Origin of the sequence: Dactylosporangium sp. NBC_01737, assembly GCF_035963215.1 — a bacterium.
Taxonomy (GTDB): domain Bacteria; phylum Actinomycetota; class Actinomycetes; order Mycobacteriales; family Micromonosporaceae; genus Dactylosporangium.
Window position 1 is genome coordinate 7,022,364 of the sequence record NZ_CP109153.1, and the last position, 441,772, is coordinate 7,464,135.

Sequence of the window (441,772 nt, forward strand, 5' to 3'; positions counted from 1 at the left end):
CGACCTCGCCGACTTCCTGCGCCGCCGCCGGCTCGCGATCCGCCCGGCCGACGTCGGCCTGGCCGAGGGGCCCCGGCGCCGCACCGCCGGGCTGCGCCGCGAGGAGGTCGCGCTGCTCGCCGGGATGTCCACCGACTATGTGGTGCGCCTGGAGCAGGCCCGCAGCGCGCAGCCGTCGGTGCAGATGCTGTCGGCCCTGGCGCGGGCGCTGCGGCTGACCGGCGACGAGCGCGACCACCTGTTCCACCTGGCGGGCCAGCAGCCGCCGCGCACCGCCGGTGGGGTCACGCACGCGCGGCCGGGGCTGCTGCGGATGCTGGACCTGCTCGGTGACACGCCGGCCCTGGTGGGCTCGGACCTGGGGGAGACCCTGGCGCAGAACCGGATGGGGATGCTGCTGATGGGCGACCAGACCGGGTTGAAGGGCGACCTGCGCTTCCACGTGTGGCGGTGGTTCATGGACGCGGACTGGCGCGCGAAGTTCCCGGCGGAGGACACCGAGCACCACAGCCGCGTCGTGGTGGCGGACCTGCGGGCGACCGCGGCCCGCCGGCACGGTGACGCCGACGTCGACGGTCTGGTGCGGCGGCTGCTGGCCGCGAGCCCCGAGTTCGCGGCGCGGTGGGGCGAGCACGAGGTCAAGGTCCGCCGCTCGGACCGCAAGCGGTTCGTCAACGCGCAGGTCGGGGCCATCGACGTCGACTGCGAGACCCTGGTGACCCCGGACCTGCGGCAGATGCTGCTGGTCCTGACGCCGCAGCCGGGCACCGACGCGGCGGAGAAGCTCGCGCTGCTGTCGGTCGTCGGCCTGCAACAGTTCAGTTCATGAATACCCGCTGGTATCGACTTTCTTCGTGACTTTGATTGACATCCGATAGTTAACTTTCCTATCGTTTCAGCCACCTGTCATCGCGCCGGTGGCACCGCTTCTCGTTTGGTCTCGGGCATCCCACCCTGCCCGTCCGCCGCCGGCCGACCATCCGAAGGAGCACCCCTTGTCCTCCTCGTCATCGTCACCGGAGTCCGGGGCCGCCCGCCCCGGACGCCATCGCGCCCGGCGCTCAGCCTTCGCCGCCGGGGCGGTCGCCCTCGCCACCGCCGCCGTCGGCGGGGTCTTCGCCCTGGCCAGCCAGCCCGCCGCGGACGCCGCGGTCCTGCCCAACGGCTTCCGCAGCGTCGGCTACATGCCGTCGTGGGCCGGCAGCGCCAACAGCATCCAGTACAGCAAGCTGACCCACATCAACTACGCCTTCGTGCTGCCCAACAGCAACGGCAGCCTGCAGGGCCTCGACAACCCGTCGAAGCTGCAGTCGATCGTGTCCCTCGGCCACGCCGCCGGTGTCAAGGTCTCCATCGCCGTCGGCGGATGGAACGACGGCAACGACTCAGGCTTCGAGGGCCTCGCCGGCAACGCGACCGCCCGGACCGCGTTCGTCAACAACCTCGTGAACCTGGTCAACCAGTACGGCCTCGACGGCGTCGACATCGACTGGGAGTACCCGGACCCGGGCACGTCCGGCAACAACTACACCGCGCTCATGTCGCAGCTGAGCACCGCCATGCACAGCCGCGGCAAGCTGCTCACCGCCGCCGTCGTCTCCGAGGGCGGCACCGCCAACGGCGTCCAGCCGGCCGTGTTCGGCTACGTCGACTGGCTCAACATCATGGCCTACGACGGTGGCAGCCCGCACGCCAACTATGACTGGTCCATCGCGGCGGTCAACTTCTGGAAGGGCCGCGGCCTGCCCGCCTCCAAGGCGGTCCTCGGCGTGCCGTTCTACTCGCGGCCCGGCTACTACACCTACGCGGACCTGGTGGCCCGCGACCCGGCCAACGCCAACCGCGACTGCACCACGATCAACGGCGTCCAGGAGTGCTACAACGGCCTGCCGACGATCCGTCGCAAGACCACCTGGGCCATGGCCAACGCCGGCGGCATCATGAACTGGGAGCTGTCCCAGGACGCCACCGGTGCCAACTCGCTGGTCAGCGCGATCTACACGACCGCGACCGGTGGCACCACGCCGACGACCGGCCCGGCCGGCCGCACCGGCCGCATCACCGGCCTGGCCGGCAAGTGCGTCGACGTGGCCGCCGCCTCGTCGGCCAACGGGACCGCGGTCCAGCTGTACACCTGCAACGGGACAACCGCCCAGACCTGGACGGTCGCGTCGGACAGCACGCTGCGCGCCCTGGGCAAGTGCATGGACGTCACCAGCGCCGGCACCGCCAACGGCTCGAAGATCCAGCTGTGGGACTGCAACGGCTCGGGCGCACAGGTCTGGCAGGCCCAGTCCAACGGCACCCTGCGCAACCCCGCCTCGAACAAGTGCCTCGACGTGACCGGCAACGTCTCCACCGACGGCACCCGGCTGCAGATCTGGGACTGCTTCGCCGGCGCCAACCAGCGCTGGGTCCTGCCCTAACGATGTGTACGGGTGGCCGGCCCGTCCGGCCACCCGTGCCCCTCAGCCCAGGTGCACCGGCAGCGTCGTGGTGCCGTGGATGAGGACGCCGGGGCGCCAGATCAGCTCGGACGGCGGGACCGCGAGGCGCATCCTCGGGAACGCGGCGAGCAGGTCACGGAACGCGATCTGCGCCTCCAGACGGGCCAGCGGAGCACCCAGGCAGTAGTGGATGCCGTGCCCGAACGCCAGGTGCTGGTTGTCGGGGCGCTCCAGGTCGACCGAGGCCGGGTCCGGGAAGCGCGCCGGGTCGCGGTCGGCACTGAGCAGCGAGATGGCGACGTAGCCGCCCGCCGGGATGGTAATGCCACCGTACGTGACGGGCTCCATCGCCACCCGGAACGTCGCGGTCTCCACGGGGGACTCCAGGCGCAGGAACTCCTCGACCGCGGCCGGGATCAGCGACGGGTCCTCCAGCAGCCGCCGGTGCTCGTCGGGGCGGGTCAGCAGGGTCCACATGCCGTTGCCGATGAGGTTGACCGTGGTCTCGTGCCCGGCCAGGAGCAGCAGGAACACCATCGACGTGAGCTCGTCCTCGTCGAGGCGGTCGCCCTCGTCGGTGGTCGCGATCAACCCGCTGAGCAGGTCGTCGGCGGGGTCGGCGCGCTTGGCGGCGATGAGTGCCCGCAGGTAGGCGAGGAACTGCGCGGCGGCGGCCGGGACGCCGGAGCGGTCGACGGAGCCCGCGACCAGGATGCCGGTCCAGCGCCGGAACTCGGCCTGGTCCTCCTGCGGGATGCCGAGCAGCTCGCAGATGACCTGGATCGGCAGCTGCACCGCGTAGTCGTCGATGACGTCGGCGCGCTGCGCGGTCCGCATGGCGGTGATCAGGGCCGCGCTGAGCTGCTCCACCCGCCCCCGCAGCTGCTCCACCCGCCGCGCCGTGAACGCCTTCGCCACCAGCCGCCGCAGCCTGGTGTGATCCGGCGGGTCGTTGGCGAGCAGGTGCCTGGTCAGCGGCGCGAGCGTCGCCGCGTTCTGGGTGGCGCCGCCCTGCTTGGACAGCCGCGGGTCACCCAGCGCCGTCCTGGCGTCGGCATACCTGGTGACCAGCCACATCTCCACGCCCGTCGGCAGCTGCAGCCGGTGCACCGGTGCCTGCTCGCGCATCGCGGCGTAGACCGGGTGCGGGTCGTCCCAGAAGTCCTGCGTGAACATCTGCGTGCTGGGCGCGGTAGTCACCTATTCACGGTAGCCAATCATCACGCGTTTCGGTGCCCCCGTCACCGTCCGTGATGCGCCGTCGTCCCCGGTCGATCTCCCCCGCGCGGGGGACTGCCCGCCGCCGCACCTGGTCGATAATCCTGCGGTATGAAGCACCGCCACCTGCACACCGCCGCGGCCGCGGCGGCCGGTGCCTGCGGGCTGCTCGAGGTGGTGCTCCGCCCACCGGCCGACCCGGTTCTTGCGCTGTGCGCCACGCTGCCGCTCGCCGTGGCCCGCCGCCGCCCTGTGGCTTCCGCGGCGACCGTCACCGCCGCGGTCCTGCTGATGCTCCTGAGCGGGTCCCGGCCGCCGGTCGCCGCGCTGCTCACTTTGCCCGCGGCCCTGTTCTTCGTCGGCCTGCTGGCGCCGGTCCGCACCGCGCTGCTGTTCGCGACCGCGCTGGTCGCGTATGCGATCGGCCCGGCCGCCACCGGCGGCGTCACGGCCCTCGGGCCGGTCACGCTCGGCACCCCGCTGCCCGCCGCCCGCCAGCTCGGCCTCCTGCTGCTGGCCACCGGTGCCGCCGCCCTCACCGCCGGCGCCCGCCGCCGCTCCCGCGCCGAGACCGCCGCCCGCACCGCCGCCGCCGGCGCCCACGCCGGCACCCTGCACGCCTACGCCGAGCGCCGCGAGCGCGCCCGCATCGCCCGCGAGCTGCACGACATCGTCGCCCATCACATCACCTCCATCTCCGTGCAGGCCGAGACCGCCCGCCTCACCGTCCCCGGCATGCCCCCGGACGGCGCCGCCCGCCTCCGCACGATCGGCGACACGGCCCGCCAGTCACTGACCGAGATGCGCCGCCTCCTGGGCGTCCTGCGCGAGGACACTCCCGCTCCCGCTCTTGCACCTGCCCCCGCCCCGCCGCAGCCGGGCCTCGACCGGCTCATCGCCCTCGTCGACGACGCGTCCCGCGCCACCAGCGGCTCGGCCGTCCGCCTGCTCGTCCGCGGCCCGGTGCGCCGGCTCGCGCCGGGGGTGGAGCTGACGGCGTACCGCGTCGTGCAGGAGGCCCTCACCAACGCCCGCCGCCACGCCCCGGGCGCCCCGGTCGAGGTCGACCTGCGCTACACCCCTGACACCCTGCACGTCACGATTCGCGACACCGGCCCGTCCCGCCCACCGGTCCTGTCCACGCGGCCCGATCCGCCCGGCCTCGCAGGCTCCCTCGGTCTCTTCGGCTCCTTCGGCCCGGCCGGCGAGCCGTTGCGCCCGCGGACCTGGCTGCGACGTTCCCCGCGCCGACCCACTCCCGCCGCCGTCCCCACCACCACGACGCCCGCCACGTCACGGCCCGTGCCGCCGCCCGGCCACGGCCTGCTGGGCATGCGCGAGCGCGTCGCCATGGCCGGCGGCACCCTGCGCACCGCCCCCCGCCCCATGGGTGGCTTCCTCGTCGACGCCACGCTCCCCATCCCCCAACCCCCACCCACCGCCACCGTCGTCGATGCCGCCGCCGGCGTGCCCGCCGCAGCGGCGGGGGTGGGCCGGTGACTGCGGCGGCGGTGCGGATCGTCGTGGTGGACGATCAGGAGGTGGTGCGGGCGGGGTTTGCCGCGTTGCTTGCCACGCAGGGGGATTTTCGGGTCGTGGGGAGTGCTGCGGACGGGGCGGCGGCGGTCGCGGTGTGTCGTGAGCAGCGGCCGGACCTGGTGCTCATGGATGTGCGGATGCCGGTCATGGACGGCATCGAGGCGACCCGGCGGATTCTTGCCGCGGCGGGGGAGGGGGCGCCGCGGATCGTGATGCTGACGACGTTCGACCTGGATGAGCTTGTCTACGCGGCGCTGGATGCGGGGGCCAGTGGGTTTCTGTTGAAGGACATGACCGCCGAGCGGTTGTTCGATGCGGTCCGGGTGGTTGCGGGTGGCGAGGCGTTGCTGGCGCCTGCGGTGACGCGGCGGCTCATCGACGAGTTCGTCCGCCGGCGCGCTCCGGGGGGCGGCGCGCCCAGCCGGCTTGCCACGCTCACGCCGCGGGAGACGGAGATTCTGGCGCTGGTTGCGGAAGGGCTGTCGAACACGGAGATCGCCGGGCGGCTGTTCGTCGGGACGGAGACCATCAAGACCCACGTCAGCCGGGTGCTGACCAAGCTTGCCGTCCGGGACCGGGTGCAGGCCGTCATCGCCGCCTACGATGCCGGCCTCGTCCGGCCCCGGTCCGCCCTCGACGAACACCGCTGACCCTCGCCGGGTCAGTGCTTGCCCAGCCAGTCGACGAAGTGGATCGTGCCGAGGCGGGCGCCGGGCGCGGGGGTCAGGGACGTGTCGTCGAGTTCGGTGCCGAAGTAGCGGGCGTGCGGGTCCGTCGTGACGTCCTGGATCGGCTCGGTGCCCTCGTGGGCGGCCAGGAAGCGGCGGATGTGCTCGTCCATGCGGACGGGCTCGGGGCCGGCGAGCTCGACCATGCCGTTGAGCGGGGGTGCCTGGGCGACATCGGCGAGGGTCGCGGCGACGTCGTCGGCGGCGACCGGCTGGAACAGGGCGGGCGACAGCCGCAGCGTGTCGCCGTCGGTGGCGGCCTGGGCGATGGCGTGGGAGAACTCGTAGAACTGGGTGGCCCGCACGATCGTGAACGGCACCCCGCCGGTGGTGACGGCGGCCTCCTGGGCCACCTTGGCCCGCAGGTAGCCGCTGTCGGGCAGGCGGTCGGCGCCGACCACGGACAGGGCGACGACGTGTGCCACGCCGGCGGCGCGGGCGGCGGCGAGCAGGTTGCCGGCCGAGGTCTGGAAGAACTCCAGCACGGCGGCGTCCTCGAACGACGGCGAGTTCGCCACGTCGACGACGACCTGCGCACCCGAGAGCACGTCGGCGAGGCCCTCGCCCGTGATCGTGTTGACACCGGTCGCCGGGGACGCCGGGACGGCCTCGTGGCCGGCGGTGCGCAGCAGGTGGACGAGCTTGCCGCCGATGAGGCCGCTTCCGCCGATGACGACGAACTTCATGACCGCTCCTCTGAGAGAATCAACTCGGACAATTTTTGTCCGGGACACGCCATGACCATACCCGGACACCTCATGTCCGAGTCAAGTAGGATGGGTGGGTGAAGATGTCGGGCGGGGTGGAGTGGGCGTTGCACTGCTGCGTGGTGCTCACCGCGGCGCCGGCGCCCGTGCCCGCCGCGCGCCTGGCCGAGCTGCACGACGTGTCCGGCAGTTATCTGGCCAAGCAGCTGCAGAGCCTGTCCCGTGCGGGCCTGGTGCACTCGGTGCAGGGTCACGCCGGGGGATACGCGCTGACCCGCCGCCCACAGGACATCACCGTCCTGGACGTGGTGGTGGCGGTCGACGGGGAGCAGCCGGCGTTCGTGTGCACGGAGATCCGCCAGCGGGGGCCCCTCGCCACGCCGGCGGAGGCCTGCACGGCGCCGTGCGCGATCAGCCGGGCGATGGCCGCCGCCGACGAGGCGTGGCGCGAAGCCCTGCGCGGGGTCACGATCGCCGATCTCGCCCGGGGCGTCACCGGCGACTACGGTCCAGGCGCGTTCGACGGCATCCGGGCCTGGCTCACCCCCGCCTGAGCGAGCCCGGCGCCGGGAACGCGCGCCGGAAGCGCGCACCGGAGCGCAGGGAACGCGCGCCGATGACAACGTTGACACACAAGCATCGATGCCTTTAGCTGTACGCAGTTCGCCGGTCCGGTCCGCCAGCCAGCCCGAGCAAGGAGCCTGCGTGCGCTCGTACACCCGCATCGTGACGGTCATGGTGGCCGCCGCGACCATGACCGCCGTCCTCCCCGCCGTGGCGCGGGCCGCGACACCCGTGCGGATCCTGCCGCTGGGCGCGTCGATCACGTGGGGCACCAGCTCCACGGACGGCAACGGCTACCGTGAGGCGCTGCGCAGGCACCTCGTCGACGACGCCGGCGTCGCGGTCGACCTGGTCGGCTCGCAGCGCTCCGGCACGGCGGCGGACAACGACAACGAAGGCCACCCCGGCTACCGCATTGACGGGATCGCGGCCGGCGCCGACGCCTGGGTGGCCGCCGCGCGCCCCGACGTGGTGCTGCTCAACGTCGGCACCAACGACATGCTGCAGAACTACGACCTGCCCGGCGCGCCGGCGCGGATCGGCGCACTCGTCGACCAGATCCTGCGCGCCGCCCCGGCCGCGACCGTGGTCGTGTCGACGCTCGTGCCCAGCCCGGACGCGACCGTGGAGAGCCGGGTCCGCGCGTTCAACGCGCAGCTGCCCGCCGTCGTGCAGGCCAGGGCGGCGGCCGGCAAGAAGGTCCGCCTCGCCGACTTCCACGCCAACCTGACCCTCGCCGACATCGGGACGGACCGCATCCACCCGACGGACGGCGGCTACGCCAAGCTCGCCGACGTCTGGTATTCGGCGCTGCAGCCGATGCTCGGCGCGGGCCGGGCGTGGCCGCTGTTCCGCACGGACTTCGGCGCGGCCGCCCCGCCGCTCACGTGGGTCGACACGGTGCAGTCCGCGCGCAACGTCACCGGGTACTGCTGCGGCCTCGCCTCGATGGAGACCGGCCGCCGGGCCGAGGTCGCCCACGGCGGGACGTACGCCCTCATGTACTCCGGCAATGACACCAGCGCGAGCGGCTCCTACTCGTACAACAGGGTGTTCGACGTCCATCTCGCGCTGACCGCCGGCACGACGCTGACCTACTGGATCTATCCCCAGTCCGCCAACGGTACGTACGTCGCCATCGACCTCGCCCTCACCGACGGCCGTTCGCTGCGGGACTCGGGGGCCGCCGACCAGTTCGGGGTCAGGGCCCACCCGCAGTTCCAGGGCGAGGGGCACCGGCTGGTGGTCAACCAGTGGAACCTGGTCCAGGTCAGCCTCGGCGCCCTGGCCGGCGGCACGGTCGACCAGCTGCGCGTCGGCTACGACCAGCCCGGCGGCACCGGCACGTTCCGCGGATACATCGACGACATCCAGATCGTGAACGCCGCGCTCTAACGGAGGTCGGCGGTGACCTTCGGCAGGGCCGCCCGGGTGACCTCGACGAGCCGGTCCCGGAGCTGCTGTTGCTGCGCGGCGGTCCAGCCGGCCCGGTCCCGGCGGTCGACGGTGAGCACCATCTGCCAGGTCAGGTTGCCGTCCCGGACGCCGATGCGCACCGACAGCTGCGCCGTGGAGCCCTTCCCGGTGAAGAGGACCGCCTCCTCGCCGAGGTCCGCCGGCTGGACCGGGTTGTCGTTGAGCGCCGCGTCGTTGCCGATCATCACCTTGTAGTCGGCGGCGGCCGCGGCCTTCGTCGGGGTGACCCTGATGCCGACGCCGAACACGGCCCGCTCCTCGCCGTGCAGGCGCACGATGTTGCACGAGGCCTCGCCGCCGGACGCGGTCAGGTTGCGGGCCGGTCGCGGTGGTTCGGCCTCCCGCTCGTACAGGGTGGCGAACGGCTTCAGGTCGATGGCGGCGCAGAGATCGGCGGGAACCTTCGCGAGGTCGTAGGGGACCGCCTCGAGGGTCGGCTGGCTGCCCTCGTCGGACTGCTCACCACCGTCGTCGGGGAGCTGGGACAGCAGGATGCCGCCGCCGGCGAGCACGACGAGGATCGCAGCGGCGGCGAGCAGCCGGTTCCGTGTCCTGCGCCGGGACCGCGACGGCGACGGTGGTGGCGGCGGTGCGGCGGACGGATCCGGCGAGGCGGTCGAGGACCGAGCTGTGGCAGCGGCTAAGGCTGTGGCTGTGGCGGCGGCGCCTGTCTGGAACGGGTCGGCCGCCAGGAACGGATGCGGGTCGGCCGCCACCCGCCGGCCAAGGTCGATCTGCGACGCCGACGTCAGCTGGTCGGCTCCGGAAGCCGGCGCGGCGGCCAGCGCGCCCTCGGCGACCACCAGCTCCGGCTGCTCGGCGACGACCGGCGCGATCCCCAGCGACTCGTGCAGCATCGTCGCGACGAGCGGGATCCGGCTGGACCCGCCGACGAGGAACAGCCCGGCGATCTCGGCCCGCAGGACGCCGGCGTCGGCCAGAAGCGCCCGGGTCATCGCGATGCTCGGCCGCAGCACCGGCCGCATCAGCCCTTCCAGCTGCTCCCGGCCGAGCGGCACCTCCTTGCCCAGCGCGGGGACCATGACGACGGTGCCGCTGGCCCGCGACAGCATCTCCTTCGCGGTGCGCACGTCGTCCCACAGCTGCCGGCGGGTGGTGGCGTCGGTCCACAGCGTGCCGTACGTCGCCTGCAGGAACCCGACGATCACCGCGTCGACGTCCAGGCCGCCGAGGTCGTTGAGCCCGGCGGAGGCGACCGGTTCGAAGCCGCCGGCGTGGCGGCGCAGCAGCGTCACGTCGCAGGTGCCGGCGCCCAGGTCGTACACCACGACGCAGGCGCCGGCGGGCACGTCCTGCGTGGCGGCGAGGTACGTGGCGGCGGCGACGGGCTCCGGTACCAGGGCGACGTCGGCGAACCCGGCCAGCCGCGCGGCCTCCACGAGCAGGGCACGCCGCCCGCTGCCCCAGTCCGCGGGGTGGGTCAGGGTGACGGTGTCGACGGGCCCGGCGACCCGGGCCGCCTCGGTGGCGACGCGGCGCAGGACGGCGGCGATCAGCTCCCGGACGTCGACCTCTGCGTCACCGAGCAGGACGCTGGACTCGTCGACGCGGCGCTTCGGGTTGGGCTCGAGCCGCTCGGGGGCGCTGCGGGCCAGGTGCGCGGCGTCGCGGCCGGTGTGCAGGCGCCCGTCGGGGCCGAGCAGGACCGCGGAGGACAGCAGCGGCGAGCCGTCGAACAGCAGCTGCTGGACCCGGCCCTCCGGGCGCCGCAGCACCGCGATCGTCGTGGACGTGCCGAAGTCGATGCCCAGCCGGAACCGCGCACGCGTCATGGCGCGCGACAGTAGCGCATCCCGGGCCGGGGGACGATGGAGGGACGCCGCGCCACCTACGATCCTGGGATGCTCGGATCCCCCCTCCACAGCAGGCCGCCGTTACCGGACAAGGACGGGGCCCTCGACGACCACGAGCTGCGCGCCGCGCGGGCCCTGGCCACCACCGGCTACTGGCTGCCCGCGCAGACCGTCATCGCGGCCGCCGGCACCGGCTGGGAGCGGCGGGGGCACCGCATCACGGTCCTGGGCGAGGCCGCCGCGGACGGCGGTGGAGGCTGGCTCGACGAGTGGCTGGCGGCGGCGCCGGACGATCCGACCGCGATCACCCTCAACGCCGCCACCCTGTCCTTGCGGGCCTCCAAGGCCCGCGGCAGCGCCTCGGCCGCCGGCACCACCCGGGAGCAGTTCCTGCGCTTCGACGAGCTGTCGGCGGCGGCGCAGGTGCAGGCGCAGCGGGCGGTCGCGGTGGACCGCGCCGACCCGGCGCCCTGCACGATCCTGTGCCGCACCATGTACTCCCGCGGCGACGGGGACGGGTTCCACGCGGCGCTCGCCGAGGGCCGGCGCCGCGACCCGTTCGACTTCGACCTCAACGCCAGGGCCGTCGACTTCCACTGCGCGAAGTGGTTCGGCTCCCACGACACGATGTTCGCCATCGCCCGCGGCACGGCCGACGCCGCCCCGCCCGGCGTCGGCGTCACCATGCTGCCGCTGCTCGCCCACCTCGAGTACGCGATGCGCGAGTTCTCGTGGGGCAGGGTGACCGACCGGACCGTCAAGGACTCCCGCGCGTACTTCCAGCGGCCCGACGTCCAGCAGGAGGTCGACGCGTGCGTGGCGAAGTGGCACGCGGCCGGCCCGCCGGCGCACCCGAAGGCCGTGCTCTGCGACAACTGGCTGGCCATCGTCTACGCCCTCGGCAGCCGCCGCCGCGAGTGCAGGGCCGTCTTCCGCCGGATCGGCCCCTACGCCGCCACCCACCTCTGGACCTGTTTCTTCGGCTCGCAGGCCGGCGGGTTCCTCGCCAACTGGCGCTGGGCGAACAGCATCGGCTGACCCGGCATACTGCTGGGATGGATCATGTAGCGCAGCGGCAGGCGATGCTCGACGCGGTCGGGGAGCAGGTCGGTCCGGTGCGGGCCGTCCGGCTCGTGCGGGACCTCGACGCGGACGGTGTCCCGGTCCGCCTGTACCAGGACGGCGCCGACGCCGTGACGCCGGTGCTGCTCTACGCGCACGGCGGCGGCTGGGTCCTCGGCGACCTCAGCACGCACGACGGGCTGTGCCGCCTGCTCGCCGCGGAGACCGGCTGGGCCGTCCTCGCCGTCGACTACCGCCGGGCACCGGAGTCACCGTTCCCGGCCGCGTTCGAGGACATCGAGACCGTCGCCGGCTGGCTGCAGGTGCACGGCCGGCAGCACGCCCTGGACCCGACAGCCGTGGCGGTCGCCGGCGACTCCGCCGGTGGGCTGCTCGCCGCGGTCACCGCCCGCCGCGGCCGCGACGCCGGGCGGGATTTCGTCGCGCAGGTGCTGATCTGCCCCGTGACCAGCCCCGCGATGGACTACCCCGACCTCGGCAACGACGGGCTGCAGCCGCAGGAGATGGTGGAGTTCTGGGACGCCTTCGCCCCGCCCGGCGTCGACCGGCACCACGCCGACCTCGACCCGTTCCTGGCGGACGCGGCCGGCCTGCCGCCGGCGGTGATCGTCACCGCGGAGCTGGACATCCTGCGCGACGAGGCGGAGCGCTACGCGGCGCGGCTCGCCGCGGCCGGCGTGCCCGTCATCGCGACCCGGTACCAGGGGACGTTCCACAACTTCCCGAGGAAGCTCGCCCTGACCCGGGACGCGGCGGTCGCCGTCGCCCAGATCGCCGCCGCGCTGCGCGCCCTCACCGGTCAGTACGTGCCGTAACGGCACCAGGAGCGCGCGGCCCTGGTGTTGAGCAGGATCAGGAACAGCACCGGCACGGCGACGCTCACGATCGTGGCGGCGGTGAACAGCGACGTGCTGTACACCTGCCATGCCACCGACGCGAGGCTCAGGACGTTGAGCAGGGTCAGCAGCACCCGGGCCCAGTTGCGGCCGCGCTGGACCTTGCGGCCCAGGACGATCGCGATGAGGCCGACGGTGGCGAAGACGCCGACGACGACCGCGATCAGCGGCGTGGCGGCCGACATGCGGGTCCCGAACTGGGTGTCCCACTGCGCCGCCATGTCCGACGCGGCGAGACCGAAGAGCGCGGCGATCCCCAGCATGAAGAGGCCGCCGAGGTACTGGAAGATCGCGACGACGTGGAGCGAGACGGGGGCGGTGGTGCGCATCGCGTACACCGGCTGCGGAGGGTATGCGTAAGCCATGCCGTCATCGTGCGCCGGTGCCGCCGGCCGCGACTCGCACGTTCATGCCAACCGGTGCCCGAACTCACGGGCCCGTCTTCACGATGGGCAGGACGTGGCCGTCGGCGGCGCGGACCGCGGTCCTGGCGCCCAGCGGCGCCGACATGGTGAGGTCGACCCAGGCCGTGCGCCCGTCGGAGCCGAGCCCGGCACACCCGCCGTTGCCCCGTGGTGTGCGGCTGACGACGTCGAAGACCCGGACCTCGGTCGACGTCTCCGCGGCGGTGACGACGAACTGCCCGGAGCACCAGCCGTCGGCGTGCCACTCGATGCCGACCATGATGACGAGCGGGTCGCCGCCCTCGCCGAGGAACCGGATCGCGACCGGCTGGTGCCGGGTCTGCGGCGGCCCGACCCGGCGCCCGAAGTGCACCGCCGCCGCGGCGAGGACCGCGAACGCGAGCACGATGACGACCCAGCGGCGCACGTCATCGATGCTACGTCCGCGGCCCGCCCCGGTTTGGACGCGCCCGCCGCGCAGATCCTGACCGCGATGCTGACCGCCGACGTCGACTCGTTCGCGGCGATGACCGGGCCGGTCGAGCGGTACGCCCGGCAGCTGCCCGGCGCCTGGGAGCACGTGCTCGCGCTGCTGCCGTCTCTGACCACCGACGACGCCCGCGACCTGGCGCTGCACGCCCTGGCGGCGCTGGCGGACGGCCGCCCACCCGCCGACCGGGCCGCCTACGCGGCGGCCTTGCGCATGGCGGAGGAGCAGGGCAGCGACACCGCCTTCCACCTGCTGCGCCGGTGACCCGTCGCTACGCGGTCCCACCGTCGCTGATCCACTGCAGTGACCGGCGACGCGACCCGGTGGTGGGGTGATCGGGCCCGAGGGCGGCCTCGGTGATGGCCAGGGCCTGCCCGAACAGCGCGATCGCCTCGCTGGTGCGCCCGAGAGCGTGCAGCGTGTGGCCGAGGTTGCTCAGGCGGACGCCGACGCTCGGGTGCCCGGGTCCGAGGGCGGCCTCGGTGATGGCGAGGGCGCGTTGCCGTAGCAGCAGGGCCTCATCGACGCGGCCGAGCTTGCTGAGCGTCGCGGCGAGGTTGTCCAGACAGACGCCGAGGTCGGGGTGCCCGGGCCGGAGCCCGGTCTCGGTGATGACCAGGGCGCGTTGCTGCAGGGGCAGGGCCTCTTCGGGCCGGCCGAGGTCGTTGAGCGTGCCCGCCAGGTTGTCGAGCCGGATGCCGATGTCAGGGTGCTCGGGCCCGAGGGCGGCCTCGGTGACGGCGAGAGCGCGCCGCTGCAGGGGCAGGGCCTCTTCGGGCCGGCCGAGCATGTTGAGCGTGTAGGCCAGGTTGCCGAGCCGGACGCCGACGTCGGCGTGGCCGGCTCCGAGGGCGGCTTCGGTGATGGTCAGGGCGCGCCGGTGCAGGGGCAGGGCCTCTTCGGGGCGGCCGAGCGCGTTGAGGGTACCGGCGAGGTTGCCCAGGAGGGTCCCGACCGATTCGTGGTCGGGACCGGGGGCGGCCTCGGCGATGGTGAGGGCGCGTTGCCGCAGCGGCAGCGCCTCGTCCGGCCGGCCGAGGTCGCCGAGGGTGCTGGCCAGGTTGTTGACACAGGTGCCGACGTCGGGGTGGTCGGGTCCGAGGGCGGCCTCGGTGATCGCCAGAGCGCGCTGCTCGTACTGCAATGCCGTGTCGTGCCGGCCCTGCACCCAGAGGTAGAACCCGGCGCCCCCGAGCAGCTCGGCCAGCGCCATCGTTGCCGACCCGTCGGGAATGGCCGCCGCGACACGCTCGATGTGGGGGATCTGGTGCCGCCATCGCGGCCAGGTGGTGACCACGGTCTGTATGTCACCGTCCGGCTTGGCGGCCCAGAGCAGCGCCAGGGCGGCCTCGGCGCCGGCGCCGTCAGGGTCGTGCTGGCGCACGACGGCTTGGACGAGGCGGTGCATGCCTGCCGTGGTGTCCGTCAGCGTGATCATGTTGTACGAGGCCAGGACGCCCAGCGCCTCATTGACGGTGACCGGGTCGAGGTCGCCGGCGGTGAGCACGTCGCGGGGTATGTCGTCCGGGGCGAAGTACGCCATCGTGTTCAGCAGCGTCCGGGCCCGCGGGTGACGGGCGTCGACCGCATCCAGTGTGACGAGCCAGATCCGGGCGATCGTCCGCTCCGGGTCGCCGTCGGCGTCGGCGGTGCCGAGGATGTGCGCGGAGTGCGACGCCAGCAGCCGCCGGTATGCGGCGATCGGGATCTGCTGCTGCGCGACGTACGCCGACGCCTGCTCCAACGCGAGCGGCAGGTGGCCCAGGTCGGTGGCGAGGGCCCCGGCCTCGTCCTCGCGGCCGGTCAGGTCGCTCACCAGGCCGGCCGCCGACGCCGGGTCCAGGACGCCGAGGGCCAGCGGGTGGGCGGTGCCGCGCCAGCCGACGTTGCGGCGGGTCGTGATCACCACGTGGCCCGCGTGCCCGATGCGGCCGAGCAGCGCGGCGACGTCGTCGCGGCGTTCGACGTCGTCGAGGACGAGCAGCCAGCCGGGGTGGGACTGCAGCCAGAGCGTGGCCCAGCGGGCGGCGTCGGTGGTGGTCGTGTCGAGCAGGACCGACGTGGTGTGCAGGCACCGGGCCAGTTCGGCCAGCCCCGCCTCGAGGCGCTCCGGGCCGTCGGCGGTGATCCACCAGATCAGCGGGTACGCGGCGCGGTGGCCGCTCGCGTACTGCAGCGCGAGCTCCGATTTGCCGATCCCGCCGAGGCCGTGGATCGCCTGCGTGACGTCTCCCGTGCCGGTTGCGGACAGCGACGAGGCCAGCGCCCGCAGGACGTCGGCGCGGCCCAGGAACGGCGCCGTGGGAGGGCGGGGCAGCAGGACCAGCCCGGCCGGCATCGGCACCTCGGCAGGGGTGCGCAACGCGGCCGGCGGCAGGTGCTGCACGTCGCCGGTGAAGATCGAGCCGTAGTTGGTACCGACGGCGGCGGCGCGCTGCCCTGAAGCCGTCGATCGGGTGCCGGTCACCGCAGGAACGTGGCGCCGTCGCCGGTGCTGATGATGCCGTCGTTGGTGTGGGTGGCGACGGACCGCTCGCCGGACGCCTCGATGTGGATCGTCTGGGCGGCGAGCATGCCGGCGATCTCCGCGGCGAGGGCCGGGTCGTCGGTGAGGGCCTTGCGGATCTGCAGCCGCAGCGCGGCGGTGGCGTCCTCGTCGGCCGGGTCGGCGGCCAGGTCCTCGACGGCGGACGTCAGCGCCGGCCGGTCCCGGGTCAGCAACTGGCCGAGGAACCGCTGGCCGAGGGCGACGGTGGCGTCCGAGGCGCGGTCGCGGAGCTTCTCCAGGGTCTGCGTCCCGTACGCCACGACGGTGGCCGCCACGAACGGCACCACGGCGGCGGCGGTCTGCGCGATGTCGACGTCCATGCCCTCATGAGTACCAGCCCGGTCAAGCGCGGCCGAACAGGTGCCCGGTCGGCCCGTAGTCGATCTTCCAGTCGGTGTACACGCCGCAGGCGCCGTCGGCGAGGCAGCGCATCCCGACCGAGACCCACCGCACCTCGCCGTCGCCGCGCAGGGCGTAGCCGACGGCGATCTCGAACGTCTCGCCGCCGCACGGGCAGCCGGCCTCGTCGCCGTCCTGCTCGTCCTCCTGATCGGCGCTGTCGAGCATGACGAACTCGTCCTCGCACGCCTCACACCGGCGCGCCGCGTACCCGGCCTCGTCGTCGACCCACAGCCGGAACTGCGTGCCACCACAGGCCGCACAGACCGAGCGTTCGACCCGCTCGACCTCGTAGCCGCCGGCTCTGTACTTGCGCAGGTACGCGTCGATCTCCACATCCGGGAGCCTAGGCGAGCAACGCGCGGAAGCAGGCGCGCACCTCGGCGACGAACAGGTCCGGTTGTTCGAAGGCGGCGAAGTGGCCGCCGCGGTCCGGTTCGCTCCAGTACCGCAGGTCGGTGAACCGGCGGGCCGCCCACCGCCGCGACGGGCGGGGGATCTCCTTCGGGAAGACCGTGCCGCCCGTGGGGACGGTCACGACGTCCGTGGTCCCGGCGGTGAAGCGCCGTTGCACGTCCTTGAAGCTCTCCCAGTACATCCGCGCCGAGGACGCCCCGGTCGCCGGCAGCCAGTACAGCATCAGGTTGTCCAGCAGGTCGTCGCGGGTGAACGTGCGGTGCTCCCAGTCGGTCCAGGCCCGGAACTTCTCCACGATCCACGCGCACAGCGCGGCGGGGGAGTCGACCAGGCCGTAGCCGATGGTCTGCGGGCGGGTGGACTGCTCCAGGCTGTACCCGTCCTCGACCGCGCCGGCCCGTTCCAGGTCCGCGAGGCTGCGGCGTTCCGCGTCCGTCAGGTCGTCGAAGCCGGCCGGGTCGGGCGCGGCGAGCGGCGGTACCAGATGCAGACCGATGACCCGGTCGGGATGCTGCTGTGCGATGGCGGTGCTGACGCTGGTGCCCCAGTCGTGGCCCTGCGCGGCGAACCGCTCGTAGCCCAGGCCCGCCATCAGCTCCACCCAGGCCCGCGCGGTCCGTTCGACGCCCCAGCCGGGCTCCGCGGGTCGGTCGCTGAAGCCGTACCCGGGCAGCGACGGGCACACCACATGGAACGCGGGTCCCTCCGCCGGATCGCTCAACGGTCCCGCGACCTTCAGGAACTCCACCACCGACCCGGGCCAGCCGTGCGTCATGACCAGTGGCAGCGCGTCGGGGTCGGCGCAGCGCACGTGCAGGTAGTGGATCCGCAGTCCGTCGATCTTCATCCGGTACTGGGGCAGCGCGTTGAGCCTCGTCTCGGTGGCGCGCCAGTCGTACCCGTCGGCCCAGTACCCGCACAGGTCCCGCACCCAGTCCAAGGGCACGCCCTGCGACCAGTCCGGCACCGTCGCCGCCTCCGGCCAGCGGGTCGCCCGCAACCGCCGCCGCAGGTCGTCGAGCACCTCGTCGGCGATCTCGACCCGGAACGGCACGCTCTGGCCCATGCAGGCCATCCTCTCCCGGCAGGAAACCGGTCGCATCCCGGGCGGACGGCGGCAGGATGGGCGGGCGCGATGACGCCCTAGGCGACGGCCGCCGGGAGGGCCGCACGCACGTGGGTCTGCAGCTGGTCGGCGGGCATCGGGCGGCCGAAGTGGTAGCCCTGGGCGTAGCGGTAGCCGAGCCGCCGCAGCACCTCGGCCTGGGCCTCGGTCTCGACGCCCTCGGCGACGGCGCGCAGGCGCAGGCCGTCGCTGATGCCGATGAGGGCCTCGGCGATCACCGAGCGCTCGCCCTGGTCGGTGATGTTGTCGATGAAGGACTTGTCGACCTTCAGCAGGTCGACGGGGCAGGTGCGCAGCAGGCCCAGCGACGAGTGGCCGGTGCCGAAGTCGTCGAGGGCGACGTTGACGCCGAGGCGCTTGAGCTGGTGCAGCTCCTCCAGGCCCGAGCCGCCGTCGAACACGGCCGTCTCGGTGACCTCGACGGTGAGGTGCCGCGGCTCCAGGCCGGCGCTGTCCAGGGTCGCCTGGACCTGCGCGGCGAAGCCGGCCTCGCGCAGCTGCCGCGGTGACACGTTCACCGACACGTACTCCAGCGTGCCGAGCTCGTCGCGCCACCGGGCCGCCTGGCGGCAGGCCTCGGTCAGGACCCACTGGCCGACGGGGACGATGAGGCCGGTGCGTTCCGCGGCCGGGATGAACAGGTCCGGGCGGACCATGCCCCGCTGCGGGTGCTGCCACCGCACGAGCGCCTCCACGGCGACGGTCCGCCCGTCGGACAGCCGCACGATCGGCTGGTAGTGCAGCCGCAGCTGGCCGGTGTCCAGCGCGATGCGCAGGTCGGCCGCGGTGCGGGCCTGTTCGGCGCTGTGCTGGTCCATCGACGGCCCGTACGTGACGCGCCGGCCCTTGCCCTGGGCCTTCGCCTCGTACATGGCGACGTCGGCGCGGCGCAGCAGCTCATCGGCGGTGACCAGCTCGTGGCCGGCGTCCGCGGGGGACGGGTCGCCCGACATCGCCAGGCCGATGCTGGCCTCGACGACCAGGGCGTGCCCGGCGGCGTCCAGCGGCCGGCGCAGCTCCGCGGTGACCCCCGCGAGGACCTGCAGCGCCCGCTGCTCGCCGTCGGCGCGGAAGACCAGCGCGTACTCGTCGCCGCCGAGCCGGGCGACCAGGCCGCCGGCGGGCCGCAGCTGCGACAGCCGGGCCGCGACCGCGCTGAGCAGGGCGTCGCCGACGGCGTGGCCGAGGTCGTCGTTGATGCCCTTGAAGTCGTCGACGTCGATGAGCGCCACGGCTACCGCGTCGCCGCCCTCGTCCAGGACCTCGCCGGTGTACTGCATCAGTAGCCGCCGGTTCGCCAGTCCCGTGAGCGCGTCATGGGTCGCCTGCCACGCGAGGGTCTGCTGGTACTCCACGACCTCCCGCAACCGGCCGTCGAGGGTGTCGAGCAGGACGGCGTTGTCGCGCAGCGCGGCGGCCTGCCTGGCGGCGACGAGCAGGATCAGCACCACCGTGCCGAGGGCGACGCCGAGCACGTCGTCGCCGTCGTCCGCCGCGTCGGCCAGCAGCAGCACGCCGGTGGCGAAGACGGCGAGGTACGGCACGAACGGCCGCCGGTTGCGCCGCACCACCGCGGCCGGCTCGACCCCGGCGGCGCGCCGTTGCCGGTCCGCGGCGAGGCAGAGGATGAAGCAGGTGAGGGGCAGGACGACCGGCGTACCGTTGAGATAGGGCCGATCGGTCAGCAGCGGTGTGAGCGCCCCGCCGGTCGCGCCGCCGCCGCCGGACAGCGCCAGCAGGTAGAGGGCCCGCCGGTCCAGGGGGCCGGTGCCGGTGAAGGCGACCTTGATGAAGGCGAACACGCACACCGAGCCGGTCGCCACGATCGCCAGGACGGCCCAGGTGCCGGCGGTGTTCCCGCCGGACCAGCGCTCCCAGTGCCGGAAGACGAAGTGCCAGGCGAAGGTGATCACGGTCACCAGCACGGTGGCGGTGTCGAGCCCGAACCGCAGCCACTCGCCACGGCTGCGCTGGGCGCCGGGGATCCGCAGCAGTCCCCAGAGCATGAAGACCAGACCCATGAGGTACACCGCCGCCGTGACACCACTCACGTGCTGCGGAGCGGCCCGTCCCAGGATCATGTCGACGCCGTTGCTGGCGCCGCCGAGCCCGATGAAGACCATGCCGAGCCCGATGTGCCGCCAGAAGCGCCGCGCGCCCGGCGCGAGCCCCGCCGTGACGCTGGTCGTCCAGCACGCCCGCACCGCCAGCCCCACCGCCAACGGCACCGCGACCCAGCTCACCAGCTGTGGCGTCGGGCGGGTCAGCCCCACGGCGAACCACGCCTCCGCGAGGACCAGCACCACGACGGCCGCGAGCAACAGACCCGTCGGACGCCAGCCAGCCACCCTGCTCACACAGGTCGGCATCGGCACGCCGGCCCCGGTCATGAATCAAATCTCAGCCGGCACTCAGCGGATCCACAGATCCGTGACGCACAGTTGAAGCAACGTCCCACCCGGTCACTGGAGGCACCACATGGGTCTTGTTCTCGGCATCGTGAGTCTGGTGCTGCTGCTGATGCAGGTGCTGCTGATCGCCCGCGCCGTCCTCGACTGGAGCGTCGTCCTCGCCGGCCCGACGGCGCACGGCTCGGTCAGGTCCCGGCTGATCACGGGCGTCCACGCGGTCACGGAGCCGATCCTCGCGCCGGTCCGCCGCGCACTGCCCCCGCTGCGCCTCGGCGGCATGGCCATCGACCTCGCGTTCATCGTGGTCTTCCTCGCGATCGTGGTCCTGCGCGCCGTCATCGGCTGAGCCACCCCGCGTGTCCCGGCGTGGCCTGGCCCGCGCCGGGCACGTGTTTCGGCGGTGCCCTCCGGGGCATGGGACCGTGCATGCGGAGGCTGCTGGCAAGGCTCGAAGGTGCCTGCTCGCTCGACCGGGCCGCCGACCGGGTGCGGTCGCTGGCCGCCGGCACCGTCGGCAGGGGCCGGCTCGGCGACCTCCTGCACGGCATGCCGATCGGGCATCCGCTGCACCCCGCAGTCGTGCAGTTCCCCGTCGGCGCCTGGATGAGCGCCGCGGTGCTGGACCTGCTGCCCGGCACCCGGCACGCCGCCACGGCGCTGCTCGCGGCCGGGACCGCCGGTGCGCTGCCCGCCGCGATGACCGGTGCCGCCGACTACGCGACGCTGTCGCGCGAGCAGCGGCGGGTCGCACTGGTGCACGCCGCCGCGAACACCGTGGCCCTCGGCCTGTTCGCCGCCTCCGTCGCAGCCCGGCTGCGCGGCCGCCACGACCGTGGCCGGGCGCTGTCCTTCGCCGGCCTGGGGGTCGCCGGGGCCAGTGCCTACCTCGGCGGGCACCTGGCGTTCGGGCAGGGCGCCGGCGTCAACCACAGCGCCACGGCGCTGCAGCTGCTCCCGCACGGCTGGCACCGCCTCGGCGCCACCGACGCCATCCCGGACGGGCAGGTCAGCACCCGCATGCTGGGGGAGACCCCGATCGTGGTGTACCGGCAGCGCGACCGGTTCACCGTCTTCGCCGGCCGGTGCGCCCATGAGGGCGGCCCGCTGAGCGCCGGCACGACCGTCGACGTCGGCGGCGAGCGGTGCCTGCGCTGCCCGTGGCACGGCAGCGCGTTCCGGCTCACCGACGGCACGGCGGTGCGCGGCCGCCCGGCTCCGACCAGGCCCTGCTGCGCACCCGCGTCCGCGACGGCCAGCTCGAAGCGGCCCGGCCATGACGCCGCGACCCCGGCCGGCTCGAAGCGGCCCGGCCATGAGGACGGCGGCGCGGCCGGCCTGAAGCGGCCCGGCCATGACGCCGCGACCCCGGCCGGCTCGAAGCGGCCCGGCCGGCGGGACGCCACGGGCGGCAGCGGCCCGGCCATGACGACGACGCGGCCGGGATCGGTGGGCTGAGCATGCGCATCGTCGTCATCGGTGCCACCGGCAACGCCGGCACCGCGCTGCTGCGCCGGCTCGGCGCCCACGACGTCACCGGCGTCGCCCGCCGGTTGCCGGAGCCGAGCGGCCCGTACGCCGGCGTCGACTGGCGCGCGTGCGACATCGGCGCGCCGGACGCCACGGGCGCGCTGACCGGCCTCTTCCGCGGCGCGGACGCGGTGGTGCACCTCGGCTGGCAGATCCAGCCGAGCCACGACCGGCGGGTGCTGCGGCGGACCAACGTCGACGGCAGCCGCGCCGTCATCGCCGCCGCGGTCGAGGCCGGCGTGCCGAGCCTGGTCGCGGCCTCGTCGGTCGGTGCCTACGCACCCGGCCCGAAGAACGACCTCGTCGGCGAGGACTGGCCGGCGACCGGGGTGGCCGCCTCGTCGTACAGCCGCGACAAGGTCACCCTCGAAGGCATGCTCGACGCCGTGCAGGACCGCATCCGCGTGGTGCGGCTGCGCCCGGGCCTCATCTTCCAGCGCGACGCCGGCACCGAGATCGCCCGCTACTTCCTCGGGCCGTTCGCCCCGACCGGGCTGCTGCGGTTCGGCCGGGTTCCCGTGGTCCCGGCGAACCCGCGCCTGCGCCTGCAGGCGGTCCACGCCGACGACGTCGCCGACGCCTACGTCAGGGCGATCGAGTCCGACGCCCGGGGCGCGTTCAACATCGCCGCCGAGCCGGTCCTCACCCCGAAGGTGGCCGCCACCCTGCTGCACGGGCGCCGCGTCCCGGTGCCGGACGCGCTCCTGCGCGGCGGCGCGGCACTCACCTGGCGGCTGCGCCTGCAGCCCGTCGACGCCGGCTGGGTCCGGCTCGCGTTGAGCGCCCCGCTGATGTCGACCGCCCGGGCCCGCGCCGAGCTCGGCTGGCGCCCCACGGTCGACGCCGTCGCCGCGCTGCGCGAGCTGATCGACGGCATCGCGCACCGCGCCCACGCCGGCGGCCCGCCGCGGCGGGCGCCTGCAGCCGGGCCGCCCCGGCGGCCTGCTCCGCGGCCGCCTCCCCGGCACCGGTAACCCCTACTGACCCGATCGGGACGTCCACGTCGCCGGCCGTGGTGCCTTGCCGTGCGCGGACCTCGACCTGCCGCGGGTGGTCGTGGCGGGAAATCGATGGCTGAGGCAAATGTCAAGTATTGACAGAACTCGGTGGAACGACGAACCTTCACGGCAGGAAGCCTCGCAACCTTCCGCCAGATTCGATTGAGCACGCGCCTCGGCATCGGCGGCCGAGGGCGGTGAACACCGCACGCCCGCCCACCCCCCGAGAAGCCCAAAGCCATCCCCCACAGCGACCGGCCACGCAACGGCGCACCGCCACGGGTGCTGCCGGCGGTGGCGTTCGCCCAGGGGCACCTGATCGGAGCGTCTGTTGAGAAGACTGCGGTTCAGCACACTGCTGGTGGCGGTCGCGGCGGCGGTCGCCGGACTGCCCGCGGTGCCGGCCGGTCCGGCCGCGGCGGCCGTGCCGGCGGACCTGACCACGCTGGTCAACCCGATGATCGGCACCCAGAAGGAGGGCAACACCTTCCCGGGTGCGGCGCTGCCGTTCGGCATGGTGCAGGTCAGCCCGGACACCGGCCACGGCACCGGGTACAACTACGACCACACCAAGGTGTGGGGCTTCTCCAACACCCACCTGTCCGGCGTCGGCTGCCCCGTGATGGGCGAGGTGCCGCTGATGCCGACGATCGGGGCGGTCAACTCCGCCGACCCCAACACCTACGGGCAGACGCTCAACCACGCACAGGAGCAGGCGACCGCCGGCTACTACCGGCTCGCCACGCCCAACGGGGTCACCACCGAGCTGACGGCGACGTTGCGCAGCGGTTGGCAGCGGTACACGTTCCCGTCGAGCACCCAGGCGAACGTGCTGTTCAACACGGCGCAGGCGCGGGGCAGCGGCACCGGTGCGCAGTCCTCGTCGATCTCGATCGTCAACAGTGACACCGTCGAGGGATCCGTGACCACGGCCGGGTTCTGCGCGTCGGCGCCGGCGCACACGGTGTACTTCTCGGCGAAGTTCAGCCGGCCGTTCGCGTCGTTCGGGACCTGGTCCGGCACCACGTTCACCGGCGGCAGCCGGACGTCGTCCGGCAGCGGCGCCAAGGGCGGCTGGGTCCGCTTCGACACCTCGTCGGACCGGGTCGTCACCGCCAAGGTCGGCCTGTCCTACACCGGGATCGCCGGCGCGCAGGCCAACCTGACCGCGGAGACCAGCGCCGCCGGGTTCAACTTCGACACGATCCGCACCGCGGCCCGCGACACCTGGAACGCCAAGCTGCACAAGGCCGAGGTCGACGGCGGCACCACCGACCGGCAGGTCGCGTTCTACACGTCGCTGTACCACTCGCTGCTGCACCCGAACCTGTCCGGCGACGTGAACGGCTCCTACCGCGGCTTCGACAACGTGGTGCGCACCGCGTCCGGGTACACGCCGTACCAGACGTTCTCGCTGTGGGACACGTACCGCGCGCAGAACCAGCTCGTCGCGCTGCTGGAGCCGCAGGTGGCCCGCGACTACGGGTTGTCGCTGCTCGCCGTCGACCGTGAGCTGGGCTGGCTGCCGAAGTGGTCCCTCGCGAACACCGAGACCAACACGATGACCGGCGACCCGGTCACCCCGTTCCTCGTCGACCTGTGGGCGCGGGGGCTGCTCAACGGCTACGAGTCGCAGGTGTACGCGGCACTGAAGAAGAACGCGACGGCGGTACCGACGGCGATCAACGGACGCAACGGCAACCCCTACTACGCGTCGCTGGGCTACATCCCGACCGGCGTGACGTGCGGGCCGGTGCTGCCGATGGACCACGACTGCAAGTTCCCGAGCTCGGCGACCCTGGAGTACGCGGCCGCGGACTCGTCCCTGGCGATCATGGCGCGGGGGCTGGGCAACACCGCCGACGCGACCATGTTCGAGGCGCGCGGCCAGAACTACCGCAACCTGTTCGACCCGTCGATCGGCTTCTTCCGCCCCCGCAACGCCAACGGCGTCTGGGGCACGCCGTACTCGCCGACGGACGGCTCGCACACCTTCCACGAGGCCGGCGCGTACCAGTACCAGTGGCTCGTCCCGCAGGACCCGGACGGCCTGGTGTCGCTGCTCGGCGGCAAGACCGCGGCGAACAACCGCCTCGACAGCTTCTTCGCCTACAACAACCTGCTGACCGACCCGTCCGGGACCGCGCACAACACGTGGGTCAACGGGGCCTACGACTACTACAGCTTCACCACGTACAACCCGAACAACGAACCGGACCTGCTCGCGCCGTACACCTACCTGTGGACCGGGCAGCCGTACAAGACCTCGACGGTGCTGCGGGCGGCCTACACGCTGTTCACCAACGGCCCCAACGGCGTCACCGGCAACGACGACCTCGGCACGATGTCGGCGTGGTACGTGTTCTCCTCGCTGGGCCTGTACCCGCTGATGAACGGCGCCAACTTCTACGGCGTCAGCACGCCGCAGTTCCCGACGGCGAAGGTCACCATCGGCACGTACGGCAGCCAGCAGGGCGGCGTCCTCAACATCACCGCGCCGTCGGTCAGCGACAGCAACCGGTACATCTCGACCGCGACCCTCGGCGGCACCGGCTTCAGCCGCACCTGGCTGTCGCAGGCCGACCTGGCGCACGGCGGCAACCTCGCCTACACGGTGACGAGCACGCCCGGCACGTGGGGCACCGGCGCCGGCGACACCCCGCCGTCGTCGAACCACACCACGCCACCCGCCCCGCAGACGAACCTGGCGCAGGGCAAGGCCGCGACCGGCTCCACCGCGTGCGCCGCCGCGGAAGGTGCGGACAAGGCCGTCAACGGCAGCGTCACCGGCGGCAACACCGACAAGTTCTGCTCCACCGTCGCCGGCGCGTTCCTGCAGGTCGACCTCGGCTCGGCGCAGACGGTCAACAAGGTCGTCGTCAAGCACGCCGGCGCCGGCGCGGAACCGGCCACCTTGAACACCAAGGCGTTCACCGTGCAGCTGTCCACCGACGGCAGCACCTGGTCGACCCCGGTCACCGTCACCAACAACGCCGACCCGGTCACCATCCACCAGTTCGCCGCGACCACGGCACGCTACGTGCGCGTCAACGTCACCACCCCGACGCAGACGACCGACGGCGCGACGCGCATCTATGAGCTGGAGGCGTACGGTTCGGGCACGGTACCGGTGAACCTGGCGCTCGACCGGCCCGCCACCGGCAGCACCGCCTGCGCCGCCGCCGAAGGCCCCGAGAAGGCGGTCAACGGCAGCGTCTCCGGCGGCAACACCGACAAGTTCTGCTCCGGCGTCGCCGGCGCGTGGCTGCAGGTCGACCTCGGCTCCAGCCGGGCGATCAGCCGCTTCGAGGTCGCGCACGCCCAGGCCGGCGGCGAGCCCGCCGACTACAACACCAAGGCGTTCACCATCCAGGTCTCCAATGACGGCAGCACCTGGAGCACGCCGGTGACCGTCACCAACAACACCGCCGCGAACACCACCCACACCGTGAGCGGTGTCTCCGGCCGCTACGTGCGGCTCAACATCACCACCCCGACGCAGACGACCGACACCGCAACGCGTATCTACGAGCTGCGGGCGTTCGGCTAGGGAGCCCCTGGGGCGGGGGAAACGCCCCGGCATGGGTCCTGGGGACCGTGCCGGGGCGCCCTGCTGTCGGGGGCGCCCTGCTGTCGGGGGCGCCTGCTGGCGGGGACGGCCGCCCGCCGGCGGTCAGTCGGCGCGTCGTGGGAAAGGCCGGTGCGTCGCGGGTCAGCCGGTCAGTGGGTGGCGGCGGACGCGGGTGACGCCGAGCGCGGTGAGCGCTGCGGCGACGAGGCCGAAGCCGAGCAGGGCGAGCGTGCCGGTCCGCTGCTGCCCGCCGGTCCGGTCGGTGGCCGCGGCGGCCGCTGGCGCGCCGGCGGCGCCGTCCGGCAGGCCCATCCAGCCGCCGAGGGCGCCGGTTGCCGAATCCCCGGACGTCGTCCCGGACGCCGATCCGGACGTGCTGCCGCCGCCGCGGACCTTGTCGTTGGTGCGCGCGGTGCCGCGGGACCGGTCGGCGGCGCGGGCCTTGACGACTGCGCGACCGGCGTCCGGGGCCACCCGCATCGAGCCGGGCACGATCGTGCCCGAGGCGCCGGCCGCGCCCGGCGTGACCAGAAGCCCGTCCGCGCGCGACCGTCGCCGGTGCGCCGGCGGTGCTCGGGTCGGAGTCGCCGGCGCCGGGCACCCCGATGGCGCGCACCGTGAACGTGTACGTCGCGCCCAGCGCCGGCGACGGCACGTCGCAGCTCGTGGCGGCGTTCGTGCGGGTCCGGCAGGTCTTCGTGGCGTCCTCGGCGGCGGTGGCCACGAAGTGGTCGACGATCCCGGTCGCGCTGACGTCGACGGTCCACGACACGGTCAGCACCGGCGTGGCCGAGTCGGTGACGGTGACCGTGACGGCGGTCGGCGCGGCGGGCCTCGCGGCGGCGACCGGCGCCCCGGCTGCGGTCCCACCTGCGGCCCCGGCCGTGGCGGGTGGGACGGCGGCGGTGGTCGCCGTGCCGGTGGTGCCGGTGGCGGGGGCCTTGTGAGGGGCCTTCCGCGCGGCCTTGGTCTTCGCCGTGCTCTTGTGCGCGAACCTGTTGCGCTGCGCGACCGCGGCGTTCGCCCTGGCCTTCGCTCTGGCCTTCGCCTTGGCTTTGGCCTTCACCTTCGCGGCGGTCGCGGACCTCGGCTTCGGCTGCGCGGCGACCCTGCCGGTCTTGCGGTCGTTGGCCTTCCGGTCGCCGTCGTTGGCCTGGACGCCGTGCGTGCGCACCGGTGCGCCGCCGTCGGGGCTCGGCAGGTTGCGCTGCCCCAGACCCGCGAACGCTGTGCCGCCGGTCGCGCCGATCACCGCGATCCCCATGGCCGCCAGCGCGAGGCCGGCCCGGACGGCTCGTCCGGCACCGAGCGGGCCACGGCGGGCGGGACGCATGACGGATCTGGTCAACACGGTCGGTCCCCTCATTCCGGACAAAGCTTACGGTAGGTAATGTACCGGCTACTCGGAGTGTCGGGGCGACATTCGCCATCGTTGCTGGTACCGACGATGCCGCCGAGGACCGCACGGCGGGGTTACGCTGCGGCGGTGACCGTGCCCCCCGATGAACGGCGGCCGGCCGGCCCGTGGACCCCGCCGCCTGCATCCCCGCCCTGGACGCCGCCCGGGCAGCCGGCGCAGGGCACGAACGCGCTGCCCTGGGTCGTCGGCGGGACGATCCTGGTCGTGCTGCTGTTCCTGATCGGCGCCGCCGTGCTCGTGGTCCGGCTCGGGGGCAGCGAGGACCCGCCGGTCACCGCCGCACCCGCCGCCTCGGCCGCGGGGTCCGCCGCCACGGCCGCCCCGGCGCAGACGGTGCCGCCGGCGCTGCCGGAGCGGCCCGAGGCGGCCACGGCGTCCGCGCCCGTCGAGCGGGCGGAGCTGGCGACCCGGCCGGTCACCGAGGAGGGCACACTGCGCTCGGGGACCCACGGTGCCGCCACCGACGTCACGTTCGTCAACACCCGCCAGGACGCCGTCACCGTGTACTGGCTCGACTTCGACGGCAAGCGGGTCCGCTACCAGCAGATGCCGCACGACACGCAGTACACGCAGCCGACCTACGCCACCCACGCCTGGCTGGTCTGCGCCGCCGATGGGACCCCCGTCGTCCTCGTCGTCGCGACCGCGCAGCCGGGTCTCGTCACGATCCGCTGAGCGTCGATGCAACCCGCGTCGCGTCCCGTGGGTCAGTACAGCATGAAGCGGATCGGGCTCGTCCTGCTCGTCATGATCGTGCTCGCCGGCTGCGGTGGCGACCCCGAGCCGTCGGAGGCGCCGGCGGCGTCGGACAAGGCGCAGGCCGCGGCGCCGAGTCCGGTCGACCGGCGCTGCGCCGACCCGGACCTCAACGACAAGCAGGTCGCGTTCCAGGGCACCGGCGGCTTCCTGACCGGGCTGCTGTTCGGCACCGGCCGCACCGTGCTCGTCCTGGCGCCGCAGGCCAGCGCCGACGCCTGCTCCTGGCTGTCCTGGGCCCGCCAGGAGGCCGCCGCCGGCTACCGCGTCCTCGCCCTCGACTTCGGCGGCGAGGGCCGCTCGCAACGCGGCCCGGACGGCAAGCCGTCCGGCGACGTGCTGTCGGCCGTGGCGTACGCCCGGACCCTCGGCGCCGAACGCGTCGTGCTCGTCGGCGCGTCCCGTGGTGGCACCGCGGTCCTCGTCGCGGCCGCCGCCCAGCCGCCCGTGACCGCCGTGGTGAGCCTGTCCGCCCCGGACGCCTACGCGGGCGAGAACGCCGCCGCCGCGGCACCCCGGATCGCGGTCCCGGTCCTGTACGTGGCCGCGACCGGCGAGACCTCGTTCGCCGCGGCCGCGCAGACGATGTACGACGCCACCACCGACCAGCGCCGCCGGATCGCGCTCGTCCCCGGCAGCCTGCACGGCACGTCCCTGCTGACGATCGCCGCCGACGGCGCCCCCGAGGCGGCAAAGGCCGTCACTGACTTCCTGACCACGGTCGCGCCGAGCTGACCCTGGACAAAGTGCCCCCACCCCCGGGACACGTCGACCCATGCCGCCCGGGACAGGTGCACGCCACGCTCGGCGGCATGACCACCACGACACCAAAGCCCCGCCGCGGCTGGGCACTCACCGGCGCCGCAGGCGGGTTCGCCGGAGCCGTCGGCATCTTCCTCGGCGCCAACCTGACCGCCGACGCCGGCGACGCCATCAACGACAACGCCCGGCTCGTCACCGCGATCGCGGCCCACCGCGACCTCGTCTGGCTGTACCAGGTCAGCTGCGTGCTCGCCGCGGCCTGCCTGGTCGTGTTCGCGGCCGGGCTGCACCGGCACCTCGCCGTGCAGGAACCCGCCGGCAGCCTCGTGCCCGCCGTCGCGGCCGCCGGGGCCGGGCTCGTCGCCGTCGCGACGCTCGTCGGCGGCGGCATCTGCACCGAGCTGTACTGGGCGCTCGGCGAACCCGAGCGCTGGGACCCCGACACGATCGCCGCGATGGTCGAGGTCTACAACACCGTCGGCTGGCTGTGGGCGGGCGCCGGGATCAGCGCCGCCGCGGTGGCCGTCGGCGGGTTCCGGCACGGCTCGGCCAGCCGCTGGCTCGCCGCCGTGAGCGCGCTGCTCGCACTGCTGGTCGCCGCGACCCAGGCGTTCCCCGCCCAGTACGGCGCGCTGTTCCCCGGCGCCCTGTGGGTCCTCGTCGCCGGGCTGGGGCTCGGGCTGCGCGGGACAATGTCCCGGGACGCCGGGACGGTGTGATCGTTAGGGTCTGAGGCGATGCACCGTGCAGCCTGGGCCACCCTCGCCATCGCGGGCGTGGCGTGCTGGCTGGCCATCGGCAACGGCGCCCCGCCCGCCGGCGTCAGCCACCTGCTGTCCGTCGCCGCCTGCGCGGTGGCGGGCGGTCTGGTGCTGCGGCAGCGGCCGGCCAACCCCCTCGGCCGGCTGCTGCTGCTCGGCGCCGCGTGCTTCGTGCTGCTCGAGGCGTTCGGCCAGTACGCCATCCGCGGGCTGCCGGGCGCGACCGCGGCGGCCTGGCCGCAGACCTGGCTGTGGGTGCCGGCGAACCTCGGCCTGGCCGCCCTGCCCGCGTTCTTCCCCGACGGTCGGCCGGGCAGGTGGATGACCCGGGCGCTGTGGGGCGTCACCGCGCTCGGGGTCGCCGCCGCGGTCACCGGGGCGCTGCGGCCCGGCCGCAACGACCAGGTCGGCCCCGACGGGCTGCCGAATCCGATCGGCGTCGCGGCACTGCAACACGCCGCCCCCGCCGCCGAGGCCGCGTTCACCGTCTGCGCCGGGCTGCTGTTCGTGGCCGGCGCGGCCGGGGTCGTCGCCGAGGCGGTCACCGCGACCGGGGCGAGACGGGCCCAGGCGCGGTGGCTGGCGTACTCGATCGGGCTCGTCGCGCTCGTCGTCCTCGGCCGGCTCGCGGCCGGGCTCACCGACGGGCACCCGGACCGGATCTGGCCCTACGCGAACCCGTGGTGGGACTTCGCCGGCAGCGTCTCCCTCGCGTTCATCCCCGCCGGGATCGGCGTGGCCGTGCTGCGGCACCGGCTGTTCGACATCGACCTGCTCATCAGCCGCACCGCGGTGTTCGTCGTGCTGACGGGCGGCGTCAGCGTCGCGTACCTCGTCATCGTCGGCTACCTGGGCGCCTCGTCCGTGGTGGCCGCGGTCGCCGCCGCCCTCGTCTTCGGCACCGCGCGCCAACAGGTCCAGCGCCGGGTGAATCTGCTCGTGTACGGCGAGCGCGACGACCCGTACACCGTGCTCGCCAGGCTCGGCGAGCGGCTCGCGCAGGTGCAGGACCCCCTCGCCGTGCTGGCGACGAGCACCGCTACGGTCCGCGAGGCGCTGCAACTTTCCTACGTGCGCATCGACGCCGAGGGCGGCCGCTCCTACGAGATCGGCAGCCGCCCCGCCGACCCGGTGCGGCTGCCGCTCGTCGCGGGCGGCGTCACCGTCGGCGCGCTGCTCATCGGCCCGCGCCCCGGCGAGGCCGCGCTCGGCCCGCGCGACCTGCGGCTGCTCACCGACGTCGCCCGGCACATCGGCCCGGCCGTGCAGGCGGGGCGCTTCGCCGCGGACCTGCAGCGCTCCCGGGAGCAGCTCGTCCAGGCCCGCGAGGAGGAACGCCGCCGGCTGCGCCGCGACCTGCACGACGGCCTCGGCCCTACCCTCGCCGGGCTCACCATGCGCGCCGAGGCCGCCCTGGCGCTCGGCGCCGCACGGGAGGCGCAGGACCTGCTCGAAGAGATCGTCCGGGACGCGGAGACCGCCGTCGCCGACGTGCGCCGCCTCGTCGAAGGGCTGCGCCCGCCGGCCCTGGACACCCTCGGGCTGCGCTGCGCCCTCACCGCGCACCTCGCCGGCTGGCCGCCCGGCGGGCCGCGGGTCGGCGTCGACGCACCGGACGACCTGCCGGCGCTGCCCGCCGCGGTGGAGGTCGCCGCGTACCGCATCGCCGTCGAGGCCCTCGCCAATGCCCGCCGCCACGCCGGCGCCACCGCGGTCCGCCTGGGGTTGCGGCTGGACGATGGCTGGCTGCACCTGTCGGTCACCGACGACGGGCGGTCCACCGGGGCCGCGGCAGGCACGGGGGTCGGCATGCACTCGATGCGCGAACGCGCCGCCGAACTCGGTGGCACCCTCGACGTGGCGTCGACGGGAACCGGTACCACCGTCAGCGCGAGACTGCCGATGGGGGAGGGCGCATGAGCGAGCTCCGCGAGCGAATCATGTCGCAGGTTTGGCTCATGCTGACGCCTGGAGCGCAGCGGAAGGTGGCGGCATGAGCGAGCTCCGCGAGCGAATCATGTCGCAGGTTTGGCTCATGCTGACGCCTGGAGCGCAGCGGAAGGTGGCGGCATGAGCGTACGGGTGCTGATCGTGGACGACCACGCACACTTCCGGGCCGGGCTGCGGGCGCTGCTCGCGACCGCCGACGAGGTCGAGGTCTGCGGCGAGGCCGCCAGCGGCGAGGAGGCCCTCACCGCCCTCGCCCGCCACCAGCCCGACGTCGTCCTGCTCGACCTCGCCATGCCCGGCATGGGCGGGATCGCCGCGACCCAGCGCATCCTGGAGACCAACCCGCACGTGCGGGTCCTGGTGCTGAGCATGGCCGACGACGACGACTCGGTCTTCGCCGCGCTGCGCGCCGGCGCCCGCGGGTACGTGCTCAAGGGTGCCCGGCGCGTCGAGATCATCCGCGCGATCAAGGCCGTCGCCGACGGCGAGGCGATCTTCGGCCCGGCGATCGCGACCCGGCTGATGGGCTACTTCGCCAACGTCGACCGGGAGCCGCCCGCCGCCACGATCCCCGGCCTGACCCAGCGCGAGCACGAGATCCTCGCGCTCGTCGCGCAGCACATGACGAACCCGCAGATCGCCACCCGGCTCGGGCTGAGCCAGAAGACGGTCCGCAACCACGTCTCCAACATCTTCGCGAAGCTGCAGGTCGCCGACCGGGCGCAGGCCATCGACCTGGCCCGCGAGGCCGGTCTCGGCTGATCAATACCCAAGGTCCGCGACCCTCACGGTTCCCTCGAACAGCGCCACACCCCGTACACCATGTCCTGAGGGATCTATTCTTCAGCGGTGGACTGGCTCGATTTCGTCGGCTGGGCCGGCTCGGCGGTGCTCGTCTGGTCGCTGTCCCAGGCCCGTCTCCTGCGCCTGCGGGTGCTCAACCTGATCGGGTCCGTCGTCCTCGTCGGGTACAACGCCGCGCTGAGCGTCTGGCCGATGGTCGGCCTCAACGCGGCGATGACCGGCGTCAACGCCTGGCACCTGTACAAGATCTGGACGACCCGCCACGACGAGTCGATCTACACCGTCGTGCAGGTCGGCACCGACGACACGTTCCTCGCCCACGTCCTGCGCGTGCACTGGTCGGACCTGGCGAAGTTCAACCCGTCGTTCCGCTTCGACGACGCACCCGGCCGCACCGCGTTCCTCACCATGCGCGGCGACGAGGTCGTCGGCGTGCTCTTCCTGCGCCCCGCGGGCGAGGGCGTCGCCCAGATCGAGCTCGACTACGTCACGAAACGCTTCCGCGACCTCAGCCCCGGCGAGTTCGTGTTCCGCAGCAGCGGCCTGCTCACCAGCCACGGCTTCCACCGCGTCCTGACCCCGCCGGGCATGCTCGCCCCGTACTACGGCCGCCTGGGCTTCCAGCGACACGGCGACCACTACGAGCTGGAGCTGCCCGACCCCCCACGCCCGGCCGAAATCGACTAGCCTCCCCTGGCTGATCGCTGATCGCTGTCGGGGGAGGGCGTCGGGATGATCGCTGCGCGGGCAAGGGTGGCCGTGGCGCTGCTCGCCGGGTTCTACGTGATGACCGTGGTGCTGCTGATCGCGGTGCCGGTGGCCGGGTTCGTCGCGACGGTGGCGCTGTCGTCGCGGATCTATCTCTGGACCGCGGTGGTGGTCGACCTGATCATCCTCAGCGCGGCGGTCCAGGTGTTCGTGGCGCGGCCGCCGTCGCCGACCGGGGTGCGGCTCACCGTGGCGCGGGCGCCCGAGCTGTGGCACGTCGTGCGCGGCCTGGCGGCGCTGACCGGCACCCGCGAGCCCGACGAGATCCGGCTCGTCGCCACGCCCCGCGTCAGGGTCGTCGAGGAGGCAGGGCTGCTCGGCCTGCGCGGCGGCTGGGTGACGCTGGAGATCGGGGCGCCGCTGCTGCCGGCGTTGACCGTCACCGAGCTCACGGCGACGATCGGCCATGAGCTGAGCCGGTTGACCCGCCGGCACGAGGGCGCGGTCGCCGTCGCCCACCGCGGGCAGGTCATCGTCGGCGCGACCGCCGCCGCCGTGCGCAACGCGCTCGTGCAGTCGGTGTTCCTCTGGTACGCCAAGCTGTACGGGGCCGTGGCCGGACCGATCGACCAGTTGCTGGACCGCGAGGCCGACCAGACCCTCACCGCGGTCGCCGGGCGGGAAGGCGCCGCGGAGACCCTGCGCCGCACCGCGCAGCTCGAGGCGGCGTGGCGGGACTACCACGACGAGTACGTGACCCCGCTGCGCGAGCGCGGCTACGTCGCGGCCGACATGTTCGACGGCTTCGCGCGGTTCACCGCCGAGCGCGGCGCGCCGCCCGTGCCGGCGCAGACCCGGGACCGCATCGCGGCGATCGCCGCCGGCCCGCCCGCGACGGTGGCGCCCGACACCAGGCCCGCCCAGGAGCTCATCAGCGAGGAGCGCGCCGAGGTGCTCCGCCAGCTGGAGGCCGGCGCCTTCCAGGACACGGGGTTCCGGGTCATGCCGTGGGAGCAGCTGTCGGCCCAGGCCGCGACGAACGCCGCCCAGCTGGACGCGAACCGCCTCCTGGAGCCCGCCGGCGGCGACGTCCACGAGGTGCTGCGCCGGCTGTCGGACGGCCGGGTGCCATGGGACACGGACACCGTGGCGGCGCTGCGCGGGCTGGTCGTGGTGACCATGCTCGACGCCGGCGCCGCCACCTGGCGTCATTCGTGGACCGGCCCGGCCCAGCTCGTCGACCGCGAGGGAGACCCGGTCGACCTCGCCGCCACCGACCTCGCGGCCGCGCTGGCCCGGGCGGCCGTGCGGAGCTGACTCAGGCGTCCTTCGGGGCGGGCATGCCGGCGACCTCGGCGGCGAGGCGGGCGTGGCCGTCGAAGAGGGCGTCGCGGCCCGCCTCCTCGATCCAGTCGAAGTGGCCGTAGGCCTCCAGGGCGGCGAAGCCGTGCAGCGTCGACCAGGTGTGCAGCATCGCCTGGAACGTCTCGGCCGGGATGGCGACGGGCATGTGTTCGTTCTTCTGGGCGGCGCAGGCGGCGATGGCCGGGTGGACGTCGCGCAGGCGGGGTGGTGCGAGCACGCCGAGCTCGAGGGCCTCGAGGAACAGCTGCGACAGCTGTGACATCGCGCGCTGGGCGGCCTCGGTGGTGGGGCCGTCGACGGGGGCGCTGTAGCCGGCGACCGGCAGGCCGAGGATGAGCGCGAACTGCTGCGGCTCCTGGCGGGCCCACTGGCGGTAGGAGCGGGCGACGGCCAGGAAGCGGCCGCCGATGTCGTCGTCCGGGACGGCGTCGCGGGCCTCCGCGACGCAGCGGCCGAGGTCGTCGTATGCGCCGGCGATGAGCGCGCTGAGCAGCTCGTCGCGGTCGGCGAAGTAGCGGTACAGCGCCGGGGGTGTCATCTCCATCGCCCGGGCGATGTCGGCGAAGCGGAAGTCGACGGTGCCCGTCTCCCGCATGTGGGTGAGGGCGGTGAGCTTGATCTCCTCGATGGTGGCCGCCCGCGCCTTCTCCCGTCGTGGTGCCGACCGCGCTGACGTGCTCATGAAGTCCTCCTGATGACCGTTGCGTTAAGCATCGTTACAGACGTGAAGACGCTTGACAAGTGACGTGGCGTCGTGTTTGTTAATAGTCGTAACGCTACTGATGCCCATTCACTGCTGCGACCAAACCTAGGCAGGGCCACCATGACAGAGTCCGTGACGCTATCGAAAGAGTCCGATCCGAAGCCTGTCCCTGGACCACTCGGTCGGCTAGCCCGGGTGGCGTACCGGCGCCGCGGCCGGACCATCGTGGCGTGGGTCGTCGCGCTCATCGCGGCGGTCACACTGTCCATCTCCTTCGGCGGTGACTTCGCCGCCGACTACTCCGCGCCCGGCTCGGACTCCAAGGCCGCGCAGCAGCTGCTGGAGCAGCGGTTCGCGAGCCAGTCCGGCGCGACGGTGAGCGTCGTGGTCCGCGCCGACGGCGGTGTGGCCGGGGCCAAGACCGACGTGCAGGCGCTGCTGGCCAAGCTCGCCACCGCGCCCCACGTCACCGGGGTCGCCGACCCGTTCCAGGAGCCGGGCGGGATCTCCGCCGACGGCCGGACCGCGGTCGCCGACCTGCGCCTCGACGTGGTCAACCCCGACGACATGCCGGTCGCGGACAGCCAGCGGCTGATCGACATCGCCGGCGAGTTCGGCCGGGACGGGCTGACCGTCGCGCTCGGCGGGCAGAGCATCCAGCGCGCCGAGCAGGGCGAGATCGGCTCCGAGGGCATCGGCCTGGCCGCCGCCATCATCATCCTGCTGCTGATGTTCGGCTCCGTGATCGCCGCCGGTCTGCCGGTCCTCGTCGCCGTCGCCGGGCTCGCCGTCAGCAGCACGCTGACCGGCCTGCTCATCCGCTTCGTCGACGCGCCCGACTGGTCCACGTCGCTGGCCACCATGATGGGCATCGGCATCGGCATCGACTACGTGCTGCTGATGGTCACCCGGTTCCGCGAGTGGCGGGCCGCCGGCCTGGACCCGGAGGCCGCGACCGTCGCGACGCTGGACACCGCGGGCCGCTCCGTCATGGTCGCCGGCAGCACCGTCGTGGTCAGCATGCTCGGCCTGTTCGCGATGGGCCTGTCCTTCATGCGCGGCGCCGCCCTCGTCACCATCCTCGGCGTGGTCGTCGTCCTGGCCGCCAGCGTCACCCTGTTCCCGGCGCTGCTGGGCTACCTCGGCAAGCACGTCGACCGGCTGCGCCTCCCGCTCGGCCGCCGCGCCGCGATCACCGTCGCCGCCGGCGGGCACGTCGAGCCCGGCCGCGGCTGGCTGCGCTGGAGCGGCCTGGTCCAGCGGCACCGCTTCGTCTCCGCCCTGCTGGGCGTGGCGATCCTGCTCGGGCTCGCCGCACCGTTCCTCGGCGTCCGCTTCGGCTTCCCCGACGCCGGCAACAACCGCGAGGCGACCACCACCCGCCAGGCGTACGACCTCGTCGCCGAGGGCTTCGGCCCGGGTGCCAACGGCCCGCTCGTGCTCGCCGTCGAGCTGCCCCGCGCCGGTGACCGCACCGCGCTGGACAAGCTCGCCGCCGCGCTGCCCGGCGTCGACGGCGTTGCCGCCGCCATGCCGGCACTGCTCAACCAGGACGGGACCGCCGCGGTCGTCACCGTCCTGCCGCGCACCGGCCCGCAGGACGCCCGCACCGAGGACCTCGTCGAGCGCCTGCGCGACATGCTGCCGCAGACCATCGCCGGCACCGGCGCGAGCGTCCACATCGGCGGCGTCACCGCCACGGCCATCGACAGCACCGCCAACATCGCCCGGCGGATCCCGCTGCTCATCGGCGGCGTGGTGCTGCTGTCCATGCTGCTGCTCCTGGTGTCCTTCCGCAGTGTCGCCGTCGCGGTCAAGGCGGCCGTGATGAACCTGCTGTCCGTCGCCGCGTCGTACGGCGTGGTCGCGCTGGTCCTGCAGGGCGGCTGGGCGGGCCGGCTCGTCGGCATCGACACCGAGACGCCGCTGCCGGCCTTCGTGCCGGTGCTGATGTTCGCGGTCCTGTTCGGCCTGTCCATGGACTACGAGGTGTTCCTGGTCAGCCGGATGCGGGAGGTCTGGACCCGCACCGCCGACAACGGCCGCGCCGTCACCGACGGCCTGGCCGGCACCGCCCGCGTCATCACCGCCGCGGCCGCCATCATGATCGCGGTGTTCGCCGCCTTCATCCCGAGCCCCGACCTGGTCCTCAAGGTCATCGGCGTCGGCATGGCCGCCGCGATCCTGCTCGACGCGACCGTGGTGCGCCTGCTGCTGGTGCCGGCCGTCATGCACATCCTCGGCCGGGTCAACTGGTGGATGCCCGCGTGGCTGGTCCGGGTCCTGCCCGAGCTGCACGTCGAGGGCAAGGCCCACGAGCACCTGCCCGCGGAGCACAAGGAACTGGTCACCGCGAGCTGACCGTCGCCCGGCCCCCGGCCCCGCAGCCCCGCCGCCCACGCGGCGGGACCGCGGGGCCGATGCGTATCCCGAAGTGCGGCTCGCGTCGCCGCGTTCGTCCTCACGATGATCGCGCCGCGGCGCAGCGTCGGCGACACGCCCCGGTGACGGCCGGACGCGTCAACCCTTGGCCGAGCCGAGGGACGGACCCGCGATGAACCGCTTCTGCAGCGCCACGTAGACGATCAGGGCCGCGACCGCGGTCAGGAATGCCGGCGCCCCGAACGGGGTGGCCACCCCGGCGAGGCCCTGCAGTGCGGAACGGCGGGACAGCCCGCAGGTCAGTCATGGTCGCCTCCTGGCGGGGACGGGCGAGGTGGGAACCGGCGAGGGTGGCGTGCCAAATCAACAACTTCCAACGTCGTGACGCCAGGCCCTCCGCGCCCTTGACACGGCGTCCGCTGCGGGCGTGCAATGGTCGACATCGATCGACCAGGTTTCAACACAATTCAACGCTGTCGATTGTGGCAACGTTGACATCCGTTCGCGCGGTGCCGCCACGCCGCGCGCCCTTCCGCCGAAGGATGCCCCCCATGCGAACCCGAAGGTTGCTGCTGCGCTGCGCGCTGGCCATCGCCCTGCCGGCCGCGTTCGTCGGCACCGTCACCGCACCCGCCTCGGCCGCGACCACCTGGACGGTCACCGGCCCCGCCGCCGGCTCGCCGACCGCGGCGCAGGTCACCCTCGACAACGGCGCGCTGAGCTTCGGCGTGACCAGCCAGGGCCGCACCGTGCTGTCGCCGTCGCCCATCGGCATCGTGACCGGCGCCGCCGACCTCAGCCGGAACCTCACGTTCACCACCCGCCGGGACGCGACGGTCACCGAGGCGTACACGGTGACCACCGGCAAGCAGCGCGGCCGTTCGACCGCCTACACCGAGACGACGCTGTCCTTCACCGGCACCGGCGGCGCCCGCCTCGACGTGGTGGTCCGGGCCTCCGCCGCCGGGGCCGCCTACCGCTACGTGCTGCCCGGCAGCGGGACGGTGACGGTGCAGCGGGAGGTGTCCTCCTGGACCGTGCCCGCCGCCTCCAACGCCTGGGTGGTGCCGGCGCACAGCGAGGACCAGGGCAGGTGGCTGCAGAGCACGGCGGGCGCGGCGCCCGCCGCCGACTACCGGGTCCCGGCGCTGTTCGAGGTGGACGGCACCTTCGCCCTGGTCGCCGAGACGGCCCTCGACGGCCGCTACGCCGCGGCGTCCCTGCGGCACCAGGCGGGCTCGGGCACCTACACCACCGTGCTGGCCGGCACGTCGGTCACCGCGACCCTGCCGCTGTCCACGCCGTGGCGCACGGCCGCGGTCGGCGACCTGAAGACCGTGACCGGGTCGACGATCGTCGACGACCTCGCGCCTGCCGCACGGATCGCGAACCCGTCGTGGGTGAGGCCGGGGACCGTCGCGTGGTCGTGGCTGACCGAGCACGCGAGCCCGTCGGACGCCGCCCGGCAGCGGCAGTACATCGACTTCGCCCAGCGCAACGGCTGGGGCTACGTACTCATCGACGAGGGCTGGCAGTCCAGCTGGGCGCCGGACGTGATCGCGTACGCCAGGGCCAGGGGAGTGCAGGTCATCCTGTGGTTCAACTCCGCGAGCCTGTGGAGCGCGGCGCAGCGTGAGCAGTGGCTGCCGCTGGTCAGGAGCTGGGGCGTGGCCGGCCTGAAGGTCGACTTCGCCTACGAGTACACCCAGCCGACCCTGCAGTGGTACGACGCGATCCTCGCGCGCACCGCCGAGCTCAACCTGATGATCAACTTCCATGGCAGTGCCACCCCGCGCGGCATGCAGCGCACCTGGCCGCACGTGATGACCGCGGAGGCCGTCTTCGGCGCCGAGCAGTTCCAGAACCGGGCCGCGCTCAACACGATCCTGCCGTTCACCCGCAACGCGATCTCCAGCATGGACTTCACGCCGGTGGTGTTCAGCATGACCAACCGGGACACCACCGACGGCCACGAGCTGGCCACCGCGCTGGTCTTCGAGTCCGGCTGGCAGCACGACGCGGACAACCCCGCGGCCTACGAGGCCCGGCCCGAGGCGCTGCGCATCCTCAACCAGCTGCCGTCGGTCTGGGACGAGACGCGGCTGCTCGGCGGGCGCCCCGGTCAGGAGGCGTACGTCGCCCGCCGCAACGGTGGCAGGTGGTACCTGGGCGGCATCTCCGCCGTGGCGGCGAAGACCTACACCGCCCCGCTGAGCTTCCTGGGCTCGGGGCAGTGGCTGCTGGAGACCGTCCGGGACGGCGGCGGCGGCCTGCTGCGCGAGACCCGGGTCGTCGCCGGCACCGACACGCTGTCGGTGCCGCTCGCCCAGCGGGGCGGCTTCGTGGCCGTCGCGTGCCCGTACACCTCGGGCATGACCACGTGCGGCACCGGCACCGCCGGCGGCATCCTCAAGGGGCACGAGTCCGGCCTCTGCGTCGACGTGCCCAACGCGGGCACCGCCAACGGGACCGCCGTCAACCTGTGGGACTGCAACGGCGGCGGCAACCAGAGCTGGACGCTCACCCCGTCGAGACAGCTGCAGGTGTACGGCAACAAGTGCCTCGACGTGGCCGGCGGCGGCACCGCGGACGGGACGGTCGTGCAGATCTACGACTGCAACACCAGCGGCGCCCAGCAGTGGACGGTCAACGGCGACGGCGGCCTCGTCAACGCCGGCTCCGGCAAGTGCCTCGACGCGAGCGGCCACGGCACCGTCAACGGCACGAAGCTGGCGATCCGGACCTGCACCGGCGGCGCCAACCAGCGGTGGGCCCGCGGCAGCGCCGGCGGCCTGCTCAAGGGCCGCCAGTCCGGCAGGTGCGTGGACGTGCCCAACAGCAACCAGACCAACGGCACCCGCCCGGTGCTGTGGGACTGCAACGGCGGCGGCAACCAGTTCTGGACGTCGAGCACGACGAACCAGCTGACGGTCTTCGCCGCCAAGTGCCTGGAGGCGGCCGGCACCGCCGACGGCACCGCGGTGCAGATCGTCGACTGCAACGGCTCCGCCGGGCAGCAGTGGCGGGTCCGCGCCGACGGCGCTGTGGTCGGGGTGGCCTCCGGCAAGTGCCTGGACGCCTACGACAACGGCACCGCCAACGGCACCCAGCTGATCATCTGGCCGTGCAACGGCGCCACCAACCAGCAGTGGGCCAGGGCGTGACGTTCAGGTCCGGTTCACCCACGGTTCACAGGAAGTTCGGGTAGCTATTCCCAGCAAGTTCTGAGGTTCGTCCGGGGATCCTGTCACCGTGCGCTTCCGCTTCGGCCGCAGAGCCGGCCCGGCACCCGTCGAGCCGGCCTCCGCCGTGCCCGCCGCCGGCCCGGCAGACCCCGGCGGCAGTGCCGACCGGGCCGGGCACGCGCTGCGGGCGCCCAGCCGGCTGCACGCGTTCAACCGCTACGAGGTCAAGTACCTCGTGGACACTGCCCTCGTGCCCGCGCTGCGCGAGGAGTTCGCCCGCCGCATGGACGCCGACAGCCACGGCGGCGACGGCGGGTACGGCGTCTGGAGCGTCTACTACGACACCCCCGGGCTGCGGTTCTACTGGGAGAAGATCGAAGGCCTGCGGTTCCGCCGCAAGCTGCGGGTCCGCCACTACGGCGACCGGTTCGGCATCGACGACGACACCACCGTCTACGTGGAGATCAAGCAGCGGGTCAACCGGGTCACCCAGAAGCGCCGGGTGCCGCTGCCGTACCTGCTGGCCCGCCGCCTCTGCGACGGCCGGGAGATGGTCGAGCACGACGGTGCGCAGCGCGCCTTCCTGGAGGAGGTCCTGGGCCTGGTCTCCGGCCTCGACCTGCGGCCCGTGACCGTGACCGGGTATCAGCGGGAGGCGTTCGTCGGCCGGGACGCCGACGTCGGCCTGCGGGTCACCCTCGACCACCGGGTCCGTGGCCGGGACCGCGACTTCCACCTCGGCGCCGACGCGGAGAACCGCCTGGCCGTGCCCGCGTCCCGGTCGATCCTGGAGGTCAAGGCGAACGACCGGGTGCCGTACTGGATGACGGACCTCGCCGCCCGCAACAACCTGTCCGTGGCCCGCGTGTCCAAGTACTGCCAGAGCGTCGAGGCGTTCGGCCGCGCCCCGCGCTCGATCTTCCACATCCCCGACCATCCCCCGACGACCGTGAGTGAGTGACGATGCCGTTCGACGTCCAGGACCTCTCCGGCACGTTCAGCGTCGGTGACATCGCCGTCGCGCTGTCGCTGTCCTTCGTGCTCAGTGCGACCATCGGCTGGGTCTACCGGTTCACCCACCGCAACGTGTCCTACAGCCAGTCCTACGTGCAGACCCTGGTCATCCTCGGCATGCTCATCGCCCTGATCATGCTGGTCGTCGGGTCCAACATCGCCCGCGCGTTCGCCCTGGTCGGGGCGCTGTCGGTGGTCCGGTTCCGCAACGCCATCAAGGAGACCCGCGACGTCGGGTTCATCTTCCTGGTGATGGGCGTCGGCATGGCCGCCGGCACCCGGTTCTACACCCTGGCCGTCGTCGCCACCGTCGCGATCTGCCTCATCATCACCGTGATGTACCGCTTCAACTGGTTCGCGCTGAACGTGCAGCGGCAGGTGGTGAAGGTCCAGGTCCCACCCGACGGTGACCACGTCGAGGGCATCCGTGCCGTGCTGATCCGGCTCACCAGCGAGTTCGAGCTGGTCAGCATGGAGTCGGTACGCGGCGGCGCGCTCACCGAGCTGATGTACACGGTCCGCCTCGCCAAGGGCAAAGAGCCCGCCGACCTCATCGCCGAGCTGAGCGGGCGCACGGCCGGGCAGCGCGTCACCGTCCTCACCGGCTACGACCAGACCGACCTCTGATGCGCCGGCGGCTGGTCCGGCGGATCCCGGTGCGGGTGCGGCAGTACTGGAAGCTGCTCGCCGTCTGCGCCGCGTTCCTGGCCGTGCTGACGCTGGTCTTCGGCACCGACCGGGTCCGGCCGTTCGTGACCAGCCCGGGCACCGGTACCGGCGACGCCGTCACGGTGAACATCACCGGCGGGCGCGACCTGTTCGACGCGACCGTCGCCCACACGATCCGGCTGACCTTCCGCGACGCGGACTATCAGCGGATGCTCGACGCCTACTTCAAGGAGGGCGAGAAGGACTACCTGGAGGCGGACCTCACCGTCGACGGGGTCACGGTGCCGAGCGTCGGCATCCGCCTGAAGGGCAACTCGACCCTCGCCGGGCTGACCAGAAACGGTCAGGCCCGCCAGGATGGCTTCCGCCCCGGCGGTGGCCTCGGCGGCCCGGTCCAGGGCATGCCGGTCCCCGCTCCGGGGCAAGGCGCTGCAGGGCAAGGCGCTGCGGGACAGGGCGCTCCCGGTGCCTTTCCAGGTGGCGGGCGGGTCGGCGGGTTCGGGGGGTTCGGGCGCACGGCGCTGAAGGCGGAGCAGCCGGAGACCCTGCCGTGGCTGATCAGTTTCGACACCTTCGTCGATGGCCGCCGCTTCCAGGGCCACAAGGAGATCGCGGTCCGGGTCGCCGGCATGGGCGGCGGCTCCGCGGTGCTCAACGAGGCCCTCGCGCTGGACCTGCTGCGGTCCTCGGGCGAGGTGACTTCTCGGTACGCGTACAGCAGCTTCACCGTCAACGGCCGCCCCACCACCGCGCGGCTGCTCGTCGAACACCCCGACAGGCACTTCGCCGAGCAGTTCGACCGGCCCGGGGTGCTCTACAAGGCGCTCAGCACCAGCCAGTTCACCGACCAGGGCGACGACCCCGTGGACTACCAGGACGACTTCAAGCAGGTCACCGGCAAGGGCACCTGGGACCTGCAGCCGGTCATCGAGCTGATCCGGTGGGTCGACACCGCCGGCGACGCCGAGTTCGACCGGCGGCTCGCCGAGCACGTCGACGTCGCCTCGTTCGCCCGCTACGTGGCGCTGCAGAACCTGCTGCTCAACTTCGACGACATGGCCGGGCCGGGCCGCAACTATTACCTGTGGCTGGACGCCGGCACGGGCCGCTTCAGCGTCGTCGCCTGGGACCACAACCTCACCTTCAGCGGCAGCGCCGACCAGGGCCCCTACGACGGCGGCCGGATGGGCGGCCGCATGGGCGGGCACCGGCTCAAGGAACGCGCACTGGCCAGCCCCGCGTTCAAGGTGGTGTACGAGCAGGCCTACCGCGACCTGTACCGGCGCGTGTACGCGGGCGCCCGCGCACTGTCCACACTGGACGCGATCACGAAGGTCCTCGGCACGGTCGTCGGCAACGACCCGGCGGCGACCAGCACCGACGCGGAACGGCTGCGGACCCTGCTCGTCGACCGCACCGCCAGCCTCGCCACCGATCCGGTCATCACGGGCTGAGGGCCGGTACCTAGATCCTTGTGAGTACCGGCACGCATCCCCCGCGGGCGCGTGCACGGCAGAGTGTGCGCATGCATTCTTCGCGCGGTGGCAGCATGGTCCGATGGTGGGCGACGGTCGTGGTGGGTGCCGCGGCCGCGCTGTTGTTCGCGTGGCTCGGCCGGGTGGCGGGCGTGTCGCTTTCGACCCTGGTGACGATCGGCGCCGGCCTCGCCGCGCTGATGTGGACGATCGTGCTGGTCACCTGGCCGTGGAACCTGTACTTCGAGGCGCGCCAGGTCGCCGCCGAGAACGTGGCCTCCCGCGAGCGCGGCATCACGGTGCCCGCGGCGAGGGACGAGGAGGCGCGGCGGATCGCGCGGTGGATGCTGCGCTTCGCGATCGGCGGGCACCTCGGCACCGCCGCCGTGACCGCCGTGTTCGCCGCGGTGTCCGGTGAGCTGACCGGGTACTACCTGGCCGGCTTCTACCTGCTGTCCACGCTGGTCCGGCCCGCCGCCGCCTGGTTCGGGCACCTGCGGGACCGGCTCACCTCGCTGCGCCGGGAGAGCACCCACCCCCGCGACGACGTCGTGACCCTGAAGGCGACCGTGCAATCGCTGACCGACGCGGTCGAGAAGGTCCAGCGGGAGCTCGACGAGGCCCGCACGGCCGCCGCCGACGACGTGGAGCGGCTGCGCCGGCAGGTGACGGCCGACCTGACCCGCCTGGAGGACGCGCAGGCGGTCGACCGGGCCGCCGCCCGCGACCGCGACGAGGCGTTGAAGGGCCGCATCGAGCAGATGGCGCGCCGGATCGAGGGCACCCTCGACGGCATCAGCGACCATCAGGAGCTGCTGACCGGGATCCGGGCCCTGGTCCGGATGATCAGGACGGATCCGGCGTAGCCGCGGCCGTCTGGCGCTGCCACTCGCGCAGGACGGCCGGGAAGTCGGGGTGGCCGCCGTCGGCCAGGTGCAGCAGCTTGTGCCGGGCCAGGGCCATCCCGAGCCGGACACCGTCGTACAGGTGGGAGCCGCCGTCGGCGAGCGCGGCCAGGACACCGGCGGCGTAGACGTCACCCGCGCCGGTCGCGTCCAGCACCAGGTCCGTGGTGAGGAACTGCTGCGGGTGGAACCGGGCGCGCAGCAGTGGACCGGACCGGGTGAACGTGGTGACCCCCGACGGGCGCTTGACGTGCACGAACCGGCCGGGCCGGCCGACGCGCAGGATGCGGTCCGCGGCCCACGTGTCGTCGCCGGTCGTGCCGAGCGCCTGCAGCTCCCGCTCGTTGAGCAGCACGTGGTCGGCCATGGTCGCCAGCGCCGCGACCGGGACGGAGCGGCTGGCCGCCCACACGTGCCCCGGGTCGAACGACAGCACCGTCTCCGGGCTGCGGTCGCGCACCGCGGCGAGGACGTCGGCGAGGACCGCCGGGGTGCGCGCGTCCAGGAACGACGTCACGTGCACGATCCTCGCCGCCGACAGGTACTCCACGACCTGCTCGAAGTGCGACTCCAGGTGCCCGGCCATCCGGTCGTTCGCGCCCGGATGGACCAGCAGCGTCCGCTCGCCGTCCTCGACCAGCGACAGGCAGACGCCGCTGAGCTCGTCGGGTTCGACGCGCAGGTACTCGGTGTCGACGCCGAGGCGGTGCAGCCGCTCCGCGATCGGGGCGCCCGGCACCGGCAGCCGCCCGGCCACCCCGACGTAGCCGAGCCGCAGCCCGGCGCCGGTGTGCGCGAGGGCGGCCACCGTGTTGTACGCGGAGCCGCCGACGACGACCCGTACCGCCGCGGCGTGGACGGTCCGCATCGCCGCGTCGACCGTCGCCGCGCCGACCCGGCACTCGGCGCCCCAGTCGACGGAGCCGCGCAGCAGGGTCCGCGCGGCGGCCGTGACCGGGGCGATCGAGTCGAGGTTGAGCGCCCCGACCCCGACGACGTCGAACCTGAATCCCACGCCGGTCAGCCGCCGGCTGCGATCGGCGTGCGGACCCGGGTGGGTGCCTTGGCGTCGAAGGCCGCCTCGACGGCGACCCGCTCCATCTCCACCGCGAGGGCCCAGATGTCGGCCGGGGAGAACCGGTGCGTGTCGGCGCAGATCGACACGTCCACGGCGTCCGGCGCGGCGTCGACGCTGATGTTGAGCGCGGCGTCCAGCACGTCCACCTTCCGGTTCCACCAGCTCGTCGAGCGCGGCAGCGCGTCGGCCAGCCGCTGCGGCGTCGCCGCCTGCCCTTCCGGCGCGCTGTCACGGGTCCGCCGGTCGTTCACGATGATCGAGTAATCGACGTGGCCGCGGTCGGCCCGCACCCGCTCCAGCATCGCGGTCAGCGCGACCGGGTCGAAATGCCCGTGCATGTACGCGTTCGTCGCCGCCGTCCAGGCCCGCCCGACCACCTCGTCGAAGGTCGCGTCCACCACGTCGACCGCGCACAGGCTCAGCTGGGCCAGCTGACTGACCGAGTCGGCGCAGCCCGGCCGGAACCGGTTGCTCACCACCAGCTGCGCCACGCTCGGGCTGCGGCCGGTCAGCCTGGCCAGGCCGACCGCGTAGGCGGCGAGGACGACGTAGCCGACCCCGGCGCCGGTACGGTGCGCGATCAGCTCCATGGCCAGGTGCATCGCCGGCGACCGGTGCGTGATCTCCCAGTACCGCGGCTCCCGCGGGTCACCGGACCCGCCGGAGCGCTCCGCGGGGATCGTGCGCAGCAGCTGCTCCCAGTACCGCACCGACTTGTCGCTCTGCCGCCGCCCTGACGGGGTCTGCTGCTTCGCCGCCATCTCGAGCGGGGTCAGGCCCGGCACCGGTGCGGCCGTCGTGCCCGTCGCGGGGTCCATCTCGGCCATGTCGCGCACGATCGCGTCGATGCCGAACCCGTCGACGGCAACGTGGCAGTACAGCACGACCACGTGCGTCACCTCGCCGCCGTGCCGCACGACGCCCATCCGCACCGGCCACTCGGTCTCGTAGGCGAACGGTGCCTCGTACCGCAGGCGCAGCTCCTCGGCGGCGGCCGCGGGGTCCTCGTCGGTGTCGAGGACCTCGAGCGGCAGCTCGCCGGCCTCGGACACGACCTGCCGGGTGGTGCCGTCGGCGTCGAAGCGGAGCCTGGTCCGCAGCGCCTGATGACGGCTCACCAGGTATCGCAGCAACGTCTCCATGTCCCGCACCGACGTGCCGGCCGGCATCGGCACGGTCCCGCCGATGTTCATGCTGAGCCCGGTGCGGCGCATCGTCTGCCAGATCCCGAGCTGCGCCCACGTCAGGTCGGCGACCCCGGAGCCCGCTCCGCGGAACGGCACGAGGATGCGACTTGTGCTACTGCCCATCGCTATTCCCTTCTCATGACCGCCCAGGGAAATTGTGGGCGCCCATCCGGGGATGTCAATGGGCCGCTCGCGCGTTGCGGCCGGTGTCCGGCAGGGCTACGGTGCTGACCGCCCTGCCGGTGGCACCGCTCGGGCCGGGGTGCTCAGGGGGCGATGGAGGCGCGGCGGGCGGCGCGGGAACGGCGGACGCCCACGACGCCGATGACGATCAGGAGCGCGCCGAAGACGCCGATGCCGGCCACGATCATCGTCAGGTCGCGCAGCGTGAGGTCGGACGTGAAGGACGAGGCGCCCCGGGCTCCGGCCGGCGCCGCGAAGGCCGCCGAGGGCAGCGCCGCCAACATCACGAGTGCCGCCGCCGGCACGACAACCCACCGCATTCGTCGCAACATGGCGGCAAGTCTGCCAGCCGCCGGCTCGTCGCGTCACCCGGCGGCGCGGAGACCCTCACCTCATCGAGGCGCACGCGTCACCCGCTGCCGCCACGCCCGTCACCCAGCGCCGCGAAGACCATCGGCGGGGGCGGCGGTGCCGTCGGGCGTGTCAGCCGGCGGGGGACTCGAGAGGTCGGCGGCGGTCGGCAGGGCGGTGCGGGCGCCGACGGCGCGGGTGGCGAGGGCACCCGCGACGCAGGCGAGCCGGACCGCCTCGTCCAGGGGCGGCCCGTGTCCAGTGCCCAGGCGAGGGTGGCGCAGAACGCGTCGCCCGCGCCGGTCGTGTCGACCGCGTGGACCGGGTGGGCCGGGACGCCGACGGTGCCGGTGGTGCGGTGGACGCGGCAGCCCTCGGCGCCGAGCGTCACCACGACCGCGCCGACGCCGGCGGCGAGCAGGTCGGCCGGGGAGCCGAGCAGGGACAGCTCGTGCTCGTTGGGCACGAGGACGTCGACGGCGACGAGCAGGTCCGGGGGCAGGGGCAGCGCGGGCGCGGGGTTGAGCACGACCGTCCAGCCCGCGGCGCGGGCGAGGCGGGCGGCGGCGGTGACCGTCGCGAGGGGCACCTCGAGGCTGGCCAGGACGACGCCGGGCGGGCCCGGCGGCAACGAGACGTCGGCGGGGGACAGCCGTGCGTTCGCGCCCGGCACGACGGTGATCGCGTTCTCGCCGTCGGCGGCGACGAGAACGACGGCGAGCCCGGTTGGGGCGGTGTCGCGGACCAGGGCGGAGGCGTCCACGCCGGGCAGGGACGCAGGGTCGAAGCCGGGGCCGACGCGGGCGGCGAGGGTGCAGGCGCCGCCGAGGCGGGCGACGGCCGTGGCCTGGTTGCCGCCCTTGCCGCCGTGACCGGTCGAGGACCGCGTCGCGATGACGGTCTCGCCGGGGGCGGCGATGCGCGCGGTCTCGATCACCAGGTCGGTGTTCACAGCACCGACGACGAGGACGGTCACGCCCCCGATCATGCACCCTCGCGAGCGCCGGCCGGCCCGCGGCCATCCGGGCCGGCCGTCTCGCTTCCGGTGAGCTTGTGCGATCGCATGCTTCGCTTCCGGTACCACCAGTTTCGGCGGCCCGTGCCGGCAAAGGGGCGTGAACCGCCGTGACACCACCCGATCGATGGGCCCTCGCCCACCCGGGAGGGCGAGTCGGCGGAGCCGGAAGCCGCCGCCGGCGCCCGCGAGGCAGGCGGAAGGCGGAGGTTCCGATGATGGACTTCCCCCATCGATGGTGCAGGATGGTCCCGATGGGTGAGCTGCTGCTGGGGGGTCGCTACCGCCTCGAGGAGCTGCTCGGCTCGGGTGGCATGTCGGTGGTGTGGCAGGCCCGCGACGAGGTGCTGCACCGGGCCGTCGCGGTCAAGGTGCTGCACCTGCGCGACGGCGACGCCAGAGAGCGGATCCGGAGCGAGGCGCGCGCCGCGGCCGCCCTGTCGCATCCCAACCTGGCCCAGGTGCACGACTTCGGCGACGACGGCTTCCCGTTCCTGGTGATGGAGCTGGTCGTCGGCCGGACCCTGCAGCAGCGCATCGACGAGGAGGAGCTGCCACCACCGGAGGTCTTCCGGATCTGCGCCGCCGTCGCCGCCGGGCTCGCCGCGGCGCACGCGGCCGGCCTGGTCCACCAGGACGTCAAACCGGCGAACATCATGGTCACCGGGACCGGCGCGAAGCTCGTCGACTTCGGCCTCGCCGCGCCCGCCGGGCCGCAGCCGCTCGAGGACATCCTCGGCACACCCGCGTACCTGGCCCCGGAGCGCCTGTCCGGCCACGTCGTGCCGGCCTCGGACGTCTACGCCCTCGGCGTGCTGCTGTACCGCCTCCTCGCCGGGACGCTGCCGTGGGCGGCCGACACGACGACCCAGCTGATCCGCGACCACGTCTTCACGCCGCCGCTGCCGCTGCCCGCCCTGCCGGGGGTGCCCGACGCCGTTGCCCGGCTGTGCATGGCGTGCCTGGACAAGGAGCCCGAGGCCCGGCCCTCCGCCGAGGCCGCCGCCGGGGTACTGGCAGCCGCCGCCGTGCCCGAGCCCGTCCGGGAGCCCGCGCCGCCGTCCCGCACCCGCTGGTACGTCCTTGCCGGCATCGTGCTGCTCGTCGCCGCGACGTTCCCGTGGCTGCTCGCCGGCCTCGACCGCGCCGACCGCCAGCGCGGCGCCGGGGTGGCGGCGACCGCGGGGCCGGCGTCCGGCGCCGCGCCCTGGTCGTCCGCGCCGCCCGGGGCCGCACCGGGCGGCACGCAGCCCGGTGCGGCCCCGTCCCTCAGGGGGCGCCGGTGGTCACCGGCGGCTCGGCGGCGCCCGGCGCGCAGTCCTGGGGCGGGGGACCGACCACCGACGCGGCACCCACGACGCCCCCGGCGGCCACCGCCGGCCCGTCGACGGCGCCGGCCGGTCCGGTCACGTTCACCAGCGAGGCCGGCACCGTCCAGGCGGCGTGCGCGGGTGGCGGGCAGGTCCGGGTGGTCGCGTCGGCGGCGGACAAGCCGTACAAGACGGAATCCCGGCAGACCGGTCCGGCCGCGACCGCCTACGTGGAGTTCCGCCACGGCAACGACCTCGTCCGCATGTCGGTCACCTGCCCGGCCGGCACACCGGTCGTGAATGTGACACGCGGCACGCGATGATTCGCACTCCGTGTATTTCTACCTATGAATAGTCGTGGATCAATGGTCGTCTGGGGGTATGACCAACCATTCCACGCACGCGGTGGTCCTCGGCGCGAGCATCGCCGGGCTGCTGGCCGCCCGCGCGTTGAGCGACACCTTCGACACCGTGACCGTCCTTGACCGTGACGATCTCACCGGCACCGGCGTCCGCAAGGGCGTCCCGCAGGGTCGGCACGCGCACATGCTGTTCGCCAAGGGGCGCGAGGTCCTCGAGGACCTGTTCCCGGGTCTCACCGACGAACTCGTCGCCGCCGGTGCCCTCACCGTCGACATCCACAACGGGTTCGCCTGGCACAACGGCCCCGTCCCGATGGCCCGTGCCGCGTCCGACCTGATCGTGCTGGCCGTCAGCCGGCCCGCGCTGGAGGACTACCTGCGCTCCCGGGTCGGCAAGCTGCCCAACGTGGAGCTCCGCGGCGGGCTCGAGGCGACCGGGCTGCTGCACGACGCCGGCACCGTCACCGGCGCGAAGGTCGTCCCGGCCGGTGGCGGGGCCGGGGAGCTGCCGGCGGACCTGGTCGTCGACGCGACCGGGCGGAGCAACCGGGGCACGACCTGGCTCAAGGAGCTCGGGTACGCACCGCCGGAGGAGGACAGCGTGATGGCCGGCGTGGTCTACGCCACCCGCGAGTACGAGCGCGCCCCGCTGCCCGGCGGCAGCCTCGGTGTGCTGACCGGGGTGACGCCGCGGTACCCGTTCGGCGCGGCGCTGCTGCCGATGGAGGGCGACCGCTGGATCCTGACCCTCGCCGGGCTCGGCGACGACCTGCCGCCGACCGACGAGGAGGGCTTCGCGGCGTACGCGACCCGCCTGCCGATCGCCGACCTCGCCGACGTCGTGCACCGCTCGCGGCCGCTCACCGCGCCGCGGCCGTTCCGGGTCCCGGCGAGCGTGCGGCGCCGGTACGAGCGGCTCACCCGGCTCCCGGAGGGCTACCTCGCGTTCGGCGACGCCATCTGCGCGTTCAACCCGATCTATGGGCAGGGCATGACCGTCGCCGCGCTGGAGGCCCTGGAGCTGCGCTCGGCGCTGGACGGCGGGCTGGCCGGCCTGCCGCGGCGCTTCTACGCGAAGGCGTCGACCGTCATCGACACGCCATGGGACATGGCCGTCGGCGGCGATCTCGCGTTCCCGTCGGTGCCGGGAAAGCGGACCGCGAAGGTGCGGTTCTTCAACTGGTACATCGCGAAGCTGCTCCGGGCCGCGGAGACGTCGCCGGAGGTCGCGCTCGCCTTCCACCGCACCGTGAACCTGACCGCCCCGCCGCAGGGCCTGTTCGCCGCGGCGGTGCTGCGCCGGGTGTTCTTCCCGCCCCGCGCCGCCTGAAAAGTGGCCCGCCGCGGCGATCCGGATCGCCGCGGCGGGACCCGTCTCAGATGGTGATGCCCAGCCCCCGGCGGCCGGTCGCGTTGAGCTGCTCGACGGTGAACCGGCCGTCCCACGCCCGCTCGTAGTGCTCCTCCGGGAAGTCGGCCGGGCTGGATCCGGTGAGGAACGCCGCGCGCACGGAGCCGCTGTACGCCTCGTTGCGCGGGCACCACGGCGCCGCCGGGATGTACATGACGTTGCCCCAGCCCTGCTGGTCGACGACCGGCGCCACCGAGTGGATCATGTCGCAGTGCCACCAGACGGAGTCGCCGGCGCGCACGTCGGGGATGCCGCTCAGCGCCCGCAGCAGCAGGCCGTGCGTGCGCTCGTCGCCGGCCGGGAACGCCTGGTTGACCGTGACCCCGCACATGTCGTCGTCGGCGACGTCTGCCAGCAGCGGGCGCAGCATCAGGTACGCCATCGCCCCCGGGATCGGCACGGTGTGCAGGACGCCCTGGTCGTGATCCATGTCCGACAGGGCCGTCCAGCCCTGGAAGGTGCGGAACGCGGAGCACATCGTGGAGCCCGGGTACTGCGGGCCGGCGGTGCGGTAGGCGGCGTCCCACGGGTCGTACTGCTCCACGCTGCCGTCGAACAGGTGCCGGAACGCCTGCTGGTAGGCCTTCGTCATCCACAGGTCGAGCGTGCCGGGGTCCAGGTGCGCGCCCAGCCCGCCGGACGTCGCGCCCGGCGGCCGGCGCCGGATCCGGTCCGGGTACATCGCGTCGCGCTGCGGGTCGAACCATTGCACGCCGTCGGACTCGTGCTTCCACAGCCCGTTGAGGAACGTCTGCACGGCCGCCATCCGGTCGCTCTGGCGGGCCTCGACCTGCGGCTGCGACCAGTAGATCGGGTAGATCTCGGGCTTGGAGCCGACGCTGCCGAAGAAGTCGTCCGCCGGGCCTCGGTACTGCTCGAAGAAGGCGTTGCGCTCCACGTACGAGACGATCTCGCGATCCCAGCCGAGCGCCTGCTCCCGGTCGAAGTGGCCGCGCACCACGAGACACCCGCGGCGGTGCAGCAGCGCGAGGGTCTCGGCCGGCACCGTGCCGGCGGCGATGTCGGCGTAGTCGATGACCGGCCAGACGGTCCCGCCGCGCTCGCGGGCCGCCTCGATGGCGCTGACCTCGGCCTCGATGCCCCGCTCGACGACGGCGAAGACCTCCTCGACGGTGCGGCCCGACGCCGCGATGCGGGCCCTGATCGCCGCCTTGACCTCGCGGATCGCGGCGCCCAGGTCGGCTGGCGTGGTCTCCCAGTGCGGCAGTGCGGTCTGGACCGGCATGGCGTCGCGCTCCTTCTAGTCAGGACTCCTTACTAGAAGACCGTACGGCGGGTCGCGGATTTAGGCAAGAGTCCTGACTAGGGTTGGCACGTGACGCCGGTCAAACCCTCGCTCGAGCTGCTGCGCTCCCTGTCCGACGAGCACGTCCTGCGCGCCCTCATGCGCGCCGGCCGCCTGACCAGGGCGGAGCTCGCCGTCCAGGCGGGCATCTCGAAGCCCACCGTGTCGGAGAGCATGCGCCGGCTCACGGCGGCCGGGCTCGTCGTCGACACCGGCGAGCGCACCACCGGCCGCGGCCGGATCGGCACGTATTACGGCCTTGCCCCGTCCGCGGGCACCGCCCTCGCCGTCAGCATCGCCCCCGCGGGCGTGACCGCCGAGCGCCTCGACGCGCACGGCACCGTCCTGACCCGGGCCGTCCGCCCGCTGACCAGCCCGGCCCGCCCCGACCACGTCGCCGCCGCGCTGATCGCCGTCGCCGCCGACGTCGTGGCCGGCGCCGATGCCGACGTCGCGGCCGGGGACGGTGCGGCCGCCGGTCCCGTGCGGGTCGCCGCCGTCAGCGCCGCCGACCCCGTCGACCGCGCGACCGGCCGCCTCGTGCACCTGCCCGACTCCCCGTTCCTCGTCGGCGAGCTGGACCCGGTCGAGCTCCTGGCCCCGCACGTCACCGGTGCCGTCACCGTCGACAACGACGTCAACTGGGCCGCCCGCGCCGAACGCGACCAGGGCGCCGCCGGCGACGACTTCACCTACGTGTACCTCGGCGAGGGCCTCGGCTGTGCGGTCGTCAGCGACGGCGAGGTCCTGCGCGGCCACACCGGCCTGGCGGGGGAGATCTCCCACCTGATCACCGCCGGCCCCGGCGGCCGCGCGATGCCCTTCACCGACGTGTTCGCGCGGCTCGGCGTCCGCCGCCCGGGCTCGACCGCCATCGACGTGCCGGCCCTGCTCGCCGCCGACCTGGACACCGTCGCCCGGGCGGTCGCCGGCGTCCTGGCCGCGGTGGTCGCCCTCGCCGACCCGGCGCTCGTCGTGCTCGGCGGACCGTGGGGCAGCGACCCGGCCGTGCTCGCCGCCGTGTCTGCCGCCTTCGGCGCGCTGCCCCGCCACGTGCCGGTCCGCGCCCCGGCGTGCACCGGCGAGCCGTCCCTGACCGGCGCCCGCACGCACGCCCTTGCCACCCTGCGCGCCGCCATCATCGCCACCCGCGCCGACGTCCCCACCTGACCGGGCCCGCGCGGGAGGGCCAGCCGCCGGGCCCGGGCAGCGTCGCCGTCCCTGCGCGCTGATCGATCCCTGCGAGGCTCAGCCGAAGGCGCGGACGGTGCGGTCGCCGACGAGCAGGAGGCGACCGGAGGCGAGCATGAGTTCGGCGGAGGCGTCCTCGTACGCGGCGAGGCGCAGCCGGCGCACCACGTGGCCGTCGGTGGCGCGCAGGACGACGATCTCGGTGAACTCCGAGGACGGGGTGAAGTTGCCGTGCCGCACCGCCGCGTAGACGAGGCCGCCGCCGCTGACGAGGGGCGCGTGCAGGGCGTTGTACTCGTAGCCCGGCAGTGCCAGGGGAGCGGACCACGCCGTGGCGCCGGTGGCCGGGTGGTAGCGGCGGACGGTACCGGTGAGACCGTAGCCGAACACGGCGCCGCCGCCGGCGGAGAGCCCGTCGACCCACTCGTCGGCCACGGGGGTGTCGCGGCACCAGCGGGCGGCGCCGGTGGCCGGGTCGAGCGAGCACAGGGCCTGCGGGCCGGCGCCGGAGACCAGCAGCGAGCCGCGGTGACCGACCAGGGAGAAGCCGGGCCGGATGCGGGTCCACTGGCGCACGCCGGTGCGGAGGTCGAACGCGAACAGCAGGTTCGCGCCGCCGCTGCCGTCGCCGGTGCCGCGGACCGGGCCGTAGGCGCCCTGCACGACGACGTCACCGGCCACGGCCGGGGCGCCGCCCGCGTCGCCGTCGACCGCGCCGGACCAGGCGAGGGTGCCGTTGCGCGTGCGGTACGCCCGCAGGTGGTAGCCGGTGCACAGCTCGCGGCACTTCGGCCCGCTGGTGACCAGGACGTGGCCGCCGGCGACGGTGAAGGGCAGGATCGCGTCGTCGTCGGGGAGGGCCACCTCCCAGCGGCGCGTGCCCGCGCGGTCGTAGGACGCGAGCCGGCTGCGGGTACCGTCGGCGTCTAGGCTCCGCACGTACAGGGCGCCGTCCACGTCGGCCAGCTGCTGCGGCCGGCGACCCGCGAGCTTGCCCACGACGGTGACCGCGCCGGTGCGCACGTCCATGCGGCGCAGGGCGCCCTTGCCGTACGCGACGGTGAGCGCGCCGCCCGCGACGGCCGCGCCGCCGACCGTGTCGTCGCCGCCGGCCTGCCGCTGCCACAGCTGCCGCCGCACGTCCAGGCCGCCGGTGCCGGGCTGGTGGTTGTCGTTGGCGGCGCCGCCGCCGTGCTGCGGCCAGTTGCCCGGGGTGGCCGCCCCGGCGGGCGCCGCCGGCGTGGCGAGCAGCGCACCGGTGACGCACGCGGCGGCGACCGCCGCCATCCTGCTGATCATGGGATCAGCGAAACAGGGTGAGGTTGCAGGGTGGTGAGAACCGCCGCACCTCACCCGCCCGTGTGGCCGCTGACCTGGATGCGTGCGATAGTCGGGTGGTGGCGGCGCCGATCTGAGGGCCGTCCCGGACGAGTCACGTCGTACCCGGCCCGACAAGACGGCGTGGTGTGCGGGAGTGCGCCATGTTCGTCCAGGTCCTCGGTTCGCTGTGTGTGCTGGTGCCCTTCGTGCTGGTGCAGCTGGGCAGGCTGTCCTCCACGTCACGGGTGTACGGGTGGCTCAACCTCGTCGGCTCCTCCGTCCTCGCAGCCGAGGCCGCGATCGGGCGCGACTGGGGGTTCCTGCTGCTGGAGGCCGTGTGGGCGATCGTATCGCTGCGCTCCCTGCTCAAGGCCCGCACCGTTCGGGTGACGCCCGTGTCCCCCGCGACCCGCAAGCATTACCGTCGATGAATGAGTGCAGCGACGCTGGACCTCTACGGTGCGGCGTTCCGCACGGACCCGTACGGTGAGCTCGCCCGGCTGCGGGAGCTGGGCTGGCACGCGCAGACGGCGATCGGCACCGCCGTGCTGCGCCACACCGAGGTGCAGCAGCTGCTGCAGCTGCGCACCCCGCGCGCGGACGGCCCGGCCGACTGGCTCCCCCCGACGGAGGCCGTGTACGGCCCGACCCGCCTGCCGATGGCGTACGACACCGGCTGACGAAGCCCCGTCAGTCGCGGCGGGCCTCAACCCGCCAGGTGCCGTCCTCGAGGCGCTCCCAGCCGTCGACCTCGCCGCCCAGTTCGGCGAACAGCATCACCCGATCGAAGATCCAGTCGGCGAAGTCGTCCTGCTGCTCCTCGTCGAGGCCCGCCCGGATCACCGCGCCGAACGTGATCAGCCCCGTGCCCTCCAGCGGGGACGCGCCCAGGATGCCGATCACGGACAGGTCGTCGGGCGCCACATCGACGCGCTCCTCGACCTCGAGGAACCCGCCGTCGGGCATCTCCACCAGAAACGCCATCCACATCCCGTCGTGAAAGCCGGTGCCGCCACGGTACCCAGCCGACCCACAGCTTGCTCGCAGGATCGCCGCAGGCGCCGTCGGCACGGTGGGTCTCACGCAATCAATACCTCTGGGGGGACACCGATGGCCAGCGACACGCACAACCACGACGACCTGTACCACCGTGGCCTGAACTTCGACGTCGGCACGCTGCTGCGGCGCCGCCGGATGCTCGGCATGTTCGCCGGCGCCGGGCTGGCGCTCACCGTGGCGGGCTGCGGGACCGCCGAGGAGGCCGTCACCGGGTCCGCCGCCACCACCGCGGCCGCAACCGGCGCCGCCGGGCAGGAGATCCCGGAGGAAACCGCCGGGCCGTACCCGGGCGACGGCTCCAACGGCCCGAACGTGCTCAACCAGACCGGCATCGTGCGGCAGGACATCCGCTCCAGCTTCGGCACCGCGTCCGGCTTGGCGAAGGGCGTCCCGCTCACCATCGATCTCACCATCCGGAACCTCGCCGGCGGCGCCTACGCCGGCGCGGCGGTCTACCTGTGGCACTGCGACATCGACGGCAGGTACTCCCTGTACAGCCAGGGCGTCACGAACCAGAACTACCTGCGCGGCGTGCAGGAGGCCGATGCGTCCGGGAAGGTGACCTTCACCAGCATCTTCCCCGCCGCGTACTCGGGCCGGTGGCCGCACATCCACTTCGAGGTGTACCCGGCCCTGGCCAAGGCGACCTCGCCGGCGAACAAGATCTCCACCTCGCAGCTGGCGCTGCCGGAGAAGGTGTGCTCGACGGTGTACGCGACGAGCGGCTACGAGCAGAGCGTGCGCAATCTCGCCGGTACGTCACTGTCGAATGACAACGTGTTCAGCGACGGCTGGGCGCAGCAGCTGGCGACCGTCACCGGGGACGTTTCGGCTGGTTACGTCGCCAGTCTGGTGGTGCCGGTGGGTTGAACAGGGCCGGTACAGTGCCCGGATGGAATCCGCGGCCCTGCCCGCCCCGCTGACCAGCCTGGTCGGACGGGACGCGGAGGTGCGCGCCGCGGGCCGCCTGCTCGCCGCCTCCGGGCATCCGCTGCTCTCATTGGTCGGGACGGCCGGCAGCGGCAAGACCCGGCTCGCGGTCGCGGTCGCCGCCGCGGCCACCCCACCGGTCTGGTTCGTCGACCTCACCACGATGCGCACGGGCGGCCACACCGACGCCGACGACCCGGCGGGCGACGCGGCCGGGTTCGTGCTCGACGCGTTCGGCGCGGCCCGGCGACCCGACCTCGACGCGGTCGACACGATCGCCGCCATCCTGGGCGACGAGCCCGCGATCCTCCTGCTCGACAACTGCGAGCACGTCACCGGCCCCGTCGCCGCGCTCGCCGGCCGCCTCCTCGCCGCCTCGCCCGCGCTGCGGCTGCTCGTCACCAGCCGGCAGCCGCTCGGCCTGCCCGACGAGACGGTGGTGACGGTCGCCCCGCTCGACGACGACACGGCGCTGCGACTGTTCGAGACCCGCATGTTCGAACGGACCGGCCGGCCGCTGCCGTCCGCGCACCGCGCCGGCGCCGCCGCGATCTGCCGGGCGCTGGACGGGTTGCCGCTCGCCGTCGAGCTCGCCGCCGCCCGCGCCGCGCTGCTGTCGGTGCCGGAGGTCCACCGCCTGCTCACCGACCGCTTCCGGGTCCTCGCCGACGCGAAGGCCACCGGCCCCGAGCACCACCGCACGCTGCGGGCGGCCCTGGACTGGTCGTTCGAGCTGCTGTCGCCGGACAAGCAGGCGCTGCTGCGCCAGCTCGCCGTCTTCCAGGGCGGCTGGAGCGCGGCGGCGGCCGCCGTCCTGCCCGCGCACCGCCCCGGGCTGCTGGACGCCCTCGCCGAGCGCTGCCTCATCGACCGGCAACCCGTCGCGGGCGACCAGCGGGGCAGGATGCTGCAGACCGTCGCCGCCTACGCCTCCGCCCGCCTCGCCGAGGTCCCCGCCGAGGCCCGCGCCGCCCGCGACGCACACGCCGCGTTCTTCCTCGACCTCGCCGAGCAGGCCGCCGCCGGGATCCGCGGCCCCGGCCAGCGCGACCTGCTGCGGATCCTGACCCTCGAGCAGGACAACCTGCGCGCCGCCATGGTGTGGCTGTCCGGCCGCCCCGGCAGCGGCGCCGCCGAGGACCTGCGCCTGGCGACCGCACTGGCACCGTTCCAGCATTTCACCGGGGTGTACCGCCAGGGCCGCGACTGGCTGTCCGACGCCCTTGGCCGCCGCCCCGGCGCGCCGGTGCCGGTGCGCGCCGCCGCCTGCTCCGCCGCCGCGACCCTGGCGCTGCTGGACTGCGACTACCCGGCCGCCGCCGCCCTCGCCGGCGCCGCGCTCGCGCTCGACGTCGACGACGTGCGGGTGCGGGGACGGCTGCTCACGCTCCTCGGCAGCGTCGAACGGGAGCGCGCCGACTATCCCCGCTCGCGGGGGTACCTCGACGAGGCGCTCACCCTGTACCGCGGCGACGGCGACGCCTGGGGCGAGGGCCGTGCCGCGCAACTGGCGGGCGCGACCGCCTGGCTGTCCGGCGACTTCGCCTCGGCCGCGGCGCTGCTGGACGCGAGCCTCGCCGCGTTCCAGGACCTCGCCGACGACGAGTCGATCGCCTCGACCCTGACCCACCTCGGCGCGGTCGCCCACTTCGGCGGCGACCAGCCCCGCGCCCGCCGCCACCTGGTCGAGGCGCTGGACCGGTTCACCGAACTGTCGTTCCCGGAGGGCATCGGCTGGGCGCAGGACCTCCTCGGCCGGGTCGACCTCGCCGACGACGCCGTCCCCTCCGCCGCCGAACGCCTGCGCGCCAGCCTGTCCATCCACCGCCGGGTCGGCGACCGGTGGCGCTCCGCGAGCGTCCTGGAGGCCTTCGCCGAGGCCCGCCGCCGCCTCGACGACCCGGCCCACGCCGCGGCCCTGCTCGGCGCCGCCGACGTGATCCGGCGCGAGATCGGCGCCCCGACACCGGCCTGCGAGCTGCCCACCCGCCGGCAGACGGAGCGGGCGCTGCGCTCGACGCTCGCGGCGCTGGCGTACGACCATGCGTACCGCTTCGGCACCCGCACCCCGCTCGACGACCTGCTCGACCTGTCCGGCTCCGCCGACCACCTCACCCTGGCCCGCCCCACCGCGTGACCTCGCGCCGCCGGCGTGCTCTGCGTGAGCTGCGGGTTCTGCGTGAGCTGCGGGTTCTGCGCTACCGGCGGCGGGCACGGCCGGCATCGGGCCACACTCGGAGAGTGACGACGATCGGCCCCGACCCGGCGGCGCTGCACCACACCCAGCCGCTCCGCCCGGCGCCCCCGTCCCACCCCACCGCCGCCCCGGGACCGCCGCCACCGGGCGCCTCTGCCTCTGCGCGGAGCGCCGACGGTCCGCGGGCAGGTGCGTTCCTGACGATGCCCGCGCTACGGCTCCTGCTCGCGGAGACACTGAGCCGCCCAGGCACCCTCGCCACGGTCATCGACGAACTCGTCACCCACCTGCAACAACTCCCCACACCGCAAAACACCCCGCCGCGAAGCACCCCGCCGCCAGCCATCCCGACCCCACCCGCACCCGCCGCAACCCCACCCGCGCCCGGCGGGACGCCGCCGACGCCCGGCGGGACGCCATCTGTGCCTGGCGCGCCGCCACCCGTGCCGGGCGCAATGCCACCTGTGCCTGGCGCGACCGCACCCGTGCCGGGGGCGACGCCACCGGCGCCTGGCGCCGGGCCGATTCCGCCACCTCCGAACGCCGCACCAGCGCCGCCCGTCGTGTCAGGAGCCGTCTCGCCATCGCCAGCGCCTCCCGCCGTCATGCCGGCACCCGCGCCTCCCACAGTCACGCAACCACCTGCGCCTCCCACCGTCACGCCGACACCTGCGCCTCCCATCGCGACGCCACCACCTGCGCCCGGACCCGGCGCGCCGCCCGGACCTGCTGTGCCGCCGGCCGGGACCGGCGTGCCGCCCACGCCGCCCACTCCTGTTGCACCCGCCGGTCCGCCGTCGGTGGCCGCCACGCCGCCCGGGCCGCCAGGGGGCGCGACGGCCGTGACCACGCGGCCATCGGGGTCTGACGGGGTGGGGGCTGTGCGCGGGGGCGAGGCAGTTCCGTTGCTGGCTCCGCGCGGCGCGGGTTTCCCGGCGGGCGAAGCCCTGGCCCCCGCGGCGACCCGGTTGATGCCGGCGGTGCCGGCGCACGACGCGAGCGTGGCGGCCGCCGCGGGTGGCGAACGGGGCGGGGCGGGCATCCGGTCGGTGACCTGCGGGCGTTGCTGCCGGGTGAGCCGGCGGCGCAGCGGGAGGTGCTGCGGGAGGCGGTCGGGTGGCTGGTCGCGCACGTCGACCAGCCGCAGGTCCTGGCGGCGCGGTGTGCGGAGCTCGGGCCGGTGGTGGCGCAGCTCGGGGTGGCGCCGCAGCGTCTCGACAACCTGGCGGTGCTGTTCGTGGACATGCTGCGGGCGAACCCGCCCGGCGTGGTCGTCCGGCGGGACCAGCAGGAGGCGTGGGCGACGACCGGTCGCCTCGTGTCGCGGTGGCTGGCGGACGGGGCCGCGGCCGCCGCCCACGAGCCCGCGTCGTGGAGCGCGCCGGTGATCGGTCACGAGCGGCGGCGGGCGGACGCGGCAGTGGTGTCGGTGCGGACGTACCTGCCGTACCCGTGCGAGCCCGGGCAGCTGGCGGTGGTCGAGCCGGCGCGGCTGCCGGGGCGGTGGCGGCGCTGCTGGGTCGGCAACGTGCCCGCCACGGACAACGTCGTGGAGCTGCACATCGTGCCGCACCGGGGCGACCAAGCCGGCGCGGACCTCGTCGAGCGGACCGCGGTCGGGGACGTGCTGCGGCTGCGGCCCGCGGAAGGCGTACCGGCGGCGGACCCCGGCGGGACCAGGCCGCTGCTGGTGCTGGCGGTGCGGGACGCCGTGGCGCCGGTACGGGCGCTGCTGGGCGTGATGCGGGCGGCCGGGGACCGCCGGGCCGTGACGGTGTTCTGGCCGGCCGCGGTGGAGCGGGACCTGTACCGCCTCGCTGACCTCGCCCCCGAGGGCACCGTCGTGGTCCGGGACCGCTTCACGGCGGGGCACGAGGACTGGACCGCCCACGACGCGTTCGTCGCCGGCGACGCGGCGTCGAACGCCGGCGCGGTCGCCCGGCTGCTGGCGGCGGGTGTCGGCGCGGCCCGCATCCGAACGGCCACGGACGGGCCGGCCGGGGCCTGAGCACACGGATCGGTCAGGCCCGGAAGGGGTCACCCGTTCGGGTGACGCGAGCGGCCGGAAGACCCCGGCGGTGAGCGTGTCGTAGCGCACCAATGGACCGAAAATGCGAGTTTTGTCAGATTGCGGTCAGCGCTAGGGCAATCCTTTAGCTTCGGCTCATCTGCCCTACTTCGTGGAGGTGAGATGGGAATCCGGAAGGGTGTCGCCGTCGCCGTGGTGGCGTGCGCCGTCGCGGCCGGGGCCGCGGTCCAGGCCGTGCCCGCGTTCGCGGCCGACTACGGTGTGGTCCGCGGCGTGGTCGCCTTGACCAACAACGCACGTGCCCGGGCGGGCTGCGGCCCGGTCACGACGAGCCCGCGGCTGAGTTACGCCGCGTGGCTGCACTCCAGGGACATGGCGGGCCGGGGCTACTTCTCCCACGGGTCGCCGGGCGGAAGCTCACCGGGGTCGCGGGTGAACTCGGTCGGTTACCGGTGGTCGTCCTACGGCGAGAACATCGCCTGGGGCCAGCGCAGCGCCCGCGAGGTCATGGGCGACTGGATGTCCAGCCCGGGGCACCGGGCCAACATCCTGAACTGCCGGTTCCGCAACGTCGGGGTCGCGGTGGCGTACAACGGCCGCGGCGTGCCGTACTGGACCCAGGACTTCGCCAGCCCGCGCTGAACGCGCCGGGGCGCAGGACGGGCGTTCCCGCGGGCACCGACGACCACCCGCGGGAACGCCGGCGAGCTGGATCAGAAAGCGCAGGCGGTCCGCGGCGTAGGTGCCGTAGCGGAACGGGCCGCGCACCAGCCGGGGCGGCTGCCGGTGGTGGCCGTCGGCGGCGAGCGTGTCGGTGAGGCCGGTGCCCGCCAGGGTGCCGATGAGCGGGCAGGCGGCGAGGCGTGCGACGCGTCGATGCCGGCCTCGCCCGCGTCGTATTTCGCGATCATTTCCGGCAGGCGCGTCGGGCGGGGCAGCGAGCCGCCGTTCTCGGCAGGAATAGGCATGATGCGCTTTCCTCCAAACGCCGGGGAATCGTCGTCCGGAAACGACCATAAAACCATAACAGTCGATCTAGTTCGGGCCCTACGGCAGAACCGGCACCGGCCGCAAGATCTGCACGGCGGAAGGCGGGCCGGGGAGATCTTGCGGCATTCAGCCAGTTCACAGCCAGGGTTCACCACGTGTTGCCCAGGTGGGCTGGACAGAACGGGCGCCGGACCGCCTAATGGAATGCACCCCGCCGGACCCGCAACCCGGCGGCCGCCGCAGCACCCCGCCCCACCCGCACACCCCGCCGCACGACACCGTGAGCCGCCGCACTTTCGAGCATTCCCGCACCGCGTCCACCCGCCGGGCACAGCCGCGGCCGTTCGCGGCTCCGACAACGGCACCCGCAGCCTCAAGCGTCACAACGTCACCTGCATCACCACCCCTGGGTAGCTCGCACCCTTCTTCCGGGAGGCCCGCCGTGAACGACACGACTTCCGCCATCCTCACCGAGGCAACCGCCGCCGCATATGTGGCCGCCGCCGGGTTCCGGGTCGGTCCCGTCGGTCGCGTCGGTGTCGAGCTGGAGTACTGCGTGCGGGACCTGAGCAAGCCGATGCACCGACCCGGACCGGACCGCCTGCTCGGGCTGCTGGCCCACCTCGGCAACCCCCTGCCCGGCGGCAGCGGCGTCACGATCGAGCCCGGCGGCCAGTTGGAGCTGTCCTCCGCGGTCGGCGCGTCGATGACCGACTGTGTCGCCGCGCTCACCCGTGACCTCGCCCTGGTCCGGGCCGTCCTCGCCAACCACGGCATGGTCCTGGACGGCACCGGCCTCGACAACGTGCGGGCCCCGCTGCTGGTCACCGAACACCCGCGGTACGTGGCGCTCGCCGAGTACCACGAACGGTCCGGGTCCAAGGGGCTCGAGGTGATGTGCAACTCCGCCTCGATCCAGGTGTGTCTCGACGCCGGCAGCGACGACGAGGAGGACTGGGGCGGCTACAAGCGCCGCTGGTGGCTCGCCGACGCGATCGGCCCGGTGGTCATGGCCGCGTTCGCCAACTCGCCGCACCGCTCCAAGTCCGGGCGGCGCTGGGTGTCGCACCGGCAGGGCCTGCGCTTCGGCACCGACGCCAGCCGCACCCGGGCGCCGCGCCGCGACGACGACCCCCGCGCCGCCTGGTCCCGGTACGCGCTGGCCGCCAAGGTCGCCATGGTCGCCGGCCCCGGCCGCTGGCACGTACCGGCCGGGCTGACGATGCGCGCCTGGCTGCGTGGCCACGGGCCCCGCCCGGTCACCCTGGAGGACCTCGAACGGCACCTCGGCACCCTCGTGCCGCCCGTGCGCCCCCGCGGCTACCTGGAGCTGCGGATGATCGACCAGCAGCCCGGCGACGGCTGGGTCGTCCCGGTCGCGGTCGTCACCGCCCTGCTCGACGACCCGCAGGGCGCCGAGGCCGGCGCAGCGGCGACCGAGCCGCTGCGCTCCCCGCTGCGCCGGCACCGCGACTGGGTCGGCGCCGCCCGCGAAGGCCTCGCCGACCCGGCGATGGCCGCCGCGGCGCTGCAGTGCTTCACCGCCGCGGGTGAAGTCCTGCGACGGCAGGGTGCCCCGCTCACGGTCCGCGACGCCGTCGCGGAGTTCACCGACCGGTATGTCGCCCGCGGCTCCTGCCCGGCCGAGGACCGCCGCGAGCAGCGCCGGAAGGTCCGCGTCGGCGCCGGCGGATGAGCCGCGGGCGTGGCGAGGACGGTGTGGTATCAAGGGCGTGACGACCCTCGCGCACGACCACAGCTAGGAGCCAAGCCAGTGCGGGACATCGCCGTGTTCAGTGGCAGCGCACACCCCGAGCTGGCGGAGGAGATCTGCACCCAGCTGGAGGTGCCGCTGCTGCCCGTGCGGGTCGACCGCTTCGCCAACGACTGCCTCGAGGTGCAGCTGCAGGCCAACTGCCGCGAGCGGGACGTGTTCCTCATCCAGCCCCTCGTGCCGCCCGTGCAGGAGCACCTCGTCGAGCTGCTGCTCATGCTCGACGCGGCCCGCGGCGCCTCGGCGGCCCGCACGACCGTGGTCATGTCGCACTACGCCTACGCCCGCTCCGACAAGAAGGACGAGCCGCGCATCTCCATCGGCGGGCGCCTCGTCGCCGACCTGCTCAGCGCCGCCGGCGCGTCCCGGGTGCTGACACTCACCCTGCACTCACCGCAGGTCCACGGGTTCTTCAGCGTGCCCGTCGACCACCTGCACGCGCTGCGGGAGCTCGCCACGCACTTCCGCGGCCTGGAGCTTTCCAACAGCGTGGTCGTGTCGCCCGACCTCGGCAACGCGAAGGCGGCCTCCGCGTTCGCCCGGATGCTGGGGGTACCGGTGGCCGCCGGTGCCAAGCAGCGCTTCAGCGACGACCGCGTGGTGATCAGCGCCGTCATCGGTGACATCGAGGGCAAGGACGTCATCGTCCTGGACGACGAGATCGCCCGCGGCAGCACCGTCATCGAGCTCATCGACCGGCTCCGCGAGCGCAACGTGGCGAGCATCAGGGTGGCGTGCACGCACGGGCTGTTCACCGACGGCGCCCTGGACCGCCTCGCCGCCCAGCCGGACGTGCTCGAGATCGTCTGCACCAACAGCGTGCCGATCCCGAAGGCGAAATGGGTCCCCAAGCTGCGCCTGCTGTCGATCGCCCCGGCGATGGCCGAGGCGATGCGCCGCATCCACAACGGCGAGTCGGTCAGCTCGCTGTTCCACTGACGTTGGACGCCACGCGGGCCGGGACCCCGGTCGTCGGGGTCCTCGGGCCGATGCGGGCCGGGATCGGCGGGCGGCCCGTGGACCTCGGCGGGCCCCGGCAGCGCGCGGTCCTGGCCCGGCTCGTCGCCGCCGGCGGGCACGTCGTGCCGACCGACAGGTTCATCGACGACCTCTGGCACGGTGTACCGCCACCGAAGGCCCTCGCCGCGCTGCAGGTGTACGTGTCCAACCTGCGCCGCGTCCTGGAACCCGGCCGGGCACCGCGCACCCCGGCGACCGTGCTGGTGACGGCGGCACCCGGCTACGCGCTGCACCTGCCGGTCGGCGACGTCGACGCGTGGCGGTTCGAGGTGCTGCTGCGCGACGGCAGCGCGGTCGCGGAGCGGGACCCGGCGCGGGCCGACGGGCTGCTGCGGGAGGCGCTGGCCGTGTGGGCGGGCCCGGCGTACGCGGAGTTCGCCGACGAGCCATGGGCGGTGCCGGAGGCCGGGCGGCTCGAGGAGCTGCGGCTGGCGTGCGTGGAGGCGGGCGGGCGGGTCGCGGTGCGCCTCGGCCGGGCCGCGCTCGTCGTGCCGGCCCTGGAGCGGCACGTCCAGGCGCATCCCTGCGCGAGGAGGCGGTGCACCTGCTGGGTTCGGCGCTGTACGCCGCCGGCAGGCAGGGTGACGCCCTGGCGGTGCTGCGGGGCGCGCGGGACCGGCTGGCGGCGGAGCTCGGCGTGGACCCGGGGCCGGGGCTGCGGGCGCTGGAGGCAGACGTCCTCGCGCAGGCGCCGCACCTGGACGCGGGCCGGCCGCGACAGGGCCCGCCGCCCGAGCCGGTCCTGGGCGGCGCGCGTTCCGCGCATGGGCCGGTCCTGGGCGGCGCGCCTTCCACGCAGGGGCCGGTCCTGGGCGGCGGGCCGTCCTCGCATGGGCGGGTCCTCGGCGGCGGGGTGGGCGGAGCTGCCTCGACGGCCGACGCACCGGACGGGCCATGGCGGAAGGTGACGCCTGGCACCGGCGCGTCCGGCCCGGTATCCGGCATCGACCCGTCGGAGGGGCCGCGCGGTAACCCCGGAGCTGACGCAGACACGAAGGACTTCGGGCGCGAACAGGAACTCGCGACCCTCGGCCGGGTCGCCGAGGAGGTCGTGCGGGACGGGTTGCGGGTCGTGTGGGTCGGCGGGGAGGCGGGCGCGGGGAAGACGACGCTGCTGCGGATGTTCGCGGCCCGGCTCGGCTGGCGGGTCGCGTGGGGAAGATGCCCCGAGGTGGACGGCGCGCCGCCGGCGTGGGCGTGGAGCGAGGTGCTGCGGGCGCTGCCGGACAGCGGATCCGTCACGGACGCGCGGCTCGCCCCGCTGCTGGCCGCGGGTTCCGGTTCCTCCGACGACTCCGCGGCGGGCCCGAGGCCGGCGCGCGGGCCGGCGCGCGGGCCGGGGGTGGGCAGTTCGCGCTCGCGCAGGGGGTCGGGGAGCGCATCGCGGGGTTCGGGCCGCTGCTCGTCGTGCTCGACGACGTGCACCGCGCCGACGGGGAGACGCTGCAGGTGCTGCGGCACGTGGCGGTCGCGTTCGAGGACCGGCCGCTACTGCTGGTCGCCACCCACCGGCCCGGCGAGTCCCGGGCGCACCTGGACCCGGTCCGGGCCGCCCTCGCCGGGCACCGTGCCGTCGACGTCGAGCTCGGCGGGCTCGACCCGGAGGCTGCCGGGGCGCTGCTGCGCGGGTTCGGGGTGCCGGAGGACGCGGTGGACGTGGTGGTCGAGCGGACCGGGGGCAACCCGCTGTTCCTCACCGAGACGGCCCGGCTCGTCTCCGCCGAGGGTGCCGACAGCGCGGTGCGGGCCATCCCGTCCGGGATCGGGCACGTGCTGCGGCGGCGGCTGACCCGGCTGCCCGCGCCGGCCCAGACGGTGCTGCGCCACGCCGCCGTCCTCGGCCGGGACGTCGACATCGACCTGCTCGTCGCGGCCGACGGCTCCACCGAGGACGCGGTGCTCGACGCGCTGGAGGCCGGCGTGGTCTCGGGGCTGCTCGAGGAGCCCGCGGCGGGCCGGGTCAGGTTCACCCACGCGCTGCTGCGTGACGTGCTGTACGACGACATGCCCCTGCTGCGCCGGCGCCGGCTGCACGCCCGGGTCCTCGCCGCGCTGGAGTCCCTGGGATCCGCCGGCGGTTCCGTGGACGTCGCCGCGCTCGGGCACCACGCCCTCGCCGCGGCCACTCCGGCGACGGCGCCCGCGGCCGCCGGGTATGCCGCCGCCGCGGCCAGGCAGGCGGCCGCCCTGTACGCGCACCGCGAGGCCGCGGCCCTGTTCCGCGGCGCCCTGGACGCCGGCCCGCTGCCGCCGGCGCTGCGCCATGACCTGCTGTGCGGGCTGACGTCCGCCCTCGCCAACGCCGGTGACGTGCTCGCCGCGCGGGCCGCCCGGGCCGACGCCCTGGACGCCGCCGTGCTCGCCGGGGTGCCCGCGGGTGCGGCGCTCACCGCGTACGACGCGCCGGTCGCCTGGACGATCCGCGCCGACCGGGCCGTGGACACCGCGCTCGTCGCGTCGCTCGAAGCGGCACTGAACGCGGCACCGGACGCGGCACCCGGGGCGAGCGACCCGGCGACCCGGTGCCGGCTGCTGGTGGCGCTGGTCTACGAGCTGGAGGGCGATGACCTGCAGCGCTGCGACGCGGCCAGCGCCGAGGCCCTCACGCTCGCCGGCGACGACCCGCTGCTGCGCTGCCACGCCTTGAACGCCCGCTACTTCGCCGTGCTCAACCCGGCCCGCCGGCACGAGCTGCCGGCCGTCGGCGAGCGGCTGCTGGAGGTGGCGACGGCGGCGGGGCTGGTGCAGTTCCAGGCGCAGGCGCACCACGTGCTGTTCCAGGCCGCCCTCGAACGCAACGACCTCGCCGCCGCCCAGGAGCACGTCGACCGGGCCGTCCGGCACGCCACCGAAGGCCAGCTGGGCGTTGCGCTGTCGGTGATGGCGCTGTTCGCCGCGGTGCGGGCCGTGCTCGCCGGTGACCTCGCCACCGCCGAACGGCTCTACTCGGACCTGACCGCCCGCATCGCCCGCACCGGCCAGCCGAACGCCGCCCTCGTCGGCATCGCCGGGGTGTTCTTCGTGCACCTCGCCGCCGGCACCACCCACACGCTGCTGCCGATGCTGCGGCCGGTGTACGAGCGGCTCCCCGACGCCCTCAACGACTACATGGTCCGGGCACTGCTGGACGGCGGCCGGGCCGAGGAGGCCGGTGCGCTCTGGTCGCCGGACGCCGTCGCGGTCCGCGAGGACTACTACTGGCTGGCGTGGACCGGCCTGCGCGGGCTGAACGCCGCCGCCCTGCGCAGCGAGCCGCACGCCCGCGAGTGCTACGCGGCGCTGCTGCCGTGGGCGGGCCAGTTCGTCGGGCTGGCCAGCGGCTCGCTGGCCGGCCCGCCGGTCGACCTGGTCCTCGCCGACCTCGCCGACGTCCTCGGCGACACCGCGGCGGCGGCCTCGCACCGGGCGGCCGGCCACGCGCTGGCCGCCGCCACCGGCGCGGTGCCCTGGCTCAGCCCTGCGGGAAGATAACCGCCTCCCGCCGGGCGAACCCGCGGCGGGTCACCGCGAGCAGCACCCGCAGCACCGGCCCGGCCATCCGCTTGAGCTCGGCCAGCTCCGCGGGCGTGGCGTACCGCTCGATGCGGGGCAGCTCGAAGCCCATCTTCCCGCCCTTGCGCACGGCGGCCTCCACCCTGGCCCAGTCGGCGTCGGACACGTACCGCTGGATCACGGGGAACACGGTGCGCTCCTCGTCCTCGATGTGCTCGTCGAGCAGGTCCCGCAGCGTGCCGAGCACGTCCGCCAGCCGGTGCGCGGCGGCCCGGTCGTGGGGCGCCCCGGCGAGGGTCCTGGCGTCCCGGCGGATCGCGTCGAGCAGCGGGTCGAGCTGCCGGTGGTCGTCGGTGAGCTCCCGCAGGTCGACCTCCGCCCCGGCGCTGGCCGAAAGGACCGGCCACAGGACGTCGTCCTCGGCCTGGTGATGGTGGTGGATCCCGTCGCACAGCGTCTCCAGGTACGCGGCGACGGCCTCGGCCCGCGCCGGCGTGCTCGGCGTGACCCCTCCGGCGATGTCCCGCAGCAAAGCCGCGAACCGGTGCGCGTCGCCACGCATCGACCGGTGGTTGACGGTGATCCCGACAAGGTTCGGCACGGTGTTCTCCTCAGGTCAGATGTTCGGCCCTGAGCAGACCCCCTCCCACTTGGCCGCCACTTAAAGCCAGCTTGCCGCCACCGTCAGGCAGGTCGCGGACACGGTGCGCAGTGGGACGGATACGGAGGTTGTGCAAGTTTCGGCCGTGCGTCGGCGGTGAGGTTTCCGGCACATGAACCCGGGTCACCTTCCGGGGCTGTCCGGGTTACGCTCACGTTGATGACGATCGAGGTCCAGGGCGCCGGGCGCCGCTTGCAGGTCGGCACCGCCACCGAGGTCGGCCGGCGGTATCCGGCCAATTTCGACGTGCTGCACACCGCGGAGCTGCAGCGCCGCCCCGGGCTGTGCGCGGTCGTCGCCGACGGCATGGGTGCCAGCGAGGGCAGCCGGACCGCCGGGCGGACCGCCGTGGACATCTTCACCACCGCCGTGCAGGAGCATCGGGGGCCGTTCGCGCCGCCGGCGCTGTTCGCCGCGGTCGCCGACGCGCAGCGGCAGGTCCGCGCCGCGGGCAAGACCCTGCGGGAGCTGACCGGCTGCACGCTGACCGCGCTCGTCGCCGACGCCACCGGGGCGTGGGTCACGCAGATCGGCGACTCCAGGGTGTACCGGCTGCGCGGCGGGCTGCTCGAGCTGCTCACGATCGACCACACCGAGGCGTGGCTCGGCGCCGTGCACGGCTGGTATCCGGCGGACTCCCCGCAGGCGGAGGCGGCGCGATACCAGTTGCACCGCTTCATCGGCCATCCCGGCCTGCCGGAGCCCGACGTGCTGAGCGTCACGATGTTCCCAGGCGACGTCTACTGCCTGTGCACGGACGGGATCGCCGAGCAGGTGCCGTATCAGCTCATGGAGCGCACGCTGGGCTCGGGCGCGCCGCCGGACGCGATGGCCTCGGCGCTGGTCGCGGCGTCGCTGGAGGCCGGCGGCCGCGACAACGCCACGGCCGTCGTGGTGAAGGTGTACTGAGCCGCGTCAGATGACCAGCTCGGGCGCGGGGCGCTCGGCGGTCACCGTGAGCGCCTCGACGTGCCGGTGCGGCGCCGGGCCGTCCGCGCCGGGCGTGGCGTCGGCCTCGTCGGCGACGACCTCCAGGGCCGCCCAGAGCACCGCGAGGGCGTCGCCGGAGCCGCTGACGTGCAGGGACGGGCCGCCGCGCAGCTGCACGGCGAGGGCGTCGCCGCCGCGCTGCTGGACCAGCGCGCCGTTGCGGATGCGCTGCTCGAACAGGTCACCGGCGGCGCGCAGCCGCCCGGCCAGGTCGCGCAGGGCGGCCGGCGGGCCGGCCAGGTCGAACACGTCACCCGCGACCCGCAGGCGGCACGGCAGCTGATCGTCCACGCCGACCAACCTAACGCACGGCGCGGTCAGTGCTTGAAGCCGCCGACGATCGCGCGGAGCGCCTCCGACATGCTGGTCAGCTCGGCGGCCGCGGTGCGGGTCGCCTGCGCGCCGTGCATCGTGTTGTCGGCGGCGTGCACGACCTCGCCGATGCCGCCGTTGATGCGGTCCGCGCCGCTCGCGGCGACGTTCAGGTCGGTGGCCATGCTGGTCGTGACGGCGCTCTGCTCCTCGACCGCCGAGGCGATCGTCGTCTGGTATTCGTTGATCCGGCCGATCACCCGGGCGATCTCCGAGATCGACTCGACGGCGCCGGCGGTGTCGGTCTGGATCGCGCGGACCCGCTGCCCGATCTCCTCGGTGGCCTTCGCGGTCTCCTGCGCCAGGTCCTTGACCTCGCCGGCGACGACCGCGAAGCCCTTGCCGGCCTCGCCCGCGCGGGCGGCCTCGATGGTGGCGTTGAGGGCGAGGAGGTTGGTCTGCTCCGCGATCGACGTGATCACCTTGATGACGTCGCCGATCTCCGCCGACGACGAGCCGAGCCGGACCATGATCTGCTCCGCGGCGGCGGACGCGTCGACGGCCTGGCCGGCCACGGACGCCGCCTCCGAGGTGCTGATCGCGATCTCGCGGATCGAGGCGTTCATCTCCTCCGCGCCGGAGGCGACGGCCTGGACGCTGCTGGAGACCTCGTGCGACGAGCCGCTGATCTTCGACACCTCGCCGGCGGTGCGCTCGGCGCCGTCGGCGAGGCCGCGGCTGGCGTTCTGCAGCTCGTCGGCGCGGCCGGCGAGGCTGGTGCTGCTGCTGGCCAGGGTCCGCACGGCGGTGCGCATCCGGGTCGTGGCCCGGCCCAGTGCCACGGCCATCTGCCCGAGCTCGTTGTCCGCCGCGAAGTGCGTCTCCCGCGTCAGGTCGCCCTCACCGACGGCGGCCAGCACGTCGCGGACCTGCAGCAGCGGCTTGAGGATCGCCTGGGCCAGCAGCAGCGCGACGGCGATCGCGAGGACCAGCCCGCCGGCGAGGACGACGGCGACCATCACCCTGGCCTGGTCGCGGGCGTCGTTGGCGTCGGCGAGCCGGGCCTCCGCGGTGGCGCGGGACACCTCGGCGAGGGTACCGAGGTGCTTGACCGCCTCCTCCGCCTTCGGCGATCCCTTCCGGGTGAGCAGCGCCTGCCCCTCGGCGGCCTTGCCGGCCGCGATCAGTTGCTGGCCCTCCGCCAGCACCGCGGTGTACTCGGCCCAGGTGGCGGTGAACTGGTCGATCGCGGCGCGCTGGGCCGGGTCGATGTCACGGGAGGCGAACTGCTTGGCCGCCGCGTCGATCCGCGTCGCGGCCTGGTCCCGCGACTGGTTGAACTGCGTGCGGACCGCAGGGTCGACGATCGTGTTCGCGCCGATGCCGTAGAAGCGGTACTGCCACACCGCCACCCGCAGGTCCGCGGCGTCGGCGGCGGGCAGCAGCGCACGGGTGTACATCTCCTTCGCGCTGTCCGCGACGTCGGAGATCTTGACCAGACCGATCCCGCCGACCGAAGCGGCCACGAGACCGGCGACGGCGACCGCGATCATGATGTTGTGGCGCACCTTGAGCGACGCGAACGAAACCACCGGACAACCCCCTGTTAGCTCTTCGTCAGCTCCTATCGGTCAGGCGAAGAGGGAGTTGAGCGGCATCAGGCGACAAAGCGGTCCCGGCCGGACAGGACGGCGAAGACCGCCATGACCGCCGTCAGCGCACTCAGGACCGCCATGGGCAGCGTCCATGACCCGCTGCCGTCCCGCAGCGCGCCGAAGAGGACGGGTCCGGCGGCGGCGACGGTGTACCCGACGGTCTGCGCCATGGCCGACAGCGCGGCGGCCTGCGCGTGGTCGGTCGTGCGGAGGCTGAACAGCGACAGGCACACCACCAGGACGCCGCCCGCGCCGAAGCCGGCCACCACGATCGACGCGAGGGCCCAGCCCGCGGTCCACGGCAGCCACTGCAGCCCGGCGGTGCCCAGGCCGATACAGGCGACCAGGGTGAGCCCGATGAGCCGCTGGTCGCGCATCCGGTGCAGGGCGACCGGGGTGACCAGGTTCGCGGCGACGGCGGCGGTGAGGTACGCGAACAGGTGCCATCCGGCGGCCTGCGCGGGGATGCCGTGGTCGCGTTCGAGGGACGGCAGCCAGGTGATGAGCACGTAGAACGCCATGGACTGCAGGCCCATGAGCACCGTCACCTGCCAGGCGAGCGCGGTCCGCCAGGGCGGGCGGCCGGTGCGCCGCACCGTGGCGCCTTCCGGCGGCGCCGGGCGTGGGCGCAGCACGCGGGGCGACCAGGCCACGGCCGCCGCCACCACCAGCGCGACCCAGCACGCGAGCGCCGCCCGCCAGCCGCCGGCGATCGCGGCCAGGGGCACCGCCGTGCCGGACGCGACCGCCGCGACCACGCTCTGGGTCGCCGAGTAGCCGCCGGACAGCTGCGCGACCCGCGCCGGGTGGTCGCGTTTGACGATGCTCGGCAGGAGCACGTTGAACCCGGCGATGGCCGCGCCGACGGCGGCCGTGCCGAGCCACAGCGCCACGGGTACCGGCGCCGAGCGCACCGCGATCCGGGTGGCGAGGACGACGACGGCCAGGCCGAGGGCGCGCTCGAGGCCGATCCGGCGGGCGACCAGCGGCGCGACGGGGGAGAAGCCGGCGAACGCCAGCAGCGGCAGCGTCGTCAGCAGCCCGGCGGCCGCCCCCGACAGGTGCTCCGAGGCGCGGATCTCGGCGACGAGCGGGCCGACCGAGGTCAGCGGCGCCCGGCCGATCGCGCCCAGCAGCAGTATGCCGCCGACGCGCCGGTTCACAGTGGCCCGCTCACAGGGAGCCGGCGACCAGCCGCAGCGCCTCGGCCAGGTCGTGGCCCGTCGGCGCGTTGGCCGGGTCGATCATCCACTGGACGAGCACGCCGGAGATCAGCGCCTGGTAGAGCGAGCCGACCTGGAACGCCTTCTGCGGCTCGGCGGCGGCGTCGATGCCGTGGAACACCGACGCCCACAGGTCGCGGGCGCCCTGGAGACCCTCGGCGATCATGGCCCGGACCGCCGGTGCGTGCTCGGCCTGCACGAACGCGTCGAACGACGCCATGAACGCGGGCCGGTGGGTGGAGATCGAGGCGATGACGCCGGACCAGTACGCCTCGAAGCGCTCCCGCTGGCTCAGCCCGTCGGCGTCGGTGGACAGCAGCGCGTTGGCCAGCTGCATGCCCCAGTCCTCGAGGGCCTTTTCGAGGGCCGCGTTCAGCAGCGCCTCGGTGGAGCCGTAGTGGTAGCCGATCGAGCCGAGGTTGGTGCCGGACGCGGCGACGATGTCGCGGGCGGTGGTCCGCCCGTACCCCTTCTCGTAGATGCAGCGCACCGCGCCGTCGAGGAGGTCCTCGCGATGTCCCATGGTCCAGATCCTAGGGTCTATACAAACGTATAAGACGAACGTATATTTCCGTGTCATGGACATCCTCATCTCCGGTGCGAGCGTCGCCGGCCCGTCCCTCGCCCTCTGGCTGCACCGCGCCGGCCACCGCGTCACCGTCGTGGAGCGCGCGCCCACGCTGCGCGGCGGCGGGTATGCCGTGGACTTCCGCGGGCGGGTCCACCTGGAGGTCCTGCGGCGGATGGGCCTGCTGGAGACCATGCGGGCCAGGGCCACGCACATGGGCGACATCGCGATCGTCGACCGCGACGACACCGTCAAGGCCACGCTGCCGTCGGCGATCTTCAGCGGCGACCTGGAGCTCCTGCGGGGCGACCTCGGCGAGGTGCTCCACGACGCGACCCGCGAGCACGTCGACTACGTCTTCGGCGACTCGATCGCCACCATCGCCCAGGACGCGGACGGCGTCGACGTCACGTTCGAGCGCGGCGCGCCGGCGCGGTTCGACCTGGTCGTCGGCGCGGACGGGGTCAACTCGAAGGTGCGCGACCTGGTGTTCGGCCAGGTGCCGCAGCGCAACCTCGGCGTGTTCGGCTGCATCTTCACGATGGCCAACGAGTTCGGCCTGGACCGCGCCGGCCTGATGTACAACGAGCCGCGCCGGACCGTCACCATCGCGGGTATAGATCCGGAAAAGGCGGTCATCTCCCTGTTCTTCACGGCCGACGGGCTGGAGCACGACCGGCGCGACGTGGAGCAGCAGCGGCGCATCGTCGCCGACGCGTTCGCCGAGGCCGGCTGGCGGGTGCCGCGCCTGCTCGAAGCGATGCGCACCGCCCCGGACTTCTGGTTCGACTCCACCACGCAGGTCCGGATGGAGCGCTGGTCACGCGGGCGCGTCGTGCTCGTCGGCGACGCCGGCTACGCGGGTGGCCCGGGCGGCAACGGCACCGGCCTCGCGGTCGTCGGCGCGCACATCCTGGCCGGTGAGCTGGGAAGGCTGCCGTTCCAGCGGGCGTTCGAGGCGTACGAGCAGCGCATGCGCCCCTATGTCGACACCTGCCAGAAGCAGGCCTCCGGGGGGTCGGACTTCCTGGTCCCCTCCACCGAGAAGAAGATCGCCCAGCGGGACCGGTTCTTCCGCATGATCCGGTACCTGCCGCCGGTGAAGCACCTGTTCAAGCACCTCGCGACACGGACCGCCACCGCCATCGACCTGCCCGACTACGGTGGCCTGGGTCACACGCGGGACCTTTCCGGGAACAGAGGGAACGTTTTGTAACTTAAGCCTGACACGCTCAACCACAGTGATGGCAGGTGTCTGACATGGCTACTCTTCCGGTTCTTCCACTGACCGACGACGTCCTGCTCCCCGGCATGGTCATCCCGGTCACGCTCGACGCCACCACGCAGGCGGCCGTCGACGCGGCCCGCTCGACCGGTGACAAGCGCGTCCTGGCCGTCCCGCGCGTCGACGGCGAATACGGCTCGTTCGGCGTCGTCGCCGTCCTGGAGAAGGTCGGCCGGCTGCCCAGCGGCGAGCCCGCGGCGGTCGTGCGCGGCCTGTCCCGCGCCCGTATCGGCGCCGGCGTCCCCGGCCCCGGCGCGGCGCTGTGGGTCGAGGCCACCCTGCTCGACGAGCCCGCACCCGCCGGCCGGGCCAAGGAGCTCGCCCGGGAGTACAAGGCCCTGGTCATCGGCGTGCTCCAGGAGCGCGGCGCGTGGCAGGTCATCGACACCGTCGAGCGGATGACGGACCTGTCCGAGCTCGCCGACTCCGCCGGCTACGCGCCGTGGCTCACCCTGGAGCAGAAGATCCAGCTCCTCGGCGCCGCCGACGTCACCGCCCGGCTCGAACTGCTCGTCGAATGGGCCCGCGCCCACGCCGCCGAGCAGCAGGTCAACGAGAAGATCAACCACGACGTGCGCGAGGGCCTGGAGAAGACCCAGCGCGAGTTCCTGCTGCGCCAGCAGCTCGCCGCGATCCGCAAGGAGCTCGGCGAGGACGAGCCGTCCGGCTCCGCCGACTACCGCACCCGCGTCGAATCGGCGGATCTGCCGGACGTCGTGCGGGAGGCCGCCGTGCGCGAGGTGGACCGTCTGGAGCGGGCCAGCGACCAGTCGCCGGAGGCCGGCTGGATCCGCACCTGGCTCGACACGGTCCTCGAAATGCCGTGGAACGTGCGCACCACCGACAACACCGACCTGGCCGAGGCCCGCGCCATCCTCGACGCCGACCACGCCGGCCTCGCCGACGTGAAGGACCGCATCCTGGAATACCTCGCCGTGCGCAACCGGCGCGCGGCGCTGGGCAAGGAGGTCGTCGGCGGCCGCGGCTCCGGCGCCGTGCTCGCCCTCGCCGGCCCTCCCGGGGTCGGCAAGACCAGCCTCGGCGAGTCCGTCGCCCGGGCCCTGGGCCGCAAGTTCGTGCGGGTGTCCCTCGGCGGCGTCCGCGACGAGGCCGAGATCCGCGGCCACCGCCGCACCTACGTCGGGGCGCTGCCCGGCCGGATCGTGCGCGCCCTGCGCGAGGCCGGCTCGATGAACCCGGTCGTGCTCCTCGACGAGGTCGACAAGCTCGCCGTCGGCTACGCCGGCGACCCGGCCGCGGCCCTGCTCGAGGTCCTCGACCCCGCGCAGAACCACACGTTCCGCGACCACTACCTCGAGGTCGACCTCGACCTGTCCGACGTGCTGTTCCTGGCCACCGCCAACGTGGTGGACACCGTCCCCGGCCCGCTGCTGGACCGCATGGAGCTGGTGACCCTGGACGGCTACACCGAGCAGGAGAAGGTCGCGATCGCCCGGGACCACCTGTGGCCGCGCCAGCTCGACCGCGCCGGCCTCGGCGCCGACGAGGTCACGATCAGCGACGTTGCGCTGGGGGCGATCGCCGGCGAGCACACCCGCGAGGCGGGTGTCCGGCAGCTGGAGCGGGCCCTGGCGAAGGTTCTGCGCAAGATCGCGGTCGCCTTCGACGGCACCCCGGTCCACGTCGACGACGTGGTCAGGTACCTGGGGCGGCCCCGGTTCACCCCGGAGTCGGCCGAGCGCACCGCCGTCCCCGGCGTCGCGACCGGTCTTGCCGTCACCGGCGCCGGTGGCGACGTGCTCTTCATCGAGGCGACCTCGATGGAGGGCGAGCCCGGCCTGACCCTCACCGGCCAGCTCGGCGACGTCATGAAGGAGTCGGCGCACATCGCGCTGTCCTACCTGCGCTCCAACGGCCGGCGCCTCGGCATCGACCCCAACGAGCTCGCCGCCCGACGCATCCACCTGCACGTCCCGGCCGGTGCGGTCCCGAAGGACGGCCCCAGCGCCGGCATCACGATGGTCACCGCCCTGGCGTCCCTGGCCACCGGCCGGCCCGTCAGGCCCGAGTTCGGCATGACCGGTGAGGTCACCCTCGCCGGCCGGGTCCTGCCGATCGGCGGGGTCAAGCAGAAGCTCCTGGCCGCGCACCGGGCCGGCCTCACCGAGGTCATCATCCCGAAGCGCAACGAGCCCGACCTCGACGACCTGCCGGAGGAGGTGCGGTCGCAGCTGACCGTGCACGCCCTCGCCGACGTCGCCGACGTGCTCGCCCTGGCGCTGCGCCCGGCGGACGTCTCGACCCTGGTCCCGACCGCCTGACCGGTCCCGTCACAGCGACCCGCCGCCCGGCTTGCCCCGGGCGGCGGGTCTCGCCGTGTCCGTGCCTACCCGGGGTAGTCGGGCGGCGGGTTCGTGGTGCGGATCGTCTCCAGCATCCGCCGCTGGACCCGGCGGTCGTAGCCGCGGGCGTCCGTGGTGATCATCGACCACGGGTCGGCACAGTCGCCCTCGTGCGAGGCGTCCGGGCACAGTGCGTCGACGATCCGGTTCGTGAGCGCGTCGAGCTGCGCCGGGTTGACCAGGACATTGATGCTGATCCGGTACAGCCGGTGACCGGGTGGCACCGCCTGCACCTCCGGGCGCGTCCTGGGCACCTGCTTCTTGCGGGCCATGGTCGCTCCTTCACCGGTCGAGGGAACGGCCGACGGTAGCACCGGGGCGGGCCTCGGCGGGGAGCGGCGCGACGTAGGCTCGTCTGCGTGCCGAGCCGCAACAGGACCCCAGCTGCCACCGAAGCCACCACCGCCGCAGACGTCACCAAGCCGGCGAAGAAGACGGCCGCCGCCGTTGCGAAGCAGGCCCCGGTCGTGAAGAAGGCCGCTCCCGCCAAGAAGGCCGCTGTGGCTGCGAAGGCCGCCGTCGCCACGAAGGCGGCCGCGAAGAAGGCTCCGGTCGGGAAGAAGGCCGGTGTCACCAAGAAGGCCGCCGTGGCGAAGAAGGCGGCGGCGAACGGTGCCGTCATCGCCGGTGCGGTGCCGGCCGGGCCGGACCTGGAGCAGACCCGCCGGGCCAGGCGCATCCTGCGGCTGCTCACCGCCCGCTACCCGGACCCGGTGCTCGAGCTGGACTTCGAGTCGCCGCTGCAGCTGCTGGTCGCCGCCGTCCTCGCCGCGCAGACCCTCGACGAGCGGGTCAACCTGGTCACCCCGGTCCTCTTCAAGCGCTACCCGACCGCCGCGGACCTCGCCGCCGCCGACCCGCAGGAGTTGGAGCAGATCCTCGTCCCCGTCGGGTACTACCGGGCCAAGACCCGCAACGTCATGAAGCTCGCCGAGGTGCTCGTCGAGCGGCACGGCGGCGAGGTGCCGAAGACGTTCGAGGAGCTCGTCGAGCTGCCGTGGGTCGGGCGCAAGACGGCCAACATGGTGCTGGGCAACGCGTTCGCCGTGCCCGCGATCTCCGTCGACACCCACGTCGGCCGGGTCGCGCACCGGCTCTCCTGGGGCCCGGAGAAGGACGGCGAGGCCACCGAGACCGGCGTCCGCGCGCTGTTCGAGTCGAAGGACTGGGTGCCGGTCAACCTGCTGCTGATCCTGCACGGCCGGCGCACCTGCCACTCCCGCAGGCCCGCCTGCGGCGCCTGCCCCCTGGCGGAGGAGTGCCCGTCGGCCGGTCTGGACGGCAAGGGCGAGCTCGACCCGGAGAAGGCCCGCGCCCTGCTGAAGTAGGCACCGCTCGGCGATGGCAGACTGCTTCGGTGCAATTCGCCGAGTTCGACGTGCTGCTGGAGCAGGCGTTGCGGCGGTATGCGGCCCAGGAGCGCGACGGCGACGTCGCCGTGTTCGACCACTGGCGGGCCACCGAGGGGGATCTGACGCGGGTCGAGCGGCGGCTGGGCGTACACCTGCCGCAGCAGTACCGACGGTTCCTGCTGCGCTACGGCGCCGGGCGGTTCCTCTTCGTCGAGCTGCTGCCCGCCGACGAGGGCCGCCGCTGGGTCGAGACGCTGCTGGGCGCCAACGAGCCGGGCGCCGGGTTCGTGGCCGTCGCCCCGGTCGGGACCGGCGACTACTGGGGTTTCGTGGTCCGCGACGGCGTGTGCGAGGACGCGGTCAGCTTCCGGTACCACGAGGACGGCGCCGTCGAACCGGCCGCCGAGGACTTCCTGGAGTTCGCCGCCGTGGAGGGCCTGCGCGTCGGCCGGTGAAGGCATGATGTTCGGTGTGCGCTTCTCTCTGCCCGGCACCGCGTCATGACCGCCCCGTTCGGCATCGGCGCCGAGGTGTACCCGGGACTGGCGAAGGTCGCCGAGGAGGCAGGTGAGCTGCTCCAGGTGCTCGGGAAGCTGGTCGCCACGTCCGGTGCGGCGACCCACTACGACGGCTCGGACCTGCGGGCCCGCCTGGTCGAGGAGTGCGGCGACCTGCTCGCCGCCCTGGGCTACCTCACCGCCGCCAATGGCATCGCCGACGAGGTCGCCGAGCGGGCGGCCGCCAAGCGGGAGCTGTTCCAGGCCTGGCACGACGCGGCGCGGGCCAGCCGACGGTGATCGTCGGGCCCCCCGGCCTCCACGAGCACCACCGGCCGCCCCGCGCCCCGCTCGGACCTCCTTCGTACGCCGAAACCGTGTCGACGTGGATGGTGGCGGCGTAGGACGATGCCGGGCATCGGCACTTCGACCTACGAAGACCATCGAGGAGCGTGAGGGGTTGCGTTGCCCGGCGAGAACGGCGCAGCATTGACACATGCCGACAGCTCACGTGCAGCGCGTCGCCTGGGACGGTGCCCGGATGATCGTGCGGGCGTGCGCCGACCGCGACTGGGCGGTCTGGTTCGCCAACTGGATCAACGAGCACGCGGGGCCGCCGTTCGGGCAGCTGGTGATGCAGTGCCGGACGCGGCTCGTCGCGGCGTACGGCTACGAGGCCGCCGCGCTGGAGACCGGGATGTGGCGGGTGCGGCTCGACGACCTCATGGCGCAGCGGCCCGACCTGGTCGAGCCGCTCGCCGAGATCGTGCGCGACGCCACCCAGCGCCTGCGCACCGTCGCCTGACCGACCTATCTCAGGGCGGGCTGCCGGGTCTCGCGCTGCGCGGACTCCACCACCTCGCCGCGGGTGTCGCCGAGCCACACGACCGGGTTCACCGGCGTGCCGACCCGGCTGAGCAGCCCCGTCTCGTCGGTCCACGCGACCAGCGGGACCGGCTGCACGTGCTCGGTCTGCCAGCCGATGACGCGGCCGGCCTGGATCTCGTCGTCGGCGGCCGTGGCCAGCCACAACACCTGCGTCTGCGGAATGATCGTCATGCCCTCAGTGATGCCCCGGCAACGGAAGGTGCAATCCCGTCATGGCCGATTTCGAGGCGCTGCTGGCCGAAGGCGCTGCCGCGCCGGTCGAAGGCTGGGACTTCTCCTGGTTCGAGGGCCGCGCCACCGAGAAGCGGCCGCCGTGGGGGTACGCCGGGCTGCTCGCGGCCCGCTACCGCACCGTGAGCTCCGCCCTGGACGTGCAGACCGGCGGTGGTGAGGTCGTCGCGTGGGCGCTGCGCCGCGCCGGGACGGTCCCTGGCGTCCTCGCCGCGACCGAGTCGTGGGCGCCGAACGTCGCGCTCGCCAGGCGGGCCCTCGCACCGTACGGCGCGACGGTCGCCCAGGTCGCCGACGAGGACCCGCTGCCGTTCGACGGCGGCACGTTCGACCTCGTCAGCAGCCGCCACCCGGTCGTCGCGCCCTGGCCGGAGATCGCCAGGGTGCTGCGCCCCGGCGGCGGCTACCTCGCCCAGCACGTCGGGGTCGGCACCGCGCACGAGGTCACCGAGGCGATGCTCGGCCCGACCCCGGTCAACCAGGGCCGGCTTCCCGCGACGGCGGCCCTCGACGCGGAGGCCGCCGGGCTGCGGGTACGCGACCTGCGGGAGGTGACGTTGCGGATGGAGTTCCACGACGTCGCGGCCGTCGTGGTGTACCTGCGCAAGGTGATCTGGATCGTGCCAGGGTTCACGGTCGCCGCCTACCGGGAGCCGCTGCTGGCCCTGCACGAGCGGATCCAGGCGGAGGGGCCGTTCGTCGCGTACACCACGCGGTACCTGATCGAGTGCTCCAAACCACATCGCAACGCCAGTGGGTGAACGGTCGTTGGGGGGCCGGGGATAGTTTGTGTGGAGAAGCACACCCGCCGCTGCCGCAGGAGAAGTCTGATGAGCGAGTCCGTGAACGTAACCGTGACCGGTGCCGCCGGCCAGATCGGCTACGCGCTGCTGTTCCGCATCGCGTCCGGTCAGCTGCTCGGCGCCGACACCCGCGTGAAGCTGCGCCTGCTGGAGATCCCGCAGGCCGCCCGCGCCGCCGAGGGCACCGCGCTGGAGCTGCAGGACGGCGCGTTCCCGCTGCTCGCCGGTGTCGACGTGTTCGACGACCCGAAGCAGGCGTTCTCCGGCGCCAACGTCGCGCTGCTCGTCGGTGCCCGCCCCCGCACCAAGGGCATGGAGCGCGGTGACCTGCTCGAGGCCAACGGCGGCATCTTCAAGCCGCAGGGCGAGGCGATCAACGCCGGTGCCGCCGAGGACATCCGCATCCTGGTCGTGGGCAACCCCGCCAACACCAACGCCCTCATCGCCCAGCGCAACGCCCCCGACGTGCCCGCCGACCGGTTCACCGCGATGACCCGCCTGGACCACAACCGGGCCGTGGCGCAGCTGTCGCAGAAGCTCGGCGTGCCGGTCTCGGAGATCAGCAAGGTCACCATCTGGGGCAACCACTCCGCGACGCAGTTCCCCGACATCCTGCACGCCGAGGTCTCCGGCCGCAACGCCGCCGAGGCCGTCGGCGACCAGCAGTGGTATGCCGACGAGTTCATCCCGCGGGTCGCCAAGCGCGGCGCGGAGATCATCGACGTGCGTGGCGCGTCCTCGGCCGCCTCGGCCGCGTCCGCCGCCATCGACCACGTCTTCGACTGGGTCAACGGCACCCCCGAGGGTGACTGGACGTCGGTGGCGCTGCCGTCCGACGGCTCCTACGGCGTGCCGGAGGGCCTGATCTCCTCGTTCCCGGTCGTGTCCCGCGGCGGCAGGTGGGAGATCGTGCAGGGGCTGGACATCGACGCGTTCTCCCGGGCCCGCATCGACGCATCCGTCGCCGAGCTCGCCGAGGAGCGCACGGCCGTGGAGCGCCTGGGCCTGATCTGAGTCATCGGTGACGCCGGCCCGCCCATCCCGCACGGTGGGCGGGCCGGCGCGTCTCAGTGCGGAGTGCGGCCGAGCTCGTGCCAGCTCGCCTCCGACAGCTCCACCTGGTAGTGCTCGGCCGCCTTCGCCAGGTTCGCGAAGGCGAGGTCGCGGTCCGTGTCGTTGACGCCGCGGACCTGGTCGAAGCGGGCGACCGCGTTGCGGACGTGTTTGGCGTCCGTCAGCGGCAGCTTGCGATGCTCCGGGAACGCGTAGACGCTGTCGGGCAGGCGCTCGCGGGTCTCCTCGGACAGGGTGCCGTGTGCCTCGTAGGGCCTCCAAGTCGTCTTCATACCGGTTTTCTTCCCTGGCGGCGCGGTCGTGACACCCCGATCGGCGGCATCGTTCGCGGCGGGTGGCACGGGGCGGTACCGTCTGGTCCGACGGACGACCGGTCGAAGGAGATCACGAGTGAAGGTGGATGCCGACGCGCGGCAGCGGCTGAGTGCGTTCCTTGGGGCGCATGAGGATTCGATCGTGCGGCAGTGGACGGAGATGGCCGCCCGCACGTTGCGTGGCCGGCTCACCAACGTCGAGCTCACCCGGCAGGTGCGCGACGTGTTCGGCGCCCTGCAGGGCCTGCTGACCGCTGACGGCGACGGGCAGATCGCGGGCGCCGAGGCCGGCGAGTCGCGGGCGGCCCTCGCCGAGCTGTCGCGGGCGTGGGCACGGCAGGGTTTCACCCCGAGCGAGACCGCGAGCCTCGTGTTCACCGTCAAGGAGGTCGTGCTCGGTCTCACCGAGGCCGGCCAGGGTGAGCTGGCGACCACCGACTTCCTGCTCCTGTCGCTGGTCGTCGACGACATGGGGCTGTTCACGTTCGAGACCTACACCAAGACCCGCGAGTCGGTGATCGCCGACCAGACCGAGCAGCTGCTGGAGCTGTCGACGCCGGTCGTGAAGCTGTGGGACGGCGTCGTGGCGGTGCCGCTGGTCGGCACGCTGGACTCCGCCCGCGCCCAGGTGGTCATGGAGAAGCTGCTGCAGACCCTGGTCGACACCGGCTCCGCGTTCGCGATCGTCGACATCACCGGCGTGCCGGCGGTCGACACGCAGGTCGCGCAGCACATCCTGAAGACGGTCGTTGCGGCCCGGCTGATGGGCGCGGAGTGCATCATCTCCGGCATCCGGCCGCAGATCGCGCAGACCGTCGTCGCGCTCGGCATCGAGTTCGGCGACATCGTGACGAAGTCCAACCTGTCCGATGCGTTGCTGCACGCGCTGCGCGCCAGCGGCGTCGAGGTGGTCCGCCGGTCGGGCCGCGACAGGGCGCTGTGATGGATCGGGTCCCCGTCCTGAAGATCGGCGAGATCCTGCTGGTCTCGATCCAGATCGACCTCGACGACCAAACCGCACTGCAACTGCAGGAGGATCTGGGCGACCGGATCGTGGAGACCGGCGCGCACGGCGTCGTGATCGACATCTCGGCCCTGGAGATCGTCGACTCGTTCATCGGCAGGATGCTGTCCACGATCGCGTCGGTGTCCCGGGTCCTGGACGCCGAGACCGTTGTCGTCGGCATGCGGCCCGCGGTCGCGATCACGCTGGTCGAGCTGGGGCTGTCGCTCACCGGGGTGCGCACCGCGCTCAATGTCGACAAGGCATTGGAGATCCTCGCCGAGGCCAAGCAGGTGCGCGGCGTCGGTCTGCTGAGGCTCCGCGGCTCCGACGACGTGCCCGTATGACGCAGCCGCCGGAGCCCCAGCGACTGCCGATCACCGACGACAAGGACGTCGTCAGGGTGCGCCAGGCGGTGCGGGTGATCGCGCTGGCCGCGAAGCTGCCGCTGGTCGACCAGACGAAGCTGGTCACCGCGGCGAGTGAGCTGGCCCGCAACACCCTGATCCACGGCGGTGGCGGGCACGCCCTCGTCGGTCAGGTGCACAACGGGCGCCGGGGCGGGGTCCGCGCCGAGTTCGTCGACACCGGACCCGGCATCGCCGACCTGAACCTGGCGTTCACCGACGGCTACACCACCGGCAGCGGCCTGGGACTCGGCCTCAGCGGCTCGCGCCGCCTCGTCGACGAGTTCGAGATCGTCACCGCCGCCGGGGAAGGCACCCGGATCACGGTGACCAAGTGGGCACGGTGACACCACAGGCCCCGGTGCCGTTGGTCGAGGAGCTCGGCTGGATCCCCGTCGACGAGGCGGGCGCCGCGGGTGTGGCCCGCCGCGTCGCCGTCGACTGCGCCCGCCGGCTCGGCTTCAGCGACGAGCGCGCCGGTGAGGTCGCGATCGTCGCCGCCGAGCTGGCGAGCAACCTGCACCGCCACGCCGACGTCGGGTCGCTGTCGGTGCGCTGCCTGCGCGCCGGTGCGGCCGGCGGGGTCGAGCTCGTCGCCGTCGACAGCGGCCCCGGCATGGCCGACCTCGTGTTCAGCGGCGCCGACGGCACGTCGACCGCCGGCACGCTCGGCATCGGCCTCGGCGCGGTCCGCCGCCTGTCGAGCCACTCCGGGGGCTACTCGCTGCCCGGGCGTGGCACCGTGCTGACCGCGCAGCTGTGGGCCGGCCGCGACCGCGTCGGCTCGCCGGTCGTCGCGGGCCTGAGCAGGCCGATCGCGGGCGAGACGGCGTGCGGCGACCGCTGGGCGGCGCGGGGTGCGACGGTGCGCTGCTGCTGCTCCTCGCCGACGGCCTCGGCCACGGCGGCCTGGCAGCGGCGGCCGCGAACGCCGTCGTCGACGCGTTCCTCGCCAGCGGCCTGGACGCGCCGGCCGCGATCGTCGAGCACCTGCACCGGGTCGTGTCGCACACCCGTGGCGCGGCCGTGTCCGTGGTGCGGGTCGAGGGCGGCGCGGTGCGCTTCGCCGGCCTGGGCAACGTGGCCGGCGTGATCGCGTCGCCGGACGGCGAGCGGCGCAGCATGGTCAGCATGCCCGGCATCGTCGGACACCAGTCCCGCGGCGTGCGCGAGTTCGCCTACGAGCTGCCGCCCGGCGCCGTCGTGGTGCTGCACTCCGACGGCGTGTCGGACCGCTGGAACCTGCGCGACTACCCCGGCCTCAGCCGGCAGGACCCGCTGCTCATCGCGGGCACCCTGTTGCGCGACGCCGGCGTGCGCCGCGACGATGCCTGCGTGGCGGTGGTGCGGCCGTGACCGGGCGCCGGGAGGCCGCCGGGGGTGACGCCGTGACCGGCGACTGGACGCCGCTGCCGGAGCCGCTGCTGTGGATGACGCTGCACGGCGACCAGGACGTCTTCGTGCTGCGCCAGCGTGGCCGTGAGGTCGCCGCGGCGGTCGGCATGGAGCACCAGGACCAGGTCAGGGTCGCCACCGCGCTCAGCGAGATCGGCCGGCACGCCATCGGCGCCACGGTGACCTTCACCGCCGAGGTTTCCGCGAGGCCCCGTCTGGTCATCGTGGTAGAGGCGGACGGCATCGGGATCAGTCCGCCCGAGGGCACGGCGGCGGCGGGCCGGTTGATGGACGAGGTGCACGTGGAACGGGACCGGATCAGCCTGACGCGCAGGCTGCCCGCCCAGGTCGGACCGGAGCGGCTGGCCGAGGCGCGACGCACGCTGGCGCAGAGCCTGCCGACGACCGCGCTGGACGAGCTCAGCGTCCAGAACCGGCAGTTGGTCACCGCCCTGGAGGAGGTCCAGGCGCACCGCGACGAGCTGCTCACCCTCAACGCGGAGCTGGAGGAGACCAACCGCGGGGTGATGGCGCTGTACACCCAGCTGTCCGAGGAACTGGAGCAGACCAACCAGGGTGTCGTCGCGCTGTACGCGGAGCTGGACGAACGCTCCGCCCAGCTGCGCGAGGCCAACGAGGCGAAGAGCCGCTTCCTGGCCAACGTCTCGCACGAGCTGCGGGCGCCGGTCACCGCGATCATCGGGCTGACCCGGCTGCTGCTGGACGCGCGTTCGGAGCCGCTCACCCCCGACCAGACCCACCAGCTGGGGCTGGTCCAGGACTCCGCCGCGGACCTGCTCGCCCGGGTCAACGACCTGCTGGACCTCGCCAAGGCCGAGTCCAACAGGATCGAGGCGGACTGGGCGCCGGTCGACCTCGCCGCCGTCTTCGGCCAGCTGCGCGGCACGCTGCGCCCCCTCGCCAGGCCCGGCGTCCAGCTGGAGATCGCCGAGCCGGACCCGGTCGACCTGGTCACCGACGAGCTGCTGCTCACCCAGATCCTGCGCAACCTGCTCACCAACGCACTGAAGTTCACCGACGCCGGCACCGTCGGCATGGGCGCGCTCGTGCTGGACGGACGGCTGCACATCGCGGTCGCCGACACCGGCATCGGCATCCCGTTCGCCGAGCAGCGGCGCGTCTTCGAGGAGTTCCACCAGGTGCGCGGCGCCCACCAGGCGGGCGGGACCGGGCTCGGGCTGCCCTACGCGCGGCGGCTCGCGACGCTGCTCGGCGGAGGGCTGAGCATGGTGAGCGAGCCGGGGGAGGGCAGCACCTTCACCCTCGACCTGCCGCTGCGCCCGTCGGCGCCGGACACCGACCTGCCGCACGTGCCCGCGGTCCTCGTCGTCGACGACGAGGCCGCCGCCCGGCAGGTGCTGCGCGAGCATCTCGCCGGCATCGCCGAGCACGTCCATGAGGCCGCCGACGCCCGGTCCGCGCTCGCCATCGCGACCCGCGAGCGGCCGTCGGTGATCTTCCTGGACCTGCGGATGCCGGGCGGCGACGGCGCCGAGCTGATCGCCGCGATGGCGGGGGTGCCCGAGCTCGCCCGCATCCCCGTCGTGGTGGTGACCGGCGCCGACGCCGGGCACGTCCCGGGCGCCGCCGCGGTCCTGGCGAAGTCGGTCCTCACCAGGCGGGCCGTCGCAGACGTCGTCGCCCTGGTGACGGGGTGATCCCCGACGCCGCCGCCGACATTCTCGTCGTTGACGACAGCCCCTCGAAGCGGTACGTCATCACCAGCTGGCTGCGCCGCGACGGGCACCGGGTGGTCGAGGCCGCCACCGGCCTGGAGGCGCTGCGACTGCTGCACGGCGGCCCGGACGGCGCCGCGCTGCACGCCGAGCTGGTCGTGCTCGACGTGCGGCTGCCCGACATCGACGGGTTCGAGGTCGCCGAACGCATCAAGGAGGACCCGCGCACGTCCGCCGTCCCGGTGATCCACATCTCCGCGACCGCGGTCCACGTCGTCGATCGCACCCAGGGCCTCAACCGCGGCGCCGACGCGTACCTCGCCGAGCCGATCGACCCGGACGAGCTGCTCGCCACGGTCCGGGCGAAGCTGCGGGAGTACCGGGCCCGCCGCCGCGCCGAGCGCCTCGCCGGGCGGCTCACCCGCCTCGTGGACACGACCACCGCGTTCAACGCCACCACCAGCCTGCCGGACCTCCTGGTCGCCGCGGCGACCGGCGCGAGCCGGGTCTTCGACGGGCCGGCCGCCGTCGCCGCCGGCTCCGAGGAGACCGGCCCGATCGCGGTGCAGGTCGACGCCGTGGACGGCGTGCCGCAGGTGCGGGCGGCGATGCGGGAGCCGTACGAGCACGACCCGCTCGACGGGCAGGCCGGCACCGTGCTGTTCCGGCAGGAGACCGGCCCGTGGTGGCCCGGCGCCGTGTGGCGGGTCGTCGCCCGCGCCAAAACCGGCCGGGAGCCGCTGCACGTCGCGGTGCCCGCCGAGGGGTTCAGCGACGACGACGCGGACCTGCTGCGCCAGTTCGGCCAGGCGGTCGCGCTCGCGGTGGAGGCGCTGCGCAGCTACGACGAGGAGCGCCGCACCGCGCTCACCCTGCAGCAGAGCATGCTGCCGCGGCGCCTGCCGACAGTGCCGGGGGTGCAGCTCGCGGTGCGGTACCAGCCGGCCAGCGAGCACGCCTCCGTCGGCGGCGACTTCTACGAGCTGCTGCTGCTGGACGGTCAGCTGGTCGCGGCGATCGGCGACGTCGCCGGGCACTCGCTGCGCGCCGCCACGATCATGGCCGAGGTCCGCCACGCGCTGCGGGCCTACCTGATCGAGGACGCCGCGCCCGGGCCGAGCATGGAGCGGCTCAACCGGATGATGCTGCGGCTGCTGCCGGAGGAGATCGCCACGATGTGCCTGCTGAGCATGGACCCGGCCAGCGGGCGGATCCGGCTCACCAACGCCGGGCACCCGCCGCCGCTGCGGATCCGCGACGGGCAGGTCACGCAGGTCGAGGGGCGGGTCGCGCTGCTGGGCGTGCCGACCCCGCACGACGAGGAGATCCCGCTGACCCTGGCGCCGGGGGAGACCCTGGTCCTGGTCACCGACGGGCTGATCGAGTCGCGCGGGCACACTTTCAACGAGGGGCTGGCCGCGCTGTGCGCCGCGGTCGCCGACGTCGACGAGGACCTGGAACGCTTCTGCGACCGGCTGCTCACCGACCTCGGCGCGGGCTCCCGCGACGACGACGTGGCCCTGCTGGTGATCCGCAGGGTGGATTTCCCCTGAACCGGTTGCACCGTGTCGCGTGACCGAACACGCTGCGGTAAGACGAATGGGGGACATCATCATGGCGGTCTGTGAGACCTGCGGCAACGATTACCACATGGCATTCGAGATCAGGACGGTCGGCGGCGGCGTGCACGTCTTCGACTCCTTCGAGTGCGCGATCCACCGGCTCGCGCCGCTCTGCGAGCACTGCGGCACGAAGATCGTCGGCCATGGCGCGGAGGTGTCCGGCAGCTTCTACTGCTGCGCGCACTGCGCCCGCACCGCCGATCAGGCACTGGGACTGGAGATCCGCGACGCGGTCGGGGCGTACCCCGGGTGAACCTCGCCGGTGCCCTGCATGATTGGGTCCTATTGCAGCAGGGCATTGGATGAGGCACACGTCGCGGAGGAGCAACTGTGGTGGTCCTGGGGATCGACATCGGCGGTTCGGGCATCAAAGGGGCGCCGGTCGACCTGGCAACCGGTGAGTTCACCGCCGATCGGCACCGCATCGAGACCCCGCAACCCGCGGACATCGCCGCCGTCGTCGACACGGTCGCGGCGGTCGTCGGGCAGTTCCCGCCGGCCAGCAGCGTCGGCATCACGTTCCCGGCGGTGGTCCAGCACGGCGTGACGAAGACCGCCGCCAACGTCGACGCGTCCTGGGTGGACGCGCCGGCGGAGCAGCTCTTCAGCGACGCGCTGGGCCGGCCGGTGACGGTGCTCAACGACGCGGACGCGGCCGGGGTCGCCGAGATCGAGTACGGCGCAGGCAAGGGCGTCGACGGGCTGGTCGTGATGGTCACGCTGGGCACCGGCATCGGCAGTGCCCTGTTCATCGACGGACGGCTGGTGCCCAACACCGAGTTCGGCCACCTGCAGCTGACCGGGCACCACCTGCACGGCGGCGACGCCGAGGACTTCGCCTCGGACCGCATCCGGGAGACCGAGGAGCTCGGCTGGCCCGAGTGGGCCGAGCGGGTGCAGGTGTACCTGCGGCACCTGCACGCACTGCTGTGGCCCGACCTGATCATCATCGGCGGCGGCGTGAGCAAGAAGACCGACAAGTGGCTGCAGCACGTCTCCGTGCCCACGAAGGTCGTCCCGGCGACCCTGCAGAACAACGCCGGCATCGTCGGCGCCGCGCTGCTGGCCTCACGGCGGGCGCACTGAGCGCCGCATCGTGACCGCCGGCGTGCGGTCATAGGGCACGATAGGTCGCATGGGGGACATGCCCGCGCCGCTGCGAGCCGAGGACCCGGCCACGGTCGGGTCCTACCGGCTGCTCGGCGTGCTCGGCGTCGGCGGCATGGGCACCGTCTATCTCGCCGCCGGCCCCGACGACCGCCGGGTCGCGCTCAAGGTCATCAATCCGGTCTGGCACGGCGACCCGCATTTCCGGCAGCGCTTCGCGGCCGAGGCCGCCGCCGCGTCGCGGGTCGCCGGCTTCTGCACCGCGCGGGTGCTCGACGTGGCGCTGGACGGCCCGGTGCCGCACCTGGTGACGGAGTACGTCTCCGGGCCGTCCCTGCACGACTACACGACCGTCAACGGCCCCCTCGCGGGGCAGGTGGAGGCGGTCGCCGTCGGGGTCGCCGCGGCGCTCACCGCGATCCACGCCGTCGGGCTCGTGCACGCCGACCTCAGCCCCCGCAACGTGCTGCTGTCGCCGTTCGGCCCGAAGGTCATCGACTTCGGCGTGGCCCGCCTGCTGGGGCACTCGGGCCCCGTCGGGCAGCTGTTCGGCACCCCTGGGTGGCTGGCACCCGAGCAGGAGCGGGGCGCCCCGCCGAGCCAGGCCTCCGACGTGTACGCGTGGGGCATCCTCGTCGCCTGGGCCGGCACCGGCGTCAAGCCGGCCGGGTCGGTGCCGCCGGGGCTGGACCCAGGGCTCGCCGAGGTCGTCGCGCGGGCGCTGCGGGACGACCCGGCCGCCCGGCCGACGGCCCGCCAGGTCCTCCTCGCGCTCGTCGGCGACGACGACCCCGCCGCGGTGCACGTGACCTCACCCCGCGCCGGTCCGCGGCGCTCCGGCGGTCCTGGCGGGCCCGGGCACGCCACCGCGGCGGTGCGCGGGGCGGCCGCACGCGGGCCGCGGCCCGGCCCGCTTCGCGCCGGGTGCCGCGTCCGTCATGCCGGTCTCGCCGACGGCCGTGCACGGCGCGCAGGTGGCCGGGATGCCCGTTTCGCCGGTGCCGGTGAGCCCGACGATGCTCGATCCGGCCGGCGGCGTCCCCGGTGGCTTCGGGACGTCCCAGTATGCGGGCGCCCGCGGCCCGCGGATGCCGCTGCCGCCGGTGCCCCCGCCGCCGCGCCGGCTGCCGGCCAGGTTCGGCCGCGCGGTGAGCGCGGTCGTGGCGGTGCTCATCGTGCTGGGCTGCCTCTGGGGCGTGTTCCGGCTCGCCGACTCGGCCGGCTCCGGGGACCCGCAGGCCGGTCCCAGCACCGCGGCGCCGGCCAGCAGGGCGCCGTCGAAGAAGCCGAGCCCGGTGGCGACCGACGGCGGGATCCGCTTCACCGTCAAGGACTTCAGCTGCGGCGTGGCGCAGATCGGCAAGCTGCCCCTGGTGAAGCAGGCGAAGGGCGAGTTCTGCCTGGTGCAGATCCAGGTGGAGAACCTGGGCAGCGGCGGCACCTACATCTGGCAGGGCTCGCAGCGGCTGCGCGACACCGACGGCAACGACCACAAACCGGACGACTGGTCGTGGCTCTACAACGAGGCCACCCGTCCGCTGTACGGCGAGATCAAGGCGGGCAGACCGGTCACCGGCACGCTCGTCTTCGATGTGCCGAAGGGGCTCAGCTTCGACGTGCTGGTCGTCAAGCAGCACGCGCTGAGCGACGGCACGGTCATCCGCCTGCCCGGTCGGTAGAGCGCTTTCGCGGACAGCCTCCAGCGGCGTCGCGACCGCCGGCGCATCGACGTGCTGCCGAGCAAACACCACGGCGCGAGCCCTTGGCAAGGTTTTCCCGGACGTTAACTTTCGTTACCACCGTGTTATTGACACCACAGTCCGCAATCGGATTTAGTGTGCCGGAACCGGTTGCGGAACCGGTTCCAGAAAACGCTCTCTTGCCAGAAAGCGCTCTCACAGAGAGGATCGCGACGTGCCGATCACCATCGCCGATGTCGCGTCCCGTGCCGGGGTCAGCAAGACCACCGTCTCGCGGGTGCTCAACGGCAAAGGAGAGGTCGACGAGTCGACCGCGGCACGGGTGCGGAGGGTCATCGACGAGCTGGGCTACACGCCCAGCGCGCGGGCGGTCAACCTCGCCCGTGGGCACACCCGGGTCATCGGGATGCTGGTGCCGTCGCTGATCTGGCCGTGGATGGGCGAGATCGTGCAGGGAGCGGTTGATGTCGTCGAGGCGGAGGGCTACGGGTTGCTGCTGTTCACGTGCAACCGTGGCGCCGAGTCGATGCGGCAGTTCTCCGCGCAGGTCTCCGGCAAGGCCTTCGACGGCCTGCTGGCGATCGAGCCGGAGGGCACCCTGGACTACCTCGCCGACCTGTACGCCGGCGGCCTGCCGGTGGTGCTCATCGACGACCGCGGCGACAAGCCGCTCATGCCGTCGGTCGGGACCACCAACCGGGCCGGCGGGGCACTGGCGGCGCGGCACCTCGTCGAGATCGGCCGGCGGCACCCCTTGGTGATCACCGGCCCGGAGAAGTTCGGCTGCACACAGGACCGGCTCCGAGGCTTCGCGGACGTCTTCGATGCCGCCGGCACCCCGGTCGATCCCCGTTATGTGATGGAGGGCGACTTCACGTACGACTGCGGCGCCCAGGCGATCCAGCGCGCGCTGGGTCTGGGCCTCGAGTTCGACGCCGTCTTCGCCCACAACGACCTGTCCGCCGCCGGTGCCCTCCAGGCGCTGCGTCACGCGGGCCGCACGGTGCCCGGAGATGTCGCCCTCGTGGGCTTCGACGACATCCTCCACGCCGCGCACACCGAGCCCCCACTCACGACCATCCGCCAGCCGATGCGGCAGATGGGCGAGATGGCGGCCCGGCGGCTCATCGCACACTTCGACGGCACGCCGTTGACGAGTGAGCCCAACATCCTGTCCACCACGCTCGTCGTGCGGTCCTCGACCGCGCCGGCGCAGCCCGAGCGCACCACCGGTCACCACCTGTAGCACCAGCGCCACCGACACCGCACCAAAGGGCGGGACCTGCCGCAAGAAGGCCCCGTCGTCATACCCCGAATGCCCGCCCCACCTGTCGATCCAGGTACGTAAGGAGACACCCCCGTGCATACCAGACGCTCCGTTGTGCTCGGCCTCGCTGGGTTGCTCGCCACCGGCGCCCTCGCCGCGTGCGGCGAATCGCCGAACGAGAAGGCCAAGTCGGAGGGCCCGACGATCCTCAACGTCGGCATGCCGAACGGCCCGCAGACCGAGAACCAGAACCCGTTCCTCAGCACCTCGGCCTCGTCGAAGTCCGGCTACAAGTGGGCGCTGTACGAGCCGCTGATGATGTGGAACCCGGTCAAGCCGGCCGACCCGATGAAGCCGTGGCTCGCCACCAAGGCCGAGTGGTCCAAGGACTACACGTCGGTCAAGGTCAGCATCCGTGACAACGCGGAGTGGACCGACGGCCAGAAGGTCACCGCCGACGACGTCGCGTTCACCTACAAGCTGGTCCGCGACAACGACGCGCTCAACACCGGTGGTCTGACGATCAGCGACGCGACGGTCAGCGGCTCGGACGTGACGATCACGTTCAAGAACCCGCAGTTCGTCAGCCAGCACAAGGCCATCGCCCAGGTGCCGATCGTTCCCAAGCACATCTGGGAGAAGGTGTCGGACCCGAAGACCGAGCTCGCGAAGGACCCGATCGGTTCGGGCCCCTACAAGCTCAAGTCGTTCACCCCGCAGACCGCCACGCTGACGGTCAAGGACAAGGGCTACTGGCAGACGCTGCCGGCGGTCAAGGAGCTGCGGTACACCTCCTACACCGACAACAACGCGCAGACCACCGCGCTTGCCAACGGTGAGTCGGAGTGGAGCTTCGTCTTCATCCCCAACGTGAAGACGGTCTTCATCGACAAGGACGCCGCGCACCACAAGATCTGGGCGCCGCCGGTCCTGGGCATCCACGGCCTGTACATCAACACCACCAAGGCGCCGTTCGACGACAAGAACCTGCGCGTGGCCATGAGCATGGTCATCGACCGTGACGACATCTTCAACACGGCCGAGGCCGGCTACTTCCACCCGCTGGTCAAGAGCGTGACCGGTCTGCCCAGCCCCGCCGGCGACGCGTTCCTCGCGCCGGAGTTCAGGGGCAAGGACTACAAGATCGACATCGAGGGCGCCAAGGCGCTGCTGACCGGTGCCGGCTACAAGTACGAGGGCACCACCCTGAAGGACAAGACCGGCAAGGCTGTCACGCTCACGCTGACCGACCCCGCCGGCTGGTCGGACTACCAGACCTCGCTCGAGATCGTGAAGTCCAACCTCGCGAAGATCGGCATCGAGGCCACGGTCGAGAAGGCCAACCAGGACGCGTGGTTCAAGAACGTCGAGGCCGGTCAGTTCGACGCGGGCTTCCGGTGGACCAACGGCGGCAACACGCCGTACGACATCTACCAGACGATCATGGACGGCGACCTGCTCAAGCCGATCGGCACCCCCAGCCCCGCCGGTAACTTCGGGCGCTTCAACAACCCCGAGGCCACCAAGGCGCTGCGTGACTACCAGTCGGCGACCGACGACGCGGTCCGCGTCACGGCGATGAACACCCTGCAGAAGATCTTCGTGGAGCAGATGCCGATGATCCCCGTCGGCGCCGACAATGTCGGTGGGGCCTACTCCACGAAGCAGTGGACCGGCTGGCCGGACGACGCCAACCCCTACGGCGCCGCCCAGCCCACCCAGGCCAACGCGCTCGACGTGATCCTGCACCTCAAGCCGGCCTCCTGACCGGTCGCAAGTGACACCGCTCCCCGGGTGGCCCGCGAGGGTCACCCGGGGAGCGGCACCCCGTGACCCACACCCCAAGACAGGAACATCGGCATGACGTTGAGCGAAAGCACGACGGCGCCGGTCGGCGAGGTGGTGCTGGAGGCCGTCGGCCTGACCAAGCATTTCCCCGTCCGCAGGCGGCTGAGTGATCTTTTCTCCGGCACCAAGGCAGCCGTCCACGCGGTGGACGACGTCAACCTCACTCTGCGACGGGGCAGAGTCACGGCACTGGTCGGCGAGTCCGGCTCCGGCAAGTCCACGGTCGCCCGCCTGCTCGCGCAGCTCTACCCGCGCACCGGCGGCGACATCCTGCTGCACGGCACGTCGACCAAGGTGCATGGCGGACGCCGGTTCCGCACCTACGTCAAGCGGGTGCAGCTCATCTTCCAGGACCCGTTCGGTTCGCTCAACCCGGTCCACACGGTGCGCTACCACCTGACCCGCTCGCTGCGCATCCACGGCAACGCGGGCAAGACCCCTGCCGACCTCGAGGCGGCCCTGGCCAACCTGCTCAACCGGGTCAGCCTCACCCCGCCCGAGCGCTACGTGGACAAGTTCCCGCACGAGCTGTCCGGCGGCCAGCGCCAGCGCGTCGCCATCGCCCGGGCGCTGGGCGCCGACCCGGAGGCCCTGCTCGCCGACGAGCCGGTCTCCATGCTCGACGTGTCGATCCGTCTGGGCATCCTGAACCTGCTGCGGGATCTCAAGGAGCGGCTCAACCTCGCCATCCTGTACATCACGCACGACATCGCCTCGGCGCGCTACTTCGCCGACGAGACCATGGTCATGTACGCCGGCCGCATGGTCGAGGGCGGCGACAGCGAGACCGTCACGCAGAACCCCGCGCACCCCTACACGCGGCTGCTGATCGAGTCCGCACCCGACCCGGACCGCATCGAGGGCATCGCCGACCCGACCCGCCTGGACCGCGGCAACGGCGAGCCGCCGAGCCTGATCCGGCCGCCGGCCGGCTGCCGGTTCAACCCGCGCTGTCCGCACGTCATGCCCCGCTGCAAGGTCGACCTGCCGCCCCGGCTGGAGATCGGCGACCGCGACGGGCACTGGGCGGCCTGCTGGCTGTACGACGCGGAGACCGTCACCAAAGAAGGCATCGGCTCCGCCGCCGAGGGCGTTTCCGCCATTCCCACCCCGCCGGCCCTGACGCTGACGGAGGAGGCACGATGAAGTTCCTGCTGCAACGCTTCGCCTTCTACACCTTCACGCTGTGGGCGGCGATCACCCTCAACTTCTTCATCCCGCGGGTCATGCCCGGCGACCCGGTCAGCTCGCTGATCTCCAAGAACCAGGGCCGGCTGTCCAGCGACGCGATCCACTCCCTCACGGTGCTGTTCGGTCTGGACAAGGACCAGAGCCTGTGGGACCAGTACATCAACTACTGGAAGCAGCTGCTGCACGGCGACCTCGGCCTGTCCTTCACGTTCTTCCCGACCTCGGTGTCGGAGGTGATCAGCCAGAGCCTGCCGTGGACGGTCGGCCTGGTGGGCATCACCACGATCCTCAGCTTCCTCATCGGCACCGCGCTCGGCGTCGGCGCCGGATGGAAGCGCGGCTCCTGGATCGACAGCCTGCTGCCGGCCACCACGTTCCTGTCCTCGGTGCCCTACTTCTGGCTCGGCCTCGTCGCGATCGCGGTGCTGGCCGGACCGGGCAGCTGGTTCCCGTCCTCCGGCGGCTTCACCCCCGGCCTGGTGCCGGCCTGGGACCAGTACTTCATCGGCAGCGCGATCAACCACAGCCTCCTGCCGGCGGCGACGATCCTCATCTCCTCGATGAGCGGCTGGGTGCTCGGCATGCGCAACATGATGGTCACCGTCGCCTCGGAGGACTACGTCACCGTCGCGCACGCCAAGGGCCTGTCCGACAAGCGGGTCGCCTTCAGCTACGCGGCCCGCAACGCGCTGCTGCCCAACGTGTCCGGGTTCGCACTGTCGCTGGGCTTCATCGTCGGCGGCACCCTGCTGGTGGAGATCGTGTTCTCCTACCCGGGCGTGGGCTACCAGCTCTTCCAGGGCGTCCAGGCGTACGACTACCCGCTGATGCAGGGCATCTTCCTGGTCATCACGATCTCGGTGCTGGTGGCCAACCTGCTGGCCGACGTGGCCTACCTGCTGCTCGACCCGCGCACCCGAAAGAGTGGTTGAGATGACCGTCACCCCCTCCAGCATCGAGCAGGTGATCCCCGGCCAGGGCTCGATGGCGCAGCCGAGCGTAAAGCCGGCGTCAAAGGCGAAGCGCAAGCGGTTTCGGTTCGTCGCCAACGGCAAGGCCGCGACCGGCCTCATCGTCCTGGGCATCTACGTGCTGATCGCCATCATCGGCCCGTGGATCTCCCCGTACGACCCGGACCTGATCACCGCGGACAAGCTGCAGTCGCCGTCGGGCTCCCACTGGTTCGGCACGGACCACCTCGGCAAGGACATCTTCAGCCAGATCCTCGTCGGTGCCCGCGGCGTCGTGCTGGTCGGCTTCATCGCCGGCATCGTCGCCACGATCCTGTCCGTGCTCATCGGCGTCACCTCCGGCTACCTGGGCGGCGCCGCCGACGAGAGCCTGTCGGCGGTGTCCAACGTCTTCCTGGTCATCCCGGCGCTGCCGCTGATCATCATCGTCACCTCGACGATCACCAACGCCGGCGACCTCGTCGTCGCGCTGGTCATCGGGTGTACGTCGTGGGCGTACGGCGCCCGGGTCCTGAGAGCCCAGACACTCTCGCTGCGACGGCGCGACTACGTCGAGGCGGCCAGGGCGACCGGCGAGCAGACCTGGCGGATCGTGCTGTTCGAGATCCTGCCGAACCTGACCGCGATCATCGCGTCCAGCTTCGTCGGCACCGTCATCTTCGCCGTGCTGTCCGAGATCACGCTCGCCTTCATCGGCATCTCGTCGGTCTCCACCTGGAACTGGGGCACGATCCTGTTCTGGGCGCAGGGCCAGCAGGCCCTCGCGCAGGGCGCCTGGTGGTGGTTCGTGCCGGCCGGTCTGGCCATCGCGTTCCTCGGCACCGCGCTGAGCCTGATCAACTTCGGCATCGACGAGTTCGTCAGCCCCCGGCTGCGCACCGCCGGCGCCGGCTCGCGGCGGGCCCCCAACGGCGACAAGGTCCCCATGCGGGTCGGGTTCACCCCCGTCATCCGCGGCCGCGTCGAGACCACCCCCGAGATCGAGATCAAGCACCCGTCCGGGAGCAACGGCCGCGCCGGCAGCGCCGGCGACGCCGACTACGTCGCGACCGAGGGTCACAGCACCGGCACCGATGGAGCGAAGCGATGACCCAAGTCCTGACCCGGCCGCTGCTGGAGATCAAGAACCTCGACGTCGACTACGGTCTCGGCGAGGAGTCGGTCCAGGCCGTCCGCGACGTGAGCCTCACCATCCACCGCGGCGAGGTCGTCGGCCTCGCCGGGGAGAGCGGCAGCGGCAAGTCGACCCTCGCCTACGGCGTCACCCGGCTGCTCCCGCCGCCCGGCGTCGTGTCCAACGGCTCGGTCGTCTACCACCCGCCGACCGGCGAGCCGTACGACGTGCTCAACCTCTCCCACAACGAGCTGCGCAAGTACCGGTGGGCGGAGACCTCGATCGTGTTCCAGGGCGCGATGAACTCGCTCAACCCGGTGCACAAGGTCTCCGTCCAGCTCATGGACGCCATCAGGGCGCACGAGCCCACCTCCACGAAGGCCAGCCGGCTGGCACGGGCCAAGGAGCTGCTGCGCCTCGTCGGCATCGCCGAGGACCGGCTCGAGGCGTACCCGCACCAGCTGTCCGGCGGCATGCGCCAGCGCGTCATGATCGGCATGGCGCTCGCGCTGGAGCCGCAGCTGGTCATCATGGACGAGCCGACGACAGCCCTGGACGTGGTCATGCAGCGGCAGATCCTCGGCCAGCTCGTCGAGCTGCGCGAGCGGCTGGGCTTCTCGGTCCTGTTCATCACGCACGACCTGTCCCTGCTGGTCGAGTTCTCCGACCGGATCGCGATCATGTACGGCGGGCGGATCGTGGAGGAGGCCCCCTCCTCGGCGATCTACCGCGACCCGAAGCACCCCTACAGCGAGGGTCTGCTGCGGTCGTTCCCGGCGCTGCGCGGCGCCCGCCGGGAGCTGACCGGCATCCCCGGCTCGCCGCCCGACCTGCGCGGCATGCCGACCGGCTGCTCGTTCCACCCGCGCTGCCCGAAGGCGTTCGAGCCGTGCGCGACCGACCTGCCGATCCTGGGCAAGCCCGACGATCACGTCGGTGAGCCCCGCACCGTTGCCTGCTGGCTGCATCCGGTCACCGCCGGTTGAGCCAGCCCATGGCACAACGTCCCAGTAACTGAAAACAGGAGAACCATGGACACGACCGCGACACCCCTCGATGTGCAGAATCCGATCGCCACACTCCCGCCTTCCTTCCGTTGGGGAGTGGCGACCTCGGCCTACCAGATCGAGGGCGCGGTCGACGAGGACGGGCGGACCCGGTCCATCTGGGACACGTTCTGCGAGGTGCCCGACGCGATCGACAAGGGCGACACCGGCGAGATCGCGTGCGACCACTACCACCGCATGCCGCAGGACGTCGCGCTGATCCGTGACCTCGGTGTCGACCTGTACCGCTTCTCCGTGGCGTGGCCGCGGGTCCAACCCCGCGGCCGCGGCCCGGTGAACCCGGCCGGACTCGGCTTCTACGACCGGCTCACCGACGAGCTGCTGGCCAACGGCGTCGAGCCGTGGATCACCCTGTACCACTGGGACCTGCCGCAGGAGCTGGAGGACGCCGGCGGCTGGCCGGCCCGCGACACCGCCTACCGCTTCGCGGACTACAGCATGCTCGTCTTCGACGCCCTCAAGGACCGCGTCAAGACCTGGACGACGCTCAACGAGCCGTGGTGCTCGGCGATGCTCGGCTACGCCTACGGCGTGCACGCCCCGGGCCGGCGCGACTTCGCCGCCAGCATGCACGCGGTGCACCACCTCCTGCTCGGTCACGGCCTCGCGACCCAGCGCATGAAGGAGGCCGCCGGCGAGCAGCACGAGTTCGGCATCACGCTCAACATGGGCGTCAGCACCCCCGAGACCGACAGCGCCGCCGACCGCGACGCGGCCCGCCGCAGCGACGCGCTCAGCACCCGCATCTACCTGGACCCGCTGGTGCACGGCCGGTACCCGGCGGACCTGGTGGCCGACCTCGCCGCGCAGGGCATCGAGCTGCCCGTCCAGGACGGCGACCTCGAGGTCATCAAGACCCCCATCGACGTCCTCGGCGTCAACTACTACTTCAGCGAGACCGTCTCCGGCGTCGACGAGGACGGCAACACCCACGACGCCACCGGCCTGCCCGTCAGCCGCCCCATCCCGACCGGCCGCCCGATCACCGCGATGGGCTGGGAGATCGTCCCCGAGGGCTTCACCCAGCTGCTCGTGCGCCTCTGGGAGGACTACCGGCTGCCGATCTTCGTCACCGAGAACGGCTCCGCTTTCCACGACGAGCCCGACGAGACCGGCTTCGTGCGCGACGACGACCGGGTCGCCTACTTCGACTCCCACATCGGCGCGGTCGCCCTGGCCCGCCAGCAGGGCGCCGACATCCGCGGCTACTTCGCGTGGTCGCTCATGGACAACTTCGAGTGGGCCTACGGCTACGACAAGCGCTTCGGCATCGTCTACGTCGACTACGACACGCAGGAGCGCACCCCGAAGCAGTCCGCCCTCTGGTACCGCGACACCATCCGCACGCTGCGCAGTTCCTAGCTCCGGGGCCGGCGCCTGCGGTTTCGTGGGGGGTCCCACCCCACACCCCCCATGCGACGCTCCGCATCGCACTCAAGCCTTTCTCAGTCCGGCAGCAGGGGAGTTGTGGGCCCCTGCTGCCGGCCCAGCAGCGACGCCCGGGTGAGCGCCGCCGAGCCGAACCGGTCCCGGACCTGATCCATCGCCGCATCCAGCTCGCCACCGGTGTGCGCCCGCAGCGGCAGCTCGAGTTGCACGGCGCCGTCGCCGTCGAGGTTGGCCACGGCGATGCCGATGAGCGTCAGCCCTCGCGTCGCGATGAGATCCCCTGATTGCCGGTGCAGCCGGTGTACCGCGTCGAGAATCGTCGTGGTGTGCCACGTCTCCTTCGCCAGGGTGTGCGAGCGGGTGACCTTCGTGAAGTCGGCGAACCGCAGCCGCAGCACCACCGTGCGGCCGCCCCGATCGGCGGAGCGCAACCGGCGGCAGACCCGGTCGACCAGCTCCGCCAGGACCGCCTCGACGAACGCCGGCGGGTGCGGCCCGCGCCCCAGGGCCCGCTGCGCACCCATCGACCGGCGCCGCCGCCCGACCTGCACCGGCCGCGGATCCCGGTTGTGCGCCAGCGCGTGCAGGTGCCGCCCGGAGCCCTCGCCGAGCATCGAGACCAGAGTCGCCTCGCCGAGCCGGGCGACCTGACCGACGGTCGTCACCCGGTGCGCGTGCAGCTTGCCCGCGGTGACCACGCCGACGCCCCAGAGCCGCTCGACCGGCAGCGCGTGCAGGAACGTCAGCTCGTCGGCGGGCTCCACAACCAGCAGCCCGTCGGGTTTGGCGACCCCGCTGGCCACCTTCGCCAGGAACTTCGTCCTCGCCACACCGACCGTGATCGGCAGCCCGACCGTGCGCAGCACCTCGGCCCGCAGCCGCTCGGCGATCCGCCGCGGCGTCCCGGCGATCCGCCACAGCCCCCGCACGTCCAGGAACGCCTCGTCGATCGAGATCCCCTCCACGACCGGCGTCGTGTCCCGGAACACCTCGAACACCTTCCTGCTGGCCTCCGAGTACGCCCGCATCCGCGGCGGCACCACGATCGCGTCCGGGCACAGCTGCCGCGCCTGCCGCCCGCCCATCGCGGTGCGCACCCCGCGCCGCTTCGCCTCGTAGCTGCACGCGAGCACGACCCCGCCACCGACGATCACCGGCCTGCCCCGCAGGCGCGGATCGTCGCGCTGCTCCACCGACGCGTAGAACGCGTCGAGGTCAGCGTGCAGGATCGAGGCCACCTCCGACACGAACACATGTTCGCATGGGCCGCCCTTGCCTGGGCAAGCGTCGCCGCCGTCCGGTCAGCGCGGTGGCCGCCACGACGAACAGCTCCGTTCGCCGCAGGGTGCGCACAGCACGGCTCAGGCGGTCGGCGCCGCCTCGGTCAGGGGGAGCAGGACCAGGAAGCGGGTGTCGCCGGGGGCGGAGGTGACCCGGATGTCGCCGTGGTGCTTCTTCACCACGATGCGGTACGAGATGTCCAGGCCGAGGCCCGTGCCCTCGCCGACCGGCTTGGTGGTGAAGAACGGCTCGAAGATGCGGGGGCGGACCTCCGGCGGGATGCCGGAGCCGGTGTCGGCGAACTCGACCGCCAGGCAGTCGCCGTCGCGGGACGTGGTGATCGTCAGCGTGCCCGAGCCGTGCATGGCGGCGACCGCGTTGTCGATGAGGTTGGTCCACACCTGGTTGAGCTCGGCGGCGTACGCGGGGATCGGCGGCAGGTCGCGGTCGTAGTTGGTGACGACCCGGACGCCCTGCTTGGAGATCTTGGCGTTGAGCATGATGAGGGTGGCGTCGAGCAGATCGTGGACGTTGACGACCTGGAACGGGCCGCGGTCCAGCTGTGAGTACTGCTTCGCGGCGTTGACCAGGCCGGAGATGCGGGTCACGGCGTCGTCGATCTCGCCCATGAGCAGCTCGGTCTCGATCGTGTACACCAGCCAGCGCACCGCGGGCTCCAGGTCGAGCTTGCCGACGCAGAGCTTGACGTCGTCGAGCCACGCCACGTCCACGCCGCCGGCGACCAGGGTCGGGGCGAGGTCCCAGGCGCCGTTGACGCCGCGCTCGTCGAGCCAGTCGCCGATGGCGTCCTCGGCGTCGCTGGCCTCCAGCGCGGACCGCTTCGGCGCGTTCGCCGCCAGCTTGACCGCGCGCTCCTGCAGCTCCACCAGGCCGTGCAGCTGCTGGCCGTCGAGGCGGCCGTCAGCGATCATCGCGAGCTTGTGGCGCATGCCGGCGACGCGGTCGCGCAGCACGGCCGTCGCCCGCACCGCCGCCGCGGCCGGGTTGTTGAGCTCGTGCGTCAGGCCCGCCGACAGCGCACCCAGCGCCAGGAGACGCTCGCGCTCGGCGGCGGCGTTGTTGTTGTTGCGCATGCCGAAGAACAGGCCTTCGAGCAGGTGCATCGCCATCGGGAACCACTCGCGCATCGCGGCGCCCAGTTCGACGCCGGGCAGCTCGTACACCTCGGTGTCGGTGATCGCGTGCATGGTGTTGTTGTAGAGCTGCGGCACGCGGTCGCCGAGATACGCCTGGGTGGCGCCGCCGTAGACGCCGACCTGGTCGGTGCGGTTGAGCTCGATGTCGTCGCCGCGGACGTTACGGCTGAGACTCACCATGCCGTTGAGCAGCACGACGAAACAGGTGGCGGCCTCGCCTTCGCGGTACACCACGTCGCCGCCGCCATACCGCACCGCGACACCGCGCTCGGCGAGCCAGGCCAGCTGGTCATCGTCGAGGGCCTCGAACAGGAACAACTTGCGCAGCTCAGCGACTTCGAGCTTCCGGCTCACCCCGTCACCTCCGCTGCGCTCCGGCGCCGGCCTGAGCTCCCACTGCGCTCATGATGAGCGGCCCCTCCGCTTCGCTCCGGACCGCTCATTGACCCTCCACCAGGTACCGGTGCACCAGCGACACCGCCATGGCGCCCTCGCCGACGGCGGAGGCCACCCTCTTCACCGAGTCTGCGCGCACATCACCCGCGGCGAACACTCCGGGGACGCTGGACTCCAGGTGATAGGGGTCACGGCCGAGCGCGGCGTGGCCGTCGCTGGCCTCCACGTCCAGGCCGGTCAGCACGAAACCGCGGGTGTCGCGCTGCACCACCCCGTCGAGCCAGTCGGTGCGCGGCTCCGCGCCGATGAAGATGAACAGCCACGAGCTGTCCACGGTCCGCTCGGCGCCGCCGTCCACGGAGCGCAGCGTCAGCCGCTCCAGGTGCTGATCGCCGTCCGCGCCGATGATCTCGGTGCACGGGTGGACCTCGATGCTCGGCACCGCGGCGATCTGCTCGATGAGGTACCGCGACATCGACGCGTCCAGGTTGGGCGCCCGGATGACCAGGTGCACCCGCCGCGCGTAGCGGCTGAAGAACATCGCCGCCTGCCCCGCCGAGTTCGCCCCGCCGACGATGTAGACGTCCTGATCCGAGCAGCTCGGCGCCTCCGTGGACGCGGATCCGTAGTACACCCCGCGACCGTGGAACTGCTCCAGGCCCGGGGCTCCGAGGCGCCGGTAGGAGACCCCGGTCGCCAGGATCACGCTGTGCGCCGCGATCGTCGTGCCGTCCTCGAAGTGCAGCACGCGGGCCGAACCCTGCACGGCGAGCCGGGTGACCCGGCACGCGGTGAGCAGCTCCGCGCCGAACTTGACCGCCTGGCGCCGGGCCCGGTCGGTCAGCTGCGCGCCGGAGACGCCGTCGGGGAAGCCGAGATAGTTCTCGATCCGGCTGCTCTGCCCCGCCTGGCCGCCGGTCGCCCGCTCCTCGAGCAGCACCGTGCGCAGGCCCTCGGAGGCGCCGTACACCGCCGCGCCGAGCCCCGCGGGTCCGCCGCCGACGACGACGAGGTCGTAGAAGTCCGACGCCGGGGTGGTCGTCAGGCCGACCTGCACCGCCAGCTCGGACTCGCTCGGCGCGACCATCGTCTTGCCCTCGGGGGTCACGACCAGCGGCACGTCCGCGTCGGTGAGCCCGGCGGCGGTCAGCAGGCGCTGGCCCTCGGCGTCCTCCGTGGTGAACCAGCGGTAGGAGACCATGTTGCGGGCGAGGAAGTCACGCACCTTGAACGACGGCGCCGACCACCGGTGCCCCACGATCTTCACGTCGGCGATGGGCCGGTCGGGCGCGGCCTTCCACGCATCGAGCATGGAGTCCATCACCGGGTACAGCTTCTCCTCCGGCGGATGCCACGGCTTGAGCAGGTAGTGGTCCAGGTCGACGACGTTGATCGCCTGGATCGCGGCGTCGGTGTCGGCGTACGCGGTCAGCAGCACGCGCCGGGCACGGGGGAACAGGTCCATCGCGTGCTCGAGGAACTCCAGGCCGGTCATGTTGGGCATGCGGTAGTCGGCGAGCAGCACCGCGATCTGCTCGCCGCGCAGCTTCAGCTCCTTGAGCGCGTCCAGGGCCTCCTGGCCCGAGTCGGCGCGGATGATGCGGTATTCCTCGGCATACTGCTTGCGGAGGTCACGGGCGACCGCCCGGGACACCGCGGGATCGTCGTCCACGGTCAAGATCGCTGGCTTGGCCATGGCCCCAATCCAACCACGCGATTCCGCGTTCAACGAATACTGCCCGGTGCGGGTGAGTCTGCTTACGGCCGTTCAACGGATACGGTGTGCTCCGTGAGCAACCCGTGTGAGCACCTCGACCTCATCAACGACGTCCAGCCCAGCGCGGACGGCTGCGAGGACTGCCTCGCCGTCGGCGGCCGCTGGGTGCACCTGCGGCTCTGCCTGACCTGCGGTCACGTCGGCTGCTGCGACTCCTCGCCGGCCAAGCACGCCACCGCGCACTACCACAGCGGCGGCCACCCGCTGGTCCAGTCGTTCGAGCCGGGCGAGGAGTGGGTGTGGTGCTACGCCGACGACGCGCTGCTCAAGGTCGCCGGCCTGCCGGAGCGCTCCCACCCGTGACGCTCGCCTTTACATAGACGATCGGCTCCTTCCGGTAGTTTCTTCGCGGCCTAAAGTAAGCCCTATGATGGTGACGTTCGAGGGCGGCGGGGCCGGTTCCGGCCCGCTGTCATGGGGGCAGCTGGACATCTGGGTCAAGATGAGCGCCCTCGGTCAGTCACTGGCGATGGGCGGCGTCCGGCCGCTGCCGGACGGCGCCGGCGTCGAGGACGTCGCCGACGAGCTGCGGTATCTCATGAGCCGCTACGAGAGCATGCGCACCCGCCTCGTGCCGTCCGTTGACGGCCCACCCCTGCAGGTCGTGCACGGCCATGGCGAGATCGACCTCGAGATCGTCGACGTGGCCATCGGCGATCTTGATGCCGGTGCGGGGGAGTGCGGCCCGGCGGAGGTCGCGGCGCAGGTCGAGGCCCGGTATCTGGCGGTCCCCTTCGATCACGTCGACGAGTGGCCGGTCCGCATGGCCGCCGTCAGGGCCGGCGGCGTGTGCCGGTACGCGGTCCTCGTCATGTCGCACCTGGTGCTCGACGGCGCCGGCGCGGTGCTGATGATGGCCGAGACCGACGCCCGCACCGCCGCCCCGGTCCAGGGCCACCCCGCCCTCGAACAGGCCCGCCGCCAGGCCCTGCCCGCCGGCGTACGCCAGAACGCGGCCGCGCTGCGACACTGGGACACCCACCTGCGCGCCATCCCCGACCCGCGCGTCCCCCCGTCCCGCGACGTGCGCAGCCCGCGACACTGGACCGGCGTCCTGCACTCCACAACGCTGCCCGCGGCGCTGCGCGTCGCGGCCCTGCGTGCCGGGTCCGAGGTCGCGGCCCTGCGTGCCGGGTCCGAGCCGGCGCCGGCCCTGCTCGCCGCGTTCGCCGTCGCCTTCGCCCAGGTCACCGGCGTCACGGTCGTGCCGTTGCGCCTCGTGTCCAGCAACCGCTTCCGGGCCGGGTTCGCCGACGTCGTCTGCCCCGTCTCACAGGCCGGCCTGTGCGTCGTCGACACCGCCGGCGACTTCACCGCGGTCGTGCGGCGCACTCAGGGCGCCGCACTCGCCGCGTACAAGCACGCCTACTACAACCGCCTCGACCTCGACGCGGTGATCGCCGCCGTGGTCGCCGACCGTGGCCCGCAGTTCGACCTGGACGTCAGCATCAACGACCGCCGCCTCGGCGGCGCGCTGCAGGACGTGCCGCGCCCGGAGCGGACCGAGTTCGCCTGGGTCGGCTCCCAGGACGAGCCCTCGTCGGCGCTGTTCCTCAACGTCGACGGCTCCGACGAGGCGATGGCGATCACCATGTACATCGACAGCCACTTCCTCGCCCCGGCCGACGGCGAGGCCCTCCTGTGGGCGATGGAGGCAATCGCCGTCACCGCGGCCGCCGCCGCTGATGACGCTGCCGCCACCGTCACCGCTGCCGATGGTGCCACCGCCACCGCCACCGCTGCCGATGGTGCCACCGCCACCGTCATCGCCACTGCTGCCAGTGACGCGCCCGTGGCCGGTGACGCTGCGGCCGGTGACGCTGCCGCACCTGGCCACGCTGCCGTCGCCGATGACGCCGCTGCGGCCGGTGACGTCGCCGTGGCCGGTGACCTGGCTGCGGACGCACGCATCACTGCAACCTCAGGCGTCCCCGCAACCGCAGATGTCCCCGCAACCGCAGGTGTCGCCGGGGCGGGCGCGGGTGTTGCGGCCGGGGATGTGGGCGAGGCGGCGGCGGATGTCGAGGAACGGGTCGTGGCTCCGACTGGCTCGTGACGGCATCTCTGGTCCGGAGGTCGTGCCGTCGGACCGCTGTACAGCACCTTACATCATGCCCGGAAATTGATCATTGATGTAGTAGCTGTACGACTACTCTGTGAGAAGAGGCGTCATGGGTTTTGAGCTTCATCGTACCTGGATCGTGGCACAGACCGAGTTGCTCGTGGCCGGGCTGAGCGGCGGCGTGGATCTGCGGGCGCCCGTTCCTTCCTGTCCCGGCTGGACGCTCGGAGCGCTGCTGCGGCACATCGGTGGCGGGCATCGCTGGGCGGCGGAGATCGTCCGGAGCAGGGCGACCGCGTTCCTGCCCGACGGCATCGTCCGCGACGTTGCCGGCGACGACACCGCAGCGGTGCCGGCGGCGTGGCTCCTCGAGGGCGCGCACGAGCTGGCTGGCGCTCTCGGTGACGCAGGTCCCGACGCACCCGTGTGGACTCCGTTCGACGCGGGCGGCATGCCGTTCTGGGCGCGCCGGTTCGCGCACGAGACGCTCATGCACCGCGCCGACGCGACCCTCGCGGCCGGTACGCCGTTCGAGCCGGCCACGGACGTCGCCGTGGATGCCCTGGATGAGTGGATGGAGCTGGACGCGCACCCGATCCACTTCGACCTCGACCCCGCGAAGAAGGCCATCCTCGGCCCGGGCCGGACCATCGCACTGCGGCCGGCCGACCTGCCGACGGGCCCGGACAAGGGGACAGGCCCGGACAAGGGGACGGGCCCGGACAAGGGGACAGGCCCGGACAAGGGGGCAGGCCCGGACAAGGGGACAGGCCCGGACAAGGGCTGGTTCGTCGACCTGACCGGCGACGTCAACACCTGGCGCCGCGGGGCAGGGCCGGCCGCGGTCACCGTCCACGCCCCGCTTCGGGACCTGTTGCTCATGGTGTACCGCCGCCGCACCCCCGACGACCTGTCCGTGACCGGCGACGAGGGGCTGCTCCACCACTGGCTGGGTCACGTGGCGTTCGGCTGACCCAGCCGGTCCGCGAGAAGCGCAGCGAAGGCGGTTCAGGCCGGCTCCTCCACCTCAAGACTGCCGTTGACCTGCAGCTTGCGGCGGGCCCGCTCGTAGAAGGTGGTGTAGCCCAGGCGCACCACCTTCGCCGCGGCGGGTGCCGCGGAGACGGTCAGCATGTCGCCGGGCTTCAGCTCCGCGCCCAGGACGCCGTCGATCTCCATGACCAGGCGGCCGCTGGACGGCAGGAGCTCCAGGTCGAGGTCCTCGTCGGGGGACAGGAGCAGTGCGCGGTTGAACGCCGAGTGCGCCGCCGCCGGGACGACCAGGATGCCCTCGATGTTCGGTGAGACGATCGGGCCGCCGGCGGAGAAGCTGTACGCCGTCGAGCCCGTCGGCGTGGCCACGATGAGGGCGTCGGCGGAGTAGCGCACGAACGGGTATCCCTGCATGGAGATGCCGATCGCGGCGAGGCCCTGGCCGGGCACCCGGACCAGGGCGATGTCGTTGAACGCGGTCACGTCGGTGCCGTCGGGCAGCCGGGTGCGGATCGCCATGCGCGGTTCCACGGTGTACCGGTGTGCGTCGATCGCGCTCAACGCCGCCGGGAGCTCCTCGACGGCCACCTCGGCGAGGAACCCGAGGCGGCCGAGGTTGACGCCGAGCACGGGGGTCGGCTTGCCCGCCAGCAGGCGCATGCTGCGCAGCATGGTGCCGTCGCCGCCGAGGCTCACCACGAGCGAGGCGCGGCTCACCAGCTCGTCGGCGTTGACCGCGACGGCGGTGCAGTCGATGCGGTCGACCTCCTCGGGCATGCCGAGGACCGTCACGTCGCGGGTTCTCGCCCAGTCGATGATGGCGTCGATCGCCGGTTTCGAGTCGCGACGGGGATGCAGGACCAGTCCGACCGTGTGCACCATGCCCATGGCGCAACTGTACGACCGTCACAGGTGGGCCGGTTCGCGGTGCCGGGACGGGGGTGCGGGGACCGCCTGCGGGCGCAGTGATCCCACCACGAGGGCGATGGCGACCAGCAGGACCGCCGGTAGCGGGCCGGCCCACGGCACCCGCTCCAGCAGCAGCCCCGCGCCGACCGCGCCGACCGGGATGCAGGCCAGCGGCAGCAGGTGGCTGGTGGTCCAGCCCGCCTCCACGGGGTCGCGGACGGCGGCGTGCTGCAGGCCCGTCGCGATGGCGGCGAGGGCGAGCAGCGGCAGCTGGGTGATGCCGCGCGGGTCGTGCTGCGCCACCATCCACCCGCCGCACAGCGTGCACAGCGCGAGCAGGGCGCCGACCAGGCAGCGGCTCGGGGCGACCCGCCGGGCGAGCAGCGTGGTGCCGCCGTACACCGCGACGGACAGCGCGGCCCGCAGCGCCGTCTCCGGCAGCCGCTGCACCGCCGAGACACCCAGGACGACCAGGTTGCCGGCCACGACGCTGCCGAACACGCCACCGAGGAACAGCAGGCAGATGCCGTCGACGTACCCGGCCGCGAGGGCCAGCAACCACTGTGTTCGTCGCATCCGCGACCCGTTCCCAGATCCGCGCGACCCACCCTCACCCGCACCGGGTGAGCATGTTTGCCGTGTGACAAACATGAAACAGGTGGTGCTGAGGGTACGGTCGCTGAGGACGGCGACATCGGAGAGGGGGCGACGACACGGTGTCGATCGCGTTGCGGCTCGCACTGCATCTCCCGCGGGACGCGGCGACGGTGCCGATGGCGAGGCGACTGCTGGACCAGGCGCTGCGGACGCTCGGCGTGGAGCCCGGCTGCCGCGACGACATCGGCCTGATCCTCACCGAGGCCTGCGCCAACGTCATCGAGCACGCCCGCGACATCGACGACTACGAGATCAGCATCGACGTCAGCGACGTGCGTTGCGTGATCCACGTCGTCAACGACGGCTCGGTGATCGACCCCGGCCGCCTGGTCCTGGCGACCGAGATGAGCGACCGTGAGCTCGCCGAGCTGGACTTCTCGGTGCTCGACGAGCACGGCCGGGGACTGCACATCATCCGGGCGCTCGCGGATGAGCTGTACCTCATCCCGGCCCAGGCCGGCGGTCTGGTCCTGCAGGCCGTGACCACGCTGCGTTGGACCACCGACGCCGAGGTCTGGCAACGCCGCTGACCCGGGACGGCGCAACGCCGCCGCGCCTCTGGATGCGCAAAGCAGCCCTGACGGCGCCGGCATGTGCAAAAGCGCCGGCGTGTGCAATGCAGCCCCGGCGGCGCCGGCGTGTGCAAAAGCGGCCTGACGGCGCCGGCGTGTCAGGTGGTGGGCAGTGGCGTGGCGGCGGCCAGGGTGACCGCCCGCCGGCTCAGCAGCGTGATCACCGCGGCGACCACCGCACCCCCGAGCGCGACGGCGACCGCCGCCCGCGCCGACGCCCCGTCGACCGCCGCGCCAGCCACGGCGCTGCCCAGCGCCGTCCCCGCCGCCGTCGCCGTGCCCGTCCACATCCGCGCCTCGGTGCCCGTCCCGGCGGGTGCGGCCCGGTCGGTGAGCTCGTACGCGATCGCGTTCAACGGCGCCAGCGGCGTCCCCGCCAGCACGAACAGCGCCGCCAGCCACCACAGCCCGGCCGGCAGCAGCAGCGGCGCGAGCGCCGCGCACATCCCCGCCGACAGCAGCCCGAACGCCGCGGGTGACAGGTGCGGCGTGAGGCTGCCCAGGAGGCTGCCGGCCGCGAACCCGCCGAGGAGCACCCCGGCGAACCCGGCCCTCCCGCCGGCGGTGGCGTACGCGGCCGCCGCGACCTGCAACGCCCCGATCGCGACCCCGAGCGCCGTGCGCGACCCGACCAGCGACACGATGGTCGGTGAGCGCAGCGGCCCGAGCACGCCGCGGGCCGCCCTGGCCGGGGGACGCCACGCCCTGGCCGGTGGCAGCAGCGCGAACGCGGTGGTGGCCACGACCGCGAGCCCGGCCGTGACGACCAGCCCGAGCGCGGGCCGACCGACCGCGACGACGGCGCCGGCGACCACCGGCCCGGCGATGAACCCGACCTCGAGCAGGGCGCTTTCCAGCCGGTACGACGCGCGCAGCTGCGGCCCCTCGCCCAGCAGCGTGATCCAGATGCCGCGCATGCAGGCCGCGACCGGCGGCCGGGCCGCGCCCGCGACGGCCGCGAGCGCGACGAGTACCCCGAGCGGCGCCGACGGCCGCAGCGCCACGCCGAGCAGCGCCCCGCCGTGCACGGCGGCCGTGGCGAGCAGCACCGGTGTCTGGCCGATGCGGTCGACGAGGCGTCCGATCAGGGGCGCGCCGGCACCGGTACCGACGGCGAAAACGCCTGCCACGACCCCTGCCGCGCCGAACGACCCGCGCTCGTGCTGCACCAGCAGCACCATGGCGACGGCGACCGCCCCCGCGGACAGCCGGGTCAGCAGGTTCGTGACGGCGAGGGCCTTCGCGAACGGCCGCCCCAGCACCGACGCCCAGAGTCTCAGCACCCGGCAGTTGTACGTGAACCCGCCCGCCGCCCGCACCGCATTTCCGCCGGGGGAGCACGGGCGCCACGGCGGTCCGGCAGACCCAGGCCCGCTACCGAGCCCGCTACGGAGCCCGCTGTTGAGGTCGCTCCTGCGGCGTGGTCCGTGCCGTGACGGCGAGGTTCCACGGCACCACCCGGCCGTCGCCGGGCCCGGCCAGCCATGGTCGCAGGCCGGTGTCCAGCTCGACCAGCGACGTCAGGCGCAGCGTCGGCTGGGCGAGGAACGCGCCGAGGAACGTCTCGAGGGTCAGGCTGCGCGACCCGACCCGGCTGCGCACCGGGAAGCGGCCGCTCGGGTCGTGATGCAGGCGTTCGTCGCCGTATCCGGGCGCCAGCCGCAGCTCGCGGTCGCCGGTCTCGCCCTGCCGGTCGAGGAACGGGCCGACGTACGCCGGGTGCAGCCCGAGGTACACCAGCCGCCCGCCCGGGCGCAGGACCCGCGCGGCCTCGCCGACGACGCGGGGGAAGTCGTCGACGTCGGTGTGGATGAACGTCATCACCACGGCGGGCACCGAGGCGTCCGCCAGTGGCAACCGTCCCGCGTCGGCGCGGACCACCCGCGGGTTGCGGGTCGCGGCGACCCGCAACTGGTCCGCGGACAGGTCGACGCCGACGACCGTGTGGCCGAGGCCCTCGACGGCCGCGAAGTGCAGCCCGGTGCCGCAGCCGATGTCGAGGCAGACCGGGTCGCCGCGGTCCGCCGGCCCGAGCAGCCGGGCCAGCACCCCCGCCGATCCGTCCTCGTCGCTGTAGCGGCGGAACGTCGCGTCGTACCAGTCGGCGTGACCGTCGTACCGGGCGTCTGGGCTGGCGTCTGGGCTCACGGCACCTGTTGGATGCGGATGAGGTTGCCGGCGGGGTCGCGGATGGCGCAGTCGCGCACGCCGTAGGGCTGGTCGGTGGGCTCCTGGACGATCTCGGCGGCCCCGGCCTGCAGCTTCCCGAAGAGGGCGTCGAGGTCGGCGGTGGCCAGGTTGACGCCGGCGTAGGTGCCCTTGGCCATCATTTCGGTGATGGTGCGGCACTCGTCGTCGGTCCGGCCGCCGCCGGGGATCGCGACGGGCTCCAGGACCAGTGACGTGCCGGCCTGGCCGGCGGGGCCGACGGTGATCCAGCGCAGGCCGTCGTAGCCGACGTCGTTGCGGACCTCGAAGCCCAGGACGTCGCGGTAGAAGGCGAGGGACGCGTCGGGGTCGGTGTGCGGCAGGAATGCGGAGTGGATGGAGATGTCCATGCCGGTCACGCTACGGACGGCTGGGCGGCGGGGGCTTCTCGATTCCTGACCGGTCTGGTCACCTGTTTGGCGACGCACGGCGGCATCCCGGCCGTCGCGCCGGCCGCGCGGGCCCGGTAGGTGCTGGGCGGCACGCCGACCAGCTCGGCGAAGCGGGTGCTGAAGGTGCCCAGCGACGAGCAGCCGACGGCGAAGCACACCTCGGTGACGGTGAGGTCGCCGCGGCGCAGCAGCGCCATCGCGCGTTCGATGCGCCGGGTCATCAGGTACGCGTACGGTGACTCGCCGTACGCGGCCCGGAACGCGCGACTGAGGTGCCCGGCGGACATGTGCACGCCCCGGGCGAGCTCCTCGACGTCGAGCGGCTGCGCGTGGTCCCGGTCGATCCGGTCCCGGACCCGGCGCAGCAGGGCCAGGTCACGCAGGTGCTGCGCGGTGGCGGGCCGGCTGGTCATGCCACCGATCGTGCCACACCCGCCGGGGACGGCGGCGGCGCGCGGCCCGGGCGGCGTTCCCGGCGACGTCGGCGAAGTTCGCGCAGCTGCACGAGGCGGAGACGACGGAACAGCCGCCGGGGCCGCTGGCGAAGCTCGGCGACCAGGTGCGCTACTACACGTCGACCGGCGACGGCCCGCGCCACGTGAACGTGATCGCGATCGGCAAGGGCGCGGCGGTGGTCGTGCTCGCGGTGGTGACCGACCTCCAGTTCACCGTCGAGGACCTGAGCAGGCTCGCCGGTGCCGCGCTCAAGCAGGTCGCCCGCATCCACTGAGCCGGGTTCGTCGCCGGGAAGGGCGGCTAGGACAGCCGGACCGTGACGGTCTTCGGGCGCTGGTACTCCGTCAGCGCCAGGACGCTCAGGTCGGTGCCGTGGCCGGAGCCGCGGCGGCCGCCGTGGGGCAGCTCCGCGGTCTGCTCCAGGTGGCAGTTGACCCAGACCTCGCCGCAGTCCAGTTGCCCCGCGACGCGCAGCGACGGGCCGACGGCGGTGCCCCACACGCTCGCGGCGAGGGCCTGCGGCACCGAGTTCGCGAGGGCGACCACGCCGTCGAGGTCGTCGGCGGCCTGCACGGTGAGCGCCGGGCCGAACATCTCCCGGGTCACCGCCGGGTCGTCCGCCGGCAGGTCCGCGAGGATCAGCCCGGGCCGCCAGAACCCGCCGGTCTCGCCGTCGGCGACGGCCACGTCGCCGGTGCGCCGGACGCCGGCGCGGGACTCCGCGACGATCGCGTCGAAGCGGGCGACCTGGTCGGGGTTGTTCAACGGGCCGAAGTCGGGGCCCGCCCGGCGGGCCCGCATCGCGGCGGCCAGCCGTTCCACGGTCTCCTCCAGGTGGGCGCGCACGGTGATGACGCGGGCCGGCGCGGCGCAGCTCTGCCCGGCGTTGTACGTGCACGCACCGACCAGCTGCTCGTAGGTGTCGTCGGGGGCGTCGGGCAGGACGACCGCGGCGCAGTTGCCGCCGAGCTCCAGGCTCACCCGGCGCAGCCCGGCGCGGGCCACGACGTCCAGGCCGCCGGCCTGGCTGCCGGTGAACGCGACCGCGTCGACGTCGGCGGCGACGAGCAGCCGGCCGGTGTCGCGGTCGCCGGGCAGCGCCACGAGGACGCCGGGGCCGAGCGTCTCCGCGGCGTGCCCGGCGAGCAGCACGGCGGTGTCCGGGGTCGTCTGCGCCGGTTTGAGCACGACGGTGTTGCCGGCGGCGAGCGCGGGGCCGAGCCGCCACGCCGCCATCAGCAGCGGATAGTTCCACGGCACGATCGCGGCGACGACCCCGATCGGCTCCCACCGCACCCAGCTCTCCCGGCCCGGCAGCCGGTGCCCCGCCGCCGGGGTCAGGTCGGCGCGGACCGCGCCGGCGTAGAAGCGCAGCACGTCCGCGGACTGCAGGACCTCCGCGCGGGCGTCCACATCGGACTTTCCGGTGCCGGCGACCTCGCGCTGGACGTACACCTCGACCTGCCGCTCGATGAGCGCGACGAGTGCGAGCAGCCGGTGGGAGCGCTCCTTGGCGGTCAGCGCGGCCCAGGCGCGCGACGCGGTGCGGGCCGACGTCACCGCCGCCGCGACCTCGGCGGGGCCGCCGGGCCGCAGCTGGGTGCGGACGTGGCCGGTGCGCGGGTCGGTCAGGTCAAGGTAGGTGCTCATGCCGTCGCCTTCGCTTCGCTGCGGCGCCGGCCTGAGCCAACACTGCGCCGATGGTGAGCAGTCCTCCACTCCGCTGCGGACCGCTCACGCCACATCGTAGGCACGCAGCCACAGCTCGAGCGTCAGCACCAGCCACACCTTGCCGCCCTGCCGCGGCAGCAGCGTGCCCTCGCCGCGCAGCCACGCCCGGATCGTCACCGGGTCGAACAGGCCGCTGGTGCGGCTGCCGAGCAGCACGTCGTCGGCGAGCTCGCGCAGCGGGCCGCTGAGCCACTGCTGGACCGGCACCCGCATGCCGCTCTTGGGACGGTCCACGATGGTGGCCGGGAGCAGGTCCCGCACGGCCTCCTTGAGGATCCATTTCTCGTCGGTACCGGCGAGCTTCAGCCGTGGCGGGACGGTGAACGCGTGGTCGATGACCTGCCGGTCGAACAGCGGGGCGCGGCCCTGCAGCCCACGGGCCGCGGTGAGCCGCTCCACCTTCGTCAGGATGTGGTGCGCGCCCTTGGTGCGCAGGTTGCAGTGCAGCAGCCGGTTCAGGTGGGAGCGCATCGTGCCAGGCGACAGGTACGGCGCCACGAACCGTTCCGGGCCGGGTTCGTCCTGCAGGGCCCGCAGGGTGTCGGCGGTCAGCAGCGCGGGCAGGTCGCCGCCGCACTTGCGGTAGGAGCGCAGGTACGCCAGGGACCGCGCGTGCGGGGACGGGTCGTCTCGGTGCAACTCGTACAGCAGCATCGGCAGGTTCTTCGGCCCGCCGAAGACCGGGTCACCGCCCTCGCCGTTGAGCACGACCCGCATCCCGTCGCCGGAGACCGCCTCGGCGAGCATGAGGTTCGGCACCGTCAGCGGGTCACCGACGGGGCTGTCCAGCAGCGCGACGGTGTCCGCGAGCCGGGCCGCGACGGCCTCGCCGGACACGCTGAGCACCCGGTGCCGGGTGTTGCAGTGGGTCGCGACGAGCCCCGAGTACGCCAGTTCGTTCGGCAGCTCATGACCGAAGCTGATGGAGTACGTGCGGACCTCCTGGTCGTGCAGCTTCGCCGCGAGCGCGGTGACCAGGCTGCTGTCGACGCCGCCGGACAGCAGCACCGCGACCGGTTCCGCGGCGGGCAGCCGCAGACTCGTCGCCCGCTCCAGCAGCGCCCGCAGCGTCGCGGCGTGCCCGGCGGCCGTGGTGGTGTCGTCGATCGCCTCCGTCGCCTCCCAGTACACCTCCTCGCGGACGGTGCCGTCGGCGCGCAGCCGCACGATCCTGCCCGGCAGGACCTCGTGCACGCCGCGCAGCAGCGTCTCGTCGCCGGGCAGGTACGCGAACGTGAGGAACGACCGGACCGCGGCGAGGTTCAGCCCGGTGTCCAGCGACGGCCAGCGGCGCAGCGCCCGCAGCGACGTCGACACCGCCCAGTGGCCGCCGGCGCGGGCGTGGAACATGGTGCGGGCACCGACGTGGTCGCGCACCAGGACCAGGTCGCCGCCGTCGGCGATGGCCAGGACGAACATCCCGTCGGCGGCTCGGATCCCGGCGGCGCCGAGCCGCGCGTACACCCGCAGCAGCAGTGCACCGTCGGGCGTGCCGGGTGGTGCGGGCTCGCCGGCCGAGGCCAGGGCCGCGAACAGCTCCGGGCGGTTGTGCAGCACGACCTCACCGACGGCGTGCAGGGCACCGGCGGTGAACGGGCCCCCGGCGAAGCCCGGCTCGGCGTCGACGAACCCGAGCGCGACCGCGCCGGCCTCGACGACCGGCCGTGCGCCGAGGCCGGTCAGCGCCGGCCGGCCGCCCGACGTCGCAGCGATGCGTGGCACGAGGAACCTCCTGGTCGATCTGGTCGCGGGTCAGCCGTCGGCCGTCAGCCGAAGTCGTCGTCGGAGCCGCCGCTGTCGTTGTCGTCGGACCAGCTGCCGCCGTCGTCCCCGCCGTCGCCGCCGTCGCCGTCGCTGCCGTCGCTGCCGGAGTTCTGCTGCTGTTGCTGGGCCTGCCGGCGCAGCTCCTCCTCCTCGAACTCCGACATCATCAGCGGCGGCGCGACGATCGCGCCGAGCAGCGCCCCGGCGCCGACGGCGGCGAGGATGGCGCCGGTGCGGCCGCCGAAGGACGTGCGGTTGACCGTCAGCGTCCCGTCGCCCCACGCCGTGCGGCCGTAGCCCTGGTCGCGGCCGTAGACGACCTGGCCCGTGGTGTAGCGCCGTTTGATGATGCGGTCGCCGAGGACCTCGTCGATGCCGCTGCGGCCGGTGTTGTCCTGCCACTGGACGTAGTGGTCACCGGCGCGGCGGCGCCACTCCTCGCGGCCGTCGGCGAAGCGGCGGTGGACGCTGCGGTCGCTGAGCAGCTCGTCGGTGTATGGGATTTCCCGGTACTGGCTCACAGCACTCCTGTCATGCGGCCGGCCAAGTCATGAAGCCCGCGGCCTGGAGCTGGCGGAGGCGAGCGGTTCTGCGGCGGGTCCGGGTCTGGCCACGGACCAGGCGGTGCACGGTGCGCAGCAGCCGGGCCGGGTTGACGGCGGCGACCTCGACGGTCCGCCCGGCCCGCAGCCGGCGCACCTCCCACGGCTCCAGCCCGGCGGGGGCGTCCAGCTCGGCGCGCGGCACGCGGGACCGGCGCTCAGGTGCAGCGCGGCGGCGTGCACCGGTCGCAGCCCCAGCGGGTGGACCCGCAGGTCACCCGCCCACCGCCGCACGTCGTCGACGGCCGCGTACCCGGACGGGCCGGCGTCGTGCAGCACGTACACGACGGCGTCGCCGGTGTGCCGCAGCGCCGCGGTCAGCCGCGGGTCCAGCGGCAGGTCCGGCAGCGCGAACACCGGGCACGCCGACTCCATGTGCAGCTCGTTGGCCAGCAGCATCCCGGCGATCGCGGGATCCTGGCAGACCAGCAGCCGCGGCAGGCCGTAGTCGTAGAGGTCCGGGACGTCGTCGTGGTGGGGTGCGGCGTCGCGGGCAGCCGGGTCCTGCAGCAGGCCCGGGACCGGGCCGTGCCGGTCCAGGGCCGCGAGGAACCGTTCGTGGCTGACCGGCGCGGGCAGCGTGAAGCGGACCCGGCGCGGCAGCCGGTGCAGCGGCAGCAGCCCCCGGCACAGCTCGTAGTACAGCTGCCGGCGGGTGAACCGGATCCGTCCGGGCGCGCCCGCGCGCACGACGGCCGCGGCGAGCGCCCGGTCGACGACGCTCACGCCGCGGGCCAGGTCATGAAGCCGACCGCCTTGGCGGCGCGCTCGGCGGGATCAGGTGCGGCGGCGCGGCGCAGGTGGTCGGAGACCTTCTTGACCCTGGCGAGCAACTGCGCCGGGCGCAGCGCGGCGACCGGCGACGACCAGCCGTTGCCGAGCCACTCCAGCTCCTTCGGGGTCAGGTCGGTGTTGGCCTTCAGCCAGGCGATCCGCTCCGGTTGCCGGTCCTTGGTGCGCAGCTTGAACGGGTCCTTCGCGGCCAGCACCGTGCGGGGCCGCAGCCCGAGGTCGATGACCCGCCGGCCGCGCAGCTCGTGCCGGGCGGTCGCCAGGAACAGCTCACCGTCGAGGCTGGCGTCGTGGATCACCGCGACCGGGACCGCCGGCGGCAGGTCGGCGACCTTCGCCGCGAGCGCCGCGTTGAACCAGCGCCCGACGTCGTTGACCCGCAGGCAGGCGAGCACGGACGGGTCCGGGCTGAGGATCGCGAACGCCGGCTGGGGCGGCGGCGGCCCGGGCCGCACATGGGGCTCGTCGATGATCCCGCCCGGCGGGTTGCCGTACACGCGGCTCCACCCGCCGATGATCTCCTTGCGGAACTGGTCGAGGGGCATCTTCACCACGACCGCGCGTTTCGTGACGCCGGCCATCCGCAGCACGACGATGCTCACGCAGATGAGCAGCAGCACCCCGCCGACGGCGGCGAGCGCCGGGACGTCGCCGCCGAGGCCGACGCCGATCAGGACCACGCCGCCGATGATCGGCACCACGATGCCGCACCCGGCGGTGCCGTCGTTGGAGGCCTTGTTGCTCTTGCGGGCGGCCGCGTACCACAGCTGGGTCGTGGTGTACCAGTGGTTGTCCTCGCCGAGCTTCGCGGTGAGCCGCCGGACCTTCACGTCGTGCAGGGCGAGCGGATTCTCCTTCGGCTCGAACACGAACGGTTTCTTGCAGGTGCCGCACCGCGAACCCGGGCGGTCCTTGCGCTTGAGGTTGGCGGTGCAGTGCGGGCAGATCATGCCGGTCCCTCCAGACGCACGGCGAGACGCCGGGCGGCCTGCGCCGCACGCTCCCGCCAGCTCATCACACCCGGTGACGGCGCCGAGCCGACGGCGCGCAGCGCCTTGGCGAGGGCCGGATAGTCCAGTGCATTGCCGGCTGTTTCCGGCTCCCCGCTCCGGGGTGGCGCGACCGAGCCGCCCAGGGCGCGCCGCTCCGCCTCCTCGGCGGTGATCGCGTAGTCCTCGTGGTCGATGCCGAAGCCGGTGTTCGCGGCGAGGATCAGCAACCGGCCGGAGCCCCGGTTGATGAACGAGTGCGGCAGCAGCGCCGGGATGCGCAGCATGACGCCGGGCGTGAGCCGCACCGTCACCGCCTCCTGGCGCTCGTCGTCGTAGAGCCCGCACGCCGCGTAGCCCAGGCTCAGCACGAAATGCTCCCCGCCGTGCGCGTGCGGGGTGAAGGCGCTGTGCCCCTGCATCAGGCCCAGCTTGTAGGTGGCGTTGCTGGGCCGCTCCGGCGAGGTCAGCGCGTCACCGATCAGGTACCGGGCGTGCTGCCCGTCGTCGATGAACGGCAGCAGCGTGGCCGGGTCGAGCAGGTCCCCGCGGCCGGCCCGGGACGTCAGCAGCGCCGTGCCGTCGGCCGTCAGCGAGTACAGCTCGACGCCGGCCGGCAGGGGTCCGGGTGCCTCGTTGCCGTTCACATTGGGCACTGTACGAAACCTGAACACCCCCGCATACCCGTGTGTCCGCCTGTCGTCCCCCGCCCGGACCGCGGATGAACGCGAGATGTCACGATCGTCCGGGACTGGTGCGGGCCGTCCCCTTCACTGTGCGGGACAACGGGTGCGGCGGGACGGCGTTGCGGCCGTCCTCCCCGGTGTTGTCCGTACCGTGGAGAATCGCAGCAGCGCCGGACGGCTCCCGCCGGCCGGGACGAAAGGTGGCGGCATGTTCGACCTCACAGGCCGGCGGGCGCTGGTCACCGGCGCCGGGCACGGGATCGGCGCGGCCATCGCGGTGGCGCTCGCGGAGTGCGGCGCCGACGTCGTGGTGCACCACGGGCGGTCCGGGGAGCGGGCCGCCGGGGTGGTCGCCCGCATCGCGGCGCTGGGGCGGCGGGCGACGGCCGTCCAGGCGGACGTGACCGACACCGGCCAGGTCGATGGGCTCGTCGCCGCCGCGGCAGGGCACCTCGGCGGGCTCGACATCGTGGTCTGCAACGCCGGGCACCTGGTCGGGCGGGTCTCGGTCGGCGAGATGAGCGACGAGCACTTCGCGAAGGTCACCGACGTCAACCTGACCGCGACGTTCCGCACCGTCCGCGCCGCGCTGCCGGCGCTGCGTGCGTCGGGGTCCGGGCGGATCATCACCATGGCCTCGCTCGCCGCGCACAACGGCGGCGGGCCCGGCGCGGTCGCGTACGCCGCGGCCAAGGCCGGGATCATCGGCCTCACCAAGGGGCTGGCGAAGGAACTGGCGCCCGACGGCATCACCGTCAACGCGCTCGCGCCGGGGTTCATCGACGGCACTGACTTCCACGCGACGTTCAGCACGGCCGCCAGGCGGGAGGCGACCGCGGCGGCGCTGCCGGTGGGCCGTGGCGGCACCGCCGCGGAGGTGGCCGCTGCGGCGGTGTACCTGGCCTCCGCGGAGGCGGCGTTCGTCACCGGCACCACCCTGGACATCGACGGCGGCGCGTCCCCGCGTTGAGGACCGCCGCGTCGGACCGGGAGGACGGCAGTGCTCAGCTATGACGACGTCGCGGAACTGCTGCGGCTGCAGGCGAAGGCGTACGAGCTGCTGCTCTGGCTGAGCCACGAGTCGGCGGACGACCCGGACCTGCTGTCCGCCGACGCGGCGGCGGGCCTGGCCCGGGCGGGCTCGGCCGCCGCCTGGGTCGAGCGCCACCGGCACCGGCTGCCGCAGGACCTGGCGGCGCTGGACCCGCACGGCCCGTTCGCCAACCTGCTGGCGTCGTTCTTCGCCACGTCGTTCCGGGTCGAACGGGTCGAGTTCGGCAACCGCGTCGTGTGGTCCCGGATCGTGCTCGGCGCGTCCGCCGGGCCGCCGGAGCGCACCGGGCTCGCGCACAGCCAGGCCCTCGCGGTCAAGCACCTGGCCGCGTCGCAGGGGCTGCCGATGACCGAGGCGCAGGCCGGGGACCTCGTCCGGACCCGCCGGGACCTCCGCGACGCGTTCCTGCTGTGGACCTACGTCTGGGAGCTGGACCGGCGGGCCCGCAACAAGGGCAAGGGCCCGGTGGTGCACCGGATCTGGCGGAGCCTGCCCACGCAGACGAAGCGGGCACTCACCGCCGACCTGGTCTGGTCCGCACGGCAACAGGTGCTCGACGCCGCCGGCGCCTGATCAGTGCGCTGCTGATCAGTGCGCCATCGCCTTGGGCGCGTCCGGGTCGACGTCGAGCGGGCCGGTGCGGAACAGCACGGCCGACACGGCGGCGCACAGCAGGAAGAACCCGGCGGAGCACCAGAAGACCGTGTGGTAGCTCTCGACGGCTGCCTGCGCGGCCAGCTGCGGCGTCGCGGCCTTGCCCGCCATGAAGCCGGTGGCCGCGCTCGCGGCGAACGAGCTGAGCAGCGCGGTGCCGATCGAGCCGCCGATCTGCTGCGTCGTGTTGATCATCGCGGACGCGACGCCGGCGTCGGTGTGCGCCACGCCGGTGGTGGCGGCGTTCTGCGTCGGCGCGAAGATCAGGCCCATGCCGAGGCCGATGACGAGCAGGCCGGGCAGGACGCCGGTGACGTAGCTGGAGTCCAGGTCGAGCCGGGTCATGAAGGCCAGGCCGCCGGCGCGGCTGGTTGCGCGCCGGGCCGCGGGGCGGCCGGGATGCGTCGGCCGGTGGTCGTGGTCATCGGGGATCCCCGTGCGTCGGCAGGCAGGTGTGCCTTCCGCATCGGGACCGCGCCGCCGGAGCTGAGCCACGGACGCTGTGCTGTCTCCCAGGTCACACCCGGGCGGCGGCAGTGGCGGCGGCGGCGAGGCCGGCGCGGTAGCCGAAGATGACCGCCGGGGCGATCGTCGAGCCGGGGCCCGGGTACGTGCGGCCCATGACCGAGGCGGTGGTGTTGCCGGCGGCGTACAGGCCGGGGATGGGCGCGCCGCCGGCGCCGAGCACGCGGGCGTCGGCGTCGGTGAGCAGGCCGCCCTTCGTGCCGAGGTCGCCGGGCACCAGCTGGACCGCGGTGAACGGGCCCTTCTCGATCGGGCCGAGGTTCGGGTTCGGCTTCACGCCAGGGTCGCCGTAGTAGTTGTCGTACGCGGTGCGGCCCCGGCCGAAGTCCGCGTCGACGCCGGTGCGGGCGAAGTCGTTGAACCGCTCGACCGTGGCGCGCAGGCGGGCGGGCTGCATGCCCAGGCCGGTGGCGAGCTCCTCGATCGTGGCGGCGGAGCGCACGATGCCCTTGGCCCGCAGCTGCTTGGTGCCCTGCAGGAACGCGTTGAACAGGTAGCGGCGGCGGTGCCGCACGTCCAGGATCAGCCAGCTGGGGATCGCCGCCACGGTCCGGTCCCGCTCCAGCATGGCGTGACCGAAGTCGATGTAGCTGGCCGACTCGTTGGTGTACCGGTCGCCGGCGGAGTCCACGACGATGCTGAACGGCATCGACCGCTCCGACAGCACGAATTGGCTGTGCCCGTCGGGCAGCGGCACCGACGCGCCCCACCAGGCGTCATCCATGAGGGCCAGCTGCGCCCCGGCGGCCTCGGCGATGGCGATCGGCCGGCCGAGGTCGCCGTCGGCGGCGGAGCTGTAGCCGGGGATGCCGTGGTACTTCTGGCGCCACTCGGGGTTCTGTGCGAAGCCACCGGCGCCGAGCACGACCCCGCCGAGGGCCCGGATGTGTTGCGGGGCGCCGTCCGCGCCGGTGACGGTGGCGCCGAGCACGGCGCCGGTGTCGTCGAGGACCAGGTCGGTCAGCGGGGTGTCGAGCAGCACCTCCACACCCTGCTTGATCAGGATGCTCATCAGGCTCGCGGTGAGGCCGCCGCCGATGCCGAAGAGGCGCTTGCCGAGGACCAGGCCGCCGAGGGTACGGAACACGAAGCGGGCGCCGCGCACGAAGCCCGACGGGGTCGACCACGCCCGCGACAGCAGCCACACGTCGTCGGTCTTCAGCGGCGCCGGGATGCTGTCGCGCCCGCGGAACGTCGCGAACCAGGGGCCGAGCCTGCGGGTGTTGAACGGCTCGGCCTCGATGCTGCGGCCGGTCATGCCGCCGGGCCGGTCCGGGTAGTAGTCCGGGTACTCCTTCGCCGCGGCCCACCGCACGCCGAGGCGCTGCAGGAAGGTGAACACCTCTGGGACGCTCTCGACGAAGGCGCGGCGCCGCTCGGGGGAGCTGGCCGGGCCGGCGTCGCCGATCGCGGCCTGCATGTAGGTGAGGGCCTTGTCGACCGAGTCGACCTGCCCGAAGCCGGCCATCATCGGGTTGGTCGGCATCCACAGCCCGCCGCCGCTGAGCGCCGTGGTGCCGCCCCACTTGCCGGTGCTCTCCACGACCAGGACGCGGCGGCCCGCGTCGGCGGCGGCGATGGCCGCGGTCATGCCGGCCGCCCCGGTGCCGACGACCAGGACGTCAACCTCTCGGTCCCACTGCACGGCCATGCCGCCTCCCATTCAACCGGACGACCCCGTCCGGTTGGTAAGCTACACCGGTGATGCGGACACGTCGAGAGAACCGGGGGCGCAACGCCGCCGCCGCCAACCGGGTCGCGCTCATCGGCGCCGCTCGCGAGCAGTTCGCCAGCGAGGGCTTCGACGCGTCACTCAGCGCGATCGCCCGGCAGGCGGGCGTCGGCCAGGGCAGCCTCTACCGCCACTTCCCGGACCGGGTCAGCCTGGCCCTGGCCGTCTTCGACGACAACGTCACCGCCCTGGAGGCGCTGGCGGCCACCCCCGCCAGCACGCTCGACGACCTGCTCACCCTGATCACGGAGCAGACCGCGGCGTCGGTCGCGTTCATCGACATGCTGCACGCCTCCGATGAGGACCCGCGCCTGCACGAGGTGGTCGGCCGGGTGCGGGCCCTGCTGGAGGGCAAGCTGCTGGCCGCGCAGCGCGGCGGCGCGATCCGCGCCACGGTCACCCCCGACGACCTGCTGCTCGCCGTGCGCATGGTCGCCGGGCTCCTGGCCAAGTCGACGCCGGCGGAGCGCCGCGACCTCGCCGACCGGGCCTGGGCGATGCTGCGCCCGGCGATCACCGGGTAGCCGCCGGATGGCCGCCGCGGGCGAATGAGCTGTACGGGCCCTTACGGTCCGGCTGCGGACAGGGCAGACTGCACCGGTCCGGACCTGACGCCGGCGACGTCGAGCCGCCGTGTGGGTGGGTTGGGATGGAAACCACGATGAGGCGCACCGCGTCGCAGGTCGGTCTGCGCGAAGACCAGTGGACCACCGCGAAGCTGGAGGTCCGCCACGCGATCCTCGGCGCCGCGTACGACCGGCGTATGACCTCCTACGGTGAGGTCGCCGCCCAGATCCGCGTGATCCGGGTCGACGCGGACTCGCCGCTGATGGGCGAGCTGCTGGGCGGGGTGTTCGAGGACGAGTACGACGCCGGCGGCCCCGCGCTGACCGCGATCGTCACCTCCCAGTACAGCGACCGGGAGCCCGCGTCGAGCTTCTACCAGGAGGCCCGCACGCTCGGGTACCGCTTCACCGAGCCGCACGCGTTCTGGACCGAGCAGGTCCAGCGGGTGTTCAGCGAGCACGGCCGGGCCGACCGGCACCGCTGAACGCGGGTCGCTCACCCTCATCGGGGGAGACCGGGGGAGCCGGTCGGGGACACAGTGGAAGCGATCGACGCGGCCGCGCCCGCGCGGGAGCGTGCCGTTCCTCGAAGCGCCCTGCGTTCAGGAGGTCACCGAGATGAGGAACACCAGCAACAGCGGACCCGCCACCGCCCGCGACCAGACCAGGATGCCGTTCACGACCGGCGTGCGGCCGGGCGTCCCGGACCGCCGCGCCGAGGGCCGGGACCGCCCCTCGGAGGTGGACCGCCCCTCGGAATGGGATCGTGACGACCCCACCAGGAACGAGCCGGGCCGCGGCGGCGCCCTGCAGGAGCGGGCGGTCGTCACCGTCGCCACCTACCCCGACTACGCCTCGGCGCAGCACGCCGTCGACCACCTGTCGGACCGGAGGTTCCCGGTCGACCGGGTCACCATCGTCGGCACCGACGTCCGCCTGGTGGAGCGGGTGCTCGGCCGCATGACCACCGCGAAGGCGGCCCTCGCCGGCGTCGGCACCGGCGCGTGGTTCGGGCTGCTGCTCGGGTTCCTGTTCGGGATCTTCGCCGTCGCGGCGTGGTGGAAGGTCATCGTGTTCGCCGTCGTCGCCGGGGCCGTGTGGGGCGCGGTGTTCGGCGCGATCGCGCACGCGAGCACCCGCGGGCGGCGCGACTTCACGTCCGTCAGCGCCATCGAGGCCGCCAAGTACGCGCTGCTGGTCGACGCCTCGCACGCCGACGAGGCCCGGCAGCTGCTCGCGGAGCTCGCGGTGCCGGCGACCCGCTGAGTCGCAGCGTCCCGCGGGATCAGCGGCGGCGCGCGTGGCACAGCACGATCCCCGCATAGCCGTGCGTCGTCTCCTGCGGGACCCGCGTGACCTCGATCGCCGGCGTCGCGAACCCCGGCCGCAGCACCGCGCGCAGGTCGTGCTCGTCGACGTCGGCGCTCGGGAACGACCTGCCGCCGACGGTGTATCCACGGCACCGGCGCAGCGCCGAGGTCACGAACAACCCGCCCGGCTCGACCAGCCCGGTGATGTGCCGCATGAACAGCGCCCACGTCGCCCGGTCCGCGGTGGCCGAGTCGGCGCAGTAGGCGCTGACCACGGTCGGGTAGCACCGCCGCACCGGCCGCGGGTGCCGGGCGTCGACCTCGACCAGGTCGGTGATCTTCTTGCGGGTGAGGTCCTCCCGGGCCGTCACCTCCTCGTCGGTCGGGTCGGGATTGCCCTCGCAGCGCAGCGTGTGCCGCACGAACGGCCGCCAGTCGTGCGCGTCGGGGTCGCGGTCCAGCCACCGCCGGATCTGCGCCAGGTTCCCCGGCAGGTAGTCGCCGAGGTGGATCTCGGAGGCGATCTCGGCGGCCGCGAACACGTGGTGCAGCGTCGGCCCGACCCCGAAGAACAGCACCGGCCGGTCCCGCTCGGCGCCGCGCAGCGCGTCGACGAAGAACGCGATGGTGGCCACCTCGTCCGGCTCGACCGTGCGGTAGTAGCCGTCCAGGTAGGCGGCCGGGTCCCAGTCGGCGTCGAACGAGGCGTACCGCCGGCGCCGGTGCCGCAGGAACACCGTGGTGAGCCGGGCGAGGCCGTACTCGTAGCCGGCGGCGCCGATGTTCGCCCCGGCCAGGAACAGCAGCGCCCCGGTCGCGGTGACCGAGTCGGTGAGCACCGCCGCGCCGAACGCGCCCGCGTAGTACGGGACCTCCTTGGCGACCTCGGTGGCCGCGTACCCGGCGGCCGCCGCCACCCGCGCGGCGCGGGGGCTCGCGGTGCGCCGCCGGGTCAGGTCGTGCGCCGCCTTCGACAGCACGTTGGTGCTGGTGCCGGTCGCGGTGAGCAGCGACTGGTTGGCGCGCAGGTTGGCCCGCAGGCCCCACGCCCACACCGCGTAGCTGGCGGCGAGCACGGCCAGGGCCCACCGGTGGCCGAGGTCGCCGAGCAGGCCGGAGGCGACCAGTGCCACCCCGGCCGCCGTCGCCGTCGCGTCCAGGGCGTACGCGGACACCGCCGTCGCGGCGAGGCTGACGGCCCAGGCCCGCAGCCCACGGCCACGCCGGCCGCCGGTCACCGCGGGACCCGCTCGGCCTCGACCAGGACCCGGCGCAGCACCTTGCCCGTCGGCGAGCGGGGGATCGCCGAGGTGAACGTGACCGCCGCGAGGCGCTTGAACGGCGCGACCCGCTCCGCGACGTACCCCAGCAGCTCCTCGGCGCTCGCCGGGGATCGCAGCACCACGTGCGCGACCGGCACCTCACCCGCGTCCCCGTCCGGCCGGGGCACCACGGCGGCGTCGGCGACCGCCGGGTGCGTGCACAGCAGCAGCTCCAGCTCGGCGGGCGGGACCTGGTGGCCGTGGGGCTTGATGAGCTCCTTGAGCCGGTCGACCACGTACAGGTGGCCGTCCTCGTCGAAGTGGCACAGGTCGCCGGTGTGCAGCCAGCCGTCCGCGTCCAGCGTCGCGGCGGTCTCCTGCGCGCGGCCGTGGTAGCCGCGCATCAGCTGCGGGCCACGGACCCACAGCTCGCCGGTGCGGCCGGCGCCGAGGTCCGCGCCGCTGCCCGGGTCGACGACGCGGGCCTCGGTGTTGGGCAGCAGCCGCCCGACGGACCCGCGCCGCGGCGCGTGCGGGTCGCCGACGGCGATGAGGGCGCCGGACTCCGTCATGCCCAGCCCCTGGCTGACGGCGCAGCCGAGCCGCTCGGCGCAGCGCTGCTCCGTCGCCGCGTCCAGCGGTGCCGCGCCGACGCCGAGGTTGCGCAGCGACGACAGGTCGAACCGGTCCACGAGGGGGTGCCCGGCCAGGGCCCGCACCACCGGCGGCACCACGATGCTCAGCGTCACCCGCTGGTCCTGGATCGTGCGCAGGAACGCGTCGAGGTCGAAACGGGGCAGCGTCACGACGGTGGCCCCGGACGCGAGACCGGCCGCCAGCAGCAGGTTGAGCCCGATGACGTGGCAGAACGGCGCCACCGCCAGGATGACGTCGTCCTCGGCGTAGGGCAGCGCGGCCAGGGCCTGCCGGACGTTGGTGACCAGGGCGGCGTGGGTGAGCTCGACGCCCTTGGGCAGGCCGGTGGTGCCGCTGGAGTACGGCATCGCGGCGATGTCGCGGTCCGGGTCGGTGACGACCCGGGCCGGCGGGAGGTCGTGCCCGACGAGGCCGTCGAACGTGCCCCCGAACACCAGGACCTCCTCGACGCCCGCCATGGCGGCGGCGTCGGTGGCCCGCTCCAGCAGCGGCGCCGCCGTGACCAGCAGCCGCGCCCCGGCGTCGGCGAGCTGACCGGCCAGCTCCCCGGCGGTCAGGGACGGGTCGGCGCCGGTGACGGTCCCGCCGGCGGCCATCGCGCCGTACACGGCCAGGGCGTAGTCGGGCAGGTTCGGGCTGTGCACGGCGAGCACGTCACCCCGGCCGAAGCCGCGGGCGGCCAGGCCGGCGGCGACCCGCTCGACCCCGTGCGCGAGCGCCCGGTAGGTGATGGTGCGGCCCGTGGCGGCGTCCAGCAGCGCCACCTTGTCGCCGAGACGCGCCGCGTGCCGCAGGGCGAGGTGGTGTACGGCGCAGCCGCCGACCTCCACGTCCTGGTGCTGCCCGCGTACCGGATGGATCGTTGTCATGACGGCTCCTTCTGCCCGGATCTCTTGGGTCGGCTTTCCTTGAGGTGCGTCCGGACGGTAGGCGGGCGAGCGTGTGCGGACCGTTTCCCGACCGTTAGCGGGCCGCCGGAAGCGATAAGGTGGCCGGTGACGACGGCGGTGGCGATGACGGATCAGCGGCTCACGGTCCACGTGCTCGGCCGCGCCGACCTCGCCCTGGGCGGGCACCCGCTGGTGGACCTCGCCTCGGCCAAGGCGGCGGCGCTGCTGATCTACCTTGCGGTGACCGGCACCGGGCACACCCGCTCGGCCCTTGCCGGGCTGCTGTGGAGCGACCTGCCCGAGGCGACCGCCCGGGCCAACCTGCGCCTGGTGCTGACCAAGCTGCGCCGGGCGGTGCCCGGGCAGCTCGACGTGACCCGGCGGACCGTCGCGCTCGCCGCCCCGGCCTGGGTCGACGCGGTCGAGGTCGCCCGCGCCGTCACCGCCCCCGCGCTGGACGGCGCCGCGGTCCGGCTCTGCCGCGGCGAGTTCCTGCACGGCTTCGACGTGCCGGGCGCCGCACTGTTCGACGACTGGGTGTCCGCCCGGCGGGCCGCGGCCCGCGCCGACGTGCTCGCGCTGCTGGAGCGCGCCGCGCAGCAGGCCCGCGACCGCGCCGACCCGGCCGCCGGGGTCGAGGTCGCCCGCCGCATGCTGGAGGTGGAGCGGCTGCACGAGGAGGCGCACCGGACCCCATGTGGTTCCTCGCCGCCGGCGGGCAGCGCGGCGCCGCCCTCGCCCAGTACGAGACCTGCCGGTACCTGCTCGGCGAGGAGCTGGGGACCGCGCCGTCGGCCGCGACGACCGCGCTGCGCGACGAGATCGCCGGCGCCGTCGCGGACCTGCCGCTGCCGGCCCTGGCCGCGCCCGTGCCCGCGCCGCCGCGGCCGCTCACCGCGCTGGTCGGCCGGTCGGCGGAGCTGGCCCGGCTGCGGGAGCTGCTCGACGACCCGGCGTGCCGCCGTGACCCTCGTCGGTCCCGGCGGCATCGGCAAGACCCGCCTCGCGCTCGAGGTCGCCGGCGCCCGCAAGGACCGGCGCCGCCACGGCGCGGTGTTCGTGTCGTTCGCCGGCACCGGCCCCGGGCGCCCCGACGACGACGCCGACCTGGTCGTCGCCGATCTCGCCCGCACGTTCGGGATCCCGCTGAGCGTGCCCCGCGACCCGCTCGACCTGCTCGCCGAGCACCTGGGCGGCCGGGAGCTGCTGCTCGTCCTGGACAACCTGGAGCACCTGCCCGGCGCCGCCGGCCCGCTGGCCGAGCTGCTGCGGCGGGCGCCGGGCGTCCAGCTGCTGGTGACCTCCCGCCGCCCGCTGGGTCTGGGCGTCGAGTGGCTGGTCGAAGTGCCCGGCCTGCCCTGCCCGCCGTCCGGCACCGGCGCGGCGGGCATCGCAGGTTTCGCGGCGGTGCAACTGTTCCAGGAGCGGGCGCGGCTGCTGCGTCCCGGCGTCGAGGCCGACGTCGAGGGCGCCGGACGGATCTGCCGCCTGGTCGGCGGGCTGCCCCTGGCGATCGAGCTGGCCGCACGGTGGGTGCGCTCCGCCGCCCCCACCGCGATCGCCGACCGGCTCGCCCGCGGCCTGGAGCTGCTGGAGACCACCGCACCCGACGTGGAGCCCAGGCACCGTAGCATCCGATCCGTGATCGACGCCTCGGTGCGGCTGCTCACCGACGAGGAGCGCCGCGCGCTGCGCCGGCTGTCGGTGCACCACGGCTTCGACCTGGCCGCCGCCGCGGCCGTCGCGGACGCCGGGCTGCCGCTGGTCGCCGGGCTCGTCGACCAGTCGCTGGTCACCACCGGGCCGGACGGGCGGTACGCCATGCATGAGCTGCTGCGGCAGTACGCCGGCGAACGGCTCGCCGAGGACCCCGCGGAGGAGGCGGAGACCCGGCGGCGGCACGCCACGCACTACGACGCGCTGCTGACCGGCGACCCGGGCGTGCAGGTGCCGGACGCCGCGAACCTCCGCGCCGCCACCGACTGGTTCATCGGCACCGCCGACCCGGACGCGCTCGACGCCCACCTGCAGCGGATCTGGACCGTGTACCGGGGTGCCGGCTGGTTCCGCGAGGCCCAGGCCGTCCTCGCCGCCGCGCTGCGCCGCTCGGGCGTGCCCGGCCTGTACCGCGGACGCTGGCACCGGCTCCTCGGCGAGGCGTATCAACAGGTCGGCGAGGCCGGCGCCGCCCGCCACCACCTGGAGCTGGCCCTCACCGAGCTCGGCAGCCCCGCACCCACGTCCGGCGCCGGGCGGCTCGGCATGCTCGCCACGCAGCTCATCCGCCGTTTGCCGCGGCCGGGCACCCGTGTCGTGCGCAACCCGCAGCGCCGCGACGTGTACCACGAACGCGCCGCCACGTTCTTCGTGATCAACGAGGTGTACTGGGTGCTCGACGAGCACCGGCAGATGCTGACCGCGGCCCTGCACGCCCTCAACGACGTCGAACGCGCCGGCGACCCGGACCTGATCGCCCGGGCACACGCCGGCCTGGGCATGGTGGCCGGCGGCGTCGGGCTGCACCGGGTCGCCCGCCGCCACCTCGCCGTCGCCGTCGCCGCGGTCGAACGCACCAGCGACCCGCTCACCGCCTGCTGGGTCGGCATCGTCGGCGGCCTGCACTGGACCGGGGTCGCCGACTGGCCCGCGGTCGACGCCGCGACCGCGCGGGTCCTGGCTCCCCGGCGGGCCGTGCCGCTGCACCGGTGGGCCGACGAGGTCCTGCTGATCGCGGCCACCGCCCAGTACCTCACCGGCCGGCACGACGAGGCGGTCGCGTCGGCCGCCGAGGGCATGGCCGCCGGGCGGGACCGCCGCGACCCGGTCGTGCACCTGTGGGGGCTGCTGCTGCTCGTGGAGACGACCCTGCGCACCGACCCGGCCGACCCGGCGCTCGAAGGGTGGATCCGGGAGGCGTCCCGGCTGCTGCCGGCCGCGTCGCGGATCGACGCGGCACGCTTCCACACGGCCGCCGCCCGGCTGCATCTCGCCGCCGGCCGACGGGCCGAGGCGTGGCAGGCGATCCGCACCGCCGACCGGCTCATCGGCGCGCGTCCTGCCCTGGCCCAGTACGGCCTCGAGGCGCACGCCGGGATCGCCGAGGTGTGCCAGACCCTGCTCGAACCCGCCCCTGGCCCGGGGGACCGCGCCGGCCCGCCGGGCGCGGAGGCCGCCGAGGCCGGCGGCGCGCCTGCGCCCGAGGCCGCCGACGTGCGGGCGGGCCCGGCCGCTGAGGTGCTCGGGGTCGATCCGGCTGCCGTGCGGGCGGTCGAGGCGGCGGCCGTGCGGCGGTTGTGGCGCTTCGCCCGCGCCTATCCGATGGCCCGGCCCCGCGCGCGGATCGTCCTCGGGCGGCACCACGTGCTGCGCGGCCGCATCCGCGCCGCGCTGCGGGCCTGGGCCAGCGCCGCGCGGGACGCCGAGCGGCTGCGGATGCCGCCCGAGGCGGCCCGCGCCGACGAGCTGCGGCGGGCCGCGACGCGGTGAGCGGTCGTGCCGCCCGCCTATGGTGGACGGATGCCGGACATCGTGCAGGACCCGGAAGTGTTGCGGCTGCTCGACGAGCTGACCCGGATGCCGGGGCGCGCCGACCCGTACCCGCGCTACGCCCGCCTGCGGGAGATCTCGCCGGTCGTGCGCGCCGAGGACGGTGCCCTGGTCGTGACCGGCTACGGCGACTGCGCGACCGTCGTGCGCGACCCGCGCATGCAACACCTGCCCGCCGACATGCTGGCGTTCATCGGCTTCCCCGACTGGCGGGAGCATCCGGCGCTGCGGCAGCTGTTCACCAGCATGCTCACCCTCAATCCGCCGGACCACACCCGGCTGCGGCGGCTGGTCAGCTCGGCGTTCACGCCGCGGCGGGTCGAGGCGCTGCGGCCCGCGATCGAGCGGATGGTCGAGGACCTCCTCGACGGCATGGGCGGTGACGACGTCGACTTCGTCGAGGCGTTCGCGTTCCCGTTGCCGGTCAACGTCATCGGCGAGCTGCTCGGCGTGCCCGCGGACCAGCGCGGCGGGTTCCAGAGCCTGGTCCGCGACTGGACCCAGGTCCTCGAGGTGATCACCCCGGACGTGCTGGCGCGTGCCGACCCTGCCGCCGCCGCCATCCGCGACCACCTCGCCGAGCTCGTCGAGCAGCGCCGCCATCACCCGGGCGACGACCTGCTCACCGCGCTGGTCCAGGCGCAGGCGGCCGACGACCGGCTCACCGACGAGGAGATCCTCAGCAACGCGGCGCTGCTGTTCGCCGCGGGCTTCGAGACGACCACCAACCTGCTCACCAACGGCGTCGTCGCGCTGCTGGGCCACCCGTCGCAGTACGAGGCGCTCGGGCAGCGGCCGGAGCTCGCCCGGCCGGCCGTCGAGGAGCTGCTGCGCTTCGACAGCCCCGTGCAGCTCAGCAGCCGCGTGGTGACCGCGCCGGTCGAGCTCGGCGGGGTCACCGTCGGGGAGGGGGAGCGGGTCGTGGCGTACCTCGGCGCGGGCAACCACGACCCGGCGCGCTTCGCCGAACCGGACCTGCTGCGGCTGGACCGGACCGACAACGCGCCGCTGTCCTTCGGCGGTGGCATCCATTACTGCCTGGGCGCGCCGCTGGCACGCCTGGAGGCGCAGATTGCGCTGCCCGCCCTCGCGCGGCGCTTTCCCTCCCTCACCCTCACCGGGACGGCGCAGCGACGGGACAGCCTGAGCTTGAAGGGGTACACCAGCCTGCGGGTCGGCACGGGGCCCTGACGTCACATGGCGTCGACGGCGGCGGTGAGCGCGGCCGCGTCGAAGCTGCCCATCGGCAGGGTCGCGCCGAGCCGGTAGCGCACCTCGCCCCGGGCGTCGACGAGCAGGGTGCCGCTGTGCTGCAGCAGCATGGTCCTGGTCAGGCCGACCGCCTGATGCGCCTCGGCCCCGGTGGACGAGACCACGCGGACCGCGCCGGCGACGCGGCGGATCCGGGCCGCCTCGGCGGCGCCGCCGGGCACGACGACGACCGGGGTGACGTCCCGGTCGGTGAGCCGCAGCGCGGCGAGGGCCCGCACGTGCCGCACGCAGATCATGCAGTTCGCCGCGCGCATGAAGTACAGCGCGACACCTCGCGTGCCGCCGCGCAGCTCGCCGACGGCGACCTCGGCGCCGGTGGCGTCGGTGAACACGACCCGATCGGTCTCGACCTTCATGGCTTCCTCCCGTGGGTAACTGAGTTACTAATATTAGATACGTAACTGAGTTACGCAGTCAAGCCCGGTAAGGTCGTCGCATGGGTGGTGTTTTCACATGAGTGGTGTTGTCGCATGAGTGGTGTTGTCGCATGAGTGGTGACGTCGCATGAGTGGTCCGGAGCAGCACGATCTGGGGATGCTGCTGGCGGCGTGCTGTCAACGCCTGGTGCGCAACGTGATCGGTGAGCTCGCCACGGTCGGCTACGGGCACCTGACCCCGTCGCAGTCGCTGACCGTGCTGTTCATCGGCGACGGCCTCGACACCGTCACCCAGCTCGCCGACCGGCTCGGCATGACCACCCAGGCGATCAGCAAGATCTGCGCGACCCTGCACACCGAGGGGCTCCTCGGCCGCCAGGCCAACGCGGGTGACGGGCGCGTGCGGCGCCTGGAGCTCACCGCCGAGGGCCGCCGCGCCGTCGAGGCGATGCGCGCCGCCGGGGCCGCCGCGGAGCAGGCCTGGGTCGACCTCGTCGGCGCCGAGACCCTCGGCGTCGTCCGCGGCGCCCTGGCCGCGTTCGCCCTCGCGCCCCAGGGCACGTCGGCGAGCCCGGTGCACATCCGCTTCGCCTGACCGCGTCCCGGCTTCGCCCCCGCATTGTTCGGCCGGGGTCGAACAATGCGGGGCCTAGCCTCGGGCGCATGAGCGACGACATCCCCGCCACCGACGGCCGTGACCCCGCCCATGTCATCGAGGAGGCCGTCGCCCACGCGCTGCGGCTGGCGCAGACCTGGCCCGCGTGGGACGGCAGGCCGATCCCCGCCGACGACCGCGTGTACACGCCGCACAAGGCGATCCGCCGCCTCGGCGACCACCTCGTCGACCACCTCGCCGAGCTGGAGGCGCGCCTCGCCGGGCAGACGCCGCCACCCGATCACTGGCACGCCTCCGCCGTCACCACGCCGGCCGACCTCGCCCCGTTCACCGGGGCCGATCTCGACGAGGCCCGCAGCCGCCTGACCCGGCTCGCGCGGATCTGGTCCCTGCGCCTCGGCAGCCTCGACGACGAACGGCTCGACCGCGCCGAGGGCGACGCGTGGACCCTGCGGCAGGTGGCGTTCCACCTCGGCAGCACGTTCTACGCCGACGCCGTCGGTGCCCTTGCCCCCGACCTCACCGGGGACCTTGCCCCCGACCTCACCGGCGTCCTCGCCCCCGACCTCACCGGCGTCCTCGCCCCCGACCTCACCGGCGATCTCGCCACCGGCTCGGGGCGGTGAGGACACCACCCCAGGGCGTAGGCGGCCTCCGCCCGCGGGATGACCGGACGCCCGGATGTGGGCGATAGCCTCTCGCCATGAGCGGCGTCGGCGGGGGTGAGCGGATCAGGTGGACCAGGCAGGTCCGGCTGCCGGCCGCGCTCACCGCCGCCCAGCTCGCCGTGTGGCCCCTCGGCCCCGTCGCCTACGGCGCGCCCGTCGACTCCGCCCGGGCCTGGCAGCTCACGGCGGTCGCCGTCGTCGTCGGCGTCGCGCTGAGCCTTCGCGCGGTGGCGCCGGTCGCGGTGTGGACGGTGATCCTGATCGCTGTGAGCTGCGCCGATCCGCTCGGGTTGCAGGACGAGGCGCTGGTCGTGCCGTTCACCGATCTCATCGCGTTGTACTCCGTCGCCGTGCGCCGCACGCTGCGCGTGAGCGTCCTGTGCGCGGCCGCGGGGACCGTGCTGTCGACGCTGGTGACCGACGTGCTCACGGAGTCCGACATCGTCGCCGGGTCGGTCGCGGTCACCGCGGCGGCCGACGCCGCGCTGTATGCCGCCGCGTATGCCGCCGTGGTCGTCTTCGGTCGCGCCCGCCGCCGCCGGACCGCGCGGCACGAGGCGGTCCGGGTCCACGTCGCCGGTGCCGCCGAGCCCGAGCGCGCCGCCGCGGCAGGCGAGCGCGAACGGCTCAGCCAGGAGCTGCACGACGTGTCCGCGCACCACCTGACGGCGGTCGTCGTCCAGCTCGCCGCCGCGCAGCGGCTCCGCGACCCGGTGATGACCGCACAGGCCCTCGACGTGGCACGGACCTCAGGCCAGGCGGCGGCGCGCTCCCTGCACCGGCTCGCCGCCCTCGCCGGCCGCGACGAGCCGCCGTCGCCGGCTGGGCTCCCGGACCTGGTCGCCGGGTTCGACCGGCTCGGCCTGCGCGTCGAGCTGCGCCACGACCCGGACGGCGACCGGCTGCACCCCGACGTCGCCGAGGCCGTCCACCTGATCGTGCAGGAGTCGCTGACGAACGTCCTGCGGTATGCCCCCGGCGCCGCCGTCACGGTCGCCGTGACCCGCTCCGGCGACACGGTGACCGTCGCCGTCGACGACACCGGCAAGGGCCCTGGCGGCGAGACGGACGGCGACGCGAGCGGGGACGGTGCGGGCGGGTTCGACCTCGGGTCCGGTGCCGGGATTCCCGGCATGCGGGCCCGCGCGGGCCGCCTCCGTGGCACGCTGCGCGCCGGACCCCGCCCGGCCGGCGGCTGGTCCGTGCGTGCGGTGCTGCCCGTCTCGCCGGATCCCGTCCGGTCCACGCCGGCAATGCCTGTGTCGGGAGTGCCCGTGCCGGGAGTGCCCGCGCCGGGAGTGCCCGCGCCGGGAGTGCCCGCGTCGGCGGCGCGCGCACCGTCAGCGCGCGCACCGATGGCGCGCGCGGCGTCTTGGTGGCGCAGCCCGGAGGCGTCGGTGCTCGACGCGCTGCTGATCGTGCTCGTTGCCGGGCTGCCGCTGTTCCTTGCCGCCGCCGTCCGGGCGGAGGAGGGCGGCGAGCCGCTCTTCACCGGGCCCTCCGACGCGGCGCTGACGGCCCTGTTCCTGATTGTCTACTGTGGACCGTTGTGGTGGCGGCGCCGGGCGCCGGTGGCGGTGCTCGCCGCGCTGGTGGCCGTCGGGGTCGCCGGGGCGGTGCTCGGCCGGGGCGGGGCGACCCCGACCTGCCTGGGGATCGTGGTGCCGCTGGCGCTCGCCGGGATCGTGGTGCCCGTGTATGCCGTCGGCCGGTATGACACCCGCCACCCTGGGCTCACGTGGCTCGCCGCGGTCGGCGCGGGCGCCGGGGCCGCCGTCGCGCTCACCGCCCGGTTCCTGCAGCCCGCCGACCTCGCCGGCGACGGCACACCGGCGCAGCTGTGGCCGGCCGGGGCGGTGTTCGTCACCGCCATGTCCGCCGGCGCGCTGAGCCTCCTCGCGCTGCCGTGGTGGCTGGCCGGGTTCCTGGTCGCGCGGCACCACGCCCGCGCCGACCGGCGGGACCGGGTCGCCCTGCGCGACGTCGCCGAGCGGCCGTGCGCGCCGCCCGCGAGGAACGGGCCCGCATCGCCGAGGGGCTTCGCGGGCAGGTGCTGTCGCACACGTCGGCGCTGCTCGCCGCCGCAGGCGGCCCGCACGACGGGGCTCCCGGCGGTACACCCGGCGAAAACCGGATCACGGCCACCCTCGGTCACGCGCGGGCGGCGCTCACCGCGATGCGGGAGCTGCTCACCGTGCTGAGGGTCAGCGCCGCCACCGCACCCCGCGCCGCGCAGCCGACGCTCGCCGGGCTCGCCGAGTTGTGCGGCGCCGGCGTGGATCTCCAGGTGCACGGCGACGGGCAGGTGCCGCTGGAGGTTGAGCTGTGCGCGTTCCGCGTCGTCGAGGCGGTGCTGCCGATCGGAGCGGCGCTCGGCGGCCCGGCGCTGGTCCGGATCGAGCACGGACCCGACATGCTGCGGCTGTGCGTGCAGCGCCTCGCCTCGCCCGTCCCGCGGCCGGTGCTGGCGGCCCTGCGCGAACGCGTCGACGCGGTGGGAGGATCGCTGGCGACGCGGGCCGGCGGCGCCGGGCACGAGCACGGCTGGCAGCTGGACGCGTCCCTGCCGATGACGGAGGTCGTCCCATCGTGATCACGGTGATGGTCGTCGACGACCAGCCGATGGTCCGCGCCGGCATCGCGGCCGTCGTGGACGCCGAGGCGGACCTGTCCGTGGTCGCGGTCGCGGCCGACGGTGCCGAGGCGATCGCCGCCGCCGAGCGGCTGCGGCCCGACGTGGTGCTCATGGACATCCGCATGCCCGGCGTGGACGGGCTGACCGCCACCGAGCGGCTCACCGCCGGCCCGGATCCGTTGCGGGTGCTGGTGCTCACGACGTTCGGCCTCGAAGAGTACGTGTACGCGGCGCTGCGCGCCGGTGCCTCCGGGTTCCTGCTCAAGGACGCCGACCCGCAGCGGCTCGTCGACGCGGTGCGGGTCGTGGCGGCCGGTGACTCGCTCATCGACCCGTCGCTGACCCGGCAGCTCATCGACGCGTTTGTCCGCGCGCCGGCGGTCGACCCGGCGGTCGCGGCCGGCCTGGCCAGGCTCACCGCCCGGGAGGTGGAGATCCTGCGGGGCGTCGCCCGGGGGCTGTCCAACGCGGAGATCGGCGCCGAGCTCGGCGTCCGGCCGGCGACGGTCAAGGCCCACATGAACGCGATCCTCGCCAAGCTGGAGCTGCGCGACCGGGTCCAGGCGACGATTTTCGCCTACGACGCCGGCCTGGCCCGCCCCGGCCTACAACCTGGGGCGGACCCCGGAATCCGACTCCGGCCGGACGAGCACGGGCCCGACCGGCCATAGCGTCGGATGTATGCGAACGAGATGGCAGCACGTCCGCGCCGCCGCCGCGACGACGGCCCTGATCGGCGCCGCGACGGCGGTGACCCTGCTGGTGCTGGCGGCGGTGCTGTGGTGGCAGCACGACGACCGGCCGTGGCCGCTGCTGGTGTGGGCGGCCGTGAAGGGTGCGCTGTGGAGCAAGACCGTGTTCAAGGTCGCCGTGGCCGCCGGACTCGGCCTCGTCATCGGCGTGCGGGCGCTGGCCCGCCGGGTCCGGCGCACCCCCGTGGGCTCACACGGCCAGGTCGACGGGCGCCGAGGCCCGCCGGCGGCGGCGTTCGGCGAGGCGGTGCCCCAGCGCCACGAGGCCCAGCCCGACGCCGTAGATCACCAGGTTGACCAGTGCGTAGGGCCAGTCGACGGAGTCCGGGTCCTTCGCGAACCCTGACGTGTCGCCGCCGACCCAGGCCTTGGTCAGCGTCATGGTCTGGAAGGTGAAGACGAACGAGTGCAGGCCGACGTAGACGAGGTAGGCGACGATCCGTTGCCGGATGAAGTAGCCGAGCGGGAGCGGTGCCAGCACCATCACGATGAGTTCCATGCCCCGCATCGTGGACCGGCCCGCGGCCCGCCACATCCGGGCGGCCCGCTGCGTGCTGGCACGGATGCGCCGATCACCGCTGGTCCGCCAAGATGATGGACGTGAGCGCACCCGGGCGGCTGAGACCGGCCGCCGTGCTGCCGGCGGCCGTGTTCGCGGTCGCTGTCGCGCTGCAGCTGGCGGTCGCGGTGACCCCAGGACTGCCGGAGCCCGCGGCGACGCTGCTGCTGACCGCGCTGCTCCCGGCGGTGCCGGTGACGATCGGGCTCCTGGTGAGCCTGCGGGCGCCGGCCGTGCCCGTCGGCCCGGCGGTGACGTGGGTCGGCACCGCCCCGGCCGTGGTGTTCGCGCTGGAGCGGTGGGCCGGCACCGTGCAGAGCCGCCACCCGTGGCCCGGCGCGCACGTCGTGCATCTGGTCCAGCTCGGCGCCTGGGTGTGGCTGGTCGTCGGCTTCGCCGCCCTGTGCCTGGTGTTCCCCGACGGGCTGCTGCCGGGCCGGCGGTGGCGGGTCATCGCCTGGTGGGTGGCGCTCAGCGCCGTCGGCCTGTATGTCCTCGCGGGCTTCGGCCGCCACGGCGACCTGGCGGCGCTGCCGGCCTGGCTGCAGCTGGTGCTGGAGGTCGCCGGGTTCGGCGCGTTCCTCGGCGCACTGCTGTCCACGGTCGCGTCGCTGGTGGTGCGCTGGCGCCACGGCGACGAACTGGTCCGCCGCCAACTGCGCTGGCTGCTGCTGGGCGCCGGGTCCGTGCCGGTGCTCCTCGCCGCCGGCTGGGTCGCGGAGGCGGCAGGGGCGTCGGTCGGCGTGGCGTACACCGCCTTCATCGTCGTGATGCTCGTCGCGGTGCCGGCCTCGGTCGCCGTCGCGGTGCTGCGCCACGAGCTGTTCGACGTCGACCGTCTCCTCGGCGCATCGCTCGCGTGGCTGCTGACGTCGCTGATCTCAGCGGCCGTGTTCGCCGCCGTGACAACAGCGGCCGGCGACGTCCTCGGCCGCGGCAGCCGCCTCGGCGTCGCCGGCGCGGCCCTCGTCACGGCACTGCTCCTGCTGCCGTTGCAGCGCCGGCTCAACACGGTCGTGGGGCGGGTCGTGGACCGCGAGCGGCACGTGCTGACCGCCCGCCTGCTGCGCTTCGTCCGCCAGGTCCGCGACGGCGAGGCCGAGCCGGAGCAGGCCGAGGAGGTGCTGCGCGCCGCGCTCGGCGACCCGGGCCTGCGCCTGCTGCTCCGCCTACCGGGCACCGACGGCCTCGTCGACCTCACCGGCACCCCGGCGAACCTGGCGAACCTGGCGAACCCAGCAGACCTGGCGAGCCCGGCGGATCTGGCGAGCCCGGCGAGCCCGGTGAACCTGGCGAGCCCGGTGAACCTGGCGAGCCCGGTGAACCTGGCGAACCTGGCGAACCCAGTGGATCTGGCGAGCCCGGCGGATCTGGCGAGCCCGGCGGATCTGGCGAGCCCGGCGAGGATGGCGGACCTGGCGAAGCCGGCGTGGGCGGCGGGCATGACAGGGCCTGCGGAGTCGGCCGGGCTGGCGGTGGCGGCCGGGGCAACAGTGCCAGCGGTGGCAGGGGCAGCAGAGCCAGCGGGTTCGGAGGCGGCAGGGCCGGCAGCGGCGGGAGCAGCAGGGCTTTCAGGGGCGGCGGGGGCTGCGGAGTCACCAGAGGTGGCCGGAGTGGCAAGGCCTTCACAGGCGGATGCAGCGCGGTCGGTGGGGGTGGTGGGGTCGTCAGGGGCGGTGACGGGGGCTGCGGAGCCAGCGGGGGTGGTGGGAGCGGCAGGGCCTTCAAAGACGGCGGGGGCCGCGCAGCCAGCGGGGGTGGCATGGTCGGCGGAGCCAGCGGGCGGGGCGGGGTCGTCAACGGCGACGGGGTCAGTGGGGTCAGCACGGTCGGCTGAGCTAGCGGGCGGGGCGAGGTCGTCAGCGGTGGTGGGGTCCGCGGACCGAGCAGGGGTGCCAGGGTCGTCGGGGGCAGCGTGGTCGGTGGAGCCTGTGGGGGAGGCGGGGTCGTCGACAGCGGCGGTGGCCGTGGAGCTGGCGGGGTCGCCGGGGTCACCGGGGGCAGCGTGGTCGGGGGAGCCAGCGGGCGGGGCGGGGTCGTCAGCGGTGGTGGGGTCTGCGGAACTGGCAGGGGTGGCGGGGTCGTCAACGGTGGAGGTGGTCGCAGAGCTGGCGGGAGCAGCGTGGTCGGGGGAGCCAGCGGGCGGGGCGGGGTCGTCAGCGGTGGTGGGGTCTGCGGAGCTGGCAGGGGTGGCGGGGTCGGCAGAGTCCGTGGGGGAGGCGGAGTCGTCAACGGTGGAGGTGGCCGCAGAGCTGGCGGGGGCAGCGTGGTCGGGGGAGCCGGCTGGCGGGGCGGGGTCGTCAGCAGTGGTGGGGTCTGCGGAGCTGGCAGGGGCCGCGGGGTCGGAAGGGGCTGCGGGGGCGGCAGGACCGGCGGGGGCGGTGGGTGGGCGGGCGGTGATTCCGTTGACTGCGGGTGGTGCCGATGCGGGTGTGATCGTGCTGGGGATCGTGTCGCCGCGGCGGTTGCGGCGTGGGCGGGAGGCGGCCCGGCACATCCGGCTCGCCATTGAGGTGAGTCGGCTGCGGCTTGAGTTGCGCATGGCGTTGCGGGACGTGCGGGACAGCCGGGCGCGGCTGGTCGAGGCGGCGGCCGGGGAGCGGCGGCGGCTTGAGCGGGACCTGCACGACGGGGCGCAGCAGCAGCTGGTTGCCGTCGGTATGCGGTTGCGGTCGTTGCAGCGGCGGCTGCCGGCGTACGGGGCCGAGCAGGGTGAGCTGGACCTGGCCGTGGAGGCGCTGGAGGCGACCGTCGGGGAGCTGCGGCGGCTGGCCAACGGGGTGCGGCCAGGGCGGCTCGACGACGGCATGTCGGCGGCGCTGCGGGCGCTGGTCGCGGACGCCCCGTTGCCGGTGCGGTTGAGCGTGCAGGACGTCGAGCTGCCGGAGGTGGTGGCGACGACGGTGTACTTCGTGGTGGCCGAGGCGTACGCCAACGCGCTCAAGCACTCCGGTGCCGGCACGGTCCGCATCGACGTGGGACCGGACGGTGCCGGGGCGGTCCGGGTCCGGGTCGTCGACGACGGGGTGGGCGGCGCCGCCGACCTGGTCTCGGTCAGGGACCGGGTGGCGTCCGTCGGCGGGGGAGTGACGGTGCACAGCCCGCCCGGCGGCGGGACCCAGATGGAGGTGACGGTGCCGTGCGCATCGTCGTAGCCGATGACTCGGTGCTGTTCCGGGAGGGGCTGGTCCGGTTCCTGGCCGAGGACGGCCACGAGGTGGTCGCCGCCGTCGGGGACGTGGCCGGGTTGGAGGACGCCGTCGCCGGCCACGAACCGGACCTGGCCGTCATCGACGTGCGGATGCCGCCGGGGATGCGCGACGACGGTGCCCAGGCCGCCCGGCGGCTGCGGGCCGAACGGCCGGCGCTGCCGATGCTGCTGCTGTCCCAGCACATCGAGATCCGCCACGCCGTGCGGCTGGTGTCGGCCGGTGGGTTCGGGTACCTGCTGAAGGACAGGGTGCTGCGGGTCGACGACTTCCTCGACGCGGTGCGCCGGGTCGCGGCCGGTGGCTCCGCCCTCGACCCGGAGGTCGTCGCCGCGCTGCTGCGGCCGGAGGCGCACGCGGGTGCCCTCGGCAGGCTCACCGGCCGGGAGCGCGACGTCCTGGCGCTGGTCGCGGAGGGGCGCTCGAACGCGGCCGTCGCGGCACGGCTGGGGCTCGCCGAGCGGACCGTGGAGACGCACATGCGCAGCATCTTCCAGCGGTTGCGCATCGACGACGGCGGCGACGGGCACCGCCGGGTCCTGGCGGTGCTGGCCTACCTGGCGGCCGGCTGAGGCCCCGCCGCGTCGGGCATGGTCAGGCGCACGGTGGTGCTGGCCAGGAACGAGTCCTTGAGCCGGTCGGGCTCGTGCAGCCGGTCGGGCTCGCGCAGCCGGTCGGGCTCGCGCAGCCGGTCGGCGGTGTGCCCGGCGGTGCGGGCGTAGCGGTGCACCTCGAGGTGCGCGGCCGCGTGCCGGGCCAGTGACCGCAGGGCCCGGCGTTGCTGCAGCAGCATCGGCGTGCCCGCGTCGAAACCCTCGCGGTCGACCTCGGGGTGATCGTCGCATCGCGGGCCGTCGGGGCCGGTGGAACGCCGCAACCCCTAGGCTAGTTTCCTAGGACGCCGTACCGGACGTGGCCGGGCTCACCCCCGAAACGGCGCCGAGCGGTACGGTCCAAACGGACGAACCGGACGTGGCCGGGCTCACCCCCGAAACGGCGCCGAGCGGTACGGTCCAAACGGACGAACCTGGCAGAATCGGCGCCGCGAAACCAGGCTCGGAGGAAGGCGACAGATGGCGACGGAGGACCTTGCGGGTCTGCTCGACTCGGTGCAGCGGCTGCTCGGCAAGACCCAGGGCGAGACTCAGGGTGAGACTCAGGGCGAGACCCGACCGGCGGGCGAGGACCCGCCCGGCGGGCGGCCGGCGCTGCAGGGGACCGGTACCTCACCGAACGGATTGATCACCGCGGTCGCCGCGCTCGGCGGCAGGATCGAGTCGGTCGCCGTGGACCCCAGAGGCCTGCGACTGGACAGCCGGACGCTCGGCGAGGAGGTCGCCGCCGCCGTCAACGCGGCGCTGGACGACCTGCGGGCGCAGGCGAAGCTGGCCCCGGAGGCCGTCGACCTGGCGGCGCTGCACACCGAGCTGACCCAGGTGCGTGACGAGTCCGCCCGGCAGTTCACCTCGTTCCTGGCGTCGATCTCGGCCGCCCAGGAACGCGTCACCGCGGACCGGCGGTAGCCCGTGGATCTGCGTATCTCCGTCGAGAGCCTGCGCACCGCCGGCACCGGCCTGCAGGCGGCCGGCGGCCGTTTCGCGACCGCGCTGGAGCAGTTCCGGGTCGAGCTGGCCGGCCATGGCGAGCCGTGGGGCACCGACGACATCGGCTCGCTCATCGGCGCCGCGCACGCCGAGGTGTCCGACTTCGCCTTCGAGTGCTACGCCGACGCCCGTGACGAGGTCATCGCCAGCGGGGAGGACCTGGTCGGCATGGCCGAGCGGTATGAGCTGCTGGAGCAGGACAACCTGGCGTTGATGACCGCCATGGACCCGAAGTCGGGGGTCTGAGCGTGGGGCTGCAGTTGCCGGGGGAGCTGCGCACGGTGCTGTCGTTCATCGGGTACGAGTGGCCCGAGGCCGATGAGCAGAAGCTGTTCGAGATGGGCCAGGTGTGGACCCGGTTCGCCGGGACCATCCAGCACAGCATCGCCGAGGCCGACCCGGTCGCGGAGAAGGTCTGGACGGACAACGTCGGCGCCGACATCACCGCGTTCCGGGCGTCGTGGCAGCACGAGGACGGCCCGTCGGAGGCGTTGCACGACGGCGCGACCGCGGCCCAGCTCGCCGGGCTGGGGCTGATGGTGTGCGGGCTGATCGTGCTGGCGTTGAAGGTCGCGGTCATCATCCAGCTGGTGATCCTCGCGATCGAGATCGCCCAGGCGATCGCCACGTCGGAGCTGACCTTCGGCGCGTCACTGCTGGAGATCCCGGTGTTTCAGCAGCTCACCCGGACCGTCGTCAGCAATCTGCTGATGGAGGCGCTGTTCATGCTCGCCGATGGCTAGCGGCCGGGGGAAGGCCAGCGGCAAGCTGATCCGGGCGGCGCTGCGGTCCCTGCGCAAGACGAAGAAGCGCCGCCGCGGGAATCCGGACGCGGTGCCGACGCGCCGGGCGGCGCCGCCGCGGCAGGCGTCGCACGCGGCGCGCCGCGAGGCGGATCGGGCGCAGGCGGGCGGCCGCACCAACGGCACCGCCGAGGCGGTCACGACCGCGGACGGCCGGCACACGGTGTCGACGCAGAGCGGCGCCGGGTATCCGCTGCACCGCCGGGTCGAGGGGACGATCAACACGATGCCGCCCGGTCAGCGGGCCGACTGGCACGGTGAGTGCGCGTTGCCGCAGGCGCTGTCGCGGATGCTGGACCGGGGCATCGACCCGACCGGTGGTGCGGTGGGCTCGGCGCGGATCCGTGCGCCGGGCCACCGGATGCACGGCACGCAGATCCCGCCGTGCCCGAGCTGTGCGCCGCTGATGAGAGAGTTCAACCTGAGGGAGGCGATGTGAGCGGGGACTGGTCGCGGTTGGTGTACACGGCGATGCAGAACGCCGGCTGGCACGACGGGCGGCGGGTGAGCACGGCGGCGTGGGTCGACGCGTTGCGGCCCAGCGGGTTCGTGCCGCATGCGGCGGCGGAGGCGTTCCTGCTGGAGTTCGGCGGGTTGTCGGTGGACTCCCGCGGCGAGGGCCGGGACGTGGCGAAGATGTCGTTCGACCTGGACCCGACCCTGGCCGAGGGGCAGAAGGGCTGGTTCGAGAGCCTGGAGGGCGGCACCGCGGGCGGGTTCTACCCGATCGGTGAGGAGCGCGACGGCAACGCGAGTCTCGTCATCGACGCGGACGGGATCGTGTATCTGCTGTTCAACCAGCGGCGGGTGCCGCTCGGCCCGGGACGTCAGGCCCTGGCCCGGCTGATCGAGGGTGTCCGGGACTGAGCCGGGCGGTGAAGAGGGCCGCGCCGCCGCGGGTGAGCCAGGTGTCGAGGTCCATCAGGCCGGGGTGCAGTTTGCGCAGGGCGGGGATGTCGGCCTGCCAGCCGCCGAAGGAGCCGCCGCGCTGGACGTTGTCGACGTTGATGCCCTGCGCGGCGAGGGCCTCGCGGGACACGGGGGCGACGGCGAGGTCCAGGCCGGTGGCGCGGGCGATGGCGGCGGCGAGTTCCTCGCGGGTGACCTCGTCGCCGGCGAGTTCCAGGGCGAGGCCGAGGTAGGTCGCGGGGTCGGCGAACGCGAGGGCGGCGAAGGCGCCGATGTCCTCGACGGCGATGAGCTGGACGCGGGCGCCTGGGGCGATCATCCGGATGAGGGCGGTTGGGCTGGTGACGCCGTACTTCGCCGATGCGTGGTTCTCCATGAACATCACCGGGCGCAGGAACGTGGCGGGCAGGGCGAGTGCGCGGATGTGCTGCTCGATCTCCCATTTGGTGTTCCAGTGGGTGATGCCGCTGCCGCGTTCGACGCCGCCGACGGAGGTGTAGACGAGGTGGCGGACGCCGGCGGCGTGGGCGGCGTCGGCGACGTTGACGCCGAAGCGGACCTCGTCGGTGTCGAAGTGGGGTGCGTCGTAGGCGGGCTGGACGCTGAAGACGCCGTGGGCGCCGGCGAAGGCGGCGTCGAGGGAGGCGCGGTCGCCCATGTCGCCGGTGACGAGCTCGGCGCCGGCGTGGGCGAGGTCGCGGGCAGCGGGGGTGTCCGGGTCGCGGACGAGGGCGCGGACGTGCCAGTCCTCGCCGCCGGTGAGCAGGTGGCGGGTGGTGGCGCCGCCCTGCTGGCCGGTGGCGCCGGTGACGACGATGGTGCGTTCGGGCATGGTTCCCCCTTGGTACGCTCTCTTGCGGAGCACTGCTCCGAAAATACGGAGCGGTGCTCCGGATTGTCAACGGTGAGGGGGAGCCGCATGGCCGGGACCGTCCGGGTCGACGCGCGCCGCAACCACGATCTGCTCCTGGCCGCCGCCCGCGAGGCGTTCGCGGCGCACGGCACCGACGCCTCGCTGCGGGACATCGCGCGGCAGGCCGGGGTCGGGATCGGCACGCTGTACCGGCACTTCCCGACCCGGGAGGCGCTGCTGGAGGCGTTGCTGCGCAGCCGCTTCGACGCGCTGCGGGACCGGGCCGGGGAGCTGTCGGCGGCCGCCGCGCCGGGCGAGGCGCTGCTGGAGTGGCTGAGCGAGCTGGCCGCGGGTTCGGTGACCTACCGGGGGCTGCCGGAGTCGGTGATGGCCGCGCTGCGCGACGAGCAGTCGCAGCTGCACGCGTCGTGCGCGGGCATGCGCGCGGCGGGCGGGCGGCTGCTGGAGCGGGCGCAGGAGGCGGGCGAGGTGCGCGGCGACGTGACGGCGGCGCAGCTGCTGGCGCTCGCGGCCGGGCTGGCGTGGGCGGGCGAGCAGTCGGCGGACCCGCAGGACATGGTCCGTAATCTGCTGTCGATCGCGGCGCACGGGTTGACCAGGACGGCGGCGGCCGCCACCTGAGTGACGGCCGCCGGTCGGTCAGCTGTACGCCTCGAACTCGTAGATGCGCGCGGCGGTGTTGGTGTTCTGGGTCGGGGTGATGACGTTCATGCGGATGTAGCGGGCGTTGACGTTGGTCGTCGTCGTGGTGACGTTGGCGGTGTTGGCGCGGACCTGGGCGGCGGTCGTCCAGGTGCTGCCGTCGGTGGAGGTCTGCAGGTCGTAGTCGCGGGTGTTCCAGGCCGCGTCCTCGCCGCCGGCGCCGGCGTGCCGGACGACCAGCGATCCGATGTGGACGGTGCTGCCGAGGTCGACCTGCAGGAACTTGTTCGTGCCCAGCGAGCACCACTTGTCGGTGTTGCCGCCGGAGACGCTGCCGTTGACCGCCTTGTCGGGGCCTTCGGTGCTGGCGCAGGAGGAGTCCGCGGTGGCCGGGCGCCCGAGGGCGAGGTTGCCGCTCGGGGTGCCGCCGCCGTACACCTCGAACTCGTAGATGCGAGCGGCGGTGTTGCCGTCGTTGGCGGGGGTGCCGATGTCGACCTTCACATAGCGTGCCGTGCGCGCGGTGATCTGGTGCAGGGTGCGGCTGGAACGGTTGCCGGTGACGGACACGGCCTGGGTCCAGGTGGTGCCGTCGGTGGAGGTGGAGATGGTGAACGCGCCGGTGTTCCAGCCGGTCGACTCGCCGCCGAGGCCCGCGTGCTTGAGCACGAACGAGCTGACGGTCTGGTTGGAGCCGAGGTCGACCTGCAGGAAGCGCGGGGCGGTGCCGGAGCAGAACTTGCTGTTGTTGGCGAGGCTGCCGTCGACGGCCTTCGCCGGCGTCTCGGTGGTGCCGCACGCGGCGGAGCCGGTCGCGGTCTTGTTCAGCGCCAGGTTGGTGCCCAGCGCGGGCGCGGCCGGCGGTTGCGTGGCGCCGTCGGTGAAGGACGGCGGGACGTTGCCGGCGCCGGTGCCCCAGGCCGACTCGCTGCCGCCCATCGTGTACTGCAGGGTGCCGCCGGCGGCGAGGTCGGGGTAGCGCAGGTAGTTGTTCGCCACGGCGGAGCCGTTGAGTGTGAGGCCTTGGACGAAGGCGCTGGAGGAGCTGCCGCCGTTGATCTGGATGTTGCCGGCGGCGCGCTGGATGAGCACCGACGGGAACGTGGGACCGTGGATGGCGAGGGTGTCCGCGCCCGGGGTGACCGGGTACATGCCCATCGCGGACCAGACGTACCAGGCGGACGTGGCGCCGAGGTCGTCGTTGCCGGGCAGGCCGCCGGCGCCGGTGGTGAAGGACTCGTTCATGACGCGGCGCACGGCGAGGCTGGTCTTGCCGGGGCGCTGCGCGAAGTTGTACGCCCACGGCACGTTGTGCTCGGGCTCGTTGCCGATGTAGAAGTACGGCCGCGACAGCCCGCCGTTGAGCTCGGTGAAGTGGTGGTCGAGGCGCTGCACCGCGGTCTGCGGGCCGCCCATGAGCGAGATCAGCGCGGCGAAGTTCTGCGGGACCATCCACGTGTACTGCGAGGCGTTGCCCTCGGTGTAGGGGCTCTCCTGCGCCGGGTTCAGCGGCCACGGCCAGGAGCCGTCGCTGTTACGGGGGTGGATGTAGGCGGACTCGGCGTTGTAGGAGCTGCGCCAGTACTGGGCGCGGGTCATCGCCGAGTTGTAGGTGGCGGTGTCGCCGACGGAGCGGGCGAACTGGGCGACGGCGAAGTCCGACGCGGAGTACTCCAGGGCGTCGGAGGGGGCGTTGGGGATGAAGTGGTTCGCCTCGTAGGTGGCCTCCCGGCCGCGGATCGGGGAGCCCTGCATGAGCCCGCCGGCGATGGCGTTCTTCATCAGTTGCAGCGCGGCGGCGGTGTCGAAGGCGCGGGCACCGAACGCGTAGGCGCTGCCCACGATGATGGGGCCGGGATCGCCGGTCATCACGAAGTCCTCGTTGATCTGCTGCGACCACTTGGGCAGCAGGCCGCCCTGCTGGCCGTCCAGGACCATCGACTTCATGATGTCGCTGGCGACGTCGGGGGCGATGAACGCGATCAGCGCGGCCCACGAGCGGTAGATGTCCCAGCCGGAGTAGTTCTGGTAGACCGGGTGGGACGCGGAGTGCACGGCGTTGTCGAAGCCGCGGTACTGGCCGTTGACGTCGCTGGCGACGTTCGGGTTCTGCATCACGTGGTAGAGCGCGGTGTAGAACTTCTGCAGTTCCGTGGCGGTGCCGCCGGTCGCCTGAACCCGGTTGAGTGCGGCGTTCCAGGCGGTGTTGGCGTTGGCCCGCACGGTGTCGAAGGCGCCGGTCTCGGCGTTGAGGTTCGCGGTGGCGTTGGCCACGCTCACGAACGACAGGGCGACGGTGGCGTTGACGGTACGGTTGCTGCTGGTGTCCCAGGTGATGACGGCACCCGTGTTGACGCCACTGGTGCTGGTGGAGCCGTTGCTGATCGTGCCGCCGTTCCACGTGCCGACCGAGGACGGTGCCCGGTCGAAGCGGATCGAGTAGTAGATCTGGTAGGTCTTGCTGGAGCCGCAGAAGCCGCCGGCGGTGACGCTGCCGGTGACATTGCTGCCGGAGATGCTCACCGAGCCGCTGCGGTTGCCGGTCGCCGAGCGGCTGGTGTTGATGAGCAGCCGGGCGGTGGTGGTGTTGGGGTAGGTCAGGCGCAGCGCGCCGGTGCGGGTGGTGGCGGACAGTTCGGCGTCGACGCCGTACTTGTCGAGGCGGTTCTTGTAGTAGCCGGCGGACGCGGCCTCGTTGGTCTTGGTGTACGCCGAGGCGTAGCTGGTCCACGCGGTGCCGGGCGAGGAGCCGAGCGCGCCGGTGACCGGCAGCAGGCCGAGGTCCTCGTTGTTGGCGCAGCCGGCCCCGTTGAAGTGGGTGAGGCTGAACTCCTCGATCGTGCGGTCCCGGTCGCGGTAGCCGGACGGCGACGCGGTCGGGGTGTCGGGGCTGAACTGGGTCATGCCGAAGGGCACGGTGGCGCCGGGGAACGTGCTGCCACCGGCACCGCCGCCGACAGGGTTGGGGGAGTTGCTGTCGTCGGTGCCGATCAGCGGGTTCACGTATTGGGTCAGGTTGAGGTCGGCGGCCTGTGCGGGTGGTGCCTGCGCGAGCGCGACGAAGGCGCTGCCCAACAGGGCGGCGCCCGCGCCGGCGAGCAGTCGGACCGTGCGGGATCGGGACATGGGTGGTCTCCCGTTCGTGGCGGTGAGGACGGGAGAGCGCTCTCGATGCATTCATAGCGGCTGATCGACGTTCGGTCAAGATTTAGCAGAACTGTCTTCCGCTCCGGCCGTTGTTTCCGGGCCTGGCCCCCGGGTAGCGGCAGGGTGAGGCAAGACGGAGGAGGGCCTGGTGAAAGCAGTGGTGTGGCACGGCAAGCGGGACGTCCGGGTGGACACCGTCCCGGACCCGGTCATTCAGGAACCGAACGACATCGTCATCCGGGTCACGTCGTCCGGGATCTGCGGGTCGGACCTGCACCTGTATGAGGTGCTCGGCCCGTTCATGAGCGAGGGCGACATCCTCGGCCACGAGCCGATGGGGATCGTGGAGGAGGTCGGCGCCGACATCGCGCACCTCAGGCGCGGTGACCGGGTCGTCATCCCGTTCAACATCTCCTGCGGGCACTGCCTGATGTGCGCGCAGGGGCTCATGACGCAGTGCGAGACCACGCAGGTGCGCGCCGAGGGCAAGGGCGCGGCGCTGTTCGGCTACACCAGGCTGTACGGGCAGGTCCCCGGCGGGCAGGCGGAGTTCCTGCGGGTGCCGCAGGCGCAGTTCGGGCCGATCAAGGTCCCCGACGGGCCGCCGGACGACCGGTTCGTGTACCTGTCCGACGTGCTGCCGACGGCGTGGCAGGCGGTCGAGTACGCCGCCGTCCCCGAGCGCGGCACCCTGGCGGTGCTCGGCCTCGGCCCGATCGGTGACATGGCCACGCGGGTGGCGAAGCACCGGGGGCTGCGGGTGATCGGCGTCGACCTGGTCGCGGAGCGTCTCGACCGGGCCCGCGCCAACGGTGTCGAGGTGATCGACCTGACCCAGGTCGACGACGTCGCCGACGCGATCCGTGACCTGACCGACGGCCGGGGCGCCGACTCGGTGATCGACGCCGTCGGCATGGAGGCGCACGGGTCGCCGGCCGGGAAGCTCGCCCAGACCGTCGCCGGGTTCCTGCCGGACGCCGCCGCCGCGAAGCTCATCGAGAAGGCAGGCGTCGACCGCCTCGCGGCCCTGCACCTCGCCATCGACGCGGTCCGCCGCGGCGGCACGGTCTCGCTGTCCGGCGTGTACGGCGGTACCGCGGACCCGCTGCCGATGATGGTGCTGTTCGACAAGCAGATCCAGCTGCGGATGGGTCAGGCGAACGTGAAGCGGTGGGTGCCGCAGATCCTGCCGCTGCTGACCGGCGACGCCGACCCGCTCGGGGTGGAGTCGTTCGCGACGCACCGGCTGCCGATCGACGAGGCCCCGCAGGCGTACCAGAACTTCCAGCAGAAGAAGGACGGCACCGTCAAGGTCCTGCTCCAGCCCTGACCTACGCCACGTCCATGATCCTGGTCGCGGCGCCGGCGAGGCCCTCCGGGTTGAGGACCTCGACGCGGTCGGCGAGGAACACCTCGACGCGGCCGGAGCGGTCGTGGACCTCGACCAGGGGGACGCCGCGGTCGATGCCCATGGCGAAGCGTTCCGACGTGGTGGGCATGCGGCAGGTGAGGCGGCTGCCGCGGCCCATCACCACGGTCGAGCGGGCGGGGCGCTCCCGCACCGTCGACGGGGCGCCGCGCCGGGACGTGACGAGGCCCTCCTCGCGCAGGATCGCCACGGCGCGGCGGACGGTGGTGAGGCTGACGGTGTACCGGTCGCAGAGCTCACGCTCGCTCGGCAGGGGATGTCCGGCCGGATAGGTGCCCCGGTTGATCTCGTCGCGCAGGAGATCCGCGATCTGGTGGTACACGGCCGGCACGTGTCGCTGCACATTCACGACCTCCACTCTACCGTTCTGTGGCCATAAGGCAACATGCGCCACGGGGCGGTGCGGTGCCCGCGGGCGCACTAGACTCCGGCGCCGTGACAGCCCCGATCGACATTGCGGTCTCCCTCATGCGTGAGGGTCGTTTCGGCGACGCCGAAGCCGTCATGCAGCGCGAGGTCCGCGCGGCCACCGTGCGGCACGGCCACGGCAGCGCCGCCTGGGCGTCGGCGCAGTGCGACCTCGGCAACATCCTGCTCAACTGCGACCAGATCGAGCGGGCGATCGAGTGCTACCGCCACGCGACGTCGGTGCCGGCGCACGACGTCAAGGAGCACCTGACGTACCGGCTCAACCTCGGCCTCGCGCTGCGGCTGGCGGGCCGCCTGGACGACGCCGAGGCGGAGCTGCGGCGCGGCGCGGAGGACCGCCGGGCGTTCTACGGCCGCGAGCACGCCGGGTACGCGTTCGGCCTCGAACCCCTCGCCGACGTGCTGCTGCAGCGCGGCAACGTCCGGGAGGCGCGCGACGTCATCGAGGAGGTCGTGCGCAACCTGTGGCAGAACGGCCACGAGCACGTCGCGTCGGCGCTGGCGTTGCGGGCCGAGGTCGTGCACGCCGCCGGCACCGGCGAGCCGCTGTTCCACGGTGTGGAGCAGCTGCCGGAGGACACCGCGGCGCAGCTGGTGAACGAGGTCCTGCACCGCCAGGGCGTGGCCGACCCGGCGGCGCACCGGGCCGTCCTCGCCGCGCTCGCCGCCGCCCTGCAGGTGCGCCTCGGCGCCGACCATCCCGCCACCCTCAACGTGCTCGCCGCCCTCGCCAACGCCGGGCGGGACCTCGGCGACCAGAGTGGCCGCATCGACGCGATCCGGCAGGTCCTCTCCTCCCACGACCGGCAGGGCCGGGCCGAGGACGCGCTGAGCGCGGAGCTGGGGCTGGCGCTCGCGTTCAACGACACCGGCGACGCGAAGGCCGCGTTGCGCACGTACGAGTCGGCGTACACGAGGGCGCAGCGCATCGGCCGTCCCGAGCTGACCAGCCTGGTGCTGCGCAACTGGGGGCTGGCGCTGAGCGAGGCCGGGCAGCCGGCCGCGGCCGAGCGGTGCCTCGCCGACGCGGTCACCGAGGCGCACCGCGGCGCCGACTTCGAGATCCTCGGCCGGGCCGGTGTCGCCCTCGGCATCTTCCTGCAGCACCAGTCGCGGCTGGAGGAGGCGCGCAAGGCACTGCAGGACGGCCTGGCCGCTCTGGCGCCGGTGCACCCGGACGCGATTGCCGGGCGCGGGCACCTCGGCGCGGTGGAGGAGGGCCGCACCTGCGGGTGCGGTGACACGCCGCGCGTGATCGCGGAGGCGTTCCGCGACTTCGTCACCCGCCGGCTGCCGCAGGACCTCCTGGAGCGCTTCGACGTGACGATCGCCGACGGCGACTTCAAGATGGACGTTCACCTGCGCCGCGAACCGACCCAGGACGAGCTGGAGCACCTCAACGGCGTGGTCCAGTCCGCGCTCGCGGAGTTCCGCCACCGGTTGAAGGAGCAGTACTAGCCGGGCCGTGCAACCGATCCGGCCACCGGCGCGCACCTAGAGGCAGGGAGGTGCGATGCCGAGCGGAGAGACCGAAGAGCAGCGCCAGTTCCGCGAGTACTTCACGGCACGCCGTGATGCGGTACGCCGCACGGCGTACCTGTTGTGCGGGGACTGGTACTGGGCCGACGACCTGGCCCAGGCGGCGTTCATGCGGCTGGCGGTGAGCTGGCGCAAGGTCCGCGACAAGGAGGCGCTGGACGGGTTCGTGCGCACCTGCCTGGTGCGGGCCTACCTCGCCGACGTGCGCCGGGTGTGGCGCAGGCGCGAGCGCAGCGTCGCCGAGCCGCCCGACGTCACCGGGCACGCAGGCGCGTCGGAGGCGACGCCGGGCCGGATGGCGTTCACCGCGGCGCTGCGCCGGCTGCCGCCACGGCAGCGGGCGGCGCTGGTGTGCCGGTACTACCAGGACCTCGACGTCGCGGCGACCGCGGCGGTGCTGGGGTGTTCACAAGGGACGGTGAAGAGCCAGACGGCGCGGGGCCTGGCCAGGCTGCGGGAGCTGCTCGAGGCCGACGGCGAGCTGACGATGGTGGAGGGCCTGCGATGAATCAGATGCGAGCACGGTTCGACGAGGCGGCCGACGTCGACGCCCCACCCAGCCGGCTGTCCGCCGACGGGGTCTACGCCGCGGCGTTCCAGCGGCGCCGCCGCCGCGCGACCGCCTGGACGGTCTGCGGGACCGCGGTCGTCGCGCTCGTCGCCGGCCTCGGCACCGGCCTGCTGGGGGCGCCGTCGGGCACCCCGGCACCGGCACAGTCCGCCGAGGGGCGCCCGCCGGGGGTCCGGGACGGTTCGATCGTCACGATCGCCGCGGCCGACGCCGAGCACCTGTACGCCGGGGTCTGGGGCTGCACCGGCAGCGGCGGCGCGGCACAGTGCACGCTCAACCTGGTCGGCTCCGACGACGGCGGGCGGACCTGGACGGTGCGGATGCGCAACTTCGACGGCGACCTGTACGCGCCGGCGACGGGATCGCTGCTGCGGATCCTGGAGAAGGACAACGACGACCCGCAAGGCCCGAAGCTGCTGCACGTGCCGTGGGTCAGCCGTGACGGCGGCCGGACCTGGGTCGAGCTGCGCGCCGGCGCCGGCACGATGCCGCAGGTCCCGGCGGGCGGCTGGATCCAGTGTGCGGCCCCGCAGCGCCTCGGCGACCCCTGCGTCCTGATCGGGGCGGACCCGGTCAACGCCCGTTCGGCGCCGCTGGCCACCCAGCCCGACCTGGACGTCGACGGGATCGTCGGCGCGTACGCCGATGGCAGGCTCTGGGTCACCGGCCGGGAGCGCACCGGCGAGCACCGCCCCGCCGTGGCCGTCAGCCGCGACGGTGGCCGCAGCTGGTCGGCGCACGTGTTCACCCGCGCCGAGACGGGCGAGTCGCCCTCGGATCAGTACTCGTTCGTGCGGCCGGCCAGCACCGACGGCGTCACCGGGTACACGATCATCTCCACGCCGGACCCGACCGACAGCACCGGTGTGGGCCCGACGACCCGGGCCACCGCCGGGATCAAGACCCTCGTCTTCCGCACCGGCGACGGCGGGCTGACGTGGCAGGCGGTGCACCCGAGCCAGACGCTGCCGCGCAGGTACTACCAGGACGCCGACGCGTACGTCGCCGCCGACGGCAGCCACGTCGTGCTGACCAGCGACAACCCGCCGTACACGTGGTACACCAGCACCGACGGGGGCAACAGCTACCATCCGGCGAACCAGCCCGGCCTGGGTGGTGCGCTGCTGCACAAGGACGGCGCGCGGGTCCTGGCCGCCGGGCCGGGCGCGTACCTGGCGTTCGACGACGAGGCGCTGTACCAGTCGGCCGACGGGCTGCGCTGGACCCGCAGCGTGATCCGGCCGCAGGGCTGAGCGTCGCATGCGGCACGGGCAGCGGTGGCCCGTGCCGCATGATGGTGTGGTGCGAGTCGAGGACGTGACCCCGGAGACGCTGCGCCCGGTGCGCCGCTCGATGCTCGTGCAGCGCTGGCACGACCTCGCGTTCCTGCACTGGGCGGTGCCACCGGACACGGTCGCGCCGTTCCTGCCGGCCGGCACCGTCCCCGACACCCTCGACGGGGTCAGCTACGTCGGCCTGATCGGCTTCCGGATGGTGCGGCTCGGCCTGTTCAGCGGGCCGGGCCTGCCGTATCTGGGCACGTTCTGCGAGACCAACGTGCGGCTGTACAGCGTCGACGGCGAGGGCCGCCGCGCCGTGGTGTTCCTGTCGCTGGACGCCGAACGGCTGCTGCCGGTCCTCACCGCGCAGGCGTCGCTGCGCCTGCCGTACAAGTGGGCCAGGATGCGCCTGACGAAGGACGGCGACGTGGTGCGGTACACCAGCCGCCGCCGCTGGCCGGGCCCCCGCCCCGCGGTGAACGCCATGGCGGTGCGTGTCGGCGCGCCGGTCACCGAGCCGACGCCGCTGGAGCACTTCGTCACCGCTCGCTGGGGCCTGCACACCCGCGCCTGGGGCCGCACCCTGCACCTGCCCAACGAGCACCCACGGTGGCCGTTGCACCGTGCCGACCTGCTCGACCTCGACGACACCCTGGTCACCGCCGCCGGCCTCCCGGCCCCGGCCGGCGCCCCGGCGAGCGTGCTGTTCTCACCCGGCGTCGGCGTCACCTTCGGCGCCCCGTCCACCCTGCGGTGACCGGCTGGGAGCGGCTGTTCAGCGCGTACGGCCCGGCGACCGGGACCGGCCGGCTGCTGGAGGCGCTGCGCCGCGGCGACGCGCAGGGGCCGGACCCGTACACCCACCTGTGGTCGGCGTTGTACTGCACCGGCCGGCTCACCCCGGCCACGGTGCCGGCGTTGCGGCTGCTCGCCGGGTTCGTCACGGAGCCGGGCTGCTCGCGTACCACCTGGGGGAGTGCGCCGTCCACGCCGACCCGCTGCGGCGGGCGCCGGGGGCGTCACCCCTGCCTCGACAGGCGGAACGTGCCGGCGACGACGACGGCCAGGCACACCGCGAACAGCGCCAGGTCCGCCCGGGAGTGCGGGATGTCCTCGTGCAGCAGCACCGCGCCGAGCACGACGGCGGTGATCGGGTTGGCGGTCAGGTCCGCGGGGTAGCCGGCGCCGATCCCGTCGTGCTGGAACGACACCTGCAGCAGCGCGATCCCGGCGACCGCGGACGGCACCAGGACCGCGACCGCGAGGACCACGTCAGGGTGCAGCAGCGCGCGGCCCGCCTGCTCGTGCCAGGCGGCGCCGATCGCGTCGAGCAGGACCGCGGCCAGTGCCGCGCAGACGCCGGCGACGAGTCCGTACACGATGGCGGTCGTTCTCGGCGGGCGCCGTCCCGTGGCCGCGATCGCCGCGGCGGCGAGGGCCGCGACGGTGACGCCCGCGGCGAGGACGTGGCCGGCGCCGAGCCGGTCCGCGTCGCCGGGGTCGCCGATCACGGTGAAGAAGCCGGCCAGCCCGGCGATGATCAGGGCGCACGAGCGCAGCGCGGCGGTCGGCGGGGACCGCCGAGCCGCCACGCGACGACCAGCGACACCGGCAGGGCCAGGACGAGGCACGGCTGGACGAGCACGACCGGGCCGGTCGCCAGGGCCGTCACGTGCAGCGCGACCGCCGTGGCGTCCAGGGCGAGGCCCGCCAGCCAGCGGCGGTTGCGGGCCAGCCGCAGCACCCGGCGCAGGCCGCGCCCGGCCGGGTCCGCGCAGGCCGCCCGGTGCTCGACCGCGGTGGCCGCCCCGTACGCGCAGGCCGCCAGGACCGCGCACGGCACCGCCACCACCAGCATCCGACCACCCCCGGATCACCGTGCCACGGGCGACCCTGCGGTGCGCGACGTTCGGCTCAAAGGGTGACGACGATGCCGATGCTGTCGGTGGTGCGCCGCAGCAGCCGGTTCGCGAGGTAGCCGATGCGCGCCGAGATGTACCGGCGGGCGATCGCCGCCCGGATCCGGGCGACGCCCTCCGGGTCCTCGACGATGCGGGCGGTCCCCTCGAACGACGGCGCCCCGTCCGGCACCCGCCCGCGGATGTCGCTCGGGGCGAGCACGACCCGGCCGCTGTTGCGCAGCCGCTTCACCTTGCCCGAGCCGGGTTCGGTGACGATCACCACCTCCCCGCCGTCGATCGCGTGCCACACGGCCGTCGCCACCGGGCGGCCGTCCTTGCGGAAGGTGGTGAGGCTGACCTGTTTGCGCCGGCCGAGGATGTCGAGGCTGCTGCTCATCGCTCCACGGTAGGCCGCAGCCACGGCTCCACGCGCAGCAGGTCGAACCCGATGGCGCGCAGCTGCTCGAACAGCTTCGGGGTGAGCATCATGAGCTCCACGGTGAACACGTCGTCGCCGCCGACGGACCAGATGCCGCTGGCCGGGTCGGACATCAGCGGGTCGAGCCCGGCGCTGACCTGATCGCGCAGCTGCTCCTGGCGGGCGATGGACGGGCGGCCGGGTGCGGAGACGACGCACAGGTTGCCGTCGAACAGCTTGCGCAGCTGCTCCTCCTCCTTCGCCACGTCGCCGGCGACGACCTCGACGACGGTCACCTCGGTCGGCTGCGGGCCGGTCGTGACGCCGGTCGGCGGGCCGTCGGGATACGCGACCCGCAGCGGCCGGAACTGGTCGGGGTGCCGCTCGTAGATGTAGTCGTGCATGGCGTTGCTGTCGGCGCCGCCGCCGGGCTTCCAGCCGCCTTTCGGGGTGGCGCACGGCACGCTGTCGTCCATCGCGGGCTGCGCGGCGGCGACGGGCGGGCCCTGCGTGGTCACATGCAGCACGCCGGCCTTCCATGTGCCGCGGAGCCGGGCCTGCCCGACGGTGACGCCCTTGACGACCGTGGCGTCGGCGAGCTTCGCCGCGTCGACGCCGGTGACGTCGACGCCGGTCGCGCACTGCGGCGGCGCGTCGTCGACGCGGCCGATCGCCGGGACCGGGGCCGGTGCGCAGAACCGGGCCGGCTTGCCCGGTGCGGCGATGACCCGCCCGCTCGCCTCGACGACGTCGCCGTCGTCGACGACCAGCGCCGCCGGGTCCGCGGCGCCCGTTGCGACCGGCGGGGCCGGCGCCTGCTTCGGGGCACCCGGGGAACGGTTGACCACCAGGACCACCGCGACCAGTGCGACGAGGGTGCCGATCCCTGCCGCGGCGACCGCCGGCCAACGCCCGCGTCCATTGTTCGTCATGCTGGTCAGACGTCGGGATCCGCGGGCCGGTTCCCGGTGTGCCGCAGCAGCTCCGCGGTGAACGTGTCCCACAGCTGCGGCGGCAGGTCGTGCCCGGCTCCGTGCAGCACGACGAGGCGTGCCCCGGGGATCGCGTCGCGGACCGCCTGCCCGTGCGGCAGCGGCAGCAGCGGATCCAGATCCCCGTGCACGACCAGCGCCGGCACCCGCAGGTCCTCGAAGCCTCCGCCGGCGGGTGGTTCGAAGCGCATCGCGTAGTGGTTGGCGGCGGTGGCGATGTCCTTGGCCCGGGCGGCGTCGCGCCGCGCCAGGTCCAGGGTCGCGGCCTCGTCGAAGTACGGGGAGCCGCCGGCGTAGGCGCGCACGGCCGCGACGGTGTCGGCGACCGCGTCGCCGGTCGGCTCCGGGTGCTCCACTGTGGACGGCGGCAGCCCGTCGGCGCCGGTGGAGGTGCTCACGAACGTCAGCGTCGCCACCCGCGACGGGTGATCCACGCCGAGGATGAGGCCGAGCCCGCCGGACATCGACCGGCACACGACGTGGGCGCGGCCGATCCGCAACGCGTCGAGGATCCCGATCGCGTCGAGGGCGAGGTCGGTGTTGGAGTAGCCGGGCCGCCCGGGCGGGTAGGCGGTGGAGCGGCCGGTGTCGCGCTGGTCGTAGCGGATGACGAACCGGCCGCCCCCGGCGATGCGGGCGCAGAGGCCGGCGTCCCACCACAGCATCGACGCGGCGGCGCCGTCGATGAACAGCACCGCCGGGTCCGCCGGGTCGCCGAACGTCTCGACGCACAGGTCGACCCCGTTGACGTGCAGCATGTTCTCGGTCATGACCCCAACCTATGCCCCGCGACCGGTTGCCGCGTGGCTCAGCCGGTCTCGAAGCTGAACCAGGCGACGGCGCGTTCGGGGTCGACGAAGAGGTCGACCCTGCCGCCCTGCACCGCCTGCGGGAAGTCGGCGCTGTGCCGCCACCGGACTCCTTCGGGCACGAAGGGCCGCAGGGTGTCGCGGACGGTCGGCGGCACGGTCGCGACGGCCCAGGCGGCGAACGCGCCGGTGTCGGTGTCGCGCAGGCGCAGGACGCCCTCGGCCTGCCAGTCGGTCGGTCCCGGCACGCGCGAGCAGGGGCTGCCGAGCTTCTCGCCCTGCCAGTGGATCTCGACGTAGTCGCCGATCCCGGGGATGTCCTTGGAGGTCCAGTCGCGGGTGGTGCGGACCTTCGCCTGGTCCGCCTGGAGCGCGGCGGTGCACTCCTGCTCGGTGTTGTCGGCTTCGGCGGTGAACTGATCCACGGCGATGACCGTGCCGGCCACGAGCGCCGCGCATGCCAGGGCGATCACCAGGACGACGCTGCGTGTCCGCACGGCGACATAGTAGCGGCGTCGTGCCCGTCCGTGTTGCCCGTCAGGTCCGCGTGGCGGGTGCGGGGGTCCTCGCCGCGCGGCGGCGCCGGCTCACGGCGATGACGGCGGCCGCGGCGAGCAGGCAGGCGGCGGCGCCGAGCGCGAGGCGGGCCGGCTCGTGCACCAGCCACTGCAGGATGTCGCGGGCCGGCACGGCGACGGCGCCGGCGAACGCGCCGAGCAGGCCGAAGTAGGAGCCGGTCATGAATCGGCGGTGCGTCTGGACGCGGTGGGTCAGGGCGGCCCACAGGCCGATCGACAGCGTCACGAACGTGAAGATCGACAGGCCGTGGATCCAGCTGAAGTGGCCGGGGGTGAGCTCCTTGATGAAGAAGGAGCTGATGACCGTCCAGTACATGGCGACGACCCAGACGCGGCCGACGAGCCGGTGCGGGCGGTCGCCCTTGGGGTTGCGGCGCAGGTTCCAGGCGCCCAGGAGCAGGGCGACGGTGGCGCCGCTCGCGTGCAGGGGGCATAAGGATGCCGATAACACTGTTATCGCTTATAACATTGTTATAGTCGTCGGCATGGCGCACGTCAACGAGGCCCGGCTGGTCGACGAGGCGGCCCGGCTGCTGGTCGAGCACGGGCCCGCCGGGCTGTCGCTGCGCAAGGTCGCCGCCGCCGCGGGGGTCTCCACGATGCCGGTCTACACGCTGTTCGGCGACAAGGAGGGCCTGCTCGCGGCCATGCACCGGGAGGGGTTCCGCCGCCTCGGTGCAGCCCTGGCCGCCGTGCCGCAGACCGCGGAGCCCCTCGCCGACCTGGTCGAACTCGGCCTGGCGTACCGGCACGCGGCCCTGTCCAGCCCGCACCTCTACGGGCTGATGTTCGGCCGGACCGTCCCGCAGTTCCAGCCGTCGGCCGCGGACAGGGAGGCGGCGGACGCCACGTATCAGCCGCTCGTCGATGCGGTGGCGCGCTGCCAGGACGCCGGGGTGTTCGGCGGCGGCGACCCGCGGCGCATCGCGCTGCACCTGTGGGCGGTCTCGCACGGGATGGTGAACCTGGAGCTCAACGGGCAGCTGCCGGAGCTCGGCCCGGCCGAGGAGCTGTACCTCGAGGCGCTCGGCCACGCCGGCCTGCCGTTCCTGGCCATCATGTAGGCCGGGCGGGCACGGGCGCGGTCAGGTCGCCGGGTCGTCGGAGGATCGGGGCGGCAGCGCGACGGTGTGGCCGTAGAAGTTGTGGATCTCGCTGATGACCCGCTCGTAGTCGTCGAGGTTGATGGGCTTGGTCACGTATGCGTTGGCCTGCGCGTTGTAGCTGGAGGTGACGTCGCTGTCCGAGGACGAGGTGGTGAACACGATCGTCGGGATCGACTTGAACCGGTCGTCGGTCTTGATCATGACCAGCGCCTGCCGGCCGTCGACCCGGGGCATGTTCAGGTCGAGCAGGATCAGGTCCGGCCGCGGCGCGTCGCCGTAGGGCTCGTCACGGTGCAGGAACGCCAGGGCCTCGCCGCCGTCGGCGACATGGTGCAGCGCGCTGCGGATGCTGTGCTCGGCGAAGGCGCTCTCCACCAGCGCGACGTCGCCCGGGTCGTCCTCGACGACCAGCACCTGCAGCAGCTGCTGATCGGCTTCCATGCGTCGCTCCTGAGGTCGAAGGGGAGTTGCCCGCGGAGCCTACCTTCCTACGGCGCCTGCTGGCGTCGCACCATCTCCGTGATCCAGACGGGCGCGAACGGCGACGTGCAGTTCGGCGGCGTCGGGTAGTCCTTGAGCACCTCCAGGCGCTCGCCGATGTCGATCGCCCTGGCGCGGTGCCCTGCGTGTTCGATCCCGATCTGGGCCAGGCAGTGGTTCATCGCCCACTGCAGCCGCTGCGGGGCGTCGCGCATCCGCGCCTCGATGACGTCGAGCAGCCCGGGCAGGTCGAGGCCGGCGGGGCTTTTCGCGACGCGTTCGGTGGTCAGCGCCCAGCCGGCGCTCGCGACCACCGGATCGGCGTCGGCGAACCAGGTCAGGCGCAGCGCCTCGGCGTCCGGGTGCTTCTTGACCACGTAGCTGACCAGCCAGTCGTGCACCTTGGGCACCCGCGCCTCGCGCAGCATGACGTCCAGCTGGTCGCGGGTGAACGCCTTCGGCCGGCAGATCAGCAGCGCCAGCAGCCTGGCCGCGGTGTCACCCGTCGCCCACAGGTCACCCGCGAGCTCCTGCTGCGTCTTCAGCCGTTTCGCGACCGCGCGCAGCTTGCCGAGGTTGACGCCGTGATCGTCGCCGTGCCGCTCGTTCACCGCACGCGCCTTCGGGTCCTCCAGCGCGGCCAGCTCGGCCATCACCTCGGCCACCTCGGCCATCCCCGGCCACCTCCTGTCCGTTCAGCGTGTCAGAAAACCTACTCGCTGGATGACGCCCGGCGAGAATGGCGTCACCCTGTGTGCGTGGGTGAGCCAGTGCCGAGGATTCCCACCCAACGCGATGACGATGCCGCACCGGACACCGTTTCGGAACCCGCCGAGGAACAGCGGGCCGCCCAGGGCGGCGGGTCCGACCTGCAGAACGCGGTCACCGTCGGTGCGCTGGCCTGGGACTGTTCACGCTGCTGAAAGCCTACGCCGCGGCGAAGTTCTCGCTGACCACCTGCGACCTCGCGGAGGATCGCGCCGCGCCTACCGCTCGCCGGTCGCCGCCACCTCGACCGCGTCGCCGTCGCCGGCGGACCGGACCGGGGCCGGGGCGGCCATGAAATGGTGGCTCAGCCGGCGGTACGGGCCGCTGCGCAACGCGACCAGGCTGGCGATCAGGCCGATGACGCCGGTGAGGACGAACACGAGCGCCATGCCACGATCGGCGCCGGTGCCGAACCAGCCGCCGATCGCGCGGGCGCCGGCGCCGTCGGTCATGAACGGGATGAAGACGAACTGGGCGATCGGCGCGATCAGGAACGCGGTCAGCGGTGACGCGGCCTGCTCGACGCTCTGCGCGAAGCCGAACACGCGACCCTGCCGCTCGTACGGCACGACCTTCTGCAGGATGGTCTGCTCGGCGGCCTCGGCGTAGGGCACCAGCACCATGTAGACGAGCATGCCGGCGCCGAGCAGGACGATCGAGGCGTGCAGCGGGAAGAGCACGGTGACGGTCCACAGCACGACGTTGACCAGCAGGAGCAGCCGGACCGGGTTGCTGCTCAGCCCGGTGCGGGCCACGCACAGGCCACCGACGATGAGCCCGGCGCTCAGCGCACCCCACAGCAGGCCCCACGTCTGGACGGAGACGAGCGACAGGCCGTAGGCGTCCATGAGGGCCATGTAGACGCCGCCGAGGAAGTTGTTGAACGTGGAGAACAGGATGAGCGCGGTCAGGCCCGGCACCTCACCCACCACGCGGATCGTGCCGCGCAGGTCGACGGTGCGTTTCGCCGGCGGTACACCGGCCGCGGCGGAAACCCGGACGGCGGCGGGGACCACGCGGACGAACGACAGATGCACCACGGCGGCCACGAGCACGGCGAGGGCCATGACCAGGACCCAGAACATGCCGCCGATCGCCACGAGGATCCCGCTGATCACCGACGTGACCAGGAACGACACCCCGGACGTCGTGCCGACCAGGCCGTTGGCCTTGTCCCTGGTGCCCTCCTCGATGAGGACGGTGACCAGCGTCGGCAGGGCGATGGTGCGGATGTTGCCGACGATGACGCCGACCATGAGCAGCACGATCAGCGCCCACAGCGGCACGCTCGCCGGGTCCTTGAACTCCTCCCGCGGCACGCTCTGGTAGATGCCGAACGCGGCGGCGTAGCACAGGAACGACGCGACCGCGGACACCTGCATCATCACGGTCTTCGAGTGATGGTCGACGAGACTGCCGAACCAGATCCCGGTGACGGCCGTCATGACCAGGAAGATGCCGGACACGACCCCGGTGGCGAACACCGAGCGGGTCTCCAGGTACACGTAGAACGTGATCGCGAACCAGACCGTGTAGTTGACCACCGACACCAGCAGCGTGTTGACCAGCAGCTGGTGGAACGTCGCGCGATCTCCCCTGATGACGGCCATGCAGCCGATCGTAGGACCTCAACATCGCTCGAGGTCCACTTCGCGACCCTGAGACCGGCTCGGGAGCGACCCTGGGACGGCATCGGTGACGTCTCGTCCCTGCGGGCGACGCCCGGCGCCGCGGCCGGGGGAAGGATGAGGCGCGTGCTGCGTATGACGCTCCGAGGGATGTCGCACCGCCGGCGGCGGCTCACGCTGTCCGTGCTGGCGGTGGTCCTGGGCGTCGCGTTCGTCTCCGGGGCGCTGGTGCTGGCCGCGACCCTCGGCGGGTCGTACACGTCCCTGGCGGCGCGGGCGCACGCACAGACCGACGTGTCGGTCGCCCCGGCGGACCGGGTGTCGGCGCAGGGGGTACCGGCGGCGCTGCTGCAACCCGTCGCGGCGGTGCCGGGCGTCGCGGGCGTGACGGGGGTCGTGTCCGCCGGCGGCGCCCGGCTCGTCGGTGCCGACGGCAAGGTCGTGCCGTCGCCGGACCGGCCGCGGCTCGGGGTGAGCTGGCCCGGCCAGGCGGGCTCGGTGCGCCTGACCGGCGGGCGGGGCCCGGTCGCGGACACCGAGATCGCCGTCGACACGGCCCTCGCGGCGGCGGCCGGGATCCGCGTCGGCGACCGCGTCGACGTGCTGACGCTGCGGCCACGCGCGACCTTCACGCTCGTCGGCACGTTCGACCTCGCCGACCGCGACCAGCAGATGGTGGCGTTCACGGAACCCGTCGCGCAGGCGTCGGTGCTCGGCGAGCGGGACGCGTACACCTCGATCTCCGTCACGGCACAGGACGGCGTGTCGCAGGAGGCGCTGCGCGACCGGGTCGCCGCCGCGGTCGGCGAGGGCTACGCGGTCAGCACCGCACGGCAGCTCAGCGCACGGGAAGGCGCGGCGCTCGCCGGGTCGAAGTCGCTGCGGCTGACCAACACCCTGCTGCTCGGCTTCGCCTGCGTGGCCCTGTTCGTCGGGGCGTTCCTGATCCTCAACACGTTCTCGATCCTCGTCGCCCAGCGGACCCGGGAGCTGGCGCTGCTGCGGGTGATCGGCGCCGGCCGCCGGCAGCTCGCCGCCGCGGTCCTGGCCGAGGCGGCGATCGTCGGGCTGGCCGGCTCCGCGGCCGGTCTGGCCGCCGGGACCGGCGCCGGCGCCCTGCTCGCGTCGGTGCACGGCGCATCGGGCGTCGTCGTCCCGGCCGCCGCGGTCGCCGCCGCGGTCGCCGTCGGCCTGCCCGTCACCGTCGCCGCGGCGATCGTCCCCGCGGTGCGGGCGTCGCGGGTCGCGCCCTCGCCGCGCTGCGCGACCCGGCGCCGCCGCCACGCCGGCCGTCGCCGTGGGGCGCCCTCGTCCTGGCCGCCGGGGTCGCCATGCTCTGGGGCGGCCCGGCGGTCGCGTTCGGCGGCGTGCTGGTCGCGTTCACCGGCGCGGCGCTGCTCACCCCGTCCTCACCCGGCCGGCCACCGGCGCCGTCGGGTGGCTGTTCGCGTGGTCGGTGCCGGGGCGCCTCGGCCGCCGCAACGCGACCCGCGACCCGCGCCGCACCGCCGTGACGGCCACCGCCCTGATGGTCGCCGTGGCCCTGCTGGCCGGGATCTCCACCGTGTTCGTCTCCGCGACGGCCAGCGTCGGGCGGCTCGTCGGCGACCGGATGCGCGCCGACCTGGTGATCAGCGGCGACGCCGACGGGGTGAGCCGCACCGGCTTCGACCCGGCCGTGCTCACCGTGGTCGCCGGTGCGCCTGGTGTACAGGCGGTGACCGGCCTCGGGGAGGGCGCCGCTGTGATCGACGGGCGGCCCGCGTTCGTGGAGACCGTCACCGACGTGCCCGCGCTGCGCGACATGCTCGGGCTCACCGCCGCGGCCGGCACGATCGGCGCGCTCGCCGACGACCAGATCCTCGTCGACCAGCGCAACGTCACCGCGCAGGGCCCGCACGTCGGCGACCGGGTCACCGTCCGGCTGCCCCGCGGCGAGGCCCGCCAGTTCACGCTCGCCGGCGTCTACACCGACACCGACCTGCTCAACGGCTGGCTGCTGCCCGCCTCCGCGGCCGGCGGGTTCCGCAAGCCGCAGCCGACCCAGGCGTACGTGCGGCTCACCCCCGGCACCGACGTCGCCGCGACCAAGCTGCTGGTCGCCGCCGTGCTCGCCGGCAGCCCCGAGGTCTCCGTCAACAACCGCGCCGAATACATCGCCCAGCGCAACGCCAAGGCGGACCGGCTGCTCACCGTCGTGCAGCTGCTGCTCGCCCTCGCCGTCGTCATCGCGGTCCTCGGCATCGTCAACACCGTGGCCCTGTCCGTGCTGGAGCGCACCCGCGAGCTCGGGCTGCTGCGCGCCGTCGGCCTGCGCCGCGCGCAGACGATGGCGATGACCGCCGTCGAGGCGACGGCCGTCTCCGTCGGCGGCGCCCTCCTCGGCATCCTCACCGGCGCCGGGCTCGGCGCCGCGACCGTCCACGCCCTGGCCGCACAGGGCGTCACGCAGCTGACGGTGCCGGTCGGCCGGCTGGCCGCCTACCTGGCCCTGGCCGCCGTCGCCGGGATCACCGCGTCGCTGCTGCCCGCCGCCCGCGCCGCCCGGCTCAGCGTCCTGCACGCCATCGCCCACGAGTAGGTCTGTGCCCTACGATGCGCCGATGCAGATCAGCATGTGGGTGCCGTACGACGAGGGCCGGCTGCGGCGCACGATCAAGATCGTCCTGCGGCCGCAGATGCGGTTGATCCGTGTCCTGGGGGCGATCCTCGTCGTCATGGGGTTGCTGCTGGCCCTGGCCGGCGGCTCGTTCGAGCTGAACCTCCTGGCCGTCGTGCTGGGTGTGGTGTGCCTGACCGTCATCGGGCCGATCACGGTCTCCCGCGCGGTGAGCATGCAGTCGGCCGTCATCAAGGACGGGTTCCACATGACGCTCAGCGACGAGTGGCTCACCATCGTGTACCCCCTCGCTGAGTCCCGGTACCGGTGGGCCGGCGTCGACAAGGTCATCGACACGCCGGAGGCCTGGTACCTGATGTGCGGCAAGGTGCAGGCGTTCACGATCCCGAAGGACACGATGACGCAGGAGCAGCGGGCGCAGTTCGCCGCGTTCCTCGCCGGCCACGCCGAGCGGCAGGCCGGGCGTGCGTTCCTGTAGTGCTTCAGCAGGGCTTGCCGTAGTCGTACGGCAGTGCCTGTAGCCGCTCGACCGAGATGTCGCCGAGGATGAGGTACTTCTCCACGCCGTCGGGGACGATGTCGTCGGGGTCCATGAGCGCGAAGTACGGGTCGACGCCGCCGTTGGCCGCCATGTACGGCCGCGGGTCCTCGGCGTAGGTGACCAGCGCGCCGGCCTTGTCGGTCATGATGAGGCCGTACTCCTGCATGGCGCGGGCGATCGTGCGCGCGGCCGGGCTGCGCACCACGCTGATGTCGAACGCCGGGTCGAGCCGGAAGCGCTGGCCCTCGCACGGGATGTCGGCGCCCTCGGTGTTGCCGTCGTTGCGGGTCGCCGGCCACGAGTTGCAGTCCTTGCGGGTGCGCACGGTGGCGATGTTGACCGCGTGGTCGATCCGCCCCCGCCGCAGCTCGTCGATGCGGATGGTGAACGCGCCCATCGGCAGGCCGGTCGCGGTCGCGCCGAGCGGGTTGGTGAAGATGCCCGGGTTGCGCGAGTAGTGCTCGATCTTCCCGCCCCAGCACGCCGACCAGTGCCCGGCGGCGTCCTGCTCGGCGCGCCAGAAGTCCCAGTACGTGTCCGTCGACGGCTGGTAGATCGTGACGGCGGCGTCGGTGCCCTTCGACACGATCAGGTCCGCCGGCGTCGGCACCGCGGCGAGACTGTCCGCGATGACGGGCGCGAGGTGCGGCAGGTTCAGGCAGTCGGAGAACGTCCACCGCTGCGTCGGCGTGTCCCTGGCGACGGTGAAGATCGGCGTGGAGTACTCGTCGGTGTTCACCGCCCACGAGCCGTAGTTGTTCACCTTGTCGAGGCGGATGTTCTCCACGACCGCGGCGGAGTTCGCGGCCAGGGGCACGTGCCTGGGCAGCTTCGTGTTCCACGGTCCCTGCCGGGAGAACCCGTTCGCCGGCCGCGCGCCGTGGCCACCGGCCTGCGCCGGCTGCGCTGTGACGACCGCCGCCGGCACGAGGGCCAGCATGACCAGTACCCGTGTGAACATGCCCGGCAGCGTAGGGCGACGGCCTTCCCGCCCGTTTCTTTTGACCGCACGCGATCGCCCGACCTGGCGCGCGGCCTGAAAGTTCCACCGCGGGCTGTTGTGGATCCGTGCGCATCGCACGTAATATCTGTGCGATGCGCACAGATGATGACGTGGCGGGTGGCGGGCCGGCGCTGTTCCGGGTGGTCCGGTTCTGGTCGCGGCGGTGGGCGGCGGGCATCACCCAGGACGAGGGCGGCGACGTCGCGCACATCCTGGTCCTGGAGGCGGTCGACGCGGCCCGCGGTGAGGGCTCGCCGGCGCAGATCGGCGCGGTGGCCGTGGAGCTCGGCCTGGACCGGTCCAACGCCAGCCGGATGCTCGCCGCGACGGTCGCTGCCGGGCTGGTGACGAGGACGGTGTCGGCGCAGGACGCACGGCGCACCGAGCTGGACCTCACGCAGGCCGGCGAGGACCTGCTGGCCGCGGCCCGGGCTTGGCAGGAGCAGACGTTCGCGCGGCTGGTCGCGGACTGGCCCGCCCGCGACGCCCAACGCTTCGCCGCGTATCTCGTGCGCCTGGCCGCCTCACAACCTTCTGCCGCGCAGTCTCCCGTCGCGCAGTCTTCTGCCGCGCGGTCTTCCGTCGCGCAATCCTGAGGAGCGTCATGACCATCGTGCTGAACCACACCATCGTCCCGGTCGGCGACCGCCACCGTGGTGCGCGGCTGCTCGCCGGGCTGCTGGGCGTCGAGGCGGGCGATCCCGCCGGTCCCTTCGCGCCGGTACGGGTGAACGCCGACCTCACCCTCGACTTCGACGACCGCCTCGGTGCGCGACCCGGCCACTACGCGTTCCTCGTCGACGACGACACCTTCGACGCCGCCCTGGCGCACGCGCAACGCTCGGGGCTGGAGTGGGGCTCGGCGCCGCGCCTCATCGACCGCCAGATCAACCACCTGGGCGGCGGGCGCGGCGTCTACATCCTCGACCCGGACGGCATCGCCTACGAGTTCTTCACCAGCGTGCCGTAGGCCCCTGCTTCACCGCGCGTCCTGCTTCACCGCGCGTCCTGCTTCACCGCGCGTCCTGCTTCACCGCGCGTCCTGCTTCACCGCGTGGCGTTCTTCGCCGTTCCCCTTTCACCGCGCCCTTTCATCGCGCGCACCTCTTCACCAGCGTGGCGTGGGGCCCGCGCCGGGCCACTGCTGAGCGGGACCCGCGCTCGGCCACGGCGGCTGCGGTGGCGGCTGCCTGCGGAAGTACGCGTTCGACGCGGGCAACGCGAGCAGCACCGCGACGAGCAGCACGCCGAGCACCGACGCGGCGGCCAGGACCACCGTCAGCGGCACGTACCAGCCCGGCATCGTGTCGGCGATCCGTGCGGTGATCTCGCTCGACGACGTGCCGGTGCTGGTGACGCGGGGCGAGGTCACCGACGTGCCGCCGAGTATGCCGGGACTCAGGCAGCACACCCCGATCGTGCACAGCACCCAGACCACGATCCGCACCCAGTTGCGCGGCCTGCCCAGCAGCAGCGCCGGGATCCCGCACACCACCAGGATCAGCCCGGCGGCGATGACACCAGCGATGACGGCACCGGTCGCCTCGTCGCCGCCGCGGACCCCGCCGTACGCGGCGATGTAGGCCCTGCGCAGATCATCGATCAGCACGACGCCGAGCAGCGCGCTGACCATCGGCAGCGCGGCGACGACCAGCAGCAGCCAACGGGCGGCGGTGACGGGTGCGGGTCTGGGCGTCATGCTGGGGCCTCCCGGAAGTCGTCGGCCCTGAGCATCCTCGCCACCGCCCACGTCCCGCCGTATCACGTCGCATAGTCGACATGCCCACTCATGCCACGGTCACCAGCCCCGTTTCGTACGCGACGATGACCAGCTGCGCCCGGTCCCGCACCTCCAGCTTTGCCAGCAACCGGCTCACGTGCGTCTTGACCGTGGCCAGACTCAGGTTCAGCTGCCCGGCGATCTCCACATTGGACGATCCCCGCGCGATCAGCGTCAGCACCTCCCGCTCCCGCCCGGTGATCCCGTCCAGCCGCCGGTGCAACGGCGCCACCGCCGCGGGCCGCCGCGCGAACTCACCGATCAACCGCCGCGTCACCGACGGCGCGAGCAGCCCGTCCCCACCGGCAACCACCCGGATCGCCGCCAGCAGCTCCACCGGCGGCGTGTCCTTGAGCAGAAACCCACTCGCCCCCGCCCGCAACGCCCCGTAGACATACTCATCGAGGTCGAACGTGGTGAGCATCAACACCCGCGTCGCCGCCATCGCCGGATCGGCACAGATGCGACGGGTCGCCTCGATCCCGTCCATGAGCGGCATCCGAACGTCCATCAACACCACATCGGGCCGATGCCGCACAGCAAGAGCCACGGCCTCAACCCCGTCGCCCGCCTCGCCGACCGTCGTGCAGTCCTCACTCAGATCGACGAGGACCCGGAAGCTGCCTCGCAGCAACGCCTGATCGTCAGCAATCAACACCCGGATCACACCCCACCCCCGCCCCAGTAGCCGCCACCGGCCACTCCTCGCATCCCGCCCCGCGACACCGCCGGACCTCCAATCCCCGCCACTCGCATCACGCCACCTCAACCCGTCGATCGGCGTCGCCCACCTGCACCCGCACGCTGCGTGGCGGCCGCTCCCGGCGCGGCATCGGCGCGGCACGCTGCGACGGCCCTGGGGTTGCGGGCGGCGTCATGCTGGTGCTCCGACGGGGGCGTACGGCAGCCGGGCGGACACCGAGAAGCCGCCGCCATCGCGGGGACCCGCGCTGAACTCACCGCCGTGCGAAGCGACGCGCTCGCGCATCCCGATCAGGCCGTGGCCGGTGCCCGGCGTGCGGACGGGGCGGCGGCCGTCGTCGGTGACGTCGACCCGCACCTCGCCGGGACCGATCGTCACCGAGACCCGGCAGGTGGCGGGTGCGGCGTGCTTCACCACGTTGGTCAGGGCCTCCTGGACGATCCGGTACGCCGCGAGACCCACCGACTCGGGGACCTCCTCACGTGGCGCCGGCCCGGTCACTTCGATGCGCACGTCAACGTCGCCGTGCGATGCCTGCCCGGCGAGCGCATCCAGGTCGGCGAGGCCCGGCGCCGGCGCATACGGCGTCTCGTCGCGCAGCATCCCCAGCGCCCGGCGCATCTCCAGCAGCGCGCCGCGGCCGGTCGCCTCGATGACCCGCAGCGCGTCGCGGGCCTCCTGCGGGCTGGACTCGGCGACGTGGTTGCCGACGGCGGCCTTCACCACGATGAGGCTCATCGTGTGGGCCACGATGTCGTGCAGCTCGCGGGCGATCCGCAGCCGCTCCTCCGCGACCGCCTGCCGGGTCAGCTGCTCGCTCTGCCGCGCCGCGAGGGCCCGCCGCTCGCGCACCGTCCAGCCGATCAGCCAGCCCGGCGCGGTCATGACCATGCCATACACCACGGCGCCGGTCGTCGACCACAGATCCCCGCCGGTCATGGCGAGCGCGGTCACCACCGCCGCGAGGCAACCGGCGGCGACGGGCAGCGACCATCGCAGCGGGGTCGCGACCGCGAGGGTGTAGAAGGCGAGGGCGAGCGACACCGACGGGCCGGCGGCCGCGTAGTTGGGGATCACGCCGGTCGCCAGCGCGATCGTCGCGGCGAGGCTGACCGTGACCGCGACCCCGGCGGGGAAGCGGCGCCGCACCGCGACCGGCAGCCCGATGACCGCACCGGTCAGCACCGACACCCACACCGGCTCGACGACGCTGCCGTCCAGCGGCGACTCCAGCGCCGCATAGGCACACAACATCGCGCCGGTCACGATCGCGAGGACGGCGTCGACAGCATAGAGGTCCATCGGCCGGAGCCGTCGGGTCAGCAGCAGCACGCTCACGCCGTCGACGGTAGTCGCAGGTGGGCCGGTGCCGCGTCATTCGTAGGTCGACCACAGGGGGTCATCCTTGAGAACGACGAATCGGGTGCGGGGCGGTTTTCGTACACCTCAAGCAGGACCCAATCGAACGACCTGAGTCTGACGCGCCCGACCCCGGCATCGGGGCAGTGTCTTGGGTCATGACGACACCGACGGTGCTGCTCGACGACGTTTGGATGGTGTACGGCGCCAGCCCACGAAAAGTGACGGCCCTGGCGGGTGTGACGGTGGGGTTCGGCCCGGGGACGTTCAGTGCGGTGATGGGACCGTCCGGGTCCGGCAAGTCGACGCTGCTGCACTGCGCGGCGGGCCTGGACCGTCCCGCCTCGGGCACGGTCACGGTCGACGGCACCCGCCTCGACGACCTGGACGAGGACGCGCTGACCCGGTTGCGGCGCGACCGGATCGGCTTCGTGTTCCAGGCGTTCAACCTGGTCTCGACGCTCACCGCCGCACAGAACGTGGCGCTGCCGCAGCACCTGGCGGGCCGGCGACCGGCGGACGACGACGTGGCGGCCGCGCTCACCGCGGTCGGCCTGGCGGACCGGGCCGCGCACCGGCCGAGCGAGCTGTCCGGCGGTGAGCAGCAGCGGGTCGCGCTCGCCCGGGCGCTGATCAGCCGGCCGGCGGTGGTGTTCGCCGACGAGCCGACCGGCGCCCTGGACAGCGCGACGTCCCGGCAGATCCTGCGGCTGCTGCGGGCGCTGGTCGACGAGCACGCGCAGACGGTGGTGATGGTGACGCACGACCCGGTCGCCGCGGCGTGGGCGGACCGGGTGGTGATCCTCGCCGACGGCCGGATCGTCGACGAGCTCGGCGGCGCGATCACCGCCGAGACGGTCGCCGCCCGGACCGCCGCCGTCGAGGCCGGCGTCACGGGGTCGTCATGCTGAGCCCGCGGCCCGGCAGGGAAGGACGCCGCGGTGCGGTCGCGCGGCGGGATGGACGCCGCGGTGCCGTCGCGCGGAGGACGGGCTGCGCGGTGCGGTCGCGCGGACGGTGCGGCGGTTCACGGGTGCGTTTGTCGCCGTGGCGGTCGGCATCGCGCTGGTCACGGCGGCCACGCTGCTGTTCGCGTCGGGGCGGCCGCTCGTGCCGGACCGGCTGGCGGACGCCGCCGTCATCGTGCGCAGCCCGGCGGCCACGTCGCCGGCGGACCCGTTCACCCCGCCGGTGCCGTGGTCCTCCGACGCGGCGGCGTCGTTCGCCGGCCGCCTCGCCGCGCTGCCAGGGGTCGCGGCAGCCGTGCCCGACCGCACGTTCTACGTCCAGGCGGTGGTGGGCGGCAGGCCGTACACCGCCGACGGCAACCGGCAGGACGCCCGCGAGGGGCACGGCTGGTCCAGCGCGCGACTCGGCGGGCTGCGCCTGGTCGCGGGCGCCGCACCGGACGCACCCGGCGAGGTCGTCGTCGACCTGGGGCTCGGACTGTCGCCCGGCGACCCGGTCACGCTGCTGACGGCAGGGGGGCCCGCGCCGTACACGGTGAGCGGGACCGTCGACGCACCCGGCTTCCACGTCGCGGACGAGGTCGCCGCTGCCCTCGCCCCGGGCGTCGACACGATCGGTCTGCTGCTGCACCCGGGTGCGGACCGTGCGGCCGTCGCCGCCGCGGCCCGGACGGTCACGGGCGGCCGGGTCCTGACCGGTGACGCCCGGGCCGACCTGGAGCCGCGCGACGACGCGCGCACTCGCTGGATCGGCATGCAGGTGCTGACCGCCGTCGCGGCGCTGGCCGGGTTCGTCACCGTGTTCGTGGTCGCGTCGACGTTCGCGTTCGCGGTGGCGCAGCGGCGGCGGGAGTTCGGGCTGCTGCGCGCGGTCGGCGCCACACCGCGCCAGATCCGCCGGATGGTGCAGGGCGAGGCCCTGGCGGTCGGTGCCGCCGGCGCGGTCGTGGGGCTGCTGGTGGGTTCGGCGGGCGCGACGCCGCTGGGCTGGGCGCTGGTCGACGCCGGGTTCGAGCCGGCGACGTTCGAGGTGCGGTTCGTGCTGTGGCCGGTGCTCGTCGCGCTCACCGCGGGTCCGCTCGTCGCGCTGGTCGGTGCGTGGTCGGCGGCCCGGCGCGCGGCCCGGGTGCGTCCCGTCGAGGCGTTGCGGGAGGCGGCGGTCGAGCAGCGGCCGATGGGACTGGTCCGCTGGGTCACCGGCCTGCTGCTGGTCGCCGTGGGCAGCGCCCTGGCAGTCGGGACGGCGACGTCCGGCAGTGCGCAGGATTCCGCGACGTTCGCCATGTACAGCGCCATGGCCCTCATCACCGGGGCCACGGTCCTCGCACCGGCGGTCGTGCGCCCCGTGGCCGGCCTGCTGCGCTCCCCGCTGCGCACCCGCGGCGGCGCGATCGGCATGCTGGTGCGCGGCAGTGCCCTGACCGCGTCGCGGCGCACCGCGTCGACGGCCGCGCCAGTGCTGCTGACGGTTGCGTTCGCGGTGCTGGTGTCGGGCATGGTCCGCACGTCGACCGGCGCCTACGCGGCGGGCCGGTCCGCACGGGTCGACGCCGGCTGGGTCGTCGCCCCGGACCGGGCGCCGGGCCTGTCCGACGCGGCCGCCTCGGCGGTGCCCGGGGCGTCGATCCTGCCGACGACGGTGTTCACCCCCGGCGCTTCCGGAGGGCCGCCGCGGGCACGGGTCGCACTCGGCGTGGACGCGGACGCGTTCGCCGCCGTGAACCGGCGCATGGAGGTCCTCAGCGGCACTGTCACCGACCTCCGCGGCAACGACACAGTCGTGCTGACCGCGTCGTCGGCAGCGGCAGCCACGGCGGGCAGCCCGGCGGCGACGGCCGGTCCGGCCGCGACGGGCGCTGCGGGCGGTTCAGCCGCGCCGGCCAGTGGCGCGGCAGGCGGTCCGGCGGCGAGTGGCGCGGCGGGTTATCCGGCGGCGAGTGGGACGGCGGCTGCAACCGCGACGGCGGCTGCAACCGCGACGGCGGGTGGTTCAGCGGCGGGTGGTTCAGCGGCGGGTGGTTCAGCGGCGGGTGGTCCGGGGTCCAGTGGCGCGGCGAGTGGTCCGGCGGCGACAGCCACTGGGGCGGCGGGCAGTGCGGCGGCCGGCACGGGCGCCACGGGCGCGGCGGCAGCCACGGGCGCGGCAGGCGTCACTGGGGCGGCGGGCGGTTCGGCGGCAGCCACGGGCGCGGCGGGCGCCACTGGGGCGGCGGGCGGTTCGGGGGTCGGCGGCGGTCCGGCGGTGTATCCCGTGGTGTTCGCCGACGGGACGACCGTGCGGCTTCGGGTCGTTGCCGTGGTCACCGACGGCTCGGTGCCGGGGGACCTGGTGCTGCCGCGGGGTGTGGTGCGCATGCATGACCCGTCGGCGTTGACGTCGGCGGTGTTCGTGCGGGAGCGGGTCGACGTGCCGGCAGGGGCGGGTGCGCGGGTCGTCGACGTGGCCACGTGGGCGGCGGAGCAGGACGGCGCCGAGGATCGTCTGGTCTGGTTGTTCACGGTGCTGCTGATCGCGGTGTCGGCTGGGTACGGGGCCATCGCCGTTGCCAACACCCTGTTGATGGCGGCGGCCGGGCGGGCCGGGGATCTGCGGGCGGTGCGGCTGGCCGGCGCGACGCGGCGGCAGGTCCTGCGGCTCGTCACCGCGGAGTCGGCGCTCGTCGTGCTGATCGGGGCCGTGCTCGGGGGAGGGGTCGCGTTCGCGGCGCTGCTGAGCATCCGGGCGGGGCTCAGCGAGCAGGTCGGCGCGCCGGTCGCCCTGGTCGTGCCGTGGCAGGTCGTGGGCGGGGTGGTGGGGCTGTGCCTGCTGCTCGCGGTCGTGGCGAGCGCGGTGCCGACGGTTCGGCTGCTCCGGGCGGGGGCAGCGCGCGAGGCGGGACTGTGACCCGCGGACGGTGCAGGAGGCCGTCGTGGTGTCCGGCGATCCGGTCCTCGGCCCGGTCCGAGGACCGGACCTCTGGTTGTCCGGGAGGGGACTGCCGATGCGCTGGTTGCCCTCGTCCAGGTTCGCGTGCGGTGTCGGCATGCCCGTGGTTCTGCGTGGTCGGGGCTGGGGTCAGTGGGTGAGCTGGGTTGCGAGGTCGTTCAGGTCGCGGATCGGGACGTCGCCCGCCAGGCCTCGCAGCGCGGCGACCCGCATGCCGGCGGCGTGGCCGGCGTCGATGCCGGGTTGGGAGTCCTCGACCACCAGGCAGTCCTTCGGGTCGACGCCGAGCAGTGCGGCGCCGGCCAGGTACGGCGCGGGGTCGGGCTTGCCGCGGGGGGTGTCCTCGACCGTGACGAGGTGGCGGGCCGGCAGGCCGGCGGCCTGCAGGCGGACCGTGGCGAGGCGGCGGTCGGCGCTGGTGACGACCGCCCAGGGCAGGCCGAGGTCGTCCAGGGTGCGCAGCAGCCGGGCGGCACCCGGGGTGGCGACCACGTCGGACAGGTCGTCGTACTGCAGCTCGAGATTGCGCTGGGCGGCCACGGCCACGGCGGCGTCGTCGAGGTCGGGGCGGACGACGCGGATCGTGGTGGCGGCCGGGTTGCCGTGCAGGATCGGGGCGAGGACCTCGACGGCGACCGTGTGCTCGGCGGCCCACCGGTGCCAGGCGCGCTCGACGGCGGCGTCGGAGTCGACGAGGGTGCCGTCCATGTCGAGCAGCACGGCCTTCACGGGGATCATGCCGGGTCCTCCTGGAGCTGGGGTTGCCGATAGCGGACCTTCATGACCACGAGGGCGATCAGGGCCGCGCCGGTCGCCGCGTTGGTGAGCACAATGGGCAGGTCGCCCTGGGATGCGCCGTACACCACCCAGAGGGCGACGCCGGAGGCCAGGGCGAGCAGGTACACCCATGAGATGTCGCCGACGGATCTCGTGCGCCATGAGCGGACGAGTTGCGGCAGCCAGCATCCCGTGGTGAGAATCCCGGCCAGCACGCCGAGCACCGACATGGCAGCCTCCTTTAAACTCGTCTCACGAGTATATTGCATGACAGGACAATGATGGACCATCGTGCGGAGACACTGCGGGCGCAGGGTGCGCTCGCCATGCTGCGGTGCGCGCACCGGTTTCCGGGGATCACCCGGGCCGAGGCGGCGGCGCGGCTCGGGCTGAGCAGCGGCTCGGCGGCAGGCATCATGGGCCGGTTGCGTGAGGCCCGGCTGCTCGCGGAGGCGCCGGCGCCGCAGACCGGTGGCCGGGGCAGGCCGACCGCGGCGCTGGTGCCCCACCCGGACGGGCCGCTCGTCGCCGTGGTCGACATCAGTCACGCGACCTGGACGGTGACGACCGCGGCGATCGGTGGCACACTCGCGCCGGCCCACGTCCACCGGCACCTCGGGTTGCCTGCCGTTGCGGTGCTTGCGTCGGTACGCGATGCGCTCGCCGAACTGCACGGACCGCGGCTGCGTGCGGTGGGGGTCGCCATCCCCGGCACCGTGCACGGTCACACACTGGTCGAGGCGACGAACCTGGGCTGGCGGGGCGTCGACCTGCGCGAGCTGACCGACCTGCCGCTGGCCGTCGGCAACGACGCGTCCCTGGCCGGTGTGGCAGAGGCGCTGCGGGGTGCGGCCCGCGACGCGAGCGTGGCGCTGCACCTGACGGTCGAGGTCGGTGTCGGCGGGGTCCTCATCGTCGACGGCCGGCCGTTGCTCGGCGCGGCGGGCGCGGGTGGCGAGTTCGGGCACCTGCCGTTCGGCGACCAGGGCCGGCGCTGCCCGTGCGGCGCGTGGGGCTGCTGGGATCTGGAGGTCGACGGGCGGGCGATGGCGCGGCACGCGGGCGGCGCACCCGGCGGACCCGCGGGCGTACGCCGAACGGACCATCGCCACGGCCCTCGCCGGCGACGCGGACGCCGCCGCGGCGTGCCGGGCGACCGCGACGGCGCTCGGGCGTGGCGTCGGCGCGCTGCTCAACGCCGTCGACCCGGCCGTGGTCACCCTCGGCGGTCTGGGCGCGGACCTGCTGTCGGTCGCGGGCGCGGCACTGCACGCCGGGGTCCGCCGCGGCGCGATGGCGTGGCGCCGCGACGACCTGCCACCGGTCCTTCCTGCGGCGCTCGGCTCCAGCGGCCCGGCGATCGGCGCCGCGGAGAGCGCGATGGCCCTCGTGCTGACCGAGCAGGCGCTCGCCGTCTGAGGACAGCCGAAAGCGGCGGCGACGCCGTCGTGCGATCCGCGGCGCGGCGAGCTGTGGCCGGGTACCGGCCGCTGATGGGCAACCCCGCCGACATCGAGCTGTGGTCGTGCGCGGCGGGCACGCCGACCGGCGGGCCGGCACCGAGCCCGGCGCGCCCACCCCTGACGCCGCCACGGCCGGGCCCGAGCAGGACGGCGCGGGCCGGTCAGCCGGGCAGGCGGACGCCGCGGCGGTCGGCGTAGGACCGCAGGGTGAAGCCGTTCCCGGGGTCGAGCGAAGGATCCGCGCCACGCGCCAGCAGCAGGTCCACGACCGCCTGCGAGCCACGGCCGACGGCCGCCCACAGCGGGGTCATGCCGTACTCCGTGACCGCGTCGATCAGGCCGGGTGCGGCGTCCAGCAGCAGCTCCACCACGTCGGGCCGGCCGGAGTGGCACGCGGCGTGCAGGGCGGACCCGCCACGCGGCGCCTCGGCGCGGGCGCCGGCGTCCAGGAGCATCGCCACCGTGTCGCGGTGGCCGGCGGACGCGGCGAGGGGCAGGGCCGGCTCGCCACGGTCGTCGGTCGCGTCCGGGTCGCCGCCGCGGTCGAGGAGGGTCCGCAACGCCACCACCCGTCCCCGGCGCGCGGCGGCGGCGACGGCGACCGGGGTGAGGGTGGCGCCGGCGTCCAGCAGGCGGTCGACGATCGGGGCGTGCCCGGCGCCGGCGGCCCACTCGATCGCCGACCAGCCGTCCGGGAACCGCCACAGGCCGGGATGGTTGGCGCGGGCGTCGACGTCGATCCCGGCGGCGAGGCCGCGCGAGATGAGCCAGTCGATGCCGCCCTTCGCCGCCGACAGCCACAACCGGTGCGCGTCAGCGGTCGCGCCGAGGGCGAGCAGCTGGCGGGCGGCACCGCCGTACCCCCGCCGAACGACACCGCACAAGGCGTCACCGAGGTCGGTGCCGGCCTCGACGAGCTCCGCGGCGCAGTCGGCGTCGGCGGCGTGTGCCAGGGCGTCGCGGCCGGTGGCGCCGAGCGCGGCCAGGCGGCCGACGGCGTCGGCGCTCCCACCGGCGGCCGCGGCCTCCAGCAGGCCCCACCGGTAGCCGGCGACGTCGGCGCCGCGGGCCAGCAGGTTCCTGACAGCGTCGCCGTCGCCGTCGCGGGCGGCGGCGTGCAGGCTGGTGCGGCGCAGGACGGCGGCCGGGGGTCGCAGCGGGTTGCGCATCGGCCGTTCGTGCGGCGGGAACACCCAGCCGTCCGGCCGGGCCCACAGCGCGCGCAGCATGGTCTGCAGCGGGTCGTGGCGGGCCCGTTCCCGGTGGCCGTCGCGCCACTGCCGGGTGCCGCGGTCCTCGCGCATGGTGAGGGTGTCGCCGCCGGGGTCGGCGACGAGCGCGATCTCCAGGTCGAGCCCGCCGCTCATTTCGCACTGGTACAGCGCGATCGGCAGCCCCGTGTCGTGGGCGAACCCGTGCATCCAGCCGATGAGCTGCGCCGGCGGGCGGTGCTCCTGATCAAGGAGATCGAGGAGGCCGGCCGGTGACGGCAGGGGCGTCAGCCAGGTCCGGGGCCAGAACGCGTCCCACGGCGCGTGCGCGTGCGACGACGGCGGCCCGAAGCCGTGCACGACCAGCAGCCCGGCCCGGGGCAGCGACGCGCCGGGGGCGTCGGCAGGGGTGATGTGCGCCCAGGTGCCGGCGACGATCTCGTCGCGGGTGAGGCGGCGGCGTGCCGCGGCGGTCGCGACGGTGTACAGCCCGCGGAATCGCCAACCCATCGGCGCACCTTAGCGATCCCTGGCGATCCCCAGGGTGAGGTCCGGGAGAAACCCTGACGCGGAGGCGAGAACCTGGGTGCTAGCTTTTCACATGTAAGAAAGTTCTTACATGTGAAGGAGCATCATGACGGTGAGTCCGCCAACCGGCGACGACCTGGTCGAGATGCTGGCAGCGCTCTCCAACCCGCTGCGACTGCGCATCGTCGCGAAGCTTGCCGGCGGCCGTGACTACGTGAGCCGACTCGCCCGGGAGATCGGCGTGAGCCGACCCCTGCTGCACATGCATCTCCAGCGTCTCGAGGCCGCCGGTCTGATCGTCGGCAGCCTGGAGCTCTCCGAGGACGGCAAGGCGATGAAGTACTACGAGGTCGCGGACTTCGACCTGCACCTGACCGCCACGACCCTCGCCGCGGCGGCCGAAACCCTCACCGACCCCGACAAGGGTCCCGCACGAAAGGAGCGATCCTGATGTATCTGAGCGCGGAAGAGATCACCTGGCCCGAGATCACGGCCTTCCTCGGCCTCCTGGTGGCCGCACTGTTCCTGTTCGGATTCACCATCGCCAGCTGGTTGGAGTACCGCAAGCTGAAGGTCGCCGGGCAGCAGCAGGACGACCTGCGCCAGCTGGTCCACCGTTACGAGCAGCTGGCCGAGAACACGATGGACGCCCAGAAGCGCATCGCGACCGACGTCGCGGACCTGCGCACCCGCACGGCGTCGATCGAGACGATCCTGCGGACCGTCGAATGAGACGCGCGGTCGCCGTCCTCGGGCTGTGGCTCGTCGCCGGCTTCCTGCTGCTGCCCCTCGCCGGCAGGATCGGCGACGTCACCTCGACCGACCAGGCGCTGGTGCTGCCGCACAGCGCCGAGACGACCCGGGAGCTGCTGCGGGAGCGCGAGGCGTTCCCCGGCACGGACACCCCGGTGGCGGTGGTCGTCTACGCCCGCGACGGTGGGATCACCGACGCCGACCGTTCCACTGTGGACGCCGACCGGGCTGTGTTCGAGGCGGCCGGGCACGTGGTCGGGCCGGTGACGGCGAGCCGGGACGGGCAGGCACTGATGCTGGCGTTCCCGGTCGCGGACAAGGAGGCCGTCAAGCAGATCAAGTCGGCGGTCGCGGATGCACCGCCCGGGCTGCGCGCCGCGGTCACCGGTGAGGCCGGCGCGCTGGCCGACTTGGACGAGATCGGCGAGGGCGTGGACACCACGCTGTTCCTGGCGGCGGCCGGCATCGTGGCGGTGCTCCTGCTGCTCACGTACCGCAGCCCGGTGTTGTGGATCATCCCGCTGCTGTCGGCGGTGGCGGCGAGCCAGTTCACCTCCGCGATCGTCTACCTCATGGGCAGGCACCTGGACGTGACGGTGACCGCCGACCTCACCACGATGATGACGGTGCTGGTGTTCGGCGCGGGCACCGACTATGCGCTGCTGCTCATCGCGCGGTACCGGGAGGAGCTGCACCGCCACCCGGACCGCACGACGGCGATGTCGGTCGCGGTGCGCAGGTCCTTCCCGGCGATCCTCGCCTCGGCGGCGACCGTGACGATCGGCGTGCTGTGCCTGCTGGCCGCGCAGATGAACGACATGCGCAGCTTCGGGCCGATCGCCGCGACCGGCATCATCGTGTCCCTCGCGGTGATGACGACGCTGCTGCCGGCACTGCTGGTGCTGCTGGGCCGCTGGGTCTTCTGGCCGTTCGTGCCGCGCTTCGGCACCGCGATCGCGGTGCGCCGCAACGGCTGGCACCGGGTCGCCGACCTCGTCGGCCGCCGCCCCCGTGCATTGTGGACGGTCACCGCCGCCGTGCTGGTCCTGCTCGGCCTGGGCGTGTTCGGGCTGCGGCTGGGGCAGAACACGTCGCAGATGTACACCAGCGAGGTCGGCTCGGTCGTCGGGCAGCAGCTCGTCGAGCGGCACTACTCCGGCGGGGCCACGTCCCCGGCGGTCATCGTCGCGGTGGCGTCCACTGTGGACGGCGTGGTGGCGGCGGCGAAGGGCGTCGACGGGGTGGCGGACGCGACCTCGACGGCCCGCTCCGTGGACGGACGCTGGGTGCGCATCGCCGCGACGCTCACCGACCCGCCGGACTCCGGCGCGGCGATGGCGACGATCGACCGGCTGCGGGCCGCGGTGCACGCGGTGCCCGGCGCGGACGCCGTCGTCGGCGGGCAGACCGCGACGCTCGTGGACGTCGGGCGGGCCTCGGAGCGCGACAACGCGGTCGTCATGCCGCTCATCCTGGCCGTGGTGTTCGTCGTGCTGGTCCTGCTGCTGCGGGCGGTCGTGGCGCCGCTGCTCTTGGCCGCGAGCGTGGCGGTGTCCTACGTGGCGGCGATGGGCCTGTCGGGCCTCATCTTCACCGCGATCGGCCATCCGCACATCGTGCAGGGGATGCCGCTGTACGCCTGGCTGTTCCTGGTGACCCTCGGCGTGGACTACACCATCTTCCTGATGACCAGGGCCCGGGAGGAGGTCGTGACCCGCGGCAACCGCGACGGGATGCTCGCCGCGCTCACCACCACCGGCGGCGTCATCACCAGCGCGGGGCTGGTCCTGGCCGGCACGTTCGGCGTGCTGGTGGTGCTGCCGTTCGTCGCGGCGATCCAGATGGGCGTGATCGTCGCGGTCGGGGTGCTGCTGGACACCTTCGTGGTGCGCACGCTGCTGGTGCCGGCACTGGCGATCGACGTCGGACCGAGGCTGTGGTGGCCGAGCCGGCACGCCGTGCGGCCGGCCGCACCACCACCCGCCCGGGTGACGGCCGACCTGGCCGGCTGAGACCACGTCGCGGTGCCGGACCCGGTGCCGCGACGTGTTCGCTGTGCTAGGTTCGTACATATGTTCGAAAGAACGTTCGCGGGTGTAGGTCGTTGGTGGTTGGGAAGGGTGGTGCCGATGCCTCGCAAGGACCTCACCGACGTCATCCGCATGCTGCTGCGGCGCCCCGCATGCGGCGACGGCTTCGCGGTGCGCCTCGACTGGCCCGGCTACGGGCCGGTGCTGGTGTGCCACGACCTGACCCAGTTCACGCCCAGCCTGGAGCGCGCACAGCGGCGGGTCGTCAGCACCGAGCGGTATTGGGCGCGCGGCCCCCTGCGGCCCCTCGCCGTCACCGTCGTGCCGATCGACTACGCCACCTACCGCGTGCACCCACGCGAGTGCGGCTCCACGGCGTGCCCGACGACCGCCGCGCTGCTCGGCATGGGCCCGGTGAGGCCCGGCATTATGCTCTCCGCTCATGACCGCGACGGTGGAGCTGGGGGAGATCACCTGCCCCTCGGGTGAGCTGGTGCTCATGGACGGCGGCTACCTGCGCCTGTGGTCCGGTGACCGGCCACCGGAGCAGGACCGCGACGAGGGCATCCCGCCGGGCGCCGACTTCGAGATCGTCGGCGCCGACGCCGAGGCCGCCGCGCGGTCGTTCGACCGGCAGTGGGGCCGCACCGTCTATGACATCCCGCAGCACTCCGCCGCCGAGTTCGCCGAAGCGTTCGCCGCGCACTGCCGCGAGCACGGCCACGACGCCCGCCTGCGGCCGTTCGCCGCCCAGGTGCCGCACCGCGACCGGGCCCGCCGCGCGTCCGCCGCAGGCGACCCGGGCTTCATCGTCAGCGGCGTGCCGGTCGCCGTCGTCGGCGGCGTGCCAGCCGATCGCCCGCTGCGGGTGACCGCCGAGCCCGGCGACGGGTACGGATGGCGGCACATCCGGATCGAGGCCGGCGCCGGACCGGTGACGCACCGCCGCGAGCTCGCCGGCATCGGCGTCGACAACGCCAGGTTCGTGTTCGCCGACGCCGACGCGCTCAACGCGTGGGTCCACGACCTGCCGATCGACGACCTCGCCGACGTCGTGTTCTGGGGCCGCGACGAGGCCACGCTCGCGGACGAGCTCGGCGCGCCGCGGGTGGGGCGGGACGGTTACGGCTGGGTCGACCTGCCGGTCGGCGACGCGTACGCCCGCGCCCTGGACCTGGAGCGCCGCCGCGGCGACCCGGCCGGCCCGAGATTCAACTTCGACTTCCGGCCGCACTCCCACCACTGGCAGGTCATGGCCGGCGTCCGCGCCGCCGAGCACGAGGCCGCCACGATCCACGTCGGCGGCGCGGACGTCATGTTCGCCATGACCTCCGTCGGCGACGGCTTCTTCGCCGTCCATGCGGAGCTCGACGCGGCCGGCGCCCTCGTGGCGGTCCAGATCTCGATCGACGCGGAATGACCCCGGCGGTCAGCACCGCCGGTGCGTCACCATCACGACGGCCGCCGGCCGCGGCTGTCCGCATGGTCAACCGCGTCGATGCGCCGCCGCCGCGCCCGCCGCGCACGATACGCTCACCGTCACGGCCCGTGATCATCTGATTCCAGTGCGCGCCGGTGGACCGAGTGAGGACGCCTGATGCGCACCCGTCGAACCGTGCTGCTCGGCCTCGCCGCCGGCGCGTTCACGCTCACCCACGCCCGTCCGGCCGGCGCCGTCGCGGAGGCGGTCGCGGCGATCAGGGTCGTCCGGGCGACCGCCGGCCCGCCGGGACGACCCGAGCTCACCGTGCCGGCCGGGTACTCGCTGCTCGCCGGGCCGCAGTACCAGGTGGCCAGCCGCGCCGAGTTCACCGCGTTCGTGCGGGGCCCGGCGAGCGGCGCCGTCCCGGTGGCCGTCCGCTGGCCCGGGCAGCCGGTCCGGGCCGTGATCGCCGGCGACCGCCGGCTGCCGATCACCGACCGCTCCGGCGACGCGACCACGGTCACTGTCGACCTCGCGGTGCTGGCCGCCGCGCCGGTCGCGGACTCACCGACGATCCAGGTGTGGAGCGAACTGTCCGGCGCGGGCAGCGGCATCCTGTGGCTGGTCGCCCACAACGACCCGGACCGTGCGGCCGGCCCCTGGGAGGCCGGCGCCTGGCCGGCCGGCGAGGCGCGCGCCGTGGCGTCCTACCTGGCTGCCTGCGACGCGGTCCTGCGCGACAGCGGCGCCGCCGCCGAGGCGCGCCGGCGCGGGCACTTCTTCGCCCTGGAAGGCTTCGAGACCAACAACCCGCTGCACCGCGACAACCCGCCGCACTGGCACCTGTCGTACTACCCGGGCGCGACGACCCGCGCCACCCCGGCCACGGTGCCGCACTTCTGGGTCGACGCGCGGGGCCGCACGTTCTACAACGGCCAGGACGTCACCGGGCAGGGGCGGACCAGGTTCTTCGCCGGCCAGCCGGCCCCGATCTGCGACGCCGCCGGCACCCGCGTCCTCACCACCGCCATCCGCGCCGACGGCGGGCTCGACGTGATCCCGGCGTACGGCCCGGCGTACAGCATCACGTCGGTCACCGGCGACTACACCGGCCGGGTCGAGGTCCTGCGCGGCGGCGTGCGCTGGCGCACCGTCGTCACCGACGACCGCGTCCGCGACGGCGTCCTGCGCATCGACGTCAGCGGCATCGACCAGGACCCGGCCCGCGAGCGGGTCGAATACGGGTACGACGCCCTCACCGGCGCCGTGCTGCACCGCCGCCCGTTCTGACGGCGACGGCGCGACGAACGGGTGCCCCCGGCGGCGGACGACGCCGGGGCCACGATCATGGGTGTTCAGCAGTGCCAGACCAGCGGTCGCCGGTCGTCGGCCGCGGTGGCGCCGGTGATCGTCCGGCCGTCGTCGCTGATGGTGGTCGCGACGGCACCCGGGCCGTTCGGGGGCAGCAGCACGCCGGGCGGCAGCGGCAGCCGCTCCACGGTGCGCTGCGGGGTGACCCTGGTCGGCTGGTTGTAGTCGCCGCCCGTGGTGATCATCCAGCCGCCGGGGGTGCCGTCGGTGACGTCGTAGGGGACCCCTACGAGCACGGTCACCAGGTCGATGCCCATGTCCCAGCGCAGCGCGACGACCCGGTTCTCCCCGATGACGGCGGCCATTCCGTACACGATCCCGCCGCGCAGCACCATCACCGTCGCGTACTCGTGGCCGGGTGGCGTCGGCAGCAGCGACGGCGTCCCGTCGGGGGACCAGCGGACCGGCGCGCCGTGCACGTTGCCGACCACGACGCCGTCGTCGGTCAATCCGACGGCCTGCGAGCCACCGGTGTTCGGGTGGCCGTAGCCGGCGGGCATGGCGAGCGCGCGGACCTTGCCGGGCTGGTCGGCCGGCCACAGGACCGGGACCGTGTCGTCGTTGGCCTCGCCCATCGCGCCGCCGACCACGTCCCCGCGGGCGTTCACCGCGGTCGGGAACGTGTAGTCGTACCCGGGCAGCTTCGCCAGCATCGTCTTCGTGCCGTTCCGGTACGTCCAGGCGAGCATGTGGCTGGCCTGGTCGACCTCGTCGTACCCGGCGATCACACCGGCGTCGTTGACCGCCACGACCTCGCCGGTCGCGCCCGGATAGGGCACCGCACGGCCGTCGTCGAAGCGGACCACGACGCCGCCGACCGTGCCGACGACCGTGCGCCCCGCCGGGTCGACGGCGGGACTCCCAGCAGGCCCGGTGACGTCGAGCACGTCAACGGTGCAGTCGGCGTACGACGCGTCCGTCGGCGGCCCGGCCTGGACCCCGCGGTCGCCGCCGCCCGGCGCGGTGACGCCGAGCGCGTAGGTGGTGCCGGCGGCGACGACCAGGGCGGCCGCCGCGCCCGCCACGATCGAGCCGCGCCGGGCCTGCCGGCGGCCGGTCGCGATGGCCAGCCCGATGTCGGCGGTCGTCGGTGGCACGTCGACGGCCAGCATCAGGTCCCTGAGGTGCTCGTCCTCATGCATGTCAGCGCATTCCAATCGTCTTCGGGTGATCCAGGAGCGCGGCCCGCAGCACGGCGAGGCCCCTGGAGGACTGGCTCTTGACGGTGCCTACGGAGCAGCCGAGGGTCTCGGCGACCTCCTCGACCGGCCGGTCGAGCAGGAACCGCAGCACCAGCACGGCCCGCTGCCGCGGCGGCAGCCTGCGCAGCGCCGCGACCACGACGCCCCGGTCGTCGACGGCGCCGTACGGCTCGTCGACGCCGGTCAGGCCGTCCTCGGTGTGCGGGAACAGTTGCACCAGGGACCAGAGCCGCCGCCGCTCGTCGATGTAGGTGCGCACGAGCATCCGGTGCACGTACGCGTCGACGTTGTCGGCGCGGCTCGCCCTCCTCCAACTCCGGTACAGCTTCGTGATGGTGACCTGCACGACGTCGTCGGCACGGTCCTTGTCACCGCCGCACAGCAGGTACGCGGCGCGATGGAGCGCTGTCAGCCGCGCCGACACGTAGGTCGTGTAGTCGGCTTCGCTGTCACTGCGCATCCGGGCTCCTCCCTGTCGCCTTCACCCATCCGACGGGGGCGGGACCGGCGCAGGTTGAGAAGAAGTTTTCAGCCCTCGCGCAGCGCGTCCTCGACGCCGGTCTCGTGCTGCCCGAGGTAGACCGGGTCACGGCCGGACGCCACGTCGTACACGACCTTGACGCAGGCGGGGTACTCGCGCCTGGCATTGCTGCGCCACGGGCCCTTGAACCGGCTGACGGAGTCGTCGCCGACGCCCGCCGCCTCCAGGCCGATGTGGCGGCAGAGCATGACGGCGCGGGCGATGTGGTAGGACTGCGTCACCACGGTCACCTGCGTGACGCCGAAGACCCGTTTCGCCCGCGCGCACGAGTCGTAGGTGTCGAAGCCGGCGTAGTCGCGCACGATCTTCCGCTCCGGCACGCCGTGCGCCATGAGCCAGGCCCGCATCGCGGTCGGCTCGTCGTAGTCGTGGTGCATGTTGTCGCCGGAGACCAGCAGCACCTTCACCTTGCCCGACTCGAGGAGCCGGCGGGCCAGGTCGAGGCGGGCCTCCAGGAACGGCGACGGCACGCCGTCGGAGTACACCTGCGCACCCAGGACCAGCGCGACCGGCGCCACGGGCACGGTCTGCTCGGTGAAGAGGTGACCGTCGGCGCCGGAGCGCACCCAGAGCACGCTGCCCGTGATCAGCAGGAGGACGGCCAGCACCCCGGCGGCGGTGACCAGCGCCAGGCGGCGCACCACCCGCGGCCATCGGCGTTTCCGCGGCGCAGGGGCGGGCACCTCCTCGGGCTCCTCGTCCGGCATCCCCTCAGCCTGACAGGGCCCGTCAAGCGTGCGGCCCGCACGAGCTCACCACGTCCGGCGCTGCCGGGTCAGAACCGTTCGGTGAGGTGCTCGCGGCCGGACGGCGGGTCGTACGGCGCTGACCCGCGGGAGCCGCATGTCGGTCGCGGTGCGCCCCTGCCGGGTGCCCGGGTCACCGACCGGGCCGACGGCCTGTCGCCCGCCGGCCTCATCCAGGAGGTCGTGCTCGACGAGCCGATGCCGTTGCAGGACTACGGCTGCTTCCTGCCGGAGGACCCGTTCACGGGGCGCCGTCAGCGCGGAAATCCGTTGTCCGTGGCCGGTTTCGGTGCTGCACTGTGTGCCGGAGGTGGACGGTGCATCGTCATCAGCGGCCGGCGGGTGCCGGTCACGTCGGGGACCGCATGAAGCTGCACCGCAGGGCGGTGTGGTGTGACGGGCGCATGTTCACCGTCATCACGTTGCGGCCGGACACCGACTGCCGCTTCAGCACCAACTTCTACCACGGCACGTGGCACATCCTCGGCGACTGGCGGGGCGCCCGGCTGCTCGGCCGGCTGCTGTGGGGGCTGGCGTACCAGCGCCGCCCCGGCACCCTGGTCCTCATCGACCGCCCGCACATCGACCCGAACCCGTTCGACGGCCGCCCCGGCGACCCGATCGTGCTCGTGCCGTCGGACCTCACCGCGCTGAGCGGCGGCGCGGCGCGGGCGCTGCGGCGCCAGCTGCCGCTGCGGACCGCGCCCGAAGGCACCGTGCGGTGGCAGACCCACGGCCTGGACCCGGTGGTGGCGCAACGGATCCCGTGGGACGAGCGGCCGCCGGGGCTGCCACGGCCGCTGCCGGTCATCCCGACGGGAGCGCCGCGGCCGCGCATCGACCGGGTGGGAGGGCTGCTGATGTTCGCCGCGTCCGCACCCGACCTGCGCGACTACGCGCCGGGCGTGCACGAGCTGGGCTGCCACGCGCACCGCGGCATGGACTACACCGAGCTGGAGTACCCGGACGGCGAGGTGCAGGTCTTCAACGACTACCGGCACCGGGTGTCCGCCGCCCGGGCCGCACGGCGGGAGCTGCGCGCCGAGGGCGTCACCACGCACGGCCAGGACTTCGACGAGCTGGTCTGGGACCGCGGCACCGACGTCCGCCGCCGGGCGCTGCGCCCGATCGCCGCCGCACGGGCCTGACCGGGCCTCCCCTCGCGCACCGGCACGCGACCGCGTCGCAGGCTCGCCGCAGTGCGGTGATGCCCGCCAACCTGGACAAGGTCGTGCAGCCGGGACGGTGCCCGGCATCGACTCCGCCGACCTGCCGCAACTCGACCACCCATCGACGACGCCGGCCGGGCCGCGCGGCGGCGGTGGCCGAGGCCGACGGCCGCCGAGGAGGCCGATGCTGCGGACCGGGACGCCTGGTGGCCCGCCGTGCGCCTGCCATGGCGCCGGTACTGTGACGGCATGGACACGCATCGGGTAGGACGGGTGTCGCTGCGGCTGGACGCCGCCTACTGCGCCGTGGCCGCGGTGCTCGTGGTCGTCTTCGCCGGGCCCCTTGCCGGGCTGTTCGGGGCGCCGGTGTGGGTGATGGTCGCGGTGGCGGCCGGCACGGCCGGATGGGCTGCCGCCCTGTGGCGTGCCGCCGGCCGGGCCGTGGTGCGCCCGTGGCTGGCTGGCGTCCTCGTCGCCAACGTCGTGGCGGCGGGCGCGATCGCGGCCTTGGCGGCGAGCCGCCCCGTGATGCGTTCGCGCTGCTGCTGGCCGCGGTGTCGGCCGAGGTCGCCGCGTTCGCGGTCAGCCAGGCGGTGGCCCTGCGCCGCGCCGGCGCCCCGCGCAACGGGTAGTCGACGCCGCGGCTCAGGATGCTCCGCCGTCGCCCGGGTCCATCCTGAGCCGCGGCCGCCCAGTCGAAGCCGGCGGGCCACGTGGTGAAGGCGTCGGCGCGGGCGCCGGTGAGCCGGACGCCGGTCAGGTCGACGTCGCTGAGAGTGCCTGGACCAGCGTCGTGCGTGCGTCGTTGCTTACCTTGGCCAGGTCCGCCGGTGACAGCCGGGCTCCGTCGACGCGACGAGGGCGAGCGCGACCACGTTGAGGGCGACCACGTTGAGCGCCGTGAAGGGCCAGAACTTCCGCAATGACCCGGACCGTTGGACCGTCACCTCAGCATGATGGCAGTCCCGGCGAGCCGGGTCAGTCGGCCGCGGCGCGCCGGACGGCGGCCGGCGGCTGTGCGGCAAGGTCTGCGGCGAGGTCCGCGGCGAACTGCCAGGCGCGGTCCTGCAGCGCGGGGTCGCGCAGGCGTGGCGGGAGCTGCTTGGCGGCGCCGTTGCTCTCGTGGAACCTGCCGGTGCCGTCCGGGGTGAGGGCGAGAGTCGCCGGGACCCTGGCCGCCTTCTCCGGCGACGCCCGGCGCTGGACGGCGCGCACCAGGGGCCAGATGTAGCGCCAGGCGGGCACGGCCCGCGGGGTGAGCGCCTGCACGCCCGGGGTCCAGGCCATCCCGGGGTTCACGGCGTTCACGTGGACGGCGCGACCGTCCAGGCGGCGGGCCAGGCTCATGGCGGCGAGGAGGCTGAGCTGCTTGGCGCGGGCGTAGGCGCGGATCGCGGTGTAGGCGGCCGGCTCCTGGAACGGGTCGCCGGTGTGCATCGTGAACGCGCTCGACACCACCTGGACCACCGTCGCGCCGGGGGACAGGGCGGGCAGCAGGGCGTGGGTCAACGCGACCGGGCCGAGGTAGTTCAGCGTGAGGACGGCCTCGTGGCCCTCGTCCGTGACGGTGCGGTCCGGCCAGGCGGCGCCGCCGACGTTGTTGACCAGGACGTCGAGGTGCGTGACGCGGTGGCGCAGGAGGCCGGCCAGGGCGAGGTTGCCGTGGACCGTGCCGTGCTCGGCGGACAGGAACGTCGCGCCGAGCACGGCCGCGACGGCTTCCCCGCGGGTGGCGTCGCGGCCGGTGACGAACACGGTGAGCCCGGCCGCCCGCAGCTTGGCCGCGACCTCGGCGCCGATCCCGCCCGTGCCGCCGGTGACGAGCGCAGTCCTGCCGTGGTTGCCGGACATCACCGCCCCCTTCGACGAATCGTTCACAGGAGTGAATCGTACACCTGGATGAATGGATTGCACCAGCTATGGTGATCCGGTGATCCTGGTCGCTCACCGCGCTGGCAACGCGCTCGCGGACCTGCGGGCCGCCCTCGATGCCGGCGTCGATCTGGTCGAGGCCGACGTCCGGCTGTATCGGGGTGCCCTGGAGATGCGGCACGCGAAGGCGATCGGCCCGCGGCTGCTCTGGGAGCCGTGGCGCGACGTCACCCGGCGGCGCGACATGTCGGTGCCGCTGCTGGCCGACGTCCTGACCACGGCCGCGGGGGACTCGCGGCTGATGCTCGACCTCAAGGGACCGTTCCAGGGCGTCGCGCCGCTGACCGCGGCGGCGCTGCGGGAGGCCGCGCCGGGCGTGCCGGTGACGGTGTGCTCGCGCGACTGGGGGATGCTCGCCGCGTTCGAGGACCAGCCGCACATCCGCCGGGTCTACTCGGCGGGCAACCGGCGGCAGCTCGACCAGGTGCGGCAGCTGGTCCGCCGGCAGAAGGTGGCCGGGCTGTCCATCCGCCTCAGCCTGCTCACCCCGGCCGTGGTCGCCGAGCTGCACGAGCACACCGGCCTGGTCATGGTGTGGTCGGTCGACACCGAGGCGGAGCTGGCGCAGGCCCGGGCGCTGGGTGTGTCCGGCATCATCAGCAAGAACCTGCCGCTGCTGCGCAGCGTGGCGCCCGCGTAGCGGGATCGGGTACCGTGGCCTGACGGAGCGGACATGGTCGACTCCGCGCCGTCCCAGACCCCGGTGGCGAACCTGTCGAAGGTCCCGGGAGAAGGCTGTGCACATCCGCAGGGCCCGGTTGCTCTATCGGTCCAGTTTCGACGCCGCGAGCCTCGGCGTGGTCCGCCGGCGGGTCCTGCGGCAGCTGCACCTGGCGGGGCTGTCCGGGCGCCGCGCGGACGGCTTCCTCATCGCCGTCGCGGAGATCCTCGCCAACGCCGTCGAGCACGGCGGCGGCTCCGGCATGATCGAGCTCCGCCACGAGGGCGACCTCCTGGACTGCGACATCTGTGACGAGGGTCCCGGCCTGCCGCCCGGCGCCGACGGCACGCACCTCGCGGCCCCGACGGACGAGCGCGGCCGCGGCCTGCATCTGGCGCACATGCTCTGCGACCAGGTGGTGCACCACCGGGTCGTGACCGGCACCCGCATCACGCTCACGATCGCCATCACCGCCGCGGCGTGACGACGAGCGCGGCCGCGGCCTGCACCTGGCGCACATGCTCTGCGACCAGGTGGTCCACCACCGGGTCGTGACCGGCACCCGCATCACGCTGACGATCGCCATCACCGCGGCGGCGTGACGGCGACGAAGGCGCGGGCGTCCAGGACGTGGGCGAGACAGTCCTGCGCCGGGAGCCGGACCCACTCGCGCATCGGCCGGCCGGGGCGCGGGGAGCACGGCAGGCCGACGCCGGCGGCGACGAGCTCCGCGACCCGCGCGGCCGGCAGTTTCACGATCATGTCGTCGCCGGAGGTGAACGCATAGCACCGGCCGCCGGTTTTCAGGCCGGGGGACCGCAGCATCCGGCCCACCTCGTCGCCCGGATGCAGGCGGAGCACCGCGTCGAAGACGGGGTGCACGTCAGGCCAGCCTTCGCAGCTCGGCGAGGCGCTGCGAGCGGTGGCGGCGCTCCGAGTCGGTCGCGGCGCCGGACAGCGACGCGGTGAGCGCCTGCACGGCCTCGGCGTAGCGGCCCGCCCGGGCGAGCAGGTCCGCGCGGACCGCGTGCCAGCGGGGGCTCGGCGGCAGGTCGGCGAGCAGCGCCAGGCCGGTGGCGGTCCCGCTCGCCTCCGCGGCGGCCACCGCACGGGCCAGCCCCGCGGCCGGGCTCGGCGCGACGGACATGAGCAGGTCGTACAGCCGGACGATCTCCGGCCAGTCGGTGCCGTCGTACGACGCCGCACGGGCGTGCTCCGCGGCGATCGCGGCCTGCAGCTGGTACGCGTCGGCGCGCCGGTCGGAGGCTTCCAGGGACGCGTTGAGCAGGGCGATGCCGCGGTTGATCGCGGCACGGTCCCAGCGGTCGCGGTCCTGGCGGTCGAGGGTGACGACCGCCCCGGAGGCGTCCAGGCGGGCCGGGCGGCGGGCCTCGGTGAGCAGCAGCAGCGCCAGCACGGCGGTGGCGGTGGGCTGGTCGGGCAGCAGCTCGTGCAGGAGCGAGGCGAGCCGGACCGCCTCGGCGCACGCGTCGACGTCGAACACCGCGGCGCCGTCGACCGGGGCGTGGCCGGCGGTGTAGAGGCTGTGGATCACGCCGCAGACGGCGGGTAGCCGGTCGGGCAGCTCGTCGACCGGCGGCACCCGGTACGGGATGTGCGCCGCCGCGATCTTCTGCCGCGCCCGCGTGAGGCGCTTCTCGGTGGCGGCCTCCGTGGTGAGCAGCACGCCGGCGATCTGCGCGGGGGACAGGCCGCACAGGGTCCGCAGGGCGAGGGCGACCTGGGTCGGCGGGGACAGCGTCGGGTGGCAGCAGGTGAAGATCAGGCGCAGCAGGTCGTCGTGGACGACGGCGTCGGAGGGCAGGTCGGCGCGGGCCAGGTCGATCATCCGGGTGCCTTCCTCCTCCTTGCCCCGGCGGGCGCGCTCACGGCGCAGGATGTCGATGGCCTTGCGGCGCGCGGTGACGGTGAGCCAGGCGCGCGGCTGCGGCGGCACCCCGGTCACCGGCCACGCGTCCAGCGCCGCGATGACCGCCTCCTGCACGGCGTCCTCGGCGATCTGCACGTCGCCGACGGTCCGGATGAGGGTCGCGAGGATCCGGGCCCCCTCGATCCGGACCGTGTCGGCGACGATGTCGTACAACGCCCTACCTGACCGCGATGACCGGGCGGACCTCGACGGCGCCGCCCCACGCCGCGGGGATCTGGGCGGCGATCGTGACCGCCTGGTCCAGGTCGGCGGCCTCGATGAGGTAGTACCCGGTCAGCGCCTCCTTGGTCTCGGCGTAGGGCCCGTCGGTCGTGACGATCTTCCCGCCGCGGGCGCCCTCGACGCGGACGACGGTGGCGGTGGCGGTCGGGTGCAGCACGGCGCTCGCCCGGAGGCTGCCGGCGTGATCGACCGCGAACTGCCGGTATTCGGCGAGTTCGGCGGCCTGCTCCGGGGCCCACCAGTCGACGTCGGCCGTGTAGGTGAGTGCGAGGTACTGCGGCATCGCAGGTGCTCCTTTCCGCGGGACCGGGGTGGCCCCTCAACCATGCAACGATCGGCAGGGGCCGGAAAAGGACATGTCAGCGCGGGCGGGTGAGCCCGAGATCGTAGGCGAAGATGACGGCCTGGATACGGTCGCGGGCGCCGACCTTCGCCAGGACCCGGCCGACGTGCGTCTTGACCGTCGACTCGGACAGCACGAGCCGCTCGGCGATCTCGCCGTTGGTCCAGCCGTTGCCGATCGCGACGAGGATCTCGCGCTCCCGGTCGGTGAGGGTGGCCAGGCGCGGGTCGGTCACCGCGGGCGCGCCGCCGAGCTGGTGCGCGAATGTGTCCAGCAGCCGCCGGGTCAGGGCCGGTGCGATGACCGCGTCGCCGCCCGCGACCGCGCGGATGCCCGCGAGGAGCTCCTCCGGGTGGGCGTCCTTGAGCAGGAAGCCGCTGGCGCCGGCCCGCAGCGCCGCGTGCGCGTACTCGTCGAGGTCGAACGTGGTGAGCATGAGGATGCGGGAGCGGCCGCCGGCCTCCACGATGCGCCGGGTCGCCTCGATGCCGTCCATGCCGGGCATCCGCACGTCCATCAGGACCACGTCGGGGTGCAGGTCGGTGGTGCGTCGCACCGCCTCGGTGCCGTTGCCGGCCTCGCCGACGACTTCGGTGTCCGGGTTGCTCTCCAGCAGCATGCGGAAGCCGAGCCGTTGCAGCGGCTGGTCGTCCACGATGAGCACGGTGATCATGCCGGGTCGCTTTCGCTGAGGGACAGGTCGGCCTCGACGCTCCATCCTCCCCCGGGGGCGGGCCCGGCGGTGACGGTCCCGTCGTACATCGCCGCGCGTTCCCGCATCCCGATCAGGCCGTGACCGGGGGCGCCGGGGCGGGCGGGCAGGCCGTTGTCGCGGACCGCGATCCGCAGCCGGGTGCCGTCGATCCGCAGCGCCAGGTGTACCCGGGTGCGCGGCCCGGCGTGCTTGAGCGTGTTCGTGAGCGCCTCCTGCACGATCCGGTAGGCGGCCAGCTGCACGCCCGCGTCCAGCGCGTCGAGGTCCCCGCTGCTGTGGTACTCGACCTGCGGCCCGGCGGCACGGACCCGCTGGCACAGCGGGTCGAGGTCGGCGAGGCCGGGCTGCGGGCTGAGATCGGGCTCGTCGGTCTGCTCGCGCAGCACCCCGAGCATGCGGCGCAGCTCCGCCAGGGACCGGCGGCCGGTGTCGCCGATGAGCTGGAGCGCCTCCTTGCTGCGGGCGGGCGCGGTGTCCGCGGCGTATGCGCCGCCGTCGGCGAGGGTCACGATGACGGACAGGCTGTGCCCGACGATGTCGTGCATCTCGCGGGCGACGCGGGTGCGTTCGGTGGCCGCGGCGAGCCGGCTGCGCTGGTCGCGTTCGATCTCCAGCTGCACGGCCCGGTCCCGCAGCGCGGCCAGCTGCGCGCGGCGCAGCCGCACCGCGAGGCCGAGGGCGATCGCGGCGGTGCCGAAGACGGCGAGACCGAACATGGCGTCCCAGACCCCGATCGTGCCCGACAGCCGCACCACGACCACCACGTACGCCGCGATCAGGGCCGGCGCGGCCCGCGGCAGCCGGCGCAGGGATCCGTGCAGCACCAGGTTGTACAGCGCGACGAGCACGGCGACGTCGGCGCGGAACATGATCCCGGCCGCCCACTGCACGATGAAGACCGCGATGACGGCGTGGAACGCGACGAACGGGGCCCGGCGACGCCAGTACAGCGGCAGCAGCAGCGTGGCCTGCAGCAGCAGCATCTCGGGCAGGGAGCGGTCGGTCCACGCGATCGGCGGCCCGTCGCCGTCCTGGTGGTCGCCGATGTCGGGGGCGCCGAACATCAGGAAGATCAGCAGCACCCCGCCGGCGTCGAGCACCCAGCGGTGCCGCAGGTCCCACTGCCGCACGCGGTGCGTGAGGCGCAGCACCTGGGCGGCCCACGGGTGCCCGACGTCCTGAGTGCTCACCGGTTCATCCTCCTGGTCCGATGCCCTCGACGACCAGGAATCAGGCGTCGGCGCGCTTGAGCCGGTACGCGGCGCCGCCGAGGGCCAGGGCGGTCCAGCCGAGCAGGACCAGCATGCCCTCGCCCGTCGACAGCGACCCCGCCGCGTGGTGCAGCGCGTAGATCGACTCGCCGGCGTTGCCGGGCAGGTACGGGGTGACCTCGGTCCGCCACGATCTCGGCAGCAGCGACATCAGCCCCGGCACCAGCAGGAACATGCCGACCAGCGCGGAGATCCCGCCGGCGGAGGAGCGCAGCAGTGCGCCGAGCGCGACCCCGATGACGCCGACCAGCCCCAGGTACAGCCCGACCCCGAACAGGCTCGCCACGACCCCGTCGTCGGAGAAGCTCATCCCGGCGTCGGTCCCGGACAGGACGGCACCGGCGACGGCGAAGGAGGCGAACACGCCGACGACGCCGACGGTGAAGGCGACCGCGCCGTACACGGCGGCCTTGGCCCACAGCACCGGCAGCCGGCGCGGCACGGCCGCGAGCGTGGAGCGGATCATGCCGGTGGTGTACTCGCCGGAGGTCGTCAGGACGCCGAGGACACCGAGCGCGATCAGCGCGAACGGCACCCCGAACAGCGCGAGACTGTGCGTGGTCGCGCCGACGAGGTCGTCGTCGACCGGCTTGCCGGAGGTGGTGCTGGACTTGAACTGCAGCGCGGCGATGGCACCGATCGCGAGCAGGAGCAGCAGCGCGATCCCGAGGGTGATCCAGGTCGAGCGCAGCGACCACAGCTTCGCCCACTCGGCGCGGGCGACCCGCCGCCCGGTGACCTTGAGACCGGCGGGGAGCGGCGCCCGCACGGGCGCGGGCCGGGTTTCGGTGATCGTCATGCTGCCCTCGCAGAGGTGTGGTACTCGACGGCGTCCTTGGTCAGTTCCATGAAGGCCTCCTCGAGGGAGACCGCCTTGCCGGTGAGCTCGTACAGGGCGATGCCGTGCGCGGCGGCCCGCAGCCCGATCTCGCGGGCCGGCAGCCCGGTCACCTGCAGCTGCTCCGACCCGGGCCGGCCGGTGACCTCGACGCCCGGCCCGGCCAGGACCTGCCGCAGCCGGGCGGGGTCGGCGCTGGCGACGACGACGCTGTCGCCGCCGGCGTCGCGGACCAGGTCCTGCACGGTCGTGTCGGCGAGGACCCGGCCGCGGCCGACGATGATGAGGTGGTCCGCGACGAGGGCCATTTCGCTCATCAGGTGCGAGGAGAGGAAGACGGTGCGCCCCTCGGCGGCCAGCCCCGTGAGCAGCTGCCGGATCCACAGCACGCCCTCCGGGTCCAGGCCGTTGACGGGCTCGTCGAGCATGACCGTCTGCGGGTCGCCGAGCAGCGCCGCCGCGATGCCGAGGCGCTGGCCCATGCCGAGGGAGAACGCGCCGGCCCGCTTGCGGGCAACCGACTGCAGGCCGGTCAGCTCGATGACCTCCGACACCCTGGCGCGGGGGATGCCGTGGGTGTGCGCGAGGACCATCAGGTGGTCGGACGCGGAGCGCCCCGGGTGGATCGAGCGGGCCTCCAGCAGCGCGCCGACCTCCCGCAGGGGCGCGGCGTGCCGGGCGTACCGGCGGCCGTTGACGGTCACCGAACCCGACGTCGGCGCGTCCAGCCCGACGATCATCCGCATCGTGGTGGACTTGCCCGCGCCGTTCGGCCCGAGGAAGCCCGTGACCGCGCCCGGGCGGACCGTGAAGTCCACGCCGTCCACGGCCGTCTTGTCGCCGTACCGTTTCGTCAGCTGCCGTGCCTCGATCATCGTCGCCCCTCGTCAAATGCGGTGCCGGACCTTGCACCCAGAACGCTAGGTGCGGCGGCGGGCCGGGCCGTGGTACCGCGGTGCGATCTTCGGCGCGGGAGTGGTACCGCGGTACCGGCGCGGGACTGGCAGAAAGTTCTTACCTGACTCCCAGGAAGCGCGGTTACGTTAGGACCATGCGCCCGAACGGGAGGCCCCCGGAGGCACCACGCGACCTGCAGGTCGACTTCGACGTCCAAGGCGACGTGCTCGCCAACGGCGATCCGCCCCGGCCGTCCCGGCAGTGGCCGCAACTGCCCCGGTTCGCCGCGCCCCGGCGGGGTGTGCTGCTCGGCGTCGCCGTCGTGCTGGCCCTGGCGCTGACCGCGTTCATAGCCTTCCGCGCGGGTGGCGGCGGATCCGGGGCGGCGAGCGCGCGGCCGTCGGCGTCGCCGTCGCCGTCGAGATCGGGGCCGCCGACGATCGCGCAGATCTACGCCTCCGTGGCACCGTCGGTCGTCACCATCCAGGCCCTCGACGGGGACAAGGTCGCCGCGACCGGCACCGGGGTCGTCGCCAGCGCCGAGGGGATCATCCTGACCGCCAATCACGTGGTGGCGGGTGCCGGCAGCATCCGGGTCGTGTTCGCCGACGGCACCCAGGCCGCGGCGAAGGTCGCCCAGGCCGACCCGGCGATGGACATCGCCGCGCTCGCCCCCGAGGCGCTGCCCGACGTGCTCGTGCCCGCCGTCATCGGCAACTCCGACCGCCTCGCCGTCGGCAACACCGTCGTCGCCGTCGGCAACCAGCTCGGGCTGACCAGCAGCGCCACCGCCGGCGTCATCTCCGGTCTGGACCGCACCGCGACGAACCCCGACGGCACCAAGCTCACCGGCCTCATCCAGTTCGATGCCGCGGTCAACCCCGGCAGCTCCGGCGGGCCGCTGGTCAACGCCAGGGGCGAGACGATCGCGATCGTCGTGGCCCTGGCCAACCCGACGTCCGCCGGCACGTTCGTCGGCGTGGGCTTCGCCGTCCCGATCGGCGCCGCCCTCGGCGCCGGCGGCGGAGACCAGGCACCACAGCAGTAAGCACCCGCTCGCAGACGTAAGGACGATACGTGGACACACCATCCGAAAATGGCACCACCGGCGCCGTCGAGCAGGTCCTGTACGAGGTCAAGAAGACCATCGTCGGTCAGGACGCGCTGCTGGAGCGGCTGATGGTCGCGCTGCTGTCCCGCGGGCACATCCTCGTCGAGGGTGTCCCCGGCCTGGCCAAGACCCTCGCCGTCAAGGCCCTGGCAGCGGCCATCGGCGGGCAGTTCCACCGCGTCCAGTTCACGCCCGACCTGGTGCCGGCCGACATCGTCGGTACCCGCGTCTACCACCAGCTCAGCGGCGAGTTCCAGGTGTCGCTCGGGCCGGTCTTCACCAACCTGCTGCTCGCCGACGAGATCAACCGGGCACCGGCGAAGGTGCAGAGCGCGCTGCTGGAGGTCATGCAGGAGCAGCAGGTGACCATCGGCCGGGAGACCCACCACATCCCGCGCCCGTTCCTGGTCATGGCCACGCAGAACCCGATCGAGTCCGAGGGCACGTATCCGCTGCCGGAGGCGCAGGTCGACCGGTTCATGATGAAGGTCGTCGTCGGCTATCCCAGCCCGACGGAGGAGTTCGTCATCGTCGAGCGGGCGATCTCGCCGCTGCCGCTGCTGCAGGCGATCGTCGACCCGGAGCGGCTCATCAAGATGCAGGGCCAGGTCGAGCAGGTCTACGTCGACCCGTCGCTGATCGAGTACTCGGTCCGCCTGGCCAACGCGACCCGCCGGCCGGAGGAGGTCGGGCAGGGCGACCTCGCCAGGTACATCAGCTTCGGGGCCAGCCCTCGTGCCTCGATCAACCTCGTCCTCGCCGCGCGGGCCCTGGCGTTCATCCGCGGCCGCGACTACGTGATCCCGCGTGACCTCACCGAGCTCGCCCTCGACATCTTCCGGCACCGGCTGGTGCTGTCCTACGAGGCGCTGTCCGACGACGTCACCGCCGACACGATCCTCACCCGGGTCCTGGCGGCGCTGCCCGTGCCGGTCCCGGTCAGCAGCGGAAGCCGCTGACCGTGGCGAGCGCACCCGACCGCCTGCTGCGGCGCCTGGAGTGGCAGGTGATCCGCAGGCTCGACGGGCAGCTGCAGGGCGCCTACCGCACCGTGTTCCGCGGCAGTGGCATCGACTTCGCCGACCTGCGGGAGTACACGCACGAGGACGACGTCCGCCACATCGACTGGAACGTGACGGCCCGCCTGGACGAGCCGTACGTGCGGCAGTACACCGAGGACCGGGAGCTCACCGCCTGGCTGGTGCTGGACCTGTCGGCGTCGATGCGGTTCGGCGGTGCCTCGCAGGAGGGCCGCGGCAAGGACGGTCTGCTTACCGAACTCGCCGTGTGCCTGGCCCGGCTCTTCACGCAGGGCGGCAACCGGATCGGTGCGGTGCTCTACGACAACGGCCTGCAGCGCGTGGTGCCGGCCCGCACCGGCCGTACCCACGTGCTGCGCCTCGCCCACGAGATCGGCAAGGCGACCGAGGCCCTCGCGTCCCGGAAGGGCACACCGGGCACGGCCACCGACGTCGACGCGATGCTGCGGCTGGCCGCGTCCCAGGCCCGCCGGCGCAGCCTGGTGTTCGTGATCTCCGACTTCCTGAGCGGCGACGATGGTGACGCGGTCGGCTGGGAGGACTCGCTGTTGCGGCTCACCCACCGGCACGAGGTCGTCGCGATCCGGGTCGTCGACCCCATGGAGCTGGACCTGCCCGACCTGGGTCTGGTCCTGGTCGAGGACGCCGAGACCGGCGAGCAGGTCCTCGTCGACACCAGCGACCCGATCTTCCAGCAGCGGCTGCGCGAGCAGGTCGACGGGCGTGAGGCCGCGCTCGCGGCCGCGATGCGCCGGGCCAGGGTGACGCCGCACCGCGTCTCCACCGACCAGGACCCGCTCCTCGCCCTCGTCGAGATGGTCCGCTGGTCGAAAAGGCGTAGAGCATGAGCTTCCAGCATCCGATGCTCCTGGCCGTCGGGGTCGTCGTCGCGGTGGCGGTGGCGGTGGGGTACTGGTGGCTGCAACGGCAGCGGTCCCGCGCCCTGGCCGCCGCGGGACTGGCCACGGACAAGGACGGGATCCGCCGGCACCTGCCGCCCGTCCTGTTTCTTGCCGCACTGACGCTGCTGCTGCTGTCGATCGCCCGGCCGCAGGCCGACCTGCCGGTCGCCAGGGCCGCCGGCACCGTCATTCTCGCCTTCGACGTGTCCAACAGCATGGCCGCCGACGACGTCGCACCGTCCAGGCTCGCCGCGGCGCAGCAGGCCGCGATCGAGTTCGCCGAGGCGCAGCCGGACAGCGTGAGCATCGGCGTGGTCGCCTTCGACCAGGGCGCGCTCACCACCCAGCAGCCGTCCGAGGACCACGCCGCGACGGTCGCGGCGATCAAACGCCTCCAGATCAACGGCGGCACCTCGCTCGGCCAGGCGATCCTCGCCTCGCTCACCGTGATCGCCGGAAAGCCGGCGCAGCTGCCGGAGGACGGCCAGCCGGCCGCGGACCTCGGGTACTGGGGCAACGCCACGATCGTGCTGCTGTCCGACGGTGAGGACACCGGCGGGCCCGACGCCGTGGCCGCCGCCCAGCTCGCCGCCACGGCCGGCGTGCACATCGAGACCGTCGGCGTCGGCACCGTGGAGGGCGCCACCGTCGAGATCGACGGCTACCAGGTGGCGACGTCACTGGACGAGGAGCTGCTGACCGAGGTCGCGCAGACCACGACCGGCTCCTATCACCGCGCCGAGAACATCGAGGCGTTGCACGACATCTACTCCGCGTTGGACCTGCGGCTCACCACCCAGGTGAAGCCGGTCGAGCTGACCGGCGCCGCCGCCGTGATCGCCGTGCTGCTGCTCACCATCGGGGGCATACTGATGACCACCTGGTTCGGACGGATCCTCTGATGTCGCTGCACTGGCCGTGGGCCCTCGTCGCGCTGCTGGCGTTCCCGTTGCTCCTCGCCGTGCGCTGGTGGACGCGCCGCCGCAAACGCCGCGCCGCGGTGCGGCTGCCCAGCGTCGCGCTGATCCGCGCGGCGCTGCCGGGCCGCACGTCGTGGAAGCGCCGGATCCCGCTGTGGCTGTTCGCCGCCGGCCTGCTCGTCACCGGCACCGCCGCGGCGCGGCCGGAGGCGTCGGTGGTGGTGCCCGACAGCGCCGCGACGATCATCCTGGCGATGGACGTGTCGGGCTCGATGTGCTCCACCGACGTGTCACCGAACCGGCTGACCGCCGCGCAGAAGGCGGCCCGCGAGTTCATCAAGGACCACGACGGCAACCAGAAGATCGGCCTGGTCGCGTTCTCCGGCATCGCGGGGCTGATCGTGCCGCCGACGACCGACAGCAAGCAGCTCCTGGACGCGATCGACGGCCTGCGGACCTCCCGGGGCACCGCGATCGGCCTGGCCATCCTCGCCTCCATCGACGCGATCGCCGAGATCAACCCCGACGTGCCGCCGACCGGCGTCGAGGTCCCCGACGACGGCACCGTGACCGGCGAGTACGAGCCCGACACGATCGTGGTGCTCACCGACGGCCGCAACACCGACGGCGTCGACCCGATGACGGCCGCGGCCGCCGCCGAGGCCCGCCGCCTGCGGGTCTACACGATCGGCTTCGGCACCGCCAACCCGTCCCCCATGGTCTGCTCCAGCGACCAGATCAGCGGCGGCACCCAGTTCCGCGGCGGCCCCGGCGGCCAGTTCGGCGGCCGCGGCCGGTTCCAGGACATGGACGAGGCGACGCTGACGAAGGTCGCCGACACCACCGGCGGCAAGTACTTCAAGGCCGAGGACGCCGAGTCGCTCGGTGACGTGCTGCGGGACCTGCCGAGCCAGGTGACGCTGCAGCGGAAGAAGACCGAGCTGACGTCATGGTTCGCCCTGGTGGGTGCGGCGCTGGTCCTGCTCGCCGTCGGGCTCGCGCAGTGGTGGAACCGGACCCGGCTGCCGGCCACCGCCAGCCCCCCGTCGCAACGCCCGACCGCGGCGGGACCGTAGCGGCGGTCCCGGCGGTACGCTGTCGCCTCGCGTACCGCCGGGGTAGGGAGTCATCATGGCCCGTCGCCGTCTCACGCCGCGCCGCTGGACACCGCCGGTCGCAGCGCCCGACGCCGGTCCGACCGCGCCGTTCGTCGTGGACCGGCTGCTCCCGACCGGCGGGCACGGGCCCGAGGACGTCATGTTCGACGCGGACGGCAGCGTGGTCACCGGCCTCGGCGACGGGCGGGTCCTGCGCCTCGGCCCGGCCGGCGGGCACACGGTCGCCGGCGACACCGGCGGCCGGCCCCTGGGTGTGCAGCCGTGCGCCGACGGCGGCGTCCTGATCTGCGACCACGACCGCGGCCTGCTGCGGGTGGCGCCGGACGGCACCGTCGAGGTCCTGCTCGACGCCGTCGACGGGGAGCCGCTGACGTTCGCCAGCAACGTCGTGCAGGGCCCCGACGGGACCATCTGGTTCACCACGTCGACGAAGCGGTGGAGCCTCGAACACCACCTCGGCGACATGTTCGAGCACACGTGCACCGGCCGGCTCATCCGCCGCGACCCCGACGGCACCGTCACCACCCTGCTGGACGACCTGAAGTTCGCCAACGGGCTCGTCCTGGCGCCCGACGGCACCCACCTGCTGTACGCGGAGACCGCCGGATACCGGATCTCGCGGTACTGGCTGAGCGGCCCGAAGGCAGGCACCGTCGAGGCCCTGGTGGAGAACCTCGCCGGATTCCCCGACAACATGAGCCTCGGCACCGACGGCCTGCTGTGGGTCGCGATCGCCGCCCCGCGCAACGCGCTGCTCGACCGGCTGCTGCCGCTGCCCGGCGTGCTGCGGCTCCTGGTGTGGAACCTGCCCGCCGCGCTGCGGCCCAAGGCGACGCCGGTCGCCTGGGTCATGGCCTTCGACCTCGACGGCGGCCTGGTCCACGACCTGCGCACCAGCGACGGCTCCTACGGCTTCGTCACCTCGGTCGCCGAACGCCACGGGACCGTCGTGGCCGGCAGCCTCACCCAGGACTCCATCGCGGTGCTCCGGCTCAGCGCAGGATGAGCCGGGTCCAAGACGACCTCGGCCACCTGATCAGCTGATGCGGGCGGCAGCTACCACACGGGTGACACGGATCGGCGGTGTGGCCTAGGCTCCGGTCCGTGCGCGTGAAGATCCATGACGAGACGGCCACGGGGCGGGTCATCGGTGCCCTGGAGCTGGACGTCTCCGGGCCGGTGCGGTTGCGTGAGCTGATCCGGCTGCGGGTGCGGGAGGAGGTCGCGCGGTTCAACGCCCGGCCGGTCGAGCGCTTCCACGGGCTGGTCCGCCCGACGGCGGCCGAGGCGGACCTCAACGGGTATCTCATGCCGGTCCCGGCCCGGATCGACTGGGAGCAGCAGGCCGACGCGGCGGTGACCGCGTTCGGCCGCAACGCGTTCTTCGTGCTCGTCGGCGACCGGCAGGTCGAGGACCTCGACGAGGAGCTGACCCTCGACGAGGCGTCGCGCGTGGCCTTCGTCCGCCTGGTGCAGCTGGTCGGCGGATGACCGCCGAAACTCTGGCCACGCACCGGGGGCGGGCCGCGCAGGTGCTCCCGACGGAGCTCGACGCCGACGCCGTCGAGCACTTCCACCGGCGGGTGCTGCCGGATCTCGACGACGCGCAGGTCCGCTCGGTCACCGTCGCGCTGGCCGAATGGGCGTCGGACCACCGTGGCTGGTCGTGGGAAGCGGCCCGCCTCTTCCCCGCCCTGGCCAACCGCCGGCCGGCGTGGACGGTGAGCGACGTCGAGCTGCTGTTCGACCTCGCCCATCGGGCGGCGGAGCAGTCGACCGCGACCGTGCTGCGCATCGCCACCGGCGCCGCCGAAGCGCTGGACCTGGCCGGTCGGAGCCGGCTCGTGGAGCAGTTCCGGCGGGCGCAGAAGCTGGTCGACCCGCCCGCCTTGCGCAACGTGGCGGAGCGGGCGCAGCTGCTGCGGCGGCTGATCCTGCTCGCGGACAACGCGGACACCGCCGACGGCGGCGCCACCACCTGGGCCGGGCGGATCCGGGTCGAGGACGGCTGGAGCCGCGCAGCGGTCGAATACCTGCGGCCGGCGCGGCCCGGCGCCGACACGCTCGGCGAGCTGCTGGATCACGCACTGACCGTGACGTCCGGCCCGCGGCCGACGAAGACCTGGCTGCAGCGGACCGGCGAGCTGCTGGACGGCCGGCCCGATCTCGTCACCCTGCTGCACGCCTTGCTCCACCTCGCCCACACCTGCGCGCCCGCGCCGGTCCATTACTGGCACGGCGACTACGGCATGCGGGTCTGCCAGGACAACGCCGACCTGGTGCGGGGGCTGCTGTGGGCGGCGCAGGTGTCCGGCGAGGCGTGGCTGGTCCCGCTCGTGCTGGCCCTGGAGCCGACGCTGCACGAGCCGAAGCCGCTCAACGCCTGCTACGCGGTGCTGGGGCGGCGCGCCGACGACGCCGCGATCGCCGCGCTCGTGCGGATGCAGCGCCGCACCCGGCACCGGGGGAAGCTCAAGCAGATCACCGCCGCCCTCGACGAGGCCGCGGCGGGCGCCGGCGTCAGCCGCTCGGAGCTCACCGAGCTGACCATCCCCGACTGCGGCCTCGACCGGCAGCGGCAACGGCGCCTCGGCACCGCGGTCATCGCCGTCATCGCCGTCGACGACCGGGCCAAGGTCCGCGTGACCTGGGAGCAGGACGGCACGACCTCGACGAAGCCACCGGCGTCGGCCGGCGCGGAGCTCGTCGCAGAGGTGCGCCGAGCCACCACCGACCTGAAGAAGGCCCTGGCCGACGAGCGGGTCCGGCTGGAGGACCTGCTGATCGAGGACCGCGAGTGGCCCCTGCCGACGTGGCGGGAGCGCTACATCGACCATCCGGTCACCGGCAGCCTCGCCCACCGTCTGCTGTGGACGGTCAGCGACGGCGAGCGGCGGTACACCGGCCTGCCGGACGCGGACGAACGCTTCACCCTCGCCGGCGGCGAGACGGTGGAGCCGGGCGCCGGGTCGCGGATCCGGCTCTGGCACCCGGTGGACGCCGACCCCGAGGAGGTCCGCGCCTGGCGCGAGCACATCCTCGCCGACGAGGTCGCGCAGCCGTTCAAGCAGGCGTTCCGGGAGGTGTACCTGCTGACCCCGGCCGAAGAGCAGACCAGCGTGTATTCAAACCGGTTCGCGGCGCACATCCTGCGGTACCAGCAGGCCTACGCGCTGATGAAGGAGCGCCGCTGGGGCAGCAACTACCTGGGCGGCTGGGACGGCGGCTATGACGGCGAGGCGAAACGGGACTTCCCCGCGGCCGGGCTGACCGCCGTGTTCCACCACGAGCAGGCCGCGGACGGCGGCGGCGACCCTGTGCAGTTCTGCTCGACCGATCGGGTCCGTTTCGAGCGGGGCCGCGGCCGGGCGCGGCAGGACGTCGCGCTGGCCGAGGTGCCGGTGCGGGTCTTCTCCGAGGCGATGCGCGACGTCGACCTGTTCGTCGGGGTCACGTCCATCGCCACCGACCCGACCTGGGCGGACCGCGGCGCCGGCGATCCGCGCTTCGACTACTGGCGCTCGGTCGCGTTCGGCGACCTGACCGCCAACGGCCAGGTCCGCCGGCAGGTCCTGGAGCACCTGCTGCCCAAGCTGAAGATCCGCGACCGCGCCAGGCTCGACGGCCACTACCTCGTCGTGGAAGGCCGCCGGCACACGTACCGCATCCACATCGGCAGCGGCAACATCCTGATGTCCCCCAACGACCGCTACCTGTGCATCGTGCCGTCCAGCACCGCCAAACCCACAGGCCTGCGCTTCCTGCCGTTCGAAGGCGACACCATGCTCGCCATCGTGCTGTCCAAGGCCCTGCTCCTGGCCGACGACCACAAGATCACAGACCCCTCGATCCTCCACCAGCTCGGCTAGGCCGGGCGGGAGTAGACCTCGCGGGGGATGGTGTACGCGAGGTCGACCGCCGTCTCCACGGCCTCGTCCAGATCCAGCGCGCCCTGGGCGACCAGGCCAGCGAGGTAGCCGGCGTCGATGCGGCGGGCGAGGTCGTGGCGGGCCGGGATCGACGCGAACGCGCGGGTGTCGTCGACGAAGCCGGCGGTGTTGTAGAAGCCCGCCGTCTCCGTCACGGCGGCGCGGAAGCGGCGCAGGCCATCGGGGCTGTCGAGGAACCACCAGGGCGCGCCGAGCCGCACGGCCGGGTAGACGCCGGCGAGGGGTGCCAGCTCGCGGCTGTAGACGGTCTCGTCGACGGTGAACAGGATGAGGCGCAGCGCCGGGTGCCGCCCGAACGCCTGCAGCAGCGGCCGCAGCGACCGGGTGAACTCGGCCGCGACCGGGATGTCGAAGCCGCGGTCGGGCCCGTACAGCCGGAGCGCCTCGTCGTTGTGGTCGCGCAGCACGCCGGGGTGCAGCTGCATGACGAGCCCGTCCTCGCAGGACATCGCCGCCATCTGGTACAGCATGTGCCCGGCGAACGCGGCGGCGTCGGCCGAGGTGACCTGGCCGGCAAGGGCCGCGGCGTAGATGCGGCGGGCGTCGGCCAAGCTGAGCGGGGTGGTGTCGGCGGACTCGTGGCCGTGGTCGGTGGCCAGGGCGCCGGCGGCGATGAACGCCTGCCGGCGGGCGCGCAGCGCCGCGAGATAGCCGTCGTAGTCGTCGGTGGCGACGTCGGCGCGCTTCGCGAGGGCGGCCACGTCAGCGATCCACGACGGCCGGGCGGGATGGACCAGGGCGTCGGGGCGGAACGTCGGGATGACCCGCTCGCCCCAGCCGTCGGCGGCGAGGCGGGCGTGCGCGTCGAGGTCGTCGAGGGGCGAGTCGGTGGTGGCGAGGACCTCGATGCCGAAGCGTTCGAACAGGGCCCGGGGCCGGAACTCGGGCCGGGCGAGGCGGTCGGTCAGCTCGTCGTAGAGCTGGTCGGCGGTGGCCGCGGACGGCGCGGTGTCCACGCCGAAGACCTCGACCAGCTCATGGGTGAGCCAGTACCGCGACGGGGTGCCGCGGAAGAGCCGCCAGTTGGCGCAGAACGTCCGCCAGATCGCCCGCGAATCCGAGGCGTCCGTTCCGACGCCCAGCGCCTCCAGCGGTACCCCTGCGGCATGGATCAACCGGGTCACGTAGTGATCCGGGGTGATCAGGAGGCCGGCGGGATCGCCGAACGGGGCGTCGTCGGCGAGCAGGGCGGCGTCGACGTGCCCGTGCATGCAGACCAGCGGCAGCGACCGGGTCGCGGCGTAGACGGTGCGGGCGAGCTCCCGGGTCGCGGGGTCCGGCGGCAGAGCGCGGTCGGGATCGAGGTGGAGCTGCGGCACCGTGATGACTCCCTTGCGGTTGATCCCACAAACGTTCTCATCACTGTGTGCTGATGATGGAAGCTCGTCAAGGGTTTCTCTTGACATCATCGTGCAAACGATTTCAGACTGCTCCCATCACCCCGGACCCAGGGAGCGTGCTCGATGCCGGTGACGATCAAGGACGTCGCCCGTGTGGCGGGCGTGTCGCCGTCGACGGTGAGCCGTGCCCTGACCACCCCCGCGCTCGTCCAGGCCGACACCAGGTCCAGGGTCGAGCGCGCGGCCGCCGAGCTGGGCTACCAGCCCAACCGGGCGGCCCGCGGCCTGATCACCGGCCGCACCGGCAACATCGGGCTGATCGTGCCCGACCTCACCAACCCGTTCTTCCCGGGCGTCGTCAAGGGCGTGCAGAGCCGCGCCCGCGAGTCCGACTTCTCGGTCTTCCTCGCCGACACCGACGAGGACCCGACCGCCGAGGCCGGGCTGGTCCGGGCGCTGAGCAAGCAGGTCGACGGCATCGTGCTCTGCTCACCCCGCATGGCCGAGGAGGACCTGCGCTCGGTCATCGGCGAGACGCCGGTCGTCATGCTCAACCGCCGGGTCGGCCAGATCCCGGCGATCACCATCGACAACGCCGACGGCATCCGGCAGGCCGTCGCCCACCTCGCCGCGCTCGGCCACCGGCGTATCGCCTACGTCGCCGGGCCGCGGCTTTCATGGTCCAACCGTGAGCGGGCCCGGGCGCTGCGCTCGGTGACCGCCGCGACCGGGATCGACCTCGTCGAGGTCGGCAACTTCGCACCCCAGTTCGCGGGCGGCATCGCGGCGGCCGACCTGGTGCTCGCCGCCGGTGTCACCGCCGTCATCGCCTACAACGATCTCGTCGCGCTCGGCCTGCTCAACTGGTTCGCCACCCGCGGCGTCAAGGTCCCCGAGGCCATCAGCGTCATGGGTTTCGACGACATCGTGCTCTCCCAGATGGTCAGCCCCTCGCTGACCACCGTCGCCCAACCGCAGGAGCCGATCGGCCGGGCCGGTGTCGACATGCTGCTGCAGCTGCTGGAGGACCCGGAGCGCGCGGCCGTCGCGCGGCGCGAGCTCCCCTCGCAGCTCATGGTCCGTCACTCGACGGGCCGTGCCCCTACGCAACCCCCCATCTGAGCATGACCAACGGGCCCCACCCCGGCCCGCAGAAGGGAATCCGCCATGGCCCTGATCCTCACCCGACGGCGCTTCACCGCGACCGCGTCATTACTCGCCCTGTCCCTGGTCGCCGGCTGCGGCGCGCCGACGAAGTCGACCCCGGCCCCCGCCTCCAGCGGTGACCTGCCGTTGAAGCCCGCCTCGGCGGTGACGCTCAACATCCTCGACGTCGCCGGCAACCTGCAGCTCACCCAGGGCATGATCGACGACTTCGTGGCCGCGCACGCCGACACGATCAGCAAGGTCACCTACTCCAAGGCGACCGCGCCGGAGCTCGCGCCGAAGGTCAAGGCGCAGCAGAACGCCGGACGGGTCGACATCGACCTCGTGCTCACCGGCGTCGACGGGCTCGCCGCCGGCGTCGATCAGGGGCTGTGGCAGCCGTTGCTGCCGGCGTACGCGTCGCGCCTGCCCGGCATGAACGCCTACCTGCCCGGCGCCGCCGCGATGCAGAAGCTGGCCGGCGACTTCGGGGTCACCGTCACCTACTACCCGTCCGGGCCGCTCATCGAGTACCTGCCGGACAAGGTGCCGAACCCGCCGAAGAGCGCCGAGGAGCTGCTGGCGTTCGCCAAGGCCAATCCCGGCACCGTGCAGTACGCCCGGCCCGCCAACTCCGGGCCCGGCCGCACGTTCCTGATGGGCCTGCCCTACCTGCTCGGCGACAAGGACCCGAAGGACCCGGTCAACGGCTGGGAGAAGACCTGGGCGTACCTGACCGAGCTGAACAAGTACGTGGAGCTGTACCCGTCCTCCACCAGCGAGACCATGAAGTCCCTCGCCAACGGCTCGGCGAAGATCATCGCGACGACGACCGGCTGGGACATCAACCCGCGGGTGCTCGGCCAGGTGCCGAAGGAGGCCAAGATCGGCTCGCTGAACGGCTTCCACTGGGTCACCGACGCCCACTACGCCGTGGTGCCCAAGGGCGTGTCCGCCGACAAGCAGGCCGCGATCCTGTTGCTGCTGCAGCACATGCTCACCCCGCAGCAGCAGGCGAAGGCGTACGACAAGGGCTACTTCTACCCCGGTCCCGCGGTGAAGGACGTGCCGCTGTCGATGGCGCCGGCGGACAGCCAGAAGGCGATCACCGACTACGGCCGCGCCGAGTACGACCAGCTCATCGCCGGCAACCCGCTCGAGGTCCCGCTGGACGCGAAGGCCCTCGTGGCCGCGTTCGACAAGTGGGACCGCGAGGTGGGCGGCGCGAAGGTGAAGAAGTGACCGGGTTTCAGCAACTGCGGTTGGAGGGCGTCACCCGCCGCTTCGGCGGTCAGGACGCGCTCGTCGACCTCAACCTGACGATCGAGCAGGGCGAGTTCATCGCCCTGCTCGGCCCGTCCGGCTGCGGCAAGTCGACCGCGCTCAACTGCCTCGCCGGGCTGCTGCCGCTCACCGCGGGCCGTATCTGGCAGGACGACACCCGCCTGGACACGCTGCTGCCGGAGAAGCGCGGCTTCGGCATGGTCTTCCAGAACTACGCGCTGTTCCCGCACCTTTCGGTGGCGAAGAACATCGCGTTCGGGCTGCAGATGCGCCGGCTGTCCGGCGCGGAGATCCGCCGGCGCACCGACGAGGCGATCGCCCTGGTGCACCTGGAGGAGCAGGCCCGCAAGCTGCCGGGCCAGCTGTCCGGCGGGCAGCAGCAGCGGGTCGCGATCGCCCGCGCCGTCGTGCTCGAACCGTCGCTGGTCCTCATGGACGAGCCACTGTCCAATCTGGACGCCAAGCTGCGGCTGGAGATGCGCACCGAGATCCGGCGGCTGCACCAGGCGCTCGGCCTCACCACCGTCTACGTGACGCACGACCAGGAGGAGGCGCTGTCGATGGCGGACCGCCTGGTCGTGCTGCGCGCCGGGCGGGTCCAGCAGATCGGCACCCCCGAGGACCTGCACACGCGGCCCGCGAACCGGCACGTCGCGGACTTCATGGGCTTCCGCAACCTGCTGCCCATGAAGGTCACGCAGGCCGGACCGTCCACTGTGGTCGAGGGCGGCGGGCTGACCCTGCACGGCACCCCGGTCGGCGAGGTGCGCGCCGGTGACGACGTGGTCGCCGGGGTGCGGCCCGAGTCGCTGCGGCTGGCGGCCGACGGCTTCCCCGCCACGGTGGAGGTCGTCGAATACCAGGGCCGCGAGGTCGCCGTCGAGGTCGTCACCGAGGCGGGGCAGCGGCTGCACCTGCGCACCGCGGACCGCCCGGCACCGGGGGACAAGGTCGCGCTCGCCGTGGACCCTGCCGCGTTGCTGGTGTTCCCGGCCGGGGGCGCGGACTGATGGCGGCGGTGACCGACACCCGGGTGGCGCTGCGGCACCGGCTGGCCGAACGCGGCATCGACCGGCAGCTGCTGCTGCTCGGACCCGCGCTGCTGTTCGTGGTGACGCTGTTCATCTACCCATTCTTCTACGGCATCGGGCTGTCGTTCCAGCCCGAACAGGGCGGGCCGTTCGGGGCCTACCGGTCGTTCTTCAGCGACGCGTACGAGCGCGGCACGCTCACCACCACGCTCTGGCTGTCGCTGCCGGTGGCACTGCTCAACGTCGGCGCGTCCGTGCCGATCGCCTACCGGATGCGGGGCCGGTTCCGCGGCAAGCGGCTGCTCACCACGGTCCTCGTCGTGCCGATCACGCTCGGCACCGTGCTCACCGCGCAGGGGCTGCTGAACTTCCTCGGCCCGACCGGCTGGTTCAACCGCACCCTGATGTCCACCGGACTCGTCGACGAGCCGATCCGGCTCACCCACAACTACTGGGGCGTGTTCTTCTCCCTCGTCATCACCGGCTTCCCGTTCGCGTTCCTGCTGGTGCTGTCCTACCTGTCGGGGATCGACCCGACCCTGGAGAAGGCCGCCGCCACCCTCGGCGCCGGCTGGGCGCAGCGCTTCCGGCGCATCACCCTGCCGCTGCTCGCGCCGGGGCTGGCCACCACGTTCTGCCTGACGTTCGTGCTCGCGTTCAGCGTGTTCCCGTCCGCCGTCCTCGTCGGCGACCCGGCGGGGGAGACCCGGGTCATCTCGATCGCGGCCTGGCACGCCGGCTACGAGCAGTACGACTACCCGAAAGCATCCGCGATCGCGGTCGTCATGGGCCTCGTCGAGCTCGCCGTCATCGCCGCCGTCCTGGGCTGGCGGTCGCTGCTGTACACCGGATCCACCGGAGGAAAAGGATGAGACTGGCCGCCCGTCCCGCCGCCTGGCTCGTCTGGGGCGTCGTCGCGTTCTTCTTCGTCAATCTCTTCGGCCTCGTCAGTTCCGTCGTGGTCAGCTCGTTCGGCAAGCAATGGTTCGACACCTGGCTGCCGTCCGGGTTCACCGGCCAGTGGTACGGCGAGGCGTGGCGGGACTTCGGGCTGCTGCCCGTGCTCATCACCACCCTGGAGGTGTCCGCGCTGGTCGTCGGGATCTCCGTGCTCGTCGGGGTGCCCGCCTCCTACGTCCTGGCCCGCCGCGCCTTCCCCGGCCGGCGCGCCCTGTACCTGCTGTTCCTGCTGCCGATCCTGATGCCACCCATCACCTACGGCATCCCCCTCGCGACCGTGCTCTACAAGTACGGGTTCGCCGGGCACATGACCGGCGTCGTCCTGGCGAACCTGGTGCCGTCGGTGCCGTTCGTCATCCTCACCATGACCCCGTTCATCGAGCAGATCGACCCGGCGATCGAACGCGCCGCCCGCATGTGCGGCGCCGGCACCCGCCAGGTGTTCGTGCGGATCCTCGCGCCGCTGCTCGTCCCCGGCATGCTCGCCGCGTCGATCCTCGTGCTGGTGCGCACCGTCGGCATGTTCGAGCTGACGTTCCTCACCGCCGGCCCCGACTCGCAGACGCTGGTCGTCGCGCTCTACAACTCCATGTCCGCCGCCGGTATCCGCGCGCAGCAGTCCGTCGACGCCATGGCCGTCATCTACACCGGCACGATGCTGGTGCTGCTCGTCCTGGCGCTGCGCCTGGTGAACCCGACCCAGCTCGTCGCGCGGGTCAAGGAAGAAGAGATCACATGAGGATCAGCGACGCGCGGGTGATCGTCACCTGCCCGGACCGCAACTTCGTCACGCTGAAGATCATCACCGACGAGGGGGTCACCGGCGTCGGCGACGCCACCCTCAACGGCCGCGAGCTCAGCGTGGCCAGCTACCTCACCGACCATGTGGTGCCGCAGCTCATCGGCCGCGACCCGACCCGCATCGAGGACACCTGGCAGTACCTGTACAAGGGCGCGTACTGGAGGCGCGGGCCCGTCACGATGAGCGCGATCGCCGCCGTGGACACCGCCCTGTGGGACATCCTCGGCAAGATCGCCGGGCTGCCGGTGTACAAGCTGATCGGCGGCCGCTCCCGCGAGGGCGTCACCGTCTACGGCCACGCCAACGGGTCCACGGTGGACGAGGCGCTGGTCGAGGTCGCCCGGTACGTGGACCTCGGCTACCGTGCGGTGCGGGTGCAGACCGGCGTGCCGGGCCTCGCCAGCACCTACGGCGTCTCCGGCGACAAGATGTACTACGAGCCCGCCGACGCCGCCCTGCCGACCGAGAACGTCTGGTCCACGGCCCGCTACCTCAACCACGTGCCGTCGGTGTTCGCCCGGGTCCGCGACGAGTTCGGCCCGGATGTGAAGCTGCTGCACGACGTGCACCACCGGCTCACCCCGATCGAGGCCGCCCGGCTCGGCAAGTCTCTGGAGCCGTACGACCTGACCTGGATCGAGGACCCCGTCCCCGCCGAGCTGCAGGAGGGCTTCCGGCTCATCCGGCAGCACACCACCACCCCGATCGCGGTCGGCGAGGTGTTCAACACGGTCTGGGACTGCGAGCAGCTCATCCGCGAGCAGCTCATCGACTACATCCGCGCCACCGTCGTGCACGCCGGCGGCATCACCCACCTGCGTCGCATCTTCGACCTGGCCGCGCTGCACCACGTGCGGTCCGGCTCCCACGGCGCCACCGACCTGTCCCCGGTCTGCATGGCGGCCGCGCTGCACGTCGACGTCGCCATCCCCAACTTCGGGCTGCAGGAGTACATGCGGCACACGCCGGCGACGGACGAGGTGTTCCCGCACGGGTACCACTTCGACGGCGGCTACCTGCACCCGTCCGAGGAGCCGGGCCTCGGCATCGACATCGACGAGGAACTCGCCGCGCGGTACCCGTACCGGCCGGCGTCGCTGCCGGTGAACCGCCTCGAAGACGGGACGATGCACAGTTGGTGACGCGGCTGTCCCGCAAGGCGCTGCCGTCGCTGTCCGGCGTCCGCACCCCGGCCTACGATCCCGCGGACGTCACGGTCGGCATCGTGCACCTGGGTGTCGGCGCCTTCCACCGGGCACACCAGGCCGTCTACACCGACGCCGTGCTCGCCTCGGACCCGACCTGGGGCATCAGCGGGTACACCCAGCGCTCCGCCGCCGTGCGGGACCGGCTCGCCCCGCAGGACGGGCTCTACACCGTGCTGGAACGCGGCGCCGGCGCCGCACCGCCCCGGGTGATCGGCGCACTGCGCGAGATCCACACCCCCGACGAGTGCGGCGGGCCGGCGGGCCGCATCGCCGACCCGCGGGTCCGCCTGGTCACGCTGACCGTCACCGAGAAGGGCTACCGGTTCGCCGGCGGGCGCCTGGACCTCACCGACCCGTTCATCCGCGCCGACCTCGCCACGTTCCCGCTGGCGCCGACCCGGTCCGCCGTCGGGCGGCTGGTCGCGGGCCTTGAGCTGCGTCGCCGCGCCGACGCCGGCCCGATCAGCGTGCTGTCGTGCGACAACCTGCCCGCCAACGGCGCCACCCTGCGCGGCCTGGTCGCCGGCTTCTGCGCGGCCCTGCCCGCCGGGGACCGGCTCATGGACTGGATCGCCGGGTCGGTCGCGTTCCCGTCGTGCGTCGTGGACCGGATCGTGCCGTCGACCACCGCCGCCGACCTGGCCGCCGTCGCCACCGCGCTGGGGGTCCACGACGAGGGCGCCGTCGTCGCCGAACCGTTCACCCAGTGGGTCATCGAGGACACCTTCGCCGCCGGCCGCCCCGCCTGGGAGACCGCCGGGGCCGTGTTCACCGCCGACGTCGCCCCGTACGAGGCCGCGAAGCTCCGCCTCCTCAACGCCACCCACTCGCTGCTCGCCTACACCGGCGCGCTCGCCGGCCACGACACCATCGCCGCCGCGATGACCGACCCCGTGCTCGCCGACGCGGCCCGCCGCCTGATGACCGAGGACGCGGCGCCGACCCTCACCCTGCCGGACGGGTTCGACCTGCCCGGCTACCAGGAGTCGATCCTGCGCCGGTTCGCCGACCCGGCCCTCGGTCACCGCACCGCGCAGGTCGCCGCCGACGGGTCGCTGAAGCTGCCGATCCGGCTGCTCGGCACCGCCCGGGACCGGCTCGCCGCCGGCGGGACTCCACAGTGGACGGCTCTCGCGGTCGCGGCCTGGATGGTGTACGTCGCGACCCGCCGGCCCGTCGATGACCCCCTCGCCGAGACCCTCGCCGCCGCGGATCCCTCTTCGGCGGCGGCGCTGGTCGACTCGCTCCTGCCGGTGCTGCCGGCACTGCCCGACCCCGTCTGGCGCGACCTGCTCGTCGCGCACGCCGGACGCCTGCTGCACGACAACTGAACACGGCACCTCACCGTCGCCCCAAACCGGGGTGACGCGTACCGCCATACGTCCCGAAAGGGAGTGAAGCAATGCCCAGGTTCCTCACGTGGCTCGCCGCGGCCGTCATGGTCGTGGCGGCCAACGTGGTCGCGGCGCCCAGCGCGTCCGCGGCCACCTACACCCCACCCGCGCTGCGTCAGCGGGTCGACCTCAACACCGGCTGGCGCTTCATCAAGGGCGACGTCGCCGGCGCCGAAGCCACCACCTTCAACGACAGCGCGTGGCAGCAGCTCAACGTCCCGCACACCTGGAACGCTCTTGACGGGGCGGACGGCGGCAACAACTACTACCGTGGTGTCGGCTGGTACCGCCGGCACTACACCGTCCCGGCCTCCTTCGCCGGCAAGATGCTGTTCCTGCAGTTCGCCGGCGCCAACCAGGTCGCCGAGGTGTGGGTCAACGGCACCTACCTCGGCAAGCACTCCGGCGGCTACTCCCGCTTCCGCTTCGGCGCCACGTCGGCGCTCAAGGTGGGGCAGGACAACGTCATCGCGGTCAAGGTGACCAACGCGCACAACGCCGACATCGCCCCGCTGTCCGCGGACTTCAGCTTCGACGGCGGCATCTACCGCAACGTCAGCCTCCAGGTCGTCGACCCCCTGGCCGTGCGGATGCTCGACTCCGCCGGCCCCGGCGTCTACCTGCGGCAGCGGTCGGTCACCGCCGCGTCCGCGACCGTCGACGTGACGACGAAACTGTTCAACAACAACACCTCCAGCCGCTCCGTGGTGGTCCGCACCGTCGTCACCGACGCGACCGGCACCGTGGTCGCGGACCAGTCGCTGCCGGCCCGCACCGTGGCGGCCAACGCCGGCGTGGACGTCGTGCAGACCCTCACCATCGCCGACCCGCACCGCTGGGACGGGCTCGCCGACCCCTACCTGTACAACGCGAACGTCGAGATCCGTTCCTCGGGCCTGGTCACCGACGTGGTCACCGAACCCCTGGGCCTGCGCACCTTCGGCGTCGACCCCAACACCGGCTTCACCCTCAACGGGCACGCCTACGACCTGCACGGCGTCAACCTGCACCAGGACCGCGCCGGCGTCGGCTGGGCCGTCAACGACGCGCAGCACACCGCTGACTTCGACCTCATCCGCGAGATCGGCGCGACCACCGTCCGCATGGCGCACTACCAGCACGACCAGAAGGACTACAACCTCGCCGACGAACGCGGCCTGGTCGTCTGGGCGGAGATCCCGCTCGTCAACGACACCACCAACTCCGCGGCCTTCACCGCCAACGCCCGCCAGCAGCTCACCGAGCTCATCCGGCAGAACTACAACCACCCGTCCATCGTGTTCTGGGGCATCGGCAACGAACAACGCGTCGACAACACCGCCACGAACACGCTGCTCGACCAGCTCGCCGGCCTCGTCGACACCGAGGACCCCGACCGCGTCTCCGTGTACGCCAGCTGCTGCGTCAGCGACACCGGCGCCGTGAACAGCCACGCCGAGGCCAGCGGCTACAACAAGTACTTCGGCTGGTACAACGGCACCTACAACGAACTCGGCGGCAACCTCGACAACCTGCACGCCGCGAACCCGTCGCGCAGGATCGCCCTGTCCGAGTACGGCGCCGGCGCCAGCACCACCCAGCACGCCCTCAACCCGTCCCCGCCCAGCCCCGGCGGCCAGAACCACCCCGAGGAGTACCAGGCGCTGCTGCACGAGGCGTCGTGGAAGCAGCTCGACGCGCGCCCGTACATCTGGGGCACCTACGTGTGGAACATGTTCGACTTCGCCTCCGACGCCCGCAACGAGGGCGGCCAGCCCGGCATCAACGACAAGGGCCTCGTCACCCGGGACCGCCTGACCCGCAAGGACGCCTTCTACTTCTACAAGGCCAACTGGGCGGCCACCCCGACGCTGTACATCACCAGCCGCCGCTGGACCCAACGCACGACGGCGGCGACGGAACTCAAGGTGTATTCCAACGCCTCGACCGTCACCGCCACTCTCAACGGCGCCTCCCTCGGCGCCCGCACCAGCGCCGACCACATCTTCAAGTGGACCGGCGTGACCCTTCGCCCCGGCGCCAACACCGTCCAGGTCACCGCCACCATCAACGGCACCCCCGTCACCGACACCGTGACCTGGACTGTTTCTTCCGCGGCGGCCTGACGGCCGAAAGAGCATTGGGGGATTCTCACCCCAAACCCCCAATGCTCCCTCCGGTCGCACGCCCTGCGCTTCGCGCGGCCGACTCACACGCGTGCGCGTGGCGATCAACAGACCGGTGGTCCAGGTCCGAGGCGCGCCAGGTCTGTCGTCCAGTTCGCCTGCCCTGCGCGCGAGACGCGAAGGCAGGTCCGACCGATCCGTCCGGATTGAGGTTCGAAGGTCCGAGTCCGTGGAAGCCCTCCAGTGTCCACACGTTGAGCGGTTGAACCGGGCTGAGGATCACGCTGTTGGGATTCCGGTGGATGGGGGTCTGGTCGGGCCCGCCCGCGTCTTCGAGTCCTTCTACCGGGCCCGCCCGGTCGACTACGGCGGCACCGGGCTCGGGCTGGCGATCTGCCGGCGGATCGTGGAGCGCCACGGCGGCTCGATCGCCGTCGAGGACAACCCCGGCGGCGGCACCAGGTTCCGCGTGACGCTGCCGGCGGCGGCCGACGCGGTCGAACCCGATCCGATCGCGGCGCTGCGCACCTACGGCATCTCGGGCGACGCGGGCTGCGAACGCCTCATGCGCCCCAGCGACGCCGTCACGCCGGCGCCGTCGGCAGGGCGGTGAAGTAGTCCCGCATCGACGGGTAGTAGTCGTCGAAGACCGGCATCGCGGTGTCGTCGCGGGAGGCGAGCAGCGCGTCGAGGTAGAACTCCCAGCCGGGGCCGAACTCGCCGACGCCGTCCGTGCCGGGCAGGTGGTGCACCAGCCGCAGCTGCGTGCCACCGTCCACGGTGGACAACAGCAGCTCCAGGTGCGCCACGTCGCTGTGCAGCGCCAGGCGCCTCGGCGGCTCGCACGCCTCGATGCGCGCCTCGGACCAGGGCGCGCCCTCCTCCTGCACCATCTGGAACTGGATCGTGCCGCCGGGGCGGCCGTCGCCCTTCCACGGGCCGAACCAGCGAGCGGTCCGGTCGGACTCGGTCACGCTCGCCCACACGTCCTCGATGGGCGCGCGGAACGTCCGGGTGACCACGAGGTCGCCGCCCGTGGGGGTGGGCGTCCAGGAGCCGGTCGGTCGAAGGCTCATGCGATGTTCTCCTCGGCAGTAGGACCGGCGGTACGCCGGTCGCGGCGGGTGCGGTAGACCTCGGTCTCCAGGGCGTCCATGCGCTGCTGCCAGATCGACGGCGCGGCGAACTGCGCCAGCCAGCCGGTCAGCTCGCCGAGCCGGGTGGCGTCCAGCTCGTAGTGGCGGTGGCGGCCCTGCAGGGTGTCGCGGACCAGGCCGCACTCGCGCAGCACGCGCAGGTGGCGGCTCACGGCGGGCCGGCTGATCCGGAACCGCTCGCCGATCACGGCGGCGATGTGCCCCGCCGGGCACGGCCCGTCGCGCAGCAGCACGAGGATCTCCCGGCGGGCCGGGTCGGCGATCGCCTCCGCCACGTCGTCCACGACCGGAAGCGTAACGCACAGGTTACACGTTCGCGAGCGTAACGCCGCCTGAAGTCTTGCTTAGGTGGCTTGACATCGAAGCATCCGAATCAGAGGATCTGTCAGGTAAGTTACCTATCTATTCAGGAGGAGGCGCCTCGTGAAGATTCCCGGCAGGCTGGTCGGCATCGGTGCCGCAGTCGTGCTCGTCGGCGGGGTGACGGTCGCCGTCACCACCTACGGTGCGGAGGCGGCCGCGGAGACCCTGCTCTCGCAGGGCAAACCGGCCACCTCGTCGTCGAACGAGCTGTCCTCGCTCGGCCCGGGCAACGCCGTGGACGGTAACACCGGCACCCGCTGGGCCAGCGCGGAGGGCGTCGACCCGCAGTGGATCCGGGTGGATCTCGGCGCCACGAAGACCGTCACGCACGTCAACCTCAACTGGGAGGCGGCGTACGGCAAGTCGTACCAGGTCCAGACCTCGCCCGACGGCAGCGCCTGGACCACCGTCTTCAGCACCACCACCGGCAACGGCGCCACCGACGACCTCACGGGGCTCAACGGCACCGGCCGGTACGTCCGCGTCCTCGGCACCGCCCGCGGCACGACCTACGGCTACTCGCTGTGGGAGCTCAAGGTGTACGGCACCGACGGCACGACGCCGTCGCCGAGCGTGTCGGCGTCCGCGTCGAAGAGCCCGTCCGCGAGCCCGTCGCCGTCGAAGTCGCCGAGCAGCAGCCCCAGCACCAGTCCGAGCGCCGGGAAGGACCTCACCGACCCGCGCAAGAAGGACATCGCCATGCAGCTGGTGTCCAGCGCGGAGAACTCGTCGCTGGACTGGAAGGCGCAGTACAAGTACATCGAGGACATCGGCGACGGCCGCGGGTACACCGCCGGGATCATCGGCTTCTGCTCCGGCACCGGCGACATGCTCGAACTCGTCGAGCTCTACGCCCAGCGGGTCCCGGGCAACGTGCTGGCGAAGTACCTGCCGGCGCTGCGCAACGTCGACGGCACCGACTCCCACGCCGGGCTCGACCCGAACTTCACCAGGGACTGGAAGACCGCGGCCGCCGACCCGGCGTTCCAGACCGCGCAGAACGACGAGCGGGACCGGGTCTACTTCAACCCGTCCGTGCAGCAGGCGAAGGCCGACGGGCTGCGGGCGCTCGGCCAGTTCGCCTACTACGACGCGATCGTCATGCACGGCCCCGGCAACAGCGCCGTCAGCTTCGGCGGCATCCGTCGGGCCGCGATGGCGAAGGCCAGGACCCCCGCACAGGGCGGCGACGAGTTCACCTACCTCAACGCCTTCCTCGACGCGCGGGTCGCGGCGATGAAGACCGAGGAGGCGCACAGCGACACCAGCCGCGTCGACACGGCGCAGCGGGTGTTCCTCAACAACCGCAACTTCGACCTCAACCCGCCGCTGAGCTGGAAGGTGTACGGGGACCCGTTCACCATCCCGGCATAGTTCTCGCTGTCACCAGCCGCCCCACCGCAAGCGGGGGGTCCGCGGGGGGTTCCCACCCCGCGGACCCCCCATGCGCCGCAAGCGGCGCACTCAGCCCGCTGTCACCAGCCGCCCTACCGCAAGCGGCGGGTCCCGCGCGGGGGGTTCCCACCCCGCGGACCCCCCATGCGCCGCAAGCGGCGCACTCAGCCCGCTGTCACCAGCCGCCCCACCACAGGCGGCGCAGTCAGTCCGACCGGGCGCTGCCGAGGATCGTGGAGATCGCATCGGCGGCGCCCGGCCGCGCGAACAGGTAGCCCTGCCCGAACTCGCAGCCCAGGCCCTGCAGCGTCGACCACTGCTCCTGGGTCTCGATGCCCTCCGCGACGGTCTGCAGCTGCAGCGCCCGGCCGAGCTGGACGACGGCCTCGGCGAGCGTCGCGTCGCCGTGCTCGGTGTCGATGCCGTCCACGAACGACCGGTCGATCTTCAGGATGTCGACCGGGAACCGCTTCAGGTACGACAGCGACGAGTAGCCCGTGCCGAAGTCGTCGATGGCGAGGCGTACCCCGAGCTGCTTGAGCCGGCCGAGGGTCTCGATCGTCGAGTCGGTGTCCTGCATCAGCAGCGACTCGGTGATCTCCAGCACCACCTGGTGCGGGTTGATGCCGCTCTCCGCGAGGATCTGCCCGACGTCCTCGACCAGGCCCTCGTGCTGGAACTGCCGCGCCGACAGGTTCACGTTCATGCGGATCTTCTCGGTGTCGGGGAAGTCCGCGCACCACTGCGCCAGCTGCTCGCACGCCTGCCGCAGCACCCACCGGCCCAGCGGCACGATCAGCCCGGTCGACTCGGCCAGGGGGATGAACGCGTTGGGCCCGACGATCCCGCGCACCGGGTGCTCCCAGCGCACCAGGGCCTCGACGCCGATCAGGCGGCTGGTCGGCAGGTCCACGATCGGCTGGTAGTGGACCACGAACTCGTCCTGGGCCAGGGCCCGCTCCAGCTCGGCGCGGTCGTCGGCCTCGCGCAGGATGTCGGCGTACATCGCCGGGTCGAACAGCGCGTACCGGTCGCGGCCGGCCGCCTTCGCCGCGTACATCGCGAGGTCGGCGTTGCGCAGCAGCTCGCCCGGGTCCGGCCCGTCCTCGCCGTCGCCGGCCTTCGCGGTCGCCACGCCGATGCTGGCCGAGCAGACCACCTCGCGGTTGCCGAGGCGCAGCGGCCGGCGGATCGCGGCCAGGAGCCGGTCGCCGAGGTCCATCGCCTCGATCTCGGTCACGTCCTCGACGAGGATCGCGAACTCGTCGCCGCCGAGGCGGGCCAGGGTGTCCGCGGCGCGCAGCTGCTGGTGCAGCCGCAGCGCGGTGGTCGCGATGAGCTGGTCGCCGGCGGTGTGGCCCAGGCTGTCGTTGACGAGCTTGAAGTCGTCGAGGTCCACCAGCAGCAGCGTGATCCGCCCGCCGCCGCGGCGGTTGCGGGCGATCGCGTGCTCGAGACGGTCCCGGAACAGGGCCCGGTTCGGCATCCCCGTCAGCGAGTCCGCGAACGCCTGGCGGGTCAGCTCCTCCTCGAGCTCCTTGCGTTCGGTGATGTCCCTGATGCTGATGACCACGGCCTGCAGGGACGGGTCGTCGAGGCGGTTCGTGCCGATCACGTCGGTGTAGATCCAGGCGCCGTCGGCGCGGCGGACCCGCGACTCGACCCGGGCGGAGGTGCCGGAGGCGCCGTTGATGACGCTCAACCACCACTCCACCGCCGTGGGCAGGAAGTCCGGGTGGGTGATGTCGGTGAGCAGGTCGCTGGTCACGAACGCCTGTTCGTACCCGAGGACGGTACGCATCGACGGGCTGCAGTACGTGACCCCGCCGCCGGGCTGCACGGCGATGACCGCGTCGGACGAGTTCTCCAGCAGCGCCTCGATGCGCCGCTCCGCGCTGAGCCGGGCGGTGTCCAGGCGCCGGCGGTTGCTGGCGGTCCGGGCGCAGAACCACATGACGCCGGCCATCAGCGCCAGCGTCAGCGCCGCCAGGGTGCCGGTGACCGGCCGGTCCCGGGTGACGACCAGCGACACGTAGCCGGCCAGGGACGCCGCGCCGATGCCGATGACGGCCCGCTCGGAGGCGAGCGCCGCCGTCGAGGCCAGGATCAGCGTCACGCCGGCGGGGTAGATGGCGAGCGCGGCGACGTCGTAGGCGGTGAACGCCAGCAGCACCGCCAGGTTCGCCACCCACCAGACGGCGAGCACCCGCTGCAGCCACGGCTTGAACACCAGCCGGGGCCACGGCAGCAGCGCCATCGCGGCCTGGGCCACGGCGGCGCCCGCCATGAGGGCGACGAGCAGCGGCCCGCCCTGCCAGTCCAGGTGCACCCTGACCGCGCCGATGAGGATCACCGCGACGGCGATCCACGTGCCCAGCCTGATCTGGCGGGCACGATAATCGCCCTCGTGCTCTTCCAGCGCGTTCACCGACATGGTCCGTTGATCGGTGCGGCCCGTGGCTTCCTGAGCCGATCCGCCTCCGCCCGGGGTGCGGAACGGGAGCAGACCGGGATTCCGCCCTTCGCCGCCGTCTGACATTTGTCATCTGCGGGGCGTGAACGGTACACCGGAAGCGATGCGCGGCGGCACTACGGCGAGACCGCGGGGCCACGAAGACTGTCCATATGAGACATGCACTCGTGCTGCTGGCGGCGGTGGCGACCGCGCTGGCGCTGCCCGGGACCGCCGTCGCCGCGGAGGTGCCGGCGCTGCGCTCCGCCGGCACCGTGCGGCTGACGCTGCCGGAGCCGACCGGGCCGCACCGCATCGGCACCGTCGCGCTGCACCTGATCGACCGGTCCCGCACCGACCCGTGGGTGCCCGAGGAGGTCGTCCGGGAGCTGATGGTCCAGGTCTGGTACCCGGCCCGTGACGTGCGGCGGTTCCCGCGCGCGCCGTGGGTGTCCCCGGCGTTCGCGGCGCTCATCAACCCGCCCGGTTCCGGGGTCGAGCTGCCCCTCACGCACGCCCACACCGGCGCGCCCGCCGCGCCCGGAAACCGGCCCGTCGTGCTCTACTCGCCCGGTTTCGGCGTCGAGCGGACCGCCGGCACCGCCCTCGTGGAGGAACTCGCCAGCCACGGGTACATCGTCGTCACCATCGACCACACCCACGACTCGCCGCTCGTGGAGTTCCCCGGCGGGCGGGTCGCGACCAGCGCCGTGCCGCCGCCGACCGGCGAGCCGGGGGAGGAGGAGCGGCTCATCGGCAAGGCGCTCGCCGTGCGGGTCGCCGACACCCGGTTCGTCCTGGACTGGCTGGCCCGCCCGCACCGCACGCTGCCGGACGGCCTGTGGCAGTCGATGGACCAGCGCCGCATCGGCATGGTCGGGCACTCCCTCGGCGGCGCCACCGCGGCCGAGACCATGTTCGTGGACCGGCGCGTCAAGGCCGGCGCGAACCTCGACGGCAGCATGGCCGGCCGGGTCCTGACCGGCGGCCTGGACCGCCCGTTCCTGCTCGTCGGGTCCGACGCGCACGGTGAGACCGACGAGACGTGGATCGCGTTCTGGGCCGTCCTGCGTGGGCCCCGCCACCAGCTGGAGCTGCGCGACTCCGGACACATGTCCTTCACCGACTACCAGGTGCTGCTGCCGCAGGCCGGCATCCCGCCGGCGGACCTGGTCGACGCCCTGGGCACGATCGAGGGCGGCCGGTCGGTGCGGGTGCAGCGCGCCTACCTGCTCGCGTTCGCCGACCGGTATCTGGGCCGACGCCGCGGCACCCTGCTCAACGGTCCCTCCGCGGCGTACCCCGAGATGCGGTTCCTGCCGTGACGCCGGCGATCCAGGTGCACGGCCTGCGCCGCCGCTACGGCACGTTCGAGGCGGTCCGCGACGTCTCCTTCGACGTCGAGCGGGGCGAGCTGTTCGCGCTGCTCGGCACGAACGGCGCCGGCAAGACCTCCACGCTCGAGCTCGTCGAGGGCCTGGACCGGCCGACCGCCGGCACCGTGCGGGTCCTCGGCCACGACCCGGTCCGCGACCGCGCCGTCGTGCGGCCCCGCACCGGCGTGATGCTCCAGGAGGGCGGCTTCCCGCCGGACCTGACCCCGGCGGAGGCACTGCGGATGTGGGCCGGGACGCTGCCCGCCCACGCCACCCGGCCCGTCGCCGAGGCCCTCGACCTCGTCGACCTCACCCACCGGGCCGCGGTGCGCATCCGGCAGCTGTCCGGCGGCGAACGGCGCCGCCTCGACCTCGCCGCCGCCGTCATCGGCCGGCCCGACCTGCTCATCCTCGACGAACCGACCACCGGCCTGGACCCGCAGAGCCGCAACGACACGTGGCTGCTGCTGCGCCGGCTGCTCGGCGACGGCGTCACCATCCTGCTCAGCACCCACTACCTGCAGGAGGCGCAGGAGCTCGCGGACCGGGTCGCGATCCTGCACGGCGGCTCGGTCGTCGCGACCGGCTCCGTCGCCGAGGTCGTCGCCGGGTTCCCGGCCAGGATCGCGTTCGACCTGCCGGCCGGCCTGAGCCTCGACGCGCTGCCGGACGTCGTCGGCGCGTACAGCGAGGACGGCGGGAGGGTCACCGTGCACACCACGGGGTTGCAGGCGGCGCTCACCACGCTGCTGAACTGGGCCGCCGCGCAGGGCATCGCGCTCGACGGCCTGGACGCCAGGTCCGCCTCCCTGGACGAGGCGTTCCTGTCGATCGCCGGGGGTGCCTCGTGAGGCGCCTCGCCGCCGTCGGGCGGGCCGAGCTGCTGCTGCTCGCCCGCAACCGCACCGCCGCGTTCAACGCGGTCCTGCTGCCGCTGCTGATGATCGGGCTGCTCGCGGCCGGCCTGGCCGACCTCGACGACCCGGACGCCACCGCCCGGCTGGTCACCGGGATGCTCGGGTTCACGCTGCTCGGCGTGCTCTACTACACCCTCGTCAGCACGTACGTCGCCCGCCGCGAGGACCTGGTGCTCAAACGGCTGCGGGTCGGCGTCCTCACCGACACCGAGATCCTCATCGGCACCGCGGGCCCCGCCGCCGTCGTCGCGCTCGGGCAGATGGTGCTGTTCGTCGTCGCGGGCTCCCTGTTCGCCGGCTTGCCGGTACCCGCGAACGCCGCCGTCATGCTCGTCGGCGTCCTCGGCGGCACGGTCGTGTTCGTGCTGCTCGCCGCGGCCAGCGCCGCGTTCACCCGCACCGTGGAACTGGCCCAGGTCACCACGCTGCCCGTGCTGTTCCTGTGCTTCGTCGGCGCCGACTTCGCGATCCCGGCGGACGCCCTGCCGCCCGCAGCCGGCGGGACGCTACGGTTGCTGCCGCTGGGGCCGACGATGGACCTGGTGCGGCTCGGCTGGCTCGGCAGCCCCGGGCAGGGCGCGCTGAACCTGCTCGGCGAGGCGGCCGCGCCGGCGGGGTTGCTCACGGCGTGGATCCTGCTCGGCTGGCTCGCCGTGCGACGCTGGTTCCGCTGGGAGCCGCGCCGGTGACGCGGTCGCCGTTCTTGGGGGGTTGTGCGCGGTGATGGACTGGTGGCGGCGGCGCGGGCAGGCGGTGCGCCTGGAGTGGTACGTGCGGGGCTCCCTCTACGGTCAGCTCGCCCTGTCGCCGCTGCTCATCGGCGGTCTCGTCCAGCTCGAAGTGACGCGGGCCGCCCTGGTGGCCGTGGTCGCGGGGTTCGTCGTGCACACGGTCGTGTGCCTGCGGCTCGCCCACGACGGCATCAACGCCTACCTCGGGCTGCGCGAGCCGCCCACGGCCCTCGTCATCGCCGGCGGTGTCCTGACCGCCGCCGGCGTCGGCACCGGGTTCCTCGCCTTCCCGCACCCGACGCCCGGGCAGCCCGATGGCCCGGCCACCGCCATCCTGCTCATGCTGGCCGTCACCTACGTGGCGGCGCTGTCCGTCGCGGTCCGCCCCCGCTACGCGCTCGCCGTCTCGGCCGTGTTCGGCGTGTCCGGCGGCCTCACGTCCGGCGCCGGCGCCACCATCGCCCTCGGGCTGCTGCTGGTGAGCATCGTCCTGGGGTACCGGACGTCGCTGTGGATCCTTGGCATGGTCCGCGAGCTGGACCGCGCCCGGCACGTCCAGGCCGGGCTCGCCGTCGCCGAGGAGCGCCTGCGCTTCGCCCGGGACCTGCACGACGTCGTCGGCCGTACCCTGTCCGTGGTCGCGTTGAAGGCCGAGCTCGCCGCGCAGCTGGCCCGCCGCGGCCGGGAGGAGGCGGTCGAGGAGATGCTGGAGGTCCGCCGCATCGCCCAGGACTCCCTCACCGAGCTGCGCGCCGTCGTCGGCGGCTACCGCGCCGCCGACCTCGACGTCGAGCTCGCCGGCGCCCGCGCCCTGCTCGCCTCCGCCGGCATCCAGTGCCGCGTCATCGGCGACGGCGGCGCCCCGCCACCCCAGCTGCAGAGCACCCTAGGCTGGGTCGTCCGCGAAGGCATCACCAACCTCCTGCGCCACAGCGAGGCCCGCAGCTGCGTCGTCACCCTGCGCTCGGGCCCGGACGCCGTGACGCTCACCATGGCCAACAACGGGGTCCCCGCCGCCGCCGCGCCGGCCGTCGTGTTCGGCGGCGGCCTCATCGGGTTGACCGAACGCATCACCGCGCTGGGCGGGTCGGTGAGCGCCGCGCGTACCCTACCCGACGGCTTCCAGCTGTCCGTCGAGCTGCCCCTGCCGGTCGTCTCGCCGGCGGTGGCGGCGTGATCCGTATCCTCCTCGCCGACGACGAGCACCTCATCCGCGGCGCCATCGCCGCCCTGCTCGGCCTCGAGGACGACCTGGAGGTCGTGGCCCAGGCCGCCACGGGCGCCGAGGCCCTCAGCCTCGCCCGCGCCCTGCACCCCGACGTCGCCATCCTCGACCTGCAACTGCCCGACCTCGACGGCGTCACCGTCGCCACCACCCTGCACACCGAGCTGCCCACCTGCCGCACCATGATCGTCACCAGCCACGGACTGCCCGGCCACCTGAAGCGCGCCCTCACCGGCGGCGTCCGCGGCTTCCTCGCCAAGACCGTCTCCGCCGAGGTACTCGCGACCGTCGTGCGCACCGTCCACGCCGGCGGCCGCTACGTCGACCCGCAACTGGCCGCCGAGGCGATCAGCGCCGGCGCCAGCCCGCTCACCGCCCGCGAGGCCGACGTGCTCAACCTCGCCGCCCACGGCGCCCCCGTCGAGGAGATCGCCCGCCGCGCCGCCCTCTCAGCGGGCACCGTGCGCAACTACCTCTCCTCGGCCGTCGGCAAGACCGGCGCCGCCAACCGCCACGAGGCTGCCCGCATCGCCCGCACCCGAGGCTGGATCTGACCCGGCTGTCTTGTGCGGGTGCTGTCCGTCAGGTGTATTCGTGGCATTGAACATGTTCCTGGGCCGGGTGCGGCCCGGCGGGGACGCGCTTGCGCCTTCCCTCACTCAGCGTAGCGGCGCATGGCGTACGTGACCGCGGCCGCGGCACTCACCGTCGCGGTGGTGATCGCCATCGCTGCAGTGGCGCGGAAACGGGACCGCGGGCCGCAGACGACGTCGCGAACGGGCAGCCGGGGCGCGCGATCTGCGCGTTGCCGCGCGGAAATCGACCGCCTGGTCAGCGATTTCATCGCCGCCGGCCGAGGGGAGCGCCCGCGTCGTTTTCGCACGCCGATCAAGGCGTCATTCCCACCGCCCGCACACCGGGAGTGGCGTCATCTGCACCTCGGATCCTCCGCCGGCTGGCTCTGCCGCGACTCGACCTTCGTCCTTGCTGTCGGCCGGGACGGGGACTGGGCGTTCGTGGGCACCTACTTCTACCGAAGCGGGGGGAAGCAACACCCCGAAAGCTGGCCCGTCTCCAGGGAACGTGGCTTCCAGAGCATCAACGAGTACGAAATCACGAACGCTGCCTCCGGCTACGTGGAACCGGAGCAGGTGGTCGAGTGTTTCCGCACCGCGCTTCGCAAGCTCTCAGCGGGCTGAGCCGCCGGGCACGGCGGCCGGGAGACCCGGTCCGGGGCCGGACGGTTGCTGGGCGGCGGTGGCGTGGATCGACGACCGGTCGACGGTGACGGCGCGGGACCGGCCGGTGGCGACGTCGGTGACCGACACGGCGAGGATGCCGTTGGCGTCGATGTCGAAGAGGACGTCGAGGCGCGGCGAGCCGGGCGGGAGATCGGTGAGGTCGACGACGGCGAGCAGGTGATTGTCCGCGGCCGTCGGGTGTTCGCCCTCCACGACCCGGAACCGGACCGACGGCTGGTCCGCGACGGTCGTCGTGAACAGGTGGCGGTGCAGGGTCGGAATGGTGGTGTTGCGCTCGATGAGGCGCAGCACGGTGCCGTCGGCGGTCTCGACGCCCAGGGACATCGGCACCACGTCGAGCAGGAGCAGGTCCTGGACGGCGCCGGTGAGCAGGCCCGCCTGGACCGCCGCGCCGGTCACGGCGGTCGCCGGGCCGAGCCGGCGGTGTGGGACGGCGGCGCCGGTCGCCGCCCGGAGCAGGGGTTCGACGGCCGGCATCCGGGTCCCGCCACCGGTGAGCAGCACCTGGTCGAGGGCGCCCGCCTCGACGCCGGCGTCGGCCAGGACCCGGATGATCGGGCGGTGGCAGCGATCCAGCAGCGGCCGGGTCATCGTCTCGAACTCGGCCCGGGTCACGGTCTCCTGCAGGTGGACCGGTCCGTCGGCGGTGGTGGCGAGGTATGGCAGCCACACCTCCGCGCTCGTCGCCGACGACAGCTCGACCTTGGCCGCCTCGGCCGCCACCGCGAGCCGCTGCAGCGCGGCCGGGTCGTCCGTGAGGTCGGCACCGTAGCGGTGCTGGAAGCGGCGGCGCAGGTCGTCGGCCAGCCGCGCGTCCCAGTCGTCGCCGCCCACGCGAAGGTCGCCGGCGACCGCCTTGACCTCGACGACGCCGTCGCTGACCTCGACCAGGCTCACGTCGAGGGAGCCGCCGCCGAGGTCGAACACCAGCGCGAGCGCGTCGTCGGGCGCGCTCCGCGCGTACGCGAGGGCCACGGCGGTCGGTGCGGTGATGACGCGGAGCACCGGGAGCGAGACCCGTTCGGCCGCCGCCGCCAGGGCCGCGCGCCGGGTGCGGTCGAAGCTCGCCGGCACGGTGATGACCGCCGCCCGGACCGGCCGGCCGAGGTGGGACTCGGCGTCGGCGCGCAGCCGGGCCAGGATCTGCCCGGCGAGGTCCTCGGCGGTGCGGCGGACGTCGCCGCGCTGGACGGCCCAGCCGGTGCCGAGCCTGCGGTGCACGGAGCGGATGGTGTACAGGGGGTTCGCGGTCGCCTGCCGCTGCGCCGCGGCGCCGACGAGGGTCGCACCGTCGGCGGTGACGGCCACGACGCACGGGGTGAGCAGCGCGCCCTCGGCGTTCGGGATGAGCGTGACGTCGCCGGGCCCGTCGAGCACCGCGACGCTGCAGCCGGTGGTGCCGAAGTCGATGCCGATCACCGGCCCGGTGCCGGGATCGGACACCCGGGCCGCCGCGGCGGGCACGGCGTCGGGCACGGCGGTGCCGGCGTCGGGCACGGCGGTGCCGGCGGCGGGCACGGCGGCGGGCACGGCGGTGCCGGCGGCGGGTGGCGGGGCGAGCCGGACGGTGGGCTCCGGCGGCGGCGCCGTGAACGCGGCGGTCGGCGGGGCCGTGGTCGCGATGTGCAACGCGCCTTCGGCCACGACGAGCTCCGGGTGGTCCAGCGTGAACGGCGCGACCCGCAAAGCCCTGTGCAGCAGCGTCGCCGCGAGGGGTACCCGCGAAGAACCACCGACGAGGAACACCCCGGCGACCTCGTCGGCGGGGACACCGGTGCTGCGCAGCATGGCCACCGTGAGGCTCGTGGCGCGGTCCAGCATCGGCCGGGCGAGCCGCTCGAACTCCTCCCGGCCGACCCGCACCTCGGCGTCGACGAGGGGCACGTGCAGGTCGGCGGCGGGGCGCCGGGACAGCTGCTCCTTCACTCCTCTCGCACCGAGGAACAGCTGGTGACGGGCCCGCCGGTCGGCCGGCGTCACCGGGTTGTCGAGCCGCGCCCACGCCGCGTCGCCGCTGCTTTGCGCGCCGTTGCCGGTGCTCGCCCCGCGGGCGTGCGCGATGACCGCCGCGTCCAGGTACAGGCCGCCGGCGTCGAGCAGGCCGTCGCCCGCGAGGACGGTGAAGCTGTCGCCCACCCGGCGGACCACGCTGGCGTCGAAGGTGCCGGCGCCCAGGTCGTACACGACGAGGCAGTGCCCGTCGGGCAGCCGCTCACCCAGGACGGTGACGAAGTACGCCGCGGCGGCGACCGGCTCGGCCACCAGCCGCACCCCGGCCAGCCCGGCCCGCTCGGCGGCCGCGACCAGGATGCCGCAGCGCACGTTGCCCCAGGCGCTCGGGTGGGTCAGCACCACCGCCCCGGGCGGCCCGCCCGCGACCCGCGCCGCCTCGTCGGCGACGGTCCGCAGCACCGCGGCGATCAGGTCCACGACCGGCACCGAACGCTCCGCCAGCCACACCATGCCATGATCGACGCACTGCTTCGGGTTCGGCTCCCACCCGGCCGGCGCGGACACCGCCGCATGCTCACCGTCGACGCCGGTCAGCAGCCCACCGTCGGCCGCGGCGAACACCCCGGAGCTCAGCAGCGGCGACACCCCGAACAGCAACGGCCGCACCCGCCCGTCCGCCCCGGCGAGCATCGCCACCGTGTTGGACGTGCCGAAGTCGATCCCGAGCTGATAGCCGGCCGACCGCACCCCCGCACTCTAGACACCCACAACGCCGCCACACCCCCGACGCGCTGACCACACGCTGCAAGAGCGCCACCACCGCGACCAGACGGCAATCTTCCCCCGCCCGGCTTGATCGAAGGACGCCCGTGGCCACGGGGACGACCACCGCTGTCCTTCGATCGCGGTCGCAAGATCGTCCGCCCGCCCCGAGTCCACGACCACCGGCAAGAACACCCCGACGCGCGCTTGCGAACGCCGCACCACCGTGATCAACGCCGCGCGGTGGTCGCCCACTCGGCCGCGGGCGACTTCGAGCTGTGAGCGACATCCCGAACCGGAGCCGGGAAGCTGCATGGGGTACTCCAGCGGGCGGGCTCACCGCCCGTGCCGTCGAGGCGGAGCTGCGGCGGCGCCTGCGCTCGGCGTTGCAAGGCCGGCACGGCCGACCTGGACCTGGAGCCGACCTCGCGGTGGCCGTCGACCATGCCGGCACGGTGCAGGCGGCGCTGCCCGCGACCCGCAGCGACCTGCGGCACTGGCGAAGGCGATACGACGAGCTGTTCCCAACCCACGCCGTGCGCCGGCGGCGGCTGCCCATCTGGGCACCGGCGACGATGCGGACCGCCGGGCCGGCGGGGCGACGACCGAGTGCGCCGACAAGGTCACCGAGTGCCGCCCCTGTCCGCACCGATGACCGTCGCGGACAGGCGGCTGGCGGCGAGGGCGTGGGCGGCGGCGAGGGGGGTGATGCCGGCGTGGGTGGCGGTGTCCAGCAGGGTGGCGACCGTGGTGCCGATCGCCTCGACCCGGGACGCCGCCTCGGTGGGGGAGGCGCCGTGCAGTTCGACGGAGGCGGCGTAGGCGACGCCGCCGGCGCTGGCGACATGGTCGGGGACCCAGGTGATGCCGCGGGCGTGCAGGAGGTCCGCAGTCGTGTCGGCGTCGAGCTGGTTGTTGGCGGGGCCGGTGATCGCCCGGCAGCGCAGCAGCGGCACGGTGGCCGGGGTGAGCACGCCGCCAAGCGCGGCCGGAACGAGGACGTCGACGTCTGACTGCAGGGCGGTCTCCGGCGGGACCAGCGTCGCGCCGAGGGATGCGGCGAGCGCCTGGCGGGCCGGGTCGACGTCGCTGAGCAGCAGGGTGGCGCCGGCGGCGGAGAGGCGGTGGGCGACGTCGGCGCCGACGCGGCCGAGGCCGACGACCGCGAACCGGCGGCCGGTCAGGTCGGGCGTGCCGAACACCGAGGCGCACACGGCGTGCAGCGCGGCCACGACGCCCGCGGCGGTGTGGGTGGACGAGTCGCCACTGCCGCCCGCCGACACGGGGCGGCAGGCGACGTGGCGGGTGCGTGTGCCGATGACGAGCATGTCGTCGGGGGAGGTGCCGACGTCGGGGCCGGTGCCGTAGCGGCCGCCGAGGTCCTCGATGGCGTCGCCGACGTCGAGGAGCACGGCCCGGCGGTCGACGGCATCGGTGGGCAGCGGCACGACGGTCTTGCCGCCGCCGTTGGGCAGGCCCGCCACGGCGCACTTGAGGGTCATCGCGGCCGACAGCCGCAGCGCGTCGGTCAGCCCGTCCGTCCAGTGTGGATAGACGGCGAGGCGGCAGCCGCCGAGCGCGGGGCCCAGGACGGTGGAGTGCAGCGCGATGATGACCGGCAGCCCGCTGCGGGCGCCGGTGCGGATGACGACCTGCTCATGTTCGAACATGATGCCGGACGGTAGTGCAATCAACAGGAGAACAATCACGATACCGAACGAAGTTCGGAGAATGAGGCAGAATAGCGACCGTGGACGAACTTGATTCGGCGATCGTGGCGTTGTTGCAGCAGGACGCCCGGCAGACCAACCGGGAGCTGGCCGCGGCGGTCGGCATCGCGCCGTCGACGTGCCTGGAGCGGGTGCGGGCGCTGCGCGAGCGGGGCGTCATCACCGGGTTTCACGCCGAGGTGAGCCTGCCGGCACTCAACCGGCACGTGCAGGCGTTCCTCCACGTGCAGATCCGGCCGCTGAGCCGGCAGGTCATCGAGGGCTTCAAGGGATACGTGACGACGCTGCCGGAGGTGCTGTCGGTGTTCGTGGTCGCCGGCGGCGACGACTTCCTCGTGCACGTGGCGGTGCCGAGCGTCGACGCCCTGCATGCGCTGCTGATGGACAAGTTCACGAAGCGCCGGGAGATCGTCGGGTTTCGCAGCTCCATCATCTACCAGCACGCCCGCAACCAGGTCGTGCAGCCCCTGGACCAGTGACTACTGGTAGGACTCCGGCAGCAAGGGCGCCGGGTGCGCCCAGGCCACCACGTTGTCCAGGCCCTGCTTGTCGAAGAACGCGGCGATCTCCGGGTCGGAGTGGCGCAGGCTGAAGTGGGTCAGCACGAACGTCGTCGCCGGGTTGGCCTCGACGATCGGGCGCAGCTCGCTCCACACGGTGTGGCCGATGCGCCGGGCCCGCTCCAGCTGGTCGTCGTCGAGGAACGTGCACTCGGTGACGACGACCGGATAGTCCAGCAGCCACGGTGCGCGGGCGAACACGTCGGGGCGCGTGTCGCCCAGGAACGCGAACAGCGGCGTGGTCACCTCGTGGTCGATCTCGACGCCCTCGCGGCGCTTCGCGGCCAGGAGCCGGCCGTCGGCCTTCAACGCCTCGAACTCCGGCTTGATGGCCCGCTTCACCGACGAGAACGCGAAGCCGACGCAGGGGACCTTGTGCTCGCAGTCGACGACCCGGACCCGGTGCGCGCCGCGCTTGCCGACGGCGAACTCGTCGCCGCCGCGGACGCCGTGCAGCCGCGCGGCGGGGGCCAGCGACGGGTCGTAGGGCGCGTTGTGGTTGAGCGAGCTGGTGGCCTGGATGTAACCCTGCGCATAGGGCACCGCGGCGGCCGGCAGGTAGATGTCGACGCCGGTCTCCTTGACCGCGACGTAGTCAAGGTCCTTGCTGTGGTCCATGTGCGTGTGGGTCAGGAACACCGTGTCGGGCTGCCAGCCCTCGACCAGCCCGCAGTCGATGCCGGCACGCAGCTCCGGCAGCAGGAAGAAGGTCTTGTCGTTGGACCGCGAGTAGCCGCTCATCGTGACACCGGCGCCGGGGATCGTCCACGACTTCCACTGCCGGAACGGATGCCCGCGCTCGAGCAGGTCGGCGTGCGCCATGACGGTCCCCTCCGGTCGGTGTCCAATGTCGACGGTACCGGCGGCGGCAACTCGATTAGGCTGCACCCATGAGTGACCTTCCGGAGCGGGTGGACCCCCGGCAGCTGCGCGCCTCCGACGCGGACCGGGAGCGGGTCGCGGAGGTCCTGCGCACCAGTGCCTCCGAGGGCCGGCTCGACCTCGACGAGCTCGACGAGCGGCTCCGCGCCGTCTACGCGGCCCGCACATATGCGGACCTGGAGCCGCTGCTCATGGACCTGCCGTCGCCCGCGACGACGCCGGTGGCCCTCGACGGGGTCCCGCCGCGCCCCGGCGAGGTCGCGGAGCACAGCGGGGCGATCGCGGTCATGAGCGGCTTCCACCGCCGGGGCGCCTGGGTGCCGCCGCGCCAGTTCACCTGCCTGGCGTTCTGGGGCGGCGGCACGATCGACCTGCGCGACGCCCGGTTCCTCTACGGTGACCTGAAGATCCGGGCGTTCGCGCTGATGGGCGGCGTCGACGTGATCGTCCCCGACGACGCCGAGGTCGACGTGACCGGCATGGGCATCATGGGCGGCTTCGACCACGGCGCGGCCACCGCCGGCCGGCACGGCGCGCCCCGCATCGTCGTCACCGGCTTCGCGTTCTGGGGCGGCGTCACCGTCCGCCGCAAGGACCGCCGCCCCAAGGACAAGCGCAAGGGCAGGTACAAGGACGAAGACTGACGTCCTGGTTCAGACCCGGGCGCGCAGCATCCGGCGGACCACGTCGATGCGTTCCGTCATGTACTTGCCGACGACCGGTGCGGTGTCCGCGGCCACCGTCGCGGCGCGCTCCAGGAAGCCCTCGTCGACCCCGTAGAGCGGGAAGAGCCGGTTGGCGAACACCATCGCCGGGGTCATCCCGCCGCGGTGCGCCTGCGGTGCGAGCTCCAGGAACCGCTCCGCGAACGGGGCGAGCGCCGCGTCCTGCCCGGGCCGCCAGAACAGCGCCGTGACCTGCTTGACGTCGCTGACCGGCACCGAGCGGTCGACGACCACCGTCTGCCACGCGGCCTCCTTCGCGGCCGGGTCGGGGGACGCCGCCCGCACCCCGGTCGCACGGACCCACGCGTCGGGGTCCGGGTCGACGCCGAGCAGGGCGTCGATCTCCGCCTCGACGTCGGCGCCGAGCTCGGCGGCCCGCGCCAGGGCGCGCCACCGCAGGTCGACGTCGTCGCCGGCCCGCTCCCGTAGCCACGCGACCTCGTCGAGGTCGGCGGCGGTGCGGGCAAGCGTCCGCAGCGCCACCTGCGCCTGGTCCGGGCTCTCGGCGAGCTTGCGGCAGGTCGCGGCGACCGCGGCGGTCAGCTCCGGGCGGTCTGCCTCGGGCGACCACAGCTCCACGGCGTCGGCGGCGAGGGTGAGGTACGGCTCGATCACCGACCCTGACGTCTCGACGAGCAGGACCCCGGTGAGGCAGCGCACCGCCTCCGCCGCGGTCGCGTCGCCGGTGAGCAGCATGTCCCAGGCGGTGGCGACGGCGACACCGCGCGAGATGGCACTGGGCAGTGCGGCCGCCGCGAACAGCGTCTCCCGGCGCTCGGGCCGGGTCGTGGCGAACGTGAGGTCCTCGTCGTTGACCAGGTACAGCTCCGCGCCGGCCGGCAGGTCCACCGGTGTCGCCGGGCCGGAGACCTCGACCTGGACGAGGTCGACGCGGCGCAGCAGGTTGCCGTCGCCGGACGCGTACGCGCCGATCGCGAGCACCTGCGGGCGCGGCGGGCCGTCCGGGCCGCGGGCGTCCAAAACCAGCGTGCCGCCGTCGCGGCGCAGCGTGAGACGGTCGGCGCCGGCGGTCTCCAGCCAGCCGGTCCGCCATGCGTCAAGGTCCCGGCCGCTGACGGCGGCGAGCGCGTCGATGAGGTCCTGCAGGGTCGTGGTGCCCCAGGCGTACCGCTCGAAGTAGGCGGCCATGCCGGTGGCGAAGTCCGCCTCGCCGACGTAGCGCATCAGCTGGTGCAGCACCGACGCGCCCTTCGGGTAGGTGATCGCGTCGAAGATGGACATCGCCTGCGCGACGTCGTGGATCGGCTGGCGGATCGGGTGCGTCGCGGGGCCCTGGTCGGCGAGGTACGCGGCGAGCTTGCCGCCGGCGAGGTGCCCGGCCCACGCGTCGGTGAACTCCGTGGCCCGCTCCGCGGCCCAGTTGCAGGCGAACTCGGCGAATGCCTCGTTGAGCCACAGGTCGTCCCACCAGCGCATCGTGACGATGTTGCCGAACCACATGTGCGCCATCTCGTGCAGCAGGACCTTGGCGCGCAGCTCCCGCTCCGCCGGGGTCGGCGCCGTGCGGTAGAGCATGGAGTCGGACCACGTGACGCAGCCGTAGTTCTCCATCGCGCCGCCGTACTCGGGCACGAAGACCTGGTCGTACCGGCGCTGCGGGAACGGCATCCGGAACGCCTCGCCGAAGAACGCCAGCCCCTGCCGGGTCAGGGTGAACAGCTCCTCGGCGGCACCGTCCAGGACGGACGCGAGCGAGCGGCGGCTCAGCAGCCCCAGGTCGTGGCCGTCGGCCTCGCGTCGGATCTCGTGGAACGGCCCGGCGTTGACGACCGTGTTGTAGACCGACAGCGGCGGCGTCGCGGGGAAGTGCCACCGGCGCGCCTCGCCGACGGTCTCGACGATCGGGTCGCCGCTGTTGCTCACGACGGTCCAGTGCGCCGGGGCGAGGACCGTGAACTCGTGCGGTGCCTTCAGGTCCGGCTGGTCGAAGCACGCCCACACGAAGTGCGCCTCGTCCGGCTCGAACGACGTCCACACGTAGACCTCGCCGTCGGCGGGGTCGACGGCCTTGTGCACGCCCTCGCCGTCGCGGGTCTCCGCCTGGACGGTCTCGACCCGCAGGTGGTTGAGCGCCTTCAGGCCGGGCAACGGGATCCGGCCGTCCTGCGCCGGCGGCAGCTCGGCACCGTTGAGCACGGCGCCGACCACCTCGGCGGCGCAGTCGACGAAGCTGTCCGCGCCCGGTTCACGGCACGTGAACGTCACCTCCGAAAGGCACCGCACCCGCGGCCCGGTCGGCAGGTCGGTGAAGTCGATCTCGATGTCATACCGCTCGACGGCCAGCAGCGCGGCCCGGTGCTCGGCTTCGACCTGCGTCAGGCTCCGGTTGCTCATCAGGCGATCCTAGACGCGACCGGGAGTCCGGACGCCCTCATAAAAACGTCATACCAGGACGAGCAGGCGGGTGCGGCGCCAGGTGTACCCGACGGCGCGGTTCACGGCGAGCATCGGCAGGTTGGCCTCGTTGACGGTGACGGCGACCGTGCGGGTCGCCGGGTGCAGGCGGTGCAGTGCCAGGGTGTTGGCGGCCTTGACCAGGCGTCCCAGCCCGAGGCGGCGCACGCCGGGCAGGACCGCGGTGTCGTGCTGCTCGGCGACCGGACCGTCGCCGGCGGTGAGGACGGTGGCCGCGACGACGGCGCCGCCCGTGACGGCGGCGCACACGAGGAGGTCGTCGCCGCCGCCGGTCATGGCCCGCTCCCAGCGGCGCACCGCGGCGGTGTCCCAGGCGCGCGGGGCGAGCTGCAGGCCGGCGCCGGGGGCGTCCAGGACGTGGCCGAGGACCCGGCCCAGCGAGCCGGCCAGGTGCTCCGGTGCGGCGCCGCGCCACTGGACGACCTCGTACCCGGGCGGCACCGCCGCGGCCAGGTCCCGGCAGCGGCGCAGCACGGCGTCGGTGAGCGGCTGCTCGTGCAGTTCCAGGCGCAGCAGCACCTCGCCGTGCGGGACCTCGTCGTCGCCGTCGAGGACCGTGGTGCGCAGCGGGACGCCGCCGGTGCCGGCGCGGACCCGGGCGAGCAGCGCCGCGCCGACCCCGGCCCCCGCGCGTGCGAGGCTACGGCGAGGCGCAGGAAGTCGCCGCGGACCTCGGCCACGCCGGCGACCGGACCGGCGGCGTCCTGGCGGGCCAGCCACCGCGGCACGGTGCCCGTCTCGCCGCGCAGGGCGGCGGCGAGGGACTCCGGCGCAGGGGCGCCGCCGGACAGGGCGCGGTGGCCGTCGCAGTACACCGTGCACCAGCCGATCAGATCGGCCGTGTCAGCCAGGCGCGGATCGAACGACTCAACGCTCATGCCGTCACCTCCGCTGCGCTCCGGACCGCTCATTGGTCACCTCCGCTGCGCTCCGGACGCTGATGGCTCACGCCTGCACCTTCGCATCTTCCGAGCGGCCACGGGACAGGGCCGAGGACAGCAGGGCGACGGCCGGCGCGGTCAGCAGGGAACAGACCAGCAGCGCCCGGCCGACGGAGAACCGCTGGCCGATCCAGCCGACCGGCGGGCCGCCCGCGATCTCGCCGAGGGCGCCGACCATCCCGACCGCGGACAGCACCGTGGCGCGGCTGGCCGGCGCCGTCTGGGTGATCAGCCACGTCGTCCACAGTGGATCGGCGGCGGCGCGGAGCACCCCGGCGAGCAGGAACGCGGCCGCGGCCTCGACGAACCGGCCGGTGAGTGCGAACACGGCGATCGCCGCGACCTGCACCGCCTGCAGCGCGATCAGGAGCCGGCCCAGCCGCCGCAGGGGCAGCCCGGTGGTGCGCCGGCGCAGCAGCTCCGTCAGCGGGATCGCCAGCAGGGTGCCGGCCACGGCGAGCGCGCCGAGCCACACGACGGCGGGCCCGGCCGGGGGAGCGGCGTGCAGCAGGTGGTCCTGGCTGAGCCGGTCGTAGCCCTCCCGGCCCAGCGCCACGAACAGCGTCGCCCCGGCGAGGGCCAGCAGGACCGGGCTGCGTCGCGCGGCGCGCAGGCCGGTGCGGTCCCCGGGCACGGGCGGCACCGGCTGGAAGTGCCGCTCCCGCATGGCGAGGGCCAGGAACCCGGCGAGGGCCAGCCAGACGGCGCCGCCGACCACGATCGGCAGCCACAGCTGCCGCGTGGCGAGGCCGATGGCGGTGAGCATGCCGAGCACCGTGCACGCCTGGCCGACCTGCGCGCCCCGGGTCAGCACCGCGCCGATGCGGTCCTCGCCGAGCTCGTCGGCGGCCCACGCCTCGAACGCGCCGTCGAAGCAGGCCGCGCCGACGCCCCACAGGACGGTCCCGGCGAGGATCGCGGTGAACGTGGGCGCCACCCCTTGCAGCACGGTCCCGGCGCCGGTCAGCCCCACGCCGAGCAGCACGGCCGGGCGGCGGCCCCGCAGGTCGGCGAGGCGCCCCGACGGCAGCTGCGCGAGCAGGTACACGACCTCCAGCGCCGTGCCGACGAGGACCAGTTGCAGCGGCCCGAGCCCCGCGGTGCGGATCTGGTAGACGAGGTTGAGGGTGTACGCGCAGGCGGAACCGAACGCGGTCGCCGCACTGATGAGGAGGAAGACGCCGTACTGGCGCACCCGGCGACTCTATCGGCCCCGGCTGGTATTTTCCCCGGCGTGAGCGAACACGGTGTGGAACTGGTGGCCAGGGCCTTGGCGTCGGGCGCGTCGCCGTCCTTCCACCCGATGGAGCGCCGGGGCGCCCGGCCCGTCGACGGCGCCGACCTGCCGGCGAGCCTGCGGCACTGGCTGGCGCACGGCACCGGGCTGTTCGACGACGGGCCGCCGGTGCCGCGGATGGCGCTCGGCGACCTCGTGCAGCAGGAGCTCGGCGAGCCGTGGGGTGAGCTGTTCCAGCCGCTGTCGGCGCGGTTCGGCTCGTGCGTGCTGCTGCCCGGCGGCAGCGACTCGCGGCGGGTCCTCGCCCTTGGGGACCCGGACGAGGCCGGCGAGTCGGCGGTGTTCGCCGTCGACTGCGACGACCTGCCGTTCATCGGGCTCATGTATCCGGGGTTCGACCTGTATGTCGCGGACGCCTTCGGGCTGCTGACGACGTCGCCGAAGGGGTATCTGTGGCCCGTCGGCGATCCGGTGTACGGCGGGCGCGCCCGGCACCACGCGGCTGTCCGGCTGGGCGGTTCAACGTCCCTGGAGTTCCCGTTCTGAGCCGGCCTTGAAGAAGTCGCCGCCCTTGCGCTGCATGTCGTCGGTGCCCCAGGCGCGTTCCTCGGCGGTGACCTTCCGCAGCCGCGGGATGTGCTTGGCGCAGTGGATGTAGGCCTCCTCGACGTACACGTTCACCCAGCGTTCCGCCTTGCGGCCGGGGACCGACTCCACCGGCAGCTCCGGGAACGCGCGGCGCATCTCGGGGTCCGGCACGATCGTGGCGTGGCCGTTGATGTGCAGGCCGATCACGTCGCGGAGGAAGTCGACGAAGATCAGGCCGACGTTCGGGTTCTCCAGGATGTTGCCGAGGCTCGCCATGACCCCGTTGCCGCGGTACTCCGGCCACGCCACCCGGTCCGCGGCGAGGACCCGCACGAATCCCGGCGGTCCCGCGCGGAACGTGCAGTCGCAGTGGCCGAGCGCGCTGGAGGTCGCGACGAACATCATCTCCTGCCGGCCGACGAAGTCGGTCATGTCGGCGTTGAGCTCGGGCAGGACCTGCTGACGGTAGAAGCCGTCGGCCCGCTCGACCGTGCCGAACCGTTGCTGCAGCAGGTGCTCGCCCGCGGTTCCGGGCATGCTCGTGCCGGTCATCGTGCCCACCGCTGCCTCCAACGCCGACACTTCGAGACAAGAGCGTCGCGCCTGCGGCGGTGGTGGCGTCGCACGTGGTGTGCGACGTTCGGTGCTCAGCCCTTCACGGTGAGCAGTGGGCGGAGCTCGGCGACCGGCATCGCCACGCCGGCGTCCTCAAGGCTGTGCACGACCGCGCCGACCTCCTTGTACGCCCACGGCGCCTCCTGCTTCAGGTCGCGCCGCCACGCCTCGATGATGTCGCGCCGGCCGGCGACCGCCGGGTCGCGGTGGTTGAGCGGGGTGACGACCCGGAACTCCTCCAGGAACGCGTCGAGCTCGGCGTCGCCGCCGCGGGACGCCGACCCGCGCGGGACGCTGCGGCCGGCGCCGTGGCAGGCGCTGTGCAGCGCGCGGGTGTTGCCCAGGCCGCGCAGCAGGTGGCTCGGCGCGCCCATCGAACCCGGCACGATGACCGGCTCGCCCCAGGCGTGCCGGTCGCCGGCGCCGCCGGCCGGGGTGGCGCCCTTGCGGTGCACGACCGTGCCGTCGCCTGCGTCGTTCGAGGGCCACAGCAGGTTGTGTGGCGCGTCGTACACCAGCCGCGCGCCGACGTCACCGGCGACGGCCGCCAGCCCGGCCCGCATCATCAGCGCCAGGAAGAACCGGTTGCCGATCGCGAAGTTCGCCGCGTTGGCGAACGCGGTCAGGTAGCGCTCGCGGCGGGCCGCGCCGGCCTCGTCGAGCAGCATCGGCAGGATCCTGTTGCGGGGCGCGGGCACGCCCTTCGGCCACAGCGCCCGCGCCTGGTCCTGGCCGGTGGCGTTGGCCTGGTGGCCCAGGGACAGCGACCCGCTGTGCACCATCAGCACCACCCGTCCGGGCGCGAGGCCCCAGGCGTAGGCGGCCGCGCCGTCGTGGATCTGCGACACGTACTGCAGCTCCGCGAAGTGGTTGCCGCCGCCGACGCTGCCGATGATGCTGTCGAAGCTGGTGCCGTCGCCGCCGGTCCCGCCGCCGCTGGTGATCCAGTCGCGGAAGCCGTCGGCCGAGGCGGCCGGGTGCGCGGCGGTGTGCAGCCGCCCGCCGGTGCCGTCGAGGTCGTCGGCGGACACCTGCCCCCACGCGCCGCCGACATCGCCGGGGACCCCGGCGTCGAGCAGGCCGGGCAGGCCGTCGCGGAGCAGGCCCTCGCGGTGCGCCGGCGTGAGACCGATGTGCCGGCCGCCCTCGAAGAACAGGTGCCGCAGGTGCCGCTCCAGCTTGTCGAGGTGCGGGCGGACCCGCTCGACGGTCAGGGAGGTCGCCTCGACCCGCATGCCGCAGTTGATGTCGTTGCCGACCGCCTGCGGGATCATCGCGCCGGTGGTCTGCAGCACCGTGCCGATCGGGATGCCGGCGCCCTTGTGGAAGTCGGGGGTGCACACGACGCGGTCGATGCGGGGCTCGACGGAGAGGCCCGGCGTCGCGGCCGCGAGGGTCCGCAGCGTCGCCTCGGTCTCCAGGACGGTGAGCAGCTCGTCGACGGCGGCGGACTCGATCGGCACGCCGGGCCCGGCGCAGATCTCCACCGGCACGCCGTGCGGGTTGGGCAGGGTGAGCCAGGAGTCGTCGGTGCGGATCAGGCGCGGGTCGGGTCGTTTGGTCGTCGACATGATCCGTCGAGCGTAGGGACGGGCGCGGCCCGCCGTCGACCGAATTGCCGGCGGCGGGCCGCACGCACGGCTCAGCCGTCGTAGTCGGCCTGCCTGACCGCGAACACGTTGCGGTGCCCGATCGGTTCCTGCAGCGACCACAGCAGGTCCGCCTCCGCGGCGTCCTCCCAGTAGCTGATGCTCTCGCCGCCGCTGACCCAGGCGTAGGTGTGCGGGCCCGCCGACGGCGTCCAGTAGTAGAGCTGTTTGGCACCGGACGAGTTGAACCACCAGCGCCCGTTGTGGGACGCGACGCCGTTGAGCTTGTACCAGGGCAGTTGCAGCGCCTGCGTCGCCGTGGTGCTCGCGGCGAACGTGGTGGCGCCGGCGGCGAACGGGAAGCGCACCGCCCGCGGCGCCCGGTTCGGGTAGTCCGTGCAGCCGGACGAGCAGGTGTACTCGGTCATCACGATCGAGCGGCTGACCCGGTCCAGCGAGATCGAGGACCAGGCCAGGTTCGTGCCGGACGTCGTGGCCGCGCTGATCGTGCCGATCTGGGGCAGCACGTACGCGTAGTTGTGCGCGTAGTATGTGGTGGCGTTCTGCCGGCCGATCTGCGCGGCGGTCCCGCCGGTGTTCGTCTTGAGGATCTTGCGCATGTCGAACACCCGCATGCCGCGCCCGGTGTCGGCGACGTACAGGTGGTCACCGAACCAGGAGACGCCGCCGGCGTGCACCTTGACGTCCTTGAAGTCCGGCGCCGCCGCCGTGCCGGTCGGCTCGACCAGCAGGATCTTGCGGTACTTGTTCGGATACGTGGCGTCCCAGTCCACCAGCGTGATCCGGCTGCGCGAGGACGCTCCGTCGCAGCCGTCCTTGGTGTACCAGCTGACCAGGATCAGCTGGTGGCCGTCGTAGTTGCCGCTGCCGGCGGTGCCGACGGCGTCGCGGCTGGTGGTGATGCCCTGCGGGAAGTTGGTGCAGTCGCCGTCGTCGCCGGAGTCGAACTGGAACCCGGTCTCGTAGCTGACGCCGAGCGAGTCGGTGATGCCGGTCCGGTCGTGGTTGGCGTTGTCCATGACCGTGTGCACGGCCGCGGTGCCCAATGTGGACACCAGCGCCGAGTTCACCGCGTCGAACTGGTGGTAGTTCGCCGACAGCGTGTACTGCCCCGCCGGCAGCGTGGCCGGCGCCGCCGCGGCGGACGCGCTGGTGGTGGCGGCGAGCAGGGTCGCGGCGACGGTGGCGCCGGCCGCGACGGCAGCGATGGTTCTCATCATAAACCCCCGATACGGATAGATGTCACACGATAGCCGTACCGGCGCGGACGTGATGGTCAGGTGGGGTGCGTTTCGATCTCCGGGCGCACGGGCATCACTGCATCAGGTTGCAACGTCGAGTTGAGGAGGAGCAGTGACCGTCACTGGGATCATCACCGCGCTGATCGTCGGTCTGATCGTTGGCGCGCTCGGGCGGCTCGTTGTCCCGGGCCGGCAGAGCATTCCGATCTGGCTGACCATGGTCATCGGTGTCGTCGCGGCGCTGCTGGGCACCGTCCTGGCGAACGCGATCGGCATCTCCACCAGCACCCCGGGCGTCGACTGGGGCGAGCTCCTGGTCCAGGTGCTGCTCGCCGCCGTGGGTGTGGCGCTGGTGGTCGGCGTCTCCGGGCGTGGCCGCCGGGTTCTGTAAACCCGCGAAGACCCCGACGAACGCATCAGTGGTGCCCGGCCGGCGACGGCCGGGTACCACTGTCGTCTCCGGCGCAGTAAGGTCGGCGGCTGTGTCGGATCTGCGTATCGGAGCACCCGGGGACGACGCCGCGCTCGAGGACTGGCGGCACGTGCACAACACCGTCGTGCCGGACGCCGCGATGTCCCTCGACGAGGCGCGGGAGCGGGCCGGGAAGTACCTGCTGGAGGTCGCCTACGACGGCGGTGTCCTCGTCGGGTGCACCACCGTCAGGCCGCCCGAGGAGGACGGCGCGGCGGCCACGGTGATCGTCCGGGTGCTGCCGCGGTGGCGGGGCCGGGGGATCGGGGCGGCCCTGTACGACCGGGCCATGCGGCAGGCCGCCGAGCATGCCGCCCCCGCCGTCGAGACGGTGGTGTGGGCGGCGAACGAGGGCGGTGTCCGGTTCGCCGAGGCGCGCGGCTTCGTCGAGGTCGACCGCTACGAGCCGGAGCCGGGCGCGGTCCCCTACCTCACGTTGCGGCTGGTGCCTGCCTGATCTGGACCTCCCGCGCCGCGACGAGCGCGTGCGTGTCCTCGATGACGTCGTCATACACCATGCGGCCCCAGCGCAGGCGCAGCCACTGCATCGCCTGGTTCTCATACACGCTGCCGTCGGCCAGCCGGGCGGTGAGGCGCAGCTTGACCACCGCGGTCGTGCGCCACGGCCAGCCGGTGACGACCACGTCGGTCAGGGTGATCCGCAGGCCGGGGAGCAGCTCGAACACGCCGCGGACCCAGTCGGCGAACGCGTCCCGGCCGCGCAGGTGCACCCCGATCGGGGGTGGCCCGGCGAAGTGGAACTCCAGGTCCGGCGCGGCGGTCGCGACCGCCACCTGATACTCGCCCGTGCCGATCCGCCGCCACAGTGCCCGGACCCTGGCCCGGGTGATCGCGTGGTACATGCCCGACAGCCGGGACGCGCCCGGACCACGGTCGTCGCGGAGCGCCTGCTCCGGCGCGTCGCGGGCGCTCCGGGGCCCGGCCGGCCCCACGACGAACGGCGGGGCCCGTGAACAACACGGACCCCACCGGTGCCACCGTCAAACGTCGGAGCGCCTGCCCGATCGGTTACTGGATCACGAACGTGGTGTAGTACACGTCCATGATCTCCTTCTCCTTCTCGACCGTGTAGGCCTTGATGACCTTCTCCTTGAGCTGCGTCTTGTACTTCTCGCGGCCGTCGTTGGTCAGCAGCTCCTTGGAGTCCATGTTGCTGAACAGGGAGATGGCGGCGTCGAGCGCCTTGCTGCCGTCAGGGGCCTGGTGCGCCTTGTCGGTCGCCTGCAGCGTCATCTTCAGCTTCAGGTAGTGCCCGTCGGCGAGGTTGATCGTGACCGCGTCCAGCGGCACGACGATCCCCGCGACGAGGACCTCCTCCGCCTCGGCCGACTTCGGCGCGAACATGAGGTATCCGCCGGCGCCACCGCCGCCGAGCGCGACGAGGACGATCACAAGGATCATGATGAGCTTCTTCTTGGAGCCCTTCTTCGGCGCCTCTTCGGCCGCCTTGTCCTTCTCGTCCTTCGCCATCGTGTTCCCCCTCGTGCCCGCTGACCTCCGACGTTCACTGACATCGGACCGATCGCCCGACAGGTGAGTTGCGCCGAGGTGCATGCCGGTAGCGTCAGGTTGCCTTCGGTGCCGCGCGGACATGCACGCGCTCGCCCTGCTTGCCGACGAGGCTGAGGAACTCGACGGGGCCGGCGCCGGTGGCCCCGAACCAGTGCGGGGTGCGGGTGTCGAACTCGGCGGCCTCGCCGGGCCTGAGGATCAGGTCGTGCTCGCCGAGGACCAGCCGCAGCGTGCCGTTGAGCACGTAGACCCAGTCGTAGCCCTCGTGGGTGCGCAGGTCGGGCTCGCGGTCGTCGCCGGCCGGCAGGACGAACTTGTAGGCCTGGATGCCGCCGGGCCGGCGGGTCAGGGGCAGGATGGCCGACCCGTCGCCGCAGGGGATGGCCCGCAGGTTGATGCGGGGGTCGCCGGTCGGCGGCGCGTCGACCAGTTCGTCGAGCGTGACACCGTGCGCGCGGGCCAGCGGCAGGAGCTGCTCGAGTGTGGGGCGGCGCAGGCCCGCCTCGAGCCTGGACAGCGTGCTGACGGAGATGCCGGTCTCCCGCGCGAGGTCGGTCAGCGTGATGTCGCGGCGCAGGCGGAGGCGCTTCAGCCTCGGCCCGACCGCGTCGAGCCGGCGGTCCAGTTCTTCGTCCATGCGCCCCATTTTGCCATTCGGCAAGAACGTTTGCGTATCCGCATCGACGTGATCACGATCGGCGGCATGACTCCTCCAGACCTGTCCGCCGCCCGGCGCGCCGCCGACCCGACGGTCCACGACCCGCGCCGGCGGCGCGCGATCCTGGTCGCGGTGTGCGTCGCCCTCATGGCGGTCATCGCCTCCGTGTCCGGTTTGAACGTCGCCCAGCAGGAGATCGCCCTCGCGTTCGACGCCTCCCAGAGCACCGTGCTGTGGATCATCAACACGTACACCATCAGCCTGGCCGCGCTGCTCCTGCCGCTCGGCGCGGTCGGCGACCGGTGGGGGCGCCGGCCGGTGCTGCTCACCGGCCTGATCGTGTTCGGGCTGGCGAGCGCTGCGGCCGCGGTCGCCACGTCGTCCGCGGTCATGATCGCGGCGCGGCTGCTCAGCGGCGTCGGCGCGGCGATGATCATGCCGGTCACGCTGGCCGTCATCACCTCGACGTTCCCGGACGAGGAGCGCTCCCGGGCCATCGGCGTGTGGACCGGCGTCGCCGGGGGCGGCGGCATCCTGGGCATGTACCTGTCCGCGGTCCTCGTCGACGTGGCGAGCTGGCGGTGGCTGTTCGTGCTGCCGGTGGTGCTCGTGGCCGTGGCCGCCGTCATGGCGCTGCGGACCGTCCCGGACTCGCGCGAGGCGTCGCCGCACAGGTTCGACACCGCCGGCTCGCTGGCCAGCGTGGTCGCCGCCGTCGGGCTCATCTTCGTCCTGCACGAGGGCCCGCAGCGGGGCTGGACCGCGCCCGTGACGCTCCTGAGCCTCCTGGTCGGCGTGGCCGGCGCCGCCGGTTTCGTGGCGTGGGAACTGCGCCGGCCCGCACCGCTGCTCGACATCCGCCTCTTCCGCAGCAGGGGACTCGCCGGCGGCGCGGTGACGCTGCTGGTGGTCTTCGGCGTGCAGGCCGGGATCTTCGTGGTGCTGTTCCCGTACTTCCAGGCGGTGCTCGGCTGGTCCGGTCTGCGCTCCACTCTGGCGCTCATGCCGATGGCGCTGCTCATGATGTTCGCCTCCGGCCTGGCCCCGCGCGTCGCGGCGCGGATCGGCGCCAGGGCGACGATGGCGTCCGGGATCTTCCTCGGCGGCGCCGGACTGGCGCTCATGGCCACCTCCGTCTCCGTCGACGGCGGGTATCGCTCCGTGCTGCCGGGCATGCTCGCCATGGGGCTGGGCATGGGCCTGACGATGACGCCGTCCACCGAGGCCATCACCACCGCGTTGCCGCGGGCACGGCAAGGCGTCGCCTCCGCGCTCAACGACGTCACCCGGGAGTTCGGCACGGCGCTGGGCGTCGCGCTGCTCGGCGCGGTCCTGTCCGCCGGCTACCGCGACGCCGTCGACGCCCGGCTCGACGCGGTCCCGGACGCCGCGACCGGCTCGGCCCGCGAAGGCATCGCCAACGCCCTCGCGACGGCCGGCGGTCCACACGGGCAGGCGCTGATCAGAGCGGCCCAGGAGTCGTTCGTCGAGGGCTGGCAGCAGGCCATGTGGGCGGGAGCGGGCGTCATGACGGCCCTGTTCGTGTACGTCGTCGCGTTCGGCCCCCGGCGCCGCGCCGGCGCCGGGGACGAGCGGCCGTAGGTCAGGCGGCGGCCGAGGCCAGGGACTGCTCGACCCAGCGGCGCAGCGTCGCGGCCGGTGCGGCACCCGACTGGCGGGCGACGACCTTGCCGTCCTTGATGACCATCAGCGTCGGCACGGCCCGCACGTCGAAGCGCCGCGACAGCGACGGCGCCGCGTCGACGTCGACCTTGACCAGCTTCACCGCCCCGGCGAGCTGCGTGGCGACCTGTTCCAGGGCCGGGCTCACCGCCCGGCACGGGCCGCACCACTGGGCCCACAGGTCGACCAGGACCGGGGTGGTGGAGCGCTCGGCGACCTCGGCGAACGTGTCGTCGCCGGCGTCGACGATCCACGGCACCCGGGCGCCGCAGCTGCCACAGGCCGGGGTGCCCGTCGCCGCGGCCGGGACCCGGTTGCGCTTGCCGCAGGCCGGGCACGCCACGATGTTGCTCGCCACCTGTCACTCCTCACCTTCGTGCGTCCTCACTGCTCCTGACAACCGTCGTACCCGGGAAATTCCCGCTCATGACGTGCGGAGCTTGCGGACCGCGAGGACCGCGACACCGGCGGCCAGCAGCACCCCGACGGCGGTGCCGGCCGGCCCGCTGTAGCGCTCGACCTCGTGCCACCGCTCGGCGAGCATCCAGCCGGCGCCGATGAACAGCGCGTTCCACACCCCGGAGCCGGCGGTGGTGAGCAGCACGAACTTCGGCAGCCGCATCCGTTCGATCCCGGCCGGGATCGACACGAGGCTGCGCAGGACCGGCACGCACCGCGACAGCGCCACGAACCACGACCCGTGCCGCTGGAAGAGCCGCCGCCCGCGCTCCAGGTCGCGCTGCCCGGTGAGCAGGAACCAGCGCCGGCCGGCGAGGCGGTGCAGGCGCTCATAGCCGAGCCGGGCGCCGATCCAGTAGAGCACCAGCGACCCGGCGACGGCCCCGACGGTCGCGCAGCACCACACCAGCACCGGATGCATGGCCCCGGCCCGCGACCGGAACCCCGCCAGGGGCAGGATCAGCTCCGACGGGATCGGCGGCACCAGCGTCTCGAACGCGATGAGCAGCCCCACCCCGATGGGCCCCAGCTCGTCGATGACCGCGAAGATCCAGTCCGTCATCGTGTCGATCTTACCGTCCCGCTACCCGGTCGGCAGGTCGAGCCGGCCGAGGGTGGCGGCGCGGCTCAGACCTGGGTGGCCATGGGGGAGCCCCGCCAGGCGACCGCGTCGGTGAGGGCGGCGACCGGGTCGACGTCGGTGCCGAGGGCGTCGGCATACGCGCGGTGCAGGTTGGGCGCGATCCGCTCCGCGTCGGCCCAGCCGGCGAACTCGCCGAGGTCGCACGCACGGGCGGCCTCCAGCGGTGTCAGCCCGGCCCGCATGCCCGCGTCGGCCGTGTCGAGGACCAGCCGCAGGTACCGGCGGATCCCGTCGAACGCGGGCGCGATCTCGGCGGCGGTGAGCAGTGGGCCGTGCCCCGGGATCAGATGCGCGGGCTCGAACCCGGCGAGCCAGTCCAGTGCCGCGACGGCACCGGTCACCGAGCCCATGAACACCAGTGGGGTGAGGCCGTTGAAGACCAGGTCGCCGGCGAACAGCACGCGCTCGCGGGGCAGCCACGCGACCAGGTCGCCGGTCGTGTGCGCGGGGCCGCCGGGATGCACGACGTCGACCTGGCGCTGTCCGATGTGGAGGGTGAGCCGGTCCCGGACGGTGACGTCGGGCAGCCGGCGGGTGACGGCGCCCCAGTCGGGGACGGGCTGCCACAGCGGCGGGCAGCCGTCGATCACCGGGTCGACGCGCAGGCCCTCCCGCATGTGCTCGTGGCCGACGATGACGGTGGCGACGGGCAGGAGGCTGTTGCCGTAGCTGTGGTCGCCGTGCTGGTGGGTGTTGACCGCGAGCCGGACGGTCCCGCCGGCGGTCGCCTCGTCCGCCGCGGCGAGGAACCGCTGGGTCCGGGTCTCGGTCGCGCACGTGTCGACGATCAGGACCTGCCCGTCGTCGGCGACCACGCCGGCGTTGTTGAGCCACCACGTGCCGTCCGGCTGGAGCCAGGCGTGCACCCCGGGCACGATCTCGTGCAGCGACATGCCCGCAGCGTACCGCCGTGCGGTGCGCGGCCGCGTCACCGGCGGCGCAGCGGGATCCGGTCGGGGGTGATGAGGCCGAGGCTTACCAGGTCGTAGTCCAGGTCGCGCTCCCACTCGGCGCGCGGGGCGACGAGCGGGCTGCCGCTCTGCGCGAACGTCAGATGGGCGGTGCCGCCGGCGGCGCCGAGGAACAGCCCCGGGCGCCGGCTGGCGCCGAAACCGCCGAGCGTCTCCAGGCGGCGGGGACGCTGCCCGCGCACCACCGAGGCGGACCAGCGCCACGGCGCCGCGTTGGCCATGAGGCCGGTGGCGTTGGTGGTCCACTTGTCGGTCCACTCCCGCAGCCGGAAGCTCTCCGGCAGCCCCTGCAGGACCCGGGCGGTGGCCCGGTCGGTGGTGACACCGCACAGGTCCAGCGCCTCCAGGGCGCGGCCGGCGAGCAGCGCGTCGACGGCGGCGGAGACCACGCCCGCCGGGCGCCGGCCGTCGATGCCCCACAGCTCCTCGACGGTGGCCGCGGGGGCCTGCCAGTACTGCGGCATCCGGTCCCAGCGGTGGTAGGTCGACTTGCCCACGAACCGGCCCAGCCCGGTCCGCAGGCCGCCGCCCGGTGCGGTGCCCACGACGAGCCAGATGCCCTTGCCGGCCGGGTTCGCCGGGGGCACGACCTCGCGCAGCAGCACCTGGACCCGGCCGGCGAGCCGGCCGCCGGTGCGGTCCCGCGGGAACCACCACCGGATCCCGGGCAGGAACAGCCCGGCGATGGTCTCGTCGAGGTCCTCGGCCTGCTCGTCGGACAGCATCGACAGCAGCATCGGGTCGAGGGCGACGTCGACCGGGATGCCGTCGCCGGCGAGCTTCGACCTGGCGAGGCGCTGCAGCCGGGCCCGCCGGCGGCCCTCGGGCTCGCAGGCGGGGATGACCGACCAGGTCGCCTCCCACTGCGCCCAGTCCTCCACGGCGGCCACGACGTCCTCGGGGAACACCGAGTGGAACTGCCCGGACGCCACCGCGACCGGGTCGCCGTGCTCCAGGGGCTGGGTGTCGGCGTCGGGGCGGCGCTCGTAGAACGCGGCCGTGAACCCGAGGACCGCCGTCGGGTCCGGCAGCGTCCGCGCCGGCTCCCAGTCGCCGACCCGCTCACCGGGGCGGATGTCGGCGACGGTCACGACCGCGTACGCCTCGTCGCCGGGCATCCGCACCCACGCGCCGGGCTCCACGGGGCTCGCCGACCACTGGCGCGGGGCCTGGCGGACGACAGGCTCCAGGCCGGACCGGCGCAACGCGTCGACCGCTGCGGTCAGGGACGTCTCCACGGTGACCACCATAAGGTGAACGTATGGATGCGTTGTACCGGAGCATGGCAGGACTGGTCGAGCGTGGCGCGGTGCCGGGCCTGGTGGCCGCGGTCGCCGGTGCCGACGGGCCGGTGAGGGTCGAGGTCCTCGGCGCGGCGGCGTTCGGTGAGGGCGCCGCGCCGATGCGGCGCGACACGCCGTTCCGGCTGACGTCGGTGACGAAACCGATGGTCGCCGCCGTCGCCGTGATGCTGGTCGAGGACGGTCTCCTGGCCCTCGACGAGCCCGTCGACCGGCTGCTGCCGGAGCTCGCCGGGCCGCGGGTGCTGCGCCGGCTGGACGCCGACGTCGACGACACGGTGCCGGCGCGGCGGGCCGTCACCGTGCAGGACCTGCTCACCTACCGGATGGGGCACGGCCTGCTGCTCGACCCGGCCGCCGACCCGCCGATCAACCCGCCGTACCCGGTGGTGCGGGCCGCCGAAGCGCTGGACCTGACCCTCGCCCGGCCCGACCCGCGGACTCCGCACGGCGTCGACGAGTGGATGCGGCGGTTCGGGACCCTGCCGCTGCTGTTCCAGCCGGGGGAGCGCTGGGCGTACAACTCCAGCGCCCTCGTCCTGGGCGTGCTGGCGGCCCGGGCGGCCCGGATGTCACTGGGTGAGCTGCTGCAGGAGCGGCTGTTCGACCCGCTCGGCATGGCAAGCACCGGCTTCACACTGCCACCGCAGCGGGCCCGGGAGCTGCCGGCGAGCTACTTCGGCGGCGAACGGCAGACGGGCCTGGCGACCGCGGAGGACTGGACCCGCGAGCCGGCGTTCCCGGACGGCGCCGCCGGGCTGGTGTCCACAGTGGACGACGTGGTGGCGTTCGGCCGATTCATGCTCGACGGCGGCCGGTCGCTGCTGCCGCAGCGGGCGGTGCGGGCGATGACCACCGACCACCTGACCCCGGCGCAGATCGAGGGCGGCGGGATGCTGCTCGGTGGCCGCGGCTGGGGATACGGCATGGCGGTCCACGCGGACGGCACCTATGGCTGGGACGGCGGCTACGGCACGACGTGGAGCAACAGCCCGGCGACCGGCACCGTCCGGGTGCTGCTGACCCAGGTGTCCGACGTGCTCTTCGACGGCACCCTGGAGGAGTTCACCCGGCTCGCGGTGCGTCGGTGACCTGACGCTTGCGGGCCCGGTTGCCGCAGGGGTCCGCGGAGCACCAGCGGCGGGTGCCGGTGTGCGACGCGTCCAGGAACAGGGCGCGGCACTGCGGGTCGTCGCAGGCGCGCACCCGGGCCGCGGCGGGCGAGGTGACCAGGTCGAGCGCGTCGCGGGCGACCAGCGCCAGGGTGGCGGTGACCGGGTCCGCTGCCTGCCAGCGCAGCGCGCCGCCGGCGTCGAGGAACGGCACCGGCACCGAGCGGGCCGCGGCGTCGTTGACCGTGTCGCGCACGTCGCCGGCCGGCCCCGGCACACCCGCGACGACCAGCGCGTGGACCGCCTCGCGGAGGCGTTGCGCGCCGGTGAGGATCACGCCGGGCACGCTGCTGCCGGGCGGCGGCGCGACCGGGCCGAACTGCCGGACCCAGGCGGCGAGCGCCGGGCCGTCGGGCAGGTCGTCGACGGGCCGGCCGGTGCCACGGTCCCGCAGCGTGTGGACGAAGTCCAGACACAGGCGGCCCGTGCCCTGGCGGAAGGACATCCAGGCAGCATAGACCCGCGCCGGTCACGGACAGGTAGGGTGCGGTCCGTGTCGGTGACCGGGACGATCAGCTATTCGTGGCGGGGCGGGTTCGACGACGCCGAGGTTGAGGCGCTGCACGCGGAGGGGTTCGGGCATCCGCCGACCGGCGACGGCTGGTGGGAGCGGGTCAACCGGCACAGCCTCGGCTGGGTCTGCGCCCGCGCCTCCTCCGGCGGCGGCGCGCTGCTCGGGTTCGTGAACGTGGCCTGGGACGGTGCGGGCCACGCGTTCGTGCTCGACACCGTCGTGTCCGCCGCCGCACAGCGACGCGGCGTCGGCACCGGTCTGGTCGCCGCCGCCGTCGACGGGGCGCGGGCCGGCGGCTGCGAGTGGCTGCACGTCGACTTCGAGGACCACCTGCGCGACTTCTACCTCGCATCGTGCGGGTTCACCCCGACCGGTGCCGGACTCGTCAAACTCTGATACCGGGGTTGCGGGTGGCGGCCGGCTGCCCGCACAATGGACGACATGATCAGCACTCACCGGAAGGGCGCGTCCGCCCTCGCGCGTTGACCGCCACGGCGCGGCGTGCCGCCGCAGCCCGTCCGCTCCATCGCTCAGCAGAACGCCCGCCCGCGGCTCGCATCGTCGAGCTCTGGCATCGCGCGGAGCCGATCCGCGACGAATGGCTCGACGTGGGACGATCCACCGGGCCCGCCGACCGGGCCTCCACCGAACACCTCATCGCCGGCCTCTACCGCCGGCAGCACCGGCGCGCGCCGGCGTTCCGCTGGGTCGACTCGCCACGCAAGGCATTGCCGCTGCTCACCGGCATGCCGACGCACCGGGACCTCCAGTCATGGGTCCTCGCCCGGCGTCCACAAGGGACACCACCGCTCGCCGGCGACATCGCCACCGGGCTGGCCCGGCTGCGCGGCGCCCTCGACGACGCGGCCACCCACCCCGACCTGACGGCGACGGTGAAGAAGTCCGACAAGGACGACCGGCACAAGCCCTGGCCGCAACTGCCGCCGGTACAGGCGATCGAGGCCGGGGTGCCGCTGCGGGAGGTGCTGCGCCAGTCGCTGCACACCCCGATCGCGGCCGGCATCACCTGGCCCGTGCGGGCCGTCATCGGTCCACAAGGGACACTGCCGGTCTGCTGGTACGGCCAGCAGGACGTCACCTGGATCGGCCTGTACGACATGCTGCGCAAGCTCGGCCTGGCCCAGTACCGGGCGCACGACGCCGATCAGCTGGACGGGTGGGCCGCGCTCGCCCGCGCCGCCGGCTGGTGGTGGCCGGGCGAGGACGTGTGCGTGCTCGTGGAGCGGCCGGTGCTGATCGGACCGCGGCGGGTCGGCTACCGCGACGGCGCCACCGTCAGCTGGTGAGCTTCACGCCTGACAGCGCCTCGCAGGCCGCGAGGAGCCCGTCCTGGACGGCCCGGCCGTACGCGGCCGGGTTGGCCTTCAGATCGGTGCGGCGCTTGAAGTAGCGGCCGGTGACCGCCGCCGCCGGCTCGTCGGCGGTCGCCAGCCACACCTGCGTCTCGGCGCCCTCCGGCAGGTCGTCGGTGGCGCTGGCGCCGCCGAGCTTCGTGCGGATCCACCCCGGGTCCACGGCGTTGCTGCGCACCTGCGGCCACAGCCGCGCCACCGCGAACGCCAGCGCCACGTCGAGCAGCTTCGAGTCGCTGTAGGCCTGCATGCCGTGCCAGGGCTTGCGCTCGTACTGCAGGTCGTCGAGGTCGGCGACCCCGACCGACTCCAGGCCGGAGGTGAGGTAGATCAGGCGGGCGGGGCGCGGCATGAGCGCCGTCAGCACGTACGGCGCGAGCGTGTTGACCTGGAACGTGCGCTCCAGCCCGTCGCCGGTCAGCCGCCGCTCGTCCTGCCCGCCGACGCCCGCGTTGTGCACGACCACGTCGAACGCTCCGGCGTCCCTGGCGAGGGCCTTCGTCTCCGCCAGGGACGCCAGGTCGCCGACGACCGCCGGCACGCCGGGCAGCCCGGCCGCGGCGACCCGCGCCTCGGTCCGTGCGTGCAGCACCACGTCGTGCCCGAGCCGCAGCAGCTGCGCCGCGGTCTCCAGCCCGATCCCGTCGGTCGAACCCGTCACCAGTACCCGTGCCATGCCGCCATCGTAGATGGCTATGGTTTGTGGATGGACGCGCCGGCACCGCCACCGACCATGCTCCGGCGGTATTTCCGCGGGCCGCACCTGACGTGGGCCCTGGCGACCAGGGTCCTCGCCGACGACGCGCACGGCCTGCTGCTGTGGCTGCCGGAGGGTGCCGGCTTCGCCTGCCGGGTCGAGGACGACGGCCGCGTGCTGCGGGCCAGGCCGACCCACGACGCCTACGGCGCGGCGGCGCTGTCCGTGCGCACCTGGCGCGGCACCGACGTCCTGCTGCTGCACCCGCCGGGCGCCGCCCACTCCGTGTGGTGGTTCTTCGCCGGCGGCGCGTTCGCCGGGTGGTACGTGAACCTGGAGTCCCCGGCACACCGCCGCGACGGCGGCATCGACATCGTCGATCACCACCTCGACGTCGTGGTGGCGCCGGACCGGACCTGGCGATGGAAGGACGAGGACGAGTTCACCGACTGCATCGGCCGCCCGGGCTTCTGGACGGCCGAGGAGGCGGCCGCGATCCGTGCCGAGGGCGTGCGGGTCATCGCCGACGCCGAGGCGGGCCGCTTCCCGTTCGACGGCACCTGGTGCGACTTCGTCCCGGACGCCGGCTGGCCCGTGCCCGCGCTCCCGGCGGGCTATGCCGCCGGCGACCCCGAGGCGCTCAGCCGAGGCTGAGGCCGTGCCGTTTGCAGGGCCTCCACCGCGGCCGTTCCCGTTTGCCTATCTTGCAGGTAGGATTCATGGGGATGGCACGGTGGTGGGGTGGCGGCGCGGTCCGTGGCTGGAAGGTCGTGGACCGCGCCGTGGGGCCGGTCTCGGCGGTGCTGTTCGCCGTCGCGCTGGTGGCGCTGTTCCGGGACGCCGAGGCCGTGTTCTGGGCGTGCGGCGGGGCGGCGGTGCTCGGCCGGTACGCCACCGTGCACCTCGGCGCGACCCGTTACCCTCGGCCGCGTGGACGAAGTCGTGGCACTGGCGAGCGAGCTGATCCGGATCGACACGACCAATACCGGAGAGCCGTCCGGGACCCGGGGTGAGCGCCGGGCCGCCGAATACGTGGCGGAGCGCCTGGAGGACGCCGGTTACGAGACCACGTATGTCGAGTCGGGCGCGCCCGGTCGCGGCAACGTCATCGCCCGGCTGCCCGGCTCCTCGCAACGGGGTGCCCTGCTGGTGCACAGCCATCTCGACGTCGTGCCGGCCGAGCCGTCGGAGTGGTCGGTCCACCCGTTCTCCGGCGAGGTCTCCGGCGGCTACGTGTGGGGGCGCGGCGCCGTCGACATGAAGCACATGGCGGCGATGAGCCTCGCCGTCGCCCGCCGGTTCCGCCGCGACGGGGTCGTCCCGCCGCGGGACCTGGTGTTCGCGTACCTCGCCGACGAGGAGGCGGGCGGGGTCAACGGCGCGGGCTGGCTGGTCCAGCACCGGCCGGAGCTGCTCGAGGGGATCACCGAGGCGATCAGTGAGGTCGGCGGCTTCTCGCTGACCGTCGCCGACGGCGTCCGCGCGTACCTGGTGGAGACCGCCGAGAAGGGCGTCGGCTGGCTGCGGCTGTACACCCGCGGCACGGCTGGGCACGGCTCGCTGCTGCACACCGACAACGCCGTCTCCCGGCTCGCCGCCACCGTGGCCCGGCTGGACGCGCACGAGTTCCCCCTCGCGCTCACCCCGCCAGTGCGGGACTTCCTCGCCGGCGTCAGCGAGCTCACCGGCGTGCCCTTCGACGAGGACGACCCGTCGGCGGTCCTCGGCCGGCTCGGCTCCGTCGCCCGGATGATCGGCGCGACGCTGCGCGACACCGCGAACGTCACCATGTTCTCCGCCGGCTACAAGGACAACGTGGTCCCGTCGACGGCGTCGGCCATCTTCGACTGCCGGCTGCTGCCGGGCCGGGAGGAGGCGTTCCTGCGCGAGGTCGACGCCGTCGTCGGGCCCGGCGTGAGCCGCGAGTGGAAGAGCATGCCGTCGGTGCAGACCAGCTTCGACGGCACCCTGGTCGACGCGATGACCGCGGCGATCACCGCCGAGGACCCGGACGCGCGGCTGCTGCCGTACATGCTGTCGGCCGGCACCGACGCGAAGGCCTTCCAGCGCCTCGGCATCCGGCACCTCGGCTTCGCCCCGCTGCGCCTGCCACCGGACCTCGACTTCACCGCCCTCTTCCACGGCGTCGACGAGCGGGTCCCGGTCGACGGCCTGCTGTTCGGCACCCGCGTCCTGGACCGCTTCCTGCGCATGTGCTGAACCGTGCTGGGTAGGGTGGTGGCCATGTCGGTGCTCGTCGCGTTCAGCGTCACCCCGCTCGGTGCGGGCCCGGAGGTCGGTGCGCTCGTCGCCGAGGCGGTGCGGGTGGTGCGGGCCTCGGGCCTGCCCAACCGGACCGACGCCATGTTCACCACCGTCGAGGGCGAGACCTGGGACGAGGCGATGGCCGTGGTCCGCGCCGCGGTCGAGGCCGTCCACGCGAAGTCCCCGCGCACCTCCACCGTCATCAAGGTCGACTGGCGCGACGGCGTCACCGGCGCCCTCGACGCGAAGGTCGCCGCCGTCGAGCGGCACCTGGCTGCCGAGCCGTCGTCCTAGAGCACTCCGCCGGGCCGGCGTGCCGTGGAGTTGCCCGGGCCGCTACTGGACCGGGTTGTACCGCGGGACCCGCTGCTGGCCGGACAGGGCGCCGATCGCGTCCATGATCTCGTCGGTGGCGGCGCGCCGGTCGCGGGCATCGCCGGGCGCCCCCGTGAGGTGCAGCGGCGCGCCGAACCGCACGGTGATCCGCTCCCGCCCTGGCAGGCCGCCGGTGCCCGCCAGCGCCACCGGGACGACCGGCACCCCGGCGGTGAGCGCCAGCCATGCGACACCGGTGCGGCCACGGTACAGGCGGCCGTCGCGCGACCTGGTGCCCTCCGGGTAGATGCCGAACGCGCGGCCGCCGGCGAGCACGTCGAGGGCGGTGTCGAGGGCCTCCCGGGCGGCCGGCCCGTCGCCGCGGCGCACGGGGACCGCCCCGGAGGCGCGGAACCACCAGCGGCGCAGCCGGCCCCGCTCGAAGTACTCGGCCTTCGCCAGGAACACCACCCGGCGCGGGACGACGAGCGGGATGACCACGCTGTCGTAGAACGACAGGTGATTGCCGGCGATGATGACCGCCCCGCGCCGCGGCACGTGATGGAGGCCTTCGACGCGTGGGCGGTACCAGAGGGAGAAGATCAGGCGCAGGAGAGGCATCCGGCGAATATAGCGTCCGAACGGTCGGACGCTATAGTGGTGTGATGAGTCCCCGTCGCACCGTCGCGGAGGCCCGGCAGACCCGGGCCGGCATCGTCAGGCACGGCGTCGACGTCGCCTCCGTCGAGGGTCTCGAGGGTCTCACCATCGGCCGGCTCGCCGCCGACCTCGGCATGAGCAAGTCGGGTGTCCTGGGCCACTTCGGCGACAAGGAGACCCTCCAGCTCGCCGTCGTCGAGCTGGCCGCCGACGAGTTCTGGCGCGACGTCTGGGAGCCGGTCGCCGCCACCACGGCCGGACTGCCCCGGCTGCGCGCCGTCGCCGGCTCGTGGCTGCGCTACGTCACCTCGGACCGGCCGCCCGGCGGTTGCTTCTTCATGGCGGTGGGGCCGGAGTTCGACGACCGGCCGGGCCCGGTCCGCGACGCGATCGCCGGCGCCGCAGGACGCTGGCACCGCGAGCTGCTGCACCAGGCGCGCACCGCCGCCGTCGACGACCCGGAGCAGGTCGTGTTCGAGCTGACCGGCGTGATGCTGTCGCTGCACGCCGCACACCGCCTGCGCCGCGACCCGGCCGCCGCGACCCGCGCCGCCCGGGCGGTCGCCCGCCTCCTCGACCGCCCGTGACCGTCGCTGTCGACCGCTTGCGCCGCGACCTGGCCGCCGCGACCTGCGCCGCCCGCCTCCTCGACCGCCCGTGACCGTCGCTGTCGACCGCCCGCGCCGCGATCCGCGCCGCCGCGACCTGCGCCGGCCGGGCGGTCGCCCGCCTTCTCGACCGCCCGCGAGCGTCGCTATCGCAGGACCAGCAGGTCCAGCGTGTCGACGACCGGTCCGGGCTCGGTCGCGGCGGCCTCGCGCATCCGTGCCAGGCCCGCGTCGTAGGCCTCGTCGCTGATGAGCTTCAGCGGGGTGTGCGCGTCGCGGCGCAGCATCGCCACCGCCTCCGGCAACGACGCCGCGGTCGTCTGGGCGACCCGCTCAAGGGCCACGGTGCCGAACCCGGCGGCGGCGAACGCCGCCTCGACGTCCCCGACGCTGGGGTAGGTGTCCAGCACGGCCGCGGTCTCCGGGAAGAACCGGACCAGGCCGATCCCGTCGTGCCGCCCGGCGAACACCGACCGGATGAGCACCGGTGCACCCGGCCGCACGACCCGGCGCAGCTCGTGCGCGGCGGCCACCAGGTCCGGCACGTGATGGATCACCGTCGACATCCACACGGCGTCGACAACCCCGTCGACCACGGGCACCCGCGCGGCGTGCCCGGCGATGACCGGCAGGTACACCGATCGGGCCCGCATCGCCGCGGACGGCTCCACCGCCAGCACCTCCACGCCGTGGAACCAGGCGGTGAAGGCCCGGGCCCAGCTGCCCGTGCCGGAGCCCAGGTCCAGCAGCCGCTGCCCCGGATGCGGGTCGAGGTGCCGCCCCACCGCCTCCCGCCAGGCGCCCAGCCCTTCCCCACTCAGATGCCGGTTCGTCTCGAACGCCGCGGCGTCCCCCTCGTCGTACGCGATACGAGCCATCCCCCGACCCAACGCCCCGGCGGCCACCTGGACAAGCGGACGTGCGTCGACTCACAGCCGGGCGGGCCTGTTAGCGTGCGACGCATGCCGCCGAGGTTCCTGGTGTTCGACCTGTTCCACACGCTGGTCGACGGCGCCGACGGCGAACGGGACCGGGTCGTCGCCGAGATGGCCGGGATGATCGGGGTCGACGCGGGGGCGTTGCTGCGGGCGTACCACGACACCTGGGACGAGCGGCTCACGCACTGGAGCGTCGAGGAGACGATCCGCATCCTCGCCGGTCGCCTGGGGGCCACCCCGTCCGGCGAAGCGGTGGCCCGCGCCGCCGCGCGCCGCCGGGCGCTCGCGCGGCGCGTCCTGGACGCCGTGGCCCCGGCGACCCTCGCGACCCTCGACGCGCTGCGGGCCTGCGGCTCCGCCTCGCCCTGGTGAGCAACGCGACCGCGGAGGCCGCCGAGGCGTGGCCCGCGTGCGCGCTGGCGTCCCGGTTCGACGTCGCCGTGTTCTCCAGCGTCCTGGGCATCGGCAAGCCCGACCCGCGCATCTACCTCGCCGCCGCCGAGGCCCTCGGCGCCGCCCCGGCCGACTGCGTGTTCGTCGGCGACGGCGCCGACGGCGAGCTGGCCGGCGCCGCGGCGGTCGGCATGCGGGTGGTGCGCACCGTGGAGCACAAGGACACCGACCCGACCTGGCCCGGCCCGGTCATCCAGGCCCTGCACGACCTCGACGACTGCCCGGTGTAGACGGGCGCAGCGAGCACGGCGGTGACGTTGCTGTTCACGAGGGCCGGCGGCAGGTGACGGCCTGCCCGCCTGGCGTGTGGCGCAGTCCGACGCGGTCGAGGCCGACCGGCACAGGACAGAGCGCCCCGTGCCGCCCCGGGACTGTCGCCGCAGGGACTGCCGGGTGAAAGGATCGCCCGCATGACGAGCCTTCCCCAGCCGGCGGACCTGGCGTCGCTGGTCCTGCGGACCGACTTCACCGACGAGGCCGCATGGGCGGCGGTGAAGGCGGCCGTCGACGCCGAGGCCGTCGGCGCCACGTTCGTCAGCGACGCCGCCTACGACGGGGTGAGCATCCAGGCGCTCGTGGCCGCCGACGCCGTGGCGGAGGAGGACGAGCAGGTCGGATACCTGTTCGTCGCGGACGCGACCACGATGCGCGACGAGGAGCGGCCGCTGCTCGCGGTCGACCTGTGGAACGAGCCCGGGCGCACGTTCCGGGTGCCGGCGCGCTGGTATCCGGACGTGTCGGCGAACCTCAGCATCGGGAACATGGACTTCGAGGAGTTCGCCGACGCCGTCGGCGAGGACGGCGCGTACCGCGGCTTCGGCGACGAGGACGACTAATAGCGGAACATGCCCACGAGGTCCGTCAGCTCGCCGGACATGCGGGCGAGCTCGGTGGTGGCCTGCTCGGACTCGGTGACGCCCGCGCTGGTCAGGCGGGCGGCCTCGGCGACGCCGGTGATGTTCTGCGCGATCTCGCCGGTGCCGGCGGCGGCCTCGGTGACGCTGCGGCTCATCTCCGACGTCGTCGCGGTCTGCTCCTCCACGGCGGAGGCGATGGTGGTCTGGAAGTCGCTGATGCGGGCGATGACCGCCGACACCTGCTCGATCGCGGAGACCGCGCCGCTGGTGTCGGCCTGGATCGCCTGGACCCGCCGGGAGATGTCCTCGGTGGCCCGGGCCGTCTCCTGCGCCAGGTCCTTCACCTCGGACGCGACGACCGCGAAGCCCTTGCCGGCCTCGCCCGCGCGGGCCGCCTCGATGGTCGCGTTCAGGGCGAGGAGGTTCGTCTGCTCGGCGATCGACGTGATCACCTTGATGACGTTGCCGATCTCGGCGGAGGAGTCGCCGAGCCGGCTCATCGTCGCCGACGTCTGCTCGGTGATCTGCACCGCCTCGGTCGCGACCCGGGCCGCCTCGCTGGCGTTCTGCGCGATCTCGCGGATCGACGCGCCCATCTGCTCGCTGCCGGCCGACACCGTGTCGACGCTGCGGGAGACCTCCTCGGCGGCCGCGGCGACGGTCTGCGCCTGGGTCGAGGTCTCCTCCGCCGACGAGGCGATCCGGGTCGCCACGCCCGACATCCGCTCCGAGGCGCCGGCGAGGCGGGTCGCGGACCCGTCGATCGTCGACACCGTCTGCCGCAGCCGGGTCGTGGCGGTGTCCAGGGCGAGACCCATCTGGCCCGGCTCGTCGCGGGACGTGAGCCCGGTCGTGCGGGTCAGGTCGCCGTCGGCGAGGCCCTCGCACACCACCTTGACGCGGTTCAGCGAGCGCACGATGCCGCGGGCCACCAGCAGGCCCAGCGCGAGCGCGCCGAGCAGGCCGATGCTGAGCAGCAGGATCGCCGCGGTTCTGCTGGACTCGTAGGAGTCGCGGGCCGACCTGGCCGAGGTCGCGGCGGCGGCCGCCTCCGACTGCTCCAGGCTGTCCAGGTCCTTGTTGATCGTCGCGAACACCGGCGCGACCTGGTCGGTGCGGACCTTCTGCCAGGCGGCGAGGTCACCCTTCGTGGCGTTGGGCAGCTGCACGGTCTGCGCGATCCGCACGTACTCCGCCCACGCCGCCTCCAGGTCGTCGACGACCGCGATGTCGCCGGCCGGCCCGCTGCGGCGGTATTGCTCCAGCGCCGCGTCGAACGCCTGGAGGTCGGCCGTGAACGCCTGCACGAACTGCTCCTGGGTGCCGGCGCTGCCGGTGGCGGCGGCGTGGTTGGCGAGGTCGACGCGGGCCAGCGTCGCCGTCGCCCGGACGTTGCCGACGGCGCCGGTGCTCATGACGTTGTTGCTGTAGATCTGCTGGGCGGCGTCGCTGGCCTCGCCCAGCGCCGCCATCGACAGCACACCGTTGACGAGCGCCACCAGCACCGCGATGAGCACGGCGGCGACGATCCTGACGTTCACACTGAGATCACGCAGAGCCACGACTCCACGGTAGGGATGTGACCGTCACCGTGGACGAGAGTTCCTCATATTCGCGTCAGGATCGGCCGCCGTACCGGATTCAGGGCGTCGGCAGCGCGACGGCCTTGCCGGTGGGGGTCTGGTAGTAGAGGACCGAGCGGCCCGAGCGGCGTCTCGTGATGAGGCCGGCGTCGAGCAGGATCCGCAGGTGGCCGCCGACGGAGCCGAGGCCGGCGCCGGTCAGCGCGACCAGCTGCGTGGTGCTCAGCGGCGTGGCGAGCAGGGTCAGGACGGTGGCGCGCAGCGGGCCGAGCAGCCGGGCGAGCGCGTCCGGCGGGGCGGCGCCGGTCGGGGTGGCGAGCCAGCCCGTGCACGGATAGATGATCGAGTACGACCTGGGCGGCTCCTCCCAGCCGACCCAGCCGCGGGCCGCGGTCGTCGGGATGAGCAGCAGGTCGGCGTCGCTGATGTCCATCGGCGCGTAGTCGTAGGTGTTGATCTGCAGCCGGCCGTCGCCGAGCCAGCGCATGCCGGGGCGCATCCCGTCCAGGACCGCGGCCCAGCCGCCGGTGCTGAGCCGGTCGGTGCGCGACACGATGTCGGCCTCGAAGACCCGGCGCAGCCGTGACCAGCCCGGCCGCACCAGCTGCGACCACACCCATTCGACGAGGTCGGCGGCCCGATCGGTGAAGCCGTCGGCGAGCAGCACGTCGGGCAGCGCGCCGTCGAGGCCGAGGTGCGCGCGGGCGGTGGCGTCCGGGGTGCGGCGCAGCCGGGCCAGCTCCGTGGAGAACGTCTCGCCCGGCGTGTGCGGCGGTGTGACCAGGAAGTCGGCGATCCAGCCGGGTCGGATCGCCGCGTGCAGGAACGGTCGCACGAACGGGTCGCCGGAATAGCGGGCCTCGAAGGCGGGGCGGTGCGCGGCGAGCCACTCCCGCTGCGGCGCGGACCGGGCGTGCTGGCCGCCCAGCGCGGACAGGCAGGCGACGGTCTCGGCGAGCGGCGACACCACGAACCGGCTGCGGGCCAGCACGTCGGTGCCGATCTGCCAGAACCCCACGTTTCGCCTCCACCCGAAACTTTACCGCGGGCCGGTACCGGCGCCGCAGGATGCCGATCATGCGAACGTATCGGCAACTCTTCCGCACGCCGGAGTTCACCGCCCTGTTCGGGACCGTGTCGGGGCAGGTGGCGGCGGGGACGGTGGCGGGCATCGGGCTCGGCACGCTCGTCTACGCGGCCACCGACTCGCCGCTGCTGTCGGCGCTGAGCATGTTCGGCGCGTCGTTCGCCCAGCTGGTCGGCGCGGCGACGGTGCTGTCGTGGGCGGACCGGCTGCCGCCCCGGGCCGCGCTGACCGGGCTCGCCGTGTTCGCGGCGCTGACGACCGCCGTCCTGGCGGTGCCGGGGCTGCCGATCGCGGCCCTGTTCGCCGTCATCTTCGCCCAGGGCCTCGCCGCCTCGGTCGGTGGTGGCGTCCGGTACGGGCTGCTCGCCGAGATCCTCCCCGCCGAGGGCTACATCCTGGGCCGGTCGCTGCTGAACATGTCCATCGGTGCGATGCAGATCGGCGGGTTCGCCGTCGGCGGTGCCCTCGTCGCCGCCGTGTCCCCGCGCGGCGCGCTGCTCGTCGGGGCGGGCCTGCAGGTGCTGTCCGCGCTCGTGGCCCGCTTCGGGCTGAGCGCCCGGCCGCCGCGCGCCACGGACCGGGCGTCGGTGCGGGCGACCTGGCGCGGCAACCGGCAGGTGTGGCAGCCCGGCGTGTACATCGCGATGTGGGTGCCCAACGGGCTGATCGTCGGCTGCGAGGCGCTGTTCGTGCCGTACTCGCCGGCCGCGGCCAGCGTGCTGTTCGTCACCGCCGCCATCGGCATGCTCGCCGGTGACGCGATCGCCGGCCGGTTCGTGCCGCCACGGCTGCGGTTCCGGCTCAGCGGGCCGCTGCGGTGGCTGCTCGCCGCGCCGTACCTGCTGTTCTTCCTCGAACCGTCGCTGCCCGTCGCGGCGGCGCTGGCGGGGATCGCTTCCGTCGGGTACGGCGCGACGCTGCTGTTGCAGGACCGGCTCCTGGCAACGACCCCGGAACCGTTGCACGGCCAGGCACTCGGCCTGTTCGGCTCGGGGCTGCTCGCCATGCAGGCGGTCGGCGCGACGCTCGGCGGGCTCATCGCGCAGTGGGTGGCGCCGGGCACCGCGATGGGCATCCTCGCGGTCGGCTCGCTGCTGGTGTCCGCGGCCCTGTTCACGGCCCGCGTTGCACCGCGCCGCCGCGCGGTGGAACTGCAACCGGTGGCGCTGTGACCCGGGCGGGCACCCGTCTCGCGGGTGCCCGCCGTCGATCAGGCCAGTGCCAGGCTCGCGCGCCGGCGCTCGCTGTCCTTGTCCAGGACGCGGACCGTCACGGCGGCACCGACCTGCAGGCCGGTCACGCCGTGCAGCAGGCCGTCGACGCCGTCGGCGAACCGGACGAACGTGCCGAACGGCACCACGCCGGACACCTCACCGACGAGGACGTCGCCGATGCTGCAGTCTTCGAAGCGGGACATGCGATCACCTCCTTCCTCAGCAGGCTCCGCTCAAGCGGGCGGGCGGTGCGGAAGGAGTGGCGGGCCACGGGCCCGCCGGCAGCTCAACGAACTGCCGGATGCCTTGTCTGTGCACGGCACATGGCCGACCCGGCAGTCACCGCTGCACCGTAGCCGCTACGCGGGGCGGTCGGCAAGGACCCAGCGGCCCCGGCCCGCTCGCCGGGGGAGAAGGCCCCCTCAGCCCACGCCCGACAGGAATGGTTACCGTGGACCGTCGCGGGTGGACTGTCCGGGCAGCCGGTGCCGTCCTTGCCGAGCGCGGCGAGGCGGTGCATGAACTCGTCGGCCTCGTCGTCGCCGACGAACGCGTGCGCCGCCTCCGGGTTCACCTGCTGCAGCATGCGGCTACCGGGTCAGGGCGACGGTCACCGGGCCGCCGGCGGGGTCGGCGGCCGCGACGAGGCCGAACGGGACGCGGAACACCCGCCCCGGCGCGGCCGGCCACGGCAGGCGGGTGGCGCCGATCCGGCGGCCGTCCTGCACGGCGACGACCCGGGGCAGGGCACGGAACTCGTCGCACCACAGTTGCAGCCGGCCGCGCACCGGCGCGGGACCGCCCGGCCGGACGAGCTGCGGCGCGATCCAGCGCAGCGGCGCCTCACACCGCAGCTCGACGTGCGCGTCGCCGGCCGCGGGTGTACCGGTGCCGGACAGGTGGGCCAGGACGGCGGGCGCGACGTGCACGCCGTCGAGGGCGGCGAGGTCGGCGGTGTCGACGGGGTGCAGGAGGTTGCCGGCCGCGAACACCCCCGGCCGGCTGGTCGCCAGGGCGGTGTCGACGCGGGGGCCGAGGGTGCCGGGGTCCAGGACGAGCCCGCCGGTGCGGGCCAGCTCATGGTCGGGGATCCAGTCGCCGGTAAGGACGACGGTGTCGCACGGCACCCGGTGGCGGCGCCCCGTGCGCAGGTCCTCGACGTCGACGGACGTCACCCGGCCGTGGCCGTTGACGGCGACGATACGGGTGCGGGTCAGGACCGGGACGCCGAGCGCGACCCGGCCGGCGAACCGGAGCGTCGCGTGCGCGCCGGCGGTGGTCATCAGCACGGGCCGGCAGCCGGCGTGGCGCAGCGTGAGGACCGCCGACCAGCTGACCAGCTCGGCGCCGACGATGACCGCCCGGCTCCCGACGTCGCGGTGGTGCAGGTGGACCAGCTGCTGCAGCTGCCCGGTGGTGTGGACGCCGGCGGGCCGGTCGCCGGGGATGTGCCGGGCCGGGCAGGGCCGTTCGCGGGCGCCGGTCGCGAGCACGACCGCCTCGGCCTCCACGACGCGCCGTCCCCGGGGCGAGGTGACCTCCAGGGCGTGGTCGCCGGCCCAGCCCGTGACCATCGCCCCGGTCTCCAGGCGGGCGCCGGCGGCCCGCGCGGCGGCGGTGAGGCGGCGGGCGTACTCGGGGCCGGAGACGAAGCGGTGCAGGTCGCGGATGCCGTACCCGAGGTGGTCGCTGTGCCGGGGGATGCCGCCCGTCTCCGCCTCCCGCTCGATGACCAGGACCCCGTCGCCGAGGCGGCGGGCCAGCGCCGCGGCGGCGGTGAGCCCGGCCGGCCCGCCACCGACGACCGCGACCCGGACGCGTTCGTTCATGCGGTGCCGCCCCGGGTCTCGACGAGGTCGTGGAGCTGTGCGCCGCAGTAGAAGCCCTGGCAGCGGCCGTTCATCGCGCGGGTACGGCGGCGCAGCCCGTCCAGGCCGGCGGGCGGGATGGGGGAGCGGTAGGCGTCGCGGATCTCGCCGCTGGTGACCCGCTCGCAGAAGCACACGATCCGGCCGTACTCCGGGTCCGCGTCGATCGCCGCGGCGTCCTGGTACGGCCGGATCCCGGCCTCGCCGAGGTTCGGCATCCGTGGCGGGTCCGGCAGGTCCGCGCGGGGCGTCAGGTCCAGCGTGCCGTCCAGCAGCCCGCCGACATGCTCGGCGATCGCCATCCCCGCGGTCAGCCCGGTGGAGCGGATGCCGCCGACGAGCACGTACCGGCGGCCGGCGTCCACGTCGATGAGGTAGTCGTCGCGGTCGATCGCGGCGCGCAGCCCGGCGTAGGTCGCGGTGACCTCCTCCTCCAGCAGGCGCGGCATCAGCTCCCGGCCGCGGTCCAGCAGGAACGCCAGGCCCTGCTCCGACGTGCCGGTCGCGGTGCGGTCGCGCAGGTCCTCGGCGGTCGGGCCGAGCATGACGTTGCCGTAGATGGTGGGGCTGACGAGCACGCCCTTGCCGGCCTTCGACGGCACCGGCAGCACGATGCACGGCACCAGCGGGCGGGCCAGCTTGTCGAACACGAACAGCTCACCGCGGCGCGGCGTCACCGTGAACCGTTCGTGGCCGAACAACCCGTCGAGGGTGTCGGCGCCCAGGCCCGCGGCGTTGATGACCCAGCGGGCGGTGACGTCGCCGCCGGTGCCCGTGAGGCGGGTGACGTGCGGGCCGATCCCGGCGGCGGTGATCCGGTGGCCGCGCAGCAGCGTCACCCCACGGTTGACCGCGTCGGTGGCCAGGGCGAGGTTCGTCGTCCACGTGCACGTGATCGACTCCCCGGGCACCGTCAGGCCGCCGAGCGCGCCGGGGCCGAGGGCGGGCACCCGCCGGTAGACCTCGGCCGCGTCGACGAGCTCGCAGCGGGTGTACCCGTTGCGCTCCGCCTTGTCCCGCAACGCCGGCAGTGTCCGCTGCTGCTCATCCGTCCACGCGACCAGCAGCGCGCCGGTGCGCTCGACCGGGATGCCGGTGGCCGCCGCATAGTCGCCGAGCATGGTGTACCCGCGGGCGACCAGCCGCGCCTCCAGGGTGCCGGGCGTCGCGTCGAACCCGGTGTGCAGGATCGCCGTGTTCGCCTTGCTGGTGCCGTCGCCGACGTCGTCGCGGGCCTCGATGAGCGCGACGGACAGCGACGTGCCGCCGAGCAGCCGGGCGATCGCGGCCCCGACGATGCCCGCGCCGACGACGGCGACGTCGAAGTCGGCGCTCATGCGGTGGTCAGGGTCGAGGTCAGCGTCGCGGCGACCGCGGCGTGCCAGCGGCCGAGGTGCTCGGCGGCGCGGTCCGCGGACCATTCGGGTTCGTACGTCGCCACCGGCCGCCACCCGCCGGTGACGCCGGCGACGGTGAGCGCCGGGTCGAGGGCGAGCGCGGCACAGGCGGCGGCGCCGAGCGGGGTCGCGTGCGGCGACGGGTACACGTCCACCGGCAGCTGCGCCAGGTCGGCCTGGGCCTGCATCAGCACCCGCGAGCGGGTCAGCCCGCCGTCGACCCGCAGCCGGGTCAGCGGCGTGCCGAGGTCGTCGCCGACCAGCGCGGCCAGGGCGGCGACCTGCGCCGCGACGCCTTCCAGGACGGCCCGCACGAGGTGGCCGCGGCCGGTGCTGAGCGTCATCCCGCTCAGCGACGCGGTCGCGCCCGAGTCCCACCACGGCGCGGCGAGCCCGGCGAGGGCCGGCACGCAGAGCACGCCGTCGCTGCCCGCCGCGGCGACGGTGTCGAGCTGGTCGGCGCCGTCGATGAGGCCGAGGTCGGTGAGCCAGCGGACCGCGGACGCGGCCGTGTACACCTGCCCGTCGACGCAGTAGTCGACGGCGTCGCGCAGCCGCCAGGCGATGGACGTCGACAGCCCGGACCGCGACCGGACGGCGGCCCCGCCGAGCTGGGCGAGCAGGAACGCGCCGGTGCCGTAGGTGCACTTCGCGGTCCCGGCCGTCAGGCACGACTCGGCGAGCAGCGCCGCCTGCTGGTCGACGATGAGGCCGGTCACCGGCACGTCGCCGCCGAACGCGCCGGTGGTGCCGACGACGGCGTCGCTGGCCACGATGTCCGGCAGCGGTTCGGCGCCGAGACCGAACACGTCCAGCAGCCCCCCGTGCCACCCGCCGGAGTCGAGGTCCAGCAGCAGCGACCGGCTGGCCGTCGAGGCATCGGTGACGAACGCGCCGCACAGCCGGTGCACCAGCCACGTGTCGGTGGTGGTGACGACACCGTCGGTCGTGAGGTTGTCGCGGATCCAGCGCATCTTCGGCGCGGAGAAGTACGGGTCGAGGACCAGCCCGGTCAGCGCGGCCACCCGTGCGGCGGACGCGGACCGCGCGGCGCAGACCGCCTCGGCGCGGCGGTCCTGCCAGACGACCGCCGGGGTCAGCGGCGCGCCGGTGGCCCGGTCCCACGCGAGGACCGTCTCGCCCTGGTTGGCCAGGGCGACCGCCGCCGGGGTACCCCGGCGGCGGCGACGGCACGGCGGCCGGCGGTGAGCACGGAGTCCAGCAGCGCCAGGGGGTCCTGCTCGACGGCGCCGCCGGGCAGGTAGCTGGGCCGCAGCGGCTCCTCGGCGATGGCGAGGACCGCCCCGTCCGCGCCGGCGACGATGGCCTTGGTGCCCGAGGTGCCCTGGTCGATCGCGAGAATGTGCATGTCCACCGTCGCCTCCTCGACGGTGTATACCAGTTCGACCTTGCGCCACCGTCACGACGCGGCCGCCCGCCGTGCGTGGCCACGTCGCGTGACCGGGTGGTCGCCGGCCGCGCCGTACCCCCGTGGCGAAGGTGAACAACAGATGTTGCGGGCGTGAACTCCGCCTGCCGCTCTGCCTCGCGGGGTCGGACGGGTCCTACCGTCGTGCGTATGACCACCATGGTGCGGCCCCGGGTCGACGTCGCCGCCGCGCGGGACCTCGCCGAGGCCCTGCTCACGGACCTGCCGCAGCGGTGGGCGCACACCGCGGGCGTGGCCGGCCGCGCCGCCGAGCTGTGCGCCACGATGTCCCCCGCCGACCGCGACCGGGTCGTGACCGCCGCGTGGCTGCACGACATCGGCTACGCCGAGCCCGTCCGTGACACCGGCTTCCACCCGCTGGACGGCGCCCGGTTCCTGCGCCGCGCGGGCTGGGCCGCCCGGATCAGCGCCCTGGTCGCGCACCACTCGGGCGCGTGCTACGTCGCCGAGGTCCGCGGCCTGCGGCACGAGCTGGCGCAGTTCCCCCGCGAGCTGTCGCCGGTCGCCGACGCGCTGACCTACGCCGACCAGACCGTCGGCCCCGACGGTGCCCGCGTCGACGTGCGCGCCCGGATGGCGGAGATGCTGGCCCGGCACGGGTCCGCGTCGGACAACGCCCGCGTCCACCACCTGCGAGCCCCCGACATCCTCGCCGCCGCCGAGCGGGTCGAGCACCGCCTGCGTCTGGCCCGCCTCGCGGCGTGAACTCGGCGGCGAAGCGGCGCTGAAACTCGGCGGCGAAGCGGCGCTGAAACTCGGCGGCGAAGCGGCGCCCGGCACGGCCGCCGTCGTGGCCGTGAGCGCAACCACGTCAACGGCGCGCGCCGCGTGAGCAAGGCCGCGTCGCATGGGTACAGCCGTGCCACGGCGCGCCCCGTGCCGCGCCGTGACGACGGCCGTGCGCCCTGACGACCGCGGGTCCGCTCCGGCCGTGAGGGCGGGGTCCTGGGTCAGCTGGGGCCGTGCATCATCCACGCCGTGCGGCCGAACGCCCCGCCCTGCGTGCGCGGCTCGTCGTCGCCGGCCCGTCGCAGGTCGCGTGGCACACCGTCCACCTTGGACGGTGCCGACAGGAAGATCAAACCGCTGGCCACGAACCCGACCAGCAGCATTGCGAGCACTAGGTACAGCACCGGCGCCGCCCTCCGATGAGTTGTGGCCTTCAATGTAAGGCCGCCGCATCGGCCCGGGCATCGGCCGCACGGGTCTTGCCGAAACCTTGCGGAACGCGGCGTCGCTCAGCGGGCTTCGATGATGCGGCGGGCGACCTCGCCGTCTTCCGTGAGCAGCGGGCAACGCCGGGTCCGATCGCCGCCAGACGCGGGCCGCGCCGCCCGCGAGGCTGATCCACATGACAACGAACACGCTTGAGGGCAAGGTGGCGCTGGTGACCGGCGGCGGGCGCGGGCCAGGCGCCGCGGTGGTGCGGCGCCTGGCCGCCCAGGGCGCCGACGTGGCGCTGACGTTCCAGCACGACCGGCGCCGCGCGACCGAGCTCGCCGACGCCGTGACCGCGACCGGCCGGCGCGCGCTGGTCATCCAGGCCGACAGCGCCGACCCGGCCGCCGTGACCGGGGCCGTCGACCGCGCCGCCGCCGAGCTCGGCCGGCTCGACATCCTGGTCAACAACGCCGGCGCGTTCCTGCTCGGCCCGTTGCAGGAGCTGGGTCTCGCGGAGTTCGAGCAGACCGTCGCGGTCAACGTGCGCGCCCCGTTCGTGGCCACGCAGGCGGCGGTGCGGCACATGAGCGCCGGCGGCCGGATCATCAACATCGGCAGCAACGCCGCGGAGCGGGTCGTGTTCCCCGGGTTCTCGCTGTACTCGATGAGCAAGACCGCGCTGATCGGCCTGACGAAGTCACTCGGGCGGGAGCTCGGGCCGCGTGCCATCACCGTCAACCTGGTGCACCCGGGCGCGACCGACACCGACCTCAACCCGGCCGGCGGGCCGAACGCGGCCACCATCAACGGCTTCACGGCACTCGGGCACTTCGCGGACCCGTCCGACGTGGCCGCCGCCGTCGCGTTCCTGGCCGGCCCCGACGGCAGGTACATCACCGGTGCCACTGTCAACGTCGACGGCGGCTTCACCATCTGAAGCCCCCGGACCGGGTCCGTCGTCAGGCCCGAGGTCGGCGACGGTCGGGTATCGGGCACCCCCGGGCCGAACCCGGGCGGTGCGGTGGCCGTTCCCCAGTACAGCCGGACGGTGCAGCGCCGGGGACGACGGGGCGGACCATGCCGCAGGCGACAGCACTCGCCGCCCCGCCCGGTGCGGTCGCCGGCGCAACCCTGCCGCGGGCCCGCGGGCGGGTGACGGTGGCGTTCGCGATCGCCGGGGTGCTGTGCGGGGTCGTCGCCGCCGGGGTACCTGCGCTGGCGGACAAGCTGGACCTGTCGGCCGGGCAGGTCGGTGCGGTGCTGTTCGCGTGGGGCCTCGCGGCGTTCGCGGCGATGCAGTCGCTGCGGCTGGTGCTGCCGGCCGCCGGCCACGCGCTGGTGCTGCGGATCTGCGGACCGGGCTGCGCGCTCGGCGCCGCCGCGATGGCCATGGCGCCCGGCTTCGGGCCGGTGCTCGCCGCCGCGGCGTGCTTCGGCGTCGCGTTCGGCGCCCTCGAGGCCGCCGTGAACGCGCAGGGGGCGGCGGTGGAGCGGGCGTACGGCCGCCCGCTGCTCAACGGCATGCACGCGGCCTGGGCGGTCGGCGCCGGCGGGGCGGGCCTGTTCGTGGCGGCGTGCACGCACCTGGCGGTCTCGTACACGGTGACCGTGGCGGGCGTGGCGCTGCTGGTGCTGCCGCTGACGCTGCTGCCGGCGCCGTCGCTGCCCGCCGCGCCGGCGGGGCCCGGTGCGGCGGGGTCCGCTGCCGCGGGCGGTGTACCCGCTCAGCGTGCTCGCCTTCGCCGCGTTCATGGTCGAGGGGACCCTCGCCGACTGGAGCGGGCTGCTGCTGCGCGACGGCGCCGGGGCGGCCGCGACGGTCGCGGCGCTGGGGCATCCGTTGCTGCAGGCGGGGATCCTGACGGGGCGGGCCGTCGCGGACCGGCTCCGGGTCCGGGCCGGCGCCGCCGCCGTCATCGTCTGGTGCGGCACCGCCGTCGCGATCACGTGCGCGCTGCTGGTGGCCGTGCCGGTGGTACCGGTCGTGCTCGGCGCCGTCTACGTGACGGGCGTGGCCGTCAGCCCGGTCCTGCCCCTGGTGTTCTCCCTCGCGAGCACCGCGCGGCCGGACCGGGCCGAGGCCGCGATCGCCCAGGTCGGCGCCGCCGGTTACGCCGGGCTGCTGGCCGGGCCGGCGGTGCTGGGCGCGCTGGGCGGGATCGTGTCGCTGCCGTTGGCGATCGGCGGGCTGGCCGTCGTGCTCGGCACCGTCATCGCCCTCCTCGGCCGCCGTACCGCGGACTAGGGGTACAGGGTCAGCCGGGGGTCGCCGGCGATCTGGACGAGCTGCTCGCCGGTCAGCGGCGGCTCGCCGGTCAGGGCGGGCTCGTTGCTCACGGACACCTCGACGGTGGTGCCGTCCTGGCGGTCCTGCGACGCGATGTGCCGGATCATGCCCGGCTGCTCGTCGCGGACCGTCTGGCTGGTGTACGGCTGGCCCACGTCGGGGTTGGCCGCACACTCCAGCCGCAGCACCGACGGCGCCACGTCGGGCGGGAACGCCGCCGCGCAGCCGGTGTCGATGGCGCGCCGCTTGATGGTCACCACCAGTTTGCCGGTCACGCCGCCGACGGTGACGGTCCCCTTGACGTTGACGGAGGTCAGCGTCGACTGCGGGTGGGGATTGTCGTCGGTGTACCCCGGCACCATCTCCATGTCGCCGGTCGGCAGCAGCTGGACCGTTGCCGGCGCGACCCTGGTGACCGCCGCCGTGGTCGCGTCCCTGAGGCGTGGCACCACGGCGCCCGGTGCCTCGGTCGGCGCCCGCCCGAGCAGGAGCGGCCGGGCACGGCTCGGCGACGAGGCGGCGGTGGACGGTGGCGCGCCGGTCATCGTCGGCGGGGCGGGCGGCAGCGCCAGGGCCGCCACCACGCCGGTGGCGACGAGGGCGACGCCGGTCCCGGCCAGCCGCCGGTACCGGATGCGCCGCCGCGACCTGCGCACGAGGCCGTCGAGGGTGTCGCGGGCGGGAGGCTCGTCGGCGAGGACTGCCTCGAACAGCTGCTGGTGGCTCATCATGCCTGCCTGAGGGTCGGGGTGGGCGCCGCGAGGGCGCGCATGGTCTCCAGACCGCGGGAGGTCTGGCTCTTGACGGTGCCGACGGACACGCCGAGGATCTCGGCGGTCTCCTCGACGGACAGGTCGCAGTAGAAGCGCAGCACCAGCACCGCCCGGCGCCGCGGCCCGAGCTGGGCCAGGTACGTGTCCAGGGTCAGCCGCTCCACGGCCGCGTCGACGCCGCCGCCGGCCGGGGCGTCGCCTTCCGGCAGGGCGTCGCCGTCCTCGAGCCGTTCCCGGCGCCACGGCCGGCGGTGCTCGTCGACGACGGCGCGGGCGAGCATGCCGCCGACGTACGCGTCGAGGCTGCGGATCGCGTCCCGGCGGTGCCACTGCCGGTACAGCTTGTCCAGGACCGTCGCCACCAGATCGTCGGCGAGATGCCAGTCGCGGCACAGCAGGAACGCGGTGCGGCGCCAGGCGGCCATCCGTGGCCCGGCGTAGTCACGGAACTCGGCTTCGTCCGACAGGTTCACCCCAGTGGGACGGTCCGCACGGGTCCGCGGGTTGCCGCGTTGGTGCGACTTCGTAAACCCGGCACCGCACCGGCCGATCTGAGCGGTGGGAAAGGGGGTGTCCGTGCCGGTCCGGACGTATGTCTGCGTCGCTTCGGCGCTCAGCGCGGTGTACTACCTCACGCCCGACTCGCCCCTGCGCACGATCCTGTGGACGGCGATCGCGTCGTCGACGGTGGTCGCGATCGCCGTCGGCCTGGTCCTGCACCGGCCGGCGCGGCCGCTGCCGTGGCTGCTGACCGCCGCGGGCCTGGCGTCGTACACCGTCGGTGAAGCGCTGTACTACTGGCCCCAGCTGGTCCACAACCAGAAGTCGGTCGGGCCGTCGCTCGCCGACGTGTTCTACCTGGCGATGTACCCGCTGCTCGCGGCCGCCCTGGCGATCCTGGTCCGCCGGCAGAGTCCCGGCGGTGACCGGGCGGCGCTGCTCGACGCGTCGATCATCACCGTCGGTGTGGCACTGCTGACCTGGGTGTTCCTGATCCACCCGTACCTGGTCGAGCTCGGCGGCTCCGTGCTGGAGCGGGTCACGGCGGTGTCGTACCCGCTCGGTGACGTCCTCGTCCTGGCCGTCCTGGCCCGGCTCGGCAGCGGCCGGACGGACCGCAGCACGTCGCTCCGGCTGTTGCTGGTGAGTCTCCTTGCACTGCTGGCCACCGACGGGATCTTCACGTGGCAGTCGCTGCGGGAGCAGTTCCACGCCGGCAGCTGGGTCGACATCGGCTGGATCGTGTTCTACACCGGGGTCGGCTGCGCCGCGCTGCACCCGGACATGCGAGGACTCGCGGAGCCCGTGGCGACCGGCCCGGCGAGGCTGACCGGCGGCCGGTTCGCGGTGCTGCTCGCGGTCGCCGCGCTGCTCATCCCGGCCGTCATCACGGTCCGGTCGACGGCGGTGGGTGAGCTCCCGGCGTTCCTCGCCGCGTCGTGTGTCCTGTTCGTCCTGATCCTCATCCGCATGGCGGACCTGATGGCGGTCCTGCGGGAGGTGCAGCACCAACGCGCCGAGGGCCGCTTCCAGCGCCTCACCGAGCAGGTCACCGACGTGCTGTCGATCTGCGGGCGGGACGCGACCGTCCAGTACGTGACGCCGTCGGTGCGTTCCCTGCTCGGCCACCACCCCGACGCGCTGCTCGGCACGTCCCTGACCGACCTGGTCCATGCCGACGACCGGCACCGGGTCACCGTCCTGCTCGGCAGCGCCGCGTCCGCGGAGGCGGGCCGGGTCGGGCCGCTGGAGTGCCGGCTGCGGCACGCGAACGGGCAGTACATCATCACCGAGACCGTCGGGCGGGTCGTCGACGACGCCGACATCAGCGGCTACCTGCTCACCACCCGCGACATCACCGAACGCAAGGCCCTGGAGGAGCAGCTCACCCACCGGGCGTTCCACGACGAGCTGACCGGCCTGGCCAACCGTGCCCTGCTGGCCGACCGCGTGCACCACGCGCTGGAGCGGCGCGGCAACCCGTACCGCCATCTCGCCGTCCTCGTCGTGGACCTCGACGACTTCAAGACCATCAACGACTCCCTGGGCCGCTCCGTCGGCGACGGGCTGCTGCGGGCCACCGCCGATCGCCTGCGGACCTGCCTGCGCTCCGCCGACACCGCCGCCCGCCTCGGCGGCGACGAGTTCGCGATGCTGCTGGAGCACCTCGACGACGCCGCCGAGGCCGCCCGCATCGCCGAACGGGTCCTCGCCACCCTGCGCCAGCCCCTGTCCATCGGCGGCCGCGAGATCCAGCCGCGGGCGAGCGTCGGCATCGCCCTGCCCGACCCGGACCGTCCCCCGGACGCCGACGAGCTGCTGCGCAACGCCGACGTGGCGATGCACATGGCGAAGCGGCAGGGCCGCAACCGGTTCGCGTACTTCGCCCCGAGCATGCACGCCGGCCTGCTGGAGAAGCTCGACCTCGCCGACGAGCTGCGTGGCGCCGTCGAGCGGCACGAGCTGCTCGTGCACTACCAGCCGTTCATCGACCTGTCCGACGGCGCGGTCGTCGGCGCCGAGGCGCTGGTGCGCTGGCCGCACCGGACGAAGGGGCTCATCCCGCCCGACCGGTTCATCCCCCTCGCCGAGGAGAGCGGCCTGATCCTGCCCCTCGGCTACGCGGTCCTGGACACCGCCTGCCGCCAGGCGGCCGCCTGGCCGGGCCTGAAGATCAGCGTGAACCTCTCGCCGCGCCAGGTCCAGGACCCCGCCGTCGTCCTGTACGTCCAGCGGACCCTCGCCCGCTCCGGCCTGCCGCCGCACCTGCTCACCCTGGAGATCACCGAGTCATTGCTGCGCGAGGACGCGGAGGTCGCCCAGCACCGCCTCGGCGAGCTCAAGGCCCTCGGCGTGCAGCTCGCCGTCGACGACTTCGGCACGGGCTACTCGTCGCTGTCGCGCCTGCACGACTTCCCGATCGACGTGCTGAAGATCCCGAAGCCGTTCGTCGACGGGGTCGCCGAGGGCGCGGAACGCTCCGCCCTGGCGCGGGCGATCCTGGACCTGGCCGCCGCGCTGGGCCTCGACGTGGTCGCCGAGGGCATCGAACACCAGGACCAGGCCGACGAGCTGCGCCGCCTGGGCTGCCCCGTCGGTCAGGGCTTCCACTTCTCCCGCCCCGTCCCGGCCGACGAGTTCGGCGTGTTCCTGGCCGGATCGCTGCTCGGCGACGTCCGGTCCTGAGAGCGCCAGCACTCAAGCGGCGATCACCCGTCCCGCTCATGATCGAAGGCGCCCCGTGGTCGTGCGGACGGCCACCCGGATCCTTCGATCAAGCGCGCAGGATCGAAGCTCTTGCCCGCATGACGGCCTCGACGGACCTGGCCCGGCATCACCTCGACACGGTCAGCCGGGCGGCAGCAGCAGGCAGGTCAGGGACTCGGTCATCCAGTCGGCGACCTGGTCGTCGTCCCAGCCGAGGTGGTGGGTGACGAGCCAGCCCGACTGGTGGTTGAGCAGCGTCCAGATGAGGGTGGCGCCGCGGTCCACGGTCAGGCCGGCGCGCAGCGGGCCGAGCGCGGCGATCGCCTCGACCAGGCGGCGCTGGTCGGCGAGGCGCTGCGACTCGAGCTCCTCCCAGGAGGCGTTGATCGCGGGATCGGCGCCGGCAGCCTGGACGAACGCGCGGCTGATCGGGCTCAGTGTGCGGGCCCGGTCGGCGACGGCACGGCAGAACGCAACGATCAGCGCGCGCTGGTCGTCGACGGCGAGGGCGGCGCGCAGCTCCTCGCCGACGTCACCCGCATGGGGCGCTGGAGCCCCGAGTGCTACCGGTGCGAGTGGGACGACGCCGGGACCGGTGGGGTGCCGGGCGCCAGGTTCCGCGGGTCGAGCCGCAGCGGCGTGTTCCGCTGGACCCGCGAGTGCGTGGTGACGGTCGCGGAGCCGGGGGTCGAGTTCGCGTTCCGCACGCTGCGGCGCAGCCGGTATCCCGACAGCACCACGTGGCGCTTCGCGCTCACCGCCGTGCCCGGCGGGACGCGGCTGGTGCAGACGATGGCCCTGAGCGCCGGCCGGGGCGTGCTGGCCTTCGAGCGGGTCAGCGGGCGGGACCGCGGGATGCCGCAGGCCATGGCCGCGACCCTGGAGCGGATCCGCGCCGACCTGTCCGCCCACGCGACGGCGCCGAGCATGGCGGGGTAGCAAACCGTACGTACGTCTTGTTTAATGGCGGGCATGCTTCCCGAACCAGGTCCACTGCGACTGCTCGCCGGTGCCACCCTGATCAACACGTTCGGCAACGGCGTGTCGATGACGTCGATCGCGTTGTTCCTGACCCGGTCGGTCGGGCTGAGCGTGCGCGAGACCGGGCTCGCACTGACCGTGACGGCCCTGGTGTGCCTGGTGTCGAGCGCGCCCATGGGGTACGTCGCCGATCACCGCGGCCCGCGCGGCGTCCTGGTCGCGGGCCTGCTCGTCCTCTGCGCCGGCTCGGCGGCGCTGGTCACGGTCGACGGGTTCTGGTCCTACCTGCTCGTCGGCGTGCCGATGGCCGTCGCCGACGCGGCCCAGCGGGCGGCGAAGGGCGCCGTCATCGCGGGGGCGGTGCCCGCGGAGCGCCGGGTGCACACCCGCGCGTACCTGCGCTCCGTGACCAACGTCGGGATCGCCGCCGGTGCCGCGATCGCCGGTGTCGGGCTGGCGGTCGACACGCGCCAGGCGTACCTCGGCCTGATCCTGCTCGACGCGGTCACCTACGCGGCGGCGGCGCTGGTGCTGCGCCGGCTGGCACCGGTGCCGGCGGCGCCGTCCAGGACGACGGGCCCCCGGCTGGTGGCGCTGCGGGACCGGCCGTTCCTGGCGTTCGTCGTGCTGGACGGCCTGATGGCGACCCACTTCGGGCTGTTCGAGGTGGCGCTGCCGCTGTGGATCGCGCACCGCACCGACGCGCCGCGCTGGCTGATCGCGGTGCTGTTCCTGGTCAACACGACGGCGGTGGTGCTGTTCCAGGTCCGCGCCGCCCGCGGCACCGAGTCGCTGTCCGGCGCGGCCCGCTCGTCACGGCGGGCCGGCGTGGCGCTGCTCGCCGGGTGCGCCCTGTTCGCCATGAGCGGCGCCACCAGCATGCCGGTGACCGTCGCCCTGCTGGTGCTCGGCGCGCTCGCGCACGTCACCGGCGAGCTGTGGCACTCCGCCGCCGGGTGGGGCATCTCGTTCGGGCTCGCGCCGTCCGACGCGCACGGCCAGTACCAGGGCGCCTACGCGATGGGCATGCAGCTCGGGCAGATGCTGGCCCCGTTCGTGGTGACCAGCCTCGCCGTCGGCTGGGGCGCACCGGGCTGGCTGCTGCTCGGCGCCGTGTTCGCGGTCCTGGGCACGCTCGTCCCGCCGGTCGTCGCCTGGGCCCGCCGCACCCGCCCGCAACCCGCGGAGCCCGTGCCGGTTTAGCCCGACGCCTTGTCAAGCCCGGTCCTGGCAGCATCGGTACCAGGATCATCCGGGTGGATCTGGCTAGCGTGGCGGCCATGACCGACGGCATTCTGCTACCGCCCGGGGGCGGTCAACGGATCCAGAACATGACGATGAAGGTGGGCGCCGGGCACTCGACGGCGTTCTCCACCTTCGAGGCGCGGGTCGCGCCCGGCTTCGACGTCGGCGCGCACTTCCACGACGCGGTCGAGGAGGTGTTCTACGTGCTCGACGGCGAGCTCGACCTGCTCGCCTTCGAGCCGGACGGCACCGCCGGCGGCGACTGGCGCACCTGGCGGTCGGCGTCCGGTGCGACCGTCCACCGCGGCGGCCCCGGCAGCTTCATGTACGTGCCGGCCGGCTGCCCGCACGCGTTCTACAACCCGGGCACCGAGACGGCGCGGATGCTGTTCCTGGTGTCGCCGTCGGGGCATGAGGAGTACCTGCGCGAGCTGACCGACCTGCTCGGCGGCGGCGGGCCGCCGGACCAGGCGGCCATCGCCGAGCTGCGCGTGCGGCACGACATCCACCAGCTGACCCCGCTGCGCAGCGGCCCGCGGGCGTAGCTCAGGACCGGGTGAGGCCGGTCAGCTCCCGGTACGCCGCGACGATCGACCGGGTCTGCGCCGCCAGCTCGCCGGTCTCGTCCGGCGCCGTGACGGCGGCCGGGACGACCAGGCCCAGCGAACGGTCCGCCCGCTGGATGGCCTCGACCGCGACGCGCACGGCCCGCTCGTCGCGGACCAGGTCGACGCACTCCCCGGCCAGGGTCTCCAGGGCCGCCACGCGGGCGTCCACGGCGGCGGCGAGGCCGGCCAGCGAGTCGCGGATCAGCGCCCGGCGCTGCGCCAGCCCTTCCTGCAGCGGCGCCGCTGCCGGGCGGCCGGCCGGCAGCCGGGTCATGGCCCGCGACAGCGAGGCGAGCTGCTCGTCGAGGGTGGCGCGATCGTGCAGCAGGCCGGCGAGGGTCCACAGCGAACCGGCCAGCTCCCGGCGCGGCGTGGCGACCTGCACCAGGTCGCGCAGGCGGGGCCACAGCATCAGGACCGTCTGCGCGGCGCTGAACGCCCCGGCGAACACCTCGGCCTCGGCGGGGCGGTGCAGGGTGCGGTGCCGGTCGGCCCAGCGGCGGTCGAGCGCCGAGCGGCCGGTGCGGTGGCCGGCGCCGCACAACGCCAGGCCGGCCGCGCCCAGCGGGGCACCGACGATCGGGGTGAGCAGCGCGGACAGCGCCACGGTCGCCCCCGCGACGGCGACGGTCCCGGCGCCGGTCAGCAGCCGCAGCCCCGTGCTGCCGGGCGGGTCGGGGCGCAGCCGCGGCCGGCCCGAGGGGACGAGGTGGATGACGCCGTCGCGGCCGGCGCGGGACACGGGCCCGGCCAGGGCCGGCTCGTCGAGGGCGACGAGACAGCCGCCGGCACCGTCGAGCACGACGAACAGCAGGTCGTCCGCGGCCACCCGCAAAGTGTATCGACGCCCGCGGCCCGCCGCGTGACCGTAGAGTGCGGCAATGGGTCATCCCGCGCTGCGCGACGCCGAGAGCACGCCGTTCTGGCTGGACCGGGACCGCCCCGACCCGCACCCGCCGCTGCGCGGCGCGGCGAGCGCGGACCTGGCGGTGGTCGGCGGCGGGTTCAGCGGGCTGTGGACGGCGCTGCTGGCGAAGGAGCGCGACCCCGGGCTCGACGTCGTGGTCCTGGAGGGCCGGCGGATCGGCTGGGCGGCCACCGGGCGCAACGGCGGCTTCTGCGCCGGCAGCCTCACCCATGGGCTCGCCAACGGCGTCGAGCGGTTCCCGGACGAGATCGGGACCCTGGAGCGGCTGGGCCGGGAGAACCTCGACGGGATCGAGGAGACGCTGCGGCGCTACAAGATCGACTGTGGGTTCGAGCGGACCGGGGAGCTGTCCGTGGCGACCGCGCCGTGGCAGGTCGAGGGGCTCCGCGAGGGCCTGGCCACCTCGGAGCGGCTGGGGCGGCGGGTCGAGTTCCTCGACCGGGACGCGATCCGGGCGGAGGTGCGCGCCGCCACCTACGAGGCCGGTGTGTGGGACCGCGACGGCACCGCGATGCTCGACCCGGCGCGCCTCGCGTGGGGACTCGCCGATGCGTGCGCGTCGCTGGGCGTGCGTTTCCACGAGGGTACCCGGGTCACCGGCATCGAGAAGGCCGGCGGCGGGCTGCGGCTGCGGACCCCCGACGGCACGGTGACGGCGGCGAAGGTGGCGCTCGGCACGGGGGCGTTCCGGTCGCCGCTGCGGCGGGTCCGGCCGTTCATCGTCCCAGTCTACGACTACGCGCTCATGACCGAACCTCTGACGCAGCAGCAGCGGGCGTCCATCGGCTGGGCGCGGCGGCAGGGCATCGGCGACGCCGCGAACCAGTTCCACTACTACCGGCTCACCGACGACGACCGCATCCTGTGGGGCGGCTACGACGCGGTCTACTACAACGGCGGCGCGATCCGCCCCGCGTACGACCAGCGACCGTCCACATCGGACAAGCTGGCGGCGCACTTCTTCGCCACGTTCCCGCAGCTGGACGGGCTGCGGTTCACCCACGCCTGGGGCGGGGTCGTCGACACCTGCTCCCGGTTCTGCGCGTTCTTCGGGACCGGCCACGGCGGGCGGCTCGCCTATGCGGCGGGCTTCACCGGCCTCGGCGTCGGCGCGACCCGTTTCGGCGCGCAGGTGATGCTGGACCTGCTGGGCGGCGAGCCGACGCCGCTGACCCGGCTGCGGATGGTGCGCTCCAGGCCGGTGCCGTTCCCGCCGGAGCCGGTGCGCTCCGGCGTCATCCAGCTGACCCGGTGGTCGATCGCCCGCGCGGACCGCCACGAGGGCCGCCGCAACGCGTGGCTGCGCACCCTGGACCGGCTCGGCCTCGGCTTCGACTCCTGAGCACTCCTGAGCACTCCCGGCCTGGCGCCGTGCCTCAGCGCTGCGCCTGGGCGATCACCTCGCGGACGTGCCGCGGCCGGGCGATGCCGTGCAGCACCATCGGCCGCTGCTCGCCGCGCCGCCACGAGCGCTGGACCCCCACGTCGCGCAGCGCGTCCATGACACCGGGGAACTCGCCGAACGCGATGCTGCCCGTGTCGCCGGTGGCGTCCTCGCGCACCACCGGCGGCTGCAGCATCCGCAGGTAGACCTCGGTGCGGCGGCGCCACGGCCGGCGCCGCTGCGCCACGATGCGGCGGTCCGTCACGGTGTACGTGGTCGAGCGCCGCTGCAACTGCCGCACGAACAGCCGGCCGACGGTGAAATACAGGCCGAAGGCGACGAACAGGCCACCCCAGATCTGCATGAACACCGGCCCGCCGCCGAGCACGGCGGCGCCCTCCCAGACCAGGACGAAGGCGAACCACACCAGCGACAGCGGCACGATCGCCCAGTCGGTGCGCTCGAACAATGGAACGCGCTGCGGCTCACCCGTCCACAGCACCCGCTCGCCGGTGCTCAGCTGGAGCTCGTCCTGCATGGACGCATTGTCCACCCGATCCGCGTGCCGCGGTGTCCCGTCAGGGGCCGGTCGCGACCGGGCGGTCCGGGTCGGTGATCCAGTCGCTCCAGGATCCCGCGTACAGCCGCGGGGAGAACCCAGCCAGCTCGAGGGCGATGATCTCGTGGGCGGCGGTCACCCCGGAGCCGCAGTACGCGGCGACCGGCCGGTCGCCGGTGACCCCCAGGGCGGTGAACCGCTCGCGGAGCCGCTCCGGCGGCAGGAACAGCCCGTCGGCGTCGCTGTTGTCGAACGTCGGCGCCGATACCGCGCCCGGGATGTGGCCGGCGACCGGGTCGAGGGGCTCGACCTCACCGCGGAAACGGGGCCCGAGCCGGGCGTCGAGCAGGACCCCGCGCTCGACGAAGCCCGGCACGTCCGCGGCCGTCAGCAGGTCGTCGCGGGGCTCGCCGGCGGTGAAGTCACCGGGCGGCACCGGCACCGGGTCGCCGGACTCGGTGGGACGCCCGGCGCGGATCCAGGCGGCGATGCCGCCGTCGAGGACCCGCACGTCGCGGTGCCCCCAGTGCCGCAGCATCCACCACAGCCGGCCGGCGACGGAGGCGTCGCGGTCGTCGTACACGACCACGGGGGTGGCGTCGCCGACGCCGAGGCGGCGCATCGCGGCCTGGAACGCCGCGGCCGTCGGCAGCGGGTGCCGGCCACCGGCGCCGGGCGGCGCGGCCAGGTCGGTGTCCAGGTCGACGAACCCGGCGCCGGGCAGGTGCGCGGCCCGGTACCGGTCGAGCGCCGGGGGCGGCTGCGGTGTCCATCGCGCGTCGAGCAGCCTCACGCCGTCCCCGACGTCCTCGACCCGCACGAGTGGATGCATCCTTCGCCCTCCAGCGTTCGACCGTCTGTACCCGATGGCGCCGATCCTATGCGCAGGCGGCGTCGGCGCCGGCCACGTTGACCGCCGTCCACGCCTTCTGGACCGCCTTGTACTCCGCGCCGCAGCTGCCGTAGAGGTCGGCGGCGGCCTGCAGGGTGTACGCGCGGGCGGTGTTGCCCGGGTTCTCCGCGTTCACGTAGGTGGTGTTGGAGGTGAAGTACACGTCCAGCGCCCGGTACCAGATCTTCTCCGCCTTGGCCCGGCCGATGCCTGTGACGCCGCCCGCGGAGCCGCAGACCGGCGACGTGCCGTACGCCGTCTTGCCCGTGCCCTCGGCGAGGTTGAAGTAGAAGTGGTTGCCCACGCCGGAGGAGTAGTGCACGTCGACGCCGGCGGTACCGGTGGACCAGCAGCCGTGCGAGTCGCCGTCCAGGGCCGGGTTGTACATGTACCGCAGCGGCGTGCCGTTGCCGTTGATGTCGATCTTCTCGCCGAGCACGTAGTCGCCGGGGTCGGCGGCGTTGTTCGCGGAGAACTCGACCATCGTGCCGAAGATGTCGCTGGTCGCCTCGTTGAGGCCGCCGGACTCGCCGTCGTAGGTGAGGCCGCCGGAGACGCTCTTCTCGGTGATGCCGTGGCTCATCTCGTGCCCGGCGATGTCGAGCTGCACCAGCGGGTGGGCGTTGTCGCGGCCGTCGCCGTAGGTCATCTGGCCGCGGTCCCAGAACGCGTTCTCGTACGCCTCGCCGAAGTGCACCCGCGACGGCACCCCGCGGCCGTTGTTGTTGACGCCCTTGCGGCCGTGGACGTTCTTGAAGTAGTCGAACGTGACCGCCGCGCCGTAGGCGGCGTCGGCGGCCGCGGTCGCCGGGTCGCCGGTCTTGCCGTCGCCCCACGTGTTGTCGGCGTCGGCGAACACCTTGCAGCCGCCGGACTCCCGGTGCTGCATGTCGCAGACGGTGCCGCGGCCGTGCGTGGTGTCCGTCAGCCGGAAGGTGGTGCCGAACTTCTGGGTGTCGACGGCGACCTTGCCGCTGTACAGGCTGTTGCCGGTGCCTGCGACCGTCTCGACCTCGTCCCACGAGCCGATGAGCGCGCCGGTGTGCGCGTCGATGAGCACGTGCAGCCGCGACGGGGTCTGCCCGTCCTCGGCGACGCCCTCGACCAGGTTCTCCCAGGCCAGCCGGCCGACGCCGGTGGACGCGTCGATCAGCAGGCGGGGCACGCCGGTGCCGGCGACCTTGCCGGTGAAGTGGGTCTTCGCCGTGGCCGTGGCGTCGGTCGCGGAGACCTTCGGCAGCACGTCGACCTGCAGCGGCTTGGCCAGGCTGTTGGAGGCGCCCTTGTACGCGCCGCCCGCGCCGGTGTGCACGACGATGTCGCCGCCGTAGACGCGCAGCCCGCGGTACGTGCGGGTGTAGCGGACGTGGGCGTCGCCGCCGGCGTCGTCGACCCGGCTGCCGTAGAAGGCGAAGCGGTCCTCGGGCGTGGCGCGCACGTCGCCGGCGTGGGTGTCCAGGGCGCGCCGGGCGGGCGCCGCGGCGGGGTCGGCGGCCTCGGCCGCGGACGGGTCGGTGGTGGGCTCGTCGGAGGCTGCGGAGACCTCCTGGGGTTCCTCGGCGGAGGCCGTCGCGGACGGGGTTGACTGCGGCGAAGGCGTGCAGCCCGTCACCGCGACGGCTGCGGCCGCCGCGACGACCCCGAGTAAGTGGCGAAGTGACATGGGATACAGAACGCAGGATTCCGGCTGTCGGTTCAGTCACACGCCGGTCTTTGGCACGAAGCCGGGAGTTCGCACCGCCGGGGGTTGTCGGATGGTTGACGGCGCCGGATATGTTCATGGACATCATCGAGACGGGGAGATGTTCTTGGCAACCGCGTGGCGTCGACTCATCCGCCGGGCCGCCACCAGCCCGGGCCGCCTCACCACGCTCACGGCCGTCGTGGTCGTCCTCGGCCTCGCGTTCGGCCTGGCCGGGGTCCTCACGATGCGCGCCAGCGTCGGGCTGGTCCGCGACGTGACCGACCGCAGCGGACCGCTCAGCCTGCAGGCGCAGGACATCTACCGGTCGCTGTCCGACGCCGACGCGACCGCGGCCACCGGGTTCCTCGGCAACGGGGTCGAGGCGCCGGAGCTGCGCAAGCGATACCTGGACGACATCGCCAGGGCGTCCTCGGCGTTGACGGTCGCGCTGCACAGCGCGGAGGGCCGCAGCGCGGCGGCGCTCGGTGTCCTCGTCCGGCAGATCCCCGTCTACACCGGCCTGGTCGAGTCGGCCCGCACCTACAACCGGCAGGGCATCCCGCTCGGCGGCGCCTACCTGCGGGAGGCGTCGGCGCTGATGCGCCAGACGATCCTGCCCGCCGCGCAGGAGCTGTTCCGGGCCGAGGCGGCCAGCCTGTCCGACGCGCAGCGGGCCGTCGCCCGGTGGCCGTGGACGGTGACCCTGGTCGGCCTGCTGCTGCTCGGTGCGCTGCTGCTGACCCAGCGGTACCTGACGCGCCTGACGAACCGGCGCCTCAACCGCGGCATGGTCCTGGCCACGGTCGCCGCGCTCGTCGCGTTCGGCTGGCTGGCGGCGGCGGCCAGCGGCGCGGCCGGGCACATCAGCACCGGCCGCGACGGCGGCTCCGAGCAGGTCGGGCTGCTCGCCGAGGCGCGGATCACGGCCCTGCAGGCCCGCGCCGACGAGGGGCTGACGCTCATCGCCCGCGGCGACGGCAAGGCGTTCGAGCAGGACTTCACCGTCATGATGGAGCGGCTCGCCGGCAAGGACGGCAAGGGCGGCCTGCTGCAGCGGGCCCACGACGAGGCACCGGACGACACGGCCCGCGCGGCCGTGCAGAGCGCCCAGAAGCACGCCGCGGACTGGCTGAGCATCCACCAGGAGGTCCGCAAGCTCGACGACGGCAGCCAGCACGCGGAGGCGGTGAAGCTCGCCACCGTCGGTGACGCCAGCGCGGCAGGCGTGGCCGGGCGGCTCGACGCGGCCCTCGCCGAGGGCATCGCCGGCGGCGGCCGGCGCTTCGACCGGGAGGCGACCAGCGCCGGAGACGCCCTCGGCGGCGCCGACGTCGCCGTCGCGCTGCTCGCCCTCGCCGTCGCGGCGGCCGCCGCGTTCGGCCTGAACCAGCGGATCGCGGAGTACCGATGAGAATGACAAGGATCGTCGCCACGCTGTCCTTGCTGTCCGTGCTGTCCGTGCTGTCCCTGCTCGCCGCCTGCGGGCAGGACCCGGCGACCCCGGCGGTGGACAGCTCGGCCGCCGCCGCCGTGCCCCGCCCCCTCAACGTGCAGGACCCCGCGGAGATGCCGAGCCCGCCGGCCACGTCACCGCCGGCGTGCGACCCGCGCGCCAGCCTCCGCCCGCCGGCGTCGCTGCCCCAGCCCGGGAAGATGCCGGCCGGCAGTGCCATGGCGAAGATCGTCGAGCGGGGGCGGCTGATCGTCGGCATCGACCAGAACGCGTACCTCACCAGCTACCGCGACCCGATCACCGGGCAGGTCGTCGGCTTCGAGATCGACCTGGCCCGGGAGATCGCCAGGGCGCTGCTGGGCAACCCCGACGCCATCCAGTGGCGCGCGATCACCACCGCCGACCGGATCCCGGTCCTGCAGCGGCGCGAGGTCGACATGGTGATCCGCACCATGACCGCGACCTGCGAGCGGATGCAGCAGGTCGCGTTCTCCACCGAGTACCTGACCTCCGCGCAGCGGCTGCTGGTCAACCGCAACTCCGGCATCAAGGACTTCGCCGACCTCGCCGGGCGCAAGGTGTGCGCGACCCGGGGCAGCACCAGCATCGTCACGATCATGAAGCAGCCGTCGAAGCCGATCGCGGTCTCCACCGACAGCACCCTGGACTGCCTGGTGCTGCTGCAGCAGGGGCAGGTCGACGCGGTGTCCACGGTGGACGTGCTGCTGCTCGGCCTGGCCGCGCAGGATCCCAACACCGAGGTCGTCGGGGCCTCGGTCAGCGACGAGCCGTCCGGCGTCGCGATGCCCCTCGACACGCCGGAACTGGTCCGGTTCGTCAACGGGGTCCTCGACCGGATCCGGGCCAACGGCACCTGGACCCGTATCTACGGCCAGTGGTTCGCCAAATACGGGCCGGTGCCCGCGCCGCCGCCCGCGAAGTACCGGGACTAGCCGGGGCATGCGGACCGACACCGACCGGGTGATCGCCGAACTGGCCGCCGTGCACGACCGGCTGGCGGCGGCGCTGTACACCGTGGACAGCCACCAGACCCACGCGCTGCTGCGTGGCGGCGAGCCGCGCGGTGCGACGGCCCGGCTGTGGTCCGGCGTCGATGTCGGCCGGCTGTGGTCCGGGTTCGTCGCGGTCCGCGCCGTCCTGGACCGGCTGCGCGACCTGGGCGGCCGGCACCGCGACGCCGACGCCGCCCGCATCCTGGCGGCCTTCGTGCCGGTCGACCCGCTCGACGGCCTGCCGGACCTGCCGCCCGCCGCGTTCCTCGCCGACCTGGAGCGGCAGTGCGCCGAGGCCGTCGACGCCCTCGACCGCATCGGGGCGGCCCGCACGGCGCTCACCGAGCGGGTCATCGAGCTGGACACCGCCCTGGAGGCGGCCGTCGCCGCGCATCACCGCCTCGGCGCCGACCACGCCGCGACCACCGGACCCCTCCAGCAGCGGCTGCAGCAGGTGTACGGCGAAGCCCTGCACGACCCGTTGACCGTCGACGAGGCCGCGTGGTCGGCGCTGCGCGACGAGCTCGCCCGCACGGTCCGCCGCCTGTCGGAGCTGGCCGCGCTGCGGGTCGCGCTGCCCGGCCGCCTCACCCGCCTCGACGCGCTCCTGGACGCCCTCGCCGCCGCGGAGCAGCGGGCCCGCCAGACCCGCGCCACGGCCGTGGCGAAGATCGCCGACCCGGGCTGCCCGACGTGGCCGACGTCCACGACCGGTGGCAGGCCGCGGTCGCCGCCGTCGTCCGCGACACCGACGCGCTCGACCTGGACGGCTGGCCGGCCCTCGACCGGCGCATCACCGTCCTCGACCGGGACCTGGTCACCGCCGTCGCCGCCGCCGAGGACCGGGTCGCCGCGGCCGGCGGTCTGCTCGACCGGCGCGAGGAGCTGCGCGGCCGGCTGGAGGCGTACCGGGCGAAGGCGGTCCGGCTCGACCGCGTCGAGGAGCCCGGCCTGATCGAGCGGTACCGTGCCGCCCGCGACCTGTTGTGGGCCGCGCCGTGCGACCTGCGGGCGGCGACCAGAGCCGTCTTCGCCTACCAGCAGGCGCTGTCCGGCGCCGCCGAAGGGAGTGCGACATGAGTGGTCCGAGCGCAGCGGAGGTGGCGGCATGAGTCGCTGTTCGCGTGCTGGCTGCCCGGGCTCCTATGACGAGGACGGGTACTGCGACGAGTGCGGGCACAAGGAGGCAGGCGCCGCGGCGGCGCCCGCGCCCGCGCCGGTGACCGAGGGCTCGACGCCGTCCATCGCCGGCCGCACCTCAGGTCGCACCACCGGCCGGGGGAGGGCGCCGCGGTGCTCGCCGCGCTGCCGGTCGTGCCGCGCCGCGACCCGGCCGGCGCGGTCCTGCCCGACCCGCAGGTGCCGGAGCACCGCCGGTTCTGCGGCAAGTGTGACCAGCCCGTCGGCCGCTCCCGCGACGGCAGGCCCGGGCTCGTCGAGGGGTTCTGCACGAACTGCCGCACCCAGTACAGCTTCCGCCCGTCGCTGCCGCCCGGCGCCGTGGTTGCCGGCAGGTACGAGGTCCTCGGCGCCATCGCCTACGGCGGCCTCGGCTGGATCTACCTCGCCCGGGACCGCAACGTCGGCGACGAGGTCAGCGACCGCTGGGTCGTCCTCAAGGGACTCATCGACTCCGGCGACGCCGACGCCACCGCCGCCGCCATCACCGAACGGCGGTTCCTGGTCGAGGTCGACCACCCGTCGATCGTGAAGATCTACGACTTCGTGTCGCACCCCGACCCGCGCAGCGGCGACCGGGTCGGCTACATCGTCATGGAGTACGTCGGCGGTCTCTCGCTGCGCGACATCTACCTCGCCCGCCCGGTCACCGGCGGGGTCCGCCAGCCGCTGCCGCTGACGCAGGTCATCGCCTACGCCCTGGAGATCCTGCCGGCGCTGGGCTACCTGCACGAGCGGGAGCTGCTGTACTGCGACTTCAAGCCCGACAACGCGCTGCACACCGACCAGCGGGTCAAGCTCGTCGACCTGGGCGCGGTGCGCCGCGCCGACGACGACGTCAGCGCCGTGTGGGGCACCGTCGGCTACCAGGCCCCGGAGGTCGCCACGGCCGGGCCGTCCGTCGCCTCCGACCTGTACACCGTCGCCCGGTCGATGGCGGTGCTCAGCTTCGACTTCCGCGGGTTCACCACCACGTTCGTCGATCACCTGCCGGACGCGGCGAGCGTGCCGCTGCTGGCCCGCGAGGAGTCCTACCACCGGCTGCTGCTGCGGGCCACCGACCCCGACCCGGCCCGCCGGTTCGGTTCGGCCGCCGAGATGGCCGAGCAGCTGACCGGGGTGCTCCGGCAGTTGCTCAGCGCCGCCGACGGGCAGCCCCGGCCGAGCGTGTCGAGCCAGTTCACCGGCGAACGGCGCGCCTTCGGCACCATGGCCGGCGTCATCACCGCCGAGCCTCTCCGGTTGGCCGGCACCGTCCGGACCGCCGGCCCGCTCCAGCTGACCGCCGCGGCCCCGAACGGCGGCGCTGTTTCAGACGGCGGTGCTGTTTCCGAGGGCGCTGCCCGCAACGGCGGCGGTGCGGTGGCGCGGCCCGACGGGGCGGAGGTCGTCGCGGCGCTGCCGGTGCCGACCGTCGACCCCTCCGACCCCGGCGCAGCCCTCCTGGCCACGATGCAGACCGCTGACCCGGAGATGCTGTCGGCGGCGCTGTCCTCCGTCGGCTCGGACGGGGTCGAGGTCGCCCTCGCCGTCATCCGGGCCCGCATCGCCGTCGGCGACCTCGACGGCGCGCTCGCCGATCTGGCCGCCGTCGCCGACCCTGACTGGCGCGTCGACTGGTACCGCGGCATGGCCGCCCTCGCCGGCGGCCGCCCCGGCGACGCGAGGGCCGCCTTCGACGCCGTCTACGGCGCGCTGCCCGGCGAGCTCGCCCCGCAGCTCGCCCTCGCCGCCGCGGCCGAGGCGGCCGGCGACACCGAGGCCGCCCTGCGCCACTACGCGGCGGTCTGGCGCACCGACCGGGCGTTCGTCAGCGCGGCGTTCGGCGTGGCCCGGATCCTCGCCGAACGCGACGACCTGCCCGGTGCCGTCGCCATCCTCGACGCGGTCCCCGACAGTTCCAGCCACAGCGTCCCGGCGCAGGTCGCCGCGGTCCGGGCCCGGCTCGCCGCGCCCGTGACCAGCCTCGCGGAGGGCGACCTGCTCGACGTCTCCGGCCGGGTCGAGCGTCTCGGCCTGGACGTCGAGCGCCGCGCCCGGCTCACCGTCGAGACCCTGCGCACCGCCCTGGCCTGGGTGCGGGCGGGCCACTCCGGCACGGCGACCGTGCTCACCCACCGGCTGTCGGAGCGGGACCTGCGGCTCGGCCTGGAGCGTGCGTTCCGGGTCCTGGCGAAGGTGGCCCCGGACCGGGACGCCCGCATCGACCTCGTCGACCAGGCGAACCGCGTCCGCCCGAGGACCTGGCTGTGACGGCCGCCTGCCCGTCGTGCGCGGCGTCCACCGTGGACGGTGACCGCTTCTGCGAGTCCTGCGGCACCCCGCTGTCTCCCGCGGCGGCCCTGTCCCCGGTGGACCCGTCCGCACCGCCCGGGCCGACCGCACCGCCCGGGCCGGCCGCCCCGTCGTCGCCGATCGCCGGCAGCGGCCGGGGCGCCGGGAGATCGGCGGCGCCGGCAGCGGCGGCGCCGGCAGCAGCGGCGGCGCCGGGAGTGCGTGGCTGTCGTCGCGGGCGGCCGACAGGCCGTGCGCGGCGTGCGGGGCACGGTCGGCGGCGACGGCTACTGCGACGGCTGCGGGCGGCGGCGCAACGTCGGCAGCGACCACGCCGAGCACGACCTGCCCGGCGTCGCCGCCGTCACGGACCTGGGGCTGCGCAAGGGACGCAACGAGGACGCGTACGCCATCGGTGTCGCCGGTGGCCGCCGCGCCGTTGTCGTCTGCGACGGGGTGTCCAGCGCGCCGGACTCCGACACCGCCGCGACCACCGCCGTCGTCGAGGCGATCGAGGTGCTCCTCGGCAGCGGGGACGTGGCCGGGGCGTACCGGTCCGCGTCGGCCGCGGTCGCGAAGCTCGCCGGCGACGGCGCCCCGTTCGACGCGCCCGCCTGCACGTTCCTCGCCGCCGTCGTCGAGGACGGGCAGCTGACCGTCGGGTGGGTCGGCGACAGCCGGGCGTACTGGCTGGACGGCGACGGCGCCCGCTGCCTCACCGTCGACGACTCCCTCGCCGGGCAGCTCGCGGCGGCCGGGGTCGACGCCGACGCGCTGCGGCTGTCCGCGCAGGCGGCGGCGCTGACCCGGTGGCTCGGCGCCGACGCACCGGCCGGCGACCCGCACGTCACCACGCTGCGCCCCTCCACCGCCGGTGTGCTGCTGCTCAGCAGTGACGGGCTCACCCGGTACCCCATATGGACCGGCATCGTCGAGGGCGATGGTGGCGCACTGGAGCTTGCCCGGCGGCTGACCGCCTTCGCCCGCGACGCCGGCGGCGCGGACAACATCACCGTCGCCGCCGTCCCGATCGACGGTGAACCAGACACAGGACCAGACAGAGGAGACGTGCGGCCATGACCGACGAGTCCAGTGGTGTCGTAGCGGAAGTCTTCCAGAACGAGTACCTGCCGGAGGGCGCCACCGTCGCCGACGCGGTCGTCACCATCACCGCCCGCACGGGCTCGGGCACCGGCGTGGCGTCGGGCGCGTCCGCCGCGGAGGTCATCATGATCGACTGCTCCGGGTCGATGAGCGGCGAACGCCTCGTCGAGGCCCGCAAGGCCGCCGCGGTCGCCGTCGACACCCTGCGCGACGGCGTCGCGTTCGCGGTCGTCGCCGGCACCGACTGGGCGCAGATGGTGTACCCCGACCATCAGGCCCTCGCCGTCGCCGACAGCGCCACCCGCGCCGCGGCGAAACAGGCGATCCGGCACCTGAAGGCCGGCGGCGGCACCCAGATCGGCACCTGGCTGACGCTGGCCCGCGAGCTGTTCCTGGCCAACCAGGCCGAGATCCGCCACGCGATCCTGCTCACCGACGGCCGCAACGGCGAGTCGGCCCGCACCTTCCAGGCTGCCCTGGACCAGTGCGTCGGCCTGTTCGTCTGCGACAGCCGCGGCGTCGGCCAGGGCTGGAGCGCCGCCGAGCTCATCAAGGTCGCCGACGCCCTGCTCGGCACCGCCGACGGCATGAAGGACCCGGCCGGCCTCGAGGCCGACTTCCGGTCCATGATCGAGGCCGCGATGGGCAAGACCGTCGCCGGCGTGGCCCTGCGGCTCTGGACCCCGGCCGGCGCCAGGATCCGCTTCGTCAAGCAGGTACACCCGGAGATCCTCGACCTCACGGACCGGCGCGCCGACGTCAGCGCCCGCGTCGGCGACTACCCGACCGGCGCGTGGGGCGCGGAGAGCCGCGACTACCACCTGTCGATCGAGCTCGATGCGGACACCGTCGGCGTCGTCGGCGAGGAGAAGCTGGCCGCCCGCGTCAGCGTCGTGCGCGGCGAGGAGGTCCTCGCCAAGGGCCTCGTGCGCGCCGTGTGGACCGACGAGGAGGCGAAGTCGACCCGGCTCAACAAGCGGGTCGCGCACTACACCGGCGCCGCCGAGCTCGCCTCCGCGATCCAGGAGGGCCTCGCCGCCCGCGAGGCCGGCGACACCGTCACCGCGACCGCCCGGCTCGGCCGCGCCGTCCAGCTCGCGACCGAGGCCGGCCGGTCCGACACCGTGCAGCTGCTCGCCCGGGTCGTCGAGGTCCAGGACGCCCGCACCGGGACCGTCCAGCTCAAACGCCGCTCCGACAACAAGGACGTCGACATCGACGCCGAGATCGCGGCGATCGGGTCCCGCAAGACGACGCGCGTACGCCCCAGCTGAAGGAGACCCTCATGGCCGTCTGCCCGAAGGGCCACGAGTCGGAGACCACCGACTACTGCGACGTCTGCGGCGCCGCCATGACCCCCGCGCCCGCCGGGCAGCGGGACGGGACGCCGCAGGCCTCGTCGGCGTCGTCGGCGTCGTCGCCGGGGACCGGCGCCGGGCCGTCGTCCCCGTCGCCGGCGCGGCCGGCGGGCCTGCCGGCCGTGTGCCCCGAGTGCCGGACACCGATGACCGGCCGGTTCTGCGAGGTCGACGGCTTCGACGCCCTCGCCGTCCCGGCGGTGCCGTCGGAGGCTGCCACGGCCACGGTGAACGTCCCGACCCCCGGACCGACCCGGCCGCGCCCGGACGGCCGCCGGGTGCGTCGGAGCCGGCGGCTGCGCCGCCGCTGCCGGCCGACGTTCAGGAAGCCACGCTCGCCGTGTCCACGGTGACCGCCGCGGGCCGCTCGGCATCCGGTCCCGCGACGAACGGCACCGCCACGGCCCCGGGCTGGCACGTGGTCGTCTCCGCCGACCGGGCCCACTTCGACCGGGTCGAGGCCTGGAACGGCCCCGACCCCACGATCGCCTACCCGCGGTTCTGCCCGGAGCGCCGCTTCCCGCTCACGGGGGAGCAGGTCCTCATCGGCCGCCGCAGCCGGTCCCGCGGCAGCTACCCCGACATCGACCTGGCCGGCCCGCCCGAGGACGTCGCCGTGTCGCACCTGCACGCGCTGCTCGTCGCCCAGCCGGACGGCGGCTGGGCCGTGGTCGACCTACGCTCCGCCAACTGCACGTTCGTCAACGACGCCGACGACCCCATCCAGCCCGAGCTGCCCGTCCCGCTCGCCGACGGCGACCACATCCACGTCGGCTCGTTCACCCGCATCACCCTGCGCGCGACGCCGCTGTAGCCGCCGGACGACGTCCCCGACGGACGGCCCGCCGGCAAAGCACCACAGCGCGATGACCGGATCACAGATCGTACACCCGAACGACGAGTCGTGCGCGAACGGCAGCAACGGCTCACCCCGCACGTGATGCGCCACGTCCCACGCAGTGTGCAGCAACCAGCCGACCCCGATCCACCGCCACGACGTCAGCCCACGGAACGCGACAACCGTCATCACGGTCGTGAACACCAACTCCACCGCCCCGAACGCCCCACCGCTGATGTACGCCGCCCCAGCACCAGCAATCATCAGCGCGTTGAACGCCCGCCGATGCCGCTCAGGCACGAACGAGTTGGCCGCCGCATACAACAGCCCGATGACCACGGGCCCCAAGATGAACATGCCGCGACGCTAAATCCACCCCGCCCCCCACAACAGCACCCCGCCTGCCACGTTCCCGCGGGTTCCAGCCGCCCCCAACGTCCAGGATCCGCGCCGAGATCGTCACGTCGCCCGTCGCGCCGGCGTCATCGTAGGCTGGGGCGGTGGACGTGTCTGTGCAAGGGTTCGTGGCCGGCGTCGAGAGGCTCGGCGTGCACAGTTTCGTGCTGCTGCGGCACGGGGAGACGGTCGCGGAGGGCTGGTGGCATCCGTATGAGCCGGAGCGCCCGCAGACGCTGTACTCGCTGAGCAAGAGCTTCACCTCGACCGCGGTCGGGCTTGCCGTCGCCGACGGGCTGCTGAGCGTCGACGACCTCGTCGCGGACCTGCTGCCGGGCCACAACCGCGACCTGCGCGGGATGCGGGTCAGGCACCTGCTGACGATGACGACCGGCCACGACACCGACGCCGCGCCGCTGATGGCGGAGGACCCGGGCGGCGACTGGGTGCGCGGGTTCCTCGGCGTGCCGGTCGTGCACGAGCCCGGCACCCGGTTCGTCTACAACAGCGGCGCCACCTATGCGCTGTCGGCGATCGTGCAGCGGCTGACCGGTGAGACGCTGCTGGACTACCTGCGGCCGCGCCTGTTCGAGCCGCTCGGCTTCGGGCCGGCCGCGTGGGACACCTGCCCGCGCGGGATCAGCTTCGGCGGCTGGGGGCTGCGGCTGCGCACGGCGGACCTGGCGCGGTTCGGTGAGCTGTACCTGCGCGGCGGCCGGTGGCAGGGACGGCAGCTCGTGCCGGCGGCGTGGGTCGAGGCGGCGACCGCCGCCCAGGTGCCCAACGGCGGGCCGGACCCGGACGAGTCGCCGGACTGGCAGCAGGGCTACGGCTACCAGTTCTGGCGCTGCCGGCACGGCGCGTTCCGCGGCGACGGCGCGTTCGGCCAGTTCGTCGTGGTCATGCCCGCCCAGGACCAGGTCCTGGCCGTCACCGCCGGCGCGTCGGACATGCAGGCGGTCCTGGACGCGGTCTGGGCGCACCTGCTGGACGCCGCGCCCGCCCCGTCCGCGTCGCCGCGGCTGGAGGGGCTGCGGATCCCCGCGCTCACCGACACCGCAGAGCCGGGCGCGGACCTGCCCGGGCGCGAGTTCCGCGTCGCCGAGCCGGTCGCGCCGCCGCAACGCGGTGGCCGTCCGCCCATCGACCAGCCCTCCAGGATCGAGGGTTTCGCCGTGGTACGGGCACCGCACGGCTGGTTGGTCCGGCTGGACGACGAGCACGGCGTGCACCGGTTCACGTGCGAGCCCGGGCGGTGGCACGCCTCGACGATGGCCACGTCCGACGGCGAGGTGCACCCGATCGCCACGACCGGCGCCTGGCGCGGCCCGGGCACCTTCGAGCTGCGCGTCTGCCACACCGCTGAGCCGTGCACCCGCACGTACACGGCGCAGTTCGACGCGACCGGGGTCACCATCGCGGCGGAGGACTCCGTCGGCTTCGACTTCACCGCCCACCCGCCGGTGCGGGCGGAGGCGGTCAGCGGCTGACGATCCCGGAAAAGTGCCAGGTGGCGTCGCTGCGGAGGCGGAGCGGTCGTTGATCGGTCAAGGTGGAGATCACCTGATCAACCGTAGCCCCGAGGAGCCCCCATGCCGCGCCACCGCATCCTTGCCGCCACCGCCCTGCTGACCGGTGCACTGAGTCTCGCCGGGTGCGGCGTGCTCAACGGCGCCGGTGACACCCCGACGCCCGGCGGTGCCGCCCCCACCGGCGGTGCCGCGAGCGCACCCGCCGCGACGAAGAGCGCCGGTCCGGTCGCCTTACCGGACATCTGCACGCTGCTGACGAAGGCCGAGGTCAACAGCCTCACCGGCAAGAAGGTGACGCTCATGAGCAACGAGGGCGGCAACTCCTCCGGCGCCCGCTACTGCCAGTGGCAGCTCAGCGCCGGCCAGCTCGACGTGACGGTCAACGTGGAGACGCGCCAGCAGTTCGACGTGCAGAACAAGGAGGCCGAGCAGGTCGACGGGATCGGCGAGGCCGCCTACTCCCTGGCCGGGCACCTGTACGTGTACGCCGCCGGCAAGGTCGTCGACGTCTACGCCACCTCGGCCGGCACCGACGCCGGCAACCTCAAGGTCGAACGGCGCACCGCCGAGGCGATCCTGCCGAAGCTCGCCTGAGCCCCTCAGCCGATCCGGATGACGATGACCTCGTCGTCGTCGACCTCGGCGACGCAGTCGTGGAGCAGGACGATCACGTCCCGGCCCGCGGCGCCGGCCTCGGCCGGGTCGAGGTCGATGCGGTCCTCGGCGAAGCGGTCGCGGAACTCGTCGTCGCCGAACGTGTCCGGGTCGAGGCTCGGCAGGAACTCACGGTGCTGCGGGGTCAGCAGCACCGTGAACCGGTCGTCGTCCTCGGGCACGTCGTCCAGCAGCCGGTCGTACTGCGAGGTGTGCAGCGTGACGCCGCGGTCGCCGAGCAGTTCCAGGACCGGCAGGATCACGTAGGCGGACCAGTCGAAGGACACGTCCAGGGGCGTGCCGAGCTTCTCCAGCACGGCCGCGGGGTCACGGGCGAACTCAGCGACGGACGTTGCCTTGAGGGAGTTGAAGGTGGCCACTGCCGACATGATCCTGACCGTACCGCAGCCGCGGATCCGTCCACGGCGCGGGCATCGCCGCCACGCCGGGCGGCACCGCCGGCGCGATGATCCTGCGGTGCAGCAGGACCGCGCCGACCAGCACGGCCGGCGCGGTCACCAGGTACAGCAGCGCGCCCGGCATCACGAAGATCTCCGGGATCGGCACCAGGACCAGGAACCGCAGTGACAGCACCGGCAGGATCAGCGCGATCAGACTCATGATCCCGAACCCGGTGACGTAGGCCCGGTGCCGCCACGCGAAGCCCAGCTGCTGCCGCACGCCGTGGACGCCGTGGTGGTGCATCGGCACGGCGAGGACCAGTACCCCGATGAGGAACCCGTTGAAGACCAGCCCGACGCCGAACGCGACGGCGAGGTTGAAGCCGGGCAGCAACAGCAACGGCAGGCAGATCAGCCAGCCGAGGTGCAGCACCAGCGTCACGATGACCGTCTGGCGCAGGCAGACGCCGGCGGCCCGCCACCACGACGGCGGGACCACGTCGGCGCCGCCGTTGCGCCGCATCACGCTGCGGGTCATGAACGGCAGGAAGAACGCGCCGAAGAACATCGTGATCGGCACCGTCAGCGCCGTCAGCAGCAGGTGGAACGCGGTCTCGGCGATGAACTTCATGACCCACCGCAGTGCCCAGCGCAGCCCCGACGGCCAGCTGGAGACGAACCCGAGCAGCCAGTCCACGGCAAGACCGATGAACGCCGAGACGCCCCGCTCCATGGCGAGCAGGCACAGGGCGGTGAGCGCGACCGGCAGCAGCGCCCAGAACCACAGCCGCGGCGACCGCACGAAGTACGCAGCGCCGCGCCAGAAGAACCCGAAGCCGATGAAGAACCGGCCGACGCTGCTCGCGGCGCGCTTCGCCCCGGCGACGGTGTGCCGGCTCGCGGTCCCGGCCGCGCCGGCGACCCGGATCGCGGCGGCCTGCGCCGCGGCCTGCGCGGCCTGGGCGGCCTGCGCGGCGACCTGGGCCGCCTGCCCGGCCTGCGCGGCGGCCCTGGCGAGGTGGTCGGCCCGCGTGCTGTCCCGCTCCGCCTGCACCGGGACGGCCGCCTGCGTGCCGGGCCCGAACGGCTGGACCGCCTGCACCGGCGGCGCCGGCGCCTGCGTCGGCGGCACGTAGGGCGCGGCGGGCGGCGCCGACGGTTCGCGGAGCTGTTCGTCCAAAACCTGACCTGCCTCTTCACCGTCGGCGGGGACGCGACAAGACGCAGAGCGTAACGACTCGCCACCCGCACGTCGAGCGCGATGGCTACCATGTGCCGCATGACGGGGGTCGAGACACATAAGTACATCGATGCAGCGGCGGCGCTGTCCGACGCCGGGCTCATCGCGCTGCGGCGCGACATCCACCGGCGGCCGGAGCTGGCCGGCGCGGAGGTGCGCACCGCCGCGCTCGTCGCCGACCGGCTGCGCGCCGCCGGGCTGGCCGTGCACACCGGCGTCGGCGGCCACGGCGTCGTCGGGGTCATCGACGGCCCGGATCCCGGCCCCGCACTGCTGTACCGCGCCGACATGGACGCCGTCGCCGGCGACGAGCGATACGTCTCCGGCTTCGCCTCGCAGGTGCCGGGCGCGGCGCACCTGTGCGGCCACGACCTGCACACCGCGATCGGCGTCGGCGTCGCGGAGACCCTGGCGCGGCTGCGGGACCGGCTCGCGGGCCGGGTCGTGTTCGTGTTCCAGCCGGCCGAGGAGACCCTCGAAGGCGCCCGGGCGATGATCGACGACGGTGTCCTGGACCGGTACCCGGCCCGGGAGGCGTACGCGCTGCACTGCGCGCCCCTCCCGGTCGGCGTCGTCGCCGCGCTGCCCGGCGCGGGGCTCCCCGGCCAGGACACCTGCCAGGTGGAATTCACCGGCCCGGGCGCGGCCGGCACCGCACGGCAGTTCCTCGACCGGGTCGGCGAGCTGGCCACGGTCACCAAGCCGCGATCCGCCGACGACTTCGCCGCGCTGGTGGCCGCCCTGCAGACACCGGACGGTCCCCTGGCCGGCTTCGTGTTCGCCGAGTCGCACCTCGCCCAGGACGGCGACCCGGTCGTCGCGGACGTCTGGCTGCGGGTATGGCCGGAGTCCCGCCACGCCGAGCTGCGTGACCGGCTGCGACAGCTGGCGGCGCAGGCCGGAGCCGTCGTCACGTTCCCCGGCCCGCCGTTCCCGGCGATGGTCTGCTCGACCGAGCTCAGCGAGGCGGCGGCCACCTACCTGCGCGACGTTCCCGGTGTCGCGGAGGTCATGACGGCGCGCGCCGCGTGGCCGTTCAACGGCGAGGACTTCGCGCTGTTCCTGCACCGGGTCCCCGGGGCCATGTTCTGGCTCGGCGTCGCCGACCCCGGGGCGGGCGTCAACGGCATCACGCACGCACCGGACTTCGCCGCCGACGAACGCGCCATTGGCGTCGGCGTGCGGGCCATGGCCGGCCTGCTCCTGCACCGCCTGCGCGCCGCCTGAGTACCTCGTTCGTGTGTACCGCTGACCGGCCGGAACTCCGTAGGGTCAGCGGGTGGTGACGAACGGCGCGGCAGGGCTCGGCATCGACTTCGGCACCTCCACCACTGTCGCGATGCTCACCGGCGCCGACGCGGTCGCCCGGCCGCTGCTGTTCGACGCCAGCCCGCTGCTGTCCTCGGCCGTGTTCGCCGCGCCCGGCGGGGACCTGCTCACGGGCGCCGATGCGGAGCGGGCCGCGGTCGCGTTCCCCGCCGCGTACGAGCCGAACCCGAAGCGCCGCATCGACGAGCGCACCGTCCTGCTCGGCGAGCGCGAGATCCCCGTCGTGGACCTGGTCGCGGCCGTCCTGCGCCGCGTCGGCACCGAGGCGGAGCGCTCCACCGGCGTACCCCCGCGGACCGTCGTGCTCACGCACCCGGCGACGTGGGGGCCGACCCGCGTCGCCGTGCTCGCCGAGGGAGCCGACCGGGCCGGGCTCGGCACCGTGCGGTTCGTGCCGGAGCCCGTCGCGGCGGCCGCGTACCTCACCCGCACCCTCGAGCAGGACCTGCCGCCGGGGCAGTGCCTGGTCGTCTACGACCTGGGCGCCGGCACGTTCGACGTCAGCGCCGTGCGAGCCACCGGCGCCGGCTTCGAGGTCGTCGCGTCGGCCGGGATCGCCGACGTCGGCGGCCTGGACCTCGACGCCGCCGTCGTCGGGCTGGCCCGCGACACCGTCGACGCCGGCCCCGCCGTGTGGCAGCGGCTCGACCGGCCGCAGACCCAGCCCGACCAGGAGGCCCGCCACCAGCTGTGGCACGGCGCCCGCGCGGTCAAGGAGCAGCTGTCCCGGCACGCCACCGGCGACCTGCGGATCCCGGTCGCCGCCGCCACGATCCACGTGACCAGGGAGGAGTTCGAGGCGCTGGCACTGCCGTACCTGCGCCGCACCGTCGACGTCACGCTGCGGACCCTCGCGGCGGCCCGGATCACCACCGACCAGATCGCCGGCCTGTTCCTCGTCGGCGGCGGCTCGAGGGTGCCGCTCGCCGCGACCCTGCTGCACCGGGCGACGCAGATCGCGCCGAGCGTCCTGGACCATCCGGAGCTGGTGGTCGCCGCCGGCAGCCTGCACGTCGAGCCGGCGCCGCTCATCCCCGGGCAGCGCCCGCCGGGCCTGCCGCTGCCGGCGTCGCCGGACGATCCGCTGACGTCGGTGCTGGCGATGCTCGAACCGCTGCCACCGGGCCTGGCGCTGCCGGGGCCGCGGCCGCCGCAGGACGCGGCGCTGCCGTTCGATCCGCTGCCGCCGGCGTCCGAACCCGCCTGGGCGGGCGAGCCGGTCCTCGATCCCGTGCCGGTCGCCCCGCCCACCCTCGCGGACCGGGTCCGCGACGCCGGGGTGTGGGCGGTGCTCGCGGTGCTCGTCGCCGGGATCGCCGCCGTCGCCGTGGTGGCCCTCGCCGTCGCCGTCCGGGCAGTCGGGGAAGTCGGGGCAGCCGGCGGGGCGGCAGCCGTCGCTCGGCCCCGCCCTCGGCCTGGGCGCCGCCACCGAACTGCCGGGCCACGGCGGCGCGATCCTCGCCCTCGCCTTCGCCCCCGACAGCGCGACGCTGCTGTCCGGCGGCGGCGACTCCTCCGTCAGGCTGTGGGACGTCGCCACCCACGCCGAGCGCGGCGCCCCGCTGACCGGGCACGCCAACCCGGTGCGCGCGGTGCGGTTCAGCCCCGACGGCGCGACGTTCGCGACCGGCGGCTACGAGTGCGGCCGCAGATGGCGTACCGACACCGCGGCGCAGACAGGAGCGCCGACGGCCGTGCCGGTCACCACCGGTGCGGTGCGCCGGACCGCGGGGATCGCGGACATCGCGTACAGCGGCGGGACCCCGATCGCGGTCGGCTTCGCCGGCGGGACCTTCCGGTTGTGGGACCTCGCCGCGGGCAGCGAACTCGGTGCCCTGCCCGCTCCGCCCGCCTCCCCGTCACCCGCGTCCTCCCCGGGGACCTCCTCCGCCGATGCCGTGCTCGACCCCGATGGGCGGTGGGCCGCGTTCGACCGTGACCGCGTCGTCGAGGTGCACGCCGTCGCGGACCGTGCGCCCGTCGCGGCCCTCGCCACCAGCCCCGCCACCCGGCTCGCGTTCAGCCCGGACGGCCGCACGCTCGCCGTGGCCGCCCTCGCCGACGGCGCCGTCCTCGTCGAGTTCTGGGACCCGGCCACGGCCACGATCGCCGGCACCGCACGCGACCTCGGGCACACCGCGAAGATCACATCCATGGTGTACGACCAGCGCGCCGCCCTCCTGGCCACCGGCGACGCCGCGGGCCGCGTCGTCCTGCTCGACGCCGCGGCCCGCCGGCCGATCGCGGCCACCGGCCCTACCGGCGCCCCGATCCAGTCGCTCGCGTTCAGTCCGGACGGCGCGTGGCTCGCCACCGGCGACAGCCGCGGCATGATCCGCCTCCACCCGGTCCGCCGCTGAACGCTGATAGGTTGCAGCCGTGGAAGGCTGGGACGTGGCGCCGCCGGACCGGTACGACGAGCTGTGGGCACCGTTCATCGCCCGCTACGGCTTCGTGCCCGGTGCCGTGCCGGCGATCGACGAGCCGACGCCGTCGGTGACGTTCGACCTGTCCGGCTTCTTCACCGCGGCCGAGCAGTCCGCGTTCACCGCCACCGAACGCGCCGTCAACGCCCTCGCCCTGCTGGCCATGACCCGGGTCTTCGGCCCGGACGAGCGCGTCGTCGCCCTGGACTGGGAGCACGACTGCCACTGGTTCCACCCCCACGTGCAGGCGGTGTCCGCCGAGCCGTTGTGGCGCCTGGTCGTGCCCAACGGCGACTACTACGCGTTCGTCAGCGAGGACGCCTCGACGGGCACCTTCGGCCACCCGTGGGAGCAGACGCTGTGCGTCTTCGGCCGGCCCATGCTCGACGCCCTCGCCCCGCTGCTCGCCCCGCTCCTGCCGATCATCCGCGACCACCGCTGACCCCCGGCCCCGTGGTCGCCGCGCAGCGTGCGCCGTCGACACGACCGTCCGGCGCTCCTGGCGCCGTACCCTGTGCGGATGCGGCCGGTGCTGTTCCTCGACGTCGACGGTCCGCTGATCCCGTTCGGCGGGCCTGGCTACGGGCCGCCCGCGACGGCGCGGATCCGGCAGGCGGCCCGGGCCAACCCGTTGCTGGAGCGCCTCGACCCGCGCCATGGCGCCTGGCTGGCGGCGCTGCCGTGCGACCTGGTCTGGGCCACCACCTGGGGTGCCGACGCCAACGAGGTCATCGCCCCGCTGCTGGGCCTGCCCGAGCTGCCGGTGGTCGACTGGCCGGACGGCGACGAGACCGGCCCCGTGCACTGGAAGACGCGCGGCCTCGTGGCGTGGGCCGCCGGCCGGCCGTTCGTCTGGGTCGACGACGAGATCGCCGCCGCCGATCGCGACTGGGTCGGCGCGCACCACCCCGGCCCGGCACTGCTGCACGCCGTCGACCGCCGCTGCGGTCTCACCCACGACGACGTCACCACCATCGCCGCCTGGCTCGGGCGTCCCGCCCGGTCCGCGGCCGGTACGTAGGCTGCATCGATGGATCTGGAGAGCATGCGGGCCCGGGCCGTTGCCATCGCCGAGCAGTACGACCGGCACAACATCGCCGCCGGCCGCGGCGCGCGGAGCACCGGGGACCTGGCGCTGGGATTCGTCGGCGACGTCGGCGACCTGGCGAAGCTGGTGATGGCGGTCGACGGCCGGCGCGAGATCCCGGACGCCCGGGATCGCCTCGGCCACGAGCTCGCGGACTGCCTGTGGTCGGTGCTCGTGCTCGCGGACCGCTACGGCGTGGACCTGCCCGCGGAGTTCGCCACCATGACCGACGGCATCGAGCACCACCTGAGCCGGTCGTAGGCTGTCCATGGACGCGGCCATCAGGCGAGCGGCCGACACCGGCGCCCACCTGCTGGATCTGTCCGGTCAGGGGCTGACCCGGCTGCCCGTCTCCATCGGGATGCTGGTCTCGCTCGACGTGCTGTATCTGCAGGGCAACGCACTGACCGCGCTGCCGGATGAGATCTGCCGGCTCCGCGGCCTGTCCGTGCTCTACCTGAACGACAACCAGCTGGTGGAGCTCCCGCCGAGCATCGGTGACCTGCACGAGCTGGAGCGGCTCGACGTCAGCGGCAACCGGCTCACCGCGCTGCCCTCCACGGTCGGTGGGTTGTCGGCGCTGCGTGAGCTGGAGCTGCGCGGCAACCGTCTCCGAGAGCTTCCCGACCGGATCGGTGACCTGAGCCGGCTCGAACTGCTCGACGTCGGCCAGAACCGGCTGGCGTCGCTGCCCTCACGGATCGGCGACCTGGTCTCGCTGCGGGAGCTGACGCTGCACGGCAACCGGCTGACCTCGCTCCCGCCGGAGCTCGGCCGCCTCACCGGCCTGACCCACCTGCGCCTCGGCGACAACGGCCTGCTCGCGCTGCCGGCCGAGATGGCCGCGCTGACCGACCTGGTCGAGCTGACCGGCCTGCACGACGAGCCGCTGATGAGCGCCGAGTTCCTGGCCGGCAACGACGGCTACTGGCTCGCCGGCGCCCAGCAGATCCTGGCCGCCTACTTCACCGGCGGCGGGTTCAGCGCTGCTGGATGAGCGTCACGGGGTTGCCGGCCGGGTCGGTGACCTGTGCCTTGACGACCCAGCCGTTGTCGGTGGGCGGCATCGTGACCGTGCCACCCAGCGCCACGGCCCGCTCGACCGCGGCGTCGAGGTCGGCCACGGCCACCCCGACGGTCACCGACGGCGCGTCACCGTCGACGAGCGCCCCGCGCAGCCCGCCCTCGCCGGTGGTGACCTGCGCGTAGCCCGGCCCGCGAGGGGTGACCTGCCAGCCGAACAGCTCGGCGTAGAAGCGGTGCTGCTCGCTCTCCGGCGCGGCACCGTGGATGTCGAAATGCACGATCGGACTGCTCATCGGGTCTCCTTCGAATCCGGCCGGGAAGCCCCGCAACCAGGCAGCGAGGTCCGCCACGCGGGCCCGGTCCGTGCGATACCACCGGAACGTGCCCTCCTTGTGCAGCACCACCAGCCCGCACTTGCGCAGCACCTTGAGATGCTCCGACACGCTGGCCGCGGCGAGCCCCGACGCGGACGCGAGCGCCCCGGCCGGCTGCCGCTCGTGCCAGCAGTGCCGCAGGATCTCCCGCCGCGCCGGATGGGAGAACGCCCGCAGCAACTCATCGGCCTCGTCCTCACCCACCGCCACGCTCCGACTATTTCGCCTCAACCCGAAATAGTCAAGACGAGCCAGGTCACCCGGGTCGGTCGTAGTTGCGCAGCGGCAGGTGTCGCGGTTTTGAGCGGGCGGTGGCGGGGGTACCGCGGAGGGTATGGCCGAATACGAGGCGAACGAGGCGGCGGTGCTGTACGTGCGCAAGCTCATCGACGCGCGCCAGTACGTGCTGGACAGCGACTGGGGTGCGGTGCAGCCGAAGGCCGAGCAGCAGAACGCGTACCTGGAGCGGCACTCCTGGGAGGAGTACGCCAGGTGGCACCTCGGGCTGACCGTCGGTGCCACCGACGAGACGAAGGCGCGGTACGCGTTCGTCTGCGGCGACCTGCGCCGGGTGCACCGCAGCGGGCTGATCGCCTGCGTCTACCGGGCGTCGGAGTGGCGGCACAAGGCGGTCGAGCTGGCCGCGCACGACCTGCTGCAGCAGCTCGACGACGTCGCGGGCATCGCCGTGCGGTAGGGGAGCCGGGCGGTCAGCGGTCGGGCGGGCGGACGAACGCGACGACCGCCTCCGTGCGGGGCAGGGCCTGCAGGTGGACGGAGACGCCGGTGTGGCCGGCGTTCACGACCTGGCCGTCGCCGATGTAGAGCATGACGTGGCCGCCGTTGTTGGTGAACACCAGGTCGCCGGCCTCCAGCTGGTCGCGCGTGACGCGCTGTCCGACTTTGATCTGGTCGTACGTGATCCGCGGCAGCTGCAGTCCGGCCGCCTGCCAGGCTCGCATGACCAGCCCCGAGCAGTCGAACGTCTCGGGTCCGGCGGTCGCGAACTTGTAGGGCTTGCCGACCTGCGCCTTCGCGTAGGCGACGGCGGTGGCCACGCGCGTGGCCCTGGTCGACCCGGTGATCGTCAGGCTCTGACCGATCCGGATCAGCGTCGAGGTGCCCAGGTTGTTCAGGCGCTGCAGCTCCGAGACCGTGGTGCCGTTGCGCCGGGCCAGCCCCCAGAGCGTGTCGCCGGCCTGCACGGTCACCGACTGCAGCGGCGCGGCGGGCGGGACGGGATTCGCCTGCGTGACCGTCGCCGGGGCGAGGGCGGCGACGGTCGCGACGAGCGCGGTTGATGCCTTGAGCCAAGCTGAAGCCATGAACGGAACATAGCGAGCAATACTCCGATAAGTCCGTCTTATCCGAATATTCGCATTACCGCACGCCGCGCTCGAAGCGGTGGAACGCCGCCCAGCAGCCGGCGAGGATCACGGCGAACGCGGGCAGCCACAGCACCCGTGCCAGCATCCACCCCGGCGTGTCGGGGAGGGTGTGCAACCCGGGCCGGGTGCCGTCCACCACGAGCGTGACGGTGATCATGGCGGTCTGATGCCAGAGGAACACGGTCATCGCGGACAGGTTCAGCAGCGCGACGCCGGCCCACGCGACCGGGCGCGCCAGCAGCGCCCGCAGCGGACCGAGCAGCAGCAGCGCCAGCCCGCACTGCGCCAGGCCGAACGTGACCGCCGCCAGGGTCGGCGGGTTGAGGTTGGAGATGCCCTCGCCCGGCACGCCGACCATCGACGCCGGGTAGCCGAACCAGCGGATCAGCACCACGGTCGCGACGCCCCCGGCCAGCAGCAGCTGCCAGCCGGTCCGGCGCAGGTCCAAGGTGCCGCGCGACCAGGCGATGCCGAGGCAGAACGGCACCAGCCACCCCGCGGCCAGGTTGATCCAGCCGAGCCACGCGGGGGCCAGGGGGCCGAAACGCAGCACGTCCACCGCGATCACCACGCTCAGCGGCCACTGCCAGTGCAGCCGGGACACCAGCGGCGTCGCGGCGGTCAGCGCGGCGAAGACCAGCAGGAACCACAGCGGCGACAGGACCAGCTTCACCAGCGTGTGCACCGTCCGGTCGGTCGCGCCGGTGGCCAGCAGCCCGGCCACGACCAGCGCCCACACGCCCAGCAGCGGCGGCACCGGCCGCAGCAGGCGGGTCAGCCGCGCCGCCAGCCACCGGCGGTACGGCAGCGTCCGCGGGCGGCCCGCGGTGTAGCCGCCGACCAGGAAGAACACGGCCAGGGTCTGGAACAGCCACGACACCGGCGCCAGCTCCGGCTGGAAGCGCAGCGGGCTGGCCCCGCGCACCGTGTCACCGTCGGTGACCAGGGCGGTGACCAGCCAGTGGCCGAGGACGACGCCGCCGATCGCGAGGGCGCGCAGCCCGTCGACGGCTCGGTCACGGGTCGGCGGGGTCGCGTCCGCCACGCGAGTGGCAAGGGCATGCAGGGCCATGGATCGACGGTACGAACCACCACCCTGTACCGTCGTCACGCTGCGGGATCATCCTGCAGTAGCTCCCCGGTACTACATCCCCGGACGGTTTCCGGTATCAAGGTGGTCATGAATCGTCTCTGGTGGTGGTGCGGCGGCGTGGCCGGCGTGCTCGTCGTGGTGGTCGGTTATCTCGTCGCGACGGGGTTCCCGGGCCGGTCCGACGCGCTCGCCGCCCGGCAGCCCGGCACGTGCACGCTGCTCACCGGGGGGCCGGAGGGCACGACCGCGGGCAACTCGCCCTACGGTGCGGTCACCTCCTGCATGATGCTGGGCCGGCGCACCACCCTGGCCGGCGACCCGGACGGCACCGTGTTCGTGGTGCTGGAGACCGACCGCGGGCCGGTCGCGCTGCGCGTCGAGTACACCGGCGGCGGCGACGCGTACACCGCCGACGCGATCGAGATCCCGCCCTACCTGGCGCCGGGCATCTCCGCCGATCTCGGCAACCGCATCAAGGACGGCATCAACCAGCGCGGCGGGCAGCGCGCCGAGCCGTGGCGGGTGCACCCCACCATCGGCTGAGCCGGCCACACCCGTGCGAGGGTGGGCTCATGGACAACGCACCACCGAGCATGACCAGGCTGCTGCACCCGCACGTCGCGCCGCAGCCGGGCGGCACGCCGCTCGTCACCCCGATCCACCAGACCAGCACCTACGAGCTTCCCCGCACCGCGGAGGCGGCGCAGATCGCGGCCGCAGTGGCGCCCGGCGGCTACTACACCCGCTACGGCTCACCCAACGCCCGCGAGGCCGAGGCGATGCTCGCCGATCTCGACGGCGCCGAGGCCGCGCTGCTGGTGGGCAGCGGCATGGCGGCGGTCAGCGCCGCGTTGCTGTCCACCGTCGCGGCCGGCGATGACGTCCTCGCCCAGCGCAGCCACTACACCGGGACGCTGACGCTGCTGGGCACGATGCTGCCGGCGTTCGGCGTCGGCGTGCGGCTGGTGCCGCAGGAGGACCTCGCCGCCGCGGTGCGCCCCTCGACCCGGGTCGTCTACGTGGAGACGCCCAGCAATCCGACCATGACGCTGACGGACCTCGCGGCGGTGCGAGCCGCCGCACCCGACGCCGTCATCATCGCCGACAACACCTTTGCCACCCCGTACAACACCCGCCCCCTGGAATTCGGCGTCGACCTGGTCGTCCAGTCGGCCACGAAATACCTCAACGGGCACAGCGACGTCACCGCCGGCGTCGTCACGGGCTCCGCGGCGCTGGTCGCGAAGGCGTGGGAGACCGCGCGGGTGCTCGGGCCGGTCTGCCATCCGTTCGAGGCGTGGCTGCTCGCGCGGGGGCTCAAGACGTTCCCGTTGCGGATGGCCCGGCACAACGCGTCGGGCCTCGCCGTCGCCGAGTTCCTGGCCGCCCATCCCGCCGTGCGCGCGGTGCACCACCCGGGCCTGCCCGGCCATCCGCAGCACGACCTGGCCGTGCGGCAGATGCGCGGGTTCGGCGGGATGCTCGCCTTCACCGTCGCCGACGCGGAGTCCGCGGTACGGGTGCTGCGCGCCACCCGCCTGTGCCGCAACGCGGTGAGCCTCGGCGGCCCCGAGACGCTCATCACCCACCCGGCGTCACTGGTGTTCGCGCACCAGAGCCCCGAAGAGCTCTCGGCGTCCGGGGTCGACCCGGCGATGCTGCGGCTGTCGGTCGGACTCGAGGAGCCGCAGGACATCCTCGCCGACCTCGCCGAGGCGCTGTCCACAGTGGACCGGTGATCCAACTGGCAACCGGTGGCAAACGGTTGTCGACGCGAAGAACGCGCTGCTAGCGTCGGGTTTCATCCCCATTGGAGATGCTCGATTCCACCGCCAAGGAGTTGCTATGAGCATCAGGTCCATGGTGCCCCGTGCCCGGATCCGTCCGGGCACGCGCATCCTCGTCGTCGCCGTCACGGCGGCGGTCCTGGCCACCCTCGGAGGGCTCGGCACCGCCGTCGCGGCGGACGACCCGCCCCGCACCCAGTACCACGAGATGCACGCCAACTGCACCGTCACCCACCGGCTCGGCGACGACCCCATCGTGTTCCCGGGGCTCGCCGGTGCCTCCCACAACCACTCGTTCATCGGCAACCCCGCCACCAACGCCAACTCCACACCGGCGTCGCTGGTCGGAGGCGCCACCTCCTGCGAGGACACGAAGGACGCGTCCGGGTACTGGTTCCCGACGCTGCTGCAGAACGGCAACCCGGTGCTGCCGGACCTGCCGACCGTCTACTACAAGTCCGACGTCAAGGACTACCGCACCGTCAAACCGTTCCCGGCTGGCTTCAAGCTGCTCGTCGGCGACGCCCGCACCCCCGACGCCGCGCACTTCACCGGCAACTGGCAGTGCCCCGGCTACAAGGGCAGCGAGATCCCCGCGTCCTGCCCGTCGGGCTCGTCGCTGGTCGTCCGGATGAAGGCCCCGAGCTGCTGGGACGGCGTACACCTGGACACCGCCGACCACAAGTCGCACATGGCGTGGCCGGTCAGCGGGGTGTGCCCGGCCTCGCACCCGGTGCCGCTGCCGATGCTGGAGATCAAGCTGCCCTACAAGCTGCCCGGCGGCAACACGTCGAACCTGGCGTACTCCTCCGGGGCGAGCTACACGTTCCACTACGACTTCATGAACGGGTGGGACGCGGCCCGGCAGGCGTACCTCGTGAGCTACTGCATCAACGGCGGCCGGCAGTGCAACGGATACGGACAGGGGTGATGTGAGACCGGCCCGGAAGCCGTCCGCCAGCTGGCTTCCGGGCCCCGACCCGCGGCATGATCTGCCGCGATGAATATCCGGGGGATCATCGCGCTCGTGTTTGCGCTCGCGGTGCTGGTCCCGGCGGCGCCCGTGTTCGCGGACTTCGCCGACCCGGCGGGCGCCTGGCACGTCACCGAGCTACGCCGGATCGGAGCGTCGCAGCACCCACGCCGCCGTCGTCATCGCCTCCCACGGCGACGGCTTCCCGATGCTGAGCACGCTCGGCTCGCTGCCCGGCGTGCTCAGCATCGCCGCGACCGCCCGCAGCGACAAGCTCGCCGGCGGCTCGCCCGGCCTCAGCCTGGACCTGGTCGCCCCGGGCGACAAGCTCGTGGTGCCCACCAAGCTGAGCCTCGGCGACGAGTACGTCGAAACCGGCGGCACCGACCTCGCCCCGGCCGTCGTCGGCGGCGTCGCTGCCCTGGTCCGCGCCAGGTATCCGGCGCTGCCCGCGCAGGACGTCGTGCGCCGCCTCACCGCGGGCTCCCGCACCCACAGCCTCGACCGCGGCTGGGGCGCGGCCGACTCGGTCGCGGTGGTACTGGCAGCGCGCCGCCGCTGAGACGGCGTCACCCTGAAGCGGAAACGCTGAGCGTCGCGGGCGGGTCAGGCGAGGGCGGCCACCGTCTTGGGCAGGGTGGCCTTGCCCACGTCGCCGAGACGGGTCTGCAGGTCCTTGATCTGGGCGTCGGAGAACTTGCCGGTGCTGTCGGCGCTGGCGACCAGGGTCATGTTGAGGACCAGGTTGGACTCGACGCTGATGAACGTGGCGGACAGGGCGCCCGGCTGTTGCTTGTCGACGTAGGTGAAGGCCTGCTCGCCGACGCCCTTGACCTCGGTGACAGGGCCGTTGAGGCGGGCGGAGTCGAGCATCTGCTTGGCGACGGCGGCGCCGGTGGACAGGTCCGCGTACACGGTGGCGATGCACACCACCGACGCGGTCGAGATGGCGGAGCCCGCCCTGTGCATGCGGCTGATCGTGCAGGAGGCGGTGCCGGCGAACGTGTTGAGGTTGCGCGAGGGGGTCGGGTCGCCGGCCGGCTGCTCGTACGGGCCGTTGATCGGGCCCATGTCGACCGTGCCGCAGATGTTCTCGGGCAGCTTCGTCAGCTGGAAGCGGCCCGGTCCGCTGGACGTGCGGGCCGCGCCCGACGTGCCCGAGCCGTTCGCGCCGCCGGGCTTGTTGCCGCCGCTGAGCAGCAGGTAGGCACCGACGGCGGCGCCGCCGACGAGCACCACGACCAGCGTCAGGACGACGGCCACCGTGATCCCGGCGCCGCCTCCCCGCCGCGGCGCCGGTGGTGGGGCGGGGTCCAGCCGGGTGCGGCCGGGCGGCCGGGCGCCGGGGAGCGGGCCGCCGCCGGGCATCGCCGAGACCGGCGTCGGGCCGTACGGGGCGGCGGACACGGGCATCGGCGCGGCGCGGAGCCCGCCGGCGACGGTCGAGTCGGGGATCGCGGCGGCGGGCATCCCGCCGGTGTACGCGCCGGTGTCGTAGATCCCGGCCGGCGGGCCGGAGAACGGCGTCCCCGACACCGGCGCACCGGACTGCGGGCGTCCAGGCGGGTAGGCGCCGGGCGGCCCGGGTACGGGCGAGCCCGGCGCGGCCGGACCGTACGGGGACTGCGGCGACGCCGGGCTGTATGCGGGCCGCCCGCCCGAGACGATCATGGGCGAGGTCGGCGGGCCCGAAGCGGGCGTCCCGGAGACCGGAGCCCCGGCGGCCGCGCCGCTCGCGTACAGGGCGCCCTCAGCGACGACCAGCTCCGGCTGCTCGGCGACGACCGGCGCGATCCCTAGCGACTCGTGCAGCATCGTCGCGACGAGCGGGATCCGGCTGGACCCGCCGACGAGGAACAACCCGGCGATCGCCGACGGTGGCACGGCCGCCTCGGTGAGCAGCGACCGGGTCATCGAGATCGTCTGGCGCAGGACCGGACGGGCGAGACCCTCCAGCTGCTCCCGGCCGAGCGGCACCTCCTTGCCCAGCGCGGGGACCATGACGACGGTGCCGCTGGCCCGCGACAGCATCTCCTTCGCGGAGCGCACGTCGTCCCACAGCTGCCGCCGGGTGGTCGCGTCGGTCCACAGCGTGCCGTACGTCGCCTCCAGGAACGCGACCACGGTGGCGTCGACGTCCAGGCCGCCGACGTCGTTGAGCCCGTCGGAGGCGACCGGCTCGAAGCCGTGCGGGGCCCGGCGCAGCACGGTGACGTCGCAGGTGCCGGCGCCCAGGTCGTACACCACGACGCAGGCACCGACGGGAAGCTCGGCGCCGCGGGTCGAGGCGAGGTAGGTGGCCGCGGCGACGGGCTCGCCGACCAGGTCGACGTCGGCGAACCCGGCCTGCCGGGCCGCCTCGACGAGCACGGCCCGCCGGCCGGTGCCCCAGTTCGCGGGGTGGGTCAGGGTGACGGCGCCGACCGGGCCGGCGACCCGGGCCGCCTCGGTGGCCACGCGCCGCAGGACGGCCACGATCAGGTCCCGCACCCCGACCTCGGTGTCGCCGAGCAGGACGCTGGTGTCGTCGATGCGGCGCTTCGGGTTGGGCTCGAGACGTTCCGGGGCGCTGCGGGCCAGGTGCGCGGCGTCGCGGCCGGTGTGCAGGCGCCCGTCGGGGCCGAGCAGGACCGCGGAGGACAGCAGCGGCGAGCCGTCGAACAGCAGCGGCTGGACCCGCCCGTCGGGACGGCGCAGCATCGCGATCGTCGTGGACGTGCCGAAGTCGACGCCGAGCCGAAAACCTGTCACGGTCGGCGAGCCTAGCCCTACCAGCCCAGAGTTCCCGGACCGCCCTTGATGGGGCCCGTGATGTCGCTGGTGAGCCAGCCGCCGTAGAAATCGCCGGGCTGGGCGGTGACCGTCTCGCCGTCCACCGTGCACTCGTCGAACTTCGACGGGTAGAAGGCGAGCAGGCCACGCAGCGCCTCGTAGCCCGGGGCGGGGTCCTCGTAGGACCACGCGGCGTCGGGGACGCCGGCGACGTCCCAGTAGGTGGCGACGCCCTTGTACTCACAGAACGTCCGGCGCGAAGCCGGGCGCAGCGTGGCGGCGACGTCGGCGGGCGGCAGGTAGTAGACCGGCGGGTGCGACGTCTCCAGGACCCGCGCCGCCCGCCGGGTGTCGGCGACGGTCTGCCCCGCGTGGCGGATCACGACGTGCCGGGTCGCCGGCTCCACCCTGGGCGGCGGCGGATAGTCCCACACCGACTCGGTCATGCCACCCAGCCTAGGCGGAGCGTGGCGGCGTGGACGGCGGCGCGTACCGTGGCGGGATGCCGGCGATCGAGCTCCTCCGGGAGTTGAACAGCGGCCTGTGGCGGCCGTTCCGGGCGGCGTACCGGGCCCGCGACGCGGCGGCGTTCCTCGCGCTGCACACGCTGGACCTCATCCGGGCCAGCGGCACCAACGGCACGGTGCACGGGCTGAGCGAGTATGCGGCGCAGGTCGAGCCGTGGTTCGCCGGGCTGGCCGCGCGCAACGACGCCGTCGACATCACGTTCCGGTTCACCGAGCGGGTCGCCACGGTCGCCCTGGCCAGCGAGCGCGGGGTGTACCGCATCGTCGTGGAGCCCGTCGGCGGCGACCGGCTGACGTTCCACGGGCGGTTCCACACGTTCGCCCGGAAGGTCGGCGAGGCCTGGCGGATCGCCGTGGACTACGACACCACCGACGCGGGGGTCGTCACCGCCGCCACGTTCGAGGCCGCCGCGGCGATCGACGACGTGGAGCGGTTCGCGAAATAGCACCCCGGGCATGGCGAAGGCCGGTCACCGTGTCGGTGGCCGGCCTCACGCCAGGGGCGGGGTGGTGCGGGTGGGTTACGCCGAGACGGTGTTGATCTCGGTGGCCGACGCGAACGCCGAGTCGAGCTGCTGGTGCAGGGCGTCGAGCTCGTTCCACTCCGCGGCGTGGTACTGCTCGGAGCCCTCGGCGGCGAAGACGTGGTCGGTCTCGGCGGCGCTGTGGTCGTAGGAGGTGTAGTCGGACTCCTCGTAGTGCTCGCCCGACGGGTTGCTGTACTCGACGTGGTGGCCCTGGTCGAAGCTGGTGTTCTCGGCGGAGGCGTGGTCGGCCTCGTAGACGCCGAACTGGGAGGCGTAGTCCTGCTCGCTGCCGGAGGCCTGGTGCAGCTGGTCGAGCTGCTCGTGCTCCTGACCCGCCTCGTAGTGCCCGTAGCTGTCGCCGCCGTCGTAGCCGGTGTCGCCGTACTCGCTCATCGCTGTCTCCCTGGAAAGTCTGTGACCTGCTGGTGATTACGAAGGTAGGCGCCGGCAGGCTCAGACAAATCCCGGAAACGTGCCACCACCGTCGCCGGGTGTGAACCGCAGCGCCAGCAGGCCACCGGCGTGCCCGACCAGCAGGGTGTCGCCGGCCGTGAGCAGGCAGTGGGGCTCCGCGCCCAGGGCGAGCGCGGCCGCCGCGCCCCGGTGGGGTGCCCACAGCCGCAGCCCGCAGTCGGCGCGGGCGGCGGTCACGACCAGGATCCCGCCGTCCCACGGCAACGCCGCGACGGCGACGACGTCGCGGTGCCCCGGGTCCGGTGGCAGCGGGTCGGCGAGCCGCACGTCGAACGTCTCCCACAGCGACACGCCGCCGTCGCGGTCCGCGAACAGCACCGGGCCGCGGAACCCGAGCCGCCGCGGCGACGCGACGGCCGCGACCAGGCCGGCATGGCCGACGGCGCGCAGCTGGCCGCGCCCGGCCGGCCGGGCGTCGCGGTGCCCATGACCGCGGCGGAGGACCACACGTCCACGGCGTGCCCGCCGCGCAGGGCGATCAGGTCGGCGCCGCTGTCGTGCGGGACGGTGGCGAGCGCGACGGTGGCCGTGCCGGGGTGGCGGAACGCCTCCGCGACGCTGCTCCTGGTCGCCGGGTTCCACAGGTGTACGACGCTGCCTCCGGTCGCCGCCGCGACCACGCTCCTGCCGTCCCACAACGCCGCGAGGGGTGCGACGGTGCGCGGGTTCGGCTCGGCCGGCATGGGCACCGTCGCGAGGGCGAGGACCGGGCCGCCGGCGGGCACCGACGACGCGCCGGTGACCGCCTGCACTGGTGGGACGGCACCGGCGGCGGCGGCGACCGCGGCCGACCCGTCGGGCAGCGCAGCGGCGGTCAGGGCGGTGACCGGTGCCCCGGCGTCGAAGAGCGTGGCGGTGTCCTGCCCGGTGCGCGGGTCGACGAGGTGCACGCGACCGCCGCGGGCGGCGGCGAGGAGGTCCGGTCCGGCGGCGAGGGCGGTGACGGCGGGTCCTGCGGTCTGCCACACCGTCTCGACGGTGACGTCGAGGCGGGCCGGCGTGAACCCCGGCGCCGGCCGGAACCCGCCGTCACCGGTCGCGACCGTCGCCGGATCGATCCGGCCCTCGTCGTCGCCGCTGTCCTCGTCTTCGCCTGCGCCGTCATCGTCGTCGTCCGGGTCGTCCGGGTCGTCCACATAGGACGGTTCGCCGTATGCGACCCAGATGGGCACGACCTCCTCGCACCCGGGGCAGCGGTAGTGGCCGGTGAGGCGGGTCAGGGTCCTCGCCCAGGCGGGGTGCGCCGCGACCATGGCGGCGACCAGCGTCCAGACGGGCGGGGCGGGGGCTTCCACCGGTACACCTGCCGCGGCGACAACGTGGGCGACCTGCAGGAACCCGTCCCAGCCCGGGCTGAGCGCCGAGGACCGCCCGGCCTCCCCGATCGCGTCGGCGACCCGCTGCCATGCGGTGCCGGAGACGGGCGGGGCGTCGTACACCGGCGGCGCGACGGACGGCAGGACAGGGTCGCCGAACCCGTCGAGCTCGACCTCGGAGTCGCACCGCGGGCAGGTCAGCGGTACGTAGCCGGCGCTGCTGTCCGGGAACTCCCACAGCGCGGTGCCGACCGGGTGACCGGCGAGCGCCACGCATGCGAGTGCGACGTAGCTGAGCTCCTCGGCGTCACCGTCCGGCCGGAAGTCGCGCGGTGCGGCGGCCGCCGCGGTCCGCAGCGCCGCGTCGAGCGCCGCCTGCAGCCCCGCCGGCGCCGGGTCGGGGAACTCGTCGGCGCCGGCCGTGACCAGGAATCCCAGCTCGGTCCACAGCGCACGCCGCTCGTCGTCGGGCAGGTGCGGCGCGAGGTCGACGAGGTGCGGGATCGCCGCCGACGTCACCGCATACACGGAACCCTGGTGCAGGATCTCGTCCTGCAGCGCCTTCCACGCGTCGCCGAGCCGCCGTGCCGCGACCACCTCCCGCAGCCGGGCGACCGCGTCGCCGGCGGAGTAGCACGCGGAAAGCTCCAGCCACAGCGGGCTGTCGAGCGGCAGCTTCTCGGCCATCGTCGAACCCTACCGGCGGTCGTACGATCGGGAGGTGGCACGGGTCGAGGTCGAGATGATGACAGGTCAACACAACTACGCCGTGTTACGACTGCCCGGGCGGCGTTTCCCGGGGGTGCTGGTGCAGGGCGACGCGCTGTCCGTCATCAACCGCGAGGTCCAGCAGGCCCTGGCCCTGCTGCGGGGCGGCGACGCCGCCGCGGCGGAGGAGGAGCTGGTGCTCGTGGCGAACCATCTCGCGGGCCTGGTCGACGGCTACGTGCGGGTCCTGGACGCCGCCGGCATGCCGCTGCCGTTCCAGCGACCGGCATGACCTCACCCGGAGACGTTCCCGACGACATCCTTGGCCGGCTGCGGCCGATCTGCCTAGGGTTGCCGGAGGCGTACGAGGAGCCCGCGTGGGTCGGCACGCGCTGGCGGATCCGGAAGCGGACGTTCGCGCACGTGCTGGTCGTGGACCCGGCGCACCAGGCCACCTACGCGCGGGCCGTCGGCACGTCCGGGCCGCTGTGCGTGGTGACGTTCCGGGTGCCGGGCGACGAGATCGCCGCGCTGCTCGCCGGCGGCCACCCCTTCCACCGAGCGTCCTGGGGCGTCGACGTCGTCGTCATGGTTCTCGACGACGACGCCGACTGGCAGGAGATCACCGAACTGGTCACGGACAGTTACCGCGTCCTGGCCCCGAAGCGGCTCGCCGCCCAGCTGGACTGACGCTCAGAGCCGCCGGATCGTCTCGGCGTCCGGGGCGCCCTCGAAGAACCGGTCGATGACCCGGGCGAACACCGACTCCTGCGGCGCGGCCAGCTGGAACAGCGTCATCGAGGAGCGCAGTTTCATCGCGTCGACGTCGCCGAGGACCTGCCGCGCCGTGGCCTCGGTGTTGCCGAGCATCGCCTCGGCGCACTCGTGCAGGCGCGGCCCGAGGACCGGGTGCTGCAGGTAGGCGCGCGCCTCGTCCAGCGACGAGATCGCGAAGCGCTGCGCCGCGTAGCTGGACCCGAGGCCGGCCACCTGCGGAAACACGAACCACATCCAGTGGCTGCGTTTCCGCCCGCGGCGCAGCTCGTCGATCGCGTCGTCGTAGGCATCCTCCTGGGCGGTGACGAACCTGGCGAGGTCGTACGGATCGTCCATACCGAAAATTGTCGTACCCCGCGGGCATGATGCGTGTGACGGGGAGGGGGATCTCGATGGTGGTGCATGTGGCGAGCAGGCGGCGGGGGGAGGCGTCCCTCGCCGCGGCGTTCCCGGGTGCGACGGTGCTGGACGTGACGTCCCGCGGGCCGCAGCCGTGGGTGCGGCTGAGCCCGTTCTATCCGCACGGCGGCATCCCGGTGCCGTTCAGCCCCGGCACGGTGGGGCAGTCGGTCGAGGGCATCTGGCAGGCGCTGAAGGTGTTCGGCACGGCCGACGTGGACCCGGCGAAGCTCACGACGACGGGGATGACCGGGCTGAAGCGGACGGTCCGCCGGTTCGGGCCGGTCCTCGGCCACCGGCGTGGCGTGGCCGGCGACACGCTGCTGGACTACGAGTCGGCCCGCCGCCAGATCTACCTGCCGGTGTATCGGTGGGTGCTGGAGCACCGCACCGCCGAGCAGGTCGACGCGCTGCGGCGGCTCGCCGACGGCGGAGACCTGGTCCTGCTCGACTACACCACCAACGGCGACGTCACCGACCTGGCGACCCCGCTGTCGCACGCGGCACTGGTCCGCCGGCACCTGCTGTCCGACTGGCCTGACTGACCGGCGCGTGCGCGGCGGCACCTGCGTGCGGGATTGACGGGCGTGCGCGGCGCTGGTCGGGCGGCGGCTGGCGGGCGTGCGCTGGGCTGGTCGGGCGGCAGCGCCCGGCTCGGCTTGTCGGGCGGGCGGGCGTGCGCGGCGCTGGTCGGGCGGCGGCTGCCGGCCGGGCTGGCGGGCATGCGCGGTGCTGGTCGGCGGCCCCGGTCGGCCCGGCCTGCCGGGCTGGCCGGAGCGTTCGCGGCGGCAGTTGTTGGCCGGGCCGGAGGGCGTTTGTGGTTCGCCCGCGGACGCAAGCGGTCAGTGCTTCACTACTGAGAGTAGCGAAGTGCCGTCTCTGGAGATTAGGCCGTGGACATGCCAGGACCGTCGACCCGCCGCACCGCTCTGCGCCTCGGACTGCTCGCTGGGGTCGGTGCGTTCGCCGCCGCGTGCGGCACGAAGACCGAGGACCACACCGTCGGCGAGGCGCCGAGCTCGGCGGCACCGTCGGAGCCCACGGTCACCAACCCGACCGAGGCCCTTGAGCGGCTCAAGGCCGGCGGCGAGCGGTTCGCCTCCGGCGGCGTGCGACGCCCCGACCAGGACACCACCTACCGGGCCACGCTTGCCGCGGGGCAGCACCCGTTTGCCTGCATCCTGTCGTGCGTCGACTCGCGCGTGCCCCCGGAGATCGTCTTCGACCAGGGCCTCGGCGACCTGTTCGTGACCCGCACCGCCGGTCAGGTCGTCGACCACGCCGTGCTGGGCAGCATCCAGTACGGGGTCGCGGAGCTGAAGATCCCGCTGCTGGTCGTGGTCGGTCACGAGAAGTGCGGCGCCGTGAAGGCCACCGTCGAGGCGGTGGAGAAGAACTCCGCACCCAGCGGCACCGACATCGACTCCCTCGTCACCGCGATCAAGCCGGCCGTGGCGAAGGCGGAGGAGGAGAAGGCGACCGACATGATCGACGCCGCCGTGCGCCACAACGTCACCAACATCGTCGCCGACCTGGGCACGAAGGCGATCCTCTCCGCCGCCGTCACCGCCGGCACCTTGAAGATCGTCGGCGCCCGCTACGACCTGGACACCGGCGAGGTCGAATGGCTGTGAGGTGTGGAGTCGCCCCGGCGGGGTAGTGCCGGACCCTGCCGCGCCCCACCGGGGGGCGCCTCGGGGCGGAGGTCGGGTATGCCCGGACCGTTCGGTGTCGCGTCGGAGGTCGGCCGGCTGCGCAAGGTGATCGTCCACCGGCCCGAGCTGAGCCTGCGGCGGCTGACCCCGAACAACCGCGAGGAGCTGCTCTTCGACGACCTGCCGTGGGTGAGCCGGGCGCAGACCGAGCACGACGAGTTCGTCGCGATGCTGCGCGGGCACGGCGTCGAGGTGTACCACCACCAGACCCTGCTCGCGGAGGCGCTGCAGAGCCCGCAGGCCCGCCGGCACGCGGTCGAGCGCGCCGTCACGCACCTGTCGGTCGGTCCGGCGCTGCTCGACCCGGTCCGCGAGGAGCTGGCCGGCTGGGACGGCGAGACCCTTGCCCGGCACCTCATCGGCGGGCTCACCAAGGCCGAGTTCTTCGACCTGGTCCGCGAGCGCCGGGCCGACCTCGACCGCCGGTCGCTGGTCGCGGCGCTCGCGCAGCCGCGGGCGTTCATCCTGCCGGCGCTGCCGAACTCGCTGTATCAGCGCGACCCGTCCGCGTGGCTCTACGGCGGCGTGTCGCTCAACCCGCTGTTCTTCCACGCCCGCCGGCTGGAGACGATCAACCAGAGCGTCATCTACCACCACCATCCGATGTTCGCCGGCGCGGACTTCCAGTACTGGTACCCGCCGATGGGCGACGACGGCAGCTTCGACGAGGAGGACTTCGGCCGCGCCTGCCTCGAGGGCGGCGACATGATGCCGATCGGCAACGGCGCCGTGGCCGTCGGCGTCAGCGAGCGCACCAGCCCGCACATGGTCGAGCACCTCGCGGCCGCCCTGTTCGCGCAGGGCGCCGCCGACCGGGTGATCGCCGTGCAGATCCCGCCGAGCCGCTTGTACATGCATCTGGACACCGTCTTCACGCTCGTGGACCGGGACAAGGCCACCGGCTACCCGCCGGTCGTGGAGGGCGCCACCGCGTTCACGCTCTTCCCCGGCGACCGCCCCGGCACCCTCGACGTGCGCCGCGACAAGGGGCTCGTCGCCGCGTTCGAGGACGCGCTCGGCATCGGCCACCTCGACGTCATCCCGACCGGCGGCGACCCCGACCAGCGGGCCCGCGAGCAGTGGGACAGCGGCTGCAACTTCGTCGCCATCGAGCCCGGCGTCGTCGTCGGGTACCACAAGAACGAGTACACCAACCGCAACCTGCGCGACCACGGGGTCCAGGTCGTCGAGATCGAAGGGTTCGAGCTCGGCAAGGGCCGCGGCGGCGGCCACTGCATGACCTGCCCCATCCTCCGCGACGGGCTGTGATCGGTACTCCGATGTCCAATGCGGACCAGGCGGTCCTGATGCTGCTGGCCCTGATCGGCCTCTACAGCCCGGTCGCCGCCGTGTCGTCGTACATCCCGCTGCTGCAGCCCGTCGACAGCCGCCAGCACCCCCGCCTGGCGCTCGGCCTCTTCATCAACGTCGCCGCGATCGCCCTCGTCACGATCCTCGTCGGCGAGCCGCTGCTGGAGCTGCTCGGCCTCACCACCGCCGCGCTCTCCGCGACCGGCGGCATCGCCCTGATCATCGCGGCCGTGCCCCTGATGCTGGGCAAGAATGACGACCACGCGTCCACGTCCACCGAGGCGGCGATCGCCCCACCGTCGACGTCGTGGCGTGCGGTGGTCTTCATGCCCCTCACGTTCCCCCTCACCGTCGGCGGCGCCACGATCGCCGTCCTGATCAGCTTCCGGGCCCTGGTCGACGGCGTCACCGGCGTCCTGGCCCTGACCATCGCCGCCCTGATCCACGCCGCGATCACCGGTGCCTGCGTGTACGTCGCCGGCCGCGCGGGCCGCTGCCTGTCCGACCGGGCCCGCATGATCCTGGACCGCGTCGCCGGCATCCTGCTCACGGCCATCGCCGCGACACTGCTGGCGAGCGGCTTCACCCGCCTCGTCGTCGACGTCCTCAAGGCCATGCACGTGCTGTGACCCGCGTCGGCGTTTCGTGGCACCGGTTGGCGCTATCGTGCGTCGGCGTGGGTGCCGATGCAGTGAGCCGCCGCGTGCACGAGCTTCCGCACGACGTGGTGTCGGCGCTCATCAGGCAGGGGCACGACGACGAGGTGCGACGGCGCGCCGCCGACGGTGACTGGAGCTGCGCGCGGGGGCTGGCGGAGGCGCTGGTCGCGCGGGAGGAGCCGGACGCGACGGCCGGCGTCCTGCGACCGTTCGCCGACGGCGGGCGGTGGGAGGCGGTCGACGCCCTCGCCGGCATCCTCGACGCGCAGGACCGCACGAGGAGGCCCTGGAGCTGGTCCGCCGCCACGCGATGGCCGGCGGCCGGCTCGCTGGGCCGCGGCAGGCGGAGCTGCTGGCCCGCCAGGGGCGCACGGCCGAGGTCGTCGCCGATGCTCGGCCCGTACGCCGGGGACCCGTACTACGCAGAGACACTGGTGCGGCTGACGGCCGGCGCGGGGCACGACGAGCTCGCCACGCTGCTGCGGGCCCGGCTCGGCACCGGCTTCGTCCCGTGGCACGCCGAGACGCTGCTGGCCACGGTCCTGGAACGGCAGGGACGGACGCCGGCACCCCTGGTACGCCGCCTGCCGGCTGGCCGATCTGCTGGTGGACGTGGGAAGGCCGGAAGAGGCCGGTGTCGCTCTGGACGCCGTCGACCGGGCCGGCCTCATCACCTCGGAGGGTGGCGGTGCTGCTGATCCGCCAGGGCCAGACCGGGGAGGCCCTGGCGCTGTTCCACGACGAGGCGGCGACCGTCAAGGCGGTCGCAAAGGCCGAGCAGGACGCGGCGTTCTGGCGGCGGTTCCGGGCCGGGGATCAGCCGGCCCGGGTGGAGAGCCACTCGCCGTAGGTGGTCGGGGCGATGACGGCGCCGGCACCGGCGATGATGGCGTCGCCCGGCACCGCGGCGAACATGCCGGCGGTGGGGTCGGTGACGACCGGGCGGTCGTCGCCGCGGGCGGCGAGGGTGATCCTGCCGAGCTCGTCCAGCGCGAAGACCTCGGGGCCGGCGACCTCGCGGGTGCCCCGCAGCGGCGGGCCGGCGCTGACGTCGGCCACGGCGCGGGCGACGTCGGCGGCGGCCATCGGCTGGATCGGGGTCGCCGGCAGGCGGACGGTGTGCTCGTCGGCGGTCCAGGACAGCACCGCGTCGACGAACTCGAAGAACTGGGTGGCGCGGACGATGGAGTACGGCACCGGGCCCGCCTTGAGCAGGTCCTCCTGCAGGACCTTCGCCCGGTAGTAGACGAGGTCCGGCACCCGGTCGGCGCCGACGATCGACAGCACGACCGCGTGGCCCACGTGCGCGTCGCCCGCGGCCGCGAGGAGGTTGTCCATGCTGGTGCGGAAGAACGCCGGCGACGCGTCGTCGAACGTCGGCGAGTTGGTCAGGTTGACCACGACGTCGGCGCCCTTCAGGGCCTCCGGCAGGCCCTGGCCGCTGAGCAGGTCCAGACCGGTGGAGGGGGAGTGCGGCTCCGCCTCGTGCCCGGCCGCTTCCAGCAGCTTGACGACCTGGGAGCCGATGAGGCCGGTACCACCGATGACGGCGATCCTCATGCGACTGTCCCGTGCCGCTTGCGGGCGTCCGCGCGCCGGGCGAGCTCGTCATCGTCGACGAGGGTGAGCATGGGGCGGCCCGGTTCGCAGAACATGGTGACGACGAAGCGCACGGGGACGTCGGTGCGGTGGTTGCCGTCCTGGTAGTGGATGACGTCGCCGCCCGGCTCCCAGAACGCCTCACCGGCCCGCACGACCCGGGCCGGCTCGCCCTCGATCTCGAACACCATCTCGCCGTCCATCACGTAGCCGAACGCGGGGCCGGTGTGCCGGTGCGGGGGAGTGCCGGGGTCGCCGGGCGGGAACTCCACGACGATCGTCATCGCGTGCGCGTTCGCCGGGACGTGGGGAGGCATGGCCTCCTGTACCACGGTGACCGCCGACTGCCACGCGTCGGACAGGTGCCGCCCTCCGGCGGTTTGAGACTCGACCTTCTGCATGTGGCGCCGACTACCCGCCTCCGGCGCGGTCACACCCCGCCGCATCGCATTGTCATCCGTCGATGTCAGTGGATAGGGTGGCGGGTGCATCGACGAGGGAGGGTCATGACACAGCCCGACGAGCCGCCGCGGGCCGAAGCGCCGGCCCCGCCCGACGAGGCAGGGCAGCAGCAGCCGGTGGCCCCGCCCGCGCCGGCACGGCGCGGGCGCCTGCTCGTCATCGCTGTCGCCGCGGCCCTTGCGGTGCTGCTGGTCGGTGCGGGCGTCACCGCGTACGTCGTGCTGCGCAAGCCGGACCGCCCGACCGAGGTCGTCGACGCGTACCTGCGCGCCGTGCGGGACGGCGACCTCGACGCGGCCGTCGCGCGGTGGAACGATCTGGAGCCCGCCCGCGCCGGCGGTCCCGGCCTGCGCCAGCGGGTCCGCACATACCTGGAGCAGCACCGCGACGAGTACCGCAGGGCGCTCAATGGGCGGGAGTGGACGTCGGAGGCGTACCAGGCGCGGCTCGGCACCGGGGTCAACGTCAAGCTCGGCGCGGCCACCGCCACGTACCTGGTGCTCGGCACCGACGACGAAGGCTGGGAGATCATGCTCGGCCCCGAGGACGCGCTCGGCCGCCCGAGCGCCGATGGCAACCCGCTGCTGACGGTCGGCTGATCCGTTCCCCGCCCGTGGGCGAAGAGGGTGAGGTCGGCCGGCGCGGGGCGCGTTAGCGTCGGTCCTGGCTCCTCGGGAAAGGATCTGTCATGTCCTCGACTGCAGTTTGGCTCGCCATCGTCGTGATCGTTCTCGCGGTTGTCACGATCGCGGCCGCCGCCATCGCCCGGCACAGCCGGACGGAGGCGCTGCGACGCCGGTTCGGCCCCGAATATGACCGTGCCGTCGGCGAACAGCACAACCGCCGGGCGGCCGAACGCGATCTGCAGGAGCGCGAGCGGCGCCACGCCGAACTCCAGCTCAAGGAACTCGATCCACAGCAGCGGCAGCGGTACGCCGAGCAGTGGGAACGCATGCAGGCACACTTCGTGGAGGAGCCGGAGGCCGCGACACGGGAGGCCGACGAGCTCGTGACGAAGGTGATGGGGGAGCGCGGATACCCCATCGAGAACTACGACACCCGGGTCCAGGACCTCAGCGTCAATCATGCCGAGACGCTCGGCCACTACCGCGACGCACACGAGATCAACAAGGTGAACGAGCGTGGGCAGGCGTCGACGGAGCAGCTCCGCCAGGCGCTGATGCACTACCGCTCGCTGTTCGCCGAACTGCTCGGCGACACGTCGGGCGGCCGGCCGACTCCGCGGCACGGCTGAAGGCACCACACTCCCAGGAAGGCGCGATCGCGATGCGTGACGACAGCTCGATCGATCCAGCCGGAACCCAGCAATCGTCCCAGGTGCCCTACTGGTCAGGGCAGCCCCAGTCCCAGCCGGTGCAGGGCACGGGACCGGCCGCGACCGGTCCCGCGCCCACCGCGACCACTGAATCCGCCGCGACCGCTCAGCCCGTCCCGGGGGGCGGTGGCACCGGCGTGCCGCAGGCGCCGACGACCGCCGAGGCGGCCCAGGCACAGCCGTCCACCGTGCAGCAGGAGGGGATCGCGCAGGAGCCGGGGATGGCGCAGGAGCAGGGGATCTGGGACGCCGCCAAGGCCGACGAGATCCGGCACCGCTGGCACGACGTGCAGACGCACTTCGTCGAGGACCCGCGCGGCAGCGTCGCCGAGGCGCGGCAGCTGGTCGATGAGGCGATGCAGGGCCTCGCCGACAGCGTCCACACCCGCGAGGAGCAGCTCGAGCATGCCGGCGCGCGGGCATCGGACAGCACCGAGGGCATGCGCGACACGGTGCTGCAGTATCACCAGCTGCTCGACCGGCTCCTGGCCGTCTGAGCACACCCGGGCCGCGTCCGCGGCGGTCAGCGGCCGCAGGCCGGGCAGCCACCCGCCGGGTCGCGGCGCAGCCGTCCACGCAGCCACAGCGTCATCGGCACCGCGGCGACGGCGACAACCGCGGCGACGGTTGCCGACGCGGCGGCGACGCCCCAGGTCGGCCACGGCTGAGGGCTCGCCGCCGCAGGCAAGGTGATGACGAGCAGCAGCACCGGGCCGAGCAGGATCAGCGCGGGCCACCAGCCCCTTGGATCCCGGCGCACCGCGAACACCGCGCCCGCGCCCGCGACGACCAGCGCCAGGAACAGGCCGGCGGCATTGGCGACGCCGAGCAGCGAGTAGTAGAACTCGTGCGTGCCGCTCAGGTGCGCCAGCCAGCCCGCGGCGGCGGTCGTCGCGATCGCGGCCGCGGCGACCGGCGACCAGCGCCGCGCGGGCACGCCGAGCGCGACGAGGCCCAGCGCGATCTGTGGCACCAGCACGAACAGCGACGGCCGTCCGTACGGCACGCGGAGGGTGAGCGGGAGCACCGGGGCGAGCGCGATGACGGCCACGGTCGTCAGCAGCGCCACGGCGACCGCCGGCCGGCCGAACCCGAGGAACGCGGCGAGCGGCACGAGGACCCAGACGATCCACGCGGCGGCGCCCAGGGTCGCGAACGGCACCGCCGGATGCCACGGGATGTCGTCGTTGGACATGGTGGCCCGCTCCGCCAGGACCAGCCACAGCGCGGCGAGCCCGGCGCCGGTCAGCATGGCCAGCTGCGCCGCGAACGGCAGCGAGTCCGCGAGCCCGAGCGCGCCACGGCCTCGCAGGTGCTGGCGCACGCCGCCGCGGACCAGGTCGGCCACGTCCCCGGCGCGCGGCCGGCGCTGTCCCGGCGTGGCCAGGTCGAGGTAGGTCTCGACGATCTCGTCGCCGCGTTCGGTGCGGTAGGCGGCGGGGTACCAGCGCAGCAGCGCGCGATAACGGCCGCGGAGGTCGTCGCTCACGCGGCACCTCCGGCGAGCGCCGGGCCGTGCGTCCTGTGCGACGGCCGCAGTGCGAGCCGCCGGGTCGCCGCGTCCACGGTGCGGCGCAGGCGCTCGGTCTCCGCCCGCAGCGCGGAGTCGCCCCGGTCGGTGAGGCGGTAGTACTTGCGGGCGCGGCCGTCGACGATCTCCTCCCGGTCGAGGGTGACGAGCCCGTCGTCGGTGAGCCGGTCGAGCGCGCCGTACAGGGTGCCGGGGCGCAGCTCGAGCGCGCCCGCGGACAGCTCGGCGACCTCCTGGATCAGCCCGTAGCCGTGCATCGGCGCGCGGGCCAGCGCGGTGAGGATGAGGAACGTCGGTTCACGCATGCCGTCAATGTATCGGATGCGAAGGTATCTTCGCTACGAAGGTATGCCGTCGCGCAGTTCGGCGATCGCGGTCTCCAGGGTCGCGTCGACGCCGTGCTCGACCATCCGCGCGTAGGTCGCGTCGCCGGCGGCCGCGGCCCGCCGGACGCCGCGCACCTCGGCGGCCAGCCGGTCCCGCACGAGCTCGACGAACTCGCCGGTCGGGCCCGGCCAGCCGTACGTGTCCAGGAACAGCCGCAGCCGCCGGGGCCGGTCGGCGAACGCGGTGAAGCCCTCGGCCGCCACGACGTGCCGGGCGTGCAGCGGCACCCAGCCGAACGCGGTGAACGCCAGGTCCGACTCGACCGTCGCCGGCGCGGCGAGATCCCAGTCGAAGAACCCGACCAGACCCGCCTCGTCCCACGCCGCGTTGTACGGGGCGGCGTCGTTGTGCGCGACGATCAGCCCGGGCCGCCATCGCGCGCCGCCGCGCCAGACGGCGTCCGGCGGCGGCACGAACGTCGCGACCGTCGCGTGGAAGTCCCGCAGCCACCCGGCCACCTGGCGCAGCGCGTCGTCGCCGTGCACCCAGGTCGGCCAGGGGCGCGCAGCCCCGATCACCGTGCCCGGCAGGAACGACAGCACCTCCCGGCCCTGCTCGTCGAAGCCCAGCGCCCGCGGCGCCCGGTCGAACCCCGCCGCCTCCAGGTGCCGTAGCAGCGCGTGCACGGCCGGCGTCCACGGCCCGGGCACGCGGCGCACGGTGTCGCCGACCCGCACCGCGCCGCCGTCGAACCCGCCGTCGAGGCGCTGCTCGCCGGTCACGGGCGGCGTTCGCGCAGCAGCCCGGCGACGTCGGCGGCGAGCTGCGTGGTGGCCTCGATCTCGGCCCTGCGGATCGAGACGCTCTCCACGTTGAAGCCGTACGGCATGCCCAGGTGCTCACAGAAGTCCACCAGGTCACGGGCGATGCCCATGGCCTGCCGGTAGGACTCCGCGAGGGGGTCGCCGGCGTGCCGGATCGAGTTCTCCAGCCAGCGCGGCACCTTCACGCCGAGCCACTGGACGAACTCCAGCGTCTTGAGCGACCCGCACAGCGACAGCGTGAACACGACGGTCCGCGGCGCCGTCCCGCGCGAGCGGCACTCGTAGACGTAGTCGGAGATGAGGTTCTTCGTCTCGTTCACGTCGTACACCACCTGCGAGACGAAGAACGTGCAGCCGCGCTCCTGCTTCGCCAGCATCCGCAGGTGCTCGTCGCCGCCGCGGGTGTGCCGCTCCCCGATGACCACCGCACCCAGCGGCAGCTCGGGCCGCACCTCCTGGCGCACGGCGTGGGCGCGCCGTATGTCCGTGCGCACCGACTTGTCACCCGAGGAGGCACCGACGAAGACCCCGAGGACCCGCTCCGCGTCGGCGTGCCGCAGCCAGTCGGCGAGCTCCTCCTCGTCGTACTTGCCGACGCACCGGTAGATGACCGCCGGCCGGTCCCAGCCGCCGAGATGCTCCGCGTGATACCGGGCCGGGTCCATTGTGGGCAGATACGGAAACGGCCGCTCGTCGGAATTGCGGTCGGACTCGTCGTCGATGTCGTACAGGATCAGCCCGTCCACGTCGAGCGGCGCGAGCCGCTCCAGCGTGACGGCCGCGATCTCCTTGATGCGCTCCGGTGTCGCGTTGCGCCGCGGCGGCGTCAGGCTGAACAACAGCACGCCCGGCCGCGCCTCGGCGAGCATGCGTTGCAGACTGGGACGTGACGGCTCGCTCCTGGACATGCGACCACCTTACGAGCGACCGATCAATCGGAGGCCGGGAATGTGTCCTGCCACACGCGTTCGCCCTGCACGGTCGGCCCGCGCCGCCGCCTCGTCCGCCACCGCGAACGCGATGCGCACCAGCCGCCCGCCCGGCCACTGGCTGTAAGTGATCCGCCGGCCCCGCGCGACCCCGAGCGCCCTTGCAGCAGCAGCTTGTTGCGTTGCCGTTGATGGTCCAGTCGACGTTGTGCAGGGTGCGGTGGTGCTCGACGGGCATCAGGCGGGCCGGCGTGGCACAACGACAAAGGGGGCGGGGGAGGACCCCCGCCCCCCCTGTGCCGTCAGGCGTAGGTCTCGAACTCGGCGACCTTCGGGGTACCGGTCGCGCTGGTGATCTCGAACGTCACCTTCTTGGTGGAGGTGCGGGTGAAGGTGATGACGCCCGCGCCGGTCCCGGAGGCCAGCACGGCGCCGGTGTCGCCGTTGAGGACCCGCCAGTTGCGGATGAGGCCGGTGGCGCCCGACGCCTCGCGGATGTTGATCCGGGAGATCGAGGTGGCGGAGCCCCACTTGATGGAGATGGACCCGGTGGTGCCGCTCGGCGACCAGTAGGTGCTCATGTCGCCGTCACGCACGTTGCCGTAGCTGGTGCCGTCGGCCTTGCTGGAGCCGTCGGAACCGGCGCCGATGCTCAGGTTGGTGCCACCGGACGTCGGCCCGGGCGAGGACGGTGCCGGCGAGGACGGGCCCGGCGAGGAGGGACGGGGCGAGGAGGAGGTAGGCCCGGCGGTCGGGCTGGTCGGCGTGCAGCTGCCGTCGGACACCTGCAGGCCCTTGTTGGCGCCGGCGGTACGGCTCACCACGTCCGGCACGCAGCTGGCCGGGTCGAGGGCGAAGGAGTACGGGATGCTGACGCTGGTGTTCGACGTCGGGTTCGGGCCGGCCGGGTTGTTGTCGGTGCCCTTCGCCGACCAGGTCACGTTGTCGAAGATGTTGCCGCTGACCTGCCAGAAGCCGGCCTCGCTGGTGTAGAACGTGCCGATGACGTCCTTGGAGTTCTTGAAGTAGTTGTTGTCGATACGCGCACGCGCGCCGGCCCGGGAGTTGATGCCGGACTCGTTGAGCGAGACGTAGGAGTTGTTGTAGATGTGCGCGATGCCGCCGCGCAGCAGCGGCGTGCGGGAGTCGATGTTCGAGTACGAGTTGTGGTGGAACGTGATGTAGCTGTTGCCGCGGTCGCTCTCGCTGGAGCCGATGAGGCCGCCACGACCGGAGTTCTTCAACGTGCTGTAGGACAGCGTCACGTACTGCACGTCGTCCTTGAGGTCGAACAGGCCGTCGTAGCCCGCGGACTCGCCGCCGGACGCCTCGAGCGAGGCGTGGTCGACCCAGACGTTGCGCACGGTGCTCTCCATGCCGATGGCGTCGCCGCCGTTTGACGTGGGCGAGCCCGACTTCTTGACGTTCCTGACCGTCACGTTCTGGATGATGATGTTGCTCGAGTCACGGATGTGGATGCCCAGCTGGTCGAAGACCGCGCCGCCGCCCACGCCGATGATCGTGACGTTGCTGATCTCCTTGAGCTCGATCTTGTCGGCGGCGGTGTTGCAGCTGGAGCCCGACACCTTCGTCGTGTTGCCGTGGTTGATGGTGCCCTCGACCTGGATGATGATCGGGGTGCTGCTGCTGGCCCGGTTGCACAGCGCGGTGTGGATGGCCGTGCCGGTCGTGGCGCGGACCGTCGTGCCGCCGGCGCCGCCGGTCGTGCCGCCGTTCTGGGTCGCGAAGCCGGTCACGCCGCCGGTTGCCGCGGATGCCTCGGTCGTGGACAGGGCGACGCCGATCGCGGCCCCGACGACCGTCGTGGCCAGCGCCGCGACGGTGGCCCGCAGCGCGAGCCGGCGGTGCTTTCGGACGGTTTGGGTCATGGAAACCTCCGGTGAGGCGGAGTGGCACGGCGGCGACGCGTCCTCGCCGCCGTGCCGCGCAGTCAGGAGGCGTTTCCCAGGCGGGGGAGCGGCGCTGATCTGCATCGACGAGACCCGATCATAGGAAAGCGCTTTCCTTGACGGCAAGACGAACGATGTGCAGGTTTGTTGCAGTCGCGTGGCGGGGCCGCGGCCGTGAAAATTTCAGCCGCGCGCCAGGATGCGCTCCAGCAGGCCCGCGACCCGGGGGTCGGACGGCGCCGCCGGCTGGTGGACCAGGTGGTAGGTGACGGGCGGCAGGTCGGTGACCGGCCGGGCGACCAGCCCCGCCGGCGGCGGCACGCACCCGTTGACCACCGCGAGGCCCACGCCGAGCGCGACGAACTGCGCGATCAGCGGCCAGCCCTCGGCCTCCACGGCGACCGCCCAGCCGACCCCCGCGGCCCGCAACGCCTGCTCCAGCAGGACCCTGTGCGGCCGGTGCTGCGGCGGTACGACCATGCTCACGCCCTCCAGGTCCCGCAGTGCCACCGACCGGCGCCCGGCCAGCGGGTGGTGTTCGGGCACGAACAGCACCTGCGGGAAGGTGGCCAGCTCCACGGCGGTCAGGTCGTCGGGCAGGACGTCGAGCACGCCGACCCCGAGGTGTGCCTGGCCGGTGCGCACGGCGGCGAGCATCTGCCGGTGGTCGCAGTTGATCAGGCGCAGCCGGGTCGGCTCCTCGGCCAGCACCGCCCGGATGGTGTCGCCGAGCAGGTACAGGTAGGCGCCCTGCCCTGCGGCGAGGATCACCGGCCGCCGCGGCGCGACCCCGGTGAACTCTGCCAGGAACTGCGCGAGCCGTTCGTCGTGCGCGCGGGCGAAGCGGGCCACCGCCTCGCCGTCGGCGGTCAGCAGCAGGCGGCGGCCGGCCCGGCGGTACAGCGGCCGCCCCAGGTCCTGCGCCAGCTTGTTGATCTTCACGTGCAGCGCGGGCTGCGAGATGTGCAGCTGCTCGGCGGCGCGGGTGAAGTTGAGATGGTCGGCGAACACGACGAATGCGGCGAGCGCTCGCTGATCCATAGTTTCGGACTATAGCTGGGCAAGGAAGAGTAGTTCTGCTCTAGCGCCGACGTGGCCACGCTGGGATGCATGAACACGCAGAACCTCCGACTCGGCGTCGACATCGGCCGCGTCATCATCGGCGGGGGCATCGTCCCCGGCAGCAGCGACACCCAGTTCTTCAGCGGCGACACCGCCCGGATGCTGGCCACGCCGGCCGTGCCCGGTGCCTTCGAGGCGCTCGCCCGGCTGGTGCCCCGCTTCGAGCAGGTGTGGCTGGTCTCCAAGTGCGGCGAGCGGGTGCAGCGGCACACCCGGCAGTGGCTGGACCACCACGACTTCGTGGCGCGCACGGGCATCCCGCGCGAGCACATCCGGTTCTGCCTCAAGCGCCCGGACAAGGCCGTGCACTGCGCGCAGCTGGGCATCACCCACTTCATCGACGACAAGCTCGACGTCCACCAGGCCCTGCGCGGCGTCGTGGCGCACCGGTACCTCTTCGGCGTCCAGCCGGCCCCCGCGCCGGCCTGGGTGCAGCACACCGAGACCTGGCCGGCCGCGGAGGCCGCGATCCTGCACAGCCTCGGCGTGCCCGTCTGATCGAGCTCCACCCATGTCCGGCCGCGCGGGAACCAGGTGCCTCCCGGCCGCGACTACCTGGTCGATGAAGACGGGTGGATCATGATGACGGCGCGGCGGGCCGCGGCGGTGTCCGGCGGCGTCGTGGCGCTGCTGGCGGTGCTGGTGGCCGCGCTGCGGTGGGGTGGCGGGATCGGCGGGCGGGGCATCGCCGGGCTGCCGGACGCGGGCGCGGCGACGACGTGGGGGCTGCCGCTGGTCCGGGCGGCCGTCGACGTCGGGTGCGTGGCGACGGTCGGCTGGTGCGTGACGGCCGCGTTCCTGCTGCCCGGCATCGAAGGAGGCCGGCACGGCGCCGGTCAGCTGCTCGGCCCGGCGGGGTACCGGATGCTGCGCCGCGCGTCGTGGTGGGCCGGGGGCTGGGCACTCGCCGCCCTGGCCATGCTGCCGCTGACGCTGTCGGACCTGCTCGGGCAGCCGGTGACCGAGGTGACGTTCGCCGGGGTGCGCAGCCTCGCGTGGTCGGTGGCGCAGGGCCGGTCCGCGCTCGCCCAGGGCGTCCTGGCCGCAATCGTGGCCGTTGCGTGCCGGGTGGTGCTGACGCGTACCGGCGCCGCCGTGGTCGCCGTCCTCGCCTGCGCCGCGGCGGTGCCACCGGCGCTGACCGGGCACGCGGCCGGCGCGGGCGACCACCAACTGGCAGTGACCAGCCTGGCCGCGCACATCCTGGCCGCCGCGCTGTGGGTCGGCGGCCTCGGCACGCTGCTCACCCTGCGCTCCGACCGTGTTCTCGGCGTCGCCGCCCGTGGCTACAGCCGGCTCGCCCTCGGCTGCTGGGTGGCGGTGGCGGTCAGCGGGTTCGCGAACGCGGCGGTGCGGCTCGGCACGGTCGACGAACTGTGGCGCTCCCGCTACGGGCTGCTCCTGATCGGGAAGGTCGTCGCGTTGATCGTGGTCGGCGTGATCGGCGCCGCCCATCGCACACGCACGCTGCCCGCGCTGGATCGACGGGCGCCCGGCGCGTTCCGCCGGCTCGCGACCGGTGAGCTGCTCGTGTTCGCCGCGACCGTCGGCCTCGCGGTGGCCCTGTCCCGCACGCCGACGCCGGTCCCGACCGACCCCGTGGACACCGACCCGGTCACGGACCTGCTGGGCTTCGCCGCGCCGCCGCCGATCAGCGCGTCCGCGCTGCTGTGGCCGCCACTGCTGGACGGGTTCTTCGCCTCCGCCACGGTACTGGCCGCCGCCGGCTACCTGGCCGGGGTGTGGCGGCTGCGCCGCGCCGGGCACCGCTGGCCGGCGGCACGCACGGCGAGCTGGCTCGGCGGGGTGCTGCTGCTCGGCGCGGTCACCGTCGGCGGCTTCGCCCGCTACGCGTACGTGCTGTTCAGCGCGCACATGGCGCAGCACCTGATCCTGGCGATGGTCGTGCCGATCCTGCTCGTCGGCGGCGCCCCGGTCACCCTGGCGCTGCGCACCCTGCGCCGGCCCGCCGACCCGGCCGTGCGCGGCCCGCGGGACTGGCTGCTGCTGATCCTGCACAGCCGGGTCCTGCGGGTGCTGTCGCATCCGGTGGTCGCGCTCGCCCTGTACGTGGTGAGCCTCTACGGCCTGTACTTCAGCGACCTGCTCGGCGTGCTGATGCGGTATCACCTCGGCCACCTGGCGATGCTCAGCCACTTCGTGCTGACCGGCTTTCTGTTCTTCTGGGTCCTCATCGGCGTCGACCCGGGCCGCCGGGTGGTCGCGCCGCCGGTCCTGGTGCTGGTGCACTTCGCCGGCATGGCGTTCCACGCGTTCCTCGGCGTCGCGCTCATGCAGTCGCGCACCGTGATCGCTGCGGACTGGTACACCGCCGTCCGTCCGGCCTGGGCCGGCGGGCTGCTCGCCGACCAGCACGTCGGGGCGGGCCTCGCCTGGGGCTTCGGCGAGCTGCCCGCGGTCGCGATCCTCATCCTGCTGGTGGTGCGCTGGATCCGCGCCGACGAGCGCGAGCAGCGCCGCCTGGACCGCGCCGCCGACCGTGCCGAGGCCACCGGCGAGGAGGACGACCTGGCGCGGTACAACGACTTCCTGCGCCGCGCCGCCCGCCGCTGAGCCCTGCCCGGCCGCGCCGGGACGGCCGCAGTCGAGCCAGGCGCACGCGCCGTCGAGCAGGACCTCGCCGGAGTTGCCGGCCCGCCAGGTCGCGCCGGTGAAGCGGTCGCCGGTGCGGGAGCTCAGCCGGCGGCCCAGGTGCTCCTGGCCGGCGCTCAGGACGCTGACGCCGAGCCGCCCGGCCGCCGGCTGTCCCAGAGCGCGTTGACGACCTCCAGGGTCTCCGCCGCGCGGGCATAGCGCTCCTCGGGGCCCGGCAGCGCGCGTCCGGCCGAAGTTCTCCTCGCCGATCGACGAGGTCACTCCACGCGGCGCGGCCGTTGCTGACGTGGTCCAGCGTGCCGAACAGCCGGGCCGGGTTGAACGGGTGGTGGAACGTCGTGGAGACCGTCGCGATCAGCCCGATCCGCGTCGTCACCTGGCCGGGTCGATCGCCGGTTCATAGGTCCCGGGGGGCCCGCCGGCACCGGTGACGGTGGCGAGCGTGCGGGGTGGGCCGGCCGTCATGCCCGAACCATATTCCTACCAGTTCAGTAGTGAAAAGATGTCTGTTGTCACACCACGGCGGACGCCCGGCCGTAACCGGCGGTAGCGATCGATCGTTGGGATCTTGCGGAGGAGACGGCGAGGCAGCAGACAGGTGGGGGTTTTGGACGGATGTTGATGCGACGGGCAGAGTCTGCGGGCGCGAAGGCGTCGAGGTCCCGGGCGGCGTGGACCCTCGCGGTCGCGGTCGCCGGGTGTGTGTTGCACTACTGGGCCTGGATGCTGGTCGGCCCGCTCGGGCCGCCGCTGGGGAACCGGTACGGGCTGGACCAGGAGACGTGGGCGCTGCTCGGCATCGCCCCGCTGGTGGTCGGCGTGCTCCTGCGGATCCCCGCCGGCGTGCTCACCGACCGGTTCGGTGCCCGGATCATGCTGCCCGCGGTCAGCACCGGCTCGGCCCTCGCCGTGCTGGGGCTGGCCGTCGTCGACGGGCTGCCGGCGCTGATCGTGGTGGCGTGTGCCATCGGCGTGGCCGGCGGGGCGATGCCGGTAGGCGCGGCGGCCGTCGTGCGTGCCGTCCGGCCGGGCCGGCGCGGCATGGCGCTGAGCGTCTTCGCCGCGGGCATGTGCCTCGCCGCGACCGCGGGCGTCGCCGCCCGAACGCTGGTGCACATCGACCGGGAGCGCGGGGTGCTGGTCCTGGCCGGTGCGCTGCTTGCCTACGGTGTGCTGGCCGCGGCGGTCCTGCGTGACGGTCCCGCCCCGAAGCTGCACCCGCCCGTCGCGTGGTCGGTGGCGACGGCGCTGCTGCGCCGGCCCGTGACCCGGTACCTGGCCGTGTGGTACGGCGTGTCGAGCGGCGGGCTCGTCTCCCTCGACCTGTACCTGCCCGGATACCTGCACCGCACGTACGGCGTCGGCGAGACCCACGCACTGATCGGCGCGGCCGTCGGCATCGGTATCGGTGCGGCCGCCGGTCCCTTCGGCGGCTGGCTGTGCCGGCATCGCGCCCCCACTGCCGTGCTCGGAACCTGCTTCACCGCCCTCGCGGGGCTGCTGGTGATCCTGGCCTTCGACCCGCCGTTGGCGTGGGTCACGGCACCGGTCCTCGCCGGCGTCGCGGTCGCGCTGGGCACGGCGTACGGCAGCGTCCTGGCGCTCATCGGCCGCACCGCGCCGCCCGCACAGGTCGGCACCATCGCCGGGGTGATCGGTGCCATCGGCAGCGCCGTCGGGCTGTTCCCGACGCTGCTGCTCACCGTCGTGCACGACATCGACGGCTCCTACACCATCGGGCTGGTCCTGCTGGCGAGCACCGCGATCGTCGGCGCGGCCAGCCTCCGCGCCCGCCGCGTCTGGATCGGTGCCGCCGTCGCCTTCCCCGCGCCGACCGCCCTCGTGCTGGGCCCGGGGTCGCAGGCCGCCACCACCGTCGTGTCGCTGGCGGGGTCGCAGATCCGCGCGTACCTCGGCGACGTCACCGCCGTCCTCGCCGCCCTCGCCACCCGGCACGAACTCGTCATCGTGTACGCGGACCCGGACCCGTCCGGCGGCACCCGTTTGGGCTTCCCGCTCGTCGCCGGGCTGCGCCAGCACCTGCCGGCGCACAAGGTGCTGGCCGTCACCGCGGAGACGCCGCCGCACCCGCACGAGACGGCCGCGATCGCCGAGATGATCGACGCCGGGACGATCCCCATCATCCTGGTCGCCTGCACCGACCCCACCCCGACCGCGGTGCTGCTGGCCGCCGCGGTCCACGCCGATCAGGTGCTGCACCTGACCCCGGACCGCATCGAGGGCCTCATCCCGCACCAGCGGCACCCGGTGACGGGGTTCGCAGCAATTGACGGAGCGCGATAGATTCGCGCGATGCCGGTCCGGGACGTCCATCTCCTCGCCCTTCATGAGCCCTACCACGCGCCGCAGCACCCGGTGCCGATCAACGGCACGATCGTCCACGCGCTGACGTTGCTGCACCCGGCCGTGCCGCAGCCCGACGGCGGCCACATGTACCGGTGCCTGACGGAGTTCCCCGGCCGCACCGACGGCTGCCTGGTGCCGCTGTCGACCCTCACCTACGAGCTGGACGGCGGCCGGGGCTGGAGCGAGGTCGGCGACTGGGAGGGTGTCGTGGACACCGTCGTCGAGCTGTCGCTGGCCCAGCGCTGCGACGCGATGAACCTCGGCCTGCCGGATCACGTCGTCACCATGCTCGTCAACGGCCCCGAGACCATCAACACGGTCATCCATCCCGACGGCGGGCGCACCGTGCTGGGCCCGGCCGACCGCCAGCAGGAGATCGCCCAGCTCACCGAGCGGGTGCGCGACTTCATCGCCCGCGGCGGCCCGTTCTGGCCCGGCGACGGCCTGCTCGGCGCACCCAGCCGTCCTGTGCTGCCGTGGTACCGCCCAGCGACGTGACGGGGTCGTCGACCAGCTCCGGCCTCGCCTTCATCTGACGCTGGTCGAGACGGGCGTCACGAGGGGTTGACCTTTCCATCGGTGTGAAGGTTTAGCGTTCGGGCATGAGCAGCAAGATCGATACGATGCGTGCGCTCCGGCAGGAGACGCTCGGCGGGCCCGACGACCTGCGGCTGGTGACCGACGTGCCGGTGCCGGTGCCTGGTGCCGGGGAGATCCTGGTCCGGGTCACGGCGGCGGGCGTGAACTTCGCCGACGTCATGCAGGCGTACGGCACGTACGGTGGGGGCCCGCGGGCGCCGTACATCGCGGGCTTCGAGGCGGCCGGCAGGGTCGTCGCACTGGGCGACGGGGTGACCGGACCGGCGCTCGGCGCGCGGGTCGTGGGTGCCGGGCACGGTGCGTTCGCGGAGTTCATGACGATGCCCGCGGCGGAGGTGGTACCCGTACCGCCGGGCTGGGCCGACGAACAGGCGCTGGGGCTGGTGCTCAACTGGGCGACCGCGCTCGCCGCGCTCAAGCCGCTGGGTGGCGTCACCGCCGGACAGACCGTGCTGATCCACGCCGCGGCCGGTGGGGTCGGCCAGGCGGCGGTGCGCATGGCCAAGCACTACGGCGCGACCGTGATCGGCACCGCCTCACCGGGCAAGCACGGCCTGGTCCGTGCCCTCGGCGCCGACCACGTGCTCGACCGTGGCGGCGCCGGCCTGGCGGCGGAGGTGCTGCGGCTGACCGCCGGTGCCGGCGCCGACCTGGTCCTGGAATCGGCCGGTGGCAACGGGTTCGCCGCCGGGCTGGCGGCCGTCCGGCGGGTCACCGGCAGGGTCGTCGTCTACGGCCTCGCGGGCGGCGAGGCCGCGGTCACCAACGCGGACCTGGTGTTCCGGCACCAGATCCAGCTGGTCGGCCTGCACATCGGCGTGCTGGCGCAGGCGGCGCCGCACATGTTCGGCCGGCTGACGCGGGAGCTGGACGCGCTGCGGGCGGCAGGGGTGTACCCGCCGGGCGAGCCTGCCGTCCACGATCTCGCCGACGGCCCGAAGGTGCTGGCGCGGCTGGCCGCCGGGGTCACCACCGGGAAGCTCGCCCTGCGGCCCTGACAACGGCGCCGCGGCGAAGGCGACGGCGCCGCGGTCACAGCGCCGCGGCCACGGCGGCGGCGAACTCCCGCGGGCATTCCAGCGGCAGGAAGTGCCCGCAGTCGACGGGCCGCAGCCGTACCCGGGCGAAGAACCGGTCGAGACGGTCGGCCCAGGCGGGCGGGAAGAGCGGGTCGTGAGCGGGCCACAGCACCGTGGCCGGCACGGCGACGCGTGCCGCCGGCTCCGGGGCCTGCTCGGCCACCACCCCGTCGAGGCGTCCGGCGCCGACGCGGTACCACTGCAGCGACGCGCTGAACGCGCCCGGCTCGGCGTATCCCGCGACGAGGTGGTCGAGGCGCTCGTCGGTGACGGTGAAGGCCGGCCCGGACCACCGGGTCAGGAAGTGCCGCAGGTAGCCGCGCACCGCGTCGGGCCGGCCGTCGATGAGCTCGTCCGCGATCGGCAGCCGGTGGAAGGCCACGTACCAGAACTCCTGCTGCGCCGCCGCCGTCAGGATCCGCTCACCGATACCCGGCAGCGGCGGGCCGAGGACCAGCGCCCGCACCAGATCCGGACGCCGGCGCACCAATGCCTGCGCGACCCGGCTGCCGATGTCGTGCGCGCCTAGGACCGGCCGGTCCAGCCCGAGCTCCTCGATCAGCCCGACGACGCTGCGCGCCTGCGCGTCGGCGCTGTACTGCGCCGCCGGGTCGGCCGGGTGCTTGTCGGACCCGCCGAAGCCGCGCAGGTCGGGCGCCACGACATCGGCCCCGGGCAGCAGCGCGGCGACGTCGCGGTAGTCGGACCGGTCGCCCGGCCAGCCGTGCAGCAGCACCACGGGCGGGCCGGCACCCGTCCGGTCGTACGCGAGCCGGAACCCGTCAACCGCAGCGGTTCGGTACACGTCCGCCAACCTATCCGTTCTCCCCGGTACCGTGCGGCGGTGAGGATTGGCGTCACGCTGCCGATGTCGGAGTCGGACGGGCCGGGCCGGATGCCGGGCTGGCAGGACGTGCGCGCGCTGGCGCTGCACGCGGAGGCGGCGGGCCTGGCCTCGGTGTGGGTCTGCGACCACCTCGTGAGCGAGCCGGGGGACCGCCCACCGGAAGGCGTGCTGGAGGGGTGGACGGTCCTGTCCGCGCTCGCCGCGACGACCCGGCGGGTGACCGTGGGCACGCTGGTGACGTGCGCGGCGTTCCGGCACCCGGCCCTGCTGGCGAAGATGGGGGCGACGGCCGACGGGATCAGCGGTGGCCGCCTGGTCCTGGGACTCGGCGCCGGCCGGCCCGGTCTGGAGTTCGACGCGTAGCCCATGCCCGTCGCGCACATCGTCGCGGTGATGTCCGGGAACCGGCGGTACGCGGTGAACTCCGAGGGTCCCCGGCGCAGCAGACGCTCGAGGTGCTCGGCGCAGTCCGGGTCATGGGTGCAGCCGCGCCCCGACTCGCGGCAGGCGCCGCGCCGATGGCGGGCCGCGGCGACGTCCGCCAGTTCCAGGTCGATGCCCATGCGGACATGATCAACGGTGCTGCGTACCCACGCCAGCGGATTTGCGCCGGGTGGTGCGGATGCGCCATCGTGCGGGGGTGCGCGCCCGGCTGTCGTGGAGGCTCCTTGTGGTGCCGCGGCTGGCCCTCGCCGCCGGTGTCATCGTCTGGGCCGTGATCAGGGTGCTGACGACCCGGCGGCGACCGCAGCCGCCCCGCCTGGCGCCCACGGCGGACGATCCGGTCGGTGCCGCGCTCGCCGGGGCCCGGCCGGTCTCCCGGTTCGCGGGCGAGGCGCTCGACGCCGACGACCTGCGCTGGATCGTCAGCGTCGCCGAGCTGGAGCCGGCCGGCGAGGACGGGTTCAACACCGCCGTCGGCCTCGACGACACGGTGAGCTCCTACGCCGACGTGGCCACCGACGGGCTCGAGGACGCCCTGGCCGACCAGCCCGGTATCGACGCGGTGGAGCACGCGGACCGCGAGAGCGTCCTGGTGCGCAGCGCGCTCTCGCTGCCGGACGTCCACGCGGCCGCCGTCCGGGCACTGCTCGCGATCAACCGGCAACCCCGGCCGGTGCCCCGGCGCCGATCGTTGCACCCGGACGTGATGCGCGCGGTGGCGGACGGCATGGCCGCCGTCATGGGCGAGCACGGGTTCACCGTCCGGTCGGGGACGAGCTTCCACCGGGTCCTCGCCGGGGAGCGCCTCACGCAGGTCGTGGGGCTGCGGGACGGCGCCGGCCACCACAACGACGACGGCACGATCAGCGACGCCCGGGTCATGCTCACCGTCGAGGTCGTCACGACGGACGAGCGTGAGCACATCCTGTCGATGTCGTACGAGCCGACGCCGGTCACCGGCATCGAGGATCTCCTCGTGCGCAAGGCCCTGCCGTTGTGCCGGGCCACGGCGTCACGGGCCGCCATTGTCGAGCGATGGGTCAGCGGCCTGCCGTGGCACGTGCCCGACCGGCCGAGACGGGAGGCCGCCGACATCGCGGCCCGCTGGGGCTTCCGCGGGCACGCCAGGGACCTGCTGGGGCACCGGAACCGGCGACGGCCGTAGTCCGCCGCGGTGGCGGCCGGGCACGGGGCTCTATCCTGCTCGACGTGGATCATTGCGATGCGTGCGGATTCACCTACGCCACCGTCGAGGCGCGGGACCTGCCGCGCCGGTTGACGGCGGCCGGCCCTCGCTTCGGCGCCGCCCTCGCCGCGATCCGCGACCCCCGCCGCCGCCCCGCCCCGTCGGTCTGGTCGCCGCTGGAGTACACCTGCCACGTCCGCGACGTCCTGCGCGTGCAGGCCGAACGGCTCGCGCTCGCGCTGCGCACCGACGCCCCGCAGTTCGCGCCGATGGGCCGCGAGGAGCGCGTGACGCTGGATGCCTACAACGCGCAGGACCCGCAGACCGTGCTGACGCAGCTGACGGACGCCGCGAACGACCTGGCGCGCGCCTTCGGCGCCCTGACCCCGTCGCAGTGGACCCGCACCGGCGTCTACAACTGGCCGACCGTCGAGTCCCGCACGATCCTCTGGCTCGGCAGGCACACCGTCCACGAGATCGAGCACCACCTGATGGACCTGACGGTCACCGGCGAGCCAGGCGACGACGGAACCGCATGAACGGCGCGACCACGAGCGGGACGGCTCCCGCGGTCCGGGTCGGTGGCGGAGCTTCAGGCGCGGGGCAGGTCGAACCAGACGCGTTTGCCGCCGGAGGTGTCGGGTTCGGAGCCCCAGGCGATGGCGAGGCCTTCGATGATGTGCAGGCCGCGGCCGTTGTCGTTGTCGTCGGTGGGTGACGTGCGGCGCTCGGGGGCGCGGTTGCTGGCGTCGTGGACGGTGACGCGCAGGTGCTCGTCGAGGCGCAGGTGGACGGTGACGTCGCCGACGGTGTGCTGGATGGCGTTGGTGATGACCTCGTCGAGCAGGAGCAGGGCGTCGTCGAGGATCTGCTGCTGGTCCCAGGCGGTGAGCACGTCGGCGGCGAAACGGCGGGCCGCGGAGGCGCTGATCGCCTCGCCGCGGAAGCGCCGCCGCGCCGTGGGCGGGCCGGCCGGCACGGCGTCGCTGGTCAGGCAGAGCACGGCGACGTCGTCGGTGCGTGGCCGCGGGCCGACATCGCTGCCGAGGATGTGGTCGAGGGTCTCGCCGGGGTCCCCGGTCTGCGCGCCGTGCAGGGCGGCGCGCAGCTCCCGCAGCCCCTGGTCGATCGGGTGGCGGCGGTCCTCGACCAGACCGTCGGTGTAGAGCAGCAGCGTCGCCGCGGGCGGGATCAGCAGCGTCGTGTCGAGATAGACGGCGTCCGGGGTCACGCCGAGCGGTGGGCCGGGCCGCAGCCGCAGCGGGTGCGCGCCGTCCTCGATGCGCAGCATCGGCGGCGGGTGCCCGGCGGTGACCGCCGTCGCGGTGCCCTCGGCGAGGTGCAGCTGCAGGTAGCAGCAGGTGGCGATGGTGTCCGGGTGCATGTCGAGCAGCAGCTGGTTGACGTGGTGCACGACGCTGGCCGGGTTGTGCTGCTCGGCGGCGTAGGCGCGCAGGGCGTTGCGGACCTGTCCCATGGTCGCGGCGGCGGTCGCGCTGTGCCCGGCGACGTCGCCGATGACCACGCCGACGACGCCGTCGCCGAGGTCGATGATGTCGTACCAGTCGCCGCCGACGTCGGCGCCGTGGGTCCACGGCAGGTAGCGCGCGGCGTGGCGCAGGCCGGGCACGTGCGGCAGGGTGGCGGGCAGCAGCGCCCGCTGCAGCGCCGAGGCGAGCGTGGTGCGGGCCTCGAACAGCAGCGCCCGCTGCAACGCCTGGGCGCCGAGCCCGGCGAGGGCCATGAGCGTGGCCTGTTCGTCATAGTCGAAGTCGCGGGGGTTGCGGTAGCCGACGACGAGGGTGCCGAGGACCTCGCCGCCCACGGACAGCGGCAGGAACGCCCACGCCTGGCGGACCCCCGCGGGGACCGCGGTCGCCGGGTCGGGCTGGGCGGCCTGGAACTGCGCGAGCGAGGTCAGGTACTGTGGGTGCCCGGTGCGGGCCACGGACGTCGCCGGATACGGGTGGTCCAGCGGCAGCTCCCGCAGCCGCTCGACCACGTCGGGCTCGTAGCCGTCGTGGTACCGCAGCTGCAGCCGCCGCTCGTGCAGCAGCAGCAACGCCAGGCCCTGGCCGCCGGCGGACGGGCGCAGCACGGAGCCGATCGCGGCGTACACCTCGGCGGTGGTGCTCGCCGCGACCAGCGCGGTCGTCGCGGTCTGCAGCGCCGTGGCACGGGCGGCCGCCTCCGTGGCGCGGGCGGCGGCCTGCTCGGCCTTCGCGGCGACGGCGGCGAGGTGCTGCTCCTGCGTGACCTGGTCGGTGACCTCGCGGAACGATACGGCCACGGCAGGGACGCCGGCGCCGGCGCGGGCCATCTTGACCTCCCACACCTGGCCGATGCGCGGGTACGTGCGCTGTTCGCGCCACGGCTCGCCGGTGGTGGCCACCGCGCGGTACCGGTCGAACAGGCCGTTGTCCCAGCTGCCGGGGGAGATGTCGCTGAGCCGGTGGCCGATGACGTCCGCGGCGGTGCGCCCGGCGAGCTTCGCGCCGAGCTGGTTGACGTAGTCGCAGACGAAGTCGACGACTTCGCCGGTCTCGTCGGTCACCGCCCGCAGCAGGGTGAAGCCGTCGAAGGCGGCGTCGAGCGCGTCGAACAGCCGGGTGCCGCCGCCGGACTGCGGCGCCACGGTGACCTGCCGCAGGTCGACGAACCGCACGCCGACCCCGTCGCCGAAGGGGCTGATGCGCAGCTCGAAGTGCCCGGTCAGCGTCGGCCGCTCGTGGTGCACCATGCGGGTGACCGGCTCGCGCTTCTCCACGACGTCGCGGTACAGCGGCAGCGTCGCGTCGTGGGCCGTCTCCGGCCACAGCTGCCGGTACCGCCGGCCGAGCAGCTCCTGACGGGACCGGCCGACGAAGCGGCAACCGGCCTCGTTGATGTAGACCAGCTCGAAGTCGACGATCCGGCCGTCCTCACGCACCGACCGTGCGAGGACCCAGCCCTGCCGGTCGTCGTCGAGCATCGCCAGCATCCGCGAGTCCGGGAGCCCGCCGGCGCCGTCGTCGACCACCGAGCCTCTCCCTCCGCGAAGGCGCCCCCGTGACGCGCCGTCATCATCTCCCATCCACGGATCGGCGTCGAACGTCCCGCCCGGCAAGTCGCCCGCGGACCGGGAACGTTGCGGGACGCACGCGGCCGGGGCCTTCCTCGCGGAAGGCCCCGGCCGTTGGAGCACCACGGGTCAGACGGAGATCCGCCCGGCGCCGGCGCCTCCGGTGACGCTGGACTTCACGTTGCTCGCCGTCTCCAGGGTGTAGGAGTAGGGGATGCTGGCGACGCTACCGCCGGTCTGGCCGCTGCCCGAGTTCACGAAGTGGTTGTTGCGGGCCACGAGCGTGCCGGGGCCGGAGTCGCCCTCACCGAGGTGGTACGGGTCGTCGGTGTTCTCGAAGTAGTTGCCCTCGACGAGCACGCCCGCGCCCTCGGTCGAGGCGACGCCGTAGCCGCCCACGTTGTTGTAGTAGTTGTTGTACACGTGGACCGGGTTGCCGAACCGGACCCGCGGGTGGCGCTGCGTCGAGCCGTCGAACCAGTTGTGGTGGTAGGTCACCCGCAGGTGCCCCCGGTCCTGGCTGCCGTTGTCGTCGCTGTGGCCGAGCAGCATCGACTTGTCGTGGTTGAAGACGCGGTTCCACGACACCGTGATGAAGTCCGAGCCGCGCTTGATGTCGACCGCGCCGTCGTAGCCGTCGCTGAACGTGTTGTGGTCGATCCACACGTTCGTCGAGGAGGTCTCGACGTTGATGGCGTCGTCGTTCCAGCCCCTGAACGTCAAGTTCCGGATGATGACGTTCCTGGTGTTGCTGAGGGTGAAGCCGCAGCCGACGATGGTCGCGCCCGAGTTGCCGAGGATCGTCTTGTTGGACGCCACCTTCAGCATGCCTGAGCAGGAGATCGTGCCGGACACCCGGATCACCGACGCGCTGCCGGAGCTCAGCGCGCTGGTCAGCGCGGACGAGCTGGACACCGTGGTGCCGGCCGCGCTGCCGCCGCCGGTGGTGCCGCCGTTCTGCGTCGCCCAGCCGGCCAGGCCGGTCTGCGGCGGGGTGGTGGTGCCGCCGAGCTTGACCATCTGCCACTGCTGGTTCCAGCCGTCCAGGTCGCCGAACTGGGCGATCTTCGCGCCGTCGGCGGTCGACCACTCCCAGATGTCCAGGACCTTGCCGCTGCTGCGGTTCTTGAAGCGGACGTAGCCGTCGGCGGAGTCCAGGACCTGGAACTGCTGCCTGGTGGCGCCGTTGTCGGTGTACTGCACCAACTGGGTGCCGTCGTCGGAGTTGGGCAGGTCGAGCACCTTGCCGCTGTGCCTCGACTTGATCTTGTAGTAGCCGCTGCCGGCGCTGACGAACTGCCACTGCTGCACGGCCAGGTCGTTGCGGGTGAACTGGTTGATCGGCGCGTTGTCGGCCGTGGCCCAGTTGTACACGTCCATCGCCTTGCCGCTGTGCCGGTTGACGAAGACGTACGTGGCGCTGGTGTCGATGGTGGCGGCGTCGGCACTGTACGTCGCCAGGACGGTGGTGCCGCCCGCGATGAGCATGGTGGCGGTGGCGAGGACCGCGAGCGGCCATCGGCGCAAGCGGCGCCGCGGGGGACTGGGGGCGGGAGCGATCTCGGTCATGGGCAACCTTCCGGTGAATGCGTCCGGCCCAGTGGTCGGCAGGAACGGCATGCCATGGGCAAGCGCTTTCCTGGCAAGTTAGCGCTCACATTCAAGTGCGTCAACGCCAAGTTTTCCAGACGTGAAAGTTTCAGCCCCGCAGCTCGGCGGGCATATTGCATTCACTATGATCGATTTAGATTGCCGCTGCGGCCTGCAGGGTGTCCGCGACCGGCCGGCGCGCCGCGGCCATCGCCGGGACGGCGGTGAACACGGCGGTGACGAGCAGGACCCCCGGCCGCCGTGGCGAGCAGCCAGGCGCCGGGCGGGTACTGCACGTCGTCGGTGCTGTTCAGTGCCGGCTATGTGCGGCTGTCAAGCTGGCCGGTGCCGCACCGCCGTGCGGTGCGGCACCGGCGCGGTCGTCAGCTGAACAGGTCGTAGGCCGAGGCGGGGGCCGGGGCCGCCGGGGTCGGCTCGGTGACGGGCTGGATCGAGCCGAAGCCGCCGAACGTCAGCTGCAGCGCCAGGTCGGGGTCGATCGAGCCGCCGTCGACGGCGAAGGCGGTCAGGCGGCCCTGCCCGTCGGTGGTGGCCGTGAACGGCAGGGCCTTGGCCTTGGCGCCGGCCTTCTTCACGGCCTCGTCGGACGGGGCGAGGATGGTGTCGGCGGCCGTCACGTCCACGGTGCCGGTGAAGTGGGTGGCGTCGGTGCGCTTGACGTCCGCGAGCCCGTCCCTGAACAGCTCCGTGACGCCGAGCTTCGGCGCGCCCGCCTGGTCCACCGGGAGCGTGGCCGAGGGGTCGAGCTTCGACCTGTCGAACAGCATCCAGGTCGCCGGGTCCAGGCCCCACAACTGGTTCAGGTCCTTGCCGAAGTCGGCCTTGACCCAGAAGTCCGGGGCGATGACGGTGTACGCGACCGACACGGTGAGGTTCTCGACCTTGCCGCCCATGCCCATCGACGCGGACCTGGCGGCAGGGTCGATGCGGCCGTTGCCGGTCTTGGTGCCCTGCTTGATGGTGAAGCTGTGCGCGGTGGTGTCCAGGGTCTGCACAGCCGCGAGGAGCGCCTCCTTCGGCGGCAGTGCGGCCGCGGACGACGAGCCGATGGGCCTGCCTTCGGCGGGCGGGCCGGTCTGCACGTCGGTGGTGCAGCCGGCGAGACCACCCGCGGTCAGGGTGAGGGCGAGCATGACGGTTATGAGTTTCATCTGAAAAGGTCCTCCGAATCGAGGTGCGCCCCCGGTTCGGGAGGCGCAGCCGTTCGGACCGTACCGGCGCGGTGCCACGGCGCAAGCAGGCCGCCGACAGCCGCGAAGCGCGGCGACATCGACAGCCATGCGTTGCCGTGGGTCGTGTTGAACCAGGTCGGGGGCGTCCTCGGTGGTTACCCCGCCGCGGCCCGGCGCCCGGCGGGCCGGCCCGCGCTGTCGGGCATCCGCACGAGGCGAATCTCATGCATCAGGAGGTGTCCTTGCCGCGTCGTGCGGCCGGCCGGGTCACCGAGCCAGCGCAGCCGGCGCAGCGCGGCGGCCAGCGGCGCGGTCATCGCCGCCTGCCCTGGTGGCGGGGCTGGAGCCGGAAGACGAGCGGGGGAGCCACGTCGTCGGCCCGGCCGCCCGGCACGGGGACGGCGACGACGACGTAGGCCGAGTCGTAGCGAGGTTTGTCTACAGTGGACGGACGTTTGCGGGCACGCGGTGTCGACATCACGATTCCTCACGATGGTGGGTGTCGCTGCGGGAGGCGGGGCGTGTGTCAGGCGGGACAGGAGGCGGACCACACTCGACCGAAGTCGATGTGATCGCGGGTCCACCTCGATCGTCGTGGGCGCGACCGCGGCGGAGGCCGAGGAGAAGGCGGCGTGGGTCCGGCGGGAGCAGATCACGCCGGCCACCGCCCTCGCCCAGGCGGGCCTGTTGTGGAACCTCGATCTCAGCGGCCACGACCCGGACAGCCCGGCCGGCGCGCCCGCGGCCACGTCGGCACCCCGCAGGCCCTCGCCGACACGTTCGCCCACTTCGTGCGCCACGGCGCGGTCGACGGGTTCAACGTCTCGCCGTACCTGGTCCCGCACGGGCTCGACGACATCGCCGACCTGCTCGTGCCCGCGCTGCAGGAGCGCGGGATCTACCGCACCGCCTACGCCGGCACCACCCTGCGAGAGCACCTGGGCCTGCGCCCGCGCCCGGCCACCGGGAGCTGAAGGGAGACGTGCATTGCGCTCACATCGCCGCGGCCGCGGCCGATGACATGGGCGTGCTGAAGATCCTGGCGGTCGCGGCCGTCGTGGTGCTCTCGATGACGGGTTGCGGCGGCGGCGACGGCGGGGCGTCCGAGACCGTGGGGTACGCCCCGGACCGGCCGCCGGTCACCATCGACTTCTGGTACATGCCGTCCGGCGGGCCGTTACAGGACCAGGCGGTCGCCGGAGAGGCCAAGGAGTTCCACGCCGCGCACCCGAACATCACCGTCAACCCGGTGCGGGTGGTGTGGGAGGACGCGCTCACCCGGCTCAGCACCGCCTCGGCCAGCGGCGAGGGCCCCGACGTCACCCAGCTCGGCACCACCTGGGTCGGCGGGTTCAGTGAGCTGGGGGCGCTGCGCCCGTACACGGCGGCGGAGGTCGACGCGGTCGGCGGGCAGGACGCGTTCACGGCGGCCAGCTGGAGCTCCAGCCACCTGATCGGCTCGTCGGACACGACCGCGATGCCGTGGCTGGTGGACATCAGGGCGTTGTTCTACCGCACCGACGTGCTCGCCGCCGCCGGGATCGACGCGGCCACGGCGTTCTCGACGTGGGAGTCGCTGGAGGTGACACTGCAGCGCATCCACGAGTCCGGCAGCGCCGTCGCGCCGCTCGCCATCGGCAACGAGAACACCTTCGGCATCATCCACAACGTCGCGCCGTTCGTCTGGAGCGCCGGCGGTGACCTGCTCGACGCGACCGGCACCAGGTCCCGGCTCGCCGAACCGGCCGCCGTCGACGCCGTGCAGTACTACCAGCGCCTCGTCGCGCGGTACAACGACCCGACCGTCGCGGCGATGGCCTCCAACGACGTGCCGGCCGCGTTCGCTGCGGGCCGCGGCGCCGTGACCATCGACAACTCGCAGTCCGTCGGCGACTTCCTGGCCAACCCGGCCCGCGCGGGCCTGCAGGCCGGCTGGGCGACGGCGCCGCTGCCCGCGGGGAAGGCCGGCCGCTACGGCTTCCTCGGCGGCTCGAACCTCGCGATCCTCAAGGACGCGGAGCACCCCGACGCCGCCTTCGAATGGGTCCGCTTCCTCACCGCCAAGCAGAGCCAGCAGCGGTACGCCGTGAGCACCGGCCTCTGGCCCGCCCGTACCGAGGCGGTCGCCGGGACGAAGCTGGAGACGGAACCTCGGTACGGCGCGTTCCGCGAGATGATCACCCACGGCCGGATGTACCCGTCGGTCGCGGCCTGGATCGTGGTGGAGAGCGTCATCGCCAAGGACTTCGCCGAGCTCTGGCACGCCCCGGGCGAGCTGTCCCGCGTGCAGATCCAGGCGATCCTGACCCGCACGAGCGCCGACATCGAGGAGACCCTCGCCGACCCGGGCCGTACCGGCATCAACGACTGACACCCGCGCGCGCCGGTTCGGCCTTGCCGGGGCATGACGAAGGCCCAGCCGTCACCGGCCGGGCCCTTGCCGGGTGCTCACCGCTCGGAGTCGGCCTTCGGCGCCTTCTGCGACAGCGCGCTGCCCGCGGCCTGCTTGTCCTCGGTGCTCGCCTTCGGGTCGCGCAGCACGTCGCTCGCCGCCGACGCCGCCTTCTCGCTGGTCTGCTTGGTGTTCTCAGCCATGGAAACCGCTCCTCGCATCCGTTTCGATCAGCGACCGGCCCGGGGGAAGGCCGTCGCACCTCTCCAGGAAGGGTTGCCCGTTCTGCGGCGGTTCAATCAGCCACGATGGATCGTGTCCGGGCCACGGCCTTGACGGCAGCCGATATCTTGCTGCCATGCGTGCCTCGCTCGGGGTCGATCTCGGGACATCCCACACTGTCGCGGTCCTCGCCACACCCGACGGACGGGAGCAGCCGCTGCTGTTCGACTCCAGCCCGCTGCTGCCGTCCGCGGTCTTCGGTACCCCGGACCGCAGGCTGGTCGTCGGGCGGGACGCGCTGCGCGAGGGGCGGCTGGCCCCGGAGCGCCTCGAACAGCATCCGAAGCGGCGCGTCGATGACGGCGCGATGCTGCTCGGCGCCGACGAGTTCCAGGTCGTCGAGGTCTTCGCCGCGCTGCTGCGCCGGGTGGCGGAGGAGGCGGTGCGCACCGCCGGCAGCCCGTCCCGGGTCGTGCTCACCCATCCGGCGACGTGGGCGGCGCCGCGCCGGCAGGTGCTGACGGCCGCCGCCGGGGCCGCCGGGTTCGGCTCCGTGACGCTGGTCCCCGAGCCGGTCGCCGCGGCCGTCTACTTCACCACCGTCCTGCGGCGCGACGTGCCGGCCGGTCATGCGCTGGTCGTGTTCGACCTCGGCGCGGGCACCTTCGACACCAGCATCGTCAGCCGGCGTCCCGACGGCGGCTGGCAGGTGGTGTCCGCCGACGGGTCCGACACGGTCGGCGGCGCCGACCTCGACGCGGCGGTCGTCGAGTGGATCGGGCGGCCCCTCGCCGGGCGCGACCCGGCGCGGTGGAGCCGGCTCATCCACTCGCCGCAGATCGAGGACCGGCGGCACCGGCAGCAGCTGTACGACGAGGCCCGCGTCGCCAAGGAACAACTGTCGCGGCAGGCCACGGCGACGGTGCGGGTCCCGCTGTTCGACGTCGACGTGCAGATCACCCGGGAGGAGTTCGAGCGGCTGGCCCGCCCGCTGCTGGAACAGACGGTGGCGCTGACCGCCACGACGCTGCTCCGGGCGGGGCTGCGCTCCGACCAGATCGCCGGGCTGTTCCTGGTCGGCGGGTCGAGCCGCATCCCCCTTGCCGGGACGCTGCTGCACCAGCGGCTCGGCGTCGCGCCGACGCTCATCGAGCAGCCGGAGCTCGTCGTGGCATACGGGAGCCTGCACGCGGCCGCCCCTGCCCCTGCCCCGGCATCCGCCCCCACGTTCGCGCCGGTGGAGCCCGTGTCCGCCGCGCCGGTCCCGCCCATGCCCGTGTCCGCCGCACCCGTGTCGCCCATGCCCGTGTCCGCCGCGCCCTGGGCCGCCGAGATGCCGTCGGCCGCTCCCGCGGCGCCGGTCGTGGTGTCCACGCCCGCGGCCCGGGCCGCGACGTCCGCCGACGCGGCCGACTGGCGGGTCCCGCCGAACAGGCCCGGCACGGCAGGGCGGCGGACCCTGCGCCGGGCCGCCGCCGCGGTGGCCGCCGTCATCGTGCTCGCCGCCGCGGGGTACGCCATCCAACACCAGGCGAACGCGGGCCGCTCCGGCGACGACGGCAGCCGGTCCCTCGGCAGCACCACGGCAGCGGCGGCCGGCAAGCCGCCGGGAGCGCAGTCGATCACCGTGTCCCGGGTCGTGTGGTATGCGGCGGCCAAGTTCACGTTCGGCGCCGTGACCTACCAGCCGCCCGCCGGCGGGTCCGGCGACGGCACGCTCACGGCCGACGTCAAGGTGGAGAACCTGTCGCCCAGGCCCCTGGACCGGGGCATCTACGCCACCTACGGCAGCGCGAGCCAGCAGTACACCAAGGGCCAGCTCTTCGACGCCGGCCAGGTCCCGGCGAAGGCGACGTCCCCGGGCCGGTTCCGCTTCGACATCGACCCGGCCAAGGTCGGCGACCTCAAGGCCGGCACGATCACGATCGGCGAGGGCACCGAGGCGATGGCCGTCGTCCCGTTCGCGGAGCAGGCGCAGGCCACCACGTTCGAGCCGCGGGACCTGCTGGCCCCCGTGTCGAAGACCGTCGGCAAGCTCCAGTTCGACGGGCTGGCGTGCACGCTGCGCGCCGACCTCGTCGACGGCGACGGCGTCGCCGACGCGCACGGCCAGGTCAAGGACGGCTACCGGTACGTCGCCTGCCGGTTCGACGTGCGGCCGCTGGGCGACGTCGGCTACGGCGGCCAGGATCTGCGCCCGGTGAACTTCCGGCTCCAGCAGCCCGACGGCGACACCCTCGCCCCGTCGAGCCGCACCACCAGGATCCTCGGCCGTGACCAGCTCGAACGGGACCTGTGGATCTGGTTCACCGTGAAGGCGCCACCACAGCCCGGCGCGTACGTGCTGCAGCTGCTCTACCTGGGCCTCTCCGGCAAGGACAACCCGACGCCGGCGAACACGGTGCAGATCGAGCTGAAGCTCGTCTGAGCCGCCCGGCCGGACGAGCTACGCGCCGGCGGACCGCTCACCGTCGGGTGGCTCGTCCGGGCTGGGCAGATCAGGCGGTATGCGCGCCGCCGCCGTGCTGCAGGGCGCGCCAGTCGCGTGGGGTCATGCCGTACGCGGCGCGAAACGCCTTGCTGAAGTGGGTCGGGTCGGTGAAGCCCCAGCGGCGGGCGACGGCGCCGACGGTCGACGTGGCGAGTGCCGGGTCCACCAGGCTGCGGCGGGTGCCCTCGAGGCGGCGGTGGCGGACCCAGTCGCCGAAGCGGATGCCGTCGCGCTGCAGGACCCGGTGCAGGTAGCGGACCGTGATGCGCAGCCGGGCCGCCACGCTCGTCGGTGACAGGGCCGGGTCGGCCAGGTGGGCGCGCATGTCGGCGAGGATGCGGGCGCACAGCGTGCCGTGCAACGGGTCGCGGCTGAGGTGGGCGTCGCCGAGCTGGACGGTGACCGCGGCGCGGATCAGCTCCACCGTCGGCGCGGCGACCGCCGCCCGGTGCGGCCCGCCGAGGATCGCGGGGTCGTCGGCGAGGCGGGCCAGGTAGCCGGCGGTCAGCGCGGCGAGGGGGTTGCCGGCGCCGATGCGCACCGCGCCGGCGTCGCGCAGCGCGGTGTCGGGCAGGGCCAGGGCCGCGCGCGGGATGCGGAAGAACGTCGCGTCGATGCCGTTGCCGAACAGCAGCGTGTACGGCGAGCCCGTGTCGTACAGTGCGAAATCGCCGGGCCGCAGGACGGCCTCCCTGCCGTGCTGCACGACGACGCTGGCGCCGGAGCCGATCGACAGCGGCTGGCGCGAGGTCTGCGACACGGCGCTGACCTTCGTGCAGCGGTTCCAGTGAGTGCGGCGGTTCCGGTGAGAAGGTGACCGCCACGCTGTGGCGCGGCCGGGCCGCCGCGCCACAGCGTGCGCCCTACGGGGCGATCTGCCAGAGCTGGCAGGTGTTGTTCAGCCACATCCAGAGCTGCACCTTGGTGCCGTTGGCGGTGCCGCAGTTCTGGTCGTCCAGGACCATGCCGCTGTTCTCGACCACCAGTTCGTAGCGGCCGTTGCCGGCCGGGATGACGGCCCACTGCTGGCAGGTGTTGCCCAGCGACTGCCACAGGTTGGTGGCCGTGCCGAGGGCGAGCCCGCAGTTGACCGCGTCGAGGACCTTGTTCGCGTTGACGTTCGTGACGGTCCACTTGTTCGCGCCGACGCTGTTGAAGCGCCACTGCTGGCACGTGTTGCCCAGCGACTGCCAGATGTCGATCTGGGTGCCGTTGGCGGTGCCACAGTTGACGGCGTCGAGCACCTTGCCGCTGGCGAGGTTGGTCAGCCGGTACGTGGCGCCGTTCACCGGGAACGTGACGCTCTTGCTGTAGCCGACGGCGACGACGTTGGCCTGCACCGCGTTCTCGGTCGCATCGCTGGGGTACCCGCTGGTCATGACGCCCTCGAAGAAGGAGCCGACGGACCCGTTGCTGTTGTCACCGCCGATGCCCAGGATGATCGCGCCCTGCTTGGTCATGGGCTTGTAGCCGGACTGGGTGGGCAGCCCGCCGTTGTACCGTGTCGCGAGCCCGCCGGACTGCGCGTTGCCGTCCTTGATGGCGTACGTGGTGGTGCCGTTGTTCTTCAGCATCGCCGTCACGAACGCGCTGTTGCGCCCGGTGTTCGCGGTCCACGAGCCGTTGCCGCCGGCGAACAGCCCGTTCTCCAGGTCGGCCGCGACCCGTGGCCCGCCCGCGCACGGCGAGAACCAGCACAGCGTGCCGAAGTAGATCGCGTCCATGTCGCCGTTGCCGGTGTCCATGTTGTTGGTCTCGGCGTTGCCGTAGTCGAAGCAGCACCGGTCGTTGACGTGCGTGCCCTCGGTCACCATGTACATGCCCTCGGGCTGGCTGCCGGTGGCGATGCCGTTGGTGGCGTTGTTGCGGTACCCGTTGCCGGCTGAGATGTACACGCCGTACACCTTGTGCCCGCCCGCGGTCACCGGCAGCGCCGCCGCGTTCGCGCCCTGGTCGGCGGTGGGGTTGGCGCCGCCGCCGGGAGCGATCGTGAGGTCGTTGTGCCGCGACGTCTGGTCGTAGATGCGCACGATCGTGCAGTAGGTACCGGAGCAGAACGAGTCCTGCGCCGCCGCGTTGGCGTAGCCGCCGGCGCTGAGCACGCCGATGTTCGCCGTCGCACCGTCGGACCAGCGCCGCACCTGGTAGAGCGAGCCGTTGTACGCGCCGAAGAGCGCGCGGGTGGTGCTGTGCGCGGCGACGCACGGGGTGCCGCCGCCGGCGTAGATGTCGCAGGACAGCGTGCCGGCCGCCTGCGCCGTGCTCGGCAGGGCGACCAGCGCTGCCGCGACGAGCGTCGTGGCTGCCGCGGCGAGGACCGTCCGTCGCAGCCGCAAAGGCCAGAGATCCATGGTGCGCCTTTCGGGGTGTGAGGCAGCGCGATACGTGCCGGGGGACGCTGCCAGCGTGGGATGTTAGCGTTCACATCTAGGATCGCGCGCATGGTCGGGGCATGAAGCGCCAGGCAATCCCGTTGCATGACGGTGCTGTTGGGACTCCGGCGCGGGCGGCCGCCTGATGGATGAGTGTTATCGCTCACATCGATGATGTCAAGCGCCGTTCGCCGTTGCGATGCCTGCGGGCGCGACGCCCGTGTGTGTACCGGATCCGCGTGAGTCGGCCATCCGACCTGGTCCGCGCGATCGTTTCGGTACGCTCGGCGCCCGCTGTCCGAAGTCCTGGGAGGTTCTGCGCGTGGAGGTCTGGATCCTCGCGGTGGTCGTCGGTGCGGTGCTGCTCGCCGTCGGCGTCACCGTGGTCGTGGCGCGCGCCAACGCCCGGGCGGCGGCGCCCGGCGGCGCGGCCGGCGGGTTCGGGCTGTTCTCGCAAAGCGCCCTGCTCAACGAGTTCGCGGCCGACTGGGAACGGGAGCGGGCCACCATGGTCGTCGTGCTCCGCGAGGACCTGCAGGCCCTGCGCGACCGGCCGGCCACGGCGGCGAGCCAGGAGGCCACGGCGCAGCTTCAGGCCGCCGAGCGGGCCGTGGACCTGTTCGCCGCCAACGAGAGCTGGGCCGACAACATGCGCGCCGCCACCACCGCGATGGGCCGCGCCAACCGCGCCACCGCCGGCACCGACGGGCCGGCGTGCCTGTTCAACCCGGTGCACGGACCCGCCGCCGCGGAGGTGGAGTGGGCGCCCGGCAGCGGCGGCGCGCGGCGCCGGGTCCCGGTGTGCGCCGAGGACGCCGCCCGGCTGCGCGCCGGCGACCCGCCGCTGGTCCGGATGGTGCAGACCGACGAGGGCGTCGTGCCCTACTACCGCGCGCACGGCCGGTACGTGGACTGGCTGCTGGGCTGGTACGACGGGCTCGACCCGTACCTGACCGCCCGGCTGCTGGCCGGGACGCCGATCGGCGGCCACCTGCCCGGCCGGATCCGCGCCATCCACGGCACCGCCAGCGACCCGCTCGGCGAGTTCGGCAGCATCCACGACTGACGGGGTGCTCAGCGGCCGGCGCCGTGGCCGGACAGGGTCCGCCACGGCGCCGGCGGCACTCGCCGATCGAGGTCACGCAGACCGGGGACGGGCGCAGAGGGCGTCGACGACCAGGGTGTCGGCGGCGCGCTGCTGCTGGAGCAGGTGGTCGAACGAGTCGCCGCGGGCGCTGGACATCGACACGACGGCGCTGCGGCGACCGTCGGCGGTGACGCCGGTGACGGTGATGTAGCCGGCGTCGCCGCCGTCGTGACCCCAGTAGAAGCCGCCGCACGGCAGCGGGCGCCGGGCCAGGCCGAGGCCGTACCGGCCGCCGGGCCAGATCGGCTCGACGTCGGCGCTGACCGGCACGGTGCGCCGCATCTCCGCCAGCTGCGCCGGCCGCAGCAGCCGGCCGCCCAGCAGCGCGCGGAAGAACCGGTCGAGGTCCGCGGTGGTGGACACGATGCTGTCGGGATCCCCCGGTACCTGCGACGTGACGTCGACGAGCTCACCGGTCGGGAACAGCTCGTACGCGTTGGCGTGCGGCCGCGGCAGGGACGGTGCGGTGCCCGGCCAGGTGGTGTCGCGCAGGCCGAGCGGGCGCACGATCCGGTCGGTGATCTCCTGCTGCAGCGACCGGCCGGTGACCCGCTCGACCAGCATGCCGGCCAGGATGAAGCCCGTGTTGGAGTACGCCCACGCGGTGCCGGGCGCGAAGTCCGGCCGGTGCCGCATCGCCCGCGCGACGAGCTCCTCCCGCGTGTGCACGTCGTAACGCTGCTCCAGGTACTCCGCCGGTGAGGTGTAGCCGGGCAGGTCGTCGTGCAGCCCGCTGGTGTTCTGCAACAGGTGCCGCACCGTGATCAGGCGGCCGTCGAGCTCGACACCCTGGACCACGCCGGGCAGCCACCGCTCGACGGTGTCGTCCAGGGACAACCGGTGCTCCCCGACCAGTTGCAGGGCCACGGTGGCGGTGAACGCCTTGCGGGTGCTCGCGATCCGGAACCGCCCGTCGGACGGCACCGGGCGGCCGGTGCCGACGTCGGCGACGCCGCTGGTGGTGACGATCCGGCGGCCGTCCACTGTGGTCACCCGGGCCTGGACGCCGGTCACGCCGAGGGCATGGATCGCGTCGGTGTCGCGCTGCAGCCGGTCCGAAATGGACCCGCCCGCCCAGGCCGGTCGCACGGCGCCGCCCACGACGGCCAGGGTCGCGAGTCCCACGGCCACCGACATGCCGATGCGTCGGCGTCTGCTGGAGGTGTACGTCGTTGTCATGGCTCCGACGCTAGGATTCGGGCCGCCCGCCGCCGATACAGCCGGCTGCCCGAAATGGACTACAGCCACCTGTAGTGCCAACGACGGCCGGCGTGCGCCACAGTGGACGGCGTGACGGTGCGGGCGTGGCGGGGCGCGATCTACCTCCTGAAGTCGCTGCTGTCCGGGATCGCCACCGTCCTGGCGCTGCCGGTGCTGGTGCATCCGCGGCTCGCCCGGGGCTGGGCGGACCTGCACCGGCGGCGGGCCGGCGCGCTGCTCGGCGTGCTGCCCGCGCCCCGGCCGGCGGCGACCTCGACGGTACGCGCCGCCTGGGCCGACCCCGGCAGCAGGCGGGATCTGCTGTGGCTGCCCGTACACGCGGCAACCGGTGTCACGGCCGGCCTTGCCGCGCTGCTGTGCCTCGGCAACGTGGTGGTCGCCGCGGTCGCCGTGGCGCTGTGGTGGGCGTTCGAGTGGGACGAGCGGCCCCGGCTGTTCATCGACGTGCCCGTCCCGGACTGGACGACCGCGCTCACCCTCGGGCCGCTGCAGCTCGTCCTGCTCGTCGCGGTGGCATACCTGGTCTTCCCGCCCGTCGCCCGCGGGCACGCCCGGCTCTGCCTCGCGGTGCTCACCCCGTCCACTGTGGAGCAGCTCACCGACAGGGTCGCGGTGCTCACCCGTACCCGCGCGGACGTGCTCGACGCACACGGCGCCGAGCTGCGCCGCATCGAACGGGACCTGCACGACGGCACGCAGGCCAGGCTCGTGGCGATCGCGATGCGGCTGGCCGTCGCCCGGCGCAGGCTGTCCGGCGACCCGGCCGACCAGCAGTTCGTGGCGGGGCTGCTGCGCGAGGCCCACGAGGGCACCGAGGAGGCGATGCGGGAGCTGCGGGAGGTCCTGCGCACCGTGTACCCGCCGATCCTCGCCGACCGCGGCCTCGCCGGCGCGTTGCACGCGGTGACGGCCCGCTGCACCGTGCCGACCACGTTGGACCTCGGCGAGCTCGGCCGGGTACCGGCGGCGGTGGAGGCCGTGGTGTACTTCGCGGTCGCCGAGGCGCTCACGAACACGGTCAGGCACAGCCACGCCAGCGGCGCCGGCGTCACGCTGACCCGCGCCGGGGACCGGCTGTGCGTGGTCGTCACCGACAACGGCGCCGGGGGAGCCGACGACCGGCGCGGCACCGGCCTGGTCGGGCTGCGCCGCCGGGTGCACGCGCTGGACGGTACGGTCGACGTCGACAGCCCGCCCGGCGGCCCGACGACCATCACCCTGGAGCTGCCGTGCGGGTAGTGATCGCCGAGGACAACGTCCTGCTCGCCTCCGGGCTGCAGCTGCTGCTCACCAGCGAGGGCTTCGAGGTCGCCGCGGTCGCCGGCACCGCCGCGCAGTTCCTCGCCGCGGTGCGCGACCACCGTCCCGACGTGACCATTGTGGACGTCCGGCTGCCACCGTCGTTCCGCGACGAAGGCATCCGCGCCGCGCTGCAGGCCCGCCGCGAGCGGCCCGGCCTGCCGGTGCTGGTGCTGTCGCAGTACGTCGAGCAGCAGTACGCCGCCGAACTGCTCTCCAGCACCACCGCCGGCGTCGGCTACCTGCTCAAGGACCGGGTCAGCCGGATCGACACGTTCCTCGACGCGCTGCACCGCGTCGCGGCCGGCGCCACCGTGATGGACCCCGACGTCGTCGCGCAGCTGCTCGCCCGCCGCGCCGGCGACCCGATCGACGCCCTCACCCCGCGCGAACGCGAGGTGCTCGCGCTGATGGCCCAGGGCCACGACAACCGCACCATCGCCGCCGACCTCGTCATCACCGACAACGCCGTGCACAAGCACATCGGCAACATCTTCGCCAAGCTCGGCCTCGCCGTCACCGACACCGGCCACCGCCGCGTCCTGGCCGTCCTGAGCTATCTCAACGGCACCGCCTGACGTCAGGTGAGCAGCCGCTCGGCCGTGTCGAACGCCGCCTCGCCGGCGGTGTGGTGCGCGCCGAGGAACCCGTGCACGTCGCCGCCCGCCGGTCCGCATGCCGAGACGCCGCGGATGTCGCTGTAGACGCAGACGACCCGGCGGGCACCCGCCGGGTCGTGCAGCGCCTCGCACCGCCGCCACAGGTTGGCGAGCCGGCGCGCGGCGGCCGCGTTGTCGGTGTAGATGCCGCCCCATCCGACCTGCATGAGGACGGCGAGGTTGCCGTGGACCAGGTGGAAGTTGACGGCGTAGGAGTTGGTGCCGTGCCCGGCGTGGCTCACCGCGACGTAGTCGGGCGCGCGGCCGGCCAGGACGTCGACCAGGAATCCCGATTCGAACAGGTACATCCGCATCGGATCGATGTCCCGCGTGCTCCAGCACCACGGCTGGGGTGTGCGCAACGCGGGCCGCAAGACCTCGGGGACCGGCGGAACCGGCAGCCCGCTCGCCGTGAATCTCGCCACCAGCTCGTCCCACACCGACCCGTCAGTCTGCACGCGACCATTGTGCGGGCCGCCGGCTGTCTTTCCCAGGCCTTAAGCGCGGATTAGGAACCTATCCGGCGCGGGCGGGCCGCGCCTACCATACCGGCGGCCGTGATCGTCCGATCGGTTTGCCGTGCCCGCTGGGGAGTGTCCGTGTCGTACAGCTCGTTCCGCGAACCCGACGCGGGCCGGCCGCCGCGCCCCGGCCTCCTGGGGCGGCTCGCCCGGGGCAGGCGGGGCATGGTGGCCGGCGTGGCCGTCGCCGGGATCGTCGTCGCGGTCGTGGCCGTGTACCTCGCCGACGCCGCCGCCGGGCCCGAACCGTCGAACGTGAACAACGCCGCCGGGTACACCGCACCGCCGGCCGCGCAGGCGCAGGCGGGGGCGGCGGCGGGTGCGTCGCCGGCCGGTTCCGCCTCGGCCACGCCGTCGGGCTCCGCTGCGTCGTCGGCCGCCGCCACGCAGAAGGCCGCCGTGGGCGGCTGGATCCCGGTCGACCAGGCGGCGTGGAAGGCGCAGTCCGACGCGTACAAGGCGCTCGCCGTCGACCCGGTCCCGGCCGGGGTGGGCAACCTGCCGGAGTTCCGGGCGGACTGCCAGTACAGCCACTCGCTGGCCGACGACCCGATCGTCTTCCCCGGGCTCGCGGGAGCCTCGCACATGCACTCTTTCGTCGGCAACAAGGCCGTCACCGCGAACACCACGGCCGGCGACCTGACGAAGTTCACGGCCACCACCTGCAAGCCGGTCCTGGACCATTCCTCGTACTGGGTGCCGACGCTCTACGACATCGCCAGCGGCAAGCCGGTGGAGACCACCGGGTTCCGGGTCTACTACCGCTCGCTGCGCAGCTCCTCGACCGGCGTGATGCCGATGCCCAACGGCCTGCGCATCATCGCCGGCGACGCCAAGAAGCAGCAGCCGACCCCGCGGGGCGCGACCGGCCAGTTCTACTGCGCCTTCTACGGCCCCGGCGACCTCGACGGCGTCGCGCGCAGCAGCAACGGCAACTGGCCCATCTGCGGCGAGCCCGCCACGCTGCACTTCATGCTGCAGTTCCCGGACTGCTGGGACGGCGAGCACCTGGACAGCCCCAACCACAAGGACCACATGGCCTTCGGCTCCGGCAGCGGCTGCCCGGCCAGCCATCCGGTGCGGATCCCGGCGCTCACCTTCGACATCCAGTACGGCGCGAAGGGCACCCCGCAGGGCTACTACCTGTCCTCCGACAAGGAGGGCAAGAGCGCCTCGTCGATGCACGGCGACGCGTTCGTGGTGTGGGACGTCGCCACCATGAACAAGCGCACCAAGAACTGCGTGCTGCAGCGCAGGACCTGCGACAACAACGGCTACCAGAAGTAGGCGCTCACGGCTGGGGGAGCCCGACCAACCCGGTGAGGAACCGGCCGACCTGCTCGGCGAGCGGCGGCCACGGCAGGCCGGGCTCGTTGATGCGCAGCGACAGCGTGCCGACGACCGCGGCGCGCAGGTCGAGCGCGACGGTCAGCGCGTCGCCGGCCGGTGCCAGTCCGGCGTCCATGCAGTCCTGCACGGCGGCGACGGTGCCGGCGAGCACCGCCTCCTTGAACGGCATGCCCGGTTGCCGGCTGACCTCGCTCTCGTGCATCACCTTGTAGAGCCCCGGATTCGCCTGCGCCCACGCCGCCTGCGCCAGGATGCGGGCCCGCAGCCGCGCCGCCGGGTCCGTGTGCCGGCCCTCGGCCTCCGTGGCGGCCCGCAGCATGTCCTCGTGGCAGCGCTGCATGGCGGCGAGGACCAGCGCGCCACGGTCCGGGAAGTACAGGTACACCGACGTCGGCGAGATCGACAGCGCCCTGGCGACCGCTCTCAGCGACATCGCCTCGTCCGTGCGCTCGCCGAGCATCCGCACCGCCGCCGTGACGATCTCCTCCCGCAGCCGCTCGCCCTGGCCGCGGGCGTTCGGGCGGCGAGGGCCGGCGGGAGCGCTGTCCATCGCCAGATCATCCCAGCCGCAGGCCCTTGCGCCCACCGGCACCCTAGGAATACGGTCGTTCATGCAAGGACAGCTGTCCACTCATGGAGGCACGATGCCGGTCACCCTCGAAGAGGCGCACGAACTCATCGCCCGCGCGCACCGCCGCGCCGGCGAGCTGGGCAGCCACGTCACGGTCGCGATCGTCGACGAGGGCGGCCACCTGCAGGCGCTCGGCCGCATGGACGGCGCCCCGCCGCTGTCGGCGCAGCTCGCCACGGGCAAGGCGGCCAGCGTCGCCCTCATCCGCCGCGACGGCGCGGCGCTGCGCGAGATGCAACAGGCCTGGCCCGCCCTCTTCGGCCAGCTCGACCAGGTCGCCGGCCGCCCGATCCTGGCCGGCGCCGGTTCGCTGCTGATCCGCCGCGCCGACACCGTCCTGGGCGCCATCGCGGTCAGCGGCGGCCAGCCCCAGCACGACGACGAGTGCGCCGAGGCGGGCCTGCGCGGCCTCGCGTAGCGGATCATCGAAGGATGCGGCTTCGGATGGAACTGTTCGTCGACGACCTGGACACCAGCGTCGCCTTCTACCGCGACGTGCTCGGGTTCCGGGTGCAGCGGCGCGCCGACGACTACGTGAGCATGGTCCATGGCCTCGTCGTCCTCGGCCTCGGCCCGATCGCCAAGCTGCCCGGGACGGGTGACGGCCCCGGCTTCACCCGGCAGCGGCTCGCCCGCGACAAGGGCGCCGGCGTCGAGATCGTCCTCGAGGTCGACGGCCCCGACGAGCTGCGAGCCCTCCACGAGCACTGCCGGCGGCACACCGTGGTCGCCGAGCCGCTCCAGCTGCGCCCTTGGGGGTTGCACGACTTCCGGCTCGCCGACCCGGACGGCTACTACCTGCGCATCACCCACGACGACGCCACCGCGCCGCCGCAGCCGCCGGTCACGGCAGCGGGCGGCGAAGGATGAAGTTGAGGCCGAACTCGGTCTCGCTGGTCCGCACGTCGACATACCCGAGCCGCCGGTAGAAGTCGTGCGCGGTGATGCTCGCACCGGTCTCCATGAACCCGTGCCCCTCCGCCGCGGCCAGGGCCTCGATGTGCCGCATCAGGATCCGCCCGATGCCCTGCCCGGCCACATCGGGCCGGACGAACATCGTGTACACCTTGTTGCCGTCCCGCGACACGGTGCCGACGACCCCGTCGGACTCGGCGACGAACATCTCCCGCTGCGTGGCCAGCTCGGCGATGCGGCCCGCGTCGAAATGCGCGCACATCCGCTCGATGATCTCAGCCGAGTAGTCCCGGCTGTTGACCTCCCGCAGACACCGCCCGATGAGCTCCGCCACCACAGGAGCATCCGCCGCCTCGAAGTTTCTTACCGCTGTCATCGACCAATCCTGTTCGCCGGGTGCATACGGTCGGCGGTCAGGCCGCTCAGCACACCTCGTCAAGGGTCTGGTATACGAGGCTCGGAACCGTGATCACTGCCTTGTCTAGAAGCCGCTCAATGGGAACTGCGAGAGTACTCTCGTTGACGTCGATGTACTTCGCCCATTCGGCCGGCTGGTAGCGTGCGAGCATTGAGAGCGCATAGAGAAGGGACCACCAGGTCATCAGTGGGTGGAGACTCGCTCCGGTGGGACCGACCGAGGGAAACAGGAAACGGCGCCGACCATACGATCGGGCGATGGTCGCCAGGTGTCGCGTGCGCTCAGCCGGATCGGAACCCGCCCCGGACGGCATCATCCAACGCAGGTTGATCCGTCCTGTCCCGTCGTCGTTGACCGAGATGTTGGGGCCGGCATCGGGGTGCTGGCTGATGGGCGTGTACTGATAGCCGACAGCTTCCGGGTACGAGGCCAGGAAATCGTCGAGATCGGTCCGTAGGCTCAGTGAACCGATGAGTGATGCCGGGAGACCATCCAGAATGACGGCGACGGAATCGGCGTTGCCGCGGCTCTCGAAGTAATCGACAAACAGTGGCACTCGCCGATGCGGACCGTCACGCAACGGCCAGCCGATGTTTTCAGGGATGCTGTCCCAAAGCGCGCCGAGCCGCACGTTGTCGGACCGGTTCAGCGTCGGAGAGCTCAGGATTGCCGACAGCCGCATGAAGCTGCCGCGGGCGGACCCGTCGCCATGGATCTCAAGCTCCTCCAATGTGCGCTCCCAGCCGGCGGCTTTGATCCCATGGCCGGACAGATGCCATTCGTCGCGGCTGGTCGCGGTAGTGGCCGCGGCGGCGATGGCGCGGCCCGCCTGGCTCAGGCCGTAGAACGCAAGGAGGGGCCGAGTTGCCGGACCTACCGTGGCGGCGGCGCGGAAGAGCTGCTCGGACTGCTCCAGTGCCGCCACATACACGGCACGCCGCTGACGGTCGGTTGCTGCAGCTCCCGGTGGCAATGCCCGCGTTGCGCGCAGGCGTGCCCACATGCTGCCGGTAGTGCGATCGACGGACACCCGAACGATCCTCCGCTTTCGCTGTGACCGACCGTTGTCTTGCGTTGCCTTTGCTGACGACGGTAGGCAGCACCACCAGGTACTTCAAGTCAAATTCGTCTACGCCCGACCCAGGCGCGACAGTCGTCAGCGGGTCGACGGGCGTGCTGCAGCGCCGAACGCGTTCTCGTTTCGCGGATTTCTCCGAAGCGGAACAGTGTTCCGCGGAGTACCGTTCCGCTTCACGAAAAACAGCGAAACGAGAACCAGTTCACCGTGCGACATGCCCGTCAGGCGTCGGCACGCCGGCCGGTCAGTGGCTGGTGGTGACGGCCTTCAGGCGATCGAGGGCGGCGTGCGGGTGCGCTGACAGGCAGGGGCCGGGCGGGTCGCTGAGCCAGTGACCGGCTGGCGCTGCCGGGAGCGCTCGTGGTGCTGCCCGAGGGCGGTGGTGGCGGCGTCGAGGGCGGCCGCGACGGCCTGCATCGGGGTGGCGGGATCCGGCACCCCTCGAGGGCCTGCGGGGTCCGGACGTCGTCGGTGCGCTTCGCACCCATCGTCCACGGCGACGGTGACCATGGCTTCGTCGCCGTCCTGGTCGGTGTCGCACGTGTGCGGGGCTGCTCGGCGTACATCGGCGACGGCGACAACCGATGGTCGGAAGTGCACCGCCTCGACGCCGCGAGCCTGGTCCGGCTCGCCGTGGACGGTGCGCTGGCGGTGCGGCGCTGCACGCCGTCGCCGAAGAGGGCGTGGCGACGCGGGCGATCGCCGAGGCCATCGGGCGTGGACTGGGCCTGCCGTCGTGTCCGTCGCCGAGGCCGATGCCGAGGAGTCATTCGGGTGGATGGCGCGATTCTTCGGCACTGCTTCGGGTGTCACTGGTCCAGGTAGGTGAGCACGGCCATGACGCGGCGGTTGTCGTCGCCGGACGGGGGGAGGCCGAGCTTGCTGAAGATGCTGTTGATGTGTTTGCTGACGGCCTTCTCCGACACGAAGAGCCGGCCGGCGATGGCGGCGTTGGAGCGGCCCTCCGCCATGAGGCCGAGGACCTCGCGTTCGCGGGGGGTGAGCGCGTCGAGGGGGCCGGTGTCGGGGCGGCGGGCCAGCAGCAGCGCGATGACTTCCGGGTCCATGACGGTGCCGCCGTCGGCGACACGGCGGACCGCGTCGATGAACTGGCCGACGTGGGAGACGCGGTCCTTGAGCAGGTAACCGATGCCGCCGACGCCGGCCGCGAGGAGCTCCCGGGCGTAGAGCTGCTCGACGTGCTGTGACAGCACGAGGATCGGCATGCCGGGGACCTGGGCGCGGGCGGCGATCGCCGCCTGCAGGCCCTCGTCGGTGAACGTGGGCGGCAGCCGCACGTCGACGACCGCGACGTCGGGACGGTGGCCGAGCAGGGCCGGCAGCAGCGCCGGGCCGGTGTCGACGGACGCGACGACCTCGAAGTCGAACGCCTGCAGGATGTGGATCAGGCCGTCCCGGAGGAGGGCGAGGTCCTCGGCGATGACAACGCGCACGGCAGCTCCATCGTCACGGTGGTGGGTCCGCCGGGCGGACTGGCCACGGACATGGTGCCATCAAACGCGGCGAGGCGTCGCTCGATCCCCCGCAGGCCGCCGCCGGCGGCCGGGTCGGCGCCGCCGCGGCCGTCGTCGCGCACGACGATGACCAGGCGGTCCCGCTCGTACGCCAGCCGGATCCACACGTGCGTCGCGTGCGCGTGTTTCGCGGTGTTGGTGACGACCTCCGCGACCGCGAAGTACGCCGCGGACTCCACCGGCGCGAGGGGGCGGCCGGGCAGGTCGATGTCGACGTCGACGGGCAGCGGCACGGTCAGCGCGAGGGCCCGCACCGCGCCGTCGAGGCCGCGCTCGGCCAGCACCGGCGGGTGGATGCCGCGGACCAGGTCGCGCAGCTCGGCGAGGGCGAGGCCGCTGTGCTCGCGGGCCTGCGCCATCAGCCGCAGCGCCGCCTCCGGATCGCGGGCCATGAGTTCCTCGGCGAGCCCGATCTTCATGCTGACCGCGACGAGCCGCGCCTGGGCGCCGTCGTGCAGGTCGCGTTCGATCCGCCGCAGCTCGGTGGCCTGTGCGTCGACGGTCTCCGTCCGGGTACGGGTGAGCCGGTCCACCCGCTGCGCGAGCGCGGCCGCGCGGGTCGGCGCCAGCAGCCACCTGGTGAACAGCGCGTACCAGCGCAGGGCGTGCGGCGCGAGCGTCAGCCCGGCGGGCAGGATCACGGCGGCCTGCGGCCAGCTCAGCAGCGCCTTGACGACGTTGTCCATCGGCCAGAAGACGCCGTAGCCGTACCAGTCGAGCACGAAGTGCAGCAGCACCGGCACGCCGATGATGCCCTCGACGCCGTAGACGATCAGGGCGGCGGGCACGATCAGCAGCGCCCCCACGAGCTGGATGGACAGCACCAGCCAGGCCAGGTCCCGCCAGGTGGCCGGGTCGGTCACGACCCACCGGTACATGCCCCAGATGCCGAGGCGCTCGGGGCGTTCGCGGTACGGGCTGGGGATCGCGACCCCGGTCCACTGTGACAGCAGCCGCCGGTCGAGGTCGGCGACCGCGCGGACCCCGAGGGCCGCGAGGGGCACCAGGAAGATGCCGACCCCGGCGACGCTGAGGACGACCGACACCACGAACAGCACGAACAGGGTGATGTTGGTCGACAGCGTGCCGACGGCGAGCAGCACGCCGCGCAGGCCGGCCAGCAGCCCACGCGTCAGCCACGCACGCACCGGCCGGGTGAGCGCCGCCCGCACGGGCTCCGGCAGCCACGTCGGGAGCGGATTCGGTTCGGCCACGGTCCCATTCTCACCCGCGCCGGCCCGTCGCGGCGGTGGTGGTAGCACCACCACGGTTCGGGACGTGACACTCCTGACCCTCGTGCCCGGATTGCGTTGGATCGAAGGCATCGACGACACATCACCGTTCCAGGGAGGAACACGCGATGTCCAGGCACCGACTGTCCGGGCTGCCGTCAGGCCGCCGCACCAAACTGGCGATGCTGGCCCTGTGGGTCGTCATCGCCGCCGTCATGGGCCCGCTCGCACTGAAGCTCACTGACGTGCAGGACAACGACAGCCTCGGGTCGCTGCCTGCCGGCGCGGAGGCGAGCCGGGCCGCGGCGCGGGCCGAGGCGGCGTTCCCCGAGCCCGACGCGCTCGTCGCGGTCGCCGTCTACGTCCGCGAGGCAGGACTCACCGATGCCGACCGGGCGAAGGTCGACGCGGACCGGGCCGCGTTCGCCGCCTACGCCACCGGCGGGTCGGTCGCGGAGCCGGTGCCCGCCGCGGACGGCAAGGCGCTGCTGCTGTCGTTCCAGCTCGCCGGCGGCGACGACGAGCAGGCGGCGGCCGTCGGCCCGGTCAAGGACCGGCTCGCGGCGCAGACCCCCGACGGGCTGCGGACGGCGCTGACGGGTTCGGCGGGCGCCGAGGACGACCTCACCGACGCGTTCTCCGGGCTCGACGTCACCCTGCTGCTCGCCACCGTCGCGGCCGTCGCCGTGCTGCTGCTGCTCACGTACCGCAGCCCCGTGCTGTGGCTGGTCCCGCTGCTCACCGCCGCCGTCGCCAGCCAGGTCGCCGGCGGCATCGTCTACCTGCTCGCCAAGCACACCGGGCTCAGCGTCGACCTGCAGAGCCAGAACATCCTGACGATCCTGTCGATCGGGGTCGGCGTCGACTACGCACTGCTCATCGTCGCGCGGTACCGCGAAGAACTGCGCCGCCACGAGGACCGGCACGAGGCGATGGCGATCGCGCTGCGCCGCTCGTTCCCGGCGATCTGCGCGTCGGCGGCGACCGTCGCGGTCGGCCTGCTGTGCCTGCTCGCCGCCGACCAGCCCGCCACGCACGGCCTCGGCCCCGTCGGCGCGATCGCCGTGGTCGCGACGTTCACCGCGATGACGACGCTCCTGCCGGCGGTACTGGTGCTGTTCGGCCGGTGGGTGTTCTGGCCGTTCGTGCCACGGTTCACGCCGGGCATCGAGGGGCAGGACGTCGCCGCGGACCACGGCGTCTGGGCGCGCATCGCCCGCCTCGTCGGCAGCCGTCCGCGCACCGTCTGGCTCGGCACCGCCGCCGTCCTCGCTGCGCTCACGTTCGGCGTCACCAACCTCAGCGTCGGCCTGCCCGGCGACGAGACGTTCACCAAGGAGGTCGGTTCGATCACCGGGCAGCGGCTCATCGAGCGGCACTACCCCGGCGGCACCCTCGCACCCGCCGTCGTCATCGCCGCCGCCGGCACCGCCGCACCCGTCGCCGACGCGGCGCGCACGGTCGACGGCGTCGCGACCGTCGGCGAGCCGCAGCGCTCCGCGGACGGCCGGTGGGTGCGCATCGAGGCCACCTTCACCACCGAACCGACCGGCCCCGCCGCCCAGCAGGCGCTGCAACGCCTCCGCGACGCGGTGCGCACGGTGCCGGAGTCGCAGGCGCTCGTCGGCGGCGACACCGCGTACGAGGTCGACGGCGACGCGGTCACCAGCCGCGACAACCTCGTCGTCATCCCGCTCGTCCTCGCCGTCATCCTGGTGGTCCTGATGGGCCTGCTGCGGGCCGTCGTCGCGCCGCTGGTGCTGCTGGCCAGCGTCGTGCTGTCCTACGCGGCGGCACTGGGGGCGGCCGGGTTCCTGCTGGACGCCATGGGTCACCCGCGGCTGTGGAGCGCGGTGCCGCTGCAGACGTTCCTGTTCATCGTGGCCCTCGGCGTCGACTACACCATCTTCCTGATGACCCGCGCCCGGGAGGAGGCCGCCCAGCTCGGCCACCGCCAGGGTGTGCTGCACGCGCTGACCGTGACCGGCGGCGTCATCACCAGCGCCGGTGTCGTCCTCGCCGCCACGTTCGCGGCGCTGACGGTCCTGCCGATGGTGCCGTCGGTGCAGATCGGCGTCATCGTGACCGCCGGGGTGCTCATCGACACGCTGCTGGTGCGCAGCCTGCTCGTCCCGGCCCTCGCCGTGCACATCGGACGGGCCGCCTGGTGGCCGGGCCGCCTGTCCCACGCCGCGCCCCGCCCCGAGGTCCCCGCGCCGACGGAACGGGTCGCCACGCACAGCTGAGCCGGATTGAGACCACCGCGGCGCCGGTTGCCGGCGCCGCGGTGCTCGGCGACCGCATCCGGACCCCGCGTCCACCATGGTTGCCACCGAGCCGTTGCGGCCCGTCTCCCGTCGGCCGTGCGTGGCAGACTGTCCCGGGCGCAGCAGCGGTGGAGGTGGACGGGTTGGATCGCACGGCAGGATACGCGGACAGCTGGCATCGGCAGCCGGTGCCGCCGCCACTGGACCGCGGGTCGACGTCGGCGGAGTCGGCGATCGTCGCGGCGGTCTGGCTGATGGCGGACTGGACCCGCGACGGCACCCCCGGCTGGCGCAGCGAATGCGTCATCGGCACCGCGCCCGAGCGCAACGTCCAGCCGTGGTCGCAGCCCCCGTCGCCCTCGGACGTCGCCGCCATCGGGGGCTTCGACGCCGAGCCGGACTCGGCGAGCGTCCTCACCGCGCTGGTGCAGCCCGGCCCGAACCGCCCGTATGAGCACACCCGCCCGCCGGCGGAGGTGGCCGCGGAGCTGGTCACCCTGCTCAGCGACCGGATCCCGGCGACCGACCCGCGTGGCCAGGCCCTGCTCGCGCACCTCGCCGAGCTGCTGACCGGCCCCTACACCGACCTGCTGCGCGTGTGGACCGGCGGCGACGAACTGCACCTGGTCCTGCGCGACTCCAGCGGGCGGACCCTGCGCCTGACCGTCGCACCGGCGCCGGCGACCGAGCCACCGCCGGCCCTCGGCGACGACGGCGCGCTGCGCACCCGGCTCGCCTGCGTCATCACCCTGCTCAGCACCCAGCTGTGGGTGAACAACAACAACCCGGTGACGTTCCGCGTCTGGCTCGGCCCGCGCGAGGACGCCGACCCGTCCGCCGCGGCCGCCGGCTGGTGGACCCGCACCCGCGAAGAGCCACCCGACGAGGCTCCCGAGCTGCGACCCCTCACCGCCGAGGAGCTCGACGACGGCCTGTACACCATCGTCCGAAGCTCACTGCTGGACCTGTTCGACGGCAGTTGGAGCGGCGTCGAGGAGTGGCCGCACGTCCCGCCGGGGCATCTCACCCGGCACCTGTACCGCGATCTGCTCGACCTGCTCCTGGCGCGGACCGGCGGCCCCGACGCCCCGCCGCAGCTGCTGTGCACCGGCTACCTGCCGACGCAGGACATGGACGACGACCTCGACAGCGAGGACGACTACTACGGCACCGTGCTGTTCGTCGGGCCGGCCGAGGTCGCGGTCCTCGACCTCGACCTCACCTGCTGAGCCCGCGATGCCGGCACGCTTCCGCGCCCACGCGGTCAGCCAGTACACGACCACCACGGCCAACCTCACCGCCCGCATCGCACTGCACGGCTACGGCACCAACCCGCAGGACTGGTTCTCGTGGCTGGCCGGGCGCCTCCCCGCCGCCGGCCACGTCCTGGAGGCCGGCGCCGGCACCGGCGTGCTGTGGACCCACGTCGACCACGCCGGCCTCGACCTCACCCTGACCGACTTCTCGCCCGCCATGTGCGCGCAACTGCGCACCGTCCCCGGCGCCCGCGTCGTGCGCTGCGACGCCACCGCCCTGCCGTTCCCCGACGCCACCTTCGACACGGTGATCGCCAACCACATGCTCTACCACCTCGACGACCCGTCCGCGGCGCTGCGCGAGTTCGCCCGGGTGCTGCGCCGCGGCGGCCGGCTCGCGGTCGCCACCAACGGCACCGACCACCTCCGCGAGCTCGGCACCATCGGACCCGCCATCGGCCGCCCCGGCCTCACGTTCGGCGCCACCAACAACGACTTCACCGCCGAGACCGGCCCCGCCTACGTCGCCCGCTGCTTCTCCGGCGTCACCGTCGAACGCTACCCGTGCGACCTCGACGTCCCCGCCGCCGAGCCGATCGTCGCGTACGTCGACAGCATGGCCGACGAACCCCTCACCCCACAGCAACGCGCCGCCGCCCGCACCCTCATCCAGTCCCGGATCGACGCCGCAGGCAGCTACCACATCCGCAAGCACTCGGTCCTGATCACCGCGACCCGCTGACCGCTCCTCCTGTCGGCGCGCGCACGGCGAGGTTCGGTTGCCTTGATCCGGCTGTCCGGGCAGTGCTGCCGGGTTCGTGGCCGCCGGGCGCCAGGCGTGTGGTTCGCTACCGGTCGAGTGCCGGGGCGCGCCGGCCGCGGGCGGTGGAGGACCAGATGGGATTCGGCATCCGGCTGGCGCCGGGCATCCGGCTGTCGGCGTCGAGCCGAGGCCTGCGCATGGGGATCGGTCCGCGGATCGCGCGGGTGCACATCGGCGACGGCTGACGCCACTCCAGGCGGCGCTCCAGGCGGGTGGATGCTGACGCCGCTACAGGCGGGTGGCGGCGCTGACCAGGCCGGCGAGGGCGCGGGAGCGGCTGTGCGGTGGCCAGGCGATCACCGTCGTCACCGGTGGGGCGTCCAGGACGGGCACGGCGGTGAGGTCGCGGCGCAGGTGGGTGCGGCAGGAGTCGGGCAGGATCGCCGTGGCGCGGCGCAGCGCGATCAGCTGGAACAGCTGCACGTTGTCGCGGACCTGCGGGCCGGGGCCGTCGGGGTACGTGCCGTCGCGGCAGGGCCAGCGGGGCAGCGGCAGGTCGGCCAGCCCGGTGACGTCGGCGGTCAGCAGGCTGGTCCGGGTGGTGAGCGGGTGGCCGGTCGGCAGGACCGCCACCTGGCCCTCCGTGGACAGCTCCTCGGTGTCGAACCCGGACGTCGAGTCGAACGGCCGGTGCAGCAGCGCCACGTCGGCCCGGCCGTCGCGCAGCAGGCGCTCCTGCTCGGCGATCCCGCACAGGACGACGTCGACGGTGACGGCGCCGGGCTCGGCGGCGTACGCGTCGAGCAGCTTCGCCAGCAGTTCGCTGGACGCGCCGGCCTTGGTGACCAGGACCAGGCCGGGCTCGCCGGTGGCGGCGAGGGCGGCGCGGCGGGTCCGGCGGCCGGCGGCGTCGACCGCGTCGAGGGCGGCGCGACCCTCCCGCAGCAGCACCGACCCGGCCTCCGTGAGCGTCACGGAGCGGCTGGTGCGCGTCAGCAGGTCCACCCCGAGCCGCCGCTCCAGCTGCCGGATCGCCCGCGACAACGGCGGCTGCGCGATGCCGAGCCGTTGGGCGGCCCGCCCGAAGTGCAGCTCCTCGGCGACCGCGACGAAGTACCGCAGCTCACGCGTCTCCATGCCAGCAACGATACCCGGTGGGTATCGCCGGCCACCCAGACGGTGTTGGTCCAGCTCAGGGCCGCGGACAGGATCGGGGCATGAGCGAATCGAAGATCGCGCTGGTGACCGGCGCGAACAAGGGGATCGGGTACGAGATCGCGGCCGGCCTGGGCGCCCTCGGCTGGAGCGTCGGCGTCGGCGCCCGTGACGAGCAGCGCCGGGAGGCGGCCGTGGAGAAGCTGCGCGCCGCCGGCGTCGACGCGTTCGGGGTGCCGCTCGACGTCACCGACGACGCGAGCGTCAGCGCCGCCGCCCAGCAGATCGAGCAGTACGCCGGGCGCCTCGACGCGCTCGTCAACAACGCCGGCGTGACCGGCGGCATGCCGCAGTCGCCGACCACCGTCGGCATCGACACCATGCGCACCGCGGTGGAGACCAACGTCTTCGGCGTCGTGCGGGTCACCAACGCGATGCTGCCGCTGCTGCGCCGCGCCCCGTCGCCGCGGATCGTGAACATGTCCAGCGGCGTCGGGTCCCTCGCCCGGCAGACGGACCCGTCGGCCTCGGAGGGCACGGTCGGCCCGATATCCGTCGCGTACTCGCCGTCCAAGACGTTCCTCAACGCCGTCACCGTCCAGTACGCCAGGGAGCTGCGCGGCACGAACATCCTGATCAACGCGGCCTGCCCCGGTTACGTCGCGACCGACCTCAACGGCTTCCGCGGCTACCGCACCCCGGAGCAGGGCGCGGCCGTGGCGATCCGGCTCGCGACCCTGCCCGACGACGGCCCGACCGGCTCGTTCTTCGAGGACGCCGGCGTGGTGCCCTGGTAGGCCTTTCAGCCTCCCGCGAAGGTCTCCTCGACCGCGGTGCCGAGGAGACGGCCGGTCGTCGGTGAGATGAACAGCTCGGCGAGCAGCAGGTCCGCCACATGGCTCGGGTTGACGCCCGACTCCTTGCGACCCAGGGCCTGCAACGCACCGCCGAGCCGGGTCGAGGCGCGCACCGCGGCGGCAGGCATCCGGCGTACCCGGCGGGTCCGCCCGACCGCCGCCACGATGCGCGCCATCATCTCGTCCCACGTCAGGTTCTCGTCGGCGACCGGGATGTCCTCGCCGCTGGCCTGCTCCAGGGCGTCGGCGGCGACCACGGCGACGCTGCGCGCCGACACCGCGGCCGACCCGCCGACCGGCGCGAGCAGCGGCGAGCGCGACCTCGCCCACCGCTCCAGCGGCCCCGACCAGTTCGGCAACCGGTCACCGGCCCGCCCGAACACGAACGGCAGCTCCAGCACCGCGACCGGCAGCCCCGCTCCGGCCGCCGCCCGCGCCTCCTGGGCCTGCTCGACCCTGCAGCGGATGTACGTGTGCCGCTGCGTCAGCCGCCACTGCGGGTGCAGCCGGTCGTAGTACGTGTAGTACGACCCCATGACGACCCCGCGCGTCAGCCCTTCCAGGCGCGCCGCGGAGAACAACCGCGCCACCGGCTCGACCAGGTCGTCGCGGAACACCGGATAGATCGGCTTGCGCAGCGCCCGCTGCTCGTCCGTGCGGGCGGCGTACACCACGCCGTCATGCCCGGCGAGCAGCTTCCGCAGCCCGTCGACCTCGGCCTTGCCCAGGTCGAGCAGTTCGTCGATGCCCGGCTGCGCGGTCCGCGCGGTCGCGGTCACCGCATGCCCCCGCTCCCGCAACACGTCCGCGACGTGCGCCCCGATCAGACCACTGCCACCCACCACAAGAATCCGCACGGTGCATCGTCCACTGTGGAAGCGCCTCTTTGTCAAGCCACGGTTCGTTTAGGATCGGCGGATGCGTCTGCGCCGGCTGGCCGCGGTTTTCGTCAGTCTCTGCGCGCTCACGGGCATGATTCGCCTGGTCGTGCCCGCCACGGCCGGTGTCACGGGCGAGCCGATCGGGGTCCGGCGGCAGTTGGCGTTCCTGCGGGCGGCGCTGGACGACGGGGCCGGGCAGGACGCGCAGGGGCTGTATCCGGAGGGGTATTTCTTCCTGCACGCGCTGTACGGCCTGACCTGGGTGGAACTCGGCCTGCGCGGCCCGGCCGGTGAGCGGGCCACGGCGGTGCGGGAGGCGCGCTTGGCGTGGCGGCAGCTGGACTCGCCGCAGGGCCGGGCGCCGTTCAGCGAAGGACTGTCGCCGCCGTTCGGGGTGTTCTACCAGGGCTGGAGCAACTGGCTGCTCGGCGGGGTGCTCAGCCTGCAACCGGCCGGGCAGCGCGATCGCGGCGAGCTGGACCGGTTCGCCGCCGGCTCCGCCGCGCTCGGCCGGGCGTTCGACGCGTCGGCGTCGCCGTATCTGACGGCGTACCCGGGTCAGGCGTGGCCGGTGGACTCGACGGTCGCGATGGCGTCGCTGCGGCTGCACGACACCCTGCTGCCGCCCGCGTTCACCGGGACCGTGCAGCGGTGGCTCAGTGGCGTACGCCAGCGGCTCGACCCACGCACGGGGCTGCTGCCGCACCGGGTCGACCCCGCGACCGGCGAGCCCGCCGAGGTGGCCAGGGGTACCTCGCAGAGCGTCATCCAGCGGTTCCTCGGCGACATCGACCCGGCGTTCGCCCGGGAGCAGTACCTGCGCTTCCGTGACCAGTTCGTGGTGCGGCCGCTCGGGCTCGGGCCGGCCGTGCGGGAGTACCCCGACGGCGTGGACGGCCCGGCGGACGTCGACTCGGGTCCGCTGCCGCTCGGCGTGAGCCTGTCGGCGACCGTGGTCACCATCGGCGCCGCCCAGGTCAACCACGACGCCCCGCTCTCCGCGGCCCTGGCGAACTACGGCGAGTTGGCCGGCCTTCCGCTGGACACGCCGTGGACCAGGCGGTATGCGTTCGGGCTGCTGCCGGTCGGCGACGCGTTCCTGGCCTGGTCGAAGACCGCCCGTCCGTGGGTCGCCGCGACACCGTCGCCGCCCCCCGCGGGCATCTCGTGGTGGTGGCGGCTGCCCCTGCTGTCGGTGCTGGTGTTCGTCGGTACGGTGCCCTGGTTGCCCGCGCTCCTGCGCCGCCGCCGCGCTCACCGGCCGGGCTGATCGGCGTCCGACCGGGCGGCCGGCGGGACGAGCCTGCCGCAGAACCCTGCCGAAATAGTGAGGCGGCTTCCGCTGGAGATCCGTTTCGTGGCCGGTGCGCCGGGTAGGCCAGCCAATCCCGAGAACGTTCTGTCCTGCCGCGGATGCGCGAGACGGTCCACGGCTCCACCGGCGAGAGTGCTGTTCGACCGCCGGACGGGTGCCTGGGCACGGTATTTGCGGCGGAAGCGAGGAATCATGAATTGCAGAACACAGGTCATCGCCGCCGCCGGGATCGGTTACTTCCTGGGACGGCAGCACAAGTTGCGCTGGGGGCTCCTGCTGGCGGCAGCAGCCGCGGCCGGCCGGATCAGCGGGCCGGGTGACATCCTGCAGCGCGGCGTGAAGGCCCTTACCTCGGCGCCCGATATGGGCGGCCTCGCCGGACTCGGCGCTCCACTGGTGGCGGCGGGCAAGGAGGCGGCCAGGGCGGCCGTCACCGGCCAGATCGACTCGGTCACCGGCAAGCTCCGCGACCGGGCCGAGGGGTTGCGCCGTCCCGGCGGCGGACGGCAGGAACCGGACGAGCAGCCCGACGAGGACGACGGGCGAGGGCGCAGGTCCCCGGCCACGCGGCGCGACGACAAGCGCCCGGACGACGGGCGGCCGCAGGAGCGGCCCCGGCGCCGGCCCCGCGCGGCGCGGGAGGAGCGCGAGGAGCAGTACGAGGAGGAGCCACCGGCGCAGCGGCGGCGACCGGCCGCCGAGCGGGACGACGTGGAGCCCGACGACCTTGAGCGTGACGACCTGGACCCCGATGCGGCAGCGGACGACGAGGCGGACGACGAGGAGTACGACGAGCCGGAGGAGGAGCCCGCGGAGCTGTCAGGCGTGGGCCGGTCCCGTCCGGATGCCGGCTCGCGCTCGCCCGTGCATCGGCGGGGGAGGTAGCCACCATGACCGCGGGAGCGCAGGACCGTGCCGCCGCAGGCATCGGAGGGCAGCTCGCCCAGCTGATCCGCGAGGGGTTCGGCGGCCTGGTGAAGGCAGCCGGCGAGCGGGTGTCGACCTCGCTGCAGGACAAGGTCGGCTCGGTGACGCAGCGGCTGACGCAGTACGCCGACGGCTCCGGCAACCCGAGCCTCATGGCGGCGGTGACCGGCGCGAAGAAGATGGCCGAGGGCGGGTCGCCGGCCTCGGCGATGGCCAGCGGCGGCTTCGCCGGCGTCAAGGAGAAGGTGAAGGGGTTGTTCGGCAAGGGCGGCAAGGATGGCAAGGGCGCGGACAAAAACTTCAACCGCAAGGTCACCAACATCGTGGAGACCGTGGACGTGGGTGTCCCGATCCGGGTCGCCTACAACCAGTGGACGCAGTTCGAGGACTTCCCCAGCTTCACGAAGAAGGTCGAGAACGTCAAACGCGAGGGCGACGAGAAGAGCGAGTGGAAGGCGCGGGTCTTCTGGTCGCACCGCAGCTGGGAGGCCAAAATCGTCCAGCAGGTCCCGGACACCTGCATCGTGTGGCGGTCCAAGGGGCAGAAGGGCCGCGTCGATGGAGCGGTGACGTTCCACGAGCTGGCGCCCGACCTGACCCGGATCCTGGTCGTCCTGGAGTACCACCCGCAGGGGCTGTTCGAGCAGACCGGCAACCTGTGGCGGGCGCAGGGACGCCGGGCCCGGCTGGAGATCAAGCATTTCCGCCGCCACGTCATGACCCGCACGATCCTGAAGCCGGACGACGTCGAGGGCTGGCGCGGCGAGATCCGCGACGGCGAGGTCGTCAAGGATCACGACACGGCCCTTGCGGAGGAACAGGAGCGGGAGCAGGACCAGGAGCAAGGCGGTGGCGAGGACGCCGGAGGCGAAGCGTCCGGGCGTGCCACGCAGCAACCGCAGGATGCGTCGGAGAAGGCGGACGAACCGGAGCCGGAGCCCGACGCGGAGCCGGAGTCCGACGCAGAGGCGGAGCCCGACGCAGAGGCGGAACGCGACGACGAGGCGGAACGCGACGACGAGGCGCCGCAGCGCCAGCGGCGGCAGGCCGCACGACCGCGGCAGACAACGCAACGCACGAGCCGGCCCGCGCGGCGGGCCCGCGAGGACGCGTAACAAGGCGAGGAGGTAGGCCATGACCACCGCTGTGCAGCAGGCAGGCGGCGCCGTCGACCGCCCGTCGTCGAGTTCGCTCGCCGACGTCGTCGACACGATCCTCGACAAGGGGCTGGTGATCGACGCGTACGTGCGGATCTCGCTGGTCGGCATCGAACTGCTGACGATCGACGCGCGGATCGTCGTGGCGAGCGTCGACACGTACCTGAGGTTCGCGGAGGCGGTGAACCGGCTGGACATCGCGCAGGACAAGGCGGGCCTGCCGGAGCTCGTCGGCGACATGGCGCAGGGCGGCGCCAAGCACAAGTCGAAGGGCGCGGTCCAGGGTGCGCTGGAGGCCGCCGGGGACAAGGTGCAGGACCTGGTGGGCGACCGCAGGGAACCCGAACGGGTCCCGCGTCGCCGGCACCGGGACGAGGAGGTGGAGTGAGATGCCCACCGCGTCCGCCGGGACCTACCTGTTCGGCATCGTGCCGGGCGACGTTGACGTGGACCCCGACGCCCGTGGCGTCGGCGATCCGCCCGGGACGGTGCAACTGGTGCGCCACCGCGACATCGCCGCGATGGTGAGCGAGATCGACGTCGGCCGCCCGCTCGGCCGGCCGCAGGATCTGCTGGCCCATCAGCGGCTCCTGGACGCCACGGTGACCGAGGTGCCGGTGCTGCCGATCCGGTTCGGCGCGGTCGTGACCGGCACGGACGCGGTCGTCGACGAGCTGCTCGCGCCCAACCACGACGAGCTGCTGGCCGCGTTGCGGGAGATGGACGGCAAGGCGCAGTACATCGTGAAGAGTCGCTACGTCGAAGCGGCCGTGCTCGGCGAGATCCTCGAGGAGCAGCCGGAGGCCGGGCGCCTGCGCGCGGCGATCCGGGGCACCTCGCCGGACGCGACCCGTGCCGAGCGCGTCCGGCTCGGTGAGCTCATCACCCGCGGGATCGAGGCGAAGCGGCAGGCGGACGTCCGCACGATGGTTGCGGTGTGCGAGCCGCACAGCGTCGCGATGGACGTGCGCGAGCCGGCGCACGAGCTCGACGCGGCCAACGTCGCCCTCCTGGCGGAGACCGCCCAGGAGCGGCGGCTGGTGCGGGCGCTGGAGGACCTGGCCCGGAAGTGGGACGGCCGGGTCACGATCCGGCTGCTGGGCCCCCAGGCGCCGTACGACTTCGTCACCGATCTCAGGCCGGAGGGGTAGCCGTGGGTCTGCTCAGCGGAATCCTGACCCTGCCGCTCGCGCCGGTCCGCGTGGTCTTCTGGCTCGGTGACGTGATCCGCGAGCAGGCCGAGCATCAGCTGTACGACCCAGGCGTGATCCGGCGCCGCCTCGAGGACCTGCAGGACGCCCGCGTCGCCGGCCGGATCAGCGAGCAGGACGCCGACCGCGAGGAGCAGGAGCTGCTCGACCGGCTGTTCCGCTCGCCGAGCGGAGGTGGTTGAGGTGCCGGCGGTACGACGAGCGCGGGGCGCGGAAGGCGACCGGTCCTATGACGACGAGGCGTACGAACGCCTGCACGACCGGGCGCGGGAACCGCTGGCACCGGCCCACATCGCCAGGACCGCGATGCGGCGCGTCGCGGAGCTCACCGGCAGGCAGCCGGACGGGGTCACGTCCCTGGAACCGGCCGACGACGGCTGGGCGGTCGAGGCGGAGGTCGTCGAGGACCGCCGCATCCCGTCGTCCGGCGACATGCTGGGCCTCTACCGGGTCGGCCTGCGACCGGACGGGTCGCTGGTGTCGCTGCGCCGGGTCCGCCGGTACCCGCGCGGCCGGGCCGACGGCAGCGAGGTGACGTGACATGAGCATCACACGGCAGTCCCCACTCGCCCAGAGCGCCGGCCACGAACCGGCGAACCTCGGCGACATCCTCGAACGGGTGCTCGACCGCGGCATCGTGATCGTCGGCGACATCCGGGTGAGCCTGCTCGACATCGAGCTGCTCACGCTCAAGCTGCGGCTGGTGGTCGCGTCCGTCGACACGGCCCGGCAGATGGGCATCGACTGGTGGGAGCACGACCCGTGGCTGTCGTCGTCCGCGCGGCCCCCGCTGCCGCGCGGCTCCCGCGCCGCCGAGCGCGACGAGCTGGAGGCCGGCGAGCATGGCTGACCCGCTCGGCGTCTGGCTGCACGCCGTGACCCGCGACCTGCCTCCGGCCGGAGTCGCCGGGCTCGCCGGCGTGGGCGGCAGGCCGGTGCGCACCGTCGAGGCCGCCGGGCTGGTCGCCGTCGTGTGCTCCGTGGACCTGGACGAGTTCGGCGCGGAGCCGATGCGGCGTAACCTCGAGGACCTGGCGTGGCTGGAGTCGGTGGCACGGGCGCACCACGCGGTCGTCGACGCCGCCAGCCGCCTCAGAGGCGCCGTCCCGGCGCAGCTGGGCACCGTGTACCGGGACGACTCGCGCGTGCAGGCCGTGCTGAGCGAGCGGCGCGGCGACTTCACCGCAGTGCTTGACCGGGTTTCGGGCCGCGACGAGTGGGGCGTCAAGGCGTTCGCCGTCGACGTGTCACCGTCACCGTCACCGTCACCGGTGCCTTCGCCGGCGCCAGTGACGGTGGCGGCGACGGGGACGGCGTCAAAGCCCGTGGCGGGGCCGGCCCCTGGCGGGACCGTCACCGGCAGCGGGACCGGCACCGGCCCCGGCGCGGCCTACCTGCGCCGCCGGCGCACCGAGCTCGACGCCGCGCACCGGCACCGGCAGGCCGCACTGGACGGCGCCGAGGAGGTGCACGCGGCGCTCGCCGGCCACGCCGAACAGGCCCGCCGGCATCCGCCGCAGGACCGCCGCCTCTCCGGACGGCCGGACCCGATGGTGCTCAACGGCGCGTACCTGGTCGGCACGGCCGACGCGGAGCCGTTCACCGCCGCCTTCGCGGCGCTGGTGAACCGGTTCCCCGCGCTGCACCTGCAGCTGACCGGGCCGTGGCCGCCGTACTCGTTCGTCGCCGCCGACGAGGAGCCCCCGCCATGACACAGGGCATTGTGCCGGCGTCGTCGTCCGTGGCGGTCGCCCCCGACCGGCTGGCGCTGGTCGACCTGCTCGACCGGGTGCTCGCGACCGGGGTCGTCATCACCGGCGAGGTGACGCTGTCGATCGCCGATGTCGACCTGGTGACCATCTCCCTGCGCGCCCTGGTGTCCTCGGTGGGCACCCTCGACGAGGACCGGAGCGCGGGGGTGGCGGCGTGACCGGCCCGCCGCCGGCGCGCCGGCCACGGCAGCGGATCGAGGTCGACCCTGACAAGGTCGAGCGCGGCTTCGCCGGCCTGGTGCTCACGGTCGTCGAGCTGCTGCGCCAGCTGATGGAGCGCCAGGCGCTGCGCAGGGTGGAGGTCGGTGACCTCACCGACGAGCAGATCGAACGGATCGGGACCACGCTGATGGCGCTCGAGGAGCAGATGGCCGACCTGTGCGAGCACTTCGGCGTGTCACCCGAGGACCTCAACATCGACCTCGGACCGCTCGGGCCGCTGCTGCCCCGCCGCTGAACCTGTCCGTGCCGTCCCGGCCGGGACCGCCGGAGGTGCGAAGGCAGCGGCGAAGTCGTGGGCGAAGCCGGTGATGTCGCGGGCCGGTCGGCCGGTGATCCGCAGAACCTCGCCGGTGGCGTGTTCGAAGCCGCCGGCGCGGATGACGCCGAAGACGCCGGCCAGGTGGGTGGCGAGCCAGTCCGGCAGGCCGGCCCCCTCGAAGCGCGGGCGGGCCTGCTCCTCGGTCAGGTCGACGGAGCGCACCGGGTGACCGGTCGCCCCGGCGAGCGCCGCCGCCACGTCCGCGAACGTGATCGCCGACGGGCCCGTGAGGTCGTACGTCCGCCCGGCGTGCCCCTCGGCGAGGAGGACGGCGGCGGCGACCTCGGCGACGTCGCGGATGTCGATCATCGCGATGCGGCGGCCGGCCGTCGGCGCGTGCAGCAGGCCGGTGTGCGCGACGCCGCCCGCGACCATGAGCAGGTTGGTCATGAAGAACGCGGGCCGCAGCAGGACCGCCGGGACGTCCGAGCGCCGCAGGTGCGCCTCGACCTCGCCGTGCCAGCGGAAGGCGGGCAGCGCCGAGGCCGGGTCGGCGTGCATCGAGGAGAGCTTCACGATCAGCTCGACGCCCGCGCCGGCGGCGGCGTCGATCACCGCGGTCTCGTGCGCGACCTTGCGCGGGCCGTCGGCGGCGCTGAGGTACACGCGGCCGACCCCGGCCAGGGCGCGCCGCAGCGACGCGGGATCGTCGAAGTCGCCCGGCGCGAGGTCGACGTCGCCGAGTTTCGCCGCCGCGGCGGCGGGGTCGCGGACGAAGGCTCGCACGTCCGCGCCGCGGGCCTGCAGTGCCTGCACGACGGTCGCGCCGACGGTACCGGTGGCGCCGGTGACAAGGATGCGGGTCATGGCGTTGCCTTTCGATCGGGTGCCGGTGGGATGTTGTGACCGAGGTGGAAGACGTTGGCCGGGTCCCAGGCGCGTTTGACGGCGGCCAGGCGGGCGTAGTTGCCGGCGGTGAACGCGGTACGGGTCTTCGTGTGGTCCGTCAGCAGCGTGAGGAAGGAGCCGCCGGTCGCGTGCGGCCGCAGCCGGCCGAGCAGCCGGTCGAGGGTCGCGTCGGCGGCGGTACGGTCGGGCGACAGGTACGGGGCCACGGCCATGACCGAGAACGGCACGTCGCGGTGCCCGGCGGGGCCGGCGTCCGGGCCCGGGGCGGCCATCGCACCGCCCCAGTGCCGCACCTCGACGAACGCGAGCGGCGAGTCGGCGGCGCCGGCCTCGACGATCGCGTGCAGCACGTCGTCGGGCAGCGCGCGGAACAGCTCGATCTCCTGCCGGTTCGCCATCGGCGGCGCGTCCGGGCCGTTCGTGGCGTCGCTCGCGGCCGGGAACGGGCGCATCCCGAACGCGTCGACCAGCGGCGGACCGGCTGCCTCCAGGAGCGGGGCGAGGAACCGGCCGCCGTCGTCGCCGTGGTGGAACGCCCGGATCGCCAGGACCCGCCGGCCGCGCAGCGGCTCGGGGATCAGCGGCGACGGCGGCAGGCGGAGCAGCAGGACCGCCGTGTTCATCGCCTCGGGCTCCCCGAGGGCCCACTCCCGGTAGGCGGCGAGCGTGTCGAAGGCGCGGTCGAGGGGGTAGAACGACATGCCGGAGTACACGTGCGGCACCTGCCGGAGCCGGAACTCCAGCGACGTGACGACACCGAAGTTGCCGCCGCCGCCGCGCAGCGCCCAGAACAGGTCGGGGTGCTGCCGCGCGGTCGCCGTCAGCGCCACGCCGTCCGCGGTGACCACGTCGGCGCTCACGACGCTGTCGGCGGCGAACCCGAAGGTCCTCGACAGCCACGACTGCCCGCCGCCCAGGGTGTACCCGGTCACGCCGACCGTGCTGCAGCGGCCCGCGAGCCCTGCGAGGCCGTACCGGGCGGCGGCCCGGTTCACGTCCGCCCACACCGCGCCCGGGCCGACGCGGGCGACCCGGCGGTGCGGGTCGATCTCGACGCCGGTCAGTGCGGTCGTCTTGAGCAGCAGCGCGCCGTCGGCGGGGACGACGGCACCGTGGCCGGTCGCCTGGACCGCGAGCGTCAGGTCCCGCTCGCGGGCGGCGAGCACCGCGGCCCGCACGTCGTCCGCGCTCGCGGCGGCGGCGATGATCGCCGGGTGGGACTCGAACGTCCGATGCCAGCCGAGCCGGTGTTCGTCATAGCCTGCTTCGCCGGGCCGGAACAGGGCGCCACCGAACCGGCGCTCCAGGTCCGTGCTCCCGCGCCGGATGTCGTGCTTCGTCATGCGCTCGAAGCTAGGCAGCGCCCCGCCGGGGACGGATGCGGTGTGGATGTGGTCCGGATGTGGTCATAGGGGTGTCTCGTGGGTCAGTGCGAGCCGAGGCGGAGTCCAGGCGTCGTCTGGGTGTGGCCCGGGAGGGCCCGGATAGCGGTTGTTGTATCCAGGCCCTTCCGGGATGCGGCCAGGCGGCGCCTGAGCCCGTCGCAGGCCGTGCTGACCCACGAGACACCCCCTATGCTGGCAGCGTGATCGTGCGGGTCCTCGGCACGGCCGGCGTCCATGTCCCGGGCGGCTCGTCGCCCCGGCTGGAGCGCAAGGCGCGCGAGCTGCTGAGCATCCTGACCGTGCGCGCGCCGGCCGCGGTCGCCCTCGACGAGCTGGCCCGGCTGCTGTGGGACGACCCGCCGCCCTCGGCCGTCAAGACGCTGCGCGCCCACCTGTCCCGCATCCGCGCCGCGCTGCAGGCCGCCGCCGGACCGGGTGCTGACGTCGAGCGGGTCGGCCGGGACGGGTACCGGCTGGCGCTCGCGCCCACACACCGATGTCGGCGCCGTCGCGGCGGCGCGGGCCCGGGCCCGGCTCCTGCTTGCCGACGGGCGCCCCGACGGCGCCGCCGCGGTCCTCGCCGCCGCCCGCGCGCTGTGGCGGGGCGAGCCGGAGCTGCCGGACACGGTCGCGGCGGCGGCGCTGCGGCAGGGCTGGCGGCAGGAGCGGCGGCTGCTCGTGCAGGAGCACCTCGGCTGCGTCGCGGCCGGCGGTGACCCCGGCTCGGCACTGGGGGAGCTGGAGCAGCTCACCACGGCCGACCCGCTCGACGAGCCGATGTGGGTGCACTACGTGCGTGCCCTGCACCGGGCCGGCCGGCAGACCGAGGCGCTGCGGGCGGTGGCCGCGGCCCTGCCGCGCTCGTCGAGGTCGGCCTCGACCCGTCCCCGGCGCTGCGCGACGCCCAAGCCGACGTGCTGCGTTCATCCCCGCCGCCCGCCCCTGCGCCGCCCGCACCCGCCGCCGTCCCGGGGCCCGCCGCGACCGTGCGCTATGCGACCGGCGGGGACGGTTCGACCGCGTACACCCGGCTGTCCGACCGTGGCGCCGATCTGGTGGTGCTCAATCCGGCGATGCTCACCATCGACGGCCTTCTCGACGGCTCGCACGCCCGCACGGGGCTGGCGGCCCTCGCCGAGCACGCTGCCGTCGTGTGTCTCGACCGGCGCGGGATCGGGCTGTCCGACCCCCTCGATCCGGGCCGGCCGCCGCTGGAGCAGTGGGTCGACGACGTGCGCCGTGTCCTGGACGCCCTCGCGATCGGCAGGGCCGACCTCTTCGCCAACTTCGACACCGGCCTCATCGCGCTGGAGTTCGCCGCCCGCCACCCCGACCGCGTGCGGTCGCTGGTGCTGGCGCAGTGCTTCGCGCGGTACACCCGCGGCGCCGGCTATCCCTTCGGCCTGGACCCTGGCACGACCGAGACGCTGATCCGTGACACCGTCGCGCCCGCCGACCCGGCGCAGGCCGTGGACTCCGTCGTGCAGGCCGCCCCGAGCCGCGCCGCCGACGACGAGTTCCGCCAGTGGTGGAACCGTATCGGCCGGCGCGCCGCCAGCCCCGCCGTCGCCACCGCGATCCGCGCCGTCGCCACCGGCACCGACCTGCGGCACCGCCTGTCCGCCGTGACCGCGCCGACGCTGGTGCTGCACCGCCGCAGCTGCCTCAACGTCGATGCCGGCCACGCCACCTACCTGGCCACCAACCTGCCGGACGCCCGCCTGCAGACCACGCCCGGCACCGACGCGCTGTGGTTCACCGACTCGGGGGACCTGCTGCGCCACGCCATCGACTTCCTCACCGCGCCGCCGGCGCCGGCCGCATCGACGCATACCACGCCGTGAGGCGCGAACGCCGGAACGGTCATGGACGGGGTCCGGGCGGCACGTCAAGCCGCCGCTGCGGGACGGCGGCAATGACATGATCAAGGCGACGAACGGGGGAGCCATGGCGTTGCGCACCGTCCCGGTCTGGCGGGTCTGCCTGGCCCTGCTCACCGTCGCCCTGCTCGCCAGCGCCGCCGCCGACGAGCAGCAACCGGCGGGCTGAGCGCCGTCACCTGACGTTGGGGCAGCGGGCGAGGGCGAGGGTCGCGAGGCCGATGGCGGCGTTCTTCGCGTCGGCGGGGGAGAGCTTGGCCACGGTCTCGTTGAGGCTGACGCCGAGGCTGAGCTTGCCGGCTCTGACCGTCAGGATCGCCTTCACCTGGTCGCCGGTGCCGCCTCGGTAGTAGGCCTCGTCCGCGCCGGGGACGAGGTCTGTGACGATCTCCTCGCCCCTTCTGGTCTGGCTCATGATCCTCTTGGTGACCTCGGCCGACGGGTACGCGGCGAAGCGGACCTCGTCGTTGTAGGCCCAGCGGCAGTAGTAGACGACGGGCTGGTCCGCGGCCACCTGGTTCTGGCCGGCGGTCGCCGGGCCCTTCACGCTCATCTGCAGCGCCGTGGTGTCCGCGGCGGTGACCACCGCGCAGACGCCTTTGTCCAATGTGGACCCGTCGAACCTGGCCGCCTGCGCGGCGGGGCCCGCCGCCGTCGTAGCGGCCGCGGCCGTTGCCGCACCCGTCGCGCCGCCGGTGGACGTGCCGGCGGGCGGTGAGGCGTCGTCCGACGAGCACCCGGTCAGGGCGAGCACCAGCACCGGCACTGTCAGGACGCTTGCCGCGAACGCCGAGACGTCGCAGACGCGCAGCGGGCCGCCTTCGCAGCCAACCTTCGCGAGCCATGTGGCGGTGGTGACCATCGGGTCACTGTAGAGAACGGGTCAGGCGGCGGCGCGGTCTGCCGGGCGTCGGCGGCGCAGGGTCGCGTCGGTCAGCGACGGCGGGCGCCAGGAGCCATCGGCACGGTACAGGTCGGTGCCCGGCGGCACGATCCCGTCGATCCGGTCGAGGGCGGCGTCGTCCAGCGCGAGGGTGGCGCCCTTCAGCGCGGCGTCGAGCTGCTCCATGGTGCGCGGCCCGATGATGACCGAGGTGACCGCCGGGTGGACGACCGGGAACGCCAGCGCCAGCTCCGGCAGCGTGCAGCCGAGGTCGGCGGCGAGCTCGACGAGCTGCTCGACCACGTCGAGCTTGCGCACGTTCTCCGGCAGAGCCGGGTCGAACCGGGCCGGGGTGAGCGCGGCGCGGCCGGTCGACAGGTCCACCGGCCGGCCCTTGCGGTAGCGGCCGGTGAGGAACCCCGATGCCAGGGGGCTCCAGGTCAGCACGCCCATGCCGTAGCGTTCGGCGACCGGCAGCAGGTCCTTCTCGATGCCGCGGGCCAGCAGCGAGTACGGCGGCTGCTCCGTGCGGAACCGGTGCAGGGCGCGCCGCTCCGCCACGTGGTGCGCCTCGACGATCTGCTCGGCGGGGAACGTCGAGCAGCCGAACGCGCGGATCTTGCCCTGTTGCTCCAGGTCGGTGAGCACGGACAGCGTCTCCTCGACGTCGGTGCCCGCGTCGGGGCGGTGCACCTGGTACAGGTCGATCCAGTCGGTCTGCAGCCGCCGCAGGCTGTCCTCGATCTCGCGCACGATCCAGCGCCGCGAGTTGCCGCCCCGGTTGGGCCCCTCGCCCATCGGGAAGTGCACCTTCGTGGCGAGCACCACGTCGTCGCGGCGCCCGCGCAGCGCCTTGCCGACGATCTGCTCGGACTCGCCCGCGGAGTACATGTCGGCCGTGTCGACGAAGTTGACGCCGTGGTCGAGCGCGGCATGGATGATGCGCCCGCAGTCGTCGTGGTCGGGGTTGCCGACGGCGCCGAACATCATCGTGCCGAGGCAGTGGGTGCTCACCTGGATGCCGGTGCGCCCGAGGGTGCGGTACCGCATGCTGCTCCTTCCGGAAGGTCTCCCGTGGCACCCTAGGAGCTAGAGCCGACTCTAGGTCAACCCGTACGATGTGCGGCATGTCCGACATCGAGCGACGGTTGAGCATCGGTGAGGTCGCCGAACGCACCGGCCTGAGCGTGCACGCGCTGCGCTTCTACGAGCGTGAGGGGCTCCTCGCCGCACCCGTCTCGCGCGACGCGGCCGGCCGGCGCGTCTACCACGAGGACGACGTCGACTGGCTCACCGTCTGCGTGATCCTGCGCGGCTCCGCGATGCCGTTGCCGCAGATCCGCCGGTACACCGAGCTCGTCCGCGCCGGCGAGGGCAACGAGACCGAGCGGCTCGACCTGCTGCGCGAGCACCGGCAGCGGGTCCTCGACCAGATGGACCAGCTGCGCAAGTGCCTCGACCTGATCAACTACAAGGTCGGCGTGTACGAGGACATCCTGGACGACCGCCCGCAGAGCGTCGGCACGTCGTAGCGTTGGCCCATGACGACGTGGAAGGAGCTCACCGAGCTCGCACCGAACATCGCGGCCGTCTTCGCGCGCCGCCACGCCGCGACCGGCAACCTCTGCATGCTCGCCACGATCCGCGCCGACGGCTTCCCGCGCATCAGCCCGATGGAGCCCAGGATCTTCGAGGACCAGCTGTGGATCATGGGCATGCCGGACACCGCCAAGTTCCGTGACCTGGCCCGCGACCCGCGCTTCTGCCTGCACACCGCCACGGTCGACACCTACCTCGCCGAGGGCGACGCCAAGCTGTGGGGCGTGGTCACCGACGTCCGCGACGAGGCCGTCCACCGCCGCTTCGCCGAGGCGCTGTTCGCCGAGTCCGGCATGGACCTGCGCGACAAGTTGCCCTTCGACCACCTGTACGCCGCCGACCTGACCGGCGCCTCCTCGATCGCGCTCCTGGGCGGCACCCAGCTCGAGATCACCATCTGGAACCCCGGCCAACCGGAGCGCGTCGTCCAGAAACACTGAGCCGCTCGTGAGGGCTCAGTCGCGCTCGCCGGGTGGAGCACCCTGCCAGCGCCAGCGCTCCGGGCGCGGGTGGCCGGGCAGGTCGAGGCGACCGGTGGCCCACAGCAGCGCGGTCCACGGGTCCGGGTCGCCGGGCAGGGCAGGGGTGTCCGGGAACAGCCGGGCGAGGACCCGCGCGCAGACGTCGGCGGGCGGGGTGAGCGTCAGGTCGAGGCCTCGGGCGATGTCGTGGCCGTGGACGAGTGCCTCGACGCACCCCATGGCGGCGAAGCCTTCGGGGTCGGCCATCCCGGTGGGGTGGTAGGCGCGGACGTGCGCGGGTGCGGCGCGGACCGCGGCGGCGAGGATGCCGCCGCCGGCGACGGCGAACTCCAGGACCTCGGCGGCGGTGGCGGCGGTGTCGGCGCTGGCCAGGAAGCGTACGTATCGGGTCGCCGGCCGGGCGACCAGCTGGGCGGCGTAGGACAGCAGGACGTCGCCGGCGTGTTCGGCGGTGTGCCAGCAGTCCCATTCGAGGGAGCCCGCGCGGATCGACCAGTCCCGGCCCGTGGCCGGCGCCAGCGTGGTGGCCAGCGCGGCGAGTGCCGCGTCCAGGTCGTCGGCGGTGACGGTCATCGTGCCTCCCTGGCGTGCGTGCGGTCAGGTTACCCCGGTCGGGTCGATGATTTTTTTGCAAAGTGATGTATCAGGCGGGCGGTCGCCGTACACCTATCTGCGTGATGCAAGGTGACGCCCCTGTGTGGGGGGCTCCGCCCGCCGGCGGTGACGATGCGATCTGGGACGCGGTGGCCCAGGCGTTCGCCGAGTGGCGGGACGACGGCGACAACGACGCGTTGAACCGGCTGGTGCGGTTGCTCACGCCCGTGCTCTGGCAGATCGTGCGGGCGTACGGGGTGAGCCGGCCGGAGGCGGAGGACATCGTCCAGTCGACCTGGCTGGCCCTCATGGGCAAGGCGGACACGGTCCGCGAGCCGCACGCCGTGGGCCGGTGGATCACCACGGTCGCCCGGCGCGAGGCGTGGCGGGTGTCCCGGCGCGGGCGGCGGGAGTGGCCGGCGGACCTGTCGGCGGTCGACGACGGGATCGACCCGGCCCCGGACCCGGCCGTCGAGGTCGTCGGGCACAGCAGCGTCGCACAGCTCTGGCGGCACGTGGCGCAGCTGCCGGAGCGCTGCCGGCGGCTGCTGCGGGTGATCGCGTTCGCCGAGCGGCCGGACTACGCGACGCTGTCCGCGGAGATGGACATGCCGGTCGGCGCGATCGGTCCGACCCGGGGCAGGTGCCTGGAGAAGCTGCGCCGCAGTCTCGACGGCGATCCGGAATGGAGCGACCGATGACTCCCGACGAGCCGCTGCTGGCCGCGATGCGGACCATGTGGGAGACCGCCGACCCGTGCCCCGGGGACCTGACCGAGCGGGTGCTGTTCCGGCTGAGCCTGGAGCGGCTGGACGTCGAGGTGATGGCGATCCAGACGGCGCTGTCCGGGGCCGGGGCGCGGGGCACGGAGCTCACCGACACGATCATCTTCGAGTCGCAGTCGCTGGCACTGACCATCTCGGTGTCCGGGGACCGGGGCCGGCGGCGCCGCCGCATCGACGGCTGGATCAGCCCGTCGGCGGCGCTGCGGGTGCACCTGCACGGCGCCGACGGCGTGCTGGAGGAGACCGCCGACGAGGACGGCCGGTTCGCGTTCGCCGACGTGTCCGGCGGTCTCGTGCACTTCACGGTCGAGCCGACGGCGGGCGCCGCGGTCCACCTCGACCATCCGGTGGCGACACCGGCCATTGCGATCTGACCGAGTCAGAAGTCACGAGTCTGGAGACCACACATGACGACGCCCCCACCCGACGAACCGGAGCGCGGCGAACCAGAGCGCGGTCACGACTTCGACCCGGTCATGCCGGGCCCGGAGATCCTGTCGCGGTACGGTGCCCGGCTGCTCGACCCGGCCACCGCGAAACTGTTCGAAGGGCAGCGCATCCGCCCGACCGTGTACCTCGCCGACCGGCTGCTGGTCACGGCCGAGCCACCGAAGAACTGGAACCGGCCGCGGGAGCAGTGGCGCGCCGCCGTCGTCGGCTGGATCAGCGCCGCCGCGTGCAACGCCGGCCTCGACATCGCCGTCGACGACCAGGACGGCCCCGTCACCTGCTTCACGGTGCGGCTGGTGCCGGAGCGTGGCGGCGACGCGGTCACCGTCGACGCGTGGACGGTGCTGCAGCGGGCCCGGCGGCTCGCCGGCCTCGACCTGGGACCGGACGCTCCCGGGTACCCGATGCTGCCCGGCGTCGAGCTGGACCACCTGATGTCGATCCAGCCGTACCGTCCGGCCCCGTACGACTCGCCGCATCCGTACGACTCACCGCACCCGTACGGCGCCTCACCGTACGCCGACCTCGCGTACAGCGGCCCGCGGCCGATCGCACTGGTCATGGAGCTGCCGGAGATGGGCGCGGCCGTCCCGGAGGCGGAGCCGCCGACCCGGTGCGCGCCCGTCGTCGCCGTGATCGACACAGGCTGCGGCGACCATCCGTGGCTGACCAAGGTGCGGTTCACGCCGCTGCAGAAGTGGCCCCCGAGCGCCGCCGTCCCGTCGCGGGAATACCTGGGCGCCGTGAACCGGCCGCTGGACGGGCTGCGCGACCCGCTCGCCGGGCACGGCACGTTCATCTGCGGGCTGGTGCGGCAGGTGTGCCCCGACGCGGACATCATCGCGATCCCGGTGATCGAGCCCGACGGCACGATCCCGCAGAGCAACCTGGTCGCCGCGATCGACCAGATCACCGCCATGGTCCAGGCCGGCGACCCGGTCGACGTCGTGTCGGTGTCGATGGGCCATTATCACGAGGAACCGGCCGACGTCGCCGACACCGCCGCCCTGTACACGTCGCTGCAGGCGCTGACCCAGCTCGGCGTCGTGGTGGTCATGTCGGCCGGCAACGACTGCACCGCCCGGGAGAGCTACCCGGCGGCGCTCGCCGAGGAGGGCAAGTACACGTGGAACGTCGCGCCGGTGGTGAGCGTCGGTGCGCTCAACCCGGACGGCGCCACGGTGGCCATGTTCAGCAACACCGGCACGTGGGTCACCGCCTGGGAGGCCGGCGCGGCGCTGGTCAGCACCATGCCGGAGGACTTCCAGTTCAGCCTGCAGGCGATCGCACGGACCAGGGACGTCCTGGCCGACAGGGACCGCGCCAGCGTCGACCCGGACGACTTCAGCAGCGGGTTCGCGATCGCGTCGGGCACGTCGTTCGCCACGCCCGTGGTCGCCGGCAAGATCGCCCGGCGGCTCGCCGCGCTCGGCGCGCTGGACCTCACGCAGACCGAGCTGCGCCGGGAGGCGGTCCGGCAGGTCATCGCGCGGTGACCTTCGCGGGGCGGGTCGAGTGCAGCGGCCCCCTCGGACGCATGGTCAGCCGTCCAGCTGCGAGCGGCGGTGCCGCAGGAACGTGCGCTCGGTGTCGTTGCCGGCCAGGGCGATGGCCTCGTCGTACGCGGCGCGGGCCTCGCCGGTCCGGCCGAGCCGGGCCAGCAGGTCCGCCCGCGTCGCGGGGAGCAGGTGGTAGCCGGGCAGGTCGAGGTCCTCGATGGTGGCCAGCGCCATCGCGGGGCCGTGCACCTCGGCGACGGCGACGGCCCGGTTGAGCGCGACGATCGGGGTCGGGTCGATGGTCAGAAGCTGGTCGTAGAGCGCCAGCACCTGCGTCCAGTCGGTGGCCGGCCCGTCGGTGTGCACGGCGTTGACGGCGGCCTGGATCTGGTACGGGCCGGGCCGGTTGCGGCGCAGGCAGCGGCGGACCAGGGTGTGGCCCTCGGCGATCAGCGCACGGTTCCACAGCGAACGGTCCTGCTCGGCGAGGGTGACCAGCTCGCCGCCCGGGCCGACCCGGGCCGGGCGGCGGGCCTCGACGAGCAGCAGCAGCGCGAGCAGCCCGAGGACCTCGGGCTCGTCGGGCATCAGGTCGGCGAGCTCCCTGGCCAGGCGGATGGCCTCCAGGCACAGGTCGGTGCGCACCAGCTCGCCGGCCGTCGAGGCGTAGCCCTCGTTGAAGATCAGGTAGAGCACGGTCAGGACCGGTGGCAGCCGGGCGGGCAGTTCGGCGGCGCGGGGCACCCGGTAGGGGATGCCTGCGTCGCGGATCTTCTTCTTGGCGCGCACGATGCGCTGCGCCACGGTCGCCTCGGGCACGAAGTACGCCCGCGCGATCTCCGGCACCTCCAGCCCGCCCAGCAGCCGCAGCGTGAGCGCGGTCTGCGCCAGCGGGGCAAGCGACGGGTGGCAACAGGTGAAGATCAGCCGGAGCTGGTCGTCGCGCACCGGTCCCACCTCCTCTGGCTCGTCGGGTTGGTGCAGCAGCAGGGCCTGGGCGTGGCGGGCCTCGCGGGTGGACTCGCGGCGCAGCCGGTCGATGGCCCGGTTGCGGGCGGTGGTCACGATCCACGCGCCGGGGTTGGGTGGCAGGGTGTCCCACTTCTGCAGGGCCACCGCGAACGCGTCCTGGACCGCCTCCTCCGCGATACCGATGTCGCCGAGGAGGCGGGCCAGCGTGGCCACGCAGCGTCCGTATTCCGCCCGGTAGATGTCTTCGATGTCCATGGCGGTCGGTCTCAGGCCGGCTCGTCCTCGAACGGCCGGACCTCGATCGGGGCCATGCAGGCCTGCGAGCACTTCTCGGCCCAGACGAGGGCCTCGTCGAGGTCGGCGCAGCGGATCACCCAGAACCCGCCGAGCTGCTCCTTGGTCTCGGCGTACGGCCCGTCGGTCATGGTGGTGTTCCCGGCCGCGGTCAGCACGACGGTGGCGGTGTCCGGCGACAGCAGCCCGCCGCCGAAGACCCAGGCGCCGGCGCCGACCAGCTCGGTGTTGACCCGGTCGACCTGGTCGAACGCGACCTGCGCGTCCTCGCCCGTGGGCATCGGGGCGTCGTAGTCGTGGTGCACGGAGAGCATGTACTGCTTCATGGCCGTCTCCTGTTCTGTGGCAGGTGGATGGATGGATGGGCGTCAGGCGGGCAGCCGGCGCGCGACGGCGGGGATGACGACGGCAGCGGCGACCAGGTGCGTCAGCATCAGCAGCACCTTGGTCGTGGACGCAGCGTCCGCGATGAGGTCCGGCACCAGCGACAGCACCGTCAGCGCCACCGTGGTGCGGACGAAGGTGCGGCGCGGACGCCGAGCGAAGCGGCCCAGCGCCGCCGCCAGCACCAGCCCGACCAGCGAGAACATCGCGGTCAGCGTAGCGAACCCGGAGACCGGGATGGGGGCTCCCGCCATGTCGAGGCTGATCCCGGCGGCGTGGCCCGCGGCGGCGACGCCGGCGGTGGCGACGCTGGCCACGGCCGTGGCCGCGACACCGGCGACGAGCATCGAGCGGGTCGTGACGGTGGCGGTCGGCGCGGCCGGGGCGGTGGTGTGGGTGATGGTCATGACGGTCCTCCGATGCGGTGCGGACCGGCCCTGCGCCGGTCTCACCTGGGCTACGAATGCGGCGCGCCGCAATCGACAAGCCGGGGAACTTTCTTCCGGAGAATTTTTCCGCAGGGTCGCTCCGGGTGATCGATCCGGCGCGGCGCACAATGACCCCATGGGCGCGGCGACCGCTACCGAACTGCACCAGCAGGCACAGCGCGAAGCCGAACGGGGCCGCCGCTCGGCCGCGTACGTGCTGCTGCAGCGCGCCCTCACCCGAGGCCCCGATCCGGTCCGCCGGGCGCACATCCTGATCAGCCTGGCGTATCACGAGGCGGAGCGGCGGCGGCTCCTGGACGGCCTCGCCCTGCTCGACGAGGCCGACTCGCTGCCCGGCCTGCCGGCCGGGCTGCGCGCCCTGACCGCCAGCCAGCGCGGCCTGCTGTACCAGCGCGCCGGCGAGCTCAACCGCGCGGCCTCCTGCTACGACCTCGCCCTCGGCCTGTTCAGCGAGGCCGAACCGCAGGACATGTGCCGCAACCTGCTCAACCGGGGGCTGGTCAACATGCAGCGCGGCCGCAACCGGGCCGCCCGCTCCGACTTCGCCCGCTGCGCGGAGGTCGCCGCCCGGCACGGGCTGGACCTGCTCGCCGCCAAGGCCTCGCACAACCTGGGCTACCTGCACATGCTCGCCGGTGACCTGCCGACCGCGCTGCGCACGATGGACGGTGTCGCGCCGGTACTGATGACCCAGTCGCCGCTGCACGCGGGCGTGTACCACTTCGACCGGTCCCAGGCGCTGCTCGCCGCCGGGCTGTTCCGCGAAGCCGACGAGGAGCTGCGCACGGCGGCGACGCTGTTCCAGGCGGCCCGCTCCACCCACGACCTCGCCGTCGCCGAGCTCGGGCGGGCGCAGCTGGCGCTGCTGGACGAGCGGTGGGCCGACGCGGGTGCCGTCGCGGCGCGGGCCCGCCGCCGGTTCGCCGGCCGCGGCACCGGCTGCTGGGCGATGCTCGCCGGGCACGTCGCCATCGCCGCCAGGGTCGGGTCCGGCTCGTACCGGTCGGCCACCGCCCAGGCGGTCCGGCTCGCCGACCGGCTGCAGGGCGCCGGGCTGCACGACGAGGCGCGCCGCACCAGGCTGACGGCCGCGCTCGCCGCCCTGGCCGGCGCGGGGTCGGGCCGGGTCGCCCGGGCGCGCGGGGCAGCCGGACAGGCGATCGCGCTGCGGGCGCGGGACCCGATCGCCACCAGGCTCCAGGCACGCACGGTCCGGGCGGCGCTCGCCGACGCGGGCGGGCGGCCGGGCGACGCCGACCGGGAGCGGCGCGGCGCGATGGCCGACGTCCACCGGTACCAGGCCTCGTTCGGCAGCCTCGACCTGCAGACCGCGATCGGCAGCCACGCCCGCCGGATCGCGGAGGACGGTCTCGCCCGGGCCCTGGCGACGGGCCGGCCGGCGACGGTGTTCGGCTGGGCGGAGCGGGCCAGGGCGCTGTCGGCGCGGCTGCCGCCGGTGCTGCCACCGGACAACGACGAGGCCGCCGACCTGCTGGAGGAGCTGCGGCAGGGCCGGCGGGAGCTGCGCGAGCAACTGCTCGCCGGGCGGGCCGACGGCCGGTTGCGGGTCCGCTGCGCGCAGCTGGAGCAGCTCGTGCGGCAGCGGTCCTGGTACACGCCGGGGCCCGCGCAGACCCTCGCGCCGGCGCCGCTGCCACGGCTGCGGGAGCGGCTCGGCGCGGCGTCGGCGACGTTCGTCGCGCACCTCACCACGGGCGACCGGCTGTGCGCCCTGGTCGTCACGGCCCGCCACCAGTCGGTCGTCGACCTCGGCGCCGCCGCGCCGGTGCTGGAGACGCAGCGCCGGCTGCGCCGCGACCTGGACCTGCTGGCGCTGGACACCGTGCCCAAGCGGGTGCGCGAGACGATCCGTGCCAGCCGCCGCTCGGCGCTCGCCCGCCTCGACGCCGCGCTGTGGCAGCCGCTGCGCGCCGCGGTCGCCGACGGCCCGGTGCTGCTCGCGCCGTCGGCGCAGCTGACGACGGCACCGTGGACGCTGATGGCGTCGCTGCGGGGCCGGGCGGTCGCCGTGGTCCCGTCGGTGACGGCGTGGCTGGCGGCGCACGAACGCCCGCCCATGCCGGCCGTGCCCGCCGTCGCGTTCGCCGCCGGGCCGGACCTCGCCCGCGCCAGGGAGGAGATCGGGCTGCTGGCCCGGGTCTGGTCGCAGCCGGACACGGCGGTGACGACCACCGCGGGCGTGCGCGAGGCGGCGGCCCGGGCCGACATCCTGCACGTCGTCGCGCACGGCGCGCACGAGCCGGACAACCCGCTGTTCTCGCACCTGGTCCTCGGCGACGGGCCGCTGTTCGGCCACGAGTTCGAACGGCTCGCCAGGCTGCCGCACCACGTCGTGCTGTCCGCCTGCGAGCTGGGGCTCGCCGGTGCGCGACCGGCCGACGAGACGCTCGGCATGACGGTCGCGATCCTGCACGCCGGCGCCCGCAGCGTGGTCGCGGGCGTCGCGCTGGTCTCCGACGCCATCGCCTGCCGGGTCGCCGCGGCCCATCACACCGGCCTGCGGCGGGGGCTGTCGCCGGCGGCGGCCCTCTCCGGCGCGATCGGCGCGCTCGACCCGGACGACGACCCTCCGCCACTGGTCTGCTTCGGCGCCGGCTGGTGAGCGGCGAGCGTCCACATCGGACGCCGGCATTTCCCGGTTTGCCGCATCGACGTGCGCCCGGCGCCGTACGCTGCTCACTCATGGCAGGCACTCCTGCGTATCAGTTCCTCGCCGCCGAGCTCCGGCGCGAGATCCTCACCGGCGTGCGGCGGCCCGGCGACCGGCTCACCGAGGAGGAGCTGGGCGCGGCGACCGGGCTGGGCCGCTCCACGATCCGCGAGGCGCTGCGCCTGCTGAGCAGTGAGCGGATGATCAGGACGTGCCGGGGCACCGGCGGCGGCAGCTTCGTCGCCGAACCCGACTCCGACACCGTCGCCGGCGTGCTCGCCGAGGGCGTCGGGCGGCTGGTCGACTGCGGCGCGATGTCCCTGCCGGAGGTGTTCGAGGTGCGGCGGATGATCGAGGTGCCCGCCGCCGGTCTCGCGGCCCGGCACCGCACGCCCGCGCACCTGGCGCAGATCGCCGCGTCTATGTTCCACCCGGACACCGACGGCCTGGCCCGCAAGGTGGCCGCGCACGCGCAGTTCCACCGGGCCGTGGCCGCCGCCAGCGGCAACGGCCTGCTCTGCGTCGTCGCGCGGCCCCTGTACCAGGTGACGCCGGACCAGCTGCGGCACCCGCCGTCGCCGGCGATGTGGCAGCGGATCGACGCCGACCACAGGGCCATGCTGCAGGCCATCGGCGACCGCGCCCCCGACCGGGCGATGGCCCTCGCGGCCGATCACGTCGACCGGCTCGCATCGGGCGACTGACCACAGCAGGCACGCGCGGCGGGAGAGGCACGGATGACGTTCACCGAACTGATGGAGCGCGCGGCGCAGGGATTCGACGCGCTGGGCGCAGGCGTGCTCGTGATCGGGCTGCTGTGGTCGGTGGGCCTGGCCATGCGCACGTGGCGGTCGGCCGGCGGGCGCAGGGCGTATCAGGCGCTGCGGGAGAGCTTCGGCGGCGTGCTGCTGCTGAGCCTGGAGGTGCTGGTCGCCGCGGACCTGATCCGCACGGTCGCGGTCGCGCCGACCGTGCAGAACGTGGCGGTGCTCGGCCTCATCGTGCTCATCCGGACGTTCCTGAGCTTCTCGCTGCAGGTCGAGATCGACGGCGCCCTGCCGTGGCGCCGCGCGTTCACCAGCGGCGCGGTGCACGTCGCCCGCGCGGCCTCCTCGGCCGGCGACGCGGGCCGCCCACCGGCCGAGCCGGCCGGCGAAAGCTGACCGGCGGTCGCGGGCCGGCGGTCGCGGATCGGCGGTCGCGGATCGGCGGGAGTGGGCCGGCGCTACCGGGTGGACAGCGGCAGGCGCACGGGCGGGGGAAGCGGCGCGCGGGCCGGGTCCGCCTGGAACGACTGGATCATCAGGGCCGCGAACCGGCGCGACGCCGCGACCCGCAGCGCGGGCGACTCGGCGCGGATGCCGTCGTTGGCCATCAGCGCCAGGATGAGGTCCTCCAGGACGAAGTCCGCCCGCAGGCCGCCGGCCGCCTTCGCCCGCCGCACCAGCTCGAGCAGCAGACGCAGCGTGCGGTCGCGGTCCGCGGTGAAGTAGTCGGCCGCCGCCGGCAGCGAGGTGAAGGCGCGGGAGAACCCGCGGTCGAGGGCGTGCACCTCCATCAGCCGCTCGATCACCAGGCGGAACCCGTGCCACGGGTCGGCCGCGGCGAGTCCCTCCTGGACCACGGTCGAGCACAGGGCCATCTGCTCGGCGAACGCCTCGGCCAGCAGCGCCTCCTTGGTCGGGAAGCGCCGATAGACGGTGGCGACGCCGACCTGCGCGCGCCGGGCGATCTCCCGCATCGGCACGTCGAGGCCGTCGGTGGCGAAGGCGACGCGGGCGGCCGCGAGGATGCGGTCGCGGTTGTCGCGGGCGTCGGAGCGCAGCGTCCGCATCACTTGTGCCGTCACCGCTCTCACTTTAGCCAAACGGACGGGGTGCTCCGTTACGGTCCAGCGGCATGAGAGCTGTGCAGTTCAGCCAGTACGGCCCGCCGGGCGTCATGCACGTCGCCGAGGTCGAGGAGCCACACGCCGGGCCCGGGACGATCCGCGTCGCCGTCCGGGCGTCGGGACTCTCGGTCGGGGAGACCCTGGTCCGCTCCGGGGCGCTGCGTGACGTGGTACCCACGACGCTGCCCTACCGCACCGGGTTCGACGCGGCGGGAGTGGTGGACGAGGTCGGCGCGGGCGTCACCGGCGTCAGCGCCGGCGACGCGGTGTTCGGCATGACCGGCACGATCACGCGGGGCGCCAACGCCGAGTACGCGGTCCTGACCGCCTGGGCGCCCAGGCCGGCCGGGTGGAGCTGGGAGGAGGCGGGCGGCGCCGCCGGCAGCGTCGAGACGGGCACCCGGGTGCTGGACCGGCTCGGCGTCGGGGCCGGGCACACGGTGCTGGTGCAGGGCGCGACCGGCGGGGTGGGCGCCGTCGCCGTCCAGCTCGCGGTCGCCCGCGGCGCCACCGTCATCGGCACCGCCGGCGAGCACAACCACGACCTCCTGCGCTCCCTCGGCGCGCGGCCCACGACGTACGGCCCGGGCCTGGTCGAACGGGTCCGTGCGCTGGCACCCGGCGGTGTGGACGCGGTGTTCGACTGCGCCAGAGGGGCGCTGCCCGACCTGATCGCGGTTGCCGGGGACCCGGGGCGGGTGGTGACGATCGCCGACTTCGCCGCGGCGTCGCACGGCGTCCACCTGTCGCACAGCGCGCCGGCCGACGACTCGGGCACGACCGCCGGCGCCTCCGCCGACGCGCTTGCGGTGCACGGCCTCGGCATCGCGACCGGGCTCGCCGCGCAGGGCCGGCTGCGGGTGCCGGTCGCGGCGGTGTTCCCGTTCGCGGAGGCCGCCGCCGCGCACGAGCTGGCCGGGCGCCATCACGCACCCGGAAAGATCGTCCTGGTGCCCTGACCTTCAGTGGCGGAAGCCGCCGACGAGGATCCTGAGGCTGCTCCAGGACTGTCCACCTGAGAGGTTCGGCTACGTTTCGTGCTGGTACTGCAGGCCGGCCGGCGCCTCACCCCGGTAGAGGAAGGCGGTGAGCGCCGGCCCGCGGTCGAGTTCCTCGGCGGGGCCGGCCGGCAGTTTCCAGCGCGCCGCGCGGTACAGCGCGAACCGGTGCAGGTCGAACGCGGCCTGCACGAGGACCGCGTACCGGTCGACGAGGACGGGCAGCCACAGCCGCTCGATCAGCAGCACCGCGGCGATCCCCACCGGGACCGCCCACAGGGTCCAGCATGCGAAGAGCGGGAACAGCGCGGACCAGATCACGCCCGCGACGGCGCGGTTCACGGCGGTGCGCGCGGCGGTCAGCTCGGTGCGGGTCGCCTCCGGCAGCACCAGCCACAGGTGGCCCCACACGACCACCGCGTCCAGCCCGTACCGGACGCGCGGGGCGTCCTCGGCGGCGAGCATCCGATTGCCCAGCCGGGTGGGCAGGAGCCGGTCGACGGGCGGGCGCCTGCGACGCAGCTCGTCGAGCCGCACCATCCGTCGCGTCTGCTCGGGGGATCTGTCCGGCACCGCCGCCAGCAGCTGCCACTCGGCCTGCTCGGCCACCGCCCGGCGGTGGAGGTCGGCGACCCGGTCGCCGGTGACCTTCGCCAGCCACGCCGGCCAGTAGCCTTCCAGCAGGCGCAGCACCGGCAGGGCGCAGCGGTCGACGGCCAGGGCCGAGGCGTGCACCGCGGCGAGGGCGACCGCGACCCAGATCAGCTGCGCCGGCAGCGCGGCCCTCGACAGCCGGTCGACCAGCCTGACCAGCGGGGCGAGGCCGTTGCCCACGGCGTACGCGGCGACCCCGCCGAGCCAGAAGACCAGCGCGGGGCCGGAGACGGCCACCCACCGGTCCGCGAGCTTGCCGCCGAGGCCCGACCAGAGCTGCGTCCACATGTGCGGTTCCCTACGCCCCGAAGTAGCAGAATGCCGCCCAGTGCACGGGGTGCGTGAACCGGCGGGCGGCGGCCCAGTCCTCGCGCCACTGCGCCGGGCCGGTGTACCGCGCGTCGTGCAGGTCCGGCAGCAGCGCCTCGGCCTCGCCGTTGGTCACCTGCCGCAGCCAGCGTTGCGCCTCCCGCAGCGCGGCGGGCGGGTCGGCGCCGGCCGCCCGCCACCGGTCGTAGAAGCGGGTCATCAGCAGCGCCGTGGCGGTGTCCGGGACCGCCCACAGCGACGCGATCACGCCCGCGGCGCCCGCCTGCAGCAGGCCGGCCGGCAGGCCGATCGCCTCGTCCGGCACCCCCAGGCCCGGCACGCCGGTCTCGCAGGCGGACAGCACCGACAGCCGCCACGACCCCAGCCGCCGCGACAGGTCACCGGCGGTGAGCCGGTCGTCCCCGGCCAGCAGCAGCGCGCTGTCCCGCGGCTGGAACGGGTCGGCCAGCCCGTGGCAGGCGGCGTGCAGGACGTCGGCGCCGGGCAGCGCCGCCAGCACCGCCGCGGCGGTGGCCTGCGCCCCGGTGACCGTTGCCACGGCGGGGAAATGGGCGGCGACCGCGGCAGCCTCGGCCGCCGCGCCGGGCAGGGCGGCTGCCCGGTCGATGCGGGCTGCGCCACCACGACCGCCCGCCGCACCGGCCGCCCGGCGTTCCCGCGGGCCGCGAGCACGGCACGGGCGTTGGGGGCGTACGTCACCAGCAGCTCGTCGAGCAGGTACCGGCGCCCGGCCGGCCCCTGCGTCCACGCGGCGTGGATCGGCAGGGCGCCGAGCAGCCCGCACGGCACCAGCGTGGCCTGGTCCACGCCGTGCAGGAGCGACCGCAGCGGGTCGGCGACAGCGGTCCACAGCCAGCCGGTCACCGCGTCCAGGACGTCGAGCCAGCGGCGTGCGGCGGCCGGGTCCTCCTGCCGCACCCAGTACGCGTCGAACAGCTCGGCGATCTGCTCGCCGACGCGGCCGGCGGTGAGCCCCGGCAGGGCCTCGGCGGCGACCCGGCCGTCCGGCCGCACGACGACGGCCAGGCCGCCGAACATCCCGGCGCTCAGGTAGACCAGTGGTGCCGTGGCCGCGGCGGCGACCAGCGTCGAGCGGGTCGCCGGCGTCAGGAACTCCGCGAAGCCCGGCATCGCGCGGATCTGTGCCGCCGTCCCGGCGAGCTGCTGCCGGGCGGCGACGAGCAGCTCGCCGTCGCCGTCCCCGGCCGGGCCGCCAGCTCCCGCAGCCAGGCCACCTCGGCGACGAACCGGTCCCGCAGCGCGGTGTGGCCGGCGCCGTCGAGGGCGTCCAGGTCGGCGAGGTCCAGACCGAGCGCTTCCGTCAGCTGCAGCGCCCGGCCCGCCTCCAGGTCCTCCGCGGCCGTCGCGGCGTCACCGGCCATGAACCGGGCGTACGCCGCCTCGGCCGCGAGCCCGCCGTGGCCGGTCAGCTGCAGGTCGCGGTGCGTGTCGGTGCCCTGCGCCCCGAACAGCTGCGCGGCCGCGGTCAAGGCCCGCTCGAACGCCGCGGCGGCCTCGGGCCAGGCATCGCGGGCCTGGGCGACGGCACCGAGACTGGCGGCCGCCCGCACGACCTGTTCGGGGTGCACGTGCTGTGCCGCCGCCTCCGCGGTGCGCAGCACGGCCACGGCGGCGTCGATGTCGCCGGGTTCGCCGCGGTCGATGAGTGCGGTGCCCAGGTTCGCCAGCGCGCCGGGCCGCTCGGGCGCGTCCGAGGGGAGCGCGTCGACGACGCCGCGCAGGGTGTCGACGGCGCCGGTGAGGTCGCCCAGCATCGCGTGCGTCGTGGCGAGGTTCGTGCGGTACCGCAACGTGTTCGGCTGGAGCGTCACCGCCTCCTGGTGGGCGCGCAGCGCGGCGTCCAGGTCCGCGGGGTCGGGCCGTTCGGCGTCCTTGTACCGCTCGGTGAGCGCGATGCCGTAGTTGTTCGCCGCCTCGGCCCGCGGCGGGGATCCGGGCGGCAGGACGTGCAGCGCGTCGCCGCCGTACCCGATGGCCGCGTCGAGGTCGTCCGGGTCGCCCGTCACGTGCCAGGCCCGCAGGTAGGCGCCGGACAGGTTGCCGGCCCTGAGGCCCGCGCCGAGCACGTCGCCGATCCTCGTGCCGGCGAGCGCCTCGTGCATGAGCTCGATGCTGCTTTCCAGTTCGGCGATGCGCCCGGTGCGGTGGAACCCGTCGAGGTACGACGTGGCGAGGTTCGTCGCGCCCTCCGGGTTGTCCGGTTCCGCGTCGTGCGCGGCCTCGTACGCCGCCCGCGCCTCGGCGAAGTCGTCGGCGGAGCCGGTGCGTTCGTAGCGGGCCCGCAGCGCGTTGCCGAGTTCGGTCAGCAGCCTCGGCCGCAGCGGGTCGGCGTCGTCCTCGAGGTGCTCGAGCACCTGCCGCGCACCGCGCAGCGCCTCGTCGATCGCCCGCTCGTCGCCGGTCGCCCGGTACCACTTCACCAGGACGCGGCACAGCCCGTGCACGACGCCGAACAGCGCCGCGGCGGGGCTGTCGGGGGTGCTGGTCAGGCCGGTGATGATCGCATGCCGGGACCGGCCGGCGATCGTCAGCGCCTCGGCGTCGCCGGTGTGGTCGAAGCGCTCCTCGGCCCGCTGCGCCTCGTCGTACGTCTCGCGCAGGGCGGGCGGGAGCAGGTCGCGCAGGGTGGTTGTCATGCGGCACCGCCCGGCGCGGGGACCAGCGCGACGTGGTGGGTGCCGCACATCGGCACCGGGTCGCCGGCCTGCTGCCGGAACCAGGTGAGGTCGTCGCCGGCCGGGCACACGAACCGGGCCGCGGCCACCGCACCGGGCGGGCCCGGCAGCTGGAGGTCCGGGGCGAGGCCCCGATCGCCGCGGGCGACGGCCACGACCTCCGGCGGCCGCAGGTGCGCGTCGCCGCGCACCGCGGCGACCCAGTCCCGCAGCGCGGGCCGCTCGAAGATCTCCTCCAGCGGCGAGGAGACCTCCGCCCCGCGCCGGCCGGCGGCGATCAGCTCCGCCAGCCGCTCGTCGAGCTCCCCGCAGGCCGGCCCGTCCGTCAGATGCCCCCGCAGGACGGCCGCCACGGCCAGATCCCTGTCACCCATGCGCCCCCACCTTTCGATGATCTATCGGATGGGTGACCTCCCGGATACTGGCGGTTATCTGACAGATGGCCCGCGACGGTGCCGGTTGGTCGGTTCGTCACCCCGGGCCTCTAGGCTCCGGGGCGAGGCGACGGCGACGTGGATGGGTGACGTTCGGTATGGCAGGCGACTTCCTGTACGGACGTGACGTCGAACTCCAGCGCCTGGACGCCCTCGTGCGCGGCGTCCGCGACCGGGGTGGGGCCCTCGTCGTGCACGGCGAGGCCGGCATCGGCAAGTCGCGGCTGCTGGCGCAGGCCCGCCGGATCGCGGCCGCCGAGGGCATGCTGGTCCTGGTCACCACCGGTGTCGAGGCCGAGTCGAGGGTGCCGTTCGCCGGCCTGCACCAGCTGCTGCAGCCCGTCCTCGCCCGGGTCGGGACGCTGCCCGACCGGCAGCGCGACGCGGTCCTCGGCGCGTTCGGCATGGCCGGCGTGGCGACCCCGGACCTGTTCCTCATCGCGCTCGCCGTGCTGAACCTGCTCGCCGACGCCGCGACCGGCCCGGCCGTGCTGCTCGTCGTGGAGGACGCGCACTGGCTCGACCCGGCCAGCGCCGAGATCCTCGGCTTCGTCGCGCGGCGCATCGAAGCGGATCCGGTGCTGCTGCTCGCCGCGGTGCGCGACGGGTTCGCCACGTCGTTCGGCACCGACCTGCCGCGGCTGCGACTGGAGCGGCTCGACGAGGCCGCCGCCGCGGCGCTGCTCGACGCGCGCGCCGCCGGGCTGGCGGCCGGGACCCGGCGGCAGCTGCTGCAGGATGCCGCCGGCAACCCGCTCGCCCTCGTCGAGCTGTCGAGCCTGACCGACCGGCCGGAACGGGCCGGCGAGGCGACGTGGCGGCCGCTGACGGACCGGCTGGAGGAGGCGTTCGCGGCCCGGGTGGCGAAGCTGCCCGCGGCGACCCGGACGCTGCTGCTGGTCGCCGCGACCAACGACGGTGACGCGCTGTCGGAGACCCTCGCGGCCGCCGCCGTCATCGTGGGCGGCCCCGTCACGGCCGGGGACCTGCCGCCGGCCGTGGCGGCGTCGCTGATCGACGTGGACGGCGCCCGGCTGGTGTTCCGGCATCCGCTGATGCGCTCGGCGATCCACCAGCGGGCGGGCGTCGCGCAACGGCACGCGGCGCACACCGCCCTCGCGCAGGTGCTCGCCGACCGGCCGGACCGCGCCATCTGGCACCGCGCCGCGTCCAGCCACGGACCGGACGAGGCGGTCGCGGCCGGCCTGGAGGCGGCCGCGACGCTCGCCCGCGCGCGGGGCGCGACGACGTCGGCGCTGTCCGCGCTGGAGCGCGCAGCGCAGCTGACCGGCGACCCCGCCGGCCGCGCCGCCCGGCTGCTGCGGGCCGCCGAGGCGGCCGTGGAGCTGGGACGGCACGACGTCGTGCAGCGCCTCGTGCGTGACGCCCGGGAGCTGGAGCTGTCGTCGCGGCAGCGGGCGCAGCTGCTGTGGATCGAGGCGAGCTTCGGCGGCGGGCTGCGCGACGAGCACCGCCGGCCCGGCGCGATCGCCGAGGTGGCCGGGCGGGTCGCCGCCGACGGCCACGTCGACGTCGCGCTGCGGCTGCTCAACGGCGCCGCGCTGCGCTCGTTCTGGACCGAGGCGGACCCTCGGCCGGCGACCGCGTCGTCGGCGTCGCCGAGGGCCTGCCGATCGCCGCGGACGACCCGGACCTCCTGGCGATCCTCGCGTTCGCGGCGCCGATCGCGCGCGGCGCCGCCGTCATCGACAGCCTCCGGCGCGGCGCCGCGCGGGCCGGCGGGAACGCCGAGGCGCTGCGGCTGGTCGGCAGCGCCGCGGTGCTGGTCGGCGCGTTCGACCTGGCCGAGGCCTGCAGCGCCGCGTCGCTGCCCGACCTGCGGGCGCAGGGCCGGCTCGGGCTGCTGGCCCGCGCGCTGGGCGCCCAGGCGTGGAGCGCCGCCCACCTCGCCGACCTCAACGTCGGCATCCCCGCGGCCGAGGAGTGCACCCGGCTGGCGCACGAGACCTCGCAGCCGCTGTTCGTCGGGATCGGCCGGGCCACCACCGCGGTCCTGGCCGCGCTGCGCGGCGACGAGGACGCCGCGCGGTCCCACGCCGCAGCCGCGGAGCAGATCGCCATGTCGGGGACGGTCCGCCCGGTGCTCGCCACCGCACAGCTCGCCCGCGGGCTCGCCGCCCTCGGCGCGGGCCGCTACGCCGAGGCCTACGAGCATCTGCACCGGATGCACGACCCCGCCGACCCGTCGTTCCACCCGGCGCTGCGGTGCTTCGCGCTGTCGGAGCTCGCCGACGCCGCGGTCCACAGCGGACAGATCGACGACGTCGCCGGTGTCGTCGCGCAGATGGAGCTGTTCGCGCTGCGGACGCCCTCGCCCGCCCTGCACGGCGGGCTGCGCCACGCCCGCGCGGTCCTCGCCGCCGACGACGAGGCCGAGGCGCTGTTCCAGGCCGCGCTGCGGGTCGACGTCGGGCGCTGGCCGTTCGCCCGGGCACGGGTGCAGTTCGCCTACGGGCAGTGGCTGCGCCGGCAGCGCCGCAGCGCCGACTCGCGGGCCCTGCTGCGGACCGCCCGCGACACGTTCGACATCCTCGGCACCGTCCCGTGGAGCGACCGGGCCCGGCAGGAGCTGCGCGCCGCCGGCGAGACCAGCCGCCGGCAGAGCGCCGACGCCCGGGACCGGCTCACCGCCCAGGAGCTCCAGATCGCCCAGATGGTCGCCGAGGGGATGACGAACCGGGAGATCGGCGAGCGGCTGTACCTGTCGCACCGCACCGTCAGCTCCCACCTGCACCGCATCTTCCCCAAGCTGGAGATCACGTCCCGCTCGCAGCTCGGCGCGATCGTGCGCACCCGGACCGAGCACGGCATGGAAGCACGATGACCGTCATGTGACGCTCGCGGCGGCCGTCGCCCGCCTCCTAGCGTGCGGCCATGGCTGACATGTGGTTCACGGTCCTGGGCCCGGTCCTGGTCCGGCGGTCCGGCACCGAGGTCGACCTCGGCGCCCCGCAGCAACGCTCCGTCCTCGCGGTGCTGCTGACCAGGGCCGGGCAGCCGGTCGGCCTGACCGAGATCGTCGACGTCCTGTGGGGCGAGCACCCGCCCGCGACCGCGGTGAACGCGGTGCACCGCAGCGTCGGGCTGCTGCGCCGGGCCCTGGAGCCCGGGCTGACGACCCGCGACACCGGCCGCTGGCTGGTCCGGGCGGGCGGCGGCTACCGGCTCGCCGTCGACGACGGCACCGTCGACCTGCTCCGGTTCCGGGCGCTGCTGGACCGGGCCCGCGCCGACCGCTCGGTGCCGCTGTTCGGGCAGGCCCTGGACCTGTGGCAGGGCCCGGCGGCCGGGACCGTCGCCGCGGAGATCCGCGGCCGGCCCGTGTTCACGGCGCTGGACCGCGAATACGAGGCCGCCGCGCGCGAGGCCGCCGACGCCGCGCTCGCCGCGGGCGAACCGGGCACGGTGCTGCGCGCCGTGGAGCTGGCCGCCGACCGGGCCCCGCTGGACGAGTCGCTGCAGGCCCGGCTCATGCTGCTGCTCGCCGGGACCGGTCAGCAGGCCGCGGCGCTGCACCGGTACGACACGGTCCGCGCCCGCCTGTCCGACGACCTCGGCATCGACCCCGGCCCCGAGCTGACCGCCGCCTGGGACCGGGTGCTGCGCCCGCCGCCCCGCCGGCCGCCGCGCCGGCACCGCAGACGCGGGCGCCCCGCAGGATCGCGCAGCTGCCGCTGGACCCGGCGTCGTTCACCGGCCGCGCGGCGGAGCTGACCACGGCCCTGCGGCTGCTGGAGAGCGACGACGGGACCGGCGCCGGCCGGCCCACGGTCGTGATCGGCGCGATCAGCGGCATGGCCGGCATCGGCAAGACCACCCTCGCGCTGCACTGGGCGCACCGCGTCGCCGGCCGCTACCCCGACGGGCAGCTGTACCTCAACCTGCGCGGGTTCTCCCCGGCCGGGCAGGTGATGGACCCGGCCGACGCGGCGCTGCGGCTCCTGGAGGCCCTCGGCGTCCCGCCGCACCGCATCCCCGCCGGCCTGGACGCCCGTGCCGCGCTGTACCGCAGCGAGCTGGCCGGCCGGCGCATGCTGGTGCTGCTGGACAACGCCCGTGACACCGCCCAGGTGCGCCCGCTGCTGCCCGGCACCGCCGGCTGCCTGGTCCTGGTGACGAGCCGCGACCGGCTCGCCGGCCTCATCGCCTCCGACGGCGCCCGCCCGATCACCGTCGGCGCGTTCTCCGCCGGCGAGTCCCGGCGGCTGCTGGTCCGCCGGCTCGGCGCCGCGCGGGTCGCCGCCGACCCCGGCGCGGTCGAGGAGATCATCGGCTGGTGCGCCGGGCTGCCGCTGGCCCTGGCGATCGTCGCCGCCCGCGCCGCCACGGACCCGCGGCTGCCGATTCGGGACCTGGCCGCCGCGCTCCGCGACGAGCGCGGCCGCCTCGACGCGCTCACCACCGGCGACCCCGACAGCGACGTGCGGACCGTGTTCTCCTGGTCCTACCGCGCGCTCAGCGCCGGCGCGGCGAGACTGTTCCGGCTGCTCGGGCTGCATCCCGGCGCCGACATCCCGGTCGCGGCGGCGGCGAGCCTCGCCGGGCTCTCCCCGGCACGGGCCCGGCCGCTGCTGGGCGAGCTGGCCCGCACCGGACTCGTCGCGCAGCACACGCCGGGCCGGTTCACCGTGCACGACCTGCTGCGGGCGTACGCCGCCGACCTCGTCGACACCGCCGAACCCGCCACGCGACGGCACGCCGCCGGCGCCCGGCTGCTGGATCACTACCTGCACACCGCGCACCGGGCCGCGCTGCTGCTGGCCCCGGCGCGCGACCCGGTCGTCCTGCCCGCACCGTCGCCGGGCGTGACCGTCGAGCCGCTCGCCGACCAGGACCGGGCCCTCGCCTGGTTCACCGCCGAGTACCGGGTGCTGCAGGCGCTGCTGACCCGCCTCGCCGGCACCGGCGCCGACCTGCGGGCCTGGCGGGTGGCGTGGACGCTGGACACCTTCCAGCGCCGCCAGGGCCACCTGCACGACCAGGTCGCGACCCGCAGGACCGCGCTGGCCGCGGCGCGGCGGCTGGCGGACCCGGCGATGCTGGCGGACACGCACCGCGACCTCGGCCACGCCCTGTGCGCGGCGGAGCGGTCGGAGGAGGCACGCAGCCACTTCACCTGCGCGCTGGACGGCTACACCGACCTCGGCGACCTCGTCGGCCAGGCGCACGTGGAGCGCGGCATCGGCGCCACGTACCTGTCCGGCGGCCAGTACGACAAGATGCTGCTGCACTGCCTGCGCGCCGAGGAGCTCTACCGCGCGGCCGGCAACCGCGCCGGCCTGGCCGAGGCGCTCAGGGAGGCCGGGTTCATGCACCTCAAGCTCGGCGAGTTCCGCCACGCGCTGGCCCGCTGCGGGCAGGCCCTCGCCGTGTTCCGGGACCTCGGCGACCGGCACGGCGAGGCGGCGTGCCTCGACGGTCTCGGGCTCGCCCACGACGGCCTGTCGGACGTGCCGAGGGCCGTCGAGCACTTCCGGCAGGCCATCGACCTGTACGCCCGGGCCGGCGAGCGGCGCGAGCAGGCCGCGTCCCTGATCAACCTGGGCGACGTCCACCACACCGCCGGTGACGGCGCCGCGGCGGGCGACGCGTGGCGTTCGGCGCTGCGCATCCTGCGCGGTCTGGAACCCCCGCAGCCGCAACTGGTCCGGTCGCGGCTGGACCAGCTGCGCTGACCTACAGGGTGCCGATCAGCCCGCCGTCGACGGCGAAGTCGGCGCCGGTGACGTTCGCGGTGCGGTCGCTGGCCAGCAGCAGCACCAGGTCGGCGACCTCGTGCGGGCGGGTGAACCGGCCCGTGACGGACTCCCCGGCGGCCCGGTCGGCGATCGCGCCGGGGTCGCCGCCGCCCAGCGACCGTGCGATGGTCGCGGCGACGCCGTCGTCGCCGAGCCACAGCCCCGTGCTCACCGGCCCGGGGCTGACCGTGTTGACCCGCACGCCGCGCCCGCCGACCTCCTTCGACAGCGACTTGGAGAAGCTGGCGAGGGCGGCCTTGGCGGCGCTGTAGTCGATGACGAGCGGGTCGGGCAGCGCGGCGTTGACCGACCCGACCGTGACGATGCTGCCCGCGCCGCGCTCCAGCAGGTGCGGCAGCGCGGCGCGGGTCGTGCGGACCGCCGCGAGGAAGTTGACCGTCAGCGTCGACAGCCACTCCTCGTCGGTGACCGACAGGAACCCGGCGGTCCGCGGCCGCACCGCACCGACGTTGTTGACCAGGATGTCGAGGCCGCCGAACGCCGACACCGCGGCGTCGATCAGCCGGGCCGGGCCGTCCGGGGTGGTGAGGTCCACCTGGACGACCCGTACCCCGGGCAGCCCGGCGAGCTCAGCGGCGGTGGTGCGGGCGCCGGCGACGACGTTGACGCCCTCACCGGCGAGGGCCTGGGCGATGGCCAGGCCGATGCCCTTGCTGGCGCCGGTGACGACAGCGGTCTTGCCGGTCAGGTGCAGATCCATGGACGGGCTCCTCAGTGCAGGCCGGTGGACAGGAACGCGACGGCCTGGGCGACGGCCGCCTCGGCGGCGCCGGTGCCGCGCAGGGCGTCGAGTGCGACGAAGTCGTGGATGGCGCCCTGGTAGCGCACCGCGGTCACGGGCACGTCCGCCGCCCGCAGCCGGTTGGCGTAGGCCTCGCCCTCGTCGCGCAGGACGTCGGCCTCCGCGACGACGACCAGCGCCGCCGGCAGGCCGGTGAGCTGCTCCAAGGTCGCCCGCAGCGGCGACGCGGTGATGTCGGCCCGCTGCCGCGGGTCGGTGGTGTACTGGTCCCAGAACCATTTCATGGCGTCGCGGCGCAGGAGGTAGCCTTCGGCGAACTCGTGGTAGGAGCCGGTGTCGAACGTGGCGTCGGTGACCGGGTAGAACAGCACCTGCCGCACGAAGCTCACCCCGCCACGCTGCTTGGCCAGCAGCGTCGCCGCCGCGGCAAGGTTGCCGCCGGCGCAGTCCCCGGCGATCGCGATCCGGGCGGCGTCCAACCCGTGCCCGGCACCGCACGAGGCTACCCACTCGGCGACCGCGTACACCTCTTCCAGGGCGGTCGGGTACACCGCCTCCGGCGAGCGGCTGTAGTCGGGGAAGACCACGGCCGCGCCCGCGCCCACCGCCAGCTCCCGCACGAGGCGGTCGTGACTGCCGGGGCCGCCGAACACCCAGCCGAGGCCGTGCACGTACAGGATCACCGGCAGCGGACCGGTCGCGCCGGGCGGCGCGACGATGCGGACCCGGACCCGCCCGGAGGGGCCGCCGGCGACGACCAGGTCGGTCACGTCGGCATCCGGCAGGAACGGCGGGTTCGCCTGCACCTCGGCGACGAGCCGCCGGCCCTCGGCCGGGTCGAGCTGGTACAGGAACGGCGGATCGGCGTTGTCGTCGGCGAACTGCCGGGCGGCCGCCTCCAGTACCACGGCCGCCCGAGTCAGCTCAGAGCCCATGCCGGCGCAGCCATTCCAGGCTCGCGTCGGCGACGGCCCGCCAGCCTCCGTCGATCGTGAGCGAGTGCGCCCGGTCGGGGAAGTCGAGGATGTCGGTGACCGCGTGGGAGTGCCGGTACTGCTTCAGCGTGGCCCTGGTCACCGCCTCCGGCACCGTGTGGTCGCGGCCGCCGGTGACGAGCAGCAGCGGACCGCGCAGCTCGTTGGCGGTGTCGACCTTCGCCGGTGAGTGCGGGTCGAAGTTGGCCGCGGCCGCCTCGAACAGCGGCTTGCCCGGCGCCGGGACCGCCCACTGCTCGAACAGCGCCCGCGACTCCTCCTCGGACACGGCGTTGCCGAACGCGAACCGGAACTGCTCCGCCGTCAGCGACACCGCCCGGTGCCGGTTCGCCGGGTTCTTGAACACCGGCAGCGTGGCCCGCAGCGCCGACAGCGGCAGCGGCAGGACCCCCTTGATCTGCGCGGCGTCGATGGCGACCGCCCCGGCGGCGAGGTCCTGCCCCAGCAGCTTCTGCGCGATCATCCCGCCGAACGAGTGACCGATCAGGATCGGCTTGGCGGGCAGCTCCGCGATGACCTTCGCGTAGTGCTCGGCGACGTCGTCGATGCCGTGGTCCGCGACCGCCTCGGGGTGCTCGCGGGCCTCGGCGACGGTGGCCGGCTCACCCGGCCAGCCGGGCGCGACCGGCGCGTAGCCGGCCTCGCGGAACAGTTCCATCCACGGCTGCCAGGACGAGGCGTGCAACCACAGTCCGTGGATGAACACGACGGGCGACGGTGTACTCATCGGCGATCTCCTCACGTCTACGAGGGCCGTCAACGCCGGCCTGCACGCACCGTAGGGCGCCGCTTGTGGGCAAACAGTGGATGGAACCCGCCTACCGCCGCTGCCTCGCGAGGGGGAGCCACACGCGCATCGGACCCGGTTCCCGGTTCGCCCACAGGTAGTACGGGACCATGGGCACGGTCGCGCCGCGCGTCGCCGGTGGTGCGGCGTCGTCCAGTGCGCGGTAGAGCGGGCCGTCCGCGTCGTGCGGCGCCAGCATCCGGGCGTGCAGGGCCACCGGGGCGATCGGGTGTCCATTGTGGACGACGTCGATCGGTGTGCCGGCGTCCAGCCGCAGGTCCTCGAAGGCGACGCCGTCCAGGGCGGCCGGCAGGTCGGCGTGCTCCAGGCAGTGCACGAGCGGGCCGCGGGTGACGGCGGCGGTACCCCGGACCGCGTCGACGCGGGGGTGGGCGGTGACCAGCCGGGCCGGCATGGGCAGGACCAGCTCGGCGCGGTCACCCGCCCGCCAGGTGCGGGTCACGCTGACGTAGCCGTCGTGCGCGGCGACCGGCACCTCGGCGCCCTCGACGGTGAGCCGCGCGCCGGTGGACCAGCCGGGAATACGCAGCGCCAGGGTCCACGGTCCCGCCGCCGCCTCGGTGACCGTGACCGTGACCGTGCCGTCCCACGGGTACGCGGTCTCGACGCGGACGCGCTGCCCGCCCGCGCTGAACGTGCCGGCGGTGTACAGGTGCAGCTGCAGCCCGTCCGGGCCGCCGGTGGCGGCGTACGTGTGCAGCGACGCCATCAGCCGCGCCAGGTTCGGCGGGCAGCAGGCGCAGGAGTACCACGCCAGGCGCTGCCCGGGGGCGTCCTCGTCCGACCCGTCGTGGCCGGTGCGCACCTGCAGCGGGTTGGAGTAGAAGAAGGCGGTGCCCTGCAGCCCGGCGCCGGCGGCGATGCCGTTGTACAGCAGCCGCTCCATCTCGTCGGCGTAGCGCGCCTTCCCGGTCGCCAGCAGCAGCCGCCACGCCCAGTGGAAGCTGCCGATCGCGGCGCAGGTCTCGGCGTAGGCGCGGTCCGGCGGCAGTTCGTACGGGTCGCCGAACGCCTCGTCGCGGTGCCGGGACCCCTGCCCGCCGGTCAGGTACGTCTTGGCCCGCACCGCCGACTCCCACAGCCGTTCGGCGGCGGCGAGCAGCTCGGTGTCGCCGGTTTCGACGGCCACGTCGACGGCGCCGGCGGCGAGGTACACCTGGCGCACGGCGTGGCCGGTGACCTCGGCGGCGGCCCGGACCGGGACGTGGTCCTGGTAGTAGTAGCTGGTGTGGAACCGGCTCTCCGGGCCGAGCAGGCCGTGCCCGCGCAGCTCGACCAGACGGGCGGCCAGGTCGAGGTAGGGACGGTGGCCCGTGACCCGGAACAGCTCGACCAGCGCGGTCTCGACCTGCGGGTGGCCGTCGATCGCGTCCTGCCCGCCGGGCCCGAAGCGGTGGACCAGCAGGTCGGCGAAGCGGCGCGCGACCGCGAGCAGCTGCTGCGCGGCCGGGTCCCGCGGGGCGCTGCGGGCGGCGGCGACGCCGGCCTGGATGAGGTGCCCGGCGCTGTACATCTCGTGGCTGGACGGCAGCTCGCGCCACTGGCGGCCGCGGTGCTCCAGCTGGAAGTAGGACACCAGGTAGCCGTCGGGGTCCTGCGCCTTCTCCAGCAGCTGCGCGACGTCGGCGGTGAAGCCGGCGAAGCCGCCGTCCCACCATGCCGCCTCGAGCGTCTTGTACACGTCGGTGTCGGCGAACCAGTAGCCGGCGAAGCCGCCGTCGTGGTCGCCGGTCACACGGCGCAGGTTGTCCAGGTTGCCGTGGCCGTCGAGCTGGTCGATGCAGTGCGGCAGCGTCGCGGCGGTGTTGCGGGCCTGCCACCCGCCGAGCAGCCCGCCGCGGTCGAGGTGGGCGGCGCCTGCGGGCAGCGGCCGCACCGCGGCGATCGCCTGGTCGGTGGGCACGGTGGGGCCGGTTGCGTTCGTCATGTGCGGGTTTTCCTCAGTCTTTGACGGCGCCGGCGGTCACGCCGGCGGCCACGTACCGCTGCGCCACGATGAGCAGCAGCGTCGCGGGGATGGACGCGACCACGGCGGTGGCCATGATGGCGTTCCACTGCTGGTTGTTGTTGCCGATGTACTGGTAGATGCCGAGGGTGATCGGCTGCGCGTCGCCGCCGCCGTCGAGAGTGGTGGCGAAGACGAAGTCCGACCAGGCCCACAGGAAGGCGAAGAGGCTGACGGTCACGACGGCGTTGCGGCTCACCGGCAGGACCACCGACCAGAAGGTGCGCAGCGTGCTCGCCCCGTCGATCCTGGCCGCCGCGATCAGCTCCTGCGGGACACCGGACATGAACGCGGTGAAGATGAGCACGCCGAACGGCACGGCGATGGTCGAGTCGGCCACGATCAGCCCGGTGACGGAGTTCAGCACGCCGAGCTTGAGGTAGATGGCGTAGAACCCCATCGCCATGATGACGCCCGGGATCATCTGCGCGACGAGGAGCACGAAGCTCAGCACGCCGCTGCCGCGCGGGCGCAGCTTGGCCAGGGCGAAGCCGGCCGGTGCGGACAGCAGCAGCGTCAGCAGCACGGTGCCGAGGCCGACGAACAGGCTGGTCCCGAGGTAGGGCAACTGCTGGTCGAGCACGGCGCGGTAGCCCTCGAGCGTGCCGTCCAGCGGGAGCAGGTGCGGCGGGTCGTCGCGCATGTCGGTGTCCTTGGTGAGGGACACGTTGAGCATCCAGTACACCGGGAACAACATGACCGCGGTCAGCGCGACGCCGATGCAGGTCTTGACCGCCCGGTTCACTGCGCCGCCCGCCGCTGGGTGCGCACGTAGAGCAGGCCGAAGGCCATGGCGACGACGATGAGCAGGTTGCCGACGGCCGCGCCCGGGCCGAACTCCGGCAGCAGGTTGCCGAAGCCGAGCCGGTAGGACCAGGTCGCGAGGGTGGTCGACGCGTCGGCGGGGCCGCCCTTGGTCATGATCCAGATGATGTCGAACACCTTGAGCGTGTAGATGAGGCCCAGCAGCAGCGTGATCGCCGAGACCGGCCGCAGCAGCGGGAACGTCACCCGCCAGAAGGCGCTCCAGCCGGTGGCGCCGTCCAGCGCCGCGGCCTCGGAGATCTCCGCGGGTATGGACTGCAGGCCGCTGTAGAGCACGACGAGGTTGAACGGGATGCCGATCCAGATGTTGGCGATCGTCACGGACAGCAGCGACCAGGTGGGTGACGTCAGCCAGTTGACCGGGTCGAGGCCCACCAGGCGCAGCGCCGCGTTGACGATGCCGGAGTCGCTGTTGAGCATCCACGACCAGGTCGACGCGGACACGATCAGCGGCAGCAGCCACGGCACCAGGAACAGCGCCCGCAGCGTCGCGGACAGCCGGAAGTGCTGGTGGAAGAACAGGGCGAGGGCCATGCCGATGGAGAACTGGAACGCCAGCGAGAGCCCGACGAACACGGTCGTGTGCCAGACCGCCGGCCAGAACGTCGCGTCGTCCAGCACGGTGCGGTAGTTGTCCAGACCGGAGAACGGCGCGTCGCCCTGGACGAAGGAGCGGACCGTGTACAGCCGCAGGCTCAGGTCGAGGTTGCGGTAGAGCGGGTAGGCGTAGAACGCGACGAGGTAGACCACGACCGGGGCGAGGAACGCCCACGCCGTCCACTGCCCGCCGCGGCGGCGGGGAGCCCCCGCCCGCGGCGCGGCGGCCGGGGCGGGGACTCGGGTCGTTGCCTTGTGCGTCATGGTCACTTGGTGGCCGCGGCGGCGCTGGTCTGCGCGGCGGCGAGTGCGTCCTGGGGGGACTTGGATCCGCTCAGGGCCGTCTGGAAGCCGGTCCACAGCGGCTGGGAGATCTTCGGGTACCTGGTGCCGAGGTTGTCGCTGGTGCGGCCCTTCGCCGCCTTGACCGCCTCGACCCACACCTTCAGCTCCGCGTTGTTCTGCACCTGCTTGGCCTGCACCGCCTCGGTCGCGGCGATGTAGGACAGCGTGGTGTCGGTGGTGTACGCGTTGTCGGCGCTGGTGAGGCAGGTGACCAGCTTCTGTGTCGTGCCGTAGCGGGCCTTGTCCTTCTGCACGGGGGCGGTGACGAACTCGCCGCCGGTCGGTGCCGGTGCGGTGCCGCCCGCCTTCGACGGGATCGGGATGATGCCGTAGTCGAAGCCGGTCTTCTTCGCATTGGCCAGCTGCCAGGTGCCGTTCTCGGCGAAGGCGAACTGGCCGGTGGCGAACTCCTGCCAGCTGGTGGTCTGGGTGTTGTTGATGACCGAGTTGGGCGCGAGGCCGCCCTTGAGCCAGTCGGTCCACAGCTGCAGCGCCGCGACGCCCTCGGCCGAGTCGAGCTTGGTGAGGTTGGCGCCGGCGCCCCAGAACCACGGCAGGAACTGGAAGCTGCCCTCCTCGGTGCCGATCGCGGAGAAGGTGATGCCCTTCTTGCCGGTGGCCTTGACCTTCTCCAGCGCCGCGGTGAGCGCCGCCCAGTCCTTGATGCCCGCCGGGTCGACGCCCGCGGCCTGCAGGACGGGCTTGTTGTAGTACAGGGCGAGGGTGTTGGCGCCGATCGGCACGCCGTAGGCCTTGCCGCCGACCTGGCCGGCGGCGAGGAGGTTCGGCGAGACGGCGGCGGTGTCGAGCTTCATCTCCTCGGTGGTGGTGAGCACGCCGGCGTCGGCGAGGGTCGACACCACCGGGTTGTCGACGATGAGCATGTCGGGGGAGTTGCCCTGCTGGGCGGCGAGCAGCGCCTTGTTGGTGAGGTCGGTGGTGTCGTAGGCAGTGCGCTTGACCGTGACGCCGGCGTCGGTGCCGCACTTCTGGAGCAGCTTGACCCAGTCGGCACCGTCGTCGAACTGCGGGTAGGGGTCCCAGATCGTGTACGTGCCGCCGGCCGCGCCGGACGAGCCGCTGCCGGAGCCACCGGTGTGGGAGCAGGCGGTCACCAGGCACACGGCTACCGCCGCCGCGGCGACGGCACGCAGGCGGCGCCGCGCCGGGTGGTGTGAGGTCATGGCGATGCATTCCTTTGCGTCTGCGGGTGTTCGAGGGGGTGTGGGGTGTTGCCTCCTGGGACCTTCAACGGCGCCGCAGGAAACGTGAGGCAAACGATTGCCTGGACGTTATGAGCACCTTGCATGCCTGTCAAGGGGACGTTACAGTCACATCAGGTCACGGTTTGGGACGTCGGTCAAAGTCGACTCGGAAACCTCGGAGGAAACGCTGCGCACCACAGTTCGCGCCGCCACGATCAGCGAGGTGGCAGCGCTCGCGGGCGTCTCCACGGGCACGGCGTCCAAGGCGCTCAACGGCCGGGGCTCGCTGCGGCCGGAGACCCGCCTGCGCGTGCAGCAGGCGGCCGACCAGCTCGGCTTCGTCGTCAACGGCGCGGCCCGCAGCCTGCAGACCGGCCGGACCTACACCGTCGGCATGATCACCACCGACAGCATCGGGCGCTTCAGCATCCCGCTGATGATCGGCGCCGAGGACGCGCTCGGCGCCGGCCAGGTCTCGGTGCTGCTGTGCGACGCCCGCGACGATCCGATCCGCGAGCAGTACTATCTGCGCACCCTGCTCAGCCGCAAGGTCGACGGCATCATCGTCACCGGCCGGCGCACCCAGGCCCGCGCCCCGATCGCCGCGGACCTGCCCGTCCCGGTCGTGTATGCCTTCATCAGCTCCTCCGACCCGCGGGACTGCTCGGTCGTGCCCGACGAGGCCGACGGGGCCCGCAAGGCCGTGCGCCACCTGCTCGCCATCGGCCGGCGCCGCATCGCCCACGTCACCGGCCCCGAGCACCACCACTCCGCGAAGGTCCGCGCCGCCGCCGCGGCGGAGACTCTCGCCGCAGAGGGCCTGCGCCTGGCCACCGGCATCCTGCACGGCGAATGGAGCGAGGCCTGGGGCCGGCAGGCGGCCGGCATCCTGCTGTCCACCGGCGCCGACGTCGACGCCGTGTTCTGTGGCAGCGACCAGATCGCCCGCGGCATGGCCGAGGCCCTGCGCGAGGCCGGCCGCGACATCCCCCGCACCGTGGCGCTCGTCGGCTTCGACAACTGGGACGTCATGGTCGAGGCCTGCCGCCCGCAGCTGACCAGCGTCGACATGGACCTGGAGGGCATCGGCCGCACCGCCGCCGAGCTGCTCCTGGCCGCCATCAACGGCGATCCCGCACACGGGCAGCAGGCCCTGCCCTGCCGCCTCGTTCCCCGTGCCTCCACGGCCGTGCTGGGCGGCGACCGGGGCTGACCGCTACGGAGCGGCCGCGGTGAGCGAGGCGATCAGGTCGTCGCCGGTGTAGGCGCGGCCCGCGATGCCCCAGCCGCCGTCCGGTGCGTTGAAGATGGTCACCCAGGTGTTCTCCGGCTCGTGCGACGGCACGGCGCAGGCCTGGACGATCTCGGTCGCGGCCCGGATGAAGGCGGCGCGCAGCTCGACGCTGCCCAGGGCGATGTTCGGGATCTCCAGCTTCACCACGACGAGGGGGCGGTTGGCCCCGCCGGCGTACACGTCGCCCGGCTCGACGACGTCCACGTGGCCGTCGACGCGCGGCAGGTCGTCGAGGATTTCCTGGCGCTGGTCCGACCGGTGGTGATCGAGTCGAGTGCCGGCAGCGGTTGCGCGGTGGCCGCGGTCGCGGTCGGCTGTGACGCCGCGACCGACCAGGTCCCGCACGAGGCGTCGGCGGCCGCGTTCGCGTCGTGGGTCGGCGCGCTCACCGACCGGCTGGCGTCGGCCGGCCTGCCCGACGCTGACGCGGCCGATCTCGCCACGACGCTGATCACCCTGCTGGAAGGCGCCCACGTGCTGTGCCGCGCGGCGGCGTCCGTCGAGCCCTTCGACCGGGTGTGCCGCACCGCCACCGTCCTGGTCGGCAGCCGGTACGCGGGCTGACCGCGGCGACGGGGACGCTCACGAGCAGCGTGGCCCAGCCCAGCAGCGACGGCGGGCGGTACACCAGGCCGACGCCGAACCACAGCGCCGCCAGCACCACCAGGGCACCGGCCGCCGCGAGCGGCGCGGTCACCCGCAACGGCGTCACCGCGCCGGCGGCGGACGGGTCCCGCACGACGGTGGGTTGCGTGGCGCTCATGGCCGCACCATCGGCCCGGCCCGCCCGGTCATGAGCGTCCGCCCGGGTGCGAACGGTGCGTCTCCACACCCGCGGCTTCTGAGTGGGGTACTCACGGGCAGATGGGTGCCGTGACTCAGGCCCGGCCGGCGGCGCACCCGGCATCGTCCTTGACATGCCGCACACCATCACCGACCGCAGCACCGGCCCCGCCCGTACCGCGCCTGCCCGGCTCTCGACCGAGCGGCGGCGCGACGGGGTGTACCGGCGGATCACCCGGGCGCTCGCGGTCGCGCTGGTCCCGGCGGCCTGGGTGACCGCGCCCGGGCGCGCACGGCACACGGCGTGCCAGTGGGCGCTCGCGGCGCGGTTCCCGGCGGAGAACCTCGACGGGCTGACGGCGGCCACCCGGGCCGCGTTCGAGGCGGCCCGGGCCGAGGCGCTGTGGCGCGACGGTGAGCTGATCGGGCTGACGTCGGGCTACCGCGACCCGATGGAGCAGGCCCGGCTGTTCCATCGGGCGGTGGTGCGCGAGGGGTCGGTCGCCGCGGCGTCGCGCCGCGTGCTGCCGCCGCACGCGTCCCGGCACGTCGCCGGGACCGCACTGGACGTCCGCCCGTCGGAGGGCGCACGGTGGCTCGAACGGCACGGCGACCGCCACGGCCTGTACCGCGTCTACGACAACGAATGGTGGCACTTCGAGCACCGGCCGGACGGCCGCCCGGTCCGCCTGCCGCACTCCGGCCTCGCGACCGGCGACCTTCGGGTCGGCGGTCGCGCGGACGGATGCAGGCCGGTGGCGTCCCGGCGGCCGATTCACTGATCGGGGGCGGGCGATCGGTGGTGCCGCGGCGGGCTACGCGGTGCGCGGCAGCCCCGGGTTGGCGGCGGAGCCTTCGGTGACGATCAGCGCCACGGTGCCGGCCGGGGTGAGGCCGAGCGCGGCCCGGTCGCGGACGGCATGCAGCCCGGCGAGGGCGGCGGCGCCGCACGGGCCGGCGTCGACGCCGTGGCCGGCGAGGTGGCGGCGGCGCCCGCGGCCGCGTCCTCGTCGACGGCGACGCACGCGTCGAGGCCGCGGCTGATGCACGGCCACGCGAGCGACGACACCGTGCCGCAGTTCAACCCGGCCATGCTGGTCACGCCGGTGGCGACGGTGACGGGGTGACCGGCGGCGACGCTGGCGAGCACGCAGGCCGCCGACCGCGGCTCCACGCTCAGCACGGCCGTGCCGTGCGGGGCCGGGCCGCTGCGGTAGTGGGTGAGGGCGGCCTGCAGCAGGGAGCCGACGCCGGCGGGGACGACGAGGACGTCGGGGTGGGTCAGGCCGTGCTCGCGCAGCTGCTCGTCGAGCTCGGCGAACAGGGTGGTGTACCCGTCGACGATCCAGCCGGGGACCTGTTCGTAGCCGCCCCAGCCCATGTCCTGCACGAGGATCGTGTCCGGGCCGGCGGTCTGGGCGGCGCGACGGACGGCGGCGTCGTAGTCGCCGGGGACGTGGGTGACGTCGGCGCCCTCGTCGCGGATCGCCTGGACCGCCGTGGGGTGCACGCCGTCGGGGACGAAGACGGCGGCGCGGTGCCCGAACTGCCGGGCGAAGCGGGCGACGGCGCGCCCGTGGTTGCCGTCGGTCGCGGTGACGACGGTGACCGGGCCGGCCGGTGCACGGTCGAGCAGGGCACGGTGGATGGCCCAGGACGCGCCGAGCGCCTTGAACGCCGGCAGCCCGAGCCGGTTCGACTCGTCCTTGGCGAACATCCGCGCGACGCCGGCGGTCCTCGCGAGACCGGGCAGTGGCGCCAGCCGGGTCGGGGCGTAGCCGGGCAGCGACCGGTGGAAGTCGCGCACCGCGGCGGTGGGCGCGGTCCCACAGACCCAGTCGCGGTCCCGGGCCCCGTTCACCACCCACCAGGCGGAGGTCGTCATCGGGTCGCCGCCGGAGCGGACAGGACGGTGCGCACGAGGTTGACGTAGTACCGCACACCGACGTCGAGGGCGTCGTCGTTGAAGTCGTAGTCCGGGCTGTGCAGCGGGGTGCCGCCCGCGTCGGTGTCCTCGCCGTTGCCGAGGAGCGCGAAGCAGCCGGGGACGTGGCCCAGGAACACCCCGAAGTCCTCGCTGGCCGTCCACGGCGCGGTGTCCGGGTCGACGCGGTGCTCGGGGACCGTCAGCCGTGCGGCGGTGACCGCCGCGGCGACCGCGGCCGGGTCGTTGACGGTGGGCTCGAACTCGTGGGTGTAGGTGACCCGGCAGGTCGCCCCGTGCGCGGCGCAGATGCCGTCGGCCAGCCGGCGGATGCGGTGCTCGAGCAGCGCCCCGACCTGCGGGGAGAAGCTGCGGGTGTCGCCGCGGATGACGACCTCGCCCGGGATCGCGTTGCGTGCCCCGTCGGTGGTGATCTCGGTGCAGGACACGACGGCGGGGTCGGTGGGGTCGACGTTGCGGGCGACGATCGTCTGCAGCGCGAGCACGATCTCGGCGGCGACCACGATCGGGTCGATGACCATCTGCGGCCGGGCGGCGTGCCCGCCCCGCCCGGCGACGCGGATCTCGAAGTTGTCCTCGCCGGCCATGAGCCCACCGGCGCGGGTGCTGATCGCGCCGGCCGGGTGGCCGGGCATGCTGTGCAGGCCGAAGATCGCATCGACGGGGAACCGGTCGAACAGGCCGTCGGCGATCATCGCCCTGGCGCCGAGGCCGTGCTCCTCGGCGGGCTGGAAGACCAGGTGGACGGTGCCGGCGAAGCCGCCCCGCACCGCCAGGACCTGGGCGGCGCCCAGCAGCATGGCCATGTGGCCGTCGTGGCCGCAGGCGTGCATGACACCGTCGTGCGTTGACCGGTGGGGTCGCGCGCCGCGCTCGGTCAGCGGCAGGCCGTCCATGTCGGCGCGCAGCCCGAGCGCGCCGCCCTGGCCGCCCGGCCCGCCGCGCAGTGTGGCGACGAGGCCGGTCCCGCCGACGCCGCGGGTGACGGCCAGGCCCAGGCCGGTGAGCACGTCGGCGACGTAGTCACCAGTGCGGTGCTCCTGGAAGCCGAGCTCGGGGATCCGGTGCAGGTCGTGGCGCCACCGCCGGACGTCGGGCACGGTCATGGCGGCTCCTTCGGCGGGCGTCCGGCGGTACCGGATGATCGTGACAGACGTGCGGCGGCCGGTCTGCCGTGCGGCGCTGTATATTCGGCCGCGGCGAAGCCGTAGCGCAGAGGTCGTCGCGCCGTCGCGTCAGGGTGGAGGACGTCGGTTCGATTCCGGCCGGCTTCGCCGCCTGGCCAGGGGAGGGCCGTCCCGGTGTTGCTGAGCGTGTCGGCGCTGCGCGGCTGGCGCACGGTCCGCCGGTATGCGGTGCCGCCGGCGATGATCCACCGGGCCACCGAGCGCCGCCTCGCCGGTGACTGGCGGGGCGCCTGCGCCGCGGCGGACGTGGCGGTCGGCGTGGACCTCGCAGCACTGACCGTCAGGCACGGCGCCGGCGTCGCGGAGCGGGTCGAGGACGACCTGGGTGTGCTCGGCCCGCTGTTTCGCCGGCCGCCCTCGTAGCGGCCACGGGCGGCGGCCCGGTTTGCGGGCCGCGAGGTCTGCCGCGCCGATGAAGACGAAGAAGGCGCCCGCGCCGAGGCAGACGCGGACCGGGTCCTCGGCCGGGTGGGAGCAGCGGACCCGCGGCAGCAGGCGCTCGCCCGGACCGGGCGCCGCCGCGGCCTCCGGCGTGTGCCGCCGGGGACGGCAGGGACGCCGCGTGGTCAGGCCGTGGCGGGCTCCGGCGGGGCGCTGCCGGGGCCGGGCAGGACGTCGACGTCGGTGGCGCGCATCGGCCGGTCGCAGTGCGAGCAGTGCAGCTCGGCGTGGGCGATCTCGCCGCAGGCGTGGTGGCGGTACAGCACCGGCGGTCCGGCGTCGCCGGCCGTCCAGCGGTCGCCCCAGCCGACCATCACCAGCAGCAGGTCGCACAGCTCCTGGCCTTTGGCGGTCAGCGTGTACTCGTGGCGCGGCGGGCGGTCGGAGTACTGCCGGCGCTGCATGACGCCCTGCTCCACCAGCCACGCCAGGCGCTGCGCCAGCACCTTGCGGGAGATGCCGAGGTCGGCCTGCAGCTGGTCGAAGCGGTTGATGCCGACATACACGTCGCGCAGGATCAGCGGCGACCACGGCTCGCCGATGACGTCGAGGGTCCGGGCGATGGAGCACGCCATGCCGGCGAACTGGGTGCGCTGCATGCCGCAAGCGTAGCCGACTGGGTTCCCTCAAGAGACGTTCTGCGGTACGGTCGGAGATGAAGGTTCCCTGAAGGAACTCACTCGTGGAGGTTCGCCATGCACCGCCCACCGGTCGTCTCGCCGCAGGAGTGGCAGACGGCGCGAGACGCATTGCTGCTCAAGGAGAAGGAGCTCACCCACGCCCTCGACCGCCTCGCCGCGCAGCGCCGGCGGCTGCCGATGGTGGCCCTCGGCAACCGGTACCGGTTCACCGCGCCGGACGGCACCGCGGCCGGCCTGGCCGACCTGTTCGACGGCCGCCGGCAGCTGGTGATCTACCACTTCATGCTGGAGCCCGGTCAGGACTGGCTGTGCGGCGGCTGCAGCACCTTCACCGACAACCTCGCCGAGCACGCCCAGGCGCACCTCGGCGCCCGCGACACGCGGCTGATCCTCATGGCCCGCGCCCCGCAGGAGGAGATCGAGCCGGTGCGGCGCCGGATGGGCTGGACCGTGCCCTGGTATTCCAGCCACGGCAGCACCTTCAACGAGGACCTGCGCATCGAGGGGTTCGCGCTGAGTGTGCTGCTCCGCGACGGCGACGAGGCCTTCCGCACCTACGCCACCACCGGCCGTGGCGTGGACCGGCTGCGCCTGGACTTCAACCTGCTGGACCTGACGCCGTTCGGGCGGCAGGAGGCGTGGGAGGACTCACCCGCCGGCTGGCCGCAGACCCCGACGATGCAGTGGCTGCGCCCCCATGACGAGTACGAGACGGAGCACCACCATGCCTGAGCTCACCGCCGATGTCGCCCGCCTCGTCGAGGACGTCAACTACGCGCACATCGCGACGCTCCTGCCGGACGGGTCGCCGCACAGCGTGCCCGTGTGGGTCGACCGGGAGGGTGACCGGATCGCCGTGCTCACCGGGCCCGGGTCCCGCAAGGCCCGCAACGTCGCCCGTGACCCGAGGGTCGCCATCTCCATCATCGACCACGCGCAGCCGCAAGCCACGGCGCTGATCCGCGGGCGGGTGGCCGAGGTCCTCGACGGCGACGACGCCTGGCGCATCATCGACCGCATCGCGCACAAGTACACGGGGGCGCCGTATCCGCTGCGCGGCGACCGCGTCGTCATGCTCATCGAACCTTCACACGCGCAGGCGCCGACGTTCGGCTGAACCCGCGTACGATCCGGGACATGATCGATGCGGTGCCCAGGGCCGAGCCGATGCCGGCGTTCCTGCGGCGCGGTGCGGTGGTCGTCGTCGCGCTGCTCGCGATCGCCGGGCTGGCCGCCTTCCTGACCTCGCGCGGCGACGCGCGGACCGCTCGCGAGCTGTGCACGACCGCGGCCCGCGCGCAGCTCGCGGGGCCGGTCGGGGTCACGTCCGCCGACCGCACCGGCGACGACACGTTCGTCGTCGGCGGCACCGCCGGCGCCCGATCCTTCACCTGCCTCGTCACCCGCGAGCCGGTGAGCGACCGCTGGGAGGTCGCGAGCGTCTCGTGACGTGTTCCCGGGGCGGTGGGGGCGGCGCGCTGCTCGTACCCTGGGCGCTGTGAAGGCCCGATGGATGGTGGTGGCGTGCGTGCTGCTGGCCGGCTGCGACGCGGGCACTGCGGCGCCGCGCACCGGTCCGTCGAGCAGCCCACCGGCCGCATCCGTGCCGTCGCCGTCGTCGTCGCCGTCCCCGCCGGTCGAGCTCACCCTCGCGTTCGGGGGCGACGTGCACTTCACCGAGCGCACGGCCGCGCTGCTGAAGGATCCCGCGACCGCGTTCGGGCCGATGGCCAAAGACCTGTCGGGCGCCGACCTCGCCGTGGTCAACCTGGAGACCGCCGTGACCACGCGCGGCACGCCCGAGCCGAAGGAGTTCCACTTCAGGGCGCCCGCGTCCGCATATGCGGCGGTCAAGGCGGCCGGTGTGGACGCCGTGTCGATCGCGAACAACCACGCGCTGGACTACGGCCGGGTCGGGTTCGCCGACACCCTCGACGGTGCCGCGTCCGCCGGGGTACCGGTGTTCGGCGGCGGCCGCACGATCGACGAGGCGTACGCGCCGCTGATCCTGCCGGTGCGGGGCGTCCGCGTGGCGATCGTCGGGTTCAGCCAGATCCACACGCTCGCCGAGAGCTGGAAGGCCGGGCCGGCCACCCCCGGGATCGCCCTCGCCTGGGACGTGCCGCGCGCCGTCGCCGCGGTCAAGGCGGCCCGCGAGCGCGCCGACCTGGTCGTGGTGTTCAACCACTGGGGCACCGAACGCGACTCCTGCCCGAACGCCAACCAGAAGTCGTTCGCCGCCGCGCTCGCCGACGCCGGCGCCGACATGATCATCGGGGCGCACGCGCACGTGCTGCAGGGCGACGGGTGGCTCGGCCGCACGTATGTCGCCTACGGTCTCGGCAATTTCGTCTGGTACGTCGGCTCGGCCGACACCGGCGTGCTCAAGGTGCGGGTGCGCGGCCGGTCGGTGATCGGCGCCGACCTGGTCCCGGCGGTGGTGTCCGGCACGGGCCAGCCGAAGCCCGTCACCGGGTCCGCCGCGGCCGCCGCCACCCGGCGCTTCACCGACCTGCGCCGCTGCACCGGCCTCGCGCCCGCCCCGCCCCCGGCCTGAGCGGCGGCCTCACCGGGCGAGGCGGCCGCGCCTTCCCCGGTCTGGGCGGCGGTCTCACCTCGTGAGGCGGCCGTGCAGGAAGCCGGCGATCTCGGCCCGTGCGGCCTTGGCCTGCGGCACCACGCCCGGCATGCTGAGGAACGCGTGCGTCGCGCCCGGGTGCTCCGTCAACCGCACGGGCGTGCCGGCCTCGCGGAGCCGTGCGGCATACGCGCGCCCGTGATCGGCCACCGGGTCGAGCGTCGGCACCACCACCAGCGCCGGCGCCAGCCCGCTCAGGTCCTCGGCGTACAGCGGCGACACGACGCGAGGATCGGCGCCCTCGGGCACGGCCAGCCGGCGGAACAGCTCCATCTGCGGCACGGTCAGGGTCGGGCTGCCGGCGTGCTCGCGCATCGAGGCGTAGTCCAGCGCCGTCGAGGTCACGTCGACGCACGGGTTGACCAGCACCTGCGCCCGCAACGCCGGCCCGGCGTCCCTGGCGCGGATCGCGGCCAGGGCGGTCACCATCGACCCGGCGCTCTCCCCGAACACCGCGACCCTGGCCGGGTCGACGTTCCACTGCCCGGCGTGCCGCACGACGTGGCACAGCACGTCCCAGCCGTCCTCGACGGCCGCGGTCAGCGGCACCCGCGGGGCGACCAGCCTGTGCTCGACCGACACGACCACGGCGGGCAGCTGCGCGGCGAGGTAGCTGTTGACCCAGTCGCTCTGCACCGCCGTGCCGACGAATCCGCCGCCGTGCACGTGGACCACGAGCGGGAGGGCGGCCGCCTCCGCCGACGGCCGGTAGACCCGGACCTGGAGCTCCCGGTCGGGCAGCGCCAGCCCCTGCCAGCCGATGGTGACCCCGCGGGCCGGGAACCCGGTGATCACCCGGATGAGCGCCGAGGCCCGCCTGCGGTTCTCCGCCTCGCGGAACGCCTCCAGGGCCTCGGCCGGCATCGTCAGCCAGTCCGGCTCCTTGCGCAGCCTCTGCAGCAGCCGGATTCCCAGCGGTGGCGTCGCGCTCATGGCTTCTCCTCGATCGCAGGATTACGCTACCTGAAGTATCGATACCATGAGTAGCATAATCCGGTATCCTGTGTCCATGCCCCGCTCACCTGGCCGCCCCCGCTCCGGCGTCGACGCCATCGTCTTCGCCGCGACGCTGCGCACGGTCCACGAGCTCGGCTACGCGCACGCCACCGTCGAGCGCATCGCGGCCGCCGCGGGCATCGCGAAGACGACGGTGTACCGCCGCTGGCCGTCCAAGGGCGCGCTGATCACCGCCTGCCTCGTCGACGCCTTCGGCCCCGCCCCGCTGCAGGGCGCCGACCGATCGCAGATCCTGTCCGCGGCCATCCGCTGGATCGCCGCGAAGATCGGCGAGCCCGGCATCGGCGCCGCGTTCGCCGGCGTGTTCACCGACGCCGTCAACGACCCCGCGCTGCGCGAGATCCTCTCCACGCAGCTGCAGGACCCGTACCGGCTCGCGCTGCAGGACGTGCTCGGCGAGCCGGAGCACCGGGTCCTGTTCTTCATCGACGTCGTCGTCGGCACCCTGCTGCACCGCATGGGCATGACCGGCGAGCCGATGGCCGACGCCGACGTCGACGCCCTGGTCGACATGGTCCTGCGCGCCCTGCCCTGACCCGGCGCACGGCCACGCTGCGCGTCTTGGACGAGACCCCCGTCCAGCGCCGCCACCGTCAGGACGCCCACGTCCTCGCCGGGCCCGGCGAGCGCCTCGCGGACAGCGTGCGCGGGAACGCCGGCACCAGTTCACCGGGCGTTGGCCTGAGCGCGGGCTTCGTGGGTACCGCAGCAGAATGACTGGCAAGGTGATGGTGTTCGCCCCGGCGCCGGTGCTGACGGTGACCGTCGAGCAGGCGGCCGAGGCGCCCGATCTGCACGTCCATCCGGGTGGGCAGGGGGTGTGGCAGGCGCGGATGGCGGCGACGCTCGGCAGCGACGTCACCCTGTGCGTCAGCGTCGGCGGGGAGACCGGCGAGGTCGTCGGCGTGCTCATGGCCACGCAGGAGGTGACCGTCCGGTCCGTGCGGCGCGCGGCGGGCAGCGGCTGGTATGTGCACGACCGCCGCGCCGGCACCCGCGACGAGGTGGCGCAGTGGCCCGGCGCGCCGCTGCAACGGCACGACCTGGACGAGCTGTACACCATCGCTCTGGCCGAAGGGCTGCGCAGCGACGTGGCCGTGCTCAGCGGCCCGGCCGACCCGTCCGTCGTCGCCCCCGACGTGTACCGGCGGCTCACCACCGACCTGACCGGCAACGGCATCCGCGTCGTGGCCGACCTGTCCGGCGACCACCTCGTCGCGGTCCTGCGGGGTGGTGCGTCCTTCGTCAAGGTCAGCCACGAGGAGCTGCTGCGCGACGGCCGCGCCGCCGCCGACACCGAGGACGCGTTCGTCGCCGCGGGCAGGACCCTGCTCGCCGACGGCGCCGGCGCGGCCCTCGTCAGCCGCGCAGGTGATCCGGCGCTGGCCTTCTTCGACGGTACGGTCCATCGCGTGCACGTGCCGCCGCTGCAGATCAAGGACCCCCGGGGTGCCGGCGACTCGATGTCGGCGGGGGTGGCGGCGGTCCTCGCCCGCGGCGGCGACCTCAGCGAGGCCATCCGCACCGGCGCCGCCGCCGGCGCGCTCAACGTGACCCGCCACGGCCTCGGCACCGGCCGCGCCGACGCGATCCACGAGCTGCTGTCCCGGGTGCGGCTGGAATCACTCGGCTGATCACCCCGTACGCTCACCGCTGAGGAGGACGGCATGGGCACTTCGTCGGCCGACGTCGAGCGGTACCTTTCCGAGCTGCGGCACCCGCTCAAGCAGGGCGTGCTGCAGTTGCGGGCGGCGATCCTCGCCTCGCAGCTGGACATCACCGAGCACATCAAGTGGAACGCGCCGAGCTTCCGCTATTCCGGCCAGGACCGCGTCACGTTCCGCCTGCAGCCGCGCGCACAGCTGCAGCTGATCTTCCATCGGGGAGCGAAGGTCCGCGCGGACACGGCCGGCTTCGCCTTCGACGACCCGTCCGGGCTGATGACGTGGCCGGCACCGGACCGCGCGGTCGTCGACTTCCCCGACCTCGCCGCCGTCACCGCGCGCGAGGCACAGGTCGTCGCGCTGGTCGACCGCTGGATGCTGGCCTGACGCCTGGCTGCGCCGTTCGCCGTTGCCCGGTTGACCTGAACTGAGCTTGAAGTTTTACGGTTCCCGTGAACGTTTTCCATTCTCGCGGGAGCATTCCATGACTGTGCAGGAGCTGTCCGACGCCGAGCTCGCGGGCCAGCCCGCCGCGTACTGGACGGGGGTGGCGTATGAGGCGCTCATCGCGTTCACGCGGGCGCGGCAGGCGGAGCTCGGGTTCACGCAGCCGCAGTTCTGGCTGCTGCGCAACCTGTCGCCGCAGGACCTGTCGGCCGACGGCCAGGGCATGACCGTCGCCGAACTCCGCGAGGCGATGCGCACGTACCTCAGGGCCTCGGACGACCTGTCGGCGGAGGCCGTGGTGTTGCTGGAGCGCGGCTGGCTCCGCCGTGACGACGACGGACGACTGTGGATCACGGAGGCGGGGGAGGAGGCCCGGGCGGGGTTGGCACGGCACGCGCCGGCGATCCGCGCCCTGATCCACGACGGCATCGACGACGCGGACTACGTGACGGCTTTGAAGGTGCTGCGTCAGCTGATCCGGAACACCGGGGGCGCCGTCGTGTGAGGCTCAGCTGGTGGTGACGACCATCGTGGCCACGGACAGGGCGGCCATCGCGCCGATCATCGCCTGGATCTGGGCGATGGACTGCCGCACGGCGTCGGCGGCCCAGTTGCCCTCGGCGATCTCGTCCAGGCGGCTCTGCAGCGCCTTCTTGTCCTGGTCGGGGAAGAGCTTGCCCGTCAGGCCGACCGCCTGCGCCAGGCCGAGCAGCGCGGCGGTCCTGGCGGGCACCACACCGGTGCTGTTCACCGCGTCGGCGAGGTCGCGCCGTACCGCGGTCTCTGTCGCTGGTTCGGCGCCGGTGGCTGAGGCGTACCTGGTGCGGGGGAAGACCCACAGCACCTTGTCGCGCTCCACGCGCAGGACGCCCGCCTCGACCTGCCGTTCGAGCAGCCGGGCGCGCAGGCCGTCGGTGAGCGGCTGGATCCACGCGTCGGGCTTGCGGGGTTTGGTGTCGGCGGCGATGCGGTCGAGCGCGGCGTCCGCGACCGGGTCGCCGGTGGGGGTGGGGTCGGTGACGACGACGCGGTTGTCGGCCAGGTGGAGGTGGTCGGCCAGCATCAGGTCGAGCAGCACCGCCCCGGCGAGCCCGTAGTCGAGGCCCGGGTCGCCGACGATGTTCGTGCCCCGATCGTCGAGCGCCAGCAGCAGAACGTCATCAGCCAGACCATTACCCATGATCCCAAGGTAACCCGCCGCCGCTCGCCATGCCGGGCCGGCGAATCCAGGTAGCGCTACGTGTCGGTGTCTTCGCCGGGCAGGCTGTCGAGCAGGGTGGTGAGGTGTTCGCGCAGGTCTGCTAGTCCGACCTTTGTGGCGGCCTGCAGGCTGATCTGAAGGACGTATCGAGCGTCGTCGGTCTGTCTATTGGCAAGTAAGAGCTGGCCGAGAACGTTTCCGACGACGGCGAGGCCATCGGGTCGCTGCAGTTGAATGAGGATCTGAAATGCCTCTACGAGTCGGGGTGCGGCCGTTTGGTAGTCCTGTCGAGCAAGGTCGATCTGCGCAAGGTTCCACGTAACGTTAGCGAGGCCGTCGAGGTCGCCGAGTTGCTGCATCACTTCCAGGCGCTGCTGTTGCAGTCGGCTGGCTTCGTCGTAGTCGCCCCGCTCGAAGAGGATGTCGGCGATCTTGCCCCAAGTGTCGGCCGTTTCGCCGGTGTCGCCGAGGCGTTCGAAGACCGGCAGTGCAATTTCGCGGCGGATGCGGAGTGCTTCGTCGTAGTCGCCGCGCTGGTAGGCGATGTCGGCGATTCTGCCCCAGGCGGCGGCTGATTCGCGGGTGTCGCCGAGGCGTTCGAAGACCGGCAGTGCAATTTCGCGGCGGATGCGGAGTGCTTCGTCGTAGTCGCCGCGCCGGTAGGCGATGTCGGCGATGTCACCCCAGGCGATCGTGGCCAAACGGGTGTCGCCGAGGCGTTCGTAGACTGGCAGTTCGATCTCGCGGCGGATGCGGAGTGCTTCGTCGTAGTCGCCACGTTGGTAGGCGATGTCGGCGATGTTGCCCCAGGTGACAGCGGCGGACCGGGTGTCGCCGAGGCGTTCGTAGACTGGCAGTTCGATCTCGCGGCGGATGCGGAGTGCTTCGTCGTAGTCGCCGCGCCGGTAGGCGATGTCGGCGATGTTGCTCCAAGTGATGGCGGTAGCGCGGGTGTCGCCGAGGCGTTCGTAGACTGGCAGTTGCACCTCGTGGCGGATGCGGAGTGCTTCGTCGTAGTCGCCGCGCTGGTAGGCGATGTTGGCGATCCGGCCCCATGCGACGGCGATGGAGCGGGTGTCGCCGAGGCGTTCGTAGACTGGCAGTTCGATCTCGCGGCGGATGCGGAATGCTTCGTCGTAGTCGCCACGTTGGTAGGCGATGTCGGCGATGTCGCCCATCGCGGCGGCAGCCTCCTGCGGTGATCCTGCATCGGTGAACAGTTGGTGGGCTTGCTGGAACCGATCGTTAGCCTGGTCGAGTTCGCCGCGGGTCACCAACAGCCTGGCGTATTCACCCAGCACTCTGGCGTGGCCGAGCTGGTCGGTGTCGGTCTGCAGGATTGCCCGTTGCAGCAGGACCTCACCGGCAGGACCGTCGCCGCTGGTCAACGCTGCGTCAGCCGTAGTCCGCAACAGTTCGCGTGGCACTGGCGTGTGATGCCGGTCGAGCAACTCGACAGCGGCACGACCGAGGGCGAACGCGTCCACGGCCGGACCCTGCCGTAGCACGCGGACCGCGTCGGCGGCGCAGGCTGCGGCGACGGCAGGCGTATCGCCGAGGACGGCCAACCGGGTCAACTGCAGACTCAGCACAGCCTCCCGGCGACGCCCGCTGGAGGGTCCGCCCCAGGCGGCAAACAACGGACCAACCGAGAGTGCGGCCAAGGTCCGCTCTTCGCCATGGTCGAGGGTTCCGATACGCCCGGCGGCCAGAGCGTTGACCGCGACAGCTTCGCGGGCCGGGTCAAAGATGTCCGGGAAGCTGTCCAGCAGTCCGAGGCCCCTCAGCCGCGCCAGCGAACCGCCAACTGCGTCGGCCAGGACGATGGCAACCGGCTCGGGGACCGGCATTGCAAACACGGTGGCGGCGCGCAGCAGTTCGATGTGGGCGGGGCCGGCTTGTTCGACGAGGGCATCCAGGGCGAGGTTCTCGAGGAAGGCCCGCACCTCAGCGTCGGAGGGTAGGTCTCCCCGTTGCAGGTACGCCTCCATTCCGGTCAGGACGTCCTCGGCTCGGTCGGTGTCGACCTGCTTGCCGTAGACCAGTCGCAGCCCGATCAGATCCTGCAGGCCTGGATTGCCGTGGCTGACCTGCACCGCCCGCTCAGCCATCGCTCCTCGCTCCGAAACCAGTTCAGGGCTGGTAAGTCCCTGTTGACGGCGCAGGAGTTTGTGCTGTGCGACCGGTGACAGTGGCTGTAGTTGCACCAGTTCGAGGCGCCGTTCCAGCCTGTCGAGGGTGAACGTGAACCGGCTCGTGAGCAGCAGCCGGCTGTCGGACTCGGCGGGGCTGAAGGCGCGCAGCACCGCGGCCAGAACACCGGCGTACTCGCCGGCGACCCGATGTGGGCCACTCGCGTCCGGGACCAGTATCTGTTCCAGATCGTCGATGACCAGCAGCAAAGGCCGCTCCTGCTTGCCGGACTGGGCGCACGGCCCGTTGAGCAGGTCGATTAAGACAGTCTCGATCGCCTCCGGGCGGCGCCGCACCTCGTCGCGGCCCCGTTCGATCACTTCGCGGGCGGCGGGGTTCGCGCGGACCGCGGTCTCGATCGCGTCGAGGATCGCCAGGGCGGAGTAGTCGCCGAAGACCACGGCCACCGCCCGGTCGGGGCACCGGTCCGCGATCCGCGCCGCGAGGCTCGACTTGCCCAGCCGGCCCTGTCCCTGCAACAGCACCCCGGCCCGGTCGCCGGAGCGCAGCGCCCGCAACGACCGCTGCAATTCGTGACGCCGGCCGACGAACATCGACGCCGCGGCCACCGGTACGTGCTGATGCTTGACGTCCAGGAACGTCTTCGTGGCATGGTTCGCCGGCACCAGACTCCGCTTGCGGATCCCGCCGGCCAGTGGGCCGCCACCCGTCGGGCCGAGCCACAACCGGGCCAGATGCCAGTCCCGGCGCATCACCGCGTGATCGGACTCCAGCAGCACACGGCGGGCGTCGGCGACTGCCTCCGCCAGGTCGGCGTGGTTGCCGAGCTGCCCGTACAGGTGCTGGGCGAAGACCGTGGCCGCCCGGTCGTCGACCGATCCGTCCCAGCCGAGCACCGCCGGGACACCCGCGGACACCAACCCTGTCGCGAGGGAGTGCGCCACGCCGTGACCACCGCCGGCGTCGCCGTCAGGCGCGGCTGCCGGCCGATCGTCTTCGAGCACGAGGTCGCGGCGCTCGCCAGGACCGGGCGGCAGATGCCCCGACGCGTCCGCGCCGGCCGCGGTCAGGCACGCCGACACGAACACCATCCGCGGCCGGCGGGTCAACAGCCGGACCAGATCCGCCGCAGTGGTCGGGCGGTCCTCGCCGACCTCGTCTTCCATCATCAGTACGGGCACCGCCGGGTCGTCCGGTCGGCGTTGCCACTGGTTGGTCCCGTGGCACGACAGGTGCACCACCGGCAGTCCGCCCAGGTCGGCCAGGCGACGACCCAACTGCTCCGGATCGCCGGTGTCGTCCACCACCAGGTCCAGCCGCGCGTCACCGACGGCGGTGAGGATCGCTGCCTCTTCCGCCTCGAAGTCCAGCTCCACCTGACCCCGGGGTGAGGATGCCATGAACGCCAGCCCCAGCCGGTAACCGTCCGGCTCGGGCGGCGCAGTGGGTACCCCCAACCGGCGTGCCACCCCGAACCGCAGGAGCACATCCGCCGCCAGGAATCCGCCCGCTGGGTCGGCGAGGAGTTCGAACGGCGCGCGCAGTACCGACCACGCCGGCTCTGACGGCCTGGCCGGTGCCTGCACCTCGAACACCAGCGGCGCCGTCGCCACCGCCAGCAGTCCGGCCAGCTGGCCGGACTCGCCATCCAGCCAGCGGTACAGCTCTCGGCCCAGGTCGACGAACACCTCAGCGTTCGACCGGGAGCGGACCGCCTGCACGTATCGCGCCGTCAGCGACTGCAGCAGCGCGACGTCGGACGCGGCGAGCCTTCGGCGAGGGCCGATGCGCTCGCCGCCGGCCAGCACCTCGAAAGCGGAGGCGTCCAGCACCAAGCCAGTCCCGCGAACCGTCGTCACACCAGGCACTGACGGACAGCAGGACGTGGAGGTCGCAGGTCAGCGGCGGTCGAGGAGGTCTTGCAGGGCCTGCGGGGTGCTCGGGGCGCCATGGGACGGGTACAGAACGGCGAAGTCGAGGCCGCTGGCCTTGCGCAGGGAGCGTTCGGCCTCGGCCGGGTCGGCGGTGAACGCGGCCGGGGCGCGCATCAGCCGGCCGTCCTGCGTGCCGGCCAGGTCGCCGATGAGCAGGACGTCGTCGTCCGTGGCCAGGAGGCTCAGGTGGCCGGGAGTGTGGCCAGGGGTGGCCACCACGCGAAGTCCCCGGATCATCGTGCCGTCCTCCGCGGCGACCGCCCCGCCCCACACGGCAGCCGAAGGTGCCAAGGCCGTGACCGAGGACAGGCCGCCGATGTGGTCGGGGTGGTCGTGGGTGAGGATCACGTCCGTCACGTCGCTCCAGGCCGCGCCGATCGACGACAGCTGAGCGGCGATCGACGGGACCGTGTGCTCCAGGCCGGTGTCGACGAGCGTCAGCCCGGTCGCGTGCGGGATCAGGAAGCACCTGACGTCGAAGTCCATCGGGTCCGGGCCGGCGACGCCGGCGGGCAGGTGGACCTCGGTGATCACGGTATGGATCATGGTACGCTCCGATTCAACGCCACTACCGATGTATTCGTTACGCCAAGGGTAACCCAAAATGAGCAAACGGGCGTACCGGTCCGACCTGCGTGCGGCGCAGGCGCTGCGGACCCGCGGCCAGATCGTCGCGGCGGCGGCTGAGCTGTTCGTCGGCGGCGGGTATGCGGCCACCACGATCGACGCGATCGCGGCCGCCGCCGGAGTCAGTCGCAAGACCGTGTTCACCTCGGCGGGTGGCAAGGCCGAGCTGCTGAAGCTCGCGTACGACCACGCGACCGCCGGCGACGACGAACCGGTGCCGTTGCGCGAGCGGCCGGTGGTCAAGGCGCTCGAGGCGGAGCCGGATGCCGCCCGGATGCTTGCCGGGTTCGCGGCCATGGTCACCGGGATCCAGGGGCGCATCGCGCCGCTGCACGTGGCACTGGCAGGGGCCGCCGAGTCCGACCCTGAGGCCCGCACGCTGTTCGAACACCTTGAACAGCAACGCCTCACGGCCATGCAGCGCCCCGCGACCCTGCTGTCGAGCCGCGGCGCGTTGCGTGACGACCTCACCGTCGAAATGGCCGCCGACATCCTGTGGCTGCACAACGATCCGGGGCTGTACCACCGCCTCGTCCACAAGCGACGGTGGACGCCCGCCCAGTTCCAGGACTGGCTGACGAGGGCGCTGCAGACCCAGCTGCTGCGGTGAGCGGAAGCCCGCCTGATTCAGGGGGAACCCGGATGTACCGGGACGACAGATGCGAGCATCATCGATATCGGTCGCATCTTGGGGGGCACGGCTACGGGGAGGTACCGATGAAGATGCTGCGTCTGGCTGCCGCGTTCACGGCGGTCGTTCTGGTCGCATCCTGCGGAAAGGGGTCAGACGACCCGGAACCGGCCGCCACACCGCCAACCAACTCGCACGCCGGGCACTTCTCCGCACCGCCGGCGGCGCCGCTGCGGGCGGGGGAGCACTTCCAGAACCTGTCCATGCCGGCGCAGTACACGCCGAAGGCCCCCAACGGCGGCACCGACGAGTACCGCTGCTTCCTGATCGACCCGAAGCTCACCAGCGAGGCGTACCTGACCGGCAGCCAGTTCCTGCCGCAGAACGCCGACATCGTGCACCACGCGATCTTCTTCCGGATCGGCCCCGGCTCCGCGGACGCGGCCCGCAAGCTCGACGCCGGGACGCCCGGCGACGGCTGGACGTGCTTCGGCGACTCGGGCGTCAACGGCGACACGTGGGTCGCGTCGTGGGCGCCGGGTGCCAACGAGACGCTGCTCGCGCCGGACCTCGGGTACCCGATGCCGCCCGGCAGTCTGATGGTGATGCAGATCCACTACAACCTGCTCGCCACCGGTGGCAAGGCGGGCGGCGCGGACCAGTCCAGCATCCGGCTGCGGCTCAACGACAGCACGTCGGCGATGAAGCCGCTGCAGACGTCGCTGCTGCCGGCGCCGATCGAGCTGCCGTGCACGGCGAGCGAGTCGGGGCCGCTGTGCGACCGGGCCGCCGCGATCGCCGACGTGACCAAGCGGTTCGGCGCCGACGTCGGCGAGCAGGAGGAGCAGCTGGTCAAGCTGTGCAGCCAGGGCAAGCCGGTCGCCGGGACGACGCAGCACTGCGACCGTCCCGTGCCGCGGGCGGCCACGGTGTACGCGGCCGCCGGTCACATGCACCTGCTGGGCCGTTCCATCAAGATCGAGCTGAACCCCGGTGCCGAGGGCGCACGGACGCTGCTCGACGTGCCCAACTACAACTTCGACGACCAGGCCATCCACCCGCTCGCCGAGCCGGTCGCGCTCAAGGCCGGCGACAAGCTGCGGGTCACCTGCACGCACGACGCGTCGCTGCGCAGCCGGCTGCCGCAGCTGCAGGGGACCGCGCCCCGCTACGTGGTCTGGGGCGACGGCACCAGCGACGAGATGTGTCTCGGTCTGGTCATCATGACCGCCGGGGCCTGAGCCGCCGTGGGCGTCGCCGACCGCGGTGAGCTGGCCCGGCGGGCGCTCGACGGATACGTGAGTGGCCCGGACGCCCCGATCCGGGCCACGGCCGACGCCCTGGCGAAGGCCGGCGACGCCGCGACGCTGGTGCTCGTCGAGGGCATCAGCGACCAGATCGCGGTGGAGACGGCCGCGCCGGTCGCGGGCGGGACCTGGCGGCGGAGCGGGTCGTGGTCGTGCCGATCGGCGGGGCGCACGCGATCCGCCGGTTCCTGGCGACGCTGGGCCCGGCCGGCGACCGGCTGCGCCTCGCCGGGCTGTGCGACCTGCGGGAGGCGCACCTGTTCCAGCGTGGGCTGGAGGCGGGCCTCGGGGTGTACGTCTGCGTCGAGGACCTGGAGGACGAGCTGATCCGGGCCCTGGGCACGGCGGCGGTCGAGGCGCTGTTCGACTCGCAGGGAGACCTCGGGTCGCTGCGGTCCCTGCAGAGCCAGCCCGCGTGGCGCGGCCGGGACCTCCAGGCGCAGCTGCGGCGGTTCCTGGGCAGCGGCGCGCGGCGCAAACTGCGGTACGGGCGGCTGCTCGTCGAGGCCGCGGTCGCCAGGGACGTCCTGCCGCGACCGCTCGACGCGCTGCTCACGGCCGTCTGAGGAGAATCTTCGCCGGATGTGTAAACCGGGCGGGGCGCCGCTGTGCACCTATCCGGCGAGGAGGCGTTCATGCCGAGTGATCCGTTCGGGGACCAGCAACAGTTCAGCGAGTACTACGCGGCGCGGCGCGACGTGGTGCGGCGCACCGCGTACCTGCTGTGCGGGGACTGGCACTGGGCCGACGACCTGACCCAGGTCGCGTTCATGCGGCTCGCGGTGAGCTGGCGCAAGGTTCGCGACCGGGGCGCGCTGGACGCGTTCGTCCGCACGTGTCTCATGCGGGCGTTCCTGTCCGAGACGCGCCGGGCGTGGCGGCGCAGGGAGCATCCGCACGCCGAGGTCCCGGACACGCGGGCCGGGCCGGACGCGGCGGAGCAGTCCGCGGCGCGGGCGGCGTTCACGGCCGCGCTGGGCCGGCTGCCGCCGCGGCAGCGCGCGGTGCTCGTGTGGCGGTACTACCACGACCTCGACGTCGCGGCGACCGCCGAGGCGATGGGGTGTTCGGAGGGAACGGTGAAGAGCCACGCGGCGCGTGGGCTCACCCGGTTGCAGCAGCTGCTCGGCGACGACCTGGAGCTGCGGCCGGCGGCGATGGTGGAGGGGTCCTCGTGAGTTCCTTGCGTGAACGGTTCGACGACGCCGTGGCGAGCCCGACGCCGCCGAACCTGGCCGGCGGTGAAGAGGTGTACGCGACGGCCTGGCGCCGCCGGCGGGTCCGCAACCGGGTGGTCTCCGCGGTCGTGGCCGGCTGCACGGCGGCGGTCGTGGCGGCGGTGGCGATGCTCGTCACCTCGGGGGGACACGACCGCGGCATGCCCACCCCGGCGGAGAACGGCTCCGTACCGGCCACCGGGAACGAGCGACCGTACTACAGCGACGGCCTCGTGGAGGAGGCCGTGGCGACGGACCTGAACCATCTGTATGCGCTGCAGCTGCGATGCACCTCCACGGATCCGGGGTCCTGCGGGAGAGTGCTGTACGGCTCCGAGGACGGCGGCCGGACCTGGACGCAGCGCAAGCCGGGCAGCCCGTATCAGCTGCGGGTCCTGGCGCCCGGCGTGCTCGGCGGCCTGTCCATGACGAGCCCCACCAGCGCCGTGGCGCGCTACAGCAGCGACGGCGGGCGCACCTGGAAGGACACGGAACTCGCGTCGGGCACGATCGCCGCGGTACCCCCGGGCGGCTGGCCCACGTGCCGCGAAGGCAACGACGGCACCACGGAGTGCGCCGTGCACGGGGTGGACGCCCAGACCGGAGCGGAGACGAAGCTGGCGACCCAGCCGCCGGTGATCCTGCCGACCGGCCTCGAGCAGACACCGGCGAACACCGGGCTGTGGGTGTCCGGATACGTCCCGCAGAGCAACCGCACCGGGGTCTCCGTCAGCCGTGACGGCGGTCTGACGTGGTCGACGTACGTGTTCGGCAAGGACGAGGCGGACTACCCGCAGGGCATCAACAACCAGCAGGTGCGCATCGCGACCGTGGACGGCATCACCGCCCACGCCGTGGTCTCCGTCGTCACGGACAACGGCCAGAACCGGTTGCTGGTCTACCGCACCGGCGACGGCGGGCTGACGTGGCAGCGGACCGACCCGCGGGGCACCCTGCCGTGGCTGCAGCACGGCGACTCCTCGTTCGTCGCCGCGGACGGGACCCACGTGGTGCAGGCGGTGGTCAGCAACCCGGCCGACTGGTACGCCGGGACCACCGGTGCCTACACGAAGCCGGCGCCGGTGACCGGCCTGGACGGCGTCGACGACATGCGGCAGCCGGTCCAGACCGTTGCGGCCGGCGCGTACCTCCTCTTCGACCGATCGGCGGTGTACGTGTCACCCGACGGCCTGCACTGGACCCGGCACCCTGTGCAACCGTCCTGACCGGTGCCGGGGCGGACCGGCGGGAACCCGCCGCGGCACCGGATACGGTTGCTGCCATGGAGCCTCAGCGTCCCAAACTCGCCGACGTGGCACGCGTGGCGGGCGTGTCACGGGCCACCGCGTCCCGGGCGATGAACGGCCTGCCCGGCACCACGGAGGCGGTGCGACGGCGGGTCCGTGAGGTCGCGGCGCAGCTCGGCTTCCAGCCGCACGCGGCGGCACGCGCGCTGGCGACCGGCCGCAGCACCGCGGGCCGGCTGGAGCGCATCGAGATCCTCATCGTCGACCCGGACCCCGACGCGCTGAGCGTCAAGCCCTACTACGGCCGCGTGCTGACCGGCGCGATGCGCGCACTGGAGGGCCAGGACGTCTCGCTGCAGGTCAGGCGGGTCGCCACGCCACCGGCGGGCGACGACGACCCGCCGTTCGGGCAGGTCCTCATCAACATGCCCGTCGCCGCCGCGGCCCGGGCGCGCCGCACCCGCACCATCGCCCTGGGCGAGACGGCGCCCGGCATCCCGTTCGTCGCCCCCGACAACGACGGCGGCGGGCACCAGGCGGCCGAGCATCTCGTGACCTCCGGCCGGCGTCGCATCGGCGCGGTGTTCGGCCCGCCCACCCCGTGCGCCCAGGAACGCAAGGCCGGGTTCCTGCGGGTCATGGCCGGCGCCGCCCAGCCCGTCGCGTCGATCGACGGCGACTTCACCAGAGCCAGGGCCTACGCCGCCGCCCGGGAGCTCCTGGCGCGGGAGCCGCGCCTGGACGCGGTGTTCGCGGCGTGCGACGTGTCCGCGATGGGGGTCCTGCAGGCGCTGCGCGAGGCCGGCCGCCGGGTCGCGCACGACGTCGCCGTGGTCAGCTTCGACGGCAGCGCCCTCGCCGAGGCCGCGGACCTGTCCTCGGTCTACATGCCCGTCGAGGAGGAGGCCGCCTCCGCGATCCGCCGCCTGCTCGACCCGGCCCTGCCGTCGCAGGGCCGGCTGCCGACCACGCTGACCGTGCGCGGATCGAGCCTCAGTAGAGCGTGACAATCAGGTCGAGCCCGCTGCCGGCGACGCCGCGGCAGTGCTCGGCGAAGGCCCGCACCTGGGCCAGCACCCGGGCGAACGCATGCTCGTCGGCCTCCTCGCGGTGCACCTTGTACAGCCCGAGGTCGTCCATCTCGGCGACCGAGAACTCGCGGCGGGCGGCGGCGACGTCGAGCCCGTCGATCCGCCGTACCGCCGCGGCGAGGAAGCCCGCGGTCGAGCACCGCCACGGGAACCCCTGTCCGCTGCGGGCATGCCCGGCGAAGGCCTCGTCACCGGCGACGATCCGGTACGCCGTCGAACGCTCCCGCTCCTGCCACGTGCGCGCCCCGCGGTACGCCACCGGGTCGAGGAGATACTCGGCCTGCTGGAACGACCGGTCACCGAAGTGACCGACCCAGCCCGCGCCGGCCGGCACCGCCGCGAGCAACGCCCGGCTGATCTCCGGCAGCGGCTCGTCGCCCCACGGCGCGCAGAACGGCGGCTGCTCACTGGCCGTCTCCCACAGCTCCGCGTCGGCCCGGATCGCTTGCACCGCATCGGCCCGCAGCGGTACGGCGAAGCTCCTCACGTCCATGCCCATGCGACCATCGTCCGGCAATCCCGTGCGACTGCTGGAGGCGACATGGGCACGTGGGACGTCGGGCCGTTCAACAACGACATCGCCGCCGACTGGTGCGGCGACCTGCACGACACCGGCGCGGAGCAGCGACCCGCCTTCGTCCGGGACACGCTGACCGCCGTGGTGGACCACGGCGGGAAGTCACTGCCCAACCGGCTCGCCGACCGGGCGATCGCCGCGGCGGCCGTGGTCGCCTCCCAGCTGCCGGGCGGGGAGCCGGTCGTGTCGGGGTACGGGCCG

450 protein-coding genes, 1 tRNA gene, 14 pseudogenes and 1 riboswitch (2 of these 466 only partly in view) are annotated in these 441,772 nt (G+C 73.7%); of the genes and pseudogenes, 272 read left to right on the forward strand and 193 right to left on the reverse strand.

From position 1 onward, the window contains the following. A protein-coding gene (locus OHA72_RS31705) for a helix-turn-helix transcriptional regulator (RefSeq protein ID WP_326999694.1) crosses the window boundary here: on the forward strand, positions 1-829 show its 3' portion. The gene continues 11 nt to the left of window position 1, outside the view; 829 of the gene's 840 nt are visible here — the last part of the coding sequence; the start codon falls outside the window, past its left edge; its stop codon occupies positions 827-829. Positions 830-995: 166 nt separating this feature from the next. Then, positions 996-2,426 carry a glycosyl hydrolase family 18 protein gene (locus OHA72_RS31710; protein WP_326999695.1) on the forward strand — a complete coding sequence of 477 codons (1,431 nt, stop codon included), beginning with the start codon at positions 996-998 and terminating at the stop codon, positions 2,424-2,426. A 42-nt stretch (positions 2,427-2,468) separates the two neighbouring features. Here the strand turns inward: OHA72_RS31710 and OHA72_RS31715 are convergent, their stop codons facing one another. Continuing rightward, positions 2,469-3,647, reverse strand: coding sequence for a cytochrome P450 family protein (locus OHA72_RS31715; protein WP_326999696.1), 1,179 nt, complete (start codon positions 3,645-3,647; stop codon positions 2,469-2,471). Positions 3,648-3,776: 129 nt separating this feature from the next. Between OHA72_RS31715 and OHA72_RS31720 the strand changes: the two genes are divergently transcribed. Continuing rightward, positions 3,777-5,165 carry a sensor histidine kinase gene (locus tag OHA72_RS31720; RefSeq protein WP_326999697.1) on the forward strand — a complete coding sequence of 463 codons (1,389 nt, stop codon included), beginning with the start codon at positions 3,777-3,779 and terminating at the stop codon, positions 5,163-5,165. Then, complete coding sequence (locus OHA72_RS31725; protein WP_326999698.1) at positions 5,162-5,854, forward strand: response regulator; 693 nt, start codon at positions 5,162-5,164, stop codon at positions 5,852-5,854. The genes OHA72_RS31720 and OHA72_RS31725 overlap by 4 nt, the downstream gene beginning before the upstream one ends. Positions 5,855-5,865: 11 nt before the next feature. Here OHA72_RS31725 and OHA72_RS31730 read toward each other — a convergent pair whose 3' ends face one another. Beyond that, entirely contained in the window at positions 5,866-6,618 is a 753-nt protein-coding gene (locus OHA72_RS31730) for an SDR family oxidoreductase (protein WP_326999699.1), read from the reverse strand. Between the two features lie 104 nt (positions 6,619-6,722). Between OHA72_RS31730 and OHA72_RS31735 the strand changes: the two genes are divergently transcribed. Continuing rightward, the gene (locus OHA72_RS31735; protein WP_327011711.1) at positions 6,723-7,193 is read left to right on the forward strand and encodes an RrF2 family transcriptional regulator; all 471 of its coding nucleotides are present in this window, start codon (positions 6,723-6,725) and stop codon (positions 7,191-7,193) included. 151 nt (positions 7,194-7,344) lie between these two features. Beyond that, a complete protein-coding gene (locus OHA72_RS31740) occupies positions 7,345-8,598 on the forward strand; it encodes an SGNH/GDSL hydrolase family protein (protein WP_326999700.1) in 1,254 nt (417 codons plus the stop codon). Here the strand turns inward: OHA72_RS31740 and OHA72_RS31745 are convergent. Further along, positions 8,595-10,472 (reverse strand): Hsp70 family protein, encoded by a 1,878-nt coding sequence (locus OHA72_RS31745; protein WP_326999701.1) that lies wholly within the window; start codon positions 10,470-10,472, stop codon positions 8,595-8,597. The genes OHA72_RS31740 and OHA72_RS31745 overlap by 4 nt on opposite strands. Positions 10,473-10,541: 69 nt before the next feature. Here OHA72_RS31745 and OHA72_RS31750 point away from each other — a divergent pair, with 69 nt between their 5' ends. Both OHA72_RS31750 and OHA72_RS31755 read left to right on the forward strand, forming a co-directional pair. Continuing rightward, complete coding sequence (locus OHA72_RS31750; protein WP_326999702.1) at positions 10,542-11,531, forward strand: hypothetical protein; 990 nt, start codon at positions 10,542-10,544, stop codon at positions 11,529-11,531. Between the two features lie 17 nt (positions 11,532-11,548). After that, positions 11,549-12,391, forward strand: a complete 843-nt coding sequence (locus OHA72_RS31755) for an alpha/beta hydrolase (protein WP_326999703.1) — start codon at positions 11,549-11,551, stop codon at positions 12,389-12,391. Here OHA72_RS31755 and OHA72_RS31760 read toward each other — a convergent pair. Both OHA72_RS31760 and OHA72_RS31765 read right to left on the reverse strand, forming a co-directional pair. Further along, entirely contained in the window at positions 12,376-12,837 is a 462-nt protein-coding gene (locus OHA72_RS31760) for a hypothetical protein (RefSeq protein WP_326999704.1), read from the reverse strand. The two genes, OHA72_RS31755 and OHA72_RS31760, sit on opposite strands and share 16 nt — an antisense overlap. A 64-nt stretch (positions 12,838-12,901) precedes the next feature. Further along, complete coding sequence (locus tag OHA72_RS31765) at positions 12,902-13,303, reverse strand: hypothetical protein (RefSeq protein ID WP_326999705.1); 402 nt, start codon at positions 13,301-13,303, stop codon at positions 12,902-12,904. Between the two features lie 66 nt (positions 13,304-13,369). Here OHA72_RS31765 and OHA72_RS31770 point away from each other — a divergent pair, with 66 nt between their 5' ends. Continuing rightward, positions 13,370-13,630 carry a hypothetical protein gene (locus OHA72_RS31770; RefSeq protein ID WP_326999706.1) on the forward strand — a complete coding sequence of 87 codons (261 nt, stop codon included), beginning with the start codon at positions 13,370-13,372 and terminating at the stop codon, positions 13,628-13,630. A gap of 7 nt (positions 13,631-13,637) precedes the next feature. Here OHA72_RS31770 and fxsT read toward each other — a convergent pair whose 3' ends face one another. From fxsT to OHA72_RS31795, 5 genes are all read right to left on the reverse strand, one after another. Beyond that, positions 13,638-15,833, reverse strand: coding sequence for an FxSxx-COOH system tetratricopeptide repeat protein (gene fxsT, locus OHA72_RS31775; protein WP_326999707.1), 2,196 nt, complete (start codon positions 15,831-15,833; stop codon positions 13,638-13,640). Next, positions 15,830-16,234 carry a hypothetical protein gene (locus OHA72_RS31780; RefSeq protein WP_326999708.1) on the reverse strand — a complete coding sequence of 135 codons (405 nt, stop codon included), beginning with the start codon at positions 16,232-16,234 and terminating at the stop codon, positions 15,830-15,832. The genes fxsT and OHA72_RS31780 overlap by 4 nt, the downstream gene beginning before the upstream one ends. 22 nt (positions 16,235-16,256) lie before the next feature. Then, positions 16,257-16,649, reverse strand: a complete 393-nt coding sequence (locus tag OHA72_RS31785) for a hypothetical protein (protein ID WP_326999709.1) — start codon at positions 16,647-16,649, stop codon at positions 16,257-16,259. Between the two features lie 10 nt (positions 16,650-16,659). Further along, complete coding sequence (locus tag OHA72_RS31790; protein WP_326999710.1) at positions 16,660-17,796, reverse strand: epoxide hydrolase family protein; 1,137 nt, start codon at positions 17,794-17,796, stop codon at positions 16,660-16,662. A gap of 77 nt (positions 17,797-17,873) precedes the next feature. Then, positions 17,874-20,213, reverse strand: coding sequence for a putative bifunctional diguanylate cyclase/phosphodiesterase (locus OHA72_RS31795; RefSeq protein WP_326999711.1), 2,340 nt, complete (start codon positions 20,211-20,213; stop codon positions 17,874-17,876). Positions 20,214-20,334: 121 nt separating this feature from the next. Here OHA72_RS31795 and OHA72_RS31800 point away from each other — a divergent pair, with 121 nt between their 5' ends. From OHA72_RS31800 to OHA72_RS31815, 4 genes are all read left to right on the forward strand, one after another. Further along, positions 20,335-20,613, forward strand: coding sequence for a YggT family protein (locus tag OHA72_RS31800; RefSeq protein ID WP_326999712.1), 279 nt, complete (start codon positions 20,335-20,337; stop codon positions 20,611-20,613). A gap of 80 nt (positions 20,614-20,693) precedes the next feature. Next, on the forward strand, positions 20,694-21,722 hold the full coding sequence (locus OHA72_RS31805; RefSeq protein ID WP_326999713.1) for a Rieske (2Fe-2S) protein: 1,029 nt from the start codon (positions 20,694-20,696) through the stop codon (positions 21,720-21,722). A gap of 2 nt (positions 21,723-21,724) precedes the next feature. Further along, positions 21,725-22,768 (forward strand): NAD-dependent epimerase/dehydratase family protein, encoded by a 1,044-nt coding sequence (locus OHA72_RS31810; protein ID WP_326999714.1) that lies wholly within the window; start codon positions 21,725-21,727, stop codon positions 22,766-22,768. Positions 22,769-23,123: 355 nt separating this feature from the next. Further along, positions 23,124-26,342: a GH92 family glycosyl hydrolase gene (locus tag OHA72_RS31815; protein WP_326999715.1), complete on the forward strand. Its 3,219-nt coding sequence runs from the start codon at positions 23,124-23,126 to the stop codon at positions 26,340-26,342. A gap of 162 nt (positions 26,343-26,504) precedes the next feature. On the opposite strand, the gene OHA72_RS31820 is transcribed toward OHA72_RS31815, so the two are convergent. Continuing rightward, positions 26,505-26,843 carry a hypothetical protein gene (locus OHA72_RS31820; RefSeq protein ID WP_326999716.1) on the reverse strand — a complete coding sequence of 113 codons (339 nt, stop codon included), beginning with the start codon at positions 26,841-26,843 and terminating at the stop codon, positions 26,505-26,507. 89 nt (positions 26,844-26,932) lie between these two features. Between OHA72_RS31820 and OHA72_RS31825 the strand changes: the two genes are divergently transcribed. The 9 genes from OHA72_RS31825 to OHA72_RS31865 all read left to right on the forward strand — a co-directional run bounded on the left by OHA72_RS31825 (position 26,933) and on the right by OHA72_RS31865 (position 34,841). Next, positions 26,933-27,310 (forward strand): hypothetical protein, encoded by a 378-nt coding sequence (locus OHA72_RS31825; protein WP_326999717.1) that lies wholly within the window; start codon positions 26,933-26,935, stop codon positions 27,308-27,310. Between the two features lie 18 nt (positions 27,311-27,328). Next, positions 27,329-27,754, forward strand: a complete 426-nt coding sequence (locus tag OHA72_RS31830) for a hypothetical protein (protein WP_326999718.1) — start codon at positions 27,329-27,331, stop codon at positions 27,752-27,754. Between the two features lie 95 nt (positions 27,755-27,849). Next, the gene (locus OHA72_RS31835; RefSeq protein ID WP_326999719.1) at positions 27,850-28,458 is read left to right on the forward strand and encodes a VHL beta domain-containing protein; all 609 of its coding nucleotides are present in this window, start codon (positions 27,850-27,852) and stop codon (positions 28,456-28,458) included. 42 nt (positions 28,459-28,500) lie between these two features. Beyond that, a complete protein-coding gene (locus tag OHA72_RS31840) occupies positions 28,501-29,274 on the forward strand; it encodes an alpha/beta hydrolase family protein (protein WP_326999720.1) in 774 nt (257 codons plus the stop codon). 77 nt (positions 29,275-29,351) lie between these two features. Beyond that, positions 29,352-30,020: a hypothetical protein gene (locus OHA72_RS31845; RefSeq protein ID WP_326999721.1), complete on the forward strand. Its 669-nt coding sequence runs from the start codon at positions 29,352-29,354 to the stop codon at positions 30,018-30,020. An 18-nt stretch (positions 30,021-30,038) separates the two neighbouring features. Beyond that, a complete protein-coding gene (locus tag OHA72_RS31850) occupies positions 30,039-31,982 on the forward strand; it encodes a sensor histidine kinase (RefSeq protein ID WP_326999722.1) in 1,944 nt (647 codons plus the stop codon). A gap of 150 nt (positions 31,983-32,132) precedes the next feature. Further along, a complete protein-coding gene (locus tag OHA72_RS31855) occupies positions 32,133-32,774 on the forward strand; it encodes a response regulator (protein ID WP_326999723.1) in 642 nt (213 codons plus the stop codon). 87 nt (positions 32,775-32,861) lie between these two features. Next, complete coding sequence (locus OHA72_RS31860) at positions 32,862-33,503, forward strand: hypothetical protein (protein WP_326999724.1); 642 nt, start codon at positions 32,862-32,864, stop codon at positions 33,501-33,503. Between the two features lie 45 nt (positions 33,504-33,548). Further along, positions 33,549-34,841 carry a M48 family metallopeptidase gene (locus OHA72_RS31865; RefSeq protein WP_326999725.1) on the forward strand — a complete coding sequence of 431 codons (1,293 nt, stop codon included), beginning with the start codon at positions 33,549-33,551 and terminating at the stop codon, positions 34,839-34,841. Position 34,842: 1 nt separating this feature from the next. Here the strand turns inward: OHA72_RS31865 and OHA72_RS31870 are convergent, their stop codons facing one another. After that, positions 34,843-35,571 (reverse strand): TetR/AcrR family transcriptional regulator, encoded by a 729-nt coding sequence (locus tag OHA72_RS31870; RefSeq protein ID WP_326999726.1) that lies wholly within the window; start codon positions 35,569-35,571, stop codon positions 34,843-34,845. 216 nt (positions 35,572-35,787) lie between these two features. On the opposite strand from OHA72_RS31870, the gene OHA72_RS31875 reads away from it, so the two are divergent. The 6 genes from OHA72_RS31875 (at position 35,788) to OHA72_RS31900 (ending at position 45,183) form a co-directional block, all read left to right on the forward strand. Next, entirely contained in the window at positions 35,788-37,953 is a 2,166-nt protein-coding gene (locus OHA72_RS31875) for an MMPL family transporter (RefSeq protein ID WP_326999727.1), read from the forward strand. A 572-nt stretch (positions 37,954-38,525) separates the two neighbouring features. Further along, positions 38,526-41,138 (forward strand): ricin-type beta-trefoil lectin domain protein, encoded by a 2,613-nt coding sequence (locus OHA72_RS31880; protein ID WP_326999728.1) that lies wholly within the window; start codon positions 38,526-38,528, stop codon positions 41,136-41,138. Between the two features lie 88 nt (positions 41,139-41,226). Next, a complete protein-coding gene (locus OHA72_RS31885; RefSeq protein WP_326999729.1) occupies positions 41,227-42,120 on the forward strand; it encodes a polyphosphate polymerase domain-containing protein in 894 nt (297 codons plus the stop codon). Between the two features lie 2 nt (positions 42,121-42,122). Next, complete coding sequence (locus tag OHA72_RS31890; protein WP_327011712.1) at positions 42,123-42,800, forward strand: DUF4956 domain-containing protein; 678 nt, start codon at positions 42,123-42,125, stop codon at positions 42,798-42,800. Continuing rightward, positions 42,800-44,296 (forward strand): CotH kinase family protein, encoded by a 1,497-nt coding sequence (locus OHA72_RS31895; protein ID WP_326999730.1) that lies wholly within the window; start codon positions 42,800-42,802, stop codon positions 44,294-44,296. The genes OHA72_RS31890 and OHA72_RS31895 overlap by 1 nt, the downstream gene beginning before the upstream one ends. A 71-nt stretch (positions 44,297-44,367) precedes the next feature. After that, on the forward strand, positions 44,368-45,183 hold the full coding sequence (locus OHA72_RS31900) for a hypothetical protein (RefSeq protein ID WP_326999731.1): 816 nt from the start codon (positions 44,368-44,370) through the stop codon (positions 45,181-45,183). On the opposite strand, the gene OHA72_RS31905 is transcribed toward OHA72_RS31900, so the two are convergent. The 4 genes from OHA72_RS31905 to OHA72_RS31920 all read right to left on the reverse strand — a co-directional run bounded on the left by OHA72_RS31905 (position 45,164) and on the right by OHA72_RS31920 (position 48,997). Then, entirely contained in the window at positions 45,164-46,237 is a 1,074-nt protein-coding gene (locus OHA72_RS31905) for a carbohydrate kinase family protein (protein ID WP_326999732.1), read from the reverse strand. The genes OHA72_RS31900 and OHA72_RS31905 overlap by 20 nt on opposite strands. Before the next feature lie 5 nt (positions 46,238-46,242). Beyond that, entirely contained in the window at positions 46,243-47,610 is a 1,368-nt protein-coding gene (locus OHA72_RS31910; RefSeq protein WP_326999733.1) for a condensation domain-containing protein, read from the reverse strand. A gap of 143 nt (positions 47,611-47,753) precedes the next feature. Continuing rightward, positions 47,754-47,990, reverse strand: a complete 237-nt coding sequence (locus OHA72_RS31915) for a hypothetical protein (RefSeq protein WP_326999734.1) — start codon at positions 47,988-47,990, stop codon at positions 47,754-47,756. Positions 47,991-48,079: 89 nt separating this feature from the next. Then, a complete protein-coding gene (locus tag OHA72_RS31920) occupies positions 48,080-48,997 on the reverse strand; it encodes a PfkB family carbohydrate kinase (protein WP_326999735.1) in 918 nt (305 codons plus the stop codon). Positions 48,998-49,290: 293 nt separating this feature from the next. On the opposite strand from OHA72_RS31920, the gene OHA72_RS31925 reads away from it, so the two are divergent. Then, on the forward strand, positions 49,291-50,646 hold the full coding sequence (locus tag OHA72_RS31925) for a serine/threonine-protein kinase (protein ID WP_326999736.1): 1,356 nt from the start codon (positions 49,291-49,293) through the stop codon (positions 50,644-50,646). Positions 50,647-50,727: 81 nt separating this feature from the next. Continuing rightward, positions 50,728-52,038, forward strand: coding sequence for an FAD-dependent oxidoreductase (locus OHA72_RS31930; protein ID WP_326999737.1), 1,311 nt, complete (start codon positions 50,728-50,730; stop codon positions 52,036-52,038). Between the two features lie 46 nt (positions 52,039-52,084). Here OHA72_RS31930 and OHA72_RS31935 read toward each other — a convergent pair whose 3' ends face one another. Beyond that, positions 52,085-53,365 (reverse strand): DUF1479 domain-containing protein, encoded by a 1,281-nt coding sequence (locus tag OHA72_RS31935; protein ID WP_326999738.1) that lies wholly within the window; start codon positions 53,363-53,365, stop codon positions 52,085-52,087. A gap of 90 nt (positions 53,366-53,455) precedes the next feature. On the opposite strand from OHA72_RS31935, the gene OHA72_RS31940 reads away from it, so the two are divergent. Further along, positions 53,456-54,595, forward strand: a complete 1,140-nt coding sequence (locus OHA72_RS31940; RefSeq protein ID WP_326999739.1) for an ROK family protein — start codon at positions 53,456-53,458, stop codon at positions 54,593-54,595. A gap of 78 nt (positions 54,596-54,673) precedes the next feature. On the opposite strand, the gene OHA72_RS31945 is transcribed toward OHA72_RS31940, so the two are convergent. Then, the gene (locus OHA72_RS31945) at positions 54,674-55,915 is read right to left on the reverse strand and encodes an outer membrane protein assembly factor BamB family protein (RefSeq protein ID WP_326999740.1); all 1,242 of its coding nucleotides are present in this window, start codon (positions 55,913-55,915) and stop codon (positions 54,674-54,676) included. A 98-nt stretch (positions 55,916-56,013) separates the two neighbouring features. Continuing rightward, positions 56,014-56,082, forward strand: a riboswitch (guanidine-III (ykkC-III) riboswitch). A gap of 15 nt (positions 56,083-56,097) precedes the next feature. Between OHA72_RS31945 and OHA72_RS31950 the strand changes: the two genes are divergently transcribed. After that, a complete protein-coding gene (locus OHA72_RS31950; protein ID WP_326999741.1) occupies positions 56,098-56,367 on the forward strand; it encodes a CBU_0592 family membrane protein in 270 nt (89 codons plus the stop codon). Continuing rightward, the gene (locus OHA72_RS31955) at positions 56,368-56,616 is read left to right on the forward strand and encodes a hypothetical protein (RefSeq protein ID WP_326999742.1); all 249 of its coding nucleotides are present in this window, start codon (positions 56,368-56,370) and stop codon (positions 56,614-56,616) included. 10 nt (positions 56,617-56,626) lie between these two features. On the opposite strand, the gene OHA72_RS31960 is transcribed toward OHA72_RS31955, so the two are convergent. Then, positions 56,627-56,920, reverse strand: a complete 294-nt coding sequence (locus tag OHA72_RS31960; protein WP_326999743.1) for a hypothetical protein — start codon at positions 56,918-56,920, stop codon at positions 56,627-56,629. Between the two features lie 126 nt (positions 56,921-57,046). Here OHA72_RS31960 and OHA72_RS31965 point away from each other — a divergent pair, with 126 nt between their 5' ends. The 8 genes and pseudogenes from OHA72_RS31965 (at position 57,047) to OHA72_RS64955 (ending at position 67,724) form a co-directional block, all read left to right on the forward strand. Then, the gene (locus OHA72_RS31965; protein ID WP_326999744.1) at positions 57,047-57,865 is read left to right on the forward strand and encodes a dioxygenase family protein; all 819 of its coding nucleotides are present in this window, start codon (positions 57,047-57,049) and stop codon (positions 57,863-57,865) included. A 22-nt stretch (positions 57,866-57,887) separates the two neighbouring features. Continuing rightward, positions 57,888-60,062 (forward strand): ATP-binding protein, encoded by a 2,175-nt coding sequence (locus OHA72_RS31970; protein ID WP_326999745.1) that lies wholly within the window; start codon positions 57,888-57,890, stop codon positions 60,060-60,062. Between the two features lie 1,123 nt (positions 60,063-61,185). After that, positions 61,186-62,130 (forward strand): ferredoxin reductase domain-containing protein, encoded by a 945-nt coding sequence (locus OHA72_RS31975; RefSeq protein ID WP_326999746.1) that lies wholly within the window; start codon positions 61,186-61,188, stop codon positions 62,128-62,130. A 183-nt stretch (positions 62,131-62,313) separates the two neighbouring features. Continuing rightward, positions 62,314-62,793 (forward strand): CAP domain-containing protein, encoded by a 480-nt coding sequence (locus tag OHA72_RS31980; protein WP_326999747.1) that lies wholly within the window; start codon positions 62,314-62,316, stop codon positions 62,791-62,793. Between the two features lie 790 nt (positions 62,794-63,583). Beyond that, the gene (locus OHA72_RS31985) at positions 63,584-64,837 is read left to right on the forward strand and encodes a glutamate-cysteine ligase family protein (RefSeq protein WP_326999748.1); all 1,254 of its coding nucleotides are present in this window, start codon (positions 63,584-63,586) and stop codon (positions 64,835-64,837) included. A 78-nt stretch (positions 64,838-64,915) separates the two neighbouring features. Further along, on the forward strand, positions 64,916-65,854 hold the full coding sequence (locus tag OHA72_RS31990; RefSeq protein WP_326999749.1) for a ribose-phosphate diphosphokinase: 939 nt from the start codon (positions 64,916-64,918) through the stop codon (positions 65,852-65,854). 50 nt (positions 65,855-65,904) lie between these two features. Continuing rightward, a pseudogene (locus OHA72_RS64950) lies at positions 65,905-66,102 on the forward strand (AfsR/SARP family transcriptional regulator); the annotation flags it as partial. A gap of 36 nt (positions 66,103-66,138) precedes the next feature. After that, positions 66,139-67,724 (forward strand): annotated as a pseudogene (locus tag OHA72_RS64955) (BTAD domain-containing putative transcriptional regulator). 1,662 nt (positions 67,725-69,386) lie between these two features. Here the strand turns inward: OHA72_RS64955 and OHA72_RS32005 are convergent. After that, positions 69,387-70,028, reverse strand: coding sequence for a hemerythrin domain-containing protein (locus OHA72_RS32005; RefSeq protein WP_326999750.1), 642 nt, complete (start codon positions 70,026-70,028; stop codon positions 69,387-69,389). A 219-nt stretch (positions 70,029-70,247) separates the two neighbouring features. Here OHA72_RS32005 and OHA72_RS32010 point away from each other — a divergent pair, with 219 nt between their 5' ends. Then, entirely contained in the window at positions 70,248-70,997 is a 750-nt protein-coding gene (locus tag OHA72_RS32010; RefSeq protein ID WP_326999751.1) for a PP2C family protein-serine/threonine phosphatase, read from the forward strand. Positions 70,998-71,003: 6 nt separating this feature from the next. Here OHA72_RS32010 and OHA72_RS32015 read toward each other — a convergent pair whose 3' ends face one another. The 4 genes from OHA72_RS32015 to OHA72_RS32030 all read right to left on the reverse strand — a co-directional run bounded on the left by OHA72_RS32015 (position 71,004) and on the right by OHA72_RS32030 (position 74,791). Beyond that, entirely contained in the window at positions 71,004-71,369 is a 366-nt protein-coding gene (locus OHA72_RS32015; protein ID WP_326999752.1) for a hypothetical protein, read from the reverse strand. A gap of 26 nt (positions 71,370-71,395) precedes the next feature. Then, positions 71,396-72,982, reverse strand: coding sequence for a methyl-accepting chemotaxis protein (locus OHA72_RS32020; RefSeq protein ID WP_326999753.1), 1,587 nt, complete (start codon positions 72,980-72,982; stop codon positions 71,396-71,398). A gap of 65 nt (positions 72,983-73,047) precedes the next feature. After that, positions 73,048-74,208, reverse strand: coding sequence for a CynX/NimT family MFS transporter (locus OHA72_RS32025; RefSeq protein WP_326999754.1), 1,161 nt, complete (start codon positions 74,206-74,208; stop codon positions 73,048-73,050). A 10-nt stretch (positions 74,209-74,218) separates the two neighbouring features. Next, positions 74,219-74,791, reverse strand: a complete 573-nt coding sequence (locus tag OHA72_RS32030) for a TetR/AcrR family transcriptional regulator (RefSeq protein WP_326999755.1) — start codon at positions 74,789-74,791, stop codon at positions 74,219-74,221. 55 nt (positions 74,792-74,846) lie between these two features. Between OHA72_RS32030 and OHA72_RS32035 the strand changes: the two genes are divergently transcribed. Further along, positions 74,847-76,052: an FAD-dependent monooxygenase gene (locus OHA72_RS32035; protein WP_326999756.1), complete on the forward strand. Its 1,206-nt coding sequence runs from the start codon at positions 74,847-74,849 to the stop codon at positions 76,050-76,052. 44 nt (positions 76,053-76,096) lie between these two features. Further along, a complete protein-coding gene (gene lon / locus OHA72_RS32040) occupies positions 76,097-78,403 on the forward strand; it encodes an endopeptidase La (protein ID WP_326999757.1) in 2,307 nt (768 codons plus the stop codon). A gap of 65 nt (positions 78,404-78,468) precedes the next feature. Here the strand turns inward: lon and OHA72_RS32045 are convergent, their stop codons facing one another. Continuing rightward, entirely contained in the window at positions 78,469-78,756 is a 288-nt protein-coding gene (locus OHA72_RS32045) for a hypothetical protein (protein WP_326999758.1), read from the reverse strand. Between the two features lie 87 nt (positions 78,757-78,843). On the opposite strand from OHA72_RS32045, the gene nth reads away from it, so the two are divergent. The 4 genes from nth to OHA72_RS32065 all read left to right on the forward strand — a co-directional run bounded on the left by nth (position 78,844) and on the right by OHA72_RS32065 (position 81,138). Beyond that, entirely contained in the window at positions 78,844-79,812 is a 969-nt protein-coding gene (nth, locus tag OHA72_RS32050) for an endonuclease III (RefSeq protein WP_326999759.1), read from the forward strand. A gap of 29 nt (positions 79,813-79,841) precedes the next feature. Continuing rightward, complete coding sequence (locus OHA72_RS32055; RefSeq protein WP_326999760.1) at positions 79,842-80,291, forward strand: SMI1/KNR4 family protein; 450 nt, start codon at positions 79,842-79,844, stop codon at positions 80,289-80,291. Between the two features lie 45 nt (positions 80,292-80,336). Continuing rightward, complete coding sequence (locus OHA72_RS32060; RefSeq protein ID WP_326999761.1) at positions 80,337-80,633, forward strand: hypothetical protein; 297 nt, start codon at positions 80,337-80,339, stop codon at positions 80,631-80,633. Between the two features lie 196 nt (positions 80,634-80,829). Further along, positions 80,830-81,138 (forward strand): hypothetical protein, encoded by a 309-nt coding sequence (locus tag OHA72_RS32065; protein WP_326999762.1) that lies wholly within the window; start codon positions 80,830-80,832, stop codon positions 81,136-81,138. A gap of 5 nt (positions 81,139-81,143) precedes the next feature. Here OHA72_RS32065 and OHA72_RS32070 read toward each other — a convergent pair whose 3' ends face one another. Beyond that, positions 81,144-81,392, reverse strand: a complete 249-nt coding sequence (locus tag OHA72_RS32070) for a hypothetical protein (RefSeq protein ID WP_203852244.1) — start codon at positions 81,390-81,392, stop codon at positions 81,144-81,146. 41 nt (positions 81,393-81,433) lie between these two features. Between OHA72_RS32070 and OHA72_RS32075 the strand changes: the two genes are divergently transcribed. Together OHA72_RS32075 and OHA72_RS32080 are read left to right on the forward strand one after the other, a co-directional pair. Beyond that, entirely contained in the window at positions 81,434-82,213 is a 780-nt protein-coding gene (locus OHA72_RS32075; RefSeq protein WP_326999763.1) for a class I SAM-dependent methyltransferase, read from the forward strand. Positions 82,214-82,282: 69 nt separating this feature from the next. Further along, positions 82,283-83,269 (forward strand): malate dehydrogenase, encoded by a 987-nt coding sequence (locus OHA72_RS32080; protein WP_326999764.1) that lies wholly within the window; start codon positions 82,283-82,285, stop codon positions 83,267-83,269. Positions 83,270-83,322: 53 nt separating this feature from the next. Here the strand turns inward: OHA72_RS32080 and OHA72_RS32085 are convergent, their stop codons facing one another. Beyond that, positions 83,323-83,601, reverse strand: coding sequence for a DUF6582 domain-containing protein (locus tag OHA72_RS32085; RefSeq protein ID WP_326999765.1), 279 nt, complete (start codon positions 83,599-83,601; stop codon positions 83,323-83,325). A 118-nt stretch (positions 83,602-83,719) separates the two neighbouring features. Between OHA72_RS32085 and OHA72_RS32090 the strand changes: the two genes are divergently transcribed. From OHA72_RS32090 to OHA72_RS64960, 10 genes and pseudogenes are all read left to right on the forward strand, one after another. After that, positions 83,720-84,586, forward strand: a complete 867-nt coding sequence (locus OHA72_RS32090) for an STAS domain-containing protein (protein ID WP_442788364.1) — start codon at positions 83,720-83,722, stop codon at positions 84,584-84,586. Next, complete coding sequence (locus OHA72_RS32095) at positions 84,586-84,993, forward strand: STAS domain-containing protein (protein WP_326999766.1); 408 nt, start codon at positions 84,586-84,588, stop codon at positions 84,991-84,993. The genes OHA72_RS32090 and OHA72_RS32095 overlap by 1 nt, the downstream gene beginning before the upstream one ends. Beyond that, complete coding sequence (locus OHA72_RS32100; protein ID WP_326999767.1) at positions 84,990-85,400, forward strand: ATP-binding protein; 411 nt, start codon at positions 84,990-84,992, stop codon at positions 85,398-85,400. The genes OHA72_RS32095 and OHA72_RS32100 overlap by 4 nt, the downstream gene beginning before the upstream one ends. 71 nt (positions 85,401-85,471) lie before the next feature. Further along, positions 85,472-85,747, forward strand: a pseudogene (locus tag OHA72_RS32105) (ATP-binding protein); the annotation flags it as partial. Between the two features lie 137 nt (positions 85,748-85,884). Then, positions 85,885-86,409 (forward strand): SpoIIE family protein phosphatase, encoded by a 525-nt coding sequence (locus tag OHA72_RS32110; RefSeq protein ID WP_326999768.1) that lies wholly within the window; start codon positions 85,885-85,887, stop codon positions 86,407-86,409. Beyond that, positions 86,406-88,127, forward strand: coding sequence for an ATP-binding protein (locus OHA72_RS32115; RefSeq protein WP_326999769.1), 1,722 nt, complete (start codon positions 86,406-86,408; stop codon positions 88,125-88,127). Before OHA72_RS32110 ends, OHA72_RS32115 begins: the two co-directional genes overlap by 4 nt. Beyond that, positions 88,124-89,698 (forward strand): SpoIIE family protein phosphatase, encoded by a 1,575-nt coding sequence (locus OHA72_RS32120; protein ID WP_326999770.1) that lies wholly within the window; start codon positions 88,124-88,126, stop codon positions 89,696-89,698. The genes OHA72_RS32115 and OHA72_RS32120 overlap by 4 nt, the downstream gene beginning before the upstream one ends. A 61-nt stretch (positions 89,699-89,759) precedes the next feature. Next, positions 89,760-90,020: a metallothionein gene (locus OHA72_RS32125; protein WP_327011714.1), complete on the forward strand. Its 261-nt coding sequence runs from the start codon at positions 89,760-89,762 to the stop codon at positions 90,018-90,020. 77 nt (positions 90,021-90,097) lie between these two features. Beyond that, on the forward strand, positions 90,098-90,853 hold the full coding sequence (gene ppgK, locus OHA72_RS32130; protein WP_326999771.1) for a polyphosphate--glucose phosphotransferase: 756 nt from the start codon (positions 90,098-90,100) through the stop codon (positions 90,851-90,853). A gap of 136 nt (positions 90,854-90,989) precedes the next feature. Further along, a pseudogene (locus tag OHA72_RS64960) lies at positions 90,990-91,478 on the forward strand (protein kinase domain-containing protein); the annotation flags it as partial. Positions 91,479-91,685: 207 nt separating this feature from the next. Here the strand turns inward: OHA72_RS64960 and OHA72_RS32140 are convergent. After that, positions 91,686-92,048: a hypothetical protein gene (locus OHA72_RS32140; protein WP_326999773.1), complete on the reverse strand. Its 363-nt coding sequence runs from the start codon at positions 92,046-92,048 to the stop codon at positions 91,686-91,688. Here OHA72_RS32140 and OHA72_RS32145 point away from each other — a divergent pair. From OHA72_RS32145 to OHA72_RS32180, 8 genes are all read left to right on the forward strand, one after another. After that, the gene (locus tag OHA72_RS32145) at positions 92,023-92,553 is read left to right on the forward strand and encodes a DUF4352 domain-containing protein (RefSeq protein WP_326999774.1); all 531 of its coding nucleotides are present in this window, start codon (positions 92,023-92,025) and stop codon (positions 92,551-92,553) included. The two genes, OHA72_RS32140 and OHA72_RS32145, sit on opposite strands and share 26 nt — an antisense overlap. A gap of 235 nt (positions 92,554-92,788) precedes the next feature. Beyond that, on the forward strand, positions 92,789-93,820 hold the full coding sequence (locus tag OHA72_RS32150; RefSeq protein ID WP_326999775.1) for a LacI family DNA-binding transcriptional regulator: 1,032 nt from the start codon (positions 92,789-92,791) through the stop codon (positions 93,818-93,820). Positions 93,821-93,934: 114 nt separating this feature from the next. Beyond that, complete coding sequence (locus OHA72_RS32155) at positions 93,935-95,608, forward strand: ABC transporter substrate-binding protein (protein ID WP_326999776.1); 1,674 nt, start codon at positions 93,935-93,937, stop codon at positions 95,606-95,608. Between the two features lie 93 nt (positions 95,609-95,701). Further along, positions 95,702-96,835 carry an ABC transporter ATP-binding protein gene (locus tag OHA72_RS32160; RefSeq protein WP_326999777.1) on the forward strand — a complete coding sequence of 378 codons (1,134 nt, stop codon included), beginning with the start codon at positions 95,702-95,704 and terminating at the stop codon, positions 96,833-96,835. Continuing rightward, positions 96,832-97,812, forward strand: coding sequence for an ABC transporter permease (locus tag OHA72_RS32165; protein ID WP_326999778.1), 981 nt, complete (start codon positions 96,832-96,834; stop codon positions 97,810-97,812). The genes OHA72_RS32160 and OHA72_RS32165 overlap by 4 nt, the downstream gene beginning before the upstream one ends. A 1-nt stretch (position 97,813) precedes the next feature. After that, positions 97,814-98,941 carry an ABC transporter permease gene (locus OHA72_RS32170; protein ID WP_326999779.1) on the forward strand — a complete coding sequence of 376 codons (1,128 nt, stop codon included), beginning with the start codon at positions 97,814-97,816 and terminating at the stop codon, positions 98,939-98,941. Continuing rightward, positions 98,938-99,951, forward strand: a complete 1,014-nt coding sequence (locus OHA72_RS32175) for an ABC transporter ATP-binding protein (protein ID WP_442788365.1) — start codon at positions 98,938-98,940, stop codon at positions 99,949-99,951. The genes OHA72_RS32170 and OHA72_RS32175 overlap by 4 nt, the downstream gene beginning before the upstream one ends. Positions 99,952-99,996: 45 nt before the next feature. Then, on the forward strand, positions 99,997-101,394 hold the full coding sequence (locus OHA72_RS32180) for a GH1 family beta-glucosidase (protein ID WP_326999780.1): 1,398 nt from the start codon (positions 99,997-99,999) through the stop codon (positions 101,392-101,394). An 83-nt stretch (positions 101,395-101,477) separates the two neighbouring features. On the opposite strand, the gene dinB is transcribed toward OHA72_RS32180, so the two are convergent. The 3 genes from dinB to OHA72_RS32195 all read right to left on the reverse strand — a co-directional run bounded on the left by dinB (position 101,478) and on the right by OHA72_RS32195 (position 105,951). Next, on the reverse strand, positions 101,478-102,668 hold the full coding sequence (dinB, locus tag OHA72_RS32185; RefSeq protein ID WP_326999781.1) for a DNA polymerase IV: 1,191 nt from the start codon (positions 102,666-102,668) through the stop codon (positions 101,478-101,480). A 114-nt stretch (positions 102,669-102,782) separates the two neighbouring features. After that, the gene (locus OHA72_RS32190) at positions 102,783-104,213 is read right to left on the reverse strand and encodes an ATP-binding protein (RefSeq protein ID WP_326999782.1); all 1,431 of its coding nucleotides are present in this window, start codon (positions 104,211-104,213) and stop codon (positions 102,783-102,785) included. 85 nt (positions 104,214-104,298) lie between these two features. Continuing rightward, positions 104,299-105,951, reverse strand: a complete 1,653-nt coding sequence (locus tag OHA72_RS32195) for an NAD(P)/FAD-dependent oxidoreductase (RefSeq protein ID WP_326999783.1) — start codon at positions 105,949-105,951, stop codon at positions 104,299-104,301. A gap of 93 nt (positions 105,952-106,044) precedes the next feature. On the opposite strand from OHA72_RS32195, the gene OHA72_RS32200 reads away from it, so the two are divergent. The 3 genes from OHA72_RS32200 to OHA72_RS32210 all read left to right on the forward strand — a co-directional run bounded on the left by OHA72_RS32200 (position 106,045) and on the right by OHA72_RS32210 (position 109,067). Beyond that, a complete protein-coding gene (locus tag OHA72_RS32200) occupies positions 106,045-106,335 on the forward strand; it encodes a UBP-type zinc finger domain-containing protein (RefSeq protein WP_326999784.1) in 291 nt (96 codons plus the stop codon). A gap of 64 nt (positions 106,336-106,399) precedes the next feature. Then, positions 106,400-108,088 (forward strand): condensation domain-containing protein, encoded by a 1,689-nt coding sequence (locus tag OHA72_RS32205; RefSeq protein ID WP_326999785.1) that lies wholly within the window; start codon positions 106,400-106,402, stop codon positions 108,086-108,088. Positions 108,089-108,203: 115 nt separating this feature from the next. Further along, positions 108,204-109,067, forward strand: a complete 864-nt coding sequence (locus OHA72_RS32210; protein ID WP_326999786.1) for a maleylpyruvate isomerase N-terminal domain-containing protein — start codon at positions 108,204-108,206, stop codon at positions 109,065-109,067. Between the two features lie 35 nt (positions 109,068-109,102). Here OHA72_RS32210 and OHA72_RS32215 read toward each other — a convergent pair whose 3' ends face one another. After that, on the reverse strand, positions 109,103-109,975 hold the full coding sequence (locus OHA72_RS32215) for an NAD(+)/NADH kinase (protein WP_326999787.1): 873 nt from the start codon (positions 109,973-109,975) through the stop codon (positions 109,103-109,105). Between the two features lie 18 nt (positions 109,976-109,993). Then, a complete protein-coding gene (locus OHA72_RS32220) occupies positions 109,994-110,572 on the reverse strand; it encodes a DUF1275 family protein (RefSeq protein WP_326999788.1) in 579 nt (192 codons plus the stop codon). Between the two features lie 140 nt (positions 110,573-110,712). Here OHA72_RS32220 and OHA72_RS32225 point away from each other — a divergent pair, with 140 nt between their 5' ends. Next, positions 110,713-111,183, forward strand: coding sequence for an ATP-binding protein (locus OHA72_RS32225; protein WP_326999789.1), 471 nt, complete (start codon positions 110,713-110,715; stop codon positions 111,181-111,183). 140 nt (positions 111,184-111,323) lie between these two features. Here the strand turns inward: OHA72_RS32225 and OHA72_RS32230 are convergent, their stop codons facing one another. From OHA72_RS32230 to OHA72_RS32245, 4 genes are all read right to left on the reverse strand, one after another. After that, positions 111,324-112,508: an MFS transporter gene (locus OHA72_RS32230; protein WP_326999790.1), complete on the reverse strand. Its 1,185-nt coding sequence runs from the start codon at positions 112,506-112,508 to the stop codon at positions 111,324-111,326. A gap of 103 nt (positions 112,509-112,611) precedes the next feature. Next, on the reverse strand, positions 112,612-113,373 hold the full coding sequence (locus OHA72_RS32235; protein ID WP_326999791.1) for a class I SAM-dependent methyltransferase: 762 nt from the start codon (positions 113,371-113,373) through the stop codon (positions 112,612-112,614). Continuing rightward, positions 113,370-113,783, reverse strand: a complete 414-nt coding sequence (locus OHA72_RS32240; RefSeq protein WP_326999792.1) for a VOC family protein — start codon at positions 113,781-113,783, stop codon at positions 113,370-113,372. Before OHA72_RS32240 ends, OHA72_RS32235 begins: the two co-directional genes overlap by 4 nt. A 5-nt stretch (positions 113,784-113,788) precedes the next feature. Next, on the reverse strand, positions 113,789-114,238 hold the full coding sequence (locus OHA72_RS32245) for a helix-turn-helix transcriptional regulator (RefSeq protein ID WP_326999793.1): 450 nt from the start codon (positions 114,236-114,238) through the stop codon (positions 113,789-113,791). A gap of 146 nt (positions 114,239-114,384) precedes the next feature. Here OHA72_RS32245 and OHA72_RS32250 point away from each other — a divergent pair, with 146 nt between their 5' ends. Further along, complete coding sequence (locus OHA72_RS32250; RefSeq protein ID WP_326999794.1) at positions 114,385-114,555, forward strand: hypothetical protein; 171 nt, start codon at positions 114,385-114,387, stop codon at positions 114,553-114,555. 26 nt (positions 114,556-114,581) lie between these two features. Here the strand turns inward: OHA72_RS32250 and OHA72_RS32255 are convergent, their stop codons facing one another. The 6 genes from OHA72_RS32255 to OHA72_RS32280 form a co-directional block, all read right to left on the reverse strand. Further along, entirely contained in the window at positions 114,582-115,931 is a 1,350-nt protein-coding gene (locus OHA72_RS32255) for an aldehyde dehydrogenase family protein (RefSeq protein WP_326999795.1), read from the reverse strand. 84 nt (positions 115,932-116,015) lie between these two features. After that, complete coding sequence (locus OHA72_RS32260; protein WP_326999796.1) at positions 116,016-117,734, reverse strand: asparagine synthetase B family protein; 1,719 nt, start codon at positions 117,732-117,734, stop codon at positions 116,016-116,018. A 44-nt stretch (positions 117,735-117,778) separates the two neighbouring features. Further along, complete coding sequence (locus OHA72_RS32265; RefSeq protein ID WP_326999797.1) at positions 117,779-118,297, reverse strand: hypothetical protein; 519 nt, start codon at positions 118,295-118,297, stop codon at positions 117,779-117,781. Between the two features lie 27 nt (positions 118,298-118,324). Continuing rightward, positions 118,325-119,104, reverse strand: coding sequence for a hypothetical protein (locus tag OHA72_RS32270; RefSeq protein ID WP_326999798.1), 780 nt, complete (start codon positions 119,102-119,104; stop codon positions 118,325-118,327). Then, complete coding sequence (locus tag OHA72_RS32275; RefSeq protein WP_326999799.1) at positions 119,101-120,120, reverse strand: hypothetical protein; 1,020 nt, start codon at positions 120,118-120,120, stop codon at positions 119,101-119,103. The genes OHA72_RS32270 and OHA72_RS32275 overlap by 4 nt, the downstream gene beginning before the upstream one ends. Next, positions 120,117-120,806, reverse strand: a complete 690-nt coding sequence (locus OHA72_RS32280; protein WP_326999800.1) for a hypothetical protein — start codon at positions 120,804-120,806, stop codon at positions 120,117-120,119. The genes OHA72_RS32275 and OHA72_RS32280 overlap by 4 nt, the downstream gene beginning before the upstream one ends. A 247-nt stretch (positions 120,807-121,053) precedes the next feature. Here OHA72_RS32280 and OHA72_RS32285 point away from each other — a divergent pair, with 247 nt between their 5' ends. After that, the gene (locus tag OHA72_RS32285; protein WP_326999801.1) at positions 121,054-121,815 is read left to right on the forward strand and encodes an SDR family NAD(P)-dependent oxidoreductase; all 762 of its coding nucleotides are present in this window, start codon (positions 121,054-121,056) and stop codon (positions 121,813-121,815) included. A 30-nt stretch (positions 121,816-121,845) separates the two neighbouring features. Continuing rightward, positions 121,846-122,472 (forward strand): hypothetical protein, encoded by a 627-nt coding sequence (locus OHA72_RS32290; protein WP_326999802.1) that lies wholly within the window; start codon positions 121,846-121,848, stop codon positions 122,470-122,472. Between the two features lie 15 nt (positions 122,473-122,487). Here the strand turns inward: OHA72_RS32290 and OHA72_RS32295 are convergent, their stop codons facing one another. After that, positions 122,488-122,898: an MFS transporter gene (locus tag OHA72_RS32295; RefSeq protein WP_326999803.1), complete on the reverse strand. Its 411-nt coding sequence runs from the start codon at positions 122,896-122,898 to the stop codon at positions 122,488-122,490. Between the two features lie 172 nt (positions 122,899-123,070). Then, positions 123,071-124,729, reverse strand: a complete 1,659-nt coding sequence (locus tag OHA72_RS32300) for an FAD-binding protein (protein WP_326999804.1) — start codon at positions 124,727-124,729, stop codon at positions 123,071-123,073. A gap of 53 nt (positions 124,730-124,782) precedes the next feature. On the opposite strand from OHA72_RS32300, the gene OHA72_RS32305 reads away from it, so the two are divergent. The 3 genes from OHA72_RS32305 to OHA72_RS32315 all read left to right on the forward strand — a co-directional run bounded on the left by OHA72_RS32305 (position 124,783) and on the right by OHA72_RS32315 (position 126,642). Continuing rightward, positions 124,783-125,334, forward strand: coding sequence for a TetR/AcrR family transcriptional regulator (locus OHA72_RS32305; protein WP_326999805.1), 552 nt, complete (start codon positions 124,783-124,785; stop codon positions 125,332-125,334). Between the two features lie 137 nt (positions 125,335-125,471). Further along, positions 125,472-125,861: a hypothetical protein gene (locus OHA72_RS32310; RefSeq protein WP_326999806.1), complete on the forward strand. Its 390-nt coding sequence runs from the start codon at positions 125,472-125,474 to the stop codon at positions 125,859-125,861. Between the two features lie 133 nt (positions 125,862-125,994). After that, complete coding sequence (locus OHA72_RS32315; RefSeq protein ID WP_326999807.1) at positions 125,995-126,642, forward strand: YflT domain-containing protein; 648 nt, start codon at positions 125,995-125,997, stop codon at positions 126,640-126,642. Between the two features lie 19 nt (positions 126,643-126,661). Here the strand turns inward: OHA72_RS32315 and gntF are convergent, their stop codons facing one another. Together gntF and OHA72_RS32325 are read right to left on the reverse strand one after the other, a co-directional pair. Beyond that, the gene (gene gntF, locus OHA72_RS32320) at positions 126,662-127,924 is read right to left on the reverse strand and encodes a guanitoxin biosynthesis pre-guanitoxin forming N-methyltransferase GntF (protein WP_326999808.1); all 1,263 of its coding nucleotides are present in this window, start codon (positions 127,922-127,924) and stop codon (positions 126,662-126,664) included. Continuing rightward, the gene (locus tag OHA72_RS32325; protein WP_326999809.1) at positions 127,921-129,474 is read right to left on the reverse strand and encodes an AMP-binding protein; all 1,554 of its coding nucleotides are present in this window, start codon (positions 129,472-129,474) and stop codon (positions 127,921-127,923) included. The genes gntF and OHA72_RS32325 overlap by 4 nt, the downstream gene beginning before the upstream one ends. 716 nt (positions 129,475-130,190) lie before the next feature. On the opposite strand from OHA72_RS32325, the gene OHA72_RS64965 reads away from it, so the two are divergent. Both OHA72_RS64965 and OHA72_RS32335 read left to right on the forward strand, forming a co-directional pair. Further along, positions 130,191-131,126, forward strand: coding sequence for a bacterial transcriptional activator domain-containing protein (locus OHA72_RS64965; protein WP_442788754.1), 936 nt, complete (start codon positions 130,191-130,193; stop codon positions 131,124-131,126). Between the two features lie 1,942 nt (positions 131,127-133,068). Next, positions 133,069-134,232, forward strand: a complete 1,164-nt coding sequence (locus tag OHA72_RS32335) for a cytochrome P450 (protein WP_442788755.1) — start codon at positions 133,069-133,071, stop codon at positions 134,230-134,232. 2 nt (positions 134,233-134,234) lie between these two features. Here the strand turns inward: OHA72_RS32335 and OHA72_RS32340 are convergent, their stop codons facing one another. Next, on the reverse strand, positions 134,235-134,669 hold the full coding sequence (locus OHA72_RS32340; protein WP_326999812.1) for a hypothetical protein: 435 nt from the start codon (positions 134,667-134,669) through the stop codon (positions 134,235-134,237). A 148-nt stretch (positions 134,670-134,817) separates the two neighbouring features. On the opposite strand from OHA72_RS32340, the gene OHA72_RS32345 reads away from it, so the two are divergent. From OHA72_RS32345 to OHA72_RS32365, 5 genes are all read left to right on the forward strand, one after another. Next, positions 134,818-135,285: a MarR family winged helix-turn-helix transcriptional regulator gene (locus OHA72_RS32345; protein WP_326999813.1), complete on the forward strand. Its 468-nt coding sequence runs from the start codon at positions 134,818-134,820 to the stop codon at positions 135,283-135,285. Between the two features lie 68 nt (positions 135,286-135,353). Continuing rightward, on the forward strand, positions 135,354-135,932 hold the full coding sequence (locus tag OHA72_RS32350) for a hypothetical protein (RefSeq protein WP_326999814.1): 579 nt from the start codon (positions 135,354-135,356) through the stop codon (positions 135,930-135,932). Positions 135,933-136,009: 77 nt separating this feature from the next. Then, positions 136,010-138,175 carry a sensor histidine kinase gene (locus OHA72_RS32355; RefSeq protein WP_326999815.1) on the forward strand — a complete coding sequence of 722 codons (2,166 nt, stop codon included), beginning with the start codon at positions 136,010-136,012 and terminating at the stop codon, positions 138,173-138,175. Then, positions 138,151-138,567, forward strand: coding sequence for a sensor histidine kinase (locus OHA72_RS32360; RefSeq protein ID WP_326999816.1), 417 nt, complete (start codon positions 138,151-138,153; stop codon positions 138,565-138,567). The genes OHA72_RS32355 and OHA72_RS32360 overlap by 25 nt, the downstream gene beginning before the upstream one ends. Then, the gene (locus OHA72_RS32365) at positions 138,561-139,280 is read left to right on the forward strand and encodes a response regulator (RefSeq protein ID WP_327011716.1); all 720 of its coding nucleotides are present in this window, start codon (positions 138,561-138,563) and stop codon (positions 139,278-139,280) included. Before OHA72_RS32360 ends, OHA72_RS32365 begins: the two co-directional genes overlap by 7 nt. 271 nt (positions 139,281-139,551) lie before the next feature. Here the strand turns inward: OHA72_RS32365 and OHA72_RS32370 are convergent, their stop codons facing one another. Next, positions 139,552-139,860, reverse strand: a complete 309-nt coding sequence (locus OHA72_RS32370; RefSeq protein ID WP_326999817.1) for a hypothetical protein — start codon at positions 139,858-139,860, stop codon at positions 139,552-139,554. Between the two features lie 101 nt (positions 139,861-139,961). On the opposite strand from OHA72_RS32370, the gene OHA72_RS32375 reads away from it, so the two are divergent. Together OHA72_RS32375 and OHA72_RS32380 are read left to right on the forward strand one after the other, a co-directional pair. Beyond that, on the forward strand, positions 139,962-143,075 hold the full coding sequence (locus OHA72_RS32375; protein WP_326999818.1) for a sensor histidine kinase: 3,114 nt from the start codon (positions 139,962-139,964) through the stop codon (positions 143,073-143,075). After that, on the forward strand, positions 143,060-143,701 hold the full coding sequence (locus tag OHA72_RS32380; RefSeq protein WP_326999819.1) for a response regulator transcription factor: 642 nt from the start codon (positions 143,060-143,062) through the stop codon (positions 143,699-143,701). The genes OHA72_RS32375 and OHA72_RS32380 overlap by 16 nt, the downstream gene beginning before the upstream one ends. Here OHA72_RS32380 and OHA72_RS32385 read toward each other — a convergent pair. Continuing rightward, on the reverse strand, positions 143,683-144,006 hold the full coding sequence (locus OHA72_RS32385; RefSeq protein WP_326999820.1) for a hypothetical protein: 324 nt from the start codon (positions 144,004-144,006) through the stop codon (positions 143,683-143,685). The genes OHA72_RS32380 and OHA72_RS32385 overlap by 19 nt on opposite strands. Positions 144,007-144,202: 196 nt before the next feature. On the opposite strand from OHA72_RS32385, the gene OHA72_RS32390 reads away from it, so the two are divergent. From OHA72_RS32390 to OHA72_RS32410, 5 genes are read left to right on the forward strand one after another with little or no spacing between them, the layout of a single operon-like run. Next, complete coding sequence (locus OHA72_RS32390; RefSeq protein WP_326999821.1) at positions 144,203-144,652, forward strand: YbaB/EbfC family nucleoid-associated protein; 450 nt, start codon at positions 144,203-144,205, stop codon at positions 144,650-144,652. Positions 144,653-144,655: 3 nt separating this feature from the next. Next, positions 144,656-144,979, forward strand: a complete 324-nt coding sequence (locus OHA72_RS32395) for a hypothetical protein (protein ID WP_326999822.1) — start codon at positions 144,656-144,658, stop codon at positions 144,977-144,979. 2 nt (positions 144,980-144,981) lie between these two features. Continuing rightward, positions 144,982-145,476, forward strand: a complete 495-nt coding sequence (locus tag OHA72_RS32400) for a WXG100-like domain-containing protein (RefSeq protein ID WP_326999823.1) — start codon at positions 144,982-144,984, stop codon at positions 145,474-145,476. Beyond that, positions 145,469-145,975, forward strand: coding sequence for a YwqJ-related putative deaminase (locus OHA72_RS32405; RefSeq protein WP_326999824.1), 507 nt, complete (start codon positions 145,469-145,471; stop codon positions 145,973-145,975). Before OHA72_RS32400 ends, OHA72_RS32405 begins: the two co-directional genes overlap by 8 nt. Then, entirely contained in the window at positions 145,972-146,403 is a 432-nt protein-coding gene (locus OHA72_RS32410) for an SUKH-3 domain-containing protein (RefSeq protein WP_326999825.1), read from the forward strand. The genes OHA72_RS32405 and OHA72_RS32410 overlap by 4 nt, the downstream gene beginning before the upstream one ends. Here OHA72_RS32410 and OHA72_RS32415 read toward each other — a convergent pair. Beyond that, positions 146,330-147,277: an NmrA/HSCARG family protein gene (locus OHA72_RS32415; protein ID WP_326999826.1), complete on the reverse strand. Its 948-nt coding sequence runs from the start codon at positions 147,275-147,277 to the stop codon at positions 146,330-146,332. The two genes, OHA72_RS32410 and OHA72_RS32415, sit on opposite strands and share 74 nt — an antisense overlap. Before the next feature lie 87 nt (positions 147,278-147,364). On the opposite strand from OHA72_RS32415, the gene OHA72_RS32420 reads away from it, so the two are divergent. Then, positions 147,365-147,940, forward strand: coding sequence for a TetR/AcrR family transcriptional regulator (locus OHA72_RS32420; protein ID WP_326999827.1), 576 nt, complete (start codon positions 147,365-147,367; stop codon positions 147,938-147,940). Positions 147,941-147,958: 18 nt separating this feature from the next. On the opposite strand, the gene OHA72_RS32425 is transcribed toward OHA72_RS32420, so the two are convergent. Next, positions 147,959-151,087 carry a GH92 family glycosyl hydrolase gene (locus OHA72_RS32425; protein ID WP_326999828.1) on the reverse strand — a complete coding sequence of 1,043 codons (3,129 nt, stop codon included), beginning with the start codon at positions 151,085-151,087 and terminating at the stop codon, positions 147,959-147,961. Between the two features lie 169 nt (positions 151,088-151,256). Between OHA72_RS32425 and OHA72_RS32430 the strand changes: the two genes are divergently transcribed. Beyond that, on the forward strand, positions 151,257-152,438 hold the full coding sequence (locus tag OHA72_RS32430; protein WP_326999829.1) for a zinc-dependent alcohol dehydrogenase: 1,182 nt from the start codon (positions 151,257-151,259) through the stop codon (positions 152,436-152,438). A gap of 1 nt (position 152,439) precedes the next feature. On the opposite strand, the gene OHA72_RS32435 is transcribed toward OHA72_RS32430, so the two are convergent. Next, complete coding sequence (locus OHA72_RS32435; protein ID WP_326999830.1) at positions 152,440-152,886, reverse strand: GntR family transcriptional regulator; 447 nt, start codon at positions 152,884-152,886, stop codon at positions 152,440-152,442. 86 nt (positions 152,887-152,972) lie between these two features. Between OHA72_RS32435 and OHA72_RS32440 the strand changes: the two genes are divergently transcribed. Genes OHA72_RS32440 through OHA72_RS32455 form a run of 4 tightly spaced genes read left to right on the forward strand, consistent with a single transcriptional unit; the run spans position 152,973 to position 157,113 of the window. Further along, the gene (locus tag OHA72_RS32440; protein WP_326999832.1) at positions 152,973-154,424 is read left to right on the forward strand and encodes a tetratricopeptide repeat protein; all 1,452 of its coding nucleotides are present in this window, start codon (positions 152,973-152,975) and stop codon (positions 154,422-154,424) included. A gap of 55 nt (positions 154,425-154,479) precedes the next feature. After that, positions 154,480-155,013 carry a SigE family RNA polymerase sigma factor gene (locus tag OHA72_RS32445; protein ID WP_326999833.1) on the forward strand — a complete coding sequence of 178 codons (534 nt, stop codon included), beginning with the start codon at positions 154,480-154,482 and terminating at the stop codon, positions 155,011-155,013. A gap of 5 nt (positions 155,014-155,018) precedes the next feature. Continuing rightward, positions 155,019-156,329 (forward strand): sialidase family protein, encoded by a 1,311-nt coding sequence (locus OHA72_RS32450; RefSeq protein WP_326999834.1) that lies wholly within the window; start codon positions 155,019-155,021, stop codon positions 156,327-156,329. 49 nt (positions 156,330-156,378) lie between these two features. After that, a complete protein-coding gene (locus OHA72_RS32455; protein ID WP_326999835.1) occupies positions 156,379-157,113 on the forward strand; it encodes a YqjF family protein in 735 nt (244 codons plus the stop codon). Here the strand turns inward: OHA72_RS32455 and OHA72_RS32460 are convergent. The 8 genes from OHA72_RS32460 to OHA72_RS32495 are packed head-to-tail and all read right to left on the reverse strand — an operon-like array spanning position 157,082 to position 161,505. Then, positions 157,082-157,345 (reverse strand): hypothetical protein, encoded by a 264-nt coding sequence (locus OHA72_RS32460; RefSeq protein WP_326999836.1) that lies wholly within the window; start codon positions 157,343-157,345, stop codon positions 157,082-157,084. The genes OHA72_RS32455 and OHA72_RS32460 overlap by 32 nt on opposite strands. 30 nt (positions 157,346-157,375) lie before the next feature. Beyond that, positions 157,376-157,948, reverse strand: coding sequence for a DMT family protein (locus OHA72_RS32465; RefSeq protein WP_326999837.1), 573 nt, complete (start codon positions 157,946-157,948; stop codon positions 157,376-157,378). Next, complete coding sequence (locus OHA72_RS32470) at positions 157,897-158,214, reverse strand: hypothetical protein (RefSeq protein ID WP_326999838.1); 318 nt, start codon at positions 158,212-158,214, stop codon at positions 157,897-157,899. Before OHA72_RS32470 ends, OHA72_RS32465 begins: the two co-directional genes overlap by 52 nt. Positions 158,215-158,270: 56 nt before the next feature. Further along, entirely contained in the window at positions 158,271-158,654 is a 384-nt protein-coding gene (locus tag OHA72_RS32475) for a PPOX class F420-dependent oxidoreductase (protein WP_326999839.1), read from the reverse strand. Beyond that, the gene (locus OHA72_RS32480; RefSeq protein WP_326999840.1) at positions 158,651-159,607 is read right to left on the reverse strand and encodes a hypothetical protein; all 957 of its coding nucleotides are present in this window, start codon (positions 159,605-159,607) and stop codon (positions 158,651-158,653) included. Before OHA72_RS32480 ends, OHA72_RS32475 begins: the two co-directional genes overlap by 4 nt. A gap of 5 nt (positions 159,608-159,612) precedes the next feature. After that, positions 159,613-160,437, reverse strand: coding sequence for an alpha/beta fold hydrolase (locus tag OHA72_RS32485; protein ID WP_326999841.1), 825 nt, complete (start codon positions 160,435-160,437; stop codon positions 159,613-159,615). Between the two features lie 38 nt (positions 160,438-160,475). Continuing rightward, a complete protein-coding gene (locus OHA72_RS32490; RefSeq protein WP_326999842.1) occupies positions 160,476-160,973 on the reverse strand; it encodes a hypothetical protein in 498 nt (165 codons plus the stop codon). A 40-nt stretch (positions 160,974-161,013) separates the two neighbouring features. Further along, positions 161,014-161,505 carry a DUF2306 domain-containing protein gene (locus OHA72_RS32495; protein WP_326999843.1) on the reverse strand — a complete coding sequence of 164 codons (492 nt, stop codon included), beginning with the start codon at positions 161,503-161,505 and terminating at the stop codon, positions 161,014-161,016. A gap of 34 nt (positions 161,506-161,539) precedes the next feature. Between OHA72_RS32495 and OHA72_RS32500 the strand changes: the two genes are divergently transcribed. Continuing rightward, the gene (locus tag OHA72_RS32500) at positions 161,540-162,118 is read left to right on the forward strand and encodes a TetR/AcrR family transcriptional regulator (protein WP_326999844.1); all 579 of its coding nucleotides are present in this window, start codon (positions 161,540-161,542) and stop codon (positions 162,116-162,118) included. A 21-nt stretch (positions 162,119-162,139) separates the two neighbouring features. Here the strand turns inward: OHA72_RS32500 and OHA72_RS32505 are convergent, their stop codons facing one another. Together OHA72_RS32505 and OHA72_RS32510 are read right to left on the reverse strand one after the other, a co-directional pair. Next, positions 162,140-162,601: a response regulator gene (locus OHA72_RS32505; RefSeq protein ID WP_326999845.1), complete on the reverse strand. Its 462-nt coding sequence runs from the start codon at positions 162,599-162,601 to the stop codon at positions 162,140-162,142. Between the two features lie 47 nt (positions 162,602-162,648). Beyond that, positions 162,649-163,314: a DNA alkylation repair protein gene (locus tag OHA72_RS32510; protein WP_326999846.1), complete on the reverse strand. Its 666-nt coding sequence runs from the start codon at positions 163,312-163,314 to the stop codon at positions 162,649-162,651. 84 nt (positions 163,315-163,398) lie between these two features. Between OHA72_RS32510 and OHA72_RS32515 the strand changes: the two genes are divergently transcribed. Then, entirely contained in the window at positions 163,399-163,563 is a 165-nt protein-coding gene (locus OHA72_RS32515; protein WP_326999847.1) for a hypothetical protein, read from the forward strand. Positions 163,564-163,626: 63 nt separating this feature from the next. On the opposite strand, the gene OHA72_RS32520 is transcribed toward OHA72_RS32515, so the two are convergent. Beyond that, entirely contained in the window at positions 163,627-165,018 is a 1,392-nt protein-coding gene (locus tag OHA72_RS32520; RefSeq protein WP_326999848.1) for an MFS transporter, read from the reverse strand. 690 nt (positions 165,019-165,708) lie between these two features. Here OHA72_RS32520 and OHA72_RS64970 point away from each other — a divergent pair. The 3 genes and pseudogenes from OHA72_RS64970 to OHA72_RS32535 all read left to right on the forward strand — a co-directional run. Continuing rightward, positions 165,709-166,221, forward strand: a pseudogene (locus OHA72_RS64970) (ABC transporter permease); the annotation flags it as partial. A 271-nt stretch (positions 166,222-166,492) separates the two neighbouring features. Further along, on the forward strand, positions 166,493-167,617 hold the full coding sequence (locus tag OHA72_RS32530) for an ABC transporter permease (protein WP_326999850.1): 1,125 nt from the start codon (positions 166,493-166,495) through the stop codon (positions 167,615-167,617). A gap of 22 nt (positions 167,618-167,639) precedes the next feature. Then, positions 167,640-168,134 (forward strand): YcxB family protein, encoded by a 495-nt coding sequence (locus OHA72_RS32535; RefSeq protein WP_326999851.1) that lies wholly within the window; start codon positions 167,640-167,642, stop codon positions 168,132-168,134. Between the two features lie 4 nt (positions 168,135-168,138). Here the strand turns inward: OHA72_RS32535 and OHA72_RS32540 are convergent, their stop codons facing one another. Further along, a complete protein-coding gene (locus tag OHA72_RS32540; RefSeq protein ID WP_326999852.1) occupies positions 168,139-169,158 on the reverse strand; it encodes a hypothetical protein in 1,020 nt (339 codons plus the stop codon). A gap of 134 nt (positions 169,159-169,292) precedes the next feature. On the opposite strand from OHA72_RS32540, the gene OHA72_RS32545 reads away from it, so the two are divergent. Then, positions 169,293-169,796 (forward strand): MarR family winged helix-turn-helix transcriptional regulator, encoded by a 504-nt coding sequence (locus OHA72_RS32545; protein ID WP_326999853.1) that lies wholly within the window; start codon positions 169,293-169,295, stop codon positions 169,794-169,796. Positions 169,797-169,804: 8 nt separating this feature from the next. Further along, positions 169,805-170,170, forward strand: a complete 366-nt coding sequence (locus tag OHA72_RS32550; protein ID WP_326999854.1) for a VOC family protein — start codon at positions 169,805-169,807, stop codon at positions 170,168-170,170. Positions 170,171-170,308: 138 nt separating this feature from the next. Here the strand turns inward: OHA72_RS32550 and OHA72_RS32555 are convergent, their stop codons facing one another. From OHA72_RS32555 to OHA72_RS32565, 3 genes are all read right to left on the reverse strand, one after another. Further along, positions 170,309-170,899, reverse strand: coding sequence for a hypothetical protein (locus OHA72_RS32555; protein WP_326999855.1), 591 nt, complete (start codon positions 170,897-170,899; stop codon positions 170,309-170,311). An 88-nt stretch (positions 170,900-170,987) separates the two neighbouring features. Further along, the gene (locus OHA72_RS32560; RefSeq protein ID WP_326999856.1) at positions 170,988-171,647 is read right to left on the reverse strand and encodes a response regulator; all 660 of its coding nucleotides are present in this window, start codon (positions 171,645-171,647) and stop codon (positions 170,988-170,990) included. 207 nt (positions 171,648-171,854) lie between these two features. Next, positions 171,855-173,021, reverse strand: coding sequence for a sensor histidine kinase (locus OHA72_RS32565; RefSeq protein WP_326999857.1), 1,167 nt, complete (start codon positions 173,019-173,021; stop codon positions 171,855-171,857). 179 nt (positions 173,022-173,200) lie between these two features. Between OHA72_RS32565 and OHA72_RS32570 the strand changes: the two genes are divergently transcribed. Together OHA72_RS32570 and OHA72_RS32575 are read left to right on the forward strand one after the other, a co-directional pair. Continuing rightward, on the forward strand, positions 173,201-173,953 hold the full coding sequence (locus OHA72_RS32570) for an ABC transporter ATP-binding protein (protein ID WP_326999858.1): 753 nt from the start codon (positions 173,201-173,203) through the stop codon (positions 173,951-173,953). A gap of 136 nt (positions 173,954-174,089) precedes the next feature. Further along, complete coding sequence (locus tag OHA72_RS32575) at positions 174,090-176,894, forward strand: ABC transporter permease (RefSeq protein ID WP_326999859.1); 2,805 nt, start codon at positions 174,090-174,092, stop codon at positions 176,892-176,894. A gap of 171 nt (positions 176,895-177,065) precedes the next feature. Here OHA72_RS32575 and OHA72_RS32580 read toward each other — a convergent pair whose 3' ends face one another. Both OHA72_RS32580 and OHA72_RS32585 read right to left on the reverse strand, forming a co-directional pair. After that, on the reverse strand, positions 177,066-177,674 hold the full coding sequence (locus OHA72_RS32580) for an HAD-IA family hydrolase (protein WP_326999860.1): 609 nt from the start codon (positions 177,672-177,674) through the stop codon (positions 177,066-177,068). Continuing rightward, positions 177,671-178,003, reverse strand: a complete 333-nt coding sequence (locus tag OHA72_RS32585; RefSeq protein ID WP_327011717.1) for a SemiSWEET family sugar transporter — start codon at positions 178,001-178,003, stop codon at positions 177,671-177,673. The genes OHA72_RS32580 and OHA72_RS32585 overlap by 4 nt, the downstream gene beginning before the upstream one ends. Before the next feature lie 126 nt (positions 178,004-178,129). Between OHA72_RS32585 and OHA72_RS32590 the strand changes: the two genes are divergently transcribed. After that, complete coding sequence (locus tag OHA72_RS32590) at positions 178,130-179,374, forward strand: ROK family protein (RefSeq protein WP_327011718.1); 1,245 nt, start codon at positions 178,130-178,132, stop codon at positions 179,372-179,374. On the opposite strand, the gene OHA72_RS32595 is transcribed toward OHA72_RS32590, so the two are convergent. Then, the gene (locus OHA72_RS32595; protein ID WP_326999861.1) at positions 179,338-180,897 is read right to left on the reverse strand and encodes an ankyrin repeat domain-containing protein; all 1,560 of its coding nucleotides are present in this window, start codon (positions 180,895-180,897) and stop codon (positions 179,338-179,340) included. The genes OHA72_RS32590 and OHA72_RS32595 overlap by 37 nt on opposite strands. A 124-nt stretch (positions 180,898-181,021) precedes the next feature. Here OHA72_RS32595 and OHA72_RS32600 point away from each other — a divergent pair, with 124 nt between their 5' ends. The 6 genes from OHA72_RS32600 to OHA72_RS32625 all read left to right on the forward strand — a co-directional run bounded on the left by OHA72_RS32600 (position 181,022) and on the right by OHA72_RS32625 (position 186,411). Then, positions 181,022-181,366, forward strand: a complete 345-nt coding sequence (locus tag OHA72_RS32600; protein WP_326999862.1) for an ArsR/SmtB family transcription factor — start codon at positions 181,022-181,024, stop codon at positions 181,364-181,366. Then, positions 181,366-181,647 (forward strand): hypothetical protein, encoded by a 282-nt coding sequence (locus OHA72_RS32605; RefSeq protein ID WP_326999863.1) that lies wholly within the window; start codon positions 181,366-181,368, stop codon positions 181,645-181,647. Before OHA72_RS32600 ends, OHA72_RS32605 begins: the two co-directional genes overlap by 1 nt. Beyond that, complete coding sequence (locus OHA72_RS32610; protein ID WP_326999864.1) at positions 181,644-183,680, forward strand: MMPL family transporter; 2,037 nt, start codon at positions 181,644-181,646, stop codon at positions 183,678-183,680. Before OHA72_RS32605 ends, OHA72_RS32610 begins: the two co-directional genes overlap by 4 nt. Before the next feature lie 117 nt (positions 183,681-183,797). Then, complete coding sequence (locus tag OHA72_RS32615) at positions 183,798-184,187, forward strand: hypothetical protein (RefSeq protein ID WP_326999865.1); 390 nt, start codon at positions 183,798-183,800, stop codon at positions 184,185-184,187. After that, positions 184,141-185,118 (forward strand): hypothetical protein, encoded by a 978-nt coding sequence (locus tag OHA72_RS32620; RefSeq protein WP_326999866.1) that lies wholly within the window; start codon positions 184,141-184,143, stop codon positions 185,116-185,118. Before OHA72_RS32615 ends, OHA72_RS32620 begins: the two co-directional genes overlap by 47 nt. Positions 185,119-185,295: 177 nt before the next feature. Further along, a complete protein-coding gene (locus OHA72_RS32625) occupies positions 185,296-186,411 on the forward strand; it encodes a hypothetical protein (protein ID WP_326999867.1) in 1,116 nt (371 codons plus the stop codon). A gap of 65 nt (positions 186,412-186,476) precedes the next feature. On the opposite strand, the gene OHA72_RS32630 is transcribed toward OHA72_RS32625, so the two are convergent. The 3 genes from OHA72_RS32630 to OHA72_RS32640 all read right to left on the reverse strand — a co-directional run bounded on the left by OHA72_RS32630 (position 186,477) and on the right by OHA72_RS32640 (position 188,942). After that, positions 186,477-187,634: a hypothetical protein gene (locus OHA72_RS32630; RefSeq protein ID WP_326999868.1), complete on the reverse strand. Its 1,158-nt coding sequence runs from the start codon at positions 187,632-187,634 to the stop codon at positions 186,477-186,479. A gap of 1 nt (position 187,635) precedes the next feature. After that, the gene (locus OHA72_RS32635) at positions 187,636-188,154 is read right to left on the reverse strand and encodes a SigE family RNA polymerase sigma factor (protein ID WP_326999869.1); all 519 of its coding nucleotides are present in this window, start codon (positions 188,152-188,154) and stop codon (positions 187,636-187,638) included. 68 nt (positions 188,155-188,222) lie between these two features. Next, positions 188,223-188,942 (reverse strand): SanA/YdcF family protein, encoded by a 720-nt coding sequence (locus tag OHA72_RS32640; RefSeq protein ID WP_326999870.1) that lies wholly within the window; start codon positions 188,940-188,942, stop codon positions 188,223-188,225. Positions 188,943-189,023: 81 nt separating this feature from the next. Here OHA72_RS32640 and OHA72_RS32645 point away from each other — a divergent pair, with 81 nt between their 5' ends. The 3 genes from OHA72_RS32645 to OHA72_RS32655 all read left to right on the forward strand — a co-directional run bounded on the left by OHA72_RS32645 (position 189,024) and on the right by OHA72_RS32655 (position 190,782). Next, the gene (locus OHA72_RS32645) at positions 189,024-189,350 is read left to right on the forward strand and encodes a hypothetical protein (protein WP_326999871.1); all 327 of its coding nucleotides are present in this window, start codon (positions 189,024-189,026) and stop codon (positions 189,348-189,350) included. A 35-nt stretch (positions 189,351-189,385) separates the two neighbouring features. Beyond that, positions 189,386-190,129, forward strand: a complete 744-nt coding sequence (locus tag OHA72_RS32650) for a hypothetical protein (RefSeq protein ID WP_326999872.1) — start codon at positions 189,386-189,388, stop codon at positions 190,127-190,129. A gap of 473 nt (positions 190,130-190,602) precedes the next feature. Further along, complete coding sequence (locus OHA72_RS32655) at positions 190,603-190,782, forward strand: hypothetical protein (protein ID WP_326999873.1); 180 nt, start codon at positions 190,603-190,605, stop codon at positions 190,780-190,782. Between the two features lie 177 nt (positions 190,783-190,959). Here the strand turns inward: OHA72_RS32655 and OHA72_RS32660 are convergent, their stop codons facing one another. Further along, positions 190,960-191,097: a hypothetical protein gene (locus tag OHA72_RS32660; RefSeq protein WP_326999874.1), complete on the reverse strand. Its 138-nt coding sequence runs from the start codon at positions 191,095-191,097 to the stop codon at positions 190,960-190,962. 31 nt (positions 191,098-191,128) lie between these two features. Further along, positions 191,129-192,028 (reverse strand): SDR family NAD(P)-dependent oxidoreductase, encoded by a 900-nt coding sequence (locus OHA72_RS32665; protein WP_326999875.1) that lies wholly within the window; start codon positions 192,026-192,028, stop codon positions 191,129-191,131. 52 nt (positions 192,029-192,080) lie between these two features. On the opposite strand from OHA72_RS32665, the gene OHA72_RS32670 reads away from it, so the two are divergent. Then, entirely contained in the window at positions 192,081-192,722 is a 642-nt protein-coding gene (locus OHA72_RS32670; protein ID WP_326999876.1) for a glycerophosphodiester phosphodiesterase, read from the forward strand. A 97-nt stretch (positions 192,723-192,819) separates the two neighbouring features. Then, positions 192,820-193,227 carry an ATP-binding protein gene (locus tag OHA72_RS32675; RefSeq protein ID WP_326999877.1) on the forward strand — a complete coding sequence of 136 codons (408 nt, stop codon included), beginning with the start codon at positions 192,820-192,822 and terminating at the stop codon, positions 193,225-193,227. Positions 193,228-193,328: 101 nt separating this feature from the next. Here the strand turns inward: OHA72_RS32675 and OHA72_RS32680 are convergent, their stop codons facing one another. From OHA72_RS32680 to OHA72_RS32710, 7 genes are all read right to left on the reverse strand, one after another. After that, the gene (locus OHA72_RS32680) at positions 193,329-193,625 is read right to left on the reverse strand and encodes a hypothetical protein (RefSeq protein WP_326999878.1); all 297 of its coding nucleotides are present in this window, start codon (positions 193,623-193,625) and stop codon (positions 193,329-193,331) included. A 1-nt stretch (position 193,626) separates the two neighbouring features. Further along, positions 193,627-194,847 carry an RNA polymerase sigma factor gene (locus OHA72_RS32685; protein ID WP_326999879.1) on the reverse strand — a complete coding sequence of 407 codons (1,221 nt, stop codon included), beginning with the start codon at positions 194,845-194,847 and terminating at the stop codon, positions 193,627-193,629. A gap of 4 nt (positions 194,848-194,851) precedes the next feature. Next, positions 194,852-195,199, reverse strand: a complete 348-nt coding sequence (locus OHA72_RS32690) for a YciI family protein (RefSeq protein ID WP_326999880.1) — start codon at positions 195,197-195,199, stop codon at positions 194,852-194,854. A 76-nt stretch (positions 195,200-195,275) separates the two neighbouring features. Then, on the reverse strand, positions 195,276-195,932 hold the full coding sequence (locus OHA72_RS32695) for a response regulator (RefSeq protein WP_326999881.1): 657 nt from the start codon (positions 195,930-195,932) through the stop codon (positions 195,276-195,278). Then, positions 195,929-197,164 (reverse strand): sensor histidine kinase, encoded by a 1,236-nt coding sequence (locus OHA72_RS32700; RefSeq protein WP_326999882.1) that lies wholly within the window; start codon positions 197,162-197,164, stop codon positions 195,929-195,931. The genes OHA72_RS32695 and OHA72_RS32700 overlap by 4 nt, the downstream gene beginning before the upstream one ends. Positions 197,165-197,204: 40 nt before the next feature. Further along, positions 197,205-198,044 (reverse strand): ABC-2 transporter permease, encoded by an 840-nt coding sequence (locus OHA72_RS32705; RefSeq protein WP_326999883.1) that lies wholly within the window; start codon positions 198,042-198,044, stop codon positions 197,205-197,207. Further along, positions 198,041-198,958, reverse strand: coding sequence for an ABC transporter ATP-binding protein (locus tag OHA72_RS32710; RefSeq protein WP_326999884.1), 918 nt, complete (start codon positions 198,956-198,958; stop codon positions 198,041-198,043). The genes OHA72_RS32705 and OHA72_RS32710 overlap by 4 nt, the downstream gene beginning before the upstream one ends. Before the next feature lie 176 nt (positions 198,959-199,134). On the opposite strand from OHA72_RS32710, the gene OHA72_RS32715 reads away from it, so the two are divergent. From OHA72_RS32715 to OHA72_RS32750, 8 genes are all read left to right on the forward strand, one after another. Further along, on the forward strand, positions 199,135-200,028 hold the full coding sequence (locus OHA72_RS32715) for a S1C family serine protease (RefSeq protein WP_326999885.1): 894 nt from the start codon (positions 199,135-199,137) through the stop codon (positions 200,026-200,028). Between the two features lie 29 nt (positions 200,029-200,057). Further along, the gene (locus OHA72_RS32720) at positions 200,058-201,050 is read left to right on the forward strand and encodes an AAA family ATPase (RefSeq protein WP_326999886.1); all 993 of its coding nucleotides are present in this window, start codon (positions 200,058-200,060) and stop codon (positions 201,048-201,050) included. A 2-nt stretch (positions 201,051-201,052) separates the two neighbouring features. After that, complete coding sequence (locus OHA72_RS32725) at positions 201,053-201,979, forward strand: DUF58 domain-containing protein (RefSeq protein ID WP_326999887.1); 927 nt, start codon at positions 201,053-201,055, stop codon at positions 201,977-201,979. Next, a complete protein-coding gene (locus tag OHA72_RS32730; protein WP_326999888.1) occupies positions 201,976-202,935 on the forward strand; it encodes a VWA domain-containing protein in 960 nt (319 codons plus the stop codon). Before OHA72_RS32725 ends, OHA72_RS32730 begins: the two co-directional genes overlap by 4 nt. Further along, positions 202,935-204,029, forward strand: coding sequence for a VWA domain-containing protein (locus tag OHA72_RS32735; protein ID WP_326999889.1), 1,095 nt, complete (start codon positions 202,935-202,937; stop codon positions 204,027-204,029). Before OHA72_RS32730 ends, OHA72_RS32735 begins: the two co-directional genes overlap by 1 nt. Before the next feature lie 55 nt (positions 204,030-204,084). Next, positions 204,085-205,077, forward strand: a complete 993-nt coding sequence (locus tag OHA72_RS32740; RefSeq protein WP_326999890.1) for an SMP-30/gluconolactonase/LRE family protein — start codon at positions 204,085-204,087, stop codon at positions 205,075-205,077. A gap of 98 nt (positions 205,078-205,175) precedes the next feature. After that, positions 205,176-205,562, forward strand: coding sequence for a hypothetical protein (locus OHA72_RS32745; protein WP_326999891.1), 387 nt, complete (start codon positions 205,176-205,178; stop codon positions 205,560-205,562). After that, the gene (locus OHA72_RS32750) at positions 205,559-207,940 is read left to right on the forward strand and encodes a DUF4132 domain-containing protein (RefSeq protein WP_326999892.1); all 2,382 of its coding nucleotides are present in this window, start codon (positions 205,559-205,561) and stop codon (positions 207,938-207,940) included. Before OHA72_RS32745 ends, OHA72_RS32750 begins: the two co-directional genes overlap by 4 nt. On the opposite strand, the gene uxaC is transcribed toward OHA72_RS32750, so the two are convergent. Continuing rightward, a complete protein-coding gene (gene uxaC / locus OHA72_RS32755) occupies positions 207,937-209,340 on the reverse strand; it encodes a glucuronate isomerase (RefSeq protein WP_326999893.1) in 1,404 nt (467 codons plus the stop codon). The two genes, OHA72_RS32750 and uxaC, sit on opposite strands and share 4 nt — an antisense overlap. Before the next feature lie 144 nt (positions 209,341-209,484). Between uxaC and OHA72_RS32760 the strand changes: the two genes are divergently transcribed. From OHA72_RS32760 to OHA72_RS32800, 9 genes are all read left to right on the forward strand, one after another. Next, positions 209,485-210,483 carry a LacI family DNA-binding transcriptional regulator gene (locus OHA72_RS32760; protein ID WP_326999894.1) on the forward strand — a complete coding sequence of 333 codons (999 nt, stop codon included), beginning with the start codon at positions 209,485-209,487 and terminating at the stop codon, positions 210,481-210,483. Between the two features lie 45 nt (positions 210,484-210,528). Continuing rightward, positions 210,529-211,749, forward strand: a complete 1,221-nt coding sequence (locus OHA72_RS32765; protein WP_326999895.1) for an extracellular solute-binding protein — start codon at positions 210,529-210,531, stop codon at positions 211,747-211,749. Then, positions 211,746-212,801, forward strand: a complete 1,056-nt coding sequence (locus tag OHA72_RS32770; protein ID WP_326999896.1) for an ABC transporter ATP-binding protein — start codon at positions 211,746-211,748, stop codon at positions 212,799-212,801. Before OHA72_RS32765 ends, OHA72_RS32770 begins: the two co-directional genes overlap by 4 nt. After that, a complete protein-coding gene (locus OHA72_RS32775; RefSeq protein ID WP_326999897.1) occupies positions 212,801-213,694 on the forward strand; it encodes an ABC transporter permease in 894 nt (297 codons plus the stop codon). Before OHA72_RS32770 ends, OHA72_RS32775 begins: the two co-directional genes overlap by 1 nt. Further along, positions 213,691-214,521: an ABC transporter permease gene (locus tag OHA72_RS32780; RefSeq protein ID WP_326999898.1), complete on the forward strand. Its 831-nt coding sequence runs from the start codon at positions 213,691-213,693 to the stop codon at positions 214,519-214,521. Before OHA72_RS32775 ends, OHA72_RS32780 begins: the two co-directional genes overlap by 4 nt. Further along, positions 214,518-215,726 (forward strand): D-mannonate dehydratase ManD, encoded by a 1,209-nt coding sequence (gene manD, locus OHA72_RS32785; protein WP_326999899.1) that lies wholly within the window; start codon positions 214,518-214,520, stop codon positions 215,724-215,726. The genes OHA72_RS32780 and manD overlap by 4 nt, the downstream gene beginning before the upstream one ends. Next, on the forward strand, positions 215,723-217,123 hold the full coding sequence (locus tag OHA72_RS32790) for a mannitol dehydrogenase family protein (RefSeq protein WP_327011719.1): 1,401 nt from the start codon (positions 215,723-215,725) through the stop codon (positions 217,121-217,123). The genes manD and OHA72_RS32790 overlap by 4 nt, the downstream gene beginning before the upstream one ends. A 71-nt stretch (positions 217,124-217,194) precedes the next feature. Beyond that, entirely contained in the window at positions 217,195-219,291 is a 2,097-nt protein-coding gene (locus OHA72_RS32795; RefSeq protein WP_326999900.1) for a glycoside hydrolase family 2 protein, read from the forward strand. A gap of 298 nt (positions 219,292-219,589) precedes the next feature. Continuing rightward, on the forward strand, positions 219,590-219,904 hold the full coding sequence (locus tag OHA72_RS32800; RefSeq protein WP_326999901.1) for a sensor histidine kinase: 315 nt from the start codon (positions 219,590-219,592) through the stop codon (positions 219,902-219,904). Here the strand turns inward: OHA72_RS32800 and OHA72_RS32805 are convergent. Together OHA72_RS32805 and OHA72_RS32810 are read right to left on the reverse strand one after the other, a co-directional pair. After that, positions 219,876-220,367, reverse strand: coding sequence for an SRPBCC family protein (locus tag OHA72_RS32805; protein ID WP_326999902.1), 492 nt, complete (start codon positions 220,365-220,367; stop codon positions 219,876-219,878). The two genes, OHA72_RS32800 and OHA72_RS32805, sit on opposite strands and share 29 nt — an antisense overlap. After that, positions 220,364-220,732, reverse strand: a complete 369-nt coding sequence (locus tag OHA72_RS32810; protein WP_326999903.1) for a metalloregulator ArsR/SmtB family transcription factor — start codon at positions 220,730-220,732, stop codon at positions 220,364-220,366. The genes OHA72_RS32805 and OHA72_RS32810 overlap by 4 nt, the downstream gene beginning before the upstream one ends. Before the next feature lie 139 nt (positions 220,733-220,871). On the opposite strand from OHA72_RS32810, the gene OHA72_RS32815 reads away from it, so the two are divergent. Then, entirely contained in the window at positions 220,872-222,185 is a 1,314-nt protein-coding gene (locus OHA72_RS32815) for a chitosanase (RefSeq protein WP_326999904.1), read from the forward strand. A 226-nt stretch (positions 222,186-222,411) separates the two neighbouring features. On the opposite strand, the gene OHA72_RS32820 is transcribed toward OHA72_RS32815, so the two are convergent. Continuing rightward, positions 222,412-224,640, reverse strand: coding sequence for a putative bifunctional diguanylate cyclase/phosphodiesterase (locus OHA72_RS32820; RefSeq protein WP_442788366.1), 2,229 nt, complete (start codon positions 224,638-224,640; stop codon positions 222,412-222,414). A gap of 191 nt (positions 224,641-224,831) precedes the next feature. Here OHA72_RS32820 and OHA72_RS32825 point away from each other — a divergent pair, with 191 nt between their 5' ends. The 6 genes from OHA72_RS32825 (at position 224,832) to OHA72_RS32850 (ending at position 230,106) form a co-directional block, all read left to right on the forward strand. Beyond that, entirely contained in the window at positions 224,832-225,983 is a 1,152-nt protein-coding gene (locus OHA72_RS32825; RefSeq protein WP_326999906.1) for an alpha/beta hydrolase family protein, read from the forward strand. Further along, positions 225,980-226,885 (forward strand): ABC transporter ATP-binding protein, encoded by a 906-nt coding sequence (locus tag OHA72_RS32830; RefSeq protein ID WP_326999907.1) that lies wholly within the window; start codon positions 225,980-225,982, stop codon positions 226,883-226,885. Before OHA72_RS32825 ends, OHA72_RS32830 begins: the two co-directional genes overlap by 4 nt. Continuing rightward, entirely contained in the window at positions 226,882-227,640 is a 759-nt protein-coding gene (locus OHA72_RS32835; RefSeq protein WP_326999908.1) for an ABC transporter permease, read from the forward strand. The genes OHA72_RS32830 and OHA72_RS32835 overlap by 4 nt, the downstream gene beginning before the upstream one ends. Before the next feature lie 34 nt (positions 227,641-227,674). Then, positions 227,675-228,859, forward strand: a complete 1,185-nt coding sequence (locus OHA72_RS32840) for a sensor histidine kinase (RefSeq protein ID WP_327011720.1) — start codon at positions 227,675-227,677, stop codon at positions 228,857-228,859. Further along, a complete protein-coding gene (locus OHA72_RS32845) occupies positions 228,856-229,461 on the forward strand; it encodes a response regulator transcription factor (RefSeq protein ID WP_326999909.1) in 606 nt (201 codons plus the stop codon). Before OHA72_RS32840 ends, OHA72_RS32845 begins: the two co-directional genes overlap by 4 nt. 120 nt (positions 229,462-229,581) lie before the next feature. Continuing rightward, positions 229,582-230,106 carry a hypothetical protein gene (locus tag OHA72_RS32850; RefSeq protein ID WP_326999910.1) on the forward strand — a complete coding sequence of 175 codons (525 nt, stop codon included), beginning with the start codon at positions 229,582-229,584 and terminating at the stop codon, positions 230,104-230,106. Here OHA72_RS32850 and OHA72_RS32855 read toward each other — a convergent pair. Beyond that, a complete protein-coding gene (locus OHA72_RS32855; RefSeq protein WP_326999911.1) occupies positions 230,095-232,869 on the reverse strand; it encodes an Hsp70 family protein in 2,775 nt (924 codons plus the stop codon). The two genes, OHA72_RS32850 and OHA72_RS32855, sit on opposite strands and share 12 nt — an antisense overlap. Before the next feature lie 638 nt (positions 232,870-233,507). Continuing rightward, on the reverse strand, positions 233,508-234,554 hold the full coding sequence (locus OHA72_RS32860; protein ID WP_326999912.1) for a Glu/Leu/Phe/Val dehydrogenase dimerization domain-containing protein: 1,047 nt from the start codon (positions 234,552-234,554) through the stop codon (positions 233,508-233,510). An 80-nt stretch (positions 234,555-234,634) separates the two neighbouring features. On the opposite strand from OHA72_RS32860, the gene OHA72_RS32865 reads away from it, so the two are divergent. Beyond that, positions 234,635-235,093 (forward strand): Lrp/AsnC family transcriptional regulator, encoded by a 459-nt coding sequence (locus OHA72_RS32865; protein WP_326999913.1) that lies wholly within the window; start codon positions 234,635-234,637, stop codon positions 235,091-235,093. On the opposite strand, the gene OHA72_RS32870 is transcribed toward OHA72_RS32865, so the two are convergent. Continuing rightward, the gene (locus OHA72_RS32870) at positions 235,094-235,996 is read right to left on the reverse strand and encodes an MBL fold metallo-hydrolase (protein WP_326999914.1); all 903 of its coding nucleotides are present in this window, start codon (positions 235,994-235,996) and stop codon (positions 235,094-235,096) included. A gap of 68 nt (positions 235,997-236,064) precedes the next feature. On the opposite strand from OHA72_RS32870, the gene OHA72_RS32875 reads away from it, so the two are divergent. Beyond that, positions 236,065-236,700, forward strand: a complete 636-nt coding sequence (locus tag OHA72_RS32875; protein WP_326999915.1) for a DUF1707 domain-containing protein — start codon at positions 236,065-236,067, stop codon at positions 236,698-236,700. 9 nt (positions 236,701-236,709) lie between these two features. Here OHA72_RS32875 and pepN read toward each other — a convergent pair whose 3' ends face one another. The 3 genes from pepN to OHA72_RS32890 form a co-directional block, all read right to left on the reverse strand. Continuing rightward, a complete protein-coding gene (pepN, locus tag OHA72_RS32880) occupies positions 236,710-239,136 on the reverse strand; it encodes an aminopeptidase N (RefSeq protein ID WP_326999916.1) in 2,427 nt (808 codons plus the stop codon). A 48-nt stretch (positions 239,137-239,184) separates the two neighbouring features. Beyond that, positions 239,185-239,937, reverse strand: coding sequence for a GNAT family N-acetyltransferase (locus OHA72_RS32885; RefSeq protein WP_326999917.1), 753 nt, complete (start codon positions 239,935-239,937; stop codon positions 239,185-239,187). Positions 239,938-240,162: 225 nt separating this feature from the next. After that, a complete protein-coding gene (locus OHA72_RS32890; protein ID WP_326999918.1) occupies positions 240,163-241,353 on the reverse strand; it encodes an MFS transporter in 1,191 nt (396 codons plus the stop codon). Positions 241,354-241,392: 39 nt separating this feature from the next. Here OHA72_RS32890 and OHA72_RS32895 point away from each other — a divergent pair, with 39 nt between their 5' ends. Beyond that, on the forward strand, positions 241,393-241,941 hold the full coding sequence (locus OHA72_RS32895; protein ID WP_326999919.1) for a hypothetical protein: 549 nt from the start codon (positions 241,393-241,395) through the stop codon (positions 241,939-241,941). Here OHA72_RS32895 and OHA72_RS32900 read toward each other — a convergent pair. The 3 genes from OHA72_RS32900 to OHA72_RS32910 form a co-directional block, all read right to left on the reverse strand. Then, positions 241,915-242,535, reverse strand: coding sequence for a pyridoxamine 5'-phosphate oxidase family protein (locus OHA72_RS32900; protein WP_326999920.1), 621 nt, complete (start codon positions 242,533-242,535; stop codon positions 241,915-241,917). The genes OHA72_RS32895 and OHA72_RS32900 overlap by 27 nt on opposite strands. Positions 242,536-242,630: 95 nt before the next feature. Continuing rightward, the gene (locus OHA72_RS32905; protein WP_326999921.1) at positions 242,631-244,169 is read right to left on the reverse strand and encodes an RtcB family protein; all 1,539 of its coding nucleotides are present in this window, start codon (positions 244,167-244,169) and stop codon (positions 242,631-242,633) included. 71 nt (positions 244,170-244,240) lie between these two features. Further along, on the reverse strand, positions 244,241-245,428 hold the full coding sequence (locus tag OHA72_RS32910) for a hypothetical protein (protein ID WP_326999922.1): 1,188 nt from the start codon (positions 245,426-245,428) through the stop codon (positions 244,241-244,243). 133 nt (positions 245,429-245,561) lie between these two features. Here OHA72_RS32910 and OHA72_RS32915 point away from each other — a divergent pair, with 133 nt between their 5' ends. Both OHA72_RS32915 and OHA72_RS32920 read left to right on the forward strand, forming a co-directional pair. Further along, a complete protein-coding gene (locus OHA72_RS32915; RefSeq protein ID WP_326999923.1) occupies positions 245,562-245,840 on the forward strand; it encodes a GlsB/YeaQ/YmgE family stress response membrane protein in 279 nt (92 codons plus the stop codon). Positions 245,841-245,931: 91 nt separating this feature from the next. Then, entirely contained in the window at positions 245,932-246,378 is a 447-nt protein-coding gene (locus OHA72_RS32920; protein WP_326999924.1) for a GNAT family N-acetyltransferase, read from the forward strand. On the opposite strand, the gene OHA72_RS32925 is transcribed toward OHA72_RS32920, so the two are convergent. From OHA72_RS32925 to OHA72_RS32935, 3 genes are all read right to left on the reverse strand, one after another. Next, on the reverse strand, positions 246,353-246,784 hold the full coding sequence (locus tag OHA72_RS32925; protein ID WP_326999925.1) for a nuclear transport factor 2 family protein: 432 nt from the start codon (positions 246,782-246,784) through the stop codon (positions 246,353-246,355). The genes OHA72_RS32920 and OHA72_RS32925 overlap by 26 nt on opposite strands. 166 nt (positions 246,785-246,950) lie before the next feature. Next, the gene (locus OHA72_RS32930; protein ID WP_326999926.1) at positions 246,951-247,412 is read right to left on the reverse strand and encodes a flagellar basal body-associated FliL family protein; all 462 of its coding nucleotides are present in this window, start codon (positions 247,410-247,412) and stop codon (positions 246,951-246,953) included. 94 nt (positions 247,413-247,506) lie between these two features. Continuing rightward, positions 247,507-248,091 carry a helix-turn-helix domain-containing protein gene (locus OHA72_RS32935; RefSeq protein WP_326999927.1) on the reverse strand — a complete coding sequence of 195 codons (585 nt, stop codon included), beginning with the start codon at positions 248,089-248,091 and terminating at the stop codon, positions 247,507-247,509. A 66-nt stretch (positions 248,092-248,157) separates the two neighbouring features. Here OHA72_RS32935 and OHA72_RS32940 point away from each other — a divergent pair, with 66 nt between their 5' ends. Continuing rightward, on the forward strand, positions 248,158-249,714 hold the full coding sequence (locus tag OHA72_RS32940; RefSeq protein WP_326999928.1) for an MFS transporter: 1,557 nt from the start codon (positions 248,158-248,160) through the stop codon (positions 249,712-249,714). 1 nt (position 249,715) lies between these two features. Here the strand turns inward: OHA72_RS32940 and trxA are convergent, their stop codons facing one another. The 4 genes from trxA to OHA72_RS32960 all read right to left on the reverse strand — a co-directional run bounded on the left by trxA (position 249,716) and on the right by OHA72_RS32960 (position 253,106). Beyond that, on the reverse strand, positions 249,716-250,153 hold the full coding sequence (gene trxA / locus OHA72_RS32945) for a thioredoxin (RefSeq protein ID WP_326999929.1): 438 nt from the start codon (positions 250,151-250,153) through the stop codon (positions 249,716-249,718). Between the two features lie 66 nt (positions 250,154-250,219). Beyond that, complete coding sequence (locus OHA72_RS32950; protein ID WP_326999930.1) at positions 250,220-250,816, reverse strand: DedA family protein; 597 nt, start codon at positions 250,814-250,816, stop codon at positions 250,220-250,222. Positions 250,817-250,881: 65 nt separating this feature from the next. Then, a complete protein-coding gene (locus tag OHA72_RS32955) occupies positions 250,882-251,790 on the reverse strand; it encodes an MBL fold metallo-hydrolase (RefSeq protein ID WP_326999931.1) in 909 nt (302 codons plus the stop codon). 35 nt (positions 251,791-251,825) lie between these two features. After that, positions 251,826-253,106, reverse strand: a complete 1,281-nt coding sequence (locus OHA72_RS32960) for a hypothetical protein (RefSeq protein WP_326999932.1) — start codon at positions 253,104-253,106, stop codon at positions 251,826-251,828. Positions 253,107-253,129: 23 nt separating this feature from the next. Here OHA72_RS32960 and OHA72_RS32965 point away from each other — a divergent pair, with 23 nt between their 5' ends. After that, positions 253,130-254,260 (forward strand): serine hydrolase domain-containing protein, encoded by a 1,131-nt coding sequence (locus OHA72_RS32965; protein ID WP_326999933.1) that lies wholly within the window; start codon positions 253,130-253,132, stop codon positions 254,258-254,260. Here OHA72_RS32965 and OHA72_RS32970 read toward each other — a convergent pair. Next, positions 254,235-254,786 (reverse strand): CGNR zinc finger domain-containing protein, encoded by a 552-nt coding sequence (locus tag OHA72_RS32970; RefSeq protein WP_326999934.1) that lies wholly within the window; start codon positions 254,784-254,786, stop codon positions 254,235-254,237. The two genes, OHA72_RS32965 and OHA72_RS32970, sit on opposite strands and share 26 nt — an antisense overlap. A 48-nt stretch (positions 254,787-254,834) precedes the next feature. Here OHA72_RS32970 and OHA72_RS32975 point away from each other — a divergent pair, with 48 nt between their 5' ends. Continuing rightward, positions 254,835-255,251 carry a GNAT family N-acetyltransferase gene (locus OHA72_RS32975; protein ID WP_326999935.1) on the forward strand — a complete coding sequence of 139 codons (417 nt, stop codon included), beginning with the start codon at positions 254,835-254,837 and terminating at the stop codon, positions 255,249-255,251. 212 nt (positions 255,252-255,463) lie between these two features. Continuing rightward, positions 255,464-256,162, forward strand: a complete 699-nt coding sequence (locus tag OHA72_RS32980) for a DUF6745 domain-containing protein (RefSeq protein WP_326999936.1) — start codon at positions 255,464-255,466, stop codon at positions 256,160-256,162. Here OHA72_RS32980 and OHA72_RS32985 read toward each other — a convergent pair. Next, positions 256,152-256,904: an SDR family NAD(P)-dependent oxidoreductase gene (locus tag OHA72_RS32985; RefSeq protein ID WP_326999937.1), complete on the reverse strand. Its 753-nt coding sequence runs from the start codon at positions 256,902-256,904 to the stop codon at positions 256,152-256,154. The two genes, OHA72_RS32980 and OHA72_RS32985, sit on opposite strands and share 11 nt — an antisense overlap. A 30-nt stretch (positions 256,905-256,934) precedes the next feature. On the opposite strand from OHA72_RS32985, the gene OHA72_RS32990 reads away from it, so the two are divergent. The 3 genes from OHA72_RS32990 (at position 256,935) to OHA72_RS33000 (ending at position 259,484) form a co-directional block, all read left to right on the forward strand. Continuing rightward, positions 256,935-257,579 carry a ribonuclease FAU-1 family protein gene (locus OHA72_RS32990; protein WP_326999938.1) on the forward strand — a complete coding sequence of 215 codons (645 nt, stop codon included), beginning with the start codon at positions 256,935-256,937 and terminating at the stop codon, positions 257,577-257,579. Positions 257,580-257,855: 276 nt separating this feature from the next. After that, complete coding sequence (locus OHA72_RS32995) at positions 257,856-259,145, forward strand: M20/M25/M40 family metallo-hydrolase (RefSeq protein WP_326999939.1); 1,290 nt, start codon at positions 257,856-257,858, stop codon at positions 259,143-259,145. A 24-nt stretch (positions 259,146-259,169) separates the two neighbouring features. Beyond that, positions 259,170-259,484 carry an MTH1187 family thiamine-binding protein gene (locus tag OHA72_RS33000; protein ID WP_326999940.1) on the forward strand — a complete coding sequence of 105 codons (315 nt, stop codon included), beginning with the start codon at positions 259,170-259,172 and terminating at the stop codon, positions 259,482-259,484. A gap of 42 nt (positions 259,485-259,526) precedes the next feature. Here OHA72_RS33000 and OHA72_RS33005 read toward each other — a convergent pair whose 3' ends face one another. After that, positions 259,527-260,126, reverse strand: a complete 600-nt coding sequence (locus OHA72_RS33005) for a lysophospholipid acyltransferase family protein (protein ID WP_326999941.1) — start codon at positions 260,124-260,126, stop codon at positions 259,527-259,529. Between the two features lie 44 nt (positions 260,127-260,170). On the opposite strand from OHA72_RS33005, the gene OHA72_RS33010 reads away from it, so the two are divergent. Continuing rightward, the gene (locus OHA72_RS33010) at positions 260,171-260,752 is read left to right on the forward strand and encodes a TetR/AcrR family transcriptional regulator (protein ID WP_326999942.1); all 582 of its coding nucleotides are present in this window, start codon (positions 260,171-260,173) and stop codon (positions 260,750-260,752) included. 167 nt (positions 260,753-260,919) lie between these two features. Here OHA72_RS33010 and OHA72_RS33015 read toward each other — a convergent pair whose 3' ends face one another. After that, entirely contained in the window at positions 260,920-261,651 is a 732-nt protein-coding gene (locus OHA72_RS33015; RefSeq protein ID WP_326999943.1) for a class I SAM-dependent methyltransferase, read from the reverse strand. A gap of 84 nt (positions 261,652-261,735) precedes the next feature. Here OHA72_RS33015 and OHA72_RS33020 point away from each other — a divergent pair, with 84 nt between their 5' ends. The 3 genes from OHA72_RS33020 (at position 261,736) to OHA72_RS33030 (ending at position 263,000) form a co-directional block, all read left to right on the forward strand. Then, on the forward strand, positions 261,736-262,083 hold the full coding sequence (locus OHA72_RS33020; protein WP_326999944.1) for an HAD family hydrolase: 348 nt from the start codon (positions 261,736-261,738) through the stop codon (positions 262,081-262,083). Further along, positions 262,080-262,394, forward strand: coding sequence for an HAD family hydrolase (locus OHA72_RS33025; RefSeq protein ID WP_326999945.1), 315 nt, complete (start codon positions 262,080-262,082; stop codon positions 262,392-262,394). Before OHA72_RS33020 ends, OHA72_RS33025 begins: the two co-directional genes overlap by 4 nt. 180 nt (positions 262,395-262,574) lie before the next feature. Continuing rightward, entirely contained in the window at positions 262,575-263,000 is a 426-nt protein-coding gene (locus OHA72_RS33030; RefSeq protein ID WP_326999946.1) for a DUF6924 domain-containing protein, read from the forward strand. On the opposite strand, the gene OHA72_RS33035 is transcribed toward OHA72_RS33030, so the two are convergent. After that, a complete protein-coding gene (locus OHA72_RS33035; protein ID WP_326999947.1) occupies positions 262,997-264,583 on the reverse strand; it encodes a methyl-accepting chemotaxis protein in 1,587 nt (528 codons plus the stop codon). The genes OHA72_RS33030 and OHA72_RS33035 overlap by 4 nt on opposite strands. A gap of 79 nt (positions 264,584-264,662) precedes the next feature. Further along, positions 264,663-265,622, reverse strand: coding sequence for an ArsR/SmtB family transcription factor (locus OHA72_RS33040; RefSeq protein ID WP_326999948.1), 960 nt, complete (start codon positions 265,620-265,622; stop codon positions 264,663-264,665). A gap of 59 nt (positions 265,623-265,681) precedes the next feature. Here OHA72_RS33040 and OHA72_RS33045 point away from each other — a divergent pair, with 59 nt between their 5' ends. Further along, a complete protein-coding gene (locus tag OHA72_RS33045; RefSeq protein ID WP_326999949.1) occupies positions 265,682-266,863 on the forward strand; it encodes an MFS transporter in 1,182 nt (393 codons plus the stop codon). 38 nt (positions 266,864-266,901) lie between these two features. On the opposite strand, the gene OHA72_RS33050 is transcribed toward OHA72_RS33045, so the two are convergent. The 6 genes from OHA72_RS33050 to OHA72_RS33075 form a co-directional block, all read right to left on the reverse strand. Beyond that, positions 266,902-267,108 carry a S1 RNA-binding domain-containing protein gene (locus OHA72_RS33050; RefSeq protein ID WP_326999950.1) on the reverse strand — a complete coding sequence of 69 codons (207 nt, stop codon included), beginning with the start codon at positions 267,106-267,108 and terminating at the stop codon, positions 266,902-266,904. Between the two features lie 83 nt (positions 267,109-267,191). Continuing rightward, complete coding sequence (locus OHA72_RS33055; protein ID WP_326999951.1) at positions 267,192-267,491, reverse strand: hypothetical protein; 300 nt, start codon at positions 267,489-267,491, stop codon at positions 267,192-267,194. A 4-nt stretch (positions 267,492-267,495) separates the two neighbouring features. Next, positions 267,496-268,734 (reverse strand): NAD(P)/FAD-dependent oxidoreductase, encoded by a 1,239-nt coding sequence (locus OHA72_RS33060; RefSeq protein ID WP_326999952.1) that lies wholly within the window; start codon positions 268,732-268,734, stop codon positions 267,496-267,498. Continuing rightward, on the reverse strand, positions 268,731-270,110 hold the full coding sequence (locus OHA72_RS33065; protein WP_326999953.1) for an NAD(P)/FAD-dependent oxidoreductase: 1,380 nt from the start codon (positions 270,108-270,110) through the stop codon (positions 268,731-268,733). The genes OHA72_RS33060 and OHA72_RS33065 overlap by 4 nt, the downstream gene beginning before the upstream one ends. Further along, complete coding sequence (locus OHA72_RS33070; RefSeq protein WP_327011721.1) at positions 270,107-271,324, reverse strand: FGGY family carbohydrate kinase; 1,218 nt, start codon at positions 271,322-271,324, stop codon at positions 270,107-270,109. The genes OHA72_RS33065 and OHA72_RS33070 overlap by 4 nt, the downstream gene beginning before the upstream one ends. After that, positions 271,267-271,545: an FGGY family carbohydrate kinase gene (locus OHA72_RS33075; RefSeq protein WP_327011966.1), complete on the reverse strand. Its 279-nt coding sequence runs from the start codon at positions 271,543-271,545 to the stop codon at positions 271,267-271,269. The genes OHA72_RS33070 and OHA72_RS33075 overlap by 58 nt, the downstream gene beginning before the upstream one ends. A 204-nt stretch (positions 271,546-271,749) precedes the next feature. Here OHA72_RS33075 and OHA72_RS33080 point away from each other — a divergent pair, with 204 nt between their 5' ends. Continuing rightward, a complete protein-coding gene (locus OHA72_RS33080; protein ID WP_326999954.1) occupies positions 271,750-272,325 on the forward strand; it encodes an HD domain-containing protein in 576 nt (191 codons plus the stop codon). A gap of 245 nt (positions 272,326-272,570) precedes the next feature. Here OHA72_RS33080 and OHA72_RS33085 read toward each other — a convergent pair whose 3' ends face one another. Then, positions 272,571-272,753: a hypothetical protein gene (locus tag OHA72_RS33085; RefSeq protein ID WP_326999955.1), complete on the reverse strand. Its 183-nt coding sequence runs from the start codon at positions 272,751-272,753 to the stop codon at positions 272,571-272,573. A gap of 218 nt (positions 272,754-272,971) precedes the next feature. On the opposite strand from OHA72_RS33085, the gene OHA72_RS33090 reads away from it, so the two are divergent. Together OHA72_RS33090 and OHA72_RS33095 are read left to right on the forward strand one after the other, a co-directional pair. Continuing rightward, on the forward strand, positions 272,972-273,718 hold the full coding sequence (locus OHA72_RS33090; RefSeq protein WP_326999956.1) for an SDR family NAD(P)-dependent oxidoreductase: 747 nt from the start codon (positions 272,972-272,974) through the stop codon (positions 273,716-273,718). Positions 273,719-274,468: 750 nt separating this feature from the next. Beyond that, complete coding sequence (locus OHA72_RS33095; protein ID WP_326999957.1) at positions 274,469-275,026, forward strand: MFS transporter; 558 nt, start codon at positions 274,469-274,471, stop codon at positions 275,024-275,026. On the opposite strand, the gene OHA72_RS33100 is transcribed toward OHA72_RS33095, so the two are convergent. Together OHA72_RS33100 and OHA72_RS33105 are read right to left on the reverse strand one after the other, a co-directional pair. Beyond that, positions 275,023-275,796: a hypothetical protein gene (locus tag OHA72_RS33100; protein WP_326999958.1), complete on the reverse strand. Its 774-nt coding sequence runs from the start codon at positions 275,794-275,796 to the stop codon at positions 275,023-275,025. The genes OHA72_RS33095 and OHA72_RS33100 overlap by 4 nt on opposite strands. Next, positions 275,796-276,314: a SigE family RNA polymerase sigma factor gene (locus tag OHA72_RS33105; protein WP_326999959.1), complete on the reverse strand. Its 519-nt coding sequence runs from the start codon at positions 276,312-276,314 to the stop codon at positions 275,796-275,798. Before OHA72_RS33105 ends, OHA72_RS33100 begins: the two co-directional genes overlap by 1 nt. Before the next feature lie 103 nt (positions 276,315-276,417). Between OHA72_RS33105 and OHA72_RS33110 the strand changes: the two genes are divergently transcribed. Continuing rightward, entirely contained in the window at positions 276,418-279,027 is a 2,610-nt protein-coding gene (locus OHA72_RS33110) for a putative bifunctional diguanylate cyclase/phosphodiesterase (protein ID WP_326999960.1), read from the forward strand. A 162-nt stretch (positions 279,028-279,189) separates the two neighbouring features. Here OHA72_RS33110 and OHA72_RS33115 read toward each other — a convergent pair whose 3' ends face one another. Then, positions 279,190-279,333, reverse strand: coding sequence for a hypothetical protein (locus OHA72_RS33115; protein WP_326999961.1), 144 nt, complete (start codon positions 279,331-279,333; stop codon positions 279,190-279,192). Between OHA72_RS33115 and OHA72_RS33120 the strand changes: the two genes are divergently transcribed. The 3 genes from OHA72_RS33120 (at position 279,292) to OHA72_RS33130 (ending at position 281,819) form a co-directional block, all read left to right on the forward strand. Further along, positions 279,292-279,987 carry an SRPBCC family protein gene (locus tag OHA72_RS33120; protein WP_326999962.1) on the forward strand — a complete coding sequence of 232 codons (696 nt, stop codon included), beginning with the start codon at positions 279,292-279,294 and terminating at the stop codon, positions 279,985-279,987. The two genes, OHA72_RS33115 and OHA72_RS33120, sit on opposite strands and share 42 nt — an antisense overlap. A 33-nt stretch (positions 279,988-280,020) precedes the next feature. Beyond that, entirely contained in the window at positions 280,021-281,232 is a 1,212-nt protein-coding gene (locus OHA72_RS33125; RefSeq protein WP_326999963.1) for an MFS transporter, read from the forward strand. Between the two features lie 77 nt (positions 281,233-281,309). Further along, entirely contained in the window at positions 281,310-281,819 is a 510-nt protein-coding gene (locus tag OHA72_RS33130) for a cupin domain-containing protein (RefSeq protein ID WP_326999964.1), read from the forward strand. A gap of 1 nt (position 281,820) precedes the next feature. Here the strand turns inward: OHA72_RS33130 and OHA72_RS33135 are convergent, their stop codons facing one another. Beyond that, positions 281,821-282,711, reverse strand: a complete 891-nt coding sequence (locus OHA72_RS33135; protein WP_326999965.1) for a hypothetical protein — start codon at positions 282,709-282,711, stop codon at positions 281,821-281,823. 52 nt (positions 282,712-282,763) lie between these two features. Here OHA72_RS33135 and OHA72_RS33140 point away from each other — a divergent pair, with 52 nt between their 5' ends. Then, positions 282,764-284,152: an NAD(P)/FAD-dependent oxidoreductase gene (locus tag OHA72_RS33140; RefSeq protein ID WP_326999966.1), complete on the forward strand. Its 1,389-nt coding sequence runs from the start codon at positions 282,764-282,766 to the stop codon at positions 284,150-284,152. A 34-nt stretch (positions 284,153-284,186) separates the two neighbouring features. On the opposite strand, the gene OHA72_RS33145 is transcribed toward OHA72_RS33140, so the two are convergent. From OHA72_RS33145 to OHA72_RS33155, 3 genes are read right to left on the reverse strand one after another with little or no spacing between them, the layout of a single operon-like run. After that, positions 284,187-284,732 (reverse strand): hypothetical protein, encoded by a 546-nt coding sequence (locus OHA72_RS33145; protein WP_326999967.1) that lies wholly within the window; start codon positions 284,730-284,732, stop codon positions 284,187-284,189. Between the two features lie 40 nt (positions 284,733-284,772). Then, the gene (locus OHA72_RS33150) at positions 284,773-285,585 is read right to left on the reverse strand and encodes a sulfurtransferase (protein WP_326999968.1); all 813 of its coding nucleotides are present in this window, start codon (positions 285,583-285,585) and stop codon (positions 284,773-284,775) included. 46 nt (positions 285,586-285,631) lie between these two features. Next, on the reverse strand, positions 285,632-287,308 hold the full coding sequence (locus OHA72_RS33155; RefSeq protein ID WP_326999969.1) for a M4 family metallopeptidase: 1,677 nt from the start codon (positions 287,306-287,308) through the stop codon (positions 285,632-285,634). 139 nt (positions 287,309-287,447) lie between these two features. Between OHA72_RS33155 and OHA72_RS33160 the strand changes: the two genes are divergently transcribed. The 6 genes from OHA72_RS33160 (at position 287,448) to OHA72_RS33185 (ending at position 295,626) form a co-directional block, all read left to right on the forward strand. Continuing rightward, the gene (locus OHA72_RS33160; RefSeq protein WP_326999970.1) at positions 287,448-288,740 is read left to right on the forward strand and encodes a GlnX family signal transduction membrane protein; all 1,293 of its coding nucleotides are present in this window, start codon (positions 287,448-287,450) and stop codon (positions 288,738-288,740) included. Further along, positions 288,737-289,735 carry a glutamate ABC transporter substrate-binding protein gene (locus tag OHA72_RS33165; RefSeq protein WP_326999971.1) on the forward strand — a complete coding sequence of 333 codons (999 nt, stop codon included), beginning with the start codon at positions 288,737-288,739 and terminating at the stop codon, positions 289,733-289,735. The genes OHA72_RS33160 and OHA72_RS33165 overlap by 4 nt, the downstream gene beginning before the upstream one ends. Positions 289,736-289,742: 7 nt before the next feature. Beyond that, positions 289,743-290,750: a hypothetical protein gene (locus OHA72_RS33170; RefSeq protein ID WP_326999972.1), complete on the forward strand. Its 1,008-nt coding sequence runs from the start codon at positions 289,743-289,745 to the stop codon at positions 290,748-290,750. A 215-nt stretch (positions 290,751-290,965) separates the two neighbouring features. Then, positions 290,966-293,227, forward strand: coding sequence for a serine/threonine-protein kinase (locus OHA72_RS33175; RefSeq protein WP_326999973.1), 2,262 nt, complete (start codon positions 290,966-290,968; stop codon positions 293,225-293,227). Positions 293,228-293,470: 243 nt separating this feature from the next. After that, positions 293,471-294,328 carry a PP2C family protein-serine/threonine phosphatase gene (locus tag OHA72_RS33180; protein ID WP_326999974.1) on the forward strand — a complete coding sequence of 286 codons (858 nt, stop codon included), beginning with the start codon at positions 293,471-293,473 and terminating at the stop codon, positions 294,326-294,328. Then, positions 294,325-295,626 (forward strand): vWA domain-containing protein, encoded by a 1,302-nt coding sequence (locus OHA72_RS33185; protein ID WP_326999975.1) that lies wholly within the window; start codon positions 294,325-294,327, stop codon positions 295,624-295,626. Before OHA72_RS33180 ends, OHA72_RS33185 begins: the two co-directional genes overlap by 4 nt. Positions 295,627-295,678: 52 nt before the next feature. On the opposite strand, the gene OHA72_RS33190 is transcribed toward OHA72_RS33185, so the two are convergent. Next, on the reverse strand, positions 295,679-295,930 hold the full coding sequence (locus OHA72_RS33190) for a hypothetical protein (protein WP_326999976.1): 252 nt from the start codon (positions 295,928-295,930) through the stop codon (positions 295,679-295,681). 120 nt (positions 295,931-296,050) lie between these two features. On the opposite strand from OHA72_RS33190, the gene OHA72_RS33195 reads away from it, so the two are divergent. Next, positions 296,051-296,524, forward strand: a complete 474-nt coding sequence (locus OHA72_RS33195; protein WP_326999977.1) for an FHA domain-containing protein — start codon at positions 296,051-296,053, stop codon at positions 296,522-296,524. A gap of 81 nt (positions 296,525-296,605) precedes the next feature. On the opposite strand, the pseudogene OHA72_RS33200 reads toward OHA72_RS33195, so the two are convergent. Further along, positions 296,606-296,905, reverse strand: a pseudogene (locus OHA72_RS33200) (DUF6010 family protein); the annotation flags it as partial. A 143-nt stretch (positions 296,906-297,048) separates the two neighbouring features. Here OHA72_RS33200 and OHA72_RS33205 point away from each other — a divergent pair. Next, positions 297,049-298,434: a serine hydrolase domain-containing protein gene (locus OHA72_RS33205; protein ID WP_326999978.1), complete on the forward strand. Its 1,386-nt coding sequence runs from the start codon at positions 297,049-297,051 to the stop codon at positions 298,432-298,434. Between the two features lie 102 nt (positions 298,435-298,536). Continuing rightward, a complete protein-coding gene (locus OHA72_RS33210) occupies positions 298,537-299,070 on the forward strand; it encodes a DUF3558 family protein (protein ID WP_326999979.1) in 534 nt (177 codons plus the stop codon). 5 nt (positions 299,071-299,075) lie between these two features. On the opposite strand, the gene OHA72_RS33215 is transcribed toward OHA72_RS33210, so the two are convergent. Both OHA72_RS33215 and OHA72_RS33220 read right to left on the reverse strand, forming a co-directional pair. Next, positions 299,076-299,519, reverse strand: coding sequence for a hypothetical protein (locus OHA72_RS33215; protein WP_326999980.1), 444 nt, complete (start codon positions 299,517-299,519; stop codon positions 299,076-299,078). Next, positions 299,470-300,711 (reverse strand): EI24 domain-containing protein, encoded by a 1,242-nt coding sequence (locus OHA72_RS33220; protein ID WP_326999981.1) that lies wholly within the window; start codon positions 300,709-300,711, stop codon positions 299,470-299,472. The genes OHA72_RS33215 and OHA72_RS33220 overlap by 50 nt, the downstream gene beginning before the upstream one ends. Positions 300,712-300,924: 213 nt before the next feature. Between OHA72_RS33220 and OHA72_RS33225 the strand changes: the two genes are divergently transcribed. From OHA72_RS33225 to OHA72_RS33255, 8 genes and pseudogenes are all read left to right on the forward strand, one after another. After that, the gene (locus tag OHA72_RS33225; protein WP_326999982.1) at positions 300,925-301,998 is read left to right on the forward strand and encodes a M20 metallopeptidase family protein; all 1,074 of its coding nucleotides are present in this window, start codon (positions 300,925-300,927) and stop codon (positions 301,996-301,998) included. 112 nt (positions 301,999-302,110) lie between these two features. Then, a pseudogene (locus OHA72_RS33230) lies at positions 302,111-303,046 on the forward strand (Hsp70 family protein); the annotation flags it as partial. Between the two features lie 508 nt (positions 303,047-303,554). Then, positions 303,555-303,704 (forward strand): annotated as a pseudogene (locus OHA72_RS64975) (WD40 repeat domain-containing protein); the annotation flags it as partial. Positions 303,705-303,998: 294 nt separating this feature from the next. After that, entirely contained in the window at positions 303,999-304,460 is a 462-nt protein-coding gene (locus tag OHA72_RS33235; RefSeq protein ID WP_327011722.1) for a WD40 repeat domain-containing protein, read from the forward strand. A gap of 19 nt (positions 304,461-304,479) precedes the next feature. Next, positions 304,480-304,968 (forward strand): DUF2716 domain-containing protein, encoded by a 489-nt coding sequence (locus OHA72_RS33240; protein WP_326999983.1) that lies wholly within the window; start codon positions 304,480-304,482, stop codon positions 304,966-304,968. 78 nt (positions 304,969-305,046) lie between these two features. Continuing rightward, positions 305,047-305,547 (forward strand): HAD domain-containing protein, encoded by a 501-nt coding sequence (locus tag OHA72_RS33245; protein ID WP_326999984.1) that lies wholly within the window; start codon positions 305,047-305,049, stop codon positions 305,545-305,547. Between the two features lie 9 nt (positions 305,548-305,556). Further along, complete coding sequence (locus OHA72_RS33250) at positions 305,557-305,874, forward strand: nucleoside triphosphate pyrophosphohydrolase family protein (protein ID WP_326999985.1); 318 nt, start codon at positions 305,557-305,559, stop codon at positions 305,872-305,874. 7 nt (positions 305,875-305,881) lie between these two features. After that, positions 305,882-306,610, forward strand: coding sequence for a leucine-rich repeat domain-containing protein (locus OHA72_RS33255; protein WP_326999986.1), 729 nt, complete (start codon positions 305,882-305,884; stop codon positions 306,608-306,610). Here OHA72_RS33255 and OHA72_RS33260 read toward each other — a convergent pair. After that, positions 306,594-307,223, reverse strand: a complete 630-nt coding sequence (locus OHA72_RS33260; protein WP_326999987.1) for a metalloregulator ArsR/SmtB family transcription factor — start codon at positions 307,221-307,223, stop codon at positions 306,594-306,596. The two genes, OHA72_RS33255 and OHA72_RS33260, sit on opposite strands and share 17 nt — an antisense overlap. A gap of 124 nt (positions 307,224-307,347) precedes the next feature. Here OHA72_RS33260 and OHA72_RS33265 point away from each other — a divergent pair, with 124 nt between their 5' ends. Then, the gene (locus tag OHA72_RS33265) at positions 307,348-307,710 is read left to right on the forward strand and encodes a hypothetical protein (RefSeq protein WP_326999988.1); all 363 of its coding nucleotides are present in this window, start codon (positions 307,348-307,350) and stop codon (positions 307,708-307,710) included. A gap of 13 nt (positions 307,711-307,723) precedes the next feature. On the opposite strand, the gene OHA72_RS33270 is transcribed toward OHA72_RS33265, so the two are convergent. Next, a complete protein-coding gene (locus tag OHA72_RS33270; protein ID WP_326999989.1) occupies positions 307,724-308,338 on the reverse strand; it encodes a C40 family peptidase in 615 nt (204 codons plus the stop codon). A gap of 55 nt (positions 308,339-308,393) precedes the next feature. Then, a complete protein-coding gene (locus tag OHA72_RS33275; protein ID WP_326999990.1) occupies positions 308,394-309,473 on the reverse strand; it encodes an acyltransferase family protein in 1,080 nt (359 codons plus the stop codon). A 108-nt stretch (positions 309,474-309,581) separates the two neighbouring features. On the opposite strand from OHA72_RS33275, the gene OHA72_RS33280 reads away from it, so the two are divergent. The 4 genes from OHA72_RS33280 to OHA72_RS33295 all read left to right on the forward strand — a co-directional run bounded on the left by OHA72_RS33280 (position 309,582) and on the right by OHA72_RS33295 (position 312,816). Further along, positions 309,582-310,037: a hypothetical protein gene (locus tag OHA72_RS33280; RefSeq protein WP_326999991.1), complete on the forward strand. Its 456-nt coding sequence runs from the start codon at positions 309,582-309,584 to the stop codon at positions 310,035-310,037. A 29-nt stretch (positions 310,038-310,066) separates the two neighbouring features. After that, the gene (locus tag OHA72_RS33285; RefSeq protein ID WP_326999992.1) at positions 310,067-311,233 is read left to right on the forward strand and encodes a trans-sulfuration enzyme family protein; all 1,167 of its coding nucleotides are present in this window, start codon (positions 310,067-310,069) and stop codon (positions 311,231-311,233) included. Positions 311,234-311,339: 106 nt separating this feature from the next. Then, complete coding sequence (locus OHA72_RS33290; RefSeq protein ID WP_326999993.1) at positions 311,340-312,212, forward strand: DUF1996 domain-containing protein; 873 nt, start codon at positions 311,340-311,342, stop codon at positions 312,210-312,212. Positions 312,213-312,462: 250 nt separating this feature from the next. Further along, positions 312,463-312,816, forward strand: coding sequence for a S8 family serine peptidase (locus tag OHA72_RS33295; RefSeq protein WP_326999994.1), 354 nt, complete (start codon positions 312,463-312,465; stop codon positions 312,814-312,816). Positions 312,817-312,860: 44 nt separating this feature from the next. On the opposite strand, the gene OHA72_RS33300 is transcribed toward OHA72_RS33295, so the two are convergent. Together OHA72_RS33300 and OHA72_RS33305 are read right to left on the reverse strand one after the other, a co-directional pair. Next, positions 312,861-315,005: an Hsp70 family protein gene (locus OHA72_RS33300; RefSeq protein WP_326999995.1), complete on the reverse strand. Its 2,145-nt coding sequence runs from the start codon at positions 315,003-315,005 to the stop codon at positions 312,861-312,863. A 17-nt stretch (positions 315,006-315,022) separates the two neighbouring features. Continuing rightward, positions 315,023-315,472, reverse strand: coding sequence for a DUF427 domain-containing protein (locus tag OHA72_RS33305; protein WP_326999996.1), 450 nt, complete (start codon positions 315,470-315,472; stop codon positions 315,023-315,025). 56 nt (positions 315,473-315,528) lie between these two features. Here OHA72_RS33305 and OHA72_RS33310 point away from each other — a divergent pair, with 56 nt between their 5' ends. Then, the gene (locus tag OHA72_RS33310; RefSeq protein WP_326999997.1) at positions 315,529-315,999 is read left to right on the forward strand and encodes a DUF4440 domain-containing protein; all 471 of its coding nucleotides are present in this window, start codon (positions 315,529-315,531) and stop codon (positions 315,997-315,999) included. 75 nt (positions 316,000-316,074) lie between these two features. On the opposite strand, the gene OHA72_RS33315 is transcribed toward OHA72_RS33310, so the two are convergent. Genes OHA72_RS33315 through OHA72_RS33325 form a run of 3 tightly spaced genes read right to left on the reverse strand, consistent with a single transcriptional unit; the run spans position 316,075 to position 318,557 of the window. After that, positions 316,075-316,473, reverse strand: coding sequence for a hypothetical protein (locus OHA72_RS33315; RefSeq protein WP_326999998.1), 399 nt, complete (start codon positions 316,471-316,473; stop codon positions 316,075-316,077). A 60-nt stretch (positions 316,474-316,533) separates the two neighbouring features. After that, positions 316,534-316,731 carry a hypothetical protein gene (locus OHA72_RS33320; RefSeq protein WP_326999999.1) on the reverse strand — a complete coding sequence of 66 codons (198 nt, stop codon included), beginning with the start codon at positions 316,729-316,731 and terminating at the stop codon, positions 316,534-316,536. Continuing rightward, positions 316,728-318,557: a hypothetical protein gene (locus OHA72_RS33325; RefSeq protein ID WP_327000000.1), complete on the reverse strand. Its 1,830-nt coding sequence runs from the start codon at positions 318,555-318,557 to the stop codon at positions 316,728-316,730. The genes OHA72_RS33320 and OHA72_RS33325 overlap by 4 nt, the downstream gene beginning before the upstream one ends. A 34-nt stretch (positions 318,558-318,591) precedes the next feature. On the opposite strand from OHA72_RS33325, the gene OHA72_RS33330 reads away from it, so the two are divergent. Both OHA72_RS33330 and OHA72_RS33335 read left to right on the forward strand, forming a co-directional pair. After that, positions 318,592-318,870 carry a DUF6959 family protein gene (locus OHA72_RS33330; protein ID WP_327000001.1) on the forward strand — a complete coding sequence of 93 codons (279 nt, stop codon included), beginning with the start codon at positions 318,592-318,594 and terminating at the stop codon, positions 318,868-318,870. Continuing rightward, positions 318,867-319,268 carry an MmcQ/YjbR family DNA-binding protein gene (locus tag OHA72_RS33335; RefSeq protein ID WP_327000002.1) on the forward strand — a complete coding sequence of 134 codons (402 nt, stop codon included), beginning with the start codon at positions 318,867-318,869 and terminating at the stop codon, positions 319,266-319,268. Before OHA72_RS33330 ends, OHA72_RS33335 begins: the two co-directional genes overlap by 4 nt. Positions 319,269-319,271: 3 nt before the next feature. Here OHA72_RS33335 and OHA72_RS33340 read toward each other — a convergent pair whose 3' ends face one another. Then, complete coding sequence (locus tag OHA72_RS33340) at positions 319,272-319,691, reverse strand: DUF1810 domain-containing protein (RefSeq protein WP_327000003.1); 420 nt, start codon at positions 319,689-319,691, stop codon at positions 319,272-319,274. 68 nt (positions 319,692-319,759) lie between these two features. Here OHA72_RS33340 and OHA72_RS33345 point away from each other — a divergent pair, with 68 nt between their 5' ends. The 6 genes from OHA72_RS33345 (at position 319,760) to OHA72_RS33370 (ending at position 324,289) form a co-directional block, all read left to right on the forward strand. Continuing rightward, positions 319,760-320,299 carry a DUF6939 family protein gene (locus OHA72_RS33345; RefSeq protein WP_327000004.1) on the forward strand — a complete coding sequence of 180 codons (540 nt, stop codon included), beginning with the start codon at positions 319,760-319,762 and terminating at the stop codon, positions 320,297-320,299. Between the two features lie 354 nt (positions 320,300-320,653). Then, a complete protein-coding gene (locus OHA72_RS33350; RefSeq protein WP_327011723.1) occupies positions 320,654-321,388 on the forward strand; it encodes a carbonic anhydrase in 735 nt (244 codons plus the stop codon). 78 nt (positions 321,389-321,466) lie between these two features. Further along, a complete protein-coding gene (locus tag OHA72_RS33355) occupies positions 321,467-322,738 on the forward strand; it encodes an arginine deiminase (RefSeq protein WP_327000005.1) in 1,272 nt (423 codons plus the stop codon). 11 nt (positions 322,739-322,749) lie between these two features. After that, entirely contained in the window at positions 322,750-323,409 is a 660-nt protein-coding gene (locus OHA72_RS33360) for a MarC family protein (RefSeq protein WP_327000006.1), read from the forward strand. A gap of 47 nt (positions 323,410-323,456) precedes the next feature. Then, positions 323,457-324,137 (forward strand): hypothetical protein, encoded by a 681-nt coding sequence (locus tag OHA72_RS33365; protein WP_327000007.1) that lies wholly within the window; start codon positions 323,457-323,459, stop codon positions 324,135-324,137. Then, positions 324,122-324,289, forward strand: a complete 168-nt coding sequence (locus OHA72_RS33370; RefSeq protein WP_327000008.1) for a hypothetical protein — start codon at positions 324,122-324,124, stop codon at positions 324,287-324,289. The genes OHA72_RS33365 and OHA72_RS33370 overlap by 16 nt, the downstream gene beginning before the upstream one ends. On the opposite strand, the gene OHA72_RS33375 is transcribed toward OHA72_RS33370, so the two are convergent. Further along, positions 324,256-324,999, reverse strand: coding sequence for an SDR family oxidoreductase (locus tag OHA72_RS33375; RefSeq protein WP_327000009.1), 744 nt, complete (start codon positions 324,997-324,999; stop codon positions 324,256-324,258). The genes OHA72_RS33370 and OHA72_RS33375 overlap by 34 nt on opposite strands. Beyond that, positions 324,996-325,439: a cupin domain-containing protein gene (locus OHA72_RS33380; RefSeq protein WP_327000010.1), complete on the reverse strand. Its 444-nt coding sequence runs from the start codon at positions 325,437-325,439 to the stop codon at positions 324,996-324,998. Before OHA72_RS33380 ends, OHA72_RS33375 begins: the two co-directional genes overlap by 4 nt. 105 nt (positions 325,440-325,544) lie before the next feature. On the opposite strand from OHA72_RS33380, the gene OHA72_RS33385 reads away from it, so the two are divergent. The 3 genes from OHA72_RS33385 to OHA72_RS33395 all read left to right on the forward strand — a co-directional run bounded on the left by OHA72_RS33385 (position 325,545) and on the right by OHA72_RS33395 (position 327,333). After that, the gene (locus tag OHA72_RS33385) at positions 325,545-326,099 is read left to right on the forward strand and encodes a hypothetical protein (RefSeq protein ID WP_327000011.1); all 555 of its coding nucleotides are present in this window, start codon (positions 325,545-325,547) and stop codon (positions 326,097-326,099) included. A gap of 89 nt (positions 326,100-326,188) precedes the next feature. Continuing rightward, positions 326,189-326,755: a hypothetical protein gene (locus OHA72_RS33390; protein WP_327000012.1), complete on the forward strand. Its 567-nt coding sequence runs from the start codon at positions 326,189-326,191 to the stop codon at positions 326,753-326,755. Between the two features lie 218 nt (positions 326,756-326,973). Then, complete coding sequence (locus OHA72_RS33395) at positions 326,974-327,333, forward strand: hypothetical protein (RefSeq protein ID WP_327000013.1); 360 nt, start codon at positions 326,974-326,976, stop codon at positions 327,331-327,333. Positions 327,334-327,359: 26 nt separating this feature from the next. On the opposite strand, the gene OHA72_RS33400 is transcribed toward OHA72_RS33395, so the two are convergent. The 6 genes from OHA72_RS33400 to OHA72_RS33425 form a co-directional block, all read right to left on the reverse strand. After that, positions 327,360-328,325, reverse strand: a complete 966-nt coding sequence (locus OHA72_RS33400) for a hypothetical protein (protein WP_327000014.1) — start codon at positions 328,323-328,325, stop codon at positions 327,360-327,362. Beyond that, positions 328,322-328,672, reverse strand: a complete 351-nt coding sequence (locus OHA72_RS33405; protein ID WP_327000015.1) for a PadR family transcriptional regulator — start codon at positions 328,670-328,672, stop codon at positions 328,322-328,324. Before OHA72_RS33405 ends, OHA72_RS33400 begins: the two co-directional genes overlap by 4 nt. Positions 328,673-328,705: 33 nt before the next feature. Then, positions 328,706-329,476, reverse strand: coding sequence for a phosphotransferase (locus OHA72_RS33410; protein WP_327000016.1), 771 nt, complete (start codon positions 329,474-329,476; stop codon positions 328,706-328,708). Further along, positions 329,473-330,426, reverse strand: a complete 954-nt coding sequence (locus tag OHA72_RS33415; RefSeq protein ID WP_327000017.1) for a methylenetetrahydrofolate reductase — start codon at positions 330,424-330,426, stop codon at positions 329,473-329,475. Before OHA72_RS33415 ends, OHA72_RS33410 begins: the two co-directional genes overlap by 4 nt. Before the next feature lie 323 nt (positions 330,427-330,749). Then, complete coding sequence (locus OHA72_RS33420) at positions 330,750-332,336, reverse strand: pectate lyase family protein (protein WP_327000018.1); 1,587 nt, start codon at positions 332,334-332,336, stop codon at positions 330,750-330,752. Positions 332,337-332,540: 204 nt separating this feature from the next. Beyond that, positions 332,541-333,398 (reverse strand): LysR family transcriptional regulator, encoded by an 858-nt coding sequence (locus OHA72_RS33425; protein ID WP_327000019.1) that lies wholly within the window; start codon positions 333,396-333,398, stop codon positions 332,541-332,543. A 69-nt stretch (positions 333,399-333,467) separates the two neighbouring features. On the opposite strand from OHA72_RS33425, the gene OHA72_RS33430 reads away from it, so the two are divergent. Both OHA72_RS33430 and OHA72_RS33435 read left to right on the forward strand, forming a co-directional pair. Next, positions 333,468-333,977 (forward strand): hypothetical protein, encoded by a 510-nt coding sequence (locus OHA72_RS33430; protein ID WP_327000020.1) that lies wholly within the window; start codon positions 333,468-333,470, stop codon positions 333,975-333,977. A gap of 81 nt (positions 333,978-334,058) precedes the next feature. Next, entirely contained in the window at positions 334,059-336,053 is a 1,995-nt protein-coding gene (locus tag OHA72_RS33435; protein WP_327000021.1) for a bifunctional copper resistance protein CopD/cytochrome c oxidase assembly protein, read from the forward strand. An 87-nt stretch (positions 336,054-336,140) separates the two neighbouring features. Here the strand turns inward: OHA72_RS33435 and OHA72_RS33440 are convergent. Next, positions 336,141-336,356 (reverse strand): annotated as a pseudogene (locus OHA72_RS33440) (hypothetical protein); the annotation flags it as partial. 55 nt (positions 336,357-336,411) lie between these two features. Beyond that, positions 336,412-336,471 (reverse strand): annotated as a pseudogene (locus OHA72_RS64980) (hypothetical protein); the annotation flags it as partial. 245 nt (positions 336,472-336,716) lie between these two features. On the opposite strand from OHA72_RS64980, the gene OHA72_RS33445 reads away from it, so the two are divergent. The 3 genes from OHA72_RS33445 (at position 336,717) to OHA72_RS33455 (ending at position 340,060) form a co-directional block, all read left to right on the forward strand. Then, on the forward strand, positions 336,717-338,399 hold the full coding sequence (locus OHA72_RS33445) for an MFS transporter (RefSeq protein ID WP_327000022.1): 1,683 nt from the start codon (positions 336,717-336,719) through the stop codon (positions 338,397-338,399). Between the two features lie 9 nt (positions 338,400-338,408). After that, positions 338,409-338,960, forward strand: coding sequence for a hypothetical protein (locus tag OHA72_RS33450; RefSeq protein WP_327000023.1), 552 nt, complete (start codon positions 338,409-338,411; stop codon positions 338,958-338,960). Positions 338,961-339,064: 104 nt separating this feature from the next. Beyond that, on the forward strand, positions 339,065-340,060 hold the full coding sequence (locus tag OHA72_RS33455) for a zinc-binding dehydrogenase (protein WP_327000024.1): 996 nt from the start codon (positions 339,065-339,067) through the stop codon (positions 340,058-340,060). Between the two features lie 34 nt (positions 340,061-340,094). Here OHA72_RS33455 and OHA72_RS33460 read toward each other — a convergent pair whose 3' ends face one another. Further along, complete coding sequence (locus OHA72_RS33460; RefSeq protein WP_327000025.1) at positions 340,095-340,946, reverse strand: alpha/beta fold hydrolase; 852 nt, start codon at positions 340,944-340,946, stop codon at positions 340,095-340,097. Positions 340,947-340,985: 39 nt separating this feature from the next. On the opposite strand from OHA72_RS33460, the gene OHA72_RS33465 reads away from it, so the two are divergent. From OHA72_RS33465 to OHA72_RS33475, 3 genes are all read left to right on the forward strand, one after another. Next, a complete protein-coding gene (locus OHA72_RS33465; RefSeq protein ID WP_327000026.1) occupies positions 340,986-341,351 on the forward strand; it encodes an LLM class flavin-dependent oxidoreductase in 366 nt (121 codons plus the stop codon). Positions 341,352-341,610: 259 nt separating this feature from the next. Then, on the forward strand, positions 341,611-342,597 hold the full coding sequence (locus OHA72_RS33470) for a hypothetical protein (RefSeq protein WP_327000027.1): 987 nt from the start codon (positions 341,611-341,613) through the stop codon (positions 342,595-342,597). 44 nt (positions 342,598-342,641) lie between these two features. After that, on the forward strand, positions 342,642-343,157 hold the full coding sequence (locus OHA72_RS33475; RefSeq protein WP_327000028.1) for a DinB family protein: 516 nt from the start codon (positions 342,642-342,644) through the stop codon (positions 343,155-343,157). Between the two features lie 53 nt (positions 343,158-343,210). Here OHA72_RS33475 and OHA72_RS33480 read toward each other — a convergent pair whose 3' ends face one another. The 4 genes from OHA72_RS33480 to OHA72_RS33495 all read right to left on the reverse strand — a co-directional run bounded on the left by OHA72_RS33480 (position 343,211) and on the right by OHA72_RS33495 (position 348,779). Then, positions 343,211-345,637: a SpoIIE family protein phosphatase gene (locus OHA72_RS33480; protein WP_327000029.1), complete on the reverse strand. Its 2,427-nt coding sequence runs from the start codon at positions 345,635-345,637 to the stop codon at positions 343,211-343,213. A gap of 171 nt (positions 345,638-345,808) precedes the next feature. Continuing rightward, complete coding sequence (locus tag OHA72_RS33485; protein ID WP_327000030.1) at positions 345,809-347,248, reverse strand: pectate lyase family protein; 1,440 nt, start codon at positions 347,246-347,248, stop codon at positions 345,809-345,811. A 404-nt stretch (positions 347,249-347,652) separates the two neighbouring features. Beyond that, positions 347,653-348,441 carry a hypothetical protein gene (locus OHA72_RS33490; RefSeq protein WP_327000031.1) on the reverse strand — a complete coding sequence of 263 codons (789 nt, stop codon included), beginning with the start codon at positions 348,439-348,441 and terminating at the stop codon, positions 347,653-347,655. Between the two features lie 176 nt (positions 348,442-348,617). Next, entirely contained in the window at positions 348,618-348,779 is a 162-nt protein-coding gene (locus tag OHA72_RS33495; protein ID WP_327000032.1) for a hypothetical protein, read from the reverse strand. Positions 348,780-349,151: 372 nt separating this feature from the next. Here OHA72_RS33495 and OHA72_RS33500 point away from each other — a divergent pair, with 372 nt between their 5' ends. Continuing rightward, complete coding sequence (locus OHA72_RS33500) at positions 349,152-349,436, forward strand: hypothetical protein (protein ID WP_327000033.1); 285 nt, start codon at positions 349,152-349,154, stop codon at positions 349,434-349,436. An 8-nt stretch (positions 349,437-349,444) separates the two neighbouring features. Continuing rightward, positions 349,445-350,833, forward strand: coding sequence for an extracellular solute-binding protein (locus OHA72_RS33505; protein WP_327000034.1), 1,389 nt, complete (start codon positions 349,445-349,447; stop codon positions 350,831-350,833). A 77-nt stretch (positions 350,834-350,910) separates the two neighbouring features. On the opposite strand, the gene OHA72_RS33510 is transcribed toward OHA72_RS33505, so the two are convergent. Then, positions 350,911-351,057 carry a hypothetical protein gene (locus OHA72_RS33510; protein WP_327000035.1) on the reverse strand — a complete coding sequence of 49 codons (147 nt, stop codon included), beginning with the start codon at positions 351,055-351,057 and terminating at the stop codon, positions 350,911-350,913. Between the two features lie 155 nt (positions 351,058-351,212). Between OHA72_RS33510 and OHA72_RS33515 the strand changes: the two genes are divergently transcribed. After that, positions 351,213-353,504: an Hsp70 family protein gene (locus OHA72_RS33515; protein WP_327000036.1), complete on the forward strand. Its 2,292-nt coding sequence runs from the start codon at positions 351,213-351,215 to the stop codon at positions 353,502-353,504. A 70-nt stretch (positions 353,505-353,574) separates the two neighbouring features. Here the strand turns inward: OHA72_RS33515 and OHA72_RS33520 are convergent, their stop codons facing one another. Further along, the gene (locus tag OHA72_RS33520; protein WP_327000037.1) at positions 353,575-354,327 is read right to left on the reverse strand and encodes a helix-turn-helix domain-containing protein; all 753 of its coding nucleotides are present in this window, start codon (positions 354,325-354,327) and stop codon (positions 353,575-353,577) included. Positions 354,328-354,430: 103 nt separating this feature from the next. Then, complete coding sequence (locus OHA72_RS33525; RefSeq protein ID WP_327000038.1) at positions 354,431-355,918, reverse strand: arabinofuranosidase catalytic domain-containing protein; 1,488 nt, start codon at positions 355,916-355,918, stop codon at positions 354,431-354,433. A 343-nt stretch (positions 355,919-356,261) separates the two neighbouring features. Here OHA72_RS33525 and OHA72_RS33530 point away from each other — a divergent pair, with 343 nt between their 5' ends. After that, positions 356,262-357,005, forward strand: coding sequence for a hypothetical protein (locus OHA72_RS33530; RefSeq protein WP_327000039.1), 744 nt, complete (start codon positions 356,262-356,264; stop codon positions 357,003-357,005). Positions 357,006-357,077: 72 nt separating this feature from the next. On the opposite strand, the gene OHA72_RS33535 is transcribed toward OHA72_RS33530, so the two are convergent. Then, positions 357,078-358,265 (reverse strand): serine hydrolase domain-containing protein, encoded by a 1,188-nt coding sequence (locus OHA72_RS33535; protein ID WP_327000040.1) that lies wholly within the window; start codon positions 358,263-358,265, stop codon positions 357,078-357,080. Positions 358,266-358,376: 111 nt separating this feature from the next. On the opposite strand from OHA72_RS33535, the gene OHA72_RS33540 reads away from it, so the two are divergent. Continuing rightward, positions 358,377-359,546: a sensor histidine kinase gene (locus tag OHA72_RS33540; RefSeq protein WP_327000041.1), complete on the forward strand. Its 1,170-nt coding sequence runs from the start codon at positions 358,377-358,379 to the stop codon at positions 359,544-359,546. Further along, a complete protein-coding gene (locus OHA72_RS33545; RefSeq protein WP_327000042.1) occupies positions 359,537-360,184 on the forward strand; it encodes a response regulator in 648 nt (215 codons plus the stop codon). The genes OHA72_RS33540 and OHA72_RS33545 overlap by 10 nt, the downstream gene beginning before the upstream one ends. Positions 360,185-360,186: 2 nt before the next feature. Here the strand turns inward: OHA72_RS33545 and OHA72_RS33550 are convergent, their stop codons facing one another. Then, a complete protein-coding gene (locus tag OHA72_RS33550) occupies positions 360,187-360,723 on the reverse strand; it encodes a hypothetical protein (protein WP_327000043.1) in 537 nt (178 codons plus the stop codon). A 141-nt stretch (positions 360,724-360,864) separates the two neighbouring features. On the opposite strand from OHA72_RS33550, the gene OHA72_RS33555 reads away from it, so the two are divergent. Continuing rightward, positions 360,865-362,073: a DUF1996 domain-containing protein gene (locus tag OHA72_RS33555; RefSeq protein WP_327000044.1), complete on the forward strand. Its 1,209-nt coding sequence runs from the start codon at positions 360,865-360,867 to the stop codon at positions 362,071-362,073. A gap of 4 nt (positions 362,074-362,077) precedes the next feature. Here the strand turns inward: OHA72_RS33555 and OHA72_RS33560 are convergent, their stop codons facing one another. After that, complete coding sequence (locus OHA72_RS33560) at positions 362,078-362,686, reverse strand: TetR/AcrR family transcriptional regulator (protein ID WP_327000045.1); 609 nt, start codon at positions 362,684-362,686, stop codon at positions 362,078-362,080. A 94-nt stretch (positions 362,687-362,780) separates the two neighbouring features. Between OHA72_RS33560 and OHA72_RS33565 the strand changes: the two genes are divergently transcribed. Further along, the gene (locus OHA72_RS33565) at positions 362,781-363,185 is read left to right on the forward strand and encodes a GlcG/HbpS family heme-binding protein (RefSeq protein ID WP_327000046.1); all 405 of its coding nucleotides are present in this window, start codon (positions 362,781-362,783) and stop codon (positions 363,183-363,185) included. Positions 363,186-363,199: 14 nt separating this feature from the next. Then, positions 363,200-363,637, forward strand: coding sequence for a VOC family protein (locus OHA72_RS33570; RefSeq protein ID WP_327000047.1), 438 nt, complete (start codon positions 363,200-363,202; stop codon positions 363,635-363,637). On the opposite strand, the gene OHA72_RS33575 is transcribed toward OHA72_RS33570, so the two are convergent. The 5 genes from OHA72_RS33575 to OHA72_RS33595 form a co-directional block, all read right to left on the reverse strand. Next, a complete protein-coding gene (locus OHA72_RS33575) occupies positions 363,612-364,058 on the reverse strand; it encodes a GNAT family N-acetyltransferase (RefSeq protein ID WP_327000048.1) in 447 nt (148 codons plus the stop codon). The genes OHA72_RS33570 and OHA72_RS33575 overlap by 26 nt on opposite strands. 46 nt (positions 364,059-364,104) lie before the next feature. Further along, positions 364,105-365,130: a YaaC family protein gene (locus OHA72_RS33580; RefSeq protein ID WP_327000049.1), complete on the reverse strand. Its 1,026-nt coding sequence runs from the start codon at positions 365,128-365,130 to the stop codon at positions 364,105-364,107. 315 nt (positions 365,131-365,445) lie between these two features. Beyond that, positions 365,446-365,616 (reverse strand): hypothetical protein, encoded by a 171-nt coding sequence (locus tag OHA72_RS33585; RefSeq protein WP_327000050.1) that lies wholly within the window; start codon positions 365,614-365,616, stop codon positions 365,446-365,448. Between the two features lie 371 nt (positions 365,617-365,987). Further along, positions 365,988-366,632 carry a LuxR C-terminal-related transcriptional regulator gene (locus tag OHA72_RS33590; protein WP_327000051.1) on the reverse strand — a complete coding sequence of 215 codons (645 nt, stop codon included), beginning with the start codon at positions 366,630-366,632 and terminating at the stop codon, positions 365,988-365,990. After that, positions 366,584-367,927 carry a sensor histidine kinase gene (locus OHA72_RS33595; protein ID WP_327000052.1) on the reverse strand — a complete coding sequence of 448 codons (1,344 nt, stop codon included), beginning with the start codon at positions 367,925-367,927 and terminating at the stop codon, positions 366,584-366,586. The genes OHA72_RS33590 and OHA72_RS33595 overlap by 49 nt, the downstream gene beginning before the upstream one ends. 146 nt (positions 367,928-368,073) lie before the next feature. On the opposite strand from OHA72_RS33595, the gene OHA72_RS33600 reads away from it, so the two are divergent. The 3 genes from OHA72_RS33600 to OHA72_RS33610 all read left to right on the forward strand — a co-directional run bounded on the left by OHA72_RS33600 (position 368,074) and on the right by OHA72_RS33610 (position 372,210). Continuing rightward, entirely contained in the window at positions 368,074-370,191 is a 2,118-nt protein-coding gene (locus OHA72_RS33600) for an MMPL family transporter (RefSeq protein WP_327000053.1), read from the forward strand. Positions 370,192-370,355: 164 nt separating this feature from the next. Continuing rightward, positions 370,356-371,441 carry a hypothetical protein gene (locus OHA72_RS33605; protein WP_327000054.1) on the forward strand — a complete coding sequence of 362 codons (1,086 nt, stop codon included), beginning with the start codon at positions 370,356-370,358 and terminating at the stop codon, positions 371,439-371,441. A 7-nt stretch (positions 371,442-371,448) separates the two neighbouring features. Next, positions 371,449-372,210 carry a class I SAM-dependent methyltransferase gene (locus OHA72_RS33610; RefSeq protein ID WP_327000055.1) on the forward strand — a complete coding sequence of 254 codons (762 nt, stop codon included), beginning with the start codon at positions 371,449-371,451 and terminating at the stop codon, positions 372,208-372,210. Positions 372,211-372,519: 309 nt separating this feature from the next. Here OHA72_RS33610 and OHA72_RS33615 read toward each other — a convergent pair whose 3' ends face one another. Beyond that, positions 372,520-373,368, reverse strand: coding sequence for a LysR family transcriptional regulator (locus OHA72_RS33615; protein WP_327000056.1), 849 nt, complete (start codon positions 373,366-373,368; stop codon positions 372,520-372,522). Between the two features lie 80 nt (positions 373,369-373,448). On the opposite strand from OHA72_RS33615, the gene OHA72_RS33620 reads away from it, so the two are divergent. Beyond that, positions 373,449-374,183, forward strand: a complete 735-nt coding sequence (locus tag OHA72_RS33620) for an SDR family oxidoreductase (protein ID WP_327000057.1) — start codon at positions 373,449-373,451, stop codon at positions 374,181-374,183. A 5-nt stretch (positions 374,184-374,188) separates the two neighbouring features. Here OHA72_RS33620 and OHA72_RS33625 read toward each other — a convergent pair whose 3' ends face one another. Then, positions 374,189-375,100: an NAD-dependent epimerase/dehydratase family protein gene (locus OHA72_RS33625; protein WP_327000058.1), complete on the reverse strand. Its 912-nt coding sequence runs from the start codon at positions 375,098-375,100 to the stop codon at positions 374,189-374,191. A gap of 61 nt (positions 375,101-375,161) precedes the next feature. On the opposite strand from OHA72_RS33625, the gene OHA72_RS33630 reads away from it, so the two are divergent. The 11 genes from OHA72_RS33630 to OHA72_RS33680 all read left to right on the forward strand — a co-directional run bounded on the left by OHA72_RS33630 (position 375,162) and on the right by OHA72_RS33680 (position 381,963). After that, positions 375,162-376,394 carry a hypothetical protein gene (locus tag OHA72_RS33630; RefSeq protein ID WP_327000059.1) on the forward strand — a complete coding sequence of 411 codons (1,233 nt, stop codon included), beginning with the start codon at positions 375,162-375,164 and terminating at the stop codon, positions 376,392-376,394. A gap of 237 nt (positions 376,395-376,631) precedes the next feature. Then, positions 376,632-377,324 carry a hypothetical protein gene (locus tag OHA72_RS33635; protein ID WP_327000060.1) on the forward strand — a complete coding sequence of 231 codons (693 nt, stop codon included), beginning with the start codon at positions 376,632-376,634 and terminating at the stop codon, positions 377,322-377,324. 5 nt (positions 377,325-377,329) lie between these two features. Further along, complete coding sequence (locus OHA72_RS33640; RefSeq protein WP_327000061.1) at positions 377,330-378,481, forward strand: SRPBCC family protein; 1,152 nt, start codon at positions 377,330-377,332, stop codon at positions 378,479-378,481. A 19-nt stretch (positions 378,482-378,500) separates the two neighbouring features. After that, positions 378,501-378,911, forward strand: a complete 411-nt coding sequence (gene gvpJ / locus OHA72_RS33645; protein ID WP_327000062.1) for a gas vesicle protein GvpJ — start codon at positions 378,501-378,503, stop codon at positions 378,909-378,911. A 1-nt stretch (position 378,912) separates the two neighbouring features. Continuing rightward, complete coding sequence (locus OHA72_RS33650; protein WP_327000063.1) at positions 378,913-379,674, forward strand: GvpL/GvpF family gas vesicle protein; 762 nt, start codon at positions 378,913-378,915, stop codon at positions 379,672-379,674. A 2-nt stretch (positions 379,675-379,676) separates the two neighbouring features. Further along, positions 379,677-379,916 (forward strand): gas vesicle protein GvpG, encoded by a 240-nt coding sequence (locus OHA72_RS33655; RefSeq protein WP_327000064.1) that lies wholly within the window; start codon positions 379,677-379,679, stop codon positions 379,914-379,916. Between the two features lies 1 nt (position 379,917). Continuing rightward, a complete protein-coding gene (gene gvpO / locus OHA72_RS33660; RefSeq protein ID WP_327000065.1) occupies positions 379,918-380,274 on the forward strand; it encodes a gas vesicle protein GvpO in 357 nt (118 codons plus the stop codon). A 1-nt stretch (position 380,275) separates the two neighbouring features. After that, the gene (gene gvpJ, locus OHA72_RS33665) at positions 380,276-380,584 is read left to right on the forward strand and encodes a gas vesicle protein GvpJ (RefSeq protein ID WP_327000066.1); all 309 of its coding nucleotides are present in this window, start codon (positions 380,276-380,278) and stop codon (positions 380,582-380,584) included. Next, the gene (locus tag OHA72_RS33670; protein ID WP_327000067.1) at positions 380,577-381,446 is read left to right on the forward strand and encodes a GvpL/GvpF family gas vesicle protein; all 870 of its coding nucleotides are present in this window, start codon (positions 380,577-380,579) and stop codon (positions 381,444-381,446) included. Before gvpJ (OHA72_RS33665) ends, OHA72_RS33670 begins: the two co-directional genes overlap by 8 nt. Continuing rightward, entirely contained in the window at positions 381,443-381,664 is a 222-nt protein-coding gene (locus OHA72_RS33675; protein ID WP_327000068.1) for a gas vesicle protein, read from the forward strand. Before OHA72_RS33670 ends, OHA72_RS33675 begins: the two co-directional genes overlap by 4 nt. Beyond that, positions 381,661-381,963, forward strand: a complete 303-nt coding sequence (locus OHA72_RS33680) for a gas vesicle protein K (protein WP_327000069.1) — start codon at positions 381,661-381,663, stop codon at positions 381,961-381,963. Before OHA72_RS33675 ends, OHA72_RS33680 begins: the two co-directional genes overlap by 4 nt. Here the strand turns inward: OHA72_RS33680 and OHA72_RS33685 are convergent. Both OHA72_RS33685 and OHA72_RS33690 read right to left on the reverse strand, forming a co-directional pair. Beyond that, positions 381,904-382,854 carry an NmrA family NAD(P)-binding protein gene (locus OHA72_RS33685; protein ID WP_327000070.1) on the reverse strand — a complete coding sequence of 317 codons (951 nt, stop codon included), beginning with the start codon at positions 382,852-382,854 and terminating at the stop codon, positions 381,904-381,906. The genes OHA72_RS33680 and OHA72_RS33685 overlap by 60 nt on opposite strands. Continuing rightward, on the reverse strand, positions 382,851-384,239 hold the full coding sequence (locus tag OHA72_RS33690) for an FAD-binding oxidoreductase (protein WP_327000071.1): 1,389 nt from the start codon (positions 384,237-384,239) through the stop codon (positions 382,851-382,853). Before OHA72_RS33690 ends, OHA72_RS33685 begins: the two co-directional genes overlap by 4 nt. 35 nt (positions 384,240-384,274) lie before the next feature. Between OHA72_RS33690 and OHA72_RS64985 the strand changes: the two are divergent. The 4 genes and pseudogenes from OHA72_RS64985 to OHA72_RS33705 all read left to right on the forward strand — a co-directional run. Then, positions 384,275-384,697 (forward strand): annotated as a pseudogene (locus OHA72_RS64985) (AfsR/SARP family transcriptional regulator); the annotation flags it as partial. 19 nt (positions 384,698-384,716) lie between these two features. Then, positions 384,717-385,061: pseudogene (locus OHA72_RS64990) on the forward strand (BTAD domain-containing putative transcriptional regulator); the annotation flags it as partial. After that, the gene (locus tag OHA72_RS33700) at positions 385,061-386,125 is read left to right on the forward strand and encodes an alpha/beta fold hydrolase (RefSeq protein WP_327000073.1); all 1,065 of its coding nucleotides are present in this window, start codon (positions 385,061-385,063) and stop codon (positions 386,123-386,125) included. The pseudogene OHA72_RS64990 and the gene OHA72_RS33700, both read left to right, overlap by 1 nt. A 76-nt stretch (positions 386,126-386,201) precedes the next feature. Next, positions 386,202-386,330, forward strand: coding sequence for a hypothetical protein (locus tag OHA72_RS33705; protein ID WP_327000074.1), 129 nt, complete (start codon positions 386,202-386,204; stop codon positions 386,328-386,330). A 6-nt stretch (positions 386,331-386,336) separates the two neighbouring features. On the opposite strand, the gene OHA72_RS33710 is transcribed toward OHA72_RS33705, so the two are convergent. Both OHA72_RS33710 and OHA72_RS33715 read right to left on the reverse strand, forming a co-directional pair. Further along, positions 386,337-387,023: a hypothetical protein gene (locus OHA72_RS33710; protein WP_327000075.1), complete on the reverse strand. Its 687-nt coding sequence runs from the start codon at positions 387,021-387,023 to the stop codon at positions 386,337-386,339. A 21-nt stretch (positions 387,024-387,044) separates the two neighbouring features. After that, complete coding sequence (locus OHA72_RS33715; protein WP_327000076.1) at positions 387,045-388,094, reverse strand: aldo/keto reductase; 1,050 nt, start codon at positions 388,092-388,094, stop codon at positions 387,045-387,047. A gap of 77 nt (positions 388,095-388,171) precedes the next feature. Here OHA72_RS33715 and OHA72_RS33720 point away from each other — a divergent pair, with 77 nt between their 5' ends. After that, the gene (locus OHA72_RS33720; protein ID WP_327000077.1) at positions 388,172-388,576 is read left to right on the forward strand and encodes a MerR family transcriptional regulator; all 405 of its coding nucleotides are present in this window, start codon (positions 388,172-388,174) and stop codon (positions 388,574-388,576) included. Between the two features lie 9 nt (positions 388,577-388,585). Next, positions 388,586-389,083 carry a pyridoxamine 5'-phosphate oxidase family protein gene (locus OHA72_RS33725; protein ID WP_327000078.1) on the forward strand — a complete coding sequence of 166 codons (498 nt, stop codon included), beginning with the start codon at positions 388,586-388,588 and terminating at the stop codon, positions 389,081-389,083. A gap of 15 nt (positions 389,084-389,098) precedes the next feature. Here OHA72_RS33725 and OHA72_RS33730 read toward each other — a convergent pair whose 3' ends face one another. Continuing rightward, on the reverse strand, positions 389,099-389,698 hold the full coding sequence (locus tag OHA72_RS33730; RefSeq protein WP_327000079.1) for a hypothetical protein: 600 nt from the start codon (positions 389,696-389,698) through the stop codon (positions 389,099-389,101). A 122-nt stretch (positions 389,699-389,820) separates the two neighbouring features. Here OHA72_RS33730 and OHA72_RS33735 point away from each other — a divergent pair, with 122 nt between their 5' ends. The 3 genes from OHA72_RS33735 to OHA72_RS33745 are packed head-to-tail and all read left to right on the forward strand — an operon-like array spanning position 389,821 to position 392,450. Beyond that, positions 389,821-390,420: an RNA polymerase sigma factor gene (locus OHA72_RS33735; protein WP_327000080.1), complete on the forward strand. Its 600-nt coding sequence runs from the start codon at positions 389,821-389,823 to the stop codon at positions 390,418-390,420. After that, positions 390,417-390,878 (forward strand): hypothetical protein, encoded by a 462-nt coding sequence (locus tag OHA72_RS33740; RefSeq protein ID WP_327000081.1) that lies wholly within the window; start codon positions 390,417-390,419, stop codon positions 390,876-390,878. Before OHA72_RS33735 ends, OHA72_RS33740 begins: the two co-directional genes overlap by 4 nt. Positions 390,879-390,911: 33 nt before the next feature. After that, positions 390,912-392,450, forward strand: coding sequence for a S8/S53 family peptidase (locus tag OHA72_RS33745; RefSeq protein ID WP_327000082.1), 1,539 nt, complete (start codon positions 390,912-390,914; stop codon positions 392,448-392,450). A 45-nt stretch (positions 392,451-392,495) separates the two neighbouring features. Here the strand turns inward: OHA72_RS33745 and OHA72_RS33750 are convergent, their stop codons facing one another. The 3 genes from OHA72_RS33750 to OHA72_RS33760 are packed head-to-tail and all read right to left on the reverse strand — an operon-like array spanning position 392,496 to position 394,510. Further along, positions 392,496-393,680: an RNA polymerase sigma factor gene (locus OHA72_RS33750; RefSeq protein WP_327000083.1), complete on the reverse strand. Its 1,185-nt coding sequence runs from the start codon at positions 393,678-393,680 to the stop codon at positions 392,496-392,498. Between the two features lie 11 nt (positions 393,681-393,691). Beyond that, positions 393,692-394,045 (reverse strand): YciI family protein, encoded by a 354-nt coding sequence (locus OHA72_RS33755; protein ID WP_327000084.1) that lies wholly within the window; start codon positions 394,043-394,045, stop codon positions 393,692-393,694. Positions 394,046-394,087: 42 nt separating this feature from the next. Further along, positions 394,088-394,510: a DUF6069 family protein gene (locus tag OHA72_RS33760; protein ID WP_327000085.1), complete on the reverse strand. Its 423-nt coding sequence runs from the start codon at positions 394,508-394,510 to the stop codon at positions 394,088-394,090. Between the two features lie 157 nt (positions 394,511-394,667). On the opposite strand from OHA72_RS33760, the gene OHA72_RS33765 reads away from it, so the two are divergent. From OHA72_RS33765 to OHA72_RS33775, 3 genes are all read left to right on the forward strand, one after another. Next, the gene (locus tag OHA72_RS33765) at positions 394,668-397,175 is read left to right on the forward strand and encodes a CHAT domain-containing protein (RefSeq protein WP_327000086.1); all 2,508 of its coding nucleotides are present in this window, start codon (positions 394,668-394,670) and stop codon (positions 397,173-397,175) included. 80 nt (positions 397,176-397,255) lie between these two features. Beyond that, positions 397,256-397,927: a FadR/GntR family transcriptional regulator gene (locus tag OHA72_RS33770; protein ID WP_327000087.1), complete on the forward strand. Its 672-nt coding sequence runs from the start codon at positions 397,256-397,258 to the stop codon at positions 397,925-397,927. Positions 397,928-397,960: 33 nt separating this feature from the next. After that, entirely contained in the window at positions 397,961-398,386 is a 426-nt protein-coding gene (locus OHA72_RS33775) for a DUF1622 domain-containing protein (RefSeq protein ID WP_327000088.1), read from the forward strand. A gap of 62 nt (positions 398,387-398,448) precedes the next feature. Here the strand turns inward: OHA72_RS33775 and OHA72_RS33780 are convergent, their stop codons facing one another. After that, positions 398,449-399,072 (reverse strand): TetR/AcrR family transcriptional regulator, encoded by a 624-nt coding sequence (locus tag OHA72_RS33780; RefSeq protein ID WP_327000089.1) that lies wholly within the window; start codon positions 399,070-399,072, stop codon positions 398,449-398,451. 50 nt (positions 399,073-399,122) lie between these two features. On the opposite strand from OHA72_RS33780, the gene OHA72_RS33785 reads away from it, so the two are divergent. Further along, complete coding sequence (locus OHA72_RS33785) at positions 399,123-400,073, forward strand: NADP-dependent oxidoreductase (protein ID WP_327000090.1); 951 nt, start codon at positions 399,123-399,125, stop codon at positions 400,071-400,073. A gap of 69 nt (positions 400,074-400,142) precedes the next feature. Here OHA72_RS33785 and OHA72_RS33790 read toward each other — a convergent pair whose 3' ends face one another. From OHA72_RS33790 to OHA72_RS33805, 4 genes and pseudogenes are all read right to left on the reverse strand, one after another. Then, a complete protein-coding gene (locus tag OHA72_RS33790) occupies positions 400,143-401,054 on the reverse strand; it encodes a hypothetical protein (protein ID WP_327000091.1) in 912 nt (303 codons plus the stop codon). Positions 401,055-401,064: 10 nt separating this feature from the next. After that, a pseudogene (locus tag OHA72_RS33795) lies at positions 401,065-402,227 on the reverse strand (CHAT domain-containing protein). After that, positions 402,203-403,753, reverse strand: coding sequence for a hypothetical protein (locus tag OHA72_RS33800; RefSeq protein WP_327000092.1), 1,551 nt, complete (start codon positions 403,751-403,753; stop codon positions 402,203-402,205). The pseudogene OHA72_RS33795 and the gene OHA72_RS33800 overlap by 25 nt, the downstream one beginning before the upstream one ends. Beyond that, the gene (locus OHA72_RS33805) at positions 403,750-404,166 is read right to left on the reverse strand and encodes a hypothetical protein (protein WP_327000093.1); all 417 of its coding nucleotides are present in this window, start codon (positions 404,164-404,166) and stop codon (positions 403,750-403,752) included. Before OHA72_RS33805 ends, OHA72_RS33800 begins: the two co-directional genes overlap by 4 nt. 158 nt (positions 404,167-404,324) lie before the next feature. Here OHA72_RS33805 and OHA72_RS33810 point away from each other — a divergent pair. The 4 genes and pseudogenes from OHA72_RS33810 to OHA72_RS33825 all read left to right on the forward strand — a co-directional run. Then, positions 404,325-404,753: pseudogene (locus tag OHA72_RS33810) on the forward strand (ATP-binding protein); the annotation flags it as partial. 902 nt (positions 404,754-405,655) lie between these two features. Next, positions 405,656-407,071: a LuxR C-terminal-related transcriptional regulator gene (locus OHA72_RS33815; RefSeq protein WP_327000094.1), complete on the forward strand. Its 1,416-nt coding sequence runs from the start codon at positions 405,656-405,658 to the stop codon at positions 407,069-407,071. Between the two features lie 50 nt (positions 407,072-407,121). Next, positions 407,122-407,961, forward strand: coding sequence for an AfsR/SARP family transcriptional regulator (locus tag OHA72_RS33820; protein ID WP_327000095.1), 840 nt, complete (start codon positions 407,122-407,124; stop codon positions 407,959-407,961). Between the two features lie 59 nt (positions 407,962-408,020). Continuing rightward, positions 408,021-409,922, forward strand: coding sequence for an ATP-binding protein (locus OHA72_RS33825; protein WP_327000096.1), 1,902 nt, complete (start codon positions 408,021-408,023; stop codon positions 409,920-409,922). A gap of 1 nt (position 409,923) precedes the next feature. On the opposite strand, the gene OHA72_RS33830 is transcribed toward OHA72_RS33825, so the two are convergent. The 7 genes from OHA72_RS33830 to OHA72_RS33860 form a co-directional block, all read right to left on the reverse strand. Beyond that, positions 409,924-410,706, reverse strand: a complete 783-nt coding sequence (locus OHA72_RS33830) for an oxidoreductase (RefSeq protein WP_327000097.1) — start codon at positions 410,704-410,706, stop codon at positions 409,924-409,926. 11 nt (positions 410,707-410,717) lie between these two features. Continuing rightward, entirely contained in the window at positions 410,718-411,683 is a 966-nt protein-coding gene (locus OHA72_RS33835; protein WP_327000098.1) for an alpha/beta hydrolase, read from the reverse strand. After that, positions 411,673-412,470 (reverse strand): alpha/beta hydrolase, encoded by a 798-nt coding sequence (locus tag OHA72_RS33840; RefSeq protein ID WP_327000099.1) that lies wholly within the window; start codon positions 412,468-412,470, stop codon positions 411,673-411,675. The genes OHA72_RS33835 and OHA72_RS33840 overlap by 11 nt, the downstream gene beginning before the upstream one ends. Before the next feature lie 91 nt (positions 412,471-412,561). After that, the gene (locus OHA72_RS33845) at positions 412,562-414,478 is read right to left on the reverse strand and encodes a glycoside hydrolase family 127 protein (RefSeq protein WP_327000100.1); all 1,917 of its coding nucleotides are present in this window, start codon (positions 414,476-414,478) and stop codon (positions 412,562-412,564) included. A 13-nt stretch (positions 414,479-414,491) separates the two neighbouring features. Next, a complete protein-coding gene (locus tag OHA72_RS33850) occupies positions 414,492-415,301 on the reverse strand; it encodes a carbohydrate ABC transporter permease (protein WP_327000101.1) in 810 nt (269 codons plus the stop codon). Then, complete coding sequence (locus OHA72_RS33855; RefSeq protein ID WP_327000102.1) at positions 415,298-416,242, reverse strand: carbohydrate ABC transporter permease; 945 nt, start codon at positions 416,240-416,242, stop codon at positions 415,298-415,300. The genes OHA72_RS33850 and OHA72_RS33855 overlap by 4 nt, the downstream gene beginning before the upstream one ends. 2 nt (positions 416,243-416,244) lie before the next feature. Next, positions 416,245-417,507, reverse strand: coding sequence for a sugar ABC transporter substrate-binding protein (locus OHA72_RS33860; RefSeq protein ID WP_327000103.1), 1,263 nt, complete (start codon positions 417,505-417,507; stop codon positions 416,245-416,247). Positions 417,508-417,751: 244 nt separating this feature from the next. Here OHA72_RS33860 and OHA72_RS33865 point away from each other — a divergent pair, with 244 nt between their 5' ends. Continuing rightward, positions 417,752-418,741 (forward strand): LacI family DNA-binding transcriptional regulator, encoded by a 990-nt coding sequence (locus tag OHA72_RS33865; protein WP_327000104.1) that lies wholly within the window; start codon positions 417,752-417,754, stop codon positions 418,739-418,741. 3 nt (positions 418,742-418,744) lie between these two features. On the opposite strand, the gene OHA72_RS33870 is transcribed toward OHA72_RS33865, so the two are convergent. After that, a complete protein-coding gene (locus OHA72_RS33870) occupies positions 418,745-419,026 on the reverse strand; it encodes a tautomerase family protein (protein WP_327000105.1) in 282 nt (93 codons plus the stop codon). Here OHA72_RS33870 and OHA72_RS33875 point away from each other — a divergent pair, their 5' ends adjacent. From OHA72_RS33875 to OHA72_RS33885, 3 genes are all read left to right on the forward strand, one after another. Beyond that, complete coding sequence (locus OHA72_RS33875; RefSeq protein WP_327000106.1) at positions 419,027-419,386, forward strand: LmrA/YxaF family transcription factor; 360 nt, start codon at positions 419,027-419,029, stop codon at positions 419,384-419,386. A gap of 29 nt (positions 419,387-419,415) precedes the next feature. After that, positions 419,416-419,619 carry a hypothetical protein gene (locus tag OHA72_RS33880; RefSeq protein WP_327000107.1) on the forward strand — a complete coding sequence of 68 codons (204 nt, stop codon included), beginning with the start codon at positions 419,416-419,418 and terminating at the stop codon, positions 419,617-419,619. A 120-nt stretch (positions 419,620-419,739) separates the two neighbouring features. Further along, on the forward strand, positions 419,740-420,387 hold the full coding sequence (locus OHA72_RS33885; RefSeq protein WP_327000108.1) for a D-alanyl-D-alanine carboxypeptidase family protein: 648 nt from the start codon (positions 419,740-419,742) through the stop codon (positions 420,385-420,387). Positions 420,388-420,470: 83 nt separating this feature from the next. Here OHA72_RS33885 and OHA72_RS33890 read toward each other — a convergent pair whose 3' ends face one another. Both OHA72_RS33890 and OHA72_RS33895 read right to left on the reverse strand, forming a co-directional pair. Beyond that, positions 420,471-421,490: a pyridoxal-phosphate dependent enzyme gene (locus OHA72_RS33890; protein WP_327000109.1), complete on the reverse strand. Its 1,020-nt coding sequence runs from the start codon at positions 421,488-421,490 to the stop codon at positions 420,471-420,473. After that, positions 421,487-422,656, reverse strand: a complete 1,170-nt coding sequence (locus OHA72_RS33895) for an amidohydrolase (RefSeq protein WP_327000110.1) — start codon at positions 422,654-422,656, stop codon at positions 421,487-421,489. Before OHA72_RS33895 ends, OHA72_RS33890 begins: the two co-directional genes overlap by 4 nt. A gap of 95 nt (positions 422,657-422,751) precedes the next feature. Between OHA72_RS33895 and OHA72_RS33900 the strand changes: the two genes are divergently transcribed. Together OHA72_RS33900 and OHA72_RS33905 are read left to right on the forward strand one after the other, a co-directional pair. Beyond that, positions 422,752-422,824 (forward strand) — tRNA-Asp (locus OHA72_RS33900). A 27-nt stretch (positions 422,825-422,851) separates the two neighbouring features. Further along, positions 422,852-423,100 carry a hypothetical protein gene (locus OHA72_RS33905; protein WP_327000111.1) on the forward strand — a complete coding sequence of 83 codons (249 nt, stop codon included), beginning with the start codon at positions 422,852-422,854 and terminating at the stop codon, positions 423,098-423,100. A 203-nt stretch (positions 423,101-423,303) separates the two neighbouring features. Here the strand turns inward: OHA72_RS33905 and OHA72_RS33910 are convergent, their stop codons facing one another. Next, entirely contained in the window at positions 423,304-423,777 is a 474-nt protein-coding gene (locus tag OHA72_RS33910; protein ID WP_327000112.1) for a winged helix-turn-helix transcriptional regulator, read from the reverse strand. A gap of 96 nt (positions 423,778-423,873) precedes the next feature. Here OHA72_RS33910 and OHA72_RS33915 point away from each other — a divergent pair, with 96 nt between their 5' ends. Genes OHA72_RS33915 through OHA72_RS33930 form a run of 4 tightly spaced genes read left to right on the forward strand, consistent with a single transcriptional unit; the run spans position 423,874 to position 426,376 of the window. Continuing rightward, on the forward strand, positions 423,874-424,551 hold the full coding sequence (locus tag OHA72_RS33915) for a DUF899 domain-containing protein (protein ID WP_327000113.1): 678 nt from the start codon (positions 423,874-423,876) through the stop codon (positions 424,549-424,551). Next, on the forward strand, positions 424,544-424,936 hold the full coding sequence (locus tag OHA72_RS33920; protein WP_327000114.1) for a PPOX class F420-dependent oxidoreductase: 393 nt from the start codon (positions 424,544-424,546) through the stop codon (positions 424,934-424,936). The genes OHA72_RS33915 and OHA72_RS33920 overlap by 8 nt, the downstream gene beginning before the upstream one ends. Positions 424,937-424,956: 20 nt before the next feature. Next, the gene (locus OHA72_RS33925) at positions 424,957-425,268 is read left to right on the forward strand and encodes a hypothetical protein (RefSeq protein WP_327000115.1); all 312 of its coding nucleotides are present in this window, start codon (positions 424,957-424,959) and stop codon (positions 425,266-425,268) included. A gap of 49 nt (positions 425,269-425,317) precedes the next feature. Then, on the forward strand, positions 425,318-426,376 hold the full coding sequence (locus OHA72_RS33930) for a CapA family protein (RefSeq protein WP_327000116.1): 1,059 nt from the start codon (positions 425,318-425,320) through the stop codon (positions 426,374-426,376). A gap of 54 nt (positions 426,377-426,430) precedes the next feature. Here OHA72_RS33930 and OHA72_RS33935 read toward each other — a convergent pair whose 3' ends face one another. After that, on the reverse strand, positions 426,431-427,390 hold the full coding sequence (locus OHA72_RS33935) for an alpha/beta hydrolase (protein WP_327000117.1): 960 nt from the start codon (positions 427,388-427,390) through the stop codon (positions 426,431-426,433). Positions 427,391-427,466: 76 nt separating this feature from the next. Here OHA72_RS33935 and OHA72_RS33940 point away from each other — a divergent pair, with 76 nt between their 5' ends. From OHA72_RS33940 to OHA72_RS33955, 4 genes are all read left to right on the forward strand, one after another. After that, entirely contained in the window at positions 427,467-428,009 is a 543-nt protein-coding gene (locus OHA72_RS33940) for a TetR/AcrR family transcriptional regulator (RefSeq protein ID WP_327000118.1), read from the forward strand. Positions 428,010-428,187: 178 nt separating this feature from the next. Then, entirely contained in the window at positions 428,188-429,108 is a 921-nt protein-coding gene (locus OHA72_RS33945) for a 1-phosphofructokinase family hexose kinase (RefSeq protein WP_327000119.1), read from the forward strand. Positions 429,109-429,141: 33 nt separating this feature from the next. After that, positions 429,142-429,525: a DUF1801 domain-containing protein gene (locus OHA72_RS33950; protein WP_327000120.1), complete on the forward strand. Its 384-nt coding sequence runs from the start codon at positions 429,142-429,144 to the stop codon at positions 429,523-429,525. 97 nt (positions 429,526-429,622) lie between these two features. Further along, positions 429,623-430,090 (forward strand): winged helix DNA-binding protein, encoded by a 468-nt coding sequence (locus tag OHA72_RS33955; RefSeq protein WP_327000121.1) that lies wholly within the window; start codon positions 429,623-429,625, stop codon positions 430,088-430,090. Between the two features lie 3 nt (positions 430,091-430,093). Here OHA72_RS33955 and OHA72_RS33960 read toward each other — a convergent pair whose 3' ends face one another. The 3 genes from OHA72_RS33960 to OHA72_RS33970 form a co-directional block, all read right to left on the reverse strand. Further along, positions 430,094-430,765: a GOLPH3/VPS74 family protein gene (locus tag OHA72_RS33960; protein WP_327000122.1), complete on the reverse strand. Its 672-nt coding sequence runs from the start codon at positions 430,763-430,765 to the stop codon at positions 430,094-430,096. Between the two features lie 56 nt (positions 430,766-430,821). Beyond that, the gene (locus OHA72_RS33965) at positions 430,822-434,772 is read right to left on the reverse strand and encodes a tetratricopeptide repeat protein (protein WP_327011724.1); all 3,951 of its coding nucleotides are present in this window, start codon (positions 434,770-434,772) and stop codon (positions 430,822-430,824) included. 66 nt (positions 434,773-434,838) lie between these two features. Then, on the reverse strand, positions 434,839-435,420 hold the full coding sequence (locus tag OHA72_RS33970; protein ID WP_327000123.1) for an MBL fold metallo-hydrolase: 582 nt from the start codon (positions 435,418-435,420) through the stop codon (positions 434,839-434,841). Positions 435,421-435,478: 58 nt separating this feature from the next. On the opposite strand from OHA72_RS33970, the gene OHA72_RS33975 reads away from it, so the two are divergent. From OHA72_RS33975 to OHA72_RS34000, 6 genes are all read left to right on the forward strand, one after another. Beyond that, on the forward strand, positions 435,479-436,111 hold the full coding sequence (locus OHA72_RS33975) for a TetR/AcrR family transcriptional regulator (protein WP_327000124.1): 633 nt from the start codon (positions 435,479-435,481) through the stop codon (positions 436,109-436,111). Between the two features lie 107 nt (positions 436,112-436,218). Next, on the forward strand, positions 436,219-437,373 hold the full coding sequence (locus OHA72_RS33980; protein WP_327000125.1) for a monooxygenase: 1,155 nt from the start codon (positions 436,219-436,221) through the stop codon (positions 437,371-437,373). A 212-nt stretch (positions 437,374-437,585) separates the two neighbouring features. Further along, positions 437,586-438,005, forward strand: a complete 420-nt coding sequence (locus tag OHA72_RS33985) for a hypothetical protein (protein WP_327000126.1) — start codon at positions 437,586-437,588, stop codon at positions 438,003-438,005. Positions 438,006-438,074: 69 nt separating this feature from the next. After that, positions 438,075-438,617, forward strand: a complete 543-nt coding sequence (locus OHA72_RS33990) for a SigE family RNA polymerase sigma factor (protein ID WP_327000127.1) — start codon at positions 438,075-438,077, stop codon at positions 438,615-438,617. Then, a complete protein-coding gene (locus OHA72_RS33995) occupies positions 438,614-439,882 on the forward strand; it encodes a sialidase family protein (RefSeq protein WP_327000128.1) in 1,269 nt (422 codons plus the stop codon). Before OHA72_RS33990 ends, OHA72_RS33995 begins: the two co-directional genes overlap by 4 nt. Positions 439,883-439,938: 56 nt before the next feature. After that, entirely contained in the window at positions 439,939-440,910 is a 972-nt protein-coding gene (locus tag OHA72_RS34000; protein ID WP_327000129.1) for a LacI family DNA-binding transcriptional regulator, read from the forward strand. On the opposite strand, the gene OHA72_RS34005 is transcribed toward OHA72_RS34000, so the two are convergent. Continuing rightward, positions 440,897-441,493, reverse strand: a complete 597-nt coding sequence (locus OHA72_RS34005; RefSeq protein WP_327000130.1) for a hypothetical protein — start codon at positions 441,491-441,493, stop codon at positions 440,897-440,899. The two genes, OHA72_RS34000 and OHA72_RS34005, sit on opposite strands and share 14 nt — an antisense overlap. A gap of 42 nt (positions 441,494-441,535) precedes the next feature. Here OHA72_RS34005 and OHA72_RS34010 point away from each other — a divergent pair, with 42 nt between their 5' ends. Further along, positions 441,536-441,772 carry the 5' portion of a DUF4259 domain-containing protein gene (locus OHA72_RS34010; RefSeq protein WP_327000131.1) on the forward strand. It continues 186 nt past the right edge of the window, so the window shows 237 of its 423 coding nt (coding positions 1-237); it begins with the start codon at positions 441,536-441,538; its stop codon lies off the right edge, out of view.

What these genes read in the sequence shown, in the direction of transcription:
- OHA72_RS33705 (WP_327000074.1), top strand. Translation starts at nt 386,202, where the DNA reads ATGATCAAGGCGACGAACGGGGGAGCCATGGCGTTGCGCACCGTCCCG.
- OHA72_RS33895 (WP_327000110.1), bottom strand. Translation starts at nt 422,656, where the DNA reads ATGACCGTGCCCGACGTCCGGCGGTGGCGCCACGACCTGCACCGGATC.
- OHA72_RS32910 (WP_326999922.1), bottom strand. Translation starts at nt 245,428, where the DNA reads ATGATGAGAACCATCGCTGCCGTCGCGGCCGGCGCCACCGTCGCCGCG.
- OHA72_RS32545 (WP_326999853.1), top strand. Translation starts at nt 169,293, where the DNA reads ATGCGCACAGATGATGACGTGGCGGGTGGCGGGCCGGCGCTGTTCCGG.
- OHA72_RS33295 (WP_326999994.1), top strand. Translation starts at nt 312,463, where the DNA reads ATGCTGAGCACGCTCGGCTCGCTGCCCGGCGTGCTCAGCATCGCCGCG.
- OHA72_RS32485 (WP_326999841.1), bottom strand. Translation starts at nt 160,437, where the DNA reads ATGACCGAGAACATGCTGCACGTCAACGGGGTCGACCTGTGCGTCGAG.
- OHA72_RS33265 (WP_326999988.1), top strand. Translation starts at nt 307,348, where the DNA reads ATGGCCGAATACGAGGCGAACGAGGCGGCGGTGCTGTACGTGCGCAAG.
- OHA72_RS32080 (WP_326999764.1), top strand. Translation starts at nt 82,283, where the DNA reads ATGAGCGAGTCCGTGAACGTAACCGTGACCGGTGCCGCCGGCCAGATC.
- OHA72_RS33060 (WP_326999952.1), bottom strand. Translation starts at nt 268,734, where the DNA reads ATGAACGAACGCGTCCGGGTCGCGGTCGTCGGTGGCGGGCCGGCCGGG.
- OHA72_RS32585 (WP_327011717.1), bottom strand. Translation starts at nt 178,003, where the DNA reads ATGGTCCATCATTGTCCTGTCATGCAATATACTCGTGAGACGAGTTTA.
- OHA72_RS32420 (WP_326999827.1), top strand. Translation starts at nt 147,365, where the DNA reads ATGGCCGGGACCGTCCGGGTCGACGCGCGCCGCAACCACGATCTGCTC.
- OHA72_RS32570 (WP_326999858.1), top strand. Translation starts at nt 173,201, where the DNA reads ATGACGACACCGACGGTGCTGCTCGACGACGTTTGGATGGTGTACGGC.
- OHA72_RS31935 (WP_326999738.1), bottom strand. Translation starts at nt 53,365, where the DNA reads ATGCCGGTCCAGACCGCACTGCCGCACTGGGAGACCACGCCAGCCGAC.
- OHA72_RS31755 (WP_326999703.1), top strand. Translation starts at nt 11,549, where the DNA reads ATGGATCATGTAGCGCAGCGGCAGGCGATGCTCGACGCGGTCGGGGAG.
- OHA72_RS32340 (WP_326999812.1), bottom strand. Translation starts at nt 134,669, where the DNA reads ATGAAGGTCGAGACCGATCGGGTCGTGTTCACCGACGCCACCGGCGCC.
- OHA72_RS33290 (WP_326999993.1), top strand. Translation starts at nt 311,340, where the DNA reads ATGAGCATCAGGTCCATGGTGCCCCGTGCCCGGATCCGTCCGGGCACG.
- OHA72_RS33515 (WP_327000036.1), top strand. Translation starts at nt 351,213, where the DNA reads ATGCGTGCCTCGCTCGGGGTCGATCTCGGGACATCCCACACTGTCGCG.
- OHA72_RS33510 (WP_327000035.1), bottom strand. Translation starts at nt 351,057, where the DNA reads ATGGCTGAGAACACCAAGCAGACCAGCGAGAAGGCGGCGTCGGCGGCG.
- OHA72_RS33565 (WP_327000046.1), top strand. Translation starts at nt 362,781, where the DNA reads ATGCCGGTCACCCTCGAAGAGGCGCACGAACTCATCGCCCGCGCGCAC.
- OHA72_RS32635 (WP_326999869.1), bottom strand. Translation starts at nt 188,154, where the DNA reads ATGCGCAGTGACAGCGAAGCCGACTACACGACCTACGTGTCGGCGCGG.
- OHA72_RS32405 (WP_326999824.1), top strand. Translation starts at nt 145,469, where the DNA reads ATGGCTAGCGGCCGGGGGAAGGCCAGCGGCAAGCTGATCCGGGCGGCG.
- OHA72_RS33975 (WP_327000124.1), top strand. Translation starts at nt 435,479, where the DNA reads ATGAGCAAACGGGCGTACCGGTCCGACCTGCGTGCGGCGCAGGCGCTG.
- OHA72_RS33490 (WP_327000031.1), bottom strand. Translation starts at nt 348,441, where the DNA reads ATGAAACTCATAACCGTCATGCTCGCCCTCACCCTGACCGCGGGTGGT.
- OHA72_RS32180 (WP_326999780.1), top strand. Translation starts at nt 99,997, where the DNA reads ATGGACACGACCGCGACACCCCTCGATGTGCAGAATCCGATCGCCACA.
- OHA72_RS32310 (WP_326999806.1), top strand. Translation starts at nt 125,472, where the DNA reads ATGAGGCGCACCGCGTCGCAGGTCGGTCTGCGCGAAGACCAGTGGACC.
- OHA72_RS32315 (WP_326999807.1), top strand. Translation starts at nt 125,995, where the DNA reads ATGAGGAACACCAGCAACAGCGGACCCGCCACCGCCCGCGACCAGACC.
- OHA72_RS32650 (WP_326999872.1), top strand. Translation starts at nt 189,386, where the DNA reads ATGTTCACCGTCATCACGTTGCGGCCGGACACCGACTGCCGCTTCAGC.
- OHA72_RS32095 (WP_326999766.1), top strand. Translation starts at nt 84,586, where the DNA reads ATGGATCGGGTCCCCGTCCTGAAGATCGGCGAGATCCTGCTGGTCTCG.
- OHA72_RS33535 (WP_327000040.1), bottom strand. Translation starts at nt 358,265, where the DNA reads ATGACAACGACGTACACCTCCAGCAGACGCCGACGCATCGGCATGTCG.
- OHA72_RS33470 (WP_327000027.1), top strand. Translation starts at nt 341,611, where the DNA reads ATGCGCCATCGTGCGGGGGTGCGCGCCCGGCTGTCGTGGAGGCTCCTT.
- OHA72_RS33860 (WP_327000103.1), bottom strand. Translation starts at nt 417,507, where the DNA reads ATGACCTCACACCACCCGGCGCGGCGCCGCCTGCGTGCCGTCGCCGCG.
- OHA72_RS33250 (WP_326999985.1), top strand. Translation starts at nt 305,557, where the DNA reads ATGGATCTGGAGAGCATGCGGGCCCGGGCCGTTGCCATCGCCGAGCAG.
- OHA72_RS33885 (WP_327000108.1), top strand. Translation starts at nt 419,740, where the DNA reads ATGCCGCACACCATCACCGACCGCAGCACCGGCCCCGCCCGTACCGCG.
- OHA72_RS32445 (WP_326999833.1), top strand. Translation starts at nt 154,480, where the DNA reads ATGCCGAGCGGAGAGACCGAAGAGCAGCGCCAGTTCCGCGAGTACTTC.
- OHA72_RS32070 (WP_203852244.1), bottom strand. Translation starts at nt 81,392, where the DNA reads ATGACGATCATTCCGCAGACGCAGGTGTTGTGGCTGGCCACGGCCGCC.
- OHA72_RS33010 (WP_326999942.1), top strand. Translation starts at nt 260,171, where the DNA reads ATGAGTCCCCGTCGCACCGTCGCGGAGGCCCGGCAGACCCGGGCCGGC.
- OHA72_RS32470 (WP_326999838.1), bottom strand. Translation starts at nt 158,214, where the DNA reads ATGCTGGTGGTGGCGGTGCCGTGCGCGGTCCTGGCGGCCTGCGCGTAC.
- OHA72_RS32935 (WP_326999927.1), bottom strand. Translation starts at nt 248,091, where the DNA reads ATGGACGAAGAACTGGACCGCCGGCTCGACGCGGTCGGGCCGAGGCTG.
- OHA72_RS32760 (WP_326999894.1), top strand. Translation starts at nt 209,485, where the DNA reads ATGCCGGTGACGATCAAGGACGTCGCCCGTGTGGCGGGCGTGTCGCCG.
- OHA72_RS32600 (WP_326999862.1), top strand. Translation starts at nt 181,022, where the DNA reads ATGACGGTGAGTCCGCCAACCGGCGACGACCTGGTCGAGATGCTGGCA.
- OHA72_RS32730 (WP_326999888.1), top strand. Translation starts at nt 201,976, where the DNA reads ATGAGCTTCCAGCATCCGATGCTCCTGGCCGTCGGGGTCGTCGTCGCG.
- OHA72_RS32245 (WP_326999793.1), bottom strand. Translation starts at nt 114,238, where the DNA reads ATGACCAGCCGGCCCGCCACCGCGCAGCACCTGCGTGACCTGGCCCTG.
- OHA72_RS32900 (WP_326999920.1), bottom strand. Translation starts at nt 242,535, where the DNA reads ATGACCGGCACGAGCATGCCCGGAACCGCGGGCGAGCACCTGCTGCAG.
- OHA72_RS32475 (WP_326999839.1), bottom strand. Translation starts at nt 158,654, where the DNA reads ATGAGCAGCAGCCTCGACATCCTCGGCCGGCGCAAACAGGTCAGCCTC.
- OHA72_RS33940 (WP_327000118.1), top strand. Translation starts at nt 427,467, where the DNA reads ATGCCCCGCTCACCTGGCCGCCCCCGCTCCGGCGTCGACGCCATCGTC.
- OHA72_RS31925 (WP_326999736.1), top strand. Translation starts at nt 49,291, where the DNA reads ATGGGTGAGCTGCTGCTGGGGGGTCGCTACCGCCTCGAGGAGCTGCTC.
- OHA72_RS33065 (WP_326999953.1), bottom strand. Translation starts at nt 270,110, where the DNA reads ATGAGCGCCGACTTCGACGTCGCCGTCGTCGGCGCGGGCATCGTCGGG.
- OHA72_RS31850 (WP_326999722.1), top strand. Translation starts at nt 30,039, where the DNA reads ATGCACCGTGCAGCCTGGGCCACCCTCGCCATCGCGGGCGTGGCGTGC.
- OHA72_RS32060 (WP_326999761.1), top strand. Translation starts at nt 80,337, where the DNA reads ATGACCGCCCCGTTCGGCATCGGCGCCGAGGTGTACCCGGGACTGGCG.
- OHA72_RS33045 (WP_326999949.1), top strand. Translation starts at nt 265,682, where the DNA reads ATGCGAACGTATCGGCAACTCTTCCGCACGCCGGAGTTCACCGCCCTG.
- OHA72_RS33715 (WP_327000076.1), bottom strand. Translation starts at nt 388,094, where the DNA reads ATGCGGTACCGCACCCTCGGGCGCACCGGCATCCAGGTGAGCACCCAC.
- OHA72_RS33165 (WP_326999971.1), top strand. Translation starts at nt 288,737, where the DNA reads ATGAGAATGACAAGGATCGTCGCCACGCTGTCCTTGCTGTCCGTGCTG.
- OHA72_RS32075 (WP_326999763.1), top strand. Translation starts at nt 81,434, where the DNA reads ATGGCCGATTTCGAGGCGCTGCTGGCCGAAGGCGCTGCCGCGCCGGTC.
- OHA72_RS33380 (WP_327000010.1), bottom strand. Translation starts at nt 325,439, where the DNA reads ATGCAGAAGGTCGAGTCTCAAACCGCCGGAGGGCGGCACCTGTCCGAC.
- OHA72_RS33495 (WP_327000032.1), bottom strand. Translation starts at nt 348,779, where the DNA reads ATGACCGCGCCGCTGGCCGCCGCGCTGCGCCGGCTGCGCTGGCTCGGT.
- OHA72_RS31955 (WP_326999742.1), top strand. Translation starts at nt 56,368, where the DNA reads ATGAGTGCAGCGACGCTGGACCTCTACGGTGCGGCGTTCCGCACGGAC.
- OHA72_RS32905 (WP_326999921.1), bottom strand. Translation starts at nt 244,169, where the DNA reads ATGTCGACGACCAAACGACCCGACCCGCGCCTGATCCGCACCGACGAC.
- OHA72_RS33980 (WP_327000125.1), top strand. Translation starts at nt 436,219, where the DNA reads ATGAAGATGCTGCGTCTGGCTGCCGCGTTCACGGCGGTCGTTCTGGTC.
- OHA72_RS31730 (WP_326999699.1), bottom strand. Translation starts at nt 6,618, where the DNA reads ATGAAGTTCGTCGTCATCGGCGGAAGCGGCCTCATCGGCGGCAAGCTC.
- OHA72_RS32795 (WP_326999900.1), top strand. Translation starts at nt 217,195, where the DNA reads ATGCCCAGGTTCCTCACGTGGCTCGCCGCGGCCGTCATGGTCGTGGCG.
- OHA72_RS32715 (WP_326999885.1), top strand. Translation starts at nt 199,135, where the DNA reads ATGCGCCCGAACGGGAGGCCCCCGGAGGCACCACGCGACCTGCAGGTC.
- OHA72_RS33690 (WP_327000071.1), bottom strand. Translation starts at nt 384,239, where the DNA reads ATGACGAAGCACGACATCCGGCGCGGGAGCACGGACCTGGAGCGCCGG.
- OHA72_RS33600 (WP_327000053.1), top strand. Translation starts at nt 368,074, where the DNA reads ATGTCCAGGCACCGACTGTCCGGGCTGCCGTCAGGCCGCCGCACCAAA.
- OHA72_RS33170 (WP_326999972.1), top strand. Translation starts at nt 289,743, where the DNA reads ATGCGGACCGACACCGACCGGGTGATCGCCGAACTGGCCGCCGTGCAC.
- OHA72_RS32870 (WP_326999914.1), bottom strand. Translation starts at nt 235,996, where the DNA reads ATGGCGCACGCCGACCTGCTCGAGCGCGGGCATCCGTTCCGGCAGTGG.
- OHA72_RS32595 (WP_326999861.1), bottom strand. Translation starts at nt 180,897, where the DNA reads ATGGGTTGGCGATTCCGCGGGCTGTACACCGTCGCGACCGCCGCGGCA.
- OHA72_RS32765 (WP_326999895.1), top strand. Translation starts at nt 210,529, where the DNA reads ATGGCCCTGATCCTCACCCGACGGCGCTTCACCGCGACCGCGTCATTA.
- OHA72_RS31900 (WP_326999731.1), top strand. Translation starts at nt 44,368, where the DNA reads ATGCATTCTTCGCGCGGTGGCAGCATGGTCCGATGGTGGGCGACGGTC.
- OHA72_RS31880 (WP_326999728.1), top strand. Translation starts at nt 38,526, where the DNA reads ATGCGAACCCGAAGGTTGCTGCTGCGCTGCGCGCTGGCCATCGCCCTG.
- OHA72_RS33670 (WP_327000067.1), top strand. Translation starts at nt 380,577, where the DNA reads ATGGCTGACCCGCTCGGCGTCTGGCTGCACGCCGTGACCCGCGACCTG.
- OHA72_RS32940 (WP_326999928.1), top strand. Translation starts at nt 248,158, where the DNA reads ATGACTCCTCCAGACCTGTCCGCCGCCCGGCGCGCCGCCGACCCGACG.
- OHA72_RS33840 (WP_327000099.1), bottom strand. Translation starts at nt 412,470, where the DNA reads ATGAGTACACCGTCGCCCGTCGTGTTCATCCACGGACTGTGGTTGCAC.
- OHA72_RS33830 (WP_327000097.1), bottom strand. Translation starts at nt 410,706, where the DNA reads ATGGATCTGCACCTGACCGGCAAGACCGCTGTCGTCACCGGCGCCAGC.
- OHA72_RS32350 (WP_326999814.1), top strand. Translation starts at nt 135,354, where the DNA reads ATGAGCGACGACATCCCCGCCACCGACGGCCGTGACCCCGCCCATGTC.
- OHA72_RS32500 (WP_326999844.1), top strand. Translation starts at nt 161,540, where the DNA reads ATGGCGCACGTCAACGAGGCCCGGCTGGTCGACGAGGCGGCCCGGCTG.
- OHA72_RS32085 (WP_326999765.1), bottom strand. Translation starts at nt 83,601, where the DNA reads ATGAAGACGACTTGGAGGCCCTACGAGGCACACGGCACCCTGTCCGAG.
- OHA72_RS32205 (WP_326999785.1), top strand. Translation starts at nt 106,400, where the DNA reads ATGATGGTGACGTTCGAGGGCGGCGGGGCCGGTTCCGGCCCGCTGTCA.
- OHA72_RS31950 (WP_326999741.1), top strand. Translation starts at nt 56,098, where the DNA reads ATGTTCGTCCAGGTCCTCGGTTCGCTGTGTGTGCTGGTGCCCTTCGTG.
- OHA72_RS32540 (WP_326999852.1), bottom strand. Translation starts at nt 169,158, where the DNA reads ATGTTCACACGGGTACTGGTCATGCTGGCCCTCGTGCCGGCGGCGGTC.
- OHA72_RS33575 (WP_327000048.1), bottom strand. Translation starts at nt 364,058, where the DNA reads ATGACAGCGGTAAGAAACTTCGAGGCGGCGGATGCTCCTGTGGTGGCG.
- OHA72_RS33080 (WP_326999954.1), top strand. Translation starts at nt 271,750, where the DNA reads ATGACCACCATGGTGCGGCCCCGGGTCGACGTCGCCGCCGCGCGGGAC.
- OHA72_RS33910 (WP_327000112.1), bottom strand. Translation starts at nt 423,777, where the DNA reads ATGCAGCGCACCCAGTTCGCCGGCATGGCGTGCTCCATCGCCCGGACC.
- OHA72_RS33270 (WP_326999989.1), bottom strand. Translation starts at nt 308,338, where the DNA reads ATGGCTTCAGCTTGGCTCAAGGCATCAACCGCGCTCGTCGCGACCGTC.
- OHA72_RS32580 (WP_326999860.1), bottom strand. Translation starts at nt 177,674, where the DNA reads ATGATCCCCGTGAAGGCCGTGCTGCTCGACATGGACGGCACCCTCGTC.
- OHA72_RS33765 (WP_327000086.1), top strand. Translation starts at nt 394,668, where the DNA reads ATGGGCGCGGCGACCGCTACCGAACTGCACCAGCAGGCACAGCGCGAA.
- OHA72_RS32640 (WP_326999870.1), bottom strand. Translation starts at nt 188,942, where the DNA reads ATGCCGGACGAGGAGCCCGAGGAGGTGCCCGCCCCTGCGCCGCGGAAA.
- OHA72_RS32820 (WP_442788366.1), bottom strand. Translation starts at nt 224,640, where the DNA reads ATGTCGGTGAACGCGCTGGAAGAGCACGAGGGCGATTATCGTGCCCGC.
- OHA72_RS32425 (WP_326999828.1), bottom strand. Translation starts at nt 151,087, where the DNA reads ATGTCCCGATCCCGCACGGTCCGACTGCTCGCCGGCGCGGGCGCCGCC.
- OHA72_RS31780 (WP_326999708.1), bottom strand. Translation starts at nt 16,234, where the DNA reads ATGGACGTCGACATCGCGCAGACCGCCGCCGCCGTGGTGCCGTTCGTG.
- OHA72_RS32175 (WP_442788365.1), top strand. Translation starts at nt 98,938, where the DNA reads ATGACCCAAGTCCTGACCCGGCCGCTGCTGGAGATCAAGAACCTCGAC.
- OHA72_RS33685 (WP_327000070.1), bottom strand. Translation starts at nt 382,854, where the DNA reads ATGACCCGCATCCTTGTCACCGGCGCCACCGGTACCGTCGGCGCGACC.
- OHA72_RS33775 (WP_327000088.1), top strand. Translation starts at nt 397,961, where the DNA reads ATGACGTTCACCGAACTGATGGAGCGCGCGGCGCAGGGATTCGACGCG.
- OHA72_RS31750 (WP_326999702.1), top strand. Translation starts at nt 10,542, where the DNA reads ATGCTCGGATCCCCCCTCCACAGCAGGCCGCCGTTACCGGACAAGGAC.
- OHA72_RS33935 (WP_327000117.1), bottom strand. Translation starts at nt 427,390, where the DNA reads ATGAGCGCGACGCCACCGCTGGGAATCCGGCTGCTGCAGAGGCTGCGC.
- OHA72_RS32630 (WP_326999868.1), bottom strand. Translation starts at nt 187,634, where the DNA reads ATGCATGAGGACGAGCACCTCAGGGACCTGATGCTGGCCGTCGACGTG.
- OHA72_RS32520 (WP_326999848.1), bottom strand. Translation starts at nt 165,018, where the DNA reads ATGGCCGTCATCAGGGGAGATCGCGCGACGTTCCACCAGCTGCTGGTC.
- OHA72_RS33845 (WP_327000100.1), bottom strand. Translation starts at nt 414,478, where the DNA reads ATGACGAACGCAACCGGCCCCACCGTGCCCACCGACCAGGCGATCGCC.
- OHA72_RS31790 (WP_326999710.1), bottom strand. Translation starts at nt 17,796, where the DNA reads ATGGGCCAGAGCGTGCCGTTCCGGGTCGAGATCGCCGACGAGGTGCTC.
- OHA72_RS33405 (WP_327000015.1), bottom strand. Translation starts at nt 328,672, where the DNA reads ATGCGTGAACCGACGTTCCTCATCCTCACCGCGCTGGCCCGCGCGCCG.
- OHA72_RS32930 (WP_326999926.1), bottom strand. Translation starts at nt 247,412, where the DNA reads ATGGCGAAGGACGAGAAGGACAAGGCGGCCGAAGAGGCGCCGAAGAAG.
- OHA72_RS33790 (WP_327000091.1), bottom strand. Translation starts at nt 401,054, where the DNA reads ATGTGGACGCAGCTCTGGTCGGGCCTCGGCGGCAAGCTCGCGGACCGG.
- OHA72_RS33485 (WP_327000030.1), bottom strand. Translation starts at nt 347,248, where the DNA reads ATGACCGAGATCGCTCCCGCCCCCAGTCCCCCGCGGCGCCGCTTGCGC.
- OHA72_RS32850 (WP_326999910.1), top strand. Translation starts at nt 229,582, where the DNA reads ATGGCGTACGTGACCGCGGCCGCGGCACTCACCGTCGCGGTGGTGATC.
- OHA72_RS32295 (WP_326999803.1), bottom strand. Translation starts at nt 122,898, where the DNA reads ATGACCCGGCTCGACCTGGACTCCAGCTACGTCACCGGCGTCCTGCCC.
- manD (WP_326999899.1), top strand. Translation starts at nt 214,518, where the DNA reads ATGAGGATCAGCGACGCGCGGGTGATCGTCACCTGCCCGGACCGCAAC.
- OHA72_RS33650 (WP_327000063.1), top strand. Translation starts at nt 378,913, where the DNA reads ATGCCCACCGCGTCCGCCGGGACCTACCTGTTCGGCATCGTGCCGGGC.
- OHA72_RS33945 (WP_327000119.1), top strand. Translation starts at nt 428,188, where the DNA reads ATGACTGGCAAGGTGATGGTGTTCGCCCCGGCGCCGGTGCTGACGGTG.
- OHA72_RS31840 (WP_326999720.1), top strand. Translation starts at nt 28,501, where the DNA reads ATGAAGCGGATCGGGCTCGTCCTGCTCGTCATGATCGTGCTCGCCGGC.
- OHA72_RS33015 (WP_326999943.1), bottom strand. Translation starts at nt 261,651, where the DNA reads ATGGCTCGTATCGCGTACGACGAGGGGGACGCCGCGGCGTTCGAGACG.
- OHA72_RS33420 (WP_327000018.1), bottom strand. Translation starts at nt 332,336, where the DNA reads ATGACCCAAACCGTCCGAAAGCACCGCCGGCTCGCGCTGCGGGCCACC.
- OHA72_RS31800 (WP_326999712.1), top strand. Translation starts at nt 20,335, where the DNA reads ATGGGTCTTGTTCTCGGCATCGTGAGTCTGGTGCTGCTGCTGATGCAG.
- OHA72_RS33185 (WP_326999975.1), top strand. Translation starts at nt 294,325, where the DNA reads ATGACCGACGAGTCCAGTGGTGTCGTAGCGGAAGTCTTCCAGAACGAG.
- OHA72_RS32690 (WP_326999880.1), bottom strand. Translation starts at nt 195,199, where the DNA reads ATGCCGCAGTACCTCGCACTCACCTACACGGCCGACGTCGACTGGTGG.
- OHA72_RS33445 (WP_327000022.1), top strand. Translation starts at nt 336,717, where the DNA reads ATGCGACGGGCAGAGTCTGCGGGCGCGAAGGCGTCGAGGTCCCGGGCG.
- OHA72_RS33020 (WP_326999944.1), top strand. Translation starts at nt 261,736, where the DNA reads ATGCCGCCGAGGTTCCTGGTGTTCGACCTGTTCCACACGCTGGTCGAC.
- lon (WP_326999757.1), top strand. Translation starts at nt 76,097, where the DNA reads ATGGCTACTCTTCCGGTTCTTCCACTGACCGACGACGTCCTGCTCCCC.
- OHA72_RS32740 (WP_326999890.1), top strand. Translation starts at nt 204,085, where the DNA reads ATGGCCCGTCGCCGTCTCACGCCGCGCCGCTGGACACCGCCGGTCGCA.
- OHA72_RS31960 (WP_326999743.1), bottom strand. Translation starts at nt 56,920, where the DNA reads ATGGCGTTTCTGGTGGAGATGCCCGACGGCGGGTTCCTCGAGGTCGAG.
- OHA72_RS32370 (WP_326999817.1), bottom strand. Translation starts at nt 139,860, where the DNA reads ATGGAACTCATCGTGATGGTGCTGGCACCGCTCCCGCTCGGCTACTTC.
- OHA72_RS33275 (WP_326999990.1), bottom strand. Translation starts at nt 309,473, where the DNA reads ATGGCCCTGCATGCCCTTGCCACTCGCGTGGCGGACGCGACCCCGCCG.
- OHA72_RS33640 (WP_327000061.1), top strand. Translation starts at nt 377,330, where the DNA reads ATGACCGCGGGAGCGCAGGACCGTGCCGCCGCAGGCATCGGAGGGCAG.
- OHA72_RS31820 (WP_326999716.1), bottom strand. Translation starts at nt 26,843, where the DNA reads ATGCGGGTGGCCCCGGACGCCGGTCGCGCAGTCGTCAAGGCCCGCGCC.
- OHA72_RS33210 (WP_326999979.1), top strand. Translation starts at nt 298,537, where the DNA reads ATGCCGCGCCACCGCATCCTTGCCGCCACCGCCCTGCTGACCGGTGCA.
- OHA72_RS32345 (WP_326999813.1), top strand. Translation starts at nt 134,818, where the DNA reads ATGAGTGGTCCGGAGCAGCACGATCTGGGGATGCTGCTGGCGGCGTGC.
- OHA72_RS32735 (WP_326999889.1), top strand. Translation starts at nt 202,935, where the DNA reads ATGTCGCTGCACTGGCCGTGGGCCCTCGTCGCGCTGCTGGCGTTCCCG.
- OHA72_RS31745 (WP_326999701.1), bottom strand. Translation starts at nt 10,472, where the DNA reads ATGACGCGTGCGCGGTTCCGGCTGGGCATCGACTTCGGCACGTCCACG.
- OHA72_RS32360 (WP_326999816.1), top strand. Translation starts at nt 138,151, where the DNA reads ATGCGGGAGCTGCTCACCGTGCTGAGGGTCAGCGCCGCCACCGCACCC.
- OHA72_RS33385 (WP_327000011.1), top strand. Translation starts at nt 325,545, where the DNA reads ATGACACAGCCCGACGAGCCGCCGCGGGCCGAAGCGCCGGCCCCGCCC.
- OHA72_RS32160 (WP_326999777.1), top strand. Translation starts at nt 95,702, where the DNA reads ATGACGTTGAGCGAAAGCACGACGGCGCCGGTCGGCGAGGTGGTGCTG.
- OHA72_RS33455 (WP_327000024.1), top strand. Translation starts at nt 339,065, where the DNA reads ATGAGCAGCAAGATCGATACGATGCGTGCGCTCCGGCAGGAGACGCTC.
- OHA72_RS33375 (WP_327000009.1), bottom strand. Translation starts at nt 324,999, where the DNA reads ATGAGGATCGCCGTCATCGGTGGTACCGGCCTCATCGGCTCCCAGGTC.
- OHA72_RS33150 (WP_326999968.1), bottom strand. Translation starts at nt 285,585, where the DNA reads ATGCATCCACTCGTGCGGGTCGAGGACGTCGGGGACGGCGTGAGGCTG.
- OHA72_RS31895 (WP_326999730.1), top strand. Translation starts at nt 42,800, where the DNA reads ATGCGCCGGCGGCTGGTCCGGCGGATCCCGGTGCGGGTGCGGCAGTAC.
- OHA72_RS32210 (WP_326999786.1), top strand. Translation starts at nt 108,204, where the DNA reads ATGGGTTTTGAGCTTCATCGTACCTGGATCGTGGCACAGACCGAGTTG.
- OHA72_RS33215 (WP_326999980.1), bottom strand. Translation starts at nt 299,519, where the DNA reads ATGTCGGCAGTGGCCACCTTCAACTCCCTCAAGGCAACGTCCGTCGCT.
- OHA72_RS34005 (WP_327000130.1), bottom strand. Translation starts at nt 441,493, where the DNA reads ATGGGCATGGACGTGAGGAGCTTCGCCGTACCGCTGCGGGCCGATGCG.
- OHA72_RS32065 (WP_326999762.1), top strand. Translation starts at nt 80,830, where the DNA reads ATGCCGACAGCTCACGTGCAGCGCGTCGCCTGGGACGGTGCCCGGATG.
- OHA72_RS32550 (WP_326999854.1), top strand. Translation starts at nt 169,805, where the DNA reads ATGACCATCGTGCTGAACCACACCATCGTCCCGGTCGGCGACCGCCAC.
- OHA72_RS33890 (WP_327000109.1), bottom strand. Translation starts at nt 421,490, where the DNA reads ATGACGACCTCCGCCTGGTGGGTGGTGAACGGGGCCCGGGACCGCGAC.
- OHA72_RS33960 (WP_327000122.1), bottom strand. Translation starts at nt 430,765, where the DNA reads ATGGGTAATGGTCTGGCTGATGACGTTCTGCTGCTGGCGCTCGACGAT.
- OHA72_RS32625 (WP_326999867.1), top strand. Translation starts at nt 185,296, where the DNA reads ATGCGCACCCGTCGAACCGTGCTGCTCGGCCTCGCCGCCGGCGCGTTC.
- OHA72_RS33745 (WP_327000082.1), top strand. Translation starts at nt 390,912, where the DNA reads ATGACGACGCCCCCACCCGACGAACCGGAGCGCGGCGAACCAGAGCGC.
- OHA72_RS32555 (WP_326999855.1), bottom strand. Translation starts at nt 170,899, where the DNA reads ATGACGCCCAGACCCGCACCCGTCACCGCCGCCCGTTGGCTGCTGCTG.
- OHA72_RS34000 (WP_327000129.1), top strand. Translation starts at nt 439,939, where the DNA reads ATGGAGCCTCAGCGTCCCAAACTCGCCGACGTGGCACGCGTGGCGGGC.
- OHA72_RS33610 (WP_327000055.1), top strand. Translation starts at nt 371,449, where the DNA reads ATGCCGGCACGCTTCCGCGCCCACGCGGTCAGCCAGTACACGACCACC.
- OHA72_RS33145 (WP_326999967.1), bottom strand. Translation starts at nt 284,732, where the DNA reads ATGCAGGACGAGCTCCAGCTGAGCACCGGCGAGCGGGTGCTGTGGACG.
- OHA72_RS33560 (WP_327000045.1), bottom strand. Translation starts at nt 362,686, where the DNA reads ATGGACAGCGCTCCCGCCGGCCCTCGCCGCCCGAACGCCCGCGGCCAG.
- OHA72_RS31810 (WP_326999714.1), top strand. Translation starts at nt 21,725, where the DNA reads ATGCGCATCGTCGTCATCGGTGCCACCGGCAACGCCGGCACCGCGCTG.
- OHA72_RS33325 (WP_327000000.1), bottom strand. Translation starts at nt 318,557, where the DNA reads ATGGCCGAGAAGCTGCCGCTCGACAGCCCGCTGTGGCTGGAGCTTTCC.
- OHA72_RS32925 (WP_326999925.1), bottom strand. Translation starts at nt 246,784, where the DNA reads ATGTACCACGCGATCACCCGGGCCAGGGTCCGGGCACTGTGGCGGCGG.
- OHA72_RS31735 (WP_327011711.1), top strand. Translation starts at nt 6,723, where the DNA reads ATGTCGGGCGGGGTGGAGTGGGCGTTGCACTGCTGCGTGGTGCTCACC.
- OHA72_RS33050 (WP_326999950.1), bottom strand. Translation starts at nt 267,108, where the DNA reads ATGTCCCGCTTCGAAGACTGCAGCATCGGCGACGTCCTCGTCGGTGAG.
- OHA72_RS32620 (WP_326999866.1), top strand. Translation starts at nt 184,141, where the DNA reads ATGACCGCGACGGTGGAGCTGGGGGAGATCACCTGCCCCTCGGGTGAG.
- OHA72_RS33030 (WP_326999946.1), top strand. Translation starts at nt 262,575, where the DNA reads ATGACGAGCCTTCCCCAGCCGGCGGACCTGGCGTCGCTGGTCCTGCGG.
- OHA72_RS32165 (WP_326999778.1), top strand. Translation starts at nt 96,832, where the DNA reads ATGAAGTTCCTGCTGCAACGCTTCGCCTTCTACACCTTCACGCTGTGG.
- OHA72_RS32985 (WP_326999937.1), bottom strand. Translation starts at nt 256,904, where the DNA reads ATGGCACGGGTACTGGTGACGGGTTCGACCGACGGGATCGGGCTGGAG.
- OHA72_RS33350 (WP_327011723.1), top strand. Translation starts at nt 320,654, where the DNA reads ATGCCAGGACCGTCGACCCGCCGCACCGCTCTGCGCCTCGGACTGCTC.
- OHA72_RS33630 (WP_327000059.1), top strand. Translation starts at nt 375,162, where the DNA reads ATGCGTCTGCGCCGGCTGGCCGCGGTTTTCGTCAGTCTCTGCGCGCTC.
- OHA72_RS33310 (WP_326999997.1), top strand. Translation starts at nt 315,529, where the DNA reads ATGCCGGCGATCGAGCTCCTCCGGGAGTTGAACAGCGGCCTGTGGCGG.
- OHA72_RS31865 (WP_326999725.1), top strand. Translation starts at nt 33,549, where the DNA reads ATGATCGCTGCGCGGGCAAGGGTGGCCGTGGCGCTGCTCGCCGGGTTC.
- OHA72_RS33925 (WP_327000115.1), top strand. Translation starts at nt 424,957, where the DNA reads ATGATCGATGCGGTGCCCAGGGCCGAGCCGATGCCGGCGTTCCTGCGG.
- OHA72_RS33285 (WP_326999992.1), top strand. Translation starts at nt 310,067, where the DNA reads ATGGACAACGCACCACCGAGCATGACCAGGCTGCTGCACCCGCACGTC.
- OHA72_RS33955 (WP_327000121.1), top strand. Translation starts at nt 429,623, where the DNA reads ATGACTGTGCAGGAGCTGTCCGACGCCGAGCTCGCGGGCCAGCCCGCC.
- OHA72_RS33430 (WP_327000020.1), top strand. Translation starts at nt 333,468, where the DNA reads ATGAACACGCAGAACCTCCGACTCGGCGTCGACATCGGCCGCGTCATC.
- OHA72_RS33360 (WP_327000006.1), top strand. Translation starts at nt 322,750, where the DNA reads ATGTCCAATGCGGACCAGGCGGTCCTGATGCTGCTGGCCCTGATCGGC.
- OHA72_RS32825 (WP_326999906.1), top strand. Translation starts at nt 224,832, where the DNA reads ATGAGACATGCACTCGTGCTGCTGGCGGCGGTGGCGACCGCGCTGGCG.
- OHA72_RS31980 (WP_326999747.1), top strand. Translation starts at nt 62,314, where the DNA reads ATGGGAATCCGGAAGGGTGTCGCCGTCGCCGTGGTGGCGTGCGCCGTC.
- OHA72_RS32035 (WP_326999756.1), top strand. Translation starts at nt 74,847, where the DNA reads ATGGACATCCTCATCTCCGGTGCGAGCGTCGCCGGCCCGTCCCTCGCC.
- OHA72_RS33315 (WP_326999998.1), bottom strand. Translation starts at nt 316,473, where the DNA reads ATGAGCGAGTACGGCGACACCGGCTACGACGGCGGCGACAGCTACGGG.
- OHA72_RS32860 (WP_326999912.1), bottom strand. Translation starts at nt 234,554, where the DNA reads ATGTTCGAACATGAGCAGGTCGTCATCCGCACCGGCGCCCGCAGCGGG.
- OHA72_RS32695 (WP_326999881.1), bottom strand. Translation starts at nt 195,932, where the DNA reads ATGATCACCGTGCTCATCGTGGACGACCAGCCGCTGCAACGGCTCGGC.
- OHA72_RS32390 (WP_326999821.1), top strand. Translation starts at nt 144,203, where the DNA reads ATGGCGACGGAGGACCTTGCGGGTCTGCTCGACTCGGTGCAGCGGCTG.
- OHA72_RS33720 (WP_327000077.1), top strand. Translation starts at nt 388,172, where the DNA reads ATGTCCGACATCGAGCGACGGTTGAGCATCGGTGAGGTCGCCGAACGC.
- OHA72_RS33255 (WP_326999986.1), top strand. Translation starts at nt 305,882, where the DNA reads ATGGACGCGGCCATCAGGCGAGCGGCCGACACCGGCGCCCACCTGCTG.
- OHA72_RS32535 (WP_326999851.1), top strand. Translation starts at nt 167,640, where the DNA reads ATGCAGATCAGCATGTGGGTGCCGTACGACGAGGGCCGGCTGCGGCGC.
- OHA72_RS33160 (WP_326999970.1), top strand. Translation starts at nt 287,448, where the DNA reads ATGTTCTTGGCAACCGCGTGGCGTCGACTCATCCGCCGGGCCGCCACC.
- OHA72_RS33570 (WP_327000047.1), top strand. Translation starts at nt 363,200, where the DNA reads ATGCGGCTTCGGATGGAACTGTTCGTCGACGACCTGGACACCAGCGTC.
- OHA72_RS32275 (WP_326999799.1), bottom strand. Translation starts at nt 120,120, where the DNA reads ATGATCTGCCCGCACTGCACCGCCAACCTCAAGCGCAAGGACCGCCCG.
- pepN (WP_326999916.1), bottom strand. Translation starts at nt 239,136, where the DNA reads ATGAGCAACCGGAGCCTGACGCAGGTCGAAGCCGAGCACCGGGCCGCG.
- OHA72_RS33140 (WP_326999966.1), top strand. Translation starts at nt 282,764, where the DNA reads ATGGGTCATCCCGCGCTGCGCGACGCCGAGAGCACGCCGTTCTGGCTG.
- OHA72_RS33805 (WP_327000093.1), bottom strand. Translation starts at nt 404,166, where the DNA reads ATGGGTGACAGGGATCTGGCCGTGGCGGCCGTCCTGCGGGGGCATCTG.
- OHA72_RS31915 (WP_326999734.1), bottom strand. Translation starts at nt 47,990, where the DNA reads ATGCGGTGGGTTGTCGTGCCGGCGGCGGCACTCGTGATGTTGGCGGCG.
- OHA72_RS32955 (WP_326999931.1), bottom strand. Translation starts at nt 251,790, where the DNA reads ATGTCGCTGCACGAGATCGTGCCCGGGGTGCACGCCTGGCTCCAGCCG.
- OHA72_RS33835 (WP_327000098.1), bottom strand. Translation starts at nt 411,683, where the DNA reads ATGGGCTCTGAGCTGACTCGGGCGGCCGTGGTACTGGAGGCGGCCGCC.
- OHA72_RS33635 (WP_327000060.1), top strand. Translation starts at nt 376,632, where the DNA reads ATGAATTGCAGAACACAGGTCATCGCCGCCGCCGGGATCGGTTACTTC.
- OHA72_RS32030 (WP_326999755.1), bottom strand. Translation starts at nt 74,791, where the DNA reads ATGGGACATCGCGAGGACCTCCTCGACGGCGCGGTGCGCTGCATCTAC.
- OHA72_RS31965 (WP_326999744.1), top strand. Translation starts at nt 57,047, where the DNA reads ATGGCCAGCGACACGCACAACCACGACGACCTGTACCACCGTGGCCTG.
- OHA72_RS33990 (WP_327000127.1), top strand. Translation starts at nt 438,075, where the DNA reads ATGCCGAGTGATCCGTTCGGGGACCAGCAACAGTTCAGCGAGTACTAC.
- OHA72_RS33915 (WP_327000113.1), top strand. Translation starts at nt 423,874, where the DNA reads ATGCACCGCCCACCGGTCGTCTCGCCGCAGGAGTGGCAGACGGCGCGA.
- OHA72_RS32990 (WP_326999938.1), top strand. Translation starts at nt 256,935, where the DNA reads ATGGACGCGCCGGCACCGCCACCGACCATGCTCCGGCGGTATTTCCGC.
- OHA72_RS32335 (WP_442788755.1), top strand. Translation starts at nt 133,069, where the DNA reads ATGCCGGGGCGCGCCGACCCGTACCCGCGCTACGCCCGCCTGCGGGAG.
- OHA72_RS32775 (WP_326999897.1), top strand. Translation starts at nt 212,801, where the DNA reads ATGGCGGCGGTGACCGACACCCGGGTGGCGCTGCGGCACCGGCTGGCC.
- OHA72_RS33005 (WP_326999941.1), bottom strand. Translation starts at nt 260,126, where the DNA reads ATGCCTCTCCTGCGCCTGATCTTCTCCCTCTGGTACCGCCCACGCGTC.
- OHA72_RS32450 (WP_326999834.1), top strand. Translation starts at nt 155,019, where the DNA reads ATGCGAGCACGGTTCGACGAGGCGGCCGACGTCGACGCCCCACCCAGC.
- OHA72_RS33435 (WP_327000021.1), top strand. Translation starts at nt 334,059, where the DNA reads ATGATGACGGCGCGGCGGGCCGCGGCGGTGTCCGGCGGCGTCGTGGCG.
- OHA72_RS31760 (WP_326999704.1), bottom strand. Translation starts at nt 12,837, where the DNA reads ATGGCTTACGCATACCCTCCGCAGCCGGTGTACGCGATGCGCACCACC.
- OHA72_RS33620 (WP_327000057.1), top strand. Translation starts at nt 373,449, where the DNA reads ATGAGCGAATCGAAGATCGCGCTGGTGACCGGCGCGAACAAGGGGATC.
- OHA72_RS32605 (WP_326999863.1), top strand. Translation starts at nt 181,366, where the DNA reads ATGTATCTGAGCGCGGAAGAGATCACCTGGCCCGAGATCACGGCCTTC.
- OHA72_RS32415 (WP_326999826.1), bottom strand. Translation starts at nt 147,277, where the DNA reads ATGCCCGAACGCACCATCGTCGTCACCGGCGCCACCGGCCAGCAGGGC.
- OHA72_RS33710 (WP_327000075.1), bottom strand. Translation starts at nt 387,023, where the DNA reads ATGGTCACCACCGCCACATGGCTCGCGAAGGTTGGCTGCGAAGGCGGC.
- OHA72_RS32505 (WP_326999845.1), bottom strand. Translation starts at nt 162,601, where the DNA reads ATGGAAGCCGATCAGCAGCTGCTGCAGGTGCTGGTCGTCGAGGACGAC.
- OHA72_RS32140 (WP_326999773.1), bottom strand. Translation starts at nt 92,048, where the DNA reads ATGAGCACCGCCACGACCGCGCTCACCGCGCGGCCGAACCTGGCCGGC.
- OHA72_RS31945 (WP_326999740.1), bottom strand. Translation starts at nt 55,915, where the DNA reads ATGATCAGCAGGATGGCGGCGGTCGCCGCCGCGTGCGTCACCGGTGCG.
- gvpJ (WP_327000066.1), top strand. Translation starts at nt 380,276, where the DNA reads ATGAGCATCACACGGCAGTCCCCACTCGCCCAGAGCGCCGGCCACGAA.
- OHA72_RS33340 (WP_327000003.1), bottom strand. Translation starts at nt 319,691, where the DNA reads ATGGACGATCCGTACGACCTCGCCAGGTTCGTCACCGCCCAGGAGGAT.
- OHA72_RS33130 (WP_326999964.1), top strand. Translation starts at nt 281,310, where the DNA reads ATGACCGACGGCATTCTGCTACCGCCCGGGGGCGGTCAACGGATCCAG.
- OHA72_RS31805 (WP_326999713.1), top strand. Translation starts at nt 20,694, where the DNA reads ATGCGGAGGCTGCTGGCAAGGCTCGAAGGTGCCTGCTCGCTCGACCGG.
- OHA72_RS32615 (WP_326999865.1), top strand. Translation starts at nt 183,798, where the DNA reads ATGCCTCGCAAGGACCTCACCGACGTCATCCGCATGCTGCTGCGGCGC.
- OHA72_RS32255 (WP_326999795.1), bottom strand. Translation starts at nt 115,931, where the DNA reads ATGAGCACCTACCTTGACCTGACCGACCCGCGCACCGGCCACGTCCGC.
- OHA72_RS33390 (WP_327000012.1), top strand. Translation starts at nt 326,189, where the DNA reads ATGTCCTCGACTGCAGTTTGGCTCGCCATCGTCGTGATCGTTCTCGCG.
- OHA72_RS33800 (WP_327000092.1), bottom strand. Translation starts at nt 403,753, where the DNA reads ATGACAACCACCCTGCGCGACCTGCTCCCGCCCGCCCTGCGCGAGACG.
- OHA72_RS32610 (WP_326999864.1), top strand. Translation starts at nt 181,644, where the DNA reads ATGAGACGCGCGGTCGCCGTCCTCGGGCTGTGGCTCGTCGCCGGCTTC.
- OHA72_RS32195 (WP_326999783.1), bottom strand. Translation starts at nt 105,951, where the DNA reads ATGGCCAAGCCAGCGATCTTGACCGTGGACGACGATCCCGCGGTGTCC.
- OHA72_RS33245 (WP_326999984.1), top strand. Translation starts at nt 305,047, where the DNA reads ATGCGGCCGGTGCTGTTCCTCGACGTCGACGGTCCGCTGATCCCGTTC.
- OHA72_RS31930 (WP_326999737.1), top strand. Translation starts at nt 50,728, where the DNA reads ATGACCAACCATTCCACGCACGCGGTGGTCCTCGGCGCGAGCATCGCC.
- OHA72_RS31855 (WP_326999723.1), top strand. Translation starts at nt 32,133, where the DNA reads ATGAGCGTACGGGTGCTGATCGTGGACGACCACGCACACTTCCGGGCC.
- OHA72_RS33950 (WP_327000120.1), top strand. Translation starts at nt 429,142, where the DNA reads ATGGGCACTTCGTCGGCCGACGTCGAGCGGTACCTTTCCGAGCTGCGG.
- OHA72_RS33675 (WP_327000068.1), top strand. Translation starts at nt 381,443, where the DNA reads ATGACACAGGGCATTGTGCCGGCGTCGTCGTCCGTGGCGGTCGCCCCC.
- OHA72_RS33760 (WP_327000085.1), bottom strand. Translation starts at nt 394,510, where the DNA reads ATGACCATCACCCACACCACCGCCCCGGCCGCGCCGACCGCCACCGTC.
- OHA72_RS32325 (WP_326999809.1), bottom strand. Translation starts at nt 129,474, where the DNA reads ATGACAACGATCCATCCGGTACGCGGGCAGCACCAGGACGTGGAGGTC.
- OHA72_RS31845 (WP_326999721.1), top strand. Translation starts at nt 29,352, where the DNA reads ATGACCACCACGACACCAAAGCCCCGCCGCGGCTGGGCACTCACCGGC.
- OHA72_RS31870 (WP_326999726.1), bottom strand. Translation starts at nt 35,571, where the DNA reads ATGAGCACGTCAGCGCGGTCGGCACCACGACGGGAGAAGGCGCGGGCG.
- OHA72_RS33155 (WP_326999969.1), bottom strand. Translation starts at nt 287,308, where the DNA reads ATGTCACTTCGCCACTTACTCGGGGTCGTCGCGGCGGCCGCAGCCGTC.
- OHA72_RS32355 (WP_326999815.1), top strand. Translation starts at nt 136,010, where the DNA reads ATGAGCGGCGTCGGCGGGGGTGAGCGGATCAGGTGGACCAGGCAGGTC.
- OHA72_RS33090 (WP_326999956.1), top strand. Translation starts at nt 272,972, where the DNA reads ATGACAACGAACACGCTTGAGGGCAAGGTGGCGCTGGTGACCGGCGGC.
- OHA72_RS33055 (WP_326999951.1), bottom strand. Translation starts at nt 267,491, where the DNA reads ATGCTGCAGCAGGTGAACCCGGAGGCGGCGCACGCGTTCGTCGGCGAC.
- OHA72_RS32590 (WP_327011718.1), top strand. Translation starts at nt 178,130, where the DNA reads ATGGGCCGGTTGCGTGAGGCCCGGCTGCTCGCGGAGGCGCCGGCGCCG.
- OHA72_RS33000 (WP_326999940.1), top strand. Translation starts at nt 259,170, where the DNA reads ATGTCGGTGCTCGTCGCGTTCAGCGTCACCCCGCTCGGTGCGGGCCCG.
- gvpJ (WP_327000062.1), top strand. Translation starts at nt 378,501, where the DNA reads ATGACCACCGCTGTGCAGCAGGCAGGCGGCGCCGTCGACCGCCCGTCG.
- OHA72_RS33280 (WP_326999991.1), top strand. Translation starts at nt 309,582, where the DNA reads ATGAATCGTCTCTGGTGGTGGTGCGGCGGCGTGGCCGGCGTGCTCGTC.
- OHA72_RS33770 (WP_327000087.1), top strand. Translation starts at nt 397,256, where the DNA reads ATGGCAGGCACTCCTGCGTATCAGTTCCTCGCCGCCGAGCTCCGGCGC.
- OHA72_RS32285 (WP_326999801.1), top strand. Translation starts at nt 121,054, where the DNA reads ATGTTCGACCTCACAGGCCGGCGGGCGCTGGTCACCGGCGCCGGGCAC.
- OHA72_RS31720 (WP_326999697.1), top strand. Translation starts at nt 3,777, where the DNA reads ATGAAGCACCGCCACCTGCACACCGCCGCGGCCGCGGCGGCCGGTGCC.
- OHA72_RS32300 (WP_326999804.1), bottom strand. Translation starts at nt 124,729, where the DNA reads ATGGCCGTGCAGTGGGACCGAGAGGTTGACGTCCTGGTCGTCGGCACC.
- OHA72_RS33615 (WP_327000056.1), bottom strand. Translation starts at nt 373,368, where the DNA reads ATGGAGACGCGTGAGCTGCGGTACTTCGTCGCGGTCGCCGAGGAGCTG.
- OHA72_RS33450 (WP_327000023.1), top strand. Translation starts at nt 338,409, where the DNA reads ATGCCGGTCCGGGACGTCCATCTCCTCGCCCTTCATGAGCCCTACCAC.
- OHA72_RS33730 (WP_327000079.1), bottom strand. Translation starts at nt 389,698, where the DNA reads ATGACCGTCACCGCCGACGACCTGGACGCGGCACTCGCCGCGCTGGCC.
- OHA72_RS32840 (WP_327011720.1), top strand. Translation starts at nt 227,675, where the DNA reads ATGGACTGGTGGCGGCGGCGCGGGCAGGCGGTGCGCCTGGAGTGGTAC.
- OHA72_RS32750 (WP_326999892.1), top strand. Translation starts at nt 205,559, where the DNA reads ATGACCGCCGAAACTCTGGCCACGCACCGGGGGCGGGCCGCGCAGGTG.
- OHA72_RS33750 (WP_327000083.1), bottom strand. Translation starts at nt 393,680, where the DNA reads ATGGACATCGAAGACATCTACCGGGCGGAATACGGACGCTGCGTGGCC.
- OHA72_RS33755 (WP_327000084.1), bottom strand. Translation starts at nt 394,045, where the DNA reads ATGAAGCAGTACATGCTCTCCGTGCACCACGACTACGACGCCCCGATG.
- OHA72_RS33125 (WP_326999963.1), top strand. Translation starts at nt 280,021, where the DNA reads ATGCTTCCCGAACCAGGTCCACTGCGACTGCTCGCCGGTGCCACCCTG.
- OHA72_RS33100 (WP_326999958.1), bottom strand. Translation starts at nt 275,796, where the DNA reads ATGAGCCACCAGCAGCTGTTCGAGGCAGTCCTCGCCGACGAGCCTCCC.
- OHA72_RS32010 (WP_326999751.1), top strand. Translation starts at nt 70,248, where the DNA reads ATGACGATCGAGGTCCAGGGCGCCGGGCGCCGCTTGCAGGTCGGCACC.
- OHA72_RS32805 (WP_326999902.1), bottom strand. Translation starts at nt 220,367, where the DNA reads ATGAGCCTTCGACCGACCGGCTCCTGGACGCCCACCCCCACGGGCGGC.
- OHA72_RS33725 (WP_327000078.1), top strand. Translation starts at nt 388,586, where the DNA reads ATGACGACGTGGAAGGAGCTCACCGAGCTCGCACCGAACATCGCGGCC.
- OHA72_RS33820 (WP_327000095.1), top strand. Translation starts at nt 407,122, where the DNA reads ATGGCTGACATGTGGTTCACGGTCCTGGGCCCGGTCCTGGTCCGGCGG.
- OHA72_RS31910 (WP_326999733.1), bottom strand. Translation starts at nt 47,610, where the DNA reads ATGGGCAGTAGCACAAGTCGCATCCTCGTGCCGTTCCGCGGAGCGGGC.
- OHA72_RS32240 (WP_326999792.1), bottom strand. Translation starts at nt 113,783, where the DNA reads ATGGACATCTCCATCCACTCCGCATTCCTGCCGCACACCGACCCCGAC.
- OHA72_RS32705 (WP_326999883.1), bottom strand. Translation starts at nt 198,044, where the DNA reads ATGACGATCACCGAAACCCGGCCCGCGCCCGTGCGGGCGCCGCTCCCC.
- OHA72_RS32305 (WP_326999805.1), top strand. Translation starts at nt 124,783, where the DNA reads ATGCGGACACGTCGAGAGAACCGGGGGCGCAACGCCGCCGCCGCCAAC.
- OHA72_RS33525 (WP_327000038.1), bottom strand. Translation starts at nt 355,918, where the DNA reads ATGGATCTCTGGCCTTTGCGGCTGCGACGGACGGTCCTCGCCGCGGCA.
- OHA72_RS33305 (WP_326999996.1), bottom strand. Translation starts at nt 315,472, where the DNA reads ATGACCGAGTCGGTGTGGGACTATCCGCCGCCGCCCAGGGTGGAGCCG.
- OHA72_RS32480 (WP_326999840.1), bottom strand. Translation starts at nt 159,607, where the DNA reads ATGACGAACAATGGACGCGGGCGTTGGCCGGCGGTCGCCGCGGCAGGG.
- OHA72_RS31890 (WP_327011712.1), top strand. Translation starts at nt 42,123, where the DNA reads ATGCCGTTCGACGTCCAGGACCTCTCCGGCACGTTCAGCGTCGGTGAC.
- OHA72_RS32875 (WP_326999915.1), top strand. Translation starts at nt 236,065, where the DNA reads ATGAGTGACCTTCCGGAGCGGGTGGACCCCCGGCAGCTGCGCGCCTCC.
- OHA72_RS32220 (WP_326999788.1), bottom strand. Translation starts at nt 110,572, where the DNA reads ATGCGACGAACACAGTGGTTGCTGGCCCTCGCGGCCGGGTACGTCGAC.
- OHA72_RS33920 (WP_327000114.1), top strand. Translation starts at nt 424,544, where the DNA reads ATGCCTGAGCTCACCGCCGATGTCGCCCGCCTCGTCGAGGACGTCAAC.
- OHA72_RS32215 (WP_326999787.1), bottom strand. Translation starts at nt 109,975, where the DNA reads ATGGGCATGGTGCACACGGTCGGACTGGTCCTGCATCCCCGTCGCGAC.
- OHA72_RS32965 (WP_326999933.1), top strand. Translation starts at nt 253,130, where the DNA reads ATGGATGCGTTGTACCGGAGCATGGCAGGACTGGTCGAGCGTGGCGCG.
- OHA72_RS32170 (WP_326999779.1), top strand. Translation starts at nt 97,814, where the DNA reads ATGACCGTCACCCCCTCCAGCATCGAGCAGGTGATCCCCGGCCAGGGC.
- OHA72_RS33415 (WP_327000017.1), bottom strand. Translation starts at nt 330,426, where the DNA reads ATGTCCAGGAGCGAGCCGTCACGTCCCAGTCTGCAACGCATGCTCGCC.
- OHA72_RS32125 (WP_327011714.1), top strand. Translation starts at nt 89,760, where the DNA reads ATGGCGGTCTGTGAGACCTGCGGCAACGATTACCACATGGCATTCGAG.
- OHA72_RS33740 (WP_327000081.1), top strand. Translation starts at nt 390,417, where the DNA reads ATGACTCCCGACGAGCCGCTGCTGGCCGCGATGCGGACCATGTGGGAG.
- OHA72_RS31770 (WP_326999706.1), top strand. Translation starts at nt 13,370, where the DNA reads ATGCTGACCGCCGACGTCGACTCGTTCGCGGCGATGACCGGGCCGGTC.
- OHA72_RS32100 (WP_326999767.1), top strand. Translation starts at nt 84,990, where the DNA reads ATGACGCAGCCGCCGGAGCCCCAGCGACTGCCGATCACCGACGACAAG.
- OHA72_RS33355 (WP_327000005.1), top strand. Translation starts at nt 321,467, where the DNA reads ATGCCCGGACCGTTCGGTGTCGCGTCGGAGGTCGGCCGGCTGCGCAAG.
- OHA72_RS31970 (WP_326999745.1), top strand. Translation starts at nt 57,888, where the DNA reads ATGGAATCCGCGGCCCTGCCCGCCCCGCTGACCAGCCTGGTCGGACGG.
- OHA72_RS33970 (WP_327000123.1), bottom strand. Translation starts at nt 435,420, where the DNA reads ATGATCCATACCGTGATCACCGAGGTCCACCTGCCCGCCGGCGTCGCC.
- OHA72_RS32710 (WP_326999884.1), bottom strand. Translation starts at nt 198,958, where the DNA reads ATGATCGAGGCACGGCAGCTGACGAAACGGTACGGCGACAAGACGGCC.
- OHA72_RS33335 (WP_327000002.1), top strand. Translation starts at nt 318,867, where the DNA reads ATGACCTCACCCGGAGACGTTCCCGACGACATCCTTGGCCGGCTGCGG.
- OHA72_RS64965 (WP_442788754.1), top strand. Translation starts at nt 130,191, where the DNA reads ATGTGGTTCCTCGCCGCCGGCGGGCAGCGCGGCGCCGCCCTCGCCCAG.
- OHA72_RS33785 (WP_327000090.1), top strand. Translation starts at nt 399,123, where the DNA reads ATGAGAGCTGTGCAGTTCAGCCAGTACGGCCCGCCGGGCGTCATGCAC.
- OHA72_RS32780 (WP_326999898.1), top strand. Translation starts at nt 213,691, where the DNA reads ATGAGACTGGCCGCCCGTCCCGCCGCCTGGCTCGTCTGGGGCGTCGTC.
- OHA72_RS32970 (WP_326999934.1), bottom strand. Translation starts at nt 254,786, where the DNA reads ATGTCCTTCCGCCAGGGCACGGGCCGCCTGTGTCTGGACTTCGTCCAC.
- OHA72_RS33425 (WP_327000019.1), bottom strand. Translation starts at nt 333,398, where the DNA reads ATGGATCAGCGAGCGCTCGCCGCATTCGTCGTGTTCGCCGACCATCTC.
- OHA72_RS32510 (WP_326999846.1), bottom strand. Translation starts at nt 163,314, where the DNA reads ATGGCCGAGGTGGCCGAGGTGATGGCCGAGCTGGCCGCGCTGGAGGAC.
- OHA72_RS33855 (WP_327000102.1), bottom strand. Translation starts at nt 416,242, where the DNA reads ATGACGCACAAGGCAACGACCCGAGTCCCCGCCCCGGCCGCCGCGCCG.
- OHA72_RS32950 (WP_326999930.1), bottom strand. Translation starts at nt 250,816, where the DNA reads ATGACGGACTGGATCTTCGCGGTCATCGACGAGCTGGGGCCCATCGGG.
- OHA72_RS32045 (WP_326999758.1), bottom strand. Translation starts at nt 78,756, where the DNA reads ATGGCCCGCAAGAAGCAGGTGCCCAGGACGCGCCCGGAGGTGCAGGCG.